This window comes from Lysobacter brunescens (assembly GCF_042677005.1).
Classification (GTDB): domain Bacteria; phylum Pseudomonadota; class Gammaproteobacteria; order Xanthomonadales; family Xanthomonadaceae; genus Lysobacter_I; species Lysobacter_I brunescens.
This window is the reverse complement of record NZ_JBHTIF010000004.1, coordinates 1-326,777: the sequence shown is the minus strand read 5'-3', so window position 1 is coordinate 326,777 and position 326,777 is coordinate 1. Positions and strand designations below refer to the sequence as shown.

Below are 326,777 nucleotides of genomic sequence, written 5' to 3'. Positions count from 1 at the left end.
GCGTGGGCCGCGGTTGCCGCCGGGACGCGGGCCTGCCGGGCGCGGACCCGCCGGACGCGCGCCGCCGGGACGCGCGCCAGCGGGGCGCGGGCCGGCCTTGGGACCACCGGGGCGCGGGCCGCCCGGGCGCGGACCACGCGGGCCGCGCGGTTCGCCGTAGGGATTGAAGCCGCCGCCGCCATGGGCATGGTCGGACGGGAAGCTCGGGGCGTTGCCGGGATGGCCATAGGGCTTGGCGGCGCGGGCCGGCTTGTTGCCGCCGGGCCTGCCGGCACCAGGGCCGCGACTCTCGCCAGCGAAACCACCACCGAAGCCGGCGCCGGCCGGCCGGTCGCCCTGAGGACGCTTCGGACGCGGGCCGCCGGGACCGCGGCTTTCGCCGCCGAAACCGCCGGCATCGCGATCGCCGAACGGACGATTGCCCGCCGGACGCGCGCCGCCGGGACGCGCGCCAGCGGGGCGCGGGCCGCCAGGCTTCTTTGCACCGAAGGGCTTCTTCGGGCCGCGACCATCGGCGTTGCGATGGCCGGCCGGGCCCGTGTCCACGCCTTCGGGCACGTACCAGGTGCGGAACGCGGCGGGATTGCCCTCGGGCAGCGGCTTCGGACCCTTGTCCTTGCGCTGCTTGAAGGGCTTGTTCTGCGACTGGCGTGCAGCGGCTTCGCCGCTCACGGTGAGGTCGCCGCGCTTCTTCTTGTTGCCGAAACGGCCGCGATCCTCGCGAACATGGTCGAAGCGGCGCAGTTCGCGGCCTTCGTCAGCGGTGTTGTGGCCGTTGACGTAAGCCTGGGTGCGGCCTTCGCGGCCGATGTGCACCGTCGCCTTGGCGGCCTTGCGCTGGCCGATGACCGGCTGCAGGGTCAATGCCGGCGGCGGACCTTCCTCCAGGTTGAGCTTCTTGCGCAGGGCCTCGACCTGGGCGGCCTGCAGCTCCTGGCTCTGGCCGCGCAGGAGCGGCTGCGGCAGGCTCACGTCGCCGTAGCGGATGCGCTTCAATCGGCTGACCTGGCAGCCCTGCGATTCCCACAGGCGGCGCACTTCGCGGTTGCGGCCTTCGCTGAGGGTGACGCGGAACCAGTCGTGCGAATCGGTGCCGCCGATGCGTTCGATCTCGTCGAACTTCGCCGGGCCGTCCTCCAGCGCGACGCCGCGACGCAGGCGGTCGACCAGCTTGTCGGAAATCTCCTCTTCGCCCTCGGGGGCGCGGACGCGGCAGACGTATTCGCGTTCGATCTCGAAGGAGGGATGCATCATCGCGTTGGCCAGCTCGCCGTCGGTGGTGAGCAGGAGCAGGCCGGTGGTGTTGATGTCGAGGCGACCGATCGCGATCCAGCGCGCGCCCTTGAGCACGGGCAGCGATTCGAAGATGGTCGGGCGGCCTTCGGGATCTTCGCGGGTCGTCACTTCGCCTTCGGGCTTGTTGTAGATCAGCACGCGGGCCGGTTCGGTCAGCGCGCTGGCGACGAAGGTCTTGCCGTCGATCTCGATGCGGTCGCCGCCCTTCACGCTCATGCCGATCTGCGCGGTCTCGCCGTTGACCTTGACCATGCCGTCGGCGATGCGCTGTTCCAGCGCGCGGCGGGAGCCGAGGCCGGCCTGGGCGAGCACCTTGTGCAGGCGTTCCTCCAGCTTCGGGGCTTCGGTGGTCTCGGGGGTATCCGTCCCGCGTTTGAGCGAGAGGGTGCGGGGGGCTTTGGGTTTTGTCATGTCATGCTCCGGTGCTGTCGTCGTCGTCGACGAGGGCGGTGTGGCTGTCGTCGGATGCCGAAGGGTCGGCATCGTCGTCGGTGGTGGGGGCATCGGCGGCGGGTTCGCCGTCGACGTCGTTCGAGGTGTCTTCGTGGTGCGGTGTCTCGCTGCCAGCATCGTCGGCGGTCAGGCCTGTGTCGCCGGCCATGTCGTCGCTGCTGTCGTCGTTGTCTTCGTTGCCCGTGCCGTCGGTCGCGTCATCGATGGCGACGGGAGTGCCGTCGTCGTTGGCAGTCGCGTCGTCGGCACGCTCGCCGGGCGCGTCGACGTCCTGCACGCCGGCGGCGATGCTGCCGTCGGCGGCAGGCTTGGGCGCATCCGGGTCGGTGAACGACAGCTGCGGATCGAGTTCGCCGAAATCCTTCAGTTCGGACAGCGGCGGCAGCTGATCGAGGCTCTTGAGGCCGAAGTAGTCGAGGAAGATCTTCGTGGTGCCGAGCAGCTCGGGCTTGCCGGGCACGTCGCGATGGCCGACGGTGCGGATCCACTCGCGCTCTTCCAGCGCCTTGATGATGTTGCTGCTGACCGCCACGCCGCGGACCTGCTCGATCTCGCCGCGGGTGATCGGCTGGCGGTAGGCGATGATCGCCAGGGTTTCGAGGGTGGCGCGGGTGTAGCGGGTCTGGCGTTCGGTCCACAGGCGGGCGACCCAGGCGTGCACGTCGTGCTGCACCTGGAAGCGCCAGCCGGACGCGGTCTCGACCAGTTCGATGCCGCGCGTGGCGCACTGTTCGCGCAGCTCGTCCAGCGCCTGTTCGATGCTGCCTTCCGGCGCGGGTTCGTCCAGCGTGAACAGGCCGCGCAGCTGCACGACCGTCAGCGGCTGGGTGGCCGCGAGCAGCGCGGCTTCGACGATGCGGGTGACGAGGGCTTGTTCCATGGACCGGTACGGACTCGGTTCTCGCGGGGCGGGGGTCAGCGGTTCTCGCCGGAAGGCGCGGACGAGGCTTCGGTGGCGTCGTCGTCGAACTCGCTGCTGAGTTCGGGAATTTCGGTGTCGTTGTCGCCATCCTGCGCGGCCAGCGACTTGATGTAGATCGCGGCGAGCGGCGTTTCCTGGACGATCTCCAGCAGGCGTTCCTTGGCCAGTTCCAGGATCGACAGGAAGGTCACGACCACGCCGAGCTTGCCTTCGCGCGGTTCGAACAGCGACTCGAAGCGGTGGAAGCTGCCGTCGCCGAGGCGGGTCAGCACGTCGGTCATGCGCTGGCGCACGCTCAGCGCGTCGCGCTTGATCGCATGGCCGCTGAACAGCTCGGCGCGCTTCAGCACGTCATGCAGGGCCAGCAGCATTTCCTTCAGTTCCACCGGCGGCGGCAGCTTGACGCTGGCCCGGTCCGGCACGAAGGCCGAGACCGGCGCGGTGTCGCGCTCCATGCGCGGCAGGGCATCGATGTCTTCGGCGGCCTGCTTGAAGCGTTCGTAGTCCTGCAGGCGGCGGACCAGGTCGGCGCGCGGATCCTCCTCGTTGCCTTCCTCGCTGGGCGGGCGCGGCAGGAGCATGCGCGACTTGATCTCGGCCAGGATCGCGGCCATGACCAGGTATTCGGCGGCCAGTTCGAAGCGCATGTCGCGCATCGCACCGATGTAGTCGACGTACTGGCGGGTGATCTCCGCGACCGGGATGTCGAGGATGTCGAGGTTCTGGCGGCGGATCAGGTAAAGCAGCAGGTCGAGCGGGCCCTCGAAGGCGTCGAGGATGACTTCCAGCGCGTCCGGCGGGATGTAGAGGTCCTGCGGGATCTGCAGCACCGGCTGGCCCAGCACCGTCGCAAGCCGCATTTCCTGCTGCTGCGGCGTCACCGGCACGGCGGCTGCTGCCGGCGCGGCGGGTCCGGACGCGATGTCGGCGTCGGACGCGGTGTCAGTGCTCATGCGGCTGGGTCATGGCGTTCGTCGGATGCATCCGGGCAGCGTCGCCGGTGGGGCGGCGGCCTGGTTGCGGGAATCGGCTCGGGTTGGAGGGGCGGCAACGACCATGCGGCGCGGCATCCCGATGACGGGACGGCGGGCGGATGGAGTCGGAACCTGGGGCCGGGTGGGTGTGGCGGGTCGGGCGCGGATGCCGCTCTGCGGCTCCTGCGCGCCATCGACGGGTCGCCTCAGCCGGCCTCGAAACGATGCGGTGCCAAGAGTACGGGGTGGGGCGACGCCTGTCCAGCCGGGTGAATGCGCCGCAGCTTGTCCCTATCCTGTCCCCATCCTGTCCCTGTCCGCCCGGTTTGCCGGGCTTTCCCACGGAGCACCCCCCCGGATGTGGTACGCCATCGAAGGCCATGACGGCCCCGACACCCTCGAACGCCGGATGCAGGCCCGTCCTGCGCATCTCGCCCGCCTCGTCGCGCTCAAGGACGCGGGCCGCCTGCTGCTGGCCGGCCCGTGCCCGGCGATCGACGCCGAGGATCCGGGCCCGGCCGGGTTCAGCGGCAGCATCGTGATCGCCGAGTTCGAATCCCTCGACGCCGCCCGCGCCTGGGCCGACGCCGATCCCTACGTCGAGGCCGGGGTCTATGCCCGGGTCGACGTGCGTCCGTTCCGCAAGGTGCTGCCATGACCGGCGCCGTCGGTGCCGGCCCGCTGCCGCCGCCGCCCGGGCAGATGCCCCGCGAACTGCGGGTCGAGGCGATCCGCCGGCGCCTGCAGGTCGCCTTCGACCCGGTCGAGCTGGAGGTCTTCGACGACAGCCACCAGCACGTGGGCCATGAAGGCGCCCGCGACGGCCGGGGACATTACCGGGTGCGCGTGGTCAGCGCCGTGTTCGCGGGCATGAGCCCGGTCGCCCGCCACCGGGCCGTGTACGCGGCCGTGGATGACCTGCTGCAGACCGACATCCACGCCCTGGCGATCCAGGCGTCCGCGCCGGCGGGTTGAGCGTTCCCTCCCGTGCTGCTCTCCTTCCCCCGCTTGCGGGGGAAGGCCGGGATGGGGGCATCCTGCGTGGATCGGTGGTTGCCCCCACCTCGATCCTCCCCCGCCAGCGGGGGAGGAAGACAAGCCCTGCGCCACGCCCGCGAGGGCGGCTATACTGCAGCGTTCTGGCTTGGAACCGGCCAGGGTAGCGTCAATCCGTTCAATGGCTTGACGTGCATTCCTCAACCGTTTTCACAACTACGGCGATGGCGCTCCCGGGCGCCATCGGCAGGGTCCCCGATCAGCGCATGCGCCTTTCCTCGATCAAGCTCTCCGGCTTCAAGTCCTTCGTCGATCCGACCACCCTGCACCTGCCGACCAACATGACCGGCGTGGTGGGTCCGAACGGCTGCGGCAAGTCGAACATCATCGACGCCATCCGCTGGGTGATGGGCGAGAGCGCCGCGAGCCGCCTGCGCGGCGACTCGCTGACCGACGTGATCTTCTCCGGCAGCTCGGCGCGCAAGCCGGTGTCGCAGGCGGCGGTCGAGCTGATCTTCGACAATGCCGACCACACCATCACCGGCGAATACGCTGCGTTCAACGAGATCTCGGTCAAGCGCACGGTCAGCCGCGACGGCCAGAGCAACTACTACCTCAACGGCACCAAGTGCCGCCGCCGCGACATCACCGATCTGTTCCTCGGCACCGGCCTGGGCCCGCGCAGCTACTCGATCATCGAGCAGGGCATGATCTCGCAGGTCATCGAGGCCAAGCCCGAGGAACTGCGCGTGTACCTGGAGGAGGCCGCCGGCATCTCCAAGTACAAGGAGCGGCGCAAGGAAACCGAGACCCGCATCCGCCACACCCGCGAGAACCTCGACCGCCTCAACGACCTGCGCGAAGAAGTCGGCAAGCAGCTCCAGCACCTCGCCCGGCAGGCCAAGCAGGCCGAGCAGTACCAGACCATCCAGGCCGAGCGCCGGATCAAGGACGCCGAGTGGAAGGCGCTGGAATTCCGCGTCCTCGATACCCGGCTGCAGGGCCTGCGCGACAAGCTGATGCAGGAAGAGACCCGCCTGCAGCAGATCATCGCCGAGCAGCGCGAAGCCGAGCGCCTGATCGAGGAGGGCCGCGCCAGCCGCGAAGCCGCCGCCGAGGCGCTCAACAAGGCGCAGGCCGAAGGCTACGAGGTCGGCGGCACGCTGGCCCGCATCGAGCAGCAGATCGCCCACCAGCGCGAACTCGGCCAGCGCCTGCAGCGCGCCCGCGACGAGGCGATGCAGGCCTTGTCGGAGATCGGACTGCACATCGAGAACGACCAGCAGCGCCTGGATACCCTGCGCGCCGCGATCGAGGAGGCCGAGCCGCGCCTCGAAATGTTGCGCGAGGAAGACGGCGTCCGCCAGGAACTCCTGCAGGAGGCCGAGGGCAAGCTCGCCGACTGGCAGCAGCGCTGGGACGCGCATGCCCGCGCCCAGGCCGAGGCCTCGCGCGCGGCCGAGGTCGAACGCACCAAGGTCGACTACCTCGACCGCCAGTCGATGGATGCCGAGCGCCGCCGCGAGCATCTCGACAACGAACGCAACACGCTCGACGTGAATCTGCTGGCGGACGCCTTCGCCGACCTGCAGATGCAGCACGACGAGAAGAAGGCCGGCCTCGACGGCCTCAACGACGAACTCGAAGCGCGCAAGCAGGCCGTGGTCGGTGTGCAGGACCAGGTGCGCAACGCCCAGGCCGAACTCGCCGACGTGCGCAAGCAGGTGCAGACCGCGCGCGGCCGCTTGTCCTCGCTGGAAACCCTGCAGCATGCGGCGCTGGGCCAGGAGCAGGGTGCCGCCGTGGCCTGGCTGAAGGCGCGCGGTCTGGATTCGGCGCAGCGCGTCGGCGAAGTCCTGCGCGTGGAGTCGGGCTGGGAATTCGCGGTCGAAAGCGCGCTCGGCCAGCTGATCGAAGGCGTGCTGATCGATGCCCCCGAGACCTTGGTCGAAGCCTTGGCAGATCTCGGCGAAGGCCGGCTGGCGCTGGTCGCGTCGGAGGCCGGCGACGCGGCCTTCGCGCCGACCTCGCTGGCGGCGAAGGTGCAGGGCCCGCTGGCGATCCGCCGGCTGCTCGCCAAGCTGCACGCCGCCGAAACCCTCGCCGATGCGCGTGCGCTGCAGGCCAGCCTGGGCGAGGGCGAATCGGTCATCACCCGCAGCGGCGAGCGACTCGGCGAAGGCTGGGTGCGCGTGAGCCGCTCAGGTGCCGCCAAGCAGGGCGCGCTGCTGCGCGAACGCGAGATCCAGGAGCTGCGCGTGCAGATCGACACCCTGCAGCAGCGTGAAGCCGAACTCGACCGCAGCATCGCTGCGCTGCGCGACCAGATGCTGGTTGCCGAACAGCAGCGCGAGGACGCGCAGCGGTCGCTCTACCACGCGCACCGCAACGTCTCGGAACTGGCCGGCCAGTTGCAGGGCCAGAAGGGCAAGCTCGAATCGGCGCGTGCGCGGATCGAGAAGATCGACGCGGACCTGTCGCAGCTGATCGAAACCATCGATGCCAGCGTGCAGCAGGCCCGCGAGGCGCGCTCGCGCCTGGAGGAAGCCGTCACGCGCATGGGCGAACTCGAAGGCACGCGCCAGGCGCTGGAAGCCGAGCGCCGCGCGCTGGGCGAGGCCCGCGATGCCGCGCGTCAGGCCGCGCGCGAATCGCGCGACGCCGCGCATGCGCTGGCGCTGAACCTCGAATCGCAGCGCGCGCAGGTCGTTGCGCTGGCACAGGCGCTGGAGCGCATGGGCGGCCAGCGCGGCCAGCTCGACAGCCGGCTCAGCGAACTGTCGTCGCAGCTGTCCGACGGCGATGCCCCGGTCGTGGCGCTGGAAGAACAGCGCCAGGTCGCGCTGGAGCAGCGCGTGCTCGCCGAGCGCAACCTCGCCGCCGCGCGCGCCGCGCTGGAGGGCATCGACAACGAGCTGCGCGGCTACGAACAGACCCGCCACCAGCGCGACGAGCAGTCGGTCGCGCAACGCGAGGCCATCGGCCAGCGCAAGCTCGACCAGCAGGCGCTGGCGCTGAAGGCCGATCAGCTCGCCGAAGCGGTGGTCGCCTCCGGCTTCGTGCTGGAGGACGTGCTCAACACGCTCACCGACGACGCCGATCCCCGCGCCTGGGAAAAGATCGTCACCGATTTCGACGCGCGCCTGCGTCGCCTGGAGCCGGTCAACCTCGCCGCGATCCAGGAACACGCCGAGGCCGCGCAGCGCAAGGAATATCTCGACGCGCAGGACGCCGACCTCACCGCCGCGCTGGAAACGCTGGAAGAAGCGATCCGCAAGATCGACCGCGAGACCCGCGGTCGCTTCAAGGACACCTTCGACCGCGTGAATGCCGGCGTGCAATCGCTCTATCCGCGTTTGTTCGGCGGCGGCCACGCCTACCTCGAACTCACCGGCGAGGATCTGCTCGACACCGGCGTCGCGATCATGGCGCGCCCGCCCGGCAAGCGCGTCTCGAACATCTCGCTGCTGTCCGGCGGTGAGAAGGCGATGACCGCCGTCGCCCTGGTGTTCGCGATCTTCCAGCTCAATCCCGCGCCGTTCTGCCTGCTGGACGAGGTGGACGCGCCGCTCGACGAAGCCAACGTCGGTCGCTTCACCGCGATGGTCAGCGAGATGAGCCAGCACGTGCAGTTCCTGTTCGTCACCCACAACAAGGCCACCATGGAAGCCGCGAACCAGCTGTGCGGCGTGACCATGCGCGAACCGGGCGTCAGCCGCCTGGTGTCCGTGGACCTGGCCGAAGCCGCGCGCCTGGCCGGCGCTGCCTGAATCTAGTTTGGAGAACGACGCGATGTCGGATATCTGGTTGTTGCGCATCGGAATCGTGATCGCCGGCGTGCTGTTGATGGCCGCGATCTATTTCTTCGGCCGCCCCGGCAAGCCGAAGCAGGGGCGCAAGCTCCGCGACGACGGCGCCGAGCGCCCGCACCGCGAGCCCTCGCTCGCCGATGCGTTCAGTGCAGAGACCAGTCCTTACGACACGGCGACCCTCGCGGAAACGTCCGCAGCGGAGCCGCCCGCCAGCGGGCCGGACATCGGCCGCCGCGACCGCGACGAATTCGACAAGATCGTCACCCTGTACGTCGCTGCGCGCGCGGACCAGGTATTGCGTGGTCCGGACATCGTGGTCGCCGCCGAGAAGGCCGGGCTGAGCTACGGCTACATGAACATCTTCCACCGCCTCGCCGACGGTCGCGCCGATGGCAGCCCGATCTTCAGCGTCGCCAACATCAAGAAGCCCGGCAGCTTCGAGATGCACGACATCCACGGCATGGAAACCCCGGCCATCGCCTTCTTCCTGACCCTGCCGGCGCCGATCCCCGCGCTCGACGCCTGGGAAAAGATGCTGCCGACCGCGCAGCGCATGGCTGAGCTGCTCGACGGCGTGGTGCTGGACGAATCGCGCAACCCGATCGGCCGCCAGCGCATCGCGCACCTGCGCGACGAGCTGCGCGCCTACGACCGCCAGCACGAGGCGCCGCCGGTGTCGCGCAATACGCGCTGGTAAGCGCACCAATCGCTCAGGCGCCCAGGCGCAGGGCGTCCGTTGTTGATCCAATGATGCGCGCCGGGCCGTTCGCACCCCGCGAGACGGTTCCGCGCGATCATGGCGAAGTCCGCTGCCGTCGTCGCCCGCGCGGACCGTCCCGTTTCCTCCAAGGCCCCGCATGACCGACGTCGCCGCCCGCATCGCCGCCCTGCGTCAGAAGATCGAAGACGCCAACCACCGCTACTACGTCCTCGACGATCCGACGATCACGGACATCGAGTACGACCGATTGATGCGCGAGCTGGAAGCGCTGGAGCGCGACCATCCCGAGTACGTCGACGCCGCTTCGCCGACCCAGCGCGTCGGCAACCGTCCGTCCGCCGCGTTCGACGAAGTGCAGCACGCCATGCCGATGCTCTCGCTCGGCAACGCCTTCACCGATGAGGAAGTCGCCGACTTCGTCCGTCGCATCGAGGAGCGCCTGGATCGCACCGATCCGGTGTTTTCGGTCGAACCCAAGCTCGACGGCCTGGCGATCAGCCTGCGCTACGAACACGGCGCGTTTGTGCGCGGCGCGACGCGCGGCGACGGCGCCACCGGCGAGGACGTGACCGCCAACCTGCGCACCGTCAAGGCTATCCCGTTGCACCTGCGCGGCGGCGACTGGCCGGAGGTGCTGGAAGTCCGCGGCGAGGTTTACATGCCGCTCGCCGCGTTCAAGGCCTACAACGAACGCGCGCTCAAGGACGGCGGCAAGGTGCTGGCGAACCCGCGCAACGGCGCCGCCGGCTCGCTGCGTCAGCTCGATCCGAGGATCACCGCGCAGCGTCCGCTGGCCTTCTACGCCTACGCGGTCGGCGTGGTCGAGGGCATGGACCTGCCTGCCAGCCATTCGGCGACGCTGCAGCGCCTGCGCGACTGGGGCTTCCCGGTCAGTGCCGAGAGCGACGTGGTCGCCGGCACCGCTGGCCTGCTCGGTTACTACCGCCGCATGGGCGAGAAGCGCGACGCGCTCCCGTTCGACATCGACGGCGTCGTCTACAAGCTCGACGACTACGCCGGCCAGCGCGAGATGGGCTTCGTCTCGCGCGCGCCGCGCTGGGCGATCGCGCACAAGTTCCCCGCGCAGGAAGAATCGACCGAACTGCTCGACATCGAGATCCAGATCGGTCGCACCGGCGCGGCCACGCCGGTCGCGCGCCTGAAGCCGGTGCAGGTCGCCGGCGTGGTCGTGACCAACGCCACCCTGCACAACGCCGACCAGATCGCGCGCCTCGACGTGCGCATCGGCGACGCCGTGATCGTGCGCCGCGCCGGCGACGTCATCCCGGAGATCGTCCGCGTCGTGCCCGAACACCGCAAGCCGGATGCGACGCCATGGTCGATGCCGGCCGCGTGCCCGGTCTGCGGCTCGGAGATCGTGCGCGAGGAAGGCGAAGCCGTGTGGCGCTGCTCCGGCGAACTCACCTGCGCCGCGCAGCGCAAGGAAGCGATCCGCCACTTCGCCTCGCGCCGCGCGATGGACATCGAAGGCCTGGGCGACCGCTACATCGAGGACCTGTCCGACCTCGGCTACCTGCAGTCGGTTGCGGACCTGTATCGACTCACGCTCGACGATCTGCTGGAGATGAAGCGCCGGGTCGACGAACGCGACGGCACCACGCCCGAGACCGTGAAGGCCGGCAAGGTCGCGACCAAGTGGGCCGACAATCTGATCGAGGCGATCGACCGCAGTCGCGCGACCACGCTCGAACGCTTCCTGTTCGCGCTGGGCATCGAGCATGTCGGCGAAAGCACGGCGAAGGCGCTCGCCGCCTGGTTCGGCGACCTCGACCTCATTCGCTGCATGCCGTGGCCGCTGTTCAAGTGCGTGCCCGACATCGGCGGCGAAGTGGCGCGCGCGCTCGGCCATTTCTTCGACCAGCCCGGCAACCAGCAGGTCATCGACGCGCTGCTCGAACGCGGCGTGCGCGTCGGCGAAGTCCGCCCGCCCTCGGCGAAGCTGCGCCCGGTGCTGTCGTTCGCGGCGATGCTGACCGATCTCGAAATCCCGAAGGTCACGCGCATCCGCGCTGACCAGCTCGCCGCTGCGTTTGCGAACGCAGCCGTATTGCGTGCCGCGCCCGAACACGCTTTCGTCACCGCTGGCCTGCCAGCCGACAGTGCCCGCGCGCTCGCGGCCTGGCTTGCCGACGAGGCTAACGCGACCCTGCTGCTGCGCAGCGGCGAGGCGCTGGCCGAATTGCAGGCACGCCTGCCCGATGCCGACGAGGCGCCGGCCGGCCCGCTCGACGGCAAGACCGTCGTCCTCACCGGCGCCCTGTCCGCGATGTCGCGCGACGAAGCCGGTGCTAAGCTCGAAGCGCTCGGCGCCAAGGTGTCGGGCAGCGTCTCGAAGAAGACCCACCTCGTCGTCGCCGGCGAAGCCGCGGGCAGCAAGCTCGCCAAGGCGCAGGAGCTCGGCATCGAGATCTGGGACGAAGCCGCGCTGCTCGCGTTCCTCGCCGAGCATGGTGCCTGGGAGCAGGGGGCCGCGTGACCGATTGGCGACCCACCGCGAACCTCGATGCGCTGCGCCTGCGTGCGCGACTGTACGCGACGATCCGCGCGTTCTTCGCCGAGCGCGACGTGCTGGAAGTCGAGACGCCGGTGCTGTCGGTCGCCGGCAACACCGACGCGAACATCGAATCGTTCTCGCTCGAATTCAGCGGTCGCACCGACGGCGCGCCGCGCGCGCGCTGGTTGCGCACCTCGCCGGAATTCCCGCTCAAGCGCCTGCTCGCGGCGGGTGTCGGCGATTGCTACGAACTCGGTCGCGTCTTCCGCAACGGCGAGGCCGGCAGGCGCCACAACCCCGAATTCACGATGCTGGAGTGGTATCGCGTCGGCTGGGACCACCTGCGCCTGATCGACGAAACCGTGGCGTTGGTGCACGCGGCCCTGGCGCTGGTCGGGCGCGATGCGACGGTCGAGACCTGCACGTTCCGCGATCTGTACCGCAACCGGCTCGGCCTCGATCCGTTCACCGTCGACGACGCGACCCTGCAGGCCGCGCTCGGTGACGTGCGCATCGATCCGGACGGGCTGACGCGAGACGACTGGCTCGACCTGCTGATGACCCATCGCCTGCAGCCGATGTTCGATCGCGACAGCATCCTCGTCGTCCACGACTGGCCCGCATCGCAATGCGCGCTGGCGCGGATCCGGGCGGGGCAGGGTGGTGTTTCGGGTGTCGTCGAACCCGATGTCGCCGAACGCTTCGAGCTGTATCTCGGCCCGCTGGAACTGGCGAACGGCTACCACGAACTGACCGACGCCCACGAGCAGCGCGCGCGCTTCGAACGTGACCACGTCCTGCGCACTGCACGCGGCAGCGTGCGACCGCCGATCGACGAACACCTCCTGTCGGCGATGGTTTCCGGCCTGCCGGCCTGCGCCGGCGTCGCACTGGGCATCGAACGGCTGCTGATGGCGCTGCTCGGCACGGACCGGATCGCCGACGCGCTGGCCTTCGATTTCGCCCGTGCCTGAACGGCGGGTCCCGGCATCCTGAATCGTCGTCGTACGCGCACGCTCCGACCGGGAAAATTGACCGGCCATTCATGCGTGTTGCCCGAGATTGACGCCACACATCCCGGGGGGCTGTTTCCATGCGCAAGACCTGTTTCCTGACCGCCGCCGGCCTGCTGGCCGCGCTCATCGTCCTGCCTGCGCAGGCGCAGTGGCACGACGACGGCTACGACGACCGCCACGACAATGGCTACGACCGCTATGGCCACGACGACTACGGCTATGGCTACAACAACGGCACGTTCCGCTGCGAATCCCGCGACCGCCGTACCACGCGCTGTCCCACGCGCGGCGATCGCGTGCAGCTGATCCGCCAGTTTTCCGACATGCCCTGCGTGCGCGGGCGCACCTGGGGCCAGGACCGCTACGGCGTCTGGGTCACCAATGGCTGCCGTGCGCTGTTCCGCTTCGACGATCGAGGCAACTGGGGCGGCAACGGCTGGAACAATGGCGGCCATTACGGTGGCGACTTCGTCCGTTGCGAGTCCCGCGACAACCGCAGCCGCACCTGCCCGATGTCGGTCGGCCGCGGCGACGTACGCCTGATCCGCCAGCTTTCGGACACGCCCTGCATCGAAGGCCGGAACTGGGGCCGCAGCCGCAGCGGCGTCTGGGTCAGCGGCGGCTGCCGCGCCGAATTCGTCGTGGCCCGTGGTCGCGGTCGCGGCAGGGGCGAGGCCTCGGATGGTTTCGGCGCCCTGCCGTCGCAGGGGCCGCGGATGGCCGGTCCAGCCCAGGCGCATGAAGATGCCCCGGATGACCGGGTGCGTTCCCCGATCCCGCGCGACCGTTCGAGTGACCGTCGCCCGCCGCAGGACAGCGAATGGCGCAATGCTTCCGGCGGTGGCCGCAGCGCGCCACCGCGTCCGGTCAGCGTCGCGCAGAGCAGCGCGCCGACGCCTCCGCCGGCCACGCGTCCGGGCATGTTCCAGACCGTCTCCGAGCCTTCTCGCCCGAAGCCGGAGCCGCGACTGCAGGAAGAGGCCGCGCGCGAAATGCCCTGATCCTTCGGCCATGACCCGCGAACCACCCTGTCAGATCTGACATGACGACCCGGCCCAGGCCGGGTCGTCGCGTTCCCAGCCCGGTAGAATGGACGGATGACCGATCCCATCGATTACGCGCGCTACGACCGCATCCGCCCCATCCGCTGGACCGGCGACACGCTGGAACTGCTCGACCAGCGCAAGTTGCCCTTCGAGGTCCGTTACATCCCGTGTACCACCTGCGCTTCGGTCGCGGTGGCGATCCACGCGCTGATCGTGCGCGGCGCCCCGGCCATCGGTATCGCCGCTGCCTGGGGCGTGGTGCTCGCCGCCCGCGAACTGGACGCCTCCGGTGCGGGCGCCGGGCTGGATGCGGCTGCCGCAGCCGAACGCCTGGAACCGGCGATGCAGCAGCTCAATGCTGCGCGCCCGACCGCCGTCAACCTGGCCTGGGCCCTGCAGCGCATGCGTCGCGCCCTGTCGACCGCAGGCGAAGACTGGCGCGGCGTCCTGCTCCGCGAAGCCCGCGCCATCGCCGACGAGGACCTTGCCGCCAACCACCGCATGGGCAAGCTCGGTGCGGGCCTGATCGCGAACGGCAGCGGTGTGCTCACCCACTGCAACACAGGCTCGCTGGCCACCGCCGGCTTCGGCACCGCGCTGGGCGTGATTCGCGCCGGCGTCGCGCAGGGCAAGGTGGAACGCGTCTATGCCGGCGAGACCCGGCCCTGGCTGCAGGGCGCGCGCCTGACTGTGTGGGAACTGCAGCAGGACGGCATCGACGCCACCCTGATCGCTGATTCCGCCGCGTCGCACCTGATGAAGACCGGCCAGGTGCAGTGGGTCATCGTCGGCGCCGATCGCATCTGCGCCAACGGCGACACCGCGAACAAGATCGGCACCTACCAGCTCGCCATCGCTGCGCGCTACCACGGCGTGAAGTTCATGGTCGTGGCGCCGTCCTCGACCGTCGACATGGCGACGCCCAACGGCGGCAAGATCGAGATCGAGGAGCGCGACCAAGCCGAAATGCTAGGCCTCGGTGGCACCCGCACCGCGGCCGAAGGCGTCCGCGCCTGGAACCCGGTCTTCGATGTCACGCCGTCCGAACTGATCGACGCCATCGTCACCGAGCGCGGCGTCGTCGAACGCCCGAACCGGGTCTCGATGCAGACCTTCTTCGGGCCCTGATTCCGCTGGCCCGGCTCGGGTCGCAAGTCCCTGTTTCCGCATGGGAAATTCCGCTCCGGCGCGGTGCCGGGGACGGGGTGTGCGTGGTACACTCCGGGCTTCGCGCCAAAGCCTCGCGCGGGCCCCGTGACACGCCGATTCCGGCAGCCGATCGCACCGGCGCCGGGCACGCCTGTCGTCCCGGGACCAGCCCCGCCTGTGCAGCGTCGCCCCTCCAGCACAAGAAGTCGTAATGACCGATCTCGCGAAGGAAATCATCCCCGTCAATCTCGAAGACGAGATGCGCCGCAGCTATCTCGATTACGCCATGAGCGTGATCGTGGGCCGCGCGCTCCCGGACGTGAGGGACGGCCTCAAGCCGGTGCATCGTCGCGTGCTGTTCGCGATGAACGAACTCGGCGCGCACAGCAACAAGCCCTACTACAAGTCGGCGCGTATCGTCGGTGACGTGATCGGTAAGTACCATCCGCACGGCGACCAGTCGGTGTACGACACCCTGGTGCGCATGGCGCAGCCGTTCTCGCTGCGCTATCTGCTGGTCGACGGCCAGGGCAACTTCGGTTCGGTCGACGGCGACAACGCTGCGGCGATGCGATACACCGAAGCGCGCATGGCCAAGCTCACCCACGAGCTGATGGCCGACATCGACAAGGACACCGTCGATTTCCAGCCGAACTACGACGAGAAGGAACAGGAACCGACGGTGATGCCGTCGCGCTTCCCGAACCTGCTGGTGAACGGCTCCGCCGGCATCGCGGTCGGCATGGCGACGAACATCCCGCCGCACAACCTGTCCGAAGTGATCAACGCGACGGTCGCGCTGCTCGACGATCCCGAGATCGACATCGACGGCCTGATGCAGCACATCCCCGGCCCGGACTTCCCCACCGCCGGCATCATCAACGGCGTCGGCGGCATCCACGTTGCCTACCGCACCGGTCGCGGCCGCGTGCGCATGCGCGCCCGCGCCGAGATCGAAGTCGCCGACAACGGTCGAGAGGCGATCGTCGTCACCGAAATCCCGTATCAGGTCAACAAGGCGCGGCTGATCGAGAAGATCGCCGAGCTGGTGAAGGAAAAGAAGCTCGAAGGCATCAGCGAGCTGCGCGACGAGTCCGACAAGGACGGCATGCGCATCTACATCGAGGTCAAGCGCGGCGAATCCGCCGAGGTCGTGCTCAACAACCTCTACGCGCAGACCCCGATGGAATCGGTGTTCGGCATCAACATGGTGGCGCTGGTCGACGGTCGCCCGCAGCTGCTGAACCTCAAGCAGATCCTCGAAGCCTTCGTGCGCCATCGCCGCGAAGTGGTCACGCGCCGCACGATCTTCGAACTGCGCAAGGCCCGCGCCCGCGCCCACATCCTCGAAGGCCTGACGGTCGCGCTCGCCAACATCGACGAGATGATCGAGCTGATCAAGACCTCGGCGAATCCGAACGAAGCGCGCGAACGCCTGCTGGCGCGGCGCTGGAATGCCGGCCTGGTCGCATCGCTGCTCGCCGCCGCAGGCAGCGACGCATCGAAGCCGGAAGACCTGCAGCCGGGCGTCGGCCTGCTCGCCGACGGTGACATTCCGTACTACCAGCTGACGGAAGTGCAGGCCAAGGAAATCCTCGAAATGCGCTTGCACCGCCTGACCGGGCTGGAGCAGGACAAGCTGACCGAGGAATACAAGGCGCTGCTGGAGACCATTCGAGGCTTGATCGAGATTCTCGAAAACCCCGACCGCCTGCGCGAAGTGATTCGCGACGAGCTGAAGGAGATCAAGGATCAGTACGGCGACGACCGCCGCAGCGAGATCCGCGCCAGCGAGGAAGACCTCGACATCCTCGACCTGATCGCGCCGGAAGACGTGGTCGTCACGCTGTCGCATGCCGGCTACGCCAAGCGCCAGCCGGTCACGACCTACCGCGCGCAGAAGCGCGGCGGCAAGGGTCGCAATGCGGCAGCGACGAAGGACGAGGATTTCATCGACCAGCTGTGGCTGGTCAACACCCACGACACCCTGCTGACCTTCACCAGCAACGGCCGCGTGTTCTGGTTGCCCGTACACCAGCTGCCGGATGCCGGCCCGAACGCGCGCGGTCGCCCGATCGTGAACTGGCTGGCGCTGGAACCGGGCGAGCAGGTGCAGGCGGTGGTGCCGGTGCGCGAGTACGACGAGAAGCATTTCGTATTCTTCGCCACCCGCAACGGTACGGTGAAGAAGACCCCGCTGACCGAATTCGCCTTCCGCCTGGCGCGCGGCAAGATCGCGATCAACCTCGACGAAGGCGACGCGCTGGTTGGCGCTGCGCTGACCGACGGCGATCGCGACGTGATGATGTTCGCCAGCAACGGCAAGGTCGTGCGCTTCCACGAGTCCGAAGTGCGCGCCATGGGCCGCACCGCGACCGGCGTGCGCGGCATGCGCCTGGTGGCGGGTGCGGACCCGGAAGTGGATGCCGATGATGCGGCCGACGCGGACGGCGAGGGCGAGGCCTTGATCGAGGTCGCGTCGCAGGTCGTCAGCCTGGTCGTGATCGACGGCGAGGGCGACATCCTCACCGCCAGCGAACGCGGCTACGGCAAGCGCACCCCGGTGTCCGACTTCCCGCGCAAGGGACGCGGCATCAAGGGCGTGATCGCGATGAAGACCAGCGAGCGCAACGGCCGCCTGATCGGTGCGATCCAGCTCAGCGACCATCACGACGTGCTGCTCATCTCCGACGGCGGAACCCTGGTGCGGACCCGCGCTGCGGAAATCTCGCAGGTCGGCCGCAACACCCAGGGCGTGACCCTGATGCGCCTGTCCGAGGGCGAGAGCCTGCAGGTCGTGGAGCGCCTGGACGCCTCGCTGGACGGCGACGAGCCGGCCGAAGCGCTCCCGGGCGAGGCCGCCGTGCCGGCCGCGGAAGGCGAGGCGCCACAGCCGGGGGCGGATGCGTGATCCGCATCGGTCAATGACGATGCCACGACAGGCCGCCTTCGGGCGGCCTGTCGCGTTTCGGAGGTACGTTTGCTGATGGGTCGGTGTGATTCCGGGGAGGTCGAACCAACAGCGGTACGGAATTCCCGGGGCCGAGCGGCAAGGTTTTCGCGCCTCCCGTTGCTCGCCGTTAATGTTAAAAAAAAGTCAAAAATTTGTTTGAAAAAAGTGATGCGTTAGGCAAAAAGCTCTCTATACTCCGCCCACCATCCAGGAGGTCCTATGTGTCGCTCGTCGCGGTTCGGGTCGGTGAGTCGGGTTCGCGGTCTGGTATCCAAGCAGGTGTCGGGTCGGGCGTCGGGACGATGGCTGGGGAGGGTCGCAACGATCCTCCTGCCCATCCTGTTGCTCGCTGTCCTCGCCGGCTGCGGGGATCGTGAGAAGGGGCAATTGCCCGAGGTGAGCGGCGAGGCCATCCAGGCCAAGCGCGCCGAGATCAAAGAATTCACTCTGGTCCGTGGCTACCCGGACCAGGACGGCGATGACCTGTCGATCGCGCTGGAGTTCTCCAGGCCGCTGGTCGGCACCCAGGACTTCGACAAGCTGATCGTCTTCTCCACCACGGTGAACGAGAAGAGTGGCTGGAAGCTGGACGACAGCGGCAAGATCCTGCGTTTCCCCTACGTCACGGCGAACACCGAGTACACGCTGACGGTGTCCTCGAAGCTGGCTGCTGCCGACGGCAGCACGCTGGGGCGCGACATCGAGCAGAAAGTCTACACCGGCGAGCTCAAGCCGGCGGTCGGTTTCGCCTCGCAGGGCAGCGTGCTGCCGGCGCGGGAGAGCCGCGGCCTGCCGGTGGTGTCGGTGAACGTGCCTGAGGTCGATGTCGAATTCCTGCGCGTGCGCGAGAAGCAACTGCCCAAGTTCTTCGCCGAATACCAGCGCGGCGGTCGTCGCGGCAGCTGGGAACTGGACAGCGAATACGGCGACAAGTCGCCGCTGGGCGAACTCGCCGAACCTGTGTACACCAACCGTTTCGTGCTCGGCGGCAAGCGCAACGAACGCGCTGTGACCTACCTGCCGATCCAGGACATCGAGGAACTGCAGGAGCCCGGGCTGTACTTCGCGGTGATGAAGCGCACTGGCACCTTCAGCGGCGAGTACGAGACCACCTTCTTCACGGTCAGCGACATCGGCCTGCACGTGCGCGCCTACAAGGACAAGCTGTTCGTGCACACCGCGTCGCTGCAGGACGGCAGCGGGATCAAGGGCGTCGACCTGCACATCCTCGACGCCGCCGGCGAGACCCGGCTCAAGGCCAGCACCGACCGCAACGGCAACGCGCTGGTGAACTACAAGCTCGATGCCGCCCATGTCATCGTCGCGCGACGCGGCAGCGACGTGTCGATGCTGCCCTTCAACCAGCCGGCGCTGGACCTCTCGGAATTCGCGGTCAGCGGTCGCGAACCGGCCTGGTTCGACGTCTTCGCCTGGTCCGGTCGCGACCTGTATCGCCCGGGCGAGACCGTCCGCATCTCCGCGCTGCTGCGCGACAACGACGGCAAGCCGGTGCCGATGAAGGGCAAGCAGGCGCAGCCGCTCTTCGTGCGTCTCAAGCAGCCGGACGGCAAACCCTTCATCGAAAGCCGCATCGAGGCCGGCGCGCAGGGCTACTACAGCTTCCAGAAACTCATCCCGGTGGATGCGCCGACCGGCCGCTGGCAGGTCGAGTTCCGCACCGACCCGGCGAGCAGCGAAGCGGTGCAGGGCATGAGCCTGCGCATCGAGGAGTTCCTGCCCGAGCGCATGAAGCTCGACCTCGACACCGCCGACGCTGTGCTGCGTCCCGGCAAGCCCATCCAGCTCGATGCCGTCGGTGCCTATCTCTACGGCGCGCCGGCCGCCGGCAACCGCTTCACCGCCAAGCTCGCGGTCACCGTGGAGCAGCATCCGCTGGAAGGCATGCCCGGCTATTTCTTCGGCGACCCCACGCTCAAACTGCCCAAGGAGGCGAAGGACGTCATCGATACCACGCTCGGCGCCGACGGCAAGCTGTCGCAGGCGATTGCCTTGCCGGAAGAAGTGAAGGCGGTCTCGCCGATCGCCGCGATCGTCTCGGGCAGTCTGTTCGAGACCGGTGGCCGCAGCGTCAATCGTTCGATCAGGCGCGTGATGTGGCCGGCGGATGCGCTGGTCGGCGTGCGCCCGCTGTTCGACGACAAGGACGGCGCGGACAGCGACACCAACGCCGGCTTCCAGCTTGCGCGCGTCGGCAGCGACGGCAAGCCCCGCCCGGCCAAGGGCCTGAAGGTGACGCTGGTGCGCGAGCATCGCGACTATCACTGGAACTACGACGATGACGAAGGCTGGGACTACGACTTCACGACGCGCTTCGAGAACGTCGAGACGCGCACGCTGGACGTCGGCCTGACCCCTGCGAAGATCGATTTCCCCGTGAAATGGGGCGCGTATCGCGTCGACGTGCTCGATCCGTCCACCGGACTGACCACGCGCTATCCGTTCCAGGCTGGCTGGAGCTGGGACGACGACAACCGTGGCCTCGACGCGCGCCCCGACAAGGTCAAGCTCGCGCTGGACAAAACCTCGTACGTCGCCGGCGACACGCTGAAGGTGACGGTGACGCCGCCGCACCCGGGTGTCGCGCTGCTGATGGTCGAAGCCGACCGCATGCTGTACGTGCAGGAAGTCGAGGTGAAGCGCGGCAGCACCTTCGAGATCCCGGTGACGAAGGACTGGGACCGTCACGATGTCTATGTCACCGCGCTGGTGTTCCGCGGCGGCAGCGCGCAGAGCAAGATCACGCCCGCGCGTGCCGTCGGCGTGGCGCACGTGCCGATGAACCGCACCGCGCGCAAGGTCGCCGTGACCCTGTCCACGCCCAAGCAGATGCTGCCCGAGCAGACGATGTCGACCACGGTCGCCGCGCCTGCGCTGGCCGGCCAGGAGGCTTATGTCACGGTCTCGGCGGTCGATGTCGGTATCCTCAACATCACCCGGTTCCCGGTGCCGGACGCGAACAAGCATTTCTTCGCGCAGCGTCGCCTCGGCGTGGACGCCTACGATGTCTATGGCCGCGTGATCGAAAGCCTGGACGGCGAGATCGGCAGCATCCGGTTCGGTGGCGACATGGCGCTGCAGCCGCTGGCGCAGGCGCGACGTCCGACTTCGAAGGTCAAGACGGTCGACCTGTTCTCCGGCCCGGTGAAGCTCGACGCCAAGGGCAATGCGCGGATCGCGCTGAAGGTGCCTGACTTCAACGGTACGCTGCGCGTGTCAGCGCTGGTGTATTCGGCCGAACGCTACGGCAATGCCGACACCGAGGTGCTGGTGCGCGCGCCGATCGTGGCCGAAGCCAGCTATCCGCGCGTGATGGCGCCGGGTGACCGCAGCACGGTCACGCTGGATCTCACCAACTTCAGCGGCAAGCCCGGCACGTTCAACGTGCAGGTCGACGGCATCGGACCGCTGAACATCGCGCAGGGCACGCGCAGTGCGAAGCTGGCGGTCGGCGGCAAGACCACGCTGAGCTTCCCGCTCAGCGCGGGCGAGGGCTACACGACCGCGAAGATCCGCGTGCGTGTCGATGGCAACGGCCACAAGGTCGACCGCCAGTTCGATGTGCCGGTGCGCCCGGCCTGGCCGAGCGTGCTGCGCGCGCGCACGGTGTCGATCAACGAGCTGTCGGCGATCACGCTGGATGCCGGCATGGCCGACGGCCTGATGCCCGATTCGGTCACCGCGCAGATGAGCGTCAGCGCGCTGCCGCCGATCCCGTTCGCCAGTGCGCTGAAGGACGTGCTCGAATATCCGTACGGCTGTGCCGAGCAGACCACCAGCAAGGGGTATGCCGCGCTGGTGATGGATGCCGATACCGCGAAGATGCTCGATGCCAGGGGCCTGGATGCGGCGGCGCGCAAGACGCGGATGGACGGCGCGTTCGGCCGGCTCGCGTCGATGCAGGTCAGCAGCGGCCACTTCTCGATGTGGGGCGACGACGAGTACGTCAATCCGATGCTCACGCCGTACATCGTCGAGTTCCTGCTGGATGCGCGGAATGCCGGCTTCGCCGTGCCCGAAGCGATGCTGCAGAAGGCGCTGAAGCGACTGAGCGAAGACCTGCTGGCTGGCGGCAACGAGTTCTACGGCCGGGATCATCGCGAACACCTGAAGTTCGCGTACAAGGCGCATGCGGGCTATGCGCTCGCTCGCGTCAACCGCGCCCCGCTGGGCACGCTGCGCGCGCTGTACGACAACGATCGCGACGACGCGAAGAACGGCCTGTCGCTGGTGCACCTTGGGCTGGCCCTGTCGTTGCAGGGCGACAAGAACCGCGGTGCGAAGGCGATCGCCGCCGGTTTCGCCTGGAAGGGCGAGCGTCATGGTTATCTCGGCGACTACAGCAGCCCGCTGCGCGACAGCGCATTGATGATCGCGCTGACCAAGGAGAACGGTCTGGGTCGTCCGGAATACGACGCCAAGGTGATCGCGCTGGGCAAGGAGCTGGACGCACGCCGCGGCGAGCGCTGGTTCTACCTTAGCACGCAGGAACAGGTGGCGCTGGCGCGCGTGGGCAAGGCGCTGCTGGCCGACCAGAAGAAGCTGGTCTCCGGCACGTGGACGCTGGGCGAGCAGAGCGTGCCGGTGCAGGATCGCCGCATGCATGGCCGCCGCATCGATTACGCCACGCTCGCCAAGGGCTTCCGCTTCGATCCCAAGGGTGCGACACCGCTGTACGCCAGCTTGGAAGTCGCGGGCGTGCCGCGCACGGCACCGGCCGAGGACAAATCGGTCATCGGCATCGAGCGCAAGTGGTACACCACCGATGGCCAGCCCTGGAAGCCGGGTCCGATCAAGGAAGGCGATGCGCTGATCGTCTCGCTCAGCATCACCGCCGACCGTTCGATGCCCGACGCGCTGCTGGTCGACCTGCTGCCGGCGGGGCTTGAGATCGAGAACTTCAATCTCAGCGACGCCAAGCAGTGGGCCGACGTGGTGGTCGACGGCATCGAGATCACCGATCGCGGCAGCGCCGCCGACGTGCTGCACGAGGAGTATCGTGACGACCGCTTCGTCGCCGCGCTGAAGTTGAATTCCGGACAGACCGCCCGCGTGTTCTACCTCGTGCGTGCGGTGACGCCCGGCACGTACACGGTGCCGCCGTCGCTGGTCGAGGACATGTATCGCCCGCAGCTGCGCGGCGTCGGCAAGTCCACGCCGGCGACGATCACGGTGGTGCAGCCGAAGTAAGCGGCGCACAGGAACGTCACCGTGAACGATGATGCGAATGGCCCTCTCCCGATGGTGGGAGAGGGCGTCGGGACGCGTATCGTGCGTCTCCGGAGTGGGATACGTAAAAGCCTGCCCTGGCTGCGCTGGGGCACTGTCGCGCTGCTGTCGACGCTGCTTCTGCTCGACCTGGTCTTCCCGCCCCAATTGCCGAAGGCGCGCGACACGAGCACGCTCGTGGTCGCGCGCGACGGCACGCCGCTGCGCGCGTTCGCGGATGCCGACGGCGTGTGGCGCTATCCGGCGACGCCGGAGTCGGTGTCGCCGCTGTACCTCGAAGCCCTGCTGAACTACGAGGACCGCTGGTTCCACCGGCATCCGGGCGTGAACCCGATCGCGCTGGTCCGCGCTGCTGGGCAGATGATGACCAGCGGGCGCACGGTGTCGGGCGGCTCGACCCTGACCATGCAGGTCGCGCGCATCCTCGATCGCGAGCGTGCAGGTGCGACGCGCACGCCCTGGCGCAAGCTGGTGCAGATCCTCCGCGCGCTCCAGCTCGAAGCGTACCTCAGCAAGCGCGAGATCCTGATCCTCTATCTCGAACGCGCACCGTTCGGCGGCACCATCGAAGGCGTCGAGGCGGCGAGCTGGGCCTATCTCGGCAAGCCCGCCTCGCAGCTGTCGCGCGCGGAGGCCGCCTTGCTCGCGGTGCTGCCGCAATCGCCGAGCCGTCGTCGTCCGGATCGACATCCCGAGGCCGCGCAGGCCGCGCGCGACAAGGTGCTCGACCGCATGGCCGACCTCGGCGTGTGGACGCGCGAGCAGGTCGAGGACGCGCGCATCGAGCCCGTCGTCGCGCGGCAACTGCAGCCGCCGATGATCGCCTCGCTGCTCGCGCAGCGCCTGCGCAGCGCGCATCCGAAGCAGGCGCGCATCGCATCGACCATCGACGCCAACCTGCAGCGCACGCTGGAAGAGCGCGTCGCCGCGTATTTCTCGAACCTGCCGGAGCGCACGTCGGCGGCGCTGCTCGTCGTCGACAACGCGACCATGGAGGCGCGCGCCTACGTCGGCTCGGTGACCTTCGGCGACAAGGCGCGTCTCGGCCATGTCGACATGGTGCGTGCGTGGCGTTCGCCGGGCTCGACGCTCAAGCCCTTCCTGTACGGCATGGCGATCGACGACGGCATGATCCATTCCGAAAGCCTGCTGGTCGACGCGCCGCAGACTTTCGGCGACTACCGTCCCGGCAACTTCGGCGAAGCCTTCAACGGTCCTGTCGGCGTTGCGCAATCGCTGCGCCTGTCGCTCAACGTCCCGGCCGTCGATCTGCTCGATCGCGTCGGCCCCGGCCGCTTCGCCGCGCGCATCGATCATGCGGGCATCCCGCTGCGTTTTCCGGACAGCGCGAAGCCCAATCTCGCGCTGATCCTCGGTGGCACTGGCGCGCGACTCGAAGACCTGGTCGGCACCTACGCCGGTTTCAATCGCAACGGTATCGCCGGTCGCGTGCGCTACACGCCTGCAGATCCGAAGATCGATCGGCGCATGCTGTCGCCGGGCGCGGCGTGGATCGTGCGCGAGATCCTCGAAACCAATCCGCGTCCAGGCGAACTGGAGCAATTCGATCGCGGCTCGCGTCCGCGCGTGGCGTGGAAAACCGGCACCAGTTATGGCTTCCGCGATGCCTGGGCGGTGGGTGGCACGCGTCGCTACACGGTGGGTGTGTGGGTCGGTCGTCCGGACGGCACGCCGTTGCCGGGACAGTACGGCGCGCTGACCGCACTGCCGCTGCTGTTCGAAGTGGTGGATTCCCTGCCGCGCGGCGCGCGCGACGCGATGCCGTTGCCGCCACCGGCGAATGTCGCGGAGATCGAGGTGTGCTGGCCGCTCGGCACGGCTGCCGCCGATCAGCCTGCGTCGCTGTGCCAGCGCAGGATGAAGGCGTGGGCGCTGGATGGCGCGGTGCCGCCGACCTTCGCCGAGCGAGGTGCGCGGCTGTGGCATGCGGGACGCGAATCGTTCGAGGTGGACGTGCGCAGCGGCGAGCGCGTGACCGCCGTGTGTTCGCTCGAACACGCGACGCGGCGCGCGGAGATCGCACGCTGGCCTGCATTGGCGACGCCGTGGCTGTCGAGCGAGACGCGTCGTGCGTCCACGCTGCCGTCGCTCGCCGCAGACTGCATGCCGGATGGTCGCGAAGCCAGCGAGGAACTGCGCATCGACGGGCTCAACGACGGCGCGACCCTGGTGCGCGCGCCGGGCAGCGAACATGCCGTGCGTCTCTCGCTGCGTGCGCTCGGTACCGAACGCAAGGTGCAGTGGTTGCTCGATGGCAAGTGGATCGCCGAAACCACCGGCAGCCAGCCGCTCGTCCGCGATTTCGGCGAGCCTGGCGAACATGTGCTGACCGCGCTCGCCGACAGCGGCGCGTGGACGCGGATCGGATTCACCGTGCTGGAGTGAACCAGAGCGTGTCGCGTAGAGCGGAGCTTGCTCCGCTCATGCTTTTTCCGAGATGGTGAGCGGAGCTAGCTCGGCTCTACAACAGCAGAGTTACACCAGCGTCAGCATGTGTTCCGCCGTCGACACGCGGAATTCGCCGGGCGCTTCCACTTCGAGCTGCTTGACCACGCCGTTGTCCACGAGCATCGCGAAGCGCTTGCTGCGAATGCCCATGCCGTAGGCGCTGGCGTCCATTTCCAGGCCCAGGGCCTTGGCGAAGTCGCCGTTGCCGTCGGCGAGGATTTCCATCTCGCTCGGCGCGTTCTGGCTGGCGGCCCAGGCCTTCATCACGAAAGGATCGTTCACCGACATGCAGGCGATGCCGACGCCCTTGTCGCGGAATGCGTCGAACAGCGCGATGTAGCCGGGCAGATGCTTTTCCGAACACGTCGGGGTGAAGGCGCCCGGCACGGAGAACAGCACGATCTTCTTGCCTTCGAAGAAGGCGTGGGTGTCGATGGTGTCGACGCCATCGTTGATGCGCTTGATGTTGACTTCGGGAATGCGGTCGCCGATCTGGATGGTCATGTCGATGCTCCTGCGCTTGGGGGAACCGGCTCGGTTGCCGGTAGGGTACGTCGCCAGTGTATCGGCAAACCTGAACGACGGGACGACGAACGGCAGTCCTCCGCGCTTGAAATCCCGGGTACAGCGCCTATTTCGGTTGCAAGGCGATGACGTCTCGCCCCGAACAACCGACCCAACACATCATTGTTACCGGGAGATTTCCATGAGCCTCATGCGCTACCAGCAGGCCTGGCCCGCCCAGGCACGCATCCACGACGACCTGAAGCAGATGTTCGACCGTTTCCTCAACACGGGCGATAACCCCGACGAGTCGTCGGTGGTCACCAGCCAGTGGGTGCCGCGCGTCGACATCAAGGAAGAGGCCGATCGTTTCCTGATCCTCGCCGATCTTCCCGGCATCGATCCGAAGGATGTCGAAGTGCTGATGGACAAGGGCATCCTGAGCATCAAGGGCGAGCGCCAGCGCGAGACCGTCGAGCAGTCCGAGCGCTTCTCGCGCATCGAACGCAACTACGGCAGTTTCCATCGCCGATTCGCGCTGCCGGACACCGCCGATGCCGACGGCATCACCGCATCCGGCCAGAACGGCGTGCTGCAGATCGTGATTCCCAAGCGCGCCGAGTCGACGCCGCGCCGCATCCAGGTCGGCAGCCCCGCGCTCAAGTCCTGAGTCCGCCACGCGCGCGACGCCGCTCGCGTCGCTTCCGTCGCATCGTGCATCTCTTCCTGCCGATCGCGACACACGTGACCCGCCGCTCAGGCGGGTCACGCGCATCCGGACGCGACGCATCCGCGATGCCGCGTCCGCTATAGTTCACCGCATTCGAAAACCCACGGGTGTTCGCGTCATGCGATTCAAGGATTACTACGACATCCTCGGCGTCGAGCCGGGCGCGGGCGAGGCGGAGCTCAAGACCGCCTACCGCCGGCTCGCGCGCAAGTACCACCCCGACGTCAGCAAGGAGCCGGGTGCCGAGGAGAAGTTCAAGGCCGTCAACGAAGCCTACGAGGCCCTGCGCGACCCGGAGAAGCGTAAGGCCTACGACCAGCTGCGCGCACGGGGCTACCGGCCCGGCGACGAAGTACAGCCACCGCCGGGCGGTTTCGGCGGCCCCGGTGGCGTCGACTTCGACGAGATCTTCGCCGGTGGCGGCAACGGCGGTTTCAGCGATTTCTTCCAGGAACTGTTCGGTCGTCGGGCCGGCGCTGCCGGGCCCGGTGCCCGACAGCGGCCGCGTGGCGACGGCGCGATGCGGGCGAAGTTCGCGGTCCCGCTGGAAGCCGTGCATCGCGGCGAGCCGGTGCGCGTCACCGTCGCGGGCCGTTCGCTCGACGTGCGCGTGCCCAGGGGCATCAAGCCCGGGCAGGCGATTCGCCTTGCCGGGCAGGCGCCTGGCGGCGGTGACCTGCTGCTGGAAGTGGAGTACGCCGCGCATCCGCAGTTCGAGGTCGATGGCCGCAACATCATCCACGTCCTCCCGGTCGCGCCTTGGGAAGCGGCCCTCGGCGCCACGGTCAGCGTGCCGACGCTCGGCGGTGCGGTCGAGCTGAAGATCCCGGCCGATTCCGAAGCCGGTCGACGTCTGCGCCTGCGCGGTCGCGGCCTGCCGGGCACCGGCGGCGCGGCCGACGGCGACCAGATCGTAGAACTCGAAGTGCTGGCACCGCGCGCGAACACCGAGGCCGAGCGCGAGGCGTACCGCCGGATGCGCGAGGCGTTCGGCGACGACTGGCGCAGGGCGTGAATGCGATGACCGGAAAGGAAAAAGCCGCCTTCAAGGCGGCTTTTTCGTGCGTCGGAGCAGGGGTGGAATTCAGCCCTGGCCGGAGACGTATTTGGTGATCGTGTCGGACAGCTCGGTTTCGCTGAAGGGCTTGGTCAGGTAGGCCTTGGCGCCCTGGCGCATGCCCCACACGCGGTCGGTGTCCTGGTCCTTGGTGGTGACCAGCACGATCGGAATGTGCTTGGTGGTCGGCTCGCGCGAGATGGTGCGCGTGGCCTGGAAGCCGTTCAGGTTCGGCATGACCACGTCCATCAGGATCAGGTCCGGGATCTCGCGCTTGGCCACCTCGACGCCGGCGGCGCCGTCTTCAGCGGTCAGTGCTTCATGTCCGAGTTTTTCGACGATGCGGCGGATGCCCATCAGCTGCGACGGTGAGTCGTCGACGATCAGGATGCGTGCCATGCGGAACCCCTTGTAAGACTGTGCCCAGTGTAGTCGCCCCCGTTGTCGGCCGGAAGCGGTCCCCGTCGGATTGTTGATGCAGTGCACAAGGCCCGCCGATGCGGACCTGCCCGGAACCCCTTCCGGACCCGTCTGCCCCGGTCAGCCCAGGCGGACCAGCGTCCGCCCGAACGAGCCGCCCTTGAGCATACCCGCGAACACCTCCGGCAGGCCATCGAGTCCGACCTCGCGCGTGCAGATGGTCTCCAGATGCGCAGGCTTCCACGCCCCTGCCAGGCGCTTCCAGACTTCGTCACGGATATCGCGGGCGGTACCGGCCGAGGCCACGCCGACCAGGGACACGCCGCGGATGATGAAGGGCATGACCGTGGTCGGCAGCTCGGCGGTCGCGGCGAGCCCGGCGCTGCCGACGTTGCCGTAGGGGCGCGTGCGGGCAAGGAGGCTGGCCAGCATGGTGCCGCCGACGTTGTCGAGGCCGCCGCCGAAGCGCGCGGCTTCCAGCGGGCGGGCTTCGGCCAGCACGTCGCGGCCGAGTACCTGGGTGGCGCCGAGCGACTTGAGGTAGTCGGCATGCTCGGATTTGCCGCTGATCGCATGCACCTCGTAGCCGGCGCGGGTGAAGATGTCGACCGCCAGCGAGCCCACGCCGCCGGTGGCGCCGGTCACGGCCAGCGGGCCCAGCTCGGGCGACTGGCGGTTGTCCTCCATGCGCAGCAGCGCCAGCGCGGCGGTGAAGCCGGCGGTGCCGAGAATCATGCTCTCGCGCAGGCTGAGGCCGGCGGGCAGGGGAATTGCCCATTTCGCTTCGATGCGCGCGTACTCGCTGTAGCCGCCGTCGCGGGTCTCGCTGAGCCCGCAGCCGGTGACCAGCACGGCATCGCCTTCGCGAAAGGCCGGATCTGTAGAGGACACCACGTGCCCGGCGACATCGATGCCGCCGACCAGCGGGAAGAAGCGCAGGATCTTGCCTTCGCCGGTGCCGGCCAGCGCGTCCTTGTAGTTGACCGAGGAGTAGGCCGTCTTGATGACGATCTCGCCCGGAGCGAGCTCATCGATGCGCGTCTCCTCGATGCCGCTGCGGTAGCCGCCGGCAGCGTCGTTGCGGATGCGGAAGGCGTTGAAGGTGCCGGGAACGGACATGTCGGGGGATCCTGAGCGTTCGATTGGGGCATGATCGCATGCGGGGTCGGGGATGTCGTGGTGAGCCCGAACGGCGACAGATTCAGTCGTCATCCTCGCGCAAGCGAGGACCCATCCCGACGTTGCGGTATGGCCCGGTCACCGCTGGCAGCGGGGACAGGATTGTTCATAGGCGATGCGTTGAAGTCCGATGCAGATGCGCGGGTTTTTCCGATACCGGAATTCTCACTGCGTCGGGAAGCTGCGATGCATGAAATCGCCCTGCGTCTACATGCTGGCCAGTCGGCGCAACGGAACGCTCTACATTGGCGTGACGTCGGACCTGATCGGCCGGCTGTGGCAACACCGGCACGGCCATTGCGCTGGCTTCACCATGCGCTACGAGGTACATCGCCTGGTCTGGTTCGAGGGCCACGACACCATGGAACAGGCGATCACTCGAGAGAAAGCGATGAAGCGGTGGATGCGTCGCTGGAAGATCGAATTGATCGAAGCGCGTAACCCGGAGTGGACGGATCTCTATCCTGGATTGGTGCGCAACTCGTCGTGATGAGCGCGTTTGCTGAGCGATATCGTGGCTGATGGCTGGGTCCTCGCGTTCGCGAGGATGACGGCAAACACACACGATGCCGCAGGTCGTTCAGCGCATCTCCTTCCGCCGTTTCTCGTCCAGCCACTTGTCCGCCTGTGCGGGGGTGTAGTCGCGCATCCACGCGAACAGGGTATCGATGTCCTCGCCGTGCCAGAGGTCATGACGCTGTTCGGGGTGCAGGAAGCGTTCCTCGACCATGCGGTCGATCATGCCGATCAGCGGAGCGTAGAAGCCGTCGACATCGAGGAAGGCACAGGGCTTGCGGCCGAGGCCGAGCTGGCGCCAGGTGAGCATCTCGAACATCTCGTCGAGCGTGCCGAAGCCGCCGGGCAGGGCGACGAAGGCGTCGGCGAGGTCGAACATCCGCGCCTTGCGTTCGTGCATGTTCGCGACCACTTCCAGCCGGGTGACGCCGGTGTGCGCGACTTCCCATTGCACCAGCTGCTCGGGAATGACGCCGACGACTTCGCCACCGTGTTCGAGCACGGCATCGGCGACGATGCCCATCAGGCCGACGTTGCCGCCGCCGTAGACCAGCTGCAGGCCTTCGCTGGCGATACGCGCGCCGAGGGCGCGGGCGCGCTCGGCATAGGCGGGTTTGCTGCCGGCGTTGGAGCCGCAATAGACGCAGATGGATTTCATGGGGGGATTCCGCAGAAACATTCAGGGGACCGAAAGCGAAACGGCGCACCGAGGTGCGCCGTTTCGTGTGCGTGGGGCGGATCAGTTCGCCTTGTGGATCGCCCGCTTGTGGACGGCCATCGCGGCGTCGTGCACCGCTTCCGAGAGGCTCGGATGCGCGTGGCAGATGCGGGCGAGGTCGTCGGCGGAGCCGCTGAACTCCATGGTCAGCACGCCTTCATGGACCAGTTCGGAGACGTTGGCGCCGACCAGGTGCATGCCGAGCACGCGGTCGGTCTCGGCGTGCGCGAGCACCTTCACGAAACCGGCCGGTTCGGCCATCGCGACCGCACGGCCGACGGCGGCGAACGGGAAGCTGCCGGCCTTGTACGGAATGCCCTCGGCCTTCAACTGCTCCTCGGTCTTGCCGACCCAGGCGATTTCCGGCTCGGTGTAGATGACCCACGGGATGGTGTCGAAGTTGACGTGGCCCGGCAGGCCGGCGATCAGCTCGGCCACCGCAATGCCTTCCTCGAAACCCTTGTGCGCCAGCATCGGGCCACGGACGCAGTCGCCGACCGCCCAGACGCCGTCGACGCCGGTGTGGCAGTGCTCGTCGACCACGATGCGGCCGCGCTCGTCGAGCTGCACGCCGGTGCCGTCGGCCAGCAGGCCCTTGCTCGCGGCCTTGCGGCCCACGGCGACCAGCAGCTTGTCGACGACGATGTTCTGCTCGCCCTTGGCGTCGGTGTAGGTCAGGTGCACTTCGCCGTTCTTCACTTCGGCCTTGCTGACCTTCGCGCCGAGCTGGATGTCGAGGCCCTGCTTCTTGAACTCGCGCGCGGCGACCTTCGCGGCTTCGCCATCGGCAGCGGCCAGGAAGTCGGGCATCGCTTCGAGGATCGTGACCTTGGCGCCGAGGCGGTTCCACACGCTGCCCAGTTCCAGGCCGATCACGCCGGCGCCGATCACGCCGAGGCGCTTGGGCACTTCGGTGAAGTCCAGCGCGCCGACGTTGTCGACGATGTGCTGGCCATCGAACTTCGCGAACGGCAGTTCGATCGAATCCGAACCGGCGGCGAGGATGACGTTGGTACCCTTCAGCTCGACTTCGGAACCGTCGTGCTGCTTCACCTTGACGACATTGCCGGCGTGCAGGGTGCCGAAGCCGTAGAACGCGGTGATCTTGTTCGCCTTGAACAGCTGGGCGATGCCGCCGGTGAACTGCTTGACGATCTTGTCCTTGCGGCCGACCATCGCGCTGACATCGATCTTCGCATTGTCGAAGCTGATGCCGTGGTCGCCGAAGATATGGCCCATGTTCCAGAACTGGCGCGAGGAATCGAGCAGCGCCTTCGACGGAATGCAGCCGACGCGCAGGCAGGTGCCGCCGAGCGCGGGCTTGCCGTCCTTGCCGAGCGCGGCGTCGATGCACGCGGTCTTCATGCCCAGCTGGGCGGCGCGGATGGCGGCGTGGTAGCCGGCGGGGCCGGCGCCGATGACGATGACGTCGAATTGTTGGGTGTCGCTCATGTCACTTCCCGTTGAGGTTTGTCTCCTTCCCCCGCGTGCGGGGGAAGGTCGGGATGGGGGCGACGTGTCCGATCCCCCACCCCAGCCCTCCCCCGCATGCGGGGGAGGGGGCGAGTGGGATTACATGCCCAGCAGCATGCGGTGCGGGTTTTCCAGCTGGTTCTTGATGTCGACCAGGAACAGCACCGCGTCCTTGCCGTCGATGATGCGGTGGTCGTAGCTCAGCGCGAGGTACATCATCGGCGCGGCGATGACCTGGCCGTTCTCGACGATCGCGCGCTCCTTGATGGCGTGCATGCCGAGGATCGCCGACTGCGGCGGGTTCACGATCGGCGTCGACATCAGCGAGCCGAAGGTGCCGCCATTGGTGATCGTGAAGGTGCCGCCCTGCAGGTCTTCCAGCTTCAGGCCGCCTTCGCGGGCCGCCTTGGCGTAGCCGACGATGGCGGCTTCGATGTCGGCGAAGCCCATGCGCTCGACGTTGCGCAGGACCGGCGTGACCAGGCCCTTGTCGGTCGACACGGCGATCGAGATGTCGGCGTAGCCGTGGTAGATGATGTCGCTGCCGTCGACCGAGGCGTTGATGATCGGGTGGCGCTGCAGCGCGTTGGCGGCTGCCTTGGCGAAGAAGCTCATGAAGCCAAGCTTGATGCCGTTGGCCTTCTCGAACTGCTCGCCCAGCTCCTTGCGCATCTGCATGACCTTGGACAGGTTCACCTCGTTGAACGAGGTCAGCATCGCGATGGAGTTCTTCGACTGCATCAGGCGCTCGGCGATGCGGGTGCGCATGCGGGTCATCGGCACGCGCTCTTCCGGACGTGCGCCGCCGCCGACGCCGGCGATCTTGCCGCTGGCGTAGTTGACGATGTCTTCCTTCGTGACCGCACCGCGACGGCCGGTGCCCTGGACGTCGGCCGGGTTGACGCCGCTGGTGGCGGCGGCGAAGCGGGCGCCAGGCGGCAGGTCGCCGCCGACCGGGGCCGGCTTGGTGCTCGTCGGGGCGGCGGCAGCGGCCTTGGCGGCCTCGGCCTTCGGCTGGACCTGTTCCGGACCGGCGGCGGCCGGCGCGGCTGCGGCGGCCACGGCGCCTTCCTCGATCACCGCGATGACCTGCTGGCTGAGGACGGTCGCGCCTTCGGCGAACTTCAGTTCCTTGATGACGCCATCGACGGTCGAGGGGACTTCCAGAACGACCTTGTCGGTCTCGAGGTCGACGATGTTCTCGTCGCGCTTGACGGCGTCGCCGACCTTCTTGTGCCAGGTGGCGATGACGGCGTCGGAGACGGATTCGGGAAGAACGGGAACCTTGATTTCGGTGGCCATGGTGGCGTCCTGGAAGTTGTGTTGGTGCCGGACTGCGCGATGCGCGGAACGGCGGATTGCAAGATCAAGCGGTCAAAACGTGCTCGATGAAACCTGCGAAGCGGATGCCGGATCGCCGGCACCCGCTTCGGTGTGATCACTCTTCCTCGAACTCGCCGTCTGGCGAGTTCACGAGGGCGTCGGCGATCAGCGCCTGCTGCTCGACGACATGGTCGTTGAAGTGACCGGCAGCCGGCGAGGGCGAGCGTGCGCGACCGGCGTAGTGCAGCGTCTGCTTGTCCTGCAGGCAGAAGCGCAGGTGGTGCTGGATCTGGTACCACGCGCCCTGGTTCTGCGGCTCTTCCTGGCACCAGATCACCTGCACGTTCTTGCCGTACTTCTTCAGTTCGGCGATCAGCTGCTGGCGCGGGAACGGATAGAGCTGCTCGATGCGGATGATCGCGACGTCCTTCAGATCGCGCTTCTGGGCTTCCTCGACCAGGTCGTAGTAGACCTTGCCGCCGCAGACCACCACGCGCTTGACCTTCTTCGGGTCGGCGGCGGTGCTGTCCGGGATCAGGTGCTGGAAGCCGCCGTTCGCCAGCTCGTCGAGCGACGACACCGCGAGCTTGTGGCGCAGCAGCGACTTCGGCGTCATCACCACCAGCGGCTTGCGCGTGGTCATGCGCATCTGCCGGCGGATCATGTGGAAGGCCTGCGCCGGTGTGGTCGGCGTGCAGACCATCATGTTGTCCAGCGCGCACAGCTGCAGGAAGCGTTCGAGGCGCGCGGACGAATGCTCCGGACCCTGGCCTTCGTAGCCGTGCGGCAGGAACAGCGCCAGACCGCAGAGACGGCCCCACTTGGCCTCGCCCGAGGACAGGAACTGGTCGATCACCACCTGGGCGCCGTTGGCGAAGTCGCCGAACTGGGCTTCCCAGACGTCCAGGGTCATGGGGTCGGCGGTCGAATAGCCGTATTCGAACGCCATGACCGCTTCCTCGCTGAGCAGCGAGTCGATGATCGTCGCGTCTTCCGGGTTCGTCACCAGCTGGCGCAGCGGGACGTGGTCGACGTCGACGTTCTGGTCGTGCAGCACCGCATGACGGTGGAAGAAGGTGCCGCGACCGCAGTCCTGGCCGACCAGACGCAGCTTGTAGCCTTCCGCGAGCAGCGTGGCGTAGGCGAGGTTCTCGGCGAAGCCCCAGTCGCCCGGCAGTTCGCCGGCGCCCATCTTGCGGCGATCTTCGTAGATCTTCGCGACGCGCGGGTGCAGGACGGCACCGTCGGGCAGGGTGTTGATGACCTTCGCCAGACCGTCGAGCTTGTCGCGTGCGACGCGGGTGTCGACCGGATCGCTGAGCTTGCCGGCGAGCAGCGGGTTCCAGTCGATCGAGTAGGCATCCGGATTGGCCGGGGCCAGTTCGGTGGTGACCACGCCGTCATCCAGCTTCTGGCGGTAGCCGTCGACCAGCGACTGCGCGTCCTCGGCCTTCAGCGCGCCTTCGGCGACCAGCTTCTCCGCATAGAGTTCGCGCGTGGTCTTGCGCTTGCGGATGTTCTGGTACATCTGCGGCTGGGTCGCCGCCGGTTCGTCGGCCTCGTTGTGGCCGTGGCGGCGATAGCAGACGAGGTCGATGACCACGTCCTTGCCGAACTTCTGGCGGAAGTCGAAAGCCAGGTCGGCGCAGAAGGCGACCGCGTCCGGGTCGTCGCCGTTCACGTGCAGCACCGGGGCGCCGACCATCTTGGCCACGTCGGTGCAGTACAGCGTGGAGCGGGCGTCCTGGCGTTCGCTGGTGGTGAAGCCGACCTGGTTGTTGATCACGATGTGGATCGTGCCGCCGACCGCGAAACCGCGGGCCTGCGACATCTGGAACAGCTCCATCACCACGCCCTGACCCGCGAACGCGGCGTCGCCGTGCATCAGGATCGGCACCACCTGGGTGCGCGCCTGGTCGCCGCGACGCAGCTGGCGCGAACGCACGCTGCCGGCGACGACGGGATCGACGATTTCCAGATGCGAGGGATTGAAGGCGAGGGCGAGGTGGACCGGGCCGCCCGGAGTGGCGATGTCGGCGCTGAAGCCCATGTGGTACTTCACGTCGCCGGCATGGGCGTGCTCGTCGTGCTCGAACTTGCCTTCGAACTCGTCGAACAGCTTGCGCGGCGGCTTGCCGAGCGTGTTGACCAGCACGTTGAGGCGGCCGCGGTGGGCCATGCCGAGGATCACGTCCTTGACGCCGTCGCTGCCGGCGCGGCGGATCATCACGTCGAGCATCGGAATCAGCGCGTCGCCGCCTTCCAGCGAGAAGCGTTTCTGGCCGACGTACTTGGTGTGCAGGTAGCGCTCCAGGCCTTCGGCGGCGGTGAGGCGCTCGAGGATGCGCTGGCGGTCTTCCCTGCTGCGCTTGAAGTCGCCGCCGGTGGCTTCGAGGCGTTCGTACATCCAGCGACGCTGTTCGACGTCGGTGATGTGCATGAACTCGGCGCCGATGCTGCCGGTGTAGGTCGCCTTGAGACGGGCGACGAGGTCGCGCAGCTTCATCTGCGCGTTGCCGCCGACGCCGCCGCTGGAAAAGGTGGCGTCGAGATCGGCGTTCGACAGACCGTGGAAGCCGATGTCGAGGTCCGGGGCTTCGCTCTTGTCCCACATGCCCAGCGGGTCGAGGCTGGCCGCGAGGTGGCCGCGCGAGCGGTAGGCCACGATCAGCTTGCCGACCGCGAACTCGCGGCTGTCGCTCCCGGCCTGGGCGACCACCACGCCGCGCGCGGCCTGGCGACCGGCTTCGGCGATGGCTTCGATCACGGCCGAGTGCGGAACGTCGTGACCGTCCCGCCCCTTCACGCCGTCGAAATAGGCCTTCCATTTCGGTCCGACGCTGTCGGGATCGACCAGGTACTGTTCGTAGAGGTCCTCGATGTACGCCGCGTTGGCGCCGAGCTGGGAGGATTGCGCGAATTGCTTCAGGAGACTGTCCACTTGGAGCCTGAGTGTCGGAAAGCGCGGAGGAGTGGGTAACCGCTTGATCCGCCGAGCTTCCGGCAGGGTTCGCGGCAAGGGCGAAAGGACCGGAATTATAGACGCAGGGTCCGCCGCAGCGCACCATTCCGATGTTTCATGACGTGTCTTTCCCGGCCTTTCGACCGCCATTGTGACGGCGGTGACAGCGTGCGTGGGGCTGCGTTCGACCATGGTCGTACGCCGCTGGGCTGCCGGGTGCGTCCGGCGATACTTCGTCGCTGCCGGCCTGCGAGGCCAGTGCAGACTGGTATGGTCCCGGCGAATCCATGGGGGAGGGGGCGAAGATGCGGGATGGTATGCGCGCGGGTCTGGCGGGGTTGGCTATGGTCCTGCTGCTGGCGGGATGCGGTGGCGGTGCAGCGGGCGGCGGGCAGGCGGGGCGCAAGGCGCTGGCGGTCGACGCCTACGGCTGCCCGGACATCCATGGCAGCTTCGCCTTCAACGTGCCCGGGGAGGGGGGAGTCACCTTCACCGGATCCCCCTTCGAGGCCCTCCCGGCCGCCAATGGCGCCACCATTCCGCCCGAGCAGATCGGCGGGCTGGAGATCCGTCGCATGGCGCCGGGTGCTTACAGGCTGCGCTTCTTCGTCGGCGATGACCGGGTGATGCAGCACCTGAAGGTCATCCGCGAGTTCGAGAAGCCCCGTTACCGCGAGTGGTACCACCTGCAGTCGGACCCGGCGCGGTCCACCTACATCCTGCGGCACGGCCGGAACGCCTACGACGCACGGCTCGCCGAACTCGGCCCCCAGGCGGAGATCGTGAGGGAACTGCGATTCGGCACCGCCTTGACCTGCCGGGACGGCTGGATCGAGATCCCCCGGGCGTATCGCAAGCCGCTGCGGCTCACGCTGGCCGAGGATGGCTCGATCATCGGCGAGGCCCCCGAGCTGGACACCGTGGGCGTGAGCGTCTGGTGCGGCGACGGCTGCGCGGAAGTGCCGGTTCCGGTCGGGCGTCACACCGGTCGCCTGCACTGGCCGCGCAACGGTGCGCTGCGGCCCTGGCGGCCGGAGGACATGCGCGGGCGGTTCGTCTTCGAGCGGCCGATCGACGAGATCGAGGCCGAGGTCCGCGAGCGCCAGCAGGCCCAGGCCACTGCCGACGCGCGTCGCTACCGGACGGCGGACGCGATCCGCGCCGATCTGGAGAAGATGGCGCCTCCCGGCACGGAGATCGAGCGCGTCCAGGTCGCCGAAGGCAAGGTGTCCATCCAATACTCGGCGCCGAAAGACCAGATGGACGTGCTGTTGAACAGCCTCTCTGCTGCGGATGGCGGCCGCAGCGGGCCGGAAAAGGTCGAGCGCGGCGTGCGCAGCAGCGACATGTCGCGCCGGTTCGTCCGTTTCGTGCTGACCGATTCGCCGCTGGTGCTGCGCGAGGTTCAGGATCGTGCGCCCGATGGCGTCGTATCCGGCACGATGTCCGCATTGACGCCGACCTCGCCCGTGCCCACGCAGGTGGCGACCCTGTACGTGGCACCGAGCGAGACACCGGTCGGCATGGCGCCGCCGGACGAGCTGCGCCGGCGGATCTCGGCGCTGATGCCGGCCGGCTGCCGGGTGACCCAGGTCCGGGGGCGCGGCGATCGCGTGATCGTCCACGGCGAGGCTGAGCGCATGGCCTGCATTTCCGACACCCTGCGCGCGATCGCGTCCACGCAGGGCAATGCCGGCTTCGGTCCGGAGCTGGAGCAGGTCGAGCACGGCGACAAGGGCTACCGCTTCCGACTCATGCTCGGGCGTTCGGCGCTGACGAAGCCTTGATGACAGATCAGGCGACGCCCGAGTGCATCAGGCGCCCAGCACGCGGTACTCGGTCACCGGGCGGGCGCGTTCCCAGACGGGGTGGAAGCTTTCGACGAGCTGCCGGGCGCGGCCGCCGGCATCGAGCGCGGCTTCGCCGTCGAAGCGGTTGCCCAGCGGCCGGAAATAGCCGCCGCCGGCATCGTTGGCGACGAATGCCGAGGCATAGCCCTTGTCGGCGGGATCGCTGACCTCACGGAAGGCGAAGGCGCTGCTCAGGCGCTGCGACAGGCCGATCAGCGGCGCGTGCGCGCGCTGTGGCGCATCGGCGTCCTGCAGCAGCACGCGGATGTCGATCCGCTGCCGGCGCGTGGCGAGGGTGCGCAGCGCGTCGAGCACCTCCGGCGCGTCGAACAGGCCCGGATCCAGCGCGCGGCTGTAGATGCACAGCTCGCGCCGCGTCGCCAGCACGATGGCGGCGGTGACTGCGACCGCCGACTCGCGGCTGTCGATCGCGGTCATGCCCACGACCTGGCGGCGCATCGCCTGGTGCTCGATGCCCGCTTCCATGAAGCGCTCGCCGAAGGGCACGAAGCCGTGGCGGGCGTAGAAGCCGATCGCGGACACCTGGGCGTTGAGCTTGACCTCGGGCCAGCGGCGCAGGGCTGCCTGCTCGATCAGCGCCTTCAGCAGCGCGTCGCCGACGCCCTTGCCGCGCCAGTCCTGCAGCACCGCCATGCGGCCGATCTTGTGTTCCGGGGTCAGGCGGCCGGTGCCGATCGGGCGGCCGGCGTCGTCGCGCGCCAGCACGTGCACGCACAGCGGGTCGAGCGCGTCCCACTCCAGCTCGCGCGGCACCTGCTGTTCCTCGACGAACACCGGTTCGCGCACCGCGCGCAGCGCGTCGACCGCCGTGTGGTAATCGACTGCTGCGACCTGGAATCCTGCATCAAGCCTCGTCATCGCCATCCTCCCAGTGTGCGTCGTCGCTGCCATCGTCCAGGTGGTAATGGCCCTGCGCCAGCAGTTCCAGCACCAGCGCGCGGCCGTCCTCGGACAGCGTGTCGTAATCGTCGCCACCCAGGGTCTGCGCGCCGGCCAGCATCCGCGCATCCGCCAGCGGCAGCGCGAAGATCTGCCCGGCCACGTACAGGCGGGCCAGCGATTTCTTCGCCGAATCGCGGCGCCAGGCCACGCGGGTCCACGGATGGCGCGCCAGCACAGCACCCTGCTGCAGGTCGAATTCGACCTCGATCCGCGAGCGCGGCGCATCCGGCTGCAGGGATTCGCCGACGCTGCGGTACAGGGTCATGAATCGACCGAACCAGTCGCCCAGGCGCTGCGGATCGTTCATGCGCAGTGCGTTGAGCCCGGCGATCGCCCGCTGCATCGCGGCCTCGTCGATCTCGTAGGCATCCTTCGGCGGCGCGAGGTCCTCGTCGCGGTAGCGCACCGATTCGTCGGCCTCGGCCAGCAGGGTGTCGACGAAGTCGCCGAGCAGTTCGGCGGCGCTCGGTGCGCGCATGCCGACGGAGAAGGTGAGGCAGGCGTCCTCGGCGACGCCGTGGTGCGGCACGTTCGGCGGCAGGTACAGCATGTCGCCCGGGCCCAGCACCCAGTCGTGGGTGCGATGGAATTCTCGCAGCAGCTTCAGCGCCACGCCTTCGCGGAATTCGACCGAGGGCACGCCCTTGCCGAGCGCCTCGCTGGCGTCGATCTGCCAGCGGCGGTGGCCGTGGGCCTGGAGCAGGAACACGTCGTACTGGTCGATGTGCGCGCCGACCGAGCCGCCGGGCGCGGCGAAGGAGATCATGATGTCGTCGACCCGCCAGCGCGGCAGGAAGTCGAAGTGGTCGAGCAGCGCGCGCACGTCCGGATCCCATTTGTCCACGTCCTGCACCAACAGGGTCCAGTCCTGGTGCGGCATGCCGGGGAATTCCTCCTCGGCGAACGGGCCGGTGCGCAGGGTCCAGCCGTCGGTGGCGCGGTCGTGCATCACGATCCGCGACAGCGCGCCTTCCTCGCAGGCCAGTCCGGCCAGGTCTTCCGGCATCACCGGGGTTTCGAAGCCCGGGAAGGCGTTGCGGATCAGCAGGGGGCGTTTCTGCCAGTAGTCGCGCAGGAAGGTCGCCGGCGGCATGCCCAGCGGGCCCTTGCCGGTGGCGTCGATCTCGAAGGGAAGCGGGGATCTGGCTTGGCGCGACGGGCGGGTCTGGCGGGGCATGACGGACATCCTGCAGGGGACGGTCAGTTTACCTGCTGCGCCCGTCCGCCTCGGCCTGTTCGGCGCCGTCGTGCCCGGCTGCCGACGCGGCTGCGGGTTCCCGGGTCTGGGGCGGTGCGGTGGGCGGACGCTGGCGCGAGGCCCACAGCCAGCCGGCGAACAGCAGCGCGCCGACGACCGCGAAAGGCAGGGCGGTGACCAGCGCGCCGATGCGGTCGGCTTTCACGGCGCGCTTTCCGATCAGATCTCGCGGGCGAGGCGGTCGGCCAGGCCGATGTAGCTGCCCGGGGTCATGTCGAGCAGGCGCTGCTTCGCGTCGGCGGGCAGGTCGAGGCCGGCGATGAACGCGCGCATCGAGTCGGCGGTGATGCCGTGGCCGCGGGTCAGGGCCTTGAGCTGTTCGTACGGGTTCGGCAGGCCGTGGCGGCGCATCACCGTCTGCACGGCTTCGGCCAGCACTTCCCACGAGGCGTCGAGGTCGGCGGCGAGGCGCTCGGGGTTCGCGCTGAGCTTGTTCAGGCCGCGCAGCAGGGCGTCGTAGCCGATCAGCGCGTGGCCGACGGCGGTGCCCAGCGCGCGCAGCACGGTGGAGTCGGTCAGGTCGCGCTGCCAGCGGCTGATCGGCAGCTTCGCGGCGAAGTGCTCGAACAGTGCGTTGGCGATGCCGAAGTTGCCTTCCGCGTTCTCGAAGTCGATCGGGTTGACCTTGTGCGGCATGGTCGAGCTGCCGACTTCGCCGGCCTTCACCGCCTGCTTGAAGTAACCCAGCGAGATGTAGCCCCAGATGTCGCGACAAAGATCCACGCAGATGGTGTCGATGCGCTTCTGCGCGTCGCACAGCTCGGCGATGCCGTCGTGCGGCTCGATCTGCGTGGTGTACGGCTGCCAGTCCAGGCCCAGCGATTGCACGAAGCGCTTCGAGAACGTGGTCCAGTCGATCTGGGGGTAGGCGGCGACATGGGCATTGTAGTTGCCGACCGCGCCGTTGATCTTGCCCGGCATCTGTGCACCGGCCAGCAGTTCGCCCTGGCGCTGCAGGCGGGCGACGACGTTGGCGATTTCCTTGCCGACCGTGCTCGGCGACGCGGTCTGGCCGTGGGTGCGCGAGAGCATCGGCAGCGCGGCGTGTGCGTGGGCCATCGCGCGCAGCTTCTGGATCAGTTCGTCCAGCTTCGGCAGCATCACCGTCTGCCGAGCCTCGTTGAGCATCAGCGCGTAGCTGAGGTTGTTGATGTCCTCGCTGGTGCAGGCGAAGTGCACGAATTCCAGCGCCGGCGCCAGCTCGGCATCGTCCTTGAGGCGCTCCTTGATCAGGTATTCGACCGCCTTCACGTCGTGGTTGGTCGTGCGCTCGATCTCCTTCACCCGGGCCGCGTCGGCGACCGACAGGCCGTCGGCGAGGGCGCGCAGGCGGGCCACGGCAGCCTCGGAGAAGGGCTTCAATTCCACGATGCCGGGCTCCGCGGCCAGGGCCAGCAGCCATTCCACTTCGACCTTCACGCGGGCCTTGATGAGGCCGTATTCGGAGAAGATCGGGCGCAGGGCGTCGACCTTGCCGGCGTAGCGGCCATCGAGCGGGGAGAGGGCGAGGAGCTGGGCGTCGGACATGGCGGGCGGGTGGCGGCTGGCAGCGGAAAAGTCGGTCATTGTAAACCGCAGGGCCTGCCTGGACGCTTGAAACCCGGCGCGCCGCTGCGACTCGGCACAGTGTCTGCGGAGGGCTCAAACACGCTCCCGGCCGGCGTATGCTCGTCCCGACCCACGTCATGCGCGACAGGAGACCCCCCATGACCCAGCACGGCAGCTCCCACAGCGAGATTCCCGACCCCACCCGGACCGAGCGCGACAGCATGGGCGAACTGCGCGTGCCGGCCTGGGCACTCTGGGGCGCGCAGACCGAGCGCGCCGTCCGCAACTTCGGACTGTCCGGCCGGCCGATGCCGCGCGGTTTCATCCGCGCGCTGGGCCTGACCAAGGCCGCCGCCGCCCAGGCCAACGCCAATCTCGGCCTGCTGCCGCGGTCGCGGGCCGGTGCGATCCGCCGCGCGGCGATGGCGGTGGCCTCGGGCCAGCACGATGCGCATTTCCCGGTCGACGTGTTCCAGACCGGCTCCGGCACCTCGACGAACATGAACGCCAACGAGGTCATCGCCGCGCTTGTGATGCGCACCGGCAAGGGCAAGGTACACCCGAACGATGACGTCAACCTCGGCCAGAGTTCCAACGACGTCATTCCCACCGCCCTGCGCGTCGGCGCGCACCTGGCCGCGAACGAGGACCTGCTGCCGGCCCTGCGTGCGTTGCGCGCCGCCATCGATGCCCGCGCGGCCGACGCAGGGGCACTGGTGAAGACCGGGCGGACTCACCTGATGGATGCCATGCCGATCACCCTGGCCCAGGAGTTCGGCACCTGGTCGTCGCAGCTGGAATCGGCGCGGATGCGCATCGAGGACAGCCTGCGTCGCCTGCGCCGCCTGCCGATCGGCGGCACGGCCGTGGGTACCGGCATCAACACCGACCCGGCCTTCGGCAAGCGGGTCGCGCAGACGCTGTCCGTGTTGTCCGGCGTGCGCTTCGTCTCGGCCGAGAACAAGTTCGAGGGCATCGCCGCCCAGGACGATGCGGTGGAACTGTCGGGTCAGCTCAATGCGATCGCCGTGGCGCTGATGAAGATCGCCAACGACCTGCGCTGGATGAATTCCGGGCCGCTGGCCGGTCTGGGCGAAGTGGAACTGCCGGCGCTGCAGCCGGGCAGCTCGATCATGCCGGGCAAGGTCAATCCGGTCGTTCCGGAAGCGGTGTGCATGGCCTGTGCGCAGGTGATGGGCCTGCACACGGCGGTGACGGTGGCGGGGCAGAGCGGCAATTTCCAGCTCAACACCATGCTGCCGCTGATCGCGACCAACCTGCTCGACGCCATCGGCCTGCTCGCCAATGCCATGAGCGCGCTGGCGGAGAAGGTCATCCCCGGCCTGGTGTTCCGCGAGGACCGGCTGGCCGATGCCCTGGCGCGCAACCCCATCCTCGTCACCGCGCTCAATCCGCTGATCGGCTACGAGAAGGCCGCCGCGATCGCGAAGCGCGCCTACGCCGAGGGACTGCCGGTGCTGCAGGTCGCGCTGGAGGACAGTGGACTGGACCTCGACACCCTGCGTCGCGCGCTCGACCCGGTCGCGCTGACCCGGGGCGGGATCGTCGAAGGGATGGGCGGCGGCGGTTGAAGGTCGGCGCCCGCCGGAGGACGCGTCGCGTTCAGTCCCGCGCAGGCCACTCGCCCGGCAGCGTCATGCCGCGCAGCACGCCGAGGGCACCCTCGCACATGCGTGCCTGTTCGTCGGACGTGCCGGTATCGAGCTTGCCAAGGCGCTGCGACAGCACGCGCTCGCGGTAGGCCTTCAGCGTGTCGTCGGGCTTCAGCTCTGCGAGCGTGAGCAGGCGCCCGCGTTCGATGCGGTCCTGGTGCGCGTTGACGTAGCGGAAGTAGAGCGGTGCGGCCGTCTGCAAGTAGGCAGGATCGCGAGCCGCGCATTTTTCGATCAGGACCGGCATCGCGAAGGTCGCGACGTAGGCGATATGGTCCTGAAAGGCCCGGTTGAGCACCGGATCGTCCTCGGCCTGCACCGATGCCGGCGACAGGGCGCAGGTTGCGGCGAGCGCGAGCATCGGAAGAAGTGCGTGCACCTGGCGGGAAGACATGGCGAGTCCTTCGTCGCGGATGGCGACGTTGCATGCGGGGGAGGGGACATGCGCCGGCCGTGGGTGCGGCCGGCGGGGAGGACGAAGTGCCGGGGCGATCAGCGCGCCGGCGCCGCAGCGGCGGCTTCGGCTTCCTCGGCGGCGTCCATGCCGTCATTCCCGGAGTTCGAACCCGCGTCGTTCGCGGTGCCCCCATCGATCTGCAGGCCGTCGCCGGCATCGACGCGGCAATCCTTCACGTCCTGGTCGTCCATCCGTGCGTAGGGCTTGAACTCGGGGACGGCGGCGGCGAGCTTGTCCTGGGCGGCCTTGAGCGCGGGCAGGCGATCGCAGAGTTTCAAAGCCGCGGCCTTGATGCCTTCGGCTTCCTTCTCGATCCGCTGCTCGATCTGGTCCGGGTTGCCGGAGAACACGCCCTTGATCGCTTCGCTCACGGCCTTGCCTGCCAGGTCCGCGCCCTGCACGCCGACGCCGATGCCGGCCTGTGCAATTCCGGTGACCTCTTCGCGGTAGGCCTTGACCAGCGCCTGCTGTTCCGGCGTGGTCGCGACTGCGACGCCGCCGATCAGCAGTTCGCCCTGCGGCGTGATCTCGGCCTTGGGCAGGCCGTCAACGGTGAAGCTGAAGTTTTCCTTCGAGAGCTCCTTGCGGGCCTCGTCGGTCGCCTGCTTCACGGCCTGTCCGATCAGGGTCTTCGGTTCGTTGGCGGGATCCTGCGGTGCATCGCTGCCGCAGCCCACCAGCGTAGCGCCGATGGCCAGGGCGAGGATGGCATTGCGGAAGGTGCTCATGGGAACTCCGGTGTCGAATGGGGCGATGGGGGCAGCTTGCATGCGTCGGGCGGCATGCGGATGTGTCTGAAGTCAGTCGATCATGATGGGGCAGACGGGAAAGATCGGGGAGACGGGAAGGGTCCGGCGTGATGCGTCCGGACCCTTCCGCGACGATCAGCCCTCGTCGCGCCAGCGGCGCAGGCGGATGGCGGCGGCGATGAAGGCCACGCCGACGATCACACCCACCCAGAGGTCCACGGTCAGGAAAGCGTTCCAGCTGCTGCTGAAGTCCACCATCCGCATCAGGTCCTCGGGGCCGTGCAGGTTCGAGACGTCGTGGCTCTCGAACACCGTCTTGTTGGCGTACCAGGTCATCGGGATGATGCTCAGCAGGCCGCGGACGAGCAGGGTGTACCAGACGTACTCGTGCGGGAGGTTGTCGATGCCCGGCAGCATGTCCAGCCAGCTGATCACCGCGCCGGCCATGACCGGCACCAGTACCGCCCAGAGGAAGGGCTTGCTGCGCGCCCAGGCCGAGCAGAACATCAGCCAGCCGACGGTCGGCAGCGACCAGGCCGCGTACACCGGAATCACCGTCAGCGCGTTGCCCAGCATGCGGAACGGATGCGATTCGGTGAACATCGCGCTGGCGCCGGGCAGTCCGCTCAGGACCATGGCGAGGGCGCCGAGGATCCACTGGCCGATGCCGATCAGCAGGCCGAAACCGACGGCCAGCAGCGGCGCCAGCAGCAGCGCCCAGGTCAGTTTCGACAGCACCGTCTGCGTGTCGGAGACCGGCAGCGACTTCCAGAACAGCACGCTGCGGTCCTTGCGCTCGTCGTAGAGCGCGCCGAGCGAGTAGAAGAAGACCACGAAGGTCATCACCACCAGCGCCAGGGCCACGCCGCCGAGCAGGGACATGTCGCCGGCGAATCCCAGCGCCTGCAGCGCTTCGGCCGACTGCAGGTGGATTTCGACCTCCTTGAAATCGCCGTCGATGCTGGACTTGGCCTTGCCGACCATGAAGATGCTGGCGATCGCGCCGAGCAGCGAGAGGAACAGCGAAATTCCGCCGGCGACGATCGGCGCCCAGAAGAAACCGCCCTTGTTTTCCCAGAACTCGCGCTTGAGCAGGGACTTGAACTTGTCGGCCGAGGTGATGTGGCGTGCGGCCGCGACGCCCGTGGTTTCGATGGCGGAGGTGTTCATGCGTAGGTCCCCTTCATGGTGGCGACGAAGAGATCGGCGAGGCCCGGGATGCCGGTTTCGCCCAGCGCAGCGAGCTGCGACTGCGGCACGCCGTCGAAGATCATCCGGGTCTTCCCGAACGGCAGCGTCTGTTCGTCGATCGGCTTGAAGCGTCGCGCCTCCTCGGCGCGGTCTGCGCTCACGAGCAGGTCGACGAAGCGGTCGCTGACCGTTTCCATCGACGCATCGAGCACGATCTTGCCGTTCTGGATGAACAGCACGTCGGTGAGGATGTGTTCGATTTCCTCGACCTGGTGCGTGGTGACGATGATGGTCTTCTGTTCGTCGAAGTAATCCTCGAGCAGGCGCCGGTAGAACTCCTTGCGATAGAGGATGTCCAGGCCGAGGGTCGGTTCGTCCAGCACCAGCAGGCGGGCGTCGATCGCCATCACCAGGGCCAGGTGCAGCTGCACGATCATGCCCTTGGACATCTCGCGGACCCGCATGTCGGGCTTGAGCTGGGTGTGGGCGATGAAGCGGTCGCACTTGGCGCGGTCGAAGCGCGGATGGACGCCGGCGACGAACTCGATCGCTTCGCGCACCCGCATCCAGCGCGGCAGCACGGCGACGTCGGCGATGAAGCAGACATCCTTCATCAGTTCGTCGCGTTCGGTGCGCGGATCGCGGCCGAGGACCTTGAGATCGCCTTCGAAGGGAATCAGGCCGAGCACGGCCTTCAGCGTGGTGGTCTTGCCGGAACCATTCGGGCCGATCAGGCCGATGATGCGACCGGAGGGGATCTCGAACTCGGTATTGTCCAGCGCCAGCTTGTTCTTGTAGGCCTTGCGCAGGCCGCGGGCGCGGATCACGGGGACGGAGGTGTCGACGGCGCTCATGCGTCATCTCCCTGGCGGGCGGGGGCGAGCAGTTCCTGCATGCTCAGGCCCAGTCGCTGGATGCGTTCGAGGACCAGCGGCCACTCTTCGCGCAGGAAGCGGTCGCGTTCGCTGGACAGCAGTTTCTTCGCGGCTTCTTCGGTGACGTACATGCCCAGTCCTCTGCGTTTCTCGACAAGAGCCTCGTCCGCCAGTTCCTGGTAGGCGCGCGAGACGGTGATGGGGTTGAGTTGGTATTCGGCTGCCACCTGGCGGACCGAGGGAAGCGCGTCGCCCGGCTTGAGCACGCCGTCGAGCATCATCGCGATCACCCGGTCCTTCAGCTGGCGGTAGATCGGAGCGCCATCGCTCCATTGGATTGCGGTCATGGGAATCAGCTCCTGTTGCTGCGGCGCATGCCCTGCGCGAAGGAGAAGAAGGGAAGCGCCATCGCATCCCGGGCACGGGCACTGTGATGGCGACGGTGGGAATCACCCTCTGCGCCCGCACCGCTGGCGGACGTCTGGCTGGCGAGGGCGAAAAGACCGGTCAGGACCAACCCGGCGGCGAGCCCGCCCATGGCGATGCTCGGATTGCGAACCGCGGTGTACGTCTGGCGTTGCATGGGTCAACTCCTGTACTCGTTGACTGGTGTTGTATTCAACTATAACACCGAAACAGGGCGGGTCAAGCCCCCGGGAAACCTTTTCCCCCCAACTGAAGTCATACTCGGGCCCTCGCCCAGCCCTGGAGGCCTTCCCGTGACCCGTTTCCTGGCCAGAACGCTCGCAATCGCTTCGCTGTGCATGCTGCCCCTGCTGGCCGGCGCTGCCGGCGGCGGCCTGCTCGATCACAGCTACCGCCCGCTGGCCGGCAAGGCGCCGGTCAATCTCGGCAAGACCTATGGCGGCCAGGTGCTCCTGGTGGTCAATACCGCCAGCAAATGCGGTTTCACGCCGCAATTCGAAGCGCTGGAAGCCCTGCATGCCCGTTACAGGCCGCGCGGTTTCGCGGTCCTGGGCTTTCCCTCCGGCGATTTCATGGGGCAGGAATTCGACGAGGAAAAGAAGATCCAGGAGTTCTGCACCCTGACCTACGGCGTCAAGTTCCCGATGTTCCAGAAGGTCAGCGTCACCGGGAAGACGGCCACGCCGTTCTATCGCGACCTGGCGCAGGCCAGCGGCGAAAGCCCGAAATGGAACTTCCACAAGTACGTGATCGCCCGCGACGGCAAGGTCGTGGCCAGCTTCGGCAGCCGCACCAAGCCGGATGCGCCGGAAGTCGTGGCCGCCATCGAACAGGCGCTGAAGGCGCCGAAGCCGGCCGCCGCCCCGGTACCGGCGGCGAAATGATTGCCCGCATCCGCCCGGGCCGTGACAATACGCGGCTTGCATGGCCGCGCCGGGCCGGAGGTCCGGGCGGCACCGACCCGACCGATTCCGTGGAGAGATCGATGAGTGTTCGTTTTCGCGGCCTGGCCGCAGGGATGGCCATCGCGGCGATGCTGTTCGCCGGCATGGTCCAGGCTGAGGAGAAAGCAGTGCTGACGACAGAGCGCGACAAGGTGAGTTACATGATCGGCGCCGATGTCGGCGGTTCGATTTCCAGCGTCGGTCCCGACCTCGACGTCGCGGCGTTCGAGCGCGCCCTGCGCAACGCCTTCGATGGCGGCAAGCCGCTGCTGACCGACGACGAAGCGCGCTCGGTCGGCACCGCGCTCATGCAGCGCATCGGCGAGCGCACCGGTCGCCCGGTGCCCGGACAGGCCCCGGGCGCGAAGGCGCCGGCCGTCGCCAAGGACAAGGTCGGCTATCTGGTTGGCACCGATGTCGGTCGCTCGCTGGCGCCGATCAAGGACGAAATCGATGTTCCGGTGCTGCTGCAGGCCATGCGCACGCGCATCGCCGCAGGCAAGCTGTTGCTCACCGATGACGAGATGACCGCTATCCGCGACAGCTTCTCCAAGCGCATGCAGGCGCGCGAAGAGAGCCGCCTGTCCGGTCTCGCGCAGAAGAACGCCGAGGAAGGCGCTGCTTTCCTGGCGAAGAACAAGGGGCAGAAGGGCGTGATCGCCACGGCTTCGGGCCTCCAGTACATGGTGCTGCGCCAGGGCACCGGCCAGCGTCCGCGTCCCAGCGATCGCGTGCGCGTGAACTACCACGGCACGCTGCTCGACGGCACCGTGTTCGACAGTTCCTACGATCGCGGCCAGCCCGCTGAATTCGGCCTCAGCCAGGTGATTGCAGGCTGGACCGAAGGCGTTGCGCTGATGCCGGTCGGCGCGAAGTACCGGTTCTGGATTCCCGCGTCGCTGGCCTACGGCGAGCGCGGCAGCCCGCCGACCATCGGTCCAGGCGCGACGCTCGTGTTCGACGTCGAACTGCTCGACGTGCTCTGACGCCACCGCGCCCCGTTTTCCCGTCCCCGCACCATTCCCGCCATTCCCCCCTCAACCCAACCGCGCCGCAAGGGCGGCGCGTTCCACCCAGGAGTTTTCCAGATGAAACTGTCGCGTCATGTGACCCTCGCCGTGGCCACGGCCTCGTGCGTCCTCGCGCTCGCCGCATGCAAGCCGATCGACAAGGATGCCGCCGCCGAAGGCGACAAGAAGGCCGCCGAAGCCGACAACAAGGACGGCAAGGACGGCGCGCTCAAGATTCCTGGCCTGGCGACCGAGAAGCAGCAGGTCAGCTACATGATCGGCATGGACATCGGCAAGTCGCTCAAGCCGATGAAGGACGAACTGGACCTGGCGACGCTCGAGCGCGCGATCAAGGACACCTTCGCCGACAAGAAGCCGCTGCTGACCGACGAGCAGGCGATGCAGGTCATGCAGGGCTTCGCGCAGAAGATGCAGGCCAAGCAGCAGGAAGAAATGGCCAAGAAGCAGGCCGAGATGGAAGCCCAGGGCAAGAAGAACGTCGAGGAAGGCGCCAAGTTCCTCGCCGACAACGGCAAGAAGCCGGGCGTGCAGACCACCGCTTCGGGCCTGCAGTACCAGGTGATCACCGAAGGCAAGGGCCCGAAGCCGAAGGCCGACCAGACCGTGAAGGTGCATTACACCGGCACGCTGCTCGACGGCACCAAGTTCGACAGCTCGCATGACCGCAACGAGCCGGCGCAGTTCATGCTGAACGCCGTGGTGCCGGGCTGGACCGAAGCCCTGCAGCTGATGCCGGTCGGCAGCAAGTACAAGCTGTGGATCCCGTCGAAGCTCGGCTACGGCGAGCAGGGCACCCCGGGCGGCCCGATCCCGCCGAACGCCACCCTGGTGTTCGAAGTCGAGCTGCTGGAAATCGTCAAGCAGTAAGGCGACCATCGCGTGTCGCGCCGCGTCGTCTCCGGATGATGCGGCGCCGGGGGCCGGAGCCGAGGTTCCGGCCTCTTGCGTTTCGGCGCATGCATTGCGAGCGAAGCGCGCCCCCTATCAACGTTGCGTCACGTCATTCGAGAGGCCCCCATGCGCGTCACCATTTTCGGCACCGGTTATGTCGGTCTGGTCACCGGCACCTGTCTGGCCGAAGTCGGACACGAAGTGATCTGCGTCGACATCGACGCCGCCAAGATCGACGGCCTGCGCAACGGCATCATCCCGATCTACGAGCCCGGCCTGGAACCGATGGTCAAGGCGAACCACGCCGAGGGTCGCCTGCATTTCACGACCGATGCCGCGTCCGCGATCGCGCATGGCGACGTGATCTTCATCGCCGTCGGCACGCCGCCGGACGAGGACGGCAGCGCCGACCTGCAGTACGTGCTGGCCGTGGCGAAGACCATCGGCACGCATCTGCAGAAGCCGGCCGTGGTGGTGGACAAGTCGACCGTCCCGGTCGGCACCGCCGACAAGGTCCGTGCCGCGATCGCCGAGGCGCTGGCCGCGCGCGGCGCCGATGTCGCGTACGACGTGGTGTCGAACCCCGAATTCCTGAAGGAGGGCGCGGCGGTCGAGGACTGCATGCGTCCCGATCGCATCGTGATCGGCGCCGACAGCGCGTCCGCGATCGACAAGCTGAAGAAGCTGTATGCGCCGTTCAACCGCAACCACGAGCGCATTGTGGTGATGGACGTGCGTTCCGCCGAGCTGACCAAGTACGCGGCGAACGCCATGCTCGCGACCAAGATCAGCTTCATGAACGAGATCGCAAACATCGCCGAGAAGGTCGGTGCCGACGTCGAGATGGTGCGCCAGGGGATCGGTTCCGATCCGCGCATCGGCTGGCACTTCATCTATCCGGGTGCCGGCTACGGCGGTTCGTGCTTTCCGAAGGACGTGCAGGCGCTGGCGCGCACCGCGCAGCAGCACGGCTATCGCGCCGAGCTGCTCGACGCGGTCGAATCGGTGAACCATCGCCAGAAGGCGCATCTGTTCGAACTGATCGAGCGCCACTACGGCACCGGCGACCTGCGCGGCAAGACCTTCGCGGTCTGGGGCCTGGCCTTCAAGCCGAACACCGACGACATGCGCGAAGCCTCGAGCCGCCGTCTCCTGCAGCTGCTCTGGGACGCGGGTGCCAACGTGCGCGCCTTCGATCCCGAGGCCGCGCACGAGGCGCAGCGCATCTTCGGCGAGCGCGACGATCTGGTCCTGTGCGAACACGCGCCCGAGGCGCTGCAGGGCGCGGATGCGCTGGTCGTCATCACCGAGTGGAAGCAGTTCCGCAGCCCGGATTTCGCGAAGCTCAAGTCGGCGCTGAAGGACGCGGTGGTGTTCGACGGTCGCAACCTGTACGACCCGGCCGAAGTCGAGGCCGCCGGCGTGGCCCACTACGGCATCGGCCGCGGCCGTTCGATCCGGTCGCACTGATCGGGCCACGCCATGACCTCTGCACACGATCCCAGCCTGGAAGCACGCGTGGTCGAGCTCGAAACCCGGCTCGCCTTCCAGGAACATGCCCTGTCCGAGCTGAGCGACGCATTGGCCGAGCTGCGTGGCGAAGCCGCTCGCAGTGCCGACCTGCTGCGTCGCGTGCTGGAAGAAATGAAACTCCATCGCGGCGATCTGATGGCCGATCCGGCCAGCGAACCGCCGCCTCCCCACTACTGATCCGATCCCAACGTCATGAGCGATTCCCTCCGCGACCAGTTGCTCGGGCTCGGCTTCAAGCCGGCACCGAAGCCGGAACGAACCGAGAAGCCTGCGCACAAGCCGGGCAGCAGCCATGGCAAGCCCCACGGCGGCCAGCATGCCCGTGGCCAGAAGCCCGGGCAGGGCGCCCGGCCCGATGCCAGGCCGGGCAGCGGCCGCCCCGATGCCCAGCGTCCGGGCGGGCGCAAGCCCGGCGGCAGGCCGCAGGGGCAAGGCAAGCCGCCGCGCACCCAGGAAGAAATCGACCTCGCCAAGGCCTACGCGATCCGCGCGCAGCGCGAGAAGGAAGAGCGGATCGAAGCCGAGCGCGTGAAGCAGGAAGAAGCACGCCTGCGTCGCGAAGCGAAGGCGAAGCTGGCCGAACTGCTCAAGGACAAGGCGCTCAACGACAAGGATGCGGACATCGCCCGCCACTTCGAGTACGGCGGCAAGATCAAGCGCATCTACGTCAACGAAGCCCAGCTCAGGCAGCTCAACGCCGGCGAACTCGGCGTGGTGCAGCTCGATGGCCGCTACCAGTTGGTGACCGCCGAACTGCTGACCGAGGCCGAGGCGATTTTCCCGCCCGCGATCGCGCTCAAGGTCGATCCGAACGCCGCGCCCGGCGACGATCCCTACGCCGATCCGAAATACCAGGTGCCCGACGACCTGGTGTGGTGACCCGCCGCCGAGATAACGCCAGCTCCTGTCGAAACGACGAAGGCCCCGCGAGGGGCCTTCGTTTTTGCGGCGTGTTCCCGCGACGTGCGATCAGCGGTTCTGCACTGCGGCCTGCGCCTGCGGCGCCTGTCGCTGCTGCAGATCCTCTGCGGCAGCGTCCGTACCGACGGCGGGTTTCTGGATGTCCTGGCGCTGCACGAAGCTGCGCTTCGCGGCATCGCTCTGGGCATCGCCCTGCACCGCGAACAGGCGCTGGCCGTCGTGGTTGTAGGCGACGCTGTCGATGGAGTCGATCTGCCCGCGGCGCGCGGCATGCACCAGCGAGACCGCGGCATCGAGCCGGACCTGTTCGCTGCGGTTGTAGGCATTGGCTTCGCCGAGCGCCGTGATCCCGACGATCGCCTGGTTCAGCAGGCCGTTGTAGGGATGGTCCGGCGACTGGTAGGGATGCGCGCCGTCGGCCCGTGCGTCAGCGCGAACCTCGGCTCGGACCTCTGCACGCGGCGGGGCAACGACCGGTTCGGCGCTCGGCGGTGCGACCACCGGAACGACCACCGGAACGACCACGGGGTCGACCTGTGGAGGCTGCACGACGGGCGCGACCTGCGGCGGTGGCTGTTGCGCCTGCACTTGCGGTTGGGCCTGCACCTGCGGTTCCGCTTGCTGCGGTGCCTGCTGCTGCGCGCGGCCCGGCATGGCCTGCCACTCCGAGAAGCCCGACGGCTCATCTCGATCCTGCCTGCGGAACTGGGTCACCCAGTCCTGCGGCACCTTGGTCAGGAAGGTGACTTCGTCGCCGTTGCTGACGATGGCGATCATCGTGGCCTGGCGCGGGTCCGGGTTGTCCATGACCAGCGCCGGACGCACCGCACCGGCGATGCTGGCGTCGAAGCCGTGCACGGTCGAGGTCGGCTGTGCGGGCATGCTGCCGTTGATGTTCTGCTTGAAGACATGGAACGGATCGGTCGGGACCTCGATGCGGTAGGTGAGGTTCGGCCTGCCGTTGCCGTCGGCGCCGTTGGCGTAGCCGCCGCAGGCCTGGGTGAGGTCGGTCGAGATGTGCACGGTATCGCCGGACTTCTCGGCCTTGGCCACGCGGACCATGTCGCCGAGGGTGATGGTCCGGCCTTCGCGTGCGGCGAGCGCTTCACGCAGGCCCGGCGCGGCGCGGTCGGGCAGGTCGACGACGGCATTGCCGTCGAAGAAGCGGGCAGCGATCGAACGGGCCTGGTCCAGGCTCAGCGGCTTGCGACCGCCGAAGCCTTCGGCGGCGGCGATGGCATCGGGTTCGCGGCTGTCGGCGCGGAAAAGGGTGACGGGCATGGAACGACTCCTTGTCTTGCGAGGGCTGGGTCTGCGGGGGCAGGGGGCGGGATATGCGCCCGGCGCGATGGCCGGGCACGGGGGATCTCGATGTCAGAACAGCTCGTCGATCGGCGTGGCGAGCAGGGCCTCGGCGCGATGCGCGTACTCGCGGATCGTCGAGATGCCGAGATCGCGGACCAGGCGGTGCGCGGTGTGCGGCAGCGGCGAGTCGGCGATGTCGTGCGGGGCGATGTTCTTGCCCGAGACGTCGGGCAACAGGTGGATGCCGGCGGCGGCGTAGCAGTGCTGGACCATGGCCGAGCAGTACAGCGCGCCTTCCTTCGCGAGCAGGTTGTCGCGCTTGCGCAGGCGCGTGCTGTACATCGCCAGCATGGTGCCGACCAGCTCGCTCAGCGAATAGCTGGCCAGGCCCGAGAGCAGGTCGAGGCCGGCGCCGACCACGCGACGTGTCTGCGCCTCGTCGAGGCCGAAGTCGAGAATGGCGATGTTCGGGAATTCGCTCGCGTCGAAATAGCGCGCGACGCGGTTTTCCTGCACGCCCAGGCGCATCTGCTTGTAGCGCAGGTCGAGATCGGATTCGATCACCCACCAGTGCCCGTCGCTGCGCCGTTCGCTGAACAGGAAGGCATGCGACCACAGGCTGCGATGGCCGTCGTCGGTCAGCGGCGCCTGCGACTTGCGGATGACCTTGCTGATCCAGTCGCCGCCGGCGCACAGGCCGATGCGTCCCGGCGCAGCGTGGCGCTGGATGAAGGCTTCGTTGCTGGACGCGGCGGGCGCGTCGTCGTGGTCTTCGCTCATGCTGCGGTGCTCTCCCTGGCCGCCATCATATCGGCGATGGCCTTGCGGATCAGGCCTGCCGTGGCCTGCGGATCCTCCATCGGGAACAGGTGGCTGCCCGGGTGCCAGTACCAGCGCGGACCGACCAGCGCCCGGGTGGCGCGGTGGCCGATGTGGCGCAGTTCGCGACTGTCCCGCCCGCCGATGAAGGCCGCCGGCACGCGCAGCGCGGCTGCAGCCTCGACCGTGCGCTTGGAGGGCAGGGTGCGGTAGATGCGGTATTCGACGTGGCGATCGAACAGCAGGGTGCGCTCGCCGCGCCCGTCCGGCACGGTGCAGTACTCGGCGTAGTCGCGCAGCACGTCCGGATGCCAGCAGCGGAACATGCGCTTGGCGTGGTAGTGCGCATGCGCGGCCTCGATGTCCGGCCAGTGCTGGCGGCGCTGCAGGGTCTGGGTCAGCGGCATGACCAGCCGGTCCAGGCCGGTGACATGGCCCAGCCGCATCATGGTTGCGCTCAGCCCCGCGATCAGCGGCGAATCGAGCAGCACGATGCCGTCCACGCGCCCCTGTAGCCGGCCGGCGGCGAGCACGCTGAGATAGCCGCCGAGTGAGTGTCCGACCAGCCAGGTGCGCCCCGCATGCGCCGGCTGCGCCTGCACGAACTCGACCAGCTCATCGACCAGATACGGCCAGTCCGGGGTCACCGGCCGCGCGGGATCGTGGCCGAAGCGCAGCACGCCGACTGGATCGAAATCCGGCCGCAAGGCATCGAACAGCCGCCGATAGACCGGCAGCGGGAAACCGTTGGCGTGGGAGAAGACGAGGCGGTCGGTCATGCGTGCAAAGGTGCGAAGGCGAAATCCCTCAGAAATGGATGGTATACGCTCCGCCGAGGCCGTATCGCGCGTTGCCCGAGTATTCGGCATGCATCGAAAACCGCAGCGACGAAGAAGCCCCTATCCGATGGTCGAGGTCGATGCCCGCGCGCCCGAAGGTGCGCTCCTCATATTCGAAGGATGTTTCGGCCGCAAGAGGAACGCCCGGGTCGGCTCGAATCGTCGCCGGCGAAGAAGACAGCGCGCGTGAAATCTCGATCGACTGCAGCAGGCGCGTCCGGTCGTTGATGTCGATCGCTCCCTTCATGCCGAGTGACAAGCTGGCGCTCTGCTGGTTCGATCCGCTGAACGTCGCGGCAAATGCGCCAAGTCTTTCCTCGAAAGGATCGCTTTCCGAGCGCATCCAGTCCAAGGATGCATAGGGTGAAATGCTCGTTTTTCCGATGCGCCATGCCTCGTGCGCTGTGCCGGTCACGCGGATCGACCATGCGTGCCCCGATGGGTTGGCGATCGACGAGTCGATGCGGTTTCCGTTGAGATACGCACGGACCGTGCGCATATCGAATTCAGTGCGTGCTGCGGCGATGTCGACTCGCGCCATTTCTCCCGCCTCGAAGCCGGCCTTGAAAATCAGCTGATCGACCGTGGAACGCGACGAGAATAATCCGGAATGGCTTTCACGGGTCGTGATCCGTACCATGCCCAGGCCCAGCCTCAATCGATCGAACAATCGGCAACCGCCTATTTCACGCGATTGCTGCATGAGTCCATCGTCATCGTCATGGTGAATCGAGGCGGCGATCCAGCCACAATTCCTCTCGTCATGACTCAGGCGCTCGTCGAATAGGCTGCGCCTCGATACATGCATGAGGGACTGCCGGGGGAGCATGAAAGCGTTGCGGGCGACAGCGTGGGATGCCATATCCAGCGAAAGGGTGAAAGCAGGAAGGTCGGTGATCACCCCTGCAGTGCCATCCTTGATGCGGGCCAGCCAGTAGGTGTCCATTTCCGTCAGCGTGTTTCGTCCTTGGCCGATCACGATATTGCCGTCGCGATTGGTGTCCACGGCATTCGTCAGCAGCAAGCCGGTCGGCAGAACGACACCATGCTCGCCGAGCCATGCGTCGATGGACTGCATCCCCGTGCTTTGCGTCCATCTGAATGCGCGCGCTCCTTCGATCTGGCCTGTACCCGCAATGCTTCGAAACCCCGATGATCCGACGATGACGTTACCGTCGGCGGAGATGGCGCTCGCCCGGGAAACGGCATGGCCAGCAAGAAATCCCAGCGCGGACATGCCATCCGCTTCGCGCCAACGGTATGCCTGCAGGCCGACATTGCCTGTAATCGTGTTTCCGTCAGCGGAGACGTCGATTGCGATGCTTCCAGTGCCTGAACCGTTCAATTCGCCGAGCGAGCGTAGTCCGCTGGATTGGTTCCACCGGAAAGCCTGGCAGCCGGTTGTCTGCAGCAGGGATGGCAATTGCGCGCAGGACGCCCCGACCACGACGGAGCCGTCATGCGATGCCGCGTTGGCGATGCTGTCCCTGTGCCCAGGCAGTTGGCCGAGATTCAATGCGGGCATGCCCGTGCGCCACACCGTAGCCGTGTGTTCGAGAAAGCCGTTGAGTGATGCGCCGACGACGGTGCCGCCATCGCCGGAGACGCCTCTCGCGGTGCTTTGGTTGTACCTTGACGGTCGCCCGGGTGAGTCGATGACCACGACAGGTGCCAGCAATTCGAAACCAGTCTGTTGCGTCCACCGGAATGCGGTCTGGAATCGGCAGAAACTCGAGCAGACTTCAGCCCTCGTTCCGACGATCGTGGATCCATCGGCATCGATGCCGGAAACGCGGTATCTGTAGGTGCTCAGGTCTGGTGCGTCCGGTGCGGCAAGTGAGCCCGCTTCGGTGATCCAGGCCAGTTGGAAACGATCCACTGTCCATGGATCCGTAGGAGTCCTCAGGTGGCCTGCGATAGTGCGCCCATCCGAAGAAATCGAAATGGCTTCGAAATTGGATGGCAGGTTGACGATAGGCTCGGCAGCGAAGCATGTTCCGCACGTCATCGAAATAGCGATCGCGAGACTGCTTTTGAGGGGCTTGCGGAGAATTCGATGAATCATGGCTGCTTCATTGCGAAGATTGGGATGTCCGGATCAGAACTTGAGGGCATATGCCGCATCGATACCGAACGATGCACGATCCATGGAACTGCCGTGCAGTCCGAGACGTAGGTTGGATCGCTGGCTCATCGCATAATCGATTTGCACGGAAGCGCGCAGCCAATTGCGATCGAAGTCGTCGGCATCGAGTTCGATGCCCAGTGGCACGCCTGGATTGGCAATGATCGTCGCATCGGGTTCACGGATTCGATGTGTGAACTCGACTGTGGAGGTCAGGGTTGCGCGGTCGCCAGCATCCCTGGCGAACGTCGCGCCCAGTGACGCGTTGGTGCTGTTCCATTCCGCTCCCGTATAGCTCGAAGCAAACGGACCGCCGGTTTCGGTGGATGCGTCGAGAATGGAGCGTGAATGCGTCATCGAAAACTGGGGCGAGATGCTTGTCTCCCCGGGCTTCCACATGTCCCGTGCCACAACACGCGCCCGGTAGACGGCATAGCGCCCATTCGCATCGCCGGAGGAGGTCTCCCTCTCGGAGCCATTCATGTACGAGCGGTCGTGCTGCATCCTGTAGCGGCCGGCGGCGGCGAGCAGATCGAACTCCCACCCGTTGCCGAATCTTCGGGTGGCTTCAATCGCGAAATGGTTTGCGTAGCCTCTGCCTTCCACGCTGTCCGATGGCTTTGCGGACATCGAGACGTGGCCGAGGCTCGCATGCATGCGCCATTCGCCGAAGTCCCTGCAGAAGCCGGCATCGACAGCCTGGCCGCGATTCGCTGCATCCTGCGAAAAGTCGAGGCTGGCGCTTGCCCATGCGCAACCGGTTCCGGAGGACGCACCCCGGTCGAGCCCCGTGCGACTGCGGATGCCTGAGGTCACGTACTCAGGAAGCCTGGATGAGAAGTTCGCCATCAGGCCGCTTGTCTCCCAGAGGCTTTGTCTGAAACCAACGGTGTCGGTGATGATGCCTGTACTTCCATTGCCGACTCTGGCTATCCAGTCGAAGTAAGCTCGCGACACGCTGTCCAGTCCGCGCCCGATGAGGATGCTTCCGTCGTGGTTCGTGTCATTCGCGCGCAGGAGGAGGTGATTGGCCGGCAAAGTCACGCCATTTTCGTTCAGCCAGGTGTCCACAGGCTGCATGCCCGAAGCCTCGGTCCATCGATATGCTCTTTCACCCTGTGTCTCCGCGCTTCCCGCCCATAGGAATCCGGATGAGCCGACAACCACGCGTCCGTTGGCTGAAATTGCGTTGGCGAAAGAGACAGTCAGCCCAGGCAGGGCCCCGAGACCCACCATGCCTGTTTCCTGTCTCCATATGAATCCTTGTCTTCCAACTCTTCCGACTATGGACCTGCCGTCGGCCGAGATGTCGGTGGCATAACTGTTGATCTCACCGTCCAGCGTGCCGAGCGAGTGCATCCCGGTTGACGAGTTCCATCGGAAAGCCTGACAGCTGATGTCGTTGCTGTTGCATGATCGGCCTGCGACGATCGAGCCATCGTACGACGCCGCGACTGCGTAGCTATGGACGTGCGACGGGTCGAGTCGACCGAGATCGAGCGGTAGATGTCCCGTTCGCCAGACGGTCGCGGTGTACCGAACTGGTCCCGGAGGACCAGATAGGTACGAATTGCGTGAAGCTCCAACGACCGTGCTCCCATCGCCAGAAATGCCGTAGCCTTCGCTGCTTTGATAGGTGGCGGCCGGGTCAAAAAGCAGAAATCCGTTCGATGCGGTCCATAGGTACGCCCTTCTATTCTCGTAGGGGTAGCGCAGGATTTCCCTTTTCGTGCCGACAATCGCAGACCCGTCGGCACTGATGCCTGATGCGGAAAAAGTGGAACCTGATATCAAGGATACGCTGGGGTCGTCAGTTCCCGGCAGCATGTGCAGGACACCGTACTCATCGAGGAACGCAGCGGCATATCGGGATGGATACCATACGCTGCCGGAGTTATTCACCAGGTATCGGCCAATGATTCGACGGCCATCTGCAGAGAGCGCAGTTGGCGCGAAATTCGTCAGCCTGTAGACGCTGATGTCGGCGGCTGTGGCGTACCCGCATGAGAGTGCGAGGGCGAGCGCAGCACTGATCCTTCTGAAGGCGATTGAATGGCCGGATTGACGCATGCTGGAGCTCCTGTTTGAATCCGCTCATTGGGTAAGCACCTTGGTGCGGTCGTGGATTCTGTCACCGCACTCTGCCTGGCTGGCTCTGTCCTTGATCTCGTCGGCGTCAGCGTGCACTGACGACCAGCCTCGTAATTGGCGTCGGATTATAGCGAAAGCCCTGTGGAGGACAGGAATGTGGCAGGAGATGGCCGGGAAGGTGGCGGCATGCCTTACCGCGTGCCAGGTACCGACGAACCTATCCCGGTGATGCAAGCTGAGCGCTTGTGACTGCCTACGGCCCTCACTCCGGATCGTAATCCAGGTTCGACGCCAACCAGCGCTCGGCCTGGGCCAGCGAAACGCCCTTGCGTCGTGCGTAGTCCTCGACCTGTTCCTTCGAGACCCGGCCGACCACGAAGTACTGGCTCTGCGGATGGCTGAAGTAGTAGCCGGACACTGCGGCGGTCGGCAGCATCGCGAAGCTTTCGGTCAGGGTCATGCCGGCGTTGTTGCCGGCGTCGAGCAGGCGGAACAGCGTGGCCTTCTCGCTGTGCTCGGGGCAGGCGGGATAGCCTGGCGCGGGGCGGATGCCGGTGTACTTCTCGTCGATGAGCGCATCGTTGTCGAGCGTCTCGTCGGCGGCGTAGCCCCAGAACTCCTTGCGGACGCGCTGGTGCAGGCGCTCGGCGAAGGCTTCGGCGAGTCGGTCGGCGAGCGCCTTGAGCAGGATCGCGTTGTAATCGTCGTGGTCGGCCTCGAAGCGCGCGACGTGCGGCTCGATACCGATCCCGCCGGTGACCGCGAACGCGCCGATCCAGTCCTGCTTGCCGGAGTCCTTCGGCGCGATGAAATCGGCGAGGCAGAAATCCGGGCGATCGGCGGGCTTGTCGACCTGCTGGCGGAGGAAGTGCAGGGTTTCCGGCTTCCCGTCGACGTCGATCACGACATCGTCTCCGACGCTGTTCGCCGGCCACAGCGCGAACACGCCGCGCGCGGTCAGCCACTTCTCGTCGACGATGCGCTTGAGCATCGCCTGCGCATCGCGGAACAGGTCACGGGCCTGCTTGCCGACGATCGCGTCGTCGAGGATCGCGGGGTAGCGGCCGGCGAGTTCCCAGGCGCTGAAGAACGGCGTCCAGTCGATGCAGTCGACCAGTTCCTGCAGCGGGTAGTCGTCGAACGCGGTGAGGCCGGGCTTGATCGGCGCCGGCGGCGTGTAGCTGTCCCAGCCGCCTTCGAACTTCTGGCCGCGCGCCTTGTCCAGCGACACCAGCCGCTTGGCGTCGCCGCGGTTGCGGTGGCGGGCGCGGATCTCGGCGAAGTCGCTGTCGTTCGCGGCGACGAAAGCGCTGCGCAGGTCCGGCGAGATCAGCGACTGCGCCACGCCGACCGCGCGCGAAGCGTCCTTCACCCACACCGTCGGCGCGTGGTAGTGCGGGTCGATTTTCAGCGCGGTGTGCGCGCGCGAGGTCGTCGCGCCGCCGATCAGCAGCGGTATCTTCAGACCCTGGCGCTGCATTTCCTTGGCGACGTGGCTCATTTCCTCCAGCGACGGGGTGATCAGGCCGGAGAGGCCGATGATGTCGGCGTTCTCGGCGACCGCGCGGTCGAGAATGGTCTGCGCCGGCACCATCACGCCGAGGTCGACCACGTCGAAGTTGTTGCACGCCAGCACCACCCCGACGATGTTCTTGCCGATGTCGTGCACGTCGCCCTTCACGGTCGCCATCACGATCTTGCCGTTGCTCTTGCCGACATCGCCGGTGCGCAGCTTCTCGGCCTCGATGTAGGGCAGCAGGTAGGCCACGGCCTTCTTCATCACGCGCGCGGACTTCACCACCTGCGGCAGGAACATCTTGCCGGCGCCGAACAGGTCGCCGACCACGTTCATGCCGTCCATCAGCGGGCCTTCGATCACGTCCAGCGGACGCGTCGACAGCGCGCGTGCTTCCTCGGTGTCCAGTTCGATGTACTGGTCGATGCCGTGGACCAGCGCGTGCGACAGGCGTTCGCGCACCGGTTTCTCGCGCCAGCGCAGGTCCTCGACCTTCTTCTCGCCCTTCTTGCCCTTGAAGCGGTCCGCGATCTCCAGCAGGCGCTCGGTGGCATCCGGACGACGATTGAGCACCACGTCCTCGACGCGTTCGCGCAGGTCGGCGTCGAGGTCGTCGTACAGCGGCAGCGCGCCGGCATTGACGATGCCCATGTCCATGCCGGCCCGGATCGCGTGGTACAGGAAGACCACGTGGATGGCCTGGCGCACGGCTTCGTTGCCACGGAACGAGAAGCTGACGTTCGACACGCCGCCGGAGATGTGGCTGAGCGGGAAGCGCTTCTTCAGCTCGCGCGTGGCCTCGATGAAGGCCACGGCATAGTCGTTATGCTCCTCGATGCCGGTCGCGACCGCGAACACGTTCGGGTCGAAGATGATGTCCTCGGGCGGGAAGCCGATCTTCCCGGTCAGCAGCTTGTAGGCGCGCGAGCAGATCTCGACCTTGCGTTCGACGGTGTCGGCCTGGCCTACTTCGTCGAAGGCCATCACCACGACCGCCGCGCCGTAACGGCGGACCAGCCGGGCCTGGCGGAGGAATTCGGCTTCGCCTTCCTTCATCGAGATCGAGTTGACGATGCCCTTGCCCTGCAGGCACTTCAGGCCGGCCTCGATCACGCTGAACTTCGAGCTGTCGACCATCACCGGGATGCGCGCGATGTCCGGCTCGGCGGCGATCAGGTTGAGGTAGTCGACCATCGCCTTCTCGGAGTCGAGCATGCCCTCGTCCATGTTGACGTCGAGCACCTGCGCGCCGTTCTCGACCTGCTGGCGCGCGACCACGACGGCTTCGTCGTAGCGGCCTTCGAGGATCAGCTTCTTGAACTGCGCCGAGCCGGTGACGTTGGTGCGCTCGCCGACGTTGACGAAGTTCGTCTCCGGCGTGATGACCAGCGGTTCGAGGCCGCTGAGGCGGGTGAAGCGGGGCAGTGCGGACGCGCTCATGCGGACAGCGCCTCCGGACGAACGGGCAGCGCGCGCGGCGGCAGTCCGGACACGACGTCGCCGATGGCGCGGATGTGCGCGGGCGTGGTGCCGCAGCAGCCGCCGACGATGTTGAGCAGGCCGGCTTCGGCGAACTCGCGCAGCACGCCGGCCATGTCCTCGGGCGTTTCGTCGTAGCCGCCGAAGGCGTTCGGCAGGCCGGCGTTGGGATGCGCGCTGACATGGGTGTCGGCGACCTGCGACAGCACGTCGACATGCACGCGCAGGTCCTTCGCGCCGAGCGCGCAGTTCAGGCCGATCGACAGCGGCTGTGCATGGCGCAGGGAGTACCAGAAGGCCTCGGCGGTCTGGCCCGAGAGCGTGCGCCCCGACGCGTCGGTGATCGTGCCGGAGATCATGATCGGCAGGCGTGCGCCGCGCGCCTCGAAGGCTTCCTCGATCGCGAACAGCGCGGCCTTGGCGTTGAGCGTGTCGAAAATCGTCTCGACCATCAGCGCGTCGGCGCCACCGTCGATCAGGCCATCGGCGGCTTCGCGATAGGCCACGCGCAGCTCGTCGAAGGAGATCGCACGGAAGCCGGGGCGGTTCACGTCCGGGCTGATCGACGCGGTGCGGCTGGTCGGGCCGAGCACGCCGACGACGAAGCGCGGCCGGTCGGGCGTCAGCGCCTCGACCTCGTCGCAGACCTTGCGTGCCAGGCGTGCGCCTTCGAGATTCAGTTCGTACGCCAGGTGCTGCAGGCGGTAGTCGAGCAGCGAGACGGTCGTCGAATTGAAGGTGTTGGTTTCGAGCAGGTCGGCACCGGCATCGAGGTAGGCGCGGTGGATCGCGCCGATCACGTCGGGCCGGGTCAGGGTCAGCAGGTCGTTGTTGCCCTTCTGGTCATGGCCACAGCCGCAGCCCGCGCCGTGGGCGTGGCCTGCGTCGTCGGTGGCCGGTGCCGACTTCGCGTCGAAGCCGTCGGCGAAGCGAGCGCCGCGATAGTCGGCTTCCTGCAGGCCGTACTGCTGGATCATCGTGCCCATGCCACCGTCGAGCAGCAGGATGCGCGAAGCGAGCGCGGCTTCAAGCTTGGCGACGCGTTCGGGGTGCAGCCAGGGCAGGCGCTCGCCGATGGCGGGCGGGGTGACGGTGGCGGGGTTCAACGGCAGGTTCATGGCGGTGTCTTCAGGGCTTGGTGCCGATGATCGAGATGACCTCGAAATGCGGCGGACGCTTCTCGCGGGTCACGGTCTCGCTGGTGGCGATGAGCAGGCCGGCCTTCTCGACGAACCTGCGCAGGTCCTTGTCGGAGAAGCCGAGATTCACGTGGCCGTAGGCTTCCACCGCCGCGCGGTGCTCGTGCTTCGCCAGGCTGCTCAGCAGCAGGCGGCCGCCCGGGCGCAGCACGCGTGCGGCCTCGGCCACGGCCACCGCCGGACGCGCCGCATAGGTCAAGGCGTGCATCAGCACGACCAGGTCGAAATGACCGTCCGGGAAGGGCAGGGCGTGCATGTCGCCCTCGCGGACCTGGACGTTGGGGAACCGGCGCAGGCGGTCGCTGGCAGCGGTGACCACGCGGGTGCTGGCGTCGACGCAGATGTACTCGCGGGAGTGCGGGGCCAGCAGCTCGGCCAGTACGCCGTCGCCGGAGGCGATGTCCAGCACGCTGCCCGGTGCGAGCAGGGGCAGGGCCGAGCGGGCCATCGCTTCCCAAGTCCGGCCCGGGGAGTAGTGCCGCTCCATGTCGCCGGCCACGCTGTCGGCCCAGTTGGCGTCGGCGGCGCGGGCCGCCAGCACGTCCGGGATGCGCTCGGCATCCTGGCGCAGCAGGGGGTCGTCGCTGCCCTCGCGCAGGGTCCGCCACAGCGAGCGCTGCGGCGCGTCCATGGCTTCCTCGTCGAAGCGGTAGTAGGCCGAGACCCCGGCGCGGCGGTCGCGGACCAGCCCGGCTTCCTTCAGCTTCGCCAGATGGGTCGAGACCCTAGGCTGGGCCAGCCGGGTGATCGACGAGAGTTCGGCGACCGTCAGTTCCTCGCGTTCGAGCAGGGCCAGCAGCCGGACGCGGGTGGCGTCGGCGAGGACTTTCAGTCGGGCTGACCAGGCTTCGAGGTCCATGGCGTCAATATCTCATCATCGCGATACAAAGATGATTGTCGGCCTTGGCGCCCCGCCGGTCAAGCGAAACCGGACCGCATGCGTCTGCGTACTGGGGTATACGCGACGCGATGGCTACAATGCGCGTTTCGATCCTTCCCATTCCAATCCAAGCCGAGGATGCGCCCGTGGATTTCCGCTTCACCGAAGAGCAGTTGATGATTCAGGACGTGGCACGACGGATCGCCCAGGAAAAGATCGCGCCGAGCGCCGAACACCACGACCGGACCGGCGAATTCCCCCTCGACAACATCCGCACCCTCGGCGAGAACGGCCTGATGGGTATCGAGGTGCCGACCGAATACGGCGGCGCGGGCATGGACCCGATCAGCTACGTGCTGGCCATGATCGAGATCGCCCACGCCGATGCGGCCCATTCGACCATCGTGTCGGTCAACAACTCGCTGTTCTGCAACGGCATCCTGAAGTTCGGCACCGAAGCGCAGAAGCAGCTGTACGTCCGCGCGATCGCCGAAGGCCGCGAGATCGGTGCCTTCGCCCTGACCGAGCCGCAGTCCGGTTCCGACGCCACCGCCATGCGCTGCAAGGCCGTGAAGCAGGCCGACGGTACCTACGTCGTCAACGGCAAGAAGAGCTGGATCACCTCCGGCCCGGTCGCCAAGTACATCGTGCTGTTCGCGATGACCGACCCCGACAAGGGCGCGCGCGGCATCACCGCCTTCATGATCGACACTGCCCGCGATGGCTTCCATCGCGGCAAGACCGAACCAAAGCTGGGCATCCGCGCCTCGGCGACCTGCGAGATCGAGTTCACCGACTACGTGGTCCAGGCCGACGAAGTGCTGGGCCAGGAAGGCGAGGGCTTCAAGATCGCGATGGGCGTGCTCGACGCCGGTCGCATCGGCATCGCCTCGCAGGCCATCGGCATCGCCCGCGCCGCCTACGAGGCGACCATCGCCTACGTCAAGGATCGCAAGGCCTTCGGTGCGCCGATCGGCACCTTCCAGATGACCCAGGCCAAGATCGCCGACATGAAGTGCAAGCTCGATGCCGCGACGCTGCTGACGCTGCGCGCTGCCTGGCAGAAGGGCGAGTCCGAGAACGGCGGTGCCCGTTTCAGCAACGAGGCCGCGATCGCCAAGCTCGTCGCCTCCGAAGCGGCCATGTGGATCACCCACCAGGCCGTGCAGATCCACGGCGGCATGGGCTATTCCAAGGAAATGCCGCTGGAGCGCTACTTCCGCGACGCCAAGATCACCGAGATCTACGAAGGCACCAGCGAGATCCAGCGCCTGGTGATCGCCCGCAACGAGACCGGCCTGCGCTGATGAACCCCCGGCCGGCTGCGTCCGCCCCGCCATCCGTCGCGCGATACGACGGGTGCGGCAGGGGTGGGCCGGCCGGCCGTTCGCATTCCGAGCAGACCGACCGCAACCAACGATCCGCCGGCGCCTCTCCGCGTCGCGCGCACGCATGACCCCCCGGCCAGCGCCCATCGGCGCCACCAACGGACCGCAACGCCCATGACCAAGAAAGCCTCCGCCCCGCGCACCCCGACCCAGCGAAAACAGGTGCGCGGCGAGTCGCACGCAAGCGAATCGCGACTGCTCGATCCCATCCTCGACGCCATCCGCAAGCGCGCCGGCAAGCGCGGCGAAGCCGATGCCGTCGCCTTCGCCGGCACGTTCTACCAGCGCCTGAGCGAGGACGAGCTGCCGGCGCACAGTGCCGACGCCTGGGCCGCGCTGGCTGCGGACTTCCTCGAATTCGCGCGACTGCGCAAGCCGGGCACGGCGAACGTGCGCCTCTTCAATCCGGTCGCCGCGAAGCACGGCTGGGAATCGACCCACACCGTGCTGCAGATCGTCAACGACGACATGCCGTTCCTGGTCGACTCGGTGATGATGGCCCTGGCGGAACGCGGCATCGGCGTGCATGTCCTCGGCCACCCGATCCTGCGCGTGACCCGCGACAAGGCCGGCCGGATCACGACGGTGGGCGAGGGTGCGCCCGAGTCGATGATGAGCCTGGAGATCGACCGCCTCTCCGCAGCCGATTCGGCGATCATCGAGCGCGCCATCCGCGACGTGCTCGCCGACGTGCGCGGCATCGTCGAAGACTGGCCGGCGATGCGCGATCGCATGCTCGCCATGACCGAAGACCTCGGCAAGCGCCGCATGCCGGTCAGCGACGCGATGCGCGCCGAAGCCCAGGCCTTCCTCGGCTGGGCCGCCGCCGACCACTTCACCTTCCTCGGCTACCGCGAGTACAAGGTGAAGAAGCTGGGCGGCGAGGAAGTGCTGGCTGCCGATCCGGCCTCCGGCCTGGGCCTGCTGCGCGGCCGCGAAAGCGGCAAGCCGCGCAAGGTCGCCTCGCTGACCGCCTACACCATGCAGCAGGCCGGCCACGTCGACCCGCTGATCCTCACCAAGACCAATTCGCGCGCCACCGTGCACCGTCCCGGCTACATGGACTACATCGGCGTGCTCAGCTACGACGCCGAAGGCCGCCCGGTCGCCGAGCAGCGCTTCATCGGCCTGTACACCTCCAGTGCCTACACCCGCCGTCCTTGGGAAATCCCGCTGGTGCGCGAGCGGCATGAGGCGGTGATGGCCAGGTCCGGCCTGGCGCCCACCGGCCACAGCTGGAAGGCGCTGCGCCACATCGTCGAGAAGCTGCCGCGCGACGAGCTGTTCCAGTCGAGCGAAGCGGAACTGTTCGAACTGGCCACCGGCGTGCTCAACCTGCAGGAGCGCGTGCGCAGCAAGCTGTTCCTGCGCCACGACCGTTACGGCCGTTTCTACTCGGTACTGGCCTACATTCCGCGCGACCGCTACAACACCGAGATGCGCCTGCGCATCGAAGCGATGCTGCGCGAAGTGCTGCACGCCGACCGCGTGGACTCCACCATCCAGCTCGGCGACTCGCCGCTGGCGCAGCTGCACATGCTGGCCCGTCCGCGCAAGGACGAACTGGTCGAGATCGACGCCGCCGGCCTCAATGCCCGACTCGCCGCGATCGTGCGCAACTGGCAGGACGACCTGCGCGAAGTGCTGGTGTCCCGCCACGGTGAGGAACGCGGGCTCGCGCTGGCCAACGGCTTCGGCCGCGCGCTGACCCCCGCCTACATCGAGAAGGCCTCCGCTGCGATCGCCGCCGACGATGTCGAGCAGCTCGCCGCGCTGACCCCCGACAACGACCTGCGCCTGAGCCTCTACCGCGACCAGGACGGTGGACTGCGCTTCAAGTTCTATCGCCTGCACGACGACATCCCGCTGTCCGACGCGATGCCGATGATGGAGAACATGGGCCTGCGCGTGATCTCGGAGCATCCGTTCCGCATCGAATCCGCCGGCACCGTCGCCTACATCCAGGATTTCGAGGTCGAGACCACGCGCGGCGACATCAACGTCGACGACCTCGACGAGGACTTCGAGGACGCGTTCGCGCAGATCTGGCGCGGCAATGCCGAGAACGACGGCTTCAACAAGCTCATCCTCGCCGCGAACTTGTCGTGGAAGCAGATCGCGATGCTGCGCGCGTACTGCAAGTACCTGCTGCAGATCGGCGTGCCGTTCTCGCAGAGCTACGTCGAGGAAACCTTCGCGCGCTATCCGATCCTCGCCCGCCTGATGGCGGAACTGTTCGAGGCCCGCTTCGACCCGGCCACCGGCAGGGAATCGAAGGCCGAGATCAAGGCCGGCGCCGACAGCATCCGCAAGCAGCTGACCGCGATCGCCGCCGGCGATGCCACCGTGCTCGCCGCCGTGGAGCCGGTGATCGCCGCGCGTGCCGCGAAGCGCGAAGCGCAGCTCGAAGCGACGCGCAATTCGATCACCACGCTCCTCGATCGCGTGTCGAGCCTCGACGAAGACCGCATCCTGCGCAGCTTCGTCGGCGTGATCGAAGCCACGCTGCGCACCAACTACTACATCACCTACCGCAGCGGTCGCTACCGCAACGGCCTGCGTGCCGACGGCGGCCCGGCCGACTACCTCAGCTTCAAGTTCGACACCTCGAAGGTGCCGGACCTGCCGAAGCCGCGCCCATATCGCGAAATCTTCGTCTGCGGACCGCGCGTCGAAGGCGTGCACCTGCGCTTCGGCCCGGTCGCGCGCGGCGGCCTGCGCTGGTCGGATCGCCGCGAGGACTTCCGCACCGAAGTGCTGGGCCTGGTGAAGGCGCAGATGGTGAAGAACACCGTGATCGTGCCGGTCGGCTCGAAGGGCGGCTTCTTCTGCAAGCAGCTGCCGGATCCGTCGGTGGATCGCGACGCCTGGTTCAACGAAGGCGTGGCCTGCTACAAGCGCTTCATCAACGGCCTGCTCGACATCACCGACAACATCGTCGGCGGCAAGATCGTGCCGCCGGACGAAGTCGTGCGCCACGACGGCGATGACCCGTACCTCGTCGTCGCCGCCGACAAGGGCACCGCGACCTTCTCCGACATCGCCAACGGCATCGCGAATGCCCATGGGTTCTGGCTCGACGACGCGTTCGCCTCCGGCGGCTCGGTCGGCTACGACCACAAGGGCATGGGCATCACCGCGCGCGGCGGCTGGGAATCGGTCAAGCGCCACTTCCGCGCGCTCGGCCGCGACTGCCAGACGCAGGACTTCACCTGCGTCGGCGTCGGCGACATGTCCGGCGACGTGTTCGGCAACGGCATGCTGCTGTCGAAGCACATCCGCCTCGTCGCCGCCTTCGACCATCGCCACATCTTCCTCGATCCGAACCCGGACTCGGCGATCTCGTTCAAGGAACGCGACCGCATGTTCAAGCTGCCGCGTTCGAGCTGGGAAGACTACGACAAGGCGTTGATCAGCAAGGGCGGCGGCCTGTTCCCGCGCTCGGCGAAGTCGATCCCGCTGTCGCCGGAGATCAAGGCCGTGCTCGGCATCGCCTCCGATGCAACCGCGATGAGCCCGATGGAGCTGATGAACGCGATCCTGAAGGCGCCGGTCGACCTGCTGTGGAACGGCGGCATCGGCACCTACGTCAAGGCGTCCAGCGAAACGCACGCCGATGTCGGCGATCGCGCCAACAACGGTCTGCGCGTCAACGGTAATGAACTGCGCTGCCGGATGGTGGGCGAGGGCGGCAACCTCGGCCTGACCCAGCTCGGTCGCATCGAAGCCGCGCTCAATGGCGTGCTGCTCAACACCGACTTCATCGACAACTCCGCCGGCGTCGACACCTCCGACCACGAGGTGAACATCAAGATCCTGCTCAACGGCGAAGTGCAGAAGAAGAAGCTGACGATGCCCGAGCGCAACAAGCTGCTCGCGGCGATGACCGACGAGGTCGCAGCGCTGGTGCTCAACGACAACTATCGCCAGAACCAGGCGCTGAGCCTGATGCAGCGGATGTCGCTCACTCGCCTGGGCTCGAAGCAGCACTTCATCAAGACCCTCGAATCGCAGGGCCTGCTCGATCGCCAGATCGAGTTCCTGCCCAGCGACGCCGAGATCGCCGACCGCAAGGCGCGCGGCATCGGCCTGACCCGTCCGGAACTGTCGGTGCTGCTGTCGTACTCGAAGATCGTGCTGTTCCAGCAGCTGCTCGACTCCGACGTGCCGGAAGATCCGTATCTTTCGAAGGAGCTGGTGCGCTACTTCCCGCAGCCGCTGCAGCAGAAGTACGCCAAGTCGATGGAACAGCATCGCCTGAAGCGCGAGATCATCGCCACGGCGGTGACCAACTCGATGGTCAATCGCATGGGGTCGACCTTCACCCTGCGCATGACCGAGGATTCCGGTCGCACGCCGGGCGAGGTCGCGAAGGCCTTCACCATCGCCCGCGAAACCTTCGATGCACGCGAGCTGTGGGCGCAGATCGACGCGCTCGACGGCAAGGTGCCGGAATCGGTGCAGGTCGATGCGCTGCAGACCATCTGGTCGCTGCTGCGTTCGATGACGCGCTGGCTGCTGTCGCGTCCGGGCGCGATCCCGGCGATCACCGATGCGGTCGACCGTTATCACGCCGGTTTCCGCGAGATCCGCGCCGGTTCCGGCATCCTGCCGGCGACGATGCGTCCCGCGTACGACGCCAGCTTCGAGGACTGGAAGGCCAAGGGCATGCCGGAGGCGCTGGCGAAGCAGCTCGCGGCGATTCCCTACCTCGAGTCGTGCTGCGACATCATCGAAGTGGCGCGTGCGCGCAAGCTCAAGCCGGTCGAAGTGGCGAAGGTCCACTTCCGCCTCGGCGAAGCCCTGCAGCTGCCGTGGCTGTATGCGCAGATCGATTCGCTCGCGGTCGACGGTCGCTGGCACGCGGTCGCGCGCGGCTCGCTGCGCGACGAACTCGCCGCGCAGCAGCGCCTGCTGACCATGCAGGTGCTCGCCACGGCCGGCGCGAATCCCGATGCCAAGGTCAAGCACTGGCTGGAACGTGACGATGCCGCGCTGCGCTTCACGCTCGGCATGCTTGCCGAAGTCGCCGCGCAGAAGTCGCTGGACTACCCGACCGCCTCGGTCGCGGTGCGCCGCCTGTCGATGCTGTCCGCCGAAGGCTGACCGCGCTCGCTCTTGCTGCGCATACCGAACGGCCCCGGGAAACCGGGGCCGTTCGCATGTCGGGCCATGCGTGTCGGAGTGCGGGGCGACCTGCCATCGTCGCGACGATCCGCTATCCTCGCGCTTGCGGGATGGACCCGCCGGACAGGACGCAACCGTGGCCCAGCAGCGCATCGCCTTCCTCGCCAGCCCCAGCCCCGACGCCCAGCAGGCGCTGGAAGCCATGACTTCGCGGCACGGCCAGTGCGCACCGGCAGAAGCCGAGATCCTCTGTCCGCTTGGTGGCGACGGTTTCATGCTGCAGACCCTGCATCGCCACGGCGGCCTCGGCATTCCCGTCTACGGCATGAAGCTCGGCACCGTCGGTTTCCTGATGAACCACTTCGTCGAGGACGGCCTGATCGAACGCCTCGCCGCCGCCGAACCGGCGAAGCTGCGCCCGCTGGAGATGTCCGCGCAGACCGAATCCGGCGCCACCGTCACCTCGCTCGCGTACAACGAAGTCTCGCTGCTGCGCCAGACCCGCCAGGCCGCGCACATCTCGATCGAGCTGAACGACCAGACCAGACTCGATGAACTGATCTGCGACGGCGCGATGGTCGCCACGCCCGCAGGCAGCACGGCCTACAACTATTCCGCCGGCGGCCCGATCCTGCCGCTGGGATGCGGCGTCGTCGCGCTCACGCCCATCGCCCCGTTCCGCCCGCGCCGCTGGCGCGGCGCACTGCTCAAGGCCGACACCGAAGTCCGCTTCCGCGTCCTCGACCCCTACAAGCGCCCGGTCAGCGCCACCGCCGACTCCCACGAAGTCCGCGACGTCGTCGAAGTCGCCATCCGCGAATCCCGCGACCGCATGGTCACCCTGCTGTTCGACCCGGAGCACAACCTGGAAGAGCGGATATTGAGTGAGCAGTTTGTGGCGTGAGGGTATGTGAGTGCGAATGCCTGGACAGCAGGCGGCAGACCAATCCATTTCCAGTGCCTCATCTGGTCAGGTCAAGCGATGAAGCGGAAAATCCTCAGTGAAATGGCAGATGCGGTCGCGAGGCATGACTGGCAAGCCTCGTATGACCTCCTCGGTTTCGTCATCAATATCGAAGATTCAGTTGCTAAGGCGGAGATTCTCAACCATCTGCTCGTGATGCCCGGTCATGAACATCATCAGCAAGTGATGCGGCAGATCCAGCTGCTTCGCAGTCCATCAAGCATCCCCTACATTCGAACGATGCTTGAAAGCGGTTACGAGATGCTTGAGTACACATGCTCGGAGCCCGGCGTCATCACCAAATGGTTCAGTCACGCGCTTGCGGATATCGATACGCCGGAATCGATCGACCTCATTCGTGAGTACTCAGGCTCCGAGGATCCTGAGATCGCCGGGGAAATGGCGTACCGTTTGATGCGTATCAATCGCTGAGCGGCTCAAGGCCGTAAAGCGCAATCGTAGGGCGGCACCCGCGGAGCAGATGGCGTCGCATTCCGGCGTCTGCATAGCGCCTTCGGCGAGATGCGCATGTCGTCATGGCGGGATCACCTGCGGTGGTCCCGCCCTACGGGATTCTGGCTTTCCGGTCGGCCACACCCCGCCGGCTATAATCCCCCCCATGCACGACATCCTCCTCGCGACCCTCAATGCCCGGTATTCCCATGCGTCGCTGGGGCTGCGCTACCTGCGCGCCAACCTGGGCGAGCTGCGGGAGCGGTCGGCGATCCTGGAGTTCGTGATCGGGCAGAAGACCGAGGAGATCGTCGAGAAGATACTGGCGCAGCGGCCGAGGGTGCTGGGGCTGGGCGTGTACATCTGGAACGTCGAGGAGAGCACGCGGCTGGTGGCGCAGCTGAAGACGGTGGCGCCGGAGATCCAGGTGGTGCTCGGCGGGCCGGAGGTGAGTTACGAGGTCAACGAGCAGCGGATCTGCGCGCTGGCCGATTACGTGATCACCGGCTGGGGCGATGTGACATTTCCCGAGGTGGCGGGCCAACTGCTGCGGGGCGAGACGCCGCATGCGCGGATCATCCCGGGGCGGCAGGCGGAGCTGAAGGACCTGGTGCTGCCCTACGACGAGTACACCGAGGAGGACGTGCGCCAGCGCCACCTCTATGTCGAGGCCTCGCGTGGTTGCCCGTTCAAGTGCGAGTTCTGCCTGTCGTCGCTGGACAAGACCGCGTGGCCGTTCGAGCTGCAGCACTTCATGGCGTCGATGGAAACGCTGTACGCGCGCGGCGTGCGCCAGTTCAAGTTCGTCGACCGCACGTTCAATCTGAAAGTCGATACTTCGCTGGCGATCCTCGATTTCTTCCTCGCCAAGATCGAGGCGGCGCCCGACGATCCGCCGTTCGTGCATTTCGAGCTGATTCCGGATCACCTGCCGGAAAAGCTGAAGGATGCGATCGCGAAATTCCCCGATGGCACGCTGCAGTTCGAGATCGGCATCCAGACCTTCGATCCCGAAGTGCAGACGCGCATCTCGCGCCGGCAGAACGACGAGAAGGCTGCCGCGAACCTCGCCTGGCTGCGCGAGCATTCGCGCGCGCACCTGCACGTGGATCTGATCGCGGGTCTGCCTGGCGAAACCGTCGAGAGCTTCGCGCGCGGCTTCGACAAGCTGGTCGCACTGGCGCCTCACGAGATCCAGTTCGGTATCCTCAAGCGCCTGCGCGGTGCGCCGGTCGCGCGGCACACGCAGGCGCACGACCTGCGCTTCAATCCCGATCCACCGTACAACATCCTCAGCACCGACGTCATCGATTTCGCGACGATGCAGCGTCTGTCGCGTTTCGCGCGCTACTGGGACATGGTCGCGAATGCGGGGCGCTACCCGCGCACGCTGCCGCTGCTGCTGGGCGACGCGCCGTTCCAACGTTTCCTCGCCTACAGCGACTGGCTCTATGCGCGCATCGGCCAGACCCATGCCATCGCCCACGAGCGGATGGTGCATGCGCTGCAGCTGTTCCTGACCACCGAAGCAGGCGTGGTCGAGGACATCGCCAATCGCGCCCTCATCGACGACTACCGGGGGCAGGGCGGTCGTTCGCGGCTGGCGTTCGAGGACCCGGATGCCGAGCTGCCCGTACCGGTGCCACGGAAGAAGCGGGCGACTCCGCCCCGGCAGACGCGGCATCTCGCCGGTTGACCGATCCGCTGTCCTGCGGGACAGCGCGTGGCCGGTGCGACGCGCTTGCCATCGCCATGCCCGACTTGCCATGATCGGCGTTCACTATATCTGGGGAGAATGAGATGGATTGGATGTTGATGCCGCTGAAGCGCTATGCCGACTTCAATGGTCGCTCGCGGCGCAAGGAATTCTGGATGTTCACGCTGTTGAACGTCATCGTGACCGCGGTGCTGTATGGATTGATCATTGCCGGCCTGGATTTCGAGACAGGCCAGCCCGGTGCGTTGAGCATGGTGGGCGGTGGCCTGCTCCTCATTTACGCACTCGCGTTCCTTGTGCCGTCGATCGCGGTGTACGTCCGTCGTTTCCACGATCAGGACAAGTCCGGCTGGCTGGTGCTGCTGATGTTCGTACCCGCCATCGGAGGCCTGATCCTGTTGATCTTCATGTGCATCGAAGGCACGCGTGGCCCGAACCGCTTCGGCGAAGATCCGAAGGCCGCCTGATCCATCCGGCACCGTGACATCCGGCCGGCGTTCCTCGGGGGAGGGCGCCGGCCTTTTCATGCCTGCGTCACCGAGCCCGCCCAGTCTCATCCGATGAGACCGCCTTGGCGATACACTGCGCGAATGTCGACGACGCCTTCCCCCGAACCCCTCGTCATCGCGATTTCCTCGCGCGCGCTGTTCGATCTCGAAGAGAGCCATTCCCTGTTCGAGCGCGAGGGCGTGGATGCCTTCGCCAGCTACCAGCGCAGCCACGAGGACGAGGTCCTGCGGCCAGGCATCGCTTTCCCGCTGGTGCGCAAGCTGCTGGCGCTCAACGCCGACGACAAGGACGGTGTGCCGCGCGTCGAGGTGATCCTGCTGTCGCGCAATTCCTCGGACACCGGGCTGCGCGTGTTCAATTCGATCCAGCACCACGGCCTGGACATCCGCCGCGCCACCTTCACTTCGGGTGCGCCGACCTGGCCCTACATCAAGCCCTTTGGCGCGCATCTGTTCCTGTCCGCCGATGCCGAATCGGTGCGTCGTGCGCTGGAGCACGGCATCGCGGCGGCGACGCTGCTGCCCGCGCCGGCGGTCGCGCCGTCCGCCGTGTTCTCGCCCGACCAGATCCGTATCGCCTTCGACGGCGACGCGGTGCTGTTCGACGACGAAAGCGAGCGCGTGTCGCAGGAAGGCGGGCTGGAAGCCTTCGCGCGGCACGAGCGCGAGCGTGCGCACGAACCCCTGCCAGGCGGGCCGTTCCGCGCTTTCCTCGATGCGCTGCATCGGCTGCAGGTGGCCTATCCGGTCGAGCAGTGCCCGATCCGCACCGCGCTGGTCACTGCACGCTCCGCGCCTGCGCACGAACGCGTGATCCGCACCCTGCGCGACTGGGGCATCCGCCTCGACGAGGCGCTGTTCCTCGGCGGCCGCTCGAAAGGCCCGTTCCTGCAGGCCTTCGGCGCCGACATCTTCTTCGACGATTCCCCGCACAACATCGATTCCGCGCGCGAACACGTCGCGGCGGGGCATGTGCCGCATGGGGTCGTCAATCGCTGAGGCAATCCTGTTTCGAGCTTCCGGAGACGACGGTATGGGCACCTGGTCCTGCGAACCCTACGGCAACGACACCGCCAACGACTGGGCCTATGGCCTCGACGAGCGACGTGACTTTTCGCTGGTCGAAGAGACGATCCGGGCCGTGCTCGACAACGGAGACGACTATCTGGATGCCGATCTGGCCGTCGAAGCCATCGCTGCCGTGGAAGTCCTCGCGAAGGCGCTCGGTCGCGGCACGCAGTCGGACGCGTACACGGAAAAAGTCGATGCATGGCTGCGCACGGTGTCGACGCCGCCGACCGCGACGTTGCTGGCCGATGCGCGTCGGGCGCTGGATCGCATCCTTGGACCGGATTCCGAATTGAACGAGCTCTGGGAAGAGAGCGACGGACATGCCGAGTGGATTGAAACCGTGCGTGCGCAGCAGGCAGCTCTCGCGGGTTGATCCGATCCTGCATCCAGAATGAAACAAGGGGCCTTGCGGCCCCTTGCTGCATCCTGCGGGGGAGGTGTTTCAGCGGACGATGCCGGTCCGCGAGCGGCTTTCCAGCGGGGCCATGCGCGACTGGTCGTTGAGCGAGAGCTCGCGGACTTCGAACGGCGCGCCATAGCCGGCAGGCAGGTGGCTGCGGTCGAACTGCAGCACCAGCGTGCCGTTGCCGCGCTTCATCCACGCCGCGCTGTGCGCCTGCGACACCGGGCGCATCTGGCCGTCGGAAGCGGTGGAGTACAGCGTGCCGCGTGCCTCGTAGCGGCCGACCGAGCCGGCCTGCACCGGCAGGGCCATGCGCATGGTCGCGGCATCGAAGGCGAACTGGCCCCTGAAGCGCGCGGTCGGTGCGGCCACGGCCACGGCGGTGCGCGCATCGCGCTGGATGCCGTCGGCGCTGGCGAAGACCTGCACTTCCCACAGCCCGGGCGTGCTGCCGACGTTCGCGGGCAGTTTCACGCGCGCGGTGCCGTCCTTGCCGACCGCGACCGGCCAGCTGCGGCCATCCGGGGCGACCAGCAGTCCGCCGGCCTGCACGGCCTGCGCACGCTTGCCGGCACGGTCGAAGCCGATGTTCACGCGCACCGTGTCGCCGGCCAGCGCATGCTGGCGGTCGATGGCGGTGTTGAGCACGTCGCTGCTCTGCGGTTCGAACACGTGGACCAGATAGCGGCCTTCGGCCTGCGTGGCGCGCAGGGTGTAGGCACCGGCGACTTCCTCGGGCGCGAGCTTGGCGATCACGCTGCCGTCCTGCACGTCCATGCCGGCGGCAGCGAGCTGCTTCGCCGACGCGAGGCGCTCGATGCGCGCGGCACCGCCCGCATCGTTGATGCGCAGTGCGTTCTGGTCGAGCGCACGCGCACCGCGCGCCGGGCTGACGCGGATCAACGCGCCGGGCGCCGAGGTCTTCACCGAGACGCCCTGGCGGAGTTCGGCGGCGTCCACGGTCTGCCAGTATTCGCGACTCTGCGCCACGTACGGCTGCGGTGCGGCGAGCGCGGCGTTCGGGTCCAGCTTCCAGGCGAAGGACACCGGGGCGCGTTCGATGGTGGCGGAGGGGGCGGGCACGGCGACGAGGCGCGCGGGCACTTGGTCGCCGGCGACCGGCGCGCGCATCGGCTGTGCCGCAATGGCGGCCTGGCTGGCGAGCGCGAGGGTGAGCGAAGCCGTGAGTGCTGCAATGGCGAGTTTCATGATGGGTGCCCTCACTGGCTCATGTCGGTGCGGAGGATGTTGTTCAGGCCGAAGCAGGCGCGACGGCTCTGGTTGTGCGACAGCGGTTCGCCACCGGCCATCCGCGCGGTGTCGTAGAACCACACCGAACCTGCGGCGTTCTGGCTGCTGCAGTTGAGGAAGCCGTCGGAGCAGCTGTTGAGCCAGTTCTGCGTGACTTCCAGGCCGACGTTCTGGCTGTAGCCGCCGCAGTAGCTGTCGCCGTCGAACGGCGAGGAGTCGACATCGGTGCCGACGACGCTGCGGAAGGTCTTCGGCAGCGCGGGGCGACCGCTGGTGCCGTACAGGTAGTTGCCGTTGTAGAAGACCATCCAGCTCTGCTGCTGCTGGCGCACGCCATCGTTCTGGTAGCCGAGCAGCCAGCCGACCGCGGCCTCGAAGACGGTGCCGTTCATCACCGCGTCGGCCAGCGGCGTGCCGGTGGACGAAGGCGCCAGCGCGTTCACGCGCACGGTCTTGCTGATGATGTTCGGGTAGCGGCTGTCGTAGGTCGGGTTCGACATGATCCAGCGCATCACGTTGCCACCATTGGAGTGGGTGATGACGATGAGCCGGGTGATGCCCTTGGTGTTGATGAAGTTGGTCAGCTGGCCTGCCAGGCAGCCTGCGGCGCGGCTGTCCCACCAGTACTGGCCGAAGTCGCAGTTGATGACCACGTAGTTCGCCGGGTTCGGCAGGCCGCCGCGCACCGAGTCGACCATGGCGGGCTGCCAGTAGTCGTTGTACGCGTTGGTCTGTGCGCCGGTGCCGTGGACGAAGGCCACGCCGGTGTTCGCGAGCGCGCACGGCGCCGCCAGGGCGAGCAGAAGCCCGCAGAGGTGTTTGAGCACGTTGGTTGTCCCCTTGCTTGTTTCGATGTCCATGAATGCGCGGCCCCTGCCGCGTCCTTCCCTGTTCGGAGCTTCGAAGTCGCGCCCTGCTGATGGCTCGGGACGTCGCCGGCTCCAGCCCTGCCATGCTGTGGGGTATGGCATTGCGCCCGAGGGTACGGGGGCGTATTGACAGTGTCATGACGCAGTGCGTCATCGGGCACGACCATGCAGGCCGTGCACCGGATCTCCGGTCACGACTCGCGTCGCGCCTGCACAGAAGTGTCGAGGCTCGGCGTCCGGCCCTGCCTCAGAACTCCAGGTCCAGCGCCGCGCAGAGGTAGTCCATGTACGGACCGAGGCCCTGCAGGTCCTTGGCGAGGGTCGTGAGCAGGCGTGGGCCGGTCATCGTGGTGTCGTCGATGGCGCGCAGGGCGACGTGGTTCTTGCGCCGCAGGTCGTCGAGATGGGCGAAATCGGCGGGGAATCCCCGTGGCGGGCGGACCAGCATCTCGCTGTCGTCGAGGTCGAAGCGCTTGCGGAATGCGGTGCCATGCGCGGCGGCGGCCCAGCTGCCCGGGTTGTCGACGATGAAGTGGCGGATGCGACGCAGTGCGTCCGGTTCCGGATGCCAGAGGCCAGCGCCGATGAAGCAGTTCCCCGGCTGCAGGTGGATGTAGTACGACGGCGCTTCGACTTCCTTGCTGCGCGCATGGAACAGGCGCGCGCCCTGCCAGTTCTTGTACGGGGCCTTGTTGTTCGAGAAGCGCGTGTCGCGGTGGATGCGGAACAGCGAGCCTCCGACGGTCTTCGGATCGGCGCGATAGTGTTCGCTCACTTCGCGCAGCGCCGGCTGCAGGTCGGTGATCAGGGCCAGGAACGGCTGGCGCACGTACTGCTCGTAGTCGGCCTTGTGCGCATGGAACCATTCGCGATCGTTGTTGCGCGCGAGGCTGCGCAGGAACTTGAAACTGCGGTCGGAAAAGTACGTGCTCATGTGGGCATGCTCATGTCAGTGTGTTTTCCAGGTCGTGGGCCCAGGCCTGCACCCGGTCGAGCAGCGCCTGCGCGCGGCCGTCGTCCGGGTGTGCGAGGCGCAGGGCCTCGATTTCCGCGCGGTGCGTCTCGAAGGTGTATTCGGACCAGCCGCGATCTTCGCCGAGTCGCTGGCGGCGATACGCGCTCCAGCGCTCGGTGTCCTCGGCGCCCAGCGTCCCGGGCCAGTTGCGTGCCCGGTAGCGGAACAGCAGTTCGGTCAGGCGCGCATCCTGGAAGGCGAAGTCGCGCTTGCCGAGCACTTCGGGCGGCGTGCTGCGCAGTTCGGCGAACTTGCGCTTGTCGCCATCGAGCAGGAAGCCGTCGTACAGCGATCCGTCGACATCCAGCGTCTCCGGCACGCTGCGTTTCGCGTAGATGCGGCGGATCTTCTCGGCGAGCGCGGGGCCGGCATCGCGCAGCTGTGCGGCGCGTGATTCGACCAGCGCCGGATCGATGCGCAGCCGGCCGAAGTCGGCATCGCGCAGATGCTGCCATTCGATCAGCATCGGGCTGCGGTTGAGGTGCACTTCCTTCAGCGGCACGCGCGCCACGTCCGGCGGCAGGTCGGCGGCCGGGGTGTACAGGCGGTCGGCGATGTCGTCGGCATCGAGTGCGAGCAGGGCATCGACCGGCTCGTGCAGGTCGTAGACGATGACCCGGCTGTCGATCTGCGGATGGCGGATCAGCGGCACGACGGCCGCCGCGCACAGGCGGGACGCGGGGAAACGCTGCGACACGTGCAGCACCGGCGTCATCGCCACGGTATCGAGCAGGCGCGCGGCGAATTTCTTGTCGCGCAGGCGCAGCGTATAGTCCCACAGCTTCGGCTGCGCTGTCCTGAGCTTGCGCGCCATGCCGATCAGTGCACGCACGTCGGACAGCGCCTCATGCGCATCGCCTTCGCGCACGCCGTTGGCCTCGGCGAGATGTTCCAGCTTGAACGAAGGCGCACCGTCCTCGCGCAGCGGCCAGACGATGCCGTCAGGGCGCAGCGCGTGCGCGAGGCGCATCACGTCGAGCAGGTCCCAGCGCGAATTGCCGCCGCGCCACTCGCGTTCGTAGGGATCGAAGAAATTGCGGAACAGGCCGTAGCGGACGAACTCGTCGTCGAAGCGGAGCGAGTTGTAGCCGAGCGTGCAGGTGCCGGGCACCGACATCGCGTCGTAGATCCGCGCGAAGGCTTCGCATTCGCTCACGCCCTCGCGCGCGGCGCGCTGCGGTTCGATGCCGGTGATCAGGGTCGCGGTCGGCGAAGGCAGCAGGTCGTCGGCCGGTCTGACCAGGAAATCCCAGGGCTCGTCGATCGGGTTCAGCTGCTCATCGGTGCGGATCGCGGCGAACTGCGCGATCCGCGTGCGACGCGGATCCTTGCCGTAGGTTTCCAGGTCGTAGAAGAGGAAGCTCGCGCCCATCGATCAGCCCGCGTCCAGCGGTAAGAGGCGTGCGTGCACTTCGTGGTCCAGCCAGTCCCAGTCGATGCCGTCGAGACTGTCGCGGCCCGTGGTGGCCTCGACCAGCAGTGCGCGCTGGATGCGACCGCGCTCGTACGCGGTGGCGTAGGGCACGCGCATGAAGCTGACCATGGCGTAGCGTGGCACGAACAGTCCGGGATGGCGCTCGGCAAGCTGGCGTTCGAGCTGGCGCTGCAGCAGGAAGTCCGCGTCGTCGACGCGATCGCTCATCTCTCTGTAGTTCTCCAGCGCCATCGCCTGGATCGCCGCCGCATTCGGTCGGCGCTCGGCCTCGAACGCCGCGAACGCGCTGGCGAGATCGCGGTCCAGCGCCAGGTGCGAGGCCAGCGATACGCAGTCCTCGAACGCGCAGTTCATGCCCTGGCCGTGGAACGGCACCATCGCGTGCGCGGCGTCGCCGAGCAGCACCGCGCGACCGTCGAGATGCCAGCGGTCGAGGTAGAGCGTGGCCAGCATGCCGGTGGGATTGGCGTCGTAGTCGTGGACGAGGTTCGGGATCAGCGGCACGGCGTCGGCGAAGTCGCGCTCGAACAGGGTCTTGGCGGCGTGGCCGTCTGCAGTGGCCTCGAAGCTGATCGGGCCTTCGTTCGGCATGAACAGGGTGACCGTGAACGTGCGCTCGTCATTGGGCAGGGCGATGCACATGTAGTCGCCGCGCGGCCAGATGTGCAGCGCGTTCGCTTCCATGCGGAAACCGCCGTCCAGCGCGGGCGGAATCTCCAGTTCCTTGTAGCTGTGTGGCATCACCTCGACGCGCTCGCCCAGGTCGGTGGCGCGCAGCATCGCCGCGCGCAGGCTGGAACCGGCGCCGTCGCTGCCGATCAGTGCGTTGAAGCGGTGGGCGATGTCCTCGCCTTCGCCGACGAAGTGCGCGATCTGCGCGTCGAAGTCGACCGATTCGAGCCGGCGGTCGAAGTGCAGGTTCACGCCTGCGGCCTCGGCGGCGTCGAGCAGCAGGATGTTCAGATCGCCGCGGCTGATCGACCAGATCACTTCGCTGTCGTCGCGGCCATAGCGCTGCAGTTGTTCGCCACCTTCGCGGAAATGCACCATCCGGCCGCGCATCATCACCGCCTGCTTCAGCACGTCGGCATCGACCCCAGCGGTGCGCAGCGCGTTGAGGCCGCGCTCGGCCAGGGCGAGGTTGATCGAGCGGCCGCCGGCATAGCCGTGGACGCGCGGATCGCCGCGTCGTTCGAACAGGTCGACGCGCCAGCCGCGCCGCGCGAGCAGCAGGCCGAGCAGCGGCCCGGCGAGGCCGGCGCCGACGAGGGTGAGATGGCGATCGTCGGTGGCGCTCATGCCTGCCACTCCTGCACGGTGCGGACGAAGCGCAGCACGTCCGCGTGGGTGTTGTACAGCGGTGCGGGCGAGATGCGGATCACGTCGGGTTCGCGCCAGTCGCCGAGCACGCCGCGCGCGCCGAGGCATTCGAACAGCGCGCGACCTGCGCTTCTGCCAGTCATGCCACGTCCGCCGGCCACGCGCAGCGACAGCTGGCAGCCGCGTTCGGCAGGCGATGCCGGGGTGACGATCTGCAGCACGTCGCCGAGATGCGCACGGATCAGCGCTTCGAGATGGCCGGTCAGGCGTTCGGATTTCGCGCGCAGCGCAGGCATGCCGGCCTGCGTGAACAGGTCCAGCGAGGCGCGCAGCGGCGCAAGGCCGAGGATCGGCGGATTGCTCAGCTGCCAGCCGTCGGCGCCGGGCGTGGGCACGAACTCCGGGCCCATGCGGAAGCGCGTGGCCTGGTCGTGGCCCCACCAGCCGGCGAAGCGCGGGCGATCGGTGTGCGCATGGCGTTCGTGGACGAAGCAGCCGGCAACCGCGCCCGGGCCGGAATTCATGTACTTGTAGTGGCACCACACCGCGAAGTCGGCGCCACTGTCGTGCAGCTGCAGCGGCAGGTTGCCGACCGCATGCGCGAGGTCGAAGCCGACGATGGCGCCTGCGGCGTGGCCGAGCCGCGCGATCTCCTTGAGGTCGAAGGCCTGGCCGGTGCGGTACTGCACGCCGGGCCACAGCACGAGGGCGAGGCGATCGCGATGTTCGGCGATCGCGCGCTCGATCGCGGCCATCGAGAACGTGCCGTCTTCGCGGTCCGGTTCGACTTCGACCAGGTGCGCGTCGACCGACAGCCCGTGCGCGTGCAACTGCGAGGCCATCGCATGACGGTCCGACGGGAACGCGCCGGCTTCCATCAGGATCACATTGCGCTGCGCGTCGGGCCGGAAGAAGCTGACCATCATCAGGTGCAGGTTCGCGGTCAGCGAGTTCATCGCGACCACTTCCGACGGCTGCGCGCCGACCACCTGGGCGATGCCGTCGCGGACGAGTTCGTGGTACGGCATCCACGGCGCGGGTTCGAGGAAGTGGCCTTCGACCGCGTCGCGCGCCCATTTGTCCATCACTTCGTCGACGTAGGCGCGTGCGCCCTTCGGCTGCAGGCCCAGCGAATTGCCGCAGAAATAGGCCATCTCGGCGCCGTCGTGGCGCGGGATGTGGAACTGGGCGCGGAAATCGCGCAGCGGATCGGCGGCGTCCTGCGCGCGGGCCCAGTCGTCGGTCGGATGCAGATCGGTCATTCGGTCCTCGCGTAAGAAACGGCAGCGTGCGCGTCGAGACGTGCAGGGGCGGAGCGTGCGGCGTCGGCCGGCTCGTCGGGGCAATCGGTGCGATCGAAGCGCATGCGTCGGCTGTAGCGGGTCTCGCCCAGTTGCAGTTCGCCTTCACGCGGCGGCGACAGGTCCATCTCCAGCACGGCAGGTTCGGGTTCGGCGGTTTCGGCGCGACCGCAGTGGTCGCAGCCGGTCATTCGCAGCAGGGCCTTCCAGGGCGTGACCTGCATGTCGATGCGACCCGCATACCAGTATTGGCCTGCATAGGTCGGCGCCTGCAGGGTCGCCTCGCGGCAGACGCGCAGTTCGCGATACAGCGTGATCCGCTCGCCTTCGATCCTGACCGCGCCGATGAAGTACAGCGGTTCGCCATCGAGCGTTCTGCCCGCGCCGGCCTGGCGTTCGATGCCGATGTAGGCGTCGACCAGTTCGGGCATCGGCGACGACGCATCGCCTTCCGATGGCGGGCTGGTTTCCTGCGCGTGTGCGTATGCGACGCAGGCCAGCGACAGCAGCGCTGCGGCGATGGCCGTCGCCGGTTTCATGCGAACCGCGCCTTCGGCAGGCCCAGCCATTCCAGCGCGGTGCCGTGATAGAGCCGCGCCTGTTCGGCTTCGGACAGGTCGAGTGCGGCGATCCCGGCCCCGGGTTCCTGCTCGCCGAGCGGGAACGGGTAGTCGGTGCCGAGCATGATGCGATCGACGCCGCAGGTGTCGATCAGGTAGCGCAGCGCGCGCGGATCGGCGACCCAGGAATCGAAGTAGAAACGCGACAGGTATTCGCGCGGATTGCGGAAGTTGTCGGTCGCGACGAGGTCCGGGCGCATGTTGAAGCCGTGCTCGATGCGGCCGATGGTGTAGGGGAAGCTGCCGCCGCCGTGGGCGAGGCAGACCTTCAGTTTCGGCAGCCGTTCCAGCACGCCGCCGAAGATCAGGCAGCAGGCGGCGCGCGACTGTTCGGCGGGCATGCCGACCAGCCAGGGCAGCCAGTACTTCGGCATCGACTCGGTGCCCATCATGTCCCAGGGATGGATCAGGATCGCGGCGCCGAGTTCGCTGGCTGCCTGGAAGAAATCGAACAGTTCCGGTGCGTCGAGGTTCCAGTCGTTGATGTGCGAACCGATCTGCACGCCCTGCAGGCCGAGCTGGTCGACACAGCGCTCGAGTTCCTGGATGGCAAGGCGCGGCGACTGCAGCGGCACCGTGCCGATGCCGGCGTAATGGCGCGGGTAATCGCGCAGCGCTTCGGCCATGTGGTCGTTGAGCGCCTGGTGCAGGTCGTGCGCGTGCTGCGGCTTCGCCCAGTAGCTGAACATCACCGGCACGGTGCTGATGACCTGCACCTGCACGCCGAAGCCGGCGAATTCCTCGATGCGCAGCTTCGGATCCCAGGTCTTCGGCCAGATCTCGCGGAAGAACTTGCCGTCCTTGTAGATGCGCGAGCGGCCGTCGTCGCCGTGGTGGATCACCGGAAAGCGGATGTCGCCGTATTTCGCGGCGAGATCCGGCCAGTGGCGCGGCAGGTAGTGGGCGTGGGTGTCGATCTTGAGCATGGCGGCGTCAGGACCTTGCATGGGAAAAGAGGGTCGGGATCATGGCGCGCGCTCCGGAAGCCGGTGCAGCGCGCCGTCCTTCATCACGAAGACGACGCGACGCAGGCGTTCGACATCGGCCAGCGGATCGCCGTCGACCGCGATCAGGTCGGCGATGTAGCCGGGCTGCACGCGGCCAAGCGAATCGCCCAGGCCCAGCGCCTCGGCGCCGTTGCGCGTGGCTGCGGCAAGCGCAGCGGACGCGGGCACGCCGGCGGCGACGTACAGGCCGACTTCCTTCGCGGAGGTGTCCGCATCGAAGCTCGGGCCGCCATCGGTGCCCAACGCCAGCGGCACGCCGGCGCGCCAGGCGCGACCGGGGTTGGCCACAGCGGCGTCGGCCCAGGCCTTCAGTTCCTCGGTGCCCTTCACGTCACCACTGCCGGCGAACATCGACAGCTGCGTGCGCACGAAGGCCGCGACCGAGGCGGTCGGCACCAGCCAGGCGCGTCGCTGCTTGAACAGGCGCACGGATTCGGCGTCGAAATAGGTGCCGTGCTCGATCGTCGTCGCGCCGTTGCGCAGCGCGGCGTTGATCGCGGCGGTGCTGTGCGCGTGCGCGGCGATGGGTCGGTAGGCTCGGCGTGCGGCCTCGCTGGCGGTGGAGATTTCGTCGTCGAGCATGATCGGCTGCGCGTCGGCGCGACCACCGGCTTCGCGGCCGGAGCCGGAGACGGTGAGCTTGATCCAGTCCGCGCCGGCCTCGATGTTCTCGCGTACCGCGCGGCGGCAGGACTCCACGCCGTCGCAGCCTGCGGCTTCGAAATGTAGTTCGGTCGGTACCGGATGTTTCGCGCCATGGCCGCCGGTGCGCGAGATCACGCGACCCGCCGCGAAGATGCGCGGGCCGGGCACGTCGCCTGCAGCGATGGCATCGCGCAGTGCGTACACGGTGCCGCCGTTGTCGCCGACATCGCGGACCGTGGTCACGCCGGCATCGAGCAGGCGCTTCGCGTAGCCGGCGCCGGACAGTGCGAGCCGCGCCGGAGACGTGCTGACCTCGGGATCGACGTTCATCGAGATCGCGAGGTGCATGTGCAGGTCGATCAGGCCCGGCATCACGAAACGATCGGACAGATCGACCAGCCGCGCATCCGCGCCGTACTGCGACGCGGGCCGGAAGCCTTCGTCCACCGCGACGATGCGGTCGCCGCGCACGACCACGGTGCGCGTCTTCAGCGCTGCGTCGCCGGGCGAAGCGAGCAGCGTGCCTGCATGGATGACGGTGGTCGGCGGCTCGGGCTGCGCGGCGGCGGCAGGCGGCGGGTTCGATTGCGCGATCGCGGCGAAGGCGCACAGCGCCAGCGCTGCGGCGAACAACGGGCGAGCGATGCGCGGACTCATGCGGCGATGTCCTCGGCCAGCGTTTCCATGCCGCGCGTGGTGTCGATCACGCGGATCACTTCCACGGCATCGGGCAGCGCCATGTGGCAGAGCAGCACGTGGGGAAAACCCGGCACGTGCAGCGTGCGCAGGGCGACCGGCAGCTCCGGCACGACATGGCGATGGCGGTCGACGCCGATCTCCGGGGACGCCGCAAGCCGCGCGCAAACGGCGTCGACGGCATCGATGAAGCGCAGGCCATCGCCGGCAGCCGTCGCCGCGCAGGCATCGGCAAGATGGGCGATGTCGGCGGCGGCCTGCGGGCGCAGGCGCAGTGCACGGGGATTCATGGCTTGAGGCGTTCGCGCTGCTGGGCGAAGAAGGCCTCGCTCACCGGCTCGGCGGGCCCGGAACCCAGGCCGCTGGCGATCATCGCGCGGAGGCTTTCCTCGGCCTTGCGGCGCTGGCGTTCGCGGATCAGTTCGCGCACGTAGTCCGAGGTGCTGGCGAAGCCGCCCTCGCGGACCTCTTCCTCGACGAACCGACGCAATGGATCGGTCAGCGAGACGTTCATCGTGGCGGGCATGCGGTCTCCGGCGTGATCACGGTGGCGATGGCAAAAATTGCCAAGCGAGGATACCCCCGGGGCCGGGTGGTGTCACGGGGCCTGCCGTGGGGGTTGTAGGAGGGCCTTCAGGCCCGAGCTTTTCCGAGCAACCTTATTGAATCCACGAAAAGCTCGGGCCTGAAGGCCCTCCTACAAAGACCTAGCCCTGGGCGTCGTACTTCGCCGGTGCCGGATTGAGGTGGCCGCAGGCCTTGCAGGTGCGGTGCTCGTGCGAGCGATAGAAGCGGTCGAACACCGGCGGGAAATCCTGCTCGACGTCGCGCAGGGTGAAGAATTCTTCGTAGATCTTCGCGTTGCACTGTTCGCAGTACCACAGCAGGCCGTCGAGTTCGTGCGGCAGGCGCTTGCGTTCGATCACCAGGCCGATGCTGCCGGCCATGCGCTGCGGCGAGTGCGGCACGCGCGGCGGCAGGTAGAAGCTTTCGCCGGCCTTGATCGGAATGTCGCGGACCTTCCCGTCTTCCTGGATGCGCAGGACCATCTCGCCTTCCAACTGCATGAACCACTCCGGGCCTTCGTCCCAGTGGTAGTCGGTGCGCTGGTTCGGGCCGCCGACCACCATCACGATGAAGTCCTCGTTGTGGATGCATTTGTTGCCCACCGGCGGCTTGAGCAGATGGCGATGCTCGTCGATCCAGGCCTGCAGGTTGATGGGATTGGGCAGCATGGGAAGTCTCCGGTTCTGCGGGAGCGGTCAGCCGGCGATGCGCTGCGCCAGGCTGGCGTACAGCGGAATGCCGATGGCGAGGTTGAACGGGAAGGTGAGGCCGAGCGCGGCGGTGATGCACCGGCCGACATCGGCTTCGGGCAGGCCGGCGCGCACCGCTGCCGGCGCCGCGATGTAGGACGCGCTGGACAGCATCGCGCCGAACACCGTGGCGCCGCCGATCGAGAGGCCGCAGGCGTCGGCGATGAACACGCCGAGCACGCCATGCGCCAGCGGCAGCGCGGTCGAGAACACCGCGAGTTTCCACCAGCCCCTGCGCAGTTCGGCCAGACGACCGGCAGCGGTCATGCCCATGTCGAGCATGAACAGCATCAGCACGCCCTGGAACAGCGCGAAGTACATCGCGTCGACCTTCTTGATGCCGTCGGGCCCGGAGATCGCGCCGATCGCGAGGCCGCCGAGCAGCAGGATCGCGGTCTTGCCGGTGAACACTTCCTTCAGCGTGTGGTGGCTGGCGGCATCGCTCTGCGTGCTGCGTCCCAGCGCCAGGCCGATGAGCAGCGCCGGCACTTCGAGCACCACCAGCAGGGCGACCAGCACGCCGTCGGGCGTCTGCCCGCTGCGTTCGGCGAACTGGCTGGCGGCGATGAAGGTCACTGCGGACACCGAGCCGTAGTGCGCGGCCATCGCCGCCGCTTCGCGACGGATGTCGCCCAGCAGGAACCTCGCGACCGCATAGGCGCTGAAGGCGGTGAAGGCGCCGGCGGCGAGGGTCATCACCAGCAGCAGCGCCAGCGAGCCCGGGTCCTGGCCGCGCAGGGCCACGCCGCCCTTCAGGCCGATGGCGAGCAGCAGGAAGATCGAGAGATAGGTCTGGATCTGGTCGGGGATCACCAGGTCGCTGCGCACCGCGCGGGCCACGATGCCCAGCACGAAGGCCAGCACGACCGCCGACGTCAGGTTGGTCAGCAGCAGCTCCATCTCAGCGTCCGGCTCCGGACAGCGCGGCGACGCACTTGAGCTCGATCGCGATTGGCGTCGGCAGCGCGGTGATGCCCAGCGTCGTGCGGCAGGGCGCGGTATCCGCGTCGGGGAAGTATTCGGCCCAGATCGCGTTGTAGGTCGGGAAGTCGCGGGCCATGTCGGTCAGGTAGACGGTCACGTCGACCAGGTCTTCCCAGCGCGCGCCGCTGGCGTCGAGCACCGCGCGCACGTTGGCGAACACTGCGTGCGTCTGCGCGGCGATGTCGTAGGCGATCAGCCGGCCGTCGGCGTCGTGCACGTTGCCGGGAATGCCGTTGCTGGCCGGGTCGCGCGGGCCGATGCCCGACAGGAACAGCAGATCGCCGACGCGGCGGGCGTGCGGGTAGCGGCCGACAGCCCTGGGCGCGGCGCTGGCATGGATGACATCGCTCATGGGGAGGCGTCCTGTGCGGGGTCGTGCCTGTCATGCGTGTGTGCGTCGTGCCCGCATGCATCGTGCGCATGCGGCTCGCTGCCGGGGCGATGCGACGCTTCGGCCTCCAGTGCCGCGACCGCGCCGGGATACTGTGCAGCCAGTTCCTCGGCGCTGCTGACGTGCAGGCCGAGCCGGCGGACCACGCCGTCGTGCAGGCCATAGATCAGGCCGTGCACGCGCAGCGACTGGCCGCGCGCCCAGGCGTCCTGCACCACGGTGGCCTGGCAGACGTTCGCGACCTGTTCGATCACGTTCAGTTCGCACAGCCGCGTGTGCCGTGCGGCCTCGTCGCCGACGCGGTCGAGCAGCGCGGCATGCTTGGCGCCGACATCCGCGACGTGGCGCAGCCAGTTGTCGGCCAGGCCGACGCGGGTCCCGGTGAGCGCGGCATGCACGCCGCTGCAGCCGTAGTGGCCGACGATCAGGATGTGCTCGACCTTCAGCAGGTCGATCGCGAACTGCATCACCGACAGGCAGTTCAGGTCGGTGTGCACCACGACGTTGGCGATGTTGCGATGGACGAACACCTCGCCCGGCGACAGGCCGATGATCTGGTTGGCCGGCACGCGCGAATCGGAACAGCCGATCCACAGGTACTTCGGCGCCTGCTGCTGCGAGAGACGCTGGAAGAACTCCGGGTCCTCCAGGCGCATGCGCTCGGACCAGTCGCGGTTGTTGTCGAGCAGGGGTTTCAGGGATTGGGGCACGAGTCGATCCTTCAGGCTCTCAGAGGGCGATGCCGATGTTGCGCGGCTCGGTGAAGAAGCGCATGGCTTCGAGGCCGCCTTCGCGGCCGAGGCCGGACTGGCCCATGCCGCCGAAAGGCGTGCGCAGGTCGCGCATGAGCCAGGTGTTGATCCACACCATGCCGACGCGCAGCTGCGCGGCGAAGCGGTGCGCGCGCTGCAGCTGCGATGTCCAGACCGAAGCGGCGAGGCCATAGTCGGAGGCGTTGGCCAGGGCGAGCGCTTCATCGTCGCTCGCGAAGGATTGCAGGGTGACGACAGGTCCGAAGATTTCCTCGCGGTTGGTGCCGCAGTCCGGGCCGAGGCCTTCGATCACCGTCGGCGCCACGAACCAGCCCGGACGGTCCAGCGCATGGCCGCCGCAGAGCACCCGGCCGCCTTCGGCCTTCGCGCGTTCCAGCGCGCGCACCACCTTGTCGAAATGCGCCTGCGACACCAGCGGGCCCATGCGCGCGTCGCTGTCCATCGGGTCGCCGACGCGCAGCGCCAGCGCGCGTTCGACCAGCGCGTCGCGAAATTCGTTGTAGATGCTGCGTTCGACCAGGATGCGCGAGCCGCACAGGCAGATCTGGCCGCTGTTCTGGAAGGCCGAGCGCACGATCGTGTCCAGATGCGCGCGCCAGTCGCTGTCGGCGAACACCACGGTCGGGTTCTTGCCGCCCAGTTCCAGCGACACCTTCTTCAGGCGTTCCGCGCAGAGCACGGCGATGCGCCGGCCGACGGCGGTGCTGCCGGTGAACGAGACCGCCTTCACCGCTGGATTCGCGATCAGCGGCTCGCCGATGTCGGGGCCGAGGCCGTGGACGATGTTGAGCACGCCCGCAGGAAAGCCGATCTCGCAGGCGAGCTGGCCCAGCATCGTCGCGGTGGCAGGCGTCACTTCGGACGGCTTGGCGACGACCGTATTCCCCGCCGCCAGCGCCGGGGCGATCTTCCAGGTGAACAGGTAGAGCGGCAGGTTCCACGGCGAGATCGTCGCGACCACGCCCAGCGGCTGGCGCAGCGTGTAGTTCAGCCCGGCCTGGCCGTGGTGGGATTCGCTGGCGAACTGGGTCGCGGCGTGGGCGAAGAAGCGGAGATTGGAGATCGCGCGCGGGATTTCGGCATCGCGGGCAAGGGCGAAAGGCTTGCCGCCGTCGCGGGCTTCGGCATGGGCGAAATCGTCGAGCCGGGCTTCGATCGCATCGGCCAGGCGTTCCAGCCAGCGCGCGCGTTCGGTCGGCGGCAGTGCGGACCAGGCCGGGAAGGCGGCCTGTGCGGCGGCGATCGCGGCGGCGGCCTCGTCGCCGTCGCCTGCGGCGACGCGGGCATAGGCATGGCCACGAGCCGGATCGAAGACATCAAGCGTGCGGCCGCTGCGCGACGCGCGGGGGGCGCCACCGATCACGTGCAGGTAGGTGTCCATGCCGGCAAGCTTACCGGTCGCGGTCGCTCCTGTCCCGCAGCGCGTGCCGGCGTCGTGCACATTCGCCGCAGTTCGCGTCAATTCACAGGCGTAGGGAGCTGGCAGCGCGGGCAGAGGTAGAGACGGCGCGTGCCGTGCTCTTCGCGGACGATGGTCGTCCGGCAGCGCTCGCAGGGCTGGCCCTCGCGGTCGAAGACCTTGAAGCGGAAGCCCTCGGGCGTGTCGGTCAGGTAGTCCTCGCGCATCCCGGACGCGGCCTCGATGCCGCGCGTGGCGTAGCTGCGACGCGGGATGTCGAGCAGGGCCTTCGCCAGTGCCCGCACCTGCGCGGCGCCGAGATCGGCAGGCCGCAGGTCCGGTGCCAGCTTCGCCGCGAACAGCACTTCCGAGCGCAGGTAGTTGCCCATGCCGGCGAGGAAGCCCTGGTCGAGCAGCAGCGCCGCCAGCGCGCGTCCCCGGAAGCGCGGCTCGCGCAGGCGCGCGGCCACTGTGGCCGCATCGAGCGCGGGATCGAGCACGTCCGGCCCAAGCTTCACCAGGAAGGGATGCTGGTGGACCTCGTCGCTGCGCCACATCGCCACGTCGGACGCGGAATACAGCAGGATCGCCCGGTCCGCCGTCTCCAGCGCGACACGCAGGCTGCGCGTGGTGTCCGGGCGTTCGCCGGCAGCGGCCACCTTCCACACGCCGTACAGCTGGTTGTGGCTGTACAGCGTCCAGCCGTGGTCGAAGCGGGTGAGCAGGGCCTTGCCGTGCGGGGTGATCGATTCGATGGTGCGCCCGACCAGATCCTTCGCGTGCCGCTGCAGCGCGGGTGTCCAGAACCAGGCGCGCGCCAATGGCCTGCCGACGACGGCAGCGGCGAGGGCGTCGGCGGCACGGCGGATTTCAGGACCTTCTGGCATCGGGCGGGCTCGTCGTTCGGGATGCCACGCGTTACGGGTGCTGGGCGGGCCCGGATGCGCGCCTCAGCCCGGCGTCGGCGGGATGTGCTGCGGCTCGTGGTATTCGAAGCCGATGTGGCGTTCGGTGATCCGCGCGATGCACGCGGAGACGCGCACGGCGGGGCCGCAGCCCTCGAAGAAGAACAATTGCGCGACGTTGCCCGGGCTCAGCAGGAAGCCGGCCGGGCGATAGATGCCGCAGCCACCGGTCGACAGGTCCAGCACGTCGGCAACCCAGGCCATGTCGCTGTACTGGACCAGTACCTTCATCGGATAGGGCACGCGCTGGCTGTCGCGGCGGTCCCTGGTGAGCACCTGTTCCATGGGGCATTCCGGAGGTCGGGGGAGCGGCATACGTTGCCGCAGCGGCGGCGGGGACGCAACGTCGGGGGGGCCGGGTTTCAGGCGCGATCGACCGTCAGCGGCTGCCTCAGCAGCGTCGAGGCAGCGACCAGGGCCCCGAAGGTGCAGAAGGTCAGTGCCAGCACGCCCGATGTGACGAAGAACGCCCGGCCGAAGCGCGCGTATTCGCTGGCCTGCGGCGGGAAGTAGCGCCACATCGCCATCGAGACCGCCAGCAGCACCAGCGGGTAGGTCGCCTGCGCGGCGACATGGGCGTGGAGCGAACGGGGATCTTCGGGCCGTATGGGTTCGGGGACACGCAGCAGGCGGGCGACGAGCAGCGATGCGCCCAGGCCGACGGCGGGCGTCATCAGGCCCATTCCGATCACCATGGCGCCGAGCGGGATGCCGAACCAGCCCGCTGCCAGCGCGTGCGAGCCTTGTCCCAGCGACTCGACCAGGAAATCCCAGCCGACGACGATGCTCGCGGCGAAGACGAGGGCGCAGAGGAGCAGGCGAAGCAAGATCATGGCGAGCTGCTGTGCAGGCGCATGGAGATCAGATCGACTGCATCCGCCCGCCGTCCACCGCCAGGCTGACGCCGTTGATGTAGCCGGCGGCGGGCGAGGCGAGGAAGGCGATCGCGGCGGCGATCTCCTCCGGCTGGGCGAAGCGGCCGGCGGGCACGGTCTGGCGCATCCCGGCGGCAACATCCTCCTGGCTCTTGCCGCTGGCGGCGGCGCGGTCGTGCAGGATCTGGTCGAGGCGGCCGGTGCGGGTGTAGCCCGGCAGCACGTTGTTCACGGTGATGCCCTCGCCGCCGAGTTCCCGCGACAGGGTCTTGGCCCAGCTCGCCACTGCGCCGCGGATGGTGTTCGACACGCCGAGGTTCGGGATCGGTTCGTACACCGAGGTCGAGATCACGTTGACGATCCGGCCCCAGCCTGCGGCGCGCATGCTGGGCAGCACCGACTGCACCAGCGCGTGGTTGGCGAGCAGGTGCTTGCGGAAGGTGTCGACGAAGGCGTCTTCGGCCGCCGCATGTGCCGCACCGCCGGGCGGGCCGGCGGTGTTGTTCACCAGCACGTGCACCGGCCGTTCGTGCGCCAGCGCCTGCACGGCCGCGCGCAGGCCGTCTGTGTCGGCGACATCCGCGGCGACGAGGCCGTGACGCTGCGCGCCGGAGCGGGGCAGGGCATCGACCACCGCCTGCAGCTTGGCGGCGTTGCGCGAGAGCACGGTCACGTCCGCGCCGAGCAGCGCCAGTTCGTGCGCTGTGGCGCGGCCGATGCCTTCGGAGGCGCCGCAGACGAGCGCATGCTTGCCGCTGAGGTTCAGGTCCATGGTCGGGTGTCCGTCATTCGGCGCTGCCCGGTTCCCGGGCGCGCATGAGGTGGGCGATCGCCCGGGCATCGCAGTCGTCGCGCGCGGCCATGGCGTCGATGACCGCCTGCCGGTTGGCGGGCGGATGGTTCTGGCTGAGCTTGAATTTCAGGTCGATGCGCACCGGCCGGAACCGGAAGCCGACGATGCCCCGCAGCTGGCTGCGATGGTCGGCGCGTTCGGGTTCGAAGCGCCAGTCGTTGCCGACCGTGGGCTCGAAGCGCCGGCTGAGGCGGTCGACGAGATCGGCCAGTGCGGCTTCGTCCTCGAAGGTCTCGACGCTGCCGTGCAGGTGCACGACCGCGTAGTTCCAGGTCGGCACGCGCGCCGCCGTCTCCTTGTCCGGATACCAGCCGGGCGACACGTAGGCGTGCGGCCCATGCACGATCATCAGCATCCGCCCGACGTGCCCGGCCTGCGGATTGGGGCGTGCCCAGTGGCCTTCGACCAGCACATCGTCGCCGTCGCGGCGATAGAGCACCGGCAGGTGGCTGACGAAGGGCGATCCGTCGTCGCCGGTGCTGACCAGGGTGATGAAGGGATCGGCCTCGACCAGCGCATCCAGCGCGGCGAGATCGGATTCGATGAAGGCGCGCGGCTGGTACATGGTCGATTCCCTTCCGTTGCGTGCGCCGACCGCAGCCGATCCTGCGTTCAGGCCCGCGCGCCGAGCGTCAGCACCATGCGAGCGCGCAGTGCCGCGTCGTCATCGCCATGCGGCGGTGCGATCTCGCCGAGCGAGAAGCCGCGCTCCAGCGCATCTTCCTCGTCCAGGCCATCCCAGCTCACGAATTCGGCGTCCATCAGTGCGGCGCGGGCGCTGTCTTCGCTGTCGTAGGCCAGGGTGTTGCCGTCGCTGTCGAACACCTCGGCGGTGCCGGCTTCCAGCACGCGCAGGCGTGCCCAGACGATCGTGCGGCCGAGGCTGGCCAGCCACCATTCCGTGCGGATCTCGTCGAACGCGGAACCGGTCATGCGGAGATCTCCGCCCACAGCCAGAGGATGCCCGCCGAGAACAGGCCGAGCAGGATCACGCTCAGCGCCACGCGGGCCGGCGTCGCCAGGCCGCTGAGGTTGCTGTCGCCGGTCTGACGATAGCCGCCGAGCAGCAGCCACCACAGCGCCGAAGGATTCGCGAACGCGAACTCGCCCAGCCCGGCGTGCAGCTCCGGATGACGATCACGCAGATGGACGAGGGTCAGCGGCCAGAAGATCACCAGCGCGCAGAACCCGGCGATGGCCAGCGCGAGCGAGACGAGGGCGAAGAACAGGATCATGGTGCAGTGGCTTCCGGGTCGTGGCGGTATTCGCCGATCACTTCGATCAGGCCGACGATTTCGTCGTTGAAGGCGTCCAGCTCCTCCGCCGGCACCCACCATTCGGTGTGGTGCGCGCCGCCGACCTTCTGCACCGCGTAGCGGTCGACGCAGGCCTTGCGGACGCGGAAGCGGGTGACGTAGCCGACGCCGCTGTCCCTGATGTTCCAGCGCGTCGCGATCTCCATCGCGTAGCGTTCGTTGGTGACCGGGTAGAAGATCGGTTGTTCGGGCAGGCGCGGCGGCCAGCGACGGAAACCGCTGGCTTCGACCAGTGCGAGCTCCTCCGGACCGGTCGGCCGGTACATCACCACGCAGTCGCCGTCGATCTCGATGGCGCCGGAAAAGTCGTTCATCGCAGGCGTTCCGTCAGAACTCCGCCGAACCCGGCGCACGCGGGAACGGGATGGCGTCGCGGATGTTGGCCAGGCCGCAGACATAGACCACCAGGCGCTCGAAGCCCAGGCCGAAACCGGCGTGCGGCACCGTGCCGTAGCGGCGGAAGTCGCGATACCACTGGTAGTGCGCCGGGTCGAGGCCGAACTGCGCGATGCGCGCGTCGAGCACGTCGAGGCGCTCCTCGCGCTGCGAGCCGCCGATGATCTCGCCGATGCCCGGGGCCAGCACGTCCATCGCGGCCACTGTTTTCCCGTCATCGTTCAGACGCATGTAGAAGGCCTTGAAGTGCTCGGGATAGTTCATCACCACCACCGGACGACCGACGTGCACTTCGGTCAACCAGCGCTCGTGCTCGGTCTGCAGGTCCAGACCCCATTCGACCGGGAAATCGAACTTCTGCTTGCTCTCCTGCAGCAGGCGAACGGCTTCGGTGTAGTCGATGCGCTCGAACGGCGCATTGATGAAATTCTCCAGGCGCGTGATCGCGTCCTTCTGCACGCGTTCCGCAATGAATGCCATGTCGTCTGCGCGCTCGGTCAGCACCGCGCGGAACAGGTACTTCAGGAAGCGCTCGGCCAGGGTCGCGTCGTCGTTCAGGTCGGCGAAGGCGATTTCCGGCTCGATCATCCAGAATTCGGCCAGGTGGCGGCTGGTGTTGCTGTTCTCGGCGCGGAAGGTCGGGCCGAAGGTGTAGACCTTGCTCAGCGCCAGGCAGTAGCCCTCGACGTTGAGCTGGCCGGACACGGTGAGGAAGGTTTCCTTGCCGAAGAAGTCCTTCGAGAAGTCGATGTTGCCGTCGGCCGTGCGCGGCAGGTTCATCATGTCGAGGGTGGAGATGCGGAACATCTGGCCCGCGCCCTCGGCGTCGGAGGTCGAGATGATCGGCGTGTTGACCCAGTAGAAGCCGTCTTCGTGGAAGAAGCGGTGGATCGCCTGGGCCAGGCAGTGGCGGATGCGGGTGACGGCGCCGAACAGGTTGGTGCGCGGGCGCAGGTGGGCGACCTCGCGCAGGAATTCCATCGTGTGCTGCTTCGGCTGGATGGGGTAGGTCTCCGGATCGTCGACCCAGCCGACGACCTCGACGCGGCTGGCCTGGATCTCGAAGCTCTGGCCCTTGCCCTGCGACGGCACCAGCGTGCCGGTGACGACCACGGCGCAGCCGGCGGACAGGCGCTTCACTTCGGACTCGTAGTTGGGCAGGGCATCGGTTGCCACGATCTGGATCGGCGCGAAGCAGGAGCCGTCGCTGACCTGGACGAAGCTCAGTGCCGTGGAATCGCGGCGGGTGCGAACCCAGCCCTTGATCGTGATTTCGCCGCCGGCGCCTTCACCGGCCAGTCCCTGCTTCACGCTCTTCACGCTTTCGATTCCCATGCCTTGAATTCCCGCGCCAACGCGCCGATATGTGTCGAGCCCCCAAGTTTACTCGACCCTTCAGGCTAGAATCTCCCCCATGGCCATCTCCCTCGCTCCCGCTGCCCTGGAACGCGTCCAGGGCTTCCTCGCCGCCACCCCCGGCGCCCTCGGCCTCCGCTTCGGCGTCAAGCGCACCGGTTGTTCCGGCTGGAGCTACGTCGTCGACCTCGCCCGCGACGAGCGCCCCGGCGACGTGGTCAGCGAATACGCCGGCGTCCGGATCTTCATCGACGCCGACAGCCTGCCGATGGTCGATGGCACCGAGATCGACTTCCACAAGCAGGGCCTGAACGAACAGTTCCTGTTCCGCAACCCCAACGTCGCCGGGGAATGCGGCTGCGGTTCCAGCTTCACCACCGACGCCGACAAGGCGGCCTGACTTTCGACCTATCGGTCCAGTCGGCATGGCGGGATAGACTCGGGCCTTCGCCAGAAGGGGAATCGCTCATGCCCAGTCATCCGATCCGTGCGGTGGCCCGTGCCGCCTGTGCGGCGTTTGTCCTGATCGCGGCCGTCGCGCCTGTCCGCGCCCAGCCGGCCGACGAGGGCAAGCGCCTGCACGCCTTCTTCGCCGAGGAATGGGAGCGCGGCCTGCGCGAGAGCCCGGAAGGGGCGTCGCTGCAGGGCGACCGGCGCTTCGACGATCGCTGGTCCGATTTCAGCCTGCCGGCCATCGAGGCCAGCGCGCGCGCCGACCGCGAGGCGCTCGAGCGGATCAAGGGCTTCGGCCGCGCAAAGCTGTCGCCCGCCGACCAGCTCAACTACGACACCTTCCTGTGGCTGCAGCAGAACCGCGTCGCGCGCCAGCGCTTCCGCGAATACCTGCAGCCGGTCAGCCACCAGGGCGGCATCCAGTCCGCCGACGGCCTGGCCGAGGGCCTGCCGTTCGCGACGACCCGCGATTACCGCAGCTGGCTGGCGCGCATGCGCGCGCTGCCGGTCGCGATCGACCAGGTGATCGTCCTGATGAAGGAGGGCGTCAAGGCCGGCCAGGTGCCGCCGAAGGTGCTGATGCAGCGCGTGCCCGGGCAGATCGCCGCACAGGTGGTCGACGACCCGGCGAAGAGCCCGTTCTACCGGCCGTTCCTGAAGTTCCCGGCCGGCGTGCCCGAGGCCGACCGCGCCGCGCTGCAGGCCGAGGCGCGCGAGGTCATCGCGCAGAAGATCGTCCCGGCGTACCGCACCCTGCAGGCGTATTTCAACGACCAGTACCTGCCGAAGACCCGGGCCGGGATCGCGGTGAGCGACCTGCCCGACGGTCGCGCGTACTACGACTTCCTCGCTGCCGACTACACCACCACGCGCCTCACCGCCGACCAGATCCACGACATCGGCCTGAAGGAAGTGGCGCGCATCCGCGCCGAGATGGAGAAGATCCGCGTCGAGGTCGGTTTCCAGGGCGACCTGGCCGCGTTCTTCGACCACCTGCGCACCGACCCGAAGTTCTTCCACAAGACGCCCGAAGCGCTGCTGACCGCTTACCAGGCGATCTCCAAGCGCATCGATCCGGAGCTGGTGAAGGTGTTCCGCACCATCCCGCGCCAGCCCTACGGCGTGCGCCCGATCCCCGACAACATCGCGCCCGATACCACCACGGCCTACTACCAGCAGGGCGCCAGCGACGGCAGTCGTGCCGGCTTCTATTACGTCAACCTGTACAAGCCCGAATCGCGGCCGATCTGGGAAATGATGCCGCTGTCGCTGCACGAGGCCGTGCCGGGCCACCATTTCCAGTTCGCGCGCGGCCTGGAATTGCCGGATGCGCCGATGTTCCGTCGCACCGCCTATTTCGTCGCCTACGGCGAAGGCTGGGCGCTGTACGCCGAGCAGCTCGGCTATGACATGGGGCTGTACGACGATCCCTACGACCGCATGGGCCAGCTCGCCTACGAAATGTGGCGCGCGGTGCGCCTGGTCGTCGACACCGGCATGCATGCCAAGGGCTGGAGCCGCGAGCGCGCCATCGCCTACTTCAAGGACAACGCGCCGAAGGCCGAACTCGACATCGTCAACGAGATCGACCGCTACATCGGCACGCCCGGCCAGGCGCTGGCCTACAAGATCGGCCAGATCCGCATCTCCGAACTGCGTGCGAAGGCGAAGGCCGCGCTCGGCGAAAAATTCGATGTCCGCGACTTCAACGATGCCGTGCTCGAAACCGGCTCGGTGCCGCTGGAAACCCTGGAGAAGCACATCGACGCGTGGATCGCCGCGCGTCGCTGATCTTTCCCGTGTAGAGCGGAGCTTGCTCCGCTCATGTGTTGCCTTGATGGACGAGCGGAGCAAGCTCCGCTCTACACGTTCCGCGTCATTTCACCGGCGTCAGCACCAGATCCTGGAAGTCGAAGCTGAAGTCGGTGTTCGGCGAGATCGCTTCCATGCGTGCCTCGCGGACCTTGCCGTCGGGCGTCAGCGAGAAGGTGACGAAGGCGTCGGCATTCAGCCAGCGCTCGTCCCAGCGCACCAGGAAGGTGTCGTGGTGCCAGTGCTGCAGCGTGCCGATCAGCGACTTCGTGCGCGAGAAGCGCATGCGCAGCGCGCCGTTCTCCTGCGACACCACGACATCGCCATACCACGGGTCGCGATAGGTCGCGGCATAGCCAGCGAGGGGCAGGGCAGGCTTCGACCCCTTCGCCCGCGCGGCCTGGTGCTTCGCCCAGCTCTCGTCGCCCTTGGCGCGCGACTTCGCCAGCGCCGCGCCATAGGCCGCGTTCCAGTCGGTCTTCGGCGCGTCGAGGTAGGCGTCGAGCACGCGCAGGGTGATCGCGTTGAACGCGCCGCCGAGTTCCGCACTGGTCATCACCATCACACCGAGCTTGCGATCCGGCAGCAGGGTCAGGCGCGACACTTGGCCCGGCCAGCCGCCGGTGTGCCAGACCAGCTTCTGGCCACGGTAGTCCGACAGCATCCAGCCCTGGCCATAGCCGACGAAGTTGGGCTTTGCCGGCAGCAGTTCCGGCACCGAAGGCAGGCCCACCGGGATCGGCGTGATCATCGACCACATCTCCGCCTGGGTCTTCTCGGAGAACAGCCGCTGTTCCTTGCCGTCCGCGTCGCGATACGCGCCACCGGCCAACTGCAGGCGCATCCAGGTGCCCATGTCGCGGGCGCTGGCGTACAGCCCGCCGGCGCCGGAGACGTTGTGCCAGCTCAGGCGCGGCGCCGGTTCCAGGCGTTTGCCGTCGGCGAGCGCATAGCCGGTTGCCACGTTGTCGCCCGGCTGCAGCGCGTCGCTGTTGAAGCGGGTCTCGCGCATGTCCAGCGGCTGCAGGATGCGCGTACGCAGGAAGGCTTCGAAGGGCTGGCCGCTCGCTTTCTCGACGACCAGCTGCGCCACGCCGTATAGGATGTTGTCGTAGGCATAGCGGTCGCGGAACGAGCCGGCGATCGGCACGTGGCGCAGTCGCCGCGCGACCTCTTCGGTGCTGTAGTCGGTGCCGGGCCAGTAGAGCAGGTCGCCGGCGCCAAGCCCCAGGCCGCTGCGGTGCGCGAGCAGGTCGCGGATGCGCATCTCGCGGGTCACGTAGGGATCGGCCATCTGGAACCAGGGCAAGTGGTCGACCACCCGGTCGTCCATCTTCAGCTTGCCCTCCTCGGCGAGCATGTTGAGGGCGACGGCGGTGAAGGCCTTGGTGTTCGAGGCGATCGCGAACATCGTCCCGGCATCCACAGGCGCGCCGCCCAGCTCGCGCACGCCGTAGCCGCGCTCGAAGACCACCGCCCCGTCCTTGACCACCACCACGGCCACACCCGGCACGTCGAAGGTCTTGCGGACCGCTTCGACGTAGGCGTCGAAGTCGGCCAGCTGGGCCGGCAGCGCGGGCGCGGCGGCTGGGGTCGGCGAGGGCGGAGCCGGCGGAGGCGGGGTGGTCGCGAGGGCGGTCGGGGCGAGGCCCGGGAGCATGGCTGGGACCAGGGCGAGCGCGAGGGCGCAGGCGAGGCCGGTGCGGCGGGTTCGGGACATGGCGGGCAAGGTCGGGATGGGCAGGCGAAAGGGCGCCACTATCCCGCAAACCCGCCCAGCCGGCATCCGCCGGAGGTCCCGGTTGCCCCCGGACCGTGTTCGGGTGGGTCCGGGTTTGCGCCCAAGTGCTTGAACCTGCCATACTTTCTGGCTCCCGCTCGGACCCGCGTCCCGGCAGGGGACCTTGCTCCACCGTCGCCAGCCCGGCGTCGGGGGGCTTTCGCAGGCAATCCCGCCTGTCGATATCCACAAGGACACCGCAATGCGTCATTACGAAATCGTCTTCATGGTCCATCCGGACCAGAGCGAGCAGGTGCCGGCGATGGTCGAGCGCTACAAGTCGCTCGTCGAGAACGGCAACGGCAAGATCCACCGCCTCGAAGACTGGGGCCGCCGCCAGCTCGCGTACCCGATCCAGAACCTGGTCAAGGCCCACTACATCATGATGAACATCGAGACCAGCCTCGATGTCCTGAATGAACTGGTCGACACCTTCCGCTTCAACGACGCCGTGCTCCGTCACCTCGTCATCAAGCGCGACGGCCCGGAAACCGAGCAGTCCCTGATCATGAAGAACAAGGATGACAAGGACAAGGCCGAGAAGGGCGAACGCCGCCGTCGCGACGACGATGCCGCCCCCGATACCGCTGACGGCGAAGACGCCGCCGAATCCGCCGAAGCCTGAGGAGCGCACCCATGTCCAAGTTCTTCCGTCGCCGCAAGTTCTGCAAGTTCACGGCCGAAGGCGTGAAGGAGATCGATTACAAGGATCTCAACACCCTGCGCCAGAACCTCACCGAGAACGGCAAGATCGTGCCCAGCCGCATCACTGGCACGAAGTCCAAGTACCAGCGCCAGCTCGCCACCGCCGTCAAGCGTGCGCGTTTCCTGGCCCTGATCCCGTACACGGACAACCACAACGTCTGATCGCTGCGCCAGCTCGCCCCGGCGTTGTCGCCGGCCGGCCGCGCAAATCCTCATTGGCCTTGAGCCAACTCCGGTTTGCGCGTCCGTCCGCTCCTAGCCGGGCCATCGCTGGCTGTGCGATCGAGCGTTCTGCATCGTTTTCCCGTCCATTCGGACAGCCACCAGTTGCGGGCGCCCATCCAGCGCGCCCGCTAACGAATACGGAGTCATCATGGAACTCATTCTTCTGCAGAAAGTCGTGAACCTCGGCAACCTGGGCGACAAGGTCAAGGTCAAGCCGGGCTACGGCCGCAACTTCCTCGTGCCGCAGGGCAAGGCCGTGCCGGCCACCGCCGCCAACGTCGCCGCGTTCGAAGCCAAGCGCGCCGAGTACGAAGCCAAGGCCAAGGCGCTGGCCGACGATGCCGAGAGCCGCCGCAACGCGCTCGACGGCGTGGTCGTCACGATCCAGGCCAACGCCTCGACCGAAGGCAAGCTGTACGGTTCGGTCGGCCCGCGCGACATCGCCGAGGCCCTGACCGCCGCCGGCCACAAGGTCGGCAAGTCCGAAGTCGTCATGGGCTCGGGCCCGCTGCGCAACATCGGCGAACACGAAGTTCTCGTGCACCTGCACGCCGACGTCGAAGTGCCGGTCAAGGTCGTCATCGAGCCGGAAGCCGCCTGATCCGCTTCACGCATGTGTCACCGGGACGGGCGCCGCAAGGCGCCCGTTTCGTTTGAAGGGCCCACTCGCCTTTCGTCGGGCCAGGTTCGGGTCCCGGTCGTCGTCTCCAGGGATGAGACACCCGGGCCCGAAGTTATGCACAGGTTTTCCATAGACTTGTCTGCAACACCCGCGCTCGGTCGCGGCATAGGATGCCTGACCGGCACAGCCCAGCTTCCGTCCCTCGCCGCGTTCTTCCGGAGCAGCATTCCACGATGGCCTTCCGTCCCAACGCCTACGGCGACAACAACCGTCGCCGCGACACCTTCAGCGACAGCCGGGTCGAGCAGTTGCGGATCCCGCCGCAGTCCATCGAGGCCGAGCAGGCCGTGCTCGGTGGCCTGATGCTGGCGCCGGACGCCTTCGACCGCGTCGCCGACCGGCTCAACGAGGAAGACTTCTACCGCCGCGACCACCAGCTGATCTATCGCGCGATCCGCGAGCTGGCGGAAAAGAGCAAGCCCTACGACGCGGTGACGCTGGGCGAATGGTTCGAGTCGAACGGGTTCTCGGAACTGGTCGCCGGCGGCGCCTACCTGATCGAACTGGCCAGCACGACGCCCTCGGCGGCGAACATCGCCGCGTATGCCGAGATCGTCCGCGACAAGTCGATCCTGCGCCAGCTGATCGACACGGGCACCGGCATCGTCAACAACGCCTTCCAGCCGGAAGGGCGCGACAGCGACGAGATCCTGGCCGAGGCCGAGAAGGAAGTCTTCGCGATCTCCGAAGCGCGTTCGCAGGGGCGCACCGACTTCGTCGCGATCAACAAGGCGATGGCCGAAGCCTTCGACGTGCTGCAGACGCGCTACCAGAACGGCGGCGGCGTCACCGGCCTGCCGACCGGCTATACCGAATTCGACGAGATGACCGCCGGCCTGCAGCCGACCGACCTGATCATCCTCGCGGCGCGTCCCGCGATGGGCAAGACCACCTTCGCGCTCAACATCGCCGAGCATGCGGCGATCAAGACGAAAAAGCCGGTCGCGGTGTTCTCGATGGAAATGTCGGCATCGCAGCTGGCCCTGCGTCTCATCTCCGCGAACGGCCGCGTCAACGCCACGCGCCTGCGTACCGGCCAGCTGGAAGACGAAGACTGGAGCCGCGTCAGCAGCGCGATCCGGATGATCAAGGAAACCAAGATCTTCATCGACGACACGCCCGGCCTGTCGCCCGAAGGCCTGCGCGCGAAGTCGCGCCGCCTCAAGCGCGAGCACGGCCTGGGCCTGATCGTGATCGACTACCTGCAGCTGATGCAGGTGCCGGGCAACAGCGAGAACCGCGCAACGGAAATCTCCGAGATCTCGCGATCGCTCAAGGGCCTGGCGAAGGAGCTGGGCGTGCCGGTCATCGCGCTGTCGCAGCTCAACCGCTCGCTGGAAACCCGCGCCGACAAGCGTCCGGTGATGGCCGACCTGCGCGAATCGGGCGCCATCGAGCAGGACGCGGACATGATCGTCTTCATCTACCGCGACGATTACTACAACAAGGAAAATTCGCCGGACAAGGGGCTGGCCGAGATCATCATCGGCAAGCAGCGTTCGGGCCCGACCGGCTCGTTCAAGCTGAAGTTCTTCGGCGAATACACGCGCTTCGACAACCTCGCGTTCGATTCGATGGGGAGTTTCGAGTAACCGCGATTCCGGGTCGAGTTTCCATGCAGGGGGACGCATGCTGGCTGAGCTGTTCGTGTTCGTGTTCACTGCGTTGTTCGCAGCCGTCATGCTCTCCCGCTGGGCACGGGGACTGCGATGGATCGACTGGATCCTGCGTCGCATCTTCAAACTCGACGACGATGCGTTGATGTCCTGGGGGCAGTCGCAGATCTTCCTGATCGTCACCATGCTGGCCATGGTGTTGTGTGCCGTGTCGACGGCGCGCCTGTTCTTCGCCTTCATGAACTGGGTCACGGCGTGATCACGCTCGGCAGTCTCAGGCCCTGAGAGACCACTCCTCGACAATACCCATCCGGCCGAAGCGCGCAGGGGCGCGCGATCCCGGACCCGGGAACTTCTCAAGGAGCACTTGTATGGATATCCGCAGGATTCCGCGGCGCGCGATGCGCGTCGTGGTGGGGACGCTTGCGCTCGCGGCGCTGGCGATCCCGTTTTCCGTCTTCGCCGAAGGCACGCTGATCGCGGCGCCGCAGCGCGTCGACATGGTCCACGACGACGCGCGTGGACTCGTCTACATCACCCAGGGCGGCGAGGTGCTGCGCTACCACGTGGCGAGCGGGACCTTCCTGTCGCCGATCGTGCTCGGCGGCATGCTGCGCGGCATCGACATCTCGAAGGACAGCGCCAGCCTGGTGGTCGCCGACGATGTCTCTGACAGCGCCAACGGTTGGGTTCACCTTGTGTCGCTCGATGACCTCTCGTTGCGCAAGCCCAGCTTCGCCAAGGCCAGCACCTACGAAAGCGGCACCCATTCGGTGGCCTTCGCGGGCGACGGCAAGGTCTATGCGACCACCGATTTCTGGGGTTCCGGCTGGACGCAGATGCGCAAGCTGGATCCGGCGACTGGCACGTGGACCGCGCTGGCATCGGTGAGCCAGTCGACGATGCTGTCGGCGAGCGGAGACGGCGAGACCGTGGCGTTCGCGGAGTCGAACAGTTCGGATGGCCCGTGGGGCCTGATCGACGTTCCGACCGGCGCCATCGTCCGGCGCCAGGGTTACACCAACGGAACCTCGTGGTTCAACTTCGAGATCGCGACCGACCGCCTCGGCAGCCAGTTCGCGATTCCGACCTACGCCGGCGCCTTCATCTACGACGAGGCGTATCGAAAGGTCGCGACGCTCGGGCAGTACGCCGGTGCGCTGCCGATCGGCGTCGCCTACCATCCGGTCGAGCGCAAGGCCTACTTCCCGTGGGCAGGATCGAGCCAGGTGCGGGTCTACGACATGAACACGTTCACCCAGGTCGGCAGCCACGATCTCGAGCAGAGTTTCAGCTGGGTCGGCAACAACGCCTACGAGCAGGGACGCACGAAGCTGTCGAAGGACGGCTCGTTGCTGATGGTGTCGGTGGATGGCGGTGTGCGCATCGTGCAGACCTACGCGCCGCTGTCGGCCTCGCCGGTCAGCGCGTCGGCCGTGGCCGGGACGCCTGTGTCGATCGGCTTGCCGGGCAGCATCGGCAACGGCGGCGCGCTGTCGTACTCGATCGTGCGTGCGCCGAACGAAGGCACCGTGACGGTCTCGGGTTCGACGGCGGTCTACACCGCGCGTGCCGGCTATTCGGGCGCGGACGGCTTCCGCTACCGCGTGCAGTACGGCGACGCGGTGCGCGAAGCCGAGGTCACGCTGGCGGTGACCGTGCCGAACACCGCCCCCGTGGCGGCGAACGACACCGCGCAGGCGCGGCGCACGTCGATCCTGATCCCGGTGCTCGCCAACGACAGCGACGCCGACGGCGATCCGCTGGCGATCACCGACGTGACCCGGCCGACGCTGGGCGCGGCGACGATCGAGTCCGGCAAGATCCGCTTCACGCCGCCGAGGAACTGGTCGGCGCCGATCCAGTTCGAATACGGCATCTCCGACGGCCGTGGCGGCACCGCGCGCGCGAAGGTCACGGTGTATCGCTTCTGATCGGACACTGGGCTTGAACCATGGCGTCACCGGCATGCCGGTGGCGCAATGGGTTTCAATCAGCACGCGGACATCCAGCGATGTGATCCTCCATCGAATGCCGATCAACAAGGTCAAACCCATCCCCACCCAACCCTCCCCTTGAAGGGGAGGGCTTGAAACCGCGATGCCTTTCTCCCTTCCCTTGAAGGGAGGGTTTCAAAGCCAGGCATCATTCTCCCTCCCCTTCAAGGGGAGGGCCGGGGTGGGGATGGGTTTGCTTGATGAAGAATCAAGCTCGGTTCAGTAGGGTTCGGGCGATGGCGGATGCGCTGCGATCGATACAATGCGGCATGCCTCCACGTCGACCTTCTCCCGCGACAGACACCGTCACAGCGCCCGTGCGGCACCTCATCGTCGTGCTGGGCGACCAGCTCGACCTCGATTCGGCGGCACTGGCCGACATCGATCCCGCGCGCGATGTCGTGTGGATGGCCGAGGTCGCCCACGAAGCCGATGTCGTATGGAGCGCGAAACCGCGCATCGTCATGTTCCTTGCCGCGATGCGCCACTTCCGCGATGCGCTCCGCGCGCGCGGGCTGCGGGTTGAATACCGGGCGCTGGGCACGCACTCGCATGACACGCTCGACGCCGCGCTTGTGGACGACTTGACGCGGCTGCGGCCGGAACGGGTGATTGCGGTACAGCCGGGTGAATGGCGGCTCGCGCAGTCGCTGCCGCAGGTGTGCCGCGAGGCCGGTATTCCGTGGTCGGAACGCCCGGACCTGCATTTCTACGCCATGCCGGCCGAGTTCGCCGAATGGGCCAAGGGCAAGCGCGAGCTGCGCCTGGAGTTCTTCTACCGCTGGCTGCGCAAGCGCGACGACGTGCTGATGGAGGACGGCCAGCCGGTCGGCGGCCGCTGGAATTTCGATGCCGAGAACCGCGAGAGTTTCGGCAAGCGCGGTCCCGGCCTGCTGCCTGCACCGCAGGCCTTCCCGCCGGACGACGTGACCCGAGAGGTCATCGAACTGGTCGATGCGCGTTTCGCCGATCGCCCCGGCAAGCTCGATGCCTTCGACTGGCCGGTCACCGCCGCGCAGGCCGAAACCGCGCTGGCGGATTTCATCGAACACCGCCTGCCGATGTTCGGCCGCTACCAGGATGCGATCTGGGCCGGCGAGCCCTGGCTGTACCACTCGCGGCTGTCGGCGGCGATGAACCTCAAGCTGCTGTCGCCGCGTCGCGTGGTCGATGCCGCGATCGCGGCCTGGCGCGCGGGCAGGGCGCCGATCGAGGCGGTGGAGGGTTTCGTCCGCCAGATCCTCGGCTGGCGCGAGTACGTGCGCGGCGTGTACTGGCTGCGCATGCCGGACTTCCTCGACGACAACGCGCTGCAGGCGGACCTGCCGCTGCCGTCGCTGTTCTGGACCGGCGAAACGCGGATGGCCTGCATGCGCGACGCGCTGCGCCAGACGCTGGACCTGGGCTATGCGCACCACATCCAGCGCCTGATGGTGACCGGCCTGTTCGCGCTGCTGGCCGGCGTGCGCCCGCGCGAGATCCACGCCTGGTACCTCGCGGTCTACGTCGATGCGGTGGAGTGGGTAGAGCTGCCGAACGTGCTGGGCATGAGCCAGTACGCAGACGGCGGCAAGATGGTGTCCAAGCCCTATGCCGCGTCCGGCAAGTACATCCAGCGCATGTCGAACCACTGCGCGGGCTGCCCGTTCGACCCCGCGGAGGCCCTGGGGCCGAAGGCCTGTCCGTTCACGACGCTGTACTGGGACTTCCTCGCCCGCCACGCATCGCGTTTCCGCGACCATCCGCGCGCGGGCATGCAGTGGCGCAACCTCGATCGCATTCCGGCCGAGCGGCTGCAGGCGATCCGCGCCCGGGCGGCGGCATTGCGCGAGGCGCTCGCGAAGCCTGCAACCATTCCGCCGTCCGACCCGTAGGCATCGGCATGAACACACTGCCCATGACCTGTCTCATCACTGGCGCCTCCGGCGGCGTCGCCACCGCACTCGCGGCCCACCTGCGTTCCGAAGGCTGGCGACTCGCCCTCGTCGGCCGCGACCGCGAGCGCCTGCACCCCGAAGGCGATGATCTCGCCATCGAGGCCGATGTCTCCACCGAAGCCGGTGCCCAGGCTGCGCTGAAGGCCGCGACCGAGGCCTTCGGCGAGCCGCCAGGAGCGGTGGTGAACTGCGCCGGCGCGGTGCTGATCGCCCCGATCGGCCGCACCGGCGAGCAGCAGTACCGCGACTGCCTGTCCGCCAATCTCGACACCGCCTTCTTCGTCTCGCGTGCCTACGCCACGGCGCTGCAGGCGCAGAAGCGCGGCGGCGCGCTGGTGCTGTTCAGTTCGGTGGCGGCATCGGTCGGCGTGGCCAACCATGCTGCGATCGCCATCGCCAAGGGCGGCATCGAGGCGCTGGCGCGATCGCTGGCCGCGGATTTCTCCACGCTTGGCCTGCGCGTCAACGTGATCGCGCCCGGCCTGATGGAGACGCCGGCGACCGCGAAATTCGTGTCCAGCGATCTGGCGCGTCGTGCGGTTTCGGCGCAGTATCCCCTCGGGCGGCATGGCGCTGCCGACGATGCCGCGACGCTCGCGGCCTTCCTGGTGTCGTCCCGCGCCGCATGGATCAGCGGCCAGGTGATCGCCGTCGACGGCGGTTTCCTCGCGGTGCGTCCCACAGTCAAGGTGAGTTGAGGGCAGTTGATGCCGCACGCCATCGTCTGGTTCCGCAACGACCTGCGCCTCGCCGACAACCCCGCCTTCCAGGCGGCGCTGGACGGCGGCTTCACGCCCATCCCGGTCTACATCCATGCGCCCGAGGAAGAGGGTGCATGGGCGCCTGGCGCGGCGGCCGAGGCCTGGCGGCACCATTCGCTGGCTGCGCTGGATGCCGCGCTCCAGCGGCGCGGCTCGCGGCTGCGCATCTTCCATTCCCCCAGCCTGCAGACCCTGCAGTCGCTGGCCGCCGCCTGCGATGCCAGCGCGGTGTTCTGGAACCGCCGCTACGAGCCGGCGATCGAGAAGCGCGACACCCGCATCAAGGCCACGCTCCGTGACCATGGCCTGCACGCCGAAAGCTTCAACGGCGCGCTGCTCGTCGAACCGTGGCGGCTGGCGACCAAGCAGGGCGGTCCGTACCGCGTGTTCACGCCGTTCTGGCGCGCGGCCCGCGCCTCCCTGCGACTCCCCTCGCTGTTCGACCCCCCGGCGTCGCTGCCGGCGACCGACGATGGCCCGCACGGCCTGCCGCTCGAAGCCCTGGGCCTGCTGCCCAGGCTCGGCTGGGACGCGGGGTTCTGGGAGCACTGGCAGCCGGGCGAGGCTGGCGCACGACAGGCGCTGGAAGCTTTCGCCGAAGGCGCGCTGCATGGCTACACGCGCAGCCGCGACCTGCCGGACCAGGTCGGCACCTCGCGACTCTCGCCGCACCTGCATTTCGGCGAGATCGCGCCGTGGCGCATCGCCGCCGTGCTGCTCGCGCTGCGACAGCCGAAGCTGGAGGACGAGATCGACGGCTACATCCGCCAACTGTTCTGGCGCGAGTTCGCCCATCACCTGCTGCACCATTTTCCGCATACGACCGAGCAGAACCTCAACCCGCGCTTCGCCGACTTCGCGTGGGCGCGCGTGGACGAACGCATGCGCGAGGCCTGGCGCCACGGCCGCACCGGCGTGCCGATCGTCGACGCGGGCATGCGCGAGCTGTGGCACACCGGCTGGATGCACAACCGCGTGCGCATGATCGTCGGCAGCTACCTCTGCAAGCACATGCGCTACCACTGGCGCGAAGGCGCGCGCTGGTTCTGGGACACCCTGGTCGATGCCGACCTGGCCAACAACACCCTAGGCTGGCAATGGATTGCCGGCACCGGTGCCGACGCCGCGCCGTATTTCCGCGTGTTCAATCCCGTGACCCAGGCGGAGAAGTTCGATCCCGACGGCCGCTACATCGCGCGCTGGCTGCCGGAGCTGGCGGGTCTGCCGCTGGCCCAGCGTTTCGCGCCGTGGACCGACCCGTCGATGCTCGCGCGCCGTGCGCCGGGCTATCCGCGCAGACCCATCGTCGACCTCGCCGCCGGTCGCGACGCGGCGCTCGCGGCCTATCGCAAGGTCTCGGCCGGCGAGGATTGAGGCGAACCGAGGTCCGCCGCACGAGCCCCGCGCGCCGCGTTGACCTCGTCCGGCGCGCATGATTCACTCCGGGACACACACCGGGGAGGGAATCATGGCCGAGGACACCGCTTCTGCAGGCAGCGCGTCTCGAGGGACCGCATCGAAGCGTCCGCGCCGCGAATCGATGTCGCGCGTCGACACCGCATGGCTGCGGATGGAGCGCCCGACGAATCCGATGATGATCACCGGCGTGCTGATGTTCGACGAGCCCATCAGCCTGCAGAAGCTGCGCAAGGTGATCGAGAAGCGCTTCTTGGCCTATACCCGCTTCCGGCAGAAGCCGGTCGAGACCCCGGGCGGCATGGCCTGGCAGGACGACGACGACTTCGACCTCGACTGGCACGTTCGCCTGTCCGCACTGCCCGGGCGCGGCGACCAGAAGGCGCTGGAGCGTTTCGCCGGCACGCTGGCGTCCAGTCCGCTCGACAAGACCAAGCCGCTCTGGCAATTCCACCTCGTCGAGAAGTATCACGGCGGTTCCGCGCTGGTCGCGCGCATCCACCACAGCTACGCCGACGGCATCGCACTGGTGCAGGTGCTGCTGTCGCTCACCGACACCGAGCGCGACCCGGCCAAGGGCGCGGACCTCGGCAAGGCCTGGCTGAAGCAGGACGGCGAGAAGGTCGCGCGTCGCGTCGGCGCCATGGAGCGCTACGCCAAGCTCGGCGCCAAGGCGTTCGGCAAGGGCATGGACATGATGCAGGACCCGACGCTGGCCGGCGTGCTGGCGAAGGAGGGTGGCGAGATCGCGCGCGAGCTAGTGCAGGCGCTGGCCCTGCCGGACGATCCGCCGTCGCTGCTGCGCGGCCGGCTCGGCGTGAGCAAGCGCGTGTCCTGGGCACCGCCGCTCGACCTGGAGGAAGTGAAGGCGGTCGGCCGCGCCTGCGGCTGCACCGTCAACGACGTGCTGATGGCGACCGCCGCCGGCGCCCTGCGCGACTACATGCTCGAACGCGGCGAACAGGTCGACGGCCTGACCCTGCGCGCCACCGTGCCGGTGAACCTGCGTCCGCTCGAACATGCGCGCAAGCTCGGCAACCATTTCGGACTCGTGTTCCTCGAACTGCCGGTAGGCATTGGCAACCCGATCCGCCGGCTGGAACACGTCGCGGAGTGCATGAACCAGCTCAAGAACTCGCGCCAGGCCATCGTCGCCTACGGCCTGCTCGCCGCGCTCGGCATGGCGCCCTCGGCGATGCAGGAACTCGCGCTCGACCTGTTCAGCCGCAAGGCCACTACCGTCGCGACCAACGTCCCCGGCCCGCAGCAGCCGCTGTACCTCGCCGGCTCGAAGATCCGCGAAATGATGTTCTGGGTGCCGCAGACCGGCTCCATCGGCATCGGCCTGTCGATCCTCAGCTACAACGGCAAGGTCCACTTCGGCCTGATCGCCGACGCCAAGCTCATCCCCGACCCGCGCGCGGTCACCAACCGCTTCCACGTCGAATTCGAGAAGCTGCTGTATCTCGCGTTGATGAGCGGCTGGGATCAGGAACTGAACTCGGTCGCGGCGGAAGCGTTGATGAATTGAGGCGGAAGGTTGCTCAGCGCGCGCCTGACGTGGCCCGGTGCGCGAGCAGACCGGCATGCAGCGGTGCCAGCAGGTCCTGGCCGCGCAGCCCGTCACGCCAGCGCTGCGGAATGCCCTCCAGTCCGAAACGCAGGCCCGCAATGCCACCGGCGATGCATGCCGTCGTATCGGTGTCGTGGCCGAGTTTGATCGCGCGACGCATGGCGTTCTCGAAATCTGGGGCTTCGCTCGCCCAGCGCGCTGATCGCAGCGCATCGACCACGTAACCGGAGCCTTCGCCGATGGCGGGCTCGTCCGGTCGGATCGAGAATTCCAGTTCCTCGACGGCCTCGGGCTCGTCGGCGATCAAATCGCGCAGCGTCCGCACGGCGTCGTCCCAGGGTGCATCGACATCCTGCATGGTACGCCGCGCCCACAGGCAATAGAGCGCGCAGCACAACTGGCTGCGCAGATGGCCATGCGTCACCAGGGATTGCCTGCGCGCGTCGCGGACCAGCGCGGCATCGTCGCCGGTATGCCACAGCACGAGTGGCATCACCCGCATCAGCGCGCCGTTGCCGTTGTTGTATTGCCCCGACGGGCCCGCCTGCTCCGGCGGTTCGCCATCCAGCACCGCGCGCAGCGCCTGCGCGGTGGTGATGCCAATGTCGAACACATGGCCATCCACGGCGAGATAGCCGTGCGTATACCAGCGCGCCATGCGCGATGCGAAGTCGTCCAGATCCAGTGCGCCGCGATCGAGCAGCGACACCAGCAGGCACAGCGCCTGCGCGCCATCATCGGACCACGTGCCCGGCGGCACGCCCGGATGCGAGCGCTCGAAACCCGGCGGCGGCACGTACTCGAACAGCGAAGCGTCCGGAAGCCGCTCCGGAGGATTGAACTCGTAGGGGACGCCGAGCGCATCGCCTACGAGCAGGCCGACGAGGGCGCCGGACAATCGGGATTCGGAAAGCGGCAACATGGCACCGAGTCTTGAATACTGCGGCTGACCACTTTACGCCAACGCGTAGGCGGCGTGCTCCGCACACAACAATGAGCGACCAATCGCTCGCTCGGTTGATGCCTCTTGTTGCGACACTGCAAGCCCACCCGGCAGCGTTGTTGGCCGAAGCGTCACGGCTCTCAGAGCCCGCCCGTCAGGCCCATGAGCGCAACTGCAGCCGCAGCCAGCAGGAGCGGGGTGAGCAGCAAAAGGATCGTGCTGCGTCGTAGCTGCCGGCGCCCCGCATATGCCAGCAGCGGCAAGCCCAGCCATGCCGGCCATCCCAGCAACATGCCCATTCCGAAGCCGATGCCCAGTTCATTGGGAAGCGGAATGTCAGGCTGGGTTGCCCATGCGATGGCGTAGCAGGTCATCACGATCGATGCCAGGGCGCCCCATGCAAATACAAGCCAGCGGATGATTCTCAAGTGTGCTGATCCTTCTTCTGTGCGGTCGAATCAATCGCGAAGCATTGGTCGATCCGTCTGATCATTGGTCAGGTGACCAAAGGTGGCGGAGCAAGTGCTGCGAGCACACTTGTCCCGCACGATTTGCAACAGAGTCCGGGAATGCCGATGGTGTTCCAAGTCGCCCCCGCGATCGGTTCTGCGCACTTCACGCAGTGGAATGGACTGTCAACCGCAATGTCTCGATCCCTTGCAGAAACGTAGCGCACGCCCTTTTCGTCAAATTCCACGACCCACCATTTGCGACTTGCATCGTACTGGGCGGTGCCATGTCCCTCCAGGTCTTCGGATTCATCAGACGCATCGAACACGACGAGCGGAAGCCCGATGGAAAGGACGATCCCGGCATTGGATAGATCCCGCAAGCTGCCATAGGTGTCCAGAACGACTGCAGTTCGTTTGGGGTTGACGATACCGTCAACCAGGCCATTGAAGTCTGCGTAGATCCGGATTTTCGAACGAATATCCATTGCACCTGTCATTTCAGATCGCGCTGCTGCCGAGCAGGACGCGAATCATTCCCACCATCTCAATCCCGCCCTCGGAAAAGCCGCAGATTGAAAGCATCCAGCACTATTCCTCGACGAGACTCGCGAGCGTCACCTTGGCCAGATGCTCGGTGGCGTAGGTCGAGGTCGGATCGAGAGCGAGGTTTCCGAGCAATTGAACGGCGCCGTCGTGATCTCCATTTCCTGCCATGATCAGCGCCTTGTTGATAGTCAGGATGCCCTTTGTTTCGCCGTCGGGATTCGCGGCGAGTCCCTTCTCGATGGCCGCGAGCTTTTCCGTGCTGGACCCGGCGAGGATTGCCTGTTCCTTCCAGACGGGGGCAAACCGGGGAATGCGCTCGACCAATTGGCGGACCGCCTCCGCCTTTCGCTCGGGGTCATCCATCCATTCCAGCGACAGATAGGCCAGATAGGTTCCCTCGGGAAGGTCGCCTTTCCGCTCGCGGCACAGGGCATCCGAAGCCGTGATCGCGGTGAAGAATCCGCGCGGGGACAGTTCGACCGTCTTCACGTAGTACTTGCGCGCGTTGTCGCTGTCATTCATCAGCAGATAGGTGAAGGCCATGTCGTAGACAGGGTAGGGCCAGGCCGGCGCCAGTTCCGCCGCCTGCTGCAGAAGCGTGATTGCCCTCGGGTAGTCGCCCGCTGCACCCGCCTGCCGGGCCTGCCTGTGCAACGACTCGGCCTCGGCAGGCACGTTGTCGCTGCCGATGAGTTGGTACTGGAATGTCCCGTCCAGTCCACGCAGGTCGGCAAGCGTGAGAACCTGTCCATCAGGGGTGCGGAAAATGACCACGGTGTTCTCTTTGGGCTCTGCAGACGTGGTTGCGGTAGTTTCGGCACGACCGTAGCCTGCAGGCAGGACGACTGCAGCAAGCAGCAGGATTGACGGCGCGATTCGCATTGCTTTATAGGCTACAGTTTTAGGGCTTCTCGGCCTGGATGATCGGTGGCGCTGCGCGCCTTGGCGATCCGATTGTGCCTCAGTGCCTAGGGTGGACATTTTTGCCGGCCATCGCGATTTGACTTTTGGTGTAAGCGATGCACTGAAAACTTGTCCTGCAGCGCTGAAATAAAGTCAAATATCTGAGTTAAGCCGCGCCGCGAAGCGGCGTCGCCTTCAATGAATTGTTAGGTCTCTTGCTGCTCCCCGATCGCTGAGAACTCAGGAAGTTCGATGTCAGCGCTGGATGCGTAATCGCGCAAAGTATTGATGAGGGCATAAAAATCATCAGCGCTATCAACAGATCTGTACATGGCTCTTATCTTCAAAAAATCTTGCTCAGAAATGGAAGGTCGAATGATCTCGATAGAACGTTCTGTCCACGTAATTGCTCGCAAGCGGTACAGTGTCTCGAAGGCGTGGTGGCTATACGCGATGACGTTAAAAGCCGACATCAAGACCACGGCAACGACCATCCTTCTCATGTTTTTTGGAGAAGGGGAGGAGAAACCATTCTGTGGCTGGTCTCTTGTAATGCGCTTATAAGTTCGAAAGATAAATCTCGCTCCTAAGATGTTTAGGAAGACGATTGTGAGCATGAAAAATAGAAATAGCATAATGCCAACCTCATTGGCATTCGCTTTTCCAATATCTTCGTGAATAGAATCAATATAGCCAGAGAACACGGATCCAATTGCCGTGCTCGTCATTATGTATGCGGAGATCAATGCGTTCTTAAGGAACACATCCCAGAGTCCGCTGCCAATTGCTCCGAGAAATATTGTTCCGATTATGCCGATGGGAGATCGGTACCATTTTTGTTTGCTTTTCTCTTCGGACACAGTCGTCTCCCCCTAAGAGACCTAACCATAAGTAGACCCCCAGCCGGGGTGTAGCACAGAGGCTGCCACAGGCATCTTGAGCCCGTCAATGGTAGAAATTCCAGTGGGATCAGCGAGATAGCCTATATAACGCGCCTAGGTTCGACGCCGTCTTGCCGGAATACGCGGCAGGGATACCTCGATATGTCTTATCGCGGCGCGCATGCCCCGATATCAAACTGGCATGAGGCACTCTCAGGCCCGATGCGTTTTTTGCGAAATGACGGCTATTGCCGGTGATTTAGCAGCAATGTGGGCGAATGAAATGGTTCTTTGCCGGGAGCCCTGTCATTCGCGCCATCAGCGAAGCAGGCATGTCATGCGTCGGACAACGGGCGACGACCTTCGTGTCTGATATGACAGGTCGATCGGTGCAGATGAAATGGGTGTCGTCGTGACGCGTGCGCTGTGTGCTCACCACGGCCACAACCGCACCGCCAACCACAGCGGCACACCGATGTAGAAGATCACCCGCGCGGCGATCTCCAGCATGCGCCGGACATCCACCGTCTTCAGCGGGCGCAGCGCGAGCGGCAGCAGCGTGCCGACTTCGACGAGCACACGGAGGCCGGCGGCGATCATCGCGAGGTTCACGGCCCAGGAGGCCCACCAGACGAAGAGGGCGAGCAGCCAGGCCTTGGCGCCGTAGGTCTGCCATTCGCCGAAGGTGCCGCCGTAGGCGATGACCTGGTGCAGCCGGAAGGCGGGCAGGGCGGGCAGCAGCGGGAACAGGCCGAACTTGAAGGCGGGATGGTCGAGCAGGCGATGCCGGGTGGCCTGCACAGCGTGGCCGAGGATCGCGGCGCGGGAGGCGCTGCTGTCCTGTGCGATCGATGTGGCACCTGTTGCGCGCAGGCGCTCGGTCAGGCGCAAGGGGTCGACGCCGGCGATGGCGTGGCGCCACGATCCGCTACCGAGTCGCAGTTGCAGACCGGTCGATGGCAGCGGCAGTCGCCACGTGCGCGCGTCGACGATTTCGCTGCAGGCGATCTCGATGCGCCGCGACGGTTGCTCCAGCACCAGCATGCCGCCTTCGATGCGCAGGGTCGCGGCGAAGGCGCGCATCAGACTCCATGCCGCCGCTTCGGGCAGCAGCACCAGACCGGCGAACATCCAGACCTGCGCGATCGGATTGATCGGCGTGCCGTCGTTGGTCAGCACCTGCAGCGCCATCCACAGCAGGCCGCCGCGTGCGACCACGCGCAGCAGGGCGATGAGGATGCGCCAGAAAGGCGTGAGCAGCACCACGTCCAGCGGCCCATCGTGCGTGTTCGCCTTTGGTGCGTGACGCGCGTGCCAGCGACGACGCGCCGCGCGCAGCAGGGTGATCGCGCCGAACAGCAACAATCCTGCGAATGCGGTCGGCCCGACCCAGTCGCCCCAGCGCACCATCAGCGTCGGCGTCGGTGTGCGCGCATGCACCGTGCCGACGAGCACCGCTTCGCGATCCATCGCGGTGCGTTCGACGACTTCGCCGCGCGCGTCGATCGTCGCGCTGATCCCGTTCGAGGTCACGCGCAGCTGCGGCATGCGCGTCTCGATGCTGCGGAACGCGGCGACCTTGAGGTGCAGTTCGGCGCCGACGGGATATCGCGTGAACCACGAGTCGTTCGACATGCCGAGGATGGCCTCCGCGCCGAGTCGCGCGCCGTCGATCGCGAGACCGCTGTCGACATCGTCCAGGCAGATCAGCGGCAGCACCTGCACTTCGCGGCCATCTGCGGTGCGCAGCGGAAATACGCGCGGGCCGTCGCCAGCGCGCCAGGTGCCGGCCCAGGGCAGCAGGGCGCGGAAGCGCGGGCCGTCGAGCCAGGCCGGCACGTATTCGGTGAGCGGGAAGGGATTGGTCTTGCGATAGAAACCGAGCAGGCCCTTGCCCGGCTCGACGAACGCGGCGGCGTTGTATTCGCCGGCTTCGTCGCGGTCGTAGGTGCCGAACACCAGCGGCACGCGTTCCAGCGCGACGAGGTCGAGGATCGCCTGGTCGAATTCCGCGCCAGCTTCGCTCTTCGGATTGCGGAACGTGGTCGGGTACACGGTTTCCGACCACAGCAGCGCATCGACATCGTGCTGTTCGGTCGCGACGCGCGACAGTCGCACATGCGTGTCGAGGATGTGGCGCACCACCTCGTAGGCGCCCATTTCGCGGCGCAGGCGCTCATAGTCGACGATGTTCGCCTGGACCATGCCGACGCGCAGCGATGCCACGTCTTCCGATTGCCTGGACGTCAGCGACGACAGTCGCCACGCACCGTAGCCGGCCATCGCCATCGGCAGCAGCAGGGCGATCGACATCGGCGCCGCGAGCGCACGCAGGCCGTCGCGACGGCGCGCGATGGCGGTGGCGACGGCTTCGTTGATCAGGATCAGCGCGAAGGTCAGGCCCGGTGCGCCACCGAGATCCGCGCCCTGACGCAACACGGTCGAGGAATGCAGGCCGTGGCCGAGGGTGTCGTCGAGCAGGCGCGGCACCAGCCATTCCGTGGCGACCCAGGCCGAGGCGCCGGCGAGCGCGCGCAACAGCGGACCATGGCGACGCCCGACGAGATGGCGGACCAGCGCGAATGCGATCAGCTGCGGCTGCAGCAGCGGCGCTGCGACGACGAGCACCGCAAGCCCGGCCCCCGGACCGATGCCGGTATAACTGCCGATCGCGAAGCCGAACCACGCGAACACGGCGACCACGAAGGCGATGCTCATCAGCAGGCCTTCGCGCAATGCGGCACCGCTGCCGCGCACGGTATCGAGGGCGAGCAGCCACGGCACCAGCGCGACGAAACCCAGCGGCCAGGCGATGCCGCCTTGCGCATAGACACCGAACAGGGTCGCACTCAGGACAAGGCCGGCGGCGGCGCGCCAGCCGGACACGATCGACACGCTCACGCCTCAGGCACCTCGACGCGGATCGTGGGGATCGGACGGCGGCGGGATCTCGATGGGACGCAGCGGCAGCCCCGGCGGTGCGAGGTGCGGCGGCACGACGAGGTTGTCGGGAAGCGGAATCGGGCGGCCGGAGGCATCGCGGAAATCGAAATCGGGGGAGAACATCAGGATGGGTTCGATGCGCTGGCCATCGTCCGTGGCCTGATAGTGGCGCACGTAGCCTTCGGGCAGCGGGAAATCCTCGGGTACTGCCAGACCGATCAGTGGAGGACTGGTGCCGGGCGGGTTGAATGCGCCGAGCCCGGTGCGGATGCCGGCTTCGTGCAGCTTGTCGATCACTTCGTTCATCGTCGGCGCGCGATCGCCGGGTGAGACGTAGTTCGCCAGGTCATCGGGATCGCGACGGACGCGTTCCGCGTCGATGGGCGCATCAGGTGCCGATTGCGCAGGCGAAGCGGGTTCGGTCGGCATGTCGCTGGCGACACGGGCAGTCGTTGCGCGGTCGCTGCCGCCGCGCTTCATCAGCACGATGCTCGCGCCAGCGCCGACGAGCGCCAGCGCCAGCACGATGTACAGCATCCGCGCACGCCGGCCGTGGCCTGCATGCGCGGTGATGCGCACACCGCCGTCGCCCTGCGGCGACGACGGTGCGTTGTTGCGTGGAGGCATCGCGGACATGCGCGGTCAGCCGGCGGCTCGATCAGAACGGGCTGACCGGGCTGAACACCGACAGGCCATGGCCCATGCGCTCGTGGCCGTACTGGTTCCAGATCGGGTTGCGACCGTTGATGAACGAGGTATAGCGCGCCGCGCCGGTGCCGGTGGTGCCGCCGAACAGGCCGGCGCTGACCGTGCCGCCCTGGTAGGTCGGATGCACGTCGTCCGACTGCATGTAGTCGAAGCTGCTCGACGACGACACGAAGTGCGTGTTCGCGTCGCGCAGCGTCGAGCGCAGGGTCGAGGTGATGCGGGTGACATAGGCGGACTCGCTCTCGCCGGCCACGTAGCGCAGCGCGGCCGAGTCGACCTGGCCGTCGCCGTTGGTGTCGTAGTCCGCGCCCATGTAGTCGGCGAAATTGTCCACGCACTTGAAGCCCTTCTGGCGCGCGTATTCGCACATCCAGTAGTTCATCTTCGCCAGCACCGGCAGGAACTTGTCGCGCATGTTCACCCGCGCGCCCGTCGACGGATCGGTGCAGGAGCTGAGGACGTTGTCGGCGTTGTAGCCCGGGTAGTACAGGTTGGCGATGACCTTCAGCTTCACGCCCGAGTAGGCATTGGCGTTGATGTAGTCCATCGAACGCGCGACATAGGTCTTGCAGTTGGCCAGCGCGGTGTCGAGCACGCCGAAGTTGCAGGTGCCGCTCTGGCCCTTGAAGCTCGAACGTGCCTGCAGGCCGTCGTTGCCGCACATCTCGAAGGTCACCACGCGGGTCGAGGTCGCCTGCATGTAGGAGCGTTCGGCGACGATCTTGTTGTTGTACACGTCCGAGGCGATCGCACCGGACTTCGTGCGGCGCACGCTCTCGATGTCCGCGTTCCACAGCGCGGCCAGGTATTCGGCGTCCACGGTCGGCGCGGAGTACTTCGCGGCGCTGGTGGTGGAACCGTTGTAGCCGGCGTAGATCGAATCGCCGTAGGCGACGAGGCGGTACTTGGCGGTGGTGCCGGAACGATCGATGGTCCAGGACACGTTCTGGTTGAGCGTGCTGGCCGAGGCGGCGCCGACGGCGAGCATGGCGAGAACAGGCAACAGCGTACGAGCGGTCTTGCCGGAACGACGGGTCATGTTGTGCATCCTTGGTGATATGACGGTGTGGTCGCGCGCGGAACCGGGCGAAGCCGGAACCTCCGCATCGCGTAAACGACGACCTGATCGGCATTCGGACCGTGTGGGGGACCGCTCCCTGCCTGACCGTACGCTAGCGTCTTGTCCAGTGCCGGGTCAACACGCGCGAACGCTGCAATGCAGCATCATCGATGGTGTGCGAGCCTAGCGATGCTGCGTGACAACTGGGCGCCTGGTGATGCTGCAATGCGTCATCGCCGATGCGTACGATGCGTGTCTTCGTCATGTCGCAGCGCTTCCGGAACGGAAACGGGGTGCTTCGAAGGAAGCACCCCGTGCATGGGTCTCGCCGTGCAGTTGTGTTGCCGGGATCCACCGGCCGCAAGCATCAACCGGCTGTTGGCATCGGCCGGATCTGCGCGCGCTCGCGATGCAGCCCGAAGGCGAGGCTTGCGACCGAGATCAGGATCACCAGTGCCAGCGCGCCCTTCGCGCCCTGGTCGGTCATCGGCGCGACGAAGATCGGGCCGGCGGCGATCCACCAGATCATCAGCGCGACGAAGGCGAGCGTCAGCGCATGCTCGATCCTGCGGGTCGTCTTCGTCCAGCGACCCTGCCTCACCGCGACCAGGTGTACGGCGAACGTGCCGGCCCACAGCAGCACCACCGGCCAGGCGCGCATCGGCAGGAAGTTCGCGTCGAATTCGAAGATGCGCGGGAAGGGGCCCGGCATCGCGGCGGCCAGCCAGGGCAGGCAGATCATGAAGATCGCGCCGACGGCGATGCCCACCAGACCGGTGATGCCCAGGCCACGGTGCACGCGATCCGGATCGACCGTGCGTGGCGTCCACTTCGGCTTGTAGAGGCCGAAGTGGCGAAGCGCGGCGACCAGCAGCGCAATCATCATCAGGAAGCCCGGCCACCACAGTGCGCCGAGGCCAGCGCCAAACCACCAGGTCACGATCGGCTGGCCATCGAATACGCGCGGCAGCGTCATCGCCCACTGGATGCCGATGCCGAGAATGGACCACAGCGCGTAGCTGCGGCTCTGTTCCGGTGGAATGATCACCAGACCCTGCGGCCGGTAGCGCGCGGCCACTTCGGCCGGCGTGCCGAAGTCGCGCAGCATCGCCAGTGTCATCGCATCGTCGGCGGCACGACCTTCGCGCTCCGCGCGATCGGCCAGCATGTCCGACAGCAGCCCGCGCAGTTCCAGGCCGATGTCGTTGCGGTCCTTCGCGGGCACCTTGCGCATGACGTCGCGCACGAAGGCTTCGATCACATCATTCGGATTCATGTCCCGTCTCCCTTCAGCAGTCCACCCATGGTCGCGACCAGCGCGTTCCACGAGTCGGTGAGTTCGGCGAGCAGCGCCTCGCCAGCGTCGTTCAATCGGTAGTAGCGGCGCGGCGGCCCGTCCTCGATCCGCCATTCGGACGACAGCACCCCCTGGCTTTCCAGGCGGCGGAGCAGGGGATAGAGCGTCCCTTCCTCGATCGCCATGCCGCGCTCGGCCAGTGCCTGGCGCAGCGAATAGCCGTACTGCGCGATCCGCAGCTGCGACAGCACCGCCAGCACAAGCGCGCCACGCCGCAGTTCCAGTTCCAGCTTCGCGCCCGGGTTGTCTCTGGTTTCGACCATGGTGTCGCCCTGTAATGTGCGATGCACTGTACTGTGTGAAAAACAGTAATGCAATGCCACTTGTCGGAACCCGAGGGGCAGGGGGCCGGGCGGGATCAGTTGCGGATCAGGGCCCGGCCGCCGGCATGCCATGGGTTACGCTCCGCGCACCGCCCATCCGGGCTGCATGCCAGGGACGCCGACATGACCCAGACCGCCTCAGCCGCGACCACGCCCACCCTCGACGCGACCCTCACGCTCGCGCTCGCCCTGGCCTCCGAAGCGGCCTACGACGATTTCGACGGCAAGCCGCTGCGCCTGCCGCAGGGCTGGGAACTGGCCGGACGCTGGACCGGCTGGGATCCGGTGTTGCGGGGCGGCAGCGAGGAAAAGTACGGCTTGCTGCTGCGTGCGACCGACGGCAGCGGCGCGTACATCGTCGCGTTCCGGGGCACCGCGTCGCTCGACGATGCGCTGGACGATGCCGATGTGCCCAAGGCGACGTTCACGCCCACGGTCGGCACGCTCGATTCGACCGTGCGCGTCGAAGCCGGTTTCTACGGCATCTACAACGACACCGGCGCGGGCATGACGCAATCGATGCGCCAGCAGATCCAGCAACTGCTCGCGCAGCAGGCGCCGCGCAGCCTCTACGTCACCGGGCACAGTCTCGGCGGCGCGCTCGCGCACCTGTTCGCGTTCGATCTGAGTTTCGGTTCGTACGCGTCTGCGTTCACGCGCCTCACCACGTTCGCCAGCCCGCGCGTCGGCGACAGCGGTTGGCGCGAGAGCTACGACGCGCGCATCCCGTCGGCGAACAGCATCCGCGTCTACAACCAGCAGGACCTCGTGCCGGAAGTGCCGCCGAAGGACTTCGGCTACCACGATGTCGGCAGCGGTTTTCCGGTCTGGTTCGAGCGCAATCGTCTGCCCGAACTCTATCCGCTGTCGCGCCACGCGCTGCTCAACTACATCGTCGTGCTGCAGAACGCGTTCCAGTCGCCATCGCAGACCTGGGCCGGGAGCTTCCCCGATGCGACCGATGGGAAGAAGACGATGATCAGCCAAGTGCCGAATCCGCCGCGAGGCTGAGCGCATCGCGGCGTGCGTCCGCGCATGGCGCCAGAATTCGGTGATTGCGTGCTGTTCATAAGTCGTGCGGAATGCCTGAAATCACGAAGCATTCTGCATTCGTGATGCCGATGCATCGTGCGGCGTGCATGATGCTGAACGCGAGCGAATCCAGCATTCGCCCGGATGGCTGCGCGTCAGGAAACGCAACCTAGTGTTCCCGTCACCTGACGGCCCCGGCCACCATCCAGACGGAGTTCCCCATGCGTCATGCCATCCTGCCCATCGCCACTGCGTTCACCGCAGCGCTCGCCCTGTCGAGCTGCGCAACCTATACCGGCCAGACCAATGCACCCGATGACCCGAATCGCACCGGGCGCGGTGCGCTGATCGGTGCCTCCATCGGCGTCGTCGCCGGTCTGCTCAGTGGCGACGACGCCACCGAGCGTCGCCAGCGCGCACTGGTCGGCGCCGGTGTCGGTGCGCTCGCAGGCACGGCGGTCGGCGCCTACCAGGATCGCCAGGAAGCCGAGCTGCGTCGCCGCACCGCTGGCACCGGTATCGACGTCACCCGCGATGGCGACGTGATCAAGCTCAATCTCCCCGATGCGGTGACCTTCGATTTCAACAGCGCTTCGCTGAAGTCGCAGTTCCGCCCGGCGCTCGACGGCGTCGCCGCGACGCTTGCCGACTATCCGCAGACCGTGATCGAGATCAGCGGCCACACCGATGCCGTCGGCAGCGATGCCTACAACCAGCGACTCTCCGAGGAACGCGCCGGCTCCGTCGCCAATTACCTCGTCGGCAAGGGGCTCGTACGCGAGCGTTTCGAGGTCGTCGGCATGGGCGAGCGCTATCCCATCGCCAGCAACGAGACCGAAGACGGACGCGCCCGCAACCGTCGCGTCGAGATCCGCGTGCTGCCGCTGACGCAGGGTGCAGGCTGATTCGCAGTCGAGCATCCAACCCCTGACAGAACGAACCCCGGGTTCATCGCCCGGGGTTCGTCTTTTCTGGATGGGGTATCTGTCGCCGCGCAGTTTGCATGCCGACCTTGCACCAACCTGCACGATCTGCGCACCGCCTTTTGAATGCGGTCGATGCAATTCAAGCACTTCCGTGCGTTCGCCTGCTGGCACGCGACTTGCAGACTCGTCTCTGTCCGCGCATCGCACGGATTCCCCCAACAAACGAGGTGAACGCTCATGACCAATCACGACAAAACCGTCGACAAGGCAATCGACAAGGACCTCAATCGCGACCCGATCACGGGAACGCCGGGCGCCCATCCGGTCGGCACCGGCGTCGGTGCCATTGCCGGCGGTACGGCAGGCGCCGCTGTCGGCTCGATCGCGGGCCCGGCCGGCACCGTGGCCGGTGCCGCGATCGGTGCGGTCGTCGGCGGCCTCGCCGGCAAGGGCGTTGGCGAAGCCGTCAACCCGACCGCCGAAGACGCCTACTGGCGCGAGCAGTACACGCGCGAGCCCTACTACAACCAGGGCCACACCTACGACGACTACGCGCCCGCCTATCGCACCGGTTACGAGGCCCGCGCACGCTACGCCGATCGCAGCTTCGACGAGGTCGAACCGGAACTCGAACGCGACTACACCGGCTATCGCGGCCCGTCTCCGCTCGCCTGGGACCGCGCCCGCCACGCCGCTCGTGCCGCCTGGGATCGCGTCGAACGCGCCATGCCCGGCGACGCCGATCGCGACGGCAAGTGATCGCAGCGATCACGTACGAGGCGTGATGAGCCGATGGGAGGGGCGGCTTCGGCTGCCCCTCTTGTGTTTGCTTGGCGGCGAGGACGACTCTGGTGATTCCGTGCTCCTCAGCCTGCCGGCGCATTCGAGTCGATGCGTTGCAGATAGCGCAGCGCCGCCGCGCGGTTGATCTCGTCGGCATCGTAACTGCGCGTCGTCAGCCCGGCGTCGTAGATGTCTTCATCGATCGCTTCCAGTGCCAGCAGCAATTGGAACACCGCGCGATTGTCCGCCGCGACCGCATGCCGCAGCGCCTGCACCAGCACCGGTCGCGCCTCCGGCTCGGCCAGGTTCATCAGAGCATTGGCCGCCGACGACACGATGTCCGCATCGCGCCAGCGTTCCAGCACCGAGCACAGCGCCTGTCGCAGCAAGTCACGATCCGCGCTCCCCATCGGCGGAAACGCCTCGTCAGTGCTGAAAGGCCCGACAATTCCCTTGGCTCGTCCCGGGTCGCCGCCGAACCTGCGCCAGATGCGCAACATCTCCGCTGCGTCGATCAGCGCATGGCGCAGGCATTCCGCGTCGCCGTGTTCGAGCAGGAGGGCGATGCGCTGGGTGAAGGGGTGGGGATTCATGGTGGTCGCAGGCCTATGTCCATCTTCCATGGTTTCGCAGGATGCGACGACAGCCCGCTTCCAACAAAAAACCCCGGGCTTTCGCCCGGGGCTTCTGTTTGGTGGAGGTGGGCGGAATCGAACCGCCGTCCGAAGGCACTCCATACCCGGCACTACATGCTTAGCTCACCGTTCGATCTCGCCCTGCGGCAACACGGTGTGCGAAGCACACCGCAGGACATACCCGCTTGATCTAGGCCCTGGTTGACGGGTCGCCGCCGGGGCCGATCCTGTGATGATGACCCTACATCCACGAGCACAGGCACAAGTGGGTTCGGGGCTAGGCCTTAAGCGGCCAGAGCGTAGACGTCGTCGTTGGCGTCTGAGTTTTTGCCGCTGGATTAACGAGGAAAGCTGCCCCCTCGGCATGCGTCGTGTGATTTCGCAACCCCCGTCGAAGCCAATGCACCCCCGAAACCGGGAATTCGTTCGATGGAGTCGGTCTTTCGATCGACGGGGCAAGTATGGGGGTCGGGGGAGGGCGGTTCAAGTCCGACCTCCGCAATCGAACGGGTCGATCGAACCCGATCACGCGTCCTTGTTGCGGTGGCGCATGGCGCGCTGCTTCTCGCGGGCCCAGTCGCGGTCGCGGGCGGCGTCGCGCTTGTCGTGCGCCTGCTTGCCCTTGGCCAGGGCGATCTCCAGCTTCACCTTGTTGCCCTTCCAGTACAGCGCGGTGGGGATGATGGTGTAGCCGTCGCGCTGGATCTTGCCGACGAGCTGGTCGATCTCGCGACGGTGCAGCAGCAGCTTGCGCGTGCGGCGGTCGTTGGCGATGACGTGGGTGGACGCTTGGATCAGCGGGGTGATCTGCGAGCCGTACAGGAACAGCTCGCCGTCGTTGACCATGGCGTAGCTGTCGCCGATGTTGGCGCGGCCGGCGCGGATCGACTTCAGCTCCCAGCCCTGCAGCGACAGCCCGGCTTCGTAGCGGTGTTCGAGGTGGTACTCGTGCTTCGCCCGCTTGTTCAGGGAGATGGTCTTGATCGGCGGAGCGGCCTTGGCGGGCTTGTCGCCGCCCTTTGCCTTATCCTTTTGCGCTTTCTGCTTGCTCATCCAGCCATTGTCCCCGATGCGGGGCGATCAGGCGAGCATTCCGGACCCTTCCCGCCACCCGACGAGTTCCCGACGCGAGTCCCGCACGATGCCGGTCATCCAACGCTCCGCCCTGGTCGAACATTCCGCCGCGAGGATGTTCTCGCTGGTCAACGATGTCGCTGCCTATCCGCGCCGCTTCGACTGGTGCGAGGCCGCGCAGGTGTTGGAGCAGGACGAGGGGCGGCTGGTGGCGCGGCTGGACCTGGGCATGGCGGGGCTGCGGACCTGGTTCACGACCGAGAACACGCTGTCACCGCCGCACCACATCGACATGGTGCTGCGCGACGGGCCTTTCCGGAAGCTGACCGGCCGCTGGCAGTTCCACGCGCTGGACGAGTCCGCCTGCAAGGTCACGCTGACCCTGGATTTCGAGCCGAACTCGAAGATCCTCGGCCCGGCCTTCGTGCTGGGGTTCCAGAGCCTGGCGGACCGCATGGTCGACGACTTCGTGCGCGTGGCCGACCGGGCGGAGGACTGAGCGTGCGCATCGAAGTGGTCCGGGCCTGGCCGAGGCATCACGAATCGGTGATGGTCGAACTGGCCTCGGGCGCGACCGTGGCCGAGGCTATCGCGGCGTCCGGCATGGACGACGGCGGCCACGTGGCCGTGGCGGTGTTCGGGGAAAAGGTCGAGGCCGCGCAGGTGCTGCGCGAGGGCGACCGCGTGGAGCTGCTGCGGCCGCTGACGACGGATCCGAAGGAGGCCCGGCGGCGCCGGGCCGTGAAGTAGCGCGCTTGAAGCAGGCGCGTTGGCCGGATCAGCGGCGGCGCTTCTTCTTGTCGTCCTTGGCGAGGTTCGGGCCGAACTCGCTGCGCGACTTGCGGGCCAGTTCGTCGTCCTGCTCGGGGAAGTATTCGCCTTCCCACTTGCTCACCAGGCCGTTCTCGAAGAACACGGTGAAGTTCTTGATCTCGACGTTGCCGCGGCGGTCGGTGCGCTGGGTCGAGGTGTAGTCCCAGCGGTCGGGGTTGGCCGAATCGGCGATTGACGGCGAGCCCATCAGCCCCTGCACGTCCTGCTTGGTCATGCCGACCTGAAGCTGGTCCGCGGCGGTTTTCTCGATCAGGTTGCCCTGGTAGATCGGCTGCTTGTAGATGATGCCGCAGCCGGTGGTGGCGAGAGCGACGGCGAGGACGAGCAGCGGGGCGCGGAACGAGCGGGTGGTGTTGAGCATGTGGCAGCCGGCAGGAGGGAAGGGCACGCGTCGGGCGATGATACACTGACCGCCCTCACCGCCGGCACTCGGGCCTGGATGCCCCATTCATCGCGGGGTCGGACGCCCCAGGGCCCGGAACAGCCTCGCGACCCACCACGGTCGCCCCACGTGCGTCCCCCACGCCGTGCCCCCCGGATCGCACCAGGAGCGCCCCATGGAATCCAGAGACCTGCGCAAACTCGGCCTGAAGGTGACCCACCCGCGCATGCGCGTGCTGGAGCTGCTGGAACAGGCCCGCCCCCGGCACATGACCGCCGAGGACATCTACCGGAAGCTGGTGGACGACGGCGACGAGATCGGCCTGGCCACCGTCTACCGTGTCCTGACCCAGTTCGAGGCCGCCGGTCTGGTGCTGAAGCACAATTTCGAGGGCGGCCACGCCGTCTACGAACTGGACCGCGGCGACCACCACGACCACATGGTCGACATCGACACCGGCAAGATCATCGAATTCGAGAACGCCGAGATCGAGGCCCTGCAGCACAAGATCGCCGCCGAATACGGCTACGAGATCGAGGCCCACGCGCTGGTGCTGTACGTCCGCAAGAAGAAATAGGTCGCGCAACGTCGCGACGCGTCCGCTGCGTCACATGCCGATCGAAATTCCCACTCGTCCTGTTCCCCGGGACGAGATGTCGGGCCACGGGCCCGACCTACGTCTTGTCAGACCACCGTGTTGTCAGGCCACGTTTTCCAGCAGCCGCTTCGCCGCCGCGCGGGCTTCCTTGCTGACTTCCACGCCGCCGAGCATCCGTGCCAGTTCCTCCTGGCGTTCCTTCGCGTCGAGCCGGCGCACCGCGCTCTGGGTCATGCCGTCGGCTTCGGCCTTGCTGACCCGGTAGTGGGCGTGGCCCTGGGCCGCGACCTGCGGCTGGTGGGTCACGCACAGCACCTGGCGCTTGGCGCCGAGCGCGCGCAGCTTCTGGCCGACGATCTCGGCCACGGCGCCGCCGATGCCCGAGTCCACTTCGTCGAAGACCATGGTCGGCACGGCGTCCAAGCCGAGTGCGGCGACCTCGATCGCCAGCGAGATGCGAGACAGTTCGCCGCCGGAGGCGACCTTGCGCAGCGGGCGCGGCGGCTGGCCGGCGTTGGCCGAGACCAGGAATTCGGCGCGCTCGGCGCCCTGCGGGTCGGGGCGACCGTCGTCGATCGGCTCCAGGGCGATCTCGAAGCGCCCACCGCCCATGCCCAGATCGGCGATCAGGGCGGTGGTGGCCTGCGACAGGCGGCCTGCGGCCTCGCGGCGTGCTGCCCCGAGGTGTGCGGCGGCCTCGCGCCAGCGACCGGCGGCGGCCTCGATCTCGTCGTCCAGACCGGCCAGGCGTTCCCCGGCATGGCGGAGGGTGTCCAGCTCGGCGGCGATGCGGTCGCGGACCTCGTGCAGCGATTCGGGCGGGACGCGATGCTTGCGGCCGAGCTCGTGCAGGCGCCCGATCCGGTCCTCCAGCGCCTCGAAGCGTTCCGGGTCCAGGTCCAGGTCGTCGCGGATGCGCTGCAGCAGGCGGGTGGCTTCGTCGATCTGGATCGCAGCCGCGTCGAGCATGCCGTCGACTTCGTCCAGACGGGGCTCGTCGTTGCGGGCGCGGGCGATCTCGCCGCGCAGGTGCTGCACGGTCTGCAGCAGCGATGGCGCGTCGTCGCCTTCGAGGCGGGCGAGGGCGCGTTCGCAGGTGTCGATCAGGCCGGCGGCGTTGGCGAAACGGCGGTGGTCGGCGGCGAGTTCGGCGATCGAGGCCGGCTCCAGCGTCTCCTTGTCGAGCTCGCGCCACTGGTGGTCGAGCAGGTCGATGCGGTCGCCGACGTCGCCGGCGCGAACCAGGACATCGCGCTCGCGGCGCAGCGCAGCCCAGGCCTCGGCGGTGTCGCGGACGGCCTTCAGCGCCGGGGCATGGCGGCCGAAGGCGTCGAGCAGTTCGAGCTGGCTGGCCTTCGACAACAGGGCCTGGTGTTCGTGCTGGCCGTGGATCTCGACCAGCAGCCCGGCCAGTTCCGCGAGCTGGGCGACGGTGACCGGGCGGCCGTTGATCCAGGCGCGGGAGCCGCCGTCGGAACGCAGGGTCCGGCGCAGCTGGCAGGCACCGTCGTCATCAAGCTCCTGTTCCTTGAGCCAGTCGGCCGCCTCGGGGCGGTCGCGCAGGTCGAACTCTGCATTGAGTTCGGCGCGTTCGGTGCCATGGCGGACCATGCCGCTGTCGGCACGCATGCCGGAGAGGAAGCCCAGGGCGTCCACCAGCAGGGATTTGCCGGCGCCGGTTTCGCCGGAAATGACGGTCATCCCGGGGCCGAATTCGAGTTCCGTGGAGGCGACGACGGCGAAGTCGCGAAGCGTGAGGCGTGTCAGCATGGGGCGGATTGTGCATCAAAAGTGCGACAGGCCGGCCTCGGCGACGGCCGGAGCGCCGGTTCCGTGATGCGGCGTGGGGATATCGCCGAACCGGGAACCCGGGCGCGCCGGCCGGGCCGGGGCCATGCGGTGCATTGAACGCCGCCGCCGTCTCACGGTTGGAGACGCGCGGCCGGTCTGCGTCTGTCGCGATGCTTGCGCATGCCGGCGCCAACGCCTATATCGGTGGCCATGAATCGCCCGGTCGACCCAGGTTCCGATCCCCTCGTGCTCGATCCCCGCGCACGGCTGCTGCTGCGCACGCTGATCTCGCGCTACATCCGCGACGGCGAGCCCGTGGGTTCGCAGACGCTGGCCCGCCATGCCGGCCTGGACGTCAGCCCGGCCACGATCCGCAACATCCTGGCCGAACTGGAGGACGTGGGCCTGCTCGCGGCGCCGCACACCTCCGCCGGCCGTGTGCCCACCGCGCAGGGCTACCGGGTGTTCGTCGACAGCCTGCTGCAGATCCAGCCGCTGGCCGACGGCGAACTGGGCCGGCTGCGCGCTGAGCTGTCGCCCGGCGTCGGCACGCAGAGTTTGCTGGGCAGCGCCTCGGAGCTGGTCTCGGCGATGACCCATTTCGTCGGCGTGGTCAGCGTGCCCAAGCGCGAGCAGTTCGCGTTCCGGCACGTCGATTTCGTGCCGCTGGACGGCCAGCGGGTGCTGGCGATCCTGGTCTTCGCCGACAACGACGTGCAGAACCGCATCCTGCAGACCCGCCGCAGCTACGAGCCCGGCGAGCTGGAGCGGATCGCCAACTATCTGAACACCCATTTCGCCGGCCGGCCGCTGGCCGAGGCCCGGGCCCTGCTGCTGGCCGAGCTGCAGACCGCGCGGCAGGAGATGGAATCGCTGATGACCCGGGCGCTGGAGCTGGCCGACCAGGCCCTGGCCAGCGACGTCGAGGACATGCTGGTGGCCGGCCAGACCCGGTTGATCGGCGTGCAGGACCTGTCCAACCTCGACCGCCTGCGCGAGCTGTTCGAGGCCTTCGCCAGCAAGCGCGAGATCCTGCAGGTGCTCGAACGCACCCTGCGCGCGCCCGGTGTCCGCATCTTCATCGGCGAGGAAACCGGCATGGCCCCGCTGGACGGTGTATCGCTGGTCACTGCGCCCTACGGCGCCGGCGGACGGACACTGGGCGTGCTCGGCGTGATCGGTCCCACGCGGATGGCCTACGACCGGGTGATCCCGGTGGTCGAGGCGGCGGCCAGCGTGCTCAGCCAGGCGTTGGGGCCGGACGACGCCACGCGACCCGGCGCCCCTTGATTCCCGCGAACGTGTCCCCATCCCTCGGCGGTCGGCGGGGTTTCCCTTCCCATCTCCCGCCATCGGAACGGACATGACCCAAGACCAGACTTCACAGGATGCCCAGGCCCAGGGCGAGCACACGACCTCGACCGAGGCCGTAGCGGACACCCCGGAGGCGATGATCGAACGCCTCAAGGGCGAACTGGAACAGCTGCGCGCCGAATCCCTGCGCGAGCGCGCCGACCTCGACAACCAGCGCAAGCGCCTGGCCCGCGAGGTCGAGATGGCCCGCAAGTTCGCCAACGAGCGCCTGCTCGGCGACTTGCTGCCGCTGTTCGACAGCATGGAGGCCGGCTTGGCCGCCGCGCCGGAAGGCGACCCGCTGCGCGCCGGCATGGAGCTGACCCTGCGCCAGCTGCAGCGCATCGCCGAAGCCAATGGCCTGGTGGCCGTGGCTCCGGCCGCTGGCGAGGCCTTCAACCCCGAGCACCATCAGGCCATGAGCATGATCGACGCCGAGGGCATCGCCCCGGGTGCGGTCGCGCAGACCTACCAGAAGGGCTACCTGCTCAACGATCGCCTGCTGCGCCCGGCCCTGGTCGTGGTCGCGAAGCAGGACTGACGCCCCGGTCGGACACGGTCGCGGGGGACGCCGGGCACGGCGTCGCGACCAGCGGTCCGACGAACGCGGCAGGCGGCGCTTGAAACCCCGCCACCGCGCCATACATACGAAACATCGGCGGCAAGACCGCCCCAGAAAACACAGACTCGGAGAATCCCGTCATGGGCAAGATCATCGGTATCGATCTCGGCACCACCAATTCGTGCGTCGCGATCATGGAAGGCGGCAAGGCCAGGGTCATCGAAAACAGCGAGGGTGACCGCACCACGCCGTCGATCGTGGCCTACACCAAGGACGGCGAAGTCCTGGTCGGCGCCAGCGCCAAGCGCCAGGCCGTCACCAATCCCAAGAACACCTTCTACGCGGTGAAGCGCCTGATCGGCCGCAAGTTCACCGACGCCGAAGTCAAGAAGGACCTCGATCTGGTGCCGTACGCCATCCAGGCGCACGACAACGGCGACGCCTGGGTCGCGACCAGCGATGGCCGCAAGATGGCGCCGCAGCAGATCTCGGCCGAAGTGCTGGGCAAGATGAAGAAGACCGCCGAAGCCTACCTCGGCGAGACCGTGACCGAAGCCGTCATCACCGTCCCGGCCTACTTTAACGACAGCCAGCGCCAGGCGACCAAGGACGCCGGTCGCATCGCCGGCCTGGAAGTGAAGCGCATCATCAACGAGCCGACCGCGGCCGCGCTGGCCTACGGCCTGGACAAGGCCGACGGCGCCGATCGCAAGATCGCCGTGTACGACCTCGGCGGCGGCACCTTCGACGTGTCGATCATCGAGATCGCCAACGTCGACGGCGAGAAGCAGTTCGAAGTGCTGGCCACCAACGGCGACACCTTCCTCGGCGGCGAAGACTTCGACAAGCGCGTCATCGACTACCTCGTCGAGGAATTCCAGAAGGACCAGGGCATCGACCTGCGCAAGGATCCGCTCGCCCTGCAGCGCCTGAAGGATGCCGCCGAGCGCGCGAAGATCGAGCTGTCCTCGTCGCAGCAGACCGAAGTGAACCTGCCGTACGTCACGGCCGACGCTTCGGGTCCGAAGCACCTGAACATCAAGCTCACCCGCGCCAAGCTCGAAGCCCTGGTCGAGGATCTGGTGAAGCGCACGATCGATCCGTGCCGCACCGCGCTGAACGATGCCGGCCTGCGCGCCAGCGACATCAGCGAGGTGATCCTGGTCGGTGGCCAGACCCGCATGCCGAAGGTGCAGGCGGCGGTGGCCGAGTTCTTCGGCAAGGAGCCGCGCAAGGACGTGAACCCGGACGAGGCCGTCGCCATCGGCGCCGCGATCCAGGGCGGCGTACTCGCCGGCGACGTGAAGGACGTGCTGCTGCTCGACGTGACCCCGCTGTCGCTGGGCATCGAAGTGCTGGGCGGCGAGTTCAACAAGATCATCGAGAAGAACACCACCATCCCGACCAAGGCCACGCAGACCTACTCGACCGCGGCCGACAACCAGAGCGCGGTGACCGTGCACGTGCTGCAGGGCGAGCGCGCCCAGGCGATGTACAACAAGTCGCTGGCCCGCTTCGACTTGTCCGGCATCGAGCCCGCACCGCGCGGCATGCCGCAGATCGAAGTGACCTTCGACATCGACGCCAACGGCATCCTGCACGTCAGCGCCAAGGACAAGAAGACCGGCAAGGAGCAGAAGGTCGAGATCAAGGCCGGCTCGGGCCTGTCGGACGACGAGATCCAGCGCATGGTCCAGGACGCCGAGGCGCACCGCGAGGAGGACAAGAAGTTCCACGAGCTGGTGCAGGCGCGCAACCACGCCGACGCCCTGATCCATGCCGCGCGCAGCGCGATCAAGGACCACGGCGACAAGGTCCCGGGCGAGATGATCGGCCGCGTCGAAGGTGCGATCGCCGAGGTCGAGACCGCGATGAAGGGCGACGACAAGGCGCAGATCGAAGCCAAGTCGAAGGCGCTGGAAGAGGCCGTGCAGCCGATGATGGCCGCCGCCAACGCCGGTCAGCAGGGTCCCGGCGACGCCGGTCCCGGCCCGTCGGCTTCGGCGAAGAACGACGATGTCGTCGACGCCGAGTTCACGGAAGTGAAGGACGACAACAAGTAATCCCCTTCGTCGGGGCAACGGGAACGGGAGACGTGGCCAGCCGCGCGCTCCCGTTTCCGCATTGAAGACAGCGCATTTCCACGACACTTCTCCGGCATTCCATGAGCAAACGCGATTACTACGAAGTCCTGGGCGTGGCCCGCAATGCCGGCGAGGACGAGCTGAAGAAGGCCTATCGCCGCCTGGCGATGAAGTACCACCCCGATCGCAATCCGGACGACGCCACCGCCGAGGCCTCGTTCAAGGAAGCGAAGGAAGCCTACGAAGTGCTGTCCGACGCCAACAAGCGCCGGGCCTACGACGCGCATGGCCATGCCGCGTTCGAGCACGGCATGGGCGGCGGTGGCGGCGGTGCCCACGGCGCCGACATCAACGACATCTTCGGCGACATCTTCGGCAACATCTTCGGCGGTGGCGGCGGATCGCGCGGCCCGCGTCGCGGCGCCGACATCGGCTACGTCATGGAGCTGGACCTCGAAGAGGCGGTCGCCGGCGTCGAGAAGCGCATCGAGATTCCCACGCTGGTCGACTGCAAGCCCTGCAAGGGCAGCGGCTCGGAGGACGGCAAGGTCGAAACCTGCGCCACCTGCCAGGGACGCGGCCAGGTCCGCTTCCAGCGCGGCATCTTCGCGATGCAGCAGCCGTGCCCGCATTGCGGCGGCAACGGCAAGCGCATCGTGTCGCCCTGCAAGAGCTGCCGGGGCGCCGGGCGCGTGGAGGAGGAGAAGGTCCTCTCGGTGAAGATTCCGGCGGGCGTCGACAACGGCGACCGCATCCGCCTGTCGGGCGAGGGCGAGGCCGGCCCGGCCGGCGCGCCTCCGGGCGATCTGTACGTCGATGTGCGCGTGCGCGAGCACGACATCTTCCAACGCGACGGCGACGACCTGCACTGCGAAGTGCCGATCCGCATCTCCCAGGCCGCGCTCGGCGACACTGTGCGCGTGCCCACGCTCGGCGGCGAAGCCGAGATCCGCATCCCGCCCGAAACCCAGACCGGCAAGGTCTTCCGCCTGCGCGAGAAGGGCGTGCGCTCGGTGCGCAGCCGCAGCACCGGCGACCTCTACTGCCGCGTCGTCGTCGAGACCCCGGTCAACCTCACCTCGCAGCAGCGCGAGCTGCTCGAACAGTTCGAGGCGACCTTCGTCGGCGAGGAAGCCCGGCGCCATTCGCCGCGTTCCAGCACCTTCATGGATGGCGTGAAGAGCTTCTGGGAGCGCATGACGTCCTGATTCCGAGCCTCGCGGCGCAAGCTTCACGACGCTCGACGCCCGCCTTCCCGGCGGGCGTCTTGCATGCGGGCGCCGCTGCACGCATGCTCGCCCGGCCTTCCCGGGAGCAGGAACGATGTCCTCCACGCCAGTGATCGGCCTCGTTGGCAGCCAGGGCGCCTATGGCCGATGGTTGCGTCAGTTCTTCGAGCAGCGGATGCAACTGCCGGTGATCGGCTTCGACCCAGTCGATCCGGCCAGCGAATCGCTCGATCACGTGCTGGACGCCGCCGACGTACTGCTGTTCACCGCGCCGATCCGCCACACCGTCTCGATCATCGACGACTGCGTCGCACGCTCGGCAGGACGGGAGCGCGGTCGGCTGTGGCTGGACATCACTTCGATCAAGCAGGCGCCGGTGGCGGCGATGTGCCGCTCGCAGGCCGACGTGGTCGGCCTGCATCCGATGACCGCGCCGCCGAAGTCGCCGACCCTGAAGGGGCGGGTGCTGGTGGTGTGCGAAGCGCGGCTCGATCATTGGCGCGACTGGCTCGCCAAGCTGCTGGCCGCCCTCGAAGCCGAAGTCGTGCGCATCGATGCCGAGCATCACGACCGGGCGATGACCCTGGTCCAGGCGATGGTCCATGCGACGCATCTCGCCCAGGCTGCCGTTGTCCGCAGTCATGCGACCTCGCTCGGGCCACCGTCGTCGCTGCTGCCGATGCGCACGGCCGCTTTCGAGATGGACCATGCGATCGTTACCCGGATCCTCTCGCTCAATCCGCAGATCTACGAGGACATCCAGTTCGACAATCCGCACGTGCCGGAGATGCTCGATCGGCTGGCGGACGAACTGACGACGCTGCGCGACCTGGTGCGCAGCGGCGGCGAGGCGGCGCGCAAGGCCTTCCGCACCCGATTCCTGCACGACAGCCACGATGCCTACGGCACGGAGGTGCTGGGCGAGGGCAACCATGCCTTCGAACGCATCGCCTACCTGCTGGCCGACCTGCTCGAAACGCCGTCGCTCGCGTTGCACCTGCCCGACGACCGTTCGGGGTCGCTGCGCGCGCTGCTCGAAGTGTTCGAGCGCCACGGCGTCAGCCTGTCGTCGATCCATTCCTCGCGCACCCCGGCGGGCGAGGTGCATTTCCGCTTCGGCTTCGCTGCAGACCAGGATCGCGCCGCGCTGGACGCCGTGGTGCGGGACATCGAGGCCTCGGCGATCGGACGGATGATTGATTGAGTGATCGAGCGCAGCGATCAGGCGGCCAGATCCGGCGCTCGGCCGCTCCCGCGCGTCGCAGGCGCGAGCCAGCCGCCCTGGGGCGACGAATAGCGTGCGATCACCGCTTCGGCGAGCGCGCGATCGTCCAACTGCGAGGGATGGAACGACGGTTTCAGGTAGGCAAACAGATGTTTCAGCGTACGCCGGGCCATGCCGTGCTCCGGCCCGAGATGGCGCCAGAGGCCGCGCCACGTCGAAGCACGCCAGAGGCCGCCATCCTGTGCGAGGAAAAACAGCATGCCCAGGGTCATCAGCGTGTAGAACAGGACCGTGGTCGGCACCCAGCCGGCCAGTCGCATGCCGTAGCCCGGCGAGACCGCGCGCAGCACGTCGAACGACACCGACTTGTGTTCGATTTCCTCGGCGAAATGCCATTCCTGCATCGCCCGGACTTCCGGGTGCGCATCCGCCAGGATGCCCTGGCGAAGGAACTCGTGGGCCATGAAGGCATTGATGTGCTCGATGCAGCTGACCATCGACATGCGCAGCGACAGTGGCGCGATGCGTTCTGTGAGGCGGAACGTCAGCACATCGATGATGCGTTCGAGTCTGCGGTAGCGGTAGCCGTGCGCGTCCAGCACCGACCAGAAGCGCTTGTGGGCGACGCCGTGCTCGGCCTCCTGATGGATGAAGGCGCGTCCCGCCGCCGCGAGGTCCGGGTCGTCGATGCGTCCCAGGCAGCGCGCCAGGGTACGCATGTAGAAGGCTTCGTTCGACGGCACGATGACCGTGTACATGTCGAGCAGGGCCGAGAGTGCGGGATTGGCGGGCAGCCAGTTTCGCGGGATGTCCGGCTGCAGCGGCGCGCGGAAGGATCGGGTGGGCATGAGGACTGACATGGACGTGCTCCTGTGCTTCTGCGTGGAAGACGCTCCCCCCTGGAATGTCTTCACGCGTCGCGGCGCACGCATCCATACTCGACCGGATTTGTTGTCACCCGGTGGCCGTCCCGGTAGCTTACGCGGATGAATGCTCCCATCCGTGTCCTGATCCACGGTGCGAGCGGTCGGATGGGGCAGACGCTGCTGCGGTTGATGGCTGAACAGCCCTCGCTGACGCTGGCCGCCGCCGTCGCGCCGCCCGTCGCCGAAACCGGCCTGCTCGGCCAGCCTTTCCATCCCGTCGCCGAACTCGATGCCGCGCCCGATTTCGACGTGGCCATCGATTTCAGCCTGCCCGTGGCCTTCGACGGCATCCTCGCCCTCTGCGCGAAACGTCGCACAGCCTTCGTCTCCGGCACCACCGGGCTGGCCAGCCAGCAGCGCGCGGTCCTGCAGGCGGCGTCTGTGCAGATCCCCGTGCTGTGGGCTTCCAATTTCAGCCTCGGCGTCGCCGTGCTGGAAGACCTGGTCGAACGCGCCGCCCGGACGCTGTCGGGCTGGGATTGCGACATCGTCGAATCCCACCACACGCGCAAGCTGGATGCGCCCTCGGGCACGGCCCTGACCCTGGGCGCTGCCGCCGGGCGCGGTGGTGCCGATCCGCGCTACGCCAGCCTGCGCGCCGGCGACATCGTCGGCGAGCACCTGGTCCAGTTCGCGGGGCAGGGCGAGCGGATCGAGCTGATCCATCGCGCCACCAACCGTGACATCTTCGCCCGGGGCGCGCTGCATGCCGCCGCGCGACTGGCCGGACGCGATCCTGGCGCCTATCGGCTGCGCGATCTGCTGGACTGAGGCGAATCTCGCCGGATTTTGATGCAGTGCCGCAATTCGTGCTGGCGCTGGCCGGCCCGCGCCGGTACAATTCTCGCTCGCCTGACTCCAGAAGCCACGGGCCGGTTACAGACCGCGCCCGGGGCTTTTTGCAACCTGCCGTCAGCCCCAACAAAGGCGAACCCCGTGACCGAAACCGCAATCCTTGTCCTCGAAGACGGCACCGTATTCGAGGGCGAATCCGTAGGCGCGCCCGGCCTGTCCGTCGGCGAAGTCGTGTTCAACACCGCGATGACCGGCTACCAGGAAGTCCTCAGCGACCCGTCCTACGCCCGCCAGCTGGTCACGCTGACCTATCCGCACATCGGCAACACCGGCTGCACCGACCTCGACGACGAGGCCGGTCAGGTCTGGGCCTCGGGCCTGATCGTGCGCAACGTGCCGCGACGTCCGAGCAACTGGCGCAGCCAGATCGCGCTGCCGGAATGGCTGAAGGCGCGCGGCATCGTCGCGATTTCCGAGATCGACACCCGCAAGCTCACGCGCCTGCTGCGCGATCGCGGCGCGCAGAACGGCGCGCTCATGGCGGGCGACATCGATGTCGAGAAGGCGCTCGAAGCCGCGCGCAAGTTCCCGGGCCTGAAGGGCATGGACCTCGCGAAGGTGGTGAGCACCGGCAACGCCTATCCCTGGGCCGAAGGCCAGCTCGATCTCGACCGCAACGCCTTCGTCACCGCAGAAGCGAAGTTCAAGGTCGTCGCCTACGATTTCGGCGTGAAGCGCAACATCCTGCGCATGCTCGCCGAGCGCGGCTGCGACGTGACCGTGGTGCCCGCGCAGACGCCTGCCGCCGATGTGCTGGCGATGAATCCCGACGGCGTGTTCCTGTCCAACGGCCCCGGCGACCCGGCGCCCTGCGATTACGCCATCGCCGCGATCCGCGAGTTCATCGCCCGCAAGATTCCGACCTTCGGCATCTGCCTTGGCCACCAGCTGCTCGGCCTGGCCAGCGGTGCGAACACGCTGAAGATGAAGTTCGGCCACCACGGCGCCAACCACCCGGTGATCGACATCGACAGCGGCCGGGTGATGATCACCTCGCAGAACCACGGTTTCGCCATCGACGAAGCCACGCTGCCGGCCAACGTCCGCGTGACGCATCGCTCGCTGTTCGACGGCAGCAACCAGGGCATCGCCCTGACCGACGCGCCGGCCTTCAGTTTCCAGGGGCATCCGGAAGCCAGCCCGGGCCCGCACGATGTGTCTCCGCTGTTCGACCGGTTCGTGGCGACGATGCAGGCGCGCGCCTGAATTTCGTACGCCGGACCTGCCGCCTCCCGGCGCATGCCGTCGCCCGGCATGACCCACCCACCCACCTCCAGGGGGTTCCGATGAAACGCGTCATCCAGTCCATCTCCGCGCTGCTGCTCACCGGCGCCCTGCTGTCCGTATCCGCGCATGCGGCCGGCCCTGCGAAAGCCTCGCTGGAAGCGAAGACCGACCGCCTCACCGACCTCATGGTCGAACTCGTGCCGATGGGCCGCATCTTCGAGATGCTGGCCAAGGACGATCCGAAGTGGCCGATGCAGGACAAGCCCGACGCCGTGACCCCGGCGCAGCTGTCCTGCCTGCGGGGCGAACTGAGCAACACCGGCTATCGCCGCGCGAAGCGCAAAGACGTGGCCGAGTACGTGGCCACCAACCCGTCCCGCATCGATGACGAAGTGAAGCTGCTCGAAGGCGGCGCAGCTGCGGTGATGGGCCGTCTGATGATGGCCGGAGCCGAGGGCGAGCGCACCGGCGTGAAGGTCAGCGAGCAGGAGGTGCTGGGCAGCGCCACGCCGGAGCAGCTCGCCTCGTTCATGGCCTTCATGACCGCCCCGGATCACGCCGGCCTGCGCAAGCTGTCGGGCCTCGGCAATGCCTTCTCGACCGACAAGTCGTCCGAGGAGAACGAGCAGAGCGGCGAGGCCGCAGGCGAGAACCTCGCGACGCAGGTCATGCTGCGTGCGATGGGCGCCTGCGACGTATCGATGGCGACCCTGTTCAACGGATGACGCTTCCGGCGGCCACGTCGCGCGCGCCGCGCCGTCGCTGGCTGCGCCGGCTCCTGGTCGTCGCGGTGCTGCTGGGGGGCTATCCGGCCTTCGTGCTCGGCAGCGTCTACCTGGCGACATCGCGTTCCGATCTGCCGGGCGGACGACACGGCCCGAAGGATGCCTACCGCCACACGCTCGCCAGCGCCACGGTCGCCTTCACGGGATCGCCGCGCTGGGTCGACTGGGTCACCGCCGTCATGGAAGGCGATGCTCACCGCCATACCGGTCGCAGCGATGCGGCCCGCGCGATGGATGCGCACAACAATCGCATCGGCGCGCGGATCGGCGCCGGTGCGGAGAGCTGGAACGAGATGAATGCCGCCGTGCTGCAGGCCGTCCAGGCCGGGGGCGTGGCGGTCGAAGACGAAGACAGGATCACCTGGCTGTCGAGCGAACGCTGGCAGGACCGGTGGTACTGAGACCGCACACCGAGACACGAAAGACTTTACCGAGGACTCCATGCCCAAGCGCACAGACATCCAGACCGTCCTGATCATCGGCGCAGGTCCGATCGTGATCGGCCAGGCCTGCGAATTCGATTATTCCGGCGCCCAGGCGTGCAAGGCGCTGCGCGACGAGGGCTACCGCGTGGTGCTGGTGAACAGCAATCCCGCGACGATCATGACCGACCCGAACATGGCCGATGCGGTCTATATCGAGCCGATCAACTGGCGCACGGTGGAGAAGATCATCGAGAAGGAGCGCCCCGACGCGCTGCTGCCGACGATGGGCGGCCAGACCGCGCTGAACTGCGCGCTCGACCTCGCCGACAACGGCGTGCTGGAGAAGTACAACGTCGAGCTGATCGGCGCCAAGCGCGACGCGATCCGCATGGCCGAGGACCGCGAGCTGTTCCGCGTCGCGATGCAGGAGATCGGCCTGGAATGCCCGAAGGCCGAGGTCGCGAAGACCTTCGAGCAGGCGCTGGAGATCCAGGCCAAGGTCGGCTATCCGACGATCATCCGCCCCAGCTTCACGCTCGGCGGCACCGGCGGCGGCATCGCCTACAACAAGGAAGAGTTCGAGGAGATCGCCAAGCGCGGCCTCGACCTTTCGCCGGTGCATGAAGTGCTGATCGAGGAATCGGTGCTGGGCTGGAAGGAATTCGAGATGGAAGTGGTCCGCGACACCGCGGACAACTGCATCATTGTCTGCTCGATCGAGAACTTCGACCCGATGGGCGTGCACACCGGCGACAGCATCACCGTCGCGCCGGCGCAGACCCTGACCGACAAGGAATACCAGCGCCTGCGCGATGCCTCGATCGCGGTGCTGCGCAAGATCGGCGTCGACACGGGCGGCTCGAACGTGCAGTTCGGCATCAACGCGCAGGATGGCCGCGTCGTCGTCATCGAGATGAATCCGCGCGTGTCGCGTTCGTCGGCGCTGGCCTCGAAGGCGACCGGCTTCCCGATCGCCAAGGTCGCGGCCAAGCTCGCCGTCGGCTACACGCTGGACGAACTGAAGAACGAGATCACCGGCGGCCTGACCCCGGCCTCGTTCGAGCCGAGCATCGACTACGTCGTCACCAAGATCCCGCGCTTCGCGTTCGAGAAGTTCCCGGCCGCCGACGCCCGCCTGACCACGCAGATGAAGTCGGTGGGCGAGGTGATGGCGATCGGCCGCACCTTCCAGGAATCGCTGCAGAAGGCGCTGCGTGGCCTGGAGACCGGCAAGATCGGCCTCGATCCGACAGGTCTCGACCTGTCGACGCACGAAGGCATGGCCGCGCTGCGCCGCGAAGTGAAGGAAGCCGGCCCCGAGCGCATGTTCTATCTCGCCGACGCCTTCCGCGCCGGCATGTCGGTCGAAGAGGTGCATGCGCTGTCGTTCGTCGATCCGTGGTTCCTCGACCAGCTCGAAGAACTGATCGCCTGCGAACGCGAGGTCGCCGCCGCCGGCCTGGAAGGTCTCGATGCCAGGCGCCTGCGCGCGCTCAAGCGCAAGGGCTTCTCCGATGCGCGCCTGGCCCAGCTGGCGGGCACCAACGAGACCGCCGTCCGCGCGCTGCGCAAGGCCTTCGGCGTGCGCCCGGTCTACAAGCGCGTCGACTCCTGCGCCGCCGAGTTCGCCACCACCACCGCCTACCTGTATTCGACCTACGAGGACGAATGCGAGGCGCAGCCGACCGGCCGCGACAAGATCATGGTCCTCGGCGGCGGCCCGAACCGCATCGGCCAAGGCATCGAATTCGACTACTGCTGCGTGCATGCCGCGCTGGCGCTGCGCGAGGACGGGTACGAGACCATCATGGTCAACTGCAACCCGGAAACCGTCTCGACCGACTACGACACCTCCGATCGCCTGTACTTCGAGCCGCTGACGCTGGAAGACGTGCTCGCCATCGTCGAGCTGGAGCAGCCGAAGGGCGTGATCGTGCAGTACGGCGGCCAGACTCCGCTGAAGCTGGCGCAGGCGCTGGAAGCGAACGGCGTGCCGGTCATCGGCACCTCGCCGGATTCGATCGACCTGGCCGAGGACCGCGAGCGCTTCCAGAAGCTGGTCGAGCAGCTCGGCCTGAAGCAGCCGCCGAACCGCACCGCGCGCAACCAGGACGAAGCCATCGCCCTCGCCGGCGAGATCGGCTATCCGCTGGTCGTGCGCCCGAGCTACGTGCTCGGCGGCCGTGCCATGGAAATCGTCTATTCCGACGCCGACCTGTCGCGCTACATCCGCGACGCGGTGAAGGTCTCGAACGATTCGCCGGTGCTGCTCGACCGCTTCCTCGACCACGCGGTCGAAGTCGACGTCGATGTCATCGCCGACAAGGACGGCAACGTCCTGATCGGCGGCGTGATGGAGCACATCGAGGAAGCCGGCGTGCATTCCGGCGACTCGTCGTGCTCGCTGCCGCCGTACTCGCTGTCGCAGGCAACGCAGGCGCGTCTGCGCGACCAGGTCGTCGCGCTGGCCAAGGCGCTGAACGTGGTCGGCCTGATGAACACCCAGTTCGCGATCCAGACCGAGGAAGACGGCAGCGACACCATCTTCCTGCTCGAAGTGAACCCGCGTGCCTCGCGCACCGTGCCCTTCGTGTCCAAGGCCACCGGCATGCCGCTGGCCAAGATCGCCGCGCGCTGCATGGCCGGCAAGACGCTGGCAGAGCAGGGCGCGACGAAGGAAATCGTGCCGGACTACTACTCGGTCAAGGAAGCGATCTTCCCGTTCGCCAAGTTCCAGGGCGTCGATCCGATCCTCGGCCCGGAAATGCGTTCGACCGGCGAGGTCATGGGCGTCGGCCGCAACTTCGGCGCCGCTTTCGCGCGCGCCCAGGAAGCTGCCGGCATCAAGGCGCCGCCGAAGGGCAAGGCCTTCATCTCCGTGCGCGACCCCGACAAGCAGCGCGTACTCTCGGTGGCGCAGGACCTTGTGGCGCGCGGCTATGCCGTCGTCGCGACCCGCGGCACCGCCGCGTGGCTGCGCGAGCAGGGCGTCGCCTGCGAGATCGTGAACAAGGTCGTCGAGGGGCGTCCGCACATCGTCGACCTGATCAAGAACGGCGAGATCACCTACATCGTCAACACCACGGAAGGCAAGCAGGCCATCGCCGACTCGTTCTCGATCCGCCGCGAGGCCTTGCAGCAGCGGGTCACTTATTCGACGACGATTGCAGGCGCGAAGGCGCTGCTGCATTCTCTCGATTTCCGCGACAGCGGCCCGGTCTGGGCGCTGCAGGAACTGCACAAGGAACTCGAGCAAGCATGATCAGAGCACCCATCACCCTGAAAGGCTCGCAGCGCCTGCGCGGCGAGCTGGAAAACCTCAAGAGCGTCCAGCGTCCGGCGGTCATCGCCGCGATCGCCGAGGCGCGCGGGCACGGCGACCTGAAGGAAAACGCCGAATACCACGCTGCGCGCGAGCAGCAGGGTTTCATCGAGGGCCGCATCAAGCAGCTCGAAGCTGAGCTGTCGCATGCGCAGGTCATCGATGTGTCGACCCTGAACGCAGGCAGCCGCGTCGTGTTCGGTGCGACCGTGACCCTGGCCGATGTCGAGAGCGACGAGGAGAAGCGCTACCAGATCGTCGGCGACCTCGAAGCCGACATCAAACAGGGCTTGATCGCGATCTCCTCGCCGCTGGCGCGCGCGCTGATCGGCAAGCACGAGGGCGACACCGTCGAGATCGATGCCCCGGCCGGAAAGCGCGAGTACGAACTGATCCAGGTCGCGTACGAAGGCTGAGCGCATCGCCGCCATGTCGCGCGATCGCACCCTGACTCTGCTGCTGCCTGCCTGGTCGGTCTTCGGCCGGCAGGCGCTGTCGCCCGAACTGGCGGCGGCGTTCGGCCGTGCGGATGCTGAACCTGCGGGCGAGGCGGGGATCGAAGCGCAGCTGTCGCGCGTCTTTTCCATCGTGCCTGTGCGCTGGTCCGCCGCCGCGCTCACCCGCCAGGCCGAAGTCGGCGATGCCGTCGGCGCCGCGTGGCTGCGCGCCGATCCGGCTCACGTGCGTCCCGACATCAACGGCGCACGACTGCTCGGCATCGGCGAGCGCCTCGGCCTCGACGATGCCGATGTCGAAGCCCTGCTGCCCGCGCTCAAGCCGGTGTTCGGCGACGCCGGTTTCGAACTCGATGCGCCGTCGCCCGCGCACTGGTACCTGCGCTTGCCGCGCGAGGCCAAGCTGCCGGCGTTCAGTGCGCCCGACGACGCCATCGGTGCGGATCTGTTCGAGCACCAGCCCGACGGACCGGAAGGTCGCCGTTGGCGCGCCCTGCTCAATGAGGCGCAGATCGTCCTGCACAACCATCCCTGGAACGCGCGCCGCGCCGAACGGGGCCTGGTGCCGGTGAACTCGCTGTGGCTGTGGGGCGGCGGCGTCCTGCCGACCACGGTGCGCGGCGACGTGGCCCGCTGCGCCAGCGATGACGACCTCGCCTGTTCACTCGTCCGGCTGGCCGGCGGCGATGCGGGACGACTGCCGGCGTCGTTCGCCGACATGCAACTTGCCGATGGCAGCACGCTCTTCGACCTGCGCCGCACCCGCGATCTCGCCGCGCTGCACCGCGACTGGCTGCTGCCGGTGCTGTGCGCGGTGGGCGAGGGCAGATGCGCCAGCGCGACCATCGATACCGCCGACGGCGGACGTCTCGTGCTGCGCAGCGGGCAGCGCTGGCGGTTCTGGCGCAAGCCCTGGTCGATACCAGTCGCGATGGACGCCGATTGATGCGGACCATCCGCAGGCGCGACACACACACCGGGCATGACAGCCCCGCCGGGCACGACAACGTGGCCTCGGCGCAGGACTGGCCCGCCGAGATCCCGCCGCTGCTGCGTCGCGTCTACGCTGCGCGTGGCGCGCGCACGCATGCGCAGGCGCAGCCGCGCCTGAACCAGTTGCTGCCGCCGGACGATCTGCACGGCATCGACGAGGCCGCACGGCTGCTCGCCGAGGCCATCGCCGCGCAGCAGCACATCCTGGTCGTCGGCGATTTCGACTGCGATGGCGCCACCGCCTGCGCCGTGGCAGTGCGCGGCCTGGGACTGCTCGGCGCGACGCGGGTGTCGTATGCGGTGCCGAATCGCATGGTCCATGGATACGGTCTGTCGCCTGCGCTGGTCGATGAACTGGCGGCGATGTCGCCCGACCTGCTGGTCACCGTCGACCACGGCATCGCCTGCCACGCCGGCATCGCCGCCGCGAAGGCGCGCGGCTGGCGCGTGCTGGTGACCGATCATCATCTGCCCGGCGAATCGCTGCCGCCCGCCGACGTCATCGTTGATCCCAATCTGCGCGGCGACGCCTTCGCGAGCAAGTCGCTTGCCGGCGTCGGTGTGCTGTTCTACGTGCTGCTGGCGCTGCGTCGTCGCCTGCGCGACGAAGGCCGTTTCGCGGGCGAGCCGCCGGACCTCTCGGTGCTGCTTGATCTGGTCGCGGTCGGCACGGTGGCCGATCTGGTGCCGCTGGACGTGAACAATCGCGCGCTGGTCGCTGCCGGCCTGCGCCGCCTGCGCGCCGGTCGCGGCTGCGCGGGACTGCGCGCACTCATCGAGGTCTCGAAGCGGAGCGAGGCCGCGCTGACCTCGACCGACATCGGCTATGCGCTCGCGCCGCGCATCAATGCCGCAGGCCGTCTGGAAGACATGACCCTGGGCATCGAATGCCTGCTCACCGACGACGCCCGACGCGCGCGCGAACTCGCGGAGATCCTCGACGGCATCAACGCCGAGCGTCGCGGCGTGCAGGCGCAGATGGTCGGCGATGCCGAGGATGCGCTGGCTGCGCTGTCGATTGATGGTGACACCGCGCGCGTCGCGGTCTGCCTGTATCACGAGGACTGGCATCCCGGCGTGGTCGGCCTGGTCGCATCAAAGATCAAGGAGCGCCTGCATCGTCCGACGATTGCGTTCGCGCCGAGCGAACCCGGTGGCGACGAGCTGCGCGGTTCGGCGCGCTCGATCAGCGGTTTCCACATCCGCGACGCGCTGGCGATGGTCGATGCGCGGCATCCCGGGCTGGTCGGGCGTTTCGGGGGGCACGCCATGGCGGCGGGCCTCAGCCTGCGCCTCGTCGATCTGCCGGCTTTCCAGCGCGCGTTCGAAGTCTGTGCGGCCGAGCTGATGTCGCCGGAACTGCTGCAGGACGTGGTGCTCAGCGACGGCGCGATCCCGCCCGACGCCTGCGCACTCGCGACCGCGCTCGCGCTGCGCGACGGCGGGCCGTGGGGACAGGCCTTCCCCGAGCCGCTGTTCGACGACGTGTTCGACGTGATCCAGTGGCGGCCGGTCGGCGAAACGCATCTGAAGCTCGAACTGGCCTGGCCCGGCGGCACGCGGAGGATCAACGCGATCCACTTCTCCGGCTGGGACGGCACGCCGCCACCGTCGCGCATCCGCGCCGCCTATCGCCTGCAGCCCGACGACTGGCGCGGCGGCGATGCCGTGCAGCTCATCGTGGTGCATCGCGAGCCGGTCGGCGTCGGCTGACCGCGTTTGTGGCATCGTGGAAGGCGACCCAACCCCATCGCCGACATCAGGCCGTTCCATCGTCACCTTTCCACGGGACACCGCCATGCGCCGAGGTTTCTCCGCGACCGCCACCGCCACCCTCGTGCTGGGCCTGCTGCTGGGCCAGAGCCTGCCCGGCGAGGCGCGCACCCCGCGACCGCCCAGGCCACCGGCCGTTCCGGTCGTCGTACCCGATGCCCTGACCGCGCCGCCGCTGATCCGTTCGTCCGAGGCTAAGATCCCGATCGCGCTGCGCGAAGCGAAGCTCGATGTCGAGACCCACGGCAGCCTCGCGCGGACCACGTTGCTGCTCACGCTGCACAATCCCAACGATCGCCTGCTCGAAGGCAACCTCGAATTCCCGCTGCAGCCCGGCCAGCAGGTCAGCGCCTTCGCGCTGGACATCGACGGCGTGCTCCGCGATGCGGTGCCGGTGCCCAAGCAGAAAGCGCAGCAGGTGTTCGAGAGCATCGAACGCCGCAATGTCGATCCGGGTCTGCTCGAACAGACCGCCGGCAACCACTTCCGCCTCCGCGTCTATCCCATTCCCGCGCGCGGCACCCGCCAGGTGCGGCTGGTGATCGATGAGGCGATGCGTCGCGACGGCGATGCCTGGCGACTCGACGTGCCGGTGCATCTGCTCGACGACGCCGACGGCGCATCGCTGTCGATCCACGCCGACGGCCTGCCCGTCGCGCCGACGCAGGGCGGTCGCTTCGAGACGCTGCGCTTCGAGCGCCGTCGCAACGCCTACGTCGCACGCCACGACATCCTGCGCGAACGCGTGGCTGGCGGACACGCGCGACCCGCGTCGACGCTGGCCCTGCGCCTGCCGGCCAGCGCCGGTGCGCAGGCCTTCGTGCAGTCGTTCGATGGCGAGCGTTTCGGGCTGATCGACATCCCGGTGCCCCACGGGGCCGGGTTGATCGGCAAGCGTCGTATCCCGTCGACCATCGGCTTGCTGTGGGACGCCTCCGCATCCGCGCGGCATCGCGACCGGCAGTCCGAGTTCGCGCTGCTCGACCGCTATTTCGCGGCGATGGGCAATGGCGAAGTCCGCCTGCGCGTGCTGCGCGACGTGGGCGAGGACGGCGGTCGCTTCGCGATCCGCGATGGCGACTGGAACGCGCTGCGCAAGGCGCTGGAAGCGCTGGTCCACGACGGCGCCAGCGATCTGGCCGATTGGTCGCCCGAGCCGGGCATCGGTGAATACCTGCTGGTCAGCGATGGCCTGCACAACTACGGCGATCGCGCCTTTCCCGCATTGAAGGACGGTCAGGCGCTGTACGCGCTGGCTTCGTCCGGCGCGGAGGTCGATGCCACGCGCCTGTCGGCGCTGGCGAATGCGCGCGGTGGACGGCTCGTGCGCTGGCAGGGTCGCGATGGCCTCGATGCTGCAGCGGAGGCGTTGCTGGGCCCGGAGCGGCGCGTGATCGCGCTGGAAGGCGAGGGCATCGACGATCTGCTGCCGCAGTCGTGGGACGTCGATGACGGCCTGCTGCGCGTGGCCGGCCGCATGACTGAGGCCACCGCACGCGTACGGGTCCGCGTGCAGGAAGGCGGTCGCGTGCGGACCGTCGATGCCTCGATCGCGGCCGATGCACCGAGCAGCACACAGGTCGCGGCGCTGTGGGCCAGCTGGCAGGTGGCGTCGAAGGCAGCCGAGCCGGAGCGCCATCGCGGCGCGATCACCCGGCTGGGCCAGCGGTTCGGCATCGTCACCCCGGGCACGTCGCTGCTGGTGCTCGAATCGCCCGAGGATTACGTGCGCTACGACATTCCTGCGCCGCCCGCGCTGCGCGAACAGGTCGCGGCGCTGCAGCGCACCCGCGACCGCAGCCGCGAACAGAGCCGCAGCGAACGGCTGGAGGTCGTCGCGCGCCGGTTCGCCGAGCGTGTCGAGTGGTGGGGCAAGACCTTCCCGAAGACCGCGCCGCCGAAGCCCAAGCGCGAGGCCCACGGTGAGGTGGCCGCATATGCGACCGGCGATGCCGCCGCAGCACCGGTGATGTCCGCTCCCCCGCCGCCGTCTCCGGTGGCTGCGGAAGAAATGGCCTATGCGCGCGAAAGCGCGCTCGCCGAACGCGCCTCGCAGCAACGTGCCGCAGCGCCTGCCGGCGCGCGCCGGCAGGCCGAGCAGGATGCGGCGATGGCAGTGCGTAACGACGCCGGCCAGGGCGTCGCCATCCGCCTGCAGGCCTGGGCGCCGGATTCGCCGTACGCGCGCCGGCTGCGCGATGCGAAGGCTGAGGATCTCTATGCGGTTTACCTCGATGAAAAGGACAGCCACGCCGACAGCACCGCGTTCTATCTCGATGTCGCCGACCTACTGCTGCAGAAAGACCGTCGTGCCGAGGCGCTGCGCGTGCTGTCCAACCTGGCGGAAATGAAGCTGGAAAACCGCCACGTGCTGCGCGTGCTCGGCTACCGGCTGATGCAGGCCGGCGATTGGGCGCATGCCGTCGCGGTGCTGCGCGAGGTGCTGCGCCTGGCCGACGAGGAACCGCAGAGCCATCGCGACCTGGGCCTGGCATTGGCCGGGGCAGGGCAGCGCCAAGAAGCCATCCAGCGGCTGTACGACGTCGCGGCCCGGCCGTGGGACGATCGTTTCTCGGAAGTGGAACTCGTCGCGCTCAACGAGATGAACGAGATCATCGCCACCAGCCCGACGCCGCTCGACACCAGCTTCATCGATCGCCGTCTGCTGAAGAACATGCCGCTGGACCTGCGCGTGGTGCTGGCCTGGGACAGCGACAACAGCGACATGGACCTGTGGGTGACCGATCCCAACGGCGAGAAGTGCTATTACGGCAACCGCAACACCTTCCAGGGCGGCCTGATCAGCGACGACTTCACCGGCGGCTACGGCCCCGAGGAATTCGTGCTGAAGGACGCGAAGCCGGGCAAGTACAAGGTCGAGGCCAATTTCTTCGGCGACCGCCAGCAGATCGTGACCGGCGCGACCACGCTGAACCTGCGCCTGAGCTCCGGCTGGGGCACGCAGCGCCGCAAGGACGAAACCGTCACGCTCCGCCTGAGTGGCAGGAGCGAGACGGTGTTCGTCGGCGAGTTCGAGGTGAAGTGATCAGCCGCCGACCGTCGCGCCCTTGACTGGCGCGATGGTCGTTGCCGGAGTCGACAGCTTCAACCCGAACAGCGGCCGCAGCCAGCGCACACGCCGCACGATCTCGAAGCCCGCGAAGCTCAGGCCGAACGTCGCCAGCACCAGCAGCGGCCCTTCGGCAGCGACGGGAAGCTCCAGCGGCTGGAGGTTGTGGGCGACGACGACGGTGATCGTCTGGTGGAGGATGTAGACGGGGAACACCGCGTCGCGCAGGTAGCGCAGGGCCGCGGTGTCGCGGAAGGCGATGCCGCGTGCGAAGCCGAGGATCGCGGCGATCGTCGACCACTGGAACATCGCCCATACCGTGCGCTGCAGCATCCGCAGCGCCTCGGGCGGCGGCGTGCCTTCGTCGTCGAAGCCGCTGCCGAAGAAGTACCAGACGATGAAGGCATAACCCGCAGCCGCGAGACCGAGCGCGAGCCAGCGCCAGCGATGCAGGGCGTTCCAGACGTCCTCGCGGGCCGCGACCAGCACGCCGAGCAGGAACAGCGGCAGGTACTGGGCGTGGTTGTACCAGTCGTCGACAAGGGCATGGGTCGACTCGAAGCGACCGACCAGCGCCACGCGCGCCACGGCCAGCAGCAGCGCCGGCCACAGCAGGATGCCGATGCCGGACAGGCGCGCCGCGAGCCAGTCGCCGGCCTTGTCCATCGCGCGCGGGGCGAAGCGCAGCAGCGCCCAGGCGACCACGGTGTAGACCCACAGATAGGCCACGAACCACAGGTGGTTCCAGGTCGGAACGTCGAGGCAGTCCCCGTCGCGGCAGAACGTGTCGTCGGCGGACAGGTAGCGGCCCCAGAACGCGAGATAGCCGTCGTGGTAGCCGCCGGGGAGATTCTCGACGACCTCGTAGTAGGCCTGCGGGGTCACGATCACCACCATGCCGAACGCCAGCGGCAGCAGCAGCCGCCATGAACGGCTGCCGAGGAAGCCCCCCGGACGTTTCGCGAACAGGAAGGCGGTGGCCACCCCCGAGATGAGGAACAGCAGTGACAGCCGCCAGGGCGAACTGAGCATCATCAGTGGTTCCAGCGTCTCGCTGGCGTGCGGGCTTTTGACGTGCCAGTCCCAGCTCACGTAATACATGCCGCAGTGATAGAGCACGAGCAGGCCGAAGGCGGCGATGCGGATCCAGTCCAGGTCGAGGCGGCGTTGCATGTGTGCGTGTCCGTGTGGAAAGGCGCCAGTGTTCCTTCGCGCGGCGCCGCGTCCACCGGCCAAGTGTCTGATCGCCATGGAAAAGTGACGAGTCGGGGGCGGGCAGGGACGAACCGGGCGCGGTGCGCGGATGCCGGCCCTAGAATGCGCGCATGGCTTCCACCGATTCCGTGCCCACGACCGATCCCTCGCCGTCGACCGCGCCTGCGCCCGTGGGTCCGCCCTTCTTGCAGCGCTGGCGACGGTTCATCGAGATCGGCTTCTGGATCGGCCTGACCCTGGTCAACGGCATCGCCAACAGCATCACCGTGCTGATGGACATCCGCCGGGTCGGGCTGGGATTCGCCGCCTGGCAACCCGCCGTGTGGGAATGGTCGAGCGGGCTGACGATCCTGGCGCTGGTCCCGGCGCTGGTCTGGTTCACCCGACGCTGCCCGCTGCACTGGGACACGCTGGCGCGGAGCCTGCCGATGCACCTGCTGGGCAGTGTCGTCTTCTCCCTGGTCCACGTGATCGGCATGGTCGCGCTGCGCGAGGCGGCCTACGCCGCGCAGGGGCTGGACTACGATTTCGGGTCCTGGCCTCGCGAGCTGGTGTACGAATACCTCAAGGATGTCCGCGGCTACGTGATGATCGTGTCGGTCATCGAGGGCTACCGGTTCGTGCTCCGCCGCCTGCAGGGCGAGGCCAGCCTGCTCGGCCGCCCGGACGAGGGCGAGCCGGTCGAGCCCCTCGACCGGCCCGAGCGGTTCCTCGTCCGCAAGCTCGGCCGCGACTTCCTGATCGCCGCCGAGGACATCGAATGGCTGCAGGCCGCCGGCAACTACGTCAACCTGCGGGTCCGTGGCCACGATTACCCCCTGCGCAGCACGCTCGCCAGCGTCGAGGCACGTCTGGATCCGGAGCGCTTCGTCCGCATCCACCGCAGCCATATCGTCAATCTTGGGCGGGTCGCCTCGATCGAGCCCCTGGACAGCGGCGACGCCCGTCTGCACCTGCACGACGGCGTGGTGCTGCCCTGCAGTCGGACCTACCGCGAGCGCTTGCGGGCCCGCTTCGGCGCCGGCTGAACCGGACGTCGGTCGCGCATCGCCTTCGCGTCGCGCCGGGAGCCGGGCGCTTGCTGCTAGAATCCCGGGTCTTTGCTGCAGCCGCACATCCGCCATGATCGAACTCAACCCGATCCGCCAGCGCATCGCCGACCTCACCGGTCGGCTCGATGCGCTGAGGGGGTATCTTTGACTACGACGCCAAGGTCGAGCGTCTCGAAGAAGTCAACCGCGAACTGGAAAGCCCCGACGTCTGGAACGACTCGGAACGCGCGCAGGCCCTGGGCCGCGAGCGCTCCATGCTCGACAAGACCGTCAACGGCATCCGCGACCTGAAGGACGGCCTGGCCGGGGCCAACGAACTGCTCGACCTGGTCGAGATGGAAGCCGACGACGACACTGCGTTGGCCATCCAGGCCGACGTGGAGCGCTACGCGCGCGGCGTCGACCAGCTCGAATTCCAGCGCATGTTCTCCGGCAAGATGGACGGCTGCAACGCCTTCGTCGACATCCAGGCCGGCGCCGGCGGCACCGAGGCCCAGGACTGGGCGGAAATGCTGCTGCGCATGTACCTGCGCTGGTGCGAGTCGCGCGGCTGGAAGACCGAACTGATGGAAGCCAGCGCCGGCGACGTCGCAGGCATCAAGTCCGCCACCATCAAGGTGGAAGGCGACTATGCCTATGGCTGGCTCAAGACCGAGATCGGCGTGCACCGCCTGGTGCGCAAGTCGCCGTTCGATTCGGACAACCGTCGCCACACTTCGTTCACCTCGGTGTTCGTGTCCCCGGAAGTCGACGACGACATCGACATCGACATCAACCCGGCCGACCTGCGCACCGACGTCTACCGCTCCTCGGGCGCGGGCGGCCAGCACGTGAACAAGACCGAGTCGGCGGTGCGCATCACGCACATTCCGACCAATACCGTGGTCGCCTGCCAGAACGGCCGCAGCCAGCACCAGAATCGCGACATGGCGATGAAGATGCTGAAGGCGAAGCTGTATGAACTCGAGATCCAGAAGCGCAACGCCGAGCGCGACGCGCTGGAAGCCACCAAGTCCGACATCGGCTGGGGCAGCCAGATCCGCAACTACGTGCTCGACCAGTCGCGCATCAAGGATCTGCGTACCGGGATCGAGCGCAGCGACACCCAGAAGGTGCTCGACGGCGACCTCGACGAGTTCGTCGAAGCCAGCCTCAAGTCCGGCCTCGAAGCCGGCGCCAAGCGGATCGACGCCGCATGATCCATGCGCAGCCATCGCGCAACCCCGGCGACCGCGTCCGCGCGGTCGCCGTCGTGTCGAAAAAACGCATCATCCCCGACTGATACCGTCGCGGCAGGAGCGGCGGTGGCCGCGGACATCGTGGCCTTTGCGATCCTGCAGCATCGCACTTCCACGACCACTCCCGGATTCCCACCGCCATGACCGATGAACAGACCCTGCCGCACGACGAGAATGCCCTGATCGCCGAGCGTCGCGGCAAACTCGCGGCCCTGCGCGGCCAGGGCGTCGCCTTCCCGAACGATTTCGCGCGCACGCACTACGCCGGCGACCTGCAGGCGACCTACGGCGACGCCGAACGCTGGACCGGCGAGGCGCTCGATACCGAGGGCCTGCGCGTGGCCGTGGCCGGCCGCATCATGGCCAAGCGCATCATGGGCAAGGCCGCATTCGTGCAGATCCAGGACATGACCGGCACGCTGCAGCTGTTCCTGCAGGCCAACGCGCTGGGCGAGACCTACGATGCGTTCAAGCACTGGGACATCGGTGACATCGTCGGCGCCCAGGGCCCGGTGATGCGTACCAAGACCGGCGAACTCTCGGTGAAGGCCGAAACCCTGCGCCTGCTCACCAAGTCGCTGCGCCCGCTGCCGAGCACCTGGTTCGGCCTGAGCGATGTCGAACAGCGCTATCGCCAGCGCTACGTCGACCTGATCGTCAATCGCGAGGCGCGCGATGTCTTCGTCAAGCGTTCGAAGATCATCTCCGCGCTCCGCGGCTGGCTGGATGCGCGCCGCTTCCAGGAAGTGGAGACGCCGATGATGCATTACATCGCCGGTGGCGCCGCTGCGAAGCCGTTCGAGACGCACCACAACGCGCTCGATCTCGACCTGTATCTGCGCGTGGCGCCCGAGCTGTACCTCAAGCGCCTGGTCGTCGGCGGCTTCGAGCGCGTGTACGAGATCAACCGCAACTTCCGCAACGAAGGCGTGAGCACGCGGCACAATCCCGAATTCACCATGCTCGAACTGTACGAGGCCTACGCCACGTACCACGAGGTGATGGACCTCACCGAAGGCATGATCCGCGACGTCGCCCGCGCCACCATCGGCGGCGATTCCGACGACTGGGCCGGCACGGTGGAATGGGACGGCAACGCCATCGATCTCGCCAAGCCGTTCCGGCGCTGGAAGCTGGAAGAGGCGGTGCGCGAATGCAATCCGGAGATCAGCGTTGCCGATTGCCGTGATCGCGAAGCGCTGGCCGCGCACTGCGCGCGGCTGAAGATCCACGTCAAGCCGGCCTACGGCTGGGGCAAGCTGCTGCTTGAGATCTTCGAGAAGACGGTCGAGGCCGATCTCATCCAGCCGACCTTCATCACCCACTATCCTGTCGAGGTCTCGCCGCTCGCGCGCGAGTCGGACAGCGAGCCGGGCATCACCGATCGTTTCGAACTGTTCGTCGGTGGCAAGGAAATCGCCAACGGCTTCTCCGAGCTCAACGATCCCGAGGATCAGGCCGCACGTTTCCGTGCCCAGGTCGAAGCGAAGGAGGGCGGCGACGACGAGGCCATGCACTACGACGCCGACTACATCCGCGCCCTCGAAGTCGGGCTGCCGCCGACCGGCGGCCTCGGTGTCGGCATCGACCGCCTGGTCATGCTGCTGACCGGTTCGACCTCGATCCGCGACGTGCTGCTGTTCCCCTACATGCGCCCGGAAGCCTGAGCCCGCCGCACCTTTCGTCGCATCCTCGCGCGCCAGGGAAGGCGCGCAGTGCCGACCGTTCGTCAGTCGACCCTGTCTGGTCTTGCAGGGTCGATGCGATAACTTCCACGCCAACCCCGCTAACGCGCCTGCGCTGCCGGGAGTCGTTCATCTGCGCCGAATCAAGCGCTTATGCGCGGAATGCCCTGCGCAGAGGAGCCGTCGCGCCACTGTCGCCCGATGTTTGCCTCGGGGTATCAGATCGCCTGCGCTGGTTCACACTCGCATCGCCCGCCGTCTAGAATGGGTCGGCAATTCAGCAACATGCGGGGCATGGCATTGAAATTGCTTTAATTTCGGCGCAACGTATCGGCCAGCAACTTCACGAACCGCAAGGACGCACGGTATCCGCATGTGGGGCAATTCCGTGAAAATCGTCATCGTTGACGACCAGACATCCGCACGCACGATGCTGCGGCACATCCTCGAGGACATCAGCCCCGAGCTGGAAGTGTTCGATTTCGGCGATTCCGAGGAAGCCCTGCGCTGGTCGGAGAACAACCGTCCGGACCTGCTCCTGCTCGACTACCGCATGCCGGTCATCGACGGCCTGGAATTCGCGCGTCGCTTCCGTCGTTCGCTGGGCAACCGCGACGTACCGATCGTGCTGGTCACCGTGGTCGGCGACGAACCCATCCGCCAGGCGGCACTGGATGCCGGCGTCATCGATTTCCTGGTCAAGCCGGTGCGTCCGCGCGAACTCCGCGCACGCTGCCGCAACCTGCTGCAACTGCGCCAGCAGTCCGAATCGATCAAGCAGCGCGCGCTCTCGCTGGAGCAGCGCCTGCTGTCGAGCATGCACGAGGTCGAGGAGCGCGAGCGCGAAACCCTGTCGCGCCTGGCCCGCGCCATCGAGTACCGCGACATCGGCACCAGCGCCTATCTCGAGCGCATGGCGCATATCGCCGGGCTGATCGCCGAAGGCCTCGGGATGCCCGAGGACGAGGTCCGCCTGATCGAACTGTCGGCGCCGCTGCACGACATGGGCAAGATCGCGATTCCCGACGAAGTCCTGCTCAAGCCCGGTCCGCTCGACGAGCACCAGCTGAGCATCATGCGTCGCCATCCGCAGATCGGCCACGAACTGCTCAGCGGAAGCCAGAACCGCTTCATCCAGGCCGGCGCGACCATCGCGCTTCGCCACCACGAGCGCTTCGACGGCAGCGGTTATCCCGACGGCCTCAGCGGCGCGCAGATTCCGATCGAGGCCCGCATCGTCGCCGTGGCCGATGTCTTCGACGCCCTGATCTCGCCGCGGCCCTACAAGGCGCCGTGGAGCTTCGACAGCGCGCTCGACTTCCTCGTCGAGCAGAGCGGCAAGCTGTTCGATCCACAGTGCGTGCAGGCACTGCTGGACAACCGGGAGCGCTTGGAAGACATCTGCCAGCGCTACTCGACCGGGTCGCAACGGCCGGGGCTGGAGTGAACGCGCTGCGCGCCGCCTACCGCTGGACGCGCGCGAGGCTGACCAATCGGCCGGACACCGAGCACTCGCAGGTACTGGTCCGCATCGTCATCACCAGCCTGTTCTCGACCTACCTCGGTTGGGGCGTCAGCGGCGATGGCGGAACGACCGCGCTGTTCGAGGTCTGGCTCATTCTCGTGGGCGAACTGGTCGTCTCGCTCGCGCTCTTCGCCGCGATCCTGCGCAATCCGGGGGTTTCGCATTGGCGGCGCTGGGTCGGCATGGTGTCCGACTATGCCGCCATCGGTGCGGTCATGGCGCTGCAGGGCGAAGTGGCGTCGCCGCTGTACAGCATCTATCTGTGGGTGACGATCGGCAACGGCCTGCGTTTCGGTAGCCGTTACCTGCATTACGCCACGGTACTCAGCGTGCTCTCGTTCTTCGTGATGAGCCAGGTCACGCCGTACTGGCAGTCGAATCCCTATCTGTCCTGGGGTCTGCTGGCCGGTGCTGCAGCCGTGCCGCTGTATTTCTCGTCGCTGCTGAAGGCATTGACGCGCGCCATCGAAGACGCACGGCGCGCCAACGAGGCGAAATCCCGCTTCCTGGCCAACATGAGCCATGAACTGCGTACGCCGCTCAACGGCATCCTCGCCATGGCCGAACTGCTGTCGGCGAGCAAGCTGCAGAAGGAGCAGCGCGAGTCCGCGGACATGATCCACACGTCGGCGCAGACGCTCCTGCTGCTGATCGACGAAGTGCTGGACATCTCCGCCATCGAGGCGGGCAAGGTGCGCCGTCACGAGGAGGATTTCGATCTCAATCAGCTGCTGTCCCGCGTCTACCGGATGCTCATGCCGCAGGCGCGGGCGAAGGGGCTGGAATTCACCATCGATACCGATATCCGCATACCGAATGCGCTGCACGGCGATGCCAGTCACCTGACCCAGATCCTGCTGAACCTGCTGCAGAACGCCGTGAAATTCACCGAGCGAGGGAGCATCGCGCTGCATGCCGGCGAGCTGTCGCGCACGGACGAGCGGATCGTGCTGAAGCTCTCGGTGCGCGATACCGGCATCGGCATTCCCGAAGAAGCGAGGCAGCGCATCTTCCGTCCCTTCGAGCAGGTCGACAGCGGTCGCGACCGTCGTTACGGTGGCAGCGGCCTCGGCACGACCATCGCCAAGAGCCTCACCGAACTGATGGGGGGGCGCATCGGCGTCGAAGACAATCCCGGCGGCGGCACGCACTTCTGGGTGGAATTGCCTTTCCGGATCGCCCAGGCATCGAGTCAGTCCGAAGCGATGGGGGCGCAGGTCGAACAAACCGATGCCTTGCCCGGCGAACGCCGACGCATCGACGCGACAGGCAAGATCATCGATTTCGAGGATCCCTTCCTGCGGCATCGCATCCGGGTTCGCTCGATGCGCATCCTCGTCGCCGATGACCAGCCGACCAATCGCGTCGTGCTCCAGCGTCTCCTCGAAAAGGCCGGGCACAGGATCCTGTTCGCCGAAGACGGTGAGCAGGTGCTGGACGTGCTGGCCGGGGAAACGCCGGACCTGGTGCTGCTTGATCTGCACATGCCGGGGCTGAGCGGTCTCGAAGTCATCCGTCAGGCGAGGGTGATGCAGGCGGGGCATGCCCGGAAGACGCCGATCGTGGTGTTGTCTGCGGACGCAACCGTCGAATCGATGCGCGAAGCCGATCGCGCGGGTGCACGCACCTACCTGACCAAGCCGATTTCCGTGCCCAAGCTGCTGGACACGATCGCATCGATCGCTGCCGCCGAGGGCGAAATCGCACCCGTACAAACAGGCAATGCTGGTGCGGCGTCAGCCGATCCTGTGCTGGGCGATGCGGTCGACAAGGAGAATCCGATCCTCGTGGAGCTTGCCGGCATGGGCCTGGGCGACGAATTCATCCGCGATTTCGTCGAGCAGTGCCTGCGCGACATCGGACGTTCGATGTCCGGCCTCCAGCAGGCGGCGGCCAGTGCGGACTACGAAGCCATGCGCGAAGCCGCCCATGCCATGCGTGGCGTCGCCGAAAACATCGGCGCCACCCGTCTGGTCGAGCGCTGTCGGGTCGTGATGCGACTCGACAATGTGCAGATCAGCCGCCAGTCGCAGAACCTCACCAGCGACCTCGACGCGCTCGTCGAACAGACCGCATGCGAAGTGCGTGCGCAACTTCCCCGACTGCTCGGGTCCCATCATTCGCGACAGGACCCGCTTCCGGGTCCGGATCCGTGATCATCGGCATCAGGCCGTGGCGGCATCGAGCGACTGGTCGCGCTTGAACTGCGCGCGGACGAGACGCTCCATCGTACGCAGGGATTTTTCGCCGAGCTGCAGCGCGGTATCGACCCAGACTTCGGTGATCGCCATCATTTCTTCCATGGTGACCGGCTGCGCCATCGCGCGGACGCGATGCATGGCTGCGCGCGCGTGCGGGATGCGGCGGTTGTTGCGAATGATCTCGTCGACGGCGTTGCGTCCTTCGCCCTTGGGCACGAGCACGTCGACCAGGCCCATCTTGTGGAGTTCCTCGCTGCTGTAGATGTTGCCTTCGAGCATGAGGGTTTCGGCGCGATGCGCCGGGATGCGCTTGCACAGGAAGGAATACGCGCCCATTCCGGGGAACAGGTCGAACAGGACTTCGGGCAATCCCATGCCCACGCCTTCTTCTGCGACGATCGTGTGACAGCTCAGCGCAGCTTCGAATCCGCCACCCAACGCGTCGCCTTCGACGAGCGCGATGCTGTGCGCGCCGACGCCGAGTCCATTATGGAATGCATGGACGCCGCGGACGCACTGGCGTGCATAATTGAGGAGCGTGGTGCGATCGCGACCGCGGATCGCGTTGCAGAACAACTGCAGGTCGCCACCGAGGTTGAATACCGTGGGATGGCAGGAAGCGAGCACGATATGCGCCAGCTTGTGCGTTCCCTTGCTCTGCTCGTTGCGGATGCGGTCGGCGAGACTGTGCTGCCAGCCCAGGATTTCATCCACGAGTTCGTTGCGGAAGCAGGCGCGATCCGGACGCGATGCGAGATCCGCGTGCATGTTGCACCAGTACACTTCGCGCTGGATGTCTTCCTCGATCTGCAGCTTGGAGAAGCGCGGAACGATGTGGAGTTTTTCGATGTTGCTCATGGTGAATCCCCTTTGATTGGACTGCATGCCGTCCGGGCGGCGCGACATGCGAGTGGAAGTAGAGTGAAGCCCGGCCGAAGGTTGTATGCTCCGAAAAAACGGAAACTTCAAGATCGACCACCCCGCAATGTTCGACAGGTATGGGGTAATTCCGGGGAGTTTTGCCGTCAAAATGCGAATTCCGTCTCTTTATGGCCGCGATTCCGGCGGATTATCCGCTCGCAGGATTTTCTGATCGGATACCGTTTTCGAGCGCGTTGTATACGCATTTTCCGCATTACCGCGCAATCATTGCGCATGACGGAAGTGCGATTCTGCTAACTTTTTCTGACACGAATGCTAAAGGCTTGCGTCGCGTCGCCAAAGGATCGGCGTTCTGCGCGACCCGGGTTTGCGCCGGATTCTGCAGCGGCGCAGCGTCTGCTGCAGCCTCGGTGAAAGCCGTCGGTTCGTGGCGCGAAGACATGCCATGCATGTGTCGCATGCCATCAAACGCGATGCCCGGATGAATCAGGTCATTCCGCTTGCGCGATGGCAGCAGCGGTGGCTGCAAGGCGGCGAGGGTGTTCGTGACTGGGCGGAAGAGGCGTCGCCCGGAGAGTCGTCACGTGCCGCGTCGCGAGGACGCGGCACGTGGAAGCCCGCGATCAGGCAGGCGGCTGGTCGCGCAGTTCGCGACGCAGGATCTTGCCGACGTTCGTCTTCGGCAGTTCGGTGCGGAATTCGACGAATTTCGGCTGCTTGTAACCGGTGAGGTTCTCGCGCGCGTGCGCCTTGACCTGCTCGGCGGTGAGGTTGGGATCCTTCTTCACGATCACGACCTTCACTGCTTCGCCGGACTTGTCGTCGGGCACGCCGACGGCCGCGACTTCGAGTACGCCGGGCATCAGCGCGATCACGTCTTCGACTTCGTTCGGATACACGTTGAAACCGGAGACGAGGATCATGTCCTTCTTGCGGTCGACGATGTAGAAGAAACCGTTCTCGTCCATCTTCGCCATGTCGCCGGTATGCAGCCAGCCTTCGCTGTCGAGCACCTTCGCGGTTTCCTCGGGGCGCTGCCAGTAACCCTTCATCACCTGCGGGCCCTTGATGCACAGTTCGCCGACTTCGTCCACGCCCAGGGTCTTGTTGTCCTCGTCCTTCACGCAGGCATCGGTGGAGGAAATGGGCAGGCCGATCGCACCGTTGTAGTCGGCGAGATCCATCGGGTTGATGCATGCCGCCGGCGAGGTTTCGGTCAGGCCGTAGGCTTCGACCAGGGTCACGCCGGTCACCTGCTTCCAGCGTTCGGCCACCGCGCGCTGCACGGCCATGCCGCCGCCGAGCGTCAGGTGCAGTCTCGAGAAATCGATCTTGTCGAAACCGGGGGTGTTGAGCAGGCCGTTGAACAGCGTGTTCACGCCGGTGATGGCGGTGAAGGGGATCTTCGACAGTTCCTTGACGAAACCGGGCATGTCGCGCGGATTGGTGATGAGGTAGTTGTGGCCGCCGAACTTCATGAAGACCAGGCCGTTCGCGGTCAGGGCGAAGATGTGGTACAGCGGCAGCGCGGTGACGATCACTTCCTCGCCCATCTTGGCGTTCTGTCCGATCCACGCCGAGGACTGCTGCATGTTGGCGACGAGATTGCGATGGGTGAGCATCGCGCCCTTGGCGACGCCGGTGGTGCCGCCGGTGTACTGCAGGAAGGCGATGTCTTCCGGCCCGATCTCCACGTGCGGCAGCGCGTGCATCTGGCCGAGGGTCAGCGCGTTGCGGAAGCGGATCGCGCCCGGGATGTCGTAGTCGGGCACCATCTTCTTCACGTACTTCAGCACGAAGTTGATGATGTTGCCCTTCGGGAAGCCGACCATGTCGCCGAGGCCAGTGGTGATGACCTGCTTGACCTGGGTGTCGGCGACCACGTCCTGCACGGTCTTGCCGAAGTTGTCGAGGACGAGGATGGCGCTGGCGCCGGAATCGACGAGCTGGTGCCTGAGCTCGCGCGGGGTGTACATCGGGTTGGTGTTCACCACCGTGAGGCCGGCGCGCAGGATGCCGAAGGTGGCGATCGGGTACTGCAGGCAGTTCGGCATCATGATGGCGACGCGGTCGCCCTTCTTGAGCTTCAGCTCACCCAGCAGGTAGGCCGCGAACTGTTTGCTGTAGTGATCCACTTCGGCATACGTCAGCGACTTGCCCATGTTCGAGAACGCCGGGCGGTCGCGGTATTTCTCCAGCGACGACTGCAGCACGGCCACGATCGAGGGGTATTCCTCGACGTCGATTTCATGCGGTACGCCTGCCGGATAGCTCGCGAACCACGGGCGTTCTTGACTCATGGGATCCCCTCTCTCTTGCTGGAGTGCGGCCACTGCGGGCCGTTCATTGGCGGTTTCGACCGATTGGAGCATAGGCCCCCGGGAGCCGCAAGACGCCCCCGTATGTTTCGTCTGGCGACTTGCGATTGCCGGGCTCTCGTCCCGGTCGGGGCGTTGTGCGGAGGATTCGCGCGCCGGTGAGCGCCCTCGCGCCATGCGCGAGGGCCGGGCTTCCGTCCCTGCCGCTGAGGCGGGTCTTCACTGTGCCGCAAGCTGGCGGAGCACGTAGTGCAGGATGCCGCCGTGGCGAAAGTACTCGACTTCCTTTGGCGTCAGCAGCAGGACGCGGGCCTCGAAACTGCGTTCGACCCCCGCGCGGCGTGCGATGACCCGGGCGATCTTGCCGGCGCCATCGTCCAGACCGGCGATGTCGATCACCTCGCTCCCGTCCAGGCCGAGGGTCTGCGCATTCTCGCCGGGTGCGAACTGCAGCGGCAGCACGCCCATGCCGACGAGATTCGCGCGGTGGATGCGCTCGAAGCTCTCGGCGATCACCGCCTTCACGCCGAGCAGGTTCGTGCCCTTGGCCGCCCAGTCGCGGCTGGAGCCGGTGCCGTATTCCTTGCCGGCCATCACCACCAATGGCACGCCAGCGTCGCGGTAGCGCATCGCCGCGTCGTAGATCGAGAGCTTCTCGACGCTGCCATCGGCGGCGTAGTGCAGGGTGTTGCCGCCTTCCTCGCCGCCGAGCATCTGGTTGCGGATGCGGATGTTGGCGAAGGTGCCGCGCACCATCACGTCGTCGTTGCCGCGCCGCGAGCCGTAGCTGTTGAAGTCGGCCGGCTGCACGCCGCGGTCCTGCAGGAAGCGGCCGGCGGGCGAGTTGGCCTTGATGTTGCCGGCGGGCGAGATGTGGTCGGTGGTGATCGAGTCGCCGAACAGGCCGAGCACCCGGGCGCCATGGACATCCTCGATCCGTCCGATGGCCATCGTCATGCCTTCGAAATAAGGCGGATGCTTGATGTAGGTCGAGTCCGCATCCCAAGCATAGGCATCGCCATCCGGTGCGGCGATCGCGTTCCAGCGCGAGTCGCCGCGGAACACGTCCGCATAGTTGCGCGCGAACATTTCCGGACCGACGGTCGCGGCGATGAAGTCGCCGATCTCCTTGCTCGTTGGCCAGAGATCGCGCAGGTACACGGGCTGGCCGTCGCGGTCGGTGCCCAGTGGTTCTCGGGTCAGGTCGATGTCGACCGTGCCGGCCAGCGCGTAGGCCACGACCAGGGGCGGCGAGGCGAGGTAGTTCATCTTCACCTCGGGATGCACGCGGCCCTCGAAGTTGCGGTTGCCCGACAGCACCGAGGCCACGGCCAGGTCGCCTGCGGCGATGGCCCGTGACACATCGTCCGGCAGCGGGCCGGAATTGCCGATGCAGGTGGTGCAGCCGTAGCCGACCACGTGAAACCCGAGCGCTTCCAGGTCGTCGAGCACGCCGGCCTTCTTCAGGTAGTCGGTGACCACCAGCGAGCCCGGACCGAGCGAGGTCTTCACCCACGGGGCCGGCTTGAGGCCGCGCGCCACGGCATTGCGGGCGAGCAGGCCCGCACCGAGCATCACCGCCGGGTTGGAGGTATTGGTGCAGGAGGTGATGGCGGCGATGACCACTGAGCCGTCGCCCAGTTCGCGTGCGTTGGTCTTCGTCGGGGGCGAGGCGGCGAGATGCTCGGCCTGCGGCTGCGCGCCGCCTTCCTCTATGAATTCGGAGACCGCCGCGTCCTTGGGCTTGCGCTGCGCGGTGAGCCCGGCGACGTGCTTGCGGTAGTCGGCCTTCATGTCCTCCAGCAGCACACGGTCCTGCGGGCGCTTGGGGCCGGCCAGCGACGGGCGGACGCTGCCGAGGTCGAGTTCCAGCGTGGTGCTGTACGCCGCCGGAGGGGTGGCGGCGTCGTGCCAGAGGCCCTGCGCACGCGCATAGGCCTCGACCAGCGCGATCTGCGCCTCGTCGCGGCCGGACAGGCGCAGGTAGGTGATCGACTCCGCGTCGATCGGGAAGATGCCGCAGGTCGCGCCGTATTCCGGCGCCATGTTCGCGATGGTCGCGCGGTCGGCCAGCGGCAGGTGCTGCAGGCCGTCGCCGAAGAATTCGACGAACTTCCCGACCACGCCCAGCTTGCGCAGCATCTGGGTCACGGTGAGCACCAGGTCGGTGGCGGTGGCGCCTTCGGGCAGCCTGCCGGTCAGCTTGAAGCCGACGACCTGCGGGATGAGCATCGAACTGGGCTGGCCCAGCATCGCCGCCTCCGCCTCGATGCCACCCACGCCCCAGCCGAGCACGCCGATGCCGTTGATCATCGTGGTATGGCTGTCGGTGCCGAACACGGTATCGGGGAAGGCCTGCAGTTCGGTGCTGCCGTCGGGCAGGGCGACCTCGTGGGTCATCACCACCCGTGCCAGGTGCTCCAGGTTCACCTGGTGGACGATGCCGGTGTTCGGCGGCACGACCTTGAAGTTGTCGAAGGCCTTCTGGCCCCAGCGCAGGAAGGCGTAACGCTCGCGGTTGCGGGCGAATTCGATCTGGCCGTTCAGGTCCAGCGCCTCGGGCTTGCCGAAGACGTCGACCTGCACCGAGTGGTCGATGACCAGTTCGGACGGGATCAGCGGATTGATCTTCGCCGGATCGCCGCCGAGCGCGCGCATTGCGTCGCGCATGGCCGCCAGGTCGACCACGCAGGGCACGCCGGTGAAGTCCTGCAGCACCACACGCGCGGGCATGAAGGCGATCTCGGTGTCCGGTTCGCTGGCGGGGTTCCAGTGCATCACTGCGCGGATGTGCTCGGGCAGCACAGTGACGCCGTCCTCGTGCCGGAGCAGGTTCTCCAGCAGGATCTTCATCGAGTAGGGCAGGCGGGCCAGGGCCTCGTCGGCCTCCAGGCGATGAGCCAGGGCCGGCAGGCTGTAGGTGGTCAGGGACCGGTCGCCGGCCTGCAGCCGGGTGCGTGTACCGAAGGAATCGCGCATGGCTGGCTCCTCGAACTGTGGGGGATGGCCCGATTATGGCCCCCCTTTGCGACGGTTGGGCACGCCGGTCGGTCGCGCACGCGCAACCCACCGTTCAGCGGGGCTGCGTGGAGTATGCAAGGAAAAGTATGTAAAATTCGCCCATACTAGCCGAGGGATACCCGATGGAAGCCACCGTTGCCGAACGCGGCCAGATCACCCTGCCCAAGGCCGTCCGCGATGCCCTGGGCCTGACCAAGGGCAGTGTGCTCAAGGTCGAGCTGGAAGGCAGTCGCATCATCCTGCGCAAGAGCGTCGACGACGCCATTTCCCGCGCCCGGGGACGCTTCAAGCTCGACGGCTTCGCGTCCACCGACGAAGCGATGCAGGCCGTGCGCGGCCGCACCGCCGCCGAGGACGGCGAGGGCGGGGCCGAGGGGGCAGGCGAGGGATGATCGCGACATGATCGCCATCGACAGCCCGGTGCTGATCGACCTGCTGGCCGACGGCCCGCATGCCGACGCCGCCGAAGCCTGCCTGCGCCAGTGCCTCAGCGCCGGCCCGGTGGTGGTCTGCGACGTGGCCCTGGCCGAGATCTGCGGCGCGCTGCGCGACGGCGCCGAGGCCATGGCCGTGCTGGAGGAGATGAGCATCCGTTTCAGCCCGCTGGAGGCCAAGTCCGCCCTGCGCGCCGGCGAGATGCAGCGCCGCCACCGGCAGCGCGCTGGCGGCAGCCTTCGCGCCGCACCCGATTTCCTGATCGGCGCCCACGCACTGCTCCAGTGCAACGGCCTGATCACCCGCGACGACCGTTTCTTCCGCGAATACTTCAAGGGTCTCAAGCTGATCGTGCCGACGGTCTGAGTCCCAGCAACAAACCCACTTCGAAGCACGCCGACACCAGGAGTCATCAGAATGCTCGCAGCCTACCGCCAACATGTCGCCGAACGCGCCGCGCTCGGCATCCCGCCGCTGCCGCTGACCGCGCAGCAGACCGCCGAGGTCATCGAGCTGCTGAAGGCTCCGCCGGCCGGCGAGGAAAGCGTCCTCGTCGATCTCATCACCAACCGCGTGCCGGCCGGCGTCGACGATGCCGCCAAGGTCAAGGCGTCCTACCTGGCTGCCGTCGCCTTCGGCACTGAATCCTGCGCCCTCATCAGCCGCGAGCGCGCCACCGAACTGCTCGGCACCATGCTGGGCGGCTACAACATCCATCCGCTGGTCGAACTGCTCGACGACGCCGTCGTCGGCACCATCGCCGCGAATGCGCTCAAGCACACCCTGCTGATGTTCGACGCCTTCCACGACGTGGAAGAGAAGGCGAAGGCCGGCAACGCGAATGCCAAGGCCGTGCTGCAAAGCTGGGCCGACGCCGAATGGTTCACCAGCAAGCCGGAAGTGCCGTCCTCGCTGACGATCACCGTGTTCAAGGTGCCGGGCGAGACCAATACCGACGACCTCTCGCCCGCGCCCGACGCGACCACGCGTCCGGACATCCCGATGCACGCGCTGGCGATGCTGAAGAACAAGCGCGAAGGCGCGCCGTTCGTGCCGGAGGAAGACGGCAAGCGCGGTCCGATCCAGCAGATCCTCGATCTCAAGGACAAGGGCCACCTGGTCGCCTACGTCGGCGATGTGGTCGGCACCGGTTCGAGCCGCAAGTCCGCGACCAACTCGGTGCTGTGGTGGACCGGCGAAGACATCCCCTTCATCCCGAACAAGCGCTTCGGCGGCGTGTGCCTGGGCTCGAAGATCGCGCCGATCTTCTACAACACGATGGAAGATGCCGGTGCGCTGCCGCTGGAAATCGACGTCGCCGACATGAACATGGGCGACGTGGTCGAGCTGAAGATCGATCACGCCACTGGCAAGGTCACCGCGTTCAAGGACGGCCACCAGATCGCCGAGAGCGCGCTCAAGTCCGACGTGCTGCTCGATGAAGTGCGTGCCGGCGGCCGCATCCCGCTGATCGTCGGCCGTGGCCTCACCGCCAAGGCGCGCGAATCGCTGGGCCTTCCGGCCTCGACCCTGTTCCGACTGCCGCAGCAGCCCGCCGACAGCGGCAAGGGCTTCTCGCTGGCGCAGAAGATGGTCGGCCGCGCCTGCGGCCTGCCCGAAGGCCAGGGCATCCGTCCGGGCGCCTACTGCGAGCCGAAGATGACCTCGGTGGGTTCGCAGGACACCACCGGCCCGATGACCCGCGACGAACTGAAGGATCTGGCCTGCCTCGGCTTCTCCGCCGACCTGGTGATGCAGTCGTTCTGCCACACCGCCGCCTATCCGAAGCCGGTCGACGTGAAGACCCACCACACGCTGCCGGAATTCATCTCGACCCGCGGCGGCATCTCGCTGCGCCCGGGCGACGGCGTGATCCACAGCTGGCTCAACCGCATGCTGCTGCCCGACACCGTCGGCACCGGTGGTGACTCGCACACCCGCTTCCCGGTCGGCATCAGCTTCCCGGCCGGTTCTGGCCTGGTTGCCTTCGCCGCCGCCACCGGCGTCATGCCGCTCGACATGCCGGAGTCGGTGCTGGTCCGCTTCAAGGGCGAGATGCAGCCGGGCGTGACCCTGCGCGACCTCGTCAACGCGATCCCGCTGTACGCGATCAAGCAGGGCCTGCTGACCGTCGCCAAGCAGGGCAAGAAGAACATCTTCTCGGGCCGCATCCTCGAAATCGAAGGCCTGCCGAACCTGAAGGTCGAACAGGCGTTCGAACTCTCCGACGCCTCTGCCGAACGTTCCGCCGCCGGCTGCACCGTGCGCCTGGACAAGGCCCCGATCATCGAATACCTCACCAGCAACATCACCCTGCTGAAGTGGATGATCGCCGAGGGTTACGCCGATGCCCGTTCGATCGCCCGCCGCATCGCGAAGATGGAAGCGTGGCTCGCCAACCCGCAGCTGCTCGAACCCGATGCCGACGCCGAATACGCGGCCGTCATCGAGATCGACCTGGCTGACGTGCACGAGCCGATCGTCGCCTGCCCGAACGATCCGGACGACGTGAAGACGCTGTCGGATGTGTCGGGTGCGGTGATCGATGAAGTGTTCATCGGTTCGTGCATGACCAACATCGGCCACTTCCGCGCCGCCGCGAAGCTGCTGGAAGGCAAGCGCGACATCCCGACCCGCCTGTGGGTCGCGCCGCCGACCAAGATGGACGCCTCGGAGCTGACCAAGGAAGGCCACTACGGCACCTTCGGTACCGCAGGTGCGCGCATGGAGATGCCCGGCTGCTCGCTGTGCATGGGCAACCAGGCGCAGGTGCGCGAGGGCGCGACGGTGTTCTCCACCAGCACCCGCAACTTCCCGAACCGCCTGGGCAAGAACTCGAACGTCTATCTCGGCTCCGCCGAGCTGGCCGCGATCTGCTCGCGCCTCGGTCGCATCCCGACCAAGGAGGAATACATGGCGGACATCGGCGTGATCAACGAGAAGGGCGCCGAGATCTACCGCTACATGAACTTCGACCAGATCGCCGAGTACCAGGACGTGGCGAAGACCGTCGCCGCCTGATGCCGCCGTAGAGCGGAGCTTGCTCCGCTCATCGTGGTCGACAGGCATCGAGCGGAGCAAGCTCCGCTCTACAAAAGATGAAGCCCGGCGAAAGCCGGGCTTTTTTACATTCTTATCGCGCCGTACGAATTATCTGTATGCAATACGGCACTATAGTCATCAGGCGCCTCTGGCCACCTTGTTGGTGGGATTAGAGAGATTGGAATTGACAAGCAAACCTTATCTTCCAAGTCTCCGGTCAACAGTGGGTCGAGTCGAAGTGACTGGTGCTGGATTGTCCTTGGTTCGCCTACAGTGATCATAAATGCCACCGGGAAGAACTTGAGAAGCGCAAAAACGAATCCGTTTTCTCCTTTTCTTATTGAAAGGCTTGCGCTGCCTCGTATTACGACTTGATCGTTGCTAGGGTAGGGCCAGAAATGCAGCTGAAGGTTGCTGGGCCAAGCGGCATGAGGGAACATGAAATAGTCTGTCAGTTCCTCATACATTGTCCCTTGTTTGTATAATTCAATTCCGTGGGCTATTAAATGGCCAACCACGCTCCTAATCAGTCTATTTTGTCTTGTTTCAATTTCTATGGGCAGGTAAAGCTTGGATTCCAAGCCGACTTTGATCCTGTTGGAAAATTGGATCAGTTCAGGATCGTAATGATGTCCGAGTAGGACGGAATTACAGTTCGAACATATGGACCGATACTTCACTCCGCGCTGAAAGAATCGGCCTGTCTTCTTCTCTTGCTTTTGGCCAAGAAAGGCCATTATTTCCATCAGTCGGGCTTGCCCGACTTTTGGGCATCCTTTAGGAGGTATGTGGTCTTCTGTGAGGCGTGAATGCTTTCCGCACAGATTGCAGATCCCCTCTTGAGGGCCGCGCGTCTCTATCTTCATGGCTCACCCCAGCTCTTCCTCCACCACCTCCATCATCGCGCGGCGGCGGAAGACGAAATCCCAGTAGCTGCCGCCGAGCTGGCGCCAGAGCACGGCTGAGCGCAGGGCGGCGAGGAGCAGGGCGCGGATCTCGGCGACGACCTGCGGCTGCTGCAGGTAGTGCGGGTTGCCCTGCACGATGACCTTCGGGCGCAGGTGGCTGATGGTGTCGGCATAGAGCTGGCCGAGGCGGCCGATCACTTCGGGATGGATGCTGCCCTGGCGTTCCGCCGTCGACTCCAGCGCGCGCAGGCCGGCGACGACCTGGTCGGCCATGCCCGCGTCGCCGACGAAGCGGCGCTCGATCTGCAGGATCGCCATGCCCAGCTTGGGCAGCAGCTCGTCGCCGCCGCGATCGACCAGGTGTTCGCGCATCGTCATCAGGCCGGGCCTGAGCTGGCCGCGACCACCATAGACGGCGTCGACCGAGTCGGCATCAATGCGGAACACGCTGTCGAGCACGATGCGCTGGCTGCCGGTATCGGCGTGGCCGGTCTCGGCGATCTGGCGGACCAGTTTCAGCGACTGGACCATGCCGGCGAGGGCGAGGACACGGGGGCGCATCATGTGCGGGCGATCTCCGGGGAAGCGGATGGAATGGACTCGGATGAGTCCGCAGCAAGTGTGGCGGCGCGTTCGGCCGCTTCAAGGGGGGCGTCCGTGGCAGCGATGACCGCGCCGCCGAGGCAGACCTCGTCCCGGTACAGCACCAGCGACTGCCCGGGCGTGACCGCGCGCTGCGGGCGCTCGAAGCTCACCGACAGCGTGCCGTCGGTCTCCACCACGACCTCGCAGGCTTCGTCCTGCTGGCGGTAGCGGGTCTGCGCGGTGCAGGCGAAGCGGGTGGCGGGTGCAGTGCCGGCGATCCAGTGCGCCGCTTCGGTCCACAGCCGCGTGGAGAACAGGTAGGGCGAATCCGTGCCCTGGTCCACGATCAGGGTGTTGTCGCGCACCCGCTTGCCGACCACGAACCACGGCGCGGCGGCGAAGCCCTTCACGCCGCCGATGTGCAGGCCCTCGCGCTGTCCGAGGGTGAAATAGAACACGCCCGGGTGCTCGCCGATGCGGCGGCCGTCGGGCGTGACCATCGGACCGGTCTTCGCGGGCAGGTACTGCGACAGGAATTCGCGGAAATCCCGCTCGCCGATGAAGCAGATCCCGGTCGAATCCTTCTTGGCCGCCGTCGGCAGTCCGGCCTCGGCGGCCATGCGGCGCACGTCGGTCTTGATCAGTTCGCCGAGCGGAAAAAGGGTGGCTGACAGCTGGCGCTGGCCGAGCTGGTGCAGGAAGTAGCTCTGGTCCTTGCTGCGGTCGACCGCACGCAGCAATTGCCATTCGCCGTCGCGCTCGCGGACGCGCGCGTAGTGGCCGGTGGCGATGAACTCGGCGCCCAGCGCATGCGCGGCGTCGAGGAAATGCTTGAACTTGATCTCGCGGTTGCAGAGCACGTCGGGATTGGGCGTGCGGCCCGCCGCGTACTCGGCGAGGAAGTGCTCGAACACCCCGGCCCAGTACTCGCCGGAGAAATCGCGGAAGTGGATCGGCAGGCCCAGCCGGCCGCAGACCGCCACGGCGTCGCGGCGGTCGTCCTCGGCGCGGCAGTCGCCGCTGCCGTCGTCGGCCCAGTTGGTCATGAACAGCCCGGCCACCGACCGCGACGGGTCGGCCATGGCCTGGTCGCGCAGGATCAGCGCGGCGACCGAGGAATCGACGCCGCCGGACATGCCGACGATGATGCGGGGCGCACTCATGCCGCTGAACTCATGTCACGCGACTCATGCCAGGTGCTGCAGTACCGACAGCGGCGTGCGCTGGCCCGCCAGGTGGTCGGCGACGACCTGCCAGACCAGCGGGCTGCGGTGCGCGTCGCGGCGGGCGAGCAGTTCGTCCGGCGTCAGCCACAGGGCCTGGACGATGCCTTCGTCCAGCGGGCGCGACGGGTCGTGGCGCTCGGGCTCGGCCGCGAAGGCGAAACGGAGGTAATGCCGGCCGGTCTCTTCGGCCTTCCACTGGTAGGCTCCGAGGAACGCGGTCAGGCGCACGTCCCAGCCGGTTTCCTCGCGGGTCTCGCGCAGCGCGGCCTCGGCCAGGCTTTCATCGGGTTCGAGGTGGCCGGCCGGCTGGTTGATCACCAGCCGACCGTTCACGCGCTCTTCGACGCAGAGCAGCCGGCCATCGGCGACCACCACGGTGGCCACGGTGACGTCCGGCTGCCAGAAGCGACCTTCGCGATACGTCACTTACAGGTCGTCCCGGTCGCCGCTGATTTCCAGTTCCATGTCGTCGGCCGTCTGCGCGGCGATGTCCATGGCGGATTCGAGCTGGGCGGCGTCGAGGTTGTCCGGCACCTTGATGACGAAATACAGCACGTCGCCGGCCAGTTCCCAGCTGCCGAGCTTGTTCTTGCGGCTCTCGGCCATCAGTTCCAGGGCCTTGGCGCCGTTGATCCGGTCCTTCTCCACGCGAGCCGCGGGCGAGAACACTTCGCGGACCTGGAAACCCCCGACGCTCTCGGTCTTGCCGCTGACGAAGACCAACTGGGTACGGCCTTCCTTCGAGTAGTTGTAGGTGACCTTGTAGTCGCCGTCACCGTCGACCTCGTGCTTGATGCCGCGCGCGTCCAGGCGCGTCTTCACAGAGGCATCGAAGGCATGGGCTGCCGGCAGCAGCGCGCAGCCGAGCAGGAGGGAGGCGATGAAGGCGGCGCGGACAGGCTTCGTCATGGAGAATTCCCCTTGTGGGCGCGGCCGGAATAGCCGACGCGGCCGTGCATTGTGATCCGCGACCGGCGGGTGCGTCCATGCCCGGGCGCATGGATGCGCGGCTGACGCCACCCGGGCATCCGCCGCTCCGACGAGGTGCGCCGACCTGCGGACGCACCTGGTCGATGTCGTCCGCATCGCGCCCGCTATAATGTCCGGATGACCGGCCAGCACGACCACGAACGCGACCACGGCATCGCCGTCGAAACCAGCAAGCCCGAGCTTGCGCGGCCCCCGCTGTATTCCGTCCTGCTGCTGAACGACGACTACACCCCGATGGATTTCGTGGTGGAGGTCCTCATGCGCTTCTTCAGCATGAACCTCGAGAAGGCCACGCAGGTCATGCTCCACGTGCATACCCGCGGCCGGGGCGTCTGCGGCGTCTTCACCCGGGAGATCGCCGAGTCCAAGGTCGCGCAGGTGAACGAATTCGCGCGCCTCAACCAGCACCCGCTGCTGTGCACCATGGAAAAGACCTGACGCCGTCCCCAGTTCGGCATGAACGCGGCGCTTCCGGAACATGGCCCGGAACTTGCATCGATGCAGGCGACGAGTGCATCTTGATCCCCGGTGGTGACGTAAGGGGTTCGAAGGCACCCGGCACCTGCGATGCAGTGTTCCAGATCTTCGGTATTCCGCTGCAGGATGCACGTACCCATCCTGCGTTCACCGGGACGCGATGTGACCCCGCCGGGCACACTTGGTCCCGAACGGCAACCCCTATCGGAGGGCAGCGACGATGTTCAGCAAAGACCTCGAATACGCGATCGGCCAGTGCTACAAGCACGCGCGCGAAGCGCGCCATGAATACATGACCGTCGAGCACCTGCTTCTCGCCCTGATCGACAACCCCTCCGCCGAGACCGTGCTCAAGGCCTGCGGTGCCGACTTCCAGCGCCTGCGCAGCGACCTGGAGCACGCGATCTCCACCTCGGTGTCCACGCTGGCCGAGGACGACACCCGCGACACCCAGGCGACGCTGGGCTTCCAGCGCGTCCTGCAGCGCGCGGTCTACCACGTGCAGTCCAGCGGCAAGAGCGAAGTCACCGGCGCGAACGTGCTGGTCGCGATCTTCGGCGAGAAGGACTCCTACGCGGTCTACTACCTCAACCAGCAGGGCATCACCCGCCTGGACGTGGTGAATTTCCTCTCGCACGGCATCACCAAGGCCGGCGACGCCAACGAAGCGCAGAATCCCGACCAGAACGAGCAGAGCGGCGAAGGCGAGGGCGGGGAAGGCCGAAACGACCCGCTGTCGGAATTCACCACCAATCTCAACCAGATGGCCCGCGAAGGCCGGATCGACCCGCTGGTCGGCCGCGCCGACGAGATCGAGCGGACCGTCCAGGTGCTGTGCCGCCGCCGCAAGAACAACCCGCTGTACGTCGGCGAGGCCGGCGTCGGCAAGACCGCGATCGCCGAAGGTCTGGCGCGTCGCATCGTCGACGGCGAAGTGCCCGACGTGCTTTCCACCGCCGTCATCTATTCGCTGGACCTCGGTGCACTGGTCGCCGGCACCAAGTACCGCGGCGACTTCGAGAAGCGCCTGAAGTCCGTGCTCGGTGCGCTGAAGAAGATTCCGCAGGCCGTCCTGTTCATCGACGAGATCCATACGATCATCGGCGCTGGCTCGGCCAGCGGCGGGACGATGGACGCCAGCAACCTGATCAAGCCAGCCCTGGCCTCGGGCGAACTGCGCTGCATCGGTTCGACGACGTTCCAGGAATATCGCGGCATCTTCGAGAAGGACCGCGCACTGGCTCGTCGCTTCCAGAAGATCGACGTGGTCGAGCCGACGATCGGCGAGGCCGTGGAGATCCTGCGCGGCCTGCGCACGAAGTACGAAGCGCACCACAACGTCACCTACAACGACGACGCCATCCAGGCCGCCGTCGACCTGTCGGTCAAGCACATCAACGACCGCCTGCTGCCCGACAAGGCCATCGACGTGATCGACGAGGCCGGCGCGCGCCAGCAACTGCTGGCGCCGGAGAACCGCAAGCAGCGGATCGATGTCGAGGAAGTCGAGCTGATCGTCGCGAAGATGGCGCGGATCCCGGCCAAGCAGGTCAGTGCATCCGACAAGGACGTGCTGCAGCACCTCGAACGCAACCTCAAGATGGTCATCTTCGGCCAGGATCCGGCGATCGAGACCCTGACCTCGGCGATCAAGCTGGCCCGCTCCGGCCTGGGCAACCCCGACAAGCCGATCGGCAGCTTCCTGTTCGCTGGTCCGACCGGTGTCGGCAAGACCGAGGTGACCCGCCAGCTCGCACTGCAGCTGGGCATCGAACTGGTCCGCTTCGACATGAGCGAGTACATGGAGCCGCATTCGATCAGTCGCCTGATCGGCGCACCTCCGGGCTATGTCGGTTTCGACCAGGGCGGCCTGCTGACCGAGAAGGTCGTCAAGACACCGCACTGCGTGCTGTTGCTGGACGAGGTGGAGAAGGCCCACCCGGACATCTTCAACATCCTGCTGCAGGTCATGGACCGCGGCGTGCTGACCGACACCAATGGCCGCGAGGCGAATTTCCGCAACGTGATCGTGGTGATGACCACCAACGCCGGTGCGGTGCAGGCCGCGCGTCGTTCAATCGGTTTCACCAAGCAGGACCACAGCACCGACGCGATGGAAGTCATCCGTCGCAGCTTCAGCCCGGAGTTCCGCAATCGTCTCGATGCGGTGGTGCAGTTCCAGGCGCTGGGCTTCGACCACATCCTCCGCGTCGTCGACAAGTTCCTGATCGAGCTGGAAGCCCTGCTGCACGACAAGAACGTCTCGCTGTCGGCCACCCCGGCCGCGCGCGACTGGCTGGCTGAGCACGGTTTCGACCCGCTGATGGGTGCACGCCCGATGGCGCGGGTGATCCAGGACAAGGTCAAGCGCCAGCTCGCCGACGAGCTGCTGTTCGGCAAGCTGGTCAACGGTGGCCGGGTGTCGATCGACGTGCGCGACGGCGAACTGCTGGTCGAGTCCCAGGCGGAGCCGGAGAAGCTGCTGCCGGCGGTCGTGGAATGAGGGTCGCCGCCATGCGCCGTGAGGCGCATGGCCGGTCGGCGCACAGGCATGAAAAAGGCGACCGTGAGGTCGCCTTTCTCTTTTGAATCAGTGATGTATCGCGCGATCGACTGCTTGCCGCAGGGTGATCACTTCATGCGATACGTGATCCGACCCTTGGTCAGATCGTAGGGGGTCATTTCGACCTTGACCTTGTCGCCGGTGAGGATGCGAATGTAGTTCTTGCGCATGCGCCCGGAGATGTGGGCAATGATCTCGTGGCCGTTCTCCAACTTTACCCGGAACATGGTGTTCGGGAGGGTTTCGGAGACCGTGCCTTCAAATTCGATGACGTCGTCTTTCGCCATGCGCCTTTCGCTGCCGTGAGGGATGCCGGACCAAATGCCCGACGAAGCCGCGCATTCTGCCACGCCGGGCCCGGGATCGCAAAGAAAACGTCAATCGCCGGCCAGCACCCGGGCTTCGACGTGGCCGAAATCGTCGGTCCAGGGGCCGATCCTGCCAGGTTGTCCTGTCAATGCACCGATGCGGTCGAGGAACTCGGCGCGGGGCATCGACACTGCGCCCATCCGCAGCAGATGCGGGTTCTCGACCTGCGCGTCGATCAGCGGCCAGCCCCACTGCCGCAGTCGGAAGGCCAGCGCCGCTAGCGCGGTTTTCGAGCCACCCGAGGCCAGACTGACCATGCTTTCGCCGAAGAACATGCGGCCGACGGCCACGCCGTACAGACCGCCGACCAGGGCTGCATCCGCCGAAGCGCCGTCGTAGACCTCGATGCTGTGCGCATGCCCGAGCCGGTGCAGGCCGAGATAGGCGGCGCGCATGTCGTCAGTGATCCAGGTGCCGTCCTGTCCGGGACGCGGCTGCGTGGCGCAGGCGTCGAGCACGCGGGCGAAGGCGGTGTCGGCGCGCACGACCCAGCCGCTGCCGCGCAGCGTGCGCCGGAAACGCCGGGTCAGATGCACGCCGTCGGTGTGGAACACGGTGCGCGGATCCGGCGACCACCACAGGATCGGCTGCTCGTCGTTGAACCAGGGGAAGATCCCGTGCCGGTAGGCGTTGAGCAGGCGCTGCGGATGCAGGTCGCCGCCGGCGGCGAGCAGGCCGTCGGGATCTCGCAGGGCGTGTTCGGCGGGCGGGAACGGGGCGCGCGGATCGGCAGGCAGCCAGTACAGGCGCAGGCTCATGCACCGGGTTCCTGCATGTCGCGGTAGGGCGAATGCGCCGCGATCTGTCGGGCGTAGGCGCGCACCGAGGTTGCTTCCTCTTCGCACCAGCGCGACAGCGCCTCGGCGAAGCCCGGGTCGGCGACCCAGTGCCGGCTGCGCGTCTCCACCGGCAGGAAGCCGCGCGCGACCTTGTGCTCGCCCTGCGCGCCGGGTTCGAAGCGGGTCAGGCCCTCGCGCAGGCAGTAGTCGATGCCCTGGTAGTAGCAGGTCTCGAAATGCAGGCCGGGCAGGGTGCGCGTCGCGCCCCAGTAGCGGCCATGGAGTGTGTCGCCGCCGCGCAGGCAGAGCGCACCGGCGATGGTCTCGCCGGCGTGGTCGGCGAGGATCAGCACCAGCTGTCGCGGCATGTGCCTGGCAAGATGGCGCAGGAAATCCAGGGTCAGCGCCGGGGAATTGCCGTACTCGGCGAAGGTCTGCAGGTAGAAACCGTACATCGCGGCGAGGTCGGCATCATCCGCTTCATCGCCGTGCAGCACGCGGAAGGTCACGCCCGCACGTGCGACCTTCGCGCGTTCCTGGCGGATGTTCTTGCGGTGCTTGTGGTTCATCGCCGACAGATAGGCATCGAAGTCGCCCCAGCCGGCCTCGTTGTGCCAGTGGTATTGCACGTCGACGCGCGCCAGCCAGCCCTCGCCGGCATCGATCGCGTCCGCACCCCCGGCTTCGAGGAAATTCACGTGCGCAGACGAACAGCCGGCGGCGCGGACGAGATCGGGGATCGCGCGCACGAGCGCTGTCCGTGCCGTGTCGTCGCGTGCGAGCAGGCGCGGACCGGTCACCGGCGAGTAGGGCACGGCGCACAGCCATTTCGGGTAGTAGTCCTGGCCGTAGTGCGCGTAGGCGCGGGCCCAGGCGTGGTCGAACACGAACTCGCCGTGCGAATTGGTCTTGAGATAGCCGGGCGCCGCCGCGACCAGCGCGTCGCCGTCCCACAGCGTCAGGTGATGCGGCGTCCAGCCCCAGCGTTCGCGCAGGCAGCCGTGGGTTTCGAGGCCGGCGAGGAAGGCATGGGACACGAAGGGATTGCGGCCGTCGTGCAGCGCGTCCCATGCGGACGCGGGAATGTCGCCAAGAGACGAGAGAACGCGCGATGCCGTCATGGGAGCGATGCCGTCATGACACCCGCGCGGGGTCGAGGTCGTCGAACGCCGCGCGGGTTCCGGGCATGTCTGGTGCTCCGCCTGCGATCACTCGCCCTTGTCGAGGAACTTCTCGGCGTCCAGTGCTGCCATGCAGCCGAAGCCGGCGGAGGTGATCGCCTGGCGGTAGACCTGGTCGGCGACGTCGCCGGCGGCGAACACGCCGGGCACCGAGGTCTGGGTGGCGTTGCCTTCCAGGCCGGTGTTGATGACGAGATAGCCATTCTTCATCGCCAGCTGGCCTTCGAACAGCGTGGTGTTCGGGGTGTGGCCGATGGCGACGAACATGCCGTGGACGCTGATGTCGCGGGTGCTGTCGTCCTGCATGGAGCGCAGGCGCAGGCCGGTGACGCCCTTGTCGTCGCCCAGCACTTCATCGACGGTGTGGTGCCACACCGTCTCGATCTTGCCGGCCTGCACCTTCGCGAACAGCTTGTCCTGCATGATCTTCTCGGCGCGCAGGGTGTCGCGGCGGTGGACCAGGTAGACCTTGCGTGCGATGTTCGACAGGTACAGCGCCTCTTCCACGGCGGTGTTGCCGCCGCCGATCACCGCGACGTCCTGGTCCTTGTAGAAGAAGCCGTCGCAGGTCGCACAGGCCGAGACGCCGCGCCCCTTGAACAGTTCTTCGGAGGGGATGCCGAGGTATTTCGCGGTGGCGCCTGTGGCGATGACCAGCGCGTCGCAGGTGTATTCGCCGCTGTCGCCCTTGAGGCGGAACGGGCGCTTCGACAGGTCGGCGGTGTGGATCTGGTCGAACACGACCTCGGTCTCGAAGCGTTCGGCATGCGCCTGCATGCGCGCCATCAGGTCCGGGCCCATCAGGCCGTGGGCGTCGCCCGGCCAGTTGTCGACTTCGGTGGTGGTCATGAGCTGGCCGCCCATCTGCATGCCGGTGATGACGACCGGCTTGAGGTTGGCGCGTGCGGCGTAGACGGCGGCGGTCCAGCCGGCCGGGCCGGAACCGAGGATGATCAGCTTCGAATGCTTGGGCGTGCTCATGGGAACTCGATGGAGGTGAGGAACGCCGCGGCATCGTGCCGGGGCGGCAGGGTCACATTGTAGTCAAGCGGATGCGGATCAAGGCGCCGAGGCGATCCACGTGCGGAACACTGCAGGCTGTCGTGACGGGCCTGCCGGACGGGCCGTCACCAGTCCTGGTGATTGGGCAGCAGGCCGTGCAGCTCGGCATCGGTGAGGTTGCGCCATTGGCCCGGCTTGAGCCGACCGAGCTTGAGGTTGCCGATGCGCACCCGCACCAGCTGCTTCACGCGGAAGCCGAAGTGTGCGGCCATCAGGCGGATCTGCCGGTTCAGGCCCTGCACCAGCACGATGCGGAAGCCGAACGGGCCGATCTTGGCGGTGCGGCAGGGCAGGGTGGTCTGTCCGTGAAGCGGCACGCCGCGGCTCATGCCGCGCAGGAATTCGTCGGTGACCCGGTGGTTCACCGCGACCAGGTATTCCTTTTCGAGCTTGTTCTTGGCGCGAAGGATCGCGTTGACGATGTCGCCGTTGCTGGTCAGCAGGATCAGGCCTTCGGAGTCCTTGTCGAGGCGACCGATCGGGAAGATGCGCTCCTGATGGCCGACGAAGTCGACGATGTTGCCCTTCACCGCTTCCTCGGTGGTGCAGGTGACGCCGGCAGGCTTGTTCAGCGCGATGTAGACATGCCGGCGCTGGCCCTTGGCGGCGGTGCGGGCGCGGAGGACGTCGCCGTCGATGCGGACTTCGTCGCCCTCGGCGAGTTCGGTGCCGACCCGGGCGCGGACGCCGTTCACAGTGACTCGGCCTTCGCCGATCAGGCGGTCCGCCTCCCGGCGCGAGCAGAAACCGGTGTCGCTGATGTGTTTGTTGAGGCGCATGGGGGCGGGCGGCACGAAAACGGCCGCATAGGGTAACCCGGAAGCGGCAGGCCCATGCCGATGCAGGCAGGGCACAGGCCCGCCCGGAAACGCGAACCCCCGCCAGAGCGGGGGTTCGGTGGATCGGTCTGCAGGGCCGGATCAGCGCGGACGCGTGGCCGGCGTCAGCGGCTTGAGCGTCGGCAGGCCGGTCATTGGCATCACGAGCGACTTGCCGGCCTTCGCCTTGACCTTGGCCTGGACGAACGGGTTCGGCGCGGCCGGGCAGACGATCTTCTTCGGCGGCACCGCGCCGTTGATCAGGTAGTCGGTGACGAAGTCGTCCACGCACTGACTGCGACCGGTGTAGGACGCGACATGGCCCCAGCCGGCGTAGGACAGCAGGCGGCTGCCGCGCAGCAGCTTCTGGGTCTCGACCGCGCCGCGATAGTTCGTCGCCGGGTCGAAGTAGTTGCCGATCACCAGCACGCGCGAGGAGGTGCCGGTCTTCCACGGGCCGGTATAGCGGTTCGGACCCTTCGGCCAGGCCGCGCAGGCCGCATTGAGCCACCACCAGTTCGGGCCCATGAACGAGCCCGCGTCGGCGTACTTGCCGATCGCCGAGTACCACTCGAAGCCGTAGGGATAGGACGCGTCTGAACAATGGTTGCCGAAGTAGGCCTCGAAGCCGTTGTCGTAGAACGCGCGCTGCACGGGGCCGGCATCGGCGAAGGCCTTCTCGATCGCGCGGCGGCTGGCCAGCGCGGCCTTCTTTGCGGCCTTGTCGCCGGTGAGGGCACGATTCAGCAGGTCGAGGAAGTTCGCATAGGCGGGCCACTGCTCCGGCGAATACATCAGGCCGGACGCATCCGCCGCCACTTCGTCGTAGCCATACTCGAACACGTCGTTGCCTTCGCCGATGACGATCGTGCCCTGGCGGCGGGCCTCGGCGAGGATGACGTCGAAGCGGGCCTTCGAGCCGCGTTCGCCGCCGAGCACGCAATCCTTGCCCGCCAGGTCGCACTGGCGGAAGAACTCCAGCAGCACGTGGTAGGCGCCGACGCGGTCGGTCTTGATCTGCCAGCCGCTGCTCCACTGGCGCGGATCGAGCACGCCGTCGATGACCATCGCGCGGATGTTGCGCGGGAACAGGTTGGCGTAGGTGCTGCCGATGTACGAGCCGTACGAGTAGCCGAGGTAGTTCAACTGGCTGTCGCCGACCGCGCGGCGCAGCAGGTCGAGGTCGCGGGCGACATCGCCGGTGGTCATGAAGTTGAGGATCGGCTGGGTGCCGACGTTCGCGAAGCACTTGTAGGCGACGTTGCGGTAGACGTCGAAGAACGGACGCTCCTGCGCGGCGCGATACGGGAAGATCGGCTGGCCGCGGAAGTCGGCATTGCGGTCGTCTTCGCTGTCCCAGCACTGGATCGGCGTGGACTCGCCGATGCCGCGCGGGTCGAAGCCGACGATGTCGAAGCGGCCGCGCAGGATTTCATTCAGGACATCGCCGAAGCCGTTGTAGATCAGGTCGACGCCCGAGGCGCCCGGACCACCCGGGTTCAGGAACAGCGTGCCGATCTTGTTGTCGCGATCGGCCGCCGGAATGCGTGCCAGCGACAGCGTGGTCTTGTGGCCGTAGGGATTGCGGTAGTCCAGCGGCACCTTCACGGTCGCGCAGTCGAGGTTTTCGATGCCCTCGATGCACGGTGCCCAGTCGATGGCCGGCACCTGCGGCGGCGGTGGCTTGCGCGCCGCGAACGAAGGCGCTGCGACCAGGGCAAGGAGGAGGGGGGCAAGGCCCAGTGCGACACGGCCAAGACGGCCGCTCGAAAAACGGGTTGACGCCATTTCGCTGACTCTCCGTGGTTGTGCGAGGGCGGGGCCTGCGCGCTGAACAGCGTGTCCCCCATGCAACTGGCCGATGATAGCCACTGGATCCGGTGTCGCGGGTCCGCGCGGGGAAAACGGATCGCGAACTGGGTCACGATTGTACAAATAACTTTTGCGGTGGCGCGCGTTGGCGCCCTCATGCGCCGATGCTGCGGCGCAGCAGATGCGTGCTGTCCGCGTGCACGGTCGTCGTGCGCGAATGGATCGATGGCGTCTCGGCATCGCGTCGTGGCAGGATGTCGTCCAGAGCGCGCGCCCCTGCCATGCCGTCAGGGCTTTTTCCCTGTAACATCAGCCCCCTAGGCGAACTTCTTCAGGCATCCCGACACGGTGGCACGCGAGCTTCCAGAACGCAGCAGCAAGGCAGCCCGACGCACCGCCACCGTCGCGGCCGAGGCGCCCGCCCGCAACCCGAGGCGGCAACGGCTGGTGCGCGACATCGCGCTGATCATGATCGCGCCGTTCCTGCTGTACCTGCTGGTCTGCCTGTTCACCTTCTCGCCCACCGATCCCGGCTGGTCGCATTCGGGTAGCGTGACCGCACCGCTGCAGAACGCCGGTGGCCGCGTCGGCGCCTGGCTGGCGGACGTGATGCTCTACCTGTGCGGCTACGTTGCCTTCCTGCTGCCGCTGATCCTCGGTGCGGTGGCGTGGATCGCGCTGTTCGGCATGGACAGCGATGGCGACGGAGATGCCGACCTCGGGCCGGCGCTGCGCCTGGTCGGCATTGTCGGCTTCCTGGTCGCCGCCGCCGGCCTGCTGCACATGAAGATCGGCGCCGCGCCGGACTTCTCCGCCGGTGCAGGCGGCATCCTCGGCCAGATCACCGGCCGCTCGCTGTTCCGCGGCTTCGGGCCCGTGGGCGCGAACCTGTTCCTGATCGCCCTGTTTCTCATTTCGGTGACCCTGGCCACCGGGCTGTCCTGGCTGGCGGTGATGGACCGCATCGGGCAGTGGATCCTGAAGATCCCGCCGATGTTCCGCAAAGGCACCCAGCAGGCCAGCGAATGGCAGGCCGCGCGGGCGATGCGCGAGGAACGCGAGGAAGTGCGCAAGGTCGAGACCGAGAAGCGCGCCAAGCGCGAACCGGTCAAGATCGAGCCGCCGCCGGCGCCGGTCGTGGAAAAGAGCGACCGTGCGAAGCGCGAGCAGCAGATCCCGCTGTTCCATGTCGCCAACCCCAGCGGTGTGCCGCCGCTGTCGCTGCTCGACGACCCCAAGCCGCAGCCCAAGGGCTACGACGAATCCACGCTGGAAACGCTGTCGCGCCAGATCGAGTTCAAGCTGAAGGACTTCCGCATCGACGCCCAGGTCGTCGGTGCCTATCCGGGACCGGTCATCACCCGCTTCGAGATCGAGCCTGCGCCCGGCATCAAGGTCAGCTCGATCAGCTCGCTCGACAAGGACATCGCGCGCGGCCTGAGCGTGAAGTCGGTGCGCGTGGTCGACGTGATCCCGGGCAAGTCGGTGATCGGGCTGGAAACGCCGAACACGCATCGCGAGATGATCTATCTCAGCGAACTGCTGCGGTCGAAGGAATACGACAAGTCGACCAGCCCGCTGACCCTCGCGCTGGGCAAGGACATCGCCGGCCGGCCGACCGTGGCCGACCTGGCGCGCATGCCGCACCTGCTGGTCGCCGGCACCACCGGCTCGGGCAAGTCGGTCGCGGTGAACGCGATGGTGCTGTCGCTGCTGTACAAGGCAAGCGCCAAGGACCTGCGCATGCTGATGATCGACCCGAAGATGCTCGAACTGAGCGTCTACCAGGGCATCCCGCACCTGCTGGCGCCGGTCGTCACCGACATGAAGGAAGCGGCCAACGGCCTGCGCTGGTGCGTGGCCGAGATGGAGCGCCGCTACAAGCTGATGAGCGCGGTCGGTGTGCGCAACCTCGCCGGCTTCAACAAGAAGATCAAGGACGCCCAGGACGCGGGCCAGCCAATGCTGGACCCGCTGTTCCGTGCCAATCCCGACCTGCAGGAAGCGCCGCCGGCCCTGGAGCCGCTGCCGTTCATCGTCATCTTCATCGACGAATTCGCCGACATGATGATGATCGTCGGCAAGAAGGTCGAAGAACTCATTGCCCGCCTGGCGCAGAAGGCCCGCGCCGCCGGCATCCATCTCATCCTCGCCACCCAGCGTCCGTCGGTGGACGTGATCACCGGCCTGATCAAGGCCAATATCCCGACCCGCATCGCGTTCCAGGTGTCGAGCAAGATCGACTCGCGCACCATCCTCGACCAGAGCGGCGCCGAGACACTGCTCGGCCACGGCGACATGCTCTACCTGCCGCCGGGCACGGCCATGCCCGAGCGCGTGCATGGCGCCTTCGTCAGCGACGAGGAAGTGCATCGCGTGGTCGAGCACCTCAAGCAGATCGGCGGCGGCCCGGACTACATCGAAGGCGTGCTGGAAGAAGTACAGACCATGGGCGACGGCGTGGTCGTCGGCCCCACCGGCCTGCCGGAGACCGGCGGCGGGGCCGGGGACGAAAGCGACCCGCTCTACGACGAGGCCGTGAAGATCGTCACCGAGAGCCGCCGTGCCTCGATCTCCGGCGTCCAGCGCCGGTTGAAGATCGGCTACAACCGCGCCGCGCGCCTGATCGAAGCGATGGAAGCGGCCGGCGTGGTGTCGCCGCCGGAGCACAACGGTGACCGATCCGTGCTTGCGCCGCCGCCACCCCGCTGATCCTCCCCTTCGATGCACGACGCCGGCATCGAATGGCCGGCGCCGCGCGATGGCTCATTCCTCGATGTTTCATTCCTCGATGTTGCAAGGCCAGGTGTTCTCTACCTTGTAGATCGTGCGCTGGCCCCAGTGCAGGTAGCCGTCGCAGGTCCAGCGCTCGTTTCCGACCCGCGTGGTGTAGCTGTAGTCGGTGTAGTAGGTCACATCGTAGACGTAGCCTGCCGGCGGAAACTTCGCCGTGGCCGCGCCGATCGCCAGCAGGCCACCGGCGATCAGGGAGCCCCTCAACAGGGATTTCATCGTCAACCGGGGAATCGTCCTCATGATCGTTTCTGTCCTTGGCGCAGCCGGATGGCTGCCCGCAGAGGATCGCGCCGGCCGCCCGCGCCTGCTGCGACCGACGTGGCGGATCGGGGAATCCGGCCACCTGGCGCCAGGGCGCAGACCCTGCGTCCAAACCATGTTCAGCCAGTTCCGTTCAGACTTCGCCCATCGTTCGCCGAGAGCCCGCCCGTGATCCGAGCCGTCCGCCTGCTGCCCTCCCTGTTCGCCCTCGTCCTTGCCCTGGCCGCCATGCAGGCCCATGCCGGCGGACGGGAATCCTTCGATGCCTTCACACGCAGCCTGAAGGGCCTGGACGGCCAGTTCAGCCAGCATGTGTTCGACAGCAAGGGGCAACGCAAGGAGTCTTCCTCTGGCCGTGTCGCCCTGTCCGCCCCCCGATTGTTCCGCTGGGAATACGTGAAGCCGGCGCAGCAGATCATCGTCGCCGACGGCAAGGCCGTATGGATCTACGACCCCGATCTCTCGCAGGTCAGCACCCGTCCCCAAGGCGAGGAAGAGCAGAACAGCCCGCTCGCCGCGCTGGTCGACCCGAAGAAGCTCGATCGCGACTTCACACTGAAGGATGCCGGCAGCCGCGACGGGGTGACCTGGCTCGAAATCCTGCCCAAGCGCGGCGAGGACGCCGGCTTCCGCAATGCCCGCCTCGGTTTCGATGCCGGCAACGCACTGGTGAGGATGGAGATCGTCGATGCCCTGGGGCAGCGCACCGACATCCGCTTCAGCGGCTGGAAGCGCAACCCGGCCTTCGCGGCCGACACCTTCCGCTTCACGGTCCCGAAGGGCGTGGACGTCGTGGGCGCGCAGTGACCGGCCCGATGCCCCGGCTTTTGTCGTTGTGCTGCGCATGACGCGTCCTTTCCCACATGCCCTCGCCATCCTGCTGATGGTCGGCGGAACACAGCCTGCATTCGCCGCGAAACCGGCGGCCGATGTCCGCACGCTGGAGGCCCGCGAGCGGGAGACGCTCGACGGCGTGGTCGCCGCCGCGCTCGTCGGAGCCCTGTCCGAACAACTGGGCGGTCGTGAGGTGAAGATCCGCCTTGGCCAGGTCGACGTGCGGGTCAGCAGCCTGCGCGACAGGATCGTCAGCGGCCAGGGCGAGTTGCAGATCGACGGCGCGCCGGAATGGCTCGGCTTCCGTTTCAGTACCCTCTACGACAGCCTGTACGAAAGCGCGGGCTATCCCGAACTGAGCATCGGCATCGCCGGTCCTGGCGGACGTGCGGTACCGAACGATTCCGGCCTGATCCGCGAGGCCGAGGAGCGCGTGATCGCGCAGTTGGCCAGGGAATTCGGCTACCAGAAAGTCTGGCTCCAGCTGGACCGCATCGCCACCGTCGAATCGGGACAGCGCTACCTGCGCATCGACGCTTCGGGCACCGCCGACTTCGGTCGCGACGGTGCAGCCCCGGCGCGCATCGAAGGTCTCTACGATCGCGAGCAGAAGGTCTGGTTGCGCGTCGCCTATGTGCTCGAAAGCACGATGCCGCAGCCGCCTCCGGCCGGTTGAGCGCGCGCCCTCCAGCGCGCCAGGTGTTAACGTAGGTCCTCTTCCGTTTCCCGATCGCCGCGCTTCGATGGCGCCGCCGTGCCCGCCACTGCAATGAGCCTCTTCGACGCCCCGACCGACGCCCTTCGACCGCTCGCCGAGCGCATGCGACCTCGCACGCTCGACGACATGGTCGGCCAGCGCCGCCTGCTCGCGCCGAACTCGGCGCTGCGCAAGTCCATCGAATCCGGACGCGTGCATTCGATGATCCTCTGGGGGCCACCGGGCTGCGGCAAGACCACGCTGTCATTGCTGCTCGCGCAGTACGCCGATGCCGATTTCCGCGCGATCTCCGCCGTGCTCTGCGGCCTGCCCGAAGTGCGCCAGGTGCTGGCCGAGGCCGCGCAGCGTTTCGCCGAGGGTCGGCGCACCGTGCTGTTCGTCGACGAGGTGCATCGTTTCAACAAGACCCAGCAGGACGCGTTCCTGCCGCACATCGAACGCGGCACGATCGTCTTCGTCGGCGCGACCACCGAGAACCCGTCGTTCGAGCTGAACTCCGCGCTGCTGTCGCGCTGCCGCGTACACGTGATGGAAGCGGTGTCGGTCGAGGACATCGCCATCGCCCTGCAGCGCGCGCTCGACGATGCCGAACGCGGTCTCGGCGGACGTGGCCTGCGCATCGGCGACGCGCAGCTTCGCCTGATCGCCACTGCCGCGGATGGCGACGTGCGTCGCGGCCTGACCTTGCTGGAAATCGCCGCAGAACTCGCGGAAGGCGAGGGCGATGCCGAGGCAACGACTTTCGAAGCAACGATCACCGACGACATCCTCGAACAGGTGCTCGCCGATCGCACGCGCCGTTTCGACAAGGGCGGCGAACAGTTCTACGACCAGATCTCGGCGCTGCACAAATCCGTGCGCAGCTCGAATCCCGATGCCGCCGTCTACTGGCTGGCGCGCATGCTCGACGGCGGTTGCGATCCGAGCTATCTCGCGAGGCGACTCACGCGGATGGCGGTCGAGGACATCGGCCTCGCCGATCCGCGCGCGCTGCAGATGGCGATAGATGCCTGGGACACCTTCGACCGGCTCGGCAGCCCGGAAGGCGAACTGGCCCTGGCGCAGGTCGCGATCTACCTGGCCAGCACCGCGAAATCGAACGCGGCCTACACGGCCTACAAGGCGGCGAAGCGCGACGTGAACGAATACGGCACGCAGGACGTGCCGCTGCACCTGCGCAATGCGCCGACCAAGCTCATGAAGTCGATCGGCTACGGCAAGGACTACCGCTACGACCACGACAGCGAAGGCGGCGTGGCGCTGGAACAGACCGGGTTCCCCGATGCGATGGGCGAGCGCGTGTATTACGAGCCGGTCGAGCGCGGCCTGGAGATCAAGCTCAAGGACAAGCTCGATCGCCTCCGCGCCGCGCGCGAGGACGCACGACGCAAGGCGGGACGTTCGTGAGCCTGTGGTGGCAGCAACTGGCGCTGGTCGCCGGCGGTGGCGCGCTCGGCGCGATGCTGCGCTTCTGGCTGGGTGGCTGGTTGCTGCGCCAGTTCGGCGACGGCCTGCCGTGGGGCACGCTCGCGGTCAATCTCGCCGGTTCGTTCGCTGCGGGTTTCATCGCGATCTGGCTGGAAGGACGCGGCCCGTCGGCACTGTACTGGCGTGCGTTCCTGATCGTCGGCGTGCTCGGTGCGCTGACCACGTATTCGGCGCTGATGCTCGAATGCCTGCTCTACGCGAAATCGCAGCGCAGCGGCGCGATGATCGGCTATCTCGCGCTGACCCTGGCCGGCGGCCTGCTGCTGGTCTGGCTGGGCGCGCGCTCGGCGACGCTTCTACGCATGCCCTGACCGACAATGCCCTGATCGCCCGATGTCCTGACCGCGAGGCCACGCTGTCGGAAAAGTCCGACAAGGCATCGTGGAATGTCCCGATACATCCGGACCGGCCTTGCCCGGAAGCTGTGCGTGTCCATCACGCGGAGCTTCCGATGTCGCATCACTTCCTCAGTCCTTGCATCGCCCTCGTCCTGCTGTTCTCGTCAGTGCCGGGACCGTGTTCGGCGGCCCGAGTCGTCGAGACGAAGGCCGGAACGACCGCCGCCGTGCATATCTGCATCGATGCCCAAGGCCAGGTCGCCTACCAGGGCATGCCGTGTGCCGACGGTCAGCGCACGCGTGCGGTGCGCACCTTTTCCACATCGCCGGTCGATCCCGCCGCAGCTGCGCGAACGCGGTCCATCGAGCAGGAGATGGACCGACGCAACCGTGGTGGTGGCGTCCGTGCGACGACGCGCGTCGCCAGGCCTGCGAAGGCCGCGTCGGATCCCTGCAAGGCGGCCAAGGCCAGGCGCAAGGCGATGATCGAGCGCGCAGGCGTGAAGCGCGGCTACGCGCTGCTCGAAGAGATCGATCGCGAGGTGTGGACGCTGTGCAAGGGCTTTTGAAACGGGTGTCGTGTCACGATGGATCGATCGCTATCAATCGATCACGATCAATCGATCACGGCGAAGCCGATCATCATGCCCTGGTCTTCGTGTTCGAGATTGTGGCAGTGGAACATGTAGCGCTGGCGACCGCTGTAAGGCTGCGAGAAGTCGATCTGGATCGACACCGTTTCGCCCGGCCAGACCAGCACGGTGTCGAGCACGCCGAGGTCGTGCGGGGTACGCCCTCGTGGATCGATGGCGCGCTCCGCGACCTGCTTCGGGCTGTTCGCGCGTCCGGTGACGACGAACTGGAAGCCGTGCAGGTGCATCGGATGCGGCATGCTGCGCATGTCGTTGGTGATGTCCCAGCGCTCGACGCTGCCGCGCCGGATCTCGAACACGTCCTGTCCGTGCGCGAGATGATGGTTCCAGTGGTTGATCATCCAGCGCCCGGAATCCTGGATCCACAGGCGGAACGGGCGGCGCGCGGCGTCCTCCCGGATGCCTACGGCATGCGTCGACAGGCGCTCGGGCAGGGTACCGGCGGCGCCACCGGGCTTGTCGCTCATGCGGATCAGCATCAGCGCCATGTCCTCGCCCATCGGCATCGCGCCCGGATGCTCCATCGCGAAGTCTTCCGGCGGGCCGATGCCGACATCGTTCTCCATCGGGTCGTAGACCACGCTGCGCATCATCAGCAGGTCGCCGGGCGAGCGGTCGCGCAGGTCCAGCAGCACGTCGACGCGCTGGCCGGGGCCGAGGAACACGCTTTCCATGCGATGCGCGCGATCGAGCAGTCCGCCGTCGGTGCCGAGCAGGTGGAAGGGCAGGCGCTGCCTGTGCTCGTCGTCGAAGCCGATGCAGTACAGGCGTGCGTTCGACGTGTTGGCCAGGCGCAGGCGCAGCCAGCCACGACGCGCTTCGAAGACCGGATCGGGCGTCCAGTTGACCAGCACCTTGTCGCCGACCCAGTCGTCGGCACCGACTTCGTGCACGATCTTGTTGCGCAGGCCGAACTGCTTGTCGGCGATCGACAGCGCGATGTCGTCGATGCCCCAGGTGAGGCCCAGTGCCTTCTGCAGCGCCAGTTCCTCGTCGTCCTCGACCACCACCAGCCCGGCCAGGCCCTTGTGCACCTGCATGCCGGTCTGCCCATGCGGATGCGCGTGGTACCAGTACAGGCCGGCGCGATTGCGGATGTCGAACTCGTAGACGCGGCGCTCGCCGTGGCGAACCGGATGCAGGCCGCTGCCATCGTTGGCTTCGTCGACGGTCATGCCGTGCCAGTGGATGGTGGTGTCGTCGCCGAGGCGATTCTCCAGGGTGACCTTGAGCCGGCCACCGCTGCGCGCGAACAGGGTCGGGTTGAGCTGCACCTGTCCTGATACGGTGCGCTGCGCGTAGGCCCACACATCGGACAGCGCGCCTTCGCGCAGTGGCTGCGGATGGATGCCGGTCTGCAGGACGATGCCGGCGTCGGCGGCGTCCGAGGCTTCGCCCAGCCGGGCGGATTTGCCCGGGATGCGCAGTGGTTTCACGAAGCGGTGCCCGTGCCGGGCCAGATCCCCGTGACCCGGTCGGTGGCGCAGGCCGAAGTAGCCGGCCGCCGCAGCGACGCCCGCCGCGAGGCCGCCCACCAAGAGTTTGCGCCTGCCGGGGGCGGGAGGTGCCTGCGTCATGCCAAGCCTCTGAAAACGATGGAAAAACTCGATCAGCATGGCAGTGGCCCCGGGCGATGGCAAGCTGCGACGGGCGAGCGCCGTGTCGTCCTTCCCATCCTCGCCTGGCGCAGGGCTGGACGTTCAGACGTGCGATCCGGACAGCCCGGGAGCGCATTCGATCGGGCCGCCCGAGCCCCGTACCGACTGCGCGCCGACCAGCCTTCCGTGCTTTGCCGTATTGGGCGGTAGAGTTTCAAGTCATTGTTATTGAAAGAGAAATATTTTCTGCCTTGACACTCGTCACAACCGGCTGGCAAGGTCCGCGCTCGACCGGGGCGCGCTGCGTCATGCACGCCATGTGGACGCCAAGGGGCCGGTCGTGGACGAGGTCTGCAAGCATTGCTAGGGGAAGGGATATGCGGCGATGGGTCTGGCTGTTGGCGTTTCTTTGCGCCATTTTCGTGGTGGCTGCGCAACAGTCCGGGCACACGACCGAGGTGCAGAAGGGCTTCGCCTGGCTGCGGGCACAGGTCCAGGCCGACGGTACCGTCGCCGGTGAAGCCGCCTCGCAGGCCCTGCCGGTTCAGGTCCGTACCGAAACCATGCACACCCTGGCCCTGCTGGACTCGCGTCCGGCGGAGCTCGCGAACCTCATCGGCTCGCAGCCGCAGAAGCACACCGAACTGCAGGCCCGGAAGGCGCTGGCCCTGCGCCTGGCTAATCGCGACGCGCAGCAGGTCATCGCCGACCTCGGCCTGCAGCAGAACGCCGACGGCGGATTTGGTTCGCGCCGCGAATACGGCAGCAACGCGCTCGATACGTCCTATGCGCTGATCGCGCTGGCCGCCGCGCCGGATGCCGATGCCACACGCGTCGCCAATGCGTTGACCTACCTGCGCACCAGCCGCCTGTCGCCCTCCGGCTGGCCGGTCGGCGATCACCCCAGCGTCCACGTCACGTCCGCAGTCCTGCTCGCCGGGCAGGCGTGGTCCAGTCGCTACCAGGTCGGCGACATCGTCGCGGCCGCACGCGACTGGCTGCTGTCCCAGCGCAATGCCAACGGCGATTACGGCAATGTCATCGACAACGCCAACGCGCTGCTGGCGCTCACCACCCAGACCTCCGACAACGCCGTGCTCGGTCCGTTGGCCGATGCGGTGAAGGCCGCGCAGCAGGAGAGCGGCAGCTGGGAGAACGATCCCTACGTCACCGCGGTCGCGCTGCGTGCCCTGTATCGCTCCACCGTCGGCCTGCCGCCGAGCACCACCGGCGTGATCGCCGGCACGCTCGTCGACCGCGACAGCCGCGACCCGGTCGCCGGCGTCACCCTGACCGTGCGCGCGATGCCGGAGATCCGCGTGTCCAGCGCTGCCGATGGCACGTTCATGCTGCTCGGCCTGCCGCCGGGCTCGCATGCCGTCGACATCCAGGCGCTCGGCTACGTGTCGACTTCGTTCACCGCGACCGTGACGGCCGGCAACACCACCAGCACCGGCGAAATCCCGCTGCAGAAGACCACGCTCACCGCCGAAGTGTCCGGCGTCGTGCGCAACAGCGGCGGCACGGTCCTGGCCAACGTGGTCGTGTCTTCAGGCACGGTGTCGACTTTCACCGATGCGAGCGGTCGCTACAGCCTCACCGGCCTCAATGCCGGTGCCGCGACGGTGACGTTCGCGCTCAGCGGCTACCGCACGCTCGACGTGCCGGTGACGCTGGAGCCCGGCAAGCGCTACCAGCTCTCGCCGACGCTCTACAGCACCGGGCAGACGCCGCCGACCACGGCGACGATCCGCGGCACGGTGACCAACCAGGCCAACGGCCAGGCCATCGCCGGCGCCAGCGTGCGCGTCGGCACGACCAATGCGACCACCAATGCCAGCGGCGCGTTCGAGCTCACCGGTCTCGCACCGGGCGCCTACGCGCTGACCGTGCAGGCCACGAATTACCTGTCCGTGCAGGGCTCGGTCACCCTGGTCGCGGGCATCAACAACGTCGGCGCGATCGCGCTCACCCGTGCGCCCGAGACTTCGACCCTGGTCGGCGTGATCACCGATGCGCAGACCAATGCCCCGGTGCCCGGCGCCGTGCTGGTCGTGCAGGGACAGACCGCGACCGCGGTCTCCGGTCCGGATGGCCGCTACCTGCTGCAGGGCGTGCAGGGCACTGCGTTCACCGTGATCGCCAGCGGGCAGGGCTACAACAGCCGCGCGCTGAACCTGTCGCTGCCGGCCATCGGGCAGAGCACGCTCGACATCCAGCTGCTCCCGATCGGCAACAGCGACATCGTGTTCGAATCGGTCGCGACGAATCGCCCGATCTACCGCCCGAGCGGCGAGATCGAACTGGAGATCGAAGTCCGCAACGGCGGCACCGTCGCCGCCGACCTGGTGATCGATGCCGAGGTGCAGGATCCGCAGGGCAACGTGGTCCACGTGTTCAAGGCCAACGCCATGGGGCTGGGCCAGAATCCGCCCAACCGACCGCTGCGCTTCGAGCCGGGCACGCTGATCGAAGTCGAGATGGACTGGGTGATCGCGCGCCAGCAGGCGGGCGTGTACACCGTGATCGCGCGCGGCCGCGATGTGCAGGGCAACGTCCGCGCCGAAGGCACCACCCGCTTCACCATCGATTCGATGCCGATGCTCGCCGGCGCGGTGATCGCCGATCCGCCGCTGGCCCAGGTCGACAGCGCGATACCGGTCAGCCTGCGCGCGGAACTCACCAATCTCGGCAACCAGCCGATCGTCGCCGGTCAGGTCGACCTGAAGATCACCCTCGACGCGGCCGACAGCAACGGCAACAGCGTCGTGCGCACCACCATCGAGCCGCTCGCCACGTTCCCGAACCGGAGCATGGCGCATCTCGACCGTGATGCGCAGGGCAACTTCTACATGGCCGAATCGAACCGGATCAACCGGATCGCGCCCGATGGCACGGCATCGGTGCTGGCCACGGTGTCCGGCATCACCGACCTGACCGTGCAGGACGACGGCACGGTCTGGACCTGCAGCGCACGCACGCTGTCGCGGATCACACCGCAGGGTGTGGTGACGACCTACACCGTCGCGTCGCTGGGAACCTGTGCGACGATCGACGCGGACAACAACGGTCGCGTGCTGATCGCCGGCACGTCGCAGAACGGCCTCGACCACCTGCTGCTGCGCTACGTGGTCGGCGAGGCCGAACAGGTGCTGTGGCGCAACGGTCTCTACCAGCCGATCGGTCTCACGCGCTTGTCCACCGGCGGCTATGCGGTCGCCAACTATGGCGACGGCACCATCAATCGCGTTTCGGAGCAGGGCGTGGTGACGCCTTTCGCCACCGGTCTCGATCGTCCGTTCGACCTGATCGAACTGCCGGGCGGCGATCTGCTGGTCGCCAACAGCGGCGGCAACAACCTCATCCGCGTCGATCGCGATGGCCAGCGCAGCGTCTACGCCACGGGCCTCAATCAGCCCATCGGCCTGCTGCGTCGCGACGATGGTGCGATCTTCGTCAGCAACCAGGGCAACAACACCATTGCGCTGGTCGGCACCGACGGCCAGGTCACGACCTATGCGCAGGCCTTCGCGCATGCGCCGAGCGGGCTCGCGCGCGACAGCGACGGCAGCCTGATCGCCGCGAATGCCGGCGACGGCACGCTCAAGCGCCTGCGTGCCGGCAACGTCAGCGCACTCGCGACCGGTCTCGGCACCACCAGCGCGCTGGCCAGCGACAGCCAGGGCAACCAGTACGTCGCCAACAGCGCCGGTCGCATTTATCGGCTCTCGTCCGCTGGCGTGCTCACCGAACTCGCCAACGGCCTCGGCGCGGTCGGCGGCCTGGCGGTCGAGGACGATCGCGTGCTGCATGCCAGCGACGTCAACGGTCACCGGATCCTCCATGTCGATCTCGCCACCGGCAACCGCAGCTACACGAACAGCATGTTCGTCAGCCCTGGCCTGATGCGGATCGCGCCGAACGGACGCAGCTACACCACGAACAGCGGCTTCATCTCGGCACGCAACGCCGATGGTGCGATCTCGCGCTTCGCCAGCGTCGCCGCCTCCACGATCGCGGTGCGTCCCGAGGGCGGTCTGTACGTGCTCCGCTCCAACGTCGAAGTGCAGCGCTACGACGAGAGCGGTGCACTCCTGCTTGGCCGCACGCTGCCGTCGTACGTCTACAACATGGCCGCGCGCAGCGGCGACAAGGTGCTGGTCGTCCGCTACAACAGCCGCTACGAGCTCGAAGAACTCGACATGGCCACCGGCGCGCGCCGGCTCGTGGCCGCGCTCGCGGGCAATCCCAACTTCATGGCGTCCGATGGCGCAGGCAATGTCTATTACCGCATCAGCAACGAGCTGCACCGCATCACGCCGGCCGATGTCGACACGGTCATCACCCTCGCCCTGAACGGCGAGAGCGTCCGCCAGTTCAGCGTCACCGGCGACGACCTGCTGCTCGTGCAGACCACGTCGAACAACCTCTACGAGTACGATCCCGCCACGGGCATCACGACCCGCCGCCTGACCCAGTTCACGACGGGATCGTCCTTCGTCCGATCCGTGGATGGCGGCTACCAGCTCATCTCCGGCAATGGCCTGGCGCTGCTGTCCGCCACGGGCACCAGCGTCGGTTACGAGGCCGGCTTCGTGAATCCGCGCGGCCTGGCCTGGACCGGCAGCGCCCTGCGCATGGTCGACGGCGCCAATCGCCTGCTGCAGCTGTCCTCACCGGGCGCGATGCCCCAGCGCCTGTCCGAGAACTTCTACTCGACCGCCCTGGCGCACGACACCGACAACGGCTCCACCTATGGCGTCGGCTACTCGCGCTACTTCATGGAGTATCGCGCCAACGGCACCGTGGCGACCAACACCACGCTGCTGCCCAGCAGTTCGAGCTACACCGCGATCGCGACCCTGGGCGGTGGGCGCCTTGCGGTTTCCGACAGCGCCAACAGCGCCGTCTATGTCCTGCAGTCCGGTGCGATCGCATCGACGTACGGTGGGTTCGTATCGCCGCGCGGCCTCACCTTCGATCCGTCCGGCAACCTCGTCGTCGCCAGCTACGTGTCCAATACCGTGGTGCGCCTGAGCGGCAGCGACGGGGTGGGAGAAGTCGTGCACAGCGTGAGCACGCCGCGCTACGTCAAGTACGCGGCCGATGGCGCGTTGTGGATCTCGGTCAGCGGCGGCATGCGCCGCGTCGCCACCGACGGCAGCGTGACCACAGCGTCGATGACGATCAGCTCGGCGGTCAATGCGAACGACTTCGAACTGTCCGGCGCCGACATCGTCGTCGCCGACTACAACACCGGATTGGTCAAGGGCCGCATCGGCGGCACGGCGACGCTGCTCGCCGGTGGCGTGCGCAGCGCAGCCGGCGTCGCATGGACGCCCGCTGGATTGCCGGCGATCATCGACGGCACGGCCAACGCGGTTCATGTGCTGGAGGGCGGATCGCTGCGCCAGCTGCACAATCGCGTGCCGAATGCGCGCCATCTGTCGTTCGAGTCGCAGGGCACGCCGTTCACGGCAGGCAACGCGTCTTCGCTCACGCGCCTGCTCGGCGCGGACCTGCAGACGCTGCAGGTGGGTGCGCTGGTCAACGGCATCGCCTTCAACGGCCTGCATGCCTTCTCCGACACGGTCGCCTATGTCAGCGCCTATGGCTACAACCCGGCAACGGCGCGCAACGAGAGCACGATCTACCGCGTGACCGCGACCCGACCCACGGCGCCGGTCGATGTCGGCCAGGTCGTGTTCGAGCGCTCGGTGCCGTTCAACGGGTTGTCGACCGACGTCGACATCCTGCCGATCGACTTCGGTACCTGGCGCCCGCCTTACGCCGGCGACTTCAAGATCGAGGTGTCGATCGTCGGCGTCGAGGGCAAGCTGACGAACTTCATCCATGTCGGCGCTTCCGCCGTGGGCGCGCTGACCGTGAATCCGGAGGAATTGCCGCCGGGCGACCAGACCGCGAGCATGCGACTCAGCCTCAGCGGCGGCGACTTCACCACGCTCTCCCGCGTCGAGCTGGCGCGGCTGCGCAAGGTCGTCGACATTTCCTTTCCGTCGGGCATCACCGCCGATCGCTCGGGCAACATCTACTTCACCACCGCGACCGAACTGCACAAGGTCTCGCCGGCCGGCGTGCGCACCACGATCGCCAGCGGCCTCAACGTCCGCTTCGGCCTCGCGGTCGACAGCCAGGAACGGTTGTACTTCCTGCAGCGCAACGCAGCCGGTCGCTACGACGTGGCCCGCGCCGACACCTCGGGCCAGTACGCGATCTTCGCGAACATCGACGCCGCCTCCGCGTCCGGCGTGGCGATCGACAGCGTCGACAACGTGTTCGTGGCCGCGCCCAACCGGCTGATCCGCATCACGCCGCAGGGCGTGATCAGCACCGTGACCAACAGCGGGTTCCCGAGCCCGCGCGGCATCACCGTCGACGGCAAGGACAACATCTACGTCCAGAACGACAACAACCTCGTCGCGCAGGTCGCGCCGGATGGCAAGGTCTACCAGCTGTACGCCGGTGGCGACGGCGTGGACAACCCGAGCTTCGAGGGCGATGGTTACCCGAACATCACCGCCGACTGCAGCGACAACCTGTACATCGCGACCTGGCAGTGGTCGAAGATCGGCCAGAACGGCGAAGAGCACACGCTGGCGCAGATCGTCTCACGCACCGGCCATGTCGGCCTGCTCGTCGACACCAGCCGCACCGTGCCGCGCCTGACCGACATCGACTACCTGGCCTTCGACAAGTTCGGCCAGCGCCTGATGCTGTGGGATCACTCGTCCTCGGCCATCTATTCGATCCCGGTCACCTGCGGTGCGATCAGCGTCGATGCGCACTTGTTCAGCCAGCCCGGCCAGAGCCTCACCGGCTTCACGATGCCGCCGAGCGCGACCATCCCGCATGCCGATGGCCGCACCGAGTACGTGTGGAGCCTGCGCGACGTGACGGTGCAGGGCGTGTCGATCGACTTCGGCGCGCCGCTGGAAGATCTGGTCCTGGGCGAGGCGCGCCAGACGATCGATTCCGGCTACCTCGCGTTCCAGAACTCGTTCACCTCGGGCGAGTACCGCGTGCCGCTGCAGGTGCCCAAGGTCACGGTCTCCAACCTCGTCGACCTCTCGGTCGCGACCGACAAGCCCGAATACGCCGCCAGCGAAACGGTGCGCATCACCACGACACTGCGCAACGCGCACAACCGACTGGTCGATGGCAGCCTGGTGCTGGAGATCCTCGACGCCAACGGGATCCTCGTCGACGAGATCCATCGCGGCGATGTATCCATCCCGGCGAATGACACGCTGACCGTGCCCGACACCTGGAACGTCGGCAGCATCCTGCCCGCCGGCTACAGCGTGCGGGCGCGACTGCTCGACAGCACGCTCAACACCGCCGAAGCCAGTACCGGATTCGTCGTGCTGCCGTCCAACGCGCAGGCCGCCGCCGATGCGCGGCTCATGGTCGACCGTGCGGTCTACAACCCCAGCGATCGCGTCGTCATCACGTCCACCGTCGTCAACCGTTCGGCCAACGTCAATCTGTCCGATCTGCTGCTCATGGTGCGGGTCTACGACGCTGCCGACACGCTGCAGTACACCGGTGGCCACACCGTCGGCATGCTGCTGCATGGCGTCACGCGCACGTTCACCGCCGACCAGGTGTTGCAGAACGCCGCGCCCGGTGCCTATCGCGTGGTGCAGGTGTTGCAGGATGCCTCCGGCCGCGTTTACGACACAGACGAGACGAGCTATGTCGTCGCGTCGACGGCCGAGACCGGCGTGGGCATCGCCGGCCGCATCGCCGCGACGCCTGCCGAGGCAGACGTCGGTACGCCGATCGCACTGGACGCCGTCGCCAGCAACACCGGCAATGCGGATCTGTCGAACGGTACGCTCATCGTCCGTGTGCTCGATCCGGAGAACGGCCTGCTGCTGCAGGGCTGGGAGGCGCCGGCGGGTATCGCCATCGGCGGCGAACAGGACATGGATCGCGAATGGCTCAGCGCGCAGGCCCCGGCCGGCGAGTACGTCGCGACGCTGTCCCTGCGCATCGGCGACCAGGAGCGCCTGCTCGCCAGCACCACGTTCCGCCTCAAGCAGCGCAGCGTCCGCATCGGCCTGCGCCAGAACCTGCATCACGAAGGACGCCTGCTGGTCCTGGCGTCGTGCATCCCCGGCGAGGCGCCCGAGTGCGCCACCCGCAGGAAGGGCGAGATTGAACAACTGCTCGGCGCGATCGATGTGCCGCATACGGTCACCACGGACTACGACACCTTCATGCGCCTGATGCGCAGCGGCGAATTCGACGCCTACTGGGTGTCGGGCGGTTCGCTCAAGCTCGATCAGGTGCTCGCGGACGAGGTGATCGAGGCGACCTTCCGCGGCGACGGCCTGATCGTCGATGGCGTGCATGATTCGCGCAACCAGCTGCTGCATGCGCCGATGGGCGTCAAGTTCCAGGGCAAGCTGCCGTTGCGCCAGGTCGTGGTCGATGTCGAGGACACCGCGATCTTCGATCCGGCGCAGTTCGACATCCGCGACAAGACCGTGCGTTTCGCCCTGGCTGGCGCGAGCATCCATGCCCGCTTCAACAACGGCGATCCGGCCGTGCTCACCCGCGATTTCGGCTGGGGTCGCACGGCGACGATGAGCTTCGATTTCGTCGAGACGCTGAAGACCACCACGTCGCCCGAGGCCATGCGCGAAACGCTGCGCGATGCCGTGGCCTACGTGCTGTCGGGCGAGCAGGGACGGTTGTCGGCCGGCCAGACCTTCGGCGTGCTGACCACGGTCTTCAACCAGGCCGGCGCGACCCCGGCCTGGCTGCGCGTGGTCGCGGCGCAGCCGTTGTCGATCCTCGGCACCTATCCCGATGCCCTCGTGCGCGATGCGAACAGCGCGGCATGGCGCTTCGATCTCGACCTGGCCCAGGAACGCGCGTTCACCACCTGGCTGCGTGCGCCTGACCAGGACGGCGACTTCGCGATCGACGCCACCGCAGGCGTCGGCACCGTGGTCGGCGAGAACCCGCAGGCGCAGGCGAGCACGCCGGTCACGGTGGTCTCCAGCGAACGGCTGGTGATCGACCTGATCGCGGAGGTCGAGGCATTGCGTCCGACGCGCGCCCACGAGATGCAGGCGCTGCGCCGGGTGCTTGAGGACATCGAGATGGCGCGGGGCAAGGTCGCGGCACGCGAGTACGACCTCGCGATCCGGGTCCTCCTGCGCGCACGCGACTCGCTGTTGAAGGTCACCACCGTGGACGTGGCCTCCACGCGCCTCGCACTGTCGAACTATCTCGCCTTCGTCGAGCGCAAGTCGACGCAACAATGACGCTGGTTCGTCCCCGCGGGCACGTGCCCCGGGGACGGTTGCGATGGGGAAATGCATGAAGCAGCAATTCAATCTCGGACTGTCGCTCGCACTGGCCGCCCTGGTCTCGGTCGTCGGCATCACCCATCCCGAACCCGTGTTCGGGCAGGTGGCCGCACGTCCGACCGACGCCGTCGAAGTGCCGCCGGCGACGCTCGACAACGCGACCGTGAGCGAGGCCGATGCGGCCCGCCGTTTCGGACAGGTCGCACGCGCCGCGCACGCGCTGCGCACGGCCGATGCCGCGAACGTGCCGCGCGAAGAACTGCTGTCCCTGGCCGACGCGCTGGGGCAGGCGGTGGTCGCGCTGGGACCGATCGAATACCTCTTCGGCGCCCCGACGCCCGAAAAGCGCGAAGCGCTGGAGGACATGCCGTACGAGATGCGCAGCCTCCACGGTGACGGCGAGCGCGAGATCGTCGCACGCATGGTCGCCTTCCGCGAGCGCGCCAACGTCCTGCATGGTGCGCGCATCGGCAACCAGCCCGAGGCGATGCTGACGGCCGCGCGTTCGCTGGCCGAGTCGATCAAGGACCAGGAGTTCAACGGCCGCTTCAAACCGCTCGATCCCGACAGCGTGCGTCGCGTCGTGACCGGCAAGATCGACCGTGCGCCTGTGATGACGCGGAATGCGCTTGATCGTGTCGCGGCCGTCCAGCCGGGAGCATCGGCGAAGCAGGCGGCCACGACCGAAGCGGCGGCTGCGCCAGCGGCAGCGGGCGAGGGCGACTTCGCCACCCGGGCGCTGAGCAGCGATCCCGCCGAAGTGACGCCGCGCATCAAGGCGCTGGCCGAGCAGCTTGGACGCAGTCCGATCCGCATCCACAACTGGGTGCACGACAACATCCGCTTCACGCCGACCTACGGCGTGCTGCGCGGCGCCGAGCAGACCCTGATCGCACGTCAGGGCAACGCCTACGACACCAATGTCCTGCTCGCCGCGCTGCTCAATGCCTCCGGCTACAGCACCCGCTACGTCTACGGCACCGTGCAGGTGCCGATCGCGCAGATGCAGAACTGGCTGGGCAATGCGCGCACCGGCGACGACGCGCTGGACCTGATGCTGATGGGCGGCATCCCGGCGCAGTACCTGACTTCCGGCGGTCGCATTTCGGCGATCCGCTTCGAGCACCTCTGGCTGGAAGTGCACGTCGACTTCATCCCCTCGCGCGGCGCGATCGAGCGCACGCCCGATACCTGGGTCCCGCTCGACGGCAGCTTCAAGCAGCACACGTACGGCACGCCGGTTCCGCTGCTGCAGGCGACCGGCTGGAACCCCGCGACGGCGCTGCAGCGCGTGGTCGACGGCGCCGTGCGCGGCGACGATGGTTCGATCACCGGCATGGACCTCAATGACTACTCGACGTCGCTGGATGCCTATCTCGATCGTGCCGCCGCGCACATCGATGCGAATGCGCCCGATGCGAAGCCCGAGGATGTCTTCGGCGCGCAGACGATCATTCCGCTCAACGACGAAGTGCTCGCCGGCACGCTCCCGTACCGGGTCGTCGCGCGCGGCACGCCGCAGGACGTTGTGCCCGACCGGCTGAAGAACCATATCGTCGTCAACCGCTACGACATCCGCACCGATTACGCGCTCGAATCGCCGTCGATGACCGTGCGCCTGCCGACCCACAGTCTCGGCGGGCACTCGATCGTCGTCGGCTACGAAGCCGCCACCCAGGCGCAGCGCGACACGCTGCTCGACTATGCCGCGCGCAACCTCGCCAGCCTCTCGCTGTCGGCGTTCAGCGTGCGTCCGGTGCTGCGCGTCGGCGACGAGATCGTCGGCACCGGCGGCTATGCCGCCATGGGCACGATGCAGATGTGGACCGCCGGGATCGTCGATCCGCACGGTCGCGGCAGCTTCGGCGCCGAACCGCACGAATACGCCGCAGGCTCGCACATCAGCTTCACGCCGAACCTCGGCGGCGTGACCCGGGAGCAGCTGAGCGAACTCATCGAACCGCTGCCCGACACCGTGACCCTGCCGGTCGCGCAGGGCCTGCATCTCGCGGGCATGCAGTACTGGTTCATGAGCGACATGCAGGGCGACCTGAGCGCCAAGGGCTGGGGCGGCAGCTTCCTGCGTCGTCCGTCGGTCGGTGCCTTCGCGATCCCGCTGCAGGTCACGTACTTCTTCGGCATCCCGCGCACAGGCTTCTTCACCGGCCAGTCGACCGACATCAAGTCCGACAACATCGCGATCGCCAACAGCGACCCCGAGAAGCGCCGGCTGATGATCGTGCAGTACGGCGCGCAGGCGTCGTTCAACGAGAGCCTGACCTGGGATCTGCTGCTCAGCGGCCAGCCGGGTTACGGCATGTCCGCGACCAGCATGCTGCTGCGCGCGAACGAACTGCGCGTGCCGATCCACATCATCACCCGCGACAACCTGTCGGTGATCATGCCGAAACTGCAGCTCAGCGCGGACGCCGAGTCCGAGATCGCGCAGAGCGTGTCCGCAGGACTGGTCGCGATCGTCCCGGAGCGCGAATACAGGGACACTCGCCAGGTGGGCGCGGGTTACGTGATCCTCGATCCAGAGTCCGGTGCCGGTCTGTACCGCATCGACGGCGGCCTCAACGGCGCCATCACCGTCGGCTGCATCGCCAAGGCGGTCTCGCTCGAACTGCTCTGCCGTTCGAAAATGATGAAGATCCTGACCCGCCGCATCGCACGCTGGGGCGCGCGCATGCTGGCAGGGCTCACCGTCGCCGCCGTGCTCGGCCCGGTCGCGTTGCCGGCGATCGCCGTGGTCAGCGCGGTGCTGTGGACCATCGAGATCATCATGACCGCGATCGAGGTCATGAACTGGGTCCGCATGGTCATGAACGGCATCGAGAACCTGACGCCGGAAGAGCTGGCGGAGCTGGGGATCAGTGCGCTCGATGCCGCGATCTGCAACTACAACCCGCCGTGCTTCGGAGGCGGTGGAGGATTCGGTGGCGGTGGAGGCGGGGGATTCGGCGGCGGGTTCGGCGGTGGCCGACCGGGTCGTGGCAATCCGGTCAGCGTCGACGCCGGCGTCAAGTACCAGACCGAAACCGATTACATCGGTGCGGGCGTGTTCCCGCTGGTGTTCGAGCGCAATTATCGCAGCTACCTGCCCAATGGCAGCGTGCTCGGCCACAAGTGGACCAACCGCTACCTCACGAAGGTGAAACTGGCGCCGGATGCCGACCCTGCGAAGCGCCCCGAAGCGGTGCTGGTCGCGCGCGGCGATGGCGCGCTGTTCCAGTTCGTGTATCGCAATGGCGCCTATGTCGCGCCCGTCGACGTGCCGGAGCGTCTCGAACGGCAGACCGACCTGCTGGGCAGGACGTCCGGCTGGATCTACGTCAACATCGACGACGAGACCGAGACCTACGACGAGGAAGGCAAGCTGCTGCGCATCCGCAGCCGCGCCGGCGTCGAACAGGTGCTCACGTACAACGATGCCGACCAGCTCGTCCGCGTGACCGACGATGCCGGCCGTTCGCTGCGCTTCGAATACGATCCGGTCTCCACGCAGATGGTGCGCATGATCGATCCGCTGGATCGCGTGTACACCTACGAGTACAGCGAATACGGCAGCCTGGTGAAGGTGAACTATCCCGGCAACCTCTCGCGCGAGTACCACTACGAGATGCCGGGTCGCGGCTCCCTGCTCACCGGCATCACCGACGAGCGCGGTATCCGCTACGTCACCTGGCGTTACGACTACCAGAACCGCGCGATCGAATCGGCTTACGCCGGCGGCGCGAACCGCTACACCTTCAGCTTCGGCGACAAGCGCACCGTCGTCACCGATCCCTATGGCGCGAGCAGTACCTTCCTGTTCCGCCAGATCCAGGACACCAACTACGCCACCTCGACCAGCCAGCCCTGTTCGAGCTGCGGCGCGGGCAGCGTCAGCACCTCGGAGTTCAACGGCAACGGCGATCCTTCGTGGGAGCGCGACCACAACGGCAACCTGACCACCTTCAGCTACAACGCGCGCCGCCTGCTGACCCAGGTGACGCAGGCTTCGGGCTCCCCGGAAGCGCAGACGCGTTCGGCGACCTGGCATCCGACCTGGCGCCTGCCGACGCGTATCAACGAGCCCGCGGCGTCCAGCGGTTCGATGGTCACCGACTACACCTACAACGCCCAGGGTCTGGTCGAGACGAAGACGATCACGGCCGACGGGCAATCGCGCGTGTGGCGCTACACCTACAACGCGCGCGGCCAGGTGCTGACCATGGATGGTCCGCGCACGGATGTCGTCGATGTCACCCGCTACGTCTACGACGACGCCGGCAATCTCGCCAGCGTCACCGATCCGAACAACCTCGTCACGCGCTACACGCAGTACGATGGTGCGGGCAAGCTGCTGACCCGCGTCGATCCAAACGGCACGACCACGCTCTACGGCTACGACGAGCGTGATCGCCTGCGTACCTTGACGGTCGTGCCTGCGGGCCAGTCCACGGGCGAGACCACCGTCTACCTCTACGACGGTGCAGGTAACGTGACCCGGATGCAGCTGCCGGACGGCAGTGCGTTGACCTATGGTTACGACGATGCAGGTCGTCTGACCACCATCAGCGATACCGTGGGAAATCGCATCGTCTACACGCTCAATGCGGCGGGCGACCGGGTCAAGGAGGAAGGCTTCGATCCGCAGGATCGCCTCGCCCAGACGATGAGCCGCACGATCAACCACCTGGGGCGCCTGACCGAGCTGAAGGGTGCGGATGCGGACGACATCACCCGTTTCGGCTACGACACGCACGGCAACGAGACGTCGGTGCAGTCGCCGATCCACGCGCAGGCCGCGCGCAGCGAGTACGACCCGTTGCATCGTCTCAAGGCCAGCATCGATCCGCTCGACGGCCGCGTCGGGTATCGCTACGACGCGCAGGACAACCTGCGCGAGGTCACCGATCCGCGCGGTCTGAAGACCGGCTACACCTACAACGGCTTCAACGAACTGCTGAGCCTGGCCAGTCCGGATACGGGCACCGCGCAGCATCGCTACGATGCTGCGGGCAATTTCGTGCAACGCACCGATTCGCGCAATGTCGTCGCGAACTACAGCTACGACGCGGCCAATCGCCTGTTGCGCATCGTCTATCCCGACGAAACCCTGGACTACGCCTACGACGAAGTTGCCGGAGGCGCAGGCGCGAAGGGCCGGTTGACCACGATGTCCGACGGCAGTGGTCGCACGCGCTATGTCTACGACGCTCAGGGTCGGGTCACCGCGAAGGTCCAGCAGCTCGGCGCGGACGACAATGCCGTTGCCCGGAAGACCATGGGCATGGCCTATGCGAACGGCCTGCCCAGCGCGATGCAGCTGCCGTCCGGTGCAAGCGTGGCCTACCGTTACGCCAGCGACGGGCGCATCCGCGAGCTGCTGGTCAACGGCCAGGTCATCGTCAGCGAAGTCGACCACTTCCTGTTCGATGGCCCGAGCGGGTGGACCACCCCGGCCGGACGCTACCAGCGCACGTTCGATCTCGACGGTCGCATCACCGGTCATACGCGCGGGTCGCGATCGGTCGCGTTGCAGTACGACGCGGCGGGGCGCATCACGGCGCAAGGCGACTGGACCTACGGCTACGACGACCAGGATCGTCTGGTCTCCGCCGACGGTCCGCAGACGCTCCGCTGGTCCTACGACGCCACTGGCAACCGCACCGAGCAGCGCAGCACTGTAGGAGCGACGCAAGTCGCGAACGCCTATAGCATCGAAGCGACCAGCAACCGCCTGGCATCCATCGACGCGAACACGCGTCAATACGACGCGGCCGGCAATACCACCAGCGCCGACGGCAAGACCTTCGTCTACAGCGGTCGCAACCGCATGGCCGAAGTGCGACAGGGCCCGACCGTGCTCGCGCGCTACGCGTACAACGCCATCGGCGAACGCGTCTGCGTGGCGCTGCAGGGCGGTGCATGCCCGACCTCTTCCGCTGCAGGCAGCAACTACCACCAGTACGTCTACGACGACGCCGGCCATCTGCTCGGCGAGTACGATAGTGCCGGAAGCCTGATCGCCGAGCACGTCTGGATCGGTGACACCCCGGTCGCGGTCCTCATGCCTGCATCGACTGCCGCCACGCATGGTGGCCTGGTCGCCGGCGACGTCGCGGTGTACTTCGTCCACCCGGACCACCTCGACACTCCGCGCGCCATCGTCAATGCCGCTGGCACCGAAGTCTGGACCTGGGACAGCGGGCCCTTCGGCGACACCGCCGCCAACCAGAACCCGGGCGGGCAGGGCGTTTTCGCCTACAGCCTGCGCTTCCCGGGCCAGCAGTTCGACGCGGCGAGCGGGCTGCATTACAACTATTTCCGCGATTACGAGGGGGCGCTTGGACGCTATGTCCAATCCGATCCGATCGGTTTGTATGGTTCCTTCGCTACATATTCCTATGCTGATAGCGACCCGCTTTGGATTATCGATCCGCTCGGCCTATGGGGCCGAAATGGCCGAGGCCATAATCTCAACGCGCGAGTCACACGAAATGGAAACGTGGTTTGCGAGCGTTCTTACAAGAGCGGAGATATGACGGACGATGAGAGGGCACTTGGGTTCCCGCAGAGCACACTTGCCACTCACACAGAAGCGAGGGCATGTCGTGATCTTTCCTGCATGCTCGAGCCTGGCGATATCGTCGACCTTGAAGGCGAGCGGCCGCCATGCAATAGCTGCAAGGGGAAAATGAACAACCTGAAGGCGAACACAGGAGCGGACGTTAACTACAGTTGGCCTGGTGGATCGTGGTCAGCCGGACGGGGAAGAGGGCGTCGCTGATGCTTCCAGGCAATGTGATATTTCATCCGGCAGGGGCTGTTTCCGCGACAACGGAAGATGGCTACTGGCAGATCGCCTTCGCAGACGATGCCGATCGCCCTACGACATACCTGATTTGCCAGAATGCATTCGAATATGACGAGGAAGATCGACGTGCCGGCATGGACTCGAACTACGTCGAGCTGAACGATCAATCGCAATCCGCTTATGGCGGTGTCAAGCGTGTAGTGCTATGGCGCGATCGTGTTTTCTTCGAGTTCGTTCCCGATGTTGCTGACATGTTCGATTTGCCCGACGGGCTCGGGCTCGCTTTCCGTGTTACGGATAATGAATATGCGAACTTGGAGGATCTTGCGAGGAAGATCTTCTGCGACAATATTCAGGTAGTGGAGTAGTCTCGTCCATGAATGCGCTGCGGTTAACGTCCAGCCAGGCATGTTTCGCAAGAGAAGTGGTTGTTCCTTCGCCGGATACTAGTCAAAGAATGAAGCAGAGGCGGCCTGAGGGCACGCCCCTGCTTCGGTCACTTCAGGTCGGCGATCGATCCGACCCGATAGGGATGACTTACTGACGCACGCGCTCGGCGACGGCGTCCTTCTGTTCCTTGCTGCGCTCGGCCTGCGCCTTGGCGGCGTCATAGGCGGCTTCGGCCTGGTCCTTGCATGCGGACTGCTCGGCGGACGGCAGCGCTTCGCACTTCTGCTTGGCCACCTCGTAGTCGGCCTTGGCCTTGGCTTCGCTCACGTCCTGCCCGGCGTCGGCATTGTCTTCGATGGCATCTGCCTGGGCTTCGCGCGCTTCGGCGGCATCGTCGGACTTCGCGATGTCCTGCTGGCCTTCGGCGGCTACCTCGGCTGCATCCGCAGCCTGTTCGGCGACTTCCTGCTGGCCTTCGGCCTGCGCTTCGGCGACATCCTGCTGCGTTTCCTCGGCGGATTCCTGCGTGTTGCAGGCGCCCAGGGCAAGGGCGCTCGAAGCGACCAGCAGTGCGGACAGCAGACGGGGAGTGAAGGTGTTCATGCGGGGGATCCTGATGTGTGTCGGGAGCGACAGTGCTCGTTGCTCCCGTAATCAAGATCCATGCCAGTCGCAAGTCATTGATCGTCAGTGGAAATCGGAACGATGGGCCTTGCATCCGGCACGCCGCCGTGCGGCTTGCACGACGGCGACCGGAAGGTGCGACCTCAGCTGGCTTCCTCGCGCAGCGCGATGCCGCCGAGGTTCTGCAGCAGCGGGGCGTTCTCGCAGGCGATGTAGAGACAGGTGGCCTCGTCGCTGAGATTGCGGTGCTGGTGCCAGGCCCAGACCGGGATGTAGACGGCGTCGCCGGCTTCCCATTCCACCTCCCGATCCTCGATGGTCGTGACGCCACGGCCTTCGATCACGTAGAGCACGGTCTCGTAGTTGTGGCGATGGCGGCTGGTGGTCTGGCCGGGTTCCAGGCCACCGAGGGTCATGCTCAGCGTCTTGGACGGCAGGTCGACGAGGAACACCGGATGCTTGCGTTCCTTCGAGAAGGTGTCCGCGCCTGCGACGTCGGTGCGGGCCACGCCCTTGTGGATCAGGCGATCGGGGATTTCGGCTTCCAGCGAGGCGCGTGTGCGCCAGAAATCGCGGGAGCTGAAATTGCCGGGCTGCGTGCTCATGCCTGCACCTCCGGGTGCTGGGCGAGCACGGCATCGAGCATGGCCATGCGAATGCGCACCATGTCCTCGCCGATGGCTAGGACTTTGGCGCGGCGGTGGGGATGATCGCGCAGGAGTCGGTTGATGATGTCGCGCATCACCAGGGCATGCGCTTCGTCTTCCGAGACGTGCAGCACGAAGAAATGCAGTTGCCTGTCGTCGAATCCGGCTTTGCGCAGGCCTTCCAGGATGCCGCCGTAGAGCGTCGGGACGATGGCTTCCGCGCCGAGGCAGAGCGCGGCGAGGCCTTCGAGCGGATCGTGCGCGCGGCAGTAGTGGAACATGTTGTCGATCAGCGCACCGGTTTCCGGCAGCATCGGCTGGCTGTGCGGCGTGACGCCGATTTCGGACAGGCAGCGCCGATACAGTTCGGCATGGGTCACCGCATCGGGGCGGTCCAGTCCGGTCTCCTCCACCAGGTTCACCGCCAGCGCACGCACGTCGTCGCCGTTGGGCAGGTGCGACATCAGGGCGCAGAGGTAGCGCGTGAATTTCTCGGAGTAGTAGCTGTGCTGCACGAGGAAGCCCCGCAGCAGCGACAGAGGCGCCTTGCCTTCGCGGCACAGACGCAGGAACGGGTGGTCTTCGAGTTCGCCGAGCAGCCCCTGCGGGAACAGGTCGTCCCACAGCGAGGGGGGCAGGAGCGTGGGCGCGGTGTGCGGAGTCTGGCGTTCGCTGATGAGCATGACGGGCTCGACTATGTGTGGTTGGACGGGGTGGTGCTTGGTGTGGGAAGAGAAGCGGTCAGGCGAGGAGCGGCCATGCGGCGCCGGTTTCGGCGGCGACGAGCGCCGCATATTCGGACGCCAGGCGCCGCGCGATCGGTCCGGGGGAGTGCAGGTTCGGTGCGGGGTCGCGGGCGTCCGCACCGTCGCCCGGATCGACAGGCAGCACCCGGCGCACGGGCGCGATGCCGATCAGGGCATTGCTGATCATCAATTCGCTGGCGTCGGCCAGGCGCGACAGGGGAATCGCGGCCTCCGCATGCGCGATACCCGCAGCGGCGGCCAGTGCGAGCAGTCGCGCTCGCGCCGTGCCCGCGAGCGGACCTTCGTCGAGCGGAGGTGTGACCAGCACGTCGTCGATCACGGCGAAGACATTGCTGAACGCGCCTTCGCAGACGTGGCCGCGCGGGTTGCAGAGCAGCGCCTCGTCCGCACCCACCGCCTGCGCATCGTCGAAGGCGAGGATGGACGCCAGATAGTTGGCGTGCTTGCTCGCGGTCGGCATCTGGCTGGGCATGGCGTGTTCGCGCGCCGAGAGGGCCAGCACCATGCCTTCGTCGTACACGCGCGTGGCGTAGCGGCGTGCCGGCAGGCAGGCGGCGATCCATGTGGGCTTTGTCGCGGCAGCGCAGGCGAGTCCGCTGCCGGTGTTCACGCCGCGCGTGATCCACAGGCGCAACGAGGCGTTGTCGGGACGTTCGGCATCGAGCAGCGCCGACACGGCGGCGCGCCAGTCCTCAAGGCTCGGGGCGTTGGCGATGCGCAAGGCCTCCACGCCGCGCATCAGACGCGCCAGGTGGTCGTCGAGCAGAAACGGGCGGCCGGCGTAGATCGGCATCGTTTCGAACAGGCCGTCGCCGTAGAGCAGGCCGCGATCGAAGATCGAGACCGTGGCGTCGCAGCCGCGCAGCTGGCCATCGATCCAGATCATCGCGATCCTCCCCACGTACCGCGCAGTTCGAGGAGGAGCAGCGAATCGCGGCGCAAAGCGCCGAGGTTGGTGTCGACGGGGCCGCTGAAATGCTGCCAGCGTGCGAGCAGGTTCCAGTGGTCGTCGATGCGCCAGGCGACATTGGCGAACCAGGCCTGGCCGCGATCATCCAACGTCTGCAGTACGCCGACGTTGCCGCTCAGCGCGCCTTCGAACTGTGCGCGGTTGAGGCCGAGGTACACGGCATCGCTGCGGGCCTCGGTCTGGAACCACACGGCACGGTTCAATGCGCTGGCGAGCGAGGGCAGGGCGACGGGTTCGCGCTCGGCACGGCGGTGGACCCATTGCGCCAGCGCGAGCCAGCCGCCGTCGATATGGCGTTCGACGCCGAGCACCGCATAGCGGAAGTCGCCGAGACCGGCGGGTGCGCGACCGTCGAACGTGGTCGACGCGAATTCGCCGCGTACGCCCCAGCGGTCGCCGAGCGCGGCGCTGAAATCGGCACCGACGATGCGCACGCCGGGCTGGATGGCATGCGGCGCGAAACCGGGCGGCAGCGCATCGACGAAGGCCGGGTTCATCGACGGGCCGTCGACGATGCTGATCGAGGCATCCAGCGCATTGCCGGCGTAGTCGATGCGCAGGGCCTGCGTGTTGCTGTCCGAGACTTGGTCCGCGACGCGACGACCGCCGAAGAGGGTGGGGATCGACGCGATGCCGTCGGGCAGCACAGTCGCGCGCATGCGCGGTGCATGCAGGAAGGTGGCGTTGACGCGCTCGCCCAGTTGCAGGCGCACGGAGGCCGAGTCGAGGCCCATGCGATCTTCGTCGATGTCCGCGACGAGGCCGCGCAGATTGCGTGGCGCGAGATTGTCGGTCGGATTGAGCCGGTCGGCGCGGCCCCAGGAGAGGATCTGCCGACCCAACCGCCATTCCACCCGGCCGCTCGCGTGCGACAGCCAGGCTTGCCGCAGCCACGGCGCGGCATCGTAGGCGAGCCTGTCGCTGCCGAATGCGACTTCACCGAGTGCCCGCCATCCCGAGTGCCGCCATTCGCCGCGTCCACGCAAGGCCAGACCGAAACGGGTGCCGGCATCATCGAGATCGCGCGTGCCGCTTGCGGCGACAGCGGCCACGGAGGCCGTGCCGGTCCAGCGCGGCGAGGTCGGCAATGCGCTGTCGTCGGTCGCGTCTGTTTCAGGCACCGCTGTTTCGGGCACGGCCGTGTCATCGACGGCCGGTGCCTGCGATGCCGGATCCTGAGACGGCTGGTCCTGAGACGGCTGGTCTTGAGATGGCAGGTCCTGCGCCCATGCCGGCGCACCGGCACAGGCCAGTGCGATGGCAAAGGGCAGCAGCGAGGTGGTACGCATGCGATGCATTACTGGCCCAGGCGTGATTCGATGAAGAGGTCCGACTGCAGTGGGCGTGCGCTCTCCACATCGCGCAGGGTCAGCACCGAGCGTCTGCCGCCCTTGCTGCTCACCATTTCGCGGCGAGTGGCGACGAACTTGCCCGGCTGTCCGGCGGCCGGCACGTGGCCGGAAATGGTCTGGCGCTTGAACTCGACGCCGTTCTTGTCGAAATAGCGCACCAGCACGGTCGCGAAGTCGCGGGTGCGGATCGACGCGACGACCTTGCTGTAGCCCAGCGATGCGGCTGTCTTGGCATCACGAGGCACGGACTGCACGACATGGCAGCGCGCATCGCCGCAGGCTTCCTCGGGCAGCAGGCTGTGATTGAAGTCCTGGCTGTCCTGCGCCATCAGGTCGGCGTAGGCGAAGTCCGAGCCCATGAAGCTGTCTTTCTTGTTCGATGCCAGGATGCGCCGGGTCTTGGCCATGCTCGGGAAGTAGATCCAGAGATCGTCCTGGCTGACCGCGTTCTCGTGGACGAGCACGGCGGTGCCAGCGACATCGGCGGGCGTCTGGAAGCGGAACAGGCGATGGCTGTCGACGCCGTTGCCCTGCAGCTTGTTGTAGACGATGCCGCTGCGGACGCGGGCGCGATCGCCGGTGCGGATTTCCAGCGTGCTCGCGGCACGCCAGTCGGCGACCTTCTCGGCCGTGGCGCTGCGTTCGAAGATCTGCTGTGCGCTGGGCTTGCCGCTCTGCGCGTGGCCATCCCGGACGAGACCCGCAGTGACGAACACGAGCGTGGCGGCGAGGCAGGCGGCCAGCGGGCGATGCGCGCCGGCGACGGATGGAATGCGGATCATGCGTTGTCTCCGATCGGTTGTGCGGCAACGGGCGGGTCGTCGCGCAGCGGCAGCAGTTTCTGCAGCCAGCCCAGGCGCTCCAGGCCCATCAGGACGGCAGGGGTGAACAGGAATTCGCAGAGCGCGCCCATGCCGATGGCCAGCGCGGTCATGCCGCCGAACTTGGCGAGGCTCTGCACCTCCGACAGCATGTAGACGAGGAAACCGAGCACCAGCACGGTCGACATCAGCAGCACGGCCAGGCCCGTGCTCGCGAAGGTCTCGTGCAGGGCCGTGGCCATGTCGCGGCTGCGGCGGTAGTGGTCGAGCACGGTCTTCACGAAGTGCAGCGTGTCGTCATCGAGCACGCCGATCGCGATCGCGGCGACCAGCAGCGTGAACGGATCGAGGAAGACGCCGGCATAGCCCATGATGGCCAGGGCGATGGCGACCGGCACCAGGTTGCACAGGGCCATGGTCAGACCGAGGGTGGCCGAACGGAACACCAGCACCATCACCGCCAGCACGACGAAGAAGGACAAGGTGATGCTGCGGATCTCGTTCGCGGCGAGGTACTGGGTCAGGCGCGACCACATCGGGATCACGCCGGTGGTCTCGATCGACTTGATCTGCGGCGTGCCCGCAAGGATGGCTGCCGACTCGGCGCGAATCGCCTCGAACACGGGCTGGTACTGCGAATCCGGGCGGTACTTCAGGCGCAGGTTGATGCGTGCCTTGCCGTAGTCGCTGGTGACGAGCGTGGTGAGTTCGTCGGAGCCCGACGACTCGAACAGGATCAGCGACTCGGCGACGGCGGCGCGTTCGTCGGGGATGCGGTACATCGCAGGATCGCCATCGGCGAGGGCCTGGTTGATCTCCATCACCACGTCCGCGACGCTGTAGGTCTTCAGGCCGAGGTGTGCGAACTTTGCTTCCAGCGAATCCTGCATCGCGCGCATGCGCTTGAGCACCGCCGGATCCTTGATCGACTCGCCACCCGCGTCGGCGCTCTCGATCAGCAGCTCCATCGAGGCAGCACCGCGCAGGGTGTTGTCGACGTGGATGTAGGACTGGTGGATGTCGGTCCGTTCCTTGAACAGACCGACGTAGTAGTAGTCGGTGGTGACCTTGGCCACGCCGAATCCTGCCACGACCAGCAGTGCGAGCAGAATCAGCAGCAGGCTGCGCCAGCGCCGCGTCACGAAGTGCGACAGCGCATGCATCGCGCGGACGCGCCCATCGAGCAGTTGGGCGGTGCGCTGCGCATCGGGCAGCAGGCGGAAGCGGCTCAGCGCGGCCGGGATCACCAGCCAGCTGATCAGCAGGGATGCGATCAGGCCGGAGGCCATCGCGATGCCGACGCCCTGCACGGGCCGGATCTCCGACCAGGAAAAGGACAGCAGTGCGCCGGCGGTGGTGATGACCGACAGTGCGCTGGCCCCTGCGGAATGGCTGAAGCCTTCGACGATCGCGTTGCGGACATCGCCGCCGGCGGCATAGCGACGATAGATCTCGGCCAGCAGGAAGATGCTGGAGCCGACGCCCACCGAGATCAGGAACGACGGGATGATCGCGGTCAGCATGCCGACCGGCGCGCCGATCAGCGCGCTGACCGCCATGGCCACGACGATCGACAGCGATGCGACGGTCAAGGGCAGCAGGGCGACCATCCAGGAGCGGAAGATCAGCCAGAATCCGGTGGCGACCAGCACGAAGGAGATCGTGCCGAAGATCGCGCTTTCGCGATTGATGATGGTGAAGACATCGGCGTCGATGATCGGCGCACCGATGATGCGCATCTTCAGGTCGGCGAATTCAGGCGCCTTGGCCAGCGCGCGGATGCCCTTGGCCAGGTCGATCTTGTACATCACCTCGCCGGGCTTGAGGGTGGTTTCGGCAAGGATGCCCATGTGCCGACCGTTCGCGCTGACCAGGAAGTCGCGGTAGTAGGGATGCTTGAGTGCCTGGGCGCGCTTCTCGGCGAGCGCGGCGGCATCGAGGTCGTCGGCGATGAACGGCCCGACATCGAGCGCGCCTTCGCTGCCGTCGATATGGCGCACGTTCGCGATCGACGTCACCTTGGTGACGTCGGGTATCGCCGCGATGCGATCACTGAGGTCGCGCACCTTGGCGATGAAGTCGGGGCTCCACACCTCCGGCGACTCGATCACCAGGAACGTGTACTCGTCGCTGCCGAAGTCGCGCTTGTACTCCGTGTACCGGATCAGGGTCGGATCGTCCTTCATGAAGAAGGAGTCCGGCGTGTTGTCGAATTTCAGCTGCGTCAATGCCAGCGCGGACAGCGCCAGCAGGGCGGCGAGCAAGCCGATGCAGAGTCTCGGGTGTGCGAGGATCCGGTGGATGAGCGTACGCATGATGGCCTGGGTGGGGAGCGGAAAGGACGGGGGTGTCTGGAGCGGGCGCGAGCGACGCGAGGATCGGTCGCAGGGTCAGCCGTTGGCGGCAAGGGCTGGCACCGCGTCATCGCTTGCGGTGATCCGGCGCAGTTCGGCGATGAAGGGATCGACGTAGCGCTTGCGTGCCTGCGCTTCGTCCATCTGGCCCTTGTCGTAGAGGAAGACCAGACGGAGGTGGCCGCGGAAGGCGCTGATCTGCACCATCACCTCGCCCGGCGGGAACAGCTGCGGGAACGAGTAGTAGCTGCGCACGGCGATCGGGCCGAAATGTTCGAGCCGCGCATCGATCGGGCCGACGTTGGTGCAGATGAGATTGGCACGCGTCAGCACGTTTGCGGCGAAGCGGATCGTGGCCGCCTTGGGCAGCAGCAGCGAAGACTGGAAGAGCAGGCGGAACCGGTAGATCTCGGAGAGGATGTCGCCGTCCTTCAAGGCTTCCAGGCGCTGGTGCGCCGTGGACAGCACGGCGGCATCGTCCTGCTCCGGATCCAGTTCGAGGGTGTAGGGCACGGCGACGCAATCGTAGAGCTTCTGCATGCGCGGGTCGTCGACGAAGCGGCGCAGACTGAAATTGTCGACGATGCGCAGGCCATGGCGCAGGCGCTTGCCCTGCGCGGCGGCGTCCTGCTGCGCGGTGCGCAGCAGCGCGAGCAGCAGCAGCGGATGGATCGTGCTGCCCTGGCGCGCGCCGGCGTCCTTCAACGCGCCCAGCATTTCGCGCGGCAGTTCGACCATCAGCACGTCGGTTTCGCCGCTGCGCTTGCCGCCGACGAGCAGTCGGCCGGACGGCATCACCAGGTCGTGGACGAAGCCGGTGACGCCCTTCCATGCCAGGCGCAGCGCATCCTTCCAGCCGAGGCCGGATAGGAACAGCCTGTCGTGGTTGCGTTCCGGCAGGTCGATCACTTCGGTGTCGAGCGGACGGCCTGCAGCCAGGTGTCCGTAGGCCTCGGCGATGTCGCCGGAGAACAGCTGCGCGGCCTTGCCGTCGGTGAAGGTGTGGCTGGTGAGGATCTGCAGGATGTGCCGGTCCGGTGTGCGCGTATAGATGAAGCGGAACGGATGCCCGTCGCGCACGGGCACGCGTTCGCGCCAGGCGTTGTCGAGCAGTTCTGCGCGCAGGCGCGCCGGATCGACGTTGATGCTGGTGCGCTGTTCGATTTCGATCGGCAGGCGCTTGGCCAGGTGGCGCCATCCGAGGATGACGCCACGCTGGTACTGGACCGAGCGCGCCATGGGATGGCGGTCGATGACGTGCTCGATCGCACGCTTCAGCAGGGTAAGGTCGGGCGCCGACTCCAGGTCGATCAGGTCGCAGGAATTCGCGTTGCAGATCAGGTTCAGGTGCGCATAGATCTGGTTGAACCTGCCCAGCCTGAACTCGCGGTCGACGGTCGGCGCCATGGCTCAGCCCTCGTTGCCCGAACGGTAGGGGAACTCGTTGCGCTCCAGCTTGATCAGGTCGGGACGACCGATCTCGGCGAAGACTTCCTCGACTTCCTCGCGGAACTCGTTGCGCAGGGTTTCGTTGTCCTTGCGCTTGAGGCCGTAGGCGCTCAGTCGCGCGCCACGCGAGGTCGACGGCGGACCGAAGAAGTTCAGGCCCTTGGCGTACCAGTTCGAGATCTTGACGCGGGCTTCGTCGCTGTCGCCATTTTCGGCCAGGTAGGTGCGCAGCTCGGCGAAGCCGAAGCCGATGTGGCCGCGCTCTTCGCGCAGGATGATCTTGTTGGCCTCGGCCCAGGGCTTGAAGCTGGCTTCGCAGAAGTTGCCGACCATGAACTTGCCGGCGCGGTCGAGGAACATGTGGTTGAGCATGATGTCGATCCACTCGTTCTCGTCGTCGCCGACGCTGAGCGGACCTTCAAGCGAAGCATCGTGCATCGGCCGCTGCGAGCGGCCTTCGGCGATGGCGATCGCTTCCTTCTCCGGGATGCCCATGCGCTCCAGCAGGTTGTAGATCAGGTAGGAGTGCTGCGCTTCCTCGGCGATGATCTTGGCGAAGACGCGGCGACGCTTGTAGTCGGGCGACTTGGCGATCCATTCGATGCCTTCGGTCGATGCCTTCTCTTCCGAATAGGCCTGGATCGCCATCAGGCGGACCAGTTCCGTGCGGTATTCCTCGGGCATGTTCGGAAGGTCGGCGAAGTCGACGGCACTGGGCGAATAGTCGTGGACGACTTCGGCGGTAGCGGTATGGCTCATGGCGTGTCCTTGCGGTGGCGTGATGCGGTGTTGAGTGGATGCGGTTGAAAATGGTGCTGGAGAGTGGCGGGATCGCGCAGGCGCGGTGAAGGCGCTCAGGCTTCGGCGTAGCGCTCGCGGACGCGGCGCTTGAGTACCTTGCCGGTGAGCCCGCGGGGCAGCTGTTCGCCCGGCGGCAGGATCTCGATGCGCAGGCTGGTCTGGTCCGGCACCTGCTGCCTGAGCCAGCTGCGGAAGGCATCGGTCTCGACCTCAGCACCGGGACGGAATTCGACGACGGCGCCGGCACCGGTCGCATCGCGGCCATGCGGCAGCTCGACCACGGCGACATCGGCGACAGCCGGATGCTTGAGGATGCGTTCCTCCAGCTGCAGCGAGTAGACGCGCTTCTCGCCGGCACGGATCGAGTCGACTTCGCGATCGAGGTGGTAGTAGCCGCCGCCGGATGTCTTCATCGCGACGTCGCCCGTCCACCACCAGCCGTCGATGTAGACGCCGTGCAGGCGGTCGTGGCCGTTCCAGTAACCCTTGAAGAGGGTCGGTCCCTTGACCATGAGTCGGCCCGGTACGCCGACGGGCAGGGGGCGGCCCTGTTCGTCCGCGACCTTGACCTTCGGACTGACCAGGGTGGGTTTGCCGACATAGCGGTCGAACTTGCGCGTGAAGGAGAAGTTGACCTTCAGCAGCGCGGCGAAGCCGACTTCGGAGGTGCCGAAGAATTCGAGGTACATCGACTTGATCAGCGGCTTGCCGAACAGCCGGAGCATCGCGCCCTGCGCGGTGAACTGGCGGATATGCACTTCATGGCTGGAGTCGCCGCCGGCCATCCAGGCCTTGACCCGCGACAGGTCGAAGCGTTCCAGTCCGACCTCGCACATCCCCTGGTAGATGTCCGGGAAGGACAGCACCAGGGTGCAGCGTTCACGCTCGATGAGTCGCAGCAGTTCTTCAGGCGATTCGCCGGCGGGTACATAGCACGGAATGCCTGCGGCGAAGCAGCTGATGATGCTGGCCTGGGTGATGTGGTGGTTGGCCGGCGAGGCCAGCAGGATGCGATTGGCGCGGGTCAGCGGCTGGATCACCAGCTGACCCTTGGTCGCGCGGGCGATGCTGTACGACCCATGCAGCACGCCCTTGGGGAAGCCGGTGGTGCCCGAGGTGTGCACGATCATGACGTCGTCGTGCAGGTGGATGTCGACCGGCGAGAAGCGGTCCGCCCGTGCGGGCAGCGCATCCTGCAGGCAGACCGTGCCGGCGCCGGCCGGGCCCTCGCCATCGGTGACGATCGCCAGCCTGCGACCTTCGGCCAGCGCGCCCGTATCGAGCCGGGCAAGTCGCTCGCGGTCGACGAAGGCGAAGCGCGAGCCCGTGTAGTCGAGGTAGTGGGCCAGGTCTTCGGTGCGCATGTTGCCGTTGATCGGCACGGTGATCGCACCGGCGCGCATGATCGCGAGCGAATAGATCAGGTATTCCACGCTGCCGCGCTGGCAGATGGCAACGCGGTCGTAGCGCTGCAGGCCGTGCGCGACGAGCATCTGCGAGATGCGATCGCTCAGGGCCTTCAGTTCGCCCAGGGTCAGCGACTGGCCGGGCACGCCGAAGCGCTGCAGGCTGCCCGAGAAGCGCATCACCTCGAAGTCCGCGCCATAGCTGGCGATGGACTTCTCGAGCGCGTTCGCAACGGTCAGTTCGCGGTCGAGGATGAATTTCAGTCGGGAAAGCATGGCGTCACCTCAGGCGGTCGCGTAGACGCGGTCGAGCTGGGCTTCCCGCTCGGGTTCGCGATCGATGGGCGCCGCCGAGGCGGCATCGCGCTGGCGCAGCGGTGCGCGCTGCAGCTTGCCGGTGGAGGTGCGGGGCAGGGCATCGACGAATTCGACGAGGTGCGGATAGCGGCGGCTGTCGAGGCGTGCCTTGCACAATGCGCGCAGCTCGTCCGCGAGCAGCTCGGACGGGAGGTCGCTGACGATCCAGGCCTTGGTGCGCAGGGTGGCGTCATCGCTGCCGCTGGCCGTGACTGCGACCTCGCGGACTGCGGGATGCGAGAGCAGGACTTCCTCCAGATCGAGCGGCGATACCCACTGGCCGGCGACCTTGAACATCTCGTCGCTGCGCCCGCAGAAGTAGAAGTAGCCATCCGCATCGCGCCAGAAGACGTCCTTCGTGCAGTACCAGCCGTTGTCCACCATGCCGCCGGCGCGATCGCGCGCGGACACGCTGATCGAAGGGCCACGCAGCCACATCACGCCGCGCTCGCCGATGCGGCAGGGGCTGCCGTCCTCGTGGCGGAGCACCGCGTCGAAGCCGGGAACCAGCTTGCCCGTGGCGTTGTTGTGCTCGACGTCGGCGACATTGCTCAGGTAGGTGGAGAAGGCTTCCGACGAGCCCAGACTGTCGAGCAGGCGGATGCCGTGGCGCTGGAACCAGCGCGTGGCCACGGCCTGCGGCAGGCGCTCGCCGGCCGCGATGCACAGGCGCAGGCTGTTCTGCGCGATGCGGGCCGACAAGGCGGCATCGTCGAGCAGGTACTGGTAGATCGTCGGTACGGCGAACATCACCGTCGGCCGTGCCTGCGCGATCACGTCGGCGATGACCGCCGCGGAGATCTTCTGCGGCGCGATCACTGCGGTCGCACCCTTCAGCAGGGCGATCAGCAGGTTCTGCATGCCGAAGGCGAACGTGGTCCGCGAGGCCGAGAACAGCACGTCGCTGGTGCGCAGGTCGAGCATGTGCGCGGCATAGCGGTCGGCGGCGACGATCGGATCCTGGTGACGGTGCTCGATCAGCTTGGGAATGCCCATCGATCCGGAGGTGAAGACCGCGAAGGCGATGTCGTGCGGCGAGGTCGGCGCCGCGAGCGGCAGGCTCGCGGCTTCGCCCGGAGCGGCGATGTCCTGCAGCGACAGCATCTGCGCCTGCGTCTCCATCTCGGGGCGCTTGACGAGGCTGGCCGCGTCGGCGAGCACCCAGGCCGCTTCGGCCTGGTCGATCATCGCGGCGATGTCGCGCGCAGGCAGCAGCGGATTGATCATCACCGCGACCGCGCCGAGCAGCTGCACGGCGAGCAGGCCGATCACGTGCTCGATGCCGTCGTGCGAGACCAGTGCGACCCGCTGCTGGCCGTGCACGCCGGCATCGGCGAGGCGACGGGCCGCCAGGGCCACGCGTTCGGCGAGCTGCGCATAGCGGATCGAAGCGCCCTCGTGGCGGATCGCGATCTTGTCGCCATGCCTGACCGAGGTGCTGGCCAGCAGGTGTCCGGCCAGGTTGAAGCGCACGGGAAGACCGCGCTGCGCGGAGAACAGGTGGGCTTCGGTCGGCGTCTCGCGCAGCGACCAGCGACGACGCAGGAAGGTCTTCAGCCAGCCGAGCACCGCCTGGCGGTCGATGGTGTAGCCGGCCTGGAGATCCTGCCCGCAGGCCTGGACAGTGGTGTCGCGCGCGAAGGTCTTGTTGCCCACCAGGTAGGGCTGGTAATGCCAGACGCGCCGTGCGAATTCGACTTCGCGACGGTTGAGCGGCGCTTCTGCCAGCGCTTCGGGCGTTTCCGCGCAGATCGGCACGCCGCTGGCTTCGGCGACGGCCGACAGGAAGTCGGCGGTGCTGATCGTGGTTCGCGAGACCAGATGGAAGATGCCCTGGCGCGAAGCGGGATTCGCGTCGATGGCCAGCATTTCCTCGACGCACAGGTCGACCGGAACGAAATTCAGATGGGCGCCGGCCGGTGCCGACATGCGCAGCGTGCGATACGCGGCGCCCGAACCCTGGCGCAGGCCGGACCAGAACTCGTCGAGCATTTCGCTGAACTTGTAGAGCCCGCTGTCGCTCGCGCTGAGGCCGGTGCGCGAATGACCGACGATGATGCTCGGGCGCATCACGCGCCAGACCAGACCGGCCTCTTCGGCACGCGCACTGATCCTTCGTTCGGCGTCGAACTTGCTGCGCTCGTAGGGATTGGAGAATGCATTCGGCGGCGATGCTTCCAGCCGCGCATCGATCAGGCCGCTGCGATCGCCTGCGACATAGGCGGTGCTGACATAGTTGAATGCCTCGCAGCCGGCCTCGATCGCGATGTCCAGCGCATTCATCGCGCCGTCGCTGTTGATCCTGTCGAGCTCGCCCTGTTCGGTCTCGGTGAAGCGCACCGTGGCCGCCACGTGCCAGAAGGTCGATGCCTGGCCGGCGAGCGCGAGCAGTTTCGTGCCCAGGCCGGGGTTGGGGCGCAGCGGATTGGCATCGACCACGTCGATGCGCGCGAGCATGCCCGTGTCGAGCACGCGGCCGCAGGTATGCGCCGCCTGCGCCACGGCATCGATTACGCGATCGCGCGCGGCGCGGTCGTCCGAGCGCGCCAAGCAGACGACACGGTCGTCAGGGCGGGTCGCCAGGATATCGAGCGCAAGGTGGGACCCCAGGTACCCGTTGGCACCCGTGATGATATGCACTGTGTTCACGATTCAAGCCCCCTGTTGTACGGAACCAGGCACTGTCGCGCCTGCGATGGTGTCGCTTCCCCTGCATTCGCCCGGAACGGACCAGCGTTGCGAATCCCCGGTCACGCAGCCCGCAACCGCACGCATCAGGGCGCGGGCCTTGACCAGGATTTCCTCGAATTCGTCGTCGGCGTCCGACAGCGCGATCACCGCGCCGCCGACGCCCAGTTCGATCTCGTCGCCATGCTTGACGAGCGTGCGGATGACCATGCTCAGGTCGGCGGCGCCGTTGAGCGACAGGAAGCCGATCGCGCCCGAGTACACGCCACGTGCGGAGGCTTCGAGACCGTCGATGATTTCCAGGGTGCGACGCTTCGGCGCCCCGGTCATCGAGCCGCCGGGGAACGTGGCCTGCAGCAGGTCGACCACGTCCTGGCCTGCGCGCATCTGCGCGCGGACAGTCGACACCAGCTGGTGCACGGTGGCATAGGTTTCGACATGCATCAGTTTCGGCACCCAGACCGAACCGATTTCGCAGACGCGGGCGAGATCGTTCCGGGTCAGGTCGACGATCATCAGGTTTTCGGCGCGATCCTTCTCGCAGCCCCTGAGTTCCTGGACGATCGCCTGGTCCAGCGCGGCATCCATGGCGCGTCGCCGCGTGCCCTTGATCGGCTTGATTTCGACCACGCCGTTCGGACTGAGGTGCAGGAAGCGTTCCGGCGAGGAACTCAGCACGTCGAAGTCGTCGAAGCGCAGCAGCGCGGCGTAGGGCGCGGGATTCACCTTGCGCAGGTGACGGTACAGCGACACCGTCTCGACAGGCGCACGGGCGCGCATCCGGTTGGTGAGGCAGACCTCGTAGGTCTCGCCATCGTTGATCTGGGCGAAGCACTGCGCGATGCGATCGCGATACGCTTCGCGATCGAGTTCGGGCAGGAATTCGACGTCCGCCAGCCCCTCGGCCTGCTGATCGTCGATGCTGTCCTCGGCTTCCGGCGTGCCGTGCAGGGCAAGCTCGATCTCGTCGAGCCATGCGGCATCTTCCGCCGCGCGCGACATCGGACCGGTGGCGACCGCATGCCATGTGCCGTCGAGATGGTCGTAAGCGAGGAAGCGCGTGATGAATCGCAGCAGCAGGTCTGGCTGGCGTGCGCGATGCGGCCCGCCGACTTCGGTGAGCGCCTTGAGCTCGTATCCGAAATAACCCACCCAGCCGCCGACGAAATCGAAGGGCAGGCGTCCGCCGCCGATCAGATCGACGGACAGTCCTTCGCGGATCGCGCCGAAGACGGCGTCGCGCTCCGATGCGGGATCGGCATGCGCGCCATCGCCGATCACGTGGCGCAGCGTGCGCGCGGTCGTGTCGTTGCCATCGCCCATGAAGCTGAAGCGCGAATAGCCCGGGCGCACCGCGCTCGAATCGAGCCAGAATGAGGCGTTGCTGTGCGCGAACTGTGACAGGAAGACCGACTGCGGATCGATGCCGGTTTCGATCCGACGCGACTGGATCTGCCACGCCGGTCGCTCTGCGACGTTCAGCGCAGCGGCGACGACAGGCGCTTCGCGTCGCGCACTGCGGCGCTTGCGCTGCATGTGCTGGCGTGCGAGATCGATGAAGTTGTGGATGATCTGCCGACCGAAGTCGGTCTGGATCGATTCCGGATGGAACTGCACTCCCCACATCGGACGCGTCGCATGTTCGATCGCCATGACCAGTCCGTCGGGCGTTCGCGCGGTGACGCGCAGCATCTCCGGCAGCGGCTCCTGCGCCATCAGCGAGTGGTAGCGGACGACGTCGAAGGGCGATGGAATGTTCGCGAAGAGTGCGCTGCCATCGTGTTCGACCGCGCTGATGCGTCCATGCATGGGCGTCGGCGCATGCACGACCTTGCCGCCATGCACGTGCACGAGCGCCTGGTGACCGAGGCATACGCCGAGCACCGGCACCGTCGCATGGCGCAACACGTCGTTGCTGATGCCCATGTCGGAATCGCGTTCCGGCGTGCCCGGTCCGGGCGAGATCACGATCGCGTCGTAGTCGCCTGCCAGCAGGCTGGCCCAGTCGGTTTCGTCGTTTCGGACGATGGTGGGAGGGGTTCCCGTTGCGTCGCCCAGGTAGTGGGCGATGTTCGCAGTGAAACTGTCGTAATTGTCGACAAGCAGTACGCGCATGCTATCCATGTCAGTGAAGCTCCAGTCGCAAGAGGCTAGCGGCTCGTGATGTAGAACGCAACGTCTTCGTGATTGCGGACATCATTCTTCATTCGAATCTCATGCATCGAGACAGATGCGCATGTCGTCTTGATGACACACGCATGCATTACGCATATCTGATGACATCGATTCGATGATCCGCATCACGTGGAACGCGACGCGCGCATTCGGATTCATGTTGATGAAAGGTGCGCGACATGCGCTCGTCACGCGGATCCAGTCAAGGATCCAGTGCGCTCTGCTCGATGTCATCGACCGTGAGGTGTCCGCACGATGACGGCTCTTCCGTTCGTCGTCTGAAGCGGCCTCGCTACCCCTTTGTCGACCGGGCGGGGTTGTGCGTCGGTGCAGGTTCGTGATAATTCGCGCCTCCGTCGCGACATTGGTGCCATGCGTTCATTGACCGCTACGGGGCGGCCGTTGATCATGCCGGCATGGTGCCGAAAGGTCTGTTCCGAAGGGGGGTGTTGCCCGTGACGAGGGGAAATGGCTCGCGCCTGTCGAACGGCGGCCTGGGCGGGAATGAAGCGGGATGAGACTCTTTGCACTGTCCGACATCCATGTGGACTACCCCGACAATGCGCGCTGGGTGGATGCGCTGTCGTCCGAGGACTATCGGGACGATACCCTGATCCTCGCGGGCGATCTCACCGAGGATCGCCACCTCTTGGCCTGGTGCCTGCAGCGCTTCGTCGCGAAGTTCCGCCAGGTGCTTTTCGTCCCCGGCAACCACGACCTGTGGGTGCGACGGGATCCGGACATCGATTGCTCGCTGCGCAAGTTCGACCAAGTGCTCACCATCGCGGCCGATGCCGGGGCATGGATGCAGCCGAGGTTCCACCGGGACACCTTGGTCGTACCGCTGCTGGGCTGGTACGACTATTCCTTCGGTTCGCCCTGCGACGACCTTCGGGTCATGTGGATGGATTACCGGGCCTGCCGCTGGCCGGACGACTACGGACCCGAACGGGTGACCGAACATTTCCTGCAGATGAATCCCGACGGGCTTCCGCATGCAGCGAGTCGCGTGGTCACGTTCTCCCACTTCCTGCCACGCATCGACCTGATCCCGTTCTTCGTGCCTCGCGCGATGCGACGGCTCGATCCCGTGCTGGGCAGCAGCGGGATCGAGCGGCAGCTGCGTGCGCTGGGTTCGGATCTGCATGTCTATGGCCACAGCCACATCAACCGCAGGGTCGTCATCGACGGCGTGGTCTATGTCAACAATGCATTCGGTTATCCGCAGGAAGGGATGATCGCGGCGCGCGCACTGCTTGCCTTGGACAACGAACTGCGCTGACGCCGTTGTCCGCATGCGGGGCAGGGGCAGTCGTGCCTAGACTCAGGTACAGAGTGCCTCGGAGCGCCTCATGAATGGCGCGATCATCGGCATTTCGTCGCCCAGGGGCGTGAATTTGCGCATCGAGATCGCAGGCGCGCCATCCGCACTCTGCTCGGCGCAGATCGCCATCAGGTAATCCGGAGTGGGCCGGTATTGCCAGAAGCGCCAGCGATCGGCGTGGTCCTGCAGGTCGGGACGGATGCGGATGCTGACCGTGCCGGGCTGCGGGAACTGGAAGGTGAAGCCATCGAGCGGCAGCGACAGGCCCATGCCGCGCGCCTTGATGTAGGACTCCTTCAGGGTCCAGTACTCGAAGAAGCGGTCGTGCCGACGGTCGGGGGCGACGCACGAAAGCTCGGCGACCTCGGTGCGGGAGAAGAAGTGTTCCGCAACATCTAGGGATACGGCACGCGCTGAGATGTTCTCGACATCGATGCCCAGTTCCCGGCCGCGTGTCACGGCGATCGCGATCAGGCCACGTGTATGCGAGATGTTGAAGGACAGCCCGCGCGCCTCGGCTTCGACCTCGACAATTTCGTCCGCGATGGCCGGCCGGCCATAGGCGTTCTTCGAGAAAGCCCAGCGTTCGGGCGCGACGCGCGCGTAGCGCGACAGGACCATGCGCACCATCGCCCGGGTGACGAGATAGCGTTTCCGGTCGTCGGCGAAGTAGAAGCGACCTTCGCGATCGACCTCGTCGTCGCTCAGGAGCGATCGCATCCCGGCGAGCTGTCGGTCGTCGTCGATCTCATTGTAATAAGTGAGCCAGATGTCGATATCGTCGCAACTGGCCGCCGAAGGCACACGGGCCTCCCGCAACAGCATGGATGCAGACATTCTTCCTATCCCGTCGATGCATGGGTCGGCACGGAGACAATGCGGGAGATTCCTCCTTCCCCTCTCCGACCGAAACCTACTTGCCACTTTCCGCTGGCATCATTACCTGATGTTGACGTTGAATGGAAGCGATTCCTGCCAGACGGTTCTCGGCAATGCTTGCGTTGGGTGTCCTGGATGCTTGCCATCTTGCGTTTGCTTGCTTCGCAAGTTGGAGTCGAATCGTGCAATCGGCATCGCCTTCTCGAAGCTGCCTTGCATATGAGAATCATTCTCGAATGACTCTCCAGAAATCGTTTTCATCGCAGTGATTACACAAATCTTCGTATTGACAATTTTCTGAAGGCGCTGCTGAAATGGGGCGCGGAAAGGGGAGGGGCGCAAATTCCATTCGAATTGAACCGATCTCCGGGGTGAGCCCCTGAAAGCTCAAGGAATGCATCAAGGAATGAATGCAGTGCGCGCGGTTCCACCGCGCCGTCGTCTTGAAGGATCAAGCATTGGGCGTATCAGTTACAGAAGTGTCGTGTTCGTTCGATTGGATTCATCGACGCGTCGCCAATTTTTCCGTACAGGCTCCATGCATCGAGCTGGCGTCTTGCCCGTCGTACATCCATTCATCCGTCGATGACGCAAACACACGGTCCAGCGCGCCCGGCATGCAAGAGGGCGCAAGCGAAGGCCTGTGGATGCGGATCGACGTCGCGCCTGCGGCAGCACTCGATGACCAGGTCTCACTGGAAGAGACGCGTTGCTGCCCGAATCACGAACGACCGACGAATTCTACAGGGATGTGGTGTTCTGCATGAATGCATCGGACAAGACTGCAGCGGGCGCGGAGACGCCGCTGCATATCGGCGCCTCGGACCTCGAAGCCGCTCGCTTGCCTGTAGATGCCGAGCGCCTGGCCACAACGCTCGTTGCCGCGCAGCTTCGTGCATTGTTCGCAGACGCGCAGGGCGATTGCATGCCAGCGGAGATGGTTGCCGGCTTGCGTCCGGCGCATGGCCGATGGCTTGACGCCAGCCTGCGTCATCTCGAACGTCATGGTCTGCTCTCGTTCAATGGGCTGCGCTGCCGGTTCGCCGCAGTCGACGACGTCGAAACGCTTTGGCAGGCCTGGGACGCCGCGATGCCGGACTGGTGCGGGAACGCGAACCATCGCGCCTATCTCATCCTGATCGATGCCTGCCTGCGCAACCTCACGGAGATCCTCAAGGGCACGATGCCTGCGACCGACGTGATGTTCCCCGAGTCGTCGATGCGCATGGTCGAGGGCATCTACAAGCACAATCCCGTCGCCGATCATTTCAACCACGCTCTCGGCGAGCAACTGCGGGCAGAACTCGCGGCGAGGGCGGCCCGGAGCGAACGCGGTCTGCGCCTGCTGGAAATCGGCGCCGGCACCGGCGGCACGACGGCCGTCCTGCTGCCGATCCTGCGCGGTTTCGGCGACCTGGTCGAAGAGTATTGCTACACCGACCTGTCCAGAGCCTTCCTGCTGCATGCGCAGGAGGTCTATCGTCCGACATTCCCGGCGCTGCGCACCGCGATCTTCGACGTGGGCAAGCCGCTTTCGATGCAGTCGGTCGAGGGCAACCGCTACGATGCAGTGATCGCGACCAACGTGCTGCACGCCACTTCGAACATGCGCGAGACGATGCGCAACGCCAAGGCGCTACTCAAGCGCGGCGGCGTCGTGCTGATCAACGAGATCAGCGAGTGGGGCTGGTATACCCATTTCACGTTCGGCCTGCTCGACGGCTGGTGGCTGTTCGAGGATGAAGCGCTGCGCCTGCCGGGCAGCCCCTGCCTGTCGCCCGGGCAGTGGGAAAGACTCCTCAAGCTGGAACGCTTTCGCGACATCCGTTTTCCGGTACGCAACGACCATGGCCTCGGGCAGCAGCTCGTGGTTGCACGCAGCGACGGCGTGGTCCGCCAGCGCCTGGCCCCGCGCGACGCCGTGGCCGACCTGGGCATGCCTGCACCGGTCTCGCCGCAGCCGACAGTCATCACCCCGACGGCCCCGATCGCAGCCACGACCGACGATGCCGCACTGCGCGAGGCCTGCACGACACGGTTCCGCGAGATCATTGCGACGGCGCTGCGCATGGGACCGCGCGAAATCGAGCCCCATCGTCCGCTCGAACAGTACGGACTGGACAGCATCCTCGTGGTCCAGCTGACCACGCGGTTCCGCGCCCTGTTCCCCGATGTGCGCAGCACGCTGTTCTTCGAGGTGAAGACCGTCGATGGCCTCGTGCAGCATTTCCTCGAGAAGGATCGGTCAACGGTCGTGTCGGTACTCGCCGGGAGCGAAGCTGCGACCGGCCTCGGCACGCCACAGCTCGCCCTGCCGACCGTTCCGTCGAAGCCCACTGTACAGGTGAGCGCATCGGCTGCAGCGGTCATGACGCCAGCCGCGCCGATCGACGCCAGCGACGAAGCGGGTCTGCGCGATGCCTGCACGACGCTGTTCCGCGGGATCATCGCGACGGCGCTGCGCATGGACCCGCGCGAGATCGAGTCGCATCGACCGCTCGAGCAATACGGTCTGGACAGCATCCTCGTCGTGCAGCTGACCACGCAGTTCCGCACGCTGTTTCCGGGCGTGCGCAGCACACTATTCTTCGAGGTGCAGAGCATCGACGGGCTGGTGCGCCATTTCTTCGAGAAGGAACGGGCGACGGTGGCGTCGGTGCTCGCCGGGCGCGGCATCGTGGCCGGCAATGCCGCACCGCAGGTGGGCTCACCATCGAACGCATCTTCCGGCGATGCGGCAGTGGCCCCGACGCCGCGTTCGCAGCCGCCGGGCGGGCGTGTCGAAAGGCGTCGTCTCGCACCGCGCAGGCCCGACATCGCATCGGTATCCCCACCGCTATCTGTCGAAACGTCCAGCACTCCGACGGACGCCGCGCCGCAGCGGTCCGTGCCGTTCGATGTCGCCATCATCGGTGTGAGCGGTCGCTATCCGCAGTCGCCTGACCTCGACCGGTTCTGGGAGAACCTGTCGAGTGGTCGCAGCTGTATCGGCGAGGTGCCGGCCGACCGCTGGCACTGGCAGGACCACTACGATGCGGAGAAGGGCAAGTCCGGCAAGATCTATACCCGCTGGGGCGGATTCATCGGCGATGTCGACAAGTTCGATCCGCTGTTCTTCCGTATCGCACCCAGGGAAGCGAAGAAGATCGACCCGCAGGAACGCCTGTTCCTGGAAGCCAGCTACCACGCGATCGAGGACAGCGGCCATACGCCGCAGAGCCTCTCCCCGGGCGGCAAGGTCGGCGTGTTCGTCGGTGTGATGAATTCGCGCTACACGGTGCAGCCGCTGTACTACTCGATCGCGAACCGGGTGTCGTTCCTGTTCGATTTCTCCGGCCCATCGTTCGCGGTGGACAGCGCCTGTTCCTCCTCGCTGACCGCGATCCACCTGGCGCTGGACAGCCTCTACGGCGGGCTGTGCGATGCCGCGATCGCCGGCGGGGTCAGCCTGATCCTCGATCCGCAGCACATGATCGAACTGTCCGCGCTCGGCATGCTGTCGGAAGGCGCGGAATGCCGCTCTTTCGGCGAGAACGCAGACGGATTCGTCGACGCCGAGGGCGTGGGCGCGATCGTCCTCAAGCCGCTGGCGCATGCGCTGCGCGATGGCGATCACATCCATGCGGTGATCAAGGCCAGCGCCCTCAATGCCGGTGGCCGCACCCATGGCTACACGGTGCCGAATCCGGTCGCCCAGGCCGACGTGGTCTCGACCGCGCTGGCCCGTGCCGGCATCGATTCGACCGATGTCAGCTACCTGGAAGCGCATGGCACCGGCACCGCACTGGGAGACCCGATCGAGGTCGCTGGGCTCACCCGCGCCTTCCGCGAGCGCGGCCGCGCAGATGCCGCCGCGCGCGGCCCGCATTGCGCGATCGGTTCGCTGAAATCCAATATCGGCCACTGCGAGTCCGCGGCGGGCATCGCCGGATTGACGAAGGTTTTGCTGCAGTTGCGGCATGGCCAGCTTGTCCCGACACTGCACGCGGAACGGGTCAACGACGAGATCGACTTCGAGGCCACGCCGTTCCGTCTCCAGCGCGAACTCGGCGCCTGGCGGCGGCCCATCGAGGCTGGACGCGAAATCCCGCGCATCGCCGGGATTTCCTCGTTCGGTGCCGGTGGCGCGAATGCACATCTCATCGTGCAGGAAGCGCCGATGCGCGACGTTTCGCGCACGGTGGCCGGCCCCTGGCTGGTGCCGCTCTCGGCGCGCACTGCGGACCAGCTGCAGGAAAAGATCCGCCAGTTGGCCGCTTTCCTGCGTCGCCAGGGCAACGACATCGATCCTGCGGCGCTGGCCTACACGCTGCAGGTCGGTCGCGAGGCGATGGACGAGCGCATCGTGCTGCAGGTCGATGCGATCGACGACCTGCGCCGCCAGCTTGAGGCGCTCGCGGATGGTCGGTCGATCCATCCGCAGCCGCAGCAGGGCAGCGTCCGCAGGCATCGCGAGTTCCTCGCGGCCTGCCGTGCCGACGCCGGTTTCGCCGCGCGCCGCGACGACTGGCTCGCGCGTCGCGATCTGGCATCCATCGCCGAACACTGGGCGAAGGGTGTGGACATCGACTGGTCGCGGCTGTACGGCGATGTCCGACCTGTCCGCATGCCGCTGCCGACCTATCCCTTCGCGCGTGAACGCCACTGGATCGCGCCGCAGCGCACGCTCGGCCAGGCGACGGGTACCGCAGCTAAGCACCCGTTGCTCCAGCGAAACACCTCGACTCTCCGCCATCCCGCGTATGGCATCGAACTGAAGGGTGACGAGCGCGTTCTCGTCGCCGACGCCGATGACCGGCGACGCCTGCCGGCATTGCTGTGCCTGGAAATGGCACGCGCTGCGGTCGCCGAGGCCTATCCCGACGAACTCGCCGCGCGTGCGCTGTGTTTCGAGGGCATCGCGCTGGATGACGACCTGCGCATCGAACCGGGCTGCATGCTGCAGATCGCGCTGTTGCCTGACGGCAACGATGCGCTGCGCTTCGAGGTGTACAGCGTCCAGGGCGGCCAGGAACGGATCCATGCCCAGGGCCTTGCGCGTTTCGCCGACGCGGAGACCGCGACGCAGGCCGTCACCGCAGGGTTCGCTTCGCGGCTCGCCGGTGGACTCGCCGCCGATGCCTTCCATGCGCGGATCGCAGCGCTGGGGCTCGGCGATCGCGCCGGTCATGCGGCGGCCCGCCGGATCGCACGCACGGCGCGCGAAGCCCTGCTCGAATACGCCGTTGCCGATACCGCGTCGGCCGGCTGGGATTTGCCGCCCGATCTGCTGGTCTCGCTGATCGATGGCGCTGCGTGGCTTTCGGCCGAACTCGGGCCGCTGCCTGCTTCGCCATGCGCATGGCCGGTGCGCGCGATCGATGCGGTCCGTTTCCACGGCCGTTGCCCGCAGCAGGGCTATCTCCAGCTGCGCTGTACGGATACCTTTTCGACAGATGCCGGGATCTCGCGCTGGGATGCGATCGTCTGCGACCTGCAGGGTCATCCCGCGTTCGAGATCCAGGGGCTGCAACTGGCGTGCGTGCCGGCGGGGCCGGGCGTGGGCGCGATCGCTGCAACGATGGACGCGTCGACCGCTTCGGTGACCACGGCCTCGGTCTCGACGCCGGCTGTCGCTTCGCCTGCCGTCGAAACGCCGACGCCGGCACCGGTGCTGCCCGAAGCCGGGCGTCGGATCGCATTCCTGCGCGCGAGGCCTTCGGTCGTCCGCGCGGCCGTTCCTTTGGACAAACCGCAGGCGCTTTGCCTGCCTGAGGCCGATGCGTCCCCCGGGTTCGATGCGGCGCCCGTACCGCGTCCCACGATCATGCTGCCGTCTCCCGCGCTCGAAGCCCATGCGGCCGACGCGTCGAGCGATGGCCTGCCCATCGATGCGGATGCCGCAGCGGTCGGCATCGATCTGCGCGCGCTCGGTGACGGCGTCTATGCGCTGTGCAGCGTGCAGGACACGCCGACAGGCCTCGCCATCGACCAGATGCTGCAGGCTCTCGACCATGTGCGTGGGTTGCCGGATGCCAAGGTCCTGCTGCTCGACGGCCTCGCCCAGGCGTTCCCGTCGGGCGAGGCGGTCGCGGTCGACGCAGCCATCGCGGCTGGCCTGCCGGGCGCGCTGCTTGCCTTCCCGCTGCCGACCATCGCTGCGTTGCCCGAAGAGACCATCGGCGCAGGATTCCTGCTCGCTGCGCTGTGCGATTTCATGATCGGCGCGCATGACGCACGCTATGGTTTCGCCGATCCTCAGCGTGGTCTGCTCGCGACCGATGCCGAGGCCGAACTCCTCGAAGTCCGCTTCGGCGCCGCGCAGGTCGACGACCTGCTGTACATCGGTGGCGTCCAGTCCGGTCGCGCGCTGGTCGCCAAGGGCTGGACCTTCCCGGTCGTCGAGCGCGCACAGGTCGCGTCGACAGCCGTCGCACTTGCGGCATCGATCGCGGCCAAGCCTCGCACCTCGCTGGAACTGCTCAAGGCGCGCCTGGTCGAGACGCTCGCACCGCAGGTCGAGCGCCTCGGTCGCACACCTCGTCCGCAGGTCGCGCAGGCCACACCCCGCAAATCCGCAACGACGGCCACGCGCGAGCGTTCGGTCGCACGCGCGGGTCTGGTCGTCGACATGCTGTCCGCGACGGTCGCCTCCATCCGCATCGGCCTGGAGGCCCGGGAACTCCCGAAGCTGCTCGCCGACCTGCGCGCCACGCTCCAGGATCTCGCGACGCAAGGCCACGCAGCACTCGTGCTGCGCAGCGATCATCCCGGTTTCCTGCCTGCGGTCGACCCGGTGTTTGACACGGCATCGGTCGTGGCTGCGTTCGACGCACTGCAGGCGAGCGTTGCCAGCTTCCCCGCGCCGGTCGTCGTCGCCTTCGAACAGGATGCCGAGGGCCTGGGCTGGCTGCTCGGCCTGGGCGCCGACGCCGGCGTCCACGATGCCCGCAGTCGCTGTTCGGCCGAGGCGCTGTGGCGTGATCCGCTGCTGTTGCGCCGGGCCTTGCCGCTGTTCGCGCGTCGCCTCGGCGACAATCTCGCCCGTCAGTGCCTGTTCGGCGCCGCTTCGATGGCGACGGCCGCGATCGAAGCCACCGCGCTGACCGCCGCTGCGGCCCACGTCGCCGCCGACGCGCCAGCCGCCGCGTTGGCCCTGGTCGACGGCTCGCCGCTGCGTTCGCACGAAGCACTGCAGCAGTGGCGCCGACACCGCGCGGCCGCGATCAACGTCGATGTCGCCGCTGAGCCGCTCGCCGGCGAGCGTCGTGCCGCGCCGCTGCCGTCCTCGCCCGCGATCGAAACAGAGCTGCGCGACAACGGCGTCCTCGTCGTGCGCATGGTCGATCGCGATGCGAAGAACATGTACTCGCCCGCGCTGATCGGCGGACTGGAAGAGGTGTTCGCGCACATCGACGGCTGCGACGACTACCGTGCGGTCGTGCTCACTGGCTACGACACGTATTTCGCCTGCGGCGGCACCCGCGACAGCCTGCTCGCGATCCAGCAGGGCGCCGCGAAGTTCACCGACGCCAAGGTCTACCAGCTGCCGATGAGCTGCCGGGTGCCGGTGATCGCGGCGATGCAGGGCCACGCCATCGGTGGCGGCTGGACGCTCGGCATGTTCGCCGACCTCTGCCTGTTCAGCGCCGAAAGCCGCTACATCAGCCCGTACATGCAGTACGGGTTCACTCCGGGCGCGGGCGCCACGCTGGTCTTCCCGACCCGGCTGGGCCTGGACCTCGCGCGCGAAACATTGTTCACCGCCAGCGAGTACACCGGCATCGAACTGCGCGGGAAAGGCCTGCCGCATGTCTGCGTGCCGCGCGCCGACGTGCTGCCGCGTGCGCTCGCGCTGGCCGACGCGATCGCCTCGCAAGGCCGCGAGGATGCGATCGCGGTCAAGCGCCATTTCAGCGCCTCGACGCTCGCCGAGGTCGAGGCGACCTATGCCCGCGAACTGGAGATGCACGACCGCAGCTTCGTCGGTCGCGGCGACGCCCTGCAGGGCGTGATGCAGCATTTCCGTGACGATCGCGATACCGCGACGGTTCCCGTCACCGTAGAGCCTGCCATTGCCGTGTCGCTACGGGACCCGGCAGCGTCCGTCGCCGTTACGCCCGTTGCGCTGGGTATGGACATCGATGGCATCGCCGACGTCCTGCGTTCGATGCTCGCCTCGGAACTGCAGATGCGCGCCGAGGATGTCGACGAGGACACCCAGTTCGTCGACCTCGGCCTGGATTCGATCACTGGCGTGACCTGGGTTCGGAGGATCAACGCCACCTACGGCACGAAGATCGAGGCGACCAAGGTCTACAGCCATCCCACGCTGCGCCAGTTCCGCGACTTCGTGGTCGCACTGGTATCGGCGCACGACGCTTCCATGTCGCGTACCGCAGCACCACTGCGCTCGGCGCCTGCGGTCGCGCCGGTGGCTGTCGAAGCGATCCGCGTCGATGCCGAGGTCGGCCACGCGGAGGAGCGCGACGACGATCTGTGCGAGACGCTCAGGCGCATGCTCGCGCAGGAGCTGCACATGGCGGAGGAGGAGGTCGACGACCACCGGCAGTTCGTCGAACTCGGCCTCGACTCGATCACCGGCGTGACCTGGGTGCGCAGGATCAACGCCACCTACGGCACGAAGATCGAGGCGACCAAGGTCTACAGCCATCCGAACCTGGCCGAGTTCAGCCGCTTCCTCGCCGGACTGCTGCCGGCGCGCCCGGCCTCGTCGCCCGTGCCGGGCGCACGTGTCGCGCCGCTGCCTGCTGCGACGCCTGCCACGTCCGCATCGCGTCCGCTCCCGTCCGGCCTGGCGCAGGCGCAGCGTCTCGACTCCTGGCGCAAGCGCAGCGCCCGTCGCAGTACATCGATTGGCAACGACGCGATCGCCGTGATCGGCATCGCCGGCCAGTTCCCGCGCGCGAAGACCCTCGACGCCTTCTGGCGCAACATCGCCGGCGCGAAGGAATGCATCGACCTCGTGCCGGCCCAGCGCTTCGACATCGAGCGCTATTTCAGCGAGGACATCTCCGTCCCCGGCACCACCAACAGCCGCTGGATGGGCGTGCTCGACGACTGCGACGCCTTCGATCCGCTGTTCTTCAACATCGCGCCGACCGAAGCCGAAAGCATGGATCCGCAGCAACGCCTGATGCTGCAGAACTGCTGGCATGCGATCGAGAACGCCGCGATCGACCCGCGCAGCCTGTCCGGGACGCGCTGCGGCGTGTTCGTCGGCTGCGGCTCGACCGACTACCACGACCGCTCGCGCGAGCATCGGCTCAGCACCCAGGGCTTCACCGGCTCTGCGATGTCGATCCTCGCTGCGCGTATCGCCTATTTCCTGAATTTGCAGGGACCGTGCCTGTCGATCGACACCGCCTGCTCGTCCTCGCTGGTCGCGATCGCCACGGCTTGCGACAGCCTGCTCGCGCAGAACTGCGATCTCGCGCTCGCCGGCGGCGTGGCGGTGATGGCCGGGCCGACGATGCACGTCAATACCGGGCAGTCCGGCATGCTCTCGGTCGACGGCCGCTGCTACGCCTTCGACCATCGCGCGAACGGTTTCGTGCCGGCCGAAGGCGTGGGCACGGTGCTGCTGAAACGCCTGGCCGATGCCGAACGCGATGGGGACATCGTCCACGCCGTGATCCGCGGCTGGGGCGTGAACCAGGACGGCAAGACCAACGGCATCACCGCACCCAACCCGGTGTCGCAGACGCGACTGATGCGCACGGTCTACGACCGCTTCGGCATCGATCCCGAGGACATCCAGCTGATCGAAGCGCACGGCACGGGCACACGGCTCGGCGATCCGATCGAAGTGGAGGGCCTGACCCAGGCCTTCCGCCACTACACCGACAAGACCCAGTACTGCGCGCTCGGCTCGGTCAAGGGCAATGTCGGTCACTGCCTGTTCGCGGCCGGCATCGCCGGCGTGCTCAAGCTCGTGCTGGCGCTGAAGCACCGGCAGTTGCCGCCTGCGGCCAGCTTCGAACGCCTCAATCCGCACATCGATCTGTCCGACAGTCCGTTCGTGGTCAATACCGCGCTGAAACCCTGGCCGACGAATGCCAGGGGCGGGCGGGCGGCGGTCATCAGCTCGTTCGGTTTCAGCGGCACCAACGCCCATCTCGTGCTGGAAGCCGCGCCGGAGCGAACCGCGCGCACGCCGCGCAACGTCCATCCGGAACGCCCGGTGCTGGTCCCGCTCTCGGCCAAGACCCCCGAGCAGTTGCGCCAGCGTGCGCAGGATCTGTCCGATGCGCTTACGGATGCGCTCGCCGCCGATGACGCGCCTTCGCTGCTCGACATCGCCTACACGCTGCAGGTCGGCCGCGAAGCGATGCAGGAGCGCTGCGCGCTGGTCGCGCGCACGCATGCCGAACTCCAGGAACGGCTGCGCGCCTTCGCCGAAGGCGCCACACCGCGCGGCCTGCATGTCGGCAGCACGCTGGCGCGGGCCAACAAGCTGGCCTTCATCGGCCAGGACGGCGACCTGCAGGCGGTGCTGATCGAGACCTGCCTGCGCGAAGGCAAGCTCGACAAGCTGGCGGAGCTCTGGGTCGACGGCGTCGAACTGCCGTGGCCGCAGCTGTACCGCGAGCTGGTCGGCGCCACGCGCCCGCAGCGCATCGAATTGCCGCTCTATCCCTTCGCGAAGGAACGCTACTGGCTGGACGACGATGCAGCGATCCAGGGCCAGGTCGGGGCACGCGCAACCGGCGCGATCCACCCGCTGGTCCACGCCAACGCCTCGACCCTGCGCCAGCAGCGGTATATCAGTACGTTCGATGGCAGCGAATTCTTCCTGCGCGATCACCGCGTGCGTTTCGGCGATGGCCGGGTCGAATGCGTGCTCCCGGGCGTCGCCTATCTGGAGATGGCCGCAGCGGCCATTGCCGATGCGCTGGCCGACGACGCGGGTCAGGCCACCGGCCTGCGCGAGCGCCTGGTGCTGGGCAACGTCGCCTGGTGGCGTCCGCTGTTCGTGGACGGCCCGACGACCGTCGAGATCGAAATCGGCGCGGACGAGGGCGACATGATCCTGTTCGAGATCGCCAGCGGCAGCGGCGACACGCGCATCCTGCATTGCCAGGGTGAGGCAGGCGTGGTCGACGCGGTCGGCGAACGCACGGCCGACGCATCGCTGCTGGCCGCCGCGCAGCGCGACGAGCGCTGGGACGGCGACGAGATCTACGCGGCCTTCAACCGCGGCGGCCTGCACTACGGCCCTGCACATCGCGGCCTGCGCAGCCTGTCGCGCACCGGCGGGAAAGTGGTGGCGACGGTGACGCTGGCCGCGCAGCGCGGCGACGTCAACGCAGGCATCGACGCCTATCGCATGCATCCAGGTGTCATGGATGCCGTGCTGCAGGCCTGCGTCGGATTCCTGCCGTCGCTGCAGGCACTGCCGCAGGCGCCTTCGGTGCCGTTCGCGTTGCGTTCGCTGACCCTGCATGCGCCATGTCCGGCGGACGCCGTCGCCGTGCTGACGCCGATCGGCACGGGCGCGGACGGTACCGTCGAAACCTGCGATGTCTCGATCTTCGACGCGGACGGTGCGCTGTGCATCGACATTCGCGGCTTCGCCTGGCGCAGCGTGGAGCGGACGCGCACGGCGACGGTCGTGCCCGCCGACGACACCGACGACGCGGGCATGCCGGCATTCGATGAAGCGTTCTACCGGGAGCTGCTCGACAGCCTCGCCAGACAGGAAATGTCGGCTGAAGAAGCCGCAGAACTCGGGTTGTCGTCATGAAAGAGTCCTTGCTGCCCATCTTTCGCGCGGTTGCGGAAGGCCGACTCACCCAGGCCGAAGCGCTGGTCCGGATCAAGGCGCTGAAGCGTCAGTCGCGCGATCCGGGGCAGGGCGTTCTGCTCGCGGATGTCGAATGGACGGCTGCGCCAGCGCGCGCCTCTGCTGAGCAGGCGCCCGATCGCGTGCTGCTGTGGGGCGTGTCGCGCGATGCGGTGGCCGCACTGCAGGCGCAGGGCGGTCCGGAGATCGTCGAGCTTTCGACGCCGGTGTCCGGATCGGTCGATGACGTGTTCGCACAGGCCACGCTGCAGGCCTTCGAGGCGATCCGCTCGATGCTGGGCGCCACTGCGGGGGCACGGGTCCTGCTGGTCGTCGCCGATGCGGCGGAGGCGACCGTCGCCGCCGGCTTCGAGGCGATGTGCCGCACGGCGATGGAGGAAAACCCGGGATTCGCCGTGCGCACCGTGCGGGTGCCGGCAGACATCGACGGTGACGAACTGCGCGGCGTCGTCCGCGATGAATCCTCGATGGCGTCGCCGCGCGGCGTGGCGGTGCGCCATGTCCGTCGCGAAGGCGGGCTGCATCGGCAAATCGCACGCTGGCGCGTGGTGGACATGCTCGAAAACGGCTCTGCGGGCGCGGCAGGGGACGCACTGTCCGTCGCGCCGGTGGTGTTCAAGGAAGGCGGCTGCTATCTGATCACCGGCGGTGCCGGCGGGATCGGCCTGCAGTTCGCCCGCGAGATCGTCACCCAGACCGGCGCTGCGCGGATCGTCCTGACCGGGCGTTCGCCATTGGGTGCCGATGCGCGCAGGGCGATCGACTCGCTGTCGACGCCTTCGCATCGCATCGATTACGTCGAGCTGGATGCGACACGCGCGGAGGCGGTCGACGCGCTGATCGCACGACTGCAGGCCGAGGGCACGCCGCCTCGCGGCATCCTGCATTGCGCCGGCATCCTCCGCGACGCCTTCGCGATCCGCAAATCCACCGAGGACTTCGCCGCGGTGCTGGCGCCCAAGGTCGCCGGCCTCGTCAACCTGGACCGCGCCACCCGCGACCTGCCGCTCGATTTCCTGCTGCTGTGCTCCTCGTTCGCGGCCTGCTGGGGCATCGTCGGGCAGATCGACTACGCCGCCGCCAACGCGTTCATGGATGCTTTCGCAGCGCATCGCAATCGCCTCGCGGCGCGTGGCGAACGCTGTGGCCGGACGCTGTCGGTGAACTGGCCGCTGTGGCGCGACGGCGGCATGACCATCGACGCCGCGACCTGGGAGCGACTGCAGGATCACACCGGGATGGAGCCGCTGGCCACTGCGACCGCGATGCGCGCGACCTATCGCGGCTTCGCCCTCGACTGCGAACGCCTGCTGGTCATGGAAGGCGAACTGCCGTCGATGCAGGCACTGCTGGAAGTCTCCGATTCCACGCAGGAAGCCGCGCCGGTACGTACGACGCCCGTCGACGGCGACACGGCTCATGTGGGCATGGACGATGCTTTGCGCGCCAAAGCCCTCGACTATCTCTGCCAGCAGTGCGCCCAGGTGCTCAAGGTGCCGGTCGCCCGCCTGCGCCCCGATGCGCCACTGGAGCAGTACGGCATCGACTCGATCCTGGCGATGAAGCTGGTGACCCATCTGGAGTCGATCTTCGGCCGACTGCCGAAGACCCTGGCCTTCGAGTATCAGACGATCGCGCAGCTCAATGGCTATTTCTGCGAGACGCATGCGCAGCGCCTGATCGCGATCCTCGCGCCCGACAGGACCACGGCGCGTCCCGCTGCGGCGCAAGGCCCGGCGCCAGCGCCGACGCCGGTTGCGTCTCGCATTCCCGGCAAGCGCGGCGCCGTGCGCGAACCCGCGCGCACGGAAGCAGCGGGCATGCTGGCTGCGAGCAGCCCTGCCGACGCCAAGCCTGTCGACACCAGGCCGGTCGAAAGCCGGGCTGTCTCGAACGAACCGATTGCGATCGTCGGGCTCAGTGGCCGTTATCCCGATGCCTGGGACCTCGACGCCTACTGGCACAACCTGTCGCAGGGCGTGGACTGCATCCGCGAGATTCCGGCCGAGCGCTGGCGCTGGCAGGATTTCTACCGCGAAGCGGCCAAGGGCCAAGCCCTCGACCCCGGACAGCACAGCAGCAAATGGGGCGGCTTCATCGAAGGCGCAGACGAATTCGACCCGCGTTTCTTCAGCATCACGCCGCGCGATGCCGAGCAGATCGATCCGCAGGAACGCCTGTTCCTGCAGCACGCCTGGATGGCGATCGAGGATGCCGGCTACACCCGCGCAGCGCTGCAGGCCTGTCGCGGTGGACAGGTCGGCGTATACGCGGGCGTGATGTACGGCGAGTACAACCGTTCGGGCAGTCTCGCCAGCATCGCCAACCGCGTGTCCTACGCCCTGAACGTGCACGGGCCGAGCATGACGCTCGACACCATGTGCTCGTCGTCGTTGACCGCGATCCACCTGGCCTGCCAGGACCTGCGCCTCGGTCGCACCGACATGGCGCTCGCCGGCGGCGTGAACCTGAGCATCCACCCCGGCAAGTACAGCATGCTCAGTGCCGGACAGTTCATTTCGAGCGATGGTCACTGCCAGAGCTTCGGCGAAGGCGGCGACGGCTACATTCCGGGCGAGGGCGTGGGCGTGGTCGTGCTCAAGCGCCTGTCCGACGCCGAGCGCGATGGCGACGCGATCCACGCGATCATCCGCGGCAGCGCGCTGAACCACGGTGGCAAGACCAACGGCTACACGGTGCCGAACCCGCAGGCGCAGGCGGCGGTGATCGCCGACGCGCTGCGCGATGCGGGCGTGGACGCGCGGCAGGTGAGCTACATCGAGGCGCACGGCACGGGTACGAAGCTGGGCGATCCGATCGAGATCGCGGCGCTGTCGAAGGCCTTCCGCGAACACACGCAGGACACCGGGTTCTGCCTGATCGGCTCGGCGAAGTCGAACATCGGCCACTGCGAGTCTGCGGCCGGCATCGCGGGCCTGACCAAGGTCGTGCTGCAGATGCGGCATCGGCAGATCGTGCCGTCGCTGCATTCCGCGCGACTCAATCCGAATATCGATTTCGAGACCACGCCGTTCGAGGTCAACCAGCGCCTGCGCGAGTGGCGGGCACCGGTCATCGATGGCCGCGAAGCACCGCTGATCGCTGGCATTTCCTCTTTCGGCGCCGGTGGCGGTAACGCGCATCTGGTGGTCGAGGCCTATGCGGGCAACACCGCCCGCGCGTCGCGCGAGGAAAGCATCCCCTGCGTCGTGCTGCTGTCCGCGCGCACGCTGCCGCAACTGCGGCAGAAGGCCGAGGATCTGCGGGCGTTCGTCGAACGCGAGCCCGACCTGGACCTGCACAGCCTGGCCTACACCCTGCAGATCGGCCGCGAGCCGATGGAGGAGCGGCTCGGCCTGCGCGCGGATACGCGCGCGGAACTGCTGGACAAGCTCGCCCTCTTCCTCGCCACCGACGAACATGAGGACGGCGCGCTCGCCGATGATCTCTACTACGCCCAGTCGCGTCGTCATCGCGAGAGCATGGCGCTGTTCACGGTCGATCGCGACCTGCAGGCCAGCGTCGACGGCTGGTTCGTCGCCGGCAAGGTGTCGCGGCTGCTCGATGTCTGGACCAAAGGCCTGGATCTCGATTGGCTGAAGCTGCACGGCGCGCCCTTGCCCGCGCGCATGCATCTGCCCGTGTATCCCTTCGCCCGCGAGCGCTACTGGCGCGAAGCGACGGCGGAACGGCCCGCTGCCGGAGGCACGGAAGCGGCCATGCACTCGCTGGTCCACCGCAACGCCTCGAAACCGGGGCGCCAGCGTTACGCCAGCAGCTTCCGCGCCGACGATCCGCGCATCGCCGGCCTGCGCGTGCAGGGCCATGCAGGTTTGCCGCTTGGCCTGCAGATCGAAGCCGCTCGGGCCGCGCTGGCGGACGCCATGCCGCAGGCCAGCGGCTGGGCGCTGCACGACGTGCGCTTGGCCGCGCCGCGCGCCGTCGACGGCCTGGTCGAACTCGAGATCGCTGTGCTGCCGCCAGGGCAGGGCGCACGTCCTGGCCTGGATCGCACCGCGTTCGAGCTTTCCGATGTCGGCGATGGCCATGTGTTCTCGCAGGGACTGCTGATCGCCTGCGACGACACGTCGCCACCGGTGATCGACATCGCGACGGCCACGCGTGGCGCCTCCTCCCTGCATGCGGACAGGACCGCGATCCTCGACGCACATCGTGCGCAGGGCATCGAGATCGACTCGCTGTATCAGATCGCGACCGGGGTGCAGCGCACGGCCGAAGGACTGTGGCTGGATTTCGCCGCTGCGGCGCCGTCGCCGGCCTTCGCCGACTGCACGATCGATCCCGCGCTCGTCGACGCGGCGATGCGTGCGGCGCCATGGCTGGGTTCGGATCGCGATGCGCTGTACCTCCCGGCTGGCTTCTCGGCCATGCATGCCTATCCCGTCGCCGCGCGTCCGCGCCATGCGTCGATCCGGCCTCACGGCGCGCAGCAGGGCGATGCGCTCTGCGTCGACATCGACCTGTGCGCCGAAGACGGCACGGTCTGCGTCGCCTTCTCGGCGGTGACCCTGCTGCCGACCCTGGTCACGGCGGTGCCTCGCGACGAGACAGCTGCAGTGCACAGGACTCCCGTCGCCCTGACGTCGAACAGCAGCGATTCGGTGGCGGAGGCGTCACCGAAGCACCAGGCGATACCGGCGCCACCGATGCCGGAGCGCCGTTTCTCCTCACGCATCGCCGACATGCCCGCTGCGGTGGCGTCCGCAGCGGACAATGCGCTGCAGACATCCGCCGCATTGCAGAAGCCCGCCGCGATCGCACTGGTCGCGCCCGATCGGAAAACCGACCTCCCGGCGTCACCCACAGGCAAACCGTCGCTGTCGCTGGCGATCCGCCAGGACGCAGTGCGGAAAGATCTCTCGAACGATCTCGCCGGCAGCGTGGCTTCGGTCGTGCTGCGCGATGACGGCGATGGGCTCTTCACCCTGCGTCTTTCGGCCATCGACGGTCGTGTCGATGCCCCATTGATCGATGCCCTGCGCGAGGCGCTGGCGTTCGCCGGCGGGTTGCCCGTGCTGAAAGCGCTGCTGATCGAAAGCGACGCCGATGTCTTCCTGCACGGCGATCCGCGCGTCCTCGCCGACGAGGCAGGGCGCGCTCTGCTGCAGGCCCTGTCCGCATTTCCGGCGCCGACCGTCGCGCTGCTGTCCGTCTCGGCGCTCGGCGCCGGGTTCCGCATCGCCTGCGCCTGCGATCTGGTGCTTGCGGTGGAAGACCAGCGCTACGGTTTTGCCGTCGACGCCACCGGCACAGACACCGGCACCGGCACGCCGGGGCTCGATGTCGACCAGGCGGCATGGCTGGTCGCGCGCTTCGGCGAAGCGCTGGCGCTGCGCCTGATCGCGGATGGTGGACCGCTCGATGGTCGCGCCCTGCAGGCCGCCGGCTGGGGCGCCAGCGTGGTGGAAATCACGGCATTCGCGGACAGTGTCGATGGCGTGCGCGCCGCGCTGTCCGACAAGTCGGCCGATGCGCTGCGCCTGCTCAAGGCGCATCTCGCGCGCGAATTCGATGCCGCAGTCGCCGCGCTCGCTGCCGTCGACGTCGCAGCGAGTGGCAGCGATGGGACACCGTCCGACGCGCTCTCGGCGCGCGTGCGTTCGATCGCGCAGATCGCGACCGAACGTGCGCCGATGCTGTCGGCGCACGGGTGGTCGTCGTCGCCGGACGCTGCGGTCATCGAACCGGGACCGACCGATGCGGCCGCGACCGCCGTCGCGCTGCCGCTGTCCTCGGCCGTGGTCCGCGCAAGTGTCGATGCCGATGGCGTGGTGCTGGTGCGTCTGGAGGATCGCGACGCGCGCAACATGTTCTCCGATGCGCTGATCGCAGGCCTGCAGGAGGTCTTCGACCACATCGCGCAGTCGCCGGCGTGCAAGGCGGTCGTGCTTACCGGTTACGACACCTATTTCTCGTCGGGCGGCACCCGCGACGGTCTCAAGGCGATCCAGGAAGGCAAGGTCCGCTTCACCGACCACGATGTGTTCCACCTGCCGATGCGCTGCCCGGTGCCGGTCATCGCGGCGATGCAGGGCCATGGCATCGGCGCCGGCTGGACGCTCGGCCTGTTCTGCGATGTCGTGCTGTTCAGCGCGGAAAGCCGCTACCTCAGCCCGTACATGAACTTCGGGTTCACCCCGGGTGCGGGCGCCACCGGCATCCTACCGGCACGGCTCGGCTTCGATCTGGCACGCGACAGCCTGTTCACCGGCCGCGAGATCACCGGCGAAGCGCTGGCGCGGCGCAATCCGCTGCTGAGCGTATTGCCGCGCGAGCAGGTGCTCGACCAGGCCCTTGCCATCGCGCGCGGCTTCGCCCGCCGCTCCCGCGAAGATCTGCAAGCGTCGAAGGCGGCACATGTCGCGCCGCAGCTCGCAGCCTGGCAGGCGCTGTTCGCACGTGAGGTCGAGATGCACGCGAGCACGCTGGTCGGCCAGCGCGACGCGCTCGCGCGGATCGAACAACGCTTCGCGTCCGCACAGCAGGCCGATGTCGATATGCCGCAAGCGGCAGAGCATCGCGCGTCTGCCGTGGCGGTTCCCGTCGCCGAGGTCCTGTCGATCATCCGCAGGCTGCTCGCCGAGGAACTGCGCGTCGAGGAAGGGGAGATCGATCCGCGCACGCCGTTCGTCGATATCGGCCTCGATTCGATCTCCAGCGTGACCTGGATTCGCCGGATCAACGCCCGCTTCGGCCTGTCGATCGAAGCGACGAAGGTCTACAGCTATCCGAACCTGCAGAAACTCGCGCAGCATCTCGCGGAACAGTCGTCGGCAGGCGCGGAGGCGACATCGTCCGCGCCGCCTGCGAACCTGGATGCCGCTGCCACGCCAGTGCGCGCTGCCGCAACGCGTCCGACGACCACCGCAGAACCGGCGCGGTCCCGCGTCGAACTGGGCGCGGTGCGCCGCACCCTCGTCGAACTGCTGGCGCAGGAACTTCGCGAGGAGCCTGAGAGCATCGATGCCGATCGCGGGTTCGTCGACCTCGGCCTCGATTCGATCTCCGGCGTGACCTGGGTCCGCGCGATCAACGGGATCTATGGCACCGAGATCGAGGCCACCCGCGTCTACACCTATCCTACGGTCGAACTGTTCGCCCGCTTCGTCCGCGATCTGCTTGCGCAGCGCGACGCGCAAGAGACGTCGTCGGAAGCGCCCGAGGCCATCGCCTCGATCGCGTCGCCGAGGATCGCAGCCCGCCCGGTCGAGACCATCGTCCTGCATCAGGATCGGCCGCCGCTTCAGTCGTGGCGCGGCGACGATGCCGCCATGTCCGCGCCGATCACGGCGCAGGCACAGGGTCGCACGTTGCATGCAGCCGAGATCGCGGTGATCGGCATGGCCGGCCGCTTCCCGATGGCGAAGGACCTGGATGCGTTCTGGGACAACATCGCCAACGGTCGCAACTGCATCAGCGAGATTCCGCCGTCGCGCTGGGACGCCGGCACGTTCTACACCGAAGGCCAGCCCGGGCTGGGCCAGACCAATTCGAAGTGGATGGGCGTACTCGAAGGCCACGATCGCTTCGACCCACTGTTCTTCGGCCTGTCGCCGGTCGAGGCCGAGGCCATGGACCCGCAGCAGCGCCTGTTCCTGGAGTGCTGCTGGCATGGCATCGAAAGCGCCGGTTACACCGCCGAGCGGCTCTCGGGCAGCCGTTGCGGCGTATTCGTCGGCTGTGCCAACGGCGACTACCATCTGCTGTCGCGCGAGCAGCAGGTCGACGCGCTGGGCTTCACCGGCAACGCCACGTCGATCCTCGCCGCGCGCGTCTCGTACTTCCTGAACCTGCAGGGCCCCTGCGTCTCGATCGACACCGCCTGCTCGTCGTCGCTTGTCGCGATCTCGAATGCCTGCGACAGCCTGATCACGGGCGCGTCGGACATGGCGCTGGCCGGCGGCGTGTACGTGATGGCCAACGCGGACATGTTCCTGAAGACCGCGCATGCCGGCATGCTCTCCCCCGATGGACGCTGCTACACCTTCGACCAGCGCGCGAACGGTTTCGTGCCGGGCGAGGGCGTCGGCGTGGTGATGCTCAAGCGCCTGGCCGACGCCGAACGCGACGGCGACGAGATCCTCGGCGTGATCCGTGGCTGGGGCGTGAACCAGGATGGCCGCACGAACGGGATCACCGCGCCGAACGCGGAGTCGCAGCAGCGGCTCATGCGCGACGTCCACACGCGTTTCGGTATCGATCCGGGCAACATCCAGCTGATCGAGGCCCACGGCACCGGCACCAAGCTCGGTGATCCGATCGAGATCGACGGCCTCAAATCCGCGTTCCTGCCCGCGACCGACCGCCGCCGGTTCTGCGCGATCGGTTCGGTGAAGACCAACATCGGCCATTGCCTCACCGCCGCAGGCGTCTCCGGCTTCATCAAGCTGCTGCTGTCGCTGCGCCACCGGAAGCTGCCGCCGACCATCAATTACGAGACCCCGAACGAGCATCTCGCCCTCGACGACAGCCCGTTCTTCGTCAACACGACCCTGCGCGAATGGGTCGCGCCTGCGGGCGTGCCGCGCCAGGCCGCGATCAGCTCGTTCGGCTTCAGCGGCACGAATGCGCACCTGGTGCTCGCCGAGCATGTGCCGCAGGCCGCGACGGTCGCCATCACGGCTTCCGTGCCTGCGCCGGTACCGGCTGTCGGTGTGATCGTGCCGCTTTCGGCGCGTACCGCCGACCAGTTGCTGCAGAAGGCGAAGGACCTGCGCGCGTGGATCCAGACGGCGCACGCGTCAGGGAATCCACTCGACCTGGTCGCGCTGGCCGGCAGCCTGCAATTGCATCGCGATGCGATGGACGATCGCCTGTGCTTCGTCGCGCACAGCATCGGGGACGTGGTCGAGCGGCTGACCGCCTTCATCGATGGCAACGGTGCGCAGCGCGCGCTGCCGCATGGTGCGTTCGCCGCGCATGTGCGCCAGGGTCGTGAAAGCGTGCGCCTGCTCAACGAAGATGCGACCATGGCCGAGCTGGTGGTCGACCGCTGCATCGCGGACGGCAACCTGGCCAGACTCTGCGATCTGTGGGTGAAGGGTCTCGCGCTGGACTGGCGGAAACTGCACGGCGAGCGTCGCCTGCCGCTGCTCCCGTTGCCGCCGTATCCGTTCGCCGAAGAGACCTACTGGATCGCGCCGAGCGACCAGGACGCGTTCGCTCGGCCGGCGGCGCGCGGCGACCGTCCCGTGCATAGGCATCCGCTGCTGCAGGAGAAGGTCGCCGACCTGCGCGAGCAGGGTTATCGGCAGACCGTCGCCGCGCAGGGCGCTGCAGCGGAAGACATGCCGCGGACCCGGCGTATCCATCTGCCGACCTATGCCTTCGCCCGGATGCACTGCTGGATCCCGTCGAAGGCCGAGGCGGGCGGCACGCCGTCGGGTGCGTCGTCTCCGTCTCGCGGCATTGACGGGCATGGCGGCACGCAGCCGGATTTCGACGCCATCGCCGCGCTGTTCGCGGCACTGGAAGAGGATCGGTTGAGCACGGGGGAAGTCGCGGCACGCGTGAAGCAATTGGCGTGAAACGTCCGTTCCCGACAATGGCGCGGACCGGGCCGAGGTGGTCCGGAACGCACCGGAGGCGGGGCAGGTCGGCCTGAAGCGCTGGCCTTTGCGAACGGCCTCGAACGTCATACAAGCGGTATGCAGCAAAGATTCGCGGCATGAAGCCGCGATCCAGGAAACTCTAGAGAACGGGATGTCATGGTGGATTTCGTCGAGTACGTCGTAAGCGAGCTGAAAAGCAAGCGTCTGGGCAAAGCCGGCGCGCTGGAGCTGATCAGGCAGTTTTCCGGACGCAGGGCATCGCCCGCGCAGCTGCATCCGCTCGTGCATCGCAACGTCTCGACCCTGACCCAGCAGCGCTACCGCACGCAGCTGGGCGGCGGCGAATTCTTCCTTCGCGATCATCGCGTGAGGATGCCCACGGGCGCTGCAGTCGGCGTGCTGCCCGGCGTGGCCTACCTGGAGATGGCCCGTGCGGCGGTGGTCGATGCAGTCCCGGAATTGGCCGACGGCGCGTTGCTGGCCTTCGAGAACGTACTGTGGCTCTCGCCGTTCGCGGTGGAAGGCGCGCGCGAGATCCTGATCGACATCGACGCTGGCGACGACTGCCTCGAATTCCGGATCTTCAGCGAGACCGGAACCGGACAGCGCAGCGAACATGCCTCCGGCCGGATCCGCTTCTACGATGCTGTCGACGCTTCGCCTTTGGATCTGGACCAGCTGCGTGCCGCGATGGTGCGCGATCACTGGGACGCGGACACGGTCTACGCCACTTACACGCAGATCGGCATCGAATACGGTCTCGCGCATCGCGGCATCGTCCGTCTCGACAGCGGCGATGGCCAGGTGCTCGGTGAACTGGCGCTGCCCGAGGTCCTGGCCGGCCAGGACAACACCGCGTACGTCCTGCATCCGTCGCTGATCGACAGCGCCCTGCAGGCCGCGATCGGCCTGGGCGAACGCGGTGTGGTCCCCGGCGACCCGATGCTGCCGTTCGCGCTCGAATCGCTGTGCATCCTCGGCGACTGCGGCACGCGACCGTATGTGTTCGTGCGCCATGCCGATGGCGGGACGACCGACGCGGCCCAGCTGACGCTGGACCTCGATCTCTGCGACGAACACGGCAACCTCTGCGTGCAGATGCGCGGCTTCAGCGCGCGTCGCTTCGACACCCGCAGCGCGGCCGTCTCGCTGGAGGCTGCTGCGGTCGACACCCTGGTGGCGGTGCCGGGATGGGGCGAGTCGCTGCCGCCGGTGGAACGCGCGTCCGTTGCCACGTTCACGGATGTACGCATCCTGCTCTGCGACCTGTCCGGGCATGAGGCTTTCGCGACGCAACAGGCGGGTGTCGAAGCGCTGCTGTCGGCAGCCGGTGACGACCCTGCGCGGCGCTACGAATCCATCGCACTGCAAGTGTTCGAACGCCTGCAAGGCATGCTGAAACGACAGACCAGCGATCGCACGCTGCTGCAATGTGTCATCGCCGACAGTGCGGAAGGCCGGCTGCTGTCCGGTCTGGGCGGCATGCTGCGCACTGCCACGCTGGAATATCCCTCGCTGTCGACCCAACTGGTTCTCGTCGACGCGCATACCTCGTCCGAGCGACTCGCTGCGGATCTGGCCGAAGCCGCCGCGAGGCCGCATCTCCCGCTGGTGCGCTGCGCTGCGGACGGCTGCCGAGCGCAGGTCTGGTCGGTGCTGTCGCCGACCTCAGCCACCGACGCCGACGAGTCGCCGTACCGCCAACACGGCGTCTACCTCATCACCGGGGGCCTGGGGGGCCTCGGCATGCTGTTCGCGCGCGAGATCCTTGCGCAGGCCGAGGGTGCGCAGGTCGTGCTCACCGGCCGTTCGCAGGAGGACGAAGCGCTTCGCACACGGCTCGCCAGCGCCTTCGACGGCAACGCCGCGTTCGACCGCGTGCACTACCGTCGCCTCGACCTGGACGATGCCGCGCAGTGCGCGCAGGTCGTCGATGCGATCGGCCGCGAGATCGGCCCGATCCGTGGCGTGCTGCATTGCGCCGGTGCGCGCAGCGACGATGTCATCCTCCGGAAATCCGTTCAGGACGCGGCCGCCGTGCTCGCGCCGAAGGTCCGTGGCACCTGGCATCTGGACGAGGCCACGCACAGTCTGGACCTCGACTTCTTCGCGCTCTTCTCGTCCGGCGTGGCGGCGTTCGGCAACGTCGGTCAGGCCGATTACGCTGCCGCGAACGGCTTCCTCGATGCCTTCGCCGCATTCCGCGAGGCGCGCGTAGCGGCGGGCGAACGCAGTGGCCGGACCGTGTCGATCGACTGGCCGCTCTGGGACGAGGGCGGCATGCGCCCGGATCCGGAGACCGTGCGCTGGCTGCAGACCCAGACCGGCATGGTGCCGATGCGCAGCGCGTCGGGCCTCGCGGTGTTCCGTCGTGCGCTCGCCTCGACGCATGCGCAGCTGTTCGCCATCGAAGGCGACGCCCGGCGCCTGCGCCGCCTGTTCGATGCGCCCATCGCACCGCAGCTGACACCGCGCACCGATGCGCCCGCGCCCATGGCCATGCGCGATACGTCGCCTGCAGCCGCGGCGGATAGCACCGTGTCGAGCGTTGCGCCGAGCGGCGATCTGCTCTCGCAGGCGCGTGACTTCCTGCGTCGCGAGTTCGCGCCGGTGCTGAAGATCGCCGCGAACCAGATCGACATCCACGAGGCGCTGGAGAATTACGGGATCAATTCGATCCTGGCGATGAACCTCACCGCCCAGATCGAGAAGCATTTCGGTCCGCTGCCGAAGACCCTGTTCTTCGAATATCAGACCGTCGCCGCACTCAGCGAACACCTCGTGCAGGCGCATGGCGAACGCCTGCAGTCGCTGGTCGCGCCTGCTGCGGTCGCCACGGCAGCGCCTGTCGCGCAGCGTCCGGCGCCGGTCGCAGAATCGATCGCGTCACGCCCGGCGCCGAAGCCGGCGCTGCGCGGCAAGGCCAGCGCGCCGGGCGCGCTGGTGCGTCGCGGCCCGGCGGGTTCGTCGATGACCTCCGAGCCGATCGCCATCGTCGGCCTCAGTGGTCGCTATCCGGAATCGGAGACCCTGCGCGAGTTCTGGCGCAACCTGCAGGACGGCCGCGACTGCGTGGTCGAGATCCCTGCGGAACGCTGGCGCTGGCAGGAGTACTACACCACCGATCGCGAGCAGCCCGGGCATTACAGCAAGTGGGGCGGCTTCATCTCCGGCGCCGACGAATTCGATCCGCAGTTCTTCAACATCTCGCCGCGCGAAGCGCCCTACATCGATCCGCAGGAGCGTCTGTTCCTGCAGCACGCCTGGATGGCGATCGAGGATGCAGGCTATTCGCGCAAGGCCCTGCGCCTGCCGCGCGCCACCGGCCTGGCGGGCCAGGTCGGCGTGTACGTCGGCGTGATGTACGGCGAGTACAACCGTTCGGGCAGTCTCGCCAGCATCGCCAACCGCGTGTCCTATGCCCTGAACGTGCACGGGCCGAGCATGACGCTCGACACCATGTGCTCGTCGTCACTGACCGCGATCCATCTGGCCTGCCAGGACCTGCGACTCGGTCGCACCGACATGGCGCTCGCCGGCGGCGTCAATCTCAGCATTCATCCCGACAAGTACAGCATGCTGAGTGCGGGGCAGTTCATTTCGAGCGATGGTCACTGCCAGAGTTTCGGCGAAGGCGGCGATGGCTACATCCCGGGCGAGGGCGTGGGCGTGGTCGTGCTCAAGCGCCTGTCCGACGCCGAGCGCGATGGCGACGCGATCCACGCAGTCATTCGCGGCAGCGCGCTGAACCATGGAGGAAAGACCAACGGCTATACGGTGCCGAACCCGCAGGCGCAGGCGGCGGTGATCGCAGACGCGCTGCGCGATGCAGGCGTGGACGCGCGGCAGGTGAGTTATATCGAGGCGCATGGTACCGGCACGAAGCTTGGTGATCCGATCGAGATCGCGGCGCTGTCGAAGGCCTTCCGCGAGCACACCCAGGACACTGGCTTCTGCCTGATCGGTTCGGCGAAGTCGAACATCGGTCATTGCGAGTCGGCGGCCGGCATTGCGGGCCTGACCAAGGTCGTGCTGCAGATGCAGCACCGGCAGATCGTGCCGTCGCTGCATTCGGCGCGACTGAATCCGAACATCGATTTCGGAATCACGCCATTCGAGGTCAACCAGCGCCTGCGCGACTGGGACACGCCGGTGATCGACGGCAAGCGCTTGCCGCGCATCGCCGGCCTGTCCTCGTTCGGTGCCGGCGGCGCCAACGCGCACTTCGTGATCCAGGAATATGTCGCGCCCGAGGCGCAGGCCACCGACGGCGTACCCGCCATCGTGCCGCTGTCGGCGCGCACGCCCGACCAGCTGATGCAGAAGGTCCGCGACCTGCTGTTCCTGCTGCAGGACGCCTCCGACGCGGGACGTGCGATCGATCTCGCCTCGCTGGCCTACACGCTGCAGGTCGGCCGCGAGCCGATGGAGGAGCGGCTGGCCTTCGTCGTCGATTCGACCGCGCATCTGCAGGACGTCCTGAGCGCGCACATCGACGGCGATGCGACTGGCGCCTATCGCGGCCAGGTCAAGGCCAACAAGGAGATGCTGGCGCTGTTCGTGGCCGACGACGACTACGAGGCCGTCCTCGACAAGTGGATCGCCCAGCGCAAGTTGGCCCGGCTGGCCGAACTGTGGTCGAAGGGCCTCGACCTCGACTGGCGCAAGTTCCACGGCAAGCGTCCGCCGCTGCGCATGCACCTGCCGACGTATCCGTTCGCGAAGGAAAAATACTGGATCGACCCGACCGTCGGTCTGTTCGCGCACATCGGGCCCAAGCCTGCAATGCCGCGCACCTCGGCGCTGCATCCCCTGCTGCACGAGAACACCTCGGATCTCGACCAGCTGCGGTTCTCGTCGGTATTCCCGGCGTCTGCGGCAGGCGAGGCCGGGCTGTCCTCCGCGCTGCTGCTGGAAATGGCGCGTGCCGCGCTGGCCTGCGCGAGGCGCGAGTCGCCGGCTGCGGCTGCGATCGAACTGGGGGCGCTGCAGTTCGGCGCGCCGTTCATCGCGGACGGCGAACGTCCGCTGCACATCACCCTGTACCCGTCCGCCGCCGGCCACATCGATTTCGACGTCTACAGCGGCGACGACTGCGTGCACGTGCAGGGCAGCGGCGAACTGGCGCCGACAGGCAACGATCAACGTCTCGATCTCGGCGCGCTCGCCGCGCGCATGTCCGAATCGGCATGGCCGACGTCTCGCGCATCCGATCGTCGTGCGCCGAACGACTGGCGCCTCTGGAGCGGGGCAGGGGAATGGCTGATCGCCGTGACCGATACGCAACCGTCGTCCGCGTCCGGCCTGCTGCTCGATCCCGCATCCGCCGATCGCGTCTTCGACGCACTCGCGTCCCTGATCGGGCTCGACCGTCTCGCGCCGCGCGATCTCGCATCGCTCACGGTGCTGTCCGGCTGCGGTTCGCCGATGTGGATCTGGGCGCGGTGGAGCGAGGGCGATAGGCCCGGACTCGACATGGACTGGTGCGACGCACACGGCACGGTTGGTCTGCGCTGGCGCGGATTCGTGCACGCCACGGCAGCCGATCTGCGCGTCGATGTCGTCGCGCCGGCTGCGTCCGCGATGCTGCTGGCCTCACCGATCGCTGCGCCGCGACTGGCCAAGCCCGATGCGATCGCGCTGGCCGCACCGGGCAACGTGCCCGCAGTGGTCGGCAGTCATCAGCCCAAGCCGAACGCATCGCGGCTGGCCGCGCTCGATGCGACGGCACTGCCGGCATCGTCCGCTGCACCCACGGCACCTGCGCCGGCAACGCTGCCGGTGCTCTCGCCGGCCGTGACGCCGGTCGTGACGCCGCCGGTGGTCGCTGCGGACGAGCGCGTCGACGTGCGCGGCTTCCTCAAGCGTTCGCTGGCGCAGGCCCTGTATCTCGACGAAGCGAACATCGACGACGATCGTCTGTTCGTCGACCTCGGCCTCGATTCGATCGTCGGCGTCGAGTGGGTGAAGAACATCAACAAGGGACTCGGCGTCGAGATCGGCGCCACCCGCGTCTACGACTACGCCAACCTCGCGGCCCTGGGCGCCTACGTAGAAAGCCTGCTGCCGAAGGCATCCGCCTCGCCGATCACTGCCAAGCCGACGGTCACGCAACCGTCGGCTGCAGTGCCGGCGACTGCCTCGGTGCCGAGCCTGGTGCGCGATCTGCCAGGCTTCGATCCGCCCGCGACACCTGCGCCGGTTCCGGCGCGCAGTACTCATACCGTGGAGTCGCTGCAACCACAACTGCGCAGCAGTCTCGCGCAGGCCCTGTACCTCGACGAGTCCGCGATCGACATCGACAGCGCCTTCGTCGACCTCGGCCTGGATTCGATCGTCGGCGTGGAGTGGGTCAAGACGATCAACAAGACGTACGGTCTGGAGATCTCCGCGACCCGGGTCTACGACTACGCCAACCTGCGCGCCCTCGCGCGCTTCGTGCACGAGGAAATCGCGAAGCTGCCGCCGGATCGCGTGCCGCAGCCGTTCGCTCCCAGCGCGCCGGTGCCGGTCGCGAGTGCGCCCTCGCAGCCCGCGGCGACGACCGTGCCGATGCATGTCGCCGTGCCGCAGCCGGGCTTCGCGCCGACGCTGCCTTTCGCGCAGAACGCGCTGCGTCGTCGTTCGCGCAGCCTGCCGGTCGCGGCCGACATCGCGAGCGCCGCGCCGGTGCAGCGGTCGCAGGGTGCGCAACGCATCGCGGAGAAGATCGCCATCGTCGGCATGTCCGGGCGCTACCCGGGGGCCGACAATCTCGAACAGTTCTGGCAGAACCTGGTCGAGGGCCGCAACTCGATTCGCGAGATCCCGCCGTCGCGCTGGGATGTGTCCGCCTGGTACGACCCCACGCCCGGCAAGCCCGGCAAGGTCTACTGCAAGTGGCTGGGCATGCTCGACGGCGCCGAGGAATTCGACCCGATGTTCTTCCAGATCTCGCCGTCCGAGGCCGAGGTCATGGATCCGCAGCATCGACTGTTCATGCAGGAAAGCTATCGCGCCTTCCAGGATGCGGGCTATTCCAGCGCCGCGCTGAGCAACCGCAAGTGCGGCGTCTATCTGGGCATCATGAGCAGCGAGTATTCGATCCTGCTCGCCAAGGGCAGCCCGCTCAACGTCGAGACCACCGCCAACAGCTTCGCGATCGGTGCCGCCCGCATCGCCTACCACCTGAATCTCAAGGGCCCGGCGATTCCGGTCGACACGGCCTGTTCCTCGTCTCTGGTGGCGATCCACCTCGCCTGCCAGGCGCTGCTCAACCACGAGATCGACATGGGTCTCGCCGGCGGCGTCAGCCTGTACCTGATCCCCGAGTCCTACCTCGGCATGTGCCGCGCCGGCATGCTCGCGCGCGACGGCCAGTGCAAGACCTTCGACAACAGCGCCGACGGCTTCGTGCCCGGCGAGGGCGTGGGCACCGTGGTGCTGAAACGTCTTTCCGACGCCGAACGCGATGGCGACGAGATCTACGGCGTCATCATCGGTTCCGGCATCAACCAGGACGGCAAGACCAACGGCATCACCGCGCCCAGCGTCAACAGCCAGATCGACCTGCTGCGCGACGTGTACCGCCGTTACGACATCGACGCCACCACCATCAACTACGTCGAGACACACGGCACGGGCACGAAGCTCGGCGATCCGATCGAACTCGAAGCGCTGTCGACCGTGTTCAAGGAACAGGGCGGCAAGCGCAACGGTTGCGCCCTGGGCGCGGTCAAGACCAACCTCGGCCACACCTCCGGCGCCGCTGGCGTGGCCGGCGTGCACAAGGTCCTGCTGAGTCTGCGCAACGGCATGCTGGCGCCGAACGTGAATCTCAGGCAGGAAAACGCGCTGTTCGACTTCGGCGCATCGCCGTTCTACGTCAGTCGCGAGGCCCACGCCTGGGCGCCGGCCCACGGCCGCAAACGCCGTGCGGCGGTCAGCGCCTTCGGCTTCAGCGGCACGAACGCGCACCTGGTGATCGAGGAGTACGTGCCGACGCTGCGCCGCGCTTCCGCCGGCCCGCAGACCTGCGTGGTGCCGCTGTCCGCGCGTACCCCGGACCAGCTGCGGACCATGGCGCAGGATCTGCTCGTCTTCCTCGAACGCGCCGGGACCGGCATCGACCTGCGCGATCTCGCCTACACGTTGCAGGTCGGTCGCGATCCGATGCGCGAACGCGCCGCGTGGGTGGCCGGCACGGTCGCCGAGCTGCAGTCGCAGCTGCGCGACTTCGTCGACGGCCTGCCGGGCGGGCAGCGCGGCACCGTGGCCCGCAGCCAGGACATAACGATTCCGACCGAAGAGGCTGCCGCGCTGCGCCGCCGCGAAGGCGCGGTGCAGTCCGCAGCGCTGGCCGCGCTCTGGGTGGAAGGTGCGGAGATCGACTGGGCGGCCTACCATCTCGACGCCCAGCCGCGCCGCTTGCATCGCGTGCCGGGCTATCCGTTCGCGAAGGAACGCTACTGGCCGCAGCCGCAGCCGACCGCTACCGCATCCGCGACGAGCACAGCGACGACGGCGCTGCCCGCAACTGCACAGATCGAGCCGATCGAAGCGCGTCGTGCGACCTGCTACGCGCCGGTCTGGCGCGACGCCGCACTGCCTGCGCAGCGAGTCGCATTCGGCACCGATGACGTGCTGCTGGTCCTCGACACCGACGATCGGCTGTTCGAGCAGATCCGCGCACGCCTGCTCCCGGCCACGCCACTGAAGGCGATCGTGCTGGCGCGCCTGGGCGAGGCCGGCTTCGTTCAGGAAGATCCGGATCGTTTCGTGCTCGACCCGTCGCAGCCGGCGCAGTTCGAATCGCTGCTCGCCGCATTGCGCGATGCGGGCCGCACCCCGAGCCACGTCCTCCACAACGTCGACGCAGCGCGCCTGCCGGAAGGTGCCGACGCCATCGCCACCGAGCGTGCGCTGCAGGTCGGCGTCGATGCGCTGTTCGGCCTGTGCAAGGCGCTGGCCGCAGTCGGCACGCGCCAGGCGCCGTGCACGCTGCTGTCGAGCTTCCATGCCGATGATGGTGCGAATCTCGCCGCCTGCGAGGCGCTCGCCGCGTTCTACCGCTCGTTCGCGCTGGAGAGCAGTCGCTACCAGGGGCGTGTCCTCGCGCTGGAATCCGGCACGGACAGCGGCAAGGGCACCGCCGCCGACCTCGAAGCGCTCGCCATCGACACGGTCACCGCGCTCGTCGAGGAGTTGCAGGCGCCGTCGCGGCAGCAGGTCGAGGTCCGCCGTCGCGCGGGCGAGGGCCAGCATGCGCAGCGTCGCGTGCGTGCGTTGGTCGAACAGTCGCTCGCCGCATCGGCCAACGGCGACGTGGCCCTCAAGCACGGCGGTGTGTACCTGATCACCGGCGGGCTCGGTGGCCTGGGCCTGCTGTTCGCGCGTCACCTGGCCGAGCACTACCGTGCGCGTCTGGTCCTGAGCGGCCGCTCGGCGCTGGATGCCCGTGGACAAGAGACGCTGCAGCAGCTCCAGAGCCTCGGCGGCGAGGCGATCTATCTGCAGGCCGACATCGCCGATGCCGAGCGCGCTCGCGAGCTGATCGCCGGTGCCAGGGCGCGCTTCGGCGCGCTGAACGGCGTGATCCACAGCGCCGGCGTGAACGACGATGCGCTGCTGATCCGCAAGGACCGCGAGCGCTTCCGCCGCGTGCTGGCCCCGAAGGTGCAGGGCACCCTGCATCTGGACCGGTTCACCGCCGAGGAACCGCTCGACCTGTTCGTGCTGTTCTCCTCCGGCGCCGGCAGCTTCGGCAATGTCGGCCAGACTGATTACGCCTACGCCAATGCGTTCATGGACGCCTTCGCCGAACACCGCGAACGCGCCCGCGCTCGTCGCCAGCGCTATGGGCGGACCCTGTCGATCGGCTGGCCGTACTGGCTCGCCGGCGGCATGCAGGTGTCCGACGCCGACCTGCAGCGCACCGAGGAACGCACCGGCCTCAGCGCGCTGCCGACCGACATCGGCATCGGTTACTGGAACGCACTCCTGCGCGCGGATCTGCCGCGTGCGCTGGCGCTGTACGGCCAGCCCTCGAAGATCGCGGCCTACTGCGACCCCGCAGGGCCGATGGTCGCAGCCTCGATGTCTGCGAGCCATGCGGTCGCGCCGAGCGTCGCCTCCGACGTGGCATCGCATGACCGCAATGCGTTGCTCGCGCAGGCGAAGCGCTACGTGTGCGAACGCGTCCACGACGAAACCCGGATCCCGGTGGACGCGATCGACGTCGATGAACGCTTCGAGGCCTTCGGCTTCGACTCGATCATGATCGGCCGGCTGAATGCGACGCTGGAACAGGATCTCGGCGACCTGCCGAAGACCCTGATGTACGAATACGACACCGTCGCCAGCCTCGCCGCGTATCTCGTCGACCACGCCACGGCGGCGCTGGCGCGTCATGTCGGTGCCGCATCGGAGGCCTCGCCCGTGGCGCCGCAGCTCGCGACGGCGGAAACGCCGGTCGCGCTGGCCGCACAGCCACCGGTTGCCGTCGCCGAAGCGATACCTGCGCAGGCCGAGCCGATCGCGATCATCGGCGTGCACGCCCAGTTCCCGCAGGCGGACGATCTCGACAGCTTCTGGGAACACCTGCGCACCGGCACCGATCTCATCCAGCTCGTGCCCGGGAACCGCTGGAACCAGGCCGAGTTCTTCGACCCGGATCCGGCGAATGCCGACCAGGGCAGGATCTACTGCAAGTGGGGCGGCTTCATCGACGATGTCGACAAGTTCGACGCGGGCTTCTTCAATATCGCCGATGCCGAGGCCGCGATCATCGACCCGCAGGAGCGTCGCTTCCTGCAGTCCGCATGGTCTGCGATCGAGGATGCCGGCTACACGCGCGAACGCCTGAAGCAGCGTCACCCCAAGGGCAGGAGCGCCGATGTCGGCGTGTTCGTGGGCGTGACCACCAATACCTACCAGCTGCTCGCGCCAGAGGCCTGGCAGCGCGGCCGCATGGTCACGCCCAGCGGGATGCCCTGGTCGATCGCCAACCGCGTCTCCTACGCGCTCGACCTGCAGGGCCCGAGCATGCCGGTCGACACCGCCTGCTCCTCGTCGCTGGTCGCGGTTCACCTGGCTTGCGAAAGCCTGCGCCGCCGCGAGTGCCAGGTCGCCCTGGCCGGTGGCGTGAACCTCTACCTGCATCCCGCGAAGTACCAATCGTTCTGCCACCGCCGGATGCTCGCGGTCGGCGACAGGAATCGCAGCTACGGCGACGGCGACGACGGCTTCATCCCCGGCGAAGGCGTCGGCACGCTCGTGCTGAAGCCGCTGCGCCAGGCCGAGCGAGACGGCGACCGGATCTACGGCGTCATCCGCGGCAGTGCCTACGACCACAGCGGACGCTCCAACGGTTACGCGACGCCGAATCCGAACTCGCAGGCACAGGTCATCGCGCAGGCGCTGGCGCAGGCCGATGTCCCGGCGCGTTCGATCGGCTACATCGAAGGCCACGGCACCGGCACGAGGATGGGCGACAGCCTGGAAGTCGCCGCCATCACCCAGGCCTTCGCGCAGCAGACCACCGAAACGGGTTTCTGCGCGCTCGCCTCGCTGAAGGCCAACATCGGCCATGCCGAATCCGCGACCAGCATCGCCGGCATCGCCCGAATCCTCATGCAGTTCCGGCACCGCCAGATCGCCCCGAGCATCCATGCCGATCCGGTCAATCCCGACATCGATTTCGCTCGGGCGCCGTGCTACCTGCAGACGTCGCTCACGCCCTGGGAATCGCCTGCGGGCGTGCCGCGCCGCGCGCTGATCAATGCCTTCGGCGCCGGTGGCGTCAACGCCTGCGCGGTGCTGGAGGAATACCTGCCTGTTGCGAATAACGTGGCCTCGACTCCGACCGAAGGCGACGCCCTGTTCGTCCTGTCGGCCATGAACGCCGAGCGCCTGCGCGAATACGCCTGGCGCCATGTCGATTTCCTCGCGCTCAATCCCGACTGCGACGTGCATGCCCTGTGCCGCACCTTGCAGGTCGGTCGCGAAGCCATGCCCGAACGCCTGGCCCTGGTCGTCGGCAGCGCCCTGCAGCTGCGCCACACGCTGCAGCGTTGGCTCGACGGCGATCCGGGGCTGGTCGCCGGCCGCGATGCGCTGTGGCAGGGTCGCATCGATCCGCGCAACGCGGGCCATGCGACGCGCGAGCAGCGCGAACGCATGCAGTCGCTGTGCGCCTCGCGGGATCTCGCCGGGCTGGCCGCCTTCTGGACCGAGGGCGGAAAGGTCGACTGGACGCGACTCGATGAAGGCGCGTCGCTGCCCGTCGTCGCCGCGCCGGTCTATCCGTTCGCCCGCGAACGCCACTGGGTGGTCGATTTCGCGACCGCCGAGCGGGCCCCGGCCGTGGCCATGCCCGCGCGCCTGCATCCGCTGGTTTCGCACAATGTCTCGACGCTCGACGGCATCCGCTTCGCCGCCGGACTCGACGGCGACCGCTACTACGCCCGCGACCACCGGATCCAGGGGCAGGCGGTATTCCCCGGCGCCGGTTTCCTCGAAATGGCCTGCGTCGCGGGCAGCATCGCCGGCCAGCGCCGCGTGCGTCGATTGCGCGATATCTACTGGGTGCAGCCGCTGTCGCTGACCGATCCGCCGCAGGACCTGAAGATCGGCCTGCGCAGCAAATCCGGCAGTGCGATGGCCGGCGCGGAATTCGCGATCACCACCGTCGACGACGACCAGGAGATCGTGCTGCACTGCGAGGGTCGCGTGCTGTTCGATGACGACCGCGCAGGCGACGGTCACGCATCGCAGCAGGCATCGCAGCAGGCATCGCAGCAGGCATCGCAGTCCGCCGCGCTGCCGTCGCTGTCCGCATGGCGCCAGCGCTGCGGCGAGTCTCACGACAGCGAACGCTACTACCGCATCTTCCAGAACCTCGGCTTCGACTACGGCCCGACCTTCCGGGTGATCGACAGCGTCGCGATCGGCGACGGCTGCGCCATGGCCAGGCTCTCGCTGGATCCGTCGCTCGCCAGGGATTTCGAGCAGTACGTCCTGCATCCGACCCTGATCGACGGCGCGCTGCAGACCGTCATCGCGCTGCTCGCCGCGGACGAAGGCGGCGTGCCGCACCTGCCGTTCGCGATCGACGAGATCGAGATCCTCGGCAGCCTCACGCCGCAGTGCCATGTGCTGGTCGAGCGCGCCGGCGACCCGCAGGGCAGCGCCGGCATCCTCCAGTTCAACCTCCACATCCTCAGCGAAAGCGGCGAATCGCTCGTGAAGATCACCCATTTCTACGTCCGCGCCCTGGTGCCGCCTGCAGCGTCGCCGGGCGATGCCGCAAGCGACCGTTCCCGTGATGCCATGGCGGTGAATCCATGAACGCCATGGCATCGATCGACCGGCAGAACGACTATCCGGTCGGCGAATTCCGCTCGGTCTTCGACGGCAGCGAACCGTTTCTCGCCGACCACATCATCCAGGGGCAGAAGATCCTGCCCGGCATGGCCTATCTGGAAATCGCACGGGGCGCGGTCGCGGCCTCGGCGCCGACGGAAGAGGGCACCATGCTGGTGCTCTCCGACAGCGTGTTCGTGAACGCGCTGACGGTGAAGGACAAGCGCGCGGTGACCGTGCGGGTCTATCCGGGCGCGGCCGGCCAGTTCGGCGTCGAGGTCATCACCGACCAGGGCGTGCACTTCCAGAGCCGGGTCTCGGTGCAGAACACCGCCGACTGTCTCGCCGCGCGCGGCTACGAACGGAACGTCGATCTGGCCGCCCTGCGTGCAGTCTGCAACACACCCGGCCCGTCGAAGGCCGCGTTCTACCAGACCTACCGCAATCGTGGCGTCGAACTGGGCCCGTCGCATCGTGGCGTCGAGGACATTTTCATCTCGGCGGACCGGAGCGAAGGCTTCTCGAAGATTCGTCTGCCCGGCTCCTCGGCACGCGGCATGGCGATGGACGCGGGTGCGCTCGACAGCATCATCCAGAGCGGCCTCGCCCTGGTCGACAATCCGGAGGCCAACGTGGTGCCGTTCGCGGTGACGAGCACGCTGGTCGTCGATGCGCTCGTCGATACGATGTTCGTGCATGCGCGCAAGCGCGCCGACGGGTTTCATTACACCGCGACCGATGAACACGGCCGCGTCCTGGTGATCATCGAGGGCTTCCAGACCCGCGAGATCGATCTCAACGCGAAGCAGGACAGGCTCAGCTTCCATCGCCCTGTCTGGAAGGTCGTGACGCCGCCGGCTGCAGACGATCGCGCCTTGCGCGTGGTCGAGGCAGGCGAGGATTACGTCGCCACGACCCGTGCGCTGCTGGCTGCGGCGCAGGCCCTGGCGCAGGACAGGCGCGGCCCGGCCTTGCTGGAACTGCGCACCAGAGCCGACGACCGACTCTCGCGCGGCCTGTGGGCGGCGATGAAGAGCGTGTCGATCGAGCATTCGCAGATCGAATGCCGCCTGAAGTGCGGCGACGCGTACATGGCCCTGGAATTCCAGGATGCCGATGCCGACATCGGCTCGGAATTCGCGTGGAAGGATGGCTGCACCGCGCTGATCACCGGTGGCTTGGGTGCGCTCGGTCTGCTGATCGCGCGGGACATCGCGGAACACAGCAAGGGCTGCACGCTGGTCCTGCTCGGTCGGCGCACGCCCCAAGCTGCGGAGAGCGCGGCCATCGAAGCGCTGCAGGCGCTGGGCGCGACCGTGGTCCAGCGCCGCTGCGACATCGCCCGGCTCGACGAGCTGGAGGCCATCGTCGCCGAGTTTCCGGGCATCGATATCGTGGTGCATGCCGCCGGACTGCTCGAAGACGCGCTCCTGGTCAAAAAGAGCGATGCGTCCATCGAACGCGTGCTGGCTCCCAAGGTGCAGGGGTTGCAGAACGTGGACCGCGCCACCGCCGGCTGTCCGCTCGATGCGTTCGTCGCATTCTCATCGGTTGCCGGCGCACTCGGCAACGCCGGCCAGTTCGACTACGCAGCCGGCAACGGCTACATGGATGCGTACATCGAGGCGCGCGCGGCGCGGGTGCGCGCAGGCGAGGCTCGCGGGATCTCGGTTTCGATCGACTGGCCGCTGTGGGAAGAGGGCGCGATGCAGCTCGACGACGCCAGTCGCGAAACGCTGGCGCGCGCCTATGCGATCAAACCGATGCCCACCGTCGAGGGACTGAGGGCGCTGCGCCAGGCCATCGCCTCGCCGCATGCGAACCTGCTGCCGCTGTTCGGACAGAAGAGTGCGCAGGCCGCGCTTTTCGCACCGCCGAAGCCGGCCGCAGCGGTGGCTGCGCCGGAAGCGCAGCAATCCTCGGCGGAACTCGATCGCCTGCAGCGCGAAATCCTGCAGGAAATGCGCCTGCAGGCCGCACAGCACCTGAAGATGAAGCCGAACCAGATCAACGAGACCGAGGACTGGACCAATTTCGGCTTCGACTCGATCCTGATCTCCAGCTTCGTCTCGCACCTGAACCACGTCTACGACCTGAACCTGATGCCGACGGCGATGTTCGAGGCCTCGAACCTGCTGCGCTTCAGCCAGTTCCTCGCCGACAACCACGCGGCGGAAATGACCCGCAAGCTGTCGCTCGGTGGCGCCAGAACCGCCGATGCATCCTCGGCCGCGCCGGCAGTGGCAGCGAAGCCATCCGCCCGCGCACCGGAGACCGGCGGCGCTTCGGTGTCGCAGTTCGCGCGTCGCTTCCGCGAGGCCTACCGCAATCGCTCCAGCTATCGCGACGAGGACGTCGCCGTGATCGGGATGAGCTGCCGCATCGCCGGCGCGAACAATCCCGACGAGTTCTGGCGGATGCTCGACGAAGAGCGCGACATGATCAGCGAGATCCCGGCGGACCGCTGGGACTGGCGCGATTACCCGGGCGTGAGCCGCTGGGGCTCGTTCATCAGCGGCATGAAGGAATTCGATCCGCTGTTTTTCGGCATCTCGCCGGCGGAAGCGATGTACATGAGTCCGGAACAGCGGCTGATGCTGCAGTCGGTCTGGGAATGCCTCGAAGACGCCGGCTACGGCGGCGACACCCTGAAGGGCAGCGACACCGCGATCTTCATGGGCTGCGGCCCCACCAGCTACATCAGCCTGATGGCGCACCTCCCGGTCGAGGCCTACTCGGTCACCGGCAGCTTGTCCTCGGTCGGGCCGAACCGCATCAGCTACTACATGGACTGGCACGGTCCGAGCAATCCCATCGACACCGCGTGCAGCAGTTCGCTGGTCGCGGTGCACCGCGCGATCGAAGCGATCCGCGCCGGGCATTGCCAGACCGCGATCATCGGCGGCGTCAACGCGCTGCTCGCGCCCGACGTGTACATCAGCTTCACCAAGTCCGGCATGCTCTGCGAGGACGGTCGATGCAAGACCTTCTCCGACAAGGCCAACGGCTACGTGCGCGGCGAAGGCGTGGCGATGCTGATGCTCAAGTCGCTGCGTGCGGCCGAGCGCGACGGCGACGACATCTATGCGGTGATCAAGGGCGCTGCCGAGAATCACGGCGGTCGCACCACCTCGCTGACCGCCCCGAACCCGAACGCGCAGGCGGCGGTCATCCGCCGCGCGATCCAGGACGCCGGCATCGACTTCCAGCGCATGGGCTACATCGAATGCCACGGCACCGGCACCGAGTTGGGCGATCCGGTCGAGATCAGTGGCCTCAAGTCGGTGGCGAAAGAGCTGATGGACACCGATGCCGCCGTCGAGAAACAGGCTTCCTTGCCTTGCTACCTCGGCAGCATCAAGTCCAACATCGGCCACCTCGAATACGGCGCGGGCGTGGTCGGCCTGATCAAGGTCATCCTGCAGATCCGCCACCGCAGGATCGCGCGAAGCCTGCACTGCGACACCATCAGCCCGCTGATCGACCTGCGCCGCACGCCGTACCGCATCGCGCAGCAGGCCGTGGACTGGGACGTGCCGGACGGGCAGACGCGCATCGGCGGCGTCAGCAGCTTCGGCTTCGGCGGCGTCAACGCCCATGTCGTCATCGAGGAGTACATCGATCGTCGCACGGCGCCCGATGCCGGCGATGTCGAGGCGCCGCAGCTGCTGGTCTTCTCTGCGCGCAATGCGGACCAGCTGCAAGCGACGCTGGAGGCGTATCCGGCGTTCCTGGCCAGGACGGACCGCAGCGACGAGACCCTGCGCCGCATCGCCGGCACGCTGCAGACCGGCAGGATCGAGATGCAGGAGCGGGTGGCCTTCGTCGTCCGCTCGATCGACGAGTTCGAGGAACTGCTGCAGGGTTTCTTGCAGGACAGGGACAACTTCTATCACCGCAAGGTCTTCCGGGGCTCGGTGCGCAGCGGGACCGGCGACAAGCTCGACATCGGCGACACCCAGGCCGGGCAGGAGTTCATCCGTCGCCTCGTCGAGACCGGCGAGATCGAGAAGATCGCGGAACTGTGGGTCAAGGGCGCGAAGATGGATTGGCGGGTGCTGCTCCACGACGATCCGGATGTCTGAACGGGATCGCGACGGTCAAGACAGGAATCAACACTTCATGAGGTTTGGAGAAACAGGATGAGAGCAGTAGGCATCGAGGCAATGAACGTTTTCGCGGGCACCGCATTCCTGGACGTGCGCAAGCTGTCCGAGCATCGCAAGCTCGACACCACCCGGTTCGACAATCTTCTGATGAAGGAGAAGACGGTCGCGTTGCCGTACGAGGATCCGATCACCTTCGCGGTCAACGCCGCCAAGCCGATTATCGACGCGCTGAGCCCCGAGGAGCGCGACCGGATCGAGATGGTGATCACCTGCACGGAGTCTGCCTTCGACTTCGGCAAGTCGATGAGCACCTATTGCCACTCGCTGCTCGGCCTGAACCGCAACTGCCGCCTGTTCGAGATCAAGAACGCCTGCTATTCCGGCGCCGCCGGCATCCAGATGGCGGTCAATTTCGTGCTGTCGCAGGCATCGCCGGGCGCGAAGGTGCTCGTGCTCGCCACCGACATCTCGCGCTTCATGGTGGAGGAGGGCGGCGACGCGCTGACCGCTGACTGGTCGTTCGCCGAGCCGAGCAACGGCTCCGGTGCGGTCGCGATGCTGATCAGCGAGCAGCCCTACATCTTCCAGGTCGACGTCGGCGCCAACGGCTACTACGGCCACGAGGTGATGGACACCTGCCGTCCGACCGTCGACGGCGACGCCGGCGACTCCGACCTGTCGCTGCTGTCGTACCTCGACTGCTGCGAAAACAGCTTCCTGGAATACCGCAAGCGCGTGCCCGAAGCGGATTACGCCACCAGTTTCTCCTACATCGCCTATCACTGCCCGTTCGGCGGCATGGTCAAGGGCGCGCACCGCAACATGATGCGCAAGATGGCCCGCGCCAAGCCGCAGGAGATCGAAGACGACTTCCAGAACCGGGTCCTGCCCGGCCTGGTCTACTGCCAGCGCATCGCCAATATCATGGGCGCGACCATGTCGCTCGCGATCCTCAGCACCATCGAACACGGCGAATTCGAGACGCCGAAGCGCATCGCCGCGTTTTCGTACGGTTCGGGCTGCTGCTCCGAGTTCTTCAGCGGCGTGGTCCGCAAGGAAGGCCAGGAGCGCCTGCGCCGGATGGGCGTCAAGGACCACCTCGACCGCCGCATCGAGCTGACGATGGAGGAGTACGACCGCCTGCTGGTCGGCAGCAACGCCGTCAAGTTCGGCACCCGCAACGTCGTGCTCGACGACAGTTTCATTTCGCGCGCCCGGACCGCGATGGGCAAGCCCGTGCTCTTCCTGAAGGAAATCAAGGAATTCCACCGGGAATACGAGTGGGTCGGCTGATGGATGCCAGTGCCTTCACCACGCTGCGCGTGCGTTTCGACGACGACATCGCCTATCTGCAGATCCATCGACCGGACGCCAACAATGCGATCAACGATCGCCTTGTCGCCGAGTTCACGACGGCGCTGGACCTCTGCGAGGAGCGGGCCAAGATCGTGGTCGTCGAAGGTCTGCCCGAGGTCTTCTGCTTCGGCGCCGATTTCGCGGAGCTGCAGAAGAGCTTCGACGACGACGGCGTGCCCCAGCAGGATCCGGGACCGCTGTACGCGGTGTGGCGCCGGCTGGCCAGCGGGCCGTTCGTGTCGATCGCGCATGTGCGCGGCAAGGCCAATGCGGGCGGCATCGGTTTCGTGGCTGCCTGCGACATCGTGCTCGCCGACTCGGCCGCGGTCTTCAGTCTCTCCGAGCTGCTGTTCGGGCTGATGCCGGCCTGCGTCCTGCCGTTCCTGATCCGCCGAATCGGCTTCGCCAAGGCGAACGTGATGACCCTGTCGACCCAGCCGGTGACGGTGCAGGCCGCGCAGGAGTGGGGGCTGGTCGACGCCTTCGATGACAACAGTGAGAACCTGCTGCGCAAGCACCTGCTGCGCCTGCGCCGCCTCAACAAGAAGAGCGTGGCCCGCTACAAGCGTTACATGGCCTCGATCGAGGGTTCGCTGGTTTCCGCCGAACCGAAGGCGCTGGCGGCCAATCTGGAGGTCTTCACCGATGTCGAGAACCTGCAGCGCATCTCGCGTTACGTGAAGACCGGCCAGTTCCCGTGGGAGAGCGCGACGTGAGCGCGGACAAGGCCATCGACCTGCAGTTCGTCGCCCCGCATGTCCTGCAGATCCGGATGCAGGACCGGGTGAGCAAGAACACCTTCTCCGAGGCCATCACCGAGGGCCTGATGGATGCGTTCGCGGAGGTCGAGCGCCAGCCGGACTGCAAGGTCGTGATCCTCACCGGCTACGACAATTACTTCGCCAGCGGCGGTACGCAGGAGCAGCTGCTGAATCTGTCCGACGGGCGAGGCGCGTTCACCGATCGCGCCCTCTACAGCCTGCCGCTGCAGTGCCCGGTGCCGGTGATCTCGGCGATGCAGGGCCACGGCATCGGCGGCGGATTCGTCCTCGGCCTGTTCGCTGATCTCGTCGTGCTCGGGCGCGAGAACATCTACACCACCAACTTCATGCGCTACGGCTTTACCCCGGGCATGGGCGCGACCTTCATCCTCCCGCAGAAACTGGGCATCGCCCTGGCCAGCGAAATGATGCTGTCCGCAAACAACTACCGGGGCGAGGAGCTGCAGCAACGCGGCATTCCCTTTCCGGTCGTGCCGCGCGACCAGGTCATGGCCCGCGCGATGGAACTGGCGCAGTCATTGGCCGAGAAGCCGCGCGTGTCGCTGGTCGCGCTCAAGGATCATCTGAGCGCGCCGCTACGCCAGGCGCTGCCGGCGACGATCGCGCAGGAAGTCGCCATGCATGCCGTGACCTTCGCCCAACCCGAAGTGAAGTCGAAGATCGCCACCCTGTTCGGCGCATGATCGCGCGCCGGCCACCACTTACCATCAGCAAGGATCCACCATGAACGTGCAGGACATCTTCGACATTCTCGCCGGCCACACCCGAGAGATCGTGCCCGGGCTCGAGAGTCATCCGTTCCAGTTCTCGGACTCGCTGCGTGCGCTCGGGGCCAATTCGATCGACAGGTCCGAGATCATCATGATGACCCTCGAATCGCTGTCGCTCAGCATTCCGCTCATCGACCTCGCCAAGGCCGAGAACATGGGCGAGCTCGCGGGCATCATGCACGCCAGGCTCTGAGCATGCAGGCTTCCGCTCCCGCCCGCATCGTCGTCGACGGCATCGGCGTGACCGCGTCGATCGGCCAGGGCCGCGACGCGTTCGCCGCTGCCCTGTTCGGTGGCGAGCACCGGTTCGCGCCGATGCAGCGCCCGGGCCGTCAGCGTCCCGACGCGGGCGAGGGCGATGCCCTGTTCATCGGCGCCGAGATCGACGCATTGCGGATGCCGGCGTCGATCCACCCATCGAAGGTCCGCAACGCGTCCTGGTCGGCCCAGGTCGCACTCGCGACCCTGCACGAAGCCTGGCACGACGCGGGTCTGGATGCGGTCGATCCCGCGCGCATCGGCCTGGTCGTCGGCGGGTCCAACGTGCAGCAGCGCGAACTGGCGCTGCAGATGCTCAAGTATCAGAACGCTTCCGTGTTCCTGCGTCCGACCTACGCGATGTCGTTCATGGACACCGACCTGTGTGGCCTGTGCAGCGAGACCTTCGGAATCCGGGGGCTGGCGATCACCGTGGGCGGCGCGTCGGCAAGCGGGCAACTGGCGACGATCCAGGCCATCGAGGCCGTTCGCTCGGGGCAGGTGGACGTGTGCATCGCGCTTGGCGCGCTGATGGATCTGTCGTTCTACGAGTGCCAGGCGTTCCGTTCGCTGGGCGCGATGGGCTCGGACCGCTTCGCGCACGATCCGGCGCAGGCCTGCCGACCATTCGACCGCGACCGCGATGGCTTCATCTTCGGCGAAGCCTGCGGTGCGGTCGTGGTGCGTCGCGAGGGTTCGCCACGGCCCGACGGCACGCCGCCGTACGCGGCGCTGAGCGGCTGGGCGATGGCCTGGGACGCCAACCGCAATCCGAATCCGTCGCTCGAAGGCGAGTCGACGGTGATCCGCAGGGCGCTGGCGATGGCCGGGCTGGACGCCGATGCCATCGACTACGTCAATCCGCATGGCACGGCATCGCTGGTCGGCGACGAGACCGAACTGGCGGCGCTGCGCGCCTGCGGCCTCGACGGCGCATGGATCAATGCGACCAAGTCGCTGGTCGGGCATGGCCTGAGCGCAGCGGGTCTGGTCGAACTGATCGCGATCATGCTGCAGATGCGAGCCGGGCGACTGCACCCGACGCGCAATCTGCAGAACCCGTTCGACGAGGGATTCCGCTGGGTGGGAGCGACCCCCGTCGATCACGAGATCGAGCATGCGATCAACATGAGCATGGGCTTCGGCGGCATCAACACGGCGGTATGCCTGCAGCGCTGCCGGTAGCGCTGCGTCGCACCGCAAGGATTCGCAATACACACATTGATTCAGGAGGATTCGATGAAGACCTACATGTTTCCGGGACAGGGCTCGCAGGCACGCGGCATGGGCGGCGAACTGTTCGACGCGTTCCCGGCGCTGACCGCCAAGGCCGATGAAGTGCTGGGCTACTCCATCCGGGAGCTCTGCCTGGAGGATCCACGCAAGGAACTCGGCAAGACCCAGTTCACCCAGCCGGCGTTGTTCGTGGTCAATGCGCTCTCGTATTACAAGCGGGTGGAGGAGAGCGGAGCGCCGGATTTCCTCGCCGGCCACAGCCTCGGCGAGTTCAATGCGCTGCTGGCGGCCGAGTGCTTCGATTTCGAGACCGGCCTGAGGCTGGTCAAGAAGCGCGGCGAGCTGATGAGCCAGGCCACCGAGGGCGCGATGGCGGCGATCGTCAACGCCACCCGCGAGCAGATCGAAACCCTGCTCAAGGAGAAAGGCCTGATCAACGTCGACATCGCCAACTGCAACACGCCGATGCAGACCGTGATTTCCGGACCGACCGCCGACATCGCGGCCTGCCAGGACATCTTCAACTTCGACCGCGTGATGTACGTCCCGCTGAACACCAGCGGTGCCTTCCATTCCCGGCTGATGATCCCTGCGGCGCAGAAGTTCGAAGCCTTCCTGAAGAAGCGCAAGTTCTCGAAGCCGAAGATCCCGGTGATCGCGAACATCACCGCGAAGCCGTATCCGGAGAAGTCCGTCGTCGAGTACCTGTCGAAACAGATCCACAGCTCGGTGCTGTGGAGCGATTCGATCCATTACCTGATGTCGCTCTCCGACGACATGGAATTCGTCGAGGTCGGTCATGGCGACGTGCTCGCGAAGATGATCCTGAAGATCAAGCAGATCGCCGCCAAGGCCGCCGCTGACAAGGCTGCGCCCGTGCCCACGCCCGCAGCGCCGGTCGCGAAGAGCGAACCGACGGCGGCGACACCTGCGCCCGCCCAGGCCGAGAAACCCGCGGCGCAGCCTGCCGCGAAGCCCCTCGAAGCCACGGGTGCCGGTGCGGATCGCTTCGCGGCCGCCGAGCGCAAGGTCGCGGACTGGAACAGCCGGCATCCGGTCGGTACCCGCGTGAAGTCGCTGGTCGCGACACAGGACGCACTGGCCACGCGCACTCCGGCCATGGTGCTGTTCGGCCATCGCGCCGCCGTCTACATGGAAGGATTCAACGGCTACTTCGATCTCGACGAGCTCTCGGTGGCCTGATCGCCATGCATCTGCCCGTCGTCTTCATGTTCTCCGGCCAGGGTTCCCAGTACCACCAGATGGGACGGGAACTCTACGACCGGCATCCGCGCTTCCGGATGTGGATGGACCATTGCGATGAAGTCGTGCAGCCGCTGATCGGACGCTCGCTGTGCGGGATCCTGTACGAGGGCGACGACAAGAGCCGACCCTTCGATCGCCTGCTGCATACCAATCCGGCGCTGATCGCCTTCGAGTGCAGTCTCGCGAAGGTGCTGGTCGAAGCCGGCGCGAAACCGGCCTGCGTGCTCGGCTACAGTCTCGGCGAGCTTTCTGCGGCGATCGTCGGCGGCGCGCTGACGCTGGAACAGGGGCTGCGCTTCGCGGTGGAGTACGCGCAGCAGGTCGAGGCGGTCAGCCCGCCGGCGCAGATGCTCGCGGTGATCAATGCGCCGGACCTGGCACGCACCCACGCCGACCTGGTCGACGGTTGCTGGGTGACCGCGCGGAACTTCGACCAGCACCTGGTCGTCACCGGACCGGTCGAGAACATCCAGCGCCTGCGCGAAGCGCTGCAACGCGAGGGCGTGCTGCACCAGGTGCTCGCGGTGAACTACGGGTTCCACACCGAAATGCAGCAGCCGCTGCAATCCACGCTTCTGGAGATGGCGCGGCATCTGGACTTCAGGCCGTTGCGCATTCCGTTCGTGTCCTGCTGCGATGGCGTCGTCTACGATCACGACACCGATCCCGCTGTGTGGCCGCAGCGCCTGTGGGACACGTTCCGCAACCCGGTCGCCTTCGACACGACCGTGCATGGCTTGCTGCAGCGCGGTGATTTCCATTTCGTCGACGTTGGCCCCAGCGGCACGCTTTCGACGTTCGTCAAATATCTGGTGCCGACCGGCAGTGGTACGTCTTTTTCTGACGTGATCAATCCGTTCGGTCGCGACGTCCAGACCTATGCCGCCGCGGTACGGCGAATGGGCCTGGACGACGCACGTCTCCAATGAGCCAAGGAAGGACACACGCTGGTGCATGGATTCTTCGAAAAAGGTCAGCAGGTGCTGGTCTCGCAGCCGTTCAGTCGGCTGCTGGGCACCGAACTGTGCGAGTTGTCGGAAGGCTATGCCGAACTGTCGCTGCGCATCCGCGAGGATTTCAAGCAGAGCTATGGTTTCGTGCATGGCGGCGTGGTCAGCTACCTGGCCGACAACTGCCTGACCTTCGCGGGAGCGACCGTGCTCGGCAACTGCGTGACTTCCGAATTCAAGATCAACTACGTCATGCCGACGATCGGCGACACCCTCGTCGCGAAGTCGACGGTGCTCGCCTTCGCACTGCGCCAGGCGGTCTGCGAATGCAAGCTGTACGTCCTGCGCGGCGGGGAATCCATGCTGGTGGCCGTCGCGCAGGGGACGATCGTCAAGATCGAAACCGATGTCAGGGGCGGCGTATGAAGGCCGCGATCTACCGGGCGTATGGTTCGGCCGACGGTGTGCGGATCGAGGATGTGCCGACTCCGGAACCCGGGCCAGGTGAGGTGCGCATCCGGGTGCGCGCGGCATCGCTCAACCATGCGGACATCTACATGCTCCGTGGCTGGCCGTACATGCTGCGCCTGCAGTCCGGGCTGTGGCGTCCGAAGAACAACGGCATCGGTCTGGATTTCGCAGGCGAGATCGAGAAGCTGGGCGAGGGCGTTGCCGACCTGCGTCCTGGCGATGCCGTCCTTGGCGAGATGACGACGCCATTTTCCGGTCGCACCCGCACGATCGCCGAGTACCTGTGCGTGCCCGCCGTCCAGGCGGTGAAAATGCCGAGTGCGCTGTCCTTCGAGGAAGCGGCCGTGCTGCCGCTCGCCGGCTGCACTGCGATGTTCGCGGTGCATGATTTCGGCGGACTGCGACCGGGCCAGCGGGTCCTCATCAATGGTGCAGGTGGCGGCATCGGGGTCCATGCGGTACAGCTCGCGAAGCATGCGGGCGCCATCGTCACGGCAGTGTGCAGCGGCGAGAAGGCCTCGATGGTGCGCGAACTCGGCGCGGATCGGACGATCGACTACCGCCGCGAAGACTTCACTGCGGAGGACATCCGCTACGACGTGATGATCGACCTGGTCAGCAGCCGAAGTCCGGAGGAGTGTCGGCGCGTACTGGCATCCGACGGCCGCTTCGTCTGGGCCGGCAGCATGGAGTCGAGCCCCGTTCTTGGCCCGCTGCGTCCACTGTTGCGCATGGCATCCGCATCTCGGGGCGCGCCCGGCCAGCGATGGGATACGATCAACAGGAAGACGATATCCGCAGATCTGATGAAGCTCGTCGAATTGCACGCCGAAGGTGCATTTCGTCCGGTCATCGGTCTACGCTATCCGCTCGCGGAGGTCGCGGATGCGATTCGCCACATGGAAACAGGGCATGCAAGCGGCAAGATCGTCATCGCCATCTGACGCCGGATCCACCGGGATTTCATTGTCCGAAGGCGAAGTGCGGGATGATCGAATCGTTACAATCGAAAACATTGCCATCCGGCTTGCATTTTCTGTTGAAACGTTGTTATAGAAATATTGATTCACTATGATTGAACGAGGCGCGGCAGGATTTCCGCGTCAGGATTGGATCGCAAGGATTGCTGAACGATGATGGATCATGATGCCCTGCAAGGGCGCACCGAAGATTATCTGAAGTGGCTGATCTGCGAGGCTGCAGACGAAGCGCTCGTTTTCGATGCGGAAACGCCGTTCGGCGAACTCGGGGTCAATTCGTTCCTCGTCCTGAAGATCCTCAAGCGACTCGAAGAGGACTTCGGCACGCTGCCGAAGACCTTGTTGTTCGAGAACTTCAATGTTCGCGATCTCGCGCGGTATTTCGTCAAGTCGCACGCGGATGCGTTGATGCGCAAGTTCTCCGGCGGGGCGACGCCAGTGCCGGCGAATGTCGCGACGAGCGCATCCGTGCCGGCGCCGGCCGCGATCGCAGCTCCCGCAGTCGTGGTCGAGCGTGCGCCCGCCCTGGTGGCGATCCGTCATCTCGACCGCTATCCCGAATTGAAGCAGCGCCGTCTCGAGATCTTCCATCGCTACAAGAACGAGTCGTCGGTGTCGCGCGGCACCGCGACGATCGCGCCGCTGCTGTTCTTCGGCAACGAACAGCGCGGCTACTTCAATTGCGGCAAGGGCAAGAAGATCCTGCTGGCCTACGGCTACACCGGTCCGGAAGAACACTTCCTGCCGCTGGCCGAAGAACTGTATCGCCATTGCGAGGCCAATGGACTGCAGTTCAACCTCTTCGCCGAAAACCGGCTTCCGCCGATCTGCGGCAAGACCTTCTCCGCCACGCCGTTCGGCGTGATGCAGCGCGTGCTCGACCTGCCTTCGTTCACGCTCGAAGGCCAGAAGATGCGCCGCCTGCGCTATCTGGTCTCGAAGTTCTCCAACGCCGGCGTGTGCCGCACGGAAGAGTACATCTGCGGCAGCGACCCGAAGACCGCCGAGGCGATCGCCGCGATCATCGACCAGTGGTGCGCTTCGCGGACGATGGTCAACCCGCTCATCCCCGTGGTGAAGGAGGAAATCCTCGCCGGCACGCTGGACCGCGAGCATCGCCTGTTCGTCACCCATGTCGACGACACGCTGCAGAACGCGATCCTCGTCTCGCCGATGGCGGACGGCGCGGGCTATCTCATGGATCTCGAGTTCTACGGCCCGGACATGCCGCTCGGTGGCCTGGAATTCGCGATCGTCAACATCATCCGCACCTTGCGCGACGAAGGCTGCCAGGTGTTCAGTCTCGGCGGCACCTATGGCTGCAAGCTCGGTGATTCCCCGGATGCCGACCCGCAGATCGAGCGCATCCTCGAGGACCTGCGCCAGCAGAACATCTTCAACGACGAGGGCAACCTCCAGTTCAAGAACAAGTTCCGTCCGGAGAGCAAGGACATCTTCCTGTGCCGCGCGACCGACGCGGGCCGCGCGGACAACGTGCTCGACATCATCCTGATGATCGCCGATCCGTCGAAGAACCAGATCGACGAGCCCGAGGCCAGCGCCGCGCCTGCGGCATCGACCGTCGCCGTGACTGCACCCGCTCCCGCGCCGGCGCCCGCAGTGCAGGCCGCGAGCGGGCAGGGCATCGCGATGCACACCGTCGACATCGGTGCCAGCCCGCGCTGGCAGTCGCTGGAGGCAGCCGGCTTCAATCCGATGAACCTCGCGGCCGGCCAGGTCGAGTTCGATCTCAAGACCGATTCCTGGGCGCAGTTGACCCTGCCCGCCATCGACAAGCAGATGGTCAGCCTGTTCGCGCAGATCCAGCGTCCCATCGACGTCAACGCCGCACTGCGCCGGGTCTTCCCGTTCGCCTGCTTCACCCTCACCCCGTCGGGCCGCACCGCCGAGGAACTCTTCTGCCAGGCCTGGGAGAAGAAGGGGCGCGTGCCGCAGAACATCCTGTTCCCGAGCACGCTCTACCACCAGATCGACAACGGTTTCTCGCCGAAGGAACTGCCTGCGGCGGCTGTGACCGACCTGCAGTCGAACGCGCCGTTCAAGGGCGACATCGACCTCGCCGCGCTCAGGGCCGAACTCGATGCGCACGGCGCGGAGATCGGCTACGTCTGCATCGAACTGACCGACAACGCAGCCGGCGGCGGCGCAGTGTCGCTCAGCCACCTCAAGCAGGTGAGGGCGCTGCTGGACAGCTGCCGCGAGCGGCACCCGATCTCCCTGGTCCTCGATGCGACGCGCGTGGTTGAGAACGCCCTGGTCGTCATCGAGCACGAGTCCGAATGGACCAATACCACTCCGTGGCAGGTCGTCGAAGCCCTGCTGTCGCAGGCCGATGTGGTGATCGCCAGCCTCGCCAAGGACTTCTGCGTCGACAAGGGCGGCCTGATCGCGACCAACGACCGGGCCTTGCACGACCGCCTGCAGGCCTTGCAGCAGCGCGGCGGCAAGGCGCTCGATGCCATCGATCGCAAGTGCATCGCCGCAGCCGTGCAGAACCGCAGCTTCATCGAAACCCAGATCCGCCGTCGCGTCGACGCGGTGCGCGCCCTGGGGCAGCGCCTTGCCGATCACGGACTGCCTGTGGTCCGGCCCTCACTGGCCCACTGCGTGCTGATCGACGTGAAGCGGATGCCCGAATTTCGCGATCTCGCCGCACCCGTGGCCTCGTTCGTGGCCTGGCTGTACCTCGCGACCGGCATCCGTGCCGGTGCGCACAGCGTCGGCATGCAGCAGAACTCGCCGCTCAACCAGCTCGTGCGGCTGGCGATTCCGGTCGGCCTCAAGGCCGATGCCGTGCGCACGCTCGGCGACCGCCTGATCGAAGCCTTCGCGCAGAAAGTCAACATCCCGGATCTCGCCGCTGTCGAGATCCCCGGTGATCTCAATGCCAGGCATCGTCTGCAGCAGCTGCGTCTGCCCGCAGCGGTGGTCTCCGCAGCCCAGTCTTCCACCGTGCCAGGCGGCGCGTCGCAGGCTGTGGTCGCTCCGGCCACGCAGACGCCGGATACATTGCCGGCGGCTCCGGCCATGCCTGCGCGCCAGGCGGCGCCGCGCGACGAGGACATGGAGATCGCGATCGTCGGCATGGCCACCCGCCTGCCGAAGGCGCGGAATGCCGAGGAACTGTGGGAAAACCTGGTCGGCGGCCGCGACTGCATCGGCGAGATCCCGCAGTCGCGCTACGCGCGTCGACGCAATCGCGATGCGCTGGGCCGTTATCGCGGCGGCTTCATCGACGATCTCGACCGCTTCGACTCGCTGTTCTTCAACATCTCTCCGCGCGAAGCGGAGACCCTCGATCCGCAGGAACGCCTGTTCCTCGAAGTGTCCTGGGAAGCGCTGGAAGACGCCGGTTACTATCCGGAAGCCTTCCAGAGCGAAGAACTGGGCGGGCGGCGGATCGGCGTGTACGTCGGCGCGGTCTGGTCGATGTACCAGATGGTCGGCGCCGAAGAGCGCATGGCCGGCAACCAGGTAGTCGCGAACTCCTTCCTGTGGAGCATCGCGAACCGCGTCTCGTATTTCATGAATTTCACTGGCCCCAGTATTGCTGTGGACACTGCGTGCTCGGCCAGCCTCACTGCGATCCACCTGGCCTGCGACGCTATCCAGCGCGGCGAATGCGCGGCCGCCCTCGTCGGCGGCGTGAATCTCGACGTGCACCAGTGCAAGCAGGAAATCACCGTTGCCGGCGGGCTGCTGTCCGAGGAAGGCCTGTGTCGTGCCTTCGGTCGCGGCGCCAGCGGCTACGTGCCGGGCGAAGGCGTCGGTGCGCTGCTGCTCAAGCCGCTCGCCCAGGCCCGTCGCGATCGCGACAACATCTACGCGGTCATCAAGGGCTCCGCGATCAGCCACGGCGGACGCAACAGCGGCTACGCCGTGCCGAACTCGAAAGCGCAGTGCGACGTCATCAGTGCGGCGCTGAAGCGTGCGAACGTCGATGCACGCAGCATCGGCTACATCGAGGCGCATGGCACCGGCACGGAGCTGGGCGATCCGATCGAGATCGCCGGCCTGAACCAGACTTTCGAACGGTACAACGCGCCGCTGCACAGCTGCGCCATCGGCTCGATCAAGACCAACATCGGCCATCTCGAAGCCGCCGCAGGCATCGCGGGCGTCTGCAAGACGCTGCTGCAGATGCGTCACCGCACGCTGGTGCCTTCGCTGCATTCCGCCGAGCTGAACGAATTCATCGATTTCGCGCATTCGCCGTTCGTGGTGCAGCAATCGCTGGCGCCCTGGGAACCGAAGCAGGTCGATGGCGTGGTCCAGCCGCTGCGCGCGGGCATCAGTTCCTTCGGCGCGGGCGGCTCGAACGCGCACGTCATCCTGGAAGCGATCGACAGCGACGCCGCTGCCGCGCAGGACGAGGTGTGTCCGCGTATCTTCCCGCTGTCGGCGCGCAACGAGGAACAGCTGCGCCATGTCGCCGAACGGCTCAAGGCCTTCATCGAGAAGCATCGCGACAGCGCGTCGCCGCCGAGCCTGGACGACATCGCATTCACCCTGCAGGCGGGGCGCAAGTCCTTCGACCATCGCGTCGCCCTGATCGCCGACAGCCGCACGCAGCTGCTCGACAGGCTGCAGTCCTTCCTCGCCGGCACACGCGACGAGCGGATTCTCATCGGCCACGTGAAGAACGCCGAGGGCATCACACGGCTGCTCAACCGGCAGGAAAAGGACGCGTTCGTCGATCTGCTGGCCAAGTCGCGCGATCCGATGAAGCTCGCGCAGCTGTGGATCGATGGCCTGGTCTCCGACTGGCAGGGCATGCAGGCGCAGGGACGTGGCCGGCGCATTTCGCTGCCCAGCTATCCCTTCGCGGACAAGCGCCACTGGCTGGAGCCGGTCGACGGTGCATCGATGCGCATCGGCGCATCGGGTCCGGGCGCGTTGCATCCGCTGATCGACAGCAACGAATCGACGTTCGAGCGCCAGCTGTTCCGCAAGGTCTTCAACGACCGAGAATTCTTCATCTACGACCACCTGGTGTCGGACATCCCGACCCTGCCGGGCGTCGCGTACCTCGACTTTGCGCGCAAGGCCGGCGAGATCGCCGCCGGTCGCAAGGTGCGGAAGATCCGCAACATCCTCTGGGTCAGTCCGCTGACGGTCCAGAACGGCGTCCCGAACGAAGTCTTCATCGAGCTCAAGCCGTCCGGCGACGCCGTGTCCTTCGAGGTCTTCAGCGAGCGCGAGGGCGGTGGCCGGCAACTGTACTGCCAGGGCAAGCTGCACTATGCCACCGCGCAGGAAGAGGCCATCGAGGACGAGTACATCGACCTCCAGGCGATCCTCGGCCGCTGCGAGCAGGTCACCGATGCTGAACGCGCCTACCCGCAGTTCAAGGCGCTGGGCCTGGATCTCGGCCCGACCTTCCAGGCGCTGCAGACGGTCCATCGCAATCCGCAGGCCGCCTTCGAAGTACTCGGCGCGCTGAAGATTCCGGATCTCGATGCGCTGCGCTTCGACGACTTCATGCTGCATCCCTCCCTGGTCGACTCCTCGTTCCAGGCCGCGATGGGGGCTCGCCTGGCCGATGCCGGCGGCGAGATGTTCGTGCCGTATTCGCTCGGCGAAGTCGAAATCCTGCACCCGCTCACCCCGGTCTGCTACAGCTACGTCACTGAAGCGAACGACGCGAAGAAGTCGTCCAACCTGTCGAAGATGAACGTGCTCATCGTCGACGAGCAGGGCAAGGTCCTGGTGCGGGTCCGCGACTCGGTCGGCGTACCCCTGCTCGACGTGCACGAGAAGCCGGGGCAGGCTGGCGCCGGCAAGGACGCGCCAGCCACGGACGCGGCCGCGTTCTCCACCCTGTACTACGGCACCGAATGGCAGTCGTCGGCGTTCGATCCCGCAGCGGTGCCCACAGGCGCACGCCACACGATCGTGCTGTTCGCGGCCGACAGCGCCGCTGTCGATGCCTATCGCAGTGCGCTGGCCGCAGCAGGCGATGATGCCAGCCACCTGATCGCGGTTTATCCCGGCGACGGATACGCCCGCATCGACGCGCATGCCTATCGCGTCGACGGCGGCAGCCGCGAGAGCTTCGAGGCGCTGCTGTCGGCGCTGCGCGAGACCCATGCGGCGCCGCTGCAGGTGTGCTTCGCATGGCCGGCGGCCATGGTCGACGATGCACTGCCGGTCGAAGCGCGCACCGCGCAGTCGCTCGACAATGGCGTACGCGCCTTCCTGCATCTGTGCCAGGCCGTGATCGCGCAGAAGGCCGAAGCGGACGTCCGACTGAACTACGTCTACTTCAGCGATGGCCAGGACGCGCGGCCACAGGACGAAGCGATCCAGGGCTTCGTCACCATCCTGCGTGCCGAAAGCCCGAAGCTCGCCTGCAAGGTCATCGAGTTCCAGGCGCCGACGATGGGCTTCGATGCTTCGGCTGTCGCGGCGCTCCGCCTCGAATACGGCATCGACACCCGGGCGCTCGGTGTGCGTCATGCCGACGGTCGCCGCTGGCTGCGTCGGATCGAGTCCTGTCCGTCGCCCGATGCGGAGAACGCGCCGCCGGTGTCGATCCGCCATCGTGGCGCGTACATCATCACCGGCGGCGCGGGTGGCCTCGGCCTGATCTTCGCGGAGCATCTGGCGAAGGCGTTCCAGGCGCGACTGGTGCTCAGCGGCCGCAGTGCGCCGAAGCCGGAGATCGAAGCGACCCTGGACGCGCTACGCGCGACGGGCGCCGAGGTCGAGTACGTCCAGGCCGATGTCTCGAAGCGCGAGGATGTCGAGCGGCTGGTCGCGACCTGCCGCGAGCGCTACGGTGCCGTCCACGGCATCGTCCACAGCGCCGGCGTGCTGCGCGATGCCTACATCCGCAACAAGTCATGGGACGACATGGCGGCGGTCTTCGCACCGAAGATCCTCGGCGCGGTCCTGCTCGACGACATCACCCGCGACGACCCGCTCGACTTCTTCGTGATGTTCTCCTCGCTGGCGGCGCTCGCCGGCAATGCGGGACAGAGCGACTACTCGTACGCCAACCATTACATGGATGCGTTCGCTGCCCGGCGCAACGCACTGGCGCGCGACGGGGCGCGCCACGGCCGGACGCTCAGCATCAACTGGTCGATCTGGGCCGAAGGCGGCATGCGCCTGGACGAGCAGACCGCGCTGTTCTTCGAGCGCAATCTCGGCATCAAACCGCTGCAGCGCGAGATCGGCCTGCAGGCCTTCATGCTCGGACTGCAGACCGAGCTGTCGCATCTCGCCGTCATGCAGGGCGTGCGGGAGAAGATCGAGCGTGCCTGGGGCATCGGTGCGCCCGACGTCACCACGCCCGCAGCGTCCGTCGTGCCGGCATCGCCGACCACGGCAGCGACCGCAGCCGGCAGCGCGGAAGCGCCCGCAGGCGGCGGCGACGATCTGGTCCTGGCGGTGCAGGACACGCTGTCCGCGATCGTCATGGATTTCCTGAAGCTCGATGCCGACGACATCGATCTCGACAGCATCCTGCTGGACCTGGGCTTCGATTCGATCGGCCTCACCTCGTTCAGCAACCTCGTCAACGACAAGTACGGTCTCGACATCACCCCGGTGACGTTCTTCGAGTACCCGAACATCCGCGAGATCGCGAAGCACCTCGCGCAGGACCATCGCGATGCCGTCCTGCGCGTGCATGGCCAGCGCACGTCGGCGACGGCAGCGATTCCTGCGCGTGCCAGTGCTCCGGCCGTGTCCGAGCAGGCGCCGATCGCCTTCAAGAAGAAGCTTGAATCGGCCAATGCCCCGCAGGCCGAAACGCAGGGCGGCGGCAGCGGAGGGTTCTCGCCGCAGCGTCGCTTCATCGAGCGCCCCATCGCGATCGTCGGCATGAGCGGCGTGATGCCGCAGGCCGACGATGTCGACGAGTACTGGGAGAAGCTCAGCAAGGCCGAGAACAACATGGTCACCCTGGTGCCGCCGGACCGCTGGGACTGGCAGGCGTACTACGGCGATCCGATGGCGGAGAAGAACAAGACGCTGTCGAAGTGGGGCGGCTTCATGCGCGAGGTCGACAAGTTCGACCCGCTGTTCTGGGGCATCTCGCCGCGCGAGGCGGAGATGATGGATCCGCAGCAGCGCATCTTCCTGGAAAGCGTCTGGGGTGCGATCGAGGATTCCGGGCACAAGGTCTCGGAGTTCGCGGGTACCAGGACCGGCCTGTTCGTCGGCGCGGCGACGCGCGACTACATCGACATGATGGCGATGAACCATGCCGAGCTGGACGGCTACTCCGCATCCGGCACCTCGCACGCCATCCTCGTCAACCGCGTGTCGTTCCTGCTCGACATCCACGGCCCCAGCGCACCGCTGGACACGGCGTGTTCGAGTTCGCTGGTGGCGCTGCACCGCGCCATCGAATCGATCCACACCGGCAGCTCGGACATGGCGATCGTCGGCGGCGTGCAGGTCATGCTGACGCCGGCCGGACACATCTCCTTCGGCGCCGCCGGCATGCTGGCCGACGACGGAAAGTGCAAGACCTTCGACTCGCGCGCGAACGGTTACGTGCGCGGCGAGGGCTCGGGCGCGATCCTGATCCGCCCGCTGGAAGACGCGATCGCCGATGGCGACCACATCTACGCGGTGATCAAGTCCACTGCGGAGAACCACGGCGGCAAGGCGACCATGCTCACCGCCCCGAATCCGAACGCGCAGGCCGACCTGCTGGTCGAGGCCTACGAGAAGGCCGAGATCGACCCGCGCAGCGTGGGCTATCTGGAGTGCCATGGCACCGGCACCAGCCTGGGCGATCCGATCGAGATCCAGGCGATGAAGAAGGCCTTCTCGGATCTCTACCGGAAGCATCAACTGCCGCCGGCAGCAAAGCCGCATATCGGCCTGACCTCGGCCAAGACCAACATCGGCCATCTCGAAACCGCGGCCGGCATCGCGGGCATCCTCAAGGTCCTGCAGTCGATCCGGCACAAGCAGATTCCCGCGCTGCTGCATTTCGAGAAACTGAATCCCTACATCAACCTCGACAACACCCCGTTCTATCCGGTCACGAAGACCCAGCCCTGGGAGCCGGCGCTGGACGAGCAGGGCAGGGCGTTCCCGCGCCGGGCCGGCATCAGTTCCTTCGGTTTCGGCGGCGCCAACGTGCATGTCGTGCTGGAGGAGTACATCGACGCGCAGGCGAGGACATCGCCGCGCCCTGCAGGGCCGCACCTCATCGTGCTCTCGGCCAAGACCGCCGACCGCCTGCGGGCCAACGCCGCGCGCCTGCTGGCGCACCTGGCGAAGGGCACCGATGAGGACTTGGCCGACATCGCCTATACGCTGCAGATCGGCCGCGATGCGATGGCCGAGCGCATGGGGCTCGTCGTGGCATCGAAGGACGAACTCATCGCACGCCTGCAGGCCTTCGTCGACGGCGACGAGGCCAGGGCCGATGCGAAGCGGGGCACCATCCGCCGCAAGTCCGAGACCAAGCCGACCGACGCCGCGACCATCGCCCAGTGGCTGCGCGATCGCGACCTGACCGCACTGCTCGATCTCTGGCTGGCGGGGCAGGAGCCCGACTGGAAGGCGCTGTACACCGGTCATGTCATGCGCCGCTGCACGCTGCCGACCTATGCCTTCGCACGCGAGCGCTATTGGTTCACGGTCGATCAGGAGAAGCAGAAGACAGGCAGTCAGGCCGCCATCCATCCGCTGCTGCATCGCAACGTCTCGGTATTCGGGCGACAGTCGTTCGCATCGGACGGCACGCTGCTCGCGACATCGCTGCGCGGCAAGGGCCTGCGACCCGACACGGTGCTGCCGGAACTGCTGCCGGTCGAGATGGTCCGGCTCGCAGTGCGGGAATCGCTGGGCGACCGCGGGCACAAGTCAGGCATCGAATTGCGTTCGCTGGCCTGGGTGGAAGCCGCGGCCACGACGCAGAGCGGCACGGTCTCCGTGGATCTCCATGCGAACAGCGGCAACGGCTTCGACTTCAACGTGAGGGTTTCGGGTGCCGAAAGCGAGTCGACGCTCTGCGAAGGTGCCGGCAGTCATGCGATCGGGGACGCGCCGGATCGCATCGATGTGGCCCAGCTGCGCACGCTGTTCCCGGGCGGCGCCCTGGATGACGCCGGTTTCCATGCCTCCCTCATCGAGGCCGGCATGGTCCGCGACCGGCTGCCCGATGGCGTTGTGGCCTGCCTTCGCGGTGAGCGCCAGACACTGCTCGAATTCCGCCTGCCGACTGCTCCGGAAGACATCGGTCCGACTGCAGCGGATGCGAGCGATGCGCTGGACGGCTTCTCGCTGCTGTCCCTCGCGCACCTCGCCTGCCTCGACCATCTGCGCGAGAAGGGCGTCGCACCGTCCGCAACGACTGTGCTCGAACTGCAGCGCATCTGGTTCGCGCCGGTCGCGGCTCGCGCAGGCATGATCTGGGTCCGGCCGGCTCGTGGCGGAAGCCACGAGGACGACCGCACCGCGATCGACGTCGACGTGATCGATGCCGAAGGCCGCGTGCTCATCAAGATCAAGGGCTTGATGATCGGCCATGCGCCGACAGCGAGCGTGGAGCAGGTGCACGACGAAGAGTTCGCCGCGATGCTCGAATCGCTCTACGCCCCGGGCCGCCAGATGGTCGGTCACGCGGTGCAGGGCGCGACGAGTCTCGAATTCGAAGGCGCGCTCGATGCGATCTACGAGGAAGGCGCGACCTGATGGGATTCGCTTCCGCGTTACATGCATCGAGTTCGCGCGCGATTCGCCATGACCGCAAGTGCGGAGTGGACGTATCGATGGCATCGCCCCCGTTGTACGCGGGTCTGGCCGACATCGTCCGCGCGAGGTTGCGAATGCATTGCAAAACCATGGCGAAAACGCGGTTGATGAAACCATGTTTCGCCTCGATACTGCTGGACAGGACCATCGGATGATCCTCCCGCATTGCGGGTCTTCGAACACGGAGCGTTGAATGCAGTACCTGACGACACTCATCGAGAGTTGGGCCGATCACGCCGATCGCACTGCGATCGTCTGCGATGGCGACGCGCTCGACTACGCGCAGCTGCACGCCAGGACGCGGTACTGGCGGGATCGGCTGCAATCCATCGGCATCGCACCGGGCACCTGCATCGCAATGCGAGGCCAGGTGACCGGCGACATGATCGCGCTGCTGTTCGCGCTGGTCGAGAACGCGAACATCGTGGTGCCCATCCTGTCCGCCAGCGACTCCGAAGTGGAGGAATCGCTGGAGACGGCATGCGTCGATGGTTTCTTCGAATTCTCGGACGACGGCGACAGCCGGTACACGCCTTGTCGTCATGGCAAGCATCATCCGCTGCTCGACCCTCTGCGCGGCGAACCGAAGGAAGCCGGGCTGATCCTGTTCACGTCCGGGTCGAGCGGCAAGAGCAAGGCTTCGGTGCATCGTTTCTCGCGACTCGTGAAGAATGTGCTGCAGAAGCCCGGGGCCGCGTATCGCACCCTGATTTTCCTGATGTTCGACCACATCGGTGGCGTCAACACGCTGCTGCACGTGCTCTGCAACGGCGGCACGGCGGTTTTCGTCAGGGATCGCGCGGTTCCGACGGTCTGCCATGCGATCGAATCGCAGCGTATCCAGCTGCTGCCGACCACGCCGACCTTCCTCAACATGCTGCTCATTTCCGACCAGCGCCAGGGCTACGACCTGTCGTCGCTGGAGCTGGTCACCTACGGCACCGAACCGATGTCGCTGGCGACGCTGAAGGCGCTGAACCAGGCCCTGCCTGGTGTGCGCTGCAAGCAGACCTACGGACTCACCGAAGTCGGCATCCTGCCGACGCGCTCCGACGATCCCGGATCGACCTGGATGAAGGTCGGCGGCGAGCGCCACGAGATCCGGATCGTCGATGGCATCCTGTGGATCCGCACCGATGCAGCCATGCTCGGCTATCTCAATGCGCCATCGCCCTTCGATGAAGACGGCTGGCTCAACACCGGCGACATGGTCGAGGAGCAGGACGGTTACCTGCGCATCCTCGGCCGCGAGTCGGAAATCATCAATGTCGGCGGCGAAAAGGTGTATCCGAGCGAAGTCGAGAACCTGATCCTGCAGGTGGAGAACATCAGCGACGTCGTCGTCAGCGGCAAGCCGAGCGCGCTGACCGGTCATCTGGTCTTCGCGACCGTGCAACTGGTCGAACCCGAGCCCGCGGCGCAGGTCGAGCAGCGCGTGCGCGCGCATTGCAGGCAGCATCTGCCGCCATTCAAGGTGCCGGTCGGGGTCAAGGTCAGCGAAGACCCCCTGTTCGGCGCCCGCTTCAAGAAGATTCGTCGCCAGTCGCGCACAGCGCAGGACGGTGCCATCCATGCCGAAAGGGAGCAAGCAAGTGTCGACTGACAGGAAAGTGGTCATCATCAGCGGCGGCAGCCGGGGACTGGGACAGGCCCTGGTGCAGGACCGGCTCGACGCGGGCGATATCGTCGCCACGTTCAGCCGCTCCAGCAACGATTTCATCGATCGGCTGCGCAAGGCCGACCCGGAAGGCGAGCGTTTCCACTGGGAGCCGATCGAAGGCACCGACCTGGACGGCGTCCGCACCTTTGCCATGAACGTCGTGCGCCGTTACAAGCGCATCGATGCGCTGGTCAACAATGCCGGCGTCGGCGTCGAAGGACTGCTGACGATGACGTCGGAGCGCGACATCCACCTCGCGCTGGCCTTGAACCTGGAGTCGGTGATCGTGCTGACGCGCGCCTGCCTGAAGGCGATGATCGCGGCGCGTCACGGCAGCATCCTCAACATCTCCTCGGTCAATGCCCTGCGCGGTCACAAGGGCCTGGCCGTCTACAGCGCCACCAAGGCGGCACTGCTCGGCTTCACGCGCAGCCTCGCGACCGAAGTGGGCCCGCAGGGCATCACCGTCAATGCGATCGCGCCGGGCTTCTTCGAAAGCGAGATGGTCGGCCACCTGACCGACGCGCAGCGTGCCCGCATCATCCGCCGCACCCCGATGCGCGCCATGTGCACCACCCAGGACATCGTCGACAGCGCGCGTTTCCTGCTCTCGACGCGCGCCATCACCGGCCAGACCCTGGCGGTCGACGGCGGTTTCACTGCCTGACCGATGTCCCGTCGCAAGCCCTTTGTCCATATCGATTCGAGGAACACCATGAGCGAACACCAGCAGATCATCTACGACACCCTGCGTCGCGTTGCGGAGGAGGAAGGCGTCGAACTCGGCACGATCACCGATTCCAGCGCGCTCATCGATACCCTCGGGTTCCGGTCCCTGCACATCGCCCGCATCCTGGCGATCCTGGAAATCCATTTTTCGCACGATCCGTTCGCGAGCGGCGAGGTGCCGATCACCAGCCTGCGTACGGTCGGCGACCTGTGCGCCGCCTACGAGCGCTGATCGAGTCTTTCATTGGAGGCAATCCACCGGGGTGCCAGCGCACCACGACCCCGGCATGAATTGCAGCAGGATCCGGCATGGAAAAGCAGCACGGCGATATCGCGATCATCGGAATGGCAGGGAGATTTCCCGGCTCGGCCTCGACACATGAGTTCTGGGCGAACCTGTGCGCCGGCCGTTCCGGCATCGCCGCGCTTTCCGACGAAGAACTGCTCGCCAACGGGGTGTCGCCGGACACGCTGGCTGATCCGAACTACATCAAGGTCGCGCCGCTCCTCGCGGACCACGACTGTTTCGACGCCGAGTTCTTCTGGGTCCCGCCGCGCGATGCAGAAATCATGGATCCCCAGCATCGCCTGCTGCTCGAATGCGCATGGGCGACCATGGAGGACGCCGGCTATCCGCCCGATTCCCAATCCGCCCGGATCGGTGTCTTCGCCGGATCCGGCGGCATCGTGTCCAGCCATCTGCTGTCATGCACCGGGCATTACGACGATGTGGTCGGCAAGACCGGCGGCAGCTGGCACGTCAACAACGACAAGGACTTCGTGCCGACGCGCCTGTCCTACAAGCTGAACCTGCGCGGCCCGAGCATCGCGGTGCAGACCGCATGCTCCACCTCGCTGGTCGCGGTACACATGGCATGCCAGAGCATCCGCTCGGGCGAGTGCGAGATGGCCCTGGCCGGCGCGGTCAGCGTGCGCACGCCACACGTCGCGGGTTATTTGTACGAGAGCGGCAACATCCTCTCCGCCGACGGCCAGGTCCGCGCCTTCGATGCGGACGCGAAAGGCGTCGTGTTCGGCAGCGGCGTCGGCATGGTCCTGCTCAAACCCCTGCAGCAGGCGATCGCCGATGGCGACTGCATCCACGCCGTGATCAAGGGATCGGCCATCAACAACGATGGCGGCCAGAAGATGAGCTTCCTCGCCACCAAGGTGGACGGGCAGCTCGACTGCATGCGCGCCGCGCTCGACAACGCTGGCATCCCGGCCGACAGCCTCGGCTACATCGAAGCGCACGGCACGGGCACGGCGATGGGCGATCCGATCGAGATCCTCGCGCTGAGCCGCCTGTTCCGCAGCGAGACCGAACGCCGCCAGTTCTGCGCGATCGGATCGGTCAAGAACAACATCGGCCATCTCGACATCGCCGCCGGGATGGCCAGCCTCATCAAGGTCGCGATGGCCCTGAAGTCCGCGCGCATTCCACCGTGCGTGAACTTCGCCACGCCGAACCCGAAGATCGATTTCGAGAGCAGTCCCTTCCACGTCAACACCGATGCGATCGAATGGCTGCAGGACGGGACGCCGCGCCGCGCCGCGATCAACTGTCTCGGCATCGGCGGCACCAATGCCTTCATGGTGCTCGAAGAGCCGCCGCAGCGGCCCGAGCCGGTGCGTACGCCGGTTGTGCCGCGCATCGTCGTGCTGTCGGCCAAGACGGAGGCCGCGCTCTGGCGAAAAGTGGCCGATCTCGCTGCCTGGTTCGATGCCGGCAACGACGCACATCTCGACGACATCGCGTTCACGCTCGCGACCGGCCGCAACCTGTTCGAGCATCGCTGTGTCGTGGTGGCGAACGATGCCGGCGACCTGCTCGCCAAGCTCAAGCGTCTGGCACGCCACAAGCGCGCACCGGATTGCTTCGTCGGCAGCGGCGTCGAGCGGACTGGCAGCGCGACACCCGGTCTGGACCAGTTCGCCCGCTTCCTGGTGGAGCAGATCGCCGGTGGCCTGCCGATCGAAGAGATCCACGGCAAGCTGCTCGCGCTCGCGGATCTCTTTTGTCGCGGCGCGACGCTGCCGTTCGACGCACTGTTCGCGGGCTCCGGCGCACGACACATCGCGCTGCCGACCTATCCCTTCGAAAGACGTCGCTTCGCGATTCCGGCGCTGCCGCATGGCATCCGGACGCAGTCGATCGCAGCCGCCGCGTCGTCGCTCCTCCATCCGCTGGTCCACGCCAACGTTTCCGACCTCTCGGGTCCGATCTTCGCGTCGGAATTCCATGGCCAGGAGTTTTTCCTGCGCGACCATGTCGTGCTCGGACGCCGCGTGCTGCCCGGCGTGGCCTATGTCGAGATGGTGCGCGCCGCTGCAGCACTGGCGCTGCCGGCAGCGCTGACCCGCACGTTCGAATTCAGGGATCACGCCTGGATCCAGCCGGTGGTGGTCGAGAACGCGTTCAGGCTCTCGGTGGTGCTGCACGATGCCGGCGAAGACGAGGACGGCGGACGCTGGCTCGATTACGAGATCCGCTCCGGCGCGGCGGACAGCCGAACCTCGCACGCCCGGGGTTCGGTCCGTTGCAGTGCGGACGCCATCGACGCCGGGGCAGTGGACCTTACTGCGGTCGACAAGGCCATCGTCGGCGCGCACCGCGATCCCGCCGCGCTGTATGCGCGTTTCGAAGCCTTGGGCCTGCGCTATGGGGCGATGATGCAGGGCATCGCCGAGCTGCGCAGCAATGGCGATGAGGTGCTCGCGCGCCTGCGCTTGCCGGCCGGGACGGCTCCGGGCTTCGGCCTGCACCCCGCGATCATGGATGCCGCGATGCAGTGCACGGTCTGCCTGCTGGCCGGTCTGGACGGCGAGGGCGGCACAGCGGTGATGCCGTTCGCCTTCGACGACATGATCGTCCAGGGCGGCACTACCGCCGACATGTGGGTCTGGGTCCGCCGCTCGTCCGGGGCGCAGGTCGCGGGCATGCCGTCGCTGGATATCGATCTGGTCGACGACCAGGGCCTGTCGCGCGTCAGCCTCCGCGGTCTGGTCTCGCGCACGGTCGCAGCAGCGCCTGCAAGTGGGTCGCCTGCTGCTGCCTCGTCTGTGGCGGTCTCGCCAGGCGGTACGCCACTGCACGCCGTCGCGGCTTCGCCGTCGCCCGCGAGAGCGGCGCCGCCGACGCTGTCGGCACCCGCGCTCCGCGCCCTGGCCCCGATCTGGAATCCGGTTCGCTTCGAGCGCGAGGCCATCACGCCCGAGGCGGGCGAACGCTGCCTGCTGCTCGGTGGCGACGAGGCGCTGTTCCAGTGGCTGCGTATCGCGCCAATCGATCTGCGCCACCAGCCGATCCCGTCCGGCGATGCTGTCGAACACATCGAACAGCGGCTGTCCGACCAGGCATTCGATCATCTCCTCTGGTTCGCTCCCGAAGCAGGGCCTGGCGACGACACGATCGTCCCCAGCCAGGAAGCGGGCGTGCTGTCGCTGTTCCGAATTCTCAAGGCGCTGAATCGCCTCGACGCGTTCGAACGCGAACTCAAGCTCACGATCGTCACGCGCCGCGCGCTGCAGGTGTTCGACGACGAACTGGTGTCTCCGCATCATGCCGGTGTGCACGGCCTGGTCGGCAGCCTCGCCAAGGAACTGCCGCTGTGGCGCATCCGGCTCGTCGACATCGAATCGACCGACGATCTCGATGCCCGGGAAATCCTCGCCTTGCCGTGGGACGCGCAGGGCAGGGGCATGGTGTATCGCTGCGACGAATGGTTCCGCCAGGAATTCGCCGATGCCGGCCGCTTGGCGTTCCACCGCGCCGCCTGTCGGCAGAAGGGCGTGTACGTCGTGATCGGTGGTGCCGGCGGGCTCGGCGAAGTCTGGACCCGGCACATGGTCGCGCAGTACGACGCCGAGGTGATCTGGATCGGCCGGCGTCCGCAGGATGCCGCCATCGAGTCGAAACTCGATGCGATCGCGGCCATCGGTCGTCGTCCGCACTATGTCTCCGCGGATGCCACCGATACGGCGGCGCTGGCGGCGGCTGTCGCCGACATCCGGGCGCGCTTCCCGCGCATCGATGGCGTGGTCCATTCCGCGCTGGTGCTGCAGGACCAGACGGTACGCACGATGGACGAGGCCGTCTTCCGCCGGAGCCTCGCGGCCAAGGTCGACGTCAGCGTGAACATCGCAGGTGCCTTCGCCGGCCTCGATCTCGATTTCATGCTGTTCTTCTCGTCGGTGGCATCGTTCCACCGCGATGCCGGCCAGTCGAACTACTGCGCAGGCTGCACCTTCAAGGACAGCTTCGCGCAGGCCATGCGCGCACGGCATCCTTATCCTGTAAAGATCGTCAACTGGGGCTACTGGGGCAGCGTCGGCGTCGTCAGCGATGCGTTCTTCCGCAAGCGCATGGAAAGCCGGGGCATCGGCTCGATCGAGCCGGAGGAGGCGATGCGCGAGCTGGATGCCTTCCTCGCTTCCGACATGGATCAGCTGGTGATGATCAAGACGATCTCCCAGCGCGCACTCGACGAACTCTGGGTATCGGAAGAAGTCCACCATTACCAGGATCACGCGCCATCGACCGGCTGCGGCAGCGAAACGGCGGCCGCATCGTGACCCGAGCGCACATGAGTACATGGGGCATGCCACCAGCATCGACGCACGTCGATGCCTGTCCATGTTCGTCGACCATCTGCACGATCGATGGCGATTCGCCCCTCGTGCTTCCGTGTATCCCACCTCGGTCGGGATGGCATCGCCCGGATGGGCGCCGCCACGACCGGACAAGGTCGGCAAAACGATTGGCAAAACGACTGGCCAGGTTCGGCCGTCTCATCGAATCGAGGTGTGAATTGCCGGATTTTGCCATCGATCCCGTTGAAATCCGCGGCAAATGTTGTGTCATCATCAGCTGCGAGGGCCTGCGCTTCGGCCCCCCGACGACATGGAATCGCCGTATGCGGTCAAGGACGAATTCGAATCCCTGCTGGAATCGATGTACAAGTCGACTGTCTGGTCGGCCCGGCGCGCAGCGTATCGGGCGCAATCGGGCGTCGAATCCGGAGCTGTCCCGAGCGAGCGTCGCAAGGGGTACGGGAAAGGAATGAAGACCGTACCGCTCCTCCCCGCGACGCGCTCGGGGCAACATGGCCGTTTCCCGCATCCGCTGCAGGCACACCCGCTGAAGTCGGCGGCGATTTCGCTGCTCGCGCTCGGCGTGGCCTTCGGTGCGCATGCACAAGCGCCGAAAGCCGGGTCTTTGCCCGATCCGGACAGCGATCTCCTTGAAGGCGTCGTCATCGATCCGCCCTCGGAGACATCACCTGCAGCACCTGCCGCGAACGCAACCGGGATGCCTGCCGTATCGCCGCCGGAGGAGAACGAAGAGACGATCGCCGAACTCGATGCCCTCGATATCGACATCGACATGACGGTCGATCCAGACACGCAGGATCCAGAGGAGCCGGTGCCCGCAGGCGAGACGCCAAGTGCGCCGGCGGCAGACGGGGACGTGGCCCCGACCGATGCCGCGACGAAGGGCGACAGCGTGCTCGCGGCCTGGCTGGAACCGCTGCGCGTCAGCCTGAAACATGAAGTGTCCTACAAATTCGCTGCGCCCAGGCGCGTGGTGAACAATCGCTCCTCGGTGCGGCTGGAGTACTCGAAGGCGCTGACCAGCAATCTGTATGTCCGGCTCGACACCAAGCTCAACCTGCACTGGGGCAACGATCATCGCGCAAAGGCCAAGGACGAGGATCCCTTCCGCGAACTGGTCACCCGCGAGGCCTATCTGCAGAGCAGCTTCGGCAACACGAGTTTCCGGGTCGGCTACCAGATCCTCCCGTGGGGCGTGTCGGAAGGCGGTGCGATCACCGACGAAGTCAGCCCCCGCAACAGCGCAGAATTCTTCTTCGTCTCACTGGAGGAGTCGCGCGTCGGCCAGCCGATGCTGACGATGGATCGCTTCGGCGATTCGGGGCAATGGACCGCGTTCTTCGTTCCGCGCCCCGGCTACAACAAGTATCCGGACCGCGACTCCGAATACGACATCCCCGGTGCCTTCGACAGGAACGCGCCTGACGATGACTGGGACAACGCCGGCACCTGGGAATTCGGCGCACGCTGGAAGCGCACATTCGGCAAGAGCGACATCAGCCTGATGGCCGCCAGGCTGATCGACAACGATTACCTGGTGCGCCAGCAGCGCTTCCGCATGTACGGTCTGACCGCGAATCTCGGGATCGACAACCTGCTGCTGCGCGCGGAAGTCGCGCTGAAGCAACCGCGTGCCTTCTTCGCGCGTTCTGCGAGCAGCAGCGATCTGACCATCGTCGAAAGCGACCAGTTCGATTCGAGCTTCGGTTTCGACTATTCGCCCGGTGGCCGTGCGCTGACCTACAGCGCCGAAGTCGTCTGGAGTCGTCTGCTCGACTGGAACGGCGACATCGTCGCGCGCGAGCGCGATGAGTATTCGCTGATCGGCTCGGTGAGCAACCGCTTCTTCAACGACGATCTGACCCTGAGCTGGCTCACGATCTACACCCGGCCTTACACCAGCTTCCAGCACAGGTTCCTCAGTTCCTACCTGATCGACGACAACTCCACCGTCTATTTCGAATTCTTCTATCCCGACGAACGGGACGAGCGCAGTGGAACCTGGTCGTATCGCGACCAGAAGCAGTTCGTCATCCGATACCAATATCAGTTCTAGCGGCCGCGAGATGGATCACGCCATGCAGATGCCCATTGAAGACCTATCCAACAAGATCCTGTCGAAGCAGATCGACAAGCAGGACGCCCTGCGCCTGTTCCAGTCGCTGGACAAGGCGTCGCAGGCGCAGGTGCTTGCCATCGTCCGTCGAGCGGAAGCGAGCGGCGGCAAGGGCGCGGTGCGCCCGCTGAAGGCCCTCGACCAGCGCGACCTCACCGAAGAGCATCGCGCCTGGATCGCCGCCCTGGTCGAGAAATACGACCGTTTCGTGCCGAAGTCCAAGGCCAATGTCCTGGAGCACCAGGTCCACTTCGTCGACCAGCGTCGCGCCTTCCACCTGATCAAGGATCTGAAGAAGCTGCACTTCCAGATCACCTATACCCAGGCCGAAGGCGCCTACGTCCACGACGTCGACGGCAACCGTTACATCGACATCTCGGGCGACATGGGCGTGAACCTGTTCGGGCACCGTGCGCCGTTCCTGATCGACGCCGTCAAGCACAGTCTCGACCAGGGCATCCCGCTGGTCGGCTATTCCGACATGATCTTCCGCGCATGCAAGCTGTTCTGCGAGATCACCGGGCACGAACGCGCACTGTTCACGCAGTCGGGCACCGAAGCGGTGATGTTCGCGGTGCGCATCGCGCGTGCGGCGACCGGCCGCAAGAAGATCGTGCTCTTCGACGGCAGCTATCACGGCCTCTCGGATGCCGTGGCGGCGACCAAGGACCTGGCCGGCAACAGCTTCCCGCTCGCACCGGGCATCCTGCAGGAATTCGCCGACCAGATCATCGTGCTGGACTATGGCGACATGGCGTCGCTGGACACGATCGAACAGCTCGCCGGCGAGATCGCGACCGTCCTGGTCGAGCCGGTGCAGTCGCGCCATCCGTACCGCAAGCCCGTGGAGTTCCTCAAGGCGCTCCGCCAGCTGACGATCGAGAAGAACATCCCGCTGATCTTCGACGAGATGATCACCGGCTTCCGCGTCTGCCCGCAGGGCGCGCAGGGCCGCTTCGGCATCCAGGCCGACATGGCCACCTACGGCAAGATCCCCGGCGGCGGCCTGCCCACGGGCGTCATTGCCGGCGCGGCGAAGTACATGGACCTGATCGACGGCGGCACCTGGCGTTTCGACGACGACAGCATGCCCAGTTCGAAGCGCACGGGCATGGCCGGCACCCATTCGCAGAACCCGCTGAAGATCGCCGCCGCCCTGGCCGTTCTCGGGGAGATCAGGAATCGCTGCGGCGAGGCCGTGCAGTCCTGCGACAACTGCACCTGCTTCCAGCGCAGCCTCAACGAGAAGACCACGCGACTGGCCGACACGCTCAATGCGTTCTTCGCCGAAGAGCGACTGCCCGTGGTGATCGACACCTTCGGCTCGCTCTTCCGCTTCCGTTTCGTCGACAGCTACTGGGGCGTGACCGAGGCGTTGTTCTTCATCCTGCTGCGCATGGAAGGCGTGGAGACCAATATCCAAGGCAACTGCTTCCTCACCACGGCCCACACCGACGACGACATCGAAGCGGTGATCGCCGGCGTGAAGACCAGCATGTCGACGCTGAAGCAGAGCGGATTCTTCCGGGAACCCGCCGAGGAGCCGGTGCAGGACAGCGAGGCGCTGGCCGACGCCACGGCATTCGTGCCTGCCCAGTCCGGCCGGACGTCGTCGCGCAACGAAATCGAGCGCCTGAGAGCGCTGCTCGCCGCCGACCTCGCGTTGGCAGAAGAATCGGGGGATGTGAGATGAGCGCTGTCGCAGAACCGGCACTGGTGGACACCATCGCGAAGACGGTCGCCTCCACCCTGAAGATCCCTGTCGACCGACTCGATGTCGACGCCGACTTCGACTCGTTCGGCATGGATTCGATCATCGCGATCGAGCTGATGACGAACCTCAGCAAGCAGCTCAAGATATCGATCACCCCGGCACAGCTCACCGCGGTCAACTCGATCAGCGAGCTGGCCGGCGCCATCTCCGGCTCGATGACCGAGGCGCCGGCCGCGCCGTTGCCCAAGGTCCCGCCGAGCGTCGCCGCACCGGCGTCGCCTCCCCCTGCGGCCAGGTCATCGGCGGCGCCCGTGGAACCACGCGCCGTGCCGAGGCGTCGTGCAGAGCTTCAGCCGGAGCCGCGAAACGATGGGGCAGGGGGGCTCGCCCGCATGCTCGCATTCGTGCGCGAGGAATACGGCCTGGACCTGCGTGGAGAGCGTTTCGCCTCCAGGCAGGCGTTGATCGATCATCTTCTCGAACAGCACGCTGATGTGCTTTCGCATTACTACGGCCTGTCCGCAGACGAGCGCGCCACCGAACCGGCCGAAGTGCAGACGCATGCGGAGCCGGCTGGAAACAGCGACATCGCGGTTGTCGGCATGGCCTGCACGTTCGCGAATGCGAGGACGCCGGAAGCACTGTGGCAGAACCTCATCGAACATCGCCCCTCGATCATGCCCTTGAAGCGAAGTCGCTGGGGCGGTGCGAATGCATTTGCCGAAACGCGCTGGGGCGCCCGGATCGAGGATGTCGACCGCTTCGACCCGCAGTTTTTCGGCCTGAGCGAAGAGGAAGCACGCTTGTGCGACCCGCAGGAACGCCTGGTGACGCAGGCGCTTTTCCACGCACTGCAGAATGCCGGCCTGCGTGCGGACAAGCTGCGAGGCACGCGTACCGGACTGTTCATCGGTTACGAGTATGCGGAATACGAGCATCACCTGCGTCGCAACCTGCACCGCATCCCGAGCGCCCCGGCGCTCAGTTCGTCGAGCCCCATCTACTACCTCGCCAACCGCATTTCGTTCCTCTACGACTTCAAGGGACCGAGCGAAGTGGTCAACGCCAGCTGCGCCTCGTCCGGCCTCGCGATCCATCGCGCCTGCCAGTCGCTTGCGCTGGGCGAGTGCGACGTGGCCATCTGCGGCGGCGTTTCGCTGAACCTCTTCGAAGGCGACTTCGCGGCGATCGCCCGTTACGGGCTGCTGTCGCCGGACGGCACCTGCGCCGTGTTCGACGATGCCGCCAACGGCTTCACGCGAGGGGAGGGCGTCGGCCTGCTTGTGCTGACGCGCCTGGACGATGCCGAGCGCGACAATCGCCGCATCTATGCCAAGGTCGTCGCCACCCATCAGAACAACCGCGGGCGTGCCAGCTTCATCTCCGAGATCAAGCACGAAGCGATCACCCAGGTGATCGCCGAGTGCTACAGCAAGCACGACATCGCGCCGGACTCGGTCCGCTACATCGAGGTCGACGGCTACGCGACGAAGTGGGGCGATTCCTTCGAGTTCGAAGGCATCAAGAATGCGTTCGGCGCGTCGGTCACGGGCGAGAAATCCTGCGCGCTGGGCAGCATCAAGGGCAACATCGGCCATCTCGAACCGGCCAGCGGCGTGGCCAGCGCGATCAAGGTCGCCCTGTCGCTGCACCACAAGCAGTTCCCCGCCACGATCACCAAGAAACGGCTCAACAGCTTCATCGACATCGAATCGAAGACGCATCCGCTCTACATCGCGGACGAGCCGCTGCCGTTCGAGAGGCTGCGCCGCGGCGACGAAGCGATCCGCGCGGGCGTCAATTCCTTCTCGGACAGCGGCGTGAACGTCCACCTGGTCTTCGAGGAATATCGCACCGATCACGTCGTCGAGCGCACGGAGCACAGCGGCCGGCAGCTGTTCGTTTTCTCCGGACGCACCCGCGATTCCCTGCAGGAATCCCTGACGCTCGTGCGCGAGACGCTCCAGGACGCCCTCGAGTTCTATTCCAGCCGCATGCGCATCCAGGAACCCTCGCCGGCACTGGAAGACATGGCCTACACGCTGCAGATGGCGACCGTACCGATGGAACACCGGCTCGCCATCGTGGCCTCCAGCCACAAGGAGCTGATCGAAGCCCTGGGCCGCGCAGGCAAGCTCCTGGCCGCCGGCAAGCCTGTGGACGGCAACGGTCCGATCTTCATCGGCGGCCCGCAGGAGCGCGACAACGCCCGCGTCTTCGACGTGATCAAGTCGCAGATCGGAGACGAGAAGCTGCTCGACAACCTGCGCGGAGGCATGCTGAAGGAGATCGCGCTGCTCTGGGTGGGCGGCATCGACATGCCCTGGGAGCGTCACTGGCGCGACGTGGTGCAGACGCGCCGCAGCAACGGGCAAGCCGTGCCGCAGCTGGTCGACATGCCGCTGTATCCGTTCGCCCGGAACCGCTACTGGCTGGATTTCGACGACGGCGATGCGCCGCGCGTGGAGATCCCCACCGTCGCAAGGCCGCAGAAATCAAAGAGCGAGCAGGATGGCGACTCCGCGCCCAGGCTCACCCGCGAACTGCGTTTCGTCCACACCCTCGGCGAAGGCGAGCAGTCGCAGGCGCTCGAAGCGGAAGACAAGATCGTGCGCTTCCTCGCGCAGGAGACCGCGCGACTGCTCAAGATGCCGAGCGCGGACTTCGATATCGGCCAGAGCTTCCTCGATCTCGGCTTCGACTCTGTCGGAATGGCCTCGCTGCTCAATGATCTCATCACCTTGATCGGCGAGAACATCTCGCCGAGCGTCGTGTTCAATTACCCCGACATCGAACAGCTCGGTCGCTACATCGCCGAGAACCATCGCGACAAGATCGATCGCATCCATGTCGTCTCCACTTCCGGTACCGGTGGTTCGGCCGCTGCGCCCCCATCGCCATCACTCGAAAAGCCGAAGAAGGCGTCCGCCCCCAAGACCGACCTCGAGACCTGGTTTGTCAACCGCGACACGGTCTCGAAAGAGCTGCTCGTGCCCATGCAGACCAATGCCTCGGGCACACCGGTCTTCGCCGTCGCCGGTTCGGACGGCAGCGTGCTGTCGCTGCAGACCTTGAGCCGTGCCATGGCCGGGGTACGTCCGATGTTCGGTTTCCAGGGCGTCGGCCTCGACGGCAAGCGCGAACCGCTCGATTCGATCGTCGCGATGGCCGAAGCCAACATCGGCGCCCTTTCCGGATTGCGGGACTGCAACAACCTGAACCTGCTCGGATATTCCAATGGCGCGGTGGTAGCGTTCGAGATGGTGCATCAGCTGCAGAAGAAGAAGATCAACGTCGAGCGCCTGGTGCTGGTGGACTGCCGTTGCCCGACGACATCGCCCTTGCGCAGCGTCACCGATGAAATCGCCGATGCCATCGTCAGCCTGATCAATTCGCTCGGTGGCAAGTGGCAGCTCGATGCCGCCGCTTTCCGCGAAGTTCCCGACGACCAGCGCCCCGAGTATCTTTTCGAACTCGTCCGACGCAACGGCTTCTGGATCTCCAGGGATCACTTCATGATCGCCTATCGGCTTTCGCTCGCCAGCGAGAAGGCCTGTCGCAGCTATCGCCCGAAGAAGCTGCCGAAGCACTGCGAAACCGTGGTGATCCGTGCGACGCGAAGCAGCGCCGATCAGCCGCAGGCGATGGGATGGGACAAGTTCCTCGTCAAGCCTCCCGTATGCATCGATGTCGATGGCGATCATTTGTCGGTGGTCGGCGCGGAGGGCAGTTCAGTGATAGCGAGGATCTTCCAATGAACCGATGGCCAGCGCGGCCGTGGTGCCCGCCATGCCGGCATCCCAACATCGCATCGCCCTTGAACCAACCTTTCTTCGCAGGCGAATCGAACCTCCGCAAGACAGTCACCATGACCAAAAGGAAGTGCATTCATGTCCGTTAGAGAGCGAGTCGTAAGCAGATTGTCACAGCACTTCGAGAGCGTTCCGGACGCACTGCGCAAGAGACGCCTGCTGTTCGGCATCGTGTTTCTTGCCTTGGTCGCCGGCGCCATCCTGGGCATGGGCAAGCTGCGCATGGACATGACCATCGAGGGCTGGTTCCACAAGGAAGATCCGACACTGGTCGCGTTCCACCGTTACCATGAACAGTTCGGCAGCGAGGATGGCGTCTACATCATCTACAAGCCCAAGGATGGCGACGTCTTCTCGACGACATCCCTGCAGGCGCTCATCGGCGTCCAGAACGACCTGATCAACTTCCGGAAGAATCTCAAGGAAGGCGAGGAATCAGCCCTGAAGCACATCGTCAACGTCAAGACGCTGGCGAATGCTTCGGTCCTGACGGTCGACGGCGACGTGCTGTCGGCGAGGGCGCTCGTGGGCGATACGGCGCCCACCTCGCCGGAAGCGATCGCCGAGATCAGGGCGATCGCCGAAGCGGAAAAGCAGCTGCCGCTGCAGTTCTTCTCGCGCGACCACAAGTACGGCGGCATTCACATCGAAACCGATTTCGGCGCGATCCCCGTCGATGCGGAGGAGGTCACCGAGGATACGGTTCTGTCGCTCGATGAGGTCGAAACGACCGAAGATGACAAGCCTGTCGAGTTCAAGCCGACCGATCAGGCCGACTACCTGAAGCTGTTCGAGGAAATCAAGAAGATCCTCGCAAAGCCCGAGTACGCGAAGCACCTGGACTATTACGCCGTCGGCAACACCGCAGCCGCCGAGCATGACGTGAAGATGACCGAAGAGATGGGCATGCTCTATCTGGCTGCCTTCGCGATCATCATGCTGCTGCTGTGGTTCCTGTTCCGTTCCGTGTCCGCTGTGGCGTGGTCGATGCTGATCGTCATCCTGACCACGGTCTTCACGCTCGGCGTCACCGGCTGGCTCGGGCTTACCGTGACCGGCTTCCTGATCCTGACCATCTTCCTGATCCTGACCGTCGGCGTGGCTGATTCGGTGCATACCCTGACCAGCTACACTCGTTTGCGCACGTCCGGCATCGACCATTCGACCGCGCTGCGCCGCACCTACAAGTTCACCGGCGTCGCGCTGCTCCTGACCGGCATCACGAACATGACCGGCACGATGGCGCTGAATATCACCCCGGTCGTTCCGATCCAGAACTTCGCGATCATGTCGACCCTCGGCATCCTGTTCGCGTTGCTCCTGACCTTCTACCTGCTGCCGATGCTGATCGACATCTGGCCGACGGTATCGAAGAAGAAGGTGGTCGTCGTCACGACAGAGAACAAACGGTTCCTGGATGTGCTGCCGTCCCTGAAGTCGGCCCTGGAGAAGGTCGTTCCCCTCGTGGAGAAGCGTCCGGTCGCATTCATCATTCCCTTCGTCTTGCTGCTCATCGTCTCGATCTATGGCGCGAGCCAGGTGAAGATCAACTCGCAGATCCTCGACCAGTATCCGGAGGACTCGACCTTCACGAAGAGTGTCCAGGTCGCCGACGAGCACATGATGGGCGCCTACACCATGGTGCTCTACCTCGATTTCAAGGAAGACTTCGCACTGCAGGACCCGGCCGTGCTGAAGGCGATGGAAGCGCTGCAGGAGAAATTCAAGACCAAGTACGAGAAGTACGTGGTGACGACCCATTCCATCGTCGATGTGGCAAAGGATGCCAACCGGAAGCTCAACGGCAATGCGCCAGAGTACGAACGCATTCCCGATACGCGCGAAATGCTCACGCAGACGCTGTACATGTTCAACAACGCGAACCCGAGCGAGCGCCAGCGCCTGGTCGACGACAGCTATCGCAAGGCCAACATCAAGATCTCGCTGCACAGCTACGGATCTTACGAGTATTCCGAGGTGTTCAAGCAGATGCGCGCAGACATCGACGAGATGATGGTGCAGCTGAAGGCGGAGTATCCAAAGACCGAGGTTTCCATCACCGGCATCTTCGCGCTGGCGATGCAGGCGGCCCAGTACATCACCGAGAACCAGGCCACCACTTTCGGCATCGCCCTCGTGGCGGTGAGCATCATCCTGCTGCTGGTGTTCGGGTCGATCAAGGTCGGATTGATCGCGCTGCTTCCCAACCTGATCCCTGCGCTGCTGACCCTTGGTGTGCTCGGGATTACCGGAGTCCCGCTTGATTTCTTCACGATGATGCTGGCGCCGATCATCATCGGCATCTCGATCGACGACACCGTGCATTTCATGTCCACTTACCAGATGCAGCTCGAAGAAGACGGAGACGTCAATGCCGCGCTTCGGCGGACCATGGCCGAAGCAGGTCCCGGTGTGGTGTTCACCTCGCTGATCCTCGGCCTGGGTTTCGGCATCATGGCGGTCGCCTCCGCAGCAGGCACGTCCAACATGGGCAAATTCGGTGCGCTGGCTATTTTCGTGGGCATGCTCAACGACCTGTTCCTGTTGCCGGCCCTGTTGCTGAAATTCAAACCGAAGTTCAATAAGGAGAACGTTGCATGAGAAGCGCCTACGGCATTTTCCTCGCCATGCTGTTCATGGCCGCCCCGAGCGTATCGCTCGCCCAGGACGCACGGGAGATCATGGTCAAGGTGGATGATGTGCTGAATCGCACGTATCGTTCATCCGTGCGCCAGATGGAGTTCTCCACATGCCGCTACAAGTTGTCGAATGGCAAGCTGACCTGCGCCGAGAAGCCACGCAACATCCGCTTCGAAGTCTTCAGTACGCACAAGCCGATCGCACAAGGCGGGGTCGACCACAAGTCGCTCGACGTGATCGTCGATCCCGTGAGCGAGAAGGGCACCACGATGCTGTCGTGGATCTACGCCGATGAAGACAAGACGTTCGATATCTGGGTGTACCTGCCCGTGTTGAACAAGGTCAAGCGCCTGGTCGCCGTTTCCGATGGCAACGAAGCCGCCGCGATGTTCGGCTCGGAGGTGTCGACCGAAGACTCTTCCGACGACAGGAAGGTCAAGGACTACACGTACAAGCTCCTCGGGCAGGAAACCTATCGCGGACGGCCGGTCTGGAAGATCGAGATGATCCCGACCGAGAAGCGCCGCAAGCGTTCCTACTACAGTCGCATCGTCACCTATATCGACAAGGAGCGCTTCAACGTGCTCAAGGATGAGCTGTACGATCCCACCGGTCGTTTGTACAAGGAATGGTCCGTCATCGAGGTCAAGCAATTCGGCAGGATGTGGGTGCCGATGAGGGCTTCGATGAACAACCTGCTCAAGCGCCGCATCACGCTCGTCAAGACGAATGCGGCTGCGTTCGACGTCGAGATCGACGAGGAATTCCACACGCAGCGCTCGCTGACCGACTTCGCGTATCGAGAGCGTCAAATGCAGCTCTACCGCAGGTCCCTGAACCAGGGCAAGGGCGCCACGCCGCAGGCACCGGCCAAGCCATGAGCATGTCCGCGGAAGTCGAAACCTACGATTGCATCGTGGTCGGCTCGGGAACCGCCGGCGCTACCATCGCGCGCGAACTCACTGCGCGCGGCCAGAAGGTCTTGGTCCTTGAGCGGGGCGAGTATGTCCCGCTCAAGGAGACGCTCTGGACCCTCGGGACGATGTTCAATGAAATCACGGTGGCGCACAAGCTCAAGGACACCATGGTGTACGCCGCTGGCGGCTCGAGCGCGCTGTATCTGGCGGTGATGGACGAGCCCCCGATGGAGGCTTATCGGGCATTGGGAATCGATCTGCAGCCCGCCTACGATGCAATCCGTCCCCAGATCCCGCTCGCCGAGTTGCCCGACGCGCTGATCAGCCCGCAGGCGCACAAGGTGCGGGAGGCCGCGATCGCGCTCGGTTACGACTGGAAGAAGAAGCTGATGCTGATCGACCAGTCGAAGTGCAGCGGCGCCTACTCCTACGAGGCCAAGTGGAAGGCGCTGACCTTTCTGGACGAGGCCGTCCGTCAGGGCGCGGTTCTCAAGTGCGAGACCCTCGTGGAGCGGGTATTGATCGAGAATGGACGTGCGGTCGGCGTGGAGTGCCGGATCCGGGAAGGCACCTTCGGCAGCCGTACGGTCCGGTTCCGGGCAGGGCGGGTCGTTGTCTGCGCGGGATCGCTGGCGACGCCGCTACTGCTGCGCGCCAGCGGACTGCAGCACGTCGCTGCCGGCGGCTACTACATCGACCCTCTGTTCACGGTGTTCGGACGTGTCCGTGGTCTTCGCGGCCTCGACAGTTTCACCGGCACGATGGAGACCACGCTCGAAGAGGGTCTTGTCCTGAGGGACTCGAACTTCCACAAGCTGCCGTTCCGCATGTTCATGCTGAGATACCTGCAGATCTCGCGGATGTTCGCGTATCACGAGCACATCGGAGTCACGGTGATGGCGCACGACGAAGTCGGCGGCGGACTGTCCCCCGATGGGTGCTATCACAAGACGCTCGACGCCCCGGTATTCGAAAAGCTCGCGCGCGGCGAAAAGGCGGCCCGCGCGATCCTCGAACGTGCGGGTGCCCGAGACATCTACAAGATGCCGATATTCACCGGCGGCGTGCTCGGCACGCTGCGCATCGGCAGCGATGTCGACACCAGGCTCGAAACCAGCGTGCGTGACCTGCATGTCTGCGACGGCTCTCTGATCCCCGAGAACGGACGGGTTGCGCCGACGCTCACGCTGCTTTGCCTGGCGAAGTATCTCGCCGACATCTTCACCCAGACCCGGAACACGCCTGCTGAAGCTGGAACGGTCGCGGCCTGATCGCCGCTCCAGCGAACGGCGTCGATATGCCATCACTCAATCCACAAGGACAGGAAAACAGCATGAACGAAGTGTCGAACAGCACAACCACGGACAAGGTTGCCGCGCCCCGGAAGGTCAAGGATCCGCTTTGGAAGCGGCTCTACTTCGCATTCAGCCTCGTCGTGATGGCAGCGCTCGTCGCGCATTTCGCATGGGCTGCCTCCGGGTCGGGGGAATGGGAGCTGGCCAAGGACGAGGATGGCATCAAGGTCTACACCATGAAGGCTCCCGGCGACGTGATGCTGAAGCTGCGGACAGTGATGGAAGGCGACTACACGCTGAGCCAGCTGGTCTCGCAGCACGTCGTCATCGGCGACACCCTGCCTGTTTGCAAGCAGTGGATCCCCGGATGCGTGGGTTTCAAGCGCATCATGGACTTCACGCCTGAGCGAGGCTACGACCGGGATCTATGGCGCGTGGAAGTGCCCGGGCCGTTCGCCGATCGCGAACTGCTGATCTCGACGATATTCCACCAGGACAAGGCGACCAAGGCGGTCACGCTCGATGTGGTGGGCATGCCGAACAGCTTGCCGCACACGCCGGGCGTGGTGCGATTGGAGCGGATCCACAACCAATGGACCTATACACCCAAGCCGAACGGCAAGGTCGAAGTCGCGCTGATCCAGGACGTCGGTTTCGCTGAAGTCGGCTTCGTTCCGTACCCCTTGCTGAACCTCAGCCTCGTCGACGACAGCCACAAGTTCTTCGCGACGACGTTGCGCACGACCTTGCTGGAAGACAAGTATGTCAACGCCAAGGTCGACCTGGTTGACCTCGAGGACATCCGCTGAGCGGTTCGTTTCAGCGCTGCGAGATGTGTGCCTCACCTCCGGACGGCATGTCCGGGGGTGGGGGATAGAGACCCGAATCGAGCGAATGCAGTGTTCGCCGCCAGCGCATTCGCGCCATTGGCCGGCCAGTCTCCCGCAGACGCAAGCCAGCACTGCCATGATCACCGTGCTTCGAGCACCCGCGCATACCGCGCTGCATTCCGCACTCTTTCCGTAGATCACGGCAATCCAATGTTGGCTGGCATCGTGTGGTCGTTGAGGCACTGATGGCGTCAACATTGGGCGATTGGCCTCCAAGACCAGACCAGACTAGAGGCTCAGTGACAGGGAACGGCCGAGGGCTGTCGCCGGCGAGTCTCAAGCGTGAACGCATGCGCGTCGCGCGATCCGGATCGGTCGAACAGATCGCGGCCCGCAAATCGCACGGCCATGTTGTGATGGCGCGCAGTACAGGTTCGGTCAGGCAGACCTGGACTTGTGGCAAGGACAGGTTTCGTCCAAAGCGAATCGAATGCGCTGGAAGATCGAGGTGATGGCCTGGAAACGGCGCTGTCGATCGAACTGCCCGCCGCGCGACATCAAGCATTCGATGCGTTTTTCACGCTTTCAGGCCTGGTGAGCAGGGGAGGGGGGCAGCGCTCCCGCTGGTGTTGCCCGACTGGTCCATGCCACTTTCGACCAGTCGGGCGCATCGCCAGTGTTTAGACGCTGATCGGGATATCCGTCGCGGCGCGCATGTTCATGCGGCCATTCCAGAGCACCGGACCTGACAACGCCAGTTTGGGGAACCTGTTGACCAGACGGCTGACCGCAACCCGGCCTTCCATTCGGGCGAGCGCGGACCCGAGGCAGTGATGTATGCCGACGCTGAACGAGACTTGATGGCGGGCATCTTCGCGGTCGATCCGCAGCACGTCGGTGTCTGGGCCGAACATGCGCTCGTCCCGGTTGGCCGAGCCGAGGAGGGCGATCACCAACGCGCCGGGCGGAATCTCCTTGCCGCCGATCGTGTACGGGCCGCGGGTAATCCGGCGGGTCTGGTGTGTCGGGCTGTCGTAGCGGAGGAATTCCTCGACGGCGTTGTTGATGAGTTCGGGCTTCGCCCGGAGCAGCGCATGCTGATCGGGATGGCGCAGCAGCGCAGTCACACCGTTGCCGAGCAGGCTGACGGTCGAATGGTGGCCCGCCATGTAGAGCAGCAGAAGCTGCGCCACAAGTTCGTCCTCAGTGTGGAAGTCGCCGTTATTCGCTGCATGGATGAGTCCGGTCAGCAGGTCCTCTGCCGGATTCTTCTGCTTCCATGCGATGGCCTCACGCATCATTTCGCACAGTTCGATGTTGGCCCGGACAATCGTCGCCATCGCTTCGGGATCTCCGACCGGCTCCAGCGCAAGGACCATCGTTTCGGTCAACTCGAGCAGCCGGGTGGTATCAGCTGTCTCCGGCATGCCGAGCATCTTGTTGATCACCGCGAACGGGAGCGGGAACGCCAGCGCGTCGATCAGATTCGCCGAACCTGCATCGGCGATGCGGTCCAGCGCCTGGTCGACCAGTTCGGTGACCATGGGCTCAAGCGCTGCGATCGCGCGTGGCGAGAACACCTTGCCAACCGATGCCCGAAGCCGGGTGTGGTCCGGCGGGTCGCTGTCCATCATGGTCACGAGCTTGATGGGCGAGTTGAGGACAATTTCCTCATACTGTTGGCGCATCGGACCATCGGCGATGTTCTCTTCCGACGCGGACAATTCCGGATCGCGCAGCATTGCGGAGACGTCGGCATACCGGGATACGAACCAGACGCCCATCGGGTGCTCCTGCACCGGGTGGAGATCGCGCATCTCGCGGTAATGCTCGTACGGGCTTTCGTCGAACCCCGGCGTGAACGGGTTGAAAATTCCCGGAGGCATCATCATTTCCGGGCTCATCTCTGCTTCCGGGGTCGTTTCGCTCATCGTCTGGTTCCCTTCATTCATGGTTTCGTTCCGTTCGTTTAGGTCGTTTTGCAGCTCACACACGAGACATGCTCTGAAACATCGACCACGGCATCGCCGCAGTCTGGGCGGTTGAAGCGAATTCGCAAGTCAATGGATGTCTGCGCCGAAGGCCAACGACAAGCTGGAAGCCTGCGCTGCACGGCTTTCGCACGTTGCGCGCGAAGCGTGCTTGCTGTCGGCGACACCAGGCGCGTTCGAGCAGATGGCTACACGGTGACCGGGACGTCCGCCGCGCCGCGCAGATTCATGCGGCCATTCCAGCGAACTGGACCGGACAGTGCCATTTTCGGAAATCTGGCCACCAGTCGGTTGAATGCCACCCGGCCTTCCAGCCGCGCGAGCGCGGAGCCAAGGCAGTAGTGCACGCCAGCGCTGAAGGACAGGTGCTGGCGTGCCAGTTCGCGATCGATCCGCAGCACGTCGGTGTCTGGACCGAACATGCGCTCATCCCGATTGGCCGATCCGATGCATCCGATGATCATGGTACCGACCGGGATCTCGATGCCGCCGATGTTGTACGGGGTGAGGGTGATTCGGCGGGTCTGGTGAATGGGGCTGTCGTAGCGGAGGAACTCCTCGATTGCGTTGCCGACGAGGTCCGGGTTCGATCGCAGCAGCGCAAGCTGATCGGGGTGCCGCAGCAGCGCGGCCATACCGTTGCCGATCAGGTTGACGGTCGTGTGGTGGCCTGCCATGTAGAGCAGCAGGATCTGGGCCACCAGTTCGTCGTCGGAGAGCAGGTCACCGTTTTCCTCCGCCTGGATAAGGCCTGTCATCAGGTCATCGGCGGGGTTGTTCCGTTTCCACGTGATGATCTCCTTGACCATGCCGCACAGCTCGACCTCGCACTGGGCGATCGCCTTCATCACCTCTGGATCGGTGACGGGTTCCAGCGACATGATCAAGGTCTCGACCAATTCGCGAAGCCGCGTGGGGTCGCTGTCGGGCATACCGAGCATCTTTCCGATCACCGCAAACGGCAATGGGAAGGCGAATGCATCGATCAGGTTGGCCGAGCCGGCATCCGCGATGCGATCCAGGGAATCGTCGACCAGTTTGGTCACCATCGACTCCAGCCCGGCGATCGCACGCGCAGTGAACACCTTGCCGACCAGGGCACGCAGACGCGTGTGATCCGGCGGGTCGCTGTCGATCATCGACGTCAGCTTGACTTCCTGGTCTGCGATCAGGTGCTGGTACTGCTCGCGCATCGGGCCGTCGGCGAGGTTGCGATCCGCGACGGACAAGCGGTTGTCGCGCAGGATCGCGGACACATCGGCGTGTCGTGTCACGAACCAGAACCCCATCGGGTGTTCCTGCACCGGATCCGTATTACGCAGATCTCGGTAATGATCATATGGATTCTCGTCGAATCCAGGCAGGAAAGGGTTGAACAGTCCCCGGGGCATCCCGGTCTCCAGCGGCGCTCCGATCTCCTGGCTCGTCGCGGGTTCCTGGATTGTTTCGGTCATGTCGGATTCCCTCCGTTCTTGTCCATGGTCTAGTTCCGTTAGTTGCCATCAGCGCATTCAGCGCATCCTTTCGAGGATATTCCATAGGAAACGCATGTCAACCGCGTGGCAGCACAGGTGCGCCTGCATCCGCAAGCAGTCGGACGGGCGGTGACCTGTCTTGATCCTTGATGCCGTTCTACCGTGCTTTTTGTCCGGCAGGAATCGCGTTTCGCCGGTGGTGCAGGGTTAGACTGTTCAATGTGGCATACGCGCTCAGGACTGTGTCCTGGACTGAGTGCAGTGGATGGATCCATATCGCCCGCAGCCCTGAATCTTCGATTTTTTTCGCAGTTTCGATCGCTACACGGGATGTGCTTGCCGCAGATATTCCAGCATGGAGGCCATGTCTATGTTCAAACCCATATTCGCCTTGCTGTGCGTGCTGACACTTCCCGTGGCAGCCGAGGATGGCGTGATCCACAAATGTGTGGACGCAGCGAAGCGCGTGACATTCCAGAATTCGCCATGCCCGCCAGGGCATGTGACGCAATCGACGCGGAGCTACAGCGATCCGGGCTTCAATCCGTACCTGGCCGACAAAGTCGAACGCGATCGCAGGGCCGTGGAAGAACGTCGGGCCCGCAGCCGACGCAGTGATGGCGATTACTCCTTCGGCTGGCCGGACGCCAACCGATCCGGCTCTGGTCCATCTGCCTGCCAGATCGCACGAAGCCAACGCGACGCGTTCCGGCAGTCCGCAGGATTGAACACTACCTACAACCAGCGCCGGTATTACGACGAGCGCGTCTACGAGGCATGCAAGGGGACGGGCGGGATTAGGTAAGGTCGGTGGAAAGAGGTCGGTCGAGCTGCAGACCTTAAAGTGCATTTAGCGTATTTCGCATAATGCATATCCGGCGCGGCCATTCAGGTCCGTCGATGCCTGCACGCGAGAGGCGAGCGGAATCAACATCAGCACAAGCGCGGCCGCACTTGCAAGACGGCGCCACACGGCCTTTTCTTCTCGCGAAATCGCTCGCGCCTCGCCAACAGTGCCAAGTACACGAGCAAGCGGAATCTCCGTGATTTCAGCTATTTTTGCGCACGCCACAGTGTCCGGATAATTCCTCCCGCACTTCCAATTGCTGACGCTTGCACGCGTCACACCCAACCGCTTTGCAAGCTCTGAATCGTTCGTGCACGAGCTGCGTTCCTTCGCCAGTTCCACGAGTTCTCGAACGTCCATTGCTTAGCCCCTCTTGACGGCCTTCGTTTAGCCGCACTATACATCCGCCCACGCTTAGAGCCTCTAAGCGTAGGCCACCCGGCGCCGGGCGGGGGCCGTCGCGGTCCCCCGCTTCCCTCGGGACCTCCGTACCGCGATCCCGCCCGGCTTTCATGGACAGGGGCAGGGCATGGGCGCGGTAGATCACATCCTCATTCTCGGGATCAGCGAAACAGGGCCGACGATCTGGACCGTCGCGGTCGCCTTGACCAGTGGCGCCATTGTTTGGGCGTCCATGCGGGGGCGGAACGATGACCGCTAAGCCGGCTTTCCTCGACGGCATCTGCACGGTCTACGACTGCTTGCCGCAATACCTGCAGGGCGGATGCCTGCTCATTGCCGTGATCTGCGCGCTGATCTTCTTCTTCAACCGCAATCGGTGGTTCCGATGATCGCCGACCTGTTCGCCGTGTTGTTCTTCGGCGGCTGGACTGTCGGCTTCTGCTGGCTGGTCTTCCGCGTTGATCGCGCCTACCGCGCCGGCCTCGCGTTCCGCCAGGACACGCTACTCCTGTCCTCGGTCCCCCATGCACGACTGCAGCGCGACATGTTCGCAGGGCAGGGCGGCAATGGCTGATGTTGACGTTGCGGCTTATGACCTTCTGTCGCACCTCGGCCGCCAGTGTGAGGCCGCCATGCGCGTCGAATGGCACGCCCGTGACTGCGGCGACCTCATGACCGCCGCCATCGGCTCGGAAGCGGCAGAGAGCGCGTCTGCGCTCGCCTTCGAGATTGCCGAGGTGCTCTGTGGCTGACGGCGCCGCTACCGGACTCCCCGCGTCTAACAGGGGAGTCAGTGGGTTCAGGGAAGACGATCAGCCCTTCCGGGTCCTGCTCGATTGGTTCTCGGCATCGGTTGACCTTCCTGCGGTTCTGCGTGAGACCGGATGGGACCGATCGATGAAGGACACGCTTGACACGCTTGACGCCACAGGCTCGAACGCCTGCGCGCTGGCATCCGTCCTGTGTGCGTTCTTCTTCGGCGGATCAGGTATCCAGCCACACGACGAAGTACGCGCCGGCCGCTTCTACGCGTGGCGCGTGAGCCTACGCAACGGGGCAGGGGAGCACGTCGGCTTGATCGAAATGGGCGGGCCTCACACCGTCCGCAAAGATGGCGTCTACACCGCACGCCTTGAACTCACGGGCGATGGCTGCCGACTGTACGAGGGCGCTGCGGGCTCTGGCCATGCGAAGCGGTGGCTAGAGCTTCGGGCGAAGCTCGAAAGCAGCGCCGGGAGAATCACCCGCGTGGACGTTGCCGCAGATGACTTGCACGGCTTCCATCCGATCACCTGGGCGATCTGCAGACATCAGGCAGGCGAGTTCGATAACCGGGGCCAAACACCCAAGGCCCAGCATATCGACGACTTCGGCAGCGGCGATGGCTCGACCTTCTACATCGGCAGTGTCACGTCCGAAAAGCGCATGCGCGTCTACGAGAAGGGCAAGCAACTGGGCGACCGTGAATCGCCATGGGTGCGCTACGAGGTGCAATTCACCGCGTCGAATCGTAAGGAATTGCCGCTCGACCTTCTCCGCGATCCTGCCAATTACCTGCTTGGTGCGTATCCCGTCCTGCGCTTCCTGCAGGCCATGGCAACGCGCATTGACGTCACCAACGCAGCAGCGGTCGCCACGCTCAAAAGCTGCCGTCGTCACCTCAAGCGCCAGTACGGCGCAACCCTTCATTTCATCGTCAAGCACACGCGCAACGACGCGGAACTTGGCTCCGTCATTCGCTCGCTCACGTCACCGAAGCTTCCCGACTGGGCGTCGAACTCAACCGGCGTTGACTGGCCGGAAATTCACTCACTCATCACGTCACAGGAAATCAACCAATGAACCTCGATCAGATCAAAGTCTCCGTCTTGTCCGCCAACGTCGAAGAGCGCAAAGGCACCTTCACCGATGACAGCGGCAAGGACCGCGAGTTCACCACGCGCAAGCAGAAGGCCAAGCTCGAAGTGGGCGGCTTCGCCTATCCCTTCGATGTCCGTCTGGAAAACGGACAGCAGCCGTACGCACCGGGCGAGTACCTGCTCGACCCCGCCGCGATGCTGACCGTCAACAAAGGCGCGCTGAACTGGGGCCGCTTCCCGGTCCTTCGTTCGCTCGCTGAATCCGCCACGCCGCGCACCCGCGCTGCCTGACAAGGAATCCCCCTATGTGGGTCTACGCCTGCCCTCAATTCGACACACAAGCAATGCAGTGCCCTGCCGGGCAGTGGATCGAGGTTGAAGACCCTGGACAGGCGATGGCCGACATGCTGCCCACTGTGGAAGACGCAAACACGGTGGGTAGTGCTCTCTTCGCTTGCGTCGCAATCCTCGCGATTTATCGCGATCTCCTGTCACCACCCAAAGAGGACTGAAAACCATGAACCGCAAGAACCTGCAGACAGCCATCCGCCGCGCCCGCGACAGTGTGGCCTCGATCGTTTCCACCGCATCCCATCGTTCCGCTGCCGTCACGCTGGGCGGCTCCGCCCTGATCGCTGCCGGCAGCGCCTCCGCCCAGGCTGGTGGCGGTGGTTTCGACGCGGCGACCGTGACAGTGATCATCGCCGCCATGCTCGCGGCGGGCATCCTCATCCACACCGCGTGGGTGGGTGCGCGCTGGGCGCTCAAGGCCTTCGGCATCCTCAAGTAATTGCCGCCGGCAAGCATCTGCCGACCGTGGCCCGCTCCGGCGGGCCATTTTTTCAGGAGAAAACATCATGACCGGCGTCGTCGTTCTCATTGTCTGGATCATGGGTGCCGCAGTGTTCATTAAGGGGGTCTGAAATGAATGCGCGCTCACTCTTCCTCAGCTTCTTCATGCTCGCCCTTGCATTGCTTATCCCTCCTGTCGCATCCGCTCAGTCGTCGAATACATGTGGATCAGCGAACGATGGATGCTCTGAGGGGCGCGCATACAATCAATGCATCGCTGCAGTTGCCTACACCATGACGTTAAGTGTCGGTTCTGTCGTCTACGACAACTGCACTAAGACCGGAACCTTCCAATTCTCATGCGGTGTTCGTCCGAAGGATTCAACCGCGAACATGTGCCGTAACGCGAACGGCGGCAGCCAATCAACCTTCGTCTTCACACGTTCGTGTATCGCGCTTGAGGCGTTGCCACCTGGGCTAATCATCTTCTCCGGCTTCGACAAGTCGGAAATTTGCGCTGGCGGTTGCAAGTTCAAACGAGGCGATGCGCCGTCAGACAATTACGATATCGAAGGCTTCGCTAGCACGATCGGCACCGTCGGCGGCTGGACGCCTACCGGCGCAGTCTGCAAAGACGACGAACCGCCACCGAAACCCGATCAGCAGTGCGTGCCGGCTTCGGCTGGTCAGACGATGTGTGTCAAGCCCAACGGCGAGAAGTGCGCTACTGCGAGCAACGGGAAGACCTTCTGCTGGGGCAAGGGCGACACCGGAGACAAGAAGGACGGCAACCAGTACGGAACCAACGGTGATGGTGCGCCCAAGCCGCCTGCGCCTGATCCGAAGCCTGCCGACAATTCAGACTGGAAACCTCCCACCAACTGCACGACCGTCTCTGAGCGTTCGGGCAATGGCTACACCGGACGTACGCACGTCATTTGCACGGGCACCAGCACGGGCACGCCAAATCCTTCCACATGCAATCCCTCAACTGATTCGAATTGCCGCAGACCATCCGATAACAACACCGGTTGCGACCCAAAGACCGACCCGAAGCAATGCCAGGGCGGCACTGCTTCCGGTGGTCAAGGCTGTGACTCACCGCCATCGTGCAGCGGTGATCCCATCGGCTGCGCAATTCTTGGGCAAGGATGGCGTCAGCGATGTTCGCCTAACGGCAACAAGGCGTCAGGCGGCGAGTGCTTGGCCTCTGGCGCTGTGGCCGAGTTCACCTGCTCAGGCGATGAAATTCTCTGCAAGTCAGCACGCACCGCGCTGGAACAGAAGTGCAGGGCGAGAAAGGCAGACGACGATCTGGCCTCAGATGCAGGAAACGGCATTGATGATGGAGAGGAGCCCGACGGCGTATTCATCGAAGAGGGCGACGGGCCGTCGTTCAATCAGGGCCTCGTCAACGTCGGTGGTGGCACGCTCATTCCACCCATCAGCATCATGGGCCACACGTGGACCCTACCGCCTGAGTTCTACACGCTTTTGTCTGTCATCCGATTGTTCGTCATTGCGATGTGCAGCGTCTACGCTATGAAGGTGGTGTTCTCATGATCGACTTCGACAGCAAACTTTTGGGCGGCGTCGCCCAGGTGATCAATCTCGTCATTCAAGCGAGGGCGGCCGTGTGGGTAGGCAAGATCCTTTCCGCCCTTGGCCTCGGCTTCGTCGCTCAAGAATTCCTCTACGAGCCATTGATTGATCAGGCGATCACATACTGGCATGCGATCCCGGCGCAGTTCGCCGCATGGATTCACGCGCTTGGCATTGACACTGGCGTGTCGATCATTCTTAGCGCGTACGGTATTCAGGGCGTGCAGCGCGTGTTCTTGGCGAGGAGACAGGAGCCATGATCGGTGACACCGCACCTCTATCGATCCTCACCGGGCTGCCCGGTTCCGGAAAGTCGCTGCGCATGGTCCAGCGCATCGCCGATCTCGTCGAAGCCGGGGAGCACGTCTTCGTGTGCAACATCAACGGGATTTCCGTGCCCGGTGTAACGCCTTGGGATGACCCCTCGAAGTGGACCGAACTGCCGGCCGGCGCAATCCTTTTCATAGACGAGGCGCAGCAGTTCTTTCCTGCGCGTCGTTCTGGCGAGCCTGCTGCGCACATCCGCGAATTAAGCAAGGTTCGTCACTACGGCATCCGCATCGTGTTTGCCACGCAACAGCCCGACTTCCTCGACACATACATTCGGGGCCTGATCGGCTTTCATGAACACCTGTACCGCAGCGCAGGCAAGGACGAGACGTTCATTTTCCGCAATCATCAGATCATGGAAAACGTGCGCTTGCCGTTCAAGCGCATCAAGTCCATGTATGACTATGAGAAGTGGGCGTTACCGTCCAAGTATTTCGCGTTCTACACATCCGCCGAGTTGCACAAGATTCGTTATCGGATGCCGTCCATCCTCAAGCGTGCGCTCATCATCGGCCCGATATCGTTGTGTCTCTTCGGTGGCGCCTTGGCATTCGTCGCGACGTATAACCCGTTGGGCGACGAACTGGCGGCGGAAGGCGCCGATGCGGGCTCCGTCCCGCGCGGCGCTTCTGCCGACAGTTCGTCATTACCGGGGAATGATCGCGGCAAGCAAATGAGCACCGAAGAGTATCTGTTGCAGTTCGTGCCACGCGTTCCGTCGCAGCCATGGTCAGCGCCGTTCTATGACGATATCGCTCGCGCCTCGGCGCCGCCTCGCGTCTTCTGCATGATTTCCGGCGGCCACTACGACGGCACATGCAGTTGTCTGACAGAGCAGGGCACCAGGTACGCATTGGGTATTGATCAGTGCCGCGCAGTTGCGCTCAATGGTCAATACGAACCGTATTTGGAGCCCTCGAACGAACCGCCGCAATCCACGGCAAAGCGTGAGGAGGTCGGCACGGCATCGCGACGTGATGAAAAACAGCCGCTCCGGCCGGCCTCGGGCAGAGCCACGCCCTTCGGCGAAATGCACAAGTACGGTGCCCTTGAACTCGCTCCGGGAACCAAATACTGAAAGGAAGATTTTGTGAATTGCAGCCAAACCACAAAAAATGGGAGGCCCCGAAATCCGGAGCCTCCCTCGTCAATCACCTCTTGAGAATTACCTGTATGTTGTAATCTTCCAAGAACGAAAGACCCTGAGTCTTTGCCTCAGAAGCTTGAATGACTATCAGACTGTCGTTCGAATCCACGAATGCACCTAGATGGTTTTTGACCGCCTCAGTAGACGCGAGCGAGTGGATCAGCCAGACCGATTGCTGAATCTGCATATGCGGATGGAATTGCTGAAGCTGGCTCTTCAGGTGAGCGTAATCTTGACCTTGCTTCTTCAGGTCGTAGCACACGAAGTAGGCTGGCATGTTGTTAGCTCCTTCATCACAAAATGTGATGTGTATCGAGTTAACCCCTTGACACTACTCGTTCGGCATACCTACGATGTTTGGCGTCTTCAATCATCGTGGAGCGGAAAGAGCAGCCTTTCGAGGCGGGTCGGAACCTCCGAAAGATTGGAACCCTCGTCTGGTTGGCCCCAGGCGGGGGTTTTTTTGCGTCAGTCGAAACCTACGAGCGCGTCATCACGATAGACCAGTGATGCGGGTCGGTCAACGCCATGAAGGACCGGAGTTCCACAAGATATTGTGTGAAACACCGAATTGATCCACAAGGCGTGAAACCAACTCATTGAAACCTGATTAGCAGTAAAGCTAATGAGGTTCCTTCCGTCAATAGAAACTCCTCACCACGTCGGGAAACCCCGGCCTTTGGGGTGTAGGGGGCCACGCCCCCTACGGCCAAGTCCTATAACAGCCGGTGCCGTCACCGTGGGCGGCTTCCTTCCGTCGGCAGCCCGCCGGGCATGTCGCGTCGCCTCCGGGCTTCTCCGGGGGTTCCTGCAGGGGCAGGGGAGGGGTAGGGATGCCACCCACGGCAGACCCTTGCTAAGCTCGCTCCGCGATCACGGGGGATCACACACATGCACGGACGCATTGCCGCCCTATTCTTGATGCTTGTCGTACCTGCAGCCGCCCAGGACGCGCCTGACGGTTACATCATCCGATGCGCCAAGGGAAAGCAGGTCAGCATCCAGAATGTCCCGTGTGAGCCGGGCTGGAAGCAGCAAGGCGAAACCGGCGTCTACTACGCGCCCCCAGACACTGAGCGCGCACGCAGACAGCTTGAGGCCACCCGACGAGAGATTGCCCGCAGGAACGCCGCAATGCGCCAATCGGGCCACAGCACGCCGTCCCGGCGATCGCCGGATTACCTCGACTGCCAGAACGCGAGGGCCTACGTTGACCGTGTACGGCTAGAAATCGGTTCCCAGCGTCTCACTCGCGCAAAGGCGTCGGAGCTGTGTCAGGTCGAGCAGGACGCATGCGGCTGGTGTCGCTAGCCGCACCGTGTAAACGCCAGTGCGCGTACATCCAGCGATCGACCATCGCCGGCGATGCCCATTCGCGCGATGGTGAGACCAATCGAGCGCCAGCTAAGCGCCAGCCCGACCAAGGGCCGTGTAATTCCGTGTGATTGAAGATCGTGCGCCAGTAGTGGGCGGCAGCGCATTTGTTCGGGCAAGGTGCGCCAGGCTTCCAGCAGGGCGGCCGATCCATTGACCGCGTATCCATGTCAGTGACTCGAAGTGAAGAGCAAGCCCCGTCTCGGCGGGGTTAAGAAGATGTTAAACCGAGTCCTGAGCAGCGGGCAAGCTTCACGCAGTTTCGCGCAAATCCTGCGCATCATTTCGCATAATGCATATTATGTAATGAAAGAAATCCCGCTCCGCTTGCCCCCGGTCATACGCAGCGCCCTTCGGTCGGCGGGACGATGCGCGGGCCGAATGATCCCACGAGCAGGTCGGCTGCCTGACGATCAGGCAGCCGAGCAACGCATAGATCCCAGATCAACGCGATTCGATACCGAAAGGCTGTCCGTCCAGGTTGTACTTGGCAAGATCGGAAACGACCAGTCGTTCGCCAGGTTCGAGGCCCGAAATCACTTCGATGTGCTGGCCTGCCTGCCTGCCGAACCTCACCTGCTTTGGTCTCGCGGTGGAGTCGCCCTTGGCGACGACATATACCTGCGCGGAGGTATTCGGTGAGACGCCTGCCGGTCGCCGGACGTACTTCACGTTCTCGAGCCGATCACCGATGATGCTGCAGTCGACACTGAGGTTCGGTCGCGCGCTGGTGCCCTTGGTGCTCGGGAGTTTGATCTCGATTTCGACGGTGTTGTTGGCCACGATCGGCACGATGCGGGTGACGCTGCCGTTGATCTTGCCGTCGCGCGTGTCGATGATGGCCGTGTTGCCGATATGCACGGATTGCGCCTGGCCCTGCGGAACGCGAATGAGCGCAATGAGGTCCGCATCGCTGCCCACCAGGGCGACTTCCTGTCCCGGAGACAGGCCCTGGCCGACTTCGACAGGCAGCTTCAACAGAACGCCGTCGAGGCCTGCCTTGACGGTCAGGCGATCGAGCTGGGATTGCGCGATGGCCAGGTTGCCCTGCATCTGCTTGACCTGATCCTGCTGGATATTCACCGACTCGCGATGCAGGAGATCCAACTGGGCCATGCTCTGGTTGGCCAGGGCGATGCGCTGGTTGAGCTGCTTCTCGTTCTGGACCGTCTGCTCGAAGGTCAGGCGCGAGACGATGCCGCTGGAGACCAGCTTCTCTTCGGCTTCGCGCTGCACGGTCGTCTTCTGCCGCTGCGAGACGAGCTCGGCGAGACTGGATTGCTCGCGAAGGCGTTCGCGCTGATTGTTGAGCATCAGCTTGCGCAGGTTCGCCTGGGACTCGCTGACGACCTGCTTGGCCGTTTCGACGCTCTGGGTCAGCTCGGGATCTTCGAGCAGCGCGATCACACTGCCCGCAGTGACCTTCGCACCGGGCTTGAGCACGATTTCCTTCACGGTGGCCCGGGAAGGCGAACTGAGCAACTGCTGCCTCGCCGACACGAGTTGCCCGAAGCCGTCGACCGTCACATCGAGGCTGCCTTTCTGCACGCTGTCGAGGACGAGCTCGCGCTCGCTGATGGCGACGGCGTTGCCAGATCGCATGACGACCAGCAACGCGACGATAAGCAGTGCAGCGAGTGCGATGCCGATCTTTGCCTTGGAGCGCCAGGCGGTGGCGGTCTGCGGCGATTTCTTCTGTACATCCATCGATTTCTTTCCTGAATCCTGGCTGCCCTGCCCTTGCCCGCGCGCTCGATGGAATCGGAAGCGCCTGCGTGTCCGGGCCGGGACGATGAGTCGATTTTAGTGGTATTGCGAGCTTGATCAGCTCGCGTTTTCCTTCGCTTCCATCCGCACGATTTTCTGCAGGCGGCCGGCGATCTCGTTCACGCCGACGATGGCGTGGTAGATACCCGGAAGACGCGTCGCCGCGTTGTTCTGCGACTTGATGTAGCCGAAGCAGGCGATCAATATGCCGGCCGTGACGCCAGGTGTCGATATGGTCACGAACGCTGCGTAAGCGAAGACGGCAATACCGATCAGTTCGAATGCGCAGAAACTGAAGGCCTCGTAGTCGGAAAGCTTGACCTTGATATGGGCGATTTTCCGGAAGTGATTGGTGATCCTGGCGTAGTCGCCGGACTCGATCTCTTCGACCTTGCGCTCTCGCTGGTTGTTGCGCTGCGTAAACAGCGACCTGACCGGCTTTCGCGTTGCCGCCCAGACCAGCTGGGTGATGATCAATGCACAGCCGGCCGCAATGCAGATGCGGATGTCGATGTAGGCCAGCATGATCATCGCGCCGACGACTTCGACGATCGATTTGACGATGACGAACAATCCGCTTTCGAAGAATCCCAATATCTCGTCGCACAGCGCGGTGCGTTCGGCCGTCTCCGAAAGGGAAGAGTTGGCGCGCTTCTGGTGGATCACGGTTTCAACCGACAATTCCGAGCGGATGGCCGCGTAGGTCCTGTCGTCGTAGCCCATCCTGAAGGTCGTGACGAACGCATAGATCAGCATGATGCCGATGTAGATGTGCAGGTGATAGTAGTCGCCTGCAATCAGCCCGTCGACCGTGTCGCCGATCAGTTTCGGCTGGGCGATGAACAGCATGTTCTCGATCACAACAAGCGTGAATGTGCCGAGAATCGGCCATTTGAAACGCTTGAATATGCCCCACAGGGAGTAATCGGTGATAGGCGCTTTTGCGAGTATGTTCACGGCTGAATCCTGATCCTGCTGCCAGCGACCGTCTCACGGAGATGCGACGGGCCGGAAATCCATGGCTGCGGCGCGCCGGGATCGCGCAGCCCCGATGGGGCGATGCGCATCCCGGCATGCCGGCAGCGGTCATGCATGGGTTTTTTCCCGCACGTTCTCCCAGTGCGTGATATCGCTCATCCCGCACAGCAGGCTGCGTTCACCCTGATAGCTGCGGCGTCCATGGGTCACCAGGATATTGTCGATCATGATGACATCACCCTGCTTCCATTCGAATTCGACGGTTTCCGCCTTGTAGGCATCCTGCAGGGTGCGGATCACCGCGTCCTCGATGATCCCGCCGTCGCCATAGAACGTCTGGTTTGGCAGCTCGTTCGGTTCGAACGAACAGCTGAGGATTTCCTGCGTTTCCTCATCGAGCGACAGCAGGTTGAAGAACGTGCAGTGGTTGAACCAGCACGGCTCTCCCGTGACGGGATGATAGGCGGTCGTGTGGCGCACCTGGTAAGTCTTCAGCACATCGTCCGGGAACCACTCGAAATGGATGTCGTTGTTTCGGCAGTACTCTTCCACCTTCGACTTTTCCGGCGTCTGGAACGCGGTCTGCCACGTGGTACCCATCACCTGCCAGAAGCAGCGGGAGTAGCGGTAATGCCGCTTTTCGAAGGTGGAGACGATATCTCCAGGGATCCGCTTGTAGATTTTCCTGGCGTCGGCAATCGGCGTATTGCCGCCGATCGGCGATGGCTTCTCGCAGTAGAAGAAGATGCGCCGCGGAAAGGATTTGTTGTACGACTGCTCCGAGTGCTGGACGATCTCCTTGTCCGGCGGATGGTCGGTCGACGTATAGATGTTCCTGTAGACCGCATGCCGCGGCGACGAGCGTTCGCTGTAGAAAAGCGCGTCCGAGGACGCATGCGAGATGAAATCGTTGAAGGCTTCCTTCGACGCGACGTCGAAGCCGCGGAACAGGATCGCGCCATACTGCGCCAGGAGCGCATCGAGCGCGTCCTTGTTCGCCGCGACCTCGAGCAGGCCGATCTGTTCGCCCTGTCTTGGCTGGATCACCAGCGGGAGCGGTCGATCGAGGTCGAAGACCGACATTTCACAGCGGTCGATACGCTGTCCTTCCTTAATATCCAGAACGTGCATTCCGGGATTCCTCTCTTTCATTCAGATATCGTGATTCGTATACAGCTTCGACATCGCCACGCAGACGCGCCGCGGCCCCTTGAAAGGCGACCGGCCATGCGTCAGCAGGAAATTGTCCACGAACAAGACATCTCCCTTTTCCCATTCGAAGCGGACTGCATGTTGATCGTAGATCGATCGGATGATGGCAACGACCGAGTCCTCGATCGGGCTGCCGTCGCCGTAGTACGCATTGCGCGGCATGCCCTCTTCCGTGAACTCCTCAGCCAGGAATTCTCTCACGTCGGCCGGCATGTTGGAGCTGTGGAACAAGTGCGCATGGTTGAACCATACGATGTCGTTCGTGACCGGATGGACGGCAATGGCCTGCCTCACCGCTCGCGTACGCAGGACGTCGCCGGGCAGCCATTCGAACTGCGTCTTGCTGGCCGCAAGATATTCCTCGACGACAGGCTTCGAATCGGTCTGGAAGGCTTCGCGCCAGTCCATGTCGACGCCAAGGCCGTAGTTCCTGACATACATCACTTTCTTGTCGATGAAGCGCTGCTTGATTTCATCGGGAATGGCGCGGATAACCTTGCGATCGTCGGCCAGAGGGGTATAACCGCCCTCCTCCGCGACGATCTCGCTGCAGAAGTAAAGGGTTGTCGGCCAGTGATGCGAGTAGGACATCTCGTGATGCATCGGGATGACCTCCTCCTTCGCGTACTCCGTCGACGAGTAGACCTTGTCGCCGAGGCGAATCCGCGGAGCGCCGCGCTCGATGTAGTCGAGCAGTTCGTCCGAGTGCGCAAGCGCGACCGCATTGAGCCGTTCGGCGGAATCGATGCCGAAACCCTTGAACAGCACAGCGCCATACCTGTGCAGGGCGCGGTCGACATCGGCGCGATTGCGGCTCACCCATTCATCGAGCGAGACAGCTGACGATCCGCGCCTGATGATGAAAGGCAGCACGGAGCTTTCATATTGAACGTCTTCAGGCATGCTGGCCGAGAACGCGGCCACGCTCTGCGGCTCCACGTCGTTTTCGAGGATCGATTCCATTGTCTGGTTCCATGTAGACGCCTGCCACCCGGCTCACGGCCGGATGGCAGGCAGATCGTGCAGGGCTGGCCCTGCCATTGCTTTCATGCGGTCATTCGTTGCGCAGAATGAATGCCGGAGGTCTTGAGAACAGGATGCGCAGCGGGAGGTAGCATGCAGCGAACGCGATCCCCAGGACGATCGCCAGGTTGACCACGAACACCCCGATGAGATCCATGCTGATGTACGGCATGACGGTCTCGCGCATGAATGCGTACACCCCGAACAGCAGCGCCAGTCCGATCAGGATTCCGATGGCGATCGGCATCAGGTTCTGCCCGAGGATCATCTTCAGGAGCTGGCGCCGCTTGGCGCCGATCGCGATGCGGGTGCCAAGCTCGAAGCGACGCTGCCTCACCGAGTTGTTGACGATGCCGTAGATGCCGAGCCCGGACAGCAGGATGATGAGCGCCGTCAGCGAGGCCGAGATCGCGATGGTGGCGATCTGCTTGAACAAGGCCAGACGGTAGGTGTTGATCAGCGGTTCGTACTCGTTGACGACATAGTTCGACGTCTTCTCCTTGATGCGCGAGGCGATCGTTTCACGGTCGATTTCGGTGCTGGTCTTGACAAGGAAGTAGCTCGCATCGGCTACGATCGGGGTATAGGCGCGTGGGATGCCTGCATCCTCGTTCGGGATCGTGATCTCGTTGACCACGCCGATGATCTCGTACGGTTCGCCGTCGCCAGTCGAGAGCCTGATCTTGAGCGGGTCTCCACCCAGTTCACGGGCGAACGCCTCGTCCACGACCATCACGCGCCGCTCGCCACGGACGTCTTCCTGGGAGATGCCCCTGCCCTTCACGATCCGCTGGTTGATCATGCGGAAGTATTCGTGATCGATCTTCTTGCGCTCGGGCGTGTAGGGCTTGCCGCTCGCGACATCGGTCAGCGCCATGCCGGAGAAGCTGGCGAGAGGCGAACCTGACTGACTGATCCCTTCGACGCCGGGAATGGCCAGCAGCGCGGCCTTGATGTCGGCCAGGGTCGCGATCTGTTGCTCGCTGGTCTGCTCAGCCTGGACCGACTCGTCGAGGAACAGGCGCGTCACGCCATCGACCTGGAAACCCATGTCGGTATCGATGATCTTCTTGGCGTTCAGGAACAGGGCCATGTTGCAGAAGATCAGGAACGAGGCGATCGTGATCTGCACGGCAATGAGCACCTGCTGCTTGCGCTTGGACAACTGCAGGCCACCGCCCTTGCTACCGCTCTGGATCATTCCGGCCAGCGCGTTGTAGTTGACCGCGCCGATGCTGAGCGCCGTGAACACCAGCGAAAGCAGGACGCACAGCGACACTGCGATCAGCATGGAGATGGCATTCAGCTGCAGCTCTTCGACGCGGGGCAGGACCGTGGCCATGTGCGTCTGCAGGATCGAGAAGCCGACGACGGCGATCGCGAGGGCGATGCCGGTCGCGAAGACCATGAGCAGGCCGATCTCGGCGAGCTTGCCGAAGAACAGCTGTCGCTTGCGAGCGCCGACCGAAGCCTGGATGGCCATCGATTTCTGCTGCTCGGCCGCACGCGACATCATCAGGCAGGCGATGTTGACGCAACTGATCAGGGTCAGACCGAGCACGCCGATCAGCAGCATGACCGCCATCTTGGTGCTGTCGCCCGTGATGTGGTCCTTGAACTTGGCCATCTTGGCGCGCACGGTCCAGCCGGTGAAGAACTCCTTGCCCGCCACTTCCTGGCGCCAGCGCGTGTCGATCAAGGTCGTCAGGAGCTGCGCGGCCTGCGCATCGGTATTCGTGGGCTTGAGGCGACCCAGCCACAGGATCGAGTCGCTGATGTTGCTCCAGCTCTGGCGACGCTCGTCGTCGGTCGGGTTGAAATCCCAGGGAATCCAGATATCGGTGCTGTGACCCGCTTCCAGGAGCTGCGGCTCATGGAAGGATTTCGCGGTCACGCCGACGACGCGGTAGGCGCGCCCCGCGATCTCGATCTTGCGCTTGAGGATCTCCGGATCGGAATTGAACTCTTCCTGCCAGGCGCGGTAGCTGATCACCACATTCGGATTGTGGGTCTCCGGCTTTTCGCGATCGTCGAAGGCACGCCCCATGGCCATGGTGGCGTCGAGAAGCGTAAAGAGGCCGGGCGTGGCGTAGGTGCTGTTCAGCGCAGGCTGGCTGGCTTCCGAGGTCAGCACATCCTGCGAGTAGTAGACGGTCGCGGTCTGGCTGAAGACGGTCTGCTTCTCGTCGAGGTAGCGCACGCCAGGATAGGTGTAGGCCTCGCCCTTGACTTCGCCCTGCTTGTCGGAAAATTCGTTGGTGACGACATACAGTTCGTCGGGACGCTGATACGGCAGGGGTTGGACGATCAGCAGGTAGCACAGGGTCGCGATGCACAGCAGCGCCCCCAGGCTGATGCCCAGGCTCGCGATGATCGACCCCGACAGCAGCGGCTTCCGGACGACGTTCCGGAATGCGTATTTGAGGAAGAAGATCAGCTTGCTCATGCCACGCATTCCATTTCGGCCGGCTTGCTGATCGCGCCATCCTGCAGCTTCAGCCTGACCTTGGCGACTTCGGCGAAGTGCGGATCATGGGTCACCATGCAGATCGTCGCGCCCTTCGCATTGAGGTCCTGCAGCAGTTGCATGACCGCCTCGCCGCTCTTGGAATCGAGGTTGCCGGTCGGTTCGTCGACGAGCAGGATGCTCGGCTGGTGCACGATGCCGCGGGCGATCGCGACTCGCTGCTGCTGTCCACCGGAAAGCTGGTTCGGGAAATGGTCCTTGCGATGCTGCATGTCGACGGTCTCGAGGCTGGCATTGACCAGCGCAGCGATTTCCTGCTCGGTGCGGCTCTTGCTGCTGTAGCGCAGCGGCAGCGCCACGTTGTCGAACACGGTCAGTTCGTCGATGAGGTTGAACGACTGGAAGACGAAGCCGATCTTCTCGTTCCGGATCGTCGCGCTCTGGTCGAAGCTCAGCGAGGAGACATCGGTACCGTCGATGAAGTACTGGCCCGAGGTCGGCTGGTCGAGCAGGCCCAGGATCGACAGCAGCGTGGACTTGCCGCAACCCGAGGGACCGGAGATCGATACGAAGTCGCCCTTGGCGATCTCGAGGTTGAGATTGGTGAGCGCGTGGGTCTCGACGAACTTGGTGTCGTAGACCTTGGAGACCTGCACCAGGCGGATGGGATGGTTTTGCATGTTCAGACCTTTCGTTCCGTGAGTTAGATGTTGTCGATCGTCCTGCTGGCGCCGATCAGGAGGATGGTGGCGAGGAGCAGAGCCATGGGGCCGATGGAAGCGAGGGAATCGGCGCTGCTGCCGATGCGCTCCAGCACGACGCCCAGGTTCTGGGGAAGCGCGAATTTCTCGGGCATGATCGCGACGGTCAGTGCCGCCGATACCGCTGCCGATGCGCCCAGCACGAGCGTGCGGCGCCTGCGGCGTCGCACTGCCGCCTTCATGACGCCCTGGACGAAGCCTTCGCCGGGCAGGTGTTTTTCGTATCTGAGGACGCGATCGAACGAGGGCAGACCGTCGTCGTCGGCTTCAGTCGGGGTGCGGGAATCATTCATGCGTTCGGATTCTCCATGTTCAGGAGCTTGGCGAGTTTCCGCTTGGCGCGGTTGACGTGCGATTTGATCGTTCCCAGCGGTGCACCCGTGGCATCGGCGATTTCGGAATGGCTCATCCCGGCCGAATAGGACAACGTGACCATCAGGCGTTCGTTGAGGCTGAGATGCTTCATCATCTGTTCGACCATGATGTCCGAGACGACGCTGGGCGCGGTGGACGCCGTATCAGGGAAGTCCTCGTCGGAGACGAATGCGATTGCGTCGCTGGATTGCACATGCCGCAGGAACATCCGGTAGGCCACCGTGTGCAGCCAGGTCGACAGCGTGGCCTCGCCGCGGAACGTGGACAGGCTGGTGAACAGCCTGACGAACACTTCCTGCGCGATGTCGTCTGCAAGCGCATGATCGCCCGCCGTCAGCCGCCGGAGGAATTGGCGGATCGACGACTGGTGGCGCCTGACCAGCGCTTCGAATGCGGACTGGTCGCCAGCGAGGAATCCTGCAATCAGTTCGCTGTCGCTCTTCGACATCAACATCTAATGGGTTCGCTCAAACTCGATGATCGGGGCGGTTCCGGGCTTGCCTGGCATGCGCGATCCATGCTGGATGGCATCGATGCCAGGCCTCTGGCGGGGCGGGAAACCTCCGGGTCGTGCGCATGCGCTCCGCCCTGCCCCACCCTGCCGGTTCACTCGGACGGACGGTCGGCCTGGTCCAGCTTCCACACGACCATGAAACCCAGGCCCATGAAGAACGGGAAGGTGGCGACGGTGGCGAACTCGGTGACCGCGCCGCTGATGATGCCGGCGAAGGCCGCGGCGACGCCGATGGACATGATGATGATCCCGCGCTTCAGGTCGGTCTTGGCCGAAGGGCGGTTGGTGTTCATCTGCGCAACCAGTTCGGCGGTCAGCGGCGTGCCGCGTTCGAGCGCGGCGCGCAGGGTCTTCTGGACTTCGCGCTGGTTGCGGGAGTTGAGCACGGAAAAGGTCACGAACATCGCGGCGATGCAGATGACGCCGATGATGGGGATGAAGATACCGTCCATAAGCAGTTGTCTCTCGTTGGGCGACCGGATCGGTCAGGTACATGTTGGAGACAGCGGGAGGGCCTTTTGGATGCACCCGCTGCAGATTTTTTTTCGCCGCCCCGATCCGGCCCGGATGGGCCGGATCAGTCTCAGTCCTGGGTCGCCAGCGCGTCCTCGACCTGTCCCTGCCGTACCCTGCCCGCCAGCCAGCGGGCCACGGCCTGCACGTGAGGCGGCTTCATGACGGTGAAATGGTCGCAGGGCAGCTCCAGCACCGAACGCAGCGTCGCCAGCCCGGCCCAGCCCTGTCTCGCCATGCGCGTGGTGTCCTCCCCGGCGATCAGCAATCCGACATCGCCGCCGTACGCCCTCGCCCGGTGTGCGCGCAGCGCGACCAGGTTCGAACGGTAGATGCGGAAGCGGTCGCGGAGCGTTTCCCAGCGCAGTGTCGGCTCGATCATGCCCGCCTGAACGGCGAGCTCCCTGGCTTCCACGAGGGCGGCATCGATGCCGCGGGACGCGAGGATGCCATCGAGTCCGGCCCACATCCCCGGTCTCGAAGGGCCGAGTTCCCTGAGCATGACCCCCAGGGCGGACAGCGACACGTCGGGCCTGTGCGCATCTTCGACGAGCAGTTCGGAATCGATCAGGCTGACCGTGGCAACGGTCGCGCCCTTCTCCTCCAGTTGCCTGGCCATTTCGAAGGCGATGACCCCGCCGAATGAATAACCGCCGAGATGATAGGGGCTGCCGTCATGCGCAGCTTCCAGTTGCGCGACATAGCGCGCAGCGAGCTCCGGAACCGTCGCTTCGTGCGGCTCGTTCATCTGGAGACCGAAGACATCCCAGGCAGCATCCAGACCCTCCGCAAGGGGCGAGTAGCACAGGATGTCGCCTCCGATGGGATGGATCAGGTAGAGCCTGGTCTTCTCGTCGGCGCGATCACCGGCCGTGGTGCGGACACCATTGCCGAGCCTGACCAGTGCTTCCGTCGCCGCATCCCTGTCCGCCAGCGATGGATCGATCCTGGCGATGAGTTCGCGGATGGTGGGATGCTTGAACAGATCGACCATCGACAGCCGGCAGCCGAACTGCCTGTTGATCGCATTCACCACCTGCAGCGCCAGCAGCGACTTGCCGCCCAGCGCGAAGAAGTTGTCGTCCAGACCCACGCGGCTCGCCTTCAGCAGGCGCATCCACAGCGCCGCCACCCACTGCGCCTGCGGCGACAAGACCTCTTCCGCCGAAGACGCCGACGATTGCCCCACCCCACGATGCCGCCATTCGTCCAGATAACGCGCACGCAGCGCCTTCCGGTCGATCTTGCCGTTCGCGCTCAGCGGCATCGCCTCCACCGCGATCCACTCCTGCGGCAGCATGAAACCCGGCAGGC

At 66.5% G+C, this 326,777-nt stretch carries 226 protein-coding genes, 1 other RNA gene and 3 pseudogenes; 117 read left to right on the top strand and 113 right to left on the bottom strand.

Translation table 11 applies throughout. The annotated features are described in order from the left end of the window. From rluB to ACFQ0E_RS16830, 3 genes and pseudogenes are all read right to left on the bottom strand, one after another. Positions 1-1,707, bottom strand: a 1,707-nt coding sequence (rluB, locus tag ACFQ0E_RS16840; protein ID WP_386825808.1) for a 23S rRNA pseudouridine(2605) synthase RluB, incomplete at its 3' end; no start/stop codon positions are given. A gap of 154 nt (positions 1,708-1,861) precedes the next feature. Further along, positions 1,862-2,629, bottom strand: a pseudogene (gene scpB, locus ACFQ0E_RS16835) (SMC-Scp complex subunit ScpB); the annotation flags it as partial. A 35-nt stretch (positions 2,630-2,664) separates the two neighbouring features. Next, entirely contained in the window at positions 2,665-3,624 is a 960-nt protein-coding gene (locus ACFQ0E_RS16830; RefSeq protein ID WP_386825804.1) for a segregation and condensation protein A, read from the bottom strand. A 379-nt stretch (positions 3,625-4,003) separates the two neighbouring features. On the opposite strand from ACFQ0E_RS16830, the gene ACFQ0E_RS16825 reads away from it, so the two are divergent. From ACFQ0E_RS16825 to pbpC, 11 genes are all read left to right on the top strand, one after another. Continuing rightward, positions 4,004-4,303 carry a YciI family protein gene (locus ACFQ0E_RS16825; protein WP_386825802.1) on the top strand — a complete coding sequence of 100 codons (300 nt, stop codon included), beginning with the start codon at positions 4,004-4,006 and terminating at the stop codon, positions 4,301-4,303. A 44-nt stretch (positions 4,304-4,347) separates the two neighbouring features. After that, positions 4,348-4,620 (top strand): BolA family protein, encoded by a 273-nt coding sequence (locus ACFQ0E_RS16820; RefSeq protein WP_386825825.1) that lies wholly within the window; start codon positions 4,348-4,350, stop codon positions 4,618-4,620. 287 nt (positions 4,621-4,907) lie between these two features. Further along, positions 4,908-8,411, top strand: a complete 3,504-nt coding sequence (gene smc / locus ACFQ0E_RS16815; protein ID WP_386825800.1) for a chromosome segregation protein SMC — start codon at positions 4,908-4,910, stop codon at positions 8,409-8,411. A 22-nt stretch (positions 8,412-8,433) separates the two neighbouring features. Further along, on the top strand, positions 8,434-9,150 hold the full coding sequence (gene zipA, locus ACFQ0E_RS16810; RefSeq protein ID WP_386825799.1) for a cell division protein ZipA: 717 nt from the start codon (positions 8,434-8,436) through the stop codon (positions 9,148-9,150). Between the two features lie 160 nt (positions 9,151-9,310). Beyond that, a complete protein-coding gene (gene ligA / locus ACFQ0E_RS16805; RefSeq protein ID WP_386825797.1) occupies positions 9,311-11,671 on the top strand; it encodes an NAD-dependent DNA ligase LigA in 2,361 nt (786 codons plus the stop codon). Beyond that, on the top strand, positions 11,668-12,663 hold the full coding sequence (gene epmA, locus ACFQ0E_RS16800) for an EF-P lysine aminoacylase EpmA (protein ID WP_386825795.1): 996 nt from the start codon (positions 11,668-11,670) through the stop codon (positions 12,661-12,663). The genes ligA and epmA overlap by 4 nt, the downstream gene beginning before the upstream one ends. Positions 12,664-12,782: 119 nt before the next feature. After that, positions 12,783-13,706 (top strand): DUF3011 domain-containing protein, encoded by a 924-nt coding sequence (locus ACFQ0E_RS16795; protein ID WP_386825793.1) that lies wholly within the window; start codon positions 12,783-12,785, stop codon positions 13,704-13,706. Positions 13,707-13,802: 96 nt separating this feature from the next. Further along, complete coding sequence (gene mtnA, locus ACFQ0E_RS16790; RefSeq protein ID WP_386825791.1) at positions 13,803-14,879, top strand: S-methyl-5-thioribose-1-phosphate isomerase; 1,077 nt, start codon at positions 13,803-13,805, stop codon at positions 14,877-14,879. A gap of 232 nt (positions 14,880-15,111) precedes the next feature. Next, positions 15,112-17,811 (top strand): DNA gyrase subunit A, encoded by a 2,700-nt coding sequence (gene gyrA, locus ACFQ0E_RS16785; protein ID WP_386825789.1) that lies wholly within the window; start codon positions 15,112-15,114, stop codon positions 17,809-17,811. Between the two features lie 321 nt (positions 17,812-18,132). Continuing rightward, a complete protein-coding gene (locus ACFQ0E_RS16780) occupies positions 18,133-23,061 on the top strand; it encodes an alpha-2-macroglobulin family protein (RefSeq protein ID WP_386825823.1) in 4,929 nt (1,642 codons plus the stop codon). Between the two features lie 51 nt (positions 23,062-23,112). Beyond that, entirely contained in the window at positions 23,113-25,506 is a 2,394-nt protein-coding gene (pbpC, locus tag ACFQ0E_RS16775; RefSeq protein WP_386825821.1) for a penicillin-binding protein 1C, read from the top strand. Between the two features lie 90 nt (positions 25,507-25,596). On the opposite strand, the gene ACFQ0E_RS16770 is transcribed toward pbpC, so the two are convergent. Beyond that, on the bottom strand, positions 25,597-26,073 hold the full coding sequence (locus tag ACFQ0E_RS16770; RefSeq protein ID WP_386825787.1) for a peroxiredoxin: 477 nt from the start codon (positions 26,071-26,073) through the stop codon (positions 25,597-25,599). A 202-nt stretch (positions 26,074-26,275) separates the two neighbouring features. Between ACFQ0E_RS16770 and ACFQ0E_RS16765 the strand changes: the two genes are divergently transcribed. Then, positions 26,276-26,743 carry an Hsp20/alpha crystallin family protein gene (locus tag ACFQ0E_RS16765; RefSeq protein ID WP_386825785.1) on the top strand — a complete coding sequence of 156 codons (468 nt, stop codon included), beginning with the start codon at positions 26,276-26,278 and terminating at the stop codon, positions 26,741-26,743. Positions 26,744-26,921: 178 nt separating this feature from the next. Next, positions 26,922-27,818 (top strand): DnaJ C-terminal domain-containing protein, encoded by an 897-nt coding sequence (locus ACFQ0E_RS16760; protein ID WP_386825783.1) that lies wholly within the window; start codon positions 26,922-26,924, stop codon positions 27,816-27,818. A 69-nt stretch (positions 27,819-27,887) separates the two neighbouring features. Here the strand turns inward: ACFQ0E_RS16760 and pilH are convergent, their stop codons facing one another. Continuing rightward, a complete protein-coding gene (gene pilH, locus ACFQ0E_RS16755) occupies positions 27,888-28,259 on the bottom strand; it encodes a twitching motility response regulator PilH (RefSeq protein ID WP_386825781.1) in 372 nt (123 codons plus the stop codon). A 141-nt stretch (positions 28,260-28,400) separates the two neighbouring features. Then, positions 28,401-29,399 carry an acrylyl-CoA reductase family protein gene (locus ACFQ0E_RS16750; RefSeq protein WP_386825779.1) on the bottom strand — a complete coding sequence of 333 codons (999 nt, stop codon included), beginning with the start codon at positions 29,397-29,399 and terminating at the stop codon, positions 28,401-28,403. A gap of 250 nt (positions 29,400-29,649) precedes the next feature. Between ACFQ0E_RS16750 and ACFQ0E_RS16745 the strand changes: the two genes are divergently transcribed. Further along, positions 29,650-29,949: a GIY-YIG nuclease family protein gene (locus tag ACFQ0E_RS16745; protein WP_386825777.1), complete on the top strand. Its 300-nt coding sequence runs from the start codon at positions 29,650-29,652 to the stop codon at positions 29,947-29,949. A 90-nt stretch (positions 29,950-30,039) separates the two neighbouring features. Here the strand turns inward: ACFQ0E_RS16745 and ACFQ0E_RS16740 are convergent, their stop codons facing one another. From ACFQ0E_RS16740 to ACFQ0E_RS16725, 4 genes are all read right to left on the bottom strand, one after another. Further along, the gene (locus ACFQ0E_RS16740; protein ID WP_386825775.1) at positions 30,040-30,633 is read right to left on the bottom strand and encodes an LOG family protein; all 594 of its coding nucleotides are present in this window, start codon (positions 30,631-30,633) and stop codon (positions 30,040-30,042) included. Between the two features lie 81 nt (positions 30,634-30,714). After that, the gene (gene lpdA, locus ACFQ0E_RS16735; protein WP_386825774.1) at positions 30,715-32,145 is read right to left on the bottom strand and encodes a dihydrolipoyl dehydrogenase; all 1,431 of its coding nucleotides are present in this window, start codon (positions 32,143-32,145) and stop codon (positions 30,715-30,717) included. Between the two features lie 120 nt (positions 32,146-32,265). Then, positions 32,266-33,468: a dihydrolipoyllysine-residue succinyltransferase gene (gene sucB / locus ACFQ0E_RS16730; protein ID WP_386825773.1), complete on the bottom strand. Its 1,203-nt coding sequence runs from the start codon at positions 33,466-33,468 to the stop codon at positions 32,266-32,268. 136 nt (positions 33,469-33,604) lie between these two features. Continuing rightward, a complete protein-coding gene (locus tag ACFQ0E_RS16725) occupies positions 33,605-36,430 on the bottom strand; it encodes a 2-oxoglutarate dehydrogenase E1 component (protein ID WP_386825771.1) in 2,826 nt (941 codons plus the stop codon). Between the two features lie 365 nt (positions 36,431-36,795). Here ACFQ0E_RS16725 and ACFQ0E_RS16720 point away from each other — a divergent pair, with 365 nt between their 5' ends. After that, a complete protein-coding gene (locus ACFQ0E_RS16720; protein WP_386825769.1) occupies positions 36,796-38,238 on the top strand; it encodes a hypothetical protein in 1,443 nt (480 codons plus the stop codon). A gap of 27 nt (positions 38,239-38,265) precedes the next feature. Here ACFQ0E_RS16720 and ACFQ0E_RS16715 read toward each other — a convergent pair whose 3' ends face one another. From ACFQ0E_RS16715 to purB, 4 genes are read right to left on the bottom strand one after another with little or no spacing between them, the layout of a single operon-like run. After that, the gene (locus tag ACFQ0E_RS16715) at positions 38,266-39,180 is read right to left on the bottom strand and encodes a GNAT family N-acetyltransferase (RefSeq protein ID WP_386825767.1); all 915 of its coding nucleotides are present in this window, start codon (positions 39,178-39,180) and stop codon (positions 38,266-38,268) included. After that, positions 39,167-40,441, bottom strand: a complete 1,275-nt coding sequence (locus ACFQ0E_RS16710) for a ribosomal protein uL16 3-hydroxylase (RefSeq protein ID WP_386825765.1) — start codon at positions 40,439-40,441, stop codon at positions 39,167-39,169. The genes ACFQ0E_RS16715 and ACFQ0E_RS16710 overlap by 14 nt, the downstream gene beginning before the upstream one ends. A gap of 28 nt (positions 40,442-40,469) precedes the next feature. Next, positions 40,470-40,667 carry a hypothetical protein gene (locus ACFQ0E_RS16705; RefSeq protein WP_386825763.1) on the bottom strand — a complete coding sequence of 66 codons (198 nt, stop codon included), beginning with the start codon at positions 40,665-40,667 and terminating at the stop codon, positions 40,470-40,472. A gap of 14 nt (positions 40,668-40,681) precedes the next feature. Continuing rightward, positions 40,682-42,049: an adenylosuccinate lyase gene (purB, locus tag ACFQ0E_RS16700; protein WP_386825761.1), complete on the bottom strand. Its 1,368-nt coding sequence runs from the start codon at positions 42,047-42,049 to the stop codon at positions 40,682-40,684. Positions 42,050-42,228: 179 nt separating this feature from the next. On the opposite strand from purB, the gene ACFQ0E_RS16695 reads away from it, so the two are divergent. After that, complete coding sequence (locus ACFQ0E_RS16695) at positions 42,229-43,662, top strand: class II fumarate hydratase (protein ID WP_386825759.1); 1,434 nt, start codon at positions 42,229-42,231, stop codon at positions 43,660-43,662. A gap of 31 nt (positions 43,663-43,693) precedes the next feature. Here ACFQ0E_RS16695 and ACFQ0E_RS16690 read toward each other — a convergent pair whose 3' ends face one another. The 6 genes from ACFQ0E_RS16690 to ACFQ0E_RS16665 form a co-directional block, all read right to left on the bottom strand. Next, positions 43,694-44,104, bottom strand: coding sequence for a hypothetical protein (locus ACFQ0E_RS16690; RefSeq protein WP_386825757.1), 411 nt, complete (start codon positions 44,102-44,104; stop codon positions 43,694-43,696). A 131-nt stretch (positions 44,105-44,235) separates the two neighbouring features. Beyond that, the gene (locus ACFQ0E_RS16685; protein ID WP_386825755.1) at positions 44,236-44,928 is read right to left on the bottom strand and encodes a hypothetical protein; all 693 of its coding nucleotides are present in this window, start codon (positions 44,926-44,928) and stop codon (positions 44,236-44,238) included. A 156-nt stretch (positions 44,929-45,084) separates the two neighbouring features. Continuing rightward, a complete protein-coding gene (locus tag ACFQ0E_RS16680; RefSeq protein ID WP_386825753.1) occupies positions 45,085-46,119 on the bottom strand; it encodes an ABC transporter permease in 1,035 nt (344 codons plus the stop codon). Further along, complete coding sequence (locus tag ACFQ0E_RS16675) at positions 46,116-46,994, bottom strand: ABC transporter ATP-binding protein (RefSeq protein WP_386825751.1); 879 nt, start codon at positions 46,992-46,994, stop codon at positions 46,116-46,118. Before ACFQ0E_RS16675 ends, ACFQ0E_RS16680 begins: the two co-directional genes overlap by 4 nt. Continuing rightward, a complete protein-coding gene (locus ACFQ0E_RS16670; RefSeq protein ID WP_386825750.1) occupies positions 46,991-47,362 on the bottom strand; it encodes a GntR family transcriptional regulator in 372 nt (123 codons plus the stop codon). The genes ACFQ0E_RS16675 and ACFQ0E_RS16670 overlap by 4 nt, the downstream gene beginning before the upstream one ends. A gap of 5 nt (positions 47,363-47,367) precedes the next feature. Further along, entirely contained in the window at positions 47,368-47,598 is a 231-nt protein-coding gene (locus ACFQ0E_RS16665) for a hypothetical protein (protein ID WP_137852243.1), read from the bottom strand. Positions 47,599-47,779: 181 nt separating this feature from the next. Here ACFQ0E_RS16665 and ACFQ0E_RS16660 point away from each other — a divergent pair, with 181 nt between their 5' ends. From ACFQ0E_RS16660 to ACFQ0E_RS16635, 6 genes are all read left to right on the top strand, one after another. Beyond that, the gene (locus ACFQ0E_RS16660; protein WP_386825819.1) at positions 47,780-48,325 is read left to right on the top strand and encodes a glutathione peroxidase; all 546 of its coding nucleotides are present in this window, start codon (positions 47,780-47,782) and stop codon (positions 48,323-48,325) included. A 101-nt stretch (positions 48,326-48,426) separates the two neighbouring features. Continuing rightward, positions 48,427-49,371, top strand: a complete 945-nt coding sequence (locus ACFQ0E_RS16655) for an FKBP-type peptidyl-prolyl cis-trans isomerase N-terminal domain-containing protein (RefSeq protein WP_386825748.1) — start codon at positions 48,427-48,429, stop codon at positions 49,369-49,371. A gap of 102 nt (positions 49,372-49,473) precedes the next feature. Further along, on the top strand, positions 49,474-50,283 hold the full coding sequence (locus tag ACFQ0E_RS16650; RefSeq protein WP_386825746.1) for an FKBP-type peptidyl-prolyl cis-trans isomerase: 810 nt from the start codon (positions 49,474-49,476) through the stop codon (positions 50,281-50,283). Positions 50,284-50,433: 150 nt separating this feature from the next. Next, on the top strand, positions 50,434-51,777 hold the full coding sequence (locus tag ACFQ0E_RS16645; protein ID WP_386825744.1) for a UDP-glucose dehydrogenase family protein: 1,344 nt from the start codon (positions 50,434-50,436) through the stop codon (positions 51,775-51,777). A gap of 12 nt (positions 51,778-51,789) precedes the next feature. Further along, positions 51,790-52,017, top strand: a complete 228-nt coding sequence (locus ACFQ0E_RS16640; RefSeq protein ID WP_386825743.1) for a SlyX family protein — start codon at positions 51,790-51,792, stop codon at positions 52,015-52,017. A 15-nt stretch (positions 52,018-52,032) separates the two neighbouring features. Then, on the top strand, positions 52,033-52,719 hold the full coding sequence (locus ACFQ0E_RS16635; protein WP_386825741.1) for a DUF2058 domain-containing protein: 687 nt from the start codon (positions 52,033-52,035) through the stop codon (positions 52,717-52,719). Positions 52,720-52,809: 90 nt separating this feature from the next. On the opposite strand, the gene ACFQ0E_RS16630 is transcribed toward ACFQ0E_RS16635, so the two are convergent. The 8 genes from ACFQ0E_RS16630 to ACFQ0E_RS16595 all read right to left on the bottom strand — a co-directional run bounded on the left by ACFQ0E_RS16630 (position 52,810) and on the right by ACFQ0E_RS16595 (position 64,993). Beyond that, on the bottom strand, positions 52,810-54,042 hold the full coding sequence (locus ACFQ0E_RS16630) for an XVIPCD domain-containing protein (protein WP_386825740.1): 1,233 nt from the start codon (positions 54,040-54,042) through the stop codon (positions 52,810-52,812). A gap of 93 nt (positions 54,043-54,135) precedes the next feature. Then, positions 54,136-54,846 (bottom strand): hypothetical protein, encoded by a 711-nt coding sequence (locus ACFQ0E_RS16625; protein WP_386825739.1) that lies wholly within the window; start codon positions 54,844-54,846, stop codon positions 54,136-54,138. Next, positions 54,843-55,664, bottom strand: a complete 822-nt coding sequence (locus tag ACFQ0E_RS16620; protein WP_386825737.1) for an alpha/beta fold hydrolase — start codon at positions 55,662-55,664, stop codon at positions 54,843-54,845. Before ACFQ0E_RS16620 ends, ACFQ0E_RS16625 begins: the two co-directional genes overlap by 4 nt. A 28-nt stretch (positions 55,665-55,692) precedes the next feature. Continuing rightward, a complete protein-coding gene (locus ACFQ0E_RS16615) occupies positions 55,693-57,789 on the bottom strand; it encodes an autotransporter domain-containing protein (RefSeq protein ID WP_386825735.1) in 2,097 nt (698 codons plus the stop codon). A 33-nt stretch (positions 57,790-57,822) separates the two neighbouring features. Next, positions 57,823-59,919: an autotransporter domain-containing protein gene (locus ACFQ0E_RS16610; RefSeq protein WP_386825734.1), complete on the bottom strand. Its 2,097-nt coding sequence runs from the start codon at positions 59,917-59,919 to the stop codon at positions 57,823-57,825. Positions 59,920-60,202: 283 nt separating this feature from the next. Next, positions 60,203-62,896 (bottom strand): methionine synthase, encoded by a 2,694-nt coding sequence (metH, locus tag ACFQ0E_RS16605; protein ID WP_386825732.1) that lies wholly within the window; start codon positions 62,894-62,896, stop codon positions 60,203-60,205. Continuing rightward, positions 62,893-64,053, bottom strand: coding sequence for a homocysteine S-methyltransferase family protein (locus ACFQ0E_RS16600; protein ID WP_386825730.1), 1,161 nt, complete (start codon positions 64,051-64,053; stop codon positions 62,893-62,895). Before ACFQ0E_RS16600 ends, metH begins: the two co-directional genes overlap by 4 nt. Before the next feature lie 10 nt (positions 64,054-64,063). Further along, entirely contained in the window at positions 64,064-64,993 is a 930-nt protein-coding gene (locus ACFQ0E_RS16595) for an ArsR/SmtB family transcription factor (RefSeq protein ID WP_386825728.1), read from the bottom strand. A gap of 119 nt (positions 64,994-65,112) precedes the next feature. Here ACFQ0E_RS16595 and ACFQ0E_RS16590 point away from each other — a divergent pair, with 119 nt between their 5' ends. From ACFQ0E_RS16590 to ACFQ0E_RS16555, 8 genes are all read left to right on the top strand, one after another. Further along, the gene (locus ACFQ0E_RS16590; protein ID WP_386825727.1) at positions 65,113-66,321 is read left to right on the top strand and encodes an acyl-CoA dehydrogenase family protein; all 1,209 of its coding nucleotides are present in this window, start codon (positions 65,113-65,115) and stop codon (positions 66,319-66,321) included. Positions 66,322-66,516: 195 nt separating this feature from the next. Continuing rightward, entirely contained in the window at positions 66,517-71,508 is a 4,992-nt protein-coding gene (locus ACFQ0E_RS16585; RefSeq protein ID WP_386825725.1) for an NAD-glutamate dehydrogenase, read from the top strand. A 157-nt stretch (positions 71,509-71,665) separates the two neighbouring features. Beyond that, entirely contained in the window at positions 71,666-72,433 is a 768-nt protein-coding gene (locus ACFQ0E_RS16580) for an NAD kinase (protein ID WP_386825723.1), read from the top strand. Positions 72,434-72,511: 78 nt separating this feature from the next. After that, the gene (locus tag ACFQ0E_RS16575; RefSeq protein ID WP_386825721.1) at positions 72,512-72,925 is read left to right on the top strand and encodes a hypothetical protein; all 414 of its coding nucleotides are present in this window, start codon (positions 72,512-72,514) and stop codon (positions 72,923-72,925) included. Between the two features lie 187 nt (positions 72,926-73,112). After that, complete coding sequence (locus tag ACFQ0E_RS16570; RefSeq protein WP_386825719.1) at positions 73,113-74,642, top strand: B12-binding domain-containing radical SAM protein; 1,530 nt, start codon at positions 73,113-73,115, stop codon at positions 74,640-74,642. A gap of 104 nt (positions 74,643-74,746) precedes the next feature. Beyond that, on the top strand, positions 74,747-75,130 hold the full coding sequence (locus tag ACFQ0E_RS16565; RefSeq protein ID WP_386825717.1) for a DUF805 domain-containing protein: 384 nt from the start codon (positions 74,747-74,749) through the stop codon (positions 75,128-75,130). Between the two features lie 123 nt (positions 75,131-75,253). Further along, entirely contained in the window at positions 75,254-76,171 is a 918-nt protein-coding gene (locus ACFQ0E_RS16560; protein WP_386825716.1) for a 5'-nucleotidase, read from the top strand. Continuing rightward, the gene (locus ACFQ0E_RS16555; protein ID WP_386825714.1) at positions 76,152-76,616 is read left to right on the top strand and encodes a DUF4259 domain-containing protein; all 465 of its coding nucleotides are present in this window, start codon (positions 76,152-76,154) and stop codon (positions 76,614-76,616) included. Before ACFQ0E_RS16560 ends, ACFQ0E_RS16555 begins: the two co-directional genes overlap by 20 nt. A gap of 69 nt (positions 76,617-76,685) precedes the next feature. Here ACFQ0E_RS16555 and ACFQ0E_RS16550 read toward each other — a convergent pair whose 3' ends face one another. The 25 genes and pseudogenes from ACFQ0E_RS16550 to asnS all read right to left on the bottom strand — a co-directional run bounded on the left by ACFQ0E_RS16550 (position 76,686) and on the right by asnS (position 97,408). After that, positions 76,686-77,855, bottom strand: coding sequence for a DUF4785 domain-containing protein (locus ACFQ0E_RS16550; RefSeq protein WP_386825712.1), 1,170 nt, complete (start codon positions 77,853-77,855; stop codon positions 76,686-76,688). Between the two features lie 11 nt (positions 77,856-77,866). Beyond that, the gene (locus ACFQ0E_RS16545; protein ID WP_386825710.1) at positions 77,867-78,757 is read right to left on the bottom strand and encodes a hypothetical protein; all 891 of its coding nucleotides are present in this window, start codon (positions 78,755-78,757) and stop codon (positions 77,867-77,869) included. 256 nt (positions 78,758-79,013) lie between these two features. Next, positions 79,014-79,700 (bottom strand): DUF2461 domain-containing protein, encoded by a 687-nt coding sequence (locus ACFQ0E_RS16540; RefSeq protein WP_386825708.1) that lies wholly within the window; start codon positions 79,698-79,700, stop codon positions 79,014-79,016. Positions 79,701-79,710: 10 nt separating this feature from the next. Next, a complete protein-coding gene (sbcB, locus tag ACFQ0E_RS16535; RefSeq protein ID WP_386825706.1) occupies positions 79,711-81,153 on the bottom strand; it encodes an exodeoxyribonuclease I in 1,443 nt (480 codons plus the stop codon). Between the two features lie 3 nt (positions 81,154-81,156). After that, positions 81,157-82,515 carry an FAD-dependent oxidoreductase gene (locus ACFQ0E_RS16530; RefSeq protein ID WP_386825705.1) on the bottom strand — a complete coding sequence of 453 codons (1,359 nt, stop codon included), beginning with the start codon at positions 82,513-82,515 and terminating at the stop codon, positions 81,157-81,159. Further along, positions 82,512-83,798, bottom strand: a complete 1,287-nt coding sequence (gene kynU, locus ACFQ0E_RS16525) for a kynureninase (protein ID WP_386825704.1) — start codon at positions 83,796-83,798, stop codon at positions 82,512-82,514. Before kynU ends, ACFQ0E_RS16530 begins: the two co-directional genes overlap by 4 nt. Then, on the bottom strand, positions 83,795-84,376 hold the full coding sequence (locus tag ACFQ0E_RS16520) for a hypothetical protein (RefSeq protein ID WP_386825702.1): 582 nt from the start codon (positions 84,374-84,376) through the stop codon (positions 83,795-83,797). Before ACFQ0E_RS16520 ends, kynU begins: the two co-directional genes overlap by 4 nt. After that, positions 84,373-85,404, bottom strand: coding sequence for an amidohydrolase family protein (locus tag ACFQ0E_RS16515; protein ID WP_386825701.1), 1,032 nt, complete (start codon positions 85,402-85,404; stop codon positions 84,373-84,375). Before ACFQ0E_RS16515 ends, ACFQ0E_RS16520 begins: the two co-directional genes overlap by 4 nt. Before the next feature lie 18 nt (positions 85,405-85,422). Then, positions 85,423-86,766 (bottom strand): amidohydrolase family protein, encoded by a 1,344-nt coding sequence (locus tag ACFQ0E_RS16510; protein WP_386825699.1) that lies wholly within the window; start codon positions 86,764-86,766, stop codon positions 85,423-85,425. Further along, positions 86,763-87,095 (bottom strand): type II toxin-antitoxin system RelE/ParE family toxin, encoded by a 333-nt coding sequence (locus ACFQ0E_RS16505; protein ID WP_386825698.1) that lies wholly within the window; start codon positions 87,093-87,095, stop codon positions 86,763-86,765. The genes ACFQ0E_RS16510 and ACFQ0E_RS16505 overlap by 4 nt, the downstream gene beginning before the upstream one ends. Continuing rightward, entirely contained in the window at positions 87,092-87,331 is a 240-nt protein-coding gene (locus ACFQ0E_RS16500; RefSeq protein ID WP_386825697.1) for a type II toxin-antitoxin system ParD family antitoxin, read from the bottom strand. The genes ACFQ0E_RS16505 and ACFQ0E_RS16500 overlap by 4 nt, the downstream gene beginning before the upstream one ends. Positions 87,332-87,512: 181 nt before the next feature. Continuing rightward, the gene (locus ACFQ0E_RS16495; protein ID WP_386825696.1) at positions 87,513-88,040 is read right to left on the bottom strand and encodes a 3-hydroxyanthranilate 3,4-dioxygenase; all 528 of its coding nucleotides are present in this window, start codon (positions 88,038-88,040) and stop codon (positions 87,513-87,515) included. A 27-nt stretch (positions 88,041-88,067) separates the two neighbouring features. Next, a complete protein-coding gene (locus ACFQ0E_RS16490) occupies positions 88,068-89,021 on the bottom strand; it encodes a sodium-dependent bicarbonate transport family permease (protein WP_386825694.1) in 954 nt (317 codons plus the stop codon). Position 89,022: 1 nt separating this feature from the next. Then, a complete protein-coding gene (locus ACFQ0E_RS16485) occupies positions 89,023-89,457 on the bottom strand; it encodes a RidA family protein (protein ID WP_386825692.1) in 435 nt (144 codons plus the stop codon). Between the two features lie 113 nt (positions 89,458-89,570). Beyond that, positions 89,571-90,152: pseudogene (gene can / locus ACFQ0E_RS16480) on the bottom strand (carbonate dehydratase); the annotation flags it as partial. Between the two features lie 73 nt (positions 90,153-90,225). Then, positions 90,226-91,650, bottom strand: a complete 1,425-nt coding sequence (locus ACFQ0E_RS16475; protein WP_386825690.1) for an aldehyde dehydrogenase — start codon at positions 91,648-91,650, stop codon at positions 90,226-90,228. A gap of 77 nt (positions 91,651-91,727) precedes the next feature. Next, positions 91,728-92,555, bottom strand: a complete 828-nt coding sequence (gene nei / locus ACFQ0E_RS16470; protein WP_386825689.1) for an endonuclease VIII — start codon at positions 92,553-92,555, stop codon at positions 91,728-91,730. A gap of 63 nt (positions 92,556-92,618) precedes the next feature. Beyond that, a complete protein-coding gene (locus ACFQ0E_RS16465; RefSeq protein WP_386825688.1) occupies positions 92,619-92,918 on the bottom strand; it encodes a PilZ domain-containing protein in 300 nt (99 codons plus the stop codon). 77 nt (positions 92,919-92,995) lie between these two features. Beyond that, a complete protein-coding gene (locus tag ACFQ0E_RS16460) occupies positions 92,996-93,466 on the bottom strand; it encodes a hypothetical protein (protein ID WP_386825686.1) in 471 nt (156 codons plus the stop codon). Positions 93,467-93,494: 28 nt separating this feature from the next. Then, positions 93,495-94,280 carry an SDR family oxidoreductase gene (locus ACFQ0E_RS16455; protein ID WP_386825684.1) on the bottom strand — a complete coding sequence of 262 codons (786 nt, stop codon included), beginning with the start codon at positions 94,278-94,280 and terminating at the stop codon, positions 93,495-93,497. 13 nt (positions 94,281-94,293) lie between these two features. After that, the gene (locus ACFQ0E_RS16450) at positions 94,294-94,926 is read right to left on the bottom strand and encodes an FMN-binding negative transcriptional regulator (RefSeq protein ID WP_386825683.1); all 633 of its coding nucleotides are present in this window, start codon (positions 94,924-94,926) and stop codon (positions 94,294-94,296) included. Between the two features lie 47 nt (positions 94,927-94,973). Then, positions 94,974-95,294: a hypothetical protein gene (locus ACFQ0E_RS16445; RefSeq protein ID WP_386825681.1), complete on the bottom strand. Its 321-nt coding sequence runs from the start codon at positions 95,292-95,294 to the stop codon at positions 94,974-94,976. After that, on the bottom strand, positions 95,291-95,596 hold the full coding sequence (locus ACFQ0E_RS16440; RefSeq protein ID WP_386825679.1) for a hypothetical protein: 306 nt from the start codon (positions 95,594-95,596) through the stop codon (positions 95,291-95,293). Before ACFQ0E_RS16440 ends, ACFQ0E_RS16445 begins: the two co-directional genes overlap by 4 nt. Continuing rightward, positions 95,593-96,030, bottom strand: coding sequence for an ADP-ribosylation/crystallin J1 (locus ACFQ0E_RS16435; protein ID WP_386825677.1), 438 nt, complete (start codon positions 96,028-96,030; stop codon positions 95,593-95,595). Before ACFQ0E_RS16435 ends, ACFQ0E_RS16440 begins: the two co-directional genes overlap by 4 nt. Then, a complete protein-coding gene (gene asnS / locus ACFQ0E_RS16430; protein ID WP_386825675.1) occupies positions 96,005-97,408 on the bottom strand; it encodes an asparagine--tRNA ligase in 1,404 nt (467 codons plus the stop codon). Before asnS ends, ACFQ0E_RS16435 begins: the two co-directional genes overlap by 26 nt. Positions 97,409-97,487: 79 nt before the next feature. On the opposite strand from asnS, the gene ACFQ0E_RS16425 reads away from it, so the two are divergent. Then, the gene (locus tag ACFQ0E_RS16425; RefSeq protein WP_386825673.1) at positions 97,488-97,829 is read left to right on the top strand and encodes a HesB/IscA family protein; all 342 of its coding nucleotides are present in this window, start codon (positions 97,488-97,490) and stop codon (positions 97,827-97,829) included. A gap of 68 nt (positions 97,830-97,897) precedes the next feature. Further along, complete coding sequence (locus ACFQ0E_RS16420) at positions 97,898-99,673, top strand: DUF885 domain-containing protein (protein WP_386825671.1); 1,776 nt, start codon at positions 97,898-97,900, stop codon at positions 99,671-99,673. Between the two features lie 85 nt (positions 99,674-99,758). On the opposite strand, the gene ACFQ0E_RS16415 is transcribed toward ACFQ0E_RS16420, so the two are convergent. Then, positions 99,759-101,414, bottom strand: coding sequence for a serine hydrolase (locus ACFQ0E_RS16415; protein WP_386825669.1), 1,656 nt, complete (start codon positions 101,412-101,414; stop codon positions 99,759-99,761). Between the two features lie 262 nt (positions 101,415-101,676). Here ACFQ0E_RS16415 and rpsF point away from each other — a divergent pair, with 262 nt between their 5' ends. From rpsF to ACFQ0E_RS16365, 10 genes are all read left to right on the top strand, one after another. Continuing rightward, the gene (rpsF, locus tag ACFQ0E_RS16410; RefSeq protein WP_137852290.1) at positions 101,677-102,099 is read left to right on the top strand and encodes a 30S ribosomal protein S6; all 423 of its coding nucleotides are present in this window, start codon (positions 101,677-101,679) and stop codon (positions 102,097-102,099) included. Positions 102,100-102,110: 11 nt separating this feature from the next. Continuing rightward, positions 102,111-102,341, top strand: a complete 231-nt coding sequence (rpsR, locus tag ACFQ0E_RS16405; RefSeq protein ID WP_055247656.1) for a 30S ribosomal protein S18 — start codon at positions 102,111-102,113, stop codon at positions 102,339-102,341. Between the two features lie 211 nt (positions 102,342-102,552). After that, entirely contained in the window at positions 102,553-103,005 is a 453-nt protein-coding gene (gene rplI / locus ACFQ0E_RS16400; RefSeq protein ID WP_137852291.1) for a 50S ribosomal protein L9, read from the top strand. 254 nt (positions 103,006-103,259) lie between these two features. Beyond that, positions 103,260-104,678, top strand: a complete 1,419-nt coding sequence (locus ACFQ0E_RS16395; protein WP_386825665.1) for a replicative DNA helicase — start codon at positions 103,260-103,262, stop codon at positions 104,676-104,678. A gap of 37 nt (positions 104,679-104,715) precedes the next feature. Continuing rightward, positions 104,716-104,961, top strand: a complete 246-nt coding sequence (locus tag ACFQ0E_RS16390) for a hypothetical protein (RefSeq protein WP_386825663.1) — start codon at positions 104,716-104,718, stop codon at positions 104,959-104,961. Positions 104,962-105,073: 112 nt separating this feature from the next. Beyond that, positions 105,074-106,636, top strand: a complete 1,563-nt coding sequence (locus ACFQ0E_RS16385; RefSeq protein ID WP_386825661.1) for an Ig-like domain-containing protein — start codon at positions 105,074-105,076, stop codon at positions 106,634-106,636. A gap of 380 nt (positions 106,637-107,016) precedes the next feature. Beyond that, positions 107,017-108,573: a cryptochrome/photolyase family protein gene (locus ACFQ0E_RS16380; RefSeq protein WP_386825659.1), complete on the top strand. Its 1,557-nt coding sequence runs from the start codon at positions 107,017-107,019 to the stop codon at positions 108,571-108,573. A gap of 8 nt (positions 108,574-108,581) precedes the next feature. Continuing rightward, positions 108,582-109,334 (top strand): SDR family NAD(P)-dependent oxidoreductase, encoded by a 753-nt coding sequence (locus ACFQ0E_RS16375; RefSeq protein ID WP_386825657.1) that lies wholly within the window; start codon positions 108,582-108,584, stop codon positions 109,332-109,334. Between the two features lie 9 nt (positions 109,335-109,343). Then, positions 109,344-110,771, top strand: coding sequence for a cryptochrome/photolyase family protein (locus tag ACFQ0E_RS16370; protein WP_386825655.1), 1,428 nt, complete (start codon positions 109,344-109,346; stop codon positions 110,769-110,771). A 94-nt stretch (positions 110,772-110,865) separates the two neighbouring features. Continuing rightward, complete coding sequence (locus ACFQ0E_RS16365; protein ID WP_386825653.1) at positions 110,866-112,344, top strand: WS/DGAT/MGAT family O-acyltransferase; 1,479 nt, start codon at positions 110,866-110,868, stop codon at positions 112,342-112,344. Between the two features lie 13 nt (positions 112,345-112,357). Here the strand turns inward: ACFQ0E_RS16365 and ACFQ0E_RS16360 are convergent, their stop codons facing one another. The 10 genes from ACFQ0E_RS16360 to ACFQ0E_RS16315 all read right to left on the bottom strand — a co-directional run bounded on the left by ACFQ0E_RS16360 (position 112,358) and on the right by ACFQ0E_RS16315 (position 122,442). After that, entirely contained in the window at positions 112,358-113,308 is a 951-nt protein-coding gene (locus tag ACFQ0E_RS16360; RefSeq protein WP_386825651.1) for an ADP-ribosylglycohydrolase family protein, read from the bottom strand. 161 nt (positions 113,309-113,469) lie between these two features. After that, on the bottom strand, positions 113,470-113,757 hold the full coding sequence (locus tag ACFQ0E_RS16355; RefSeq protein WP_386825649.1) for a hypothetical protein: 288 nt from the start codon (positions 113,755-113,757) through the stop codon (positions 113,470-113,472). 68 nt (positions 113,758-113,825) lie between these two features. After that, entirely contained in the window at positions 113,826-114,266 is a 441-nt protein-coding gene (locus tag ACFQ0E_RS16350; protein ID WP_386825647.1) for a hypothetical protein, read from the bottom strand. Positions 114,267-114,369: 103 nt separating this feature from the next. Beyond that, entirely contained in the window at positions 114,370-115,209 is an 840-nt protein-coding gene (locus ACFQ0E_RS16345; RefSeq protein ID WP_386825645.1) for a tetratricopeptide repeat protein, read from the bottom strand. A gap of 227 nt (positions 115,210-115,436) precedes the next feature. Next, positions 115,437-116,090, bottom strand: coding sequence for a hypothetical protein (locus tag ACFQ0E_RS16340; RefSeq protein WP_386825643.1), 654 nt, complete (start codon positions 116,088-116,090; stop codon positions 115,437-115,439). A gap of 453 nt (positions 116,091-116,543) precedes the next feature. Continuing rightward, positions 116,544-119,012, bottom strand: coding sequence for an apolipoprotein N-acyltransferase (lnt, locus tag ACFQ0E_RS16335; RefSeq protein ID WP_386825641.1), 2,469 nt, complete (start codon positions 119,010-119,012; stop codon positions 116,544-116,546). A gap of 3 nt (positions 119,013-119,015) precedes the next feature. After that, a complete protein-coding gene (locus ACFQ0E_RS16330; RefSeq protein WP_386825639.1) occupies positions 119,016-119,690 on the bottom strand; it encodes a hypothetical protein in 675 nt (224 codons plus the stop codon). Between the two features lie 22 nt (positions 119,691-119,712). Continuing rightward, positions 119,713-120,801: an SGNH/GDSL hydrolase family protein gene (locus ACFQ0E_RS16325; protein ID WP_386825637.1), complete on the bottom strand. Its 1,089-nt coding sequence runs from the start codon at positions 120,799-120,801 to the stop codon at positions 119,713-119,715. 388 nt (positions 120,802-121,189) lie between these two features. Then, positions 121,190-122,098, bottom strand: a complete 909-nt coding sequence (locus ACFQ0E_RS16320; protein WP_386825635.1) for a hypothetical protein — start codon at positions 122,096-122,098, stop codon at positions 121,190-121,192. Beyond that, complete coding sequence (locus ACFQ0E_RS16315) at positions 122,095-122,442, bottom strand: PadR family transcriptional regulator (protein WP_386825633.1); 348 nt, start codon at positions 122,440-122,442, stop codon at positions 122,095-122,097. Before ACFQ0E_RS16315 ends, ACFQ0E_RS16320 begins: the two co-directional genes overlap by 4 nt. 183 nt (positions 122,443-122,625) lie before the next feature. On the opposite strand from ACFQ0E_RS16315, the gene ACFQ0E_RS16310 reads away from it, so the two are divergent. The 3 genes from ACFQ0E_RS16310 to ACFQ0E_RS16300 all read left to right on the top strand — a co-directional run bounded on the left by ACFQ0E_RS16310 (position 122,626) and on the right by ACFQ0E_RS16300 (position 125,219). Beyond that, on the top strand, positions 122,626-123,513 hold the full coding sequence (locus tag ACFQ0E_RS16310) for a lipase family protein (protein WP_386825631.1): 888 nt from the start codon (positions 122,626-122,628) through the stop codon (positions 123,511-123,513). Between the two features lie 242 nt (positions 123,514-123,755). After that, on the top strand, positions 123,756-124,439 hold the full coding sequence (locus tag ACFQ0E_RS16305) for an OmpA family protein (protein WP_386825629.1): 684 nt from the start codon (positions 123,756-123,758) through the stop codon (positions 124,437-124,439). Between the two features lie 258 nt (positions 124,440-124,697). Next, positions 124,698-125,219 carry a hypothetical protein gene (locus tag ACFQ0E_RS16300; RefSeq protein WP_386825627.1) on the top strand — a complete coding sequence of 174 codons (522 nt, stop codon included), beginning with the start codon at positions 124,698-124,700 and terminating at the stop codon, positions 125,217-125,219. A 107-nt stretch (positions 125,220-125,326) separates the two neighbouring features. Here ACFQ0E_RS16300 and ACFQ0E_RS16295 read toward each other — a convergent pair whose 3' ends face one another. From ACFQ0E_RS16295 to smpB, 3 genes are all read right to left on the bottom strand, one after another. Further along, positions 125,327-125,743, bottom strand: coding sequence for a hypothetical protein (locus ACFQ0E_RS16295; protein WP_386825625.1), 417 nt, complete (start codon positions 125,741-125,743; stop codon positions 125,327-125,329). 192 nt (positions 125,744-125,935) lie between these two features. Continuing rightward, positions 125,936-126,288: a transfer-messenger RNA gene (gene ssrA, locus ACFQ0E_RS16290) on the bottom strand. Positions 126,289-126,403: 115 nt separating this feature from the next. Further along, complete coding sequence (smpB, locus tag ACFQ0E_RS16285) at positions 126,404-126,931, bottom strand: SsrA-binding protein SmpB (protein ID WP_137853454.1); 528 nt, start codon at positions 126,929-126,931, stop codon at positions 126,404-126,406. Positions 126,932-127,019: 88 nt separating this feature from the next. Here smpB and ACFQ0E_RS16280 point away from each other — a divergent pair, with 88 nt between their 5' ends. Then, the gene (locus ACFQ0E_RS16280) at positions 127,020-127,451 is read left to right on the top strand and encodes a type II toxin-antitoxin system RatA family toxin (RefSeq protein WP_386825622.1); all 432 of its coding nucleotides are present in this window, start codon (positions 127,020-127,022) and stop codon (positions 127,449-127,451) included. A 2-nt stretch (positions 127,452-127,453) separates the two neighbouring features. Then, entirely contained in the window at positions 127,454-127,702 is a 249-nt protein-coding gene (locus tag ACFQ0E_RS16275; RefSeq protein WP_386825620.1) for an RnfH family protein, read from the top strand. Positions 127,703-127,730: 28 nt separating this feature from the next. Here the strand turns inward: ACFQ0E_RS16275 and ACFQ0E_RS16270 are convergent, their stop codons facing one another. Next, positions 127,731-128,147: an outer membrane protein assembly factor BamE gene (locus tag ACFQ0E_RS16270; RefSeq protein WP_386825618.1), complete on the bottom strand. Its 417-nt coding sequence runs from the start codon at positions 128,145-128,147 to the stop codon at positions 127,731-127,733. A gap of 196 nt (positions 128,148-128,343) precedes the next feature. Here ACFQ0E_RS16270 and fur point away from each other — a divergent pair, with 196 nt between their 5' ends. After that, on the top strand, positions 128,344-128,745 hold the full coding sequence (gene fur, locus ACFQ0E_RS16265; RefSeq protein ID WP_386825616.1) for a ferric iron uptake transcriptional regulator: 402 nt from the start codon (positions 128,344-128,346) through the stop codon (positions 128,743-128,745). Between the two features lie 123 nt (positions 128,746-128,868). Here the strand turns inward: fur and recN are convergent, their stop codons facing one another. Further along, on the bottom strand, positions 128,869-130,536 hold the full coding sequence (gene recN / locus ACFQ0E_RS16260) for a DNA repair protein RecN (protein ID WP_386825614.1): 1,668 nt from the start codon (positions 130,534-130,536) through the stop codon (positions 128,869-128,871). Between the two features lie 231 nt (positions 130,537-130,767). Between recN and hrcA the strand changes: the two genes are divergently transcribed. The 5 genes from hrcA (at position 130,768) to ACFQ0E_RS16235 (ending at position 136,989) form a co-directional block, all read left to right on the top strand. Continuing rightward, positions 130,768-131,847: a heat-inducible transcriptional repressor HrcA gene (gene hrcA / locus ACFQ0E_RS16255; protein WP_386825612.1), complete on the top strand. Its 1,080-nt coding sequence runs from the start codon at positions 130,768-130,770 to the stop codon at positions 131,845-131,847. 73 nt (positions 131,848-131,920) lie between these two features. Then, positions 131,921-132,451: a nucleotide exchange factor GrpE gene (gene grpE, locus ACFQ0E_RS16250; RefSeq protein WP_386825610.1), complete on the top strand. Its 531-nt coding sequence runs from the start codon at positions 131,921-131,923 to the stop codon at positions 132,449-132,451. Positions 132,452-132,612: 161 nt separating this feature from the next. After that, complete coding sequence (dnaK, locus tag ACFQ0E_RS16245; protein ID WP_386825608.1) at positions 132,613-134,535, top strand: molecular chaperone DnaK; 1,923 nt, start codon at positions 132,613-132,615, stop codon at positions 134,533-134,535. A gap of 101 nt (positions 134,536-134,636) precedes the next feature. Next, positions 134,637-135,764, top strand: a complete 1,128-nt coding sequence (dnaJ, locus tag ACFQ0E_RS16240) for a molecular chaperone DnaJ (protein ID WP_386825606.1) — start codon at positions 134,637-134,639, stop codon at positions 135,762-135,764. Between the two features lie 115 nt (positions 135,765-135,879). Further along, complete coding sequence (locus ACFQ0E_RS16235; RefSeq protein ID WP_386825604.1) at positions 135,880-136,989, top strand: prephenate dehydrogenase; 1,110 nt, start codon at positions 135,880-135,882, stop codon at positions 136,987-136,989. Between the two features lie 17 nt (positions 136,990-137,006). Here the strand turns inward: ACFQ0E_RS16235 and ACFQ0E_RS16230 are convergent, their stop codons facing one another. Beyond that, positions 137,007-137,870: a metal-dependent hydrolase gene (locus tag ACFQ0E_RS16230; RefSeq protein WP_386825602.1), complete on the bottom strand. Its 864-nt coding sequence runs from the start codon at positions 137,868-137,870 to the stop codon at positions 137,007-137,009. Positions 137,871-137,996: 126 nt separating this feature from the next. On the opposite strand from ACFQ0E_RS16230, the gene ACFQ0E_RS16225 reads away from it, so the two are divergent. The 9 genes from ACFQ0E_RS16225 (at position 137,997) to ACFQ0E_RS16185 (ending at position 150,817) form a co-directional block, all read left to right on the top strand. After that, a complete protein-coding gene (locus ACFQ0E_RS16225; RefSeq protein ID WP_386825600.1) occupies positions 137,997-138,707 on the top strand; it encodes a 4-hydroxy-tetrahydrodipicolinate reductase in 711 nt (236 codons plus the stop codon). Positions 138,708-138,872: 165 nt separating this feature from the next. Continuing rightward, complete coding sequence (carA, locus tag ACFQ0E_RS16220; protein WP_386825598.1) at positions 138,873-139,997, top strand: glutamine-hydrolyzing carbamoyl-phosphate synthase small subunit; 1,125 nt, start codon at positions 138,873-138,875, stop codon at positions 139,995-139,997. 80 nt (positions 139,998-140,077) lie between these two features. Continuing rightward, positions 140,078-140,743, top strand: coding sequence for a hypothetical protein (locus ACFQ0E_RS16215; protein ID WP_386825596.1), 666 nt, complete (start codon positions 140,078-140,080; stop codon positions 140,741-140,743). Next, positions 140,740-141,204, top strand: coding sequence for a DUF6973 domain-containing protein (locus ACFQ0E_RS16210; RefSeq protein ID WP_386825594.1), 465 nt, complete (start codon positions 140,740-140,742; stop codon positions 141,202-141,204). Before ACFQ0E_RS16215 ends, ACFQ0E_RS16210 begins: the two co-directional genes overlap by 4 nt. A gap of 40 nt (positions 141,205-141,244) precedes the next feature. Beyond that, the gene (gene carB, locus ACFQ0E_RS16205) at positions 141,245-144,490 is read left to right on the top strand and encodes a carbamoyl-phosphate synthase large subunit (RefSeq protein WP_386825592.1); all 3,246 of its coding nucleotides are present in this window, start codon (positions 141,245-141,247) and stop codon (positions 144,488-144,490) included. Then, positions 144,490-144,966: a transcription elongation factor GreA gene (gene greA / locus ACFQ0E_RS16200; RefSeq protein WP_386825817.1), complete on the top strand. Its 477-nt coding sequence runs from the start codon at positions 144,490-144,492 to the stop codon at positions 144,964-144,966. Before carB ends, greA begins: the two co-directional genes overlap by 1 nt. 13 nt (positions 144,967-144,979) lie before the next feature. Continuing rightward, positions 144,980-145,951, top strand: a complete 972-nt coding sequence (locus tag ACFQ0E_RS16195; RefSeq protein WP_386825590.1) for a phosphoglycerate mutase — start codon at positions 144,980-144,982, stop codon at positions 145,949-145,951. Beyond that, positions 145,951-147,711 (top strand): single-stranded-DNA-specific exonuclease RecJ, encoded by a 1,761-nt coding sequence (gene recJ, locus ACFQ0E_RS16190; protein ID WP_386825588.1) that lies wholly within the window; start codon positions 145,951-145,953, stop codon positions 147,709-147,711. Before ACFQ0E_RS16195 ends, recJ begins: the two co-directional genes overlap by 1 nt. 85 nt (positions 147,712-147,796) lie before the next feature. After that, a complete protein-coding gene (locus ACFQ0E_RS16185; protein ID WP_386825586.1) occupies positions 147,797-150,817 on the top strand; it encodes a VIT domain-containing protein in 3,021 nt (1,006 codons plus the stop codon). On the opposite strand, the gene ACFQ0E_RS16180 is transcribed toward ACFQ0E_RS16185, so the two are convergent. Continuing rightward, on the bottom strand, positions 150,818-152,014 hold the full coding sequence (locus tag ACFQ0E_RS16180; protein WP_386825584.1) for an acyltransferase family protein: 1,197 nt from the start codon (positions 152,012-152,014) through the stop codon (positions 150,818-150,820). 152 nt (positions 152,015-152,166) lie between these two features. Here ACFQ0E_RS16180 and ACFQ0E_RS16175 point away from each other — a divergent pair, with 152 nt between their 5' ends. From ACFQ0E_RS16175 to ACFQ0E_RS16155, 5 genes are all read left to right on the top strand, one after another. Then, complete coding sequence (locus ACFQ0E_RS16175; RefSeq protein WP_386825582.1) at positions 152,167-153,084, top strand: LytTR family DNA-binding domain-containing protein; 918 nt, start codon at positions 152,167-152,169, stop codon at positions 153,082-153,084. A gap of 94 nt (positions 153,085-153,178) precedes the next feature. Beyond that, positions 153,179-154,307 (top strand): peptide chain release factor 2 gene (prfB, locus tag ACFQ0E_RS16170; protein ID WP_386825580.1). Its coding sequence is split into 2 segments (ribosomal slippage): positions 153,179-153,253 and positions 153,255-154,307, totalling 1,128 coding nucleotides; the frame shifts between segments, so codons are not numbered across the junction. Between the two features lie 179 nt (positions 154,308-154,486). After that, positions 154,487-156,013, top strand: coding sequence for a lysine--tRNA ligase (gene lysS, locus ACFQ0E_RS16165; RefSeq protein ID WP_386825578.1), 1,527 nt, complete (start codon positions 154,487-154,489; stop codon positions 156,011-156,013). Positions 156,014-156,404: 391 nt separating this feature from the next. Next, positions 156,405-157,478 (top strand): HD-GYP domain-containing protein, encoded by a 1,074-nt coding sequence (locus tag ACFQ0E_RS16160; protein ID WP_137853430.1) that lies wholly within the window; start codon positions 156,405-156,407, stop codon positions 157,476-157,478. Continuing rightward, positions 157,475-159,712, top strand: coding sequence for an ATP-binding protein (locus tag ACFQ0E_RS16155; protein ID WP_386825576.1), 2,238 nt, complete (start codon positions 157,475-157,477; stop codon positions 159,710-159,712). The genes ACFQ0E_RS16160 and ACFQ0E_RS16155 overlap by 4 nt, the downstream gene beginning before the upstream one ends. A 9-nt stretch (positions 159,713-159,721) precedes the next feature. Here ACFQ0E_RS16155 and ACFQ0E_RS16150 read toward each other — a convergent pair whose 3' ends face one another. The 3 genes and pseudogenes from ACFQ0E_RS16150 to acnA form a co-directional block, all read right to left on the bottom strand. Beyond that, positions 159,722-160,615 carry a crotonase/enoyl-CoA hydratase family protein gene (locus ACFQ0E_RS16150; protein ID WP_386825574.1) on the bottom strand — a complete coding sequence of 298 codons (894 nt, stop codon included), beginning with the start codon at positions 160,613-160,615 and terminating at the stop codon, positions 159,722-159,724. A gap of 647 nt (positions 160,616-161,262) precedes the next feature. Continuing rightward, the gene (locus ACFQ0E_RS16145; protein WP_386825572.1) at positions 161,263-162,939 is read right to left on the bottom strand and encodes a long-chain fatty acid--CoA ligase; all 1,677 of its coding nucleotides are present in this window, start codon (positions 162,937-162,939) and stop codon (positions 161,263-161,265) included. A gap of 303 nt (positions 162,940-163,242) precedes the next feature. After that, positions 163,243-165,936: pseudogene (gene acnA, locus ACFQ0E_RS16140) on the bottom strand (aconitate hydratase AcnA); the annotation flags it as partial. 164 nt (positions 165,937-166,100) lie between these two features. Here acnA and ACFQ0E_RS16135 point away from each other — a divergent pair. The 3 genes from ACFQ0E_RS16135 to ACFQ0E_RS16125 are packed head-to-tail and all read left to right on the top strand — an operon-like array spanning position 166,101 to position 169,434. Continuing rightward, positions 166,101-166,370, top strand: coding sequence for an AbrB/MazE/SpoVT family DNA-binding domain-containing protein (locus ACFQ0E_RS16135; protein WP_137850778.1), 270 nt, complete (start codon positions 166,101-166,103; stop codon positions 166,368-166,370). A 7-nt stretch (positions 166,371-166,377) separates the two neighbouring features. Next, the gene (locus ACFQ0E_RS16130; RefSeq protein ID WP_386825570.1) at positions 166,378-166,779 is read left to right on the top strand and encodes a type II toxin-antitoxin system VapC family toxin; all 402 of its coding nucleotides are present in this window, start codon (positions 166,378-166,380) and stop codon (positions 166,777-166,779) included. A gap of 51 nt (positions 166,780-166,830) precedes the next feature. Continuing rightward, entirely contained in the window at positions 166,831-169,434 is a 2,604-nt protein-coding gene (locus tag ACFQ0E_RS16125; protein WP_386825568.1) for a bifunctional aconitate hydratase 2/2-methylisocitrate dehydratase, read from the top strand. Between the two features lie 890 nt (positions 169,435-170,324). Here ACFQ0E_RS16125 and hflD read toward each other — a convergent pair. The 4 genes from hflD to ACFQ0E_RS16105 are packed head-to-tail and all read right to left on the bottom strand — an operon-like array spanning position 170,325 to position 173,083. Next, the gene (hflD, locus tag ACFQ0E_RS16120) at positions 170,325-170,924 is read right to left on the bottom strand and encodes a high frequency lysogenization protein HflD (protein ID WP_386825816.1); all 600 of its coding nucleotides are present in this window, start codon (positions 170,922-170,924) and stop codon (positions 170,325-170,327) included. Then, positions 170,924-172,111 carry a tRNA 2-thiouridine(34) synthase MnmA gene (mnmA, locus tag ACFQ0E_RS16115; RefSeq protein ID WP_386825566.1) on the bottom strand — a complete coding sequence of 396 codons (1,188 nt, stop codon included), beginning with the start codon at positions 172,109-172,111 and terminating at the stop codon, positions 170,924-170,926. Before mnmA ends, hflD begins: the two co-directional genes overlap by 1 nt. A gap of 24 nt (positions 172,112-172,135) precedes the next feature. Then, positions 172,136-172,600, bottom strand: coding sequence for an NUDIX hydrolase (locus ACFQ0E_RS16110; protein WP_386825564.1), 465 nt, complete (start codon positions 172,598-172,600; stop codon positions 172,136-172,138). Then, complete coding sequence (locus ACFQ0E_RS16105) at positions 172,601-173,083, bottom strand: hypothetical protein (protein WP_386825562.1); 483 nt, start codon at positions 173,081-173,083, stop codon at positions 172,601-172,603. Between the two features lie 198 nt (positions 173,084-173,281). Here ACFQ0E_RS16105 and clpS point away from each other — a divergent pair, with 198 nt between their 5' ends. Continuing rightward, positions 173,282-173,602, top strand: coding sequence for an ATP-dependent Clp protease adapter ClpS (clpS, locus tag ACFQ0E_RS16100; RefSeq protein ID WP_137850771.1), 321 nt, complete (start codon positions 173,282-173,284; stop codon positions 173,600-173,602). Positions 173,603-173,861: 259 nt separating this feature from the next. Further along, positions 173,862-176,144 carry an ATP-dependent Clp protease ATP-binding subunit ClpA gene (gene clpA, locus ACFQ0E_RS16095; protein ID WP_386825560.1) on the top strand — a complete coding sequence of 761 codons (2,283 nt, stop codon included), beginning with the start codon at positions 173,862-173,864 and terminating at the stop codon, positions 176,142-176,144. A 128-nt stretch (positions 176,145-176,272) separates the two neighbouring features. On the opposite strand, the gene infA is transcribed toward clpA, so the two are convergent. The 6 genes from infA to ACFQ0E_RS16065 all read right to left on the bottom strand — a co-directional run bounded on the left by infA (position 176,273) and on the right by ACFQ0E_RS16065 (position 182,201). Next, the gene (infA, locus tag ACFQ0E_RS16090) at positions 176,273-176,491 is read right to left on the bottom strand and encodes a translation initiation factor IF-1 (RefSeq protein WP_117202246.1); all 219 of its coding nucleotides are present in this window, start codon (positions 176,489-176,491) and stop codon (positions 176,273-176,275) included. A 90-nt stretch (positions 176,492-176,581) separates the two neighbouring features. Then, a complete protein-coding gene (gene aat, locus ACFQ0E_RS16085; protein WP_386825558.1) occupies positions 176,582-177,331 on the bottom strand; it encodes a leucyl/phenylalanyl-tRNA--protein transferase in 750 nt (249 codons plus the stop codon). Next, complete coding sequence (locus ACFQ0E_RS16080) at positions 177,328-178,473, bottom strand: GNAT family N-acetyltransferase (RefSeq protein WP_386825556.1); 1,146 nt, start codon at positions 178,471-178,473, stop codon at positions 177,328-177,330. The genes aat and ACFQ0E_RS16080 overlap by 4 nt, the downstream gene beginning before the upstream one ends. Before the next feature lie 87 nt (positions 178,474-178,560). Next, positions 178,561-179,514 (bottom strand): thioredoxin-disulfide reductase, encoded by a 954-nt coding sequence (trxB, locus tag ACFQ0E_RS16075; RefSeq protein ID WP_386825554.1) that lies wholly within the window; start codon positions 179,512-179,514, stop codon positions 178,561-178,563. 146 nt (positions 179,515-179,660) lie between these two features. Continuing rightward, positions 179,661-180,374, bottom strand: coding sequence for a pseudouridine synthase (locus ACFQ0E_RS16070; protein ID WP_386825552.1), 714 nt, complete (start codon positions 180,372-180,374; stop codon positions 179,661-179,663). A 141-nt stretch (positions 180,375-180,515) separates the two neighbouring features. Beyond that, positions 180,516-182,201 carry an alpha/beta hydrolase gene (locus ACFQ0E_RS16065; RefSeq protein ID WP_386825550.1) on the bottom strand — a complete coding sequence of 562 codons (1,686 nt, stop codon included), beginning with the start codon at positions 182,199-182,201 and terminating at the stop codon, positions 180,516-180,518. Between the two features lie 372 nt (positions 182,202-182,573). Here ACFQ0E_RS16065 and ACFQ0E_RS16060 point away from each other — a divergent pair, with 372 nt between their 5' ends. Then, positions 182,574-184,937 (top strand): DNA translocase FtsK, encoded by a 2,364-nt coding sequence (locus ACFQ0E_RS16060; protein ID WP_386825548.1) that lies wholly within the window; start codon positions 182,574-182,576, stop codon positions 184,935-184,937. A 69-nt stretch (positions 184,938-185,006) separates the two neighbouring features. Here ACFQ0E_RS16060 and ACFQ0E_RS16055 read toward each other — a convergent pair whose 3' ends face one another. Then, positions 185,007-185,261 (bottom strand): DUF6289 family protein, encoded by a 255-nt coding sequence (locus ACFQ0E_RS16055; protein WP_386825546.1) that lies wholly within the window; start codon positions 185,259-185,261, stop codon positions 185,007-185,009. A gap of 249 nt (positions 185,262-185,510) precedes the next feature. On the opposite strand from ACFQ0E_RS16055, the gene lolA reads away from it, so the two are divergent. From lolA to ACFQ0E_RS16030, 5 genes are all read left to right on the top strand, one after another. After that, on the top strand, positions 185,511-186,089 hold the full coding sequence (lolA, locus tag ACFQ0E_RS16050) for an outer membrane lipoprotein chaperone LolA (protein WP_386825814.1): 579 nt from the start codon (positions 185,511-185,513) through the stop codon (positions 186,087-186,089). 37 nt (positions 186,090-186,126) lie between these two features. Continuing rightward, complete coding sequence (locus tag ACFQ0E_RS16045) at positions 186,127-186,792, top strand: hypothetical protein (protein ID WP_386825544.1); 666 nt, start codon at positions 186,127-186,129, stop codon at positions 186,790-186,792. Positions 186,793-186,885: 93 nt separating this feature from the next. Beyond that, positions 186,886-188,241, top strand: a complete 1,356-nt coding sequence (locus ACFQ0E_RS16040) for a replication-associated recombination protein A (protein WP_386825812.1) — start codon at positions 186,886-186,888, stop codon at positions 188,239-188,241. Then, a complete protein-coding gene (gene crcB / locus ACFQ0E_RS16035; RefSeq protein WP_386825542.1) occupies positions 188,238-188,633 on the top strand; it encodes a fluoride efflux transporter CrcB in 396 nt (131 codons plus the stop codon). Before ACFQ0E_RS16040 ends, crcB begins: the two co-directional genes overlap by 4 nt. Positions 188,634-188,887: 254 nt before the next feature. Beyond that, the gene (locus ACFQ0E_RS16030) at positions 188,888-189,229 is read left to right on the top strand and encodes a hypothetical protein (protein ID WP_386825540.1); all 342 of its coding nucleotides are present in this window, start codon (positions 188,888-188,890) and stop codon (positions 189,227-189,229) included. Positions 189,230-189,276: 47 nt separating this feature from the next. Here the strand turns inward: ACFQ0E_RS16030 and ACFQ0E_RS16025 are convergent, their stop codons facing one another. Then, positions 189,277-190,890, bottom strand: a complete 1,614-nt coding sequence (locus tag ACFQ0E_RS16025) for a multicopper oxidase family protein (protein WP_386825538.1) — start codon at positions 190,888-190,890, stop codon at positions 189,277-189,279. 446 nt (positions 190,891-191,336) lie between these two features. On the opposite strand from ACFQ0E_RS16025, the gene ACFQ0E_RS16020 reads away from it, so the two are divergent. The 3 genes from ACFQ0E_RS16020 to ACFQ0E_RS16010 are packed head-to-tail and all read left to right on the top strand — an operon-like array spanning position 191,337 to position 207,428. After that, complete coding sequence (locus ACFQ0E_RS16020; protein WP_386825536.1) at positions 191,337-200,210, top strand: carboxypeptidase regulatory-like domain-containing protein; 8,874 nt, start codon at positions 191,337-191,339, stop codon at positions 200,208-200,210. A 55-nt stretch (positions 200,211-200,265) separates the two neighbouring features. Continuing rightward, positions 200,266-207,033, top strand: a complete 6,768-nt coding sequence (locus ACFQ0E_RS16015; protein WP_386825534.1) for an RHS repeat-associated core domain-containing protein — start codon at positions 200,266-200,268, stop codon at positions 207,031-207,033. After that, on the top strand, positions 206,985-207,428 hold the full coding sequence (locus ACFQ0E_RS16010; RefSeq protein ID WP_386825532.1) for an Imm10 family immunity protein: 444 nt from the start codon (positions 206,985-206,987) through the stop codon (positions 207,426-207,428). Before ACFQ0E_RS16015 ends, ACFQ0E_RS16010 begins: the two co-directional genes overlap by 49 nt. Positions 207,429-207,597: 169 nt before the next feature. Here ACFQ0E_RS16010 and ACFQ0E_RS16005 read toward each other — a convergent pair whose 3' ends face one another. The 12 genes from ACFQ0E_RS16005 to pabB all read right to left on the bottom strand — a co-directional run bounded on the left by ACFQ0E_RS16005 (position 207,598) and on the right by pabB (position 223,810). After that, on the bottom strand, positions 207,598-208,053 hold the full coding sequence (locus ACFQ0E_RS16005; RefSeq protein ID WP_386825530.1) for a hypothetical protein: 456 nt from the start codon (positions 208,051-208,053) through the stop codon (positions 207,598-207,600). Between the two features lie 164 nt (positions 208,054-208,217). Beyond that, positions 208,218-208,679: a cupin domain-containing protein gene (locus ACFQ0E_RS16000; RefSeq protein WP_386825528.1), complete on the bottom strand. Its 462-nt coding sequence runs from the start codon at positions 208,677-208,679 to the stop codon at positions 208,218-208,220. Further along, entirely contained in the window at positions 208,676-209,404 is a 729-nt protein-coding gene (locus tag ACFQ0E_RS15995; RefSeq protein WP_386825526.1) for a TenA family transcriptional regulator, read from the bottom strand. Before ACFQ0E_RS15995 ends, ACFQ0E_RS16000 begins: the two co-directional genes overlap by 4 nt. Before the next feature lie 58 nt (positions 209,405-209,462). Beyond that, a complete protein-coding gene (locus ACFQ0E_RS15990; protein WP_386825524.1) occupies positions 209,463-210,374 on the bottom strand; it encodes an aminotransferase class IV in 912 nt (303 codons plus the stop codon). Next, the gene (locus ACFQ0E_RS15985; RefSeq protein WP_386825522.1) at positions 210,371-211,747 is read right to left on the bottom strand and encodes a hypothetical protein; all 1,377 of its coding nucleotides are present in this window, start codon (positions 211,745-211,747) and stop codon (positions 210,371-210,373) included. The genes ACFQ0E_RS15990 and ACFQ0E_RS15985 overlap by 4 nt, the downstream gene beginning before the upstream one ends. An 8-nt stretch (positions 211,748-211,755) precedes the next feature. Beyond that, positions 211,756-212,592 carry an outer membrane lipoprotein-sorting protein gene (locus ACFQ0E_RS15980; RefSeq protein WP_386825520.1) on the bottom strand — a complete coding sequence of 279 codons (837 nt, stop codon included), beginning with the start codon at positions 212,590-212,592 and terminating at the stop codon, positions 211,756-211,758. Next, positions 212,589-214,946 carry an efflux RND transporter permease subunit gene (locus ACFQ0E_RS15975; RefSeq protein ID WP_386825518.1) on the bottom strand — a complete coding sequence of 786 codons (2,358 nt, stop codon included), beginning with the start codon at positions 214,944-214,946 and terminating at the stop codon, positions 212,589-212,591. The genes ACFQ0E_RS15980 and ACFQ0E_RS15975 overlap by 4 nt, the downstream gene beginning before the upstream one ends. Before the next feature lie 75 nt (positions 214,947-215,021). Beyond that, positions 215,022-216,392: a hypothetical protein gene (locus ACFQ0E_RS15970; RefSeq protein ID WP_386825517.1), complete on the bottom strand. Its 1,371-nt coding sequence runs from the start codon at positions 216,390-216,392 to the stop codon at positions 215,022-215,024. A gap of 3 nt (positions 216,393-216,395) precedes the next feature. Then, positions 216,396-217,193 carry a Phenylacetic acid catabolic protein gene (locus tag ACFQ0E_RS15965; RefSeq protein ID WP_386825515.1) on the bottom strand — a complete coding sequence of 266 codons (798 nt, stop codon included), beginning with the start codon at positions 217,191-217,193 and terminating at the stop codon, positions 216,396-216,398. Positions 217,194-217,288: 95 nt separating this feature from the next. Continuing rightward, positions 217,289-218,917 (bottom strand): class I adenylate-forming enzyme family protein, encoded by a 1,629-nt coding sequence (locus tag ACFQ0E_RS15960; RefSeq protein WP_386825513.1) that lies wholly within the window; start codon positions 218,915-218,917, stop codon positions 217,289-217,291. Between the two features lie 9 nt (positions 218,918-218,926). Beyond that, positions 218,927-221,638, bottom strand: coding sequence for an AMP-binding protein (locus tag ACFQ0E_RS15955; protein ID WP_386825810.1), 2,712 nt, complete (start codon positions 221,636-221,638; stop codon positions 218,927-218,929). A gap of 12 nt (positions 221,639-221,650) precedes the next feature. After that, complete coding sequence (gene pabB / locus ACFQ0E_RS15950) at positions 221,651-223,810, bottom strand: aminodeoxychorismate synthase component I (RefSeq protein ID WP_386825511.1); 2,160 nt, start codon at positions 223,808-223,810, stop codon at positions 221,651-221,653. 565 nt (positions 223,811-224,375) lie between these two features. On the opposite strand from pabB, the gene ACFQ0E_RS15945 reads away from it, so the two are divergent. Then, a complete protein-coding gene (locus tag ACFQ0E_RS15945; RefSeq protein ID WP_386825510.1) occupies positions 224,376-225,143 on the top strand; it encodes a metallophosphoesterase in 768 nt (255 codons plus the stop codon). 42 nt (positions 225,144-225,185) lie between these two features. On the opposite strand, the gene ACFQ0E_RS15940 is transcribed toward ACFQ0E_RS15945, so the two are convergent. Then, positions 225,186-226,109 (bottom strand): 4'-phosphopantetheinyl transferase family protein, encoded by a 924-nt coding sequence (locus tag ACFQ0E_RS15940; protein ID WP_386825508.1) that lies wholly within the window; start codon positions 226,107-226,109, stop codon positions 225,186-225,188. A 718-nt stretch (positions 226,110-226,827) separates the two neighbouring features. Between ACFQ0E_RS15940 and ACFQ0E_RS15935 the strand changes: the two genes are divergently transcribed. The 25 genes from ACFQ0E_RS15935 (at position 226,828) to ACFQ0E_RS15815 (ending at position 304,013) form a co-directional block, all read left to right on the top strand. Next, positions 226,828-237,810: a beta-ketoacyl synthase N-terminal-like domain-containing protein gene (locus ACFQ0E_RS15935; protein ID WP_386825506.1), complete on the top strand. Its 10,983-nt coding sequence runs from the start codon at positions 226,828-226,830 to the stop codon at positions 237,808-237,810. 8 nt (positions 237,811-237,818) lie between these two features. After that, entirely contained in the window at positions 237,819-247,418 is a 9,600-nt protein-coding gene (locus ACFQ0E_RS15930) for an SDR family NAD(P)-dependent oxidoreductase (protein ID WP_386825504.1), read from the top strand. Positions 247,419-247,598: 180 nt separating this feature from the next. Further along, positions 247,599-260,768, top strand: a complete 13,170-nt coding sequence (locus ACFQ0E_RS15925) for an SDR family NAD(P)-dependent oxidoreductase (protein ID WP_386825503.1) — start codon at positions 247,599-247,601, stop codon at positions 260,766-260,768. Next, positions 260,765-264,868, top strand: coding sequence for an SDR family NAD(P)-dependent oxidoreductase (locus ACFQ0E_RS15920; RefSeq protein ID WP_386825501.1), 4,104 nt, complete (start codon positions 260,765-260,767; stop codon positions 264,866-264,868). Before ACFQ0E_RS15925 ends, ACFQ0E_RS15920 begins: the two co-directional genes overlap by 4 nt. Positions 264,869-264,925: 57 nt before the next feature. Further along, positions 264,926-266,185, top strand: a complete 1,260-nt coding sequence (locus ACFQ0E_RS15915) for a hydroxymethylglutaryl-CoA synthase family protein (protein ID WP_386825499.1) — start codon at positions 264,926-264,928, stop codon at positions 266,183-266,185. Beyond that, positions 266,185-266,964: an enoyl-CoA hydratase/isomerase gene (locus ACFQ0E_RS15910; RefSeq protein WP_386825497.1), complete on the top strand. Its 780-nt coding sequence runs from the start codon at positions 266,185-266,187 to the stop codon at positions 266,962-266,964. The genes ACFQ0E_RS15915 and ACFQ0E_RS15910 overlap by 1 nt, the downstream gene beginning before the upstream one ends. Next, positions 266,961-267,713, top strand: a complete 753-nt coding sequence (locus ACFQ0E_RS15905; RefSeq protein WP_386825495.1) for a polyketide synthase — start codon at positions 266,961-266,963, stop codon at positions 267,711-267,713. Before ACFQ0E_RS15910 ends, ACFQ0E_RS15905 begins: the two co-directional genes overlap by 4 nt. 40 nt (positions 267,714-267,753) lie before the next feature. Beyond that, a complete protein-coding gene (locus ACFQ0E_RS15900; protein WP_386825494.1) occupies positions 267,754-267,993 on the top strand; it encodes an acyl carrier protein in 240 nt (79 codons plus the stop codon). 2 nt (positions 267,994-267,995) lie between these two features. Beyond that, positions 267,996-269,243: a beta-ketoacyl synthase N-terminal-like domain-containing protein gene (locus ACFQ0E_RS15895; protein WP_386825492.1), complete on the top strand. Its 1,248-nt coding sequence runs from the start codon at positions 267,996-267,998 to the stop codon at positions 269,241-269,243. A 54-nt stretch (positions 269,244-269,297) separates the two neighbouring features. Then, the gene (gene fabD, locus ACFQ0E_RS15890) at positions 269,298-270,497 is read left to right on the top strand and encodes an ACP S-malonyltransferase (RefSeq protein WP_386825490.1); all 1,200 of its coding nucleotides are present in this window, start codon (positions 269,298-269,300) and stop codon (positions 270,495-270,497) included. A 5-nt stretch (positions 270,498-270,502) separates the two neighbouring features. Then, positions 270,503-271,489, top strand: coding sequence for an acyltransferase domain-containing protein (locus ACFQ0E_RS15885; RefSeq protein ID WP_386825488.1), 987 nt, complete (start codon positions 270,503-270,505; stop codon positions 271,487-271,489). Positions 271,490-271,510: 21 nt separating this feature from the next. Beyond that, positions 271,511-271,936 (top strand): PaaI family thioesterase, encoded by a 426-nt coding sequence (locus ACFQ0E_RS15880; RefSeq protein ID WP_386825486.1) that lies wholly within the window; start codon positions 271,511-271,513, stop codon positions 271,934-271,936. Next, positions 271,933-272,925 (top strand): NAD(P)-dependent alcohol dehydrogenase, encoded by a 993-nt coding sequence (locus ACFQ0E_RS15875; protein ID WP_386825485.1) that lies wholly within the window; start codon positions 271,933-271,935, stop codon positions 272,923-272,925. Before ACFQ0E_RS15880 ends, ACFQ0E_RS15875 begins: the two co-directional genes overlap by 4 nt. Before the next feature lie 189 nt (positions 272,926-273,114). Further along, positions 273,115-283,647: an SDR family NAD(P)-dependent oxidoreductase gene (locus ACFQ0E_RS15870; RefSeq protein ID WP_386825483.1), complete on the top strand. Its 10,533-nt coding sequence runs from the start codon at positions 273,115-273,117 to the stop codon at positions 283,645-283,647. A gap of 253 nt (positions 283,648-283,900) precedes the next feature. Beyond that, entirely contained in the window at positions 283,901-285,310 is a 1,410-nt protein-coding gene (locus ACFQ0E_RS15865; protein WP_386825481.1) for a class I adenylate-forming enzyme family protein, read from the top strand. After that, complete coding sequence (locus tag ACFQ0E_RS15860) at positions 285,300-286,034, top strand: SDR family NAD(P)-dependent oxidoreductase (protein ID WP_386825479.1); 735 nt, start codon at positions 285,300-285,302, stop codon at positions 286,032-286,034. The genes ACFQ0E_RS15865 and ACFQ0E_RS15860 overlap by 11 nt, the downstream gene beginning before the upstream one ends. A 48-nt stretch (positions 286,035-286,082) precedes the next feature. Further along, positions 286,083-286,328: a hypothetical protein gene (locus ACFQ0E_RS15855; RefSeq protein ID WP_137850723.1), complete on the top strand. Its 246-nt coding sequence runs from the start codon at positions 286,083-286,085 to the stop codon at positions 286,326-286,328. A 77-nt stretch (positions 286,329-286,405) separates the two neighbouring features. Further along, positions 286,406-290,671 carry an SDR family NAD(P)-dependent oxidoreductase gene (locus tag ACFQ0E_RS15850; RefSeq protein ID WP_386825477.1) on the top strand — a complete coding sequence of 1,422 codons (4,266 nt, stop codon included), beginning with the start codon at positions 286,406-286,408 and terminating at the stop codon, positions 290,669-290,671. Positions 290,672-291,407: 736 nt separating this feature from the next. Then, positions 291,408-292,766 (top strand): hypothetical protein, encoded by a 1,359-nt coding sequence (locus ACFQ0E_RS15845; RefSeq protein WP_386825475.1) that lies wholly within the window; start codon positions 291,408-291,410, stop codon positions 292,764-292,766. Positions 292,767-292,788: 22 nt separating this feature from the next. Further along, positions 292,789-294,519: an aminotransferase class III-fold pyridoxal phosphate-dependent enzyme gene (locus ACFQ0E_RS15840; RefSeq protein ID WP_386825474.1), complete on the top strand. Its 1,731-nt coding sequence runs from the start codon at positions 292,789-292,791 to the stop codon at positions 294,517-294,519. Next, positions 294,516-298,298: a beta-ketoacyl synthase N-terminal-like domain-containing protein gene (locus ACFQ0E_RS15835; RefSeq protein ID WP_386825473.1), complete on the top strand. Its 3,783-nt coding sequence runs from the start codon at positions 294,516-294,518 to the stop codon at positions 298,296-298,298. Before ACFQ0E_RS15840 ends, ACFQ0E_RS15835 begins: the two co-directional genes overlap by 4 nt. Before the next feature lie 162 nt (positions 298,299-298,460). Continuing rightward, complete coding sequence (locus ACFQ0E_RS15830) at positions 298,461-300,953, top strand: efflux RND transporter permease subunit (protein ID WP_386825471.1); 2,493 nt, start codon at positions 298,461-298,463, stop codon at positions 300,951-300,953. A gap of 26 nt (positions 300,954-300,979) precedes the next feature. Next, the gene (locus ACFQ0E_RS15825; RefSeq protein WP_386825470.1) at positions 300,980-301,873 is read left to right on the top strand and encodes an outer membrane lipoprotein-sorting protein; all 894 of its coding nucleotides are present in this window, start codon (positions 300,980-300,982) and stop codon (positions 301,871-301,873) included. Beyond that, a complete protein-coding gene (locus ACFQ0E_RS15820) occupies positions 301,870-303,180 on the top strand; it encodes an FAD-dependent oxidoreductase (RefSeq protein ID WP_386825468.1) in 1,311 nt (436 codons plus the stop codon). Before ACFQ0E_RS15825 ends, ACFQ0E_RS15820 begins: the two co-directional genes overlap by 4 nt. Before the next feature lie 62 nt (positions 303,181-303,242). Next, entirely contained in the window at positions 303,243-304,013 is a 771-nt protein-coding gene (locus ACFQ0E_RS15815) for a hypothetical protein (protein WP_386825466.1), read from the top strand. Positions 304,014-304,714: 701 nt separating this feature from the next. On the opposite strand, the gene ACFQ0E_RS15810 is transcribed toward ACFQ0E_RS15815, so the two are convergent. Together ACFQ0E_RS15810 and ACFQ0E_RS15805 are read right to left on the bottom strand one after the other, a co-directional pair. Beyond that, entirely contained in the window at positions 304,715-305,965 is a 1,251-nt protein-coding gene (locus ACFQ0E_RS15810; protein WP_386825464.1) for a cytochrome P450, read from the bottom strand. 248 nt (positions 305,966-306,213) lie between these two features. Then, positions 306,214-307,479 (bottom strand): cytochrome P450, encoded by a 1,266-nt coding sequence (locus ACFQ0E_RS15805; protein ID WP_386825462.1) that lies wholly within the window; start codon positions 307,477-307,479, stop codon positions 306,214-306,216. 385 nt (positions 307,480-307,864) lie between these two features. On the opposite strand from ACFQ0E_RS15805, the gene ACFQ0E_RS15800 reads away from it, so the two are divergent. Further along, positions 307,865-308,305 carry a DUF4124 domain-containing protein gene (locus ACFQ0E_RS15800; protein WP_386825460.1) on the top strand — a complete coding sequence of 147 codons (441 nt, stop codon included), beginning with the start codon at positions 307,865-307,867 and terminating at the stop codon, positions 308,303-308,305. Positions 308,306-308,350: 45 nt separating this feature from the next. Here the strand turns inward: ACFQ0E_RS15800 and ACFQ0E_RS15795 are convergent, their stop codons facing one another. Then, positions 308,351-308,707: a DUF3693 domain-containing protein gene (locus ACFQ0E_RS15795; protein WP_386825458.1), complete on the bottom strand. Its 357-nt coding sequence runs from the start codon at positions 308,705-308,707 to the stop codon at positions 308,351-308,353. Between the two features lie 290 nt (positions 308,708-308,997). On the opposite strand from ACFQ0E_RS15795, the gene ACFQ0E_RS15790 reads away from it, so the two are divergent. The 9 genes from ACFQ0E_RS15790 to ACFQ0E_RS15750 all read left to right on the top strand — a co-directional run bounded on the left by ACFQ0E_RS15790 (position 308,998) and on the right by ACFQ0E_RS15750 (position 314,410). Then, on the top strand, positions 308,998-309,138 hold the full coding sequence (locus ACFQ0E_RS15790) for a hypothetical protein (RefSeq protein ID WP_386825456.1): 141 nt from the start codon (positions 308,998-309,000) through the stop codon (positions 309,136-309,138). Further along, positions 309,135-309,323 carry a hypothetical protein gene (locus ACFQ0E_RS15785; protein ID WP_386825454.1) on the top strand — a complete coding sequence of 63 codons (189 nt, stop codon included), beginning with the start codon at positions 309,135-309,137 and terminating at the stop codon, positions 309,321-309,323. Before ACFQ0E_RS15790 ends, ACFQ0E_RS15785 begins: the two co-directional genes overlap by 4 nt. Continuing rightward, positions 309,316-309,501, top strand: coding sequence for a hypothetical protein (locus ACFQ0E_RS15780; RefSeq protein WP_386825452.1), 186 nt, complete (start codon positions 309,316-309,318; stop codon positions 309,499-309,501). Before ACFQ0E_RS15785 ends, ACFQ0E_RS15780 begins: the two co-directional genes overlap by 8 nt. Beyond that, positions 309,494-310,591 carry a replication initiation factor domain-containing protein gene (locus ACFQ0E_RS15775; protein ID WP_386825450.1) on the top strand — a complete coding sequence of 366 codons (1,098 nt, stop codon included), beginning with the start codon at positions 309,494-309,496 and terminating at the stop codon, positions 310,589-310,591. The genes ACFQ0E_RS15780 and ACFQ0E_RS15775 overlap by 8 nt, the downstream gene beginning before the upstream one ends. After that, the gene (locus ACFQ0E_RS15770) at positions 310,588-310,899 is read left to right on the top strand and encodes a single-stranded DNA-binding protein (RefSeq protein ID WP_386825448.1); all 312 of its coding nucleotides are present in this window, start codon (positions 310,588-310,590) and stop codon (positions 310,897-310,899) included. The genes ACFQ0E_RS15775 and ACFQ0E_RS15770 overlap by 4 nt, the downstream gene beginning before the upstream one ends. Before the next feature lie 226 nt (positions 310,900-311,125). Beyond that, on the top strand, positions 311,126-311,398 hold the full coding sequence (locus tag ACFQ0E_RS15765) for a hypothetical protein (protein ID WP_386825446.1): 273 nt from the start codon (positions 311,126-311,128) through the stop codon (positions 311,396-311,398). Between the two features lie 134 nt (positions 311,399-311,532). Next, positions 311,533-312,963, top strand: coding sequence for a hypothetical protein (locus tag ACFQ0E_RS15760; protein WP_386825444.1), 1,431 nt, complete (start codon positions 311,533-311,535; stop codon positions 312,961-312,963). After that, positions 312,960-313,262 (top strand): DUF2523 family protein, encoded by a 303-nt coding sequence (locus ACFQ0E_RS15755; RefSeq protein WP_386825442.1) that lies wholly within the window; start codon positions 312,960-312,962, stop codon positions 313,260-313,262. Before ACFQ0E_RS15760 ends, ACFQ0E_RS15755 begins: the two co-directional genes overlap by 4 nt. Beyond that, positions 313,259-314,410, top strand: coding sequence for a zonular occludens toxin domain-containing protein (locus ACFQ0E_RS15750; RefSeq protein ID WP_386825440.1), 1,152 nt, complete (start codon positions 313,259-313,261; stop codon positions 314,408-314,410). The genes ACFQ0E_RS15755 and ACFQ0E_RS15750 overlap by 4 nt, the downstream gene beginning before the upstream one ends. A 73-nt stretch (positions 314,411-314,483) precedes the next feature. Here the strand turns inward: ACFQ0E_RS15750 and ACFQ0E_RS15745 are convergent, their stop codons facing one another. The 11 genes from ACFQ0E_RS15745 to ACFQ0E_RS15695 all read right to left on the bottom strand — a co-directional run. Beyond that, on the bottom strand, positions 314,484-314,756 hold the full coding sequence (locus tag ACFQ0E_RS15745) for a hypothetical protein (protein ID WP_386825439.1): 273 nt from the start codon (positions 314,754-314,756) through the stop codon (positions 314,484-314,486). Between the two features lie 1,541 nt (positions 314,757-316,297). Next, on the bottom strand, positions 316,298-317,560 hold the full coding sequence (locus ACFQ0E_RS15740) for an efflux RND transporter periplasmic adaptor subunit (RefSeq protein ID WP_386825437.1): 1,263 nt from the start codon (positions 317,558-317,560) through the stop codon (positions 316,298-316,300). Positions 317,561-317,677: 117 nt separating this feature from the next. Beyond that, complete coding sequence (locus tag ACFQ0E_RS15735; RefSeq protein ID WP_386825435.1) at positions 317,678-318,577, bottom strand: ABC transporter six-transmembrane domain-containing protein; 900 nt, start codon at positions 318,575-318,577, stop codon at positions 317,678-317,680. Positions 318,578-318,706: 129 nt separating this feature from the next. After that, entirely contained in the window at positions 318,707-319,729 is a 1,023-nt protein-coding gene (locus ACFQ0E_RS15730) for a TauD/TfdA family dioxygenase (protein ID WP_386825433.1), read from the bottom strand. Between the two features lie 21 nt (positions 319,730-319,750). Then, on the bottom strand, positions 319,751-320,773 hold the full coding sequence (locus tag ACFQ0E_RS15725; protein ID WP_386825431.1) for a TauD/TfdA family dioxygenase: 1,023 nt from the start codon (positions 320,771-320,773) through the stop codon (positions 319,751-319,753). A 91-nt stretch (positions 320,774-320,864) separates the two neighbouring features. Then, on the bottom strand, positions 320,865-323,279 hold the full coding sequence (locus tag ACFQ0E_RS15720; protein WP_386825429.1) for an ABC transporter permease: 2,415 nt from the start codon (positions 323,277-323,279) through the stop codon (positions 320,865-320,867). Next, entirely contained in the window at positions 323,276-323,980 is a 705-nt protein-coding gene (locus ACFQ0E_RS15715; protein ID WP_386825427.1) for an ABC transporter ATP-binding protein, read from the bottom strand. Before ACFQ0E_RS15715 ends, ACFQ0E_RS15720 begins: the two co-directional genes overlap by 4 nt. A 23-nt stretch (positions 323,981-324,003) precedes the next feature. Further along, positions 324,004-324,354, bottom strand: a complete 351-nt coding sequence (locus tag ACFQ0E_RS15710) for a hypothetical protein (protein WP_386825425.1) — start codon at positions 324,352-324,354, stop codon at positions 324,004-324,006. Further along, positions 324,351-324,884: an RNA polymerase sigma factor gene (locus ACFQ0E_RS15705; protein ID WP_386825423.1), complete on the bottom strand. Its 534-nt coding sequence runs from the start codon at positions 324,882-324,884 to the stop codon at positions 324,351-324,353. The genes ACFQ0E_RS15710 and ACFQ0E_RS15705 overlap by 4 nt, the downstream gene beginning before the upstream one ends. A gap of 158 nt (positions 324,885-325,042) precedes the next feature. Beyond that, entirely contained in the window at positions 325,043-325,402 is a 360-nt protein-coding gene (locus ACFQ0E_RS15700) for a DUF6249 domain-containing protein (RefSeq protein WP_386825421.1), read from the bottom strand. 131 nt (positions 325,403-325,533) lie between these two features. Beyond that, the coding region (locus ACFQ0E_RS15695) for an alpha/beta fold hydrolase (protein WP_386825419.1) at positions 325,534-326,777 on the bottom strand (1,244 nt) is incomplete at its 5' end.

What these genes read in the sequence shown, in the direction of transcription:
- ACFQ0E_RS16105 (WP_386825562.1), bottom strand. Translation starts at nt 173,083, where the DNA reads ATGACGAAGCCTGTCCGCGCCGCCTTCATCGCCTCCCTCCTGCTCGGC.
- ACFQ0E_RS16310 (WP_386825631.1), top strand. Translation starts at nt 122,626, where the DNA reads ATGACCCAGACCGCCTCAGCCGCGACCACGCCCACCCTCGACGCGACC.
- ACFQ0E_RS15740 (WP_386825437.1), bottom strand. Translation starts at nt 317,560, where the DNA reads ATGGATGTACAGAAGAAATCGCCGCAGACCGCCACCGCCTGGCGCTCC.
- ACFQ0E_RS16585 (WP_386825725.1), top strand. Translation starts at nt 66,517, where the DNA reads ATGACCAAGAAAGCCTCCGCCCCGCGCACCCCGACCCAGCGAAAACAG.
- mnmA (WP_386825566.1), bottom strand. Translation starts at nt 172,111, where the DNA reads ATGAGTGCGCCCCGCATCATCGTCGGCATGTCCGGCGGCGTCGATTCC.
- smpB (WP_137853454.1), bottom strand. Translation starts at nt 126,931, where the DNA reads ATGAGCAAGCAGAAAGCGCAAAAGGATAAGGCAAAGGGCGGCGACAAG.
- ACFQ0E_RS16305 (WP_386825629.1), top strand. Translation starts at nt 123,756, where the DNA reads ATGCGTCATGCCATCCTGCCCATCGCCACTGCGTTCACCGCAGCGCTC.
- ACFQ0E_RS16565 (WP_386825717.1), top strand. Translation starts at nt 74,747, where the DNA reads ATGGATTGGATGTTGATGCCGCTGAAGCGCTATGCCGACTTCAATGGT.
- ACFQ0E_RS16455 (WP_386825684.1), bottom strand. Translation starts at nt 94,280, where the DNA reads ATGGACCTGAACCTCAGCGGCAAGCATGCGCTCGTCTGCGGCGCCTCC.
- ACFQ0E_RS16750 (WP_386825779.1), bottom strand. Translation starts at nt 29,399, where the DNA reads ATGTCCGTTCCCGGCACCTTCAACGCCTTCCGCATCCGCAACGACGCT.
- ACFQ0E_RS15710 (WP_386825425.1), bottom strand. Translation starts at nt 324,354, where the DNA reads ATGAATGATTCCCGCACCCCGACTGAAGCCGACGACGACGGTCTGCCC.
- ACFQ0E_RS16830 (WP_386825804.1), bottom strand. Translation starts at nt 3,624, where the DNA reads ATGAGCACTGACACCGCGTCCGACGCCGACATCGCGTCCGGACCCGCC.
- ACFQ0E_RS15855 (WP_137850723.1), top strand. Translation starts at nt 286,083, where the DNA reads ATGAGCGAACACCAGCAGATCATCTACGACACCCTGCGTCGCGTTGCG.
- ACFQ0E_RS15915 (WP_386825499.1), top strand. Translation starts at nt 264,926, where the DNA reads ATGAGAGCAGTAGGCATCGAGGCAATGAACGTTTTCGCGGGCACCGCA.
- ACFQ0E_RS16160 (WP_137853430.1), top strand. Translation starts at nt 156,405, where the DNA reads ATGTGGGGCAATTCCGTGAAAATCGTCATCGTTGACGACCAGACATCC.
- ACFQ0E_RS15730 (WP_386825433.1), bottom strand. Translation starts at nt 319,729, where the DNA reads ATGCACGTTCTGGATATTAAGGAAGGACAGCGTATCGACCGCTGTGAA.
- ACFQ0E_RS16365 (WP_386825653.1), top strand. Translation starts at nt 110,866, where the DNA reads ATGGCCGAGGACACCGCTTCTGCAGGCAGCGCGTCTCGAGGGACCGCA.
- recJ (WP_386825588.1), top strand. Translation starts at nt 145,951, where the DNA reads ATGCGGACCATCCGCAGGCGCGACACACACACCGGGCATGACAGCCCC.
- ACFQ0E_RS16615 (WP_386825735.1), bottom strand. Translation starts at nt 57,789, where the DNA reads ATGATTCATCGAATTCTCCGCAAGCCCCTCAAAAGCAGTCTCGCGATC.
- ACFQ0E_RS16180 (WP_386825584.1), bottom strand. Translation starts at nt 152,014, where the DNA reads ATGCAACGCCGCCTCGACCTGGACTGGATCCGCATCGCCGCCTTCGGC.
- ACFQ0E_RS16710 (WP_386825765.1), bottom strand. Translation starts at nt 40,441, where the DNA reads ATGCCCCGCCAGACCCGCCCGTCGCGCCAAGCCAGATCCCCGCTTCCC.
- ACFQ0E_RS16395 (WP_386825665.1), top strand. Translation starts at nt 103,260, where the DNA reads ATGGCCTTCCGTCCCAACGCCTACGGCGACAACAACCGTCGCCGCGAC.
- pabB (WP_386825511.1), bottom strand. Translation starts at nt 223,810, where the DNA reads ATGGATAGCATGCGCGTACTGCTTGTCGACAATTACGACAGTTTCACT.
- ACFQ0E_RS16460 (WP_386825686.1), bottom strand. Translation starts at nt 93,466, where the DNA reads ATGATCTTGCTTCGCCTGCTCCTCTGCGCCCTCGTCTTCGCCGCGAGC.
- ACFQ0E_RS15745 (WP_386825439.1), bottom strand. Translation starts at nt 314,756, where the DNA reads ATGCCAGCCTACTTCGTGTGCTACGACCTGAAGAAGCAAGGTCAAGAT.
- ACFQ0E_RS16370 (WP_386825655.1), top strand. Translation starts at nt 109,344, where the DNA reads ATGCCGCACGCCATCGTCTGGTTCCGCAACGACCTGCGCCTCGCCGAC.
- ACFQ0E_RS16175 (WP_386825582.1), top strand. Translation starts at nt 152,167, where the DNA reads ATGGCTTCCACCGATTCCGTGCCCACGACCGATCCCTCGCCGTCGACC.
- ACFQ0E_RS16070 (WP_386825552.1), bottom strand. Translation starts at nt 180,374, where the DNA reads ATGCGCCTCAACAAACACATCAGCGACACCGGTTTCTGCTCGCGCCGG.
- ACFQ0E_RS15900 (WP_386825494.1), top strand. Translation starts at nt 267,754, where the DNA reads ATGAACGTGCAGGACATCTTCGACATTCTCGCCGGCCACACCCGAGAG.
- ACFQ0E_RS15960 (WP_386825513.1), bottom strand. Translation starts at nt 218,917, where the DNA reads ATGCTTTCCCGACTGAAATTCATCCTCGACCGCGAACTGACCGTTGCG.
- ACFQ0E_RS16485 (WP_386825692.1), bottom strand. Translation starts at nt 89,457, where the DNA reads ATGAGCGATGTCATCCATGCCAGCGCCGCGCCCAGGGCTGTCGGCCGC.
- ACFQ0E_RS15810 (WP_386825464.1), bottom strand. Translation starts at nt 305,965, where the DNA reads ATGAGCGAAACGACCCCGGAAGCAGAGATGAGCCCGGAAATGATGATG.
- mtnA (WP_386825791.1), top strand. Translation starts at nt 13,803, where the DNA reads ATGACCGATCCCATCGATTACGCGCGCTACGACCGCATCCGCCCCATC.
- ACFQ0E_RS16625 (WP_386825739.1), bottom strand. Translation starts at nt 54,846, where the DNA reads ATGAGCGAAGACCACGACGACGCGCCCGCCGCGTCCAGCAACGAAGCC.
- ACFQ0E_RS15990 (WP_386825524.1), bottom strand. Translation starts at nt 210,374, where the DNA reads ATGATCTGGATCGATGGCCAGCTGCGCGGCTGCGACGCCACGGTCTCG.
- ACFQ0E_RS15760 (WP_386825444.1), top strand. Translation starts at nt 311,533, where the DNA reads ATGAATGCGCGCTCACTCTTCCTCAGCTTCTTCATGCTCGCCCTTGCA.
- ACFQ0E_RS16055 (WP_386825546.1), bottom strand. Translation starts at nt 185,261, where the DNA reads ATGAGGACGATTCCCCGGTTGACGATGAAATCCCTGTTGAGGGGCTCC.
- ACFQ0E_RS15820 (WP_386825468.1), top strand. Translation starts at nt 301,870, where the DNA reads ATGAGCATGTCCGCGGAAGTCGAAACCTACGATTGCATCGTGGTCGGC.
- ACFQ0E_RS15985 (WP_386825522.1), bottom strand. Translation starts at nt 211,747, where the DNA reads ATGCGTACCACCTCGCTGCTGCCCTTTGCCATCGCACTGGCCTGTGCC.
- ACFQ0E_RS16630 (WP_386825740.1), bottom strand. Translation starts at nt 54,042, where the DNA reads ATGCCCGTCACCCTTTTCCGCGCCGACAGCCGCGAACCCGATGCCATC.
- grpE (WP_386825610.1), top strand. Translation starts at nt 131,921, where the DNA reads ATGACCCAAGACCAGACTTCACAGGATGCCCAGGCCCAGGGCGAGCAC.
- nei (WP_386825689.1), bottom strand. Translation starts at nt 92,555, where the DNA reads ATGCCAGAAGGTCCTGAAATCCGCCGTGCCGCCGACGCCCTCGCCGCT.
- ACFQ0E_RS16225 (WP_386825600.1), top strand. Translation starts at nt 137,997, where the DNA reads ATGAATGCTCCCATCCGTGTCCTGATCCACGGTGCGAGCGGTCGGATG.
- sbcB (WP_386825706.1), bottom strand. Translation starts at nt 81,153, where the DNA reads ATGGGCGCGAGCTTCCTCTTCTACGACCTGGAAACCTACGGCAAGGAT.
- ACFQ0E_RS16280 (WP_386825622.1), top strand. Translation starts at nt 127,020, where the DNA reads ATGCCGGTCATCCAACGCTCCGCCCTGGTCGAACATTCCGCCGCGAGG.
- ACFQ0E_RS16195 (WP_386825590.1), top strand. Translation starts at nt 144,980, where the DNA reads ATGTCGCGCGATCGCACCCTGACTCTGCTGCTGCCTGCCTGGTCGGTC.
- ACFQ0E_RS16385 (WP_386825661.1), top strand. Translation starts at nt 105,074, where the DNA reads ATGGATATCCGCAGGATTCCGCGGCGCGCGATGCGCGTCGTGGTGGGG.
- ACFQ0E_RS16645 (WP_386825744.1), top strand. Translation starts at nt 50,434, where the DNA reads ATGCGCGTCACCATTTTCGGCACCGGTTATGTCGGTCTGGTCACCGGC.
- ACFQ0E_RS16185 (WP_386825586.1), top strand. Translation starts at nt 147,797, where the DNA reads ATGCGCCGAGGTTTCTCCGCGACCGCCACCGCCACCCTCGTGCTGGGC.
- pbpC (WP_386825821.1), top strand. Translation starts at nt 23,113, where the DNA reads ATGGTGGGAGAGGGCGTCGGGACGCGTATCGTGCGTCTCCGGAGTGGG.
- ACFQ0E_RS16495 (WP_386825696.1), bottom strand. Translation starts at nt 88,040, where the DNA reads ATGCTGCCCAATCCCATCAACCTGCAGGCCTGGATCGACGAGCATCGC.
- ACFQ0E_RS15965 (WP_386825515.1), bottom strand. Translation starts at nt 217,193, where the DNA reads ATGAGCCATACCGCTACCGCCGAAGTCGTCCACGACTATTCGCCCAGT.
- kynU (WP_386825704.1), bottom strand. Translation starts at nt 83,798, where the DNA reads ATGACCGATCTGCATCCGACCGACGACTGGGCCCGCGCGCAGGACGCC.
- ACFQ0E_RS16505 (WP_386825698.1), bottom strand. Translation starts at nt 87,095, where the DNA reads ATGAATCCCCGTGCACTGCGCCTGCGCCCGCAGGCCGCCGCCGACATC.
- ACFQ0E_RS16510 (WP_386825699.1), bottom strand. Translation starts at nt 86,766, where the DNA reads ATGAGTCCGCGCATCGCTCGCCCGTTGTTCGCCGCAGCGCTGGCGCTG.
- ACFQ0E_RS16350 (WP_386825647.1), bottom strand. Translation starts at nt 114,266, where the DNA reads ATGGATATTCGTTCGAAAATCCGGATCTACGCAGACTTCAATGGCCTG.
- ACFQ0E_RS16820 (WP_386825825.1), top strand. Translation starts at nt 4,348, where the DNA reads ATGCCCCGCGAACTGCGGGTCGAGGCGATCCGCCGGCGCCTGCAGGTC.
- ACFQ0E_RS16720 (WP_386825769.1), top strand. Translation starts at nt 36,796, where the DNA reads ATGGTCCTGCTGCTGGCGGGATGCGGTGGCGGTGCAGCGGGCGGCGGG.
- ACFQ0E_RS16210 (WP_386825594.1), top strand. Translation starts at nt 140,740, where the DNA reads ATGACGCTTCCGGCGGCCACGTCGCGCGCGCCGCGCCGTCGCTGGCTG.
- ACFQ0E_RS15995 (WP_386825526.1), bottom strand. Translation starts at nt 209,404, where the DNA reads ATGCTCATCAGCGAACGCCAGACTCCGCACACCGCGCCCACGCTCCTG.
- ACFQ0E_RS16215 (WP_386825596.1), top strand. Translation starts at nt 140,078, where the DNA reads ATGAAACGCGTCATCCAGTCCATCTCCGCGCTGCTGCTCACCGGCGCC.
- ACFQ0E_RS15795 (WP_386825458.1), bottom strand. Translation starts at nt 308,707, where the DNA reads ATGGACGTTCGAGAACTCGTGGAACTGGCGAAGGAACGCAGCTCGTGC.
- ACFQ0E_RS16670 (WP_386825750.1), bottom strand. Translation starts at nt 47,362, where the DNA reads ATGACCGCAATCCAATGGAGCGATGGCGCTCCGATCTACCGCCAGCTG.
- ACFQ0E_RS16600 (WP_386825730.1), bottom strand. Translation starts at nt 64,053, where the DNA reads ATGAACCTGCCGTTGAACCCCGCCACCGTCACCCCGCCCGCCATCGGC.
- ACFQ0E_RS16690 (WP_386825757.1), bottom strand. Translation starts at nt 44,104, where the DNA reads ATGCTCGCGCTCGCCGCAACCTGCGCCCTGTCGCCGGCATCGGTGCAG.
- ACFQ0E_RS16005 (WP_386825530.1), bottom strand. Translation starts at nt 208,053, where the DNA reads ATGAACACCTTCACTCCCCGTCTGCTGTCCGCACTGCTGGTCGCTTCG.
- ACFQ0E_RS16610 (WP_386825734.1), bottom strand. Translation starts at nt 59,919, where the DNA reads ATGCGTCAATCCGGCCATTCAATCGCCTTCAGAAGGATCAGTGCTGCG.
- lpdA (WP_386825774.1), bottom strand. Translation starts at nt 32,145, where the DNA reads ATGAGCGACACCCAACAATTCGACGTCATCGTCATCGGCGCCGGCCCC.
- ACFQ0E_RS16745 (WP_386825777.1), top strand. Translation starts at nt 29,650, where the DNA reads ATGAAATCGCCCTGCGTCTACATGCTGGCCAGTCGGCGCAACGGAACG.
- ACFQ0E_RS16715 (WP_386825767.1), bottom strand. Translation starts at nt 39,180, where the DNA reads ATGACGAGGCTTGATGCAGGATTCCAGGTCGCAGCAGTCGATTACCAC.
- ACFQ0E_RS16390 (WP_386825663.1), top strand. Translation starts at nt 104,716, where the DNA reads ATGCTGGCTGAGCTGTTCGTGTTCGTGTTCACTGCGTTGTTCGCAGCC.
- ACFQ0E_RS15770 (WP_386825448.1), top strand. Translation starts at nt 310,588, where the DNA reads ATGAACCTCGATCAGATCAAAGTCTCCGTCTTGTCCGCCAACGTCGAA.
- ACFQ0E_RS16570 (WP_386825719.1), top strand. Translation starts at nt 73,113, where the DNA reads ATGCACGACATCCTCCTCGCGACCCTCAATGCCCGGTATTCCCATGCG.
- sucB (WP_386825773.1), bottom strand. Translation starts at nt 33,468, where the DNA reads ATGGCCACCGAAATCAAGGTTCCCGTTCTTCCCGAATCCGTCTCCGAC.
- fabD (WP_386825490.1), top strand. Translation starts at nt 269,298, where the DNA reads ATGAAGACCTACATGTTTCCGGGACAGGGCTCGCAGGCACGCGGCATG.
- gyrA (WP_386825789.1), top strand. Translation starts at nt 15,112, where the DNA reads ATGACCGATCTCGCGAAGGAAATCATCCCCGTCAATCTCGAAGACGAG.
- ACFQ0E_RS15875 (WP_386825485.1), top strand. Translation starts at nt 271,933, where the DNA reads ATGAAGGCCGCGATCTACCGGGCGTATGGTTCGGCCGACGGTGTGCGG.
- ACFQ0E_RS15945 (WP_386825510.1), top strand. Translation starts at nt 224,376, where the DNA reads ATGAGACTCTTTGCACTGTCCGACATCCATGTGGACTACCCCGACAAT.
- ACFQ0E_RS15750 (WP_386825440.1), top strand. Translation starts at nt 313,259, where the DNA reads ATGATCGGTGACACCGCACCTCTATCGATCCTCACCGGGCTGCCCGGT.
- ACFQ0E_RS15935 (WP_386825506.1), top strand. Translation starts at nt 226,828, where the DNA reads ATGAATGCATCGGACAAGACTGCAGCGGGCGCGGAGACGCCGCTGCAT.
- ACFQ0E_RS16575 (WP_386825721.1), top strand. Translation starts at nt 72,512, where the DNA reads ATGAAGCGGAAAATCCTCAGTGAAATGGCAGATGCGGTCGCGAGGCAT.
- hflD (WP_386825816.1), bottom strand. Translation starts at nt 170,924, where the DNA reads ATGCGCCCCCGTGTCCTCGCCCTCGCCGGCATGGTCCAGTCGCTGAAA.
- ACFQ0E_RS15800 (WP_386825460.1), top strand. Translation starts at nt 307,865, where the DNA reads ATGTCTATGTTCAAACCCATATTCGCCTTGCTGTGCGTGCTGACACTT.
- ACFQ0E_RS16555 (WP_386825714.1), top strand. Translation starts at nt 76,152, where the DNA reads ATGGGGTCGTCAATCGCTGAGGCAATCCTGTTTCGAGCTTCCGGAGAC.
- ACFQ0E_RS16655 (WP_386825748.1), top strand. Translation starts at nt 48,427, where the DNA reads ATGAGTGTTCGTTTTCGCGGCCTGGCCGCAGGGATGGCCATCGCGGCG.
- ACFQ0E_RS16695 (WP_386825759.1), top strand. Translation starts at nt 42,229, where the DNA reads ATGACCCAGCACGGCAGCTCCCACAGCGAGATTCCCGACCCCACCCGG.
- ACFQ0E_RS15920 (WP_386825501.1), top strand. Translation starts at nt 260,765, where the DNA reads ATGAACGCCATGGCATCGATCGACCGGCAGAACGACTATCCGGTCGGC.
- ACFQ0E_RS16680 (WP_386825753.1), bottom strand. Translation starts at nt 46,119, where the DNA reads ATGAACACCTCCGCCATCGAAACCACGGGCGTCGCGGCCGCACGCCAC.
- ACFQ0E_RS16125 (WP_386825568.1), top strand. Translation starts at nt 166,831, where the DNA reads ATGCTCGCAGCCTACCGCCAACATGTCGCCGAACGCGCCGCGCTCGGC.
- zipA (WP_386825799.1), top strand. Translation starts at nt 8,434, where the DNA reads ATGTCGGATATCTGGTTGTTGCGCATCGGAATCGTGATCGCCGGCGTG.
- ACFQ0E_RS15805 (WP_386825462.1), bottom strand. Translation starts at nt 307,479, where the DNA reads ATGACCGAAACAATCCAGGAACCCGCGACGAGCCAGGAGATCGGAGCG.
- ligA (WP_386825797.1), top strand. Translation starts at nt 9,311, where the DNA reads ATGACCGACGTCGCCGCCCGCATCGCCGCCCTGCGTCAGAAGATCGAA.
- ACFQ0E_RS16660 (WP_386825819.1), top strand. Translation starts at nt 47,780, where the DNA reads ATGCTGCCCCTGCTGGCCGGCGCTGCCGGCGGCGGCCTGCTCGATCAC.
- ACFQ0E_RS16640 (WP_386825743.1), top strand. Translation starts at nt 51,790, where the DNA reads ATGACCTCTGCACACGATCCCAGCCTGGAAGCACGCGTGGTCGAGCTC.
- ACFQ0E_RS16825 (WP_386825802.1), top strand. Translation starts at nt 4,004, where the DNA reads ATGTGGTACGCCATCGAAGGCCATGACGGCCCCGACACCCTCGAACGC.
- ACFQ0E_RS15765 (WP_386825446.1), top strand. Translation starts at nt 311,126, where the DNA reads ATGAACCGCAAGAACCTGCAGACAGCCATCCGCCGCGCCCGCGACAGT.
- ACFQ0E_RS16325 (WP_386825637.1), bottom strand. Translation starts at nt 120,801, where the DNA reads ATGACCCGTCGTTCCGGCAAGACCGCTCGTACGCTGTTGCCTGTTCTC.
- ACFQ0E_RS16445 (WP_386825681.1), bottom strand. Translation starts at nt 95,294, where the DNA reads ATGACCGGTTCCGCGTTCGACGAGATCCGCACGGAATGGTGGCTGGCC.
- ACFQ0E_RS16475 (WP_386825690.1), bottom strand. Translation starts at nt 91,650, where the DNA reads ATGGACACCTACCTGCACGTGATCGGTGGCGCCCCCCGCGCGTCGCGC.
- ACFQ0E_RS16550 (WP_386825712.1), bottom strand. Translation starts at nt 77,855, where the DNA reads ATGAAACTCGCCATTGCAGCACTCACGGCTTCGCTCACCCTCGCGCTC.
- infA (WP_117202246.1), bottom strand. Translation starts at nt 176,491, where the DNA reads ATGGCGAAAGACGACGTCATCGAATTTGAAGGCACGGTCTCCGAAACC.
- ACFQ0E_RS16420 (WP_386825671.1), top strand. Translation starts at nt 97,898, where the DNA reads ATGCCCAGTCATCCGATCCGTGCGGTGGCCCGTGCCGCCTGTGCGGCG.
- ACFQ0E_RS16130 (WP_386825570.1), top strand. Translation starts at nt 166,378, where the DNA reads ATGATCGCCATCGACAGCCCGGTGCTGATCGACCTGCTGGCCGACGGC.
- purB (WP_386825761.1), bottom strand. Translation starts at nt 42,049, where the DNA reads ATGTCCGACGCCCAGCTCCTCGCCCTCTCCCCGCTCGATGGCCGCTAC.
- ACFQ0E_RS15715 (WP_386825427.1), bottom strand. Translation starts at nt 323,980, where the DNA reads ATGCAAAACCATCCCATCCGCCTGGTGCAGGTCTCCAAGGTCTACGAC.
- ACFQ0E_RS15815 (WP_386825466.1), top strand. Translation starts at nt 303,243, where the DNA reads ATGAACGAAGTGTCGAACAGCACAACCACGGACAAGGTTGCCGCGCCC.
- ACFQ0E_RS15700 (WP_386825421.1), bottom strand. Translation starts at nt 325,402, where the DNA reads ATGGACGGTATCTTCATCCCCATCATCGGCGTCATCTGCATCGCCGCG.
- ACFQ0E_RS16545 (WP_386825710.1), bottom strand. Translation starts at nt 78,757, where the DNA reads ATGGACATCGAAACAAGCAAGGGGACAACCAACGTGCTCAAACACCTC.
- ACFQ0E_RS15925 (WP_386825503.1), top strand. Translation starts at nt 247,599, where the DNA reads ATGGTGGATTTCGTCGAGTACGTCGTAAGCGAGCTGAAAAGCAAGCGT.
- ACFQ0E_RS16770 (WP_386825787.1), bottom strand. Translation starts at nt 26,073, where the DNA reads ATGACCATCCAGATCGGCGACCGCATTCCCGAAGTCAACATCAAGCGC.
- carB (WP_386825592.1), top strand. Translation starts at nt 141,245, where the DNA reads ATGCCCAAGCGCACAGACATCCAGACCGTCCTGATCATCGGCGCAGGT.
- recN (WP_386825614.1), bottom strand. Translation starts at nt 130,536, where the DNA reads ATGCTGACACGCCTCACGCTTCGCGACTTCGCCGTCGTCGCCTCCACG.
- ACFQ0E_RS15980 (WP_386825520.1), bottom strand. Translation starts at nt 212,592, where the DNA reads ATGATCCGCATTCCATCCGTCGCCGGCGCGCATCGCCCGCTGGCCGCC.
- ACFQ0E_RS15790 (WP_386825456.1), top strand. Translation starts at nt 308,998, where the DNA reads ATGACCGCTAAGCCGGCTTTCCTCGACGGCATCTGCACGGTCTACGAC.
- ACFQ0E_RS15870 (WP_386825483.1), top strand. Translation starts at nt 273,115, where the DNA reads ATGATGGATCATGATGCCCTGCAAGGGCGCACCGAAGATTATCTGAAG.
- ACFQ0E_RS15865 (WP_386825481.1), top strand. Translation starts at nt 283,901, where the DNA reads ATGCAGTACCTGACGACACTCATCGAGAGTTGGGCCGATCACGCCGAT.
- ACFQ0E_RS16295 (WP_386825625.1), bottom strand. Translation starts at nt 125,743, where the DNA reads ATGTTGCGCATCTGGCGCAGGTTCGGCGGCGACCCGGGACGAGCCAAG.
- ACFQ0E_RS15780 (WP_386825452.1), top strand. Translation starts at nt 309,316, where the DNA reads ATGGCTGATGTTGACGTTGCGGCTTATGACCTTCTGTCGCACCTCGGC.
- ACFQ0E_RS15850 (WP_386825477.1), top strand. Translation starts at nt 286,406, where the DNA reads ATGGAAAAGCAGCACGGCGATATCGCGATCATCGGAATGGCAGGGAGA.
- ACFQ0E_RS15720 (WP_386825429.1), bottom strand. Translation starts at nt 323,279, where the DNA reads ATGAGCAAGCTGATCTTCTTCCTCAAATACGCATTCCGGAACGTCGTC.
- ACFQ0E_RS16590 (WP_386825727.1), top strand. Translation starts at nt 65,113, where the DNA reads ATGCGCGTTTCGATCCTTCCCATTCCAATCCAAGCCGAGGATGCGCCC.
- ACFQ0E_RS16760 (WP_386825783.1), top strand. Translation starts at nt 26,922, where the DNA reads ATGCGATTCAAGGATTACTACGACATCCTCGGCGTCGAGCCGGGCGCG.
- ACFQ0E_RS16500 (WP_386825697.1), bottom strand. Translation starts at nt 87,331, where the DNA reads ATGCCCGCCACGATGAACGTCTCGCTGACCGATCCATTGCGTCGGTTC.
- ACFQ0E_RS16795 (WP_386825793.1), top strand. Translation starts at nt 12,783, where the DNA reads ATGCGCAAGACCTGTTTCCTGACCGCCGCCGGCCTGCTGGCCGCGCTC.
- ACFQ0E_RS16135 (WP_137850778.1), top strand. Translation starts at nt 166,101, where the DNA reads ATGGAAGCCACCGTTGCCGAACGCGGCCAGATCACCCTGCCCAAGGCC.
- ACFQ0E_RS16520 (WP_386825702.1), bottom strand. Translation starts at nt 84,376, where the DNA reads ATGAAACCGGCGACGGCCATCGCCGCAGCGCTGCTGTCGCTGGCCTGC.
- ACFQ0E_RS16440 (WP_386825679.1), bottom strand. Translation starts at nt 95,596, where the DNA reads ATGATCCTGTTCTTCGCCCTCGTCTCGCTCGCGCTGGCCATCGCCGGG.
- ACFQ0E_RS16685 (WP_386825755.1), bottom strand. Translation starts at nt 44,928, where the DNA reads ATGAGCACCTTCCGCAATGCCATCCTCGCCCTGGCCATCGGCGCTACG.
- ACFQ0E_RS16235 (WP_386825604.1), top strand. Translation starts at nt 135,880, where the DNA reads ATGTCCTCCACGCCAGTGATCGGCCTCGTTGGCAGCCAGGGCGCCTAT.
- ACFQ0E_RS15895 (WP_386825492.1), top strand. Translation starts at nt 267,996, where the DNA reads ATGCAGGCTTCCGCTCCCGCCCGCATCGTCGTCGACGGCATCGGCGTG.
- ACFQ0E_RS16595 (WP_386825728.1), bottom strand. Translation starts at nt 64,993, where the DNA reads ATGGACCTCGAAGCCTGGTCAGCCCGACTGAAAGTCCTCGCCGACGCC.
- clpA (WP_386825560.1), top strand. Translation starts at nt 173,862, where the DNA reads ATGTTCAGCAAAGACCTCGAATACGCGATCGGCCAGTGCTACAAGCAC.
- ACFQ0E_RS16080 (WP_386825556.1), bottom strand. Translation starts at nt 178,473, where the DNA reads ATGACGGCATCGCGCGTTCTCTCGTCTCTTGGCGACATTCCCGCGTCC.
- ACFQ0E_RS16360 (WP_386825651.1), bottom strand. Translation starts at nt 113,308, where the DNA reads ATGTTGCCGCTTTCCGAATCCCGATTGTCCGGCGCCCTCGTCGGCCTG.
- ACFQ0E_RS16450 (WP_386825683.1), bottom strand. Translation starts at nt 94,926, where the DNA reads ATGTACCAGCCGCGCGCCTTCATCGAATCCGATCTCGCCGCGCTGGAT.
- ACFQ0E_RS16045 (WP_386825544.1), top strand. Translation starts at nt 186,127, where the DNA reads ATGACGCGTCCTTTCCCACATGCCCTCGCCATCCTGCTGATGGTCGGC.
- ACFQ0E_RS16515 (WP_386825701.1), bottom strand. Translation starts at nt 85,404, where the DNA reads ATGCAAGGTCCTGACGCCGCCATGCTCAAGATCGACACCCACGCCCAC.
- ACFQ0E_RS15845 (WP_386825475.1), top strand. Translation starts at nt 291,408, where the DNA reads ATGCCTGCCGTATCGCCGCCGGAGGAGAACGAAGAGACGATCGCCGAA.
- ACFQ0E_RS15785 (WP_386825454.1), top strand. Translation starts at nt 309,135, where the DNA reads ATGATCGCCGACCTGTTCGCCGTGTTGTTCTTCGGCGGCTGGACTGTC.
- ACFQ0E_RS16025 (WP_386825538.1), bottom strand. Translation starts at nt 190,890, where the DNA reads ATGACGCAGGCACCTCCCGCCCCCGGCAGGCGCAAACTCTTGGTGGGC.
- ACFQ0E_RS16145 (WP_386825572.1), bottom strand. Translation starts at nt 162,939, where the DNA reads ATGAGTCAAGAACGCCCGTGGTTCGCGAGCTATCCGGCAGGCGTACCG.
- ACFQ0E_RS15705 (WP_386825423.1), bottom strand. Translation starts at nt 324,884, where the DNA reads ATGTCGAAGAGCGACAGCGAACTGATTGCAGGATTCCTCGCTGGCGAC.
- trxB (WP_386825554.1), bottom strand. Translation starts at nt 179,514, where the DNA reads ATGAGCACGCCCAAGCATTCGAAGCTGATCATCCTCGGTTCCGGCCCG.
- ACFQ0E_RS16560 (WP_386825716.1), top strand. Translation starts at nt 75,254, where the DNA reads ATGTCGACGACGCCTTCCCCCGAACCCCTCGTCATCGCGATTTCCTCG.
- ACFQ0E_RS16465 (WP_386825688.1), bottom strand. Translation starts at nt 92,918, where the DNA reads ATGGAACAGGTGCTCACCAGGGACCGCCGCGACAGCCAGCGCGTGCCC.
- rpsR (WP_055247656.1), top strand. Translation starts at nt 102,111, where the DNA reads ATGTCCAAGTTCTTCCGTCGCCGCAAGTTCTGCAAGTTCACGGCCGAA.
- smc (WP_386825800.1), top strand. Translation starts at nt 4,908, where the DNA reads ATGCGCCTTTCCTCGATCAAGCTCTCCGGCTTCAAGTCCTTCGTCGAT.
- ACFQ0E_RS16490 (WP_386825694.1), bottom strand. Translation starts at nt 89,021, where the DNA reads ATGGAGCTGCTGCTGACCAACCTGACGTCGGCGGTCGTGCTGGCCTTC.
- ACFQ0E_RS16540 (WP_386825708.1), bottom strand. Translation starts at nt 79,700, where the DNA reads ATGAGCACGTACTTTTCCGACCGCAGTTTCAAGTTCCTGCGCAGCCTC.
- ACFQ0E_RS16065 (WP_386825550.1), bottom strand. Translation starts at nt 182,201, where the DNA reads ATGGCGTCAACCCGTTTTTCGAGCGGCCGTCTTGGCCGTGTCGCACTG.
- ACFQ0E_RS16015 (WP_386825534.1), top strand. Translation starts at nt 200,266, where the DNA reads ATGAAGCAGCAATTCAATCTCGGACTGTCGCTCGCACTGGCCGCCCTG.
- ACFQ0E_RS16150 (WP_386825574.1), bottom strand. Translation starts at nt 160,615, where the DNA reads ATGAGCAACATCGAAAAACTCCACATCGTTCCGCGCTTCTCCAAGCTG.
- ACFQ0E_RS16330 (WP_386825639.1), bottom strand. Translation starts at nt 119,690, where the DNA reads ATGTCCGCGATGCCTCCACGCAACAACGCACCGTCGTCGCCGCAGGGC.
- hrcA (WP_386825612.1), top strand. Translation starts at nt 130,768, where the DNA reads ATGAATCGCCCGGTCGACCCAGGTTCCGATCCCCTCGTGCTCGATCCC.
- lolA (WP_386825814.1), top strand. Translation starts at nt 185,511, where the DNA reads ATGCAGGCCCATGCCGGCGGACGGGAATCCTTCGATGCCTTCACACGC.
- ACFQ0E_RS15840 (WP_386825474.1), top strand. Translation starts at nt 292,789, where the DNA reads ATGCAGATGCCCATTGAAGACCTATCCAACAAGATCCTGTCGAAGCAG.
- ACFQ0E_RS15910 (WP_386825497.1), top strand. Translation starts at nt 266,185, where the DNA reads ATGGATGCCAGTGCCTTCACCACGCTGCGCGTGCGTTTCGACGACGAC.
- ACFQ0E_RS15825 (WP_386825470.1), top strand. Translation starts at nt 300,980, where the DNA reads ATGCTGTTCATGGCCGCCCCGAGCGTATCGCTCGCCCAGGACGCACGG.
- metH (WP_386825732.1), bottom strand. Translation starts at nt 62,896, where the DNA reads ATGAGCGCGTCCGCACTGCCCCGCTTCACCCGCCTCAGCGGCCTCGAA.
- ACFQ0E_RS15970 (WP_386825517.1), bottom strand. Translation starts at nt 216,392, where the DNA reads ATGGCGCCGACCGTCGACCGCGAGTTCAGGCTGGGCAGGTTCAACCAG.
- dnaJ (WP_386825606.1), top strand. Translation starts at nt 134,637, where the DNA reads ATGAGCAAACGCGATTACTACGAAGTCCTGGGCGTGGCCCGCAATGCC.
- ACFQ0E_RS16000 (WP_386825528.1), bottom strand. Translation starts at nt 208,679, where the DNA reads ATGAGCACGCAGCCCGGCAATTTCAGCTCCCGCGATTTCTGGCGCACA.
- ACFQ0E_RS16270 (WP_386825618.1), bottom strand. Translation starts at nt 128,147, where the DNA reads ATGCTCAACACCACCCGCTCGTTCCGCGCCCCGCTGCTCGTCCTCGCC.
- ACFQ0E_RS16300 (WP_386825627.1), top strand. Translation starts at nt 124,698, where the DNA reads ATGACCAATCACGACAAAACCGTCGACAAGGCAATCGACAAGGACCTC.
- asnS (WP_386825675.1), bottom strand. Translation starts at nt 97,408, where the DNA reads ATGGGAATCGAAAGCGTGAAGAGCGTGAAGCAGGGACTGGCCGGTGAA.
- ACFQ0E_RS16040 (WP_386825812.1), top strand. Translation starts at nt 186,886, where the DNA reads ATGAGCCTCTTCGACGCCCCGACCGACGCCCTTCGACCGCTCGCCGAG.
- ACFQ0E_RS16345 (WP_386825645.1), bottom strand. Translation starts at nt 115,209, where the DNA reads ATGCGAATCGCGCCGTCAATCCTGCTGCTTGCTGCAGTCGTCCTGCCT.
- ACFQ0E_RS16765 (WP_386825785.1), top strand. Translation starts at nt 26,276, where the DNA reads ATGAGCCTCATGCGCTACCAGCAGGCCTGGCCCGCCCAGGCACGCATC.
- ACFQ0E_RS15835 (WP_386825473.1), top strand. Translation starts at nt 294,516, where the DNA reads ATGAGCGCTGTCGCAGAACCGGCACTGGTGGACACCATCGCGAAGACG.
- lysS (WP_386825578.1), top strand. Translation starts at nt 154,487, where the DNA reads ATGACCGATGAACAGACCCTGCCGCACGACGAGAATGCCCTGATCGCC.
- ACFQ0E_RS16740 (WP_386825775.1), bottom strand. Translation starts at nt 30,633, where the DNA reads ATGAAATCCATCTGCGTCTATTGCGGCTCCAACGCCGGCAGCAAACCC.
- ACFQ0E_RS16375 (WP_386825657.1), top strand. Translation starts at nt 108,582, where the DNA reads ATGAACACACTGCCCATGACCTGTCTCATCACTGGCGCCTCCGGCGGC.
- ACFQ0E_RS15725 (WP_386825431.1), bottom strand. Translation starts at nt 320,773, where the DNA reads ATGGAATCGATCCTCGAAAACGACGTGGAGCCGCAGAGCGTGGCCGCG.
- ACFQ0E_RS16675 (WP_386825751.1), bottom strand. Translation starts at nt 46,994, where the DNA reads ATGAGCGCCGTCGACACCTCCGTCCCCGTGATCCGCGCCCGCGGCCTG.
- rpsF (WP_137852290.1), top strand. Translation starts at nt 101,677, where the DNA reads ATGCGTCATTACGAAATCGTCTTCATGGTCCATCCGGACCAGAGCGAG.
- ACFQ0E_RS16425 (WP_386825673.1), top strand. Translation starts at nt 97,488, where the DNA reads ATGGCCATCTCCCTCGCTCCCGCTGCCCTGGAACGCGTCCAGGGCTTC.
- ACFQ0E_RS16665 (WP_137852243.1), bottom strand. Translation starts at nt 47,598, where the DNA reads ATGCAACGCCAGACGTACACCGCGGTTCGCAATCCGAGCATCGCCATG.
- ACFQ0E_RS16620 (WP_386825737.1), bottom strand. Translation starts at nt 55,664, where the DNA reads ATGACCGACCGCCTCGTCTTCTCCCACGCCAACGGTTTCCCGCTGCCG.
- ACFQ0E_RS15975 (WP_386825518.1), bottom strand. Translation starts at nt 214,946, where the DNA reads ATGCGTACGCTCATCCACCGGATCCTCGCACACCCGAGACTCTGCATC.
- dnaK (WP_386825608.1), top strand. Translation starts at nt 132,613, where the DNA reads ATGGGCAAGATCATCGGTATCGATCTCGGCACCACCAATTCGTGCGTC.
- ACFQ0E_RS16315 (WP_386825633.1), bottom strand. Translation starts at nt 122,442, where the DNA reads ATGGTCGAAACCAGAGACAACCCGGGCGCGAAGCTGGAACTGGAACTG.
- fur (WP_386825616.1), top strand. Translation starts at nt 128,344, where the DNA reads ATGGAATCCAGAGACCTGCGCAAACTCGGCCTGAAGGTGACCCACCCG.
- ACFQ0E_RS16415 (WP_386825669.1), bottom strand. Translation starts at nt 101,414, where the DNA reads ATGTCCCGAACCCGCCGCACCGGCCTCGCCTGCGCCCTCGCGCTCGCC.
- ACFQ0E_RS16320 (WP_386825635.1), bottom strand. Translation starts at nt 122,098, where the DNA reads ATGAATCCGAATGATGTGATCGAAGCCTTCGTGCGCGACGTCATGCGC.
- pilH (WP_386825781.1), bottom strand. Translation starts at nt 28,259, where the DNA reads ATGGCACGCATCCTGATCGTCGACGACTCACCGTCGCAGCTGATGGGC.
- clpS (WP_137850771.1), top strand. Translation starts at nt 173,282, where the DNA reads ATGACCGGCCAGCACGACCACGAACGCGACCACGGCATCGCCGTCGAA.
- rplI (WP_137852291.1), top strand. Translation starts at nt 102,553, where the DNA reads ATGGAACTCATTCTTCTGCAGAAAGTCGTGAACCTCGGCAACCTGGGC.
- ACFQ0E_RS16230 (WP_386825602.1), bottom strand. Translation starts at nt 137,870, where the DNA reads ATGTCAGTCCTCATGCCCACCCGATCCTTCCGCGCGCCGCTGCAGCCG.
- ACFQ0E_RS15755 (WP_386825442.1), top strand. Translation starts at nt 312,960, where the DNA reads ATGATCGACTTCGACAGCAAACTTTTGGGCGGCGTCGCCCAGGTGATC.
- ACFQ0E_RS15885 (WP_386825488.1), top strand. Translation starts at nt 270,503, where the DNA reads ATGCATCTGCCCGTCGTCTTCATGTTCTCCGGCCAGGGTTCCCAGTAC.
- ACFQ0E_RS16635 (WP_386825741.1), top strand. Translation starts at nt 52,033, where the DNA reads ATGAGCGATTCCCTCCGCGACCAGTTGCTCGGGCTCGGCTTCAAGCCG.
- ACFQ0E_RS16530 (WP_386825705.1), bottom strand. Translation starts at nt 82,515, where the DNA reads ATGAGCGCCACCGACGATCGCCATCTCACCCTCGTCGGCGCCGGCCTC.
- ACFQ0E_RS16650 (WP_386825746.1), top strand. Translation starts at nt 49,474, where the DNA reads ATGAAACTGTCGCGTCATGTGACCCTCGCCGTGGCCACGGCCTCGTGC.
- aat (WP_386825558.1), bottom strand. Translation starts at nt 177,331, where the DNA reads ATGAGCCTGCGCCTGTACTGGCTGCCTGCCGATCCGCGCGCCCCGTTC.